The following is a 453,168-nucleotide window of genomic DNA, read 5'->3' on the forward strand; positions in this document are numbered from 1 at the left end:
CGCCGCCTCGAGGGCCGCACCGCGCCGGACCGCCGCGACGAGTACCTGCTGTACCAGACGCTCCTCGGCACCTTCCCGGACGGTGGCCTGACGCCGGGCACGCCCGCGCACGCCGACTACCTGGAGCGGATGCAGGCGTACGCGCAGAAGGCGCTCCGCGAGGCGAAGATCCACACCAGCTGGACGCATCCGGACGAGGAGTACGAGGGCGGCGTGCGGGCCTTCCTGGCCGGCGCGCTGGCCTCGCGCGCGTTCCTGCGCGACCTGGGCGCGCTGGCCGAGCGGGCGGCGCGGGCCGGGCGGATCTCGTCCCTCGCGCAGGTGGCGCTGAAGCTGGCCGCGCCCGGGGTCCCCGACGTCTACCAGGGCACGGAGCTCTGGGACCTCTCGCTCGTCGACCCCGACAACCGGCGGCCGGTGGACTGGGCGCGCCGGGCGCGCGCGCTCGAGGCCATCCAGGCCGAGCTCGCGCGCGGACCGGAGGCGCGCCGCGCGCTGGCCCGCCGCCTCGGGGCGCCCGACGCGCTCGCCGGCGGCGAGGCGAAGCTGCTGCTGCTGGCGGAGGGGCTCCGGCTGCGCCGGCGCGAGCGGGCCCTGCTCCTCGAGGGCGACCACCGCCCGCTCGCGGCGGAGGGGCCGCTGGCCGGGCACGTGGTCGCGTTCGCGCGCACGCTCGGGGGCCGGGCGGTGGCGTGCGCGGTGCCGCGGCTGGTGCTCCGGCTCCAGGACCAGGGCGGCGGCGCGCCGCGCTGGGAGGGGCGGCTCCCCCTCGGCGGGCTCGCGGCCCGGTGGGTGGACGTGGTAACCGGCACCGTGCACCGCGGGGACGCGCCGGCGCTCGCCGACCTGTTCGCGGACTTCCCGGTCGCGCTGCTCGCCTCCGAGTGAACCCAGGAGCCCCCATGCCGCCGATCCGCGTCTACCTCGTCCGCCACGCCAGGGCGGAGGCGAGCGCCGGCGACGACGCCGCCCGCCGGCTGACGCCCGACGGGCGCGACGCGTTCGCGGCGCTGGCGGCGCGGCTCCGCCCGCGGCTCGCGGTCCGCGGCGTGGTCGCGTCCCCGTACGCGCGCGCCCGCGAGACCGCCGAGCTGCTGGCGGCGGCCACCGGCGCGCCGCTGGAGCTGGATCCCCGGCTCGCCGCCGGCGCCTGCGGCGGCGCGGAGCTGCTGGCGCTGGCGCGCGCCGCCGGCGACCGCGCGGCGCTGGTCGGGCACAACCCCGAGGTCGCCGAGGCGGTGGCGCTCGCCGCCGGGCGCGGCCTGGAGGTGCGGCCCGGCACCATCGCCGCGGTGGACCTCGGCCCGGGCTCGGCCGCGCTGGCCTGGCTCGAGGCGCCCTGACCCGCGGTCGCGCGCCGGCTGCTACACTCGCGCGCATGTCCGCCCCCGGCGCCGCGCCGCGCCCCCAGCCCGCCTTCGTGCAGGAGCTCGACACGCTGGTGCGGGCCCGCTACCCGCTCGTCTACCTCGTCACCTCCGAGGAGCAGCGCCTCGAGGCCATCCTCGACGGCCTCGCCGACCGCCACGGGAAGGCCCTGCTCGGCTGGTCCATCGGCCGCGGCTTCCGGCGGCTCGGCGGCACCCGCGGCCCCGTGCCGGAGGACGCGAAGGATCCGCTCGCGGCGCTCGCGGCCGTCGAGAAGCTCGCCGAGCCCGCGCTGGTGGTGCTGAAGGACTTCCACCCGTTCCTGTCGGACCCGGCGGTGGTGCGCGGGCTGCGCGAGCTCGGGCACGCGCTGAAGTCCACCTACACGACGGTGCTCCTGCTCTCGCCCACGCTCGTCATCCCGCCGGAGATCGAGAAGGAGATCTCGGTCCTCGACGTGCCGCTGCCCGGCTACCGCGACCTGCTCGAGCTGCTGAAGGAGATCGTGGGCGTGGTGCGCCAGAGCGGGCGCGCCCAGGTCGAGCTGAACCAGGACGACGCCGACCAGCTCATCCAGGCCGCGCTCGGGCTCACGCTCTCCGAGGCGGAGAGCGCCTTCGCGAAGGCCATCGCCACCGACGGCCGGCTCTCGCGCGACGACGTCCCGCTCGTGCTCGAGGAGAAGCGGCAGGTGATCCGCAAGAGCGGCCTGCTCGAGTACTTCGCCACCGACGCGCGGCTGGCGGGCGTGGGCGGCATGGCGAGCCTCAAGGCCTGGCTCGGCCGGCGCGGGGCGGCGTTCTCCGAGGCGGCGCGCCGCTTCGGGCTCCCCGAGCCGAAGGGCCTGCTGCTCCTCGGCGTGCAGGGGTGCGGCAAGAGCCTCACCGCGAAGGCGATCGCGGCGCAGTGGCGGCTGCCGCTCCTGCGGCTCGACATGGGCCGGATCTTCAGCGGGCTGGTGGGCTCGTCGGAGGAGAACCTGCGCCGCGCCATCCGCGTGGCGGAGAGCGTCGCGCCGGTGGTGCTGTGGGTGGACGAGATCGAGAAGGGGCTCTCCGGGACGCAGTCCTCCGGGGTGAGCGACGGCGGCGTCACCGCGCGCGTCTTCGGCGCCCTGCTCACCTGGCTCCAGGAGAAGACCGCGCCGGTGTTCGTGGTGGCGACGGCGAACCGCATCGAGCAGCTGCCCCCCGAGCTCCTGCGCAAGGGGCGCTTCGACGAGATCTTCTTCATCGACCTGCCGCTCGCGGCCGAGCGCCGCGAGATCTTCCAGATCCACCTGGGCCGGCGCCGCCGCGACCCGGCGCGCTTCGACCTCGACGCGCTGGCCGCCGCCAGCGAGGGCTTCAGCGGCGCCGAGATCGAGCAGGCGGTGGTCTCCGGCCTCTACGACGCGTTCGCCGAGGGCGTGGACCTCGCGCAGGCGCACGTCGAGCGCGCGGTGCGCGAGTCGCTCCCGCTCTCCACCACCATGCGCGAGGACATCGCGCGCCTGCGCGAGTGGGCGCGCACCCGCACCCGCCCCGCCTCCGCGCCGGCCGCCGGCTGACCGGGGCGCGCCCGCATGGCCTCCCGCCTCCGCCGCTTCCTCCACCTCGAGCGCCCCCGCGACGGCGGCGCCGCGCCCGACCCGGCGCCCGGCGCCGCGGATCGCGCCGCCCGCTTCGGCGCCGTCCAGCGCCCCGGCGCCGCGCCGGAGGACGCCCCCGTCACCGGGGCGAAGCTCGAGCGCTTCGGCGCCGAGCCGGAGCCCGCGCTCCAGCTCCTCGACCGCGGCGACCGCCTGCCGTTCACGCGCTGCCGGCGCTGCGGCATGGACAGCCACGCGCTCGCGGTCGAGTGCCCGGGCTGCGGGGCCGCGCTCGACACGCCGGAGCAGCGCGCCGCCGACGAGCGGCTCCGGGTCGAGCGCGCGCGGCAGGCCGAGGAGGAGGCGCGCGCGGCGGCGGCCCGGCGGGAGGCGCTCGCCCGGGCGGAGGCCGGGGAGGCGACGTCCCGCCGCGCGCTCGGCGAGGCGCTCGCGCGCGAGGTGGGCGAGCGCGAGCGGCGGCGGCTCGAGGCGGAGGGGCTGGGCGGCGGGCCGGGCCCGCTCGAGCTGGGCGCCCGGGTGCTCCGCGCCCTCGGGACGTACTGGCGGCGGGGCGGCGGCGGACGGGGCTGACGCCCCCCTTGATCTCGCGGGTGCGGTGGGCGATGTTCCGCACCTCTTCCCACCCCCGCGAGGAGTCCCCGTGCCGAACGCTCGCCCCGAGCTCGTCGAGAAGGCCGTGAACACCATCCGCATGCTCGCCGCCGACGGCGTGCAGCAGGCGAACAGCGGCCACCCCGGCATGCCCATGGGCGCCGCGGACATGGCCTTCGTCCTCTGGACGCGCCACCTGCGCTTCGACCCCGCCGAGCCGCGCTGGCTGGGCCGGGACCGGTTCCTGCTCTCCGCCGGCCACGGCTCGATGCTGCTGTACTCGCTGCTCCACCTGGCCGGCTTCGACTGCACGCTCGAGGACCTGAAGAAGTTCCGCCAGCTCCACTCGCGCACGCCCGGCCACCCGGAGTACGGCTACCTGCCCGGCGTGGAGATCACGAGCGGCCCGCTCGGCCAGGGCTTCGCGAACGGCGTGGGGTTCGCGCTCGGCCACGCCATGCTCTCCGCGAAGCTCGGGCCCGGGAACCCGGTCGCGGACGCGTTCGTGTACGCCATCGTGTCCGACGGCGACCTGATGGAGGGCGTGTCCGCCGAGGCGGCCAGCTTCGCCGGCCACCACAAGCTCGGCCGGCTCGTCTACCTGTACGACGACAACGGCATCACCATCGACGGCAAGACCAGCATCACGTTCTCCGGCGAGGACGTGACCCGGCGGTTCGAGGCGTACGGCTGGCACGTCCAGTCGGTGGACGGCCGCGACCGCGACGGCATCGACCGCGCCATCCAGGCGGCGAAGGCCGAGCTGGGCCGCCCCAGCCTCATCCGCGTGCACACCACCATCGGCTACGGCTCGCCCGGCAAGGCGGGCAAGTCGAGCGTGCACGGCGCGCCGCTCGGCGAGGCGGAGCTGGAGGCCACCAAGAAGGCGCTGGGGTGGCCGCTCGAGCCGCGCTTCCTCGTCCCGGACGACGTCCGCGCCTACTGGGCCGAGGTCCGCGCCGAGAAGGCCGCGCAGAAGCAGGCCTGGAGCGCGGCCGAGCAGGCCTGGCGCGCCGCGAACCCGGAGCAGGCGGCGCTGCTCGACGCCCACGTGGAGCGCTGGGTGCCGGAGCGGATCCTGGATCGCGCCCGCGCCGAGCTGCCCGCGCCGGACGCGACGCGCAAGGTCTCGCAGGCCATCCTCCAGAAGATCGCGCCGCTCGTGCCGTGCCTGGTGGGCGGGTCGGCCGACCTGGCCGAGTCGAACCTCACCGAGATCAAGGGCGCGGGCTCGGTGGCGCCGGGCAGCTTCGCCGGCCGCAACGTCCACTTCGGCATCCGCGAGCACGCCATGGGCGCGATCGCGAACGGCCTCGCCTACGACGGCCTGTTCGTCCCGTTCGTCGGCACGTTCCTGCAGTTCGCCGACTACATGCGCCCGCCGGTCCGGCTCGCCGCGCTCTCGAAGCTGCAGGCGATCTACGTCTGGACGCACGACTCGATCTTCCTCGGCGAGGACGGCCCCACGCACCAGCCGGTCGAGCACCTCACCGCGCTGCGCGCCATCCCGAACCTGCACGTCTGCCGCCCCGCCGATCCGGAGGAGACCGCCGCCGCCTGGGCACACGCGCTCCAGCGCCGGGGCGGGCCCACCGCGCTCGTCCTCACCCGCCAGAAGCTCGCGCCGGTGAAGCGCTCGGTGCCGCTCGACCCCGAGGCGATCCTCCGCGGCGGCTACCTGGTGGACGCGCCCGCGGGCGCCACGTTCACGCTCGTGGCCACCGGCTCGGAGGTGCCGCTCGCGCAGGCCGCGCTCGAGGCGCTCGCGAAGCAGGGCCTGGTGGGCCGGCTCGCGTCGATCCCGTGCCTGGAGTGCTTCCTCGCGCAGCCGCAGGCCTGGCGCGACGAGGTGGTGCCGCCCGGCCAGCGGGTGGCGGTGGTGGAGGCGGCGCGGGGCACGGAGTGGTGGCAGCTCGCCGGCCGCGACGGCCTGGTGCTCGGGATCGAGCGCTTCGGCTCGAGCGCGCCGGAGAAGGCGCTCGCCGAGGACTACGGCTTCACGCCGGCGCAGGTGGCCGAGCGCGTGACGCGCTGGCTCGCGGGGTGAGCGGCGTGAGGGGGGGCGGCGAGGGCCGCGCCGGGAGGGCGGCCCTGCGAACGGCGTGAGACGCGCCCGGCGGGCCGCCACGTGGCGGCCCGCCAGACGCGGGAGACGTCCGGGTCGGGAGCGCCGCGGCTAGCGCGCCATCACGGCGCTGCTGGTCGTCGCGGCGGCCGGCTGCGGCTGGACCGGGGCCACCGGGCGCGGCTCGATCCGCTCGCCCTTCGCCAGCATCTTCAGCGAGAGCGAGAGCAGGCTCGCGAGCAGCTCGCCGGAGCCGGGGACGTCGAGCTTGCGGTAGATGCGCTTGCGGCGCGCGCGGATCGTCTCGGGCGAGACGCCGGCGGCGGCCGCCGAGTCCTTGCACGCGAACCCCTGCGCGATCCGGAGCACCTCGGCCCGCTCGGCCGGCGTGAGGCTGGTGCCCTCCATGAACTTGGCGGCGAACGGCGTGAGGATCTCGATATCGATCTGAGCCATCGTGATTCCTTCCCCGGAAGTGCCCGCTGTGGGGCATGTCACCCAGCAGCTACCCGGCCGGCCGAACCAGGGAGGCCTTCGCACGCCCCTGCTTGGTCGCCCGTTGCTGGCGATCCCGACGATAATAACGCCCCCTATGGTTTCTAGCCCCCAAACGGGACTGCAACGTAAGCAGGCGTTCCCCAGGTGGATTTCTGATTTTCATCCCACGCGGGGCGGCTGAGATAACCCGGGTGGGCTGAACCGCGACGCCCCTGATGGGGTGCGAAACGCAGCCGCAGACGCTCCGTGAAGGGTGTCCCGTTGACCCAGGCGCGACCCGGACGATGGGTCCGGTCGGACGCGGGGAGAACTTCACGGTGCGTGATCGGCGCGCCCCGGCCGTCCCTCGGGGGCCACCGCCTCCGTCGCGCCCCCGCGCCCGTGCCCCGCCGCGGCGAACCCGTCCGGCCAGCGCTCGAGCAGCGGCGCGAGGCGGGTCGCCTCGGCGGCGAGCCGGTCCCAGTCGAGCGAGAGCGCGCGCAGGTTGCCGGCGGGCTCGACGCCGACCGGCACCGGGACCTCCGGGCGCAGCGGCAGGAGCCCCGGCGCGCGCGCCACCAGGATCCGCTCCGCGTCCGCGCCGGCCATCCAGGCCACCAGCCGGGCCGCCGCGGGCGAGGGCGCGGCCCCGGCCGCCGGCGCGAGCGCCGCCGCCGCGGTCGGCAGCACCACCGCCCCGCGGCCGCCCTGGTCCGGGTAGACCACGCGCAGCGCGGCCGCGCTCGCCGCCCCGGCGGCGCCGTCCACCGAGCCGGCCAGGCCCACCGCGGCGCGCCCCGCCGCCACCGCCGCGCGCACCTCCGCGTCCGAGCCCACCACCACCGGCGCGTTCGCCGCGACGAGGCGCAGGAAGCGGCCCAGGCTCGCCTCGCCGTAGACGAGCGAGAGGGCCGCGCAGGTCGCCGGGCCGGCGCCGCGCGCCGGGTGCGCGAGCGCGATGCGGCCGCGCAGGCGCGGATCGGCGAGGTCGCGCAGGTTGACGGGGTCCACCGGGAGCCGCGCGTCCCGGGCCACGAGCAGCACCCGCGCGCGCGCCGCCACCGGCGCGAAGCGGCCCTGCGGATCGGCGAACCGCGCCGTGGCCGGATCGGGCGCGGCGCTGCCGGCCACGAGCCTGGGCGCGAGCGCGAGGAGCGCCGCGGGATCCGAGGCCCACGCCACCTCCGCGTCCTCTGCGCGCGGCACGAGCACCACCCGCGCCACGGCGAAGCGGGCGGCGAGCTCGCGCACCACCTCGCCCGGCAGGTCGGGCGCCGCGTGCAGGCGCACCTCGGGGAGCTCCGGGCCGGCGCGGCGGCACGCCGCCAGCCCGCCGGCGGCGGCCAGCGCGGCAAAGCCGGCGAGGACGGCGGGCGCGGTTGCGGCGAGGGAGCGGCGCATGCGGTCACCCCATGACGATGCGGTCGCGGGGGCGGGGCGGGTCCGCCGGCTCGGCCCGGTCCCCGCCCGCGGCCCGCGCGCGCGTGAGCGCCTCGGCGGCGCGCTTCACCAGGCCGCCGAACGAGACCGTCCCGCCGCCGTCGTGCCCGGCCACCCCGGCGCTGACGGTGATCCCCTCGCCCGCGCCGCGCTCGCGGATCCGCGCGCAGAGCCGCCGGGCCACCTGGAGCCCGCCCTCGGCGCGCGTGTGCGGCATGAGCACCACGAACCGCTCGCCGGCGAACGGCGCGGCGAGGTCGATGTCGCGCACCGACGCGGCCAGCAGCCCGAGCACCTCGGCCAGCACCGCGGTGCGGCCGTGCGGGCCGAGCCGCCCGGCCACCTCGGCGAACCGGTCCACCGCCACGAGCGCGACCGACACCGGGTAGCCGTACCGGCGCGAGCGCTTCACCTCGAGCGGCAGCAGCCGCTTCAGGAACTCGAGGTCGGCGGCGTGGCGCGGGGCCTCCGCCGCGAGGCGGCGCGCGTCGGCCTCCACCGCCCGCGCGGTCGCCGCCCGGAGCCGCTCCGCCAGCCGGCACGCCCCCACCACCGCGGCCGGCCCCACCGGCGCCACCAGCGCGCCGTCGGCGCCCAGCGCCTCGCCCTGCGCCGCGGCGGCGGCCTCGGCCTCGTCGGCGAACAGCGCGATCACCGGCAGCAGCGGATCGGCCGCCCGGACCGCGCGCACCGCCTCGGCGCCGCCCACGCCGCCGGGCACGATGGCGGCGACGTGCGTGGCGGGGCCGAGCCGGCCCGCGGCCGCCGCGGGCGAGATCGCGTCCAGCTCCACGCCGGCCGCGCGGAGCGGCCGGCGCAGCGGCGCGAGGAGCGGCGCGGAGGCCTCGGCGACCAGGATGCGGCGCGGCACGATGGCTCCTAATGTAGCATCCTCTCCCATGGCCCGTTCCGGACGCATCGCGCTCGCGCAGGTGAACACGACGGTGGGGGACTTCGCCGGCAACGCCGCCAGGGTGCGGGCCGCCGCCGAGGTCGCCCGGGACGCCGGCGCCGCCCTCGCCGTGTTCCCCGAGCTGACGGTGTGCGGCTACCCGCCGCGAGACCTGCTCGATCTCCCCGACTTCCTCGAGCGCGCCCGGCAGGCGCTCGAGGAGCTCTCGCCCGCCCGGCCGCCTGGTCGAAGGGCATCGCGCTCGTGGTCGGCTTCCCCGAGGCGCCGGCCGGCGCGCCGCCCCCGGGCGTCTACAACGCCGCGGCGCTGATCTCGGAGGGGCGGGTGGCGGCGGTGGGGCGGAAGTCGCTCCTGCCCACCTACGACGTCTTCGACGAGACCCGCTACTTCCTCCCGGCCGGCGCCTCCACCACCGCCGCCGCGCCCGAGGGGCTGGGCGTGCCGCTCGGCCTCTCGGTCTGCGAGGACATCTGGAACGACCAGCGCTTCTGGGACCGCCCGCGCTACGCGCGCGACCCCATCGCCGACCTGGTGCGCGCCGGGGCGGGGCTGGTGGTGAACGTCTCCGCCTCGCCGTACGCGATGGGCAAGGCGCCGCTCCGCGAGCGCATGCTCGCCGCGAGCGCGCGGGACCACGGCGCGCCCATCGCCTACGTGAACCAGGTGGGCGGGAACGACGCCCTGCTGTTCGACGGCGGGTCGATGCTCCTCGCGCGCGACGGCGCGGTGCTGGCGCGGGCGCCGCTGTTCGAGGAGGCGGTGCTGGTGTGCGACCTGGACGGCGGCGCGCCGCGCGCGCTCGGCCTCGACGGCCGCCCGCTGCCGCCGCCGCCGGCGCCGGCCGCGGACCCGCAGGCGGACGAGGTGCTCCGGGCGCTGGTGATGGGGGTCCGCGACTACGTGCGCAAGTGCGGGTTCCGGCAGGCCGTGGTCGGGCTCTCGGGCGGCATCGACTCGGCGCTCACCGCCTGCATCGCCGCCGAGGCGCTCGGGGCGGAGAACGTCCTCGGGGTGGGGATGCCCTCCCGCTACAGCTCCGGCCACTCGCGCGAGGACGCGGCCGAGCTGGCCCGCAACCTGGGCGTCCGCTTCCGCGAGATCGGCATCGAGCCGATGCACGCCGCCTTCCTCGCGGCGCTCGCCGCCGACGGCGCGCCGCCGCTCTGCGACCTCGCCGACCAGAACGTGCAGGCCCGCATCCGCGGCCAGGTCCTGATGGCGATCTCCAACGACACCGGCGCGCTCGTGCTCACCACCGGCAACAAGAGCGAGATCGCGGTCGGCTACTGCACGCTCTACGGCGACATGGCCGGCGGCCTCGCCGCCATCGGCGACGTGCCGAAGACGCTGGTGTACCGGGTGGCCCGCGCCGCGAACGCGCGCGCCGGCCGGACGCTGGTGCCGGAGCGCACCTTCACGAAGCCGCCCTCGGCCGAGCTGAAGCCCGGCCAGCTCGACCAGGACTCGCTGCCGCCGTACGACGTGCTCGACGACATCCTCCAGGCGTACGTGGAGGAGCGCCGGCCGCTCGAGGCCATCGTGGCGCGCGGGCACGACGAGGCCACGGTGCGCCGCGTGCTGCGCATGGTGGTGCAGAGCGAGTACAAGCGCCGGCAGGCCGCGCCGGTGCTGAAGGTGAGCGAGAAGGCCTTCGGCGAGGGGCGCCGCTTCCCCATCGCCCAGGGCTACCGCTACTGACGCGCGCGCACCGCGGCGGCGCCGCACCCACCTCCCCCCGCACCGTCGCCGCGCGCAGCGCTTCGCCGCGCGCGAGGCCCGTCATACACTCGGCCGCCCGATCGGCCGCCGTCGCGGCCGCGGAAGGAGGCTTCATGACGAAGTTCGCCTGGTCCGTCCTCGCGCTCGCGCTCCTCGGCGCGCCGGCCGCCGCCCGCGCCGGCGGCCTGCTCGAGCTGTCGGTCGGCAGCGGCGCCCGGATCGATCCGTCGCCCACCGAGCGGATCCCCACCAACGTGATGCTCACCGCCGGCTACGGCTTCGCGGACATGCTGAAGCTCGAGCTGGGCGCGGTCGCGAACCTGGGCGACGTGAAGAACTCGGACTTCGACATCGACCTGCGCCCGATGCTGGTGGTGTCGCCGCCGCTGTTCCCCGTCTACCTGCGCGGCATCATGACCGTGAACTCGCTCGTCGAGGAGCCGGTCAAGATCGGCTACGGCGGCGCGCTGGGCGTGCGCCTCGGCGTGATGGGCCTGGGCGCGTTCGTCGAGGCGGGCGTGCTCGCGCGCATCGTCGAGGTGCCCGACGCGGCCGGCGTCACCCACGACAAGACCTTCACCATCGTGGAAGGCCGCATCGGCGGCTACTGGGACTAGCGGTCTCCGCGCCCCTGCGGCGCTCCGGCGGCCCGCGCCCCCCCGCTCGCGGGGCGGGTGCGGGCCGCCTCCGATTCACGGACAGTTCACCACGCCGGGTGACGCATCCCGGTTGGGACCGGCCGGCGGCGCCCTCCCGCGCTAGGTTCAGCGCCAGCGAGGAGAACGCCATCGTGAGAGAGCTGCTGGTCTTCCTGCACATCCTGTCCGCCGCCACCTGGATCGGCGCGGCGCTGTGGGTCCCGGGCGACGTGAAGCGCACGGTCGCGCTGGGCCGCCCGTTCGTGGAGCAGCTCGCGGCCCGCGCCCGCCCGGCGCTGAAGCTCGACCTGTACGCCGGCTTCGCGGTGCTGGTGACCGGCGTCCTCCTCATCGGGATCGACGGCGGCCACCCGCGCACCGGCATCCTGGTCGGCTTCGCCGCCACGCTGGCGCGCCTGCTGGTGGTCGGGTTCGCCTCCATGCCGACCTGGCGCCGGGTGGAGGGCGCGGTCGCCTCGGGCGACCTCGCGGCCGCGGCGGCGCCCGCGAGGCGGCTCGCGATGTTCGGCGGCATCGGCCACGCGCTGTGGGCGATCGCGCTGGCCGGGATGATCTTCTAGCCGGCGCCCCGGGCGGCCCCGCTCACCAGATCCCGAGCAGCGCCGCGGCCACGAGCCAGAGCGGCGCGCCGGCGAGCAGCAGGAGCACCCAGGCGGCGGAGAGGGCCCGCCGGCGGCGCGCCGGGAGGTCGGGGCGGGCGGCGAGCGCGCGCACCGCGCCGGCGGCGAAGCCGAGCGCGAGCAGCGGGCCGAGGAGCAGGAGGAGCGCGGCGGGGGAGCGGGCCACGGCGCGCCCGCTCAGACCTGGAGGACGTCCTTCTCCTTGGCGGCGACGATCTCGTCGATCTTCTTCACGCCGTCGTCGGTCTCCTTCTGCATCTTCTCGAGCGCCTTCTCGGCGTCGTCGCCCGAGATGTCGCCGTCCTTCTCCGCGACCTCGATGAGCTCCTTCGCCTCGCGGCGCACGTTGCGGACGGCGATCTTGTGCTCCTCGCCCTTGTGCTTCACCTGCTTCACGATCTCCTTGCGGCGCTCCTCGGTGAGCGCGGGGATCGGGACGCGGACGAGGTCCTTGTCGCTCATCGGGTTGAGGCCCAGGTTCGCGTCCCGGATCGCCTTCTCGATCGGCGGGATCATCGACTTCTCCCAGGGCTTCACCACGATGAGCCGCGCCTCGGGCACGGACATCGTCGCCACCTGGTTCAGCGGGGTGGGCGTGCCGTAGTAGTCCACCCGGACGTTGTCGAGCAGGTGGAGCGAGGCGCGCCCGGTGCGGACCGCCGAGAGGTCGGCGCGGAGCTGGTCGAGCGTCTTGAGGATGCGCCCGTGCAGGTCGCCGAGGATGTCGTCTGCGATAGTGCCCATGGCCGTCTCCTTGCCGCGGCTACGCGTTGCGGGCGCTGGGGCGCCCCACGGTGGTCCCGATCTCCTCGCCGAGCACCACCTTGCGCACGTTCCCGCGCTGGGTGAGGTCGAACACGACGATGGGGAGGTCGTTGTCCATGCAGAGGCTGATGGCGGTGGAGTCCATCACCTTCAGGTTCTTCTTCAGCACGTCGATGTAGCTGAGCTGCTTGAACTTGGTCGCCGACGGGTTCTTCTTCGGATCGTCGGTGTAGACGCCGTCCACCTTGGTCGCCTTGAGCAGCACGTCCGCGTGGATCTCCATGGCGCGGAGCGAGGCGGCGGTGTCGGTGGTGAAGTACGGGTTGCCGGTGCCGGCCGCGAAGATCACCACCCGCCCCTTCTCCAGGTGGCGGATGGCGCGGCGGCGGATGTACGGCTCGGCCACCTGGTGCATCTCGATGGCGGACTGCACGCGGGTGGGCACGCCGATCTTCTCGAGCGCGTCCTGCAGCGCCATCGAGTTGATCACCGTGGCGAGCATGCCCATGTAGTCGGCCGAGGAGCGGTCCATCCCCTCGGTGGCGCCCGACACGCCGCGGAAGATGTTCCCGCCGCCGATGGTGAGCGCGACCTCGACGCCGAGATCCACCACGTCCTTCACGTCGTGGGCGATCGAGGTGAGGGTCTTCGGCGAGATGCCGTACTTGCCGTCGCCCATGAGCGCCTCGCCCGAGAGCTTGAGCAGGATGCGCTGGTAACGGGCCTTCGGGTTGGAGGCTTTCTCGCTCGCCATGGTCGGCGGGTTGTACCGGGTGCCGTGGGGTCGGTCAAGGCGGCGGTGTTGCGGAGGATTCCCCCGCGCGCTCACCCCTGCCCGCCGGCCTCGGCGGGCGGCACCTGCGCGCCCCCGTCCGGCCCGGACGCGCCGGCCCCGCGGCGGCGGCGGCGCTTCCCGCCCCGGCGGCGGCGCCTGCGGCGCCCGCCCTGCGACGCCTCGCCCTCCCCGGCGTCGCCGGCGGCCGAGGAGTCGACCTCGCGGACCTCCGCACCCGCCTCGTCGGCGGCATCGGCGGCCTCGGCGGCCTCGGCCGGGATCACCACCTCGCGGACGGCGCCCTCGTCGCGGTCGGCGCGGCGCGGCGCGGCGCCCTCGCGGCGGTGGTCGCGGCGGTCCTCGCGCGGGCCGGCGCGGCCCGGGCGTTCCGCCGGCGGGTGGGCGTGCGGCGCCTCGGCCGCCCAGCGCTCGAGCGCCTCGCCCCCGCTGCCGGTGGCGCGCACGCGGATCTCGAGGAGCTGCAGCGCGTCCTGGAAGTAGGTCTGGCCGGCCGGGCCGCGGCCGCGGCGCCGCCGGCGCTTGCCCGGCTCCTCGAGCTGCCGCTGCGCGTGCAGCGCCAGCCGGATGCGCTCGGCCACCTTGCGCGGGAGCCGGGCGGTCTGCACGAGCGAGGCGAGGAACGCGTCGGCCTCGTCCCAGCGCGGGGCGCCGGCGTCCTCGTCCCGGCGCGCCGCGTCCGGGCGGGCGGCGCGCGGCGCGTCGGCGCCGAGGTGCATGAGCAGCGCGCCGAGCAGCACCGCCTCGGAGACCTCCGCGCCGGAGCGGACCAGCCGGTCGAGCGCGGCGAGGTGCGCGAAGAACGCGCGGCGCCGCCCGTCGTCCCAGGTCTCCAGCGCCGCGCCGAGCGCGGGCAGGATCACCGGCAGGGCGCCGCAGGCGCGCAGGAGCTCGAACGCGCGGGCCGACCCGCCGCAGCGGAGCAGCTTGAACGTCTCCTCCAGCACCCGCGCCGGCGCGCAGCGGGCCAGCTCGCCGGCCGTCCGCCGCATCGCCTCGAACGTGTCCGGGGCGATGGTGAACCCGAGCCGCGCCGCGAACCGGACCGCGCGCAGCGCCCGCACCGGGTCCTCGCGCATGCGGATCTCGGGATCGCCGATGGTGGAGATCCGGTGCGCCTCGAGGTCGGCGCGCCCGCCCACGTAGTCGATCACCTCGCCGGTGGCGACGTCGTAGAACAGGCCGTTCACGGTGAAGTCGCGGCGGACCGAGTCCTCCTCGGCCGTGCCGAACACGTTGTCGCGGGTGATGAGCAGGTCGCCCTCGCCCTCGCCCACGTCCTCGGCGACGTCGGTCGGGTTCTTCCGGAAGGTGGCGACCTCGATGACCTTGCCGGCGCGGAAGTACACGTGCGCCAGGCGGAAGCGGCGGCCGATGAGGCGGCAGTTGCGGAAGATGGCGCGGACCTCGCCGGGGTGGGCGTCGGTCGCGACGTCGAAGTCCTTGGGCGTCGCGCCGAGCAGCAGGTCGCGGACGCAGCCGCCCACCAGGTACGCCTGGTGGTGCATGTGCCGCAACCGCGCGATCACCTTCAGCGCGTCGCCGTCGAGGCGATCGACGGGGATCTCGGGCGGGTGCTCCGGAGGCGGCGCTTCGGGGGGATCGAGCGCCAGGCCCGGTGGCGGGCGGCGGTCTCGGTTCTCTTCGAGGTCTTCTGCGGGGTACGCCGGACGGAAAAGGTCGTTCTTCGTGGATGGCTCGTGCATGCGTTCGCCGGATCGGGGGGCGCCCTCGCCGGGGGAAATCCCGGGTCGGAGGGAAGCGCGCCGGCACCGTCGGGCTCGTCCTCGGGGCTGGTTCTAGCGATTACCCGCGGTTACGTCAAATGCAGATCCACGCGACACACGGGTGGCCGCGCGCGCCCCACCGTCACTCGTCCTCCGCGACCGCCGCCTCCGCGAGCGCGAACAGGTCGCCCTGCGCCGGCTCGAGGCCGAGCGCCACGCGCACCGGCGCGAACGACCGCCGGTGGATGGGGCAGGCGCCCAGCCGGGCGAGCGCGTCGAAGTGCTCGGCGGTGGGGTAGCCCTTGTGCCGCGCGAACCCGTACCCCGGGTGGACGAGGTCCAGCTCCGCCATGAGCGCGTCGCGCGCGGTCTTCGCGAGGATGCTGGCCGCGGCGATGGTGAGCGAGAGCGCGTCGCCGTGCACGATGGGCGTCTGCGGGAACGGCAGGTCGGGCAGCTTGCGCGCGTCCACCAGCAGGTGCTCCGGCCGCACCGCCAGCCCGTCCACCGCGCGGCGCAAGGCCAGCATGCCCGCCCAGTAGACGTTCAGCCGGTCGATCTCCTCCACCTCGGCCCGCGCCACCGCCCAGCAGACGGCGTTCCGCTTGATGTCCTCGGCCAGCCGCTCGCGCTCGGCGCGGTCGAGCTGCTTCGAGTCGTCGATGCCGCGCGGCCGGTAGTCGCGCGGGAGCACGCACGCGCCCGCCACCACCGGCCCGGCCAGCGGCGCCATCCCGGCCTCGTCCACCCCGGCCACGTGCACGAGGCCGCGCTCCCAGAGCTCGCCCTCGTAGCGGAGCAGGTGACGGAGGCGCTGGCCCTCGGCCCGGTTCTCGCGCCGCCGCTTGCGCACGAGCCGCAGCACCTCGCGGGCGCCGGCGCGCGGATCGGCCTCGAGCGCCGCCTCGCACGCGTCGCCCAGCGCCTCGCCGCGATCGAGCAGCCGGGCGCGCAGCTCGGCGACGGACAGGCGGGCGAGGTCCTCGGGGCGCATCGCCCGCAGTCTACCGCTGGCACCGGGGGCAGAAGAAGGTGGAGCGCTGCGCCTGCACCACGCGCCGGATGGGCGAGGTCCGGCCCGCCCGCCGGCAGCGCGGGCAGGGCTCGCCCTCGCGCGCGTAGACGAGGAACGGGTTCTCCGCCCCGGGCTCCTCGACGTAGGTGATCTCCGGCCCGTCCTCCGCGTCGAGCGTCATGCGGAAGGAGGCCAGGATGGCCGCGGCGAGCGCCTTCGCCTCGGCGCGCGACAGCGCGCGCGACGGCCGCCGGGGGTCGAGGCGTGCCCGGAAGCACGCCTCGCTCGCGTGGATGTTCCCCACGCCGGGCAGGATCCGCTGGTCGAGGAGCTTCACCTTCACCGGCAGGCGGCTCGCCGCGAGCGCGCCGGCCAGCGCGGCCGGCTCGATGCCGTGCTCCAGCGGATCCGGCCCGAGCGCCGCGACCTCCGGCACGTCCTCGAACCGCGCGCCGGGCACGGTCCGAAGCCGCCCGAACAGGCGCGAGTCCTGGAAGTGCAGCACCCCGTCGCCCTCGAGGCGCAGCCAGGCCCGCGCGTGGCGCGGCGCCGGATCGCCCGCGCCGCGCAGCACCCACTTGCCGGTCATGCCCAGGTGCGAGAGCAGCCCGACCGGCGCGCCCCCGCGCTCGAGCGAGACGAGCAGGTGCTTGCCGATCCGCCGGATGCCGGCGAACCGGGCGCCCTCGAGCGCGCGGGCGAACGCGGCCGGCGTCGCCGGGCGGAAGATCCGGCGCGCCCGCGGATCCCAGCCGACCTCCACGACGCGGCGGCCCTCGGCCCAGCGCCGGAGGTTCCGCGCCGCGATCTCGACCTCGGGGAGCTCGGGCATGCGCGGGATGATAGCGGGCCGACGGCAAACGGCCAGCGAGCGGAGCCGGGGCGCAGCCCCGTCAGACCTTCTTGAACGCGGCGAAGAAGAAGCCGTCGGTCCCGTGGCGGTGCGGGTACAGCGCGCAGCGGCTCTCCGACGCGCCGAGCGCGCGGGCCCGCTCCGCGCCCAGGAACGGCGCGAGCGGCGCGGGCGCGAGCCCGAGCTCGCGCTCGGCGAAGTTGGCCACCTCGTCGTTCTCGGTGCGGCCCATGGCGCAGGTGGCGTACACGATCCGCCCGCCGGGCCGGGCCAGGCGCGCGAACCGGCCCAGCAGCTCCCGCTGGATCGCGGCGAAGCGCTCCGGATCGCCGGGCTGGAGCCGCCAGCGCGCGTCGGGCTTGCGGCGCAGCGTGCCGAGGCCGCTGCAGGGGGCGTCCACCAGCACCACGTCGGCCTTGCCGGCGAGGTCGGCCACGGCCTCCGCCGCCTCGGGGCCGACCGGGACGACGCGGGTGCGGAGGTTGTGCACGTGGGCGCGGCGGGCGCGGCGGCGCGCGTCCTCGAGCCGGCCGGCGTCGCTGTCGAGCGCGTGGAGCGAGCCCTTGTTGTGCATCTCGGCGGCGAGCGCGAGCGACTTGCCGCCCGCGCCGGCGCACGCGTCCACCACCACCTGGCCCGGCCGCGCGCCGCAGGCGAGCGCGATGAGCTGGCTGCCCTCGTCCTGGATCTCGAACCCGCCGGTGCGGAACGCCTCCAGCGCGAACGCGTTCTGGTGGCCGTCCACGGTGAGCCCCCACGGCGAGAACCGGGTCGGCTCCGCGGGCACGCCCTCGGCGGCGAGCGCCGCCCGGAGCGCCTCCCGGTCGCCGGCGAGCGCGTTCGCGCGGACGGTGAGCGGGGCCCGCCGGTTCAGCACGGCCGCGAGCGCGCGCGCCTCGGCCTCGCCCAGCTCCGACACCAGCCGCTCGGCGATCCAGCGCGGGAGCGAGGCCTCCACCGCGAAGCGGTCCAGCGGGTCCGGGATGGCGGCGATGCGCGCGTCGGCCTCGGCGAGCCCCGCGAGCGCGCGGGGCGCCGCGCCGAGCCGCGCCGCGGCCGGCCGGCCCCACCCCGGCCGCCCGGACCAGCCAGGCGGCGTAGCGGGTGGCGAGCGCCGGGCTGCCGCCGAGCAGGAAGTCGAGCTGCCCCTGCGAGCGCAGGATCCCGTAGACCGCCTCGGCCACCGCGCGGCGCTCGTTCGCCCACAGCGCGCGCTCGCGCCGGAGCACGCGCTCCAGCGCCCGGTCGGCCAGCCAGCCCTGGTCGTGCACGAGGCCGTGCACCTCGAGCACCAGGGCGTCCACGAGGTCGTTGCGCGGCGGGCGCTGGGGGTGGGGCTTCCGGGTCATGGCGTGCGCCCGCGGGCGCCTCCCTCCCGCGCGCGGGAGGGAGGCCGGGCGGGCGCCGCGGAATCTACAGGCTCTCGAGCACGCTGGCCACGTGCCCGTCCACCTTGACCTTCGGGAACACCTTCTCGACCTTGCCGTCCGGCCCGATCACGACGGTGGTCCGCTCGGTCCCCATCACCTTCTTGCCGTACATGTTCTTCTCCTTCCAGACGCCCCAGGCCTGCTGCACGGCCGTGTCGGCGTCGGAGAGGAGCGGGAACGGCAGCCCGAGCTTCTCCTTCCACTTCTTCTGCGCGGCGGGCGCGTCCTTGGAGATGCCCACCACCGCGACCTTCTGCTTGGTGAACGCGTCGACTTCGTCCCGGAAGTCGCTGGCCTCCTGCGTTCAACCCGACGTGTTGGCCTTGGGGTAGAAGAACACCACCACGCGCTTGCCCTTGAACGACGAGAGCTTCACCACGTTCCCGTCCTCGTCGGGCAGCGCGAAGTCCGGCGCCTTCTTGCCGACCTCGAGTGCCATGGCTTTCTCCCTCCGTGAACCGTCCGGCGCGGGGCGCGCCGCCGCGCCATCCCTACCGCGCAGGCGCGGCGCCCGCAGGAGCCCGGGAGGGGATCCGCGCCGGGTTCTCGGCTAGGTTCTCGGTCCGTGCCGCGCCGCCGCCCCGCCCCCGCTCGCATGCGCCCCGGCCACCCGGCCGCCGCGGCCGGCAAGGTGCGCGCCCCGGTGCGCGCCGGCGCGCGGGGGGACGTGCTGCTCGCCTGGGCGCTCGATCGCGACGGCCGCAAGGTGAACGCCGGCCGGCTCGACCCGGCCGACCGGCGCCGGCTGGCCCCGTTCACCTGCCTCGGCTGCGGCGAGCCGCTCGTCCCGCACCTCGGGCGCGTGCGGGCGCGCCACTTCGCGCACGCGCCCGGCTCCGCCTGCCCGCTCACCGCGCCGGAGACGGCGCTCCACCTCGACGCCAAGGAGCGGCTGCTCGCGCTCTGCGCCGACGCCTTCGAGCGGCGGCGCACCGTCACCGTGCTGGCGCGCTGCCCTTCGTGCCGCCGCCTCGCGCCCCGCGACCTCGCCGCCGAGGGCGACGCCGCCGCGGCGGAGGGCGCCGTCGGGCCGCTGCGCGCCGACGTGCTGGTGCTGCGCGCCGGGAGCCCGGCGCTCGCCATCGAGGTCCTGGTCACGCACGCCGTCGAGGCGGAGAAGGAGGCGGCGCTCGCCGCTGTGGGCGTGCCGGCGGTGGAGATCGACGCGCGGGAGGAGTGGGAGCGGGCGGAGCCGGACGGCGCGGTGGCCATCGTCCCGGTGCGCTCGCTGGGCTTCCCGGCCTGCCCGGCCTGCGCGGCGGGCGCCCGCGCCGACGCGGACCGGGCGCTCGGCGGGGAGGCGGCGGAGATCGCGGAGTTGGAGGCGTACCGCGCGCGCGGGCTGCTCGGTCCCGCCCTCCGGACCCCCGTCCCGGCCGCGACGCCGGGGACCGCCCCGGCGCCCGCGGAGGAGCCGGACGCCCCCTTCTCGGAGGCGGAGCGGGCCGAGCTGCGGGCCCGCTTCTCCTGCCCGGACTGCGGCGGGGCCGCGATCGCGTTCGGCGCCCGGATCGCCCGCCATCCCTGCCCCGGCCGGCCGTCGCGCCCGATCGCCTGGCGCGGCTACGACGGCGCGCGGATCGAGCTCACCTGGTGGAAGCGGCCCGCCGGGCCGGCGCCGCGGCGGTGACCGGCTGCAAGCTCCCGTCCTGACCGCGCTTTTCGGGGCCGAGCGCCCGCCCGGCATGGACCGTGCCGAGCTTGAATCAGGCCCCGCTCTGTGTTAGATGACCGCTCCCCGTCGCCTGGGTTGGCGTCGGGCGCCCGCGAGGGCGAAACGCAGCAAATTCACACACCCCTCCGCATCGGCGCGCTCCGGTGCTCCGTCGAGACGGCCCGCACGGCGTCCGGCGGCGTACGGCGCGCCGCTCCAGGCGGGGTGGCGGAACAACCGGAGAAGACCATGGAAACGCAGGAGACGCAGCAGCAGCCCGCGGCCGCCGTGCCGCCCCCGGCCGCCCCCGAGGCAGCCACCCCCGCGCCCGACACGATGGCCGCCGCGCTCAGCCAGGGCGGGACCGCCATCACCATGAAGGCGCTGCTGGAGGCCGGCGTCCACTTCGGCCACCAGACCAAGCGCTGGAACCCGAAGATGAAGCCGTTCATCTTCGGCGCGCGCAACGGCATCTACATCATCGACCTGCAGAAGACGGTCGGCCTGGCCCGCAACGCGCTCCGCTTCGTGTCCGACGCGGTCGCGAAGGGCGGCTCGGTGCTGTTCGTCGGCACGAAGAAGCAGGCGCAGGACGCCATCCGCGAGGAGGCCTCCCGCTCCGGCCAGTTCTTCGTCACGAACCGCTGGCTGGGCGGCACGCTGACCAACTTCAAGACCGTGAAGCAGGGCATCGACCGGCTGAAGACCATCGAGAAGATGGCGGCCGACGGCACCTACGAGCGGCTCCCGAAGAAGGAGGTCGCCCAGCTCGAGCGCGAGCGCGAGAAGCTGGAGAAGAACCTCGGCGGCATCAAGGAGCTGTCCCGCCTGCCGGCCGCGCTCTTCGTGATCGACACGAAGAAGGAGCACATCGCGGTGCACGAGGCGAACCGCCTCGGCATCCCGGTGGTCGCGGTGGTGGACACCAACTGCGACCCCGAGGGCATCGACTACGTGATCCCGGGCAACGACGACGCGATCCGCTCGATCCGCCTGTTCACCGGCAAGGTCGCGGAGGCCTGCATCGAGGGCAAGGGCCGCTACTCGGCCTGGGTGGCCGAGCACGGCGGCCACGACGAGCGCCGCGAGCAGGAGGACCGCGACGCGGCCAGCGAGCGCGGGCACAAGGATCGCCGCGATCGCCGCGACCGCCGCGGCGGGCCGCGTGAGCGCCGCGAGCCGCGCGAGGACCGCGCCGCCGCCAGCGCCAACGTCGAGGTGGTGCGCAAGGGCGAGGTCGCCCCGGCCGCGCCCGAGGCCGCTCCGGCGAAGGAGTAGCCGCCCCCGCCCCGCGCGCCGCGCGGGGTGACTTCGCTTCCCGGGGGCGGGCCCACCAGGCCCGCCCCCATCCTTTTCCGCACAGACAGAGCACAGACAGGAGACGGTTCGTGGCCGAGATCAGCGCGAAGATGGTGCAGGAGCTCCGGGAGAAGACCGGGGCCGGGATGATGGACTGCAAGAAGGCCCTCACCGAGGCGGGCGGCGACCTCGCCAAGGCCGAGGAGGTCCTCCGGAAGAAGGGGCTCTCCGCCGCGGCCAAGAAGACCGGCCGCGCCGCCACCGAGGGCGCCGTCGCCAGCTACATCCACATGGGCGGCAAGATCGGCGTCCTGGTGGAGGTGAACTGCGAGACCGACTTCGTGGCGCGCACCGAGGGCTTCCAGGGCCTGGTGAAGGAGATCGCCATGCAGATCGCGGCCGCCTCGCCGCGCTGGGTCCGCCGCGAGGAGGTCCCCGCCGACGTCGTCGCCAAGGAGCTGGAGATCGCGAAGGCGCAGGCCCGCGAGCAGAAGAAGCCCGAGGCCATCCTCGAGAAGATCGCCACCGGCAAGGTGGAGAAGTTCTACTCGGAGTTCTGCCTCATGGAGCAGGCCTGGGTGAAGGACGACAAGAAGAAGATCCAGGACGTGCTCACCGACGCCGTCGCGAAGATCGGCGAGAACATCCAGATCCGCCGCTTCGCCCGCTTCGTGCTGGGCGAGGGCCTGGAGAAGAAGCAGGAGAACCTGGCCGAGGAGGTCGCCAAGGCGGCCGGCCTGCAGAAGTAGCTCCCGCCTTCCGGCATCGGCATCTCGGGGCCCCGGTCCGCGTTCGCGGGCCGGGGCCTCGCCGTCTCCGGGCCCCGCCGGGCGCGGCGGCGCGCCGAGGACGTGCGAGCGCGGACCAGCGGGCATGAAAAAGGGGAGCCGGCACGGATGCCGGCTCCCCGGGTGCTTCAGGCTTTCGACGAGGCTACGGCGCTTCCGTCGTGACGCTCACCGGGGCCGTCTCGAAGCTGGCGGCGGTGGTGGGGAAGCCGGCCGTGTCGGCGGTCACCTTGTACCAGTAGGTGGCGCCCACCGCGACGCCGGTCTTGACGTACGGCGACGTCGTCGCGACCGCGGCGAAGGTCCCGGGCGCGCCGCTCACGTCCGGCGCCTCCCAGAGCTGCACGTTGGTCATGTTGTCGCCGGCGTCGCTGAAGTCGACCGTGATCTCCGTGCCCGCGGTGTCGGACTGCGCGGCCGCGAGGTCGTTCACGAAGACGTTCACGTCGATGGCGAGCGGGTGCCCCTGCTTGTCCGAGACCGTGCCGGCGAGGTTGTAGATGCCGGCGGCGAGCTCGGTGAGGCTGAACCACGAGTCCACGTCCGAGATCGACGGGCCCGGGTACAGCACGACCGAGGCGCCCTCGAACGAGGCCGGGGACTGCGGGTAGTAGCAGGACATCCAGTTGCCGGGGCCGGCGCCGTTGACGGACAGCCAGCCGCCGGCCGGCGTGCAGTCGGTGGGGCTCGACTGGATCGAGGCGCCATCGAGCAGCTTGCCCGGGTTCGTCTTCACGAAGATGACGGTGGAAGACGGCGACGACACGGTCCAGCTCGTCCCCGTGTTCGTGCCCTCGACCGCCGCGCCGCCGTCCGTGGCGATGACGTTCACCACCGACGGCGTGCCCTTGTTCTCGTCCTCGTACGGATCGCAGGCCTGCAGGCCGGCGACCGCGATCAGCGTCAACGCGAGCTTGGTCAGCGTCTTCATGTTGGTCTCTCCTTGGCTCACGCTAGAAGCTGAGCGACAGGCCGAGGCGCAGCGACAGCGGCATCATGAAGGACGCCGTGCCGGAGGCCGGCCGACCCCAGTTCGGATTGACGGTCACGTTACGCCCGTCGATCGTCTTGAGGTACTTGAGGTCGGGGCAGGCCGACTGGAGCGCCTGCACCGGGTTGGCCTTGCCCACCGAGGACTTGTTCGAGCACTTCGCGCCGCTGATCGGCTGCGTCATGTCGTACGTGTAGTCCTGGTCGATGAGGACGGTCTCCTCGCTGTTGAACACGTTGAACACGTCCACCGTGAACTTCAGCGCGTACGGCGGCTTGATGACGTACTCGAGCGCGCCGCGGAGGTCCACCTTGTTGGTCCAGGGCGACCGGCCCGCCATGCCGCGGGGCACGACGAACGTCTGGGAGACGTCGTACAGGTCGTTGTAGCCGGCCAGCGCGCTGACCGGGTTGCCGGACTGGCCGGTGTACGCGGCGCCGCCGGTGAGGCTGAAGCGCGGCGACGCGGCCCAGGTGTACGACCCGAAGAGCTTGATCTGGTGCGGACGGTCTCCGTACAGGTAGCCCTTCTGGTTCGTCATGATCGACGGGATGTCGTACTGGGAGGTGATGCCCGGGTCGAGCTGGTCGTCCTCGGGGCGGTACGGACCCGCGTAGTTGCCGCGGAGCACCGAGTACGTGTAGGACGCCGACGCCTGCCAGCCGCGCGAGAAGTTCTTGCGGACGGACAGCGTGACGCCGTCGTAGCTGCGCTCCGGCTTCGGGAACGGGATGACCATGAGCCGGCCGGTGGCCGTGTCGGTCGCCGTCGGGGCCGACGGGTTGTACGTCACGCCGTCGGAGCCCACGAACTCGCCGCCCTTGGTCGGGTTGCCGATGTAGTAGCCCTCACCGTCGTTCGGGGACATGTCCTCGATGATGTCGCCCTGGCGGCGGCCGGCGTACTCGACGCCGACGGACAGGTCGGACAGCACCTCGTACTCGATCTGGCCGCCGAACTGATCGACGTAGGCCTGGGAGATGTCCGGCGACACCGGCGAGGCCGCCGTGCCGGAGGTGGCGAACAGGTAGGAGCGGTTGGTGCCGTCGGCGCCGCCCGTCCCGAAGTTGCCGCCCCAGTTCGTCACGCCGCAGGCGGACGGGCTGAGCTGGCGGGTGTCGTAGTTCACGAGCGACTGGTCGGCCGGGTTCGACATGCCGCCGCGGGTCGCGTTGCCGGGGATGGCGCAGCCGGGGGCGCCGCCCTGCGCGCTCGTCGGCATGTAGTAGACCAGCGAGCGCTCCGCGCCGAAGGTGCGGTCGCCGAGGTCGAGGGGCATGGCGTAGAAGAAGCGGCCCCAGCTACCGGCCACCTTGCCGCGGCCGCTGCCGGTGAAGTCCCAGATGGCCTGCACGCGGGGCGCCCAGCTGTTGTTGATCGTGAAGCCGTTGGACGAGGGGTTGCTGATGTTGTTCAGCGACTGCCCCTCCCAGCGGACGCCGTAGTTCAGGGTCACGTTCTGCGGCAGCTGCCAGCTGTCCTGCGCGAAGACGGACGTGCTGTTCGTGCCGGCGGTGTTCTGCACGCGGGTGGCGAAGACCACGTTGTCCGGGACCACGTCCGTGCCCGCCACCGTGGTGCGGGACGTCGGGACGCGGCCGTAGTTCGGGTCGTTCGGATCGACGGTGGGCGTGCTGACGTAGCCGTAGCCGCGGCGCGTGTAGATGAGGCCGTTGCCGGTGGTGGCGTAGTAGTAGCCGCCGGCGTAGCGCTTGTCCTGCGCGAACGTGGAGCGCTCGAAGTCCACGCCGACCTTGGTGTTGTGCGAGCCGAGGAGCTCGGACAGGTACGACGCCGACACGCGGGTGGCGAGGCGGTTCGAGGTCGCGTCGCTCAGGTAGCCGAGGCCGCCGATGTTGTAGAGGTTGACGCCGCAGCGGTCGTTCGCGGTGAACGCGCCGCCCGGATCGTTGACGCACTCCGGCAGCGCCTCGAAGTTCGTGACCGGCGTGCGGAAGCGGAACTGCAGGGTCGGCGTGTTGAGCTGATCGACGCCGGCCTGCGTCTTGTCCTTGGGGGCGCTGCTGTTGTAGTGCCAGCCCGCCTGCGCCTCGACGATGAGCCGCTTGTCGAGGAACTTGCCGGCGTAGCGCAGGCTGCCGTCGAACGTGTTGCCCGTCTCGTCGAAGGTGCGGCGGCTGGGGCTGCCGGCCATCGAGATGCTGGTCGCGCTGGTCGGCATGCCGACGGCGGACAGCGTCAGGTTGTTGTTCTCGTCGAGCAGGTAGGTCAGCTTGCCGACGTACTGGTAGGTGGTGCGGCCGGAGCGGTAGACCTGGTCGGTCCCGGCGACGCGATCCTGCACCTGGAGGCCGGTGGACCCGTCGAAGACCGGGTTGCCGTCACCGTCCACGCGGTTCATCTGCAGGAAGCGCTCGGTGTAGGTGCGGGTCACGATCGGCGCGAAGCCGGCGTAGAACCACAGCTTGTCCTTCATGATCGGGCCGCCGACCTCGAAGCCGAAGTCGAGGTCGTAGGCGCCCTCGTCGGGCTTGCGGCGCCAGCCGATCGCCTCACCGTTGGTGCCGGCGACCTTGCCGGTCGGGTCGATCAGCATGCGCGGGGTGAAGTCGGTGAACACCGACCCGTGGTACTCGTTCGAGCCGCTGCGGGTGACGACGTTCAGCACGCCGCCCGTGGTCCGGCCGTACTCCGGCTGGAACCCGCCGGTCTTGACGTCGATCTCCTGCACGAAGTTGTTCTGCAGGGTCGGCGTGAGCGTCTGGGAGTTCGGGTTGCCGGCGAACGTGCCGTACACCGGGTCGGTCACGTTGAGGCCGTCCACGATGTACGAGTTCTCGGGCGACTGGGCGCCGGCGAAGCTGACACCGTAGGTGTCGGCCTGCGCCGTCGGGACCACGGTCGCGACGTTCTCGACCGAGCGGCCCACCGGGATGTTCGCCATGAACTCGCGGGAGACCACCGCGCCGCTCTCGGCGGCGCCGATGTTCACCACGGGAGCGGCGCCCGTCCGGACGACCTGCTCCTCCATCTGCACGGCCTCGGGGACCACCGCGATGTTCGCGCGGATGGTCTTGTCCGCGCGCATCGTGATGTCCGACCGCTCGGCGGGCTTGAAGCCCTCGAGCTGGACCGCCAGGGAGTACGCGCCAGGGGGGAGAAGGGTGATGCGATAGTTGCCGTTCGCGTCGGTGACCGCCGTCTGCTCACCCTGGAGATTCGGGCTCCGCGCGACGATGACGGCACCTGCGACGGGCTTACCGGTCGACGCATCGGTCACCACACCGATGATCGTGCCGGTCGTTTGGGCGAACGCGACTCCCGCGAACAACAGCGCGAGCGGCGCGATCCGCAGGAGGCGCAGCAACTTCTTCCTCATGACTTCCTCCAGGGAGAGAGCACTCAGCCGCACCTGACGGTCTGACCTCCGGGCGGAGGGACTCCGCTCGGATGACCGACCGACGGGTCAATTGGTTGATGGTTCTAGGCTTCCGCTGTGAGGAATGTCAAGCAAGCGGCGGTTGTTATAAGGTCGTGTCGTGCGCGCCCCGCCGGGGGCGCAACACCCCACGGATACGGGACTTTTCGGACGCCGGCGACCGGGGATCGCCTTCGCGGCGAGCGATATCGCGACGACCTGCGTCAATTCGCGCGTTGCACCGGAAAGACGCAGGCGGGTGGCGCGGAAACGGGCACGATTGGGATCCGCCGGGCGCAATCCCGCACCCACCGTCGAACCCCATCCTTTAGATCGGGATCCCGGCGCCCCGGGCGCCGCCGTCCCCCCTCCCGAGGCGCCGATGGACAAGTATTGACAAGGGCTTGGAGGACGACTAGGTAGCGGTGCTTCTTTTCCCAGCCGATTCTCCCGTCAATACCAGCGAGCGGAACGTGTTCGACGAGGTCACCAAGCAAGAGGGCGGGAAGAACGCTGCGAAGCGGGCCGGCTACGTCTTCGGGTCGACCGTCTTCCAGATCCTTCTCGTGTTCGCGATCATCACGGCGTCGGCCGCCATCAAGGCGAAGATCGTCGACGAGCCGGTGGTGGACGTGAAGTTCGTCAAGGCGGCTCCCCCGCCCCCGCCTCCCCCGCCGGCGCCTCCCCCGCCGGCCGCCCGGAAGCGGCCGCCGGACGAGAAGCCGCGCACCGATCTCCCCAAGCCGCCCCCGCCCACCGCGCTCCTGCAGCCGAAGGACGTCCAGGCGGAGATGAAGCCGCCCGATCCGAACGAGCCGCCCGAGCCGGAGTACGACTACGGCGACGCGGCGGCGGGCGAGGGCGTGGTCGGCGGCGTCGTCGGCGCCGCCCCGCAGCAGAACCAGATCGAGGACGCGCCGGCCTACGCGACCGCGGGCTACAAGAAGCCGCAGGCGGCCCAGCCGAACTGCGTGAAGGAGTCGGTGCGGCTCCCGCCCCAGCTGGCCGGCTTCATCTCAGGTCCGATCACCGTGAAGTTCGCGATCGGCCGCGACGGTCAGCCGTCCCGCTTCGAGGTGATGACCGCCGTCCCCGACAAGCGGATCGCCGACGCCATCTGGAACGCGGTGCAGATCTGCAAGTGGATCCCGGGCGCGGACGCGCAGGGCCGTCCCACCGCGATCTGGGTGATCCTCCCGCTCCGGTTCGCCGGCTCCTGATCCGCAGCACGCGTCTACCGTTCGCAGTCCTTCTGCCTCCAAGGAGAGTTTCATGTCGCTTCAGGTGATCCAGACGCTCCAGCAGCTGGCCGCGGCCCAGGCCACCCCCGAGGTCTCGTTCGACCTCCTGCACATGTGGAAGACGATGGGCCCGTTCGCGAAGTTCATCGCGGGCGTCCTGGCGGTGATGAGCATCTACTCGCTCGGCGTGATGGCCGAGCGCCTCGTGACCTTCGCGCGCGCGCAGAAGGCCTCCCGGCAGTTCGCCGCCGCGCTGCGCGACCTGCTCCCGGCCGCGAAGTTCGGCGAGGCGGTCGAGCTCTCCCGCAAGCTGAAGCGCGGCCACCTGCCCAAGGTGCTCGGGCTCGCCATCGAGGAGTACAGCCACGGCGTCGAGGCGCTGAAGACCCACGGCCCGCGCGACGTCGGCAACTTCGACGTGATCGCGGCCGTGAACCGCGCGGTGGAGCGCAGCTCGCTCCGCACCGTGAACGACCTCCGCCGCGGCCTGGGCGCGCTCGCCACCGTCGGCTCGACCGCCCCGTTCGTCGGCCTCCTCGGCACCGTGGCCGGCATCATCACGGCGTTCCAGGCGATGGCCGCCACCGGCTCCGGCGGTCTCGGCTCGGTGTCCGCCGGCATCGCGGAGGCGCTCGTGACGACCGCGTTCGGCCTCCTCGTCGCCATCCCCGCGGTGATGATGTTCAACTACCTCACCAACCGCGTCGAGGACATGCAGGTCGACATCACCGACTCGGCCACCGAGCTGATGGACTTCTTCATGAAGGAAGGCCGCGGCGAGGCGAAGTAGCGCTCCCCCCGAGGCCCGCGAAGGAGACCTGACCGATGTCCATGGACGTTGGCGGCAAGGGGGTGAAGAGCGAGATCAACGTGACGCCGCTCGTCGACGTCGTGCTGGTGCTCCTCATCATCTTCATGGTCATCACCCCGATGCTCCAGCGCGGCAAGCCGGTCGTCCTCCCGGACGCGAAGCACGTCTCGGCGCTGAAGCAGGGCGGTGACCCGATCCTCGTGTCGGTGACGAAGGACGGGAAGATCTGGATCGACAAGGAGGAGGTCCAGAAGGCGGACCTCTCCCAGATGCTCACCATCGCCATGCAGATGCAGCCCGGCGCGCCGGTGCTGGTGAAGGGCGATCGTGACGTTCAGTACAAGACGATCCGCGAGATGATCTTCGAGATCTCGAAGACCCACCTCATGGGCGTCTCCCTCGCCGCGTCCCAGATCAAGGACAAGGAGAAGTAGCCATGGCGATGGGGCTCGGGTCCAAGCGACCCGTCACAGACATCAACGTCACGCCGCTCATCGACGTGGTGCTCGTGCTCCTGATCATCTTCATGGTGCTCACGCCGCTCGCGGAGAAGCAGAAGTTCATCCGCGTCCCGGAGTACCAGCCGGAGATGCAGCCGGTCCCGCCCGACTCGGTGCCGCCGGACCAGACGGTCCTCACCGCGCTCGGCAACGGCAACGTCCTCCTGAACAAGCAGGAGATGACGATCAACGACGCGATGCAGCGGCTGCACGTCGCCTACGACGGGCGCCCGTCCAAGGTGATGTTCTTCAACGCCGAGGACTCCGTCCGCTACGAGCAGGCCGTGAAGGTGCTCGACGCCGCCCACGGCGCGGGCGTGAACACCATCGGCATGATGACCGACCCGCCGCTCACCGGTGCGGCGGCGCCCGAGCAGCAGTAGGGCGCGCGAGGTCTGGAGGTTCGGAGGGGCCGGCACCGCGCCGGCCCCTCTCGTTTTTGGGCCCGGCGCGCCGCCGGTCAGCGCGCCGGCGGCAGCCGCGCCAGCACCGCCTCGAGCTCGGGCGGCAGCGGGCTCTCCACCGCCACCCGCGCGCCGCCGTCCGGGTCGTCGAACGCGAGCCGCCAGGCGTGCAGGAACTGCCGCTCGAGCCCCGCCAGCTCGGCCGCGGCGCCCCCGTACAGCGCGTCGCCGGCCACCGGGTGGCCGAGCAGCGCCAGGTGCGCGCGGATCTGGTGCATCACGCCGGTGACGATGCGGACGCGCAGCAGCGTGTGCCCCGCGAAGCGCCGCTCCGGCTCGTAGTGGGTCTCGGCCGGCCGCGGGCGCAGGCCGCGGGCCCGGAGCCGCTCCTCGGCCTCGGCGTCGGGCGCCGGCACCACCCGGCCCCCGCGCTGCGCGAGCGGGACCGAGCAGACGCCGCCCGCCGGCACCCGCCCCACCGCCAGGGCCAGGTAGACCTTGTCCACCGTGTGCGCGCCGAGCTGCCCGTGCAGCGCCTCCCAGGCCTCCGGATCCCGCGCGAACAGCACGCAGCCGCTCGTCTCGAGGTCGAGCCGCTGCACCGCCCCGCCCTCGCGCGGCTCCGGCGACGCCTCGGCGCACTCGGGGTGGCGCGCCGCCACCGCGTTCGCGAGCGTGCCGCCCTCGCCCGGCGCGAGCGGGTGGACCGCCACGCCGGCCGGCTTGTCCACCACGAGGTAGCGCGGCCGCTCCAGCAGCACCGCGAGCGGCGCGTCCGGCTCGGGCTCCGGGGGCCCGGCCGGCAGCTCCACGTCGAGCTCCACCAGCGCGCCCGGGGCGGCCGGGTCCGACGCGCGGGCGCGGCGGCCCCGGACGCGGACCTCGCCCAGCGCGAAGGCGCGCTTCACCGCGGCGCGGCCCAGGCCGAGCGCGTCGGCGAGCGCCCGGTCGAGGCGACCGGAGGCAGTGAGCGGCAGGCGGATCTCGCGTCTCAAGCGACCCTCTCGTGCGGGGTCCCGGGGCGCCCTCGCCCCGGTCCGCCGGCGTCGCCACGTTGAAGGAAGGGGTGCGGCGCGGCGATGCCCCGCTTGGAGATACCGCCCCGCCGCGCCGGACGGCAAGGGCCCGGCGCGGCGCCGGGCGTTATGGAAGCCGCCCCGGCCCGGATGGCGGACCGACGGTGAAGGGAGCCCGGATGCCCAAGACGCTCACGCTGCCGGCCCGGCCGGAGGACGTGCGCGGGCTCGCCGCCGGCGACGAGGTGCTCCTCCGCGGCCGGATCGTCACCGGGCGCGAGGCGGCGCACCGCTACCTCGCGGCGCACGAGGACCCGCAGGTCCGGCGCTGGACCGAGGGCGCGGTGCTCTACCACTGCGGGCCGGTGGTCGCGCGCGCGCCCGGCGGCGGCTGGCGCTTCGTGGCGGCCGGGCCGAGCGCCTCCGGCCGCCACGAGCCCTGGGAGGCGGAGGTGATCGCCCGCTACGGGCTCCGCGGCGTGCTCGGGAAGGGCGGCATGGGCCCGCGCACGCTCGAGGCGCTCCGCGCGCACGGCGCCGTGTACCTGCACGCTGCCGGCGGCCTGGCCGTGTCGCTGGCGCGCCACGTGACCCGGGTGCTGGACGTGGCCCGGCTCGACGCCCTGGGCGTCACCGAGGCCATCTGGCTCGCCGAGGTGGAGGACTTCCCGGCGGTGGTGACCATGGACGCGCACGGCGAGACGCTGCACGCGCCCGGCGCCGACGCGCCCGGGACGCCCGCGCCCGGCTAGCCCGCCGCCTGGCCGCGGCGGCGCGCGCCGGAGCGCATCCGGACCAGCCCGTAGAAGAGCTGCTTCTCGGTGTAGAGCCGGCGCCCCGAGTACTCGCCGGCGCGGAACGACCCGGGCCGCTCCAGCCACATCCGCGCGCGCACCACTCCTTGGTGGGCAAACGGCGCGACCACCTCCTCCGGCGCCTGCGCCAGGTAGGCGCGGAGCAGGGTGCGGATCTTGCGGTTGTAGCGGGCGCGCGGGAAGCGCGAGTGCCGGCGGCCGCGGTGCAGGGTGCCGTCGAAGCGGTTCGACGCGTGGTACAGCTCGTGGACGATGGTGCCGATCCGCTCCTCGGGGGTGGAGGCCAGGAACCACAGCGGCCGCAGCGTCACCACATAGAGGATCTTCCGCCCCTTGATGCGCACCAGGGGCTTCACCGCCCCGCCCTCCCCGGCCCGGCGACGCGTCGCGCCGAAGTGCGCCGGCCGGATGGTGGCCCGCGAGCTGCGCCGGGCCTCGCCGGCCACCACCAGCACGCGCGAGGCGCGCACGTGGCCGAGCTCGGGGACCCGGAGCGCGAGGTCGCGGATCAGCCGCTTCACGGCACGTGTCATGTTGACCCGGCGCACCACCGCGGAGCATGTCCGACCTTCGTCCACTGGACAAGCGGCGACCCGCTACCGCGGCCGTAACACGCACGGGCGTCTTGTCCCGTCCCCCGGGGGCTCGTAGCATGCGCCGCCATGTTCCCGCTCCTCGCGGCCGCAGCCCTCCTCTTCGCCTTCGCATCCTGGATCCGGTTTCGCCGCCTGGAGCAGGCGCTCGTCGGCGAGCTGGCGGCGCTCACGGCCCGCGTGAAGGACCTCGCCGAGCGCGTGGACGCCGCCGAGGCCGACGTGGGCCACGCGGTCACGCAAACCGAAATCGCGGAGAGCCTACTGCTCGACAAGGGCATCGCCGAGCCGGAGGAGCTGGAGGCGCTCCGCCGCCGCGTGGACGAGGACGACGCGCCGGCGCCGGCGTACCAGCCCGAGCGCGACGGCGCGCTGCACTAGCGGCGGCGCCGGCCGCGGGACCGACCCTTCGACGGGCTCGACGCTCGGGGTGGGCCCCGTCGAACCCCGAGCGTCGCCGGGTTCCGCTAGCGCCGGGTGCGCTTCGCGCGCGGCCCGGGCCGGCGCGCGGCGGGGCGCGTCCCCTTGGCGGGCGCGCGCCTTCCCTTCGCGGGCTGGCCCTTCCCCCTCGCCGGCGGGCGCGCCTCCCTCGCCGGCGCGCGCCGTCCCTTCCTCGGCGCGCGCTTGGGCTCGGGACGCTCGCTCCGCCGCGGCGCCCGCGGGCGCCGGCTCGAAGCGGGGCCGCTCGGGGTGCCGGCGGTACGCGAGCACGGTCCGGCCCAGCACCTGCGCGACCTGCACGTCCTCGGCGAGGAGCCGGTCGGCGATCTCGAGGCGGTCCTCGGGGCTCTCGGTCCCGACCTTCATCTTGACCAGCTCGTGCGCGAGGAGCGCCTCGTGGAGCTGGCGGAGGACCGCCTCGGTGAGCCCGTCCTTGCCCACCTGGACCACCGGCGAGAGGTGGTGCCCGGCGGCGCGCAGCGCGCGGCGCAGCGGGGAGGACGGCATGAGGGCGCGCTTCTTCGGGTTCGTGGGTGCGGGCATGGTCGTCGGGTCCTACTTGCGGAGGTACTTCAGCTCGCGGGCGAGGTCGGCGTTGTCCGGCGCGGCGGCGAGCCCGCGGCGCAGGTGGCGCTCGGCGAGCGCGAGGTCGCCGAGCACCTTCGCCATCTGGCCGAGGAACAGGTAGCCGGGCGCGCAGCGCGGGTTCTTCTTGAGGCCCGCCTCGACGGCAGCGGCGCTCTGCGCCTGCTGGCGCTTCTTGTCGTCGGCCCGGAGGAACTCGCACCAGGCCTTCCAGATGCCGAACTCCGGCTCCTCCGGGTTGAGCTGCAGCGCCTCCTGGAACTTCGCGAGCGCCTCGTCGTAGCGGCGCGCCTTCACGAGCTGGGTCCCGGTCTGGAACAGGTTCTCGGCCTGCAGGATGCCCATCACGTCCACCTCGGGCGCCCCGCCGCTCTGCAGCTCCTGCACGTACTGCGCGCGCCGGGCCTCGTCGCCGAGCTCGGCCCAGGCGGCGCTCACGCGCGCGAACAGGTCCGCGCAGAGCTTCCGCACGTCGGCGGGCGCGTCGGTGGGGATGGCGTCGGGGTGGTAGAGCTTCGCGAGCTGGAAGTAGGCCACCTTCACCTGCGCGGCGGGCGCGTCCCGCTTCACCCCCAGCACCTGGAAGTGGTCGACCCCCTGCAGCGAGGCGAGCGCGGCGCGCAGCGCGGCCGGCTCGAGCGCGGTGGCGCGGCGCACCGGCGCCGGGCGCGCGACGGGGGCGGCCGCGGCGGTTGAAGCCGCGGCGGGGGGAGCCGGCGGCCGGGGCGGCGCCGCGGGGCGCGGCGAGGCCGCAGCGGGCGCCGGGGTCGCGGCCGGGGCCGGCACGGGCGTGGGCGCCGGCCGGGGTGCCGGCGTCGGCGCACCGGCGGACGGGGCGGCCGCGGGCGCGGGCCCGCGGGCCCGCCGCGGCGCGCCGAAGGCGAGCAGGTCGAGCTCGCCGAGCAGCAGCGCCAGCCGCAGCACCGCGGCCGCGTCGGCGGGGCTCGCCGCCGCGATCTCCGCCGGGCTCCGCTCGCCGTCGATCAGCGCCGCGGCGCGCGCCTCCTGCGGCGTGAGGCGCAGGTCCTCGATCCGCACCCGCCCCGCCATCCGCGAGGCGGCGCGCTCCTCGCGGTCGCCGAGCCGGCGCTTCACCGCGCCGAGCTCGAGCGCGCGGACCGCCGCGCAGAGCGCCGCGAAGGGCGGACCGAGCGGGAACCCGGACGGCGGCGGCGCGACCCCCGGCTCCCAGGCCCAGGTGCCGTCCTCGACCCCGAGCGCCCGGGCCACCAGCGCGAGCCCGTGCTCGGCGAGCAGCGCCGCCACGTCGCCCGGCGGGACGAGCCGCGCCCCGACCAGCGCCGCGGCGAGGTCGCCGCCGGCGGCGGCGCGCGCCGCCTCGGCCTCGACGAGCTGCTCGGGCCGGAGCACGCCCTTGCGCAGCAGGAAGCGGCCCAGGTCGTCGGCGGGGTCGGAGGACGCGGCGTGCTCCACCGCGCCCCGGCGGAACACGAGCGCGTAGGAGCGGCCCTCGGGCGCCAGCGTGAGCCGGCCGCTTGCGCGCGTGGCGGCGGCCAGCCCGTAGAGGCGCAGCGCGGAGTCGGCGGCGAGCGCGCCCCGGTGCGCCAGCCCGGCCGCGATGGCCGCGTCGGCGCCGACCTCGCGCGCCGCGAGGCCGTAGGTCGGCGCGGGCGGCGGCGGGGGCGGCGGGCGCGCCGCCGGGGCGGCCGCGCGCGGCACCGCCGGCGGGCGGTAGCCCTCCGGCACGCGCTCCAGCCGCGGCGGGCCGGCCGGGGGATCCGGCCGGGTCCGCGGGGGAGGCGTCTCGCCGGGGGGCTTCGGGGGTGCGTCGCTCACCGGGCGCTACAGTACCACCGTCTCCCGGTACTCGCCGTAGACCTCGCGCAGCGCGTCGGAGATCTCTCCGAGGGTGCACTCGGCCTTCACGGCGGCGAGGATGAGCGGCATGAGGTTCTCGGTCCCGCGGGCGCCGGCGCGCACCGCGTCGAGCGCCGCGCGCGCGGCCGAGGCGCTGCGGGACGCGCGGAGCGCCTTGAGCCGCTCGACCTGCTGCGCCTCCAGCGCCGGATCGACCTTCATCACCGGGACCGGCGGGTCGTCCGACTTGAACGCGTTCACGCCCACGACCACCTGCTCCTTCGCCTCCACCTGGCGCTGCCAGGCGTAGGCGGCCTCCTGGATCTCGCGCTGCACGTACCCCTTCGAGATGGCGTGGACCATCCCGCCCAGCTCGTCGATCTTCTGGATGTACGCCTGGGCGCGGCCCTCGATCTCGTCGGTCATGGCCTCGATGGCCCAGCTGCCGCCGAGCGGGTCGATGACGTCGGCCACGCCCGACTCGTTCGCGAGGATCTGCTGCGTGCGGAGCGCGATGCGCACCGAGTCCTCGGTGGGCAGCCCGAGCGCCTCGTCGCGCGAGTTGGTGTGCAGCGACTGCGTGCCGCCCAGCACCGCCGCCAGCGCCTGGATGGTGACGCGCACGATGTTGTTGTCGGGCTGCTGCGCGGTGAGCATGGAGCCGGCGGTCTGGGTGTGGAACCGCAGCATCATCGAGCGCGGGTCCTTCGCCTTGAACCGCTCCTTCATGATGCGCGCCCAGAGCCGGCGGGCGGCGCGGAACTTCGCCACCTCCTCCAGCAGGTCGTTGTGCGCGTTGAAGAAGAAGGAGAGCCGCCCCGCGAACGCGTCCACGTCGAGGCCCGCCTTCACCGCCGCGTCCACGTACTGGATGCCGTCGGCGAGCGTGAACGCCACCTCCTGCACCGCGGTCGAGCCGGCCTCGCGGATGTGGTAGCCGGAGATGGAGATGGGGTTCCAGCGCGGCATCACCTTCGCGGTGTAGGCGAAGATGTCGGTGATGATCCGGAGCGACGGCTCCGGCGGGTAGATGTACGTCCCGCGCGCCGCGTACTCCTTCAGGATGTCGTTCTGGATGGTGCCCTGCAGCACCGCCGGCGCGGCCCCCTGCTTCTCGCCCACCGCCTGGTACATCGCGAGCAGCATCCCGGCGGTCGCGTTGATGGTCATCGAGGTGGAGACCTCGCCGAGCGGGATCCGGTCGAACAGCACCTCCATGTCGCGGATCGAGTCGATGGCCACGCCCACCTTGCCCACCTCGCCGCGCGCGCGGGGGTGGTCGGAGTCGCGGCCCATCTGCGTGGGCAGGTCGAACGCCACCGAGAGGCCGGTCTGGCCGGACTCGAGCAGGTAGCGGTAGCGCTTGTTCGACTCCTCGGCGGTGCCGAACCCGGCGTACTGCCGCATGGTCCAGAAGCGGCCGCGGTACATGGTCGGCTGCACGCCGCGCGTGAACGGGTACTCGCCGGGGAGGCCCAGCCGCTCCTCGAGGCCGGGGCGCACGTCGGCGGCGCCGTACACCGGCTCCTCGCGGATGCCGCTGCTCGTCTCGAAGCGCGGGCGCCGCTCGGGCCCCTTCTTCACCGCCTTCGCGTACGTCCCCTCGAGCCACCGCTGCTTCTTCTCGTCCGCCATGTATTCACCGTGGGTGGAGCACGGCGCGCCCGTCACGGGGGGCGCCGGTTGGGAGTGGGAGGCGCGGCGCCGCTACTCCACCGCGCAGAGCAACGCGCTGCCCTCGACCGCCTGGCCCTCGACGACGCGAACCTCGACCACCTTGCCGTCCTTCGGGCTCCTCATCTCGTTCTCCATCTTCATCGCCTCGACGACCACCAGCGGCTGGCCGGCCCGCACCGCGTCCCCCGGCGCCACCAGCACCTTCACCACCCGCCCCGGCATCGGCGCGGTCACCGCCCGCCGGCCCTCCACGCTCGCGCGCGGCGAGGCCCGGCGCATGCGCAGCTTCCGCTCGTCGAGGAGCTCGAGCGGGAACACCGAGCCGTCCACCTGCACGTGCACCTTCGCGCCGCGCTCGTCGAGCATGGCCGAGTAGCTGCGCGTGTCCACCAGCAGCGACAGCGTCCCGTAGTCGTGCGGGTACGCGTCCACCCGGTGCACCTCGTCGCCGATGCGCACCTCGTACTGCCCGGTGGCGAGCCGGGTCACCCCGACCGCCACCTCGCGCTTCCCGCCGTCGAGCAGCGCCACGTAGGTCTTCATCGGCCGCCCCCGCGCAGCGCCCGCAGGCGGCCGGCGCGCGCCCAGCCGGAGCGCGCCGCCCCCTGCCCGGCCCGGGCCGCGTGCGCCTCGGCCGCGTCCCGCTCGCGCTTGAACGCGGCGACCGCCGCCGCGATGAGCGCCACCCGCTCCAGCGAGGGATCCGGCGGCCGGACGAGCGCCTTCGCGTGCCGGGCGCAGAAGCCGGTGTCGTAGTCGCCGGACCGGAACTCGGGGTGATCGAGCGCGGCCGCCAGCCAGCCCAGGTTCGTGCCGATGCCGTGCACCACGTACTCGCCCAGCGCGCGGATGAGCCGGTCGATGGCCTGCGGGCGGGTGGGCGCCCAGGCGACCAGCTTCGAGATCATCGGGTCGTACCACTGCGGCACCACCCACCCCGCGTACACGCCGGAGTCGTCGCGGATCCCGGGGCCGCCCGGCACGCGCAGGTAGGTGATCTTGCCCGGCTGCGGGAGGAACCCGCGGGCCGGGTCCTCGGCGTAGACGCGCGCCTCGATGGCGTGGCCGCGCCGCTGCACCTGCTCCTGGGCCAGGATCCGCTCGCCCCGCGCCACCTCGAGCTGCATGCGCACCAGGTCGAGCCCGGTGACCATCTCGGTGACCGGGTGCTCCACCTGGAGCCGGGTGTTCATCTCGAGGAAGTAGAAGTTGCGGTGCGCGTCCACCAGCAGCTCGACCGTGCCGGCGCCCACGTAGCCCACCGCGCGGGCGGCGCGGACGGCCACCTCGCCCATGGCCTCGCGCAGCCGGTCGTCGAGCACCGCGCTCGGCGTCTCCTCGATGACCTTCTGCTGGCGCCGCTGCACCGAGCACTCGCGCTCGCCCAGCCACACGCAGTTGCCGTGCTGGTCCGCGAAGACCTGGATCTCGACGTGGCGCGGCTTCTCGAGGAACTTCTCGAGGTAGAGCCGATCGTCGCCGAACGCGGCCGTCGCCTCGCGCCGCGCCGACTGCCACAGCGCGGCGAAGTCCTCGGCGCGGTCGCACCTCTTCATGCCCTTGCCGCCGCCGCCCGCGGCCGCCTTGATCATCACCGGGAAGCCGATCCGCTCCGCGAACGCGCGCGCCTCGGCCTCCTCGGCGAACGGCTCCTCCGAGCCGGGCACCACCGGCACGCCGGCGGCGGCCATGTTGCGCCGGGCGGTGGTCTTCACGCCCATGGCGTCCATCGCCGCGGCGGGCGGGCCGACGAGCGCGATGCCGGCCCGGTCGAGCGCGCGGGCCAGCTCGGCGTTCTCGGAGAGGAACCCGTAGCCGGGGTGCACCGCGTCGGCGCCGGTGCGCCGGCAGGCGTCCAGGATCCGCTCGATGGAGAGGTAGCTCTCGCGCGCAGGCGCGGGGCCGATGAACACCGCCTCGTCGGCCTTGCGGACGTGGAGCGCGCCGCGATCCGCCTCGGAGTAGACCGCCACCGTGGGGATCCGCATCTCGCGGCAGGTGCGCATCACGCGCACCGCGATCTCGCCGCGGTTCGCGACCAGCACCTTCTCGATGGGTCTCGTCGGGCTCATGCGCGGAACCGTCGGGGCGGACCGCGGCGGGGCCCCCGGCCGCCCCGGGGTCCGCCACGATAGCCGCCCGGACCTGCGCGGTAAAGCGCGGGGCCGCCGCCGGGCGGGCGCGGCGAGGCCGTCCCGCGCCGCCGGGCGGGGCACCGGCGGCGCTGCCCCGATCGGCCTGTGCCGGGGGGTTCCGCGGCGAGTAAACCGCCCCCAGGATCCCCGTCATGGCCCCGCACGACGCGCCCGGTCACGAGGCCGGCCAGGCGGCCCCGGCGCCGGGCCGGGTGGACGTGCTGGGCGCCCTCGACCGGCTGCTCGCGATCGAGCCCGAGGAGCACGCGCTGCGCCGGATCGTCTCGGCGCTCGCCGACGCGGTGCCCGCGGTGGACGCCGCGGTGCTGCTCGTGCCCGACGACGACGGGCGGCTCGCGATCGCGGCGGAGGTCGGGGGCGACGGGCGCCCGCCCGCGCCGGCCGACGGCGGCGCCGGGCTCGCGGCGGGCGCGCCGTGGGTGCGCGCCGAGCCGGGCTGGCCGCTCCCCGCGGGCGCGCGCGCCGGCGCGGCGGCGGCCGCGGGCGGCGGCGCGCTCCTGGTGATGGGGACGCGCGGCGAGGGCGGGTTCGAGCCCGAGGCGCTGGCGCTGCTCCGCCTCGCGGCGGACCGCGCCGGGCTGGCGCTCGAGCGCGGGCGGCTGCGCCGCGCGCACGAGTCGGCCGAGGAGGCCGCGCGGCGCGCGCTCGCGGAGGTGGACTCGCGCCGGCGCGCGGTGGACTACATCCTCGGCATCGTCGGCCACGACCTGCGCAACCCGCTCGGCGCCGTCCACATGTCCGCCGCGCTCCTGCAGAAGCGCGGCGGGCTGGAGGGCTGGCAGGCGCGCGCGATCGAGCGGATGCGCAGCTCGGCCGGGCGCATGGCGCGGATCATCGCCGACCTGCTCTCGTACACCCGCACCCGGCTCGGCAACGGCATGCCCATCGACCGCCGCCCGGCGCGGCTCGACGAGATCGCGCGCCGTCCCGTGGACGAGCTCGGCGCGGTGAACCCGGGGCGCGAGATCACCGTCGAGGTCCGGGGCGACGTGTCGGGCGCCTGGGATCCCGATCGCCTGGAGCAGGTGATCTCCAACCTGGTCTCGAACGCGGTGGACCACGGCGACCCCGCCTCGCCGGTGCGGGTGGAGCTCTCGGGCGAGCCGGACGCGTGCGTGCTCCGGGTGCGCAACACCGGGCCGCCGGTGCCGCCGGAGGTGCTCGAGCACCTGTTCGAGCCGTTCTCGCGCCCGCCGGACGAGAAGAGCCGCAAGGGCTCGGGCCTGGGGCTCGGGCTCTACATCTCGCGGGAGATCGTGCGCGGCCACGGCGGCGAGATCTCGATCACCTCGGACGGCGAGACCGTGATCACGGCGCGGCTTCCTCGAGCGCCGACCCCGGCTCCCTGACGCCGCGCCACAGCTCGGCGAGGTCGGGCGGGAGCCGGTCGGCGACGTCGCGCGCGGCCGGGCCCATCACCTCGTGCAGCGCCGCGAGCACGGCGAGCACGTAGGCGGCCGCCTGCCGCGGCGGGTGCTGCAGCAGCCGCGCGACCGCGGCCAGGTAGTCGGCGCCGGTCGCCGCCTCGGGCACCGGCGCGTTCAGGTTCCACTCCGCCTCCCGGAGCTCGCGCGCGAAGCGGTGCGGCAGGTGGGCGAGGATCCCCGCGAGCGCCGGACCGTCGAGCGCGCCGCGGAGCGGGGCGAGCACCGCCAGCAGCACCTTGCGCGTCCGGGCCTCGGAGCCGAGCCGCGCCTCCAGCCGCTCCAGCAGATCGCCCGCGCCGCGCGCCGGGAGCTCCACCCAGTCCGCGCGCCCGTCGAGCTCGTCCGGGCCGATCGCGCCGGGCGTGCGCGCGCCCACCCCGCCGGCCACCTCGTACGTGTGCGAGATCATCCCGGTAGCTTGCGGCCGGCGTCGCGCGCGGGCACCGCCTGCGCGGGGCGCGGGCCGGGGGAGCCCGGGCGCCGCGCCGCGGGGCGGGGCGGGGCGCAGCCCCGTCAGAGGCCGGGCCGGTGCTCCGGCGGGAGCGCGGCGGCGATCGCGTCGCGGACCGCGTCGCGGAGCGCGGCCGGGTCCTCGAACGACGACGGGTGGATCGGGTCGAGCACGCGCACCTCGGCGCGCATGCGCTGGCGGAGCACCACCCCGTGCTTCGGCAGCGCCTCGGAGGTGCCGCTGACGGCGATGGGGATGACCGGGACGTTCGCGTCCACCGCCAGCCGGAACGCGCCGTCCTTGAACGCCTGCAGCCGCCCGTCCGGCGAGCGCGTGCCCTCGGGGAAGATCATCACCGGCGCGCCGCGCGCGAGGTGGGCGCGGCAGTGGGCCATCATCTTCCGCACCGACTCGCGGTCGCCGCGCCACACCGGCACGCAGTCGTTCAGCCACATGTTCCAGCCCACGAACGGCACCCGGAACAGCTCCGCCTTCGACACCCACTTGAACGGCCGGAACACGCCGTACAGCACCAGGATGTCGAGCATGGAGAGGTGGTTCGCGACCAGCACCGCGGCGCCGTCCCAGGGCAGCTTCTCGCGTCCGACCACGCGCGAGCGCCACAGCGGGTTCACCACCACGTAGAACGACGCCCACGCGCACGACCAGAGCTGGAGCGCCACCCGGCGCCGGTCGAACGGCGCGGTGAGCGCGAACACGACGAGCGCCACCGCGAACAGGAACGGCAGCGTGAGGACGAAGAAGATCCAGTAGACGAACGAGAAGACCGCCAGCATCGCGGGCGCATCCTCGCCCCGGACCGGCCATCCCGCAAGGGTGTGCAAGGCCCGTATGCGCGGGGGCGCAGCCCCGAAGCGCGGCAATGCCGCGCCCGCGGGGACCTCGTGCGAGCCCGCGAAGGCGGGCGCGCGAGGTCACGGGCCCCGCGCAGCTGGGTGGGGCCCCGCGGCCCCTTCGACAGGCTCAGGGTCCGTGGGGCGGGGCGCAGCCCCGTGAGAAGAAACCCTTACGGCGCGACGTTCGCGGCCGGCGCGCGAGCCACCGCCTCGAGCACGCGGTACAGCCCGAACTTCGGCAGGTGCAGGTAGCCCGCCCAGGCGGCCGCCGCGAGCAGCCCGTCGGCGAGCCAGTCGGACAGCCACTCCGCCGCGAAGCGCGCGTCGCGCTGCTTCAGCCCGGCGCCGCTCTCGCGCGCCCAGCGGCGGTTGTAGCGCTCGTGCACGCCCACGGGCGGCGCGAGCACGAGCGGCAGGCCCAGCGCGCCGTAGAACGTGAGCTCGGAGGGCTTGGTCCAGAGCACGTCGGTGCGCGCGAGCAGCGCGTTGAACCGGGCGTAGTACTCGCCGAACGAGGGCGCGCGCAGGATCTCCACCGCGCCGCCGAGGAGCGGCTCCAGCCCCGCGCGCCGCAGCGCCTCCCGGAAGCGCGCCTCCACCTCCGGCCTCGTGCCGGCCACGAGCGCGAGGCGCATCGCGCCCGACTCGAGCGCGGGCCGGAGGCCGGGCAGGAACGCGTCCGCCATCGCCGCCTGCGCGCCCGCGCCGCCCACCGCGAAGGTGAGCTGCGCCGGCTTCCCCTCCTCCTCGCGCGGCAGCGCGCCCAGGAACACCGCCAGCTCCTCGGGCACGGAGCGGCGGAACTCGCCGGTGGGATCGAGGCGCACCAGGCGCGCGGCCAGGTTGCGCTTCAGCACCGGCAGCGACGGCCCGCCCAGGAGCGCGTCCGGGAGCGGGAAGCCGGTGAAGGTGATCCGCTGCGCGGGCACGCCGTAGGCGAGCAGCCGGCGCGCGGCGCGCCGGGTGGGGACGAGGTACTGGATGCGGGTGCGGGCGGGCTCGAGCGGCGCCCAGATCCGGTTCAGGTCGGTGTCGGTCGCGACGCAGTACACCCGCTCGATCCCGGCCCGGTCGGCCACGATGGCGGGCGAGTAGAACGTGGTGAGGAGCGGCGCGCCCTCGGCGCGGAGCCGCGCCACCAGCCCGGCGCCCAGATCGTTCCGCGCCAGCCGCTCCAGCGCGCGCACGCCGCGGGTGGGCGCGGAGAGATCGCGGCGGGGGTGGAGCCGGGGATGTCGGTGATCGAGTCGAGCGCCCAGGCGAGCGGCCGGCCGGCCACCGGCACCTGCGAGAGCCGCGAGATGGCCTCGTAGCCCCGGCGCACCCGCTGCCAGAGCCGCTCCTCCTCCGGCCCGGCCACCGGGGCGCGATCGACCTTCAGCACCTCGGTGCCGAGCGCGTCGGCGAGCGCGCTCGCGGCGCGGAGGTGCCCGTAGCCCATGTCCACGGCGACGACGAGGGGGGCGGGGCTGGGCGCGGGGGTGGTCGTCATGGCGCGGCGCGCCGAGCCTACCCCACTTCGCCGCGGTGCGTGATCGGGTGGCACCGCGCGCGGGGCGCGACCCCCGGGTGCGCGCCGGGGGACCGATTCACCAATCGGCGAGACCGTGCGTCCGAGCCGCGCCGCGCCGGCGCGCCGCGTCGAGGAAACGGTGACATGGGCGTGACACGGCGAGGGTAGCTTCCGCCTCCTCGCGCCCCCCTCCCCATCGGGCGCGATGGAGCCGACATGACCGCCGACGCGACCCCCGTTCACGCCGAGGAAACCGCCGCGCCGTTCCCGCGCCTCGATCGCGCGGCGATCGAGGCGCTGGTGCGCGCCGGCAAGCGCCTGCTGGTGCAGGGCGGGATGGGCATCCACGCCTCGGACGGCCTCGCCGGCAAGGTGGCGCGCCACCGCGGCGACCGGCTGGTCGGCGTCGGGACCATCTCGGCGGTGCTGAAGACCCCCGAGCAGCTCCGCGGCGAGATCCGCCGCGCGCGGGCCGAGGCGCCGGGCGGCTTCGTCGGCGTGAACCTCATGGCCGCCATCAACAAGGACGACTTCGAGGCGCTGGCGCGCGTGTCGATCGAGGAGAAGGTGTCCTTCCTCGTGCAGGGCGCCGGCATCTCGCGCGAGATCGTGCGCTGGTGCCGCGAGGACGGCGTGCCGTTCTGCGGCATCGTCTCCTCCGGGCGGCTCGCCGCCATGTACGAGAAGTGGGGCGCGGACTTCGTGGTCGCGGAGGGCGCCGAGGCGGGCGGCCACATCGGCGACATCGGCCACCCGCTGCCCACGCTGGTGGACGAGGTGATCGCGGCGACCTCGCTCCCGGTGATCGCGGCGGGCGGCGTGGACGCCTCCGACCTCTCGCGCTTCCTCGCGGCCGGCGCGGCGGGCGTGCAGATGGCGACCCGCTTCCTCGCCTGCTCGGACGGCGACGTCCACCCCGCCTTCAAGCAGATGCACCTCGCCAAGGGCGAGGACGACGTGGTGATCATCACGAGCTGCGTGAAGGGCATGAAGGCGCGCGCGGTGCGCAACGCGTTCACCGAGCGGCTCGCGCGCGGGGAGGCGGTGCCGCCGCGCTCCAAGCTCTGGTACTTCGGCAAGGACGGCTACCGCGGGCGGCGGAGCTCCTGCATCCAGTGCCTGGGCGAGGGGCTCTGCAAGGCCCGCGCGTCCGGGTTCAAGGAGAGCTTCTGCATCACCGACGCGCTGCTCGAGGCGGCGGTGCACGGGGACACCGAGGCCGGGCTCTTCTACACGGGGCAGAGCATCACCCGGATCGGGGAACGCGACGCGGGGCAATTGCCCACGGCTGCGGAGATCCTCGCCGATCTGGAGCTGCGCCTCGCCGCCGAGGCGCGGCCTTCCGACGCACCGGCGCAGGCCCGGCCGGACGCGGTGGGCGCGGCCGCCTGAGCGGACGCCCGACGTTCACTGTCAGGAACCCCCGGTCGGGACGACATCTCGACGGACGAATAAAATTCGGATACACAAAATTTCGTCCACCGTCTGCTCGGTTGGATCGAACGTCATCCCCGGCGGATCGAATCGAAGAAAAGAGAAGTGCATGGCGACCGGTACCGTGAAGTGGTTCAACGACGCGAAGGGCTTCGGCTTCATCACCCAGGACGACGGTGGTGAGGACGTCTTCTGCCACTACAGCGCGATCTCGGGCGACGGCTTCAAGAGCCTCGCCGAGGGGCAGAAGGTGGAGTTCGACGTGGTGAAGGGGCCGAAGGGCCTCCAGGCCGCGAACGTCCGCAAGGTGTAGTCGGACGCGCCCTCGCGCTGCGCACGGGCCCGGTCTCCTCGGCAGAGGGGCCGGGCCCGCGACGTTTGCGGGCCCGCTCGCGCCGGGCAGGCGCGCGCCCCGCCGGCCGCGGCGGGGACGAGGGGGAGGGCGCGCGTCGATTGCCCGCGCGCCGCCCCCGCCGCACCGTGCCGTCGGGAGGGTTCCCCGATGCCGATGCGCACGCACGAGCTGCACCCCGCGATCGTCCACGCGCCGCTGGCGCTCCTGCCGGCCGCCGCCATCGCGGACCTCGTGGCGACCGCGCGGCCGCGCGATCGCGGCCTCGACGCGGTGGGGCGGGCGCTGTGGTGGTCCGCGGCGGCGGGCGGCCTCGCCGCCGGGCTCGCCGGGATGGCCGCGTCGCAGGAGATCGAGGTCCCGAGCGAGCACGCGCGCGACGCGATGTTCCTGCACGGCATCGGCAACCTGGGCCTGGTGGTGGCCGCGTTCGGCGTCGCGGCCTGGCGCAGCCGGAACCGGGCCTGCCTCACCACCGCGCTCTCGGGGATGGCCGCGGCCGCGGCCGCGACCTACACGGCCTACCTCGGCGGCGAGCTCGTCTACGGCCACGGCGCCGGCGTGCGCGCCCTGGGCGGCGCCGCCAGCGAGGCGCCGCCGCTGTTCTCGGCCGCCGCGCCGGGCCGGCTCGCGCGCGACGCGGTCCGCGGCCTGCGCTGGCTGCTCTCGCGCGGCGCGCGCGCCGTCACCGGGCGCGAGCGGGTGGACCGGACCGCGCTCGGCCCGCTCGCCGAGGCCGGCACCGGCGCGGAGCCGCCCCCGCCCGGCGCGCGCACCGACGGCGCGGGCCTGGCGATCCCCCCGGCGTAGCGGGCGGGCTACAGCGGGATGTTCCCGTGCTTCTTGGCCGGGAGCTCCTGGCGCTTGGTGCGCAGCATCTCGAGCGCCCGGATCACCCTCGGCCGCGTGTCCTCGGGGCGGATCACCTCGTCCACGTAGCCGAGCTCGGCGGCCTTGTACGGGCTCGCGAACCGGTCGCGGTACTCCTGCACCAGCCGCGCGCGCTCGGCGACCGGGTCCTTCGCCGCCAGCAGCTCCTTGCGGAAGATGACGTTCACCGCGCCCTCCGGCCCCATCACCGCGATCTCGGCGCCGGGCCAGGCCAGGTTCACGTCGGCGCGGATGTGCTTCGAGGCCATCACGTCGTAGGCGCCGCCGTACGCCTTGCGCGTGATGACGGTGATCTTGGGCACGGTGGCCTCGGCGTAGGCGTAGAGCAGCTTCGCGCCGTGCACGATGATCCCGTTCCACTCCTGGTCGGTGCCGGGGAGGAAGCCGGGCACGTCCACGAACGTGAGCAGCGGGACGTTGAACGCGTCGCAGAACCGCACGAAGCGCGCCGCCTTCACCGAGGCGTCGATGTCGAGCACGCCGGCCAGCACCGCGGGCTGGTTCGCCACCACGCCCACCGGCCGGCCGTTCAGGCGGGCGAAGCCGATCACGATGTTCGGCGCGAACTGCTCGGCCACCTCGAAGAAGTGCCGGTCGTCGGCCACCGCGCGGACGACCTCCTTCATGTCGTACGCCTTGCCCGGGTTCTCCGGCGCGATGCTCTTCAGGAGCTCGTCGCGGCGGCCCGGGTCGTCGGCGCAGGGCTGGACCGGCGGGTCGTCCACGTTGTTGAGCGGCAGGAACGAGAGCAGCTCGCGGACCGCGCGCAGCGCGGCCTCCTCGGTGTCGAGCGCGAAGTGCGCCACGCCGGAGCGGGCCGCGTGCGTGCGCGCGCCGCCCAGGTCCTCCTTCGTCACCTCGGCGTGCGTCACCGCCCGGATCACGTCCGGGCCGGTGATGAACATGTACGAGGTGTCCTTCACCATGAAGATGAAGTCGGTGATGGCCGGGCTGTAGACGGCGCCGCCGGCGCACGGCCCCATGATCACCGAGAGCTGCGGGATGACGCCGGAGGCGAGCGTGTTGCGCAGGAAGATCTCGGCGTAGCCCGCCAGCGAGACCACGCCCTCCTGGATGCGCGCGCCGCCGGAGTCGTTCAGGCCGACCACCGGGCAGCCCACCTCCATGGCGCGGTCCATCACCTTGCAGATCTTCTCGGCCACCGCGCCGGAGATCGACCCGCCGAACACGGTGAAGTCCTGCGCGAACACGAAGACCTGCCGGCCCTCCACCAGGCCGTAGCCGGTGACCACGCCGTCGCCCAGCACCTTGTGCTCGGCCATGCCGAAGTCGGCGCAGCGGTGGGTCTTGAAGCGATCCATCTCGACGAAGGTGCCGGGGTCGAGGAACGCGTCGATGCGCTCGCGGGCGGTGAGCTTGCCCTCCCGGTGCTGCCGCGCCACCCGCTCGTCCCCGCCGCCCTTCTCGGCCTCGGCGTCGAGCCGGTCGAGGAGGGCCCTGCGCGGATCGGGATCGGAATGGGGCATGTGCGCACCTCGCGCCGACGCTTCGGCCGGTGTCTCGCCGTGGGGCTCGGAGGATAGGCGCCGCGATCCGCGGGGCGCAAGGATTCGCGCGCCGGCGTCACCCGGGCGGGCGCGGCGAGGTCCGGGGCGGGTCGGCCGGCCTACAGCACCAGGCCGGAGCGCGCCCACCAGCCGGCCCAGAGGCGCGCGGCAGCCTCGCGCTCGGGGGCGGGCGCGTCGACCTCGTACGTCACCGGCGGCGGGGCGGCGCGGGCCAGCTCCTCGGCGGCCGCGGCGCGCACCTCGCGCTCGGCGCTGGTCAGGCCGGACAGCAGCCACTCGGCGCGGCCGCGCCCGCGGTTCTGCTTCCACCAGGCCAGCCAGCGCCGCGGGTCGGTCCCGAGCCGCTGCAGGGTGATCTCGGCGAGCGCCGCGGCGGCGGCCTCGGCCGGCTCGCGCTCCGAGCTCTCCAGCACCTGCACCAGGAGCGGCACCGACTCGGCGTCGCGCAGCGCGCCGAGCGCCCGGGCGGCGAACGTGGTCCGCGCGGCCACCCCGGAGAGCAGCGCGCGGCGGAGCTTCTCCGGGACCGCGCGCATCTCGGGGTGGCGGCGGTGCGCCGCGAGCGCGGCGATGGCGGCGCCGGCGACGCGCGGGTCCGGGTCGAGCACCCGCTCGGCGAGCGCCGGGAAGGTGGACGGGTCGCCGGCCGCGCCCAGCACGGTCGCCGCGATGCGCCGCCGGACCGGGTCGCGGTCGCGGAGCACGTCCACCATGGCCGGCACCGCCGCCGGGCCGAGCGCCGCGAGCGCGGCGGCGAGCGGGCCGAGCGCGGTGGGCGAGGCGCCGTCCTCGTCGGACTCGATCGGCCCCGGCAGGCGCGCCCACACCACCGGGAGCGCCGCCTCCGGGAACGCGGCCAGGCGGGCCAGCCCGGCGATCCGGTCGAGCGAGCCGGGGTCGGTCTCGAGCAGCGCGGTGACCTCCGCCTCCGGGTCGAAGCGGACCGCGCCGGAGGGCGGCGCCGCCGCCCCGAGCTCCTCCTCGAAGAGGTCGATGTCCACCTCGAGGTCGGCGAGCGCCGCGGCGGGCTCGTGCGCCTGCCAGGGCTCGGCGGACGGCGCGGGGAGCGGCGCCGGCGGCGCCGGCGCGGCGGCGCGGACCGGGGACGGGGCCGGCGGCGGCGCGGGCGCGACCGCCGGCGGCGGCTCGGCCGGCGCAGCGGGCGGGACCTCGGCGGCGGCGCCGCGGGCGCGCTTGCGGGCCTGGATGACGCGCTCGAGCGCCGGGGCGAGGCCGGCCAGGAACAGCACCAGGTCGGCGAGGCGGCGCGGCGAGACCGCCGCCGGGCCGTTGTCGGCGTAGAGCAGGCAGGCGGTGCGCTGGCGCAGCACCACCGGGTGGACCAGCACGGTGCGCGGCGTCCCGCGCCCCAGGCCGTCGAGGATGGCGCGGTTCCCGGCGGGCTCCGGCGAGATGGGCCCGAGGTGCGGCGCGTGCGTCTCGACGGCGGTGTGGAACACGCCCGGATCGCTCGTGTAGATGGCGACCGAGCGGCACAGCGCGCGCGCGTCCTCGCCCTCCTCCTCGCCGAGCGCGTCGTGGCCCGCCACCGCGTCGCGCGACACCGCGAAGACGGCGGCGAACGCGAAGAACTCGCGCGCGTAGCGCAGCACGACGCGCAGCACCTCGTCGCGCTCCGAGGCGGCGGCGAGCGCGGCCTGCGCCTCCGCCCGCGTCCAGCGGCCCGGCGCGCCGGGCGCGCGCGCCGGCGCGGGCGCCTCGCCCATGCGCCGCGGCGCGGGGCGCGGCTCGGCGGCCCCGTCGCGCGGAGCCCTGGGAGCATCCGCCCGCGCCGAGCCCGCCGAGGGGCGAGCGGCCGGGGCGGGATCCGCGCCCTCGCCGGCATCCGCCGGCCCGGGCGACGGGCTCGCGGGCGCCGCGTCCAGGAAGGAGAAGTCCGCCGACTCGAGCACCTGCGCCACCGCGGCCGCGAGCGGCTCGAGCGGGCCGGCGTCGTCGAAGCCGGCGGCCGCCGGGGCCGGGGGCTCCGGCGCGGGCGGCGCGGGATCCGATTCCGCCGGCGGCGCCGCGTCCGGCTCCGGCGCGGCCGGCGCGGCGCCGGCCGGCTCCGCGGCCTCCGCCGCCGCCGCCTCCGCGCCCGGCGTCGCGGCCGCGGCGCCGCCCGCCGCGAGGGCGGCGAGGCGCGGCGGGAGCGCGCCGCCGTACAGGCGGTGGATGAGCGCGCGCACCCGCCACTCCGGCCCGACGTGCGGGGTGAGGTGGAGCGAGAGCATGAAGCTGATCTCGTCGAGGAGCGCCAGGTCCACCGGGTGGGTGGCGACGAGCGAGAGCTCGCGGCCGTCGAGCGCGAACGGCGCGAGGCCGTGCCGCTCGGCCACGCGCGAGGGGAACACCCGCCGCGCGCGCGCGTCGGACGCGTCCCAGGCCCAGTCCGGCGCGGCCGGGAGGCCGCTGGCGCGCTCCAGCGCGCGGAGGACCACGTCCTCGCCGGCGAGGCCCAGCTCGAGGAGCGCGGTGTCGAGCGCGCCGCCGGCCTCGGCCTGGCGCGCGGCCGCGCGCTCCGCCGCGGCGGCGGGGATCGCGCCCTCCTCCACCAAGAGCTGCGCCAGGTCCCTCCGCACGGGACGGTTCTATGGGGTTCGCGGTGTGGGGGTCAAGGCGCCTCGACCACCCAGGTGCCCGCCGCGAGGTCGTGCAGCGACCGTCCGCTGCGCGTGAACAGCGCCGCGAGCAGCCCCAGCCCGAGCAGCAGCACCGACGCGGCGGACAGCGCCGCCCGCGCCGCGCTCCGCGCCAGCGTGGGGCGCCGGCCGTCCGGACCGACCACCCGCAGCCCGAGCGCGAGCTTGCCCAGGGTGGCGCCCGCGAGCGCGTGGCCCAGCGTCTGGTACACGAGGCCGAGGATGGCCGCGCCGGCCGCGAGCGGGAGCGCGATGGCGCCGCCGTCGCGGAGCGCCAGGTCGAGCGCGTGCGCCGGGCCGCCCGCCTCGCCGGGCGCGAGCGGCACCGCGCCGGCGATGGCCTGGAGCGCCCAGATCGCGAGCGCCGCGAACGGCAGGACGTCGATGGCCCACGAGGCGGCGCGCCGCCAGGTGGCCGGGCGCCGCAGGTGGATCTCGACCGCGTCCACGTCCACGTCGATGGCGGCGTCCAGCGCGGCCTCCGGCGCGAGGCCGGGCGCGGCGTCGAGCGCTTGGCCGGGCGCCGCGGGCGCGCCGAGGGCCTCCGGGCCGGCCTCGAGCGCCGCGGCGAAGGCGGCCGGCGGCGGGGGCGCGGCGCGGGCCGGCGCGGGCCGGAGGTCGGGCAGCGGGCCGAACTCGAAGTCGTCGTCGGGGGCGTCCGCGGCGGGCGCGGCCGCCCGCAGGGGCGGTGCGTCCGGCTGCCGCACGCCGAGCGGGGGCCCCAGATCCCACCCGGAGCGATCGACCTCGCGCGCCCGGCCCGGCCGCGCCGGGACCGGGGGAGCGCCGAACACGAAGGTGTCGGCGGCCGAGGCGGGCGGGGGCGGCGGCGTCCCGCGGAGCGGCGGCGGCGTGCCGGGCGGCCTCGCGTCGCCGCGGCGGTCGATGCTGAGCGAGGCGTCGAGCGGCCGCGGCGGCGGCTCGGGCGCGAGCGCGAGCGGCGCGCCGCAGCCGGCGCAGAACACCGTCCCCGGGACGGCCTCGCGGTGGCACCTCGGGCATCGCACGGCCCGAGGCTACGGTCGGCGCCGGTGGGGGTCAAGGAAAGGGGTCGCGCAGCGCGGCACCGCGCGGCCGCGGGAGATCCGCCCGGGGCGAGGCCGTCGACGGAAGGATCAGCGGAGGTCGCCGAAGCGCGCCTGCAGCAGCGCGACCGCGACGATGGCGGCGGTCTCGGCGCGCAGCACGCGCGGCCCGAGCGAGGTGGCCCGCGCCCCGGCGCGCGCGCACGCCGCGCGCTCGGCGTCGGTGAGCCCGCCCTCCGGGCCGACCACCGCCGCGTAGCCGCCCGCCGGCGACGGCGCGGCCTCGGAGAGCGGCGCGCCGCCCGGGTGGAACACGAACGCGCCGAAGCCCGCCGGCACCTCCGCGAGCGCGGCCTCGAGCGGCGCCGGCGCCCGCACCTCCGGCACGTCGGCGCGCCCGCACTGCCGCGCCGCCTCCCCGGCGATGCGCCGCCAGCGCGCCGCCCGCGCCTCGCCCTTCTCCGGCTCGAGCCGCACCACCGAGCGCTCCGCCGCGAACGGCGCGATCCGCGCCGCGCCGAGCTCGGTCGCCTTCTGCACCACGAGGTCGACCTTCTCGCCCTTGGCGAGCGCCACGAGCAGCCACACCGGCGCGCCCGCCCCGGGCGCCGCGCGGCGCGCGCCGAGCGCGAGCGCCTCGAAGCCGTCGAGGACGGTGGCCTCCCAGGCGCCGCCCCGGCCGTCGAACAGCTCCACCGCCGCGCCGGGCGCGAGCCGCAGCACGTCGCGCAGGTAGTGGCGCGCCTCGTCGGTGAGCGCGGCCCTGCCCTCGCCGATCCGCTCCGGCGGGAGGTGGACGCGGCGCAGGCTCACGCGCGCGGCTTCTCCAGCGCGAGCAGGCTCCACTCCCCCTCGCGCCGGTCGCCGCCCGCGAGCGGGCGCAGCCCCTGCGCCAGGTAGGCCGCGCGCACCTCGTCCTCCTGCGGCGTCAGGATCCCGGAGAGCAGCACCGCGCCGCCGGGCGCGAGCCGCGCGGCGATCTCCGGCGCCAGCTCGACGAGCGTGTTCGCGAGGATGTTCGCGACCACGAGGTCGAAGGCGCCGCCGATGGCCGGGAGCGCGGCCTCGGTGAGCGCCACCTCCGGCACGCCGTTCCGCGCCGCGTTCTCGCGCGCCACCGCGACCGCCACCGGGTCGTTGTCGTTGCCGGTGACCCGGCCCGCGCCGAGCTTCCGCGCCGCGATGGCGAGCAGCCCGGACCCGGTGCCCACGTCGAGCACCGACGCGCCCGGGCGCGCCGCGAGCAGGTCCGAGAGGCCCGCCAGGCAGAGCGAGGTGGTCGGGTGCGTGCCGGTCCCGAACGCCATGCCCGGATCCAGCACGACCTCGGCGAGGCCCGGCGGCACCGGCGCGTCCACCCACGACGGCCGCACGAACGCCCGGCCGATCACCATCGGCCCGAGCCCCTTCTTCCAGGTCTCGCCCCAGTCCTCGTCCGGCACCTCCGCCACCTCGCCGCCGCCCGCGGCGTCCGCGGCGGCCTCGGCCGTGGCGCGGTCCGCGAACCAGGCGACGAGCAGCGCGCGGCCCGGCGCCGGCTGCGGCTGGCCGGGCATGGGCGTCCCCTCGCCGTCGCGCACCTCCACGCCGGACGCGCCCAGCTCCCAGAGCTCGGCGGAGAGGTCCTCGGCGCGCGCGCGCGGGACGTCGAGGGTGAGCGAGTGCGTGGACAAGGCGGCCTCCGTTGGGCCGATTCCTACCCTTCCGCCGCGCCGCGCGCCAGCGCCGGCCGCCGCCGCGGTCGCGCGGTCCGGCCGCCGCCGGGGCCACGGCGCCGCGGGGCGCCGGAGCCGTGCGCCTCGCGCACATCCGCCCCTGCTCCGCGCGGGCGATATCGAGGCGGGTGGGCATTTCTCACGCTCCGCGGATCGGCGGTAGCATGCGGCAGCCATGGCCCTGAACGTCCTGCTGGTCGAGCCGGATCCCGGCCTCGCCGAAGAGATCCGTCGCGCGCTCGGGCCGGCCGGCTTCTCGGTGACCGCGGTGGGGGGCGGCGAGCCGGCGCTGGCGCGCTGCCGGGAGCTCGCGCCCGACCTCATCCTGCTCGCGGCCGAGCTGCCCGACATGAGCGGCTTCTCGGTGTGCAACCGGCTGAAGCGCGCCGCCGCCTCGGTGCCGCTGCTGCTCTACACCGGCGAGGCCACCGACGCCGCCATCGCCGCGCACCGGGCCACCCGCACCCGCGCCGACGACTACCTCAAGAAGCCCTTCGAGCTGGCCGAGCTGCTCGGCCGCGCGGCCGCGCTGCTCCACGGCGACGCGCCCGCCCCGCCGCCGCCGCCCGCCCCGCCAGCCGCCGCGCCGCCGTCGCGCGCCCCGCGGGCGGGCGAGGGCGAGGCGCCGCCCGTGCTGCAGCGGGTGGAGTCCGGCGTGGTCGCCGCGCGCGGGCTCGCCGGCGCGCTCGCCGCCGCCGCCACCCCGCCGCCGGTGGCGGGCGCGCGCCCCGCGCCCGCGGCCGCGCCCCGGCCGCCTCCCCCGCCCCCGCCGCGCGGCGCCCCGCTCGGCAAGGTGAAGGTGGCCGGCGCCGCGCCGCGCCCGGACCCCGCCGACGTGCTCGCCGACTGGCCGCGCGACCCGGCGCCGCCGAAGGGCACGCCCGAGGAGAAGCTGGAGTACTTCCGCGACCGGCTCCGCGCGCGCGACGCGTTCCTGGCCCGCGTGCGCGACGCCATCGCCGCGCTGAAGGCCGAGGTGGCCGAGCTGGCCGGCGAGCGCGACCTGCTCGCCCACGATCTCGCCGACGAGCGCGACCGCGCCGCCGGGCTGGAGCACCGGCTGGCCGAGGGCGCCCAGGACGCCGCCGCGCAGGCCGCGCGCCTCGAGGACCTCCGGCGCCAGCTGGAGGAGAGCGAGTCCACCCGCCGCTCGCTCTCCGAGGTGCTGAACGAGACGATGCAGCAGCAGGAGTCGGCCGAGCAGGAGGCCGCGGCGCGGATCGCCGGCGCCGAGGAGGCGCGCGCGCGGCTCGAGGCCGAGCTGGCGGAGGCGGTGGAGGCGCACGCGCGGGCCATGGCCGCGGTGGAGGCCGACCGCGCCGACGAGCGCGCGGCGCTGGAGGCGGCGCGCGCGCAGGCCGAGGCCGACGCCGCGCGCGGGCTGGAGCAGGTCGAGACCGAGCGCGTCCGCGAGCGCGACGAGGCGGCCGAGCGGCTCGGGATGGCCGAGGCGCGCGCCGCCGCCGCGGCGGCCGAGCGCGACGCGGTGGAGGCCGAGCTGGCCGCGGCGCGCGGCGAGCTGGGCGAGCGCGACCGGGCGCTCGCCGAGGGCGAGGCGCGGGCGGCCGAGGCGCGCCGCGCCGCCGAGGCGGAGGCCGAGGCGCTGCGGGCCGCGGCGGACGAGGCCGAGGGGCGCGCCCAGGCCGCGGCCGGCGAGCACGCCGAGGCGCGCGAGCGGATCGCCGCGCTCGAGGCCGAGCTGGCCGAGGCGGCCGGCGCGCGCGAGGCGCTGGAGGAGGCGCTCCGGCAGGCGCACGCCGAGGCCCGCGCCTACGACCAGAAGGCCGTCGCCGCCGAGCACGCGTTCCAGGCCAAGGCCGCCGAGCTGGCCGCCGCCGCCCAGCGCATCGCCGACCTCGGCGCCGCGCTGGACGAGGGGCGCGCCTCGGTGGAGGGCACGCGCGGCGAGCTGGCGCGGGTGGAGAGCGGGCGGGCCGAGGCCGAGCGGAAGGGCGCGCAGGCCGCCGCCGAGCGCGACCAGCTGGCGCGCGAGGTGGAGACCGCGCGCCGGGAGGGCGAGGCCGAGCGCGAGCGCGCCCGGCGGCTCGAGGCCGAGGTGAAGCGGCTCGCCCAGCTCGAGCCCGTGGCCGAGGAGGCCGCCCGGCTGCGCAAGGAGGTCGGGTCGCTCCGCGAGATGGTGCAGCAGCGCACCCAGGCCGCCGAGGCCGCCTCGCGGTCGGCGCAGGCCGCCGCCGCCGAGCGCGCCCGCGCCGAGGAGCGCTCCGCGGTGGAGGCCGGCAAGCTGCAGGGCTCCGCCGCGCGGCTCGAGTCGGAGCTGGGCGCCGTCCGCCGCAAGCTCGCCGAGCTGGAGGCCGAGCGCACCGCGCGGGCCGCCGAGCTGGAGAAGGCGCGGACCGAGCTGCAGGCCGCGCAGGCCGAGGCCGAGCGGCGCCGCCAGGGGGCGGCCGCGGAGGCCGGCGAGGCCGAGCGCCGCCACGCCGCCGAGGCCGCGCGCCTGAAGGCCGCCATGGTGGAGCTGGAGAAGCACCTCGAGGCGCGCGCCCGCGCCGAGCTCGGCATGAAGAAGCGGATCCAGGAGCTGGAGAAGGCCGCCGCCGCCCCGCGCCCGCCGCCCGTGCCGGCCGCCGATCCCGCCGAGGTCGCGAAGCTGAAGGCCGCGGTGGCGCGGGTCGAGGAGGAGCTCGGCGACCTCCGCGGCGAGAACGACTTCCTGAACGGCGAGGTCGCGCGCTACCAGCAGAAGAACCGCGACCTGCAGGCCCAGCTCGACTCGCTGCGCGAGGTGTGAGCGGCGGCGCGCCGCCGGACCTGCCCGGGCGACCCGCTCATGGTTCGACGGGGCTCACCATGAGCGGGATCGCGGAGGACGCTAGGCCTCGAGCCCGGGCTGCGGCTTCCGCGCCGCGCGGTAGAGCACGCCGGCCAGCGCCGCGAAGAAGGCGACGCCCAGCACCGCGTAGCCGGTGGACCCGATGGCGTGGACGATCGACTCCTGCAGGTCGAGCGTCTTCATGGTGCCCTCCGCGAACACCTGCAGGAAGGCCACGATGACGCCGAACAGCGCGCCGCCCGCCACCAGGCCGGTCGCGAACAGGCTGCCGCTGCCCAGCTCGCCCTCCTCGCCCGCGCCGCCCTTGCGGCGGGAGACGAAGTCCGCCACGCCCTTCAGCGCGCCGCCCACGAAGATGGGGAGCGTGGTGGAGAGGGGCAGGTAGAGCCCCACCGCGAAGGAGAGCGACTTCACGCCGCACAGCTCCATGGTGATGGCGACGAACGCGCCCACCAGCACGAAGTGCCAGTCGAGGTTGAGCGAGAGCAGGCCCTTGATGAGCGTCGCCATGAGCGTCGCCTGCGGGGCCGGGAAGTAGGAGGAGCCGATGGCGTGGTCGGTGATGCCCTCGGAGATCATCCGCGCCGTCGGCGTGTCGAGCACCTTCACCGTCACGCCGATGACCGTGGCCGAGGCGATCGCGCCCACGAACAGCGCCAGCTGCTGCGCGCGCGGGGTGGCGCCCACCAGGTAGCCGGTCTTCAGGTCCTGCGAGGTCGCGCCGCCGTTCGCGGCCGCGATGCAGACCATGCCGCCCACCACCAGCGCCATCGGCTCGTAGGCCGCGCCCGTCCAGCCCACCGAGACGAACACCATCGCGGTCGCCATGAGCGTGGCGATGGTCATGCCCGAGATCGGGTTGGAGGAGGAGCCGATGATGCCCACGATGCGCGAGGACACCGTCACGAAGATGAAGCCGAACGCGATGATGAGCACCGCGGTGAGCAGCTTGTTGAGGATCGTGTCGCCCGGCACCTGCGGCAGCGCCACCAGCAGCACCACCAGGCCGATCGAGCCGAGGATCACCGTCACGAAGGACAGGTCGCGCTCGGTGCGCGACACCGAGGCGGCCGCGGTCTTGTCGCCCAGCGAGCGGATCGAGTCCCGCAGCGAGCTGACGATGGTCGGGAAGGTCTTGAGCAGCGTGATGAAGCCCGCCGCCGCCACCGCGCCCGCGCCGATCTGGCGGATGTAGGCGAGGTACACCGCGCGCGGCAGGTTCGCGAACGTGCCCGCCGCCGCGTCGAAGCCGAAGCCCTCCGGGCTCGCGCCCACCTTCACGAGCTGCCGCGCGATGACCTCGCCCGGCACCAGCACCGACAGCAGCGGGATGAGCCCCAGCCAGGCGAGGACGCCGCCCGCCACCAGCACGCCCGCGATGCGCGGCCCGATGATGTAGCCGACGCCCAGGTACTCCGGCGTGATCTCGCCGTTCACGGTGGCGTTCGGCAGCCACTTGTTGGTCTGCTTCGTCACCCACGCCGGCGTCTCGGCGATGACGTGGAAGACCTTCTGCAGGAGCGCGTAGCCGAGCGCGAAGCCCACGCCCTGGAACGCGGTCTTGGCGAAGTCGCCGCCCTTGTCGCCGGCGATGAGCACCGAGGCGCAGGCCGTGCCCTCCGGGTAGACGAGCTGCCCGTGCTCCTTCACGATGAGCGACCGCCGCAGCGGGATCATCATGAGGACGCCCAGGATGCCGCCCACCATCGAGAGCGTGAACAGCGTCACGTAGCTGAAGTAGCCCGCGCCGACCGACGAGCCGCCCGTGCCTGCGGAGAGGAACAGGAAGCCCGGGAGCGTGAACACCACGCCCGCCGCGATCGACTCGCCCGCCGACCCGGTGGTCTGGATGATGTTGTTCTCGAGGATGGAGGTCTTGAAGACCTTCCGCCCCAGCGAGATGGCGATGACGGCGATGGGGATCGAGGCGGAGACGGTGAGGCCCGCCTTGAGCGCCAGGTAGACCGTGGCGGCGCCGAACAGGATGCCGAACAGCGCGCCCAGCAGCACCGCCTTGGGCGTGAACTCGGGGAGCGTGCGATCCGCGCCGATGTACGGCCTGAACTCCTTCTGCTCGACCTCGGGCTTCACGACCGTGCTCGGCTCTGCCATGCGTCTCCTCGCCGCTGGGGTTCCGCGTTGCGCGGGGAGAAAACCACGTCCGCCCGCCGATGTCGACAACCGGGAACCCCCCGCGCGGGCCTTTCGCGGCCGGCCCCTTGCACACGGAAAGTGCAGCGGCGCAGCGCTTTCGCGCGGCGCGCACCCGCGCCCGCGTCGCGCGTCCCTGGGACGCGTGCTAGAGGAGGACCATGCCCGCCCGCCCCTCGCGCGCGCCGCTCGCCTGCGCGGCCGCCGCCCTCCTCGCCCTGTCGGCCGCCCGCCCCGCCGCCGCCGCCCAGCAGGCGACGCCGCCCGCCGGCGCGCCCGGCGAGCCGCCCTGCGCACCGGTGAAGCCGTGCGAGATCCCCGACGAGCCCGCGGCCGGGCCCGCCGAGCCGGCCGCCGAGCTCGGCGCCGAGGTGCGGCGGCTGTTCGACCTGGTCGCGTGCCGGGGCGCCGCCCCCGCCGGCCTCGACGCGCAGGTCGTCGGCGCGTTCTGCGCCGAGCAGCGGAAGGCGCTCGAGGCGTTCCGCACCGGCCCGCGCGCGAAGGCGTTCGAGGCGCTCGCGCCGCTCCGCCCCGCCGGCCTGCCCAGCAGCGCCGTGGTGCCCGGCGGCGCCGACCTCCTCACCGCGCTCGCCGCCTACCCCGACCTGAAGAACGTCACCACGTTCTCGGCGGCGCCGGCCGGGGATCCGCGCGTCCTCGCCGGCATGGCGCCCGACCGGCTGCGGCAGGGGCTCGCGGCGGTGCGCGCCGGCGCGCAGGCGCTGCTGCGGGGCGAGGGCGTCCCGGCCCGCGGCGCCGCCCGCGCCGGCGAGTTCCCCGTCCAGCTCGCGCTGTTCCTGACCGCGCTCGCCGCCGAGGGCTACGAGCCCACCGGCCTGCGCTACTTCCAGGTCCAGCCCGACGGCACCCTCCGCCACCTCACCCGCGCCGACCTCGGCGCGCGCGCGCCGCTCGCCAGCTCCGAGCTCACCTTCGTGCGCCGGGGCGACGACCCGCGCACCCGGACGCGCACCCACCGGCACGTGGCCGCCGAGCTCTCCGACGCGGCCGTGGCGCGCGGCCCCGGCGTCCTCGCCCACCTCGCCGGCAAGGGCGAGCTGTCGGTCGCGCTCGGCGCCGTGGGCGCGTCGCCCTGGCGCGACGACCACGCGCGGCTCCGGAAGCTGCTCCTCGAGCGCGCCGCAATGATCGTCTCGGCCGGTCCGCGCCTGCCGGCCGCGCTCGCCCGCCAGGCCGGCCTCTCCGCGGAGGAGCGCGGGCCGTTCCAGGTGGCCCGGCGCGCCGGGCGCTGACACGGCGCGACGCGCCGCGCCGCGCTATCCTCCCCGGGATGGCGCGCCCGTTCGGCGTGTACGTGCACTATCCGTACTGCACGCACCGCTGCCCATACTGCGACTTCGCGGTCACCACCGAGCGCCCGCCCGGCGCCGGCCGGTACGCGCGCGCGGTGCGGGCGGAGCTCTCGCTGCGCGCGCCCGCGTTCGAGGGCCTCTCGCTCCGCAGCGTCTACCTCGGCGGCGGGACGCCGTCGCTCTGGGACGCGGAGGAGATCCGCGACGTCCTCGCCGCCATCCGCGACCGGTTCGGCCTGGAGGCCGGCGCCGAGGTGACGCTGGAGGTGAACCCGGAGTCGTCCGACCCGGCGCGGCTCGGCGCCTGGCGGGCCGCCGGCGTGAACCGGATCTCGGTCGGCGTGCAGTCGTTCGACGCCGGCGTGCTCGCGAAGCTGGGGCGCCGCCACGGGCCGGAGCGGGCCGAGCAGGCGATCCGCGAGGCCGCCGCCGCGATCGGCAACGTCAGCGTGGACCTCATCTACGGCGCGCGGCGCTCCAGCGTGGAGAACGCGCGGCGCGACGCCGAGCGGGCGGTGGAGGCGGGCGCGGTGCACGTGTCCGCGTACGCGCTCACGCTCGACCCCGACGTCATGGCCGAGGAGGTGCCGCTCGCGCGCCTGCGGCGCGAGGGCCGGCTGCCGCTCCCCTCCGACGAGGACACGCTGGCGCAGGCGGCGGCGCTCCGCGCGGCGCTCCGGCGGCTCGGGCTGCGCCGCTACGAGATCTCCAACTTCGCCCGGCCCGGCCGCGAGTCGGTCCACAACGGCCTCTACTGGCGGCACGAGAGCTACCTGGGCCTCGGCGCCGGCGCGTACGGCTGCCGGCGCGGGGAGGCGGGCTCGGTGCGCTACGGCAACCTGCGCGACGCGGGCGCCTGGCTCGGGGCGGTGGAGGCGGGGCGGCTGCCCACGGCCGAGGAGGACCGGATCGACGCGCGCGCCGACCGGAACGAGCGGCTCATGCTGGCGCTGCGGACCCGCGAGGGCGCGCCGCTCGCCGCGCTCGGCCCGGCGCAGGCCCGCGAGGCCGCCGATCTGGTGCGGCACCGGCTGGCGGTGCGGCGGGATGGCGCGCTGGTGCTCACCCGCCGCGGCCTCGATCTGCACAGCGCGATCTCGGAGCGGCTCTTCGAGTGAGGTACGCTCGGCGGCACCGGGAGGCGCGCCGACATGGCCATCTCACCTTCGTTCGTGGATCACGCCGTGGACCTGCTCTCCGCGCTCGGTCCCGTCCAGGCGCGCCGGATGTTCGGGGGCGTGGGCCTGTACTGCGACGGCCTGATGTTCGGGCTGCTCGACGGCGACGAGCTGTTCCTCAAGACGGACGGCGAGACGCGCCCGTGGTTCCTGGAGGCGGGCTGCCGGATGTGGATCTACCCCGGCATGTACGAGACCAGCTACTACCGCCCGCCAGACGAGGCGCACGAGGACGCCGAGGCGATGCTGCCGTGGGCGCGGCTCGCGCTCGACGCGGCGGTCCGCGCGCAGGCCGCCCGGGGCGCGAAGGCGCGCGCGCCGCGCCGGGCGGGCGCGAAGGCGCGGCCGGCCCGCGCCGCGAAGCGGGCGACGGCGGGGAAGGAAGCGAAGGGGAAGGCGAAGGCGGCGAAGGCCGCGAAGCCCCGCCGCCCCGGGCCGCGCCCCGGAAGGCGCGGCGGCGCGCGCGCCCGCGGCGCACCGCCGGCCCGGCGGCCGCGGTAGCATCGCGGGATGCGCCGCCTCCTCGCACTCCTCGTCCTGGGCCTCGCGGTGGGCGCCGGCCTCGGCCTGGCGCTCCGCCTCGGCCGCGCCCCCGCCCTGCCCGACCCGCCCGCCGTGGCCACCCGGATCCGCGAGGTGGCGCGGCTCGAGGCGCTCGCCGTCACGCTCTACAAGAAGGTCGCGTTCTCGCCCGCCGGTCGAGGCGGGCTCGCTGTGGGGCGACGTGGCCGGCTGGCTGCGCCACGTGTTCCGCACGCCCCACGGCAAGGCCATCGTGTTCGCGGACGCGCACCTCGGGCTCGACCTCGCCCGGCTCGACGCCTCGCGCGTGCGGGTGACCGGGCGCACCGCCGAGATCGCGCTGCCGCCGCTCGAGGTCCGCATCGCGCTGCGGCCCGGGGAGACCGAGGTGATCGGCTCGAACCTCGACTCCGCCGAGACCGCGCGCCTCCTGGAGCTGGCCCGGGCCGCGTTCGAGCGCGAGGTGCAGGCGGACGCGGCGCTCCGCGCGCGGGCGCGGTCCTCGGCCGAGCGGGCCATCCGCGGGCTGCTGCTCGGCCTCGGGTTCGCCGAGGTCCGCTTCGTGGACGCGCTGCCGGCGGCGGCCCCGACCAGCTGAGCGGGCGCGCGGCGGGATCGCGGGCCGGGTCGAGGAAGCTGCCCGGAGGGCGCCCGCCCGGGGAAAGCGGGCGCCCTCCGGTCGTGCTCAGGTCCGGGTCACGCTCCGCGCCGCGGTTCGCTGCACGTCGGGGGGGCGACGGCGCGGGTGGCGGGCACGGATCGCGGGCTCGCGAGGTGGACGGCCCCGGCGGCGAGCGGGGGGAGCTGCCGCCGGGCGTTCCTCGGGAGACGGACCCGATGAGGCACGCCCGCTGGCATTGCAGCGCGCGTGCCGCGCGCGCGGGGCCGCCGCGTCCCGGATCCGCGCGAGATCACGCAGCCCGCGCCGTCGCCGCCCCAGGGTGGACCCCGACCCCGGGTATGCTCCGGCGCGGGTCAGCGGGAGAGGAGCAGCGGCCGCTCCTGCGCCTGGTCCACCGCGGCCGCGAACGCGGCCAGCTCGGCGTACTGCTCCGGCGCGATGCGCCCGCGGCGCAGCTCGAGGCGCTCGTCGCGGACCAGCGCGCCGCCGTCCACGCGCTCCGTCCGCGCGAAGCTGCCCGACGGCGACGACGCGGTGCGGGGCGCGTCGGCGGTGACGGTGAGGCCGCGCGGCGGCACCACCTCGACCCGCTGCACCTGCCGCTCGGGCGTCGCCAGCAGGAGCGGCGTCTGGCGGGCGGCGACGCGCACCAGGCGCGCGCCGAGCCGCGCCGGGAAGAGCGGCTGGTCCAGGACCAGCCCGCCCTCCACCGCCCGGGCCAGCTCCGGCACCCGCGCCTTCCAGCGGATCTCGAGCGGCGCCGCGGGATCGTCCTCGCCCGCGAACGCGACCTCGGTGACGGTCACGCCGCGCAGCACCCGCCCCAGCATCCCCTCCACCGCCTGGCGGCGCTGCGAGGCGTCGAGCCGCTCGAGCGCGGCCTTCAGCTCCGCGCCGCCGTACCCGAGGTAGCGATCCGTGCCGCTCGCCTCGGCGGAGCCGTCCGCCGCGAGCACCAGGCGCGCGGTGGTCTCCCGGCCCTCCTCCACCAGCGGGGTCTCCGGCGTCCGGTCCACCTCCGGCGCCTCGCCCGGCTCGGGCAGGACGAGCGCCTCGCACCCGGCCAGCACCGCCGGGAACGCGCCGAACGGCGCGTGGCGGGCGGTCGGATCGAGCCAGAACGTCGCGCCGCCCGCGCGCACGCGCAGCAGCGGCGCGGCGTACAGGCCGAGCGCCGGGAACCGGTAGGGCGCCGGGTCGGCGCTGTACGGCCGCACCAGCGCCACGCGCGACTCGATGCCGAGCTCGGCGAGCACCGCCTTCAGCACCGCCAGCCGGCTGCCCCGGCCGCGCGACAGCGCCACGCTCGCGTCCTCGCCCATGCCGCCGCCCGACCCGAGCACCGCCTGCGCCACGCGGGCGTAGGCGGCGCGCGCCAGCTGGGCCGGCCCGCCGCCGCCCGCCGCGATGTCGCGCGCGAACGCGCGGAGCTCGGCGGTGGCGCGGGTGCGCTCCGGCAGCGCGTCGGCGACGGCGCGCTGCAGCGCCGCGCGCCCGCCCCCGGTCCCGACGACCACGAACGGCAGGTACTCGGCGCCGCCGGGCGCGTCCGGCTCGGGGACGATCGCCGGCACGTCGCGCCGCTCGGCCCGGAGCACCTCGCGCCCGCCGTCCCGCGCCGGCGCCGGCGCCGGCATGCCGTGCGCGTCGGCCTCGAGGCCGAGGCCCGCCGGCGCGCGCACCACGTAGAGCGACCGGAACAGCCGGCTGCCGGGCACCTGGAAGTAGAACGGATCGGCGGCGTAGCCGTCGAGGCCGGGCGGCGACTGCACCGCGCGGACGTAGTCGAGCTCCACGTAGTCGCCGGGCGCGAGCCCGGCGAGCGAGACCGAGTTCTTGGCGCTCCCGGCCCGCTCCGGCTCGAGCGTGGTGCCGTCGGGCTTGACGGTGCGCAGCGCGAGCACGTCCGCGCCGGAGGGCACGGTGACCTCGCCGAACTGCTCCACGCCCTGCTGGTCGAGCACGTGGACGATCTGCTGCGTGCGCTCGGTGGCGGCGCCGCCCGGGTGGACGTCCACGTAGGCGGCGTCGAGCACCATCACGGTGGACGCGCCGTTGCGCCGGCCGGCGGCCTCGTAGGCGCGGATGGCCGCGCGCGGGTCCGCCGCCACGTCGGCGAGCACCTCGGTCCCGTCCTCCAGGGCGAGCGCGCGCCGGAGCTGCAGGTCGGCCGGGTCGAGCGCCAGCGCCCGCTCGCGCGCGGCGCGGGCGCCGGGCGCGTCCCCGGACAGCTCGCGCGCGTCGGCGAGCCGCCGCTGGACGCGCGCGTCGCGCGGCCAGATCGCCGCGATGGCCTCCAGCGCCGCGGTCGCGCGGCGGGTCTCGCCGGCGGCGACGAGCGCGTCGGCGCGGGTCAGCCCCGGCTCGACCGCCCAGGGCCGGGCGCGCACCACCGGGTCGAGGGCGGCGCGCTCCGCCACCGGGTCGCCGCGGCGGCGCAGGTGCCCGGCCAGGCGCTCGCGGCCGCCGCGGCAGCGCGAGAGCACCGCCATGGCCTCGTCCTCGCGGGCGGCGGCGCCGCGCCGGACCGCCAGCTCGTAGGCGAGGTCGGCCGCGTCGCAGCTCCCCGCCGAGCGGAGCGCCTCCGCGGCCAGCCCCTCGGCCCGCTCCAGCAGCCCGCGGGCCTGCGCCGCGCGCGCCCGGGCGGCGATCCCGGCGGGCCGGGCGGCCGGCTCCGGGGCCAGGCCGGCCAGCACCGCCTCGGCGTCGTCGTGGCGCTCGGCGCTGCGCAGGAGCGCCGCGAGCTCCACGCGCGCCTCGGCGTCGCCCGGGTCGAGCCGGAGCGCCTCCCGCAGGTCGGCCTCGGCCCGCGCCCGCGCCACCTGCTCGTCGAGGCTGGGGTCGTCCGCGGTCGCGTCCGCCCGGGCGGCGCGGAGCGCCGCCGCCTCGGGGCGCAGGGCCAGCGCCTCCGCGAGGAGCACCTTCGCCGCCTCGCGGTCGTTCACCATGGCGTCCCGCGCGGCCAGCAGGCGCGCCGTGGCCGCGCCGACGTCCGGCTCGAGCGCGAGCGCCAGCGCCCGCGGGGTCAGCGCCGGCTCGGCCCGGGGCCGCGCCGCCGGCGGCGCGGGCGGCGGTCCCGGCGGCGGCGCCGCGAAGCGGGCGTCGGAGGCGGCGCCGTCGGCGCGCGCGAACGCGAGGTGGATCCCGGTGCTCGGCGCGCCGCGCGTCACCTCCAGCACCACGCGGTGCCGGCCGCGCGCGAGCTCCACCGGCAGGTGCACCAGCCCCGGCAGCCAGGCCGCGAACGCGCGCCGCTCGTGCACCAGCGCGCCGTCCACGACGAGGCGGGCCGAGAGCTGCGTCCCGAGCGTCACGAGGTAGCGGCCGCCGCGGGCCAGGTCCACGTCGGCGGCGAGCGCGAACACGTCGCCGGCCGCCGGCTCGCCGTCGAGCGCGACCGTGCCGTCGGGCGCGGGGAGCGCGCGGGTCGGCACCGCGGGCCCGCCGGCGCGCCCCGGCACCGAGGCCGGCAGCTCGCCGCGATCGGGCGGGATGGGCGCGCCGAAGTCGAGCGCGTGGTGCGCGGCGAACGGCCCGGCGATGGACCAGGCCGAGACCGCGCCGTTCTCGCGGCGGGCCTGGGCGGCGGCCTCGTGATCGCCGAGCACCTCCGCCGCGGTCACCCGCGCCACCCGCGCCCGGTAGGCGGCGAGCCCGCGCAGGCGGCCCCCCGCCCCGAGGCGCAGGACGCCCGCGTCCACCTGGGCCGCGAGCGCCGGGCCCCGCTCGGCCAGCTCGGCGAGCCTGCGCAGCGCGACGAGCGCGATGGGCTCGTCCGGCCCCGCCTCCACGGTCGCGAGCAGCCGCTGCGCCTCCGCCTCGCCGTCGAGCGCGCGCCGCGCGAGCAGCGACGCGCCGAAGCGCGCCCACGGGTCGCGGACCCGCGAGGCCGGCCCGAGCCGCGCCTCCGCGCGGGCGACGTCGTTCTGCTCCAGCGCGGCCAGCCCTTCGCGCGTGGCGCGCCCGGGCTCGGCCTGCTCGGCGCGCGGGCCGGCGCAGGCGAGCGCGAGCGCCGCCAGGCCGGCGGCGACCCCGGGGACCCTCGGCGACGCCCGGCGCGCGGCGCGGCTCATCGGGTGGCCTCCCCGGCAGGCTCGATGCGCACCTTGCGCGCGAAGGCCCGGTCGATGCGCCCGGTCAGCTCGCGGAACGCGGGGTAGTCGCGGGCCGGGATGCGCCCCTTCTCCAGCCGCACGCGCGCCTCCGCGACCAGCGCCGCGCCGTCGCGGCGGTAGCGGACCTCGAAGCTGGCGTAGGGGCTCCGGGCGGCGTCGCCGTCGGGCAGCTCGGCGATCCGCCAGCCGGCCGGCAGCGTGTGCCGGTAGGTGAACACCGTCTCGCTGGGGCTGCCCAGGTCGAGGTCGTGCCGGCGCGAGGAGAGCGCGGCCCAGCTCTCGCCCCAGCCGCGCGTGGCCCCGAACGGCGAGAAGCGCAGGCCGGCGCCGTCGGGCCGGGCGAAGCGGGGGACCTCCAGCGTGAACTGCATGGTGACGTCGTCCTCGAGGCGGGTGAGGTCGGAGGCCGTCACCGAGGCGACGCGCACGCCGGGGAAGCTGCGGTTGAAGGACTGCTCGAGCTGCGCGCGCCGCTGCTCCTCCACCAGGTAGGCGCGGCGGTAGGTGGGCGCATCGGCGCCGCTGACGCGCCAGGCGCCGCGGACCGAGGCCGAGCCGTCGGCGGCGAGCGCCACGTCGAAGCGCGTCTCGCCGCGGTTCTGCTCGGGGAGCGCCTCCGGCACCGTCGTGAAGCGCGGCTTGCCGTCCGGGTTCACCACCAGCACCGTGGCGCCGCGGTCCTCGCCGGGCAGGTCGCCCGAGCCGGAGTAGGCGGCCGTGCCGTCCAGCCACAGGTCGAGCGCCGGCACGTACACGATGGCGTGGTTGAACACCGCGAGGGAGGCGGGCGCCTCGGGGAGCCGGCCCAGCCGGCGCATGCGCAGGAGCACCAGGCGCGCGTCGATCCCGATCGACTCCAGCATGGCGCGCAGCAGGCTCGCCTTGTCCTTGCAGTCGCCGAAGCGGCGCTGCAGCACCTGGTCCACCCGGTACGGCTTGTAGCCGTGGATCCCGAACTCCAGCCCCACGTAGCGGGTCTGCGAGACCACGAAGTCGTAGACGGCGCGGGTGAGCGCGCGCTGCGTCTCGAGGTCCCAGCCGCCGGGCGGCGGCAGCGTGCTCGCCGCGGCCTGCGCCCGCGCCACGCGCGTGCCGTCGGCGCGCCGGGCCCGGAGCACCTCGGCCGCGATCCGCTCCGCCTCGGCCCGCACCTCGGCGGTGGGGCGCACCGCGTCCTTCACCAGCCCCCAGTAGAAGCGGGCCACCTGGTCCCAGCTCGCGTAGGTGGAGACGTGGACGTGGCGCGACACCTCGCTCCAGCCCGGCATGCCGGGCTCGGGCACGACGCGGGGCAGGTCGCGCGCGGACCAGCGGTGCTCCACCACGTCGCCGGGCAGCGTGCGCTGCGCGTGCGCGATCCCGGCGGGCGCGCTGGCGTGGATGGCGCGCGCCGCCGGGACGAGCAGCACGTACTCGAAGCGCGCCTTGCGGGTGGTGTCGTCCACGAAGGTGAGGTCGCCGAAGTAGTCGGAGAGCAGGTTCTCCCCGGCCACGTCCTCGAGGCGCCAGGCCACCTCCAGCACGTCGCCGGGCGCGAGCGCCGGGAACGAGAGCGTGCGGGCGGTGGTGTCGTAGTAGAGCCGGTACCAGGGCTCACTCGCGCTCCGCTCGGACTCGTCGTGCGCCTCGATCACCGTCCCGTCCGGCTTCAGGATGCGCGCGCGCTCCACGCGCACCTCCTGCCGGTCCGGCGCCCAGGACACGGTCTGCCGGCGCGCCTGGTCGGCGCCGCGGGGCGTCAGCACCTTCACCACGGACTGCGTGTACGTGGAGGAGAGGCCCGAGGGCAGCACCCGGGTGACCTTCAGCTCGCCCAGCACCAGCGCGTCCTCGTCCGGCTCGGCCGCGGGGGCGGCCGCGGCCAGCTCGCGCGCGTCGAGCAGGTAGGGGCGCTCGAACGGCTCGCGCGCCGGCTCGAGGCTGCGCACCAGGAGCTTCAGCTCCGGGCTCTGCGGCCGCAGCTCCAGCGCGCGCTGCAGGTCGGCCTGCGCGTCCTTCACCCGGCCCTGCGAGAGGCGCGCGCGGCCGCGCCGCTCCCACGCGTCCGGCTCGTCCGGCGCGAGCGCGAGCGCCGCGGCGTAGGCGCGGTCGGCCTCCTCGCCGCGCCCGTTCGCCGCGAGCAGGTCGGCGAGCCGCAGCCGCTGGTACACGTCGGAGGGATCGAGCCGCAGCGCCTCCTCGAGCAGCGCCTGCGCGCCGGCCACGTCGCCGCGGTCGGCCAGGATCTGCGCCAGCGCGGCGCGCGTCTGCGCGTCGTCGAACCGGAGCGCCACCAGCGTGCGGCTGCGCGCGGCCGCCTCCTCGGTGCGCCCCAGGCGCCGCGCGGACCGGGCCGCGGCCCGCACGGCGGAGGGCACGGTCGCGAACGCGGCCGCGGTCGCCTGCGCGAGCAGCGCGCCGCGCGCCTCCAGCCCGGCGCGGGAGAGCGCGTCGGCGAGCTCCACCCGCGGCGCCGCCCACCCCGGCGCGGCCCGCACCGCCCGCTCCAGCAGCCGCGCCGCCGCCTGCGGCCGGCCCTGGTCCAGCTCCTCCTGCCCGAGCGCCCGCAGCGCCCGCGGGTCCTCCGGCGCCGCCGCGAGCGCCGCCTCGATCCGCTGCCGGCGCCGCCCGTGGTCCTCGTCCAGCGCCGCCGCCTCGAGCTGCGCGTCCACCCAGCCCGGCGCGAGCAGCGCCGCGCGGCGCGCCTCCGCAGCCGCGCGCCGCTCCTGGACGTCGCCGCCCTGCCGCGCCGCCAGCGCCCGCGCCAGCTCGAGCCGGGCCTCGGCCTCGGCGCGCGGGCCGCGCGCGGCCTTCACGCGCTGCTCGAGCGCGCCCACCGCGGGCGCGATCGGCGCCGCCGGCCCGGGGGCGGGGACCTCCTGGAGCGCGGCGCCCCGCGGATCCGCCGCGGCGAGCTCCAGCCCCTCGCCGCGCGCGTCGGCGAGCCGGAGGGAAGCCCATGCGGCCGTCCTGGTGGCAGAGCTTCACCAGGATCCGGTTCGCGCCGCGCCGGAGCGTCACGACCGCCCCGCGCTGGTCGAGCCGGGCCGGGTGGTAGTCCGGGTCGGTGAGCACGGCCGCGCCGTTCACCCACACCCGCGCCGCGCCGCTCGCCCCGAGCCAGAGCCGGGCCTCGATCTCGCGGGGCGCCTCGACCTCGGCGAGCGCGTACGCCACCACCTCGCGCGCCGGGCGCAGCGCCGCGCCCAGGTGGACGAAGCCGTCCACCACCGCGTCCTCCGGCAGCGCGCGCCAGGCCACCTCGCGCACCTTGCCCGGGTGCTGGGCGGCGAGATCCACCGCCTTCTCGGGCGGGAACGCCTCGGCGAGGCCGCGCTTCCCCTCGTCGTCGAACGGCCCGATCACCCGCCAGCGCCCGACGAAGCCCAGGCGCCGCAGGCTGGCCGCCTCCTTCTGCAGGTTGCCGCGGGCCCGCTCCACCTCGGCGAGCCGGAACCGCGCCAGCGCGCGGACCTCCGGGTGCGCCTCGCGATCATCGGCGGCCCGCGCGTAGGCGGCGGCGACGTGGGCGAGCTCGGGCAGGTCGTCGGCGAGCGCGTCCAGCTCGGCGAGCGCGGCGAGGCCGCGGGGGCCGCGCCGCTCGCGGTCGAGCGCCGCCACCGCCGCGGCGGCCCGCTCCGCGTCCGGGTCGAGGCCGGTGGGCGGCGGGAGCGGCGACAGCGCGCGGGCGGGCCCCGTCGAGGCGAGGCAGAGCGCGAGCAGGGCGGCGGGGCGTGCGAGCATGCGGGGAGCGAGTGTAACCCCGGTTCCGCCGCCGGTCCGCAGCTTCCGGGGCCGCTCCGCTCACTCCGCCCGGGCCAGCGCCACCACCGTCACCGAGCGGGCGCCCGCCGCGCGGAGCGCGCGCGCCGCCGCGTCGGCGGTCGCGCCGGTGGTGACGACGTCGTCCACCAGCACCAGGTCGCGGCCGGCCACCGCCGGACCGGCCAGGAACGCGCCCTCCACGTTGCGGGCGCGCTCGGCCCGGCCCAGGCCGACCTGCGGCGCCGTCTCGCGGGCGCGGCGGAGCGCCCCGCGCAGCCGGCGGCCCCGCGCGCCCGCGGCGCGGGCCAGCGCGTCGGCGAGCAGCGCCGCCTGGTCGTAGCCGCGCTCGATGCGGCGCGCCCGGCCGAGCGGCACCGACACCACGGCCGCGCCGGGCGGGAGCGCGACCCGCGCCGCCAGCCAGGCGCCGAGCGGCCGGGCGAGGTCGGGGCGGCCGCCGTACTTCAGCGCGTGGACCGCGTCGGCGAGCGGGCCGCCGAACAGCCCGCCGGCCCGGACCGCGTCGAACGCGGGCGGCGCGGCCAGGCAGGCGCCGCAGGCCGGCCCAGACCCCGGCGCGCCGCAGCGGGCGCAGCCCGGCGGGACCGGCTCGAGCGCCCCGGCGCACACGCCGCAGAACGGCTCCTCGGCCACCGGCTCGCCGCAGGCGGCGCAGCGGGGCGGGTAGACGAGGTCGAGCAGGGCGCGGACGGCGGCGCGGAGCATCTCGGGTTCTCTCCGGGTGAAGGCGGCGGGCGCGCGGGGGCGCCGCCCGGACCGGCCGGACGGCGCGCCGGCGCTAGCGGATCACGAGGCCGAGGCCCTTCATCTCCTTCGGCTGCGGGAGCCCCATCACCTGCAGCGCGGTGGGCGCCACGTCGGCGAGCACGCCCTTCTCGCGGAGCCTCGCGCCGCGGAAGTCGGGGTCGGCCAGGATGAACGGCACCGGGTTGAGCGTGTGCGCGGTGTGCGGCTGGCCGGTCACCGGGTCGGTCATCATCTCGCAGTTGCCGTGGTCGGCGGTGACGAGCATGGCCATGCCCTGCTTGCGGGCCGCCTGCCAGAGCCGGCCCACGCACTCGTCCACCACCCGCACCGCCTTCACCGCCGCGTCGAGCAGGCCGGTGTGGCCGACCATGTCCGGGTTGGCGTAGTTGACGAGCGCGAAGCCGTACTGCCCGGTGCCGAGCGCCTGGACCAGCTTGTCGGTGACCTCGCGCGCGCTCATCTCCGGCTTCTCGTCGTACGTCTTCACGTCGCGCGGGCTCGGCACGAGGATCCGGTCCTCGTTCTGGTAGACGGTCTCGCGCCCGCCGTTGAAGAAGAACGTCACGTGCGCGTACTTCTCGGTCTCGGCGGTGCGCAGCTGCCGCAGCCCGGCGCGCGCCACGATCTCCGGGAAGATCTCGGTGAGATCCTGGGGCGCGTACGCGACCGGGAGCGTGAACGTCTCGTCGTACTGGGTCATGCACACGTACGCCGAGAGCCGCGGCACGGCCTTGCGCTCGAAGTCGTGGAAGCCGTCCTGCGTGAACGCGCGGGTGATCTCGCGGGCGCGGTCGGCGCGGAAGTTGAAGAACAGGATCGCGTCGCCGTCGCGGATCGGGCCGACCGGCTTCCCGTCGCCGTTCACGACCACGGTGGGCTTCACGAACTCGTCGGTCTCGCCCCGCGCGTAGGCGGCCTCCATCGCGGCGGTGCCGGACGCGGCCTTGAAGCCCTCGCCCGAGACCATGGCCGCGTAGGCCTGCGCCACCCGGTCCCAGCGCTTGTCGCGGTCCATGGCCCAGTAGCGGCCGGTGACGGTCGCGACCTTGCCGTAGCCGGTGGCGGCGATCCGTCGCTCCGCCGCGGCGAGGTAGTCGAGGCCGGACCTGGGCGGCGTGTCGCGGCCGTCCATGAACGCGTGGACGTACGCGCGCGCCACGCCCTCCCGGCGGGCCAGCTCGAGGCAGGCGTGGAGGTGCTCGACGTGGCTGTGGACGCCGCCGTCGGAGACCAGGCCGAGCAGGTGCAGCGCGCCGCCGGCCTCGCGCGCGCGGCGGCAGGCGAGCAGCAGCGCGTCGTTCTTGTAGAAGCTCCCGTCCTCGACGGCGCGGTTGATGCGGACCAGGTCCTGGTAGACGATCCGGCCGGCGCCGAGGTTGGTGTGGCCCACCTCGGAGTTGCCCATCTGCCCCTCGGGCAGGCCGACCGACAGGCCGCTCGTCTCCAGGGCGGCGTGCGGGAACTCGCGCTGGAGCGCGTCCATGTTCGGGGTTCCGGCGATGGCGATCGCGTTCGCCTCGCGCGTGGCGCGGATCCCCCAGCCGTCGAGAACGACGAGGAGGACGGGCTTCGTCTTCGGCACGGGCATCTCTCCGGCTGGTTGGGACCGGAGATGTTAGGCATCCGGCCGCTCCGCCTCAAGGAACATCGGCCCGGGCGGCGCCGGAGGCAACGCCGCCCGGCCCGGGGGACGCGCGCGGCGCCGCTAGCGCAGCCCCGCCACGCCCTTCGGCGCCGGCTGCCGCGCGAACGCCCGCGGGCCCGCCGGCGGCCCCGCGGCCGCGCCGCCCGGCGCGACGGCCGGGTCGAACGCGACGCTGAAGTCGAGGTCGGAGCGCGGTCCGCTCGCGCCGAGCGGGGTCAGGACGCCCAGCGTCGGCCACGCGCCGCAGGCCTCGCCCGCGTCGCAGATGTAGCCGTCGTTGTTCATGTCGCTGCCGGCCACGAGGTAGTAGGTGCCGGCGGACACGCCGTCGAGGCGGAACGCGTAGCTGCCGCCCGAGGCGGCCCCGTCCCACTGCTTCACCAGCTCGACGCCGCTCACGCCGTCGCGGACCAGGAGCACGTAGAGGTACCCGGCGTCGCCGGCCGCCGCGGCGGCCCCGACCTGCAGCGTCACCGGGATGACCACCGGATCGCCGGAGGACGGCGTGAAGGTGATCCGGGCGGTGTAGCGCCCGTCGGCGAGGCCGGTCCGGTCCACGGTGGCCGTGTACGCGCCGAGGCCGCTCGCGGCCGCCGGCGGCGAGAGGGTGAGCCACGCGGCGTCGTCGGAGACCGCGGTCACGGTGAGCGCGCCGTCCCCGACCTGCGCCGCCTGGAGCTGCAGCGAGCCGTCCCCCGGCCCGAAGTCGAGCCGGCCCGGGGTCACCGACAGCGAGGGCGGCAGGGGCGCGCCGCAGGTCGCGCCGGCTGCCTGCACCGCCTTCAGCGCGTCGATGAGACCCCAGCCGAACGTGTCATCGCGGCCGGGCGTCCCGAGGTCGCGGGTGAGCTGCCCCCCGTTGTCCTGCAGGAGCTGATCCACGGTGGCGGGGGCGAGCTGGGGGCAGACGGACTTCATGAGCGCCATCACGCCGGCCACGTGCGGCGCGGCCATGGAGGTGCCCTGGTAGAAGGCGTAGATGGGCTCGCGCGTGCCGGTGGTGTCCTTCACCAGCGTGGAGAGGACGCCGTCGGCGTAGCCGTTGCCGTCGAGGTCCACCGCCGTGTTGCCGCCGGGCGCGGCGAGATCGATCGTGCTGCCGGTGTTCGAGTACGGCGCCTTCGCGCCCTTCATGTCCACCGCGCTCACCGAGAGCACGCCCGCGTACGCGGCCGGGTAGCCGGGCGCCGACGAGGCCTCGTTGCCCGCCGCGGCGACCACGATGACGCCCGCGTTCCGCGCCGACGTGTAGACCGCCTGCTCCGTGGAGGAGAAGCAGCCCTGGCACCCGAGGCTGAGGTTGATCACGGCGGCGCGGGTGGCCGGGACCGTGCCGGAGTCGTTGGCGAGGCCGGCCGCGTAGCGCACCGCCTGCATGATGTCGTAGGAGGTCCCGCCGCCCACCCCGAGGGCCCGGAGCGGCATCACCCGCGCGTTCCACGCGACGCCCACGACGCCCTTGCCGTCCGCGGCCGCCGCCACCGTGCCCGCCACGTGCGTGCCGTGCCAGGAGCTGCCGCCGAGGGTGGCCGCGTCGCCCGGGTCGTCCGGGTTCGGGTCGATCCCGTTCCCGTCGTTCGCCATGGTGGGATCGCGGATGAAGTCGTAGCCGGTGACGAGCTGGCCGGAGAGGTCGGGGTGGGCGAGGAACACGCCGGTGTCCACCACCGCCACCACCGCGCCCGCCACGCCGGTGGTCAGATCCCAGGCCTGCGGCAGCGAGATGAGCGGGTAGTGCCACTGGTACTTGTAGTACGTGTCGGTCGGGACCAGCGCCGGCTGGAACACGAAGTTGGGATCGGCGCTCTCCACGTCGGCCCGGCGGCGCAGCGCGGCGATGGCGCGGAGCGTGTCCCACTTCTCGGCCAGCACCGGGTCGGCGGCGGCGCCGAGCGCGTCCGGCGCGAGCGGCTCGACGCCGAGCGCGGCGAGCGCGCGCGCGCGGGCCTCGGGGCCGGACATCGAGAGCAGCGCGGCGCGGCCGCGGGCGCCCGCCAGCGCGGTGAGCCCGAGCGCCGCGGCCCGCTGCGGGAGGTCGCCGGCGGCGGCCACGCCGAGCGCGTCGTCGCGGAAGCGGACCACGATCTCCCCGGGGACGAACGGCAGCGCGAGGCGCGGCGCCGCGCCGGCGACCGCCGCGGCGCCGTTCACGCCGAGGGTGAGCGCGTAGTTGGAGCTGCCGGAGGCGGCGGTGACGCGCAGGTAGTACTGGCCGGCCGCGGTGACCGGGATGACCTGGTTCGCGCCCGCGGCGGCGCAGTCCACCACGGTGGCGCCGTCGGAGGCGAGCACGCAGAGCTCGAGCGACGCCGCGGCGTCGGCCACGTCCATCACCACCGTCTGGCCCGCCTCGAGCGCGGCCTTGTACCAGTCCTGCGGATCCGTGCCGGCGCCGGCGAACCCGCCCAGCGTGGTCACCGGCGCGAGCTGCTGCGCCTGCGCGGCCGAGTCGTTCGGCCTCCGCGGCGCGACCGGGTCGGCGACGTCGCCGTCCACGTCCTGCCCGGCGGTGGCCGCGATGTGGCCGGAGAGCGTGAACGTGGTGGGCAGCGGCTGCTGCGAGCCGCCACCGCCGCCGCAGGCGAGGGCGGCGAGGGACAGGGCGAGCGCGGCGGGCGTGCGGAGGCGCGTCATGTGGGCTCCCGAGGTGGTCGGCTCCTTTTCGCAGCGCGGGCGGCGGCGCGCAAGCCCGCCGCCGTCACCCATGGGTCCCCGGCGCCTTCCGGCCCGCGCAGCGCGGCGGATTCACTTGTGGTAGGGCTCGCCGCGGAGGATCGTCATGGCGCGGTAGAGCTGCTCGACGAGCACCAGCCGCGCCAGCCGGTGCGCCAGCGTGAAGCGCGAGACCGCGAGGCGCTCGTCGGCCCGCGCCAGCACCTCCGGCGCGAGCCCGTCCGACCCGCCGATGAGGAGCGCCACGTCCTGGCCGCGCTCCATCCAGCGGCGCACGCGCTCGGCGAAGGCCACGCTGGTGAGCTCGTCGCCGCGCTCGTCGAGCACCACCACCCGCTCGCGCGGCGCGACCTTCGCGAGCAGCGCCGCGCCCTCCTCGCCCTTCGCCCCGGGGGTGCCGGCGAGCTTGCGCGCCTCCGGCACCTCCACCAGCTCGAAGCGCAGGTAGCGGCCGAGCCGCTTCGCGTACTCGTCCACCGCCGGCGCGTACAGGCCGGAGCGATCCCGGCCCACCGCCACCACCCGGACCTTCACGCCCGCGGCTCCCCGGGCGCGCCGCCGCCGAGCGCGCGCGCCAGCACGTCGTCCAGCTTCGCGAGCAGCTCGCGGTTCCCGTCCTGCCGGTAGCGCGCCAGGCCGCGCTCGAGGTCCGGCAGCCGCGCCAGGAAGTCGCCGAGCACGCGCGCGTCGAGGTCGTCGGCGGTGGCGCCGTAGCCGAGCGCCGCGAGGTAGCGCGCGTTCAGCACCTGCTCGAACTGCCGCTTCACCGGGATGGCCAGCATGGGCTTGTGGAGATACACCGCCTCGCTCATCAGCGTGAAGGAGCCGCCCGAGATCACCGCGCGCGCGGTGCGCAGGTCCTCCACGAAGCGGGCCTCGGAGAACGGGCGGTGGACGACGTTGCCCTCGCGCACGTCCGCGGCGAGGTCGCGCCGCAGCCCGTACACGCGGCACTCCACGCCGGCGCCGCGCAGGATGTCGGGCAGCGCCTCGTTGGAGGTCGAGGTCTGGTAGACGAGCAGGTGCGCGCCGGGCTCGGCGCGCGCCGAGAGGATCTCCGGGCGCAGCACCGGCGGGTGCAGGCTGGTGCGCGGCTTCGCCACCGGCGCCTGGAAGAACGTGGCGATGAGGTAGTGGAAGCAGCCGGGGAGCTTCGCCTTCACCACGCCCTTCGCCACCAGGTACTCGGCCTCGTGCCCGGCCAGGATCTCCGGCGGGTGATCGCAGCGGTTCACCGCCTGGTTGTTGTCCACCGAGACGCAGGGCAGGCCGTGGGTGCGCGCGTACAGGTAGCTCCAGGTCTCGAAGTCGGAGACGACCACCTCCGGCCGGAAGGACTCGGTGAGGTCGAAGTAGGCCTTCACGTTGCGCGGCCACCCGCCCGCCACCGCGCCGCCCACGTTCCTCAGCACCGTGCGGAAGTTCCGGACCTCGTTGTCCTCGTAGACGATGGAGAGGCCCCAGATCCGGTTCACGCCCAGGTGATCCCGCTCGCGGGCCTTCAGGTAGTCGTGCGCGCGGCCCGACACCACCACCTGCACGTCGTGCGTGCGGGCGAGGTGGTCGATGACCACCCGCGACCGGACCGCGTGCCCCATCCCCTCCCCCGCCACGCCGTAGAGGATGCGCGCCATGCGAGCAGTGTAGCCCCTCGCCGCGCCGGCCGCCGTCCGGCGCGATCGCGCGGGGCGGCGCCGGGGCGGGGTCCGCGTGAAGGGCGAGCCCGGGGCGCGCAGGGCGGGGTGCGCGCGCCGCCGGCGGGCCCGAGGGATCAGGGTCCGCAGCGCGGGGGCGCGTCCGCGCGCGCGTCCGCGGCGCGGGCGGGCTGGAGCGCGGCGGCGGGGATCCCGCCGGCGGGCGCGGGCGGCCGGACCTCGCGCCAGGGGCCGCCCGCCTCGCGGTAGCGCGCCAGCGCCAGCGCGCCGTCCTCGGCGTAGTAGAGCTCGGCCTCGAAGGCGCGACCGGCGAGCCGGCCGTGGCGGGCGTAGCGCACCACCCGGCCCTCCGGGTCGGTCTCCACCTTGCGCCACGCCTCGCCGTCACATTTCGTGAACGTCACCACCTCGCCGCGCAGGGCGCCCGCCTGCCGGAGCGCGCGCCACCGCGCCGGCGCGTCCGCGCCGGCCGGCGCCTCGGCGGCCGCCTGGGCCTGCCCGCGGGCGGCGGTCGCGGCGCGGCGGGCGCCCGAGGGTGCGGCGGCGGGCTCGGGCTCGGGGGCGGCCTCGAGCGTCGCGACCGGCGCGCGGGCCGCGGTCGACGCGGCGTCGCCCGCCTCGGCGCGGAGCGCGCGCGGGCCCGGCGCGGGCGCCGGGGCGGCGGACGGCGCGGGGGCGACGAACGTCCGCGGCGCGCCGGGCGCCGGCGCGATGAAGGCCTGCGGCGCGGGGGCCACGCCCGCCTCCGGCCCGGCGGCCGGGGCGGCGGACGGCGCGGACTTCGCCGCGGCGCGCGGGCCCGCGACCTCGCGCCGGCGCTCCGGCGCGGGCGGGGCCGCGGGGCGGGCCCGCTCGGCGCGGACCTCGTCCGGCCCGGCCGCGGGCGCGGCGGCAGCGGCCGGGGCCTCCGGCGCGACGGGCACGGCGGCGTCGGGCCCGGGCGGCGCCGCGGGGGCCGGGGCGCGGCCGAGCAGCGCCTCCGGATCGTCACGGAGCGCCGGGCCGGGGTGGAGCGCGAGCAGCCGGTACGAGACCGCCCCCACGGCGACGAGCGCCGCCGCGGAGAGCGCGGCGCCCCAGCTCCACTTCGACGTCCACCTCGACGTCCACGCCGGCAGGCGCCGGCGCCTCGCCCGCGCCCCGGCGGCCTCGCGCGCCGCGGCGAGGAGCACCGCCTCGCCGCGCTCGGGCGCCGGCGCGTCCTCCAGGCCGGACATGAGCGCGCGGGTCCCGCGGATGCGCGCGAGCTCGGCGCGGCAGGCCTCGCACGCCTCCAGGTGGCGCTCCAGCGCGCGCGCCTCGCCGGCCGGCAGCTCGCCGTAGGCGTGCTCCAGGATCGCGTCGTGCAGCCGCGCCCCGAGGCGCTCGTGGAAGCGTTCGTCGCTCATGGTGCCGCGCTCCGGGTCGAGGCGGCGGCGCCCGCGGCCGCCTCCGGCTCCACGCCCATCGCCGCGAGGCGCTCCCGTAGCGCCTCGAGCGCGTAGCGCATCCGGCTCTTCACGGTCGGCTCCGGGGCGCCGGTGATCTCGGCGATCTCCGGGAACCGGAGCCCGGCGTGCTCGCGCAGCAGGAACACCTCGCGCTGCTCGTCCGGCAGCGCGGCGAGCGCCGCCTCGAGGAGCGGGCGGACGAGCGCCGCGTCGGCCGCGCGGTCCGGCGCCGGATCGTCGGCGGCCAGGGCCGAGGCGGCGGGGTCGGCCTCGAGCGAGCTGGCGCGGCGGAACGCCATGCGCCGCGACTCGTCCACCGCCAGGTTGCGGGCCATCGCGTAGAGCCAGGTGCGGAAGCGCGCGCGCGGCTCCCAGGCGCTCGACGCCTTCACCACGCGCAGGAACGCCTCCTGGCACAGGTCCTCGGCCCGGCCGCGATCGCGGGTCAGGCGGAGCAGGAAGGAGAAGATCGGCGTCCGGTGGCGGCGCACGAGGGCCTCGAACGCCCGGGCGTCGCCGTCCCGGAACCGGAGCATCAGCCGCTCGTCGCTCTCGTCCGGCACGCGCGCGTCGCCTGGGCCTCGCCGGGGGAACGCGCGAGGCGGGAAAAGGATCTCGGGCGCGGGAGTGTAGTCGAAACGGGCCGCTCCGGGCGGGGGACCGGGCGTGCGCCGCCGCGCGGTGCGGCGCCGGGTGCGCTGCGCCGGCTCGGCGGGGCCGCTAGGAGGGGGCGGTGCGCACGCCGGACGCGGTGGTGGTCGGCTCGGGGCCGAACGGCCTCTCGGCCGCGGTGGCGCTCGCGCGGGCGGGGCTGCGGGTGCTCGTGCGGGAGGCCGCGGCGACCGCCGGGGGCGGCGCGCGCACCCTGCCGCTCACCCTCCCGGGGTTCCTGCACGATCACTGCTCGGCGGTCCACCCGCTCGCGGTCGCCTCGCCGTTCTTCCGCACCCTGCCGCTCGCGGCGCACGGGCTGCGCTGGATCTCGCCGCCCGCCGCGGTGGCGCACCCGTTCGACGACGGCACCGCCGCGGTGCTCGGCCCCGGGTTCGAGGCGACCGACGCGACGCTCGGCGCGGACGCCCACGCCTGGCGGGCCCTGTTCGCGCCGCTCGCGCGGGAGCTGCCGGCGCTGCTCGAGGAGGTGCTCGGACCGGTGCTGCACCGGCCGCGCCGTCCGCTGCTCCTCGCGCGCTTCGGCCTGCCCGCGCTGCTCCCGGCCGCGCGCCTCGCCCGCGTGCGGTTCCGCGGCCCGCGGGCCCGGGCGCTCCTCGCCGGCCTCGCCGCGCACGCCAACCGGCCGCTCGAGGCCGCCGCCAGCGCCGCGTTCGCGCTCGTGCTCGGCGCGGCCGGCCACGCCGTCGGCTGGCCGTTCCCGGAGGGCGGCGCCGGGGCCATCGCGGCGGCGCTCGCGGCGGCGCTTCGGGCGCGCGGGGGCGAGCTCGCGACGTCGGCCGAGGTGCGCCGGCTCGAGGAGCTCCCGCCCGCGCGCGCGGTGCTGCTCGACCTCACCCCGCGGCAGGTGCTGCGCGTGGCCGGGGCGCGGCTCCCGGCGCGCTACGCCCGGCGCCTCGCCGCGTTCCGCTACGGCCCCGGCGCGTTCAAGGTGGACTGGGCGCTCGCCGGACCGATCCCGTGGCGGGCCGCGGCCTGCGCCGGCGCGGGGACGGTGCACCTCGGCGGCACGCTGGAGGAGATCGCCGCCGCCGAGGCGGCGGTGGACCGCGGCGAGGTGCCGGCGCGGCCGTACGTGCTCCTCGCGCAGCCCACGCGCTTCGACCCGTCGCGCGCGCCGCCCGGGCGCCACGTGGCGTGGGCGTACTGCCACGCGCCGCGCGGGTTCGAGGGCGACCTCACCGCCGCCGTGGAGGCGCAGGTGGAGCGCTTCGCGCCCGGGTTCCGCGAGCTCGTGCTGGCGCGCGCCGTGCGCGGCCCCGCGGCGCTGGAGCAGGACGACGCGAACCTGGTCGGCGGGGACGTGGGCGCCGGGGAGGCGTCGCTCGCCCAGCTCGTCGCCCGACCCGTGCTGTCCGCCGACCCGTGGTCCACCCCCGTGCCCGGGCTCTACCTCTGCTCCGCCTCCACCCCGCCCGGCGGCGGCGTCCACGGCATGTGCGGCTGGCACGCCGCCCGCGCCGCGCTGCGCCACCTCGGCCTCGCCCCCGACCCAGAGTCGTTCGCTCCCTGACCCAGAGTCATTCGGCGACCGCTCATCCCGCTGCGCTGATCCCGACCCAGAGTCATTTCGTGCGCCGACTGCGTGCGGTCGGCGGACCCGGGGTCGCCGTTCGGCCCCGTGAGGTCGCGGACTTGCGCGAGAGGGTCCGCGGCGCGGACGATCTCGCATCCCGCGCGATCAATGACTCTGGGTCGGGAAACGAACGAAACGAACGAGCGAGCGCAGCCGCAGCGGGGAGGAGCTCACGTCCGCGCGCGGCGCGGCCGGCGCGGCGCGCGCGCGGGCACGGCGCCCCGGAGCCCCTCCTGGAGCACCAGCCGGGCGGCCTGCTGCGCGTCATCCACGAACCCGGGTTGACCGGTGACCTGCGCGAGCACCGTGCAGCCCTCCAGGAGCACCTTCAGGGCCCGGGCCAGCCCGCGCGCGTCGGCGGCGCCCGCCTCGGCGGCGAGCCGCTCGATGTACTCGAGCGCGAGCCGCTTGTGCTCGGCCGCCGCGACGTGGACCGGGTCGTCGTGCGCGGCGAACTCGGCCGTGACGTTGATGAACGGGCAGCCGTAGAAGTCCTTCCCGCGAACCCAGTCGCGCACCACGTCGAAGAGCGCGTCAAGCCGGCCCGCCGGCGTGTCCGACGCCCGCTCCACCGCGGCCATGAACGCGTTGCGGAACCGCTCGTCCATCCGGCGCAGCGCTGCGAGCACCAGCTCGTCCTTCGAGCGGAAGTGCCGGTACAGGGTCATCTTGGCCACGCCTGCCTCGGCGAGGACCGTGTCGATCCCCACGGCGTGGCAGCCGTGCCGGTAGAACAGCGCTGCGGCGGTCTCGACCAGCTTCTCGCGCGGGGACATGGCTCGCTCCGGGCCGGGGGCGCGCGCAGTATACCCACCCGTCGCGCCGCTTCACCCGTCTCGGCGGACCGGCCGCACGAATCCGGGCTGGACGCGGTAGACAGATCTGTCTATACCGCGACCCATCGGGTCCGCCCTCCCCCGCCGCGGTGGCGCGCGGGACCGCGGGCCCACTCCCGAGGATCCACACCGATGACCCCGCACCGTCCGCTCCCTCTCCTCGCCCTCGCCGCCCTGCTCACGCTCGCCGCCGGGGCGCCGCTCACCGCGCGCGCCTCCGCCGCGCCCGGGAACGCCGACGCGCTCCGCGGCGCCACCAGCGGCAAGGGCCTGTTCCTCGTCGATCTCGCCGACGGGCCCAAGATCGCCATGTACCTGAAGCTCATCGCAGGCTCGCACGACGGGCTGCGCGCGCAGGGCGTGGCGCCGGACTTCAAGGTCGTCTTCATCGGCCCGACGGTCCGGTTCCTCACCGGCGTGGCGCCGGCGCCGGACCGCGCCGCGGATCGCGCCGCAGCCGCCGAGATCGCCGCCGCGGTGCGGGAGCTGAAGCGCCGCGGTGCGGCGCTGGAGGTCTGCGCGATCGCGACCAAGGTGTTCCAGGTGGAGGACGCGCGCCTCCTCCCCGAGCTCACCGTGGTGGCGGACGGCTTCGTCTCGCTCATCGGCTACCAGGCGCAGGGCTACCACCTGGTGCCGATCTACTGAGCGTGACCCCGCGGGCGGCCGCGGCTACGGCTCCTCCCGCCGCTGCGCCGCCTCGCGGGCGTGCCGCTCGCCGCCGCGCGCGAAGGCGCGGCGGAACAGCCGGCCCAGCCGGGTCCGCCAGCCGTCCATGATCTCGTACACGGTCGGGATCACGAGCAGCGTGAGCAGCGTCGAGGTGATGACGCCGCCGATCACCGCGCGGCCGAGGGGCGCGCGGAAGTCGCCGCCCTCGCCGAGCCCGGAGGCGACGGGGATCATGCCGGCGATCACCGCCACGCTCGTCATCATGATCGGCCGGAGCCGGATCCCGCCGGCCTCGACGAGCGCGTCGCGGATCGACAGCCCGCGCTCCTCCCGCGCCCACTTCGCGAAGTCGATGAGCAGGATCGCGTTCTTCGCCACGATCCCGAACAGCAGGATCACGCCGATGAGGCTCATCAGGTTGATGGTGTCGCCGGTGACGAGCAGCGCCAGCACCACGCCGATGAGCGACAGCGGCAGCGAGAGCAGGATCGCGAGCGGATCGAGGAACGACCCGAACTGCAGCACCAGCACGAGGTACATGAGCATCACGGCGAGCAGCAGCGCCACGCCGATGCGCGTGAACACCTCGGCCTGGTCCGCCGACTCGCCGCCCTGCCGCAGCGTGTAGCCGGGCGGCAGCTTCACCTCGGCGGCGAGCCGCCGCTCGATGTCGTTCACCACCTCCGACAGCGAGCGGCCGGCCACGTTCCCCTGCACGCTCACCACGCGTTGCCGGTCGAGGTGCGAGATCTGCGCGGGGCCGAGCCCCTCGGTGATGCGCGCCACCTGGCCGACGGGCAGGATCCGCGGCGCGCCCTCCCGGCTCGGCAGGATGAGCGGCAGCTGCCGGAGGTCGGAGGCCCGCTCGCGCGCCTCGGGCGCGAGCCGCACCATCACCTTGCGCGTCTCGCCGGTCGGGTCCACCCAGTCGCCGGAGTCGAGCCCGGCGAACGCGATCCGGAGCGACTGCGCCACCTGGCCCACCGTGACGCCGAGGCGGCCGGCGAGGCCGCGGTCCACCTCGACCGCCAGCTCCGGCTTCTGCCCGCGGGTGGAGAGCCCCACGTCCACCGCGCCGGGCACGCCGGCCGCGACGGCCTTCACCTTCTCCGCGAGCTCGGTGAGCACCCGCGAGTCGGGGCCGCGCAGCTCGAGCTGGATCGACTTGAACGCGCCGCCGAAGCCGCTCGTGAACACCGAGATCTCCGCGCCGGCCACCCGCGACAGCTCGCGCCGCAGCACCGCGCCGAGCGCGTCCTGGGAGAGGTCGCGCTCGCGCTTGGGCGTGAGCCGCGCGTAGATGAGCGCCTGGTCCACGCCCGGCGCCTGGAGCGGGATGGGCGTGCCGATCGACGCGTACGTGTACGCGACCTCCGGGTGGCTGCGGAGGATGCGATCGGTCTCCTCCACCTTGCGCCGCGTGTACTCGATGGACGAGCCGGGCGGCGTCTGCACGATGAGGCTCACCTCGCTGCGGTCCGACACCGGCACGAAGCCGGCGCCGCCGAACGCGCCCTGCAGCGCGAACGAGCCGACCAGCGAGAGCGAGGCGAAGACCACCACCAGCCAGCGGTGGTCGAGCGCCCAGGCGACCACGCGCCGGTAGTTGCCGGCCTGCCGGTCGAACCAGCGGTTGAACGCGCCCAGCGCGCGCCCCACCGGCCCGCGCCGCTCGCCCTTCTCGACCTGCGGATCCGGCCAGTAGGCCGACATCATCGGGTCGAGCGAGAAGGAGACGAACAGCGACACCAGCACCGCCGCGGCGATGGTGAGCGCGAACGGCTTGAACCACTGGCCGGCCACCCCGTACATGAACGCGACCGGGACGAACACCGCCACGATCGAGAAGGTGGTGGCGGTGACGGCGAGGCCGATCTCGTCGGTCCCCTTGTGCGAGGCGGTGGTGTGGTCCTCGCCCAGCTCGATGTGGCGGACGATGTTCTCGCGCACCACGATGGCGTCGTCGATGAGGATGCCGATCGCGAGCGAGAGGCCCAGCAGCGACATGGTGTTGAGCGTGAAGCCGAACGCCCAGACGCTCACGAACGCCGCCAGCACCGACACCGGCAGCGCGAGCCCGGTGATCACGGTGGACCGCCAGGAGTTGAGGAACAGGAACACCACCAGCACGGTGAGGAGCGCGCCCTCGATCAGCGTCCGCTGCACGTCGTCCACCGACTGGCGCACGCGCGTCCCGGAGTCCTGGACGATGGCGAGCTTCGCCCCCTCCATGCGCGGCTCGAGCGCCCGCGCGCGCTCCTTCACCGCGTCCGCGACCGCCGTGGTGGAGTAGCCCTTGGTCTTCAGGACCTCGAGGCCGACCGCCTCGCCGGAGTTGAAGAGCGCGAGCGTGCGCGCCTCCTCGGCGCCGTCGAGCACCCTCGCCACCTGGCCCAGGCGGACCACCTGGCCGCCGCGGGTGGCGACCGCCACCTGCTCGAACTCCTCCGGCGTGGCGAGGCGGCCGGAGAGGCGGATGCTCTGCTCGCCGAGCGGCGTGTTGACGCGTCCCACCGGCGCGGCCAGGTTCTGCGCCTGCAGCGCGCCCACCACCTCGGCGGCCGACACGCTGGCGGCGGCCATCGCCTCGGGATCGAGCTGGACGGTGAGCTCGCGCTTCTGCCCGCCCACCAGCCGCACGTCGGCGACGCCCTGCACCGAGCGCAGGTCGCGCGTGACCACCTCGTCGGCGAGCCGCGTCAGCGCCGGCACCGGCAGCGACTTCGAGGTGAGCGTCAGGGTGACGATCGGCTCCTGCGACGGGTCGAACCGGACCAGCACCGGCTCCTCCATCTCGGTGGGCAGGTCCTGGCGCTTCGAGCTGATCGCGTCGCGGATGTCCTGGGTCGCCTCCATCAGGTTCTTCTCGAAGTCGAAGAACACGACGAACTGCGCGAGCCCGTCGGTGGCGGAGGCGGTGGTCTGCTTGCCGTCGATGCCGCTGATCGAGAAGATCGCGTCCTCGATGGGATCGATCACCTCGCGCTCGACCGTCTCGGGCGACGCGCCGGGGTAGACGATGGTGACCGCCACCACCGGCGGCTGGACGTCCGGGAACTCGTCGGTCTTGAGCGTGACGAGCGCCAGCAGCCCGAAGATCACGAGCGCCAGCATCACGGTGATGGTGACGATGGGCCGCTTGATGGCGAAGTCGGAGATGAACATGCGGAGCGCCCGGGCCGGCTAGTTCGACGTCTGCGCGCGCGGGTCCTCGACCACGCGGACCGGGGTGCCGTCGGCGAGCGCGCCGCGGGCCGAGCAGCACGAGCACGTCGCCCTGCTTCACGCCGGAGCGGAACCCCACCGCGCCGGCCACGTCGTCGCGGAGCGCGATCTCGACCGCGACCTTCTGCACCTTGCCGTCCTTCACCTTCATGACCGTCGGCGGCGTGGAGGTCGCGTCGACGGCGGCCACCGGCGCGGCCAGCGCGTCGCTCGCCTGGCTCGCCACCCGCCCCTGCGCGTAGAGCCCGGCGAGCAGCCGGCCGTCGTCGTTGGGCACGTCCACGTAGACGCGCACCTGGCCGGTGGTGGGATCGACGGCGGGGTTCACCCGCTCGATGTGCCCGTCGAAGCGGCGGCCGCCGAAGCCGGTCACCGAGAAGTCCACCGGCGCGCCGGGCGCGACCGCGCCCACGCTCGCCGCCGGCACCGAGCCCTCGAACTGGAGGCGGGAGGGGTCGATCACGGTGTAGAGCGCCGCGCCGGAGGACACCACGTCGCCGGACGAGACGCTCCGCTCGGACACCACGCCCGCGAACGGCGCGCGCACCGCCGTCTTGCCGGCCTGCTGCTCCGCCGCGGCGAGCCGGGCCTTCGCGTCCTCCACCTGCGCGCGCGCCGCCTCGAGCTGCGCGTCGGCGCGCTCGGCGTCCTGCTCGGCCATGGCGCCCTCGCGGGCCAGCGTGTGGGCGCGCCGCGCGCCGGACTCCGCCACGCGCAGCGCGTTCTGCGCCGAGGTCACCGCGGAGCGCGCCGCGCGCACCGCGTCCTGCAGCGCCGAGGCGTCGATCCGGGCGAGGAGCTGGCCCGCCTTCACCCGCTCGCCCGCCTCGACCCGGACCTCGGCCACCGCGCCGCCCACCTCGGCGCGCAGCGTGGCCGCGCGGCGGGCGTGCAGGGTCCCGGCCACCTCGGGACCGGACTGGAGCCGCCGCGGCGACACCACCGCGACGTTCTCCGGCGCGAGCGCGACCGGCGGCTGCTCCTGCGCGGCCTCGGCGGTGCGGCCGCCGCCTCGCTTGCAGCCGGGGAGGGCGACGGCCGCGGCGAGCGCCAGCCCGAGCAGCCTGCATCCGCGTCGAGGTCCGGTGGCTCTCGGCATCGCGTTTTCCTTCCGACGACCTGCCGGGCGATCTCGGCCCGGAACGAGTTACGCTGCGGCCCTCGCGGGCGCTGGGCCCTGCTTGGGCTACCGCGCGGGGGCGAGCCGGGGACCGGGGCTACACCCGCGACGCCACTCCGTCCGGGGCGGCCCGCGCGGCGCGTCGGGCCAGCGCACCGGCGGTGCTACCTTCGCACCTGCGTCCACACACGCCTGGCCCAAGCCGCTCCACGCCGGAGGTGACCATGTCCCGCACCCGCCTGGCCGTCCTCGCGCTCGCCCTGTCCCCGCTGGCCCTGGGCGCCTGCAGCAACGGCGACGGCCTCTCCACCCCGGCCTCCGACGCCGTCCGTGCCCCGACCGCCTCGGGTTCACCCGGCGCGCAGGCCGCCGGCATGGATCCCCATTCCATGGCCGGAGGCAAGAAAATCCTCGGCGTGACCACCCGGAACCTGTACCTCGGGGCGGACCTCGGGCCGGTCATGGCCGCCGGGACCCCGGAGGCGTTCGTCGCGGCGACCACCGCGGTCTGGGCGACGGTACGGGCGAACGACTTCCACCTGCGCGCCGAGGCGATCGCGGACGAGCTCGCCGCCACCCGGCCCGGCCTGGTCGGCCTCCAGGAGGCGTACCTGTGGCGCGTGCAGGACCCGGGGGACTTCCTCGCGGGCGGCACGACCCCCGCCACCACCGTCGCGTACGACTACGTGCAGGACCTCCTCGACGCGCTCGCCGCGCGCGACCTCCACTACGTGGTCGCCGCCGAGGTGACGCTGTTCGACTTCGAGGCGCCGGTGGCGACGGGGCAGGACGTGCGCATGACCGACCGCGGCGTGATCCTGGCGCGGAGCGACGTCACCACCGCGCTGCCCGCCGGCGGCGTGTACGCCACGCTCCTGCCGGTGAACGTGCTCGGCAACCCGGTGCAGGTGAAGCGGGGCTGGGTGTCGGTGGACGCGAAGTACCGCGGCGAGTGGCTGCGCTTCGTCTCGACGCACCTCGAGGCCTACCACGCCGGCGTGCGTACCGCGCAGGCGGCGGAGCTCGCCGCCGCCCTCGCCGCCGAGGCGCGGCCGGTGGTGCTGGTCGGCGATCTCAACTCCCAGCCCGGCACGGAGGGTGAAGCGGTGCTGGCCGGCGCCGGGTTCCGCGACGTGTGGGCGGCGGTGCACGGCGACGCGCCCGGGCTCACCTGCTGCTTCCCCGAGGACCTGCGCGTCGGCCCCGGCGACCCCGGGTTCGCCGACCTGTCCACGCGCATCGACTACGTGCTCGTGCGCGGGCCGGCGCAGCCGTGGAGCGCCGAGGTGGTGGGCGAGACCGCCGCGGAGCGGGTGGGCGGGCTGTGGCCGAGCGACCACGCCGGCCTGGCGGCGGAGGTCCGCGTGACCGACGGGCGGCACGCGGGCGAGTGATCACCGCGGCCCGGGCTGCCGCCTCGGGCGCGTGCCCGCAGCGAGGCGCGGGTCGGCAGGCGCGGCGGCGCGGTCGCGCGCCATGGGCGCGTCGAGGAAGAGGACCACCCCGAAGCGCACGTCGAGCGGCGGCGCGTCCGCGGTGAGCCCGCGATCGGCGGACGCGCGCAGCAGCACCCGCTGGCCGGCCGGCACGTCGGCGGTGAGGCCCAGCACCATGGGGCGGTCGTCGCCGCGCCACCCAGCGTACCCGCGCCACTCGGCCGAGAGCGCGACGCCCCTCGCGAGCCCGGCGCGCAGCGTCGCCCCGTAGTCGAGCGCGTCGTCCTGCCGGCCGTCCGCCACCTGCCAGGCGAGGAAGCCGAGCTTCGCGAGCGCGCGCAGCCGGACCGGCCCCGCCGCCCCGAGGTCCTTGCCGCCGAGCAGGTCGAACACGTAGCCCGGCGCGTTGGTGAAGCGGCGCGCGCCGCGGTCCTTGCCCGAGGTGGACTTCACCACCAGGCGCAGGCCCAGCGCCGGCCGCCACCCCCGCTCCTCCAGCACCAGGAACCGCGCGCCGGCGCGGAGGTCGCCCGGGGACGCGCCCGCGCGCACGCGGGCGCCGAGCCGTGCCTCCGTCGCGGCCGAGGTCCGGAACAGCTCGAACGGCGTACCGTCCAGCTCCAGCGCCGCCACCTCGCGGAACGGCACCGTGAGGCGCACGTAGGGCGTCCCCGCGACGTCCTCCGAGCCGAGGCCCGCGAGCTGGGCGGTGGCGGACAGCTCCAGCTCGGTCCGGTCCCCGATCACGGGGTCCACGTTCCGGAGCGCCGGGAGCGCGTTGTAGCCCATCCGCCCGGGGACGAGGAGCGGGCCCGCGGCGGCCGCCCCCCCGGCGGCGCACATCACCGCCGTGGTCAGCGCTGCGAGCACGCGCGCGATCGCCGGCCAGATCACGGTTGAACTTGCGGCCGCGCGCGACCGGCGCGAAGGCCCCGCGCCCGCTGGCCCGGCGGTCGGGCCCGTCAGCCCGCCGACCCCACCCGCACGCCCGACCCAGAGTCGTTCGCGTCGCCCGCCGTCCTCGCCAGCACCGCTCCGAACCCGGAGTCGTTGGGGGCACCGATCCGGGGCTTCCCGGCGGGCAAACGACTCTGGGTCGGGCGGGAGGGCGTCGGTTCGGAGGTGGTCGGGCGGTACGTGAGGGTCCGCCAGAGGAAGAGCGGCACCCCGACCACGTAGCGGCGGAAGAGCCGGCGCGGCTCGAGCGCGAGGCGGAACAGCCACTCCAGGCGCATCGCGCGCACCGCCCGGGGGGCGCGGGCGACGCTCCCGCTCATGAAGTCGAACAGCGCCCCGACGCCGATCGCGACCCGGGCGCGGAGCGCCGGCGCGTTCGCCGCCAGCCACGCCTCCTGCCGCGGGTTGCCGAGCCCGACGAGCAGCAGGTCGGGCCGGGCCGCGTCGATGGCCCGGCGCGCCTGGTCGCCGGTGGTCTCGTGGCCGTCCAGGACGCCCACGACGGTCACCGGCGCATACGCGCGCTCGATCCGGCGCGCCGCCTCCTCCGCGCGCTCGGGGCGTGCCCCGTACAGGAAGACGCGCAGCGGCAGGCCGCGCCGGGCGCACTCGCCGAGCAGGCGAGGCACGAGGTCGGTGCCGGCGAAGTTGTACGGAAACGGCGCGCCGGTGCGGAGCCGCGCGTACACGTCCAGCCCGACCCCGTCGTTCAGCACCAGCGTCGCCGCGCGGATCGCCTCGCGCGCGGCGGGGCTCGCGCACGCGACGTTGAGCGTGTGCGCGTTCGCCAGGACGAGGGTCCCGCACCGGACCGGCGCCGGCGCGTCGAGGCGGCGGAAGAACCACTCGAGGAGGTCGGGCCACTCCAGGCGCGCGACCTTCACGCCCAGGCAATCGACGGCGGGGTAGGAAGGGTCTCGACCGGAGGGAGGGCGGGCGGCGGGGGCGGGCGGCGGCACCCCCGGCACGCTGGCCTGCCCGGCGGCGCCGCGCGACCCTGCGTTCGGGTCCGGCGTCCGCGAGGGTGGGGGCGCGTCGGATCGCGGGCGACCCGGCCGGCGGCTCAGGCGCGGTGGTACGTCCGGTACCACGCCACGAACCGCCGCACGCCCTCCTCGATCGAGGTGGCGGGTCGGAACCCGACGTCCCGCTCGAGATCCGAGACGTCGGCGAACGTGGCCGGGACGTCCCCGGGCTGCATGGGGAGGAGCTCGCGGACCGCCTTCTTCCCGAGCGCCTCCTCCATCACCTCGATGAAGCGGAGCAGCTCGACCGGCTGGCTGTTGCCGATGTTGTAGAGGCGGTGCGGCGGCACCACGCCGGCCGCGGGTGGCCGGTCGAGGACGCGGATGACGCCCTCGACGATGTCGTCCACGTAGGTGAAGTCGCGCCGCATCTGCCCGTGGTTGAAGACCTGGATCGGCCGGCCCTCGAGGATGGCCCGGGCGAACAGCATGGGGGCCATGTCCGGGCGCCCCCAGGGGCCGTAGACGGTGAAGAAGCGCAGCCCGGTGGCGGGGATCGCGAACAGGTGGCTGTACGTGTACGCCATCAGCTCGTTCGCCTTCTTGGTGGCGGCGTACAGGCTGACGGGGTGATCGACGTTGTCGGTCACCGCGAACGGCACCTTGGTGTTGCCGCCGTAGACGGAGCTCGAGGACGCGTAGACCAGGTGGCGGACCGGGTGGTGGCGGCAACCCTCGAGCACGTCGAGGAAGCCGGTCACGTTCGCGTCCACGTAGGCGTGCGGGTTCACGAGCGAGTAGCGGACGCCGGGCTGCGCGGCGAGGTGCACGACCGCGCCGAACCGGGCGCGCTCGAACAGGCGGGCCGTCGCGTCGCGATCGGCGAGGTCGAGCCGCTCGAAGGTGAAGCCGGGCCGGCCCGTGAGCTGCGCGAGGCGCGCCTCCTTCAGGCGGACGTCGTAGTACGGCACCATCGAGTCGACGCCGACCACCTCGTCGCCGCGGTCGAGCAGCGCCTTCGCGAGGTGGAATCCGATGAAGCCGGCGGCGCCGGTGACGAGGGTCGGGGGCATGGACGCTTCCTGTGGCAGTTCCGGACCCAGAGTAGTGCATTTCGGACCAGCGGTCCGTTCCGCGGACCACCGCACGCGGCGACCGCATGATTTCGCCCGCGATCACGGGCGCGGGCGCACGGCACGCCGCCTGCCTTGGCCGAGGCCCATGACCGCTCCGCGTCAGGTCCTCCCGGGCGTCTCCTACCTCGTGACGCGCCGCTGCTTCCAGCGCATGTTCCTGCTCCGCCCCTCGCCCGCGACGAACGCGATCTTCCTCTACGTGCTCGCCGTCGCGGCGCGGCGGTACGGCATCCTGGTGCACGCGTTCTGCGTGATGTCGAACCACTTCCACCTGGTCGTCACCGACGTGGACGCGCGCCTCCCCGAGTTCGAGCAGTACCTGAACGCGCTCGTCGCCCGCGCCGTGAACGCCTCGCTCGGCCGCTGGGAGTCGTTCTGGGCCCCGGGAAGCTACAGCGCCGTGGTGCTCGCGTCCCCGCAGGACGTGGTCGAGAAGGCCGCGTACGTCCTCACGAACCCGGTGAAGGCCGGGCTGGTCGCCTCCGCGCAGGCGTGGCCCGGGCTCTGGTCGGCGCCGGAGTCGATCGGCGCGGGCGCGCTGCGGGCGGCGCGGCCGGAACGGTTCTTCCGCCGGAGCGGCCCGATGCCCGAGGAAGCGCAGGTCGCGCTCGTGCCGCCGCCGGGGTTCGAGTCGGCGGAAACGTTCCGCGCGCAGCTCGTGGACGCGATCGCGGCGCGCGAGCACGAGATCGCGGATGCGCACGCGCGCAGCGGCACCGGGTTCCTCGGCGCGCGGCGGGTGCTCGCGCAGCGTCCCACGGGCCGCCCGCCGGTGTCCGCGCCGATGCGCGGCCTCCGCCCGCGGGTGGCGGCGCGGGATCCCTGGAAGCGCATCGAGGCGCTCGGGCGGCTGGCCGGGTTCCTGCGCGCCTACCGGGAGGCGTGGCGTGCCCGGCGCGCCGGGCGCGCCGACGCGGTCTTCCCCGCCGGCACGTACCTGCTGCGCGTCGCGCACGGCGTCCCGTGCGCCGGCGTCGGCTGAGCGCTGCCGCCGCCCGGCGCGCGCGGTCAGGCGCGAACGGCGGCGGCGGCGAACAGGGACCGGCCGCAGGCGCGGTCGGAGCGGCTGATGTGCTCGGAGACCCAGGTCGCGACGCGGGCGTTCACGCGGACCGGGAGGCGCACGTTCATCCCGTCGCGCTCGAGCCCCTCTCCCGACGCGGCGAAGTCCGCGCTGGAGCGCGCGCGCGCGTTCCCGCCAGGTCGCGACGTCCAGGGAACCGTGCCCGCATCGGGCCCTCCTCGGCGGCGAAGACGGCCCCGCGCAGCACCCGAAACGAGACGGCCCGGCCCGCGCGTGGCGGACCGGGCCGTCTTCATCGCTGCTCCCGACGCGATGACTCTGGGTCGGGGGTCGGGGGGTCAGGCGCGGGGCTTGCCGTTCCCGCCGGCGGCGCCGGGGACCAGGTTCGCGGGGTTCATGGCCCTCGCGAGCTGCTCGTACAGCGCGTACTTCTCCCGGACGTCCTTCTGCGCCTGCTCCAGCATCTTCGCGAACGCCTGCGGGTTCGCCTGCTCCACCTGGCGGAACCGCGTCTCGCCCTCGGTGAAGCGCGCGAGGTCGATCTTCGGCGCGGCGCTGTCCAGCTTCAGCGGGCTGTCGCCGGCGGCGACGCGGCGCGGGTCGTACCGGAACAGCGGCCAGTACCCGGAGTCCACCGCCTTCTCCTGCTGCCCGAGCGCCTCGCTCATCTCGTACCCGTGCGCGATGCAGTGCGCGTACGCCACGATCACCGAGGTCCCCGTGTAGCTGTCCGCCTCCTTGAACGCGGCGATGGTCTGCGCGTCCTTCGCGCCCATCGCCACCCGCGCGACGTACGGGTGCCCGTAGCTCATGGCCAGCATGGCGAGGTCCTTCTTGGGAAGGTTCTTGCCGGCCACCGCGAACTTCGCCGCCGCGCCCATCGGCGTCGCCTTCGACGCCTGGCCGCCGGTGTTCGAGTACACCTCGGTGTCGAGCACCAGGATGTTCACGTCCCGCCCCTGCGCGATGACGTGGTCCAGGCCGCCGTACCCGATGTCGTACGCCCACCCGTCGCCGCCGACGATCCACACGCTCTTGCGCACCAGGTAGTCCGCGATGCGGAGCAGCCAGCGCGCCTCGAGCCCGTCCATCATCTGCAGCTTCGCCTTCAGCTCGGCCACCCGGGCCCGCTGCTTCTCGATCCCGGTCTCGTCCGACTGGTCGGCCTTCAGCAGCTCGTCCACCAGCGCGTCGCCGAGCTTCGGCCCGAGCACGGCCAGCAGCTCGCGGGCCTGCTCGGCCTGCTTGTCGATCGCGAGGCGCATGCCGAAGCCGAACTCGGCGTTGTCCTCGAACAGCGAGTTCGCCCAGGCGGGCCCGCGCCCCTCGCAGTTCTGCGTGTACGGGGTGGTCGGGAGGTTGCCGCCGAAGATCGACGAGCACCCGGTGGCGTTCGCGATGACGGCGCGGTCGCCGTAGAGCTGGGTGAGGAGCTTCAGGTACGGGGTCTCGCCGCAGCCGGTGCAGGCGCCGGAGAACTCGAACAGCGGCTCGAGGAACTGCGTCCCCTTCACGTCCAGCTTCACCTTCGTGCGGTCCGCGTCGGGGATGGAGAGGAAGAACTCGAAGTTCGCCCGCTCCTTCTCCTTCAGCGGCATGGCGTCGGCCATGTTGATGGCCTTCTTGCCCTTCTCGGTCTTCGACTCCGCCGGGCAGATCTCGACGCACAGCGTGCAGCCGGTGCAGTCGTCGGGCGCCACCTGGAGCGAGTACTTCGCCCCCTTCACGTCGGCGCTCTTGTAGTCCATCGCGAGGAAGCCCTGCGGCGCGCCCCCCAGCACCTCGGGGCCGTAGAACTTCGGCCGGATGGCCGCGTGCGGGCAGATGAGCGCGCACTTGTTGCACTGGATGCAGAGGCTCGGCTCCCACACCGGGATCTCGAGCGCGATCGACCGCTTCTCCCACTTCGACGTGCCGGTGGGCCAGGTGCCGTCCACCGGGAACGCCGACACCGGGAGCTGGTCGCCCTTGCCCGCGAGCATGAGCGCGGTGACGCGCTTCACGAAGTCGGGCGCGGCCTCGGACACCGCCGGCGGGCGCGGCGCGCCGGTGGCGGCGCGGCCCTCGACGTTCACCTGGTACAGGTGCGCCAGGGTGTGGTCCACCGCGGCGAAGTTCTTCTGCACGACCTCGGCGCCCTTGCGCGCGTAGGTCTTCTCGATGGTCTTCTTGATGTGGCCGATGGCCTCGTCGCGCGGCAGCACGCCGGAGATCGCGAAGAAGCACGTCTGCATGATGGTGTTGATGCGCACCCCCATGCCCGTCTCGCGCGCGACCTTGTACGCGTCGATGACGTACAGCTTCAGCCCCTTCGAGAGGATCTGCTCCTGGACCTCGCGCGGCAGGTGGCCCCACACCTCGTCCGGCCCGTAGGGCGAGTTGAGGAGCAGGGTCGCGCCGGGCACCGCCATCTCCGCCATGTCGTACTTCTCGAGGAAGCCGAACTGGTGGCAGGCCACGAAGTTCGCCTTCTCGATGAGGTACGCGGAGTGGATGGGGCGCGGCCCGAAGCGCAGGTGGCTGATGGTCACCGACCCGGACTTCTTGGAGTCGTAGACGAAGTAGCCCTGCGCGAAGTTGGGCGTGTCCTCGCCGATGATCTTGATGGAGTTCTTGTTCGCGCCGACGGTGCCGTCCGCGCCCAGGCCGAAGAACAGCGCCCGGACCACGTCCTTGCCCTCGGTGTCGAAGGTCGGGTCGGTCTTGAGCGACAGGTGGGTGACGTCGTCGTTGATGCCCACCGTGAAGTGGCGCATCGGGCGCGCCTTCGACAGCTCGTCCACCGCCGCCTTCACCTGGCCGGGCGTGAACTCCTTCGAGGAGAGGCCGTAGCGCCCGCCGATGACCGTGATCTGGTGGTGGAACCGGTCGATGTGCGCCTGCTCCGCCTCGCGCAGCGCCGTGACCACGTCCTGGTAGAGCGGCTCGCCGAGCGCGCCCGGCTCCTTGGTCCGGTCGAGCACGGCCAGCGCGTGCACGGTGCGCGGCAGCGCGGTCATGAACGCGCCCAGGTCGAAGGGCCGGTACAGGCGGACCTTGAGCAGGCCCACCTTCTCGCCGCGGGCGATGAGGTGCTCGACGGTCTCCTGCGCGGTCTCGCAGGCCGAGCCCATCGCCACCACCACGCGCTCCGCCTCGGGGTGACCGAAGTACTCGAACAGCTTGTACTTGCGGCCGGTGAGCTTGCCGAAGTGGTCCATCGCCGCCTGCACGTGCCCGGCGGCGTCGAGGTAGTACGGGTTGCAGGCCTCGCGCGCCTGGAAGAACGCGTCGGGGTTCTGCGCGCTGCCGCGGAGCGTGGGCCGGTCCGGGGTGAGGGCGCGGGCGCGGTGCGCCGCCACGAGCTCCTCCGGGATCATGGCGCGCAGGTCGTCGTCGGTGAGCTCCTCGATCTTCGCGACCTCGTGCGAGGTGCGGAACCCGTCGAAGAAGTGCAGGAACGGCACGCGCGAGAGCAGCGTGGCGCGGTGCGCGATGGCCGCCATGTCGTGGGCCTCCTGCACCGAGGCCGAGGAGAGCAGCCCGAAGCCGGTCTGGCGCACCGCCATGACGTCGGAGTGGTCGCCGAAGATCGACAGCGCGTGGGTCGCCACCGCGCGCGCGCTCACGTGCATGCAGAACGCGGTGAGCTCGCCCGCGATCTTGTACATGTTCGGGATCATGAGCAGCAGGCCCTGCGACGCCGTGAAGGTCGTCGTGAGCGAGCCCGCCTGCAGCGCGCCGTGGACCGCGCCCGCGGCGCCGCCCTCGGACTGCATCTCCGCCACGCTGGGCACCGTCCCCCAGACGTTCTTGCGGCCCTTCGCCGACCACTCGTCCGCCCACTCCCCCATGTTCGAGGACGGGGTGATCGGGTAGATGGCGATGACCTCGCTGACCCGGTGGGCCACCGAGGCGACGGCCTCGTTGCCGTCCATCGTCACCATTCGCCTGCTCGCCATTTTGCGTCCTCCGGTGAGGGCGCCACGGCCGCCACGGGCCGCGGCGCAAAGCTTGCGGAATTGACGAGAATCAAGGGGAGACGTGCAACCCCCGATCCTTCCTACGAGGCTGCGGCGCAACCGGATCGGAGCCGCGAAGTGTAGCAGATCGGCCCTCCGCCCTGACAACCCGCCGCAGCAGGACGCGCTTCCCGGGCGCGATTTCTGCGCGCAAGGCGCGGGGTGCGCATTGAGTGGGATAGGCGGAACGGGTCATCCTCCGCGACCTATGGTGAGGAAGGTCGGGACGAGCCGGATCGTCCGCGAGATCGGCCGCGGCGGCATGGGCGTGGTGTACGAGGCGTTCCAGGAAGGCCTGGAGCGGCCCGTCGCCGTGAAGGCGCTCGACCAGAAGCTCGTCCGCTCGAACGAGGTGGTCGAGCGCTTCCGGCGCGAGGGGCGCGCCTACGCGCAGCTCCGCCACGAGGCCATCGTGGCGGTGCACGACCTGGTGGAGAAGGACGACCAGCTCTACCTCGTGACCGACCTCGTGGACGGCGCCGACCTCGCCCGCGTGCTGGCGCAGGGCGGCGCGCTGCCGGCCGACTGCGTGGCGGTGATCGGCGCGCGCCTCGCCGAGGCGCTCGACTACGTGCACTGGAGCGGCCTGCTGCACCGCGACGTGAAGCCGGCGAACGTGATGATCTCCCGGCTCGGCGAGGTGAAGCTGATGGACTTCGGCATCGCCAAGGGCGCCGAGGACCCGTCGCTCACGCGCGTGGGCATGCTGGTGGGCAGCCCGTCGTACATGGCGCCGGAGGTGCTCGCCGGCGACGAGGGCGGGCCCGCCGCGGACGTGTGGGCGCTCGGCGTGACGCTCTACGAGCTGGTCTGCGGGGAGAAGCCGTTCCGCGGCGCGAACGCGGACGAGCTGTTCCGGCTGGTGCGGCGCGGGCGCTTCCGCAAGGTCCGCTCGCTCGCCCCCGGCTGCCCGGCGCGCGTCGCCGCCGCCATCGAGCGCTGCCTGGCGCGCGCGCCGGAGCGGCGCTGGAAGAGCGCCGGCGCGCTGGCGCGCCACCTCGACGCGTTCGCGGCGAAGAAGCTCGCGAAGCTCCACCCCCGCGCGCGCCTGGTGGCGCTGCTCGCGAACCGCGGCTTCGCCACCGAGGAGGTGGCGCTCTCGCGCATGGACGTGGCCACGCTGAACGCCACCCGCCTCGCCGACGAGAAGGGCACCGCCACGGTGGCCGAGTTCCCGGTGCGCCGCCGCCGCCGCGCCACCGCGCTGCAGGCCGCGCTCGCGCTCGCCGCCGCGGCCGCGGTGTGGCTCGCGCCGCTCGCCCTCCCCTGACCCGCGCACCCCCCGCGCGGCCGCGCGAACGGCTCCCCGGCCGCCCCGGCTTCGCCTACGATGCGCGCCGCCGTGCGCACCCGCATCGTCGCCACCTACCTCGCCGTCGCCGCGCTGTGGGGCTCGACCTGGATGGCCATCCGGATCGGCCTCGAGGACCTGCCGCCGCTCCGGTTCGCGGGCGTGCGGATGGCGGTCGCGGCGCTGGTGCTCGCGCCGTTCGCGCTGCGCGGCGGCGCCTGGCGCGAGGTGGTGGGGCCGGCGCGGGCGCAGCTCGCGCTCGTGGCCGTGCTGCAGATCGCGCTCCCCTACGGCCTCATGTTCGTGGCGCAGCAGTGGGTCCCGTCCGGCCTCGCCGCGGTGCTGTTCGCGTCGTTCCCGGTCTGGATCGCGCTCCTCGCGCGCGCCCTCGTCCCCGGCGAGTCGCTCACGCCGGCGCGCCTCGCCTCGGCGCTGCTCGGGATCGCGGGCGTGGCCGTGCTGCAGCTCCCGCACCTCGGCGACCTGGAGGGCTCGGGCCGGCTCCTGCTGGGCGGCGCGCTGGTGGTGCTCTCCTCGATGATCGTGGCGCTCGCGAACGTGCTGGTGCGCCGCCACCTCGCCGCGGTCTCGCCGCTCGCCATGACCGCCGGGCAGACCGCCGTCGGCTCGGTGCTGCTGCTCGCCGCGGCCGCGCTGCTGGAGCACGGGCGCCCGGCCGCGTTCACCCCGAGCGCGGTGGCGGCGCTCGCGTGGCTGGCGGTGTTCGGCACCGCGCTCACCTACGTGGGCCTCTACTGGCTGGTGCCGCGCGTCCCCATGGCCGCGATCGGCGCGCTGCCGCTGCTCGACACCACCGTGGCGGTGACGCTGGGCGCGCTCGTGCTCCACGAGCCGGTGGGCTGGAACCTGGCGCTGGGCGGCGGGATGGTGCTCGCCGCCGCGGCGCTCACCATCCCGCGCCGCCGGTGAGCGGTGCGCGCCGGCGGGCGCACACGCCGCACCCCCTCGCTTGACGACCGTCACGGCGCGGCGCGCCGGACGAGGCGCACGGTGGCCGGACACCGCCCCGGAGCCGTCCACGGAGCCGCCCATGCCCCCGCGCCTCGTCCCGCACCTCGCCCTCGCCGCCGCGCTCGCGCTGTCGCTCGCCGCCGGCTGCGACCGGGCCCGCGTCGCGGAGGGCGACGCGACGGAGCGGTGCCTCCGCTGCCACGGCGGCGACGGCAGCGCCGCCCCGCCGCGCTCGGCGCGCGGGGCGACCGCCACCACCGATCGCGGCGTGGGAGCCCACCGGGCCCACCTCGCCGGCGGGCGGATCGCCGGGCCGGTCCGGTGCGAGGCGTGCCACGTCGTGCCGACGGATCTCGCGCACGTGGACGGCGTCGCGGGCGTGGCGTTCGGTGAGGAGGCCGGGCGCGGCGGCGCGGCCCCGGCGTGGGAGCCGGACGCGGCGGGCGGGCCGCGCTGCGCCGGGACGTACTGCCACGGCGCCACGCTCGCCGCCGGCGGCGCCGCGACCGCGCCGGTGTGGACGCAGGTGGACGGCGCGCAGGTCGGCTGCGACGGCTGCCACGGCGCCCCGCCCGGCGGCGCCGGCCACCCGCAGGGCGAGCTCGCCGGGCAGTGCGCGCTCTGCCACCCCGACACGGTGCTCGCCTCCGGCGCCATCGACGTCGCGGGGGGCCACCACCTCGACGGCCGGGTGGACGTGGCCGGCGGCGCCTGCGGCGGCTGCCACGGCGCGCCGCCCGCGACCGGGGCGCACGCGCTCCACGCGACCGTGCCCGCCGGCGCCTCCCCGGCCTACGGCGCGCTCACCGTGCTCGAGGACCTGTCGCCGGCCGGCGGCCCGGCCTACGCGTTCGGCTGCGGCCAGTGCCACCCGCTCGACGCGGCCCGGCACATGGACGGCCGGGTGGACGTGGTGCTCGCGCCGGACGGCGCGCCGGCCGGCACGCTGAAGGCGCGCAACGCCGCGGGCGCGGGCTACGACGCCGCGAGCGGCTCCTGCGCCGGCGTCTACTGCCACTCGAGCGGCCAGGAGGCGCCGGCCTACGCGGGCGCGCCGGCGTGGACCGCGGCGCCGGGCGCGCTCGGCTGCGCCGGGTGCCACGGCAACCCGCCCGCCTACGCCACCGGCGGCCCCGCCGCGGCGGACGCGAACGGGCACCTGGGCCTCTCCACCGACGGCTACGAGTGGGGCCACTTCGGCGGCCTCCCCGGCCCGTGGCACACCTCGAAGCACGGCGGCGGCTGGTCGCCCGAGGAGGACGCCGCGCCCATCACCTGCCAGTCGTGCCACGCCGAGACCACCGCCGGCGCCGGCCCCTCCGGCTTCTACTGGCTCGACACCACCGGCACCTACGCGCTGCCGGGCGGCCTGCTCGGCTACGGCTGCTCGTCCGCGGCCTGCCACGGCGGCGCCGCGCCGTCGGGCCGGGGCGCGGTGGCGCCGCTCCGGCACGTGAACGGCCGGCGCGACGTGGCGTTCGACGCGCGCGCCGCGCTGCCGGAGCTCCCCTGGCTCCCGGCGGCCCCGGACCGGCCCACGCGGCCGTACTGGGTGACCCACGCGTCGCCCGGCTCGATCGTGTTCCCCGATCCGGCCATCCCGGGCGCGGTGATGGAGGGCACGACGCTGTCGCTGCACCTCGGCAGCGCGCGCTACGACCCGGCCACGAAGACCTGCTCGAGCGTCGCCTGCCACCTCCAGCAGGCGCAGGTGACCTGGGGCGCCCCGCACACCGGCTGGGGCACCTGCGGCACCTGCCACGGGTTCTGAGCCGGGCCCGCCCGGCGGCGTCCTCGGAGGCGCACCTGCGCGGAGCTTGCGGCCGCCCCGGCCCGGCCGAACGTTCCCGGGCCGAGCGGTCGGCTGCACGGATCGCTCCGGAGGCCGCCGCACCGATGCTCCGACGGGCGCTGTCGCTCTGCTCCGGCCTCCTCGGCCGCCGTCCCGCGGCGGGGGACGGGTTCCGCGACGAGCTCGCGTTCTGGGATCGCCAGCTCTCCGGCCTCGGCGCGTACGCGGAGGACGTCCGGCGGCGCTCCACCCCTTCGCTCATGCCGCTCGTCTACCCGCACTACCTCGAGCCGCTGCTCGAGGAGGTGCGGGCCCGGACCGGCGCGCCGCCGCGGGTCCTCGACGCCGGCTCGGGGCCGCTCTCGATGTGGGCCGACGGCGCGGAGCACCAGCGGATCGCGCTCACCTGCTCCGACGCGCTGGCGGACGCGTACCGCGAGCTGCTCGCGCGCCACGGCCTCCGCCCGCGCTACCCGCTCGTGCAGTGCGCCGGCGAGGCGCTCTCGGCGCGCTTCGGCGAGGCCGCCTTCGACGTCGCCTGGATGCACAACGCGCTCGACCACACCCAGGACCCGGGCGCGGTGGTGCGCGAGCTCGTCCGCGTGCTCGCGCCCGGCGGGTACCTGGTCGTGCAGGGGTGGTGCCGCGAGGGCACCGCCGAGCGGTTCATCGGGCTCCACCGGCACGACCTGTGGGTCGAGCCGCCGGGCCGCCTGATGCTGCGGACGCTCTCGGACGACGGACGGCGGCTGTCCGGGCCGGTCGCGCCGTGCGACGGGCTCGGCCTCGAGCTCCTCGAGGCGTCGGCGCCCTCGCGGACGCCGCGCACCTGGATGAAGCTGGTGTGGCGGAAGCCCGCCGCGGGCTACGCCTCGACCGCCACCCGCGGCGCGTCGGCCCAGAGCCCCTCGAGATCGTAGAAGCCGCGGGCCTCGCGGCCCATCACGTGGGCGACGACGTCGCCGTAGTCCACCAGGATCCAGCGCCCGCCCTGGTAGCCCTCCACGCCGACCTTGGTGACGCCCTGCGCCTTCATGGTCTGCTCGACGTGGTCGGCGATGGCGCTCGCCTGCCGGTCGGAGTCGGCGGTCATGAGCACGAAGTAGTCGGCGTAGCTGGTGAGCCCGCGCACGTCGAGGACGGTGACGTCCTCGGCCTTCTTGTCGAGCGCGGCCGCGGCGATCGCCATGGCGGTGGGGCGGGCCGGGTCCGGGCGGTCGGCCGCGGGGCGGGCCGGCGCCGCCGCCTCGACCGCGGCGGCGGGCGCGGCCGCGCGCGGCGGCCGGCGGGCGCGGAGGACGCGCTCCTTGGTCGCGCCCTTCTTGCCCGGCGCCCTGGCCGGGCCCCCCTTCTTCTTCCCGGGCGCTTTCATCGGCGGCCCGCGGCGGGCGGGCGCGCGCTTCGAGGGGGTCTTCTTCGCGAACGGCTTCTTGCCGGCTGCCTTCTTCTTCGTCGCCATCAGGTTCCTCTCGCTACCGCACGTGCCCTTCGCCCTCGACCAGGAACTTCTGGGTGGTGAGCTCGGCGAGCCCCATGGGCCCGAACGCGTGGAGCTTGGTGGTGGAGATGCCGATCTCGGCGCCGAGCCCCAGCTCGCCGCCGTCGTTGAAGCGGGTGGACGCGTTCACCATCACCGCGCTCGCGTCCACCTCGCGCTGGAAGCGCCGCGCGCTGCCGAGGTCGCGGGTGACGATCGCCTCGGTGTGGAGCGAGCCGTAGCGCGCGATGTGCTCGAGCGCGCCGTCGAGGTCCGCGACCACCCGCACGGCCAGGATCTTGTCCAGGAACTCCTTGCCGAAGTCGTCCGGGCGGGCCGGCACCGCCGCCACCCCGGCGCGCTTCAGGATGGTGAGCGCGGTGGGGTCGCAGCGCAGCTCCACCCCGGCGTCGGCGAGCGCGCGGCCCACCGGCGGCAGGAGCTTGCCGGCGGCGGCGCGGTGCACGAGCAGGCACTCGGTGGCGTTGCACACGCCGGGGCGCTGCACCTTGCCGTTCAGCGCCAGGTCCACCGCCTGCTGCGGCGGCGCCGACGCGTCGAGGTACAGGTGGCACACGCCCTGGTAGTGCTTCAGCACCGGCACCCGCGAGCGCTCCGCCACGGCGCGGATGAGCGACGGGCCGCCGCGCGGGATGGCGAGGTCGATGAGGTCGTCGAGCGCGAGCAGCTCGTAGGTGGCCTCGCGGTCCGGCGTGGGCACCACCTGCGCGCTGGCCGCCGGCAGCCCGGCCTTCTCGAGCCCCTCCGCGAACGCCTCGGCGAGCGCGAGCGACGAGCGGAGCGCGTCGGAGCCGGGCCGGAGGATGGCCGCGTTGCCGCTCTTCAGGCAGAGCGCGGCCGCGTCCACGGTCACGTTGGGCCGGGCCTCGTACACCATCAGCACCACGCCGAGCGGGATGCGGACCTTGCGGATCTCGAGGCCGTTCGGGCGCCGCCAGCTCGCGGTCACCTCGCCCACCGGGTCGCGCAGCCCGGCGATCTCGTGCAGCGACGCGGCGATGCCGGCGAGCCGCTTCGGGTCGAGCTTCAGGCGATCGAGGTACGCCGCGTTCTGCCCGGCGGCGCGGGCCGCGGCGAGGTCGCGCGCGTTCTCGGCCAGGATCCGCTTCTCGCGGCGCCCGATGGCCTCGGCGGCGGCGCGGAGCGCGGCGTCCTTGCGGCGGGGGTCGGCATGCGAGAGGGCCCGGGCGGCCTCGCGCGAGGCCTCCGCCAGCTTCCGCATCTCGGCGGCGAGGCCCAGCGACTTCTCCTTGCGCATGCTCACTCCCGGCCGGTCTCGAGGACCACCAGGTCGTTCCGGTGGACGATCTCGTCGAGGTACTTATACCCGAGCGCGCGCTCGATCTCGCCGGTCTTCAGCCCGGCGATGCGGCGGACCTCGTCGGCGGCGTAGCCGGCCAGGCCCCGCGCGAAGGGGCGGGCCGGGTCCACCGCGACGTCCACCGGATCGCCCACCCCGAACTGGCCCTGCACGCCGCGGACGCCGCTCGGCAGCAGGCTCCGCCCCTGCTCCACCAGCGCGCGCCGCGCGCCCGCGTCCACCAGGATGACGCCCTTGCCGCGCGCGGCGGCCGCGAGCCAGCCCTGGCGCGAGCTGAGCCGGTGCGCCCCGGGCGCGAACACGGTGCCGACCGGCTCGCCCGCGAGCAGCGCCGGCAGCGCCCTCGCGCGGCGCCCGGACAGGAGCGCGGTGACGACGCCCTGCGCGCCGAGCCGCCGCGCCGCCTTCACCTTGGTGATCATCCCGCCCACGCTGCGCTCGCTCCCCGCCCCGCCCGCGCTCCGCTCGATCTCGGCCGTGACCCGCGGCACGTCGCGGAGCAGCCGCGCCCCGGGCTCGGCGGGGTTCCGGTCGTAGAGCCCGTCCACGTCGGTGAGCATCGCCACCGCGTCGGCCTCCACGCAGCCCGCCACCAGCGCGGCGAGCGTGTCGTTGTCGCCGACCTTGATCTCGTCCACCGCGACGGTGTCGTTCTCGTTCACGACCGGCACCGCGCCCGCGTCGAGCAGCCGCTCGAAGGTGCGGCGCGCGTTCAGGAAGCGCTTGCGGCTGGCGAGGTCGTCGGCGGTGAGCAGCACCTGGGCGGTGACGAGGCCGTGGCGCCCCAGCGCCTCCCCCCAGGCGGCCATGAGGTGCGGCTGGCCGGCGGCGGCGCAGGCCTGCTTGGTGGGGATGTCCCAGGGCTTGCCGCGGCTGCGCACGAGGCCGAGCCGCTCGGCGCCGAGCGCCACCGCGCCGGAGGAGACGAGCACGACCTTCCGCCCGCGCGCCACCTCGGCGAGCTCGGAGGCGAGCCGGCCGCAGTTGTCGCGGTCGAACCGGCCGGCGCGGTCGGTGAGCGTGCCGGTGCCGACCTTGACCACGAGCCGCTTCACGCGGCGGAGGGCGCTTCGGGACATGGGGAGCGGCATTGTAGACGCAAACGCGCGCCGATCGCGGCGGGGATCGCGCCGCCGGGGTCACGGGCCGCGCGCGCGCCGTGCGCGGCTCAGGGCAGCTTGTAGGCCACCGAGGCCGCGATGGGCACGAGCCGCGGCCCGGCCGCGGCCGAGAGCTGCAGGTAGACGAAGTAGGCGAAGGCGCCGTTGTCCACCTTCTGCGCGGCGATGTCCTGGGTGGACACCACCCGCACCTCCTCGACCGCGTCCTTGGTCACGAGCGCCGCCATGGCGGTGTCGTCGGAGCGGTACAGGTACGCGGCGCCGTCGATCTTGGCGTCGCTGTCCCAGAACACGAACGAGAAGCCGGTCACCACCGCGCCGTCGGGCAGGTCCACCGGGACCACCAGGAAGTCGTCCTCGCCCGCGGACTGGTAGCGGCCCACGCCGCCCGGCACGCTGAGCTGGGTGGTGGCGGTGGTGGAGACGCGCGGCACGCCGGCGAGCGACGACACCGACACGACGCCGCGCGGGAAGCGCTGGCACACCACGGTGCCGTCCTGGGCGACCACGCGGATGGCGGAGCCGGGCGCGCAGGTGCCGGTGATGCGGGCCTGCTTGGTGGCGAGCACCTCCGCCTGCTTCACGATCTCGGCGGAGTGGAGCTCGAGCGCGCCCGAGACCTCGGCCGGCATCCGGTCGAAGGTGAGCCGGCCGGTCTGGATGCGCGCGGCGTCGATGGGCGCGCCCCCCGGGTACTCGGTCGAGAGCGGCGGCGGCGCGGGCGCGGCGGACGCCTCGGCGGCGCCGCGCAGGAACCCGAGGCCGAAGACCCCCGCGGCCACGACCGCGAAGGCGGTCGAGAGGACCGCGAGGCGCGTGCGCGACATGGTGACGCCCCCCTCCGTGAAGGATCGACCGTCCGCTTGTACCGCGGGGGAGCGGCGGGCTTCAAATCCGGGATCGCGCGGGACGCGCCCGCCCCGCCCGCGCCCCGGACCGATCACCGGGCTTCGCGCCGCACCCCCGTGCGGACGATGACCCCACGCCGGGCCGGCGCTAGAAGCGCGCCGGAGGGAACCGGCATGCACCGACCGTCTCGCACCCCGCTCGCCGCGCTCGCGGCCCTGGCGCTCGCCGCCGCCTGCACCGGCAAGCAGCGCGTCGCCACCGAGACCACCCTCGCCTCGGTGCTCATCCCCACCGAGCAGGAGAGGCAGCTCGGACTGCAGGTGAAGGAGCAGCTCGAGACGAAGGAGCACGTCCAGTACCTCGAGGACCCGGCGGTGAACGCCTACGTCCAGGGGATCACCGGCAAGATCCTGGCGAGCGCGAAGAAGGACCGGCCGGACGTGGACTGGTCGGTGAAGGTCATCAACGACCCGAAGACCGTGAACGCGTTCGCGACCCCGGGCGGCTTCCTGTACGTCTACTCGGGCCTGCTGCTCGCCGCGGACGACACCGCCGAGGTGGCCGGCGTGCTCGGGCACGAGGCCGGGCACGTGGTGGCGCGCCACTCCGCGCGGCAGATGGTGAACGCCATGGGGCTCGAGACGGTCATGGGCATCGCGCTCGGGAAGAACCCCAACGGCGCGGCGCAGCTCGCGGCGGGGCTGGCCGGCAAGGGCGCGCTGCTCGCGTACTCCCGCGCCGACGAGAGCGAGGCCGACGAGTACGGCGCGCGCTACGCGGCCGCGGCCGGCTACGATCCGCGCGGCATCGCCACGTTCTTCCAGAAGCTGGAGAAGGGCGAGGGGAAGCAGCCGGGCTGGACCACGTACCTCTCCACCCACCCGGCCACGCCGGACCGGATCGAGAAGGTCGACCGCTACGTCGCGAAGCACCACCTCGCCGGCTCGGGCGGCCGAAGCGGCGCGGAGCTCGCGAAGGTGAAGGAGCGGCTGAAGGCGATCCCGCCGCCGCCCGCGCCGCCGGCGCAGGGCGCGGGCAGGTAGCGGCTCAGGCGCGCGGGCCGGAGAGCCCCTTCGCGAGCTGCCACAGGCCGAACGCGAGCAGCGCCAGCCCGGAGACCGCGGTGAGCGCGCGCTGCGTGCGCGGCCCGAGCCGGCCCAGGCCGCCCGCCGCGGCCACCAGCGCGGCGTTGCCCCCGAGCAGGAACGCGTAGAAGCCGGCCAGGAACCCGCCCGCGTCGCCGGGACCGTCCCGCCAGGCGGCCGCGAGCACCGGGCCGCCCACCGCGCTCCAGAAGATCCAGGCGTTCGGGTTGGTGAAGTTGAGGAGCACCGCCCGCCAGAAGCCGCGCGGCGGCGCCTTCGCCTCCGGCGCGGCGGGCGGGGCGCGCAGCCCGCGCAGCGCCGTGAAGGCCAGCCACAGCACCACCGCGCCGCCGAGGAGCTGCAGCGCCCGGAGCAGGCCGGCCGGCACCTGCGCGAGCGCCACCAGCACCGCCGCGATCACCGGCGGATCGGAGGTGAGCGGCACGAGCACCACCGGCAGCGTGCGGACCGCGCCGTTCCGGAGCGACTGCGCGAGCAGGTAGGCCTGGTACGGCCCGGGCTGGGCGGCGGCGGAGAGGCCGAGCAGGGCGCCCTGGGCGAACAGCGTCACCGGGCGCTCACTTGAGGTTCAGCTTCAGGCCCATGTCCACGAGCTGGAGCAGCACCCCGGCGTTCGCCTTCGCGTCGTTCACCGGGTCGTGGTCATGCGCGGTGGCGCGGAGGTGCTTCCACTGCGCGTGGCCGTCCTTCACCATCCCGCAGTAGAGGTCGCCGATGCGCCGGCCGCTCCAGCCGAACGGGTTCCGGCCCAGGTACGTGTGGAAGTACCAGTTCACGTACTGCCAGTCGAAGGAGAGGTTGTCCGAGAACAGCACCGGCCTGCCCTTCGTGGTCTCCTGGATCCAGCGCTCGAACGCGGCCATCACCTCGCCCGGCTCGCCGAAGCGCAGGTGCTGCTCGCGGGTGACGCCCGAGATCGCGAGCGCCTCGGGGAGCCACAGGTCGGAGATGGGACGGACCTCGCCGCGGAAGGTGCGCGACAGCCCCGGCTCGACCCGCACCGCGCCGAACGAGACCATGGAGTACTTGCCCGGGATGGGCCCGTCCGCCTCCACGTCCACCACGTACGCCGACATGGCCTAGTCCGCCTCGACGTAGTCGAGGTCCACGCCGAACGTCTCGCGCAGCCCGAACGCGGACACGAGCGCGAGGCCGAACCAGAGCGCGCTGACGGCGGCCGCCGCGCCCACCAGCCCGAGGTGCGGCCGGGCCCACTGGAACGAGAGCGTGCACACCGGGACGAGGCCCCGCACGAAGTTGGGCACGGTGGTGGCGACGGTGGCCCGCAGGTTGGTGCCGAACTGCTCGGCCGCCACGGTGACGAAGATGGCCCAGTAGCCGCCGGCGACGCCGAGCAGGCCGCACGCGCCGAGGAACAGCGCCGGCGAGGCGCCGCGGCCGGCCACGAAGTAGAGGACGTTGGCCGCGGCGAGCAGCGCCACGAACAGGAGCACCACCTTCCGCCGGCTCCGCCACACCTGCGAGAGGAGCCCGCTCGACAGGTCGCCCACCACCAGGCCGCCGTAGAAGAACATCACCGCGTCGCCCGCGGTCACCGGGCCGGTGACGCCCAGCGTGCGCCCGAACTCCGGCGCGAGCGCGATGAGGATCGCGTTCGAGCACCAGATCGGCACGCCGATGAGGATCGAGGAGAGGTAGCGCCGGAAGCGCTCGCCGCCGCGGAACAGGGTGAGGAAGTCGCCGCGCCGGACGTGCGCGTGGCGGATCGCCTGGAACATCCCCGACTCGCTCACCTTGATGCGCAGCACGAGCAGCAGCAGCCCCAGCCCGCCGCCCACCCAGTAGGCCACGCGCCAGTCGAGCGTCTTCGCCACCACGTTGCCGACGATGGCGCCGGAGACGCCCACCGAGGCGACCAGCATGGTGCCGTAGCCGCGCAGCCGGGCCGGCAGGATCTCCGCCACCAGCGTCACGCCGGCCCCGAGCTCGCCCGCGAGGCCCAGCCCGGCCACGAAGCGGAGCGCCTTGTACGTGGCGAGGTCGTGCACGAACCCGTTCGCGATGGTGGCGATCGAGTAGAGCGTGATCGAGCCGAACAGGATGTGGAGGCGGCCCAGCTTGTCGCCCACGATCCCGAAGACGATGCCGCCGAGCAGCATCCCCACCATCTGCCAGTTCAGGACCGACAGCCCCTCCGACACGAGCGCGTCGCCGGTGAGGCCGATCGCGGTGAGGCTGGGGATCCGGACGATGTTGAAGAGGATGAGGTCGTAGATGTCGACGAAGTAGCCGAGGGCGGCGACCACCACGGCCGCGTTCAGGACGGTGCCGGCGCCCGCGCGGGCGCTCTGTGCGGGGGAGTCCATCGGTGCGGCGATATGACCATGCCGGCGGCCTCCCGTCGAGGCGGACGCCGCCCGCCGCTGCCCGCGCAATCGGCGCGCGGCTGCCCGGCCCGCGCGCAGGGATCGCGCGCCGGGGAGGCTCGAGCCGGGCACCCGCGTCGCGGTACCGGCCGGTCGGTGTCGGATTTCCGGCGCCGGGCTGCCGGGGCCGGATCAGGCGACGCGGCGCGGCGGGCGCGGATCGACCGGCGCGGGCGCGGGCTGCAGCCGGTCCCCGCGGGCGAGGCGGCCGGCCCAGATGCCGAGGGCGACCACCGGCGCGAGCAGGATCACGAGGAGCGGAAACTCCACCAGCGCGGCCACGAGCGCGGTCATCGCGGCGGCGGTGGCGACGAACAGGAGGGCCATCGTCCAGGCGATGCGATCGACGAGGAGGTGGCGGAAGGAGCGGCGCCGGAGGTGCACGACGCCGTCGGCGCGGCGGCGGACGATGAACCGGTTCATGGCGGTCTCCAGGCTTTGCAGATCCCGGACCACGGTGAGGCGAGACGAGCATCGCGCCGCCGCGGCCGGACCCGCATCCTCCTGGCAGGGGATGGGGCGCCGCCCGGCCCGTCGCCGCCGCAGGCGCCGCTGTGGGCGGCGCGCCCCTGCACCGATCGTGTGAGATCCCGCCCGCGCGCGCCCCGGCCGCGCCTCCGGTGCGTCATCATGCCGTCACCGCGAGTTTGCGGATCGTGCGGGCCGGCGCGGATAATCCTGGGTGCAGCGTCGGTGGCGCCGTCCGCGCGCCGCCCGGGGGAGACAGCCATGGAAGCGGCCATCGCGCTCGAGGCGAACGCCATCCGCTTGGACGGGGTGCTCGACGTGCCCACGGCGCGCCGGCTCGCGGCCCAGCTCGCGGCGGCGGCGCCCGGCTCGCTCGTCCGGATCGACCTCACCCACGTGCGCGAGCTGCACGACTTCGGCCTGGCGGTGCTGGCGCAGGCGCTCTCCGCCCGCGGGATCCGCGCGTCCTTCCGCGGCCTCGGCCAGCACCAGCTCCGGCTGCTGCGCTACCTGGGCCTGGACGCGGTCGCCGCCTAGCCGCGCCCGCCCCCGGGCGGCGGCGCGCCCCTCCCCGGCCGGCCGACCCCGCGCGGTCGGCCCCTCGCCCGCCGCAGATCGCGTCGATCCGGCGGCCGCGCCGCGGTAGACTCCTCGCAACGAATGCAGGAAGTCCACGGCAACACCCTCGGCCTCAAGCCCTCGCAGCTCCACGCCCTCCGCCGCACCTACCGCCGCCGCGTCGACGCGCAGTCGATCGTGTCGCCCGAGCTGGCGCGCCACCTCGCCGAGGTCTCCCGCGAGACCAACCGGCAGGTCGGCGTGCTCCTCGACCGCAAGGGCGACGTGCAGGCGGTGGTGGTCGGCGACGCCCGCAAGCTCGACCTCCCCGACGTCGGCCGCGGCCGCGCCGGCGAGAGCCGCCTGCGCGGCCTGCGGCTCGTGCACACGCACCTGAACGGCGAGCCGCTCACCCGCGACGACCACACCGACCTGGCGCTGCTCCGCCTCGACCTCGTGGCCGCCATCGAGGTGCGCGACGACGGGCTGCCGGGGCGGGTGCACTACGCGCACCTGCTCCCGGAGAACCCGCAGGGCGCCATGTGGAAGGACGAGGAGGCGCCCACCGTCCACGACCTCGCCTACGACGCGCTCTCCGGCGCGCTCGCGCTCGAGGACGAGTTCGCCCGGGCCCGGGCGGCGCGCCGCACCGGCGGCCGGGAGCGCGCCATCCTGGTGGGCTTCGGCGGCAAGGGGCGCGGGCGCGCCGAGGCGGAGGCCTCGCTGGAGGAGCTGAAGGAGCTCGCCCGCACGGCCGGCGTCGAGGTGCTCGAGGCGACGCTGCAGCTCCGCCGCGACCCGGACCCGCGCTACCTCATCGGCAAGGGCAAGCTCGAGGACATCGTGCTGCGCTCCATGCAGCGCATGGCCACCGTCATCGTCTTCGACGCCGAGCTGTCGCCGTCGCAGGCGCGCCACATCGCCGAGGCCACCAGCCTCAAGATCCTCGACCGGACCCAGCTCATCCTCGACATCTTCGCGCAGCGGGCCCAGTCGGCCGACGGCAAGCTCCAGGTGGAGCTGGCGCAGCTGAAGTACCTGTACCCGCGCCTCGTCGGCCGGGACGACTCGCTCTCGCGGCTCGCCGGCGGCATCGGCGGGCGCGGGCCCGGCGAGACGAAGCTCGAGATCGACCGGCGCCGCGTGCGCGACCGCATCACCGCGCTGGAGCGGCGCATCGAGGGGCTCGGCGCCGACCGCACCCTGCGCCGCAAGCAGCGCAACGCGCGCGGCCTGCCGGTGCTCTCCATCGTCGGCTACACCAACGCCGGCAAGTCCACCCTCCTCAACGCGCTCACCGACTCGGCGGTGCTCGCCGAGGACAAGCTGTTCGCGACGCTCGACCCCACCAGCCGCCGGCTGCGCTTCCCGCGCGACCGCGAGGTGATCATCACCGACACGGTGGGCTTCATCCGCGACCTGCCGCCCGACCTCGTGAACGCGTTCCGCGCCACGCTGGAGGAGCTCGGCGACGCCGACCTGCTGCTGCACGTGGTGGACGCGTCCGACCCGCGGCAGGAGGAGCAGATCGCGGCGGTGGAGGAGATCCTGCGCGGCCTGGGCCTCGACGGGAAGCGGCGGCTCCTCGTGCTCAACAAGGTCGATCGGCTCCCGCCCGAGACGCAGGCGGCCCTGGCGCAGCGGCGCGACGCGGCGGCGGTGTCCGCCGTGACCCGGGCCGGGCTGGGCGGCCTGCTGGCGCGCTGCGAGCAGCTGCTCTGGACCGACGGCCGCGTGGCGCTCGGCGACGTGATCGCGGCGGCCCCCGCCGGCGAGGACGCCGCCGACGGCGGCCGCGCCGGCGACGACGACGCCGCGCGCGCGCTCGCCCCCGAGCCGCCCGCGCCCGCCGCCGCCTCCGTGCCCGGCCCCGGCGAGCCGGCCCCGCCGCGGCTCCTCCCCGCCTCGCTGCGCCGCGTCTCGTGAGGCGCCTCCCGGGTCGCCGGAACTCGTGAGAGGATGCCCCGCCATGCGCCGCGCCTCGCTCGCCCTCTGCCTCGTCGCCCTCGCCTGCTCCCGCAGCGACCCGGAGGCGCGCGCGCGCGTGCTCGGGCGCGAGGACCGGCCGCGCGAGCCCGCCCCCGCCGCGTTCGACCCCGAGCACCCCGAGGCCGCGCTCGCGCTCGACGCCGACGAGGCGGCGCGCCGGCTGGGCGCGTTCGACTGGACCGCGGCGGCCGACTGGACGGTCGCGGCGCCCGGCGAGGAGGCCCGGCAGGTGCACGTGACCGAGCACCACCAGCTCCGCCAGTCCGCCACCGGCGAGTTCGAGGTGCGCGCCGAGATCGACCCCGGCCTCGGGCCCGGCTCGTCCGGCGGGAAGCACGTGATCTGGACGGGCGGCACGACCTACGCCCGCGCGCTGCCCGCGGCCTTCCGCGAGCGCCCCACCGACCGCGGCCGCGACGCGCGCCGCTTCCGCGACGAGAGCTTCCGCCTGGCGGCCACCGTGGCGGCGCTGTACGGCCCGGCGCTCCGGCTCGAGCCCGCCGGCGAGGCGCGCCTGCTCGGCCGCGCCGCCCGCCGCTACCGCCTCTCGCTCGCGCCCCCCGCCCCCGGCGTCGAGCCGCCGGCCCCGCCGACGCCGCCGGCGGGCACCCCCGCGCCCGATCCCGACACCGCGCGCCGCCTCGCGTTCCTGCAGGGCCGGGTGCCGGTCGCCGCCGACGGCGAGCTGCTCGCCGACGCCGAGACCGGGGTGCCGCTGCGCGTCCGGCTCTCCGGCGCGTTCGAGGTGCCGAGCGCACCCGGCGTGAAGGCCCGGCTCGAGCTGCTCGCCGAGGTGAAGGCGCTCGGCGCGGCGGTCGGGCCGGTGACGGCGCCCGCCGGCGCGCTGCCCGACGAGCGCAAGCCGGCCGGCCCGTCCACCGCGCTCGAGGCGGCCGGCCTGAAGAAGCGCGGCGAGGAGCCGGCGCGCCCCGGCGAGCCCGCCGACGAGGGCGAGTAGCGCCGGCGCGTGCCGCGCCCCGCGGGAGGCAGCAGATTTCGCGCCGGGGGGAGTCGCCATGCGCACCGCGCTCGCAGCGGGGATCGCGCTGGCGGTCCTGGCGAGCTGCCGGACCGTCCAGACGCGCGAGGAGTTCACGCCGGTGTCCGACGCCGACTTCGGCCGGCTCGGGCCCGGCCAGCTCGGGCCGGTGGAGCCGGCCCGCGCCGACGCGGCGGCCGCGCGCGACGCGGTGGCCCGCGCCAAGCTCCGGCTGCAGGAGGCGAAGCGCGAGCAGGGCTACGCCGAGGCGGACCGCACCGCCGCCGAGGCCGACCTCCAGCGCGCCGCCACCGAGGCGAAGGGCGCGAACTCGTCCGGCGACACCGCCTGGAAGGCCCGGGCCCAGGCGCTCGCCGACACCGCCGCGCTGCACCGCCAGGCCGCCGACGCGCACCTCGCGTTCGCGAAGCGGCTGGCCGAGGCGCGCCAGGCGGATCTCGACGCCGCCGAGGCGCACGAGGCGGCCGCGCAGGCGCGCCTGGAGCAGGCGAAGCTGCAGGCGCTCGCGGCGGCCGGGATCCCGGCGGCGGGCAAGTACGACGCGCGCCGGTTCGAGGCGCACGTGGCGAAGGCGGTCGCGGCCGAGCGCGACGCGCAGGCGCACGCCGCGGAGGCCGGGCGCGCCGCGGTGGCCGCGGAGGACGGCTGGCGGACGCTGCAGCGACAGTGGGAGGCGCGCGCCCAGGGGCGCGGCGGGGCCGGGTAGCGGGACCCGGCGGAGCCGTTGCGTTCGCGCCGCGGGCGTGGTCTTCCGTGCGGCATGAAGGCCTTCGTCCGCTTCGCCTGGTCGGTGCTCGCCTACAACCTCGCGGTGGTCGTGTGGGGCGCGTTCGTGCGCGCCACCGGCTCCGGGGCCGGGTGCGGCAAGCACTGGCCGATGTGCAACGGCGAGGTGGTGCCGCGGTCGCCGGCGCTGGAGACGGTCATCGAGTTCACCCACCGTGCCACGAGCGGCGTGGCGCTCCTGCTGGTGGTCGGGCTGGTGGTGGCGGCGCGGCGCACCTTCCCCGCCGGGCACGCGGCGCGCCGGGCGGCCTGGGCCTCGCTCGCGCTGGTGGTGGTCGAGGCGCTGGTGGGCGCCGGGCTGGTGCTGTTCGGCTGGGTGGCGAAGGACGACTCGGCCGCGCGCGGCTGGGTGGTCGCCGTCCACCTCACCAACACGTTCCTGCTGGTCGGCGCCATCGCGCTCACCGCGGCGCTCGCCGGGCGACCGCGCGGGCTCGCGCTCCGCGGGCACGCCGGGCTGGCCGCGGCGCTGGGCGTCGCCGCCGGGGCGCTCATCCTGACCGGCGCCAGCGGGGCCATCGCCGCGCTCGGCGACACCCTGTTCCCGGCGACGTCGTTCGCGGAGGGGCTCCGGCAGGAGCTGTCGGAGGAGGCGCACGTGCTGCTCCGGCTCCGCGTGCTCCACCCGTTCGTGGCCGTCTTCTCGACGGTGGCGCTCGGCTGGGCGGCGCGGGCCGCGCTGCGCGCCCGCCCCGACGCCGACACGCGCTCGGCGTCCTTCGCCGTGCTGCTGCTCGCCGGCCTCCAGCTCTTCGCGGGCGTGCTCAACGTGGCGCTGCTCGCGCCGGTGTGGATGCAGCTCGTGCACCTGCTCGTCGCCGACCTCCTCTGGGTCGCGCTCGTGGTGCTCGCCGCCGCCGCGCTCGCGCCCCCCGGCGCCGCGGCCGCGCCGGCGGGCGCCGCGCGCGGCGAGGCGCCGGCGCTGGGCTAGCCCGGGCCCCCTCCCTTCCGGCGAGGGGAGGTCCGTCGCCGGGCTCGCCCCTTCACGCACAGCGTCCCCCGCCTTGGCTGGGCCTGCGACGGAGTGGCCTGAAATGAACTTGCGGCCCGGCCGTAGAATCGACGTCGGAGGTCGATCGGGGGTCGCCATGGCGAAGCTGGAGTCGGTCGAGGGCTACGGCGTGCTGGTGCTGGCGGTCGCGCTGCTCGCCGCGTTCACGCTGAGGATGGCCAACCCGCCGGCGGACGTGGTCCGCGCGGCGAGCGCGCCGCGCGCGGTGACGGTGCTCGAGGAGATCTCGATCCCGCTCGCGCCGTAGCCCGGGGCCGCCGGGCCGGCCCGCGGTCAGCGCGCGGCCGGCCCGAGCCTGCGCCAATCCACCATCAGGCAGCGATCCTGGACCACCCGGATCCCGGCCCGCGCGAGCGCCTCCGCGGCCGCGTCGTTGCGGATCCCGAGCTGGAGCCAGACCACCGCCGGCTTCTTCGCCACGAGGTCGTCCACGTGCGCCGGCACGTCGGCCGGGCGCCGGAAGACGTCCACGAGGTCCACCGGGCCCGGGATGGCGGCGACGCTCCGGTACACCTGCGCGCCCAGGATGGTCTTCGCCTCCGGGTAGTACACCGGGACCGGCACCACCTCGACGCCCGCGTCCTTCAGGTAGCGCGGCACGTAGAAGGCGGCCTGGTCGGACTGGGCCTCGGTCTTCATGCCGAGCACCGCCACGCGCCGCACCGGCGCGAGCAGCTTCCGGATGTCCTCGTCACGCTCGATCAGGTTCTCCTGCCAGTCCGCCATCTCGGCCTCCTCGGGGCGTGGGCGACGCCGCCGGCCCCGCGCCACCCCGCCTGCTTCCAACTACTCTGGGTCCGGACGCGGCGCGCCTGCAACGACTCTGGGTCCGGAGGCGGGGCGAGGGCAACCCGTCCGGAACGTGGGACCCCGGGCGCGAAATCGGCCGGAATCGCGAGGGCTTGGCAGCACGGCCGGAGGGGAGGGCGGCGTCCTTCGAAAAATGGACACGCCCTGGGCGGCGCCTACGATGGCCCTCATGGAGACGAAGAAGAAGGGCACCACGGCGGTCGTGACGGAGGGCTCGGCCCAGGCGGCGCTGCGGCGCGGCCCGGCCCGCGAGCTGACGCCGGAGGAGGAGCGCGTCATGCGGATGCGCCTCGGCGCCGCCCCGCCCCGCGGCGCGCCCCTCGAGCGCAGCGCCGAGGGGCTGAGCGACCTCGAGATCGAGGTCCTCTCCTACGAGATCGAGGCGTACATGAAGTGGCGCGAGCGCGCGCAGGCCGGCGCGCCGGAGACCGCGCCGGCCCGGGCGCCGGCCGCCGCCGCGCCCTCCCGCGCGAAGGAGAAGATCATCCGCGCGCTCCGGAAGAAAGGCCTGTAGAGGCCGAACCTCGCGAGCGCAGCGAGCCCGCCGGGGCGCCGTCGCGCGCGCGGCGAAGCCGCCCGCGGCGGCGCACGGGACCCGGCGAGCAGGGTGGGCCCCCGCGGAGCTCCGCTCCGTGGGGCGGGGCGCAGCCCCGTGAGACGTTCCTCTAGGCCGGCTTCCCCTCGAGCCGCGCCACCAGCGCCCGCGCCGCGTCCCCCGGCGCGGGCGTCGTGTCTCCGGGCGCCGGGGGCAGCGCGCCGGCCGCGAGCAGGCCGGCGAGCAGCGGGGCCGCCCGCGGGTTGCGCCACCAGTCCTCGTCGAGCCGCTCGCGCAGGTCGCGCCGGAGCCGCTCGCCCGCGTCCGCCCCGCGCAGCGCCGCCGCGTGCGCCGCGGCGTCCGCGTCGCGCGCCGCGCGCACGCCCTCCCAGCGCGCCGCGGTCGCCCCCTCCATCGCCTCCGCGTACGCCTCGCGCCAGCGCGCGCCGGAGAGCCCGCGCTCCACCTCGGTCGCGACGCGCAGGGCCGCGGCCCGCGCGCGGAGCGCGAGCAGGCGCCGCAGCGCGAGGTCCCGCACCACGTCGGCCGCCTGCCGGCGCTCGACGCCGGCGCGGTCGGCGAGCCAGCGCGGCTCGAGGAGCAGCGAGCCGAGGAGCCAGCCCAGCGCGGCGCCGAAGGCGGGATCGCGGCGGTGCGCCGGCGCGGCCGAGGCGCCGAGCGCGCGCCCCACCCCCTCGGCGAGATCCTGCCAGTCGCCCGCGCCGCCGCGCGGACGGAACGAGATGCGCGCGCCGTGCACGTGCACGCCGGGCCACTGCGCCGGGCGGTCGGCCGCGTCCACGCGCGCGCGGCCGTCGAGGCCGAGCGGCTCGAGCGTGAGCTTCAGCGCCACCGGCAGCATCCCGGCGCGGAACAGCCCGTCCCAGCGCGAGAGCGCGGCGAGGTGCAGGAGGTCGGCGCGGGCGAGGTCGCCCGCGGGGAGCGGCTCGAGCGCGAGCTCGGTGCGGGCCCGGTAGGCGAGCACGTCGCGCCAGGCGTCGTCGGACGCGGCGAGGAGCTGGTCGCCCTCCACCACCACCCGCCAGTCGGGCGCGTGGCCCACCTCGGCGCGCGCCCGCGCCGCGGCCTCGCACGCCGCCTCCCGGTGCGCCGCCGCCGGCCCGAGCGCCTCCGCCGCGGCCCGCGCCAGCGCCAGGCGCCGCCCGCGATCCCGCTCGCGCAGCGCCGCCAGCTCGAGCGCCGCGAGCGGCGCCTCGCCGTCCGGACCGCGCCCGCGCGCCGCGGCCTCGGCCGCCCGCCAGGCCTCCTCGTGCCCGGCCGCCGCCCGCTCGGCGCGGAGCGCCGCCACCCGCGCGGCGAGCGCCTCCTCGCCCGCGTCCCTCAACGCGTCCACGGTCCGCCGGTGCGCCGCCTCCGAGCGCGCGGCGAACGCCGCCGCGAGCGACGGCTCGGGGTCCAGGCCGGCGGCGTGGCGCCCGCGCGCCTCCTCGAGCGCCGCGGCCAGCGCGTCCAGCTCGCCCGCCAGCCGATCCCTCTCCTGCGCGTCCATGGTAGAAAGGCACCTCCGCCGCGGCCGCCGTCGCGGATCGGTCCGGCGCCCGGGTACTTAGCACGGCGCGCGGATCGCCACCGGCCCGCCGCGCGCGCCCCGCGCCGTCCCGCTGGACGGCCGATCGCTTGACAGCAGGACCCCGGACTTTACGTTCCGGGCTGGAGATTCTTCGCGATGCCCATCTACGAGTACGAGTGCCCCAAGTGCGGGAGGTTCGACGCCCTGCAGAAGATGTCGGATCCGGCGCTGCAGGTGCACGAGGTGTGCGGCTCGAAGGTGCGGAAGCTGATGTCCGCGAGCGCGTTCGCGTTCAAGGGCTCGGGCTTCTACATCACCGACTACGGCGGGAAGAGCGCCGCCGCGATCACCCCGGACCGGAAGCCGGAGAGCAAGCCCGAGCCGAAGTCCGGCGCCTGCGCCAGCTGCCCGGCCAACAAGTCGGCCGCCTAGCGCGCCGCGCCCCCGCCCGCCCGTGCGCCGCCTGACCCTGCTCGTGCCCGACGTCGATCGGTACGAGCGGATCGACCGGTTCATCGCCGCGCGCGGCGGGATCTCGCGCGGCCTGGCCCGGCGCGCCATCGAGGCGGGCGGCGTGTTCGTGGACGGCCGCCGCTGCAAGGTGGCGGGCCGCACGCTCACCCCCGGCCAGCAGGTGGTGGTGAACCTCGAGGAGGGCGGCCGCGCCGCGCCCGCGCCGGCCGCGTTCGGGCGGGAGCGGCTGCTCTACGCCGACGCGGACCTGTGCGCGGTGGACAAGCCCGCCGGCGTGCCCGCGCAGCCGACGCTCACCACCGACCGCGGCGCGCTGCCCGAGCTGGTCTCGGCGCTGCTCGGCGCGCCGGTGACGCTGGTGCACCGGCTCGACCGGGAGACCTCGGGCGTCACGGTGTTCGCGCGCACCCGGGAGGCCGCCGCGGCGCTCGCGGAGGCGTTCCGCACCGGCACGCCGGAGAAGACCTACCTCGCGCTCTGCGCCCGCGCGCCCTCGCCGCCGGAGGGGCGCGTGGCGCTCGCGCTCGGCAAGGACCCGTCGCGCCCCGGGCTGCGCCGCGTCGATCCGGCCGGCGAGCCGGCCGCCACCCGCTACCGCACCCTCCGTGAAGCGCCCGGCGGCGCGCAGGTGGAGGCGCGCCCGGAGACCGGCCGCACCCACCAGATTCGCGTGCACCTCGCGGCGCTCGGCGCGCCGCTGCTCGGCGACGCGCGCTACGGCGGGCCGCGCCGGGTCGGCGAGGTGGCGGTGCCGCGGGTGATGCTCCACGCCGCGCGCCTCGAGCTGCCACACCCCGTCACCGGCGCGCGGCTGGTGTTCGAGGCCGAGCCGCCCGAGGACTTCCGCGCCGTCGAGGCGGCGCTGGTCCCGCCCGACGCGGGCTAGCGCCGCCGCCCCACCACGTACGCGATCCAGCCGCCCTGGTTCGAGGCCGAGCGGCGCGGCACGTACCGCGTCGCGCCCCGCGGCGCCACGTCCCAGAGCACCTCCGGCTCGAGCCCGGCCTCCTGCACCAGCTCGGTGAGCTCGGGGATCGTCCAGAGCCGCCAGTCGTAGGTGAAGGCGCGGCGCAGGCGCCGGCCGCCGGGCAGCTCGAAGTGGATGGCGCAGCGGACCCGGCGGGTGATGGGGTCGAACGACTCCTGCTCCCACACGTAGCTCACGCCGCCGCCGATGCGCCGCCGCTCCTCGAGCTCCTTCTCGGCGTCCCAGCCGCCGTACGCGTCGAGCAGCAGCGCGCCGCGCGGCGCGAGCGCGGCCCCCGCGGCCCGCAGGTACGCGCCCAGCGCCGCGCGCGTCTGCAGCACGCCGTAGCTGAAGTTGAAGGCGATCACCGCGTCGAACGGCCCCGGCGGCCCCTCCCGCACGTCGGCCTCCACCAGCCGGAGCCGCGCCGCGGCCGCGCCGAGGGCCGGCACCCGGTGGGCGCGGGCCCAGCCGTGCACCGACGCGTCGAGGTCCACCGCCACCGCGCTGCGGTCCCGGCCGCGCCGGACCCAGGCGGCGGAGAGGAGCGCGGTGCCGCTGAAGTCCTCGCGCAGCCGGCGCGGCGTCCCCCCGCCGCGGCGCACCACCCGGTCCACCAGGTCGAGCTCGCTGTCGGCGTGCTGGACGGCGCGCTCGTACAGGACGTGGCGGTCGTGCGGCGAAGGGCGTGCGGCGGCGCGGGCGGCGGCGGGGCGGGCTCGGCGGCTTCGGTCGGTCATGCGCGGAGGCGCACTATGCCACGGCGCGGACGAGGCGATCAGGGCCGCCGCAGCAGGAACGGCTCGGGGTTCGTCAGCTTGAACGTGAGCGGGTCCATCTCCGAGGGCGGGAAGCGGCGCGGGCGGAGCTCGTGCAGCACGCGGGCGGTGTTCTCGGCCAGCGTGGACGCGACCCGCAGGCGGCGGTCGCGCTCGGCGAAGTCGCCCACCAGCCGCTGCAGCCGCGCGACCTCCGCCTCGGCCACCATCCCGATGCGCCGCACCAGGAACAGCGCCGACCCGGCCAGCCACACCTCGCGCGTCTCGAAGCCGCGGTTGTGGTCGATGGGCGCGGCGAAGCCGTAGTGCGCGAGGAGGTCGATGAGCGCCGGCACCACCTTGGGCCCGAAGCGCGCCAGCTCCTCCTCCACGTCCCACGGGCTGAGGCCCCGCGCGCGCGCCTCCTCGGCGATGGGCGTGCGCCACTCCATGTACAGGTCCTCGTAGAGCGCCAGCCAGATGCGCATCCGCTCGCGGCGGGGCGCGCGGTTCACGCAGCGGACGAACGGCGCGGCGGCGGTCTCGTGCAGGTGCCGCTCGGCGGTGGGCACCGGGTTGAGCGCGCGGAGCCCGCGGCGGAAGAACGCCGGCGAGGCGTGGTCGCAGAGGATGTTCACGGTGAGGAAGGCGCGGTCGGCGCCGCGGCCGAACAGCCCGGCGCGGTCCACCGCCTTCAGCGCGCCCACGAACGCGTCGTAGAGCGCGGGGTCGAGCGTGGGGCGCCGGCCCTCGGGCGGCGGCACCGCCAGGCCGCGGACCTCCGGCGCGAAGTCGTGGTACTCCCAGTCCGGCGCCGACCAGCGCAGCAGGCGCCGCCCGGCCTCGCCGCGGAAGCGCGGGTCCAGCGCGGCGGCGGCGGCGGCGCGCCGGGTGAGCGCGTCCTCGGTGTTGGCGGAGGCGCGCACCCAGGCGAAGTCGCGCTCCCCGCTCGTGAACAGCGCGAAGCCGTACAGGGTCTCGGAGCCGATGCGGGCCCGCAGCGCGTGCACCGCGTCGGCCGTCCGGCGGGTGAGGTCTCGGCGGAAGGCGCCCAGGTCGAAGGAATCCGGCACGTTTCCGGGACCCTAGACCGTCCCGCCCCCCGCCCGCAACGCGCCGGCGCCCTCCCCGCGGCGGGCGCCTCCCCGCCCGGCCGCCGGGAACCGACCCCCGCTTGATGGGCGTCATGACGGCCGGCCGCGCCCATGATAGTGAGAGTCATTCTCAACATCAGCTCCGGAGCCCTGGTGCATCCTCCCCGCGATCCCGTCCCCTCCCCCGCCACCGCCGAGCCGGCCTGCGCGCTCGTCTGCACGCGCTGCGGCGCGGTGGTGGCCATCGACCCCGACCTCGGCGCGCTCGCCGCCTCCGCCGCGTCGCGGAACGGCTTCGAGGTGCGCGCCCCGCGGCTGCGGCTGTTCGGCTGCTGCGCCGCGTGCCGCGCCGGGGCGGCGGGTCCGCTGCCGCGCGGATGGGGGCGGGCGTGATCCTCTGCCTCTGCTTCAACGTGTCGGACTCGCTGGTCCGGCGGCGCGCGGCCGAGGGCGCCTCGCTCCGCCAGGTGATCGCCGAGACGGGGGCCGGGACCGCCTGCCGCTGCTGCGTGGCCGCGCTCGCCAAGGTCCACGCGGGCGGCGCCGCCGCCGCGCCCGCCTGCGCCCGCGCCCAGGCCGCCCCGCGGCGCGACGCCGCCTGATCGCGCGGGCCGCCGCCCCCGGTGACGCTCAGTTGGGGCCCGCCCGAGCCGCGGGCCGTCTCCGCCGCTAGGCTTCGGTGCGCCGGCCGGCGCCGGACCCGGACACGAACGGAGGGGTGATGAAGGGCGACGCCAAGGTGCTCGACGTGCTGAACGAGGTGCTCACCAACGAGCTCACCGCCATCAACCAGTACTTCCTGCACGCGCGCGTCTGCGAGAACTGGGGCTACGACCGCCTGTACGCGAAGTTCCGGGCCGAGTCGATCGACGAGATGAAGGACGCCGACCACCTGATCGAGCGCATCCTGTACCTCGACGGCATGCCCAACGTGCAGAAGCTCGCCAAGATCAACATCGGCGAGAGCGTGCCCGAGATCCTGGCCGCGGACCTCGACCTCGAGAAGCACGCCATCGGCGTGCTCAACCGCGGCATCGAGACCTGCCGGAACGCCGGCGACAACGGCTCCGCCGACCTCCTCGAGGACATCCTGGAGGGCGAGGAGGAGCACGCGAACTGGCTCGAGACGCAGCTCACCGCCATCGACCAGATCGGCGTGCAGAACTACCTGACCGAGCAGCTCAAGAAGGACGGCTGACCCCGGCGCCCGATGCAACCGAGGTTCCGCTCACCCCGAGCCTGTCGAGGGGCGAGCGGAGCGCGGAGGCCCTCAGGCGACGCAGCGGTAGTCGGCCAGCTCCTCGAAGCCGGCGCGGGAGAGCTCCGCGCGGATGAGGTCGCGCGCGCCGGGCGCGCCCACCGCCACGAGCAGCGGCAGCCCGCGGAGCCGGCCCACCTCCTCGTAGGAGACGACCCGCGCCCCGCGCACGGTGCGGCCGATCTTCTTGCGATCGACCTCGACGAACGCGGCGGTCGCGATCCCCTCGGCGCGGAGCGCGTCGGAGAAGGCGCGGCCGGTCTCCCCCGCCCCCCACAGCGCCACCTCCGGCGCGCCGCGGAGCACGTGGCGGGCGAGGTGCGCGCACTTCAGCGCCACGTGGCGGGCGAGCGCGTAGCGCGGGTCGGTGCGGGTGAGCCGCCCGGGCGACTCGCGCCAGGCGAGCACCGGCTCGGCCAGGTTGCCGAGCCGCCCGCCGGCGGCGGCGAGGCGCAGCCAGAGATCGTAGTCCTCCGGGAACGGGCCGTCGCGCCAGCCGCCGGCGCGCTCCAGCGCGTCGCGCCGGATCGCGGCCGCGGGATGGACGAGCGGCGCCTCCACCAGCAGGTCGCGCTCCACCAGCGCGGGCGTGACGAGGCCGTTCAGCCACGCCGCGTAGCGCGCCATGCCCGGGCGCACCGCCGCGCGCGGGAAGAGCCGGACCCGCCCGCCCAGCGCGGCGAGCGACGGATCGGCGCGGAGCGCGGCGAGCTGGAGCGCGAGCCGGCGCGGGTGGGCCACGTCGTCCGCGTCCATCCGCGCCACCACCTCGGCGTCGCAGGCGGCGAGGCCTCGCTGCAGCGCCCGGGCGATCCCCTCGCCGGGGCCGCGCAGCAGGCGCACCCGCCGGTCGCGCGCGGCGAGCCGCTCCAGCAGCTCGGCGGTGCCGTCGCGCGAGCCGTCGTCCACGCACACGAGCGCCAGGTCGCGCTCGGTCTGGCGCAGGATCGACGCGGCCGCCGCCCGCACGGTGCGGGCGGCGTCGCGCGCGGGGAGGAGGACGGCGACCCTGGGCACCGGCGCCGGCTACGGGCTCGGCTTCTTGCGGTCCTCGGCGGCGCGCGGCTGCGCGCCGATCTCCGCGCAGAGCCACTCGGCCGCGAGCAGGTACCCGCGGATCCCCAGGCCCACGATCTGCCCGCGGCAGGCGGGGGCGATGACGCTCACGTGCCGGAACGCCTCGCGCGCGTGGATGTTGGAGATGTGCACCTCCACCGCCGGCGCGGGCATCGCCTTCAGGCAGTCGTGCAGCGCGTAGCTCGTGTGCGTGAGCGCCCCGGCGTTCACGATGATCCCGCGCGCCTTCTTCCGGTGCTCCTGCAGGAAGTCGAGGATCGCGCCCTCGTGGTTGGACTGGAACGCCTTCACCTCCACGTCCCAGGCCGCGCAGGCGTCGCGGACGAGCTGCTCCACGTCGCCGAGCGTGCTGCGCCCGTACACGTCCGGCTCGCGCTCGCCCAGCAGGTTCAGGTTCGGCCCGTTGACGATCAGGATCATCGCGCCCTCCGCGCGGGGCGGCCGCCCGCCCGCGCCTCCGAGATCTCCGCCACCGCCGCCTCGACCGCCGCCGGCTCCGCCTCGACGTCCCACTCCACCCGCCACCCGCCCTCGACGGCGGCCGGGAGCACCCAGCGCAGCCCGCCCGCCGCCCGCTTCTTGTCGTACGCCATCAGGCGCGCGGCGGCACGCGCGATCGTCGCCGGGACCCGCACCGGCAGCCCGGCCCCGGCGACGGCGCCCTCGACCCGCTCCACCGCGGCGCCGTCCACCCGGCCCATCCGCGCCGCCAGCCGGAACGCGAACGCGAGGCCCACCGCGACCGACTCGCCGTGGGTGTACCGCGAGAACCGCCCGGCCGCCTCCACCCCGTGCCCGAAGGTGTGGCCCAGGTTGAGGAGCTTGCGGGGCCCGTGCTCGTTCGGATCCTCCGCCACCACGTCCACCTTCATGCGGGCGCAGGTGGCGATCACGGCCGGATCCGGCGCGGCCGCGCCGAGCGCCGCGAACGCGTCGAGCAGCGCCGGCTGGAGCGCGCCGTACTTCAGCACCTCGCCGAGGCCGCTCGACAGCTCGCGGCGCGGCAGCGTGCGCAGCGCGGCGGGGTCCGCCAGCACCGCGTCCGGCGGGTGGAACGCGCCCACCGCGTTCTTCGCGGCGGGCAGGTTCACCGCGGTCTTGCCGCCGATGGCCGCGTCCACCATGGCGAGCAGCGTGGTGGGCACCGCCACCCAGGGCACGCCGCGCATGTAGGTCGCGGCGAGGAAGCCGGCCGCGTCGCTCACCGCGCCCCCGCCCAGCGCCACCACCAGCGTGCGCCGCGTGCCGCCGGCGCGGAGCAGCTTCGTCGCGGCCCGCTCCAGCTCGGCGAGGGTCTTGCCCGCCTCGCCGTCCGGGAGCGCGTGCACGAGCGCGAGCGGCGCCTCGCGGCGCAGCCGGGCGAGCACGTCCCTGCCGAAGGGCGTCGAGAGCACCCGGCGGCAGGAGACGAGCGCCACCGCGTCGTGCTCGTCGGCGAGCGCCGGGAGCGCCGCCGCCGCGCCCGGGCCGACGCGCACCTCGTAGGCGTGCTCGCCCTGCCGCGCCGGGATGATCTCGGTGACCGCGGCGCCGGCCTCGGCCTCCTCGGACGCGGGCGCGGGCTTGCGGGTCCGGCTCATAGCGACTCCAGGACGCGCCGGGCCACCGCCTCGGGCGTCATCCCGTCCACGTGGACGGTGAGGTGGGCGCGGCGGTAGAGCGGCAGGCGGCGCGCGAGGAGCGCCTCCCAGCGCGCGGCGAGCGGGCGGGCGGGATCGTCGCCGATGCGGCGGGCGGCCTCCTGCGCCGAGACGTCGAGGAACACCACCCGGGCGGTGGCGAGCAGGCGCGCGGCGCCGTGCAGGTCGCAGAACGCGCCGCCGCCCAGGTCGGCCACCGCGCCCGGCGGGAGGGCGGCCACCGCGGCGCGCTCCAGCGCGCGGAAGCGCCCCTCGCCGTCCTCGGCGAACACCCGGGCGATGGGCTTGCCCGCCGCGCGCACGATCTCGTCGTCGAGCCGCACCAGCCGCCGCCCCAGCCAGCGCGCCAGCAGCGGGGCCACGGTGGACTTCCCCGAGCCCATCATGCCGGTGAGCGCCAGCGTCTCAGCGGATCCGAGCGGCATACGCCTCCACCGCCCGGCGCACGTCCTCGACCGCGTCGCCGCCGAACTTCTCCAGGAGCGCGTTCGCGAGCTCCCAGGCCACCACCGCCTCGCCCACCACCGCGGCGGCCGGCACCGCGCACACGTCGCTCCGCTCGTAGCGGGCCTGGGTGGCCTGCCGGGTGGCGAGGTCGACCGTCGCGAGCGGGTGGAGCATGGTGGGGATGGGCTTCATGTAGGCGCGCACGCGGAGCGGCATGCCGTCGGTCATGCCGCCCTCGAGGCCGCCGGCGCGGTTGGTCTCGCGCCAGAAGCCGCGGGCGGGGTCGTGGTGGATGGCGTCGTGGAACTCGTAGCCGGGACGGCCCACCTGCGTGCCGTCGCCGATCTCCACCGCGCGGATCGCCTGCACGCCGCAGAGCGCGCCGGCGAGGCGGGCGTCGAGGCGCCGGTCCGGGTGGACGTGGCTGCCGACGCCGATGGGGAGCCCGGTGGCGTACACGTCGAACGCGCCGCCGATGGAGCCGCCGCGGGCCTTCTCCGCGTCGATGAGCGCGCGCCACTCGGCGGCGAGCGCCTCGTCGTCCACGTGCAGGTCGGAGGCCTCGATGGCCGCGCGCTGCTCCGCGGTGGGCGGCGCGTCGGGGCGGATGTCGCGCGGCCCGATGGCCACCACCCGCGAGCACACCTCCACGCCCAGGCTCGAGAGCAGCGCCTTCGCGAGCGCGCCGAGCGCGACGATCACCGCGGTGGACCGGGCGCTGGCCCGCTCCAGCACGTCGCGCGCGTCGTCGAGCCCGTACTTGAGCGCGCCGGCGAGGTCGGCGTGGCCGGGGCGCACCTGGGTGAACTTCCGGCCGCCGCGCGCGTAGGGCGAGACGAGGTCCTTCCAGTTCTCGTGGTCCTTGTTCCAGACCGCGAGCGCGATGGGCGCCCCGGTGGTGACCCCGCCGCGCAGCCCGGCCAGGAACTGCGCCGCGTCGGTCTCGATCTTCATGCGGCCGCCGCGGCCGTAGCCCTTCTGGCGGCGCCGCAGGTCGCGGTCCACCGCCTCGAAGTCCACCGCCAGCCCCGCCGGGAAGCCCTCGGCGATGGCGACCAGCGCCGGGCCGTGCGACTCGCCGGCGGTCAGGTACCGAAGTGTCATCGCGCTCCCTCGCGCGCCTCGAGCGCGCGGGCCATGTCCGCCTCGGGGGCGGGCTGGCCGGTCCAGAGGGTGAACGCGAGCGCGCCCTGGCGGACCAGGACCTGCTCGCCGGTGACCAGCCGGGCGCCGGCCGCGCGCGCGGCGCGGGCCAGCTCGGTGTCGCCATAGACGAAGTCGAGCACCGCCTGGTCGGCGCGGAACCGGAGCGGCGGCAGGCGGCCCTCGTGCCCGGGCAGCCCCACCGACGTGCCGTTCACCACCACCGCGGCGGCGTCGGCCTCCGCCTCCAGGTCCTCGAAGTCGGCGGTGGCCGCGTCGGCGCCGGGGACCGCGGCGGCGAGCTCCCGGCACAGCTCGGCGGCGGCCTCCTCGCGGCGCGCCGCCACCCGGAGCTCGGTCCCGAGCTGCAGGAGCGCCCATGCGGCCGCGCGCGCCGCGCCCCCCGCGCCCACCAGCAGCGCCCGCGCCCCGCGCGCCACCCCGGCCGCCTCGAGCAGCGTGCGGCAGGCGGGCGCGTCGGTGTTGAAGCCCTCCCAGCCGTCGCGGGTCCGGCGCAGCGTGTTGACGGCGCCCACCGCGGCCGCCACCGGGTCGAGCGCGTGGCAGAGCGACGCCGCGCGCGGCTTGTGCGGGACGGTGACGTTCAGCCCCTGGAAGCCGAGCGCGTGGGCGCCGCGGAGCGCCTCGTCGACCCGCTCCGGCGCGACCGGCAGCGCCACGTAGACGGCGTCCACGCCGAGCCGCGCGAACGCCGCGTTCTGCAGCTCCGGCGAGCGACTGTGCGCCACCGGGTGGCCGACGACGCCGTACAGCGCGGTGCGCCCGGTGATCACGGCGCACCCCCGCCCGGCGCCCGGCCGGACACCTGGTCGAGCAGGCGGAAGAAGCTCGGGAAGCTGGTCGCGACGCAGGCCACGTCGTCGAGCACCACCGGCTCGCCGCCGCAGAACAGCTGGGCGACCGCCATCGACATGGCGATGCGGTGGTCGAGCCGGGTCCGGACCTCGACGCCGCGCAGCGGGGTGGGCCCGTCGATGGCGCAGCCGTCGTCGTAGAGCTCGATGCGGGCGCCGGCGCGCGCGAGCGTCTCGCCCATGGCGGCGAGCCGGTCGGACTCCTTCACCCGGAGCTCCTTCGCGTCGCGGATCACCGTCCGGCCGCGCGCCTGGGTGGCCATCACCATCACCACCGGCAGCTCGTCGATGAGCCGCGGGATGGTGGCGCCGCGGATCTCGGTGCCCTCCAGGCGATCGGCGCGGACGGTCACGTCGGCGCGCGGCTCGCCCGCCACCTCGCGGAGGTGCTCGAGCCGCACGTCGGCGCCCATGGCCCGGAGCACGTCGAGGAGCCCGGTGCGCGTCTCGTTCACGCCCAGGTTGCGGACCGTCACCTCGGAGCCCGGGAGCGCCGCCGCGCCGCAGAGGAAGAACGCCGCCGAGGAGATGTCGCCGGGCACGTCCACCCGCCCGCCGGCGGGCCGCGCCGCCGAGACCGACACCTCGAGGCCCGAGACCCGCACCGGCACGCCCATGCCGCGCAGCATGCGCTCGGTGTGGTCGCGGCTCTTCTCCGGCTCGACCACCGAGGTCTCGCCCTCGGCGAACAGGCCGGCGAGCAGGATCGCGCTCTTCACCTGCGCGCTCGCGACCGGGAGCACGTGGCGCGCCCCGCGCAGCGGGCCGCCGCGGACCACCACCGGCGGGAGGCGATCGCCGTCGCGGGCGGACAGGTTCGCGCCCATCACCCGCAGCGGGTCGATCACCCGCCGCACCGGCCGCCGCCGCAGCGAGGCGTCGCCGGTGAGGACCGACAGGCCGGGCACGCCGGAGAGGACGCCGGTGAGGAGGCGGAGGCTGGTGCCGGAGTTGCCGCAGTCGATGACGTCGCCCGGCTCGCGCAGCGTCGCGGGCGGCGTCACCACCACCTCGCCGCCCTCGGCGCGCACGGTCGCGCCGAGCGCCTCGACCGCCTGGCGGGTCGAGTGGACGTCCTCGGCGTCGAGGAGCCCGGTGACGCGGGTCTCGCCGGTGGACAGCGCGCCGAAGAGCAGGCTCCGGTGCGAGATGGACTTGTCGCCGGGCACCTCGATGGCGCCGCGCAGCGGGCCGGCGCGCCGGCAGGTCAGGGGACCGGAGGTCGGGGCAGCGCTCAAAACAGCTCCTCCCGTGCGGCGCGGGCCGCCTCGAGGGCCGAGCGCGCCGACTCCGGCGACTCGGCGATGGCGGCGAGGATGCGGGCGAGGTGCCGCTCCAGCCGGCGGGCCGCCTCCGGCAGGTGGGCGTTGCGCCGGGCCACCTCGCCCTGGATGTCGAACGGGAACTCGGCCAGGCGCGTCGCGTCCTTGAGCCCGGGGCCGGCGAGGTGCATGGCGAGCGGGCCGGCCTCCTGCACCGCCACCGAGAGCGCCGAGGCGACGAGGTACGGCAGGTGCGAGACCATCGCCACCGCCGCGTCGTGCTCGGCGGCGGTGCAGCGCTCGACCTTCGCGCCGAGCGCGAGGTGCAGCGCCGCGACCCGCTCCACCGCGGCGGGGTCCCCGTCGGTGCAGATCGCCACCGTCCCGCCCGCCGACCACTTCTCCGCCGTGGCGCCGTCGTAGCCGCCGTGGCCGCCGAACATGGGGTGCGCGCCCACGAAGGCGACGCCGGGGCGGACCCGCTCGCGCGCCAGCGTCACCACCCGCTCCTTCGCGCCGCCGACGTCGGTGAGCACGGCGCCGTCGGCGAGCAGCGCCGACACCGGCGCGAGCAGCGCCTCGATGGTCGCGACCGGCGTGCACAGCACCACCACCCCGCAGCCGGCGAGCGCGGCGTCGGGCGCGGCGGCGACGTGGTCGGCCACGCCGTCGGCGAGCGCCCGGGCGCGCACCTCGGCGCGCGGCTCCACCGCGGTGATGCGCACGCCCCGGTCCACCCGGCGGGCGGCGCGGGCGAGCGAGGCGCCCATGAGGCCCAGCCCCACCACGCCCAGGTGGCCCGGGAGCGCGGGGAGCGGCCTGTTCGTCTGCGCGTTCACGCTCGCCTCCGCTCCCCGGCCGCGCCGGTCACGGCCGCACGTGGAGGTCGGGCCGGAGCGCCTGCGCGCCGCGCAGGTACACGTGGTTGCGCGGACCGTCGGAGTCCACGTGCAGGAGCACCCGGATGATGCGCGGCATCGAGCCGGGGACCGGGATCTCCTGCGAGCAGATCATCGGGACGCCGTTCCACCCCTGCACGCGCGCGGCGCGCGCCGGGAAGTCGGCGTCGAGGTCGTGCGTGACGGTGAAGATCGCCCACACGATCTGCTGCGGGTCGAGCTGGTTCCGCGAGGTGATCTCGCGGCACAGCTCGGTCACCGCATCCTCGATCGCCTCGACCGTGTTGGCCGAGCACTGGGTGGCGCCTCGAAGTCCACGCATGGGAGTCGAACAGTGTAGGAAACGGGCGCGCGGGTGTCCACCCGCTTTCCGCCGGATCCACGCGGTCTTGCGTCACCCCGGGTGCGGGCCCGCCGCGCCGTGCCCCGCCGCGATCGCCTCGGCCAGCGCCACGGTCCGTCGCGCCGCGGCGACGTGCAGCGCCTCCACCAGGCGCCCGTCCACCACCGTGACGCCCTGCCCGGCCGCCTCCGCCTGGGCGTGCGCCGCGATCACGCGGCGCGCCCGCTCCAGCTCGGCCTCGTCCGGCGCGAAGGCGCGGTTGGCGGCGTCGAGCTGCTTCGGGTGGATGAGCGTCTTGCCGTCGAAGCCGAGGTCGCGCCCCTGCCGGCAGGCGGCCTCCAGCCCGGCCGCGTCCTCGAGGTCGAGGAACACGCCGTCGAGGGCGGCGAGCCCGTGCGCGCGCGCGGCGAGCAGCACGAGCGACAGGCTGGTGAGCACCTCGGCGCGCCCGGCGGTGTGGCGGGCCCCGAGGTCCTTCACGAGGTCGCTCGTGCCGGCCACCAGGCACGCCACCCGCGGCGAGGCGCCGGCGATCTCGTCCGCCGCCAGCACGCCGCGCGGCGTCTCGATCATGCACCAGAGCGCCAGCCCGGCCGGCGCGTGGCCCGCGGCGAGCGCCTGCGCCGCGGCGTGCACCTCGGCGGCCCGCTCCACCTTCGGCAGGCAGACCGCGTCGGCGCCGGCGCGGGCCAGCGCCGCGAGATCCGCCGCGCCCCAGGGCGTGCCGAGCCCGTTCACGCGCACCACGCGCTCGCGCCGCCCGAAGCCCCCCTGCCCGAGCGCCGCCACCACCTGCGCGCGGGCGGCGTCCTTCGCGGCGGGCGCCACCGCGTCCTCCAGGTCGAGGATGAGCGCGTCGGCCGGGAGCGTGCGCGCCTTCTCGAGCGCGCGCGCGTTGGAGCCGGGCAGGTACAGGGCGCTGCGGCGGGGGCGGACGGCGGGCATCGAGGGCTCCTCGGGCGTTGGACGGCGCGGGAGCGAGCGTGCCAGAGCGGGCCGCCGCGCGGAAGCGGGGAGCGGTTGCCGCCGGGCCGCGCCGTCACGATGGTCGTGGCGTGACCCCGCTCCCCGCCATCGCGCTCGGCCTCGGGCTCGCGCTCGGGCAGGCGGCGCCCGAGCAGGGCGGCGGCCCGGGGCAGGCGCCGGCGCCCGCCGGCGTGCCGGCCGGGGCCGCGGACGACGGGCAGGCGGGCTCGGGGGCCCCGGCCGGCGCCGACGCCCAGGCCGGCGCGACGGACGAGCAGGCCCGGGCCGAGCGCGCCGCCGCCGCGGCGCAGGAGGAGCTCGACGGGCTCCGCACGCAGGTGGAGGCCCTGCGCGCGGAGGTCGAGGCCCTGCGCGCGTCGGGCGCCGAGTCGGAGGCGCGCACCGCCGCGGTCGAGCAGGAGCTCGCGGAGGCGCGGGCCCGGCGCGCCGCCGAGGCCGAGGCCGCCGCCCGCTCGCCGGCCGAGCGCGCGCAGGCGACCGGCGGGGCGCTGCAGCGGATGGACGGCGCGCTGCGGGCGCTCGCGGCCGGGGACGCGAGCGGCGTGGACGCGGCGCTCGCCCGGGACGCGGCCGCGCTGCAGGCGGCGCGGGCCGAGGCCGGGCGGCGGGGCGCGGCGGAGGAGGCGGCGCAGGCCGAGGCGGGCGCGCGCAGCCTGGCCGCCGCGCGGGAGGCGCTCGCGCGCGGCGACCTCTACCAGGCGCGGCTCGCGCTCGGCGACGCCGCGCTCGCCGCCGCGGCGGCGAACCGGCTGGCGCGCCAGGGCGCGGCGCCGGGGCCGTGACGCTGCGTGAAGGGCCCTACCCCGGCGGCCAGCCCATGCGGCGGCCGCCGAGCAGGTGCAGGTGGACGTGGAACACGGTCTGCCCCGCGTCGTGGTGCGTGTTCACGATCGCGCGCCAGCCGGACCCGTCGATGCCGCGCTCCTTCGCGAGCGCCGCCGCGACCCGGACCAGCTTCCCCATGAGCGCCTCGTCCTCGGCGGCGAGGTCGTTCACGGTGGGGATGTGCTTGCGCGGGATGACCAGCAGGTGCGTGGGCGCCTGCGGGTTGATGTCCACGAACGCCACCGTGTCGGCGTCCTGGTGCACCAGCTTGGCCGGGATCTCGCCCCGCGCGATCTTGCAGAACAGGCAGTCGCTCATCGCTCGCCTCTCCCCCTCCCTAGAACAGCCGCCGCGAATCGAGCAGGATGGTGACCGGGCCGTCGTTCACCAGCTCGACCTGCATGTCGGCGCGGAACACGCCGGTCTCGACGCGCAGCCCCTTCTCGCGGAGCAGCCCGCACACCGCCTCGTAGAGCGCGTTCGCCGCCTCGGGCGGCGCCGCGTCGGTGAAGCTCGGCCGGTTCCCCTTGCGCGCGTCGCCGAGCAGCGTGAACTGCGAGACGACCAGCACCGCGCCGCCCACCTCGCCCACCGCCAGGTTCATCTTCCCGGCCGCGTCCTCGAACACGCGCAGCCCGGCGATCTTGTCGGCGAGCAGCCGCGCGTCCTGGGCGCCGTCGTCGCGCGCCACGCCCAGCAGGACGAGCAGCCCGCGCCCGACCGCGCCGGTGACCGCGCCCTCCACCCGCACCTCGGCCCTCGAGACCCGCTGCACGACCGCGCGCACGCGTCCTTCCATGGCACGCGGCGGCCCGGCTTTCAACGCCGGCGCGCCGCCGCGGCGGGCCGGCGGGGGCCTCCCCGCGGCCCGTTGCGCTCCGTGACAGGCCCCGGGCCCCGTGCTAGACCCGGGCCCGCCTCCAGCCACGGATCCGGTCCGCATGCTGCTCCTCAGGGACGCCCAGAAGACGGACCTCGCGGGGCTCGCCGCCCTGGCGAAGGTGCTCAACACCGTCAACCTCCCCTACGACGAGCGCGCGCTCTCGGGGATCGTCGAGCGCTCGGTGCGGAGCTTCGCCGGGAAGATCCGCGACCCGCTGGAGCGCTCCTACGTCTTCGTGGCGGAGGAGCCGCGCACGCGCCGGATCGTCGGCACCTCGATGATCATCGCGCAGCACGGCACCCGCGAGTCGCCCTGCACCTTCTTCGACGTCTCGGAGCGCGAGCACTACTCGTCCACCATCGACCGGCACTTCAAGCACCAGGTCCTCTCGATCGGCTACCACTTCGACGGCCCCACCGAGATCGGCGGCCTGGTGGTCCACCCCGGCCTGCGGGGCGGCGAGGCGCGCGCCGGCAAGCAGCTCGCGTTCGTGCGCTTCCTCTACATGGCGATGTTCCGCGACCGCTTCCGCGAGCGCGTCCTCGCCGAGCTCATGCCGCCGCTCGCCAAGGACGGCCGCAGCCTGTTCTGGGAGGCGTTCGGCAAGCGCTTCACCGACCTCGATTACCAGGAGGCCGACAAGAAGAGCCGCGAGAACAAGGAGTTCATCCAGCAGCTCTTCCCGCCCTCCGACGTGTACGCGACGCTGTTCCCGCCGGCGGTGCGCCGCCTGCTCGGCAAGGTGGGCCCGGACACCGAGCCGGTGCGGCGGATGCTCGAGAAGATCGGCTTCCGCTACGTGGACCGCATCGACCCGTTCGACGGCGGCCCGCACTACGAGGCGACGCTCGCGGAGATCACGCTGGTGCGCGCCTACCGCCGCGCCCGCCTCGCGCCGGAGCCGCTCGACGCCGGCCTGCACGGGGGCGAGGACTGCCTGATCGCGGTGACCCGGGGAGAGGGGCGGACCCGCTTTCGGGCGGTGCGCACCGAGGCGCGGCTGGATGGGACGAACGTCTGGATTCCCCAGCGTGCACGCGAGGTTCTGGAGGCGCGGCCGGGCGAGCGGGCGCACGTCGTCCCGTTCGATGGGGGAGCGCGCTGAGAAGCCCCTTCCGGTCTGCCCTTTGAGTGGGCTAGAAGGCGCGCCATGACCCTTCGCAACCTCCTCCGTGCCTCGTTCCTGCTCGCCCTCGTCGCCGCGGCTCCGGCGGCGCGCGCGGGCGGCTTCTCCACCACCAACGTCCAGCTCCTCCAGGGCTGGAACTTCGACAAGGCGATCGACACCTCGTTCGCCGGCAAGCTGAAGGACGGCACCAAGACCACGCTGACGCTGAACCACTTCTCGACGTGGGAGTACGGCGACAACTTCGCCTTCTTCGACCTCTCGCGCGGCCGCTTCGAGACCGACGACTCGCAGTGGACCGACGCGTACGTCGAGTGGCACCCCCGCCTGTTCGTGAACCAGCTCCTCGGCCAGAAGGACCCGCTGTTCGGCGTCATCCGGAACTGGGGCTTCGCGGGCGAGGTGAACCAGGGCGCCGGCTTCTACGCGTACATGGGCGGCCTCGGCCTCGACTTCGCCGTGCCGGCCGGCTGGGTGCTCGGCCTGAACGCGTACTACCGCTACGACAACTTCAACCGCCACGGCTGGCAGGTGTCGCCGTTCTGGACCGTGCCCTTCTCGCTCGGCAAGGTGCCGTTCCTGTTCACCGGCTTCATCGACGTGAACGGCCTGAAGGACGAGGGCGGCTTCTACACCGGCTCGGACGACGGCGTGGAGATCTGGTCGCAGCCGCAGCTGCTGGTGGACGCGCTCGCGCCGTTCGGCGGCAAGGCCGGCAAGCTCTACGTCGGCGTGGAGTGGTGGCTGCACTACTACAGCCTGGGCTCGTTCGAGGAGACGTCGTCCGCGCCGCAGGCGATGGTGCAGTGGACGGTGTTCTAACCGCCCCCGGATCGTTGCGACCCGACGGCCGCGCTCCTGCGAGGGGGCGCGGCCGTCGTCGTCTCAGATCCGCACCAGCGTCGCGAGCCAGGCGCGCGCCGGCTCGGCGCCGAGGCGCTCGAAGCGCGCCTCGCGCAGGCGCGTCAGCGCGAAGATCGACCGGAACGCGTCGCCGACGTCGGACTCGGAGATCCGGTACGGGCCGGGGCCGGGCGGCTCCTCGTCGGAGAAGCAGAGCAGGTGCAGCGTCGAGCCGGGCGACAGCACCTCGGTGAGCGAGTGCGCGTAGTCCCGCCGCTCGGCGCGGTCGAACACGTGGAACAGGCCGCAGTCCACCGCGGTCTCGAAGCGCCGGTGGAGCGTCTTCAGGTCGAGCGCGTCCGCCACCACGAACGGCACCTGCAGCCCCCGCGCGGCGGCCTTCTCGCGGGCGCGCGCGATGGCGGTGGGCGAGCCGTCCACGCCCATGACGCGCTTCCCGAGCGCGGCGAGGTGGAGCGCGTTCTCGCCGGTGCCGCAGCCCACGTCGAGCACGTCGCCGACGATCTCGCCCGCCTCCGCGAGCGCGACCAGCTCCGCCTGCGGGCGCCCGATGTCCCAGGGCGGCGTGCCCTCCCGGTAGCGATCGTCGAACGCGCGGCGCTGCGAGTCGGCCATGGCATCCTCCGGCGCCGCCCCGGGCGGCGCGCACCCCTTCTTGTCCCGCGCGCGGCCCGGGCGCAAGATCGCCCCATGCCGTTCGAGCCCGCCTTCATGTCCCACCTCGAGGCGTTCCAGGCCGAGCTGGCCGAGGTCCGCGCGCCCGCCGACTGGATCGCGTTCCGCGCGCGCTGGTTCACCGACCTCCCCTGGCCCTCGCGCACCCCGGAGGCGCTCTCCGCCGCGCGCGGCGACGGCGCGCCGTGGGTGGTCGCGGGCCGCACCTTCCGGCGCGCGCCGCTGCCCGACGACCTCACGCCCGAGGCGAGGTACGCCTACTTCTCCGCGCTGGCGCGCGGCTTCGCGGCGATGTACCCGCACGACGCACCCGGCACCGGCGGGTCGGCGGTGCGCCACCACTGCCCCGCCTGCGAGCTCTACTCGGACGAGCCCGGCGATCCGGCCTGCCCCGGCTGCGGCCGCCCGCTGCTCGCGATGCGGCTCGCGCCGCCCGCGCGCTGACGGCGATCGCGGCACCCGGCGTGCTCGTGCGCCCGAGCGAGCGAGCGCGTGGCCGCGCCGCGCCTTCCTCGTCCGGGCGCCGACCCGCGGGGGCAATTTCGCTCCTCGCCGCAGGGAGTATTCTGCCGCCCGCTCTTGTCGAGCCGCGCGACCGCGCAAGCTCGAGGTGACCCCGATGATCAGCAGCGCAGCGAGCCGGGGCCCGGTGCGGCCGGAGACGGTCGAGCCGGGGCGGGGGGACGGCGGGGACGGCGAGGCCGGCCCCGGGAAGGAGACGAGCCTGCGGCGCCCGCGCGCCGCCCCGGCGGCGGCGCGCGCCGAGGCGTGGCCGGCGCTGGCCATGTTCGGGCTGTGCGCCCTCCTCGCGGCCGAGACGGCGCTCCTCGCCGCCCTCGGCCTCGGCGCGGGGGACGCGCTCCTGCCCGGCGGCGATCACGAGGGCGTGCTGTTCGGGGCCTCGCTCGCGGCGGCGGTGCTGGGCGGCGCGCTCGCCTCGATGACGCTGGTCCGCGCGCTCCGCGCCTCGCGGGCCGACCGCGACGGGCGCGCCCAGGCCGAGGCCGCGCTGCGCACCCGCGACGAGTTCCTCGGCCTCGCCGCCCACGAGCTGAAGACGCCGCTCACCGCGCTGTTCCTCGAGCTCGGGGCCGCGGGGCGCGACGCGACCCGGCGCGGCGACGAGGCCACGCAGGGGCACCTCTCGCGCGCCGACCGCGCCGCGCGGCGGCTCGCCGAGCTGGTCTCGCGCCTGCTGGTGGACGCGCGCGCGGCCGCGGAGCCGCTCGCGCTCGAGGAGGTGGACCTCGGGGCGCTGGCGAGCGACGCGGTGGACGCGCGCCGCGAGCTGTTCGACCGCGCCCGCTGCGACGTCACGGTGCGCGCCGAGGGCCCGGTGAGCGGTCGCTGGGACCGCACGCGCGTCGATCGCGCGCTCGCCAGCCTGCTCGCGAACGCCGCCAAGTACGGCCAGGGGCGGCCGATCGAGGTGACGGTCCGCGCCGAGGGGGCGCAGGCCCGGCTCTCCGTGCGCGACCACGGCATCGGCATCCCGCCGGAGCGGCGCGCCGCCATCTTCGACCGCTACGCGCGCGCGGTGTCGGCCCGCCACTACGGCGGCCTCGGGCTCGGCCTCTGGATCGCGCGCCGCGAGGCGCTCGCGCTCGGCGGCACGGTGACGGTGGAGAGCCGCCCCGGACACGGCGCCGAGTTCACGCTGCGGCTGCCGGCGGGGACCGTGGCGCCGCTGCGCGGGCTCCCCCGGGCGGCGGGGGGCGCGCTGGTCCGGGCGCCCGCGCGGGCGCTGCGCTGGCTGGCGTGGCGCGGCCGCCGGTGCTAGGTTCCGCGCCCGATGCTCCTGCACCCCGCTGGCGCGCCGCGGGGGGGCCCGTCCGGCCTCAGGTTCCCGGCGTTCCTCTGGGCGCTCCTCCACGTTCCGGTCTTCCTCGCGCTCTACGCGACCTCCATCGGGCAGGCCGTCCAGGCCACGCCCGCGCCGTACCGCGCCTGGCTCTGGCCGACGTTCCTCCCCCAGGCGCTGCTCCTCGCGCTCCTCGCCTTCGCGCTCGCGCTGCCGTTCTCGCTCGCCCCGCGCGCCTACCGCTTCGCGGTGGGGGCCGCGGCCGGCCTGCTCACCGGCGGGCTGGCGGTGGACGCGAAGGTGCTGCAGTCGGTGGGCTTCCACCTGAACGGCTTCTTCCTGCGGGTCATGCTGCAGCCGAACGCGCTGCGCGAGACCGGCGTGCCGCTCTCCGACGTGCTCCTGTTCCTCGGCGGCGCGCTCGCGCTGGTGGCGGTGGACGTCGTCGCGGGCGCCTGGTTCGTGCGACGCTTCGCGGCCCCCGCGCGCCGCACCTGGTCGTGGGCGCTCGCGCTCCTGCTCCTCTCCGCGGCGGAGCGGGTCTACGGCGGCGGGCTCACCTACTTCGCCGGCTCCTCGGTGTTCGCCGCCTCCACCACGCTCCCGCTCCAGGTGCCCGTCCGCATGCAGGGGCTGGCGCGCTCGGTCTTCGGCGATCGCACCAACGATCCGTTCGAGGGCGCGAACGCCTCGAAGCGGCTGCCGGCCGGCGTGGACCCCGCCGAGCTCCGCTTCGAGCAGCGGCCCGACGTCCTGTTCGTGGTGGCGGAGAGCCTGCCCGCCGAGCACCTCGACGCGCGCACCATGCCGCGCCTGTGGGCGCGGGCCCAGCACGGCGCGCGCTTCACCCGGCACTACGCCGCCGCCAGCTCCACCAACTACACGCTCTTCTCGCTCGTGTACGGGCTCCAGGCCCAGAAGCTCGAGGCCGTGGTCGGCGCGGGGCGGCAGCCGACGCTGTTCCCGGCGCTGACCGACAACGGCTACCAGGTGAAGGTGAGCGCGGCCTCCTGCGTGGACTGGATGGACCTGCAGAAGACCGTGTTCGGGGGGGTCTCCGACCTCGAGACCTGGTGCGACGGGAACGACCCGTCCACCCGCGACGCCCAGATGCTGAAGAGCGCCCGCGCCTTCGCGGCCCGGGCCGACCCGGCGCGGCCGGTGTTCCTGTTCCTCTTCTTCTTCGGCACCCACTTCAACTACTTCCACGAGCCCGAGGACCAGGTGTTCGCGCCGGCCTGGGACGGCATGGGCGGCCTGAAGGCGACCCGCGCGCCGGGCCAGGAGATCGAGAACCGCGCCCGCAACGCCGCGCACGCGCTCGACCGCGCGCTGGACGCGTTCCTCGACGACTTCGCGCGGACCCGCGGGCGCGAGCCGCTCGTCGTCTTCACCGGCGACCACGGCGAGGAGTTCCGGCAGAAGGGGCACCTCGGCCACGGCTCGGCCGTCACCGACGAGCAGATCCACGTGCCCGCGGTGTGGCTCGGGCCGGGCGTGCCGGCCGGCGTGCGCGACGAGGTCACCAGCCACGTGGACGTGGTGCCGACGCTGTTCGCGCTGATGGGCGAGCGGCACCCGCCCTCGCTCTACGCCGACGGCCTCTCCATGTTCGAGGCGCCCGCGGACCGGTTCGTGGTCTCGACCGTGGGCTGGGAGCCGCGCTACGCCGCCATCGGCAAGGACCTGAAGGTCACGATGTACGCCGGCATGGGCGGCGCGCAGATCACGGACCCCGACGACCGGCCGCTCCCGGACGGGCCGGCGCGGATGGCCCGGCAGGCCGGGCGGATCATGCGCGCGCTCCGGGGCGAGTCCGAGCCGGCCCCCCGCGCCGCCGCCGCGCCCGCGCCCTGACCGCGCCGCGCACCCGTGCGCACACCGCCGCCGGCCGCCGCCTCGACGGCCGCTCCGGGCCCATGCTCTGCTCCGGGCATGCGCCGGCTCGCCCTCGCCGCCCTGGCCCTCTCGCTCGCGTCCGGCTGCGCGTCGCGCGAGGCGCTGTGGCGCTACCGCGAGGAGGGCACGTTCGGCGACGGCGCGGCGCCGCTCCACGCCGAGCCGATCGGCGAGGGCGCCGAGTACCGGCTCGTGGCGGCCTCGCTCGGCGAGGCGGACCTCTCGGTGGAGCGGAGCGTGGCCGCGCTGGGCGACGCGCCGGTGCGGGTGGACCTGGGCCGGGTGCGGCTGCGCGCCGCCAGCGGCGAGGAGCTCCCGCTCGTGCGCGCCTGCCTGCTGGAGGCGGTTCCGCGCTGCGCCGCGGGCGGCGCCTCGCGCGGCTTCGTGGCCACGCTCTCGCCCGGCGAGGTGGTGCGCTTCCGCGCCGACTTCGGCCCGGTGGACGGGCTCGGGCCGGACCGCGCGCCGAACCCCGAGGTGCTGAAGGTGACGCTCTCCGAGGAGGGCGTGTACGTGGGCGGCCGGCTCCAGCCGGTCACGGTGGTGCTGGAGCGGGTGCCGGCGCGGTAGCGCCGCGCTAGTCGGCCAGCAGCACCGTGCCCGCCGAGCCCGGCTCGAGCACCGCCGCGACGAGGTCGCCGGGCGCGAGCTTGCCGAGGATCACCACCGAGCGGGCGCCGCCGCGCAGCACCTCGAACGACTCCTCCAGCTTCGGGATCATGCCGCCGGAGATGGTGCCGTCCGCCACCAGCCGCTCGAACTCGGCGCGGGTGATGCGGGGGATGCGGCTCGAGGGATCCTTCACGTCGCGGAGCACGCCGGGGGTGGAGGTGACGAGCACGAGCGCGTCGGCGCGCAGCGCGCCGGCGAGCTGGCTCGCCACCGTGTCGCCGTTGATGTTGAGCGCCTGGCCGGCGTCGTCGCAGCCCAGGCACGCCAGCACCGGCACGTAGCGCCGCTCGAACAGGTCGCCGAGGAGCGGCAGGTTGAAGCCGGTGACGTCGCCCACCAGGCCGAGGTCCACCGGCTCCGGCCCGGCGCCCTGCATCACCCGCGGCGGCCGGCGGGTGGCCTGGACCGCGTGGCCGCTCGCGCCGTGGAGCCCCACCGGCATGACGCCGTTCGCGAGCAGCCGCGCGCAGAGATCCACGTTGAGCTGCCCCGCCACCACGTACTTCATCACCTCGAGGGTGGCCTCGTCGGTGTAGCGCCGGCCCGCCACCATCCGCGTCTCGAGGCCGAGCCGCCTCTGGAGGGCGGTCGCCTGCGGGCCGCCGCCGTGCACGATGGCCACCCGGTTCCAGCCGTCCACCAGCGTGCGCAGGTCGCGCGCCACCAGGTCGAGCTCCGGGGAGTGGACGATCTCGCCGCCCAGCTTGAGGACGATGGTCTTCATGGAGGCCAGGGGCCGGGGTCGGCGAGCGAGGCCTTCTCGTCGAGCCCGAGCACGAGGTTCATGTTCTGGATGGCCTGGCCGGCCCCGCCCTTCACCAGGTTGTCGGTGGCGCCGAACAGCGTGACCGTGCGCCGGCCGCCGAGCGCCGGCCCCGCCGCCACGCCCACCTCGGCGTAGTTGGAGCCGGACACCGCCGCGACCTCCGGCAGGCGCTTGCGCGGGACGCGCACGAACGGCTCGCCCGCGTACGCCTCGCGGTAGAGCCGGTCGAGCCGGTCCTGCGTCCAGGCCTCCGGCAGCTCCACGAACGCGGTGGCGAGGATGCCGCGGGAGAGCGGCGCCGACACCGGCACGAAGCGCAGCGCCAGCTCGCGCGCGCCCGCGGCCGCGAGCGTCTCGCCGATCTCCGGGACGTGCTGGTGCTCGAGCGGCTTGTAGGTCTTGAGATTTCCGGCGCGGACCGGGTGGTGCGTGCCGGCCGACGGGGCCACCCCCGAGCCGGAGGAGCCGGTGATGCCCTGCACGTGGACCACGCCCTCGAGCAGCCCGGCGCGCGCGAGCGGCAGGAGCGCGAGCTCGATGGTGGTGGCGAAGCAGCCGGGCGAGGCGACGAAGCGCGCCCCGCGGATCCGCTCGCGGTTCAGCTCGGGCAGCCCGTAGACGAAGTCGGCCAGCCGCTCCGGGCAGGGGTGGACGTGCCGGTACCAGCGCTCGTACGCGGCGGCGTCCTTCAGCCGGAAGTCGCCGCTCATGTCCACGACCTTCACGCCCGGCAGCGCGGCGAGCTCCGGCACCTTCGAGGCCGCCACCGTGTGCGGGAGGCCGAGCAAGACCACGTCCATGCCCGCGGCGGCCTCCGCCGGGGGATCCCCTGGAACGTGAGGTCGGTGACGCCCTCCAGCGCGGGATCGGCGGCCGAGAGCGGCTCGCCCACGAAGTCGATGGAGGCGACGCGGACCAGCTCCACGTCGGGGTGGATGAGGAGCCGGCGGATCATCTCCGCCCCGCCGTACCCCGAGCCGCCGATGACCGCGGCCTTGAAGCGCTTGCCGGTCGCCATGCGCCGCCCTTATACCGGGAGCGCCCTCGCCCGGCCAGCGCCGACGCGCCGCCCGCGCGGGCTTTGCCCCGCGCGCCCGCCGCTGGCGGGCGCCGCCGGGCCGGGGACGACACGGATGGCCGCAAGGATCGAGGACGCGCTCACCTGGCTGCAGGGACAGCGCGGCGCCATGGAGGCGCTGCTGGAGCGCCTGGTCTCGCAGAACTCCTTCACGCAGAACCGCGCCGGGGTGGAGGCGGTCGCGAACGTGGTGGCGGGGCAGCTCCGCACGCTCGCCATGGACGTGGAGCTGCGCCCCTCCCACCGCTACGGCCCGCACGTGCTGTTCACCGGCCGGGCCGCTGGCGCGCCGGTGTTCCTCCTCGGCCACACCGACACGGTGTTCCCGCCGGGCACGTTCGAGGGCTTCCGCCGCGAGGGCGACCGGGCGCGCGGGCCGGGCGTGTTCGACATGAAGGGCGGCATCGTGGTGATGCTGTTCGGGCTGGCGGCGGCGAAGCGCGCCGGGGTGCTGGAGCGCGTCGCGGTGCGGGGCGTGCTCGTCTCCGAGGAGGAGGTGGGCTCCCCCGAGTCGCAGCCGGTGATCCGCGCCCACGCCGCGGGCGCCGCCTGCGCGCTCGGCTTCGAGTCCGGCCGCCCGGGCGACCTGGTGGTCACGCGGCGCAAGGGCGTGGCCTCGGTGCGGGTCGAGGCGCGCGGGGTGGCGGCGCACTCGGGCAACGAGCACGAGAAGGGCCGGAGCGCCATCTGGTCGCTGGCGCGCTTCGTGGACCGCGCCCAGTCGCTCACCGACTACGCGCGCGGGCTCACCGTGAACGTGGGGACCATCGCCGGCGGCACCACCAAGAACACCGTGCCGGACGCGGCCGCCTGCGAGGTGGACCTGCGCTTCGAGACGGTCGCCGACGGGCAGGCGCTGCGCGAGGCGGTGGAGGCGGCCGCGCGGGAGGCGGCCATCCCGGGCACGGAGCTCGAGGTGACCCCGGGCGCCTGGCGCGATCCGCTGGAGCGCACCCCGGCCTCGTCGGCCCTCGCCAAGGAGTACGGCGACTGCCAGCGCGAGTGCGGCCTGGGCCAGGGCGAGGCCCCGCTCGCCGGCGGCGGCTCCGACGCGTGCACCACCGGCGCGGCGGGCATCCCGACCATCGACGCGCTCGGCGCGCGCGGCAAGGCGTTCCACACGCTGGGCGAGGAGGTGGACCTGGGCTCGCTCGTGGCGAAGGCGAGCGCGCTGGCCCGCTTCCTGGCCCGCCGCGCGGGGTGAGGCTCAGGCCTCGGCGCCGCTCACCCCGAGCCCGTCGAGGGGCGCAGCCACCGCCACAGCCGCCCGGGCGTGGGCGAGAGCCGGAGCGCCAGCGCGCGGGCCGCCGCGCGGGTGCGCCCGCCGGTCCGCTGCGCCAGCCCCTCCAGCAGCCGGATCGCGTCGCGCCGCCTTCCGGAGCGCGCCCAGGCGCGCGCGAGGAGCAGCGTCGCCTCGCCGTGCCACGGCTCCAGGCGCCCGGCCGCGTGGAGCAGCCGCTCCGCCGGGCCGAGCGCGCGCGCGGCGAGCAGCGTGCGGCCGCCGCGCACCAGCGCCGCCACCGCGTCGGCGCGCCGCCCGCGCGACAGCTCCAGGTCGCCCATCTCCTCCCACAGGCCGTCGTCGCGCGGGAACGCCTCGGTCGCCTGCGCCAGCACCGCCAGCGCGCGGTCCACGAACCCGGCGCGGCGGTGCCCGTCGATCGCGGCGCGGAAGCTGCGCAGCGCCCCCTCGCGGTCGCCGCGCGCGGCGAGCAGCGGCGCCACCTTCCCGTGCACCGCGAGGTCGTCGGGGTGCTGCGCGAGCACGCGCTGGTAGAGCGCCACCGCCTTGCGGCGGCGGCCGCGCGCGCGGGCCCGGTCGGCGAGCGCGAGCGTGGCGGTGCGGTCGATGGCGGGCGGCGCCTTGCGGGCGGGGCGATGGGCGGTGCGGCTGCGCACCGGCGAATCCTACGCTCGGTCCGCCCGCTCCGGAACGGCGGCGTTCCACCCGGAGTGGGCGCCGCGCCTACCTCACCCGCCCCCGTCCCCAGCAGGCGAGGATCCTGCGGCCCGCGTCGGCGCGGGCGCGCTCGTCACCCGGGGTGAACCGCGCCACGGTGAAGCGCGGCCCCCGCGCGGGCGCCTCGCCGAAGGCCGGATCGACGGCGATCCAGCCCGCCGGCCCGCGCACCTCGGCCCAGGCGTGCCAGGTGAAGCCGGCGCCGTCGTGCGCCACGCCCACCGCCTGGCGCGCCTCGAGCCCGGCGCGCCGCGCCGCCGCGACCCAGGCCGCCGCCTGCGCCCGGCAGTCGCCCGGCCCCGGCGTGGCGGGCGGCGCGGCGGCCGGCGGCGGCGCCGTCGGGGCGGGGTCGGGTGCGAGGCCGCAGAACGCGCGGGCGCGGCCGGGCTCCGCCGGGCCGGCGACGCGGACCGGCAGGCGCGGCGCCCGGGCCGGCGGCGCGGCCGCGGCGTCGCGGACGAAGCGCGCGCCCTGGTCCGGCAGCCGGACCTCGGCCGGGAAGCCGTCCGGGCCCGCGCGCACCTCCTCCCGCTCGCCCAGCACGTCGAGCGCGAGCGCGCCGTCCGGCAGCGCCGGGCCGGCGCAGGCGAGGCCGGTGCGCCCGCCCTCCTCGTCGAACGCGGGCAGGCACGCCGGGCCCGCCGCGGCTCCCCGGGCCGCCGCCGCCGAGAGGAGCGCCAGCTCCGCCGCCGAGGCCGGCACCCGCCCCGGCGCCGCGCTCGCGGCCCGCGGCGCCCCGTCCTCGAGCCGGCGCACCGCGCCGGCCAGCCGGCCCTCGCGGTCCACCTCGGCCTCGAGGCGGCGCACCCGCACCGCGCCGCCGGCCTCCTCCGGCGCGCGCAGCCACGTCCCGAAGGTCAGCCGGCACCGCGCCCCGGCGCAGGCGACCCGCAGCTCGGCCGCGCCCACCGGCTCGCCGGAGAGCTCGACGCGGTAGCGCGCCTGCCCCTCCGGCAGGGCGGCGAGCAGCGCCGCCGCGGCGAGCGCGATCACGCCTCCTCCTCGCCGGCCGCCGCGGCGCGCCGCCGCGCCGCCCGCCGCCAGGCGATCCCGAGCGCCCACAGCAGCGCGCCCCCGCCGAGCGCGACCCAGGCGGCGCGCGTGTAGCGGTGCACGAGCTGGATGAGCTCCTCCTGGTTGTGCGCCAGGAACGCGCCGGCCGCGAGCAGCACCGCGTTCCAGAGCGCGGCCGACAGCCCGCCGAGGAGGAGCACGCGGCGGAGCGGGATCCGGGAGGCGCCCGCGCCGACGAAGATGAACGCCCGGACGCCGGGCAGGAACCGGTTCGCGACGAGCAGCCACCCGCCCCAGCGCCGGTAGCTCGCCTCGAAGCGGGCGAGCCGCTGCGCCTGGACCGAGAGCGCGCCGTGCCGGGCGGCGCGCGCGTCGAGCCGCCGCCCGAGCGCCGCGCCGACGCGGTGGTCGAGCCACGCGCCGGCCAGGCCGCCGGCGGTGACCGACACGAAGGTGAGCGGCCAGGAGATGGCGCCCTCCACCGCGTACCAGGCGCCGAGCACGACCAGCAGGTCGCCGGGGAATGGCGGGAAGACGTACTCGACGAGCGTGGCGAAGAACAGGATCCCCGGCGCGTACGGCCCGGTGGTCGAGACGAGCGCGGCGAGCGCGTCGGCGAGGCGCTGGAGCGGGGTCACCGGCGCGCGATGTTACCCGAGGCGCGCGGGCGGCGCGCCGTCCGCGCGGCGCCGCGGCGCGCGGCCGCCCGTCAGGTGACCGTCCGGTGGCGGCCCCGGAAGAAGCCCACGACGTACAGCGCCACCGCCGCGAGCAGGAGCAGGTGGATGGCGCCCACCGTGACCTTGAACGCGAGCGAGACGATCCACACGAGCAGCAGCACCGACGCCAGCAGCCAGATCATCGCGACCTCCCGCCCGTCAAGGTCGACCCTGGGCCGCGCCCGCGCTCGCCCCGCCGCCTTCCCCGGCGGCGCCCGCCCGGCGCGTGCTAACGTCCCGGCCGCGTGACCTCCCGGGCCCGGCTCCTCACCTTCGGCCTCGCCGCTGCCTGGCTGGCGATCGGCTACCTGAACGTCGCGCGCGGGGCCTCGCACGCCGGCGCCGGCTACCGCTTCTGGTCGTTCCAGCACCACTGCTACTCCGACGTGATCGCGCTGCACGGCGACCGGTACCTGGGCGGCGGGCGGCCGCTGCCGTACCTCGAGGACCGGATCGAGTACCCGGTGCTGCTGGGGATCGCGCTCTGGCTGCCGAGCTTCGTCCCGGGCGGCGCGCTGGCGCACTTCACGGTGAGCTACGCGCTGCTGGCGCTGTGCCTGTTCGCCGCGCTCCTCGCGCTGGAGCGGCTGCCCGGGGCGCGGCCGTTCTGGCTCGGGGCGACGCCGGCGCTCGTCTACTACGCCGGGCTGAACTGGGACCTCCTGCCCATCGCGCTCCTGTGCGGGGCGCTCCTCGCGCTCGCGCGCGGCCGGCCCGGCGCGGGCGGGGCGCTCACCGCCCTCGGCACCTCGGCGAAGCTGTTCCCGGGCGTGCTCGCGCCGCCGGCGCTCCTCGCGCTCGCCGGCGAGCGGGCGCGCGCGCCGCTCGTCCGCTTCGCCGCCGGGCTCGCCGCCGCGCTCCTCGCCGTGAACCTGCCGTTCGCGCTCGCCGCGCCGGAGGGCTGGAGCTGGTTCTTCCGCTTCAACGCCGGGCGCGGCGCCGAGAACTCGATCTGGGACGCGCTCGGGCTGGGGCGCGGGCCCCTGCTCGAGGTCCTCTCCACCGGGCCGATGCTCCTCGCGGTCGCGCTCGCCTGCGCCGCGGCCTGGCGCGCCGCGCGGGCGGGGGGCGACGCGGGGCGGGCGGTGCGGCTCGGGGTGGCGCTCGCGCTCACCGCCTGGATCGCCACGAACAAGGTCTGGAGCCCGCAGTACGCGCTGTACGGGTTCCTGGCCGGCGCGCTCGCCGCCGCGCCCACCGGCCTGTTCCTCGTGCTGAGCGCGGCCTCGGTGGCCGACTTCCACGTCGCCTTCGAGGTCCGGGCCCGGCGGTGGGAGCCCTGGTTCCGGGACCACGTGTTCCACCCGGACGGCGTGGTCCGCTCGCTGCTCTGGCTCGCGCTCGCCGCCTGGATCGCGCGCGAGCTGTGGCGCTGCGCGCGGGCCGGCCCGGGGGCCGGGGCCGCGGTCAGTAGTCCTTCGACCAGATGAGGCTGGCGCCGCCCGACTGCGCGTCGCCGTAGCGCGACTCCAGCGTCCAGCGGCGGGTGATCTGGTACTCCACCCGCACCTCGTTCACGTTCTGGCCCTGCTCGAGCTGCACGTCGAAGCGGCGCGTGTAGCCGACGTAGATCTTGTCGGTGACGTACTTGCCGGCGCGGAGCGCGCCCGCGTCCACCGCCACGGTGTCGAGCGGGAGCTTGTCGGCGACGAGGTCCTTGAACGCCTGGGTCGCCACCGCGCCCAGCGCGGCCCGGCCGGCCTCCTCGCCGGTGAGCGTCCCCACCCCGCCCGAGCCCGGCTTCAGCTCGGTGCGGCCGGTGGCGATGAGCAGCGCGATCTGGCCGTCGTCCATGGGCGGCTGCGAGGAGAGGCGGATCTCCGGGTCGGAGATCGGCCCGGCCACCGCCACCGTCACCTTCGCGACCGGGTTGTCGTACACCGCCTCCACGTCGAGCAGCGCCGCCTTCGGCGGACCGCCGGTGAACGTCACCTTGCCGCGCTCGATCTGGAAGTTGCGGCCGCCGATGGGCTCCACCTCGCCGCGGACCACCTCGACGGTGCCGGTGGCGAAGTCGTTGGCGCCGGTCAGCTCGTAGGTGACGTTGGCCTTCAGCTCGACGCGGATGCGCGGGTTGTCGCTCACCACCTGGAGCCGGCCCGGCACGAGGAGCTGCGCGGTGAGCGTGAACGGCCGCTCCCCCGGCCCGCGCGGCACCGGCAGCGGCGCCTTCCTCGGCGCCGGCTGGCGGCCCACCACGATGTCGCGGCGGCGCTCGAGCGACTGCAGCGTGCGCGGGGCGCGCTTGGGCAGGCGGATGGTCCCCCGCGGCACGGTGAGCTTCACCTGCAGCGCGCCGGGCTGGTAGGTGCCGGTCGCGTCCACCTGCAGGTCGAGCGTCGCGAGGTCCATGCCGGCGCGCATGATGGGCAGCTCGCGGCTGACGATCCGGCCCTCCAGGCGCGCGTCCGGCCCGCCCATCCCGCGCAGCGCCCCGTGCGCCTCGAACGAGCCGTGCGCGCGGCGCGCCGCCACCCGGCGGAGCTCCACCGCGTCGTCGGTGACGGTCGCGTCCACCTCGATCTGCGTCCAGTCGCCGTACTCCGAGATCGCCAGCCGCCCGTCGGCGAGCCGCACCGTCCCGCGCGGCGACGGGCGCTCGAGCGGCCCGCGCGCGGTCACGTCGGCCTGGAGCTTCCCGGACGCGGTCCGGACCCAGCCGGCCAGCACGGCGGGCAGGAAGCCGAGGTCGAGGTCGCGGGCGCGCAGCCCCAGCTCCGCGGGCGCCCGGCGCAGGTCGGCGGCGCGGGTGTCGAGGCCGAGCGGCGCGTCCACCGCCGCGGTCGCCTCCAGCGTGCCGCCGGCCTTCGCGGCGAGCGTCACCCGGCCGCTCCCGCGCCCCGCCGCCCAGCGCGCCTGCGCGGTGAGGTCGCCGAGCGGCCGGCCCTCGACCTGCAGCCCGCGCCCCGCCGCCTCGAGCGCGAGCCGCGGGGCGGCGAGCGTCCCCTCCGCCGTGAGCCGCGCGTCCACCGTCCCCTCGACGAGCAGCGTGCTCGTGGAGGTGCGGGCCAGCGACGCGTGCGGCACCACCAGGACCACCGACAGCGGCGCGCTCCGCAGCCCGCCCCGCGCCAGCAGCCGCTCCGGGGCCGCCGCCAGCGACCCCTCGCCGCGCAGCAGCTCCTGGCCGCCCATGGCGAGCCGCAGGGTGGCGCCCACCCGCTGCGCGCCGGCGTCCGCCTCGAGCGCCACCCCGAGCCCGCTCGCGCCGCCCCAGGCCCCGCCCTCCACCTGGAGCGCGGCGTGCCCGCGCGGCGCGGAGAGCGTGCCCTCCAGCCGCGCCTCGCCGCTCAGCCGGCCGGCCAGGTCGTCCGGCAGGCCCAGGTGCCCCGCCAGCGCCGCGAGCTCCAGCCCCGGCACCCGCGCGTCCACCGCGGCCCGGCCGGCGCGGAGCGCGCGGATGGCGGCGCCGGGCCGGGTGAGCAGGTCGGACAGGTCGAGGGGCACCTCGCCCCGGACCGAGACCGCGGGGCGCCCCTCCAGCGTCGCCTCGAGCCGCGCCGAGAGCCGCTCGCCCGGCGCGTCCGCGGTGAGGCTGAGGCCGATGGCCGACAGGTCGTCCCAGGCGCCGCCGGTGAGCGAGGCCTCGGCGCGGAGCGAGGGCGCGCCGATCGCCCCCTCCAGCGTGGCCTCCAGCGACACCTCGCCGCTCGCGGGTAGCGCCGCGCCGGCCGCGTGCAGGACGGGGCCGAGCGGCAGCGCCTCGCCGCGGACCCGCGCCACCACCGGCTCGCCCGGCCGGCCCTGCATCGGCAGCGGCAGCTCGAGGCGCACGTCCGCGGTGCCGCCCGCCGCGCGCGCCGCGGACAGCGCGAGCCGGGCGCGCCGGGCGCCGCCCTCCCAGCCCACCTCGGCGACCGCGCTGAGGCCGTCGAGCCCGCGGAACCGGCCCTCGGCGAGCGTGAGGTGCCCCTGCGCCAGCGGGCGCCGCGTGGTCCCGGAGACCGACGCCTGCGCGCTCACCAGGCCGCCCAGGCCTGCGCCGCGCGGGAGGAGCCCCACCGGCAGCCCCTCCAGGCGCAGCGCCTCGACCTCGGCCCGGGCGTCGAGCGCGCCGCGCGCCCCGATCCCGCCCTCCAGCCGGATCCGCTGCGCCCCCGCGGCGAGCTCGAGCCGGTCCACCCGCGGCCCGGTGAGGAACAGCCGCGCCGGCGCGGTGAGCGTGTAGCGGGTGCCCGGGTAGGCGAGGGCGAGCTCGCGCAGGATCACCTCGTCGCCGCGCTCGGTGCGGAGCGCGCGCGCCTGGATCGCCACCGGCTCCCGCCCCAGCGCCGGGACGTCCGCCGAGGCGTCCAGGCGCGCGTCCGCGGCGGCCAGCTCGGCGTCGAGCAGGAGCGCGCGGGCCAGCTCGGTGCCGTCGCTGCGCACCCGGTCGGCGGTGAGGTGCAGCCGGCCGGTGACCGCCCGGAACGGCCCGGCCACGTGCCCGATCCCCTTCGCCCCGCCGAGCGCGAAGCTCCCGAGCGCCAGGTGGGGCGCCTCCACCGTGCCGTCCAGCACCGGCGCGCGCGAGGTGCCGGAGAGCGTCGCCTCGACCCGCGCCCGCCCGGCGAGCGGCGGCAGGGCCTGGCCCAGCAGCCGCTCCGCGTTCGCGGCGAGGCGCGCCAGGTCGGCGGCGTCGGCGGAGACGCGGCCGGAGACCCCCGCCCCCGCGCGCCAGCGGCCGGACCCGAGCACGGCCACCCCCGGCGCCTGCAGCGTGAGCCGCTGCACCTCCCAGCTGCCGCGGTCGGCGCGGGCGGTGAGCTCGCCCGGGCCGAGCTCGCCGCCGCGCAGCGTCGAGCGCGCGAGCGACACCTGGGCGCGGCCGCGCAGGTCGTCGAGGTCCTTGCCCGCCACGCCGCCGCGGGCCTGCAGCGTGACCGCGCCGCGCGGCAGGCCCGACCAGATCCGCGAGGGGTCGAGCGCGTCGAGCGCCACCTCCGCGCCGAGCGAGCGGGACCCGTCGAGCCGCACCGCCACCGCCGCGTCGCCGCCGCCGCGCGCCTCGCCCCCCCGCGGCGCCACGTGCAGCGCCGCGGTGGCGACCGCCCCGTCCGACTCGGCGTAGCCCGCCGCGGCGAGGTCGCCGCCCAGCGCCACCCCCGGCGCGAGCGCGCGCAGCCTCTCCGAGTCCACCCCGAGCCGCGTGATGGCCACCCGCCCGCTGCGCCGGGCGAGGTCGCCCTCCCCGATGGCCTCGAGCACCGTGTCCCCGTGGCGCGCCCGCAGCACCGAGACCCGCAGGACGTCGCCGTCGCGCGCCAGGCGCACGTCGAGCGCGAGCGCGCCCGGCACCGGCAGGTCGGCCTCGCCCCGCAGCCGGAGCTGGACCCGGGCCCGGCGCGGGCCGACCACGCCGCGGGCGTCGAGGTCGAGCGCCTGCGCCTCGAGGCGGGTGGCCCCCTCGCGATCCACCCACCACAGGTCGCCCCCGCGCAGCGTGAGCCGCTGCACCCGCAGCGTCCAGCCGGCCCCGTCCTCGCGGCGCGGCTCGGGCGCGCCGGGCGGGCGCGGCGGCGAGGGGTGGGCGGGGGCGAAGGCCCGCGCGATCGACAGCCCGCCCTCGCCCTCCTCGACGAGCACCGAGGGCCGGTCCAGCTCGGCGGTGAGGCCGATCACCCGGTTGCGGAGGCGGGTCACGTCGGCGAACACCGCGGCGCGCCCGACCTCCAGCACCAGCCGGCCCTCCGGGTCGAACACCCGCAGGCCGTGCAGCTCGATGCCGCCCTGCGGCAGGACCGTGATCTGCTCGAGCTGGAAGCTCCCGGCCAGCGCGTCGTCGGCGATGCGCACCAGCGCGTTCGCCACGAGCGGGCGGCCCGCGCCCCAGGACGCGAACAGGACCGCCCCGGAGAGCGCCACGCCGGCGAGCGCGGCGAGCCCGAGGAGGAGCCAGCCCACCGCGCCGAGCACGGCCCCGATGGCGGCCGCGGGCCGCACTAGAACGCCTCGCCGATGGAGAGGTGGAACGCGATCCAGGGCTCGCGGTGGGTGGCGGGCACGGTGCCCACCACGTTCCCGGCCTTGTCGTAGATGGGCGCGCCGGCGTTCTCGACGCTGGGCACCGCCGGGAAGCGCTGGTCGAACGGCACCCCGGCGGCGAGGTTGGTGGGGACCTGCACGCCCACGTCGAAGCGCACCGGGCCGAACGGCGTCCGGTAGCGGAGGCCCAGGCCGCCGGCCCACTGGAGCCGGGTGGGATCGAGCACGTCGCGGTAGGCGGTGGGCACGCCGGAGGGGCGCGAGACGTTGCCCCCGTCCACGAAGAGCGCGGCGCCCCAGGTCCGCGTCAGGTCGAGGCGCAGCTCCAGCGACCCGTCGGCGAGCCCGTTGCCGCCCACCGGCACCCAGTCGCCGTCGCGCAGCACCATGGGCGCGAGCCGGCCGGTGTAGTAGCCGCGCATCGACTGCGGGCCGCCGGCGGTGAAGCGGGCCACGATGGGCGGCTCGCCGGACTGGTTCACCGGGACGAGCGCGCCCACCCGGGCGCGCGCCGCCAGCACCAGCTTCTGGCCGAGCGGCAGGAAGCCGCGCGCCTCGGGCAGGAAGCGCAGGTACCGGTACCCGTAGCCGCCGACGTTGAAGCCCTCCTGCACCGCCAGCATCACCCACACGCCGCGGCGCGGGTTGAGCGGGTCGTTCCGCCCGTCCCAGCCCACCCGCTGCTCGAGGTAGGACAGCAGGCACACGCTCCCCTGGCAGTTCTGCAGCTCCGGCCCCTGCTTCGCCGGCTGCGTGGGATCGAACGTGCTCACCGCGTTCTGCAGCTGGTAGACCTCCAGGTTCCAGCTCGGCACCAGCGTGAGCCGCGTGGCGAGGCGCACCGGGAAGCCCACCCGGAGCCGCTCCGACCAGAAGTCGTAGGCCTGCTCCAGGCCGCGCGATCTCCAGGCGCGCGGTGGCGTCGATGCGCCGGCTGATCGCGCCGGGCTGGGAGAACTCGGCGGTGGCGAGGGCGATGGGCCCCTCCTTGCGCGGCCGCGCCACCAGCCAGGCGTACCCGGCCCGCAGCTCGAGGTGGAGCTTGCGCAGGTCCCCCATGAAGTTGCGGTGGCTCCAGCCCACCGTGGCGTTCACGTCCCACCGGGTGTTCGCCTGCACGCCCACGCCGGGGCCGGCGCGGAGCGTGCGGAACGGCACCTCGCGCACCGCCACCACGATCGGCACCACCGCGCGCTGCGGATCGGGGGCGCCGCGGGTGACGCGCACCGCGCCGAAGACGCCCAGGTCGAACACCCGCGTCTGCGCCTTCGCCAGCTGGTCCTCGGCGAACCAGTCGCCCGGGTGGATCTCGATGCCGGCCTGCTCGCGCACCCGGTCGCGCGGCACCGCGGCGGTGCCGGCCACGAACACCGGGCCGAACCGGTACCGCGTGCCCGGCGTCACCTCGTAGCGGACCTCGGCCGCGTGCTCGGCGGGCAGGATCTGGGCGCGCTGCGTCACCGCGGCGTCGGCCCAGCCGGTGTTGCGGAGCGCGTGGAGCAGCGCGCCGCGGGCGCCGTCGTAGTCGCGCTCGGTGAAGCGCTCGCCGGGGCGGATGGGGAGCGCGCCGACGCGGGCCTTCGCCTCGGGGGCGGCGTCCAGGCCGGAGACCTCGACGCTCCGGACGAGGACGGGCTCGCCCTCCTCCACCCGCATCACGACCTTGGCCCGGCCCGGCCCGTCCGGCCGCACCTGCACGTCCACCACCTTCGCGTCGTAGAAGCCGCGCTCGCGGTAGTAGGCCTCGACGCGCTTGCGGTCCACGGCGAGCGCGTCGGCGTCGAGGCGCCGCGCCTCCTGCCAGGCCCAGCGGTCGGAGGGCTGGGTGGCGAGCTTCGAGGCGATGTCGTCCGCGTCGAGCGCGTGGGCGCCCTGGATCTCCAGCCCGTACAGGACCGGCTCCTCGCCGGGCTTCGCCCGCGCGGTCATGCACCCGGCGGCGGAGAGCGCGAGCAGCGAGGCGAGCGACAGGGCGAGGCGTCGGGGCACGGGCGCACGGGATCATGGCACACCCGGTGCGCGGGCGCCCGGCCGGAAACGGGCGGCGCGCGGCGCGCGGATGGGGCTCGCACGCTGGGTCACCGCGCCGCAGCGCGGGGCGCGGGGCTACGCGGGCGAGGACAGGAGCAGCCCCAGGTTCCGGTCCTCCCACGCCTTGGCGCGGGCGTGGTCCGGGTAGGCGCGCTCGCGGCGGCGGAAGGCGGCGCCGTGCACGACCCGGCGGCCGTTCACCTCCACCGCCGGGACGGCCTGGTGGAGCATCTCGTGGAACACCACCGCGGCCACGTAGAACTCGGGCACCTCGGGGCGGTCGAGCGTCGGGTGGATCCGGATGAGCCGCGCGTCCTGCACGTAGACGCCGGTCTTCACGGTGCGCCGCCGCCGCCCCAGCCGGACCGGGCCCCAGCCGATGCGCGCCTCGATGGCCCCGCCGAAGTGCTCGGCGTTGAGCCGGTCGAACAGCGCCTGGAGGTCGTGCACCCGGCCGCGCGGCTGGAGCCGGTCGGCGCGCGGGGCGGCGATCCGGGCCCGGTGCTCCTTCACGTACGCGTCGATGCGGCTGCCCGCCTGGCGCCGGCGCGCCGCCGCGGCGCCGCGGCCGGCCACCGCGAAGCTGGCCAGCGCCGACACCACCTCGTCCGGCGCCTCCAGGAACATGTGGTGGACGCGGTAGTGGATCTCGCCCGGCCGGCGCCGGAACGAGACCATGGTGGAGCGGTTGTCGTGGACGGTGAGCCGGACGCGCTCGGTGAGGATCCCGGAGAGCGCATCGGCGAGCAGGTGCGCGGCGGAGCGGCGGGCCTCCGGGGAGAACAGCGTCAGCTGACGGCTCGACTCCTTGGGGCGCACGCGGCGCCGATCCTACGGAGGGGGCGCCCGTCCATCAAGGGGTAGGTGGGCGATCGAGCGGGGCAGCGCCCGGCCTCCACCGCTAGCCGCCCTGCCCGCCCTCCTCCTCGGCGAGCAGCCGCTCGACGCGCCCGGCCTCGCTGCGCAGGAGCATGACCTTCTCCTGGCTGTAGGTGACCGCGCCCGGCGCCGAGCCCTTCGGCTTCTTCACGAAGCGGGCGCGGGTGTAGGCGACGTCGGCCTGCGGCGCGCCGCGGGCGTCGGAGAAGTGCACCGCGAGGTGCGCGGCGTCCACCAGCGTCTCCGCGTCCGGCGCCTTCCCCTTGTCGAGCCGCACCACCACGTGGGCGCCGGGCAGCCCGCGCGCGTGCAGCCACAGGTCGTTGCCGCGGGCGACGCGCAGCGTGAGCGCGTCGTTGTCGGCCGCCCCGCGCCCGACCAGGATGGTCGCGCCGGAGAGCGAGCGGAAGGTGCGGTAGGGCGGCGCGGGCTCGTCCCGCTTGCGGCGCGGCGGCGCGGCCGGGCGCGGGCCGGCGGCGAGGCGGCGCGCCTCGCGCTCGAGGCGCGGCAGGTCGGCGGCGCCGGCCGCGTCGATCCGGGCCAGCAGCGCCCGCAGCGCGGCCTCGCGGGCGCGGACCTCGGCGGCGCGGGCCTCGACCCGCGCGGCGCTCTCCACGATGCGGCGGTAGCGCCGGTAGTACCGCTCCAGGTTGGCCTGCGGCGTGAGCGCCGGGTCCACCGCCACGCGCACCTCGCGCGGGCCCTCCTCGGTCCACTCGGTGACCGTCACCTCGGTGGCGCCGCGCTTGACCGCGCGCAGGTGGGTCTTGAGCAGGTCGGCGGCGCGGCGGTCCGCCTCGGCGGCGGGCACCCGCGCCGCCTCGTCGGCGAGCTTCGCGAGGGCGCGTCCGGCCCGGGCCAGCGCCGCGCGCACCGGCTCCTTCAGCCGGCGCCGCCCCTCGGCGAGGCGCCGCTCCTCCTCGCGCGCGAGGTAGGCGTCCTCGATCGCGGCCGAGAGCGGGAACGGCGCGCCGGGCACCGGCGCGAACCGGAGCGCCCCCTGGCCCGCCTCGGAGCCGGACCCGGACCCGGCGGGCGGGAGCGAGGGCGGCTGGTAGGGCCGGCCCACGGCGAGGTCGCGGCGCTGCGACGGGCTCCGGACGGCGGCGGCGCGGATGATCCCGGCCGCGTCCACCAGGAACAGGTTGCCGTGGCGGCCGGTGAGCTCGGCGACCAGCCGCACCGGCCCGCCCCGCGCCGGGCCGCGATCGAAGGAGAGCGCCACCACCCGGTCCCCGGGGAGCGTCTCCAGGCCGGCGAGGCGCGCGCCCTCCAGCTCGCGGCGGAGGACCGCCTGGGCGGCGTAGGGGGTGTCGGGCTGCGGGGGGCGGCGGCGGGCCGCGTGGAGGCGGGTGACGTCGGGCTCGGCGGAGAGCAGCAGCAGCGCGTCGCCGGCGCGCCCGCGGAGCGACAGGGTGAGCGCCCGCTCCGCGTGCGCGCGCACCGCCTCGACGTACGCCCCGGCGAGCGGGGCGAGCTCGGCGACCACCTCGGCGAGCTCGCGTGCGGTGAGCGACATCGCGCCTCTTCGTACCCCGGAAAAGCAGCGGCCGCCCGGAGGCGGCCGCGGCGCTACGCTGGGTGGAAGCCCTGCGTTACTTCTTGCCCTTCTTCGCGACCTTCTTCTTCGCGGCCGGCTTCTTCGCAGCGGTCTTCTTCGCGGTCTTCTTCTTCGCAGCCATCTGTTCCCTCCTCGGAACGTCCATTCGATGTCGATGGACACTCAGGAATGGACAAGTTGTGCGGAGGTTAGCAGCGCGCGATCTCGCACGTCAAGGAAGCGACACGCGTTTCGCGCGCGCGATCTCCGCCGCGAGGCGTCGCGCACCCGGATGGATCCCGCGCCGCGGACGGGGTCGCCGCTGCGTCAATCCACTCAGCGTGATCGAGGAGCGGCGCCGCGGCGCGCGGGACGAGGTGCACGGAAATCGTTGGGGCGCAGCGATTCGCGATCGACGCCGGCGCGCGCTCGCCGGCGCGCGGAGGCCGCGTCCTCGCGCGCGCGCGGCGCGCCTCCGGACGCCTCGAGGCGCGGGGCCGTGTGGCCCTCGCGGACACCCCTTCGATCTACTCGAGCACCGCGGCGCCGATGACCCCGGCGTCGTCGCCGAGCCAGGCGCGCTCCACGGTGAGCCCGCGCGTGGCCGACCGCGATACCGCGTCGTCGAACCGGCGGAGCGTCAGGTCGGCGAGGCGGGGTGCGCCCAGCAGCACGCCGCCGCCCAGGATGAGCCGGGCGGGGTTGAGCAGGGTGACGAGGTTCGCCACGGCGAGGCCGAGCAGCTCGGAGACCTCGTCCCACAGCGCCACGGCGTACGCGTCGCCCAGCGCGTGCGCCTCCTCCACCACGCTGGCGGTGACGCGGGCGAGGTCGCCCTCCACCAGCTCCAGCACCCGGGTGGCGACGCCGGCCGCGATCTCCTCGCGCACGCGCGCCGCCACGTTCACGCCCGAGGTGTACGCCTCGAGGCAGCCGAGCTGGCCGCAGCCGCAGCGGCGGGGCGTGAACCCCGGGCGCGGCAGGCGCACCTTGATGTGGCCGAGCTCCCCGGCCACCCCCTGCGCGCCGTCGTGCAGGCGCCCGCCCAGGATGAGCCCGGAGCCCACCCCCGAGCCGACGAACACCAGCACCACGTCCTCGATGCCGCGGGCGGCGCCGAAGCGCTTCTCCCCCCAGGCGGCGACCGACAGGTCGTTCGCGACGCGCACCGGCACCCCGAGCGCCTTCTCCAGCAGCGCGCCGAAGGCCACGTCGCGCCAGCCCAGGTTGGGCGCGTTCATCACCACGCCGGTGGCGCCGAGCACCTGCCCGGCCACGCCCACCCCGACCCGGCCCGCCGCCGCCGGCGCGATCCCGGCCGCGCCGGCCGCCTGACCGAGCGCGTGGGCGACGGTCGCGACCACCGCCTCGGGCCCGCGCTCGTGCAGCGGCTCCTTGTGCGAGGCCACGATCTCGCCGGTGGCGCGGTCCACCACCGCGGCGCGCGCGTTGGTGCCCCCCAGGTCCACGCCCAGCGCGAGCCCCTTCACGGCCTATGCCCCCAGCTCGCGCAGCAGCTCGTCCACCTTGCCGCGCACCAGCGCCTGGATCTCGGCCAGCCGCGCCTCGGTCTTCGCCTCGAACCGCAGCACCAGCAGCGGCTGGGTGTTGGAGGCGCGCACCAGGCCCCAGCCGTCGGGGAACACCACCCGCACGCCGTCCACGGTCACCGCGTCGTAGCGGGCCGCGAAGAACTCCTGGGCGCGGCGCACCACCTCGAACTTCCTGTCCTCGGGGCAGTCCACCCGGAGCTCCGGGGTGGAGAACGTCCGCGGCACGTCGGCGAGCAGGGACGACATGGGCCGGTCGGTGTGGGTGAGCAGCTCGAGCAGCCGCGCCGACGAGTAGATGCCGTCGTCGAACCCGAACCAGCGGTGGGCGAAGAAGATGTGCCCGCTCATCTCGCCGGCGAGGAGCGCGTGCTCCTCCTTCATCTTCGCCTTGATGAGGCTGTGGCCGGCCTTCCACATGATGCCCCGCCCGCCCCGGGCGGCGATGTCGTCGTAGAGCGTGAAGGAGCACTTCACCTCGCCCACGATGGCGGCGCCCGGCTCCTCGGCGAGCAGGGCCCGGGAGAAGAGGATCATGATCTGGTCGCCCCAGAGCACGTTGCCCTTCTCGTCCACCGCGCCCACCCGGTCGGCGTCGCCGTCGTAGGCGATGCCCACGTCGGCCCCGGTCTCCAGCACCTTGCGCCGCAGGTGCTCGAGGTTCTTCTCCACGGTCGGGTCGGGATGGTGGTTGGGGAAGTTGCCGTCCATCTCGATGAACAGCGGCACCACCTCGAACCCGAGCGCCTCGAACAGCGGCACCGCCACCACGCCGCCGGTCCCGTTGCCGGCGTCCACCACCACCCTCAGGCGGCGCTTGCCGAGCCGGAGGTTCTGCCGGACGTGCTCGCGGTAGGGCGTCACGATGTCGTGCGCGCGGACGGTCCCCTGGCCCGTGGCGAAGCGCCCGGCCTCCGCCTCGCGGCGCAGCGCCTGGATCTCCTCGCCGTAGTACGTGGCCGAGCCGAGCCCGACCTTGAGGCCGTTGTACTCCGGCGGGTTGTGCGAGCCGGTGATCATGCAGATGCCGTCCACGTCGAGCGTGTGGGCGGCGAAGTAGGTGAGGGGCGTCGGCACCACCCCGAGGCTCACCACGTCCACGCCGGTGGAGGTGAGCGCCTCGGTCATGGCCTTCGCGAACTTCGGCCCGGAGAGGCGCGCGTCCCAGCCCACCGCCGCGCGCTTCCCGCCCGCGCCCCGGATGCGCGTGCCGAGCGCCTTGCCGACGAGCGAGACCGCCTCCTCGGTGAGGTCCTGGTCCACCAGCCCGCGGATGTCGTACTCGCGGAAGATGGTCGGGGAGAGCTTGGCCATGGTGGTCCTCGGTCGTGAATGTCGTGACGTGAGGCGCCGCGGGCAGGCTCCGTGCCCGGGGAGCGCCGGCGCCGCCCGGTTCCCCCCGGGGCAGGCCGCCGGGCGGCTGTATAGCACCTCGGACCGGGGCCCGCGCGTCCCTCGGGGACGCGGGGGGCGGGGCGCCCGCTAGAGGAGCTCCTCGCGGCCGCGGCGGCCCAGCTCCTCGACCGCCTTGCGGACGTCCTGGGCGCGGTCGCGCCGGCACACCAGCAGCGCGTCCCCCGAGTCCACCACGATGACGTCGTCGAGGCCGATGACCGCGATGGGCCGGTCCTTCCCGGCCAGCACCACGTTGTTGCGGCCGTCGATGACGAGCGCGTCGCCCTCGGCCACGTTGCCGAGGTCGTCGGTGACGCGGACGTCGGAGAGCGCGGCGAAGCTCCCCACGTCGCTCCAGCCGAACTCCGCCGGCACCACCGAGATGCGCGCGCTCTTCTCCATCACGCCGTAGTCGATGGAGATGGACGGGCAGTCGGGGAAGACGCGCTTCAGCGTGCGGGCGTAGGCGGGCGTGCCGAGCGTGCGGCGGATGGCCTCGAGCTGCTCGCCCAGCACCGGCATGGCGCGGCGGATCTCGTCCAGGATCACGTCGGCCCGGAACACGAAGATGCCCGAGTTCCACAGGTAGCTGCCGTCGGCGAGGTAGCGCGCGGCGGTGACCACGTCCGGCTTCTCGACGAAGCGCTCGACCTTGTGCGCGACCAGGCGCTTCCGGCCCTTCGCCCGCGCCGCCAGGCGCGGCCCGAGCTTCAGGTAGCCGTAGCCGGTCTCGGGGCGCGAGGGGCGGATGCCGATGGTGGCGATGGAGCCGGCCTCGGCGAGCTGGGCGGCCGCGGCGACGGCGTCGCGGAACGCCTCGGGGCGGCCGATGTGGTGGTCGGCCGGCAGCATGGCGATGACGCCCTTGGGGTCCTTTGCGGCCACGTGGATGGCGGCGAGGCCCACGCACGGCGCGGTGTTCCGCGCGCACGGCTCGATGATGAAGTTCTCCTTCGGGAGCTGCGCCACCATGCGCCGGGCGGCGGCCGCGTGCCTCGGCCCGCACACGACGAACGTGTCCTTCGGCCGCGCCAGCGGCGGGAGCCGGCCGACCGTGGCCGCGAGCAGCGGCGCGTCGCCGGCGAGCGCCAGGAACTGCTTCGGGCGGTTGCGGCGCGAGAGCGGCCAGAACCGCGTGCCCGAGCCGCCCGCCATGATCACCGGGTAGATCTTCACGACGCCCTCCAGATGGACAGGAGCTCGGCGAGCACGCGCCCCGTCGCGCCCCAGATCACGTCCTTGCCGAACGAGAAGAAGTGCACGTCGAGCTTCAGGCCGTAGACCTCCCGCGGCTCGACCCGGTGCGCGCCGGGGCGGGAGAGCGCCGAGAGGGGGACGTGCAGGATCTCGTCCACCTCGTGCGGCGCGGCCGCGTACGGGTAGGGATATGGCACCGAAGCGACCCACGGCGTCAAGCGGAAGGCCGACGCCAGCACCAGCGTCTCGCTGAGCTGTCCCATGACGTCGGCACGGGCCGGCTCGAGCCCCACCTCCTCGTGCGCCTCGCGGAGCGCCGCGGCGAGGCTCTCCTCGCCCGGGTCGATCTTCCCGCCGGGGAACGCGATCTGCCCCGCGTGGCGGGACATCTTCATCGGCCGGCGGATCATGAGCACGTGGACCTCGCCGTGGAGGACGTGCAGCGGCACCAGCACCGCCGCCGAGGCGAAGCCCCCCCGGGGCAGGTGCTCGTGCGCGATCCGGTCCACCGGGGCCACCCCCGGCTCGCGGGCGACCAGCGCCGCGGCGAGATCGTCGAGCGTCACGGGGCCGCGTGCAGGGCCGGCGGAGGCGGCGGGGGCGCCTCGGCGCCGGCGGGGAGGACGCCGGAGAGGATGAGCGCCGCGATGGCGGCGCCGGCGGCGATGCGCCAGACGACGAACACGTACGTGGTGCGGGTCCGCAGCCACGCGAGCAGCCAGTCGATGACGAGGTAGCCGGCCACCGCGGACACCACGGTACCGACCACGGTCGCGACCGTCCAGGCCGCCTCGCCCCGCAGGTCCGGGACGGTGGACCAGAGCTTGTACGCGCCGGCCGCGAGCGTGATGGGGACCGACAGCAGGAAGCTGAAGCGCGCCGCCGCCTCGCGGGTGAAGCCGAGCAGCATGCCGCCGGTGATGGTGGTGCCCGAGCGCGAGCTGCCCGGCACGAGCGCGAGCGCCTGGGCGACGCCGATGAGGAGCGCGTCGCCCGGGCCCACGTCCTCCACCCGCCGCCGGTGGCGGGCCAGGCGCTCGGCCGCGAGCAGGACCAGGCCGAGCGCCACCAGCGAGCCCGCGATGACCCAGTTGCCGAGCGCCTCGATCCGCCGCTCGAGCAGCTTCCCCGCCAGCGCCGCCGGCAGCGTGCCGAGGACGATGTACCAGCCCAGGCGCGACTCCGGCGTCCCGAGCGGCTTGCCCCGCGCCAGCCCCCGCGCCGACGCCGCCACCAGCCGCGCGATGTCGGCGCGGAAGTAGATCAGCACCGCCAGCGTGGTGCCGGCCTGGATGATCGTGACGAAGGCGCGGAAGCGCCGGTCGTCGAGCGAGTGGCCGAGCAGCTCGCCGAACACCAAGAGGTGCGCGGTGGAGCTCACCGGGAGGAACTCGGTGAGCGCCTGGACGAGCCCGAACAGCGCCGCGGAGACGAGGCTCATCGGCGGGCCGGGGCTAGTACCGGTAGTGTTCGGGCTTGAACGGGCCGGACTGCGGGACGCCGATGTAGGCCGCCTGCTTCTTGGTGAGCCGGGTGAGCCGGGCGCCGATCTGCTCGAGGTGCAGCGCGGCCACCTTCTCGTCGAGGTGCTTCGGGAGCACGTAGACCTGCTTCGCGTAGGCGGCGCGGTTCACCGCCAGCTCGATCTGCGCCAGCGTCTGGTTGGTGAACGAGTTCGACATCACGAACGACGGGTGGCCGGTGGCGCAGCCCAGGTTGAGGAGCCGCCCCTCGGCCAGCACCAGCACCCGGTGGCCGTCCGGGAACACGAACGCGTCGTACTGCGGCTTGATGTTCACCCGGGTGGTCGCCTTGCGCAGCCCGGCCATGTCGATCTCGTTGTCGAAGTGGCCGATGTTGCCGACGATGGCGCAGTCCTTCATCGCCTTCATGTGCTCGACGGTGACGACGTCGAGGTTGCCGGTGGCGGTGACGAACACGTCGGCCTCCTCGACCACGTCCTCGAGCCGCACCACCTGGTAGCCCTCCATCGACGCCTGCAGCGCGTTGATGGGGTCGATCTCGGTGACCACCACGCGGGCGCCCTGCCCGCGCAGCGCCTGGGCGCAGCCCTTGCCCACGTCGCCGTAGCCGCAGACCACGCACAGCTTCCCGGCCAGCATCACGTCGGTGGCCCGGTTCAGCCCGTCCACCAGCGAGTGGCGGCAGCCGTACAGGTTGTCGAACTTCGACTTCGTGACCGAGTCGTTCACGTTGATGGCGGGGAAGAGCAGCGTCCCGGCCTTCTGCATCTCGTAGAGCCGGTGCACGCCGGTGGTGGTCTCCTCGGTCACGCCGGCGCAGGCCTTCGCCACCCGGGTCCAGCGGCGCGGGTCCTTCTTCTGCTCGCGGGCGAGCAGGCGCAGCACCACCTCCAGCTCCTCGGAGTCGGCGCTGGAGGGCGGCGGCACCTTGCCGGCCTTCTCGTACTCGGCGCCCTTGTGGATGAGCAGGGTGGCGTCGCCGCCGTCGTCCACGATCTGCGTGGGGCCCTTGCCGCCGCCGAAGTCGAGCGCGCGCTCGGTGCAGTCCCAGTACTCCTCCAGCGTCTCGCCCTTCCAGGCGAACACCGGCACGCCGCGCGGCGCCTCCGGCGTCCCCTCGCGGCCCACCACGATGGCGGCCGCGGCGTGGTCCTGCGTCGAGAAGATGTTGCAGCTCGCCCAGCGGACGTCGGCGCCGAGGTCCACCAGCGTCTCGATCAGCACCGCGGTCTGGATGGTCATGTGCAGCGAGCCGGTGATCCGCTGGCCGGCGAGCGGGCGCTGGCGCGCGTACTCGCGCCGGACCGCCATCAGGCCCGGCATCTCCTTCTCGGCGAGCTCGATCTCCTTGCGGCCCCAGCCGGCCAGGGAGAGGTCCTTCACCTTGTGCTCCAGCGGCGCCGGGGCGCTCGGGGCGGGCTTCTTCTTCGCGGCGGAAACGGCCATGGTGCTTCTCCTTTGCGTGGAACGGATGGAAGGTCGGGTCGAGGGCCGGCTCAGGTCCGGGCGGGCCGCTCGCCGGTGCAGGCGACGAGCCCCGGGCCGCGGGCGCCCGGCTCGGGCGGCAGCGCCCGCGCCGTGACGCCGGCGGCGCCGGCCCTGCGGAGGAGCGCGGCGAGCGCGTCCGGCTCGAAGCCGGGGTGGACCTGGCCCATGCGGCGCCGGAGCGCCTCGTCCTGGTGGCGCGCGGCGTCGAGCACCACCAGCCGCCCGCCCGGGCGCAGCACCCGCACCGCCTCGGCCAGCGCGGGCGCCGGGTCGTCCAGGTAGGCGAGCACCAGCACCAGCAGCGCCGCGTCGCAGCCGCCGTCCTCGAGCGGCAGCGCCGCGAGGTCGGCCTCGTGCAGCTCGACGTTGTCGAACCGGGCGGTGCGCCGGCGGGCCGCGCGCAGCATCGCGGCGGAGCGGTCCACCGCGATCACGCGGCGCACCCGCGGGGCCAGCTCGGCCGCGACCGCGCCGGTGCCGCAGCCCAGGTCGGCCACGGTCCAGCCGGGCGGCACCAGCGCGAGGAGCGCCTCGGCCGCGACGCCGCGCCCGTAGACCCGGGCGCGCAGCCCGTCCCAGGCGCCGGCCGCGCCGGCGAAGAAGCGCTGCGCCTCGTCGCGGCGGGCGCGCACGGCCCGCAGCCGCGCCGCGTCGGCGCGGGCGACCGCCCACCCGTCGCTCTCGGCGCGGGCGAGCTGCCACAGCTTGCGCGCGCCCGGGTCGAGCTCCGCGGCCCAGCCGTACAGGCTCTGCGTGCCCTCGCGCCGGGCGGAGAGCCAGCCGGCGTCGGAGAGCGTCTTCAGGTGGCGGGACACGGTGGACTGCGGCAGCGCTAGCACCTCGCGGAGCTCCAGCACCGACAGCTCGCGCGGCTCCAGCGCGCGCAGGGCGCGGAGCCGGATCGGGTCGGCGAGCAGCTCCATCCAGCCGAGCAGGGCCTCGGGGCGCCGGCTCGGGGCGGCGGGGCGGGCGGGGGCGAGGCGAGGCATCAATCCATCCGGATGGACGGATAGCTAGTCCACCCGGCCGGCCCGGTCAACTCCCCGGCCCGCGGCGCCCGCAAACGAGGCGGCCCGCCCGGAGGACCGGACGGGCCGCGAGCGGCGGGGCTGGATTGGTGGGGCCCCGCGGGCCCTTCGACGGGCTCAGGGTCCGTTGGGCGGGGCGCAGCCCCGTCGGATCAGATGGAGGCCACCGCGCGGATCTTGGACAGCCCGGCCGCGTCGGCGAGCGCCTCCTTCTTGTCGGTGCGCTCCCAGGTGAAGGTCTTCTCGGTGCGGCCGAAGTGGCCGTAGGCGGCGGTCTTCTCGTAGACCGGGCGCAGCAGGTCGAGCCCCTCGATGATCGCGCGCGGCGTGAGGCCGAACACCTCGCGGACGGCGCGGGCGATCTTCGCCTCCGGCACCTTGGCGGTGCCGAACGTGTCCACCATCACCGAGACCGGCTCGGCCACGCCGATGGCGTACGCCACCTGCACCTCGCAGCGCGAGGCGAGGCCGGCCGCCACCACGTTCTTCGCGATGTAGCGCCCCATGTACGCGGCGGAGCGGTCCACCTTCGACGGGTCCTTGCCGCTGAACGCGCCGCCGCCGTGGCGGCCCATGCCGCCGTAGGTGTCCACGATGATCTTGCGGCCGGTGACGCCGGTGTCGCCCATGGGGCCGCCGATGACGAACCGGCCGGTGGGGTTGATGAGGATCTTCGTCTTGCGGTCGATGAGCCGCTTCGGCAGCGCCTTCGCGATCACCTGCTCGCGGACCGCCTCGTGGAGCCGCTTGTTCGAGACCGACTCGGCGTGCTGCGTGGAGACCACCACCGTGTCGATGCGGGCCGGGCGGCCGTCGCGGTACTCGACCGACACCTGGCTCTTGCCGTCGGGGCGCAGGACGTCGAGGCCGGCGCGGCGCGCCTTCGCGAGCTGCTTCGTGACCGCGTGCGCGTACTGGATGGGCGCCGGCATGAGCTCCGGCGTCTCGTCGCACGCGTAGCCGAACATCATGCCCTGGTCGCCGGCGCCGCCGGTGTCCACGCCCTGCCCGATGTCCGGGGACTGCTGGTCCACCGCCACCAGCACCGCGCAGGTGTTGGCGTCGAAGCCCATGTCGCCGCTGGTGTAGCCGATGCGGCGCACCGTCTCGCGGGCGAGCTTCGGGTAATCGATGCGCGCCTTGGTGGTGATCTCGCCCGCGATCATCACGTAGCCGGTCTTGAGCAGCGTCTCGCAGGCCACCCGGCCCTTGGGATCCTGCCGGAGCACCGCGTCGAGCACGGCGTCGGAGATCTGGTCCGCCATCTTGTCGGGATGGCCCTCCGTGACCGACTCGGAGGTGAAGAGGAAGTCCTGGAGCGGCATGTGTTCTCCTCCGGCGGCGGGGGTGCCCGGGCGGGACGGGCAAGGTACGCGCCCGGCGCGCGCGGTGTCAATATGGCGGACGCGCTGCCGCCGCGTCCGTCCGATCGGAGGGCGCCCCCGCCGGACGTGGCCGTCCGGACGGTCGCCCCGCTCAGCCCTGGCCGGCCGGCTCGGCGTCGTCGTCGCCGTCGAGCAGGCCCGGGAAGCGGCGGGCCATCTCGGCCTGCACCTCGTGCTCGATGTCGTCCGCGGTGGTGAGCGCGAGCAGCCGGTCCACCAGGGCCCGCCCCTCCTCGGCGCGGGCCGCGCGGATCACCCGCTTCACCAGCGGGATGGACGGGCCGTTCATGGACAGCTCGCTCACGCCCAGGCCGAGCAGCACGAGCGCGTTCACCGGCTCGCCCGCCATCTCCCCGCACATCGACACCGGCACGCCCGCCGCCCGGCCGGCGTCGCAGATGAGCTTCAGCAGCCGCAGCACCGCGAGGTGGAGCGGCTTGTAGAGGTAGGCGACGTCCTTGTCCTGCCGGTCGATGCCGATCGTGTACTGGATGAGGTCGTTCGTCCCGATGGAGAAGAAGTCGCACTCGGCGGCGAGCCGGTCCGCGATCATGGCGGCGCTGGGCAGCTCCACCATGATCCCCACCGGCACCTGCCGGAAGGGCACCCCCTCGGCGCGCAGCTCGTCGGCGGCCTGGCGGAGCGCGTGCTTCGCCGCCCGCAGCTCGGCCACCCCGGAGATCATCGGGAACATGACGCGCAGGTTGCCGTGCACCGACGCCCGCAGCAGCGCGCGGAGCTGGGCGCGGAACATGTCCGGCTGGCGCAGGCAGTAGCGGATGGCGCGCAGGCCGAGCGCGGGGTTCTCGGCGGTGACGCGCATGCCGGCCGGGAGCTTGTCGCCGCCCAGGTCGAAGGTGCGGATGGTGACCGGGCGCGGGGCGAGCGCCTCCAGGATGCGCCGGTAGTTCTGGTAGTGCTCCTCCTCGCCGGGCAGGTCCGACCGGCCCATGAACAGGAACTCGGTGCGGTACAGCCCCACCGCCTCGCCGCCGTGCGCGAGCAGGCTCGGCACCTCCTCGGCGAACTCGATGTTGCCGGCCAGCCGGACGGTGAGGTCGTCCTGGGTGCGGGCGGGCAGGTCCCGGGTGGCGAGCAGCGCCTTCTCGCCGGCGAGCTGCTTCTCGCGGGCGGCCTCGTAGCCGGCCCGCTCGCCCGGGCTCGGGTTGATGACCACCACCCCGCGCCCGCCGTCCACCACGATCCAGTCGCCGCGGTCGGCGACGGCGGTCACCCGCCCCACCCCCACCACCGCCGGCACCTCCAGCGCGCGGGCCACGATGGCGGTGTGCGAGGTCTTGGCCCCGGCGTCGGTGACGAAGGCGGCGACCTTGTGCTCGTGCAGGAGCAGCGCGGTGTCGGCGGGGGAGAGGTCGTGCGCCACCACGATGACGCCCTCGGGCGGCACGTCCTCCACGTCCGGCGCCTGGCCGAGCAGGTTCTTGATGATCCGCTCGCCCACGAAGTCCACGTCGGCCCGGCGCTCCTTGAAGTAGTCGTCGGCCTGCTCGTGGAAGGCGTTCTTGATCTTGCGGGTGGCGCGCTTCACCGCCCACTCCGCGTTGAGCCGCTCCTCCCGGATCTGCCGCTGCGCCTCCAGGACGAGCATCTCGTCCTTCAGCATCATCCGGTGCATGTCGATGATGGCGGTGTGCTCGGCGCCGCCGGGGACCTGCGACTCCTCCACCTTCCCGCGCACCTCGGCGAGCTGCACGTCGGAGATCTCGAGCGAGGTGCGCAGCCGCGCCAGCTCGGACTCGACCTCCTCCGGCGTGAGCCGGCGCTTCGGGGTCCGCACCCGCCGCCGCTCGATCGTCCAGCAGCGCCCGATGGCGATGCCGGGCGAGGCCCCGATGCCGACGAGCGTGGTGGCGGACGACCGGCTCATGTCTCCCCGAACCCGTTCTCGATCACCTTGGCGAGCGCGGCCATGGCCTGGTCGGCGTCGTCGCCGTCGCAGGTCACGGTGATCTGCGAGCCCTTCGCGGCCGCGAGCGTGAGCACGCCCATGATGCTCTTGCCGTTCACCTGCATCCCGTCCTTCTCGACGTGGATCTCGGCCTTGTAGCGGTTCGAGGTCTGGACGAGCTGCGCCGCGGCGCGCGCGTGGAGGCCGAGCGTGTTGACGATGACGAAGGTGCGCTCCTGGTGCGGCATCCCTAGCTGCTCCCGTGGAGGTGGCCGAGGAGGAGCGCGGCGCCGACCCCGGCCAGGGTGGCGACGTAGGCGGTGGGGAGCAGGCGCGCGCCGCGGGCCAGCGCCGCGTAGCCGCCGGCCGCGGCCGCCGCCGCGAGCGCCGCGGCCGGCGGTCCGCCCACCGCCGCGCCGCGCATGAGGAACACCGCGCCCGCCACCCCGCACAGCGCCGCGCCGCCGGCGCGGAGCCGGTCGGCGACCACCGGCAGGTTCAGGTGCGCGATGGTCCCGACGAGCGCGTCGCCGCGCAGGTAGCCGGCGCGGAACAGGCCGATGCGGAGCGCGAGGTGGATGGCGTTGTAGACGACGAGCGCCGCCACCAGCGCCGGGACCCCGAGCAGCAGCGCGCCCAGCACCGCCAGCGCGCCGAAGAACGGGCGCAGCGCGGTCCAGAAGAAGCCGTCGCCGACCGCCGCGAGCGGCCCCTGCAGCGTCGCCTTGTAGGCGAGCGGCGCCTGCCCCGGCTCGGCGCCCGCCGCCACCCGCTCCTCGTGGTGGATGGCCCCGCCCACGATCGCGGCCGCCATGTACGGGTGGCAGTTGAAGAAGCCGAGGTGGCGCGCGAGCGCCTCCTCGCGCCGCTCGGGCTCGGGGTAGAGCGCGCGCAGCGCCGGGTCGATGGCGTAGGCGAAGCCCAGGTTCTGCATGCCGCGCCGGTTCCAGGCGGCCTGCAGGAACAGGCAGCGCCAGAAGACGCGCACCAGCGTGGCCCTCGGGACGCGCGCGCTCACCCGAGCAGCCTCCAGGTGAGCAGGGCCGCGAAGGCGGCGGCGAACGCGGCGAAGAACAGCCGCGGGGCGGCGCGCGAGCGGAGCGCCTTCGCGCCGGCGGCGCAGGCCAGCGCGGCGAACGCGAACCAGCCCACCCGCAGCGGCCCCGCGGCGCCCGGCGCCGCGGCGAGCAGGCGCGGGATGAGCGCCTCGGCCAGCCAGGCGGAGAGCGGCGCGAGCACCGCGGCGATGGCGAACGGCGCGGCCAGGCCGTACAGGTTCGAGCGCGCGGCCTCGGCGACCCGGTGGCTCGCGAGCGCCGCCTCCGCGTGCCGCGCCAGCCGCTCGTTCCAGCCCTCCACCGCCTTGTCGGCGCGCCGGCCCAGCAGCGCGACCGGCGCGGCCAGCAGCACCGCCAGCACCGCGACCTCGGGCGTGACCCCGGAGCCCACCGCCCGGCCGGCCAGCACCGCCCCGCCCGCGATGGCGGCGGCGCCGAGCGCCTCGTGGACCGGCACGGCCGCGCCGAGGTTGACCGCGCCGAGCCAGAGCAGCTCGAGCGGCGCCGCGACCACCAGCCCGCCCGCCGCGTCGCCGAGCACCCAGCCTGCCACCGGGGCCAGCGCGATCGGGCGCGACAGCATGGCCTGCAGGAACCCCTTGCGCTCCACGGCGGCGAGGCCCGCCACGAGCCCTAGGAAGAGAAGACCCAAGCCGGACGAGTGTAACCTAATGGCCCGCGGCGTACCGGCGTTCGATCTCGGCCAAACCCGTGGGGGATTCGGAAGGAATGGCGCGGGCTTCCACCTCGAAGCCCTCCGCGGCCAGACCGCGCAGCACGGACAGGTCCTCCTCGGAGACGAACACCGAGGGCGTGACCAGGCGGCGCCCCGGCCCGAAGTGGAGGTTGCCCAGATTCACCTTGGGTGCGAGCGCGGCGGTGAGCCCGGCGGCGCGCGCCGCCGCGAGCCCGGCCACGTCGCGCACCAGCACCAGCACCTTGGCGCCGCCGGACGCCAGCCCCGCGTAGTCCACCTCGGCCACCCGGCGGATCCGCACCGGCAGCTCCGGCGGGACGCACAGGGTCATGGCCGCCTGGGCGAGCGAGCTGGCGGCCGCCTCGTCGTCCGCGACCATCACCTGGTCGATGCGCAGGCGGGGCACCCAGGTCTCGAGGATCTGGCCGTGCAGGAGGCGGTTGTCGACGCGGACCAGGGGGATCACGTGAGACTCGACGGTCGCTCCCGGCCGGCCATTCAGCGGGCGGCTACGTCCGGCTCCGCGCGCGGGTGCGCAGCAGCTCGGAGGCGAGGGTGATGTTCTTCTGCCCGTAGGCGGTCACCAGCTCGGCCACCGAGTGGAGCGAGACGTCCTCGCCCCGCGCGGTCGCGAGCTTCATGATCATGGGGAGGTTCACCCCGGTGACCACCTCCAGCTTGTCCCCGAGGAAGGTGAGCGCCAGGTTCGCCGGCGTCCCGCCGAACATGTCGGTGAGGACCAGCACCCCGTCGCCCTGGTCCACCCGCTTCACCGCCTGGGCGATGTGCTCGCGGGCCTCGTCCATCGACGCGCCGGCCACGATGCTCACCGCCTCGCAGCGCTCCAGGCGCCCGACGATCCCCTCCGCGGTGAGCAGGAGCTCCTCCGCGAGCCGTCCATGCGTGGCGACCACCAGTCCGACCATGTCCTCAGCGTCCTCGCGGCGGATGGAGCGCCCGGCCGCGTCCGGCCCCCCGGCGCGCGCGTACCATATACGCCGCCGCGGCCGGCGGCCAGCGCCGAACGCCCGGCGCGGACTACTCCTTCTCGACGTCCCGGTGCCAGAGCCGGACCGGCTGGCCGGAGCCCTCGAGCCGCTCGGCCAGCGCGGCGGCGAGCGCGACCGAGCGGTGCTTGCCGCCGGTGCAGCCGATGGCGATCGTGAGGTAGCTCTTCCCCTCGTTCCGGTAGCGCGGCAGCAGGAAGCCGAGCAGGTCGGTGAGCCGCTCCAGGAACGCCTTCGCGTCCGCCTGGCCCAGCACGAACTCCGCCACGCGCGGATCGGTCCCGGGGTGCGGCTTCAGCTCCGGCACGAAGAACGGGTTCGGCAGGAAGCGCACGTCGAGCACCAGGTCGGCGTGGGTCGGGATGCCGAACCGGAACCCGAAGGACACCAGCGTCACGCCGAGCTTCGCCCCCTCGCCCGCCACGAAGCGGCGGGTGACGAGCCGCTTCAGCTCGTGGACGTTGAGCGTGGTGGTGTCGATCACCTCGTCGGCGATGCCGCGCACGTCGGCGAGCGCCAGCCGCTCGGCGGCGATGCCGTCCGGCACGGTGCCGCCCTCCCCGGCCAGCGGGTGGCGGCGGCGGGTCTCGGAGTAGCGCCGGACCAGCGCCTCGTCGGAGGCGTCGAGGAACAGCACCTCCACGTCGGCGCCCTTCTGGCGGAGCTCGCGGATCACCCGCGGCGCCTCCACCAGGAAGCGCCCCTCCCGCGCGTCCACCACGAGCGCCATGCGCGAGACCTCGCCGGCGGTGTGGCCGGAGAGCTCGAGCAGCTTCTCGAGGAAGACGATGGGGAGGTTGTCGACGCAGTAGAAGCCCGCGTCCTCCAGCGCGCGCAGCGCGGTGGACTTCCCCGAGCCGGACACGCCGGTGAGGATCACCACCTGCGGCCCGGCGTGGCTCACCGTGGCGGTCATTCGACGTCGATCTCCCCGACGCGCCCCCCCGGCGCGAGCGCGATGGCGCGGTTGAGGCGCTCCTGGAACTCGCGGGCGGAGTGGTGCCCCTGGAGCTTGAGGAGGTGGTTGCGCGCGGCCACCTCCACGATGGTGGTCATGTTGCGGCCCGGCCGGACCGGGACGACCAGCATCGGGATCTCCACGTCGAGGATGCGGAACTTCCGCTCCTCCACGCCGAGCCGGTCGTACTCCACGTTCGGATCCCACTCCACAAGCTCGAGCACGATCTCGATCTTCTTGCGCTCGCGGATGGCGGCGACGCCGAACAGGTCCTTGATGTTGATGATGCCGAGGCCCCGGATCTCCATGTGGTGCTTGATGATCTCGGAGCCCGCGCCGAACACCGACTCCGGCGTCTTGCGCTTCACGTCCACGATGTCGTCGGCCACCAGGCGGTGGCCGCGCATGATGAGGTCGAGCGCGATCTCGCTCTTGCCGATGCCGGACTTGCCGAGCAGCAGGATCCCGACGCCGAACACGTCGAGCAGCACGCCGTGCATGGAGGTCTGCGCGGTGAGCACGTCCTCCAGGCAGTTCTGCACCGACTCGATGAAGTTCGAGGAGAGGTGGCTGGTGCGGAGCAGCGGCACCCCGGCCTCGTCCGCGGCGGCCGTCATCTCGGGCGGCGGCTGCAGGCCCTTCGTCACCACCAGGCAGGAGACGTCCTGGGCGAAGAAGCTGCGCAGCACCTCGACCGAGCGCTCGCGGGGCAGGGTGGCGAGGTAGCTCATCTCGGTGTTCCCGAACACCTGCACGCGCTCCTTGTGCAGGTACTCGGTGAACCCGGCGAGCACCAGCCCGGGCTTCTGGATGCGCGAGGAGCTGATCCGGCGCGACAGGCCCTGCTTGCCCGCGACGAGCGAGAGCCGCAGATCGAACTTGGTGTCGTCGAGGAGCGCCCCGACGCGGATCGCATCCATGGGGTGCCGAGTCTAACCCGGCGAAACCCGGGCCCGCCACCTCGGCGCGCGCCGGCGCGGCGTCCGCGCGTCGCCGGGGCCGGACGCGCCCGCCGCGGCGGCCGGAGCGCCCGCGCGCCCCGCGCCGGCCGCCGGGTCGTCGCCCCGCACGCTCCGAGCGTGTTCACCCACAGAGAACGCGCGCGCACGCACGGCCCGCACCGGAGGCACGCACCGCCGCGACTTCCCCCTCTGGGTACAGATCGGCGCCCGGGCCTGCGACGCGCGTTGACGCTATGCTCCCGAGGTCACTAGATTGCCCGGCCCGCCATGCAGCTCGAGCTCCTCTACCACGGCAACTGCTTCGACGGCTGCGCCTCGGCCGCCCTCTTCGGACGCTGGTTCCAGGAGCGCGAGGGGGCGCGCCTCGCCGGCGTCCGCTACCGCCCCGTGCAGCACCAGCAGGGCGACGCGTTCCCGCCCGACGCCTTCGGCGCGGACGTGAACGCGTGCGTGGACTTCCGCTACTCGCCCCGCCTCGACTGGTGGTTCGACCACCACGCCAGCGCGTTCCCGACGCCCGCCGACCGCGAGGCGTTCGAGCGCGACGCGACCGGCCAGAAGTTCTGGGACCCGGCCGCGCCGAGCTGCACCGGCTTCATCGCGCGCACGCTGGCGGACCGGTTCGGCTGGCGCGCGCCCGAGCTGGACGAGCTGGTGCGCTGGGCCGACGTCATCGACGCGGCCCGCTTCGAGTCGGCCGCGGTGGCGGTGCGGCTCGAGGCGCCGGCGCTGCGGATCATGACGCTGCTCGAGGCCACCAAGGACCCGTCCGTCCCGACCCGCCTCATCGGCGCCATGCAGCGGCTGCCGCTCGCCGAGATCGCGGCGCTGGACTGGGTGGCGGCGCCGCTCGCGCCCATCCTGGAGCGGCACCGCGGCACGGTGGACGTGGTGCGGCGCCAGGCCAGGGTCCGCGACGGGGTGGTGGAGATCGACCTCGGCGACACCGGCATCGAGGCCGCGAACAAGTTCATCGCCTACGACCTGTTCCCGGAGGCGCGCTACACCGTGGTGGTGTCGAAGGACCCGAAGCGAACCAAGGTGTCGGTGGGCTCGAACCCGTGGGCCCGAGAGCAGCGCACGCACGACATCTCCAAGCTCTGCGAGCGGTACGGCGGCGGGGGGCACCCGGTGGTCGGGGCGGTGTCGCTCGCGCCGGACCGGCTGGCGGACGCGCGCCGGATCGCCGCGGAGATCGCCTCCGCGCTCCGGGGGGAGCCGAACGCACCATGACCCCGGGCCAGTACATCCTGGTGGTGGACGACGACGACGACTTCCGCGAGGCGCTCTCGGAGGTCCTGGTGGACGCCGGCTACCCGGTGCAGCAGGCCGAGAACGGCGAGGTCGCGCTCGCGAAGGTGGACGAGGAGGCGCCGGGCATCGTCCTGCTCGACCTCAAGATGCCGGTGCTCGACGGCTGGGGCGTGATGGAGCGGATGCGCGGCGACGCGAAGAGCGCCGCGGTGCCCATCCTGATCCTCTCCGCGTACGGCTTCGAGTGGGAGGCCGAGCTGCTCGGCGCCCAGGGCTACATCCCGAAGTCGGTGGGGATGGACGAGATCCTGGAGCGCGTCCGCAAGGCCGCCGGGCCGCCGCCCATGAGGCACTGATCGTAACGAGGGCTGCGCCCTCGCCCCGCCGAGCCAAGCTCGTCGGGGCCCCACTCCTGCTGCGCGGGGCCCGTGACCGCTCGCGCCCGCGTGCGCGGGCACGCGAGCGGTCCCCGCGGGGAGGGGCTGCACCCCTCCCCAGCCTGCGGCTGGGGCCCCTCCCTGCCATCCGCGCGCTGGGCGGCTTCGCTACAGCTCGAATACCCGGAAGCGCCGGTCGTCCATGTGCTTGCGCAGGAGCGGCATGGCGACGTTGTAGACCGGCACGCCCTTCGGCGTGCGCGCCTCCAGCGTCCCGTGGTGCGAGTGGCCGTGGAAGACGGCCCGCGCCCCGAACGCCTCGCACGGCCCGAGGAGGCGGCTCGAGCCGAGGAACGGGCGGAGCTGCAGGTCCTCGCCCTCGGTGGTCTCGAACACCGGGGCGTAGTGCATCACCACCACCTTCTTCTGGATCTCGAGCTGCGCGAGCGCGGCCTCGAGCTTCAGCGCCTCGTTCACCGCCTCCTGCACGAACGCCTTGATGGCCGGCTCGCCGAACGCCTGGAGCATCCCGCGCTCGAACCCGCCCGCGAACCCCTTCACGCCGGCGATGCCGAGCCGGCGGTCGAACACCGCGTGGTCCCCGTCGAGCAGGGTGACCTTGGCCTCGGTCAGCACCCGGCAGATGTCGCGCACCACGCCGCCCTCGTAGTCGTGGTTCCCGAGCACCGCGGCGCAGGGGACGCGCAGCTGCGAGAGCACCTCCGCGAGCGTCTTCGCCTCGTCGAGCGTGCCGTGGTCGGTGAGGTCGCCGGCGATGACCAGCCCCTCGGCCTCGCCGTTCACCATCCGCACCAGCTCGCGGAAGCGCCCGTGCTGGTCCGAGCGGCAGTGCAGGTCAGCCGCCGCCGCCAGGCGAAACGTCGGCTCCGCCTGCTGCGCCTGCGCCTGCTGCTCCGCCATGTCCCGCCCTCCCCGCCGGCCCGCGCTCCGCCTCGTCCCAGCGGCGCCCGTCGTGGAGCCCGAGCCGCTCCACGTCGTGCACGTACTGCACGCGCGACATGAGGCTGCCCCGGCAGATCGACACCGGGTGGTCGCCGCAGCGCACGTTCTCGAGCGTGCGGCGCACCAGCTCCTCGGTGACCCACTCCGGCACGGTGGAGCGGGCGCCCGGGTAGGCGAACTGGAACAGGAGCAGGTGCGAGAACAGCACCTCCCAGTACCGGTGGAAGCGCCGCAGCAGCCGCTCCCAGTCCATCCCCGGGCCGCACGCGTGCAGCAGGTGGTTCACGTCGGCGCCGTCGTAGCGCTCGCGCTCCAGCACGAAGCTCTTCGACCAGACGATCTCCTCGGGCGGCGCGAGCAGCACCTCCACGTCCATCACCCGGCCCGGCCGCGCGTGCGTGAACCAGAGGTCGTCCACCACCGCCACGCCGTTGCCCGACGAGAAGATGAGGTCCACGAACCACTCGCCCTGCCACGCCTTGCCGATCCAGCCCGGGTCGGTGATCTCGGTGCGGAAGCCGGCCTCCTCCAGCACGCGGAAGGCGGCGTCGAGGTCCTGCTCGCGCAGGAAGAGATCGAGGTCCTTCGTGTCCCGGAAGATGCCGGTGTACTCGAAGAACGCGTAGGCCCCGGCCACCAGGAACGGCACGCCCGAGCGGGCGAGCGCCCGCAGCGCGGTCGCCCGCGCGTCCAGCTCGCCCTGGCTCCGCTCCCGGATGGCGAGGTCCTCGCCCGGCCGTTCGCCCGCGCCCATGCCGTCAAGCTGCGGCGCCGCGCGGCGCGGGGCAAACCGCGGAGGCCTCAGCGATCGGGATCCCCGCCGCCGTCCTCGGGATCGCCGTGGCGCCGCCGCGGCGGCCGGCCGGCCAGATCGGCGCGCGTCACCGCGCCCTCGCCGAAGCGGCCCGCCAGCGCGTCGAGCGCGGCGTTGAGCGCCTTGCGGCGCGACGCCTCCGGGGGCGGCGGGGCGGGCGCGCCGCCGAACAGCCCGAGCTGGCCGCGCTCCTCCTCGCCGGCGAAGCCGGAGACCGAGATGCCGGTGAGCCGCACCGGGCGGCGCAGGTCCACCCGCTCCAGCTGCGCGCACGCCGCCTCGTAGATGGCGCGGTCGTCGTCGGTGGCCCGCGGGAGCGTCACCCGGCGCGTCACCAGCGTGAAGTCGGCGTACTTCACCTTGAGCGTCACGACGTGGCCGGCGAGCCCGGCGGCGCGCAGGCGCCGGCCGACGGTGCCCGCCTGCGCGAGCAGCTCGCGCTCGAGCGCCGGGCGGCCCAGCAGGTCCTGGTCGAACGTGTCCTCGGCCCCGACCGACTTCGCCTCCTCGTCCGGCACCACCTCGCGCGGATCCTCGCCGCACGCGAGCGCGCGCAGCCCGCGCGCGTGCGTGGGCCCGAGCGCGGCGGCGAGCGCCGACTCGGGCATGCGGGCGAGGTCGCCGATGGTGGCGACGCCGATGCGGCGCAGCGCGGCCTCGGTCACCTCGCCCACGCCCCACAGCCGCCCCACCGGCAGCGGCGCCAGGAACGCCGCCACCCCGCCCGGCGGCACCACCACCAGCCCGTCCGGCTTGCCGAGGTCGGTGGCGATCTTCGCCGCCATCTTCACCTCGGCCACGCCGGCCGAGACCGCGAGGCCGCACTCGCCCCGGACCGCCGCCTTGATGGCGCGCGCGATGTCCGGCCCGGCGCCGTGCAGCGCCCGGCTGGCGGAGACGTCGAGGAACGCCTCGTCGAGCGAGAGCGGCTCGACCAGCGGCGTGTAGCGCCGGTAGATGTCGAACACGCGCCGCGACAGCTCCGAGTAGCGCCCGAAGCGGGGCGGGAGGAACACGCCGTCCGGGCAGAGCCGGCGCGCCCGGGCGGTGGGCAGCGCCGAGCGGACCCCGAACTTCCGGGCCTCGTAGCTGGCCGCGCACACCACCCCCCGGTTGCCGGTCCCCCCCACGATCACCGGCCGCCCGCGCAGCTCGGGCTGGTCGAGTTGCTCCACCGACGCGTAGAACGCGTCGAGGTCGAGGTGGAGGATGGTGCGCGGCCCCGGGTCCATCGCCCTGTACATAGGACAACCCCCTGCCGTGCCCAACGGGGACGCCGCGCCACTTGATCCTGATCAAGTCGCCCGGTAAGTAGCGACTTGCATGGACGGATCGGTGGCTACCCGCCGTATCGGTCCTCCGCGGGCCGGGATTGCGGAGCGGATCTGGGACGCGGCCAGGGCCGAGTTCTCGAAGCGGGGGTACCACGGTGCCCGCGTGCAGGGGATCGCTCGTGGTGCGTCCTGCAACGTGGCGCTCATCTATCGCCACTGGGCCTCCAAGCGGGCCCTCTACCTCGACATCCTGCGGGCGGTCTGGCTGGCCGCCGCGAACGAGCTGTCGCGCTTCGTCGAGAACGGCTCGGGCGGCCCGGAGGCGGTCATCGCCGCCTACCTCGACGCCATGATGCACGACCCGATGGGCGCGCAGATCCTGGTGCGCGAGTATCTGGACGGCGCCCCGTACCTGTCCCAGCTCACCACCGCCGAGCCGGCGCTGCTCGATCCGCTCCGGCGGGCCGCGGCGGTGATCGCCGAGGGCGCCGACGGCGGCGTCGACCCGGTGCTGGCCGTGGTGACGGTGGGCGGGCTGGCCGCGCTGGTGGCGTCCTCGCAGGAGGCGATGCTGCCGATGGTCGGCCAGCAGCTCGCCCCCGAGGCCTGGCGTGCCCACGTGCTGCACGTGCTGGCGAACGGGCTCGCCCCGCGCGCCGGCCCGCGCGGCTGATCGATCGGCCGCCGTCCGCGCGCCCGGCCCGCCGTCCCGGCGGGGGCACGCGAGCCTTTCCGGCGCGCCGGGGCGGGCGTAGGCTCGCGCACCATGAAAACGGACGTGGTGGTGGTCGGCGCGGGGCTGCAGGGCGCCTCGGTGGCGCTTCGCCTGGCGCAGGCCGGCAAGCAGGTGGTGGTGCTGGAGCGGGCGGTCCCGGGCGCCGAGGCGTCCTACGCGGCCGGCGGCATCCTCTCCCCCGGCGTCGAGGCGCTCGAGCCCGGCCCGTTCTACGCGCTGTGCGCCGCCTCGCTGGCGCGCTACCCCGGGTTCGCGCGCGAGGTCGAGGCCGCGAGCGGCATGTGGGTCGGCCTCCGCGGCGGCGGGACGCTCGAGATCGCGGTGGACGATCCGGAGGCCCGGCTCCTCGCCGGCCGCGCCGAGAAGCTGCACAAGGCCGGGCTGCCGGTGGAGGTGCTCGACGACGCCGAGGTGCGCCGGCTCGAGCCGGGCGTGTCGCCCGAGGCGCGCGGCGCGCTGTACTTCGCCGACGAGGCCTCGGTGGACCCGCGGCTGCTGGGCCGGGCCGTGTACGTGGCGGCGGCGCGGGCCGGGGCCCGCTTCGTCACCGGGAAGGTGGAGCGGATCGTCCACGAGGGCGGGCGCGCGGTGGGCGTGGACCACGCCGCCGGGCGCATCGAGGCGGACGCGGTGGTGCTCGCGGCGGGGAGCTGGAGCATGCAGGTGGAGGGGAACGGGCTGCCGCCCGGCGCGGTGCGCCCGGTGCGCGGGCAGATCGCGCTCCTCGACACCCGGCCGCCGCTCCTCTCGCGCGTGGTGTTCTCCGCGAACGGCTACGTGGTGCCGCGCGCCGACGGGCGGATCCTGTGCGGCTCCACCATGGAGGAGGTCGGGCACGAGAAGGCGGTGACCGCGGGCGGGCTGCGGCGCGTCCTCGACATCGCGCTCGAGATCGCGCCCGCGCTGGCGGGCGCGCCGGTCGTCGAGACCTGGTCCAACTTCCGCCCCGCCAGCCCGGACGGCTCGCCCATCCTCGGCGCCGGGACCGTGCCGGGGCTGTACTACGCCACCGGCCACACGCGGAACGGCATCCTGCTCGCGCCCATCACCGCCGATGCGGTGGCCGCGGCGGTGCTGGGGACGCCGCCGCCGGTGGACCTCGCGCCGTTCTCGCCGGCGCGCCTCGGGGCCGGGCGGCCGCAGGCGGCGGGCCGCAAGTAGGCGCGGGCCCGCCCGCCTTGCCCGGCGCCGGCCCGGGCCGCAGGTTTCCACCGGGCCCATGCGCGGCGCGCCGGACATCCGGGAGGTGCAGGACCACCTCTTCGACCGGCTCGCGCGGGGCCAGCTCCTCCTGCTGGTGGGCGCCGGCGCCTCGCGCTGGGCCGGGCTGCCGTCCTGGCGCGAGGCGGTGGCGGCGCTCGCGCGCGACCTCGTGCCGGTGCTCCGGGAGCGGCTCCCCGACGCCCCGGCGCGCTTCTCGCCGCCCGGGCCGGACGACCCGGTGGCGCTCGAGACGCTGCTCCGCGTGCCCGAGGCGCACCGCGCCCTCTGCGGCGAGGCGCGGCTGGTGGAGCGGCTCGCGGCGCTGTTCGACACCTCGCGCATCGACCCCGCGGCCCTGCCGCTGCACCGGCTCCTGGTCCGGCTGGCCGCGTTCGTGCCCGCGGTCTACACCACCAACTTCGACGACCTGCTGGAGCGGACCTTCGCCTGGGCGGGCCGCGCCTGCCAGGTGGTGGCGGCGCCCGACGACCTGCAGCGCTGGCGGCTCGACCCCGCCGGCGGCCGCTTCGTCTCGCGCTTCCCCGTGTACAAGCTGCACGGCACGCTCGACCGCCCCGCCACGCTGGTGGTGAGCGAGACCGACTTCCAGCGGCGCGCCAGCCTGGCCGCGAACGCCATCGACCTGCGCTTCTGCTCCGACGCGGTCGGCCGCGAGCTGCTGCTCGTCGGCTACGGCTTCAACGACCCGAACCTGCGCTGGATCTGGACCAAGCTGCGCGACCTGGAGGTGCTGCCGGTGGCCTGGTTCCTCGGGCTCGGGACCTCCACCGACCTCGAGCTCGCCACGTTCGAGCTCGACCGGATCGCCCGGGTGGACCTGCGGGCCTCGGACCCGGTGCACCCACCCGAGCTGCTCGCGTTCCTGGGCGCGCTCGCCGACCGGTGCGAGGCGGCGCTGGCCCCGTTCCCCCGCTGACGTCCCCACGCCGTCGCCCGCGACCCCCGGAGGCGGGGGCGTCCCGTTCCCCCGCCGGGCCGCCGGCAGGGCGCCCGCGCCCTCTGCCCACGTCCGTCCGGGCGGGCGCTCGCGGCGCCGGGGGGCCCCGGCTGGCGCGCCCCCGAGGGCTGTGGCAAGCTCGCGCCGATGTCTCTGCCGCTCCGCCGTGCGGCGGTCCTCCTGCTCGCTGCGGCCTGCACCCCGTCCACCGCTCCCGCGCCCGCCCCGGCGGCGCCGCCGGCGAACCACGTCGCGCGCGGGACGATCAACCCCGCGCGCTACGTCCCACCGCCGGCCCGCGGGTCCCGGGCGCGCCCGGAGGCGTGCCTGCCGGGCGAGCCGTTCGCGGCGCCGAGCGCGCTCGCCGAGGAGGCGGTCGCGGCGCTCGACGCGGGCGCCCGCGAGCGCGCGCTGGCCTGCGCCGACGAGGCGCTGCGGCTCTCGCCGCGGATGGTGCCGGCGCTCACCGCGCGCGGCGCCGCGCTCGCCGCGCTCGACCGGCTCGACGAGGCGCGGCTCGCGTTCGCGCGCGCGCTGGCGGTGGATCCGGACGAGCCCGAGGCGCTGCTCGGCGCGGCCGAGCTGCACGTCCGCCGGCTGGGCTCCGCCCGCGACGCGCTGGAGGCCGGCCTCGAGTACGCGGTGCGCGGCGTGCGCAGCGCCACCCGGCCGCCGCGCAAGGACAAGGACCTCGCCGCGCGCCTCGAGCTGGTGGCCGGGATGGCCGAGAACGACCTCGGCCGCAGCCACCTCGCGCTCGCCCACCTCGACCGCGCGCTCGCGGCGCGGCCGAAGGACCCGGACGCGCTCTACGAGCGCGGGGTGGCGCTGTTCGAGCTGTGCCGCTTCGGCGAGGCCCGGCGCGCGTTCGAGCGGGCGCTCGCGATCGCGCCCGACGACCCGTGGGCCATCCACCAGCTCGGCCTGGTCGCCGAGCGCGCCGGGGAAGGCCGGCGGGCGGCGGCGCTCCTGGCGCGGGCGCGCGCGCTCGCGCCGGACGACTTCCGCGACGAGCTGGCCGTGGACCCGGGCGCGTTCCGGGCCGAGGTGGACGCGGCGGTGGCGGCGCTCCCCGCGGCCGAGCGCGAGGCGCTGAAGCTCGCGCCGGTGGAGATCCAGGACCTGCCCGACACCGAGGACCTCACCGCGGTCGAGCCGCCGCTCTCGCCGTCGATCCTCGGCCTGTACCGCGGCCCGCCCGCCGACGAGGCCTGCACCGAGGCCGACGGGCCCCGCTGCCGGAGCATCGTGTTCTACCGCAAGAACCTGCTCCGCTTCGCGCGCGACCGGGCCGAGCTCACCGAGCAGGTGCGGGTGACGCTCCTGCACGAGCTCGGGCACCTGCACGGCGAGTCGGACGACGAGCTGCGCGACCGCGGCCTCGAGTAGGCCGCCTTCGCGGCCGCCTCAGCGCCGCGTCCGCGGCGATTCCGCCCCCTCCTCGCCGCCCGGCGCTTCCTCCTCCTCTTCCCCGCCGGCGGCGCGGCGCACGTGCACCGCCCCCACCTCCGGCGGCTCGGGCGGCTCCGGCTCCGACATGCTGGCGAGGTCGTCCTCCGGGCCGGGCAGGTCGCCCCCCGAGTCGGCGCCGAGCGGCGTGGGGGCCGCCCCGCCCACGTTGCCCGAGGGCACGAGCTTCTCGTCCTCCTCCTCCAGCCGCTCGCGCGGGATCCGCTCGGTGGGCCGGGCGGTCGGCTCCGGGTCGTCGTGGGGTGCGGTGGCCATGACCGCACCCTGCGCACCGCCGGGGGCGCCGGGAAGGCGCGCCCGCCCGGTCAGGGCGCGAGCGTGCGGTAGAGCGCCTCGTACCTCGCCGCGCTGCGCTCCCAGCTGTTGTCCTCGGCCATGCCGCGCTCCACCAGCCCGCGCCAGGCGCGCCGGTCGCGGAACACGTCGAGCGCGCGGCGGGTGGCGGTGAGGAGCGCCTGCGGCGTGTACTCGGAGAAGCGGAAGCCGGTGCCGCGGGCGAACCCGTCGAAGTCCTCGACCGTGTCGGCGAGCCCGCCCACCGCCCGCACCACCGGCACGGTGCCGTAGCGGAGCGAGTACATCTGGTTCAGGCCGCAGGGCTCGAAGCGGGAGGGCATGAGGAACAGGTCGGCGCCCGCCTCGATCCGGTGCGCCAGCCCCTCGTCGAAGCCGATGCGCGCCGCGACGCGGTCGGGGCGCTCGCGCGCGGCCCGCGCGAACGCCTCCTCGTAGGCGGCGTCGCCGCTCCCCAGCAGCACCACCTGCACGTCGCGGGCGAGGAGCGCCGGCAGCGCCGCGGCCACGAGGTCGATCCCCTTCTGCTCGGCGAGCCGCGTCACCAGCCCCACCAGCGGCACGTCCGGCCGCGCCGGCAGGCCCACCTCGCGCTGGAGCGCGGCCTTGCAGGCCGCCTTGCCGGCGAGCTCGCCCGGGGTGAAGTGCGCGGGCAGGTGCGGGTCGCGGGCCGGGTCCCAGGCGTGCACGTCGATGCCGTTCAGGATGCCGTGCAGGTCGCGGGCGCGGTGCCGGAGCAGCGCGTCGAGGCTGGCGCCGCCCTCCGGCGTGAGGATCTCGCGCGCGTAGGTGGGCGAGACGGTGGTGAGCGCGTCGGCGAACGCCAGCCCGGCCTTCATGAAGGAGAGCTGGTCGAAGAACTCCATCGCCTCGTAGCGGAACACCTCCCAGGGCAGGCCCAGCGCGGGCAGCACCTGCTTCGGGAACAGCCCCTGGTAGGCGAGGTTGTGGATGGTGAACACCGTCCGGGCGCCGGCGAGCGCCGGGTCGCGCGCGTGCTCGTGGCGGAGGAGCCAGGGCCCGAGGCCGCACTGCCAGTCGTTGAGGTGCAGGATGCGCGGCCGCAGCCCCAGCGCGCCGGGCAGCGCCAGCGCCGCGCGGGTCAGGAACGCGAAGCGCTCGGCGTTGTCGGGGTGGTCGCGCCCGCCGTCGCCGTACAGGCCCCGGCGGCTGCCGAACAGGTGCGGGTGCTCGACGAAGTAGACGGGCGCCGGGCCCCGCTTCACCCAGAGCGCCACCGGCTCGCCCCGCACGTGGAGCGCCGTCCTCACCGGCTGGAGCCCGGCCGCGCGCGGGTCGATCGACCCGTGGCGCGGCGTCACCACCACCACCTCGTTGCCGCGCTCGGCGAGGGCCCGCGGCAGCGCGCCGGCCACGTCCCCGAGCCCGCCCGTCTTCGACCAGGGGCCGACCTCGGAGGCGACGAACAGGATCTGCATCGGGCTCAGTATGGATCTTCCCGCGCCGCTAGCCGGGCATCTTGCGCAGGAACTCCGCGGCTTCCTCGGGCGGGACCGGGTTGATGTGGAACCCGGAGCCCCACTCGAACCCGGCCACCTGCGTGAGCGCCGGCATCACCTCGATGTGCCAGTGGTAGCTCGGGCTCTGCGCGTCGCGGAGCGGGTTGGAGTGGACCATGAAGTTGTAGGCGGGCTTCCCGAGCGCCCCGCCCAGGCGGCGCAGCGTGCTGCCGAGCGCCTCGGCGCACAGCGCCAGCCGCTCCTTGGGCTCGGCCTCGTAGTTCGACTGGTGGCGCTTCGGGACGATCCAGGTCTCGAAGGGGCTCCGCGGGGCCCAGGGGGCGAACACCACGAACTCGTCGTTCTCGAGCACGAGCCGCACCCGCTGCTTCCGCTCCTGCCCCACGATGTCGCAGAAGATGCAGCGCTCCTTCAGGTCGTGGTGGCGGCGGGCGCCCTCGATCTCCTCGATCACCTGCCGCGGCACCACCGGCAGCGCGATGAGCTGCGAGTGCGCGTGCTCGAGCGACGCGCCGGCCAGGTGGCCGTGGTTCTTGAACAGGAGGATGTACTTGAAGCGCAGGTCGTTGCGCAGGTCGAGGATGCGCGCCTTGAAGGCGAACAGCACCTCGGTGAGCTCGGCCGGGGAGAGGTCCTCCATCGACCGATCGTGGTCCGGGGTCTCGACGATCACCTCGTGGGCGCCGATCCCGTTCATCCGGTCGTAGATGCCCTCCGCCTGCCGGTCCAGCTCGCCCTCGATCTTGAGCGCCGGGAAGCGGTTCGGCACCACCCGCACCTTCCAGCCCGGCGAGTTCGGCGGCGCCGACGGCGCCCGCCCCGCCACGTACACCTCGCGCGGCGTCATGCCCTCGTTGCCGGGGTCGAACGGGCAGAGGCCGCCCTGCGGCGCGGGCGCGGCCCGCTGCATGTCGGACGGACGGCGGGCGCGCTCGGTGGCGATGATCACCCAGCGGCCGACGATGGGGTCGCGGCGGAGATCCGGCATGCGGGCCCTAGCCCTCCTCCGCCGGCGCGGCCCCCGGCTCCACCGGCTCGTGGCGCGGCGGGCGCCGGAGCGTCGAGCCCACCGCGGCGCCGGCGAGCATGAGCGTCGCGCCGCCGAGGTAGGGCGCCGCGAACCAGAGCTGGCTGTAGGCGTGGGTGGCGGAGATGGGGCCGGCGATGCGCCCGAGCGCGGCGGCGGACTGGCCGATGCCGAGCGTGCCGCCCTGGTCCTCGGCGCGCGCCGACCGCGAGATGAGCGAGGTGAGCGACGGGGTGGTCAGGCTCGAGCCGAGCGCGAGGGGCACGGTCGCGACGAGCAGGCCCGCCACCGAGCCGGCGTAGGGCAGCGCCGCGAGCGCGGCGGCCTGCAGGAGCAGCCCGGCCACCAGCAGCGCCCGCTCGCCGAAGCGGCGGCTGAGCGGGCCGATGAGGCCGCCCTGGACCACCGTGGCGACCACGCCGATGAGCGCGAACACGTAGCTCACCTGCCGCTGGTCGAGCCCGTAGCGGTGGACCGCGAGGAGCGCGAACGTCGCCTCCATCCCGCTGAACGCGAGGATGGCGATGAAGTAGATGAGGATGAGCCGGCGGATCCCGGGCCGGCTCACGCCGCCGAGCAGCGCCTCGAGGTGCGGCCGGCGCTCGGCCTGGACGTGCGCGGCCGGCTCGGGCAGCACGAAGAACGCCGCCACCCCGTTCGCCGCCGCGAGCGCCGCCGCGGCGTAGCCGGGCGCGGAGAGCGAGATGGCCGAGAGCAGGCCGCCGATGGCCGGCCCGAGCACGAAGCCGAGCCCGAACGCCGCGCCGATGAGCCCCATGCCGCGCGCGCGCCCCTCCGGCGGCGTCACGTCGGCGATGTACGCCTGCGCGATGGCGATGTTGGCGGTGGCGGCGCCGGCGAACAGGCGCGAGACGAGCAGCCACGCGAAGCTCGGGGCGAGCGCGTAGCCCAGGAACCCGAGCGCCGTCATGGCGATCGAGATGAGCAGCAGCGGCCGGCGGCCGTGGCGATCCGAGAGCCGGCCCCAGATCGGCGTGAAGACGAACTGCATGGCCGAGTAGCCGGTCATCAGCCACCCGATCTGCGCGTCCGGCGCGCCGAGCCGCTCGGCGTAGAGCGCCATCACCGGGATGACCATCCCGAAGCCGAGCAAGTCGATGAAGACGATGACGAAGAGGATCGCGAGGGCGGACCGGTTCTTCACGCGGGCGCGAGGATAACCCGGCCAGGGGCGGGGCGCAGGCTTTCCTGCCGGGCCGAGGGCGGCGACGGGAGCGCCTTCGGGTGAGGGGATTGATTCACGCGCCCTGAGGTCGGGGAGTCGCGGGACGGCGGCCCCTACCACGCCACGCGGTCGCGTCCCGCGTTCTTGGCGCGGTACAGGTGGCCGTCGGCGCGCGCGAACACGTCGGCGCCGTCGGCGTCGTCGGGCGCGAGCTCGGCGCAGCCGAGCGACACCGTCACGCGCAGCGCCTGCCCGCCCGCCTGCACCGGCTCGCCGCCCACCGCCCGGCGCACGCGCTCGGCCACCTCCGCCGCGGCGGCCACGTCGGCGCCGGGGAGGATGGCGGCGAGCTCCTCGCCGCCGATGCGCGCCAGGAGGTCCCCGGCCCGCAGCGCGGCCGCGGCCCGGCGCGCCACCTCGGCGAGCGCGACGTCGCCGGCGGCGTGGCCGTGCCGGTCGTTCACGTCCTTGAAGCGATCCACGTCGAGCACCGCCACCGCGAGCCGGGCGCCGCCGCGACGCGCCCGCGCCACCTCGCGGCGGAGCGACTCCTCGAAGGCGCGGCGGTTGGGGAGGCCGGTGAGCGCATCGCGCAGCGCCAGGTCGGCGAGCGCGGCGAGCTCCGACTCCTCGGCGTCGCCGGCCCGCAGGTAGCGGGCCACGAAGGGACCCACCTGCACCCGGTCGCCGGCGGCGAGCCGGTGCACCGCCACCTCGCGGCCGTTCACCCAGGTGCCGTTGGTGGAGCCGAGGTCGAGCACCAGGTGGCCCTCGCCGTCCGGCACCACGCGGGCGTGCCGGCGCGAGACGTCCGACGCGGGCAGCGCCACCGCGCAGGACGGATCGCGCCCGAGCACCACCTCGCCGTCGAGCGGCACCCGCAGGCCCAGCGCGCCGTCCCCGGCCACGAACACGAGGCAGTGGCCGGCCGCGGCGGCGGCGCGCTCCTCCGGGGTCCGGACGCGGGTGGGATCGTCGCCCATGCGACCGCGAGTCTACACCGGGCCCCCGCGCGCCAGGCGCCCGACCCGCTACACCCGCCAGTGGATGCGCTCGAAGTCCTGGTCGGGCACGGTGAGCGTCAGGTAGCCGTACCGCGGCAGCCGCTCCACCTCGACCTCGCCCCGGAGCGCGTGGACGGCGAGGTCGAACCGGTCGCCCGGCGAGAGGCCCAGCGCGGCGAACGGGAGCTCCAGCTCCGCCACCTGCCCGAACGCGAGCCGCCCCAGGGCCTGGCCGCGCCACGCGCCGGGGCGCGGCGCGCCGTCCGGCTCGAGCGGGAAGTCCACCCAGCGCTGGCCGTCGCCGGAGCGCACCGACACGCGCACGTGCGTCGCCACCTCGGCGGCGCGCGCCGGCGACTCGGCCGGGTCGAGCCGCAGGTACAGCGCGGCGAGGTCGAAGCCGAAGCGGAGCACGTGGAAGGCCTGCGCGCCGCCGTACATCGAGCCGCGGTGCTGGCCGGGCCGGTACAGGCCGGCCCCCTGCCACTCGAAGTAGGTCGTCTCCCGGCCGTCCAGGGCCGGCGTGAGCAGCATCACCGGCTCGCGGAGCGGCTTCGCCTCGAGGCCGGCCGGCGCGGGGGCCCCGGCGCGCTTGATGGGCGCCTGCGTCTCCGGCGGCGGGTCCACGCCGCAGAGCAGCGCCGCCCGGTTCACGTGGGCGCGGAACAGCGCGTCGAACTCCGCCGCCTGCTCGGTGGTGAAGTCCTCGCCGTACCACCAGTACCAGTCCGACGCCTCGGCGGCGTACAGGTGCCGGCGCGCGCGGGCGAGCCGCTCGGCGGGGACCTCGCCCCTCTCCTCCGCCTGCGCGAGCGCCTCGCGGACCCGGCCCAGCGCCGCCCAGGCCTCGCAGTCCTCGCGGTGGCCGATCCAGATCCGGAACGAGGCCTCGATCCAGGAGCCGGTGTGGATGCGCGCGATGGGCGGGCCCTCGGCGGCGGCCGTCGCCTCGGACATCGTCACGGTCTCGACGCGGCCGGAGCGCTCCAGCGCGTCGTAGAGCCGGTCGAGGAACTCGTGGCCCGAGCTCGGGTAGTGCTCCCAGGCGTTCTCGCCGTCGAGGAACACGCCCACCGTGGGCGCGCCGGGCTGCCCGTCCCGCACCCACGCGTCGGCCACCGCGCGCACGTGCGCGGAGAAGTCGGCCACCGCCTCGGCCGCCGGCACGCGCGCGTAGGTGAAGCCGATGACGTCGGAGAGCGCGCGATCGCGGAACAGCATCCGGACCTCGCGCCCGGCGCCGGCGGCGACGCGCCAGGGCCGGTACACCGAGCGCAGGCGCGGCGCGGCGGCGGGCAGGGACTGGAGCAGGACGCCCTCGTCGCTCGCCGCCCAGCCCACGCCCTCCGTGGCGAGGATCTCGAGCGCCTCCGGCGAGACCGAGCCCTCGGCCGGCCACATGCCCGCGGGCGGCCGCCCGAAGCGGCGCGCGTGCGAGGAGATGGCCTCGCGCACGTGCCAGCGCGCGTCCTCGGGGTGGGCGAAGCGCGGGGGGAGCGGGATGCCGGGCAGCGCGCGGTGCGCGGCGTCGGTGTCGCAGAGCAGCGGGAGGATCGGGTGGTAGTACGGCGTGGTGGAGAGCTCGACCTGCCCGCGGTCCTGCAGCGCGCGCCAGCGCGGGACGATGCCGGCCGCGATGCGCCGCTGCACCTCGAGCACCGCGTCCACGTCGGCGCGGGTGTAGCCGCGCCCCTTCTCCCGCAGCGCCCGCACCGCGGGCTCGTCGGCCTGCGCGCCGAAGCCCATCCAGGCGAGGTTGAACAGCGCCTGCAGGTCCTGCAGCTCCTGATCGCCGAACGACTGCGCGAGCCGCGCCAGGTCCACCCCGCGCAGCTCGCGCCCGCGCTTCTGGAGCAGCTCCCAGTAGCGCGGCATGGGCTTCACGTTCGTCTCCCAGCCGACCATGAAGAACGAGCGGAGGATCTGCTGGCGCTCCTCGGCGGTGAGCTCGGCGGGCGGGCGCGCGCTCAGCTCGAGCAGCCGGTCGTGCGCGGTGCCCTGCGCGTAGTCCTCGAGCTGCTGCAGCAGCACCGGGGTGAAGTTCACGGTGCAGCGCACGCCCGGGTGGCGCTCCAGCATCCAGGCCATGTCGTGGTAGGCGCGGGTGGCGTGCAGCCGGACCCACGGCATGAGGTAGGCGCCCGTCTCCGGCTCGCGGTACGGGGGCTGGTGCATGTGCCAGAGGAACGCGAGGCGGACGGGCGTCATCTGGCGGGACGGTAGAACGCGGCCGCGCCGCGCGCAACGCGGCCGGTGTGTCTCACCGCCTCCCGCGCCGCGCCGGCCCGGCCCCGGCCCTCGCCGGCGCGGGCGGCGCGCCCGACCCGCGCGGCGAAGCCGCGCCCGCGGGGACCTCGCGCGTGCCCGCGCACGCGGGCGCGCGAGGTCACGGTCCCCGCGCAGCAGGAGTGGGGCCCCGACGAGCTCCGCTCGGCGGGGCGAGGGCGCAGCCCTCGGCGCGATCCCTAGCGTCGGGTGCGGCGACCCGCGCCGGCCCTCGCCGGCGCGGGCGGCGCGCCCGACGCGGTGAAGGCCGGGCCGCCCTCGCCGCGGACCTTCCACTCCTCCCACAGGTTCAGGAGCAGGGCCACGTCGGCCACCGGCACGCGCTCGCGCAGGTGCGGGAACTCGCCCGAGAACGCGCGGTAGAACTCGTGGTAGCGGAGCGGGGTGAAGTAGCGGAGCAGCGTCTCGCGCCCGGCCGCGTCCACGTCGAGGAACTCGACGCCGAAGCCGGCCTCGAGCTCCGGATCGTCGCCCGGCACGGTGTGCGCCACCCGGGCGCGGATGGCGAGCGGCCCGCCGGGCAGCCCCAGCTCCACGAACAGCTCCAGCCCCTCGCGCAGCAGGAACGAGGAGGCGAGGAACACGCCGCCCAGGCCGAGGTTGCGCGAGGTGCAGTGGGCCTCGAACTTGAGGCCGCGCTCGCCCGGGATGTACAGCCGGCAGGGAAGCTCGACGTCGATGCGCTCGTAGCGGCGTGGCTCGGTCACGGTGCGGGTTCCCCTAGCGGAAGATCTTGCCGAAGCCGCGCGCCTTCAGCTCGCCCATCTCCTTGGCGAGCCGGCCCAGCCGCTCGGTCTTGTCGGCCACCTCGCGCTGCAGCCGCGCGATCTTCTGGTCGCGCTCGGCGACCTGCGCGGCGATCGCGTCCTTCTCCTGCGCGGCGCGCTTCAGCGCCTCGCCCGGCGCCGGGGCCGGCACGGGCGCCGGCGCCGGCGCGGCCCGGGCCGCCTCGGCGGCGGCCTCCGCGTCGGCGGCGCGCCGGAGCGCCTCCGCGAGCCGCTCCTCCAGCTCGGCCGCGCGGGCGGCGGCCTGGCGGACCGCCTCGGCCTCCTCGGCGGGCGCCGGCGCGGCGAGCGGCCGGGCCGTCAGCTCCGCCACCTGCGCCTCGAGCCGCTGGATCTCCTTGCGCAGGAGCGCGCCCTCGCCGGCCCGCGCGGCGAGCTCGTCGCGGAGCCGGCTCACCTCGCCGGCGCCGCCCAGCGCGCCCGAGGCGGTGAGCGACTGCAGCCGCTGCTCGATCTCGTCCTTCTCCCAGCGGACCGCCTGCAGCTCGGCCTCGAGCTCCGCCGCCTGGGCGCCGGCCACGTCGGCGGCGCTGCGCGCCGCGGCGAGCTCCGCCTCCAGCCCCGCCGCCGGCGCCGGCCGCGCCTCGGCCGCGGCGGCGCGCGCCTCCGCCGCGCGGGCGGCGGCCTCGGCCTCGCCGGCGCGCGCCTCGGCCGCCCGGACCGCCGCGGCCTGGTCGGCCTCGCGCGCGGCGCCGGCCTCCTCGAGGCCCTCGAGGCGCGCCAGCGCCTCCGCCGCGCGCGCCTCCACCAGCTGCGCCCGCTCCGCCTCGCTCTCCAGCCGCGCCTCCAGCTCGGCCACGCGCGCCTCCAGCGCCTCGCGCACCGCGGCGGCCTCCCCGGCCGCGGCCGACGCGCCGGCCAGCGCGGCGGTGAGCTTCTCCACCTCGCCGGCGCCCGACGCGAGCGCCTGGGCCCGCGCCTCGGCGGCCTCGCGCAGCTCGGCGTCGCGCGCGGCGTCGGCGCGCTCCCGCTCGGCGAGGCGGTCCCGCGCGGCCTCCGCCTCCCCGGCGAGCCGCTCGGCGCGCGCGCGCGCCGCCTCGGCCTCGGCGCGCAGCGTCTCCGCCTCCGCGGCGGCCTGGGCGCGGGCGGCCTCGGCGGTCCGGAGCTCGCCGGCCCGGCGCGCCGCCTCCTCGCGCGCCGCCTCGGCGTCCACCAGCGCCCGGTCGGCCTCGGCCCGGGCCGAGCCCGCGTCGAGGCGCGCCACCTCCTCCGCCGCGCGCGCCTCGGCCAGCGCCTCGCGGCCGCGCTCGGCCTCGGCCTCCAGGGCCGCGACCCGGTCGCGCGCCTCGCGCAGCGCCGCCTGCGCCTCCGCCGCCTCGTGCGCGCGGCCCTCCAGCGCCTCCTCCAGCTCCGGCAGCCGGGCCTCGCCCACCGAGGCGCGCTCCAGCGCCGCCTCCAGCGCGGCCTTGGCCGCCTGCGCCTCGGAGCGCGCCGCCTGCAGCGCCGCCTCGGCCTCCGCGGCCGCCTCGCGCCGCTCGGCCAGCGCGGCGTCGGCGCGCGCGCGGGCCTCGTCCGCCTGCGCCACCGCCGCGGCCTGCGTGGCGAGCGCGGCGCGCGCCTCGGCGAGCTCGTGGGTGCGCTCCGCGATCACCGCCTCGGCCCGCTCCAGCTCCGCCCGCGCGTCCGCCGCGCCGCCGCGCTCGGCGTCGAGCGTCGCCTCCAGCTCCCGCGCCCGCGCGTCGCCCAGCTCGGCGCCGGCGCGCAGCCGGTCCACCTCGGCCTCCACCGCCTCGCGCGAGCGGCGCAGGTCGTCCACTCCCGCCCGGAGCGCCTCCAGCTCGCGCGCGAGCGCGTCGCGCGCGGTGAGCGCCGCGTCCCGCGCGTCGGCGGCGGCCGCGGCCGCCTGCTCGGCGCGCGCGGCCCGGTCGCGATCCGCGGCGGCCTCGGCGAGCACGCGGTCGCGGGCGCGCGCGGCCTCCACCCCGGCCGCGACGGCCGCGTCCAGCTCGGCGCGGAGCCGCTCGCGCTCCTCGGCGGCCTCGTCCCGCTCGCCCAGCGCGAGGTCGCGCGCCGCGAGCGCCTCGGCCCGCTCGCGCAGCGCGTCGGCGGCGAGCGTCCGCGCCGCGGCGGAGGCCGCGCCGGCCGCGCCCTCCTCGAGGAGCGGCCCCGCCGGCAGCGCCACCAGCGTGAAGCCCGAGAGCCCGCAGGGCGCGTCGCCGCACACCGCCACGTACGCCGCCGTCTCGGCGGTCCCGGCGAGCGAGCCGTCCATGGACAGCTCCGGCTCGGCGTCGGCGCCCATCCCGAACACCCAGCCCAGCGTGGCCGACTGCGCCGCCACCTCCACCTGCGGGAAGCGGCCCAGCAGCGCGCCCACGAACGCCTCGTACCCCGGCGGCGCCGCGCGGCGCGGCTCGCCGGCGAGGTCGGCGAGGCCCGGCCCGCCCGCGTCCACCGCCGTGACCAGCCGCCCGCCCGGCGCGAGCAGGCGGGCCAGCGCCGCCGCGAGGTCGGGGTCGGCGGCGAGCGCCGCGCCGTCGGCGAGCAGCACCACGTCGAAGGCGCCGGCGGGCAGGTCCTCGGGCCGGGCGGCGCGGAACTGCACGTAGGGTGCGTGCGGGCCGCGCGCCGCGGCGCCGAGCGCGGCGCCGTCCTCCTCGATCGACAGGACCTCGGCCGCGCCCCGCTCCACAAGGAAGCCGGCGCTCGCCCCCTCGGTGGCGGCCGCCGCGCCGATCTCCAGGATCCGCCGTCCCTCGAGGAGGGGCTCGACGAAGGCGTAGCGCGCGAGCAGCTCGCCGGTGCCGTTCCGGGCGTGAAAGGAGGCCATGGCGCCGGATGGTACACCGGCGGAGGGCCGGTCCGTGCGCGGCGCCGGATCCCGCCGGCCGGCGGGGGTGTGCGGGCGCCCTACCGCCCCTCGCCAGGCGGGGGCGCCTGCCCGGCGGGCGCGGCGGACGGCGGCCCGGGCTGCGGTGCCGGTGCCTGGCCCTGCTCCGGCGCGGCGGCGTTGGCCGGCCCGCCCGCGGCGGGCGGGGCCGCGGCCTTCTCCGCGGCGGCCGGCTCGGTCCGGGCGGCGGTGCGGATCGCGCCCAGGGTGGCGTCCACCGCGGGCTCGAGCTGCTTCAGGAGCAGCTGCGCGTCCATGGCCCGGGACGAGCGGGAGCCGGCGGTGACCCGGAGCTTCTCGGCGGCGTCGCGCAGCTCGGCGGCGGCGCGCTCCAGCAGCCGGCGCGCCTCGTGGTAGCCGGACTCGGCGCGGATGGCGCCGAGCTCGTCGCGCTGCGCGGAGGAGATCCCGGCCAGCCGCTCGGCGCGCCCGAGGTAGCCGAGGCCGCGCTCGAGCCGGGCCGGATCGCCGGTGGCGACCTCCTCCCGCGCCCAGCCGGCGAGCAGGTCGAACAGCCCCTGGTCGAGCAGGCTCCGCTCCTCGAAGGCGCGCTCGGCGGGGAGCGGCTTCCCCGGCGGCGGCACGAGCGGCGCGTAGGCGGCGGCGAGCGCCGGGTCGTCGGTGGCGAACGCCTGCCGCCCGACCGGCAGCATGAGCCCCTTCATCACCACCAGCCGGCCCTCGTCCGGCACCAGGTACCAGGTGCGCGCGTTCCGCTCGGAGGCGAGCCACGCCACCACGCCGGCGAGGCCCAGGATGGCCACCCAGGCGAGCAGCGCCTTCGCGCCGGATCCGGCGCGCGCGCGCGTGGTCTCGTCCGCCATGTCGAATCTCCTCCGGTTGCCTAGAGTGGGGCTACGTGCGAGCGCGGCGGAGCCGCGCCCGCGGGACGGCGCGTGAGCCCGGAGCGAAGCGAAGGGCGAAGCGCGCCAGGGACCCGCGCAGCAGGGGTGGGGCCCCGACGAGCTCTGCTCGGCGGGGCGGGGGCGCAGCCCCCGTTCGAACATGCCTGAGCCATGGCGTGATTCGACGCAGCGAAGCGGAGATCGAATCACGGACCATGGCTCAGGTTCGCGGGACGCCGATGAACGGCAGGTTCCGCATCTTGCCGTCCCAGTCGAGCCCGTAGCCGACCACGAACTCGTCGCCGATGACGAAGCCGCGGTAGTCGATGGGGATCTTCACCTGCGCGCGCGCCGGCTTCTCCAGCAGCGCCGCGATCCGCACGCTGGCCGGCTTGCGGGTCGAGAGGTTCTCGAGCAGGTACCGCATGGTGAGGCCGGTGTCGATGATGTCCTCGACGAGCAGCACGTCCTTGCCGTCGATGGGCCGGGTCAGGTCGCTCGTGATCTGGACGACGCCGGTGGTGCGCGTGCCCTGGTACGAGCTGATGCCGATGAAGTCCACCGACAGCGGCAGGTCGATGGCGCGCACCAGGTCGGCGAGGAAGATGAAGCTGCCCTTCAGCACGCCGATGACGACGAGGTTCTTCCCCGCGTAGTCGCGGGTGACGTCGGCGCCCATCTGCTCGACGCGGGCCCGGAGGTCCGCCTCGGAGATGAGCACGTCGAGGCCGGCGCGGCTGCTAGACATAGGCGTTGTTCATGATCTCCCCGAAGCCGCCGCCCCCGGGGACGATGTACTGGTGGTCGTCGAGCCCGCGCTCCTCGTCCCAGCGCGTGCCGGGGACGGTGGCGAGGACGTCGGGCGGGGACAGGCCGCGGTCGAGGCGGATCGCGTAGATCCGCACGTCGGGGTGGGCCTTCGTCATGGTGCGCAGGTACTCGGGGGTGACGATGAGGTGGATGTTGACGATCCGCCGCGCCTTGCCCGGCACCTTCTTCTTGTAGGTCTCGATGGCGGTCGCGAGCGAGGAGCCGGTCGCGCCCATCGGATCCGGGAACAGCAGGAACGCGTCGTCCACGTCCCCGCCGATCTTCATCCCGCCGATGCCGGCGCCGACGACCTCCTCGTTCTCGCCCAGCATCCGGCTCATGATGATGTGGTCCTGGCGGACCAGCGACGGCTCGAGCGTCTCGTTCAGGAGGTCGTAGACGAGCTGCGACGGGACCGCGCCGGCGCGGGCGATGTTCACCGTCACCGCGCGCACCTGCCGGTCCACCACCTCGCCCTCGAAGATCGCCTGCGGCGAGCTGTCGATCATGCGGGTGGGGACCGCCACCCGGCGCCGCGGGAACTCGTGGTTCATCACGGTGCGGATGAGGTCCTCGTAGAGCAGCCGGACCAGCCGGTTGATGGCCGGCTGGCGGGTGTCCTTCGAGCACAGCGTCGCGAGCGCGCCGAGCAGGAAGGGGTTCGCGACGATGTGGACGTTCTCGCCGTACCGGTGCTCGATCTCGCTCATCCGGTAGGGGACGTGGTCGTAGCTCAGGTCTCGCACGGGCCGGGAGCATAATGCGGGTCGGCCCGGAAGCGTCCTGCCAAATTTGCGCGCGCCCCGGCCGCGGGGAGCCGGCCCGGGGACGCCCGCCGGCGGCTCACCTCACGTCGATGACGCCCTGGAACATCTTCATGCCGCAGGAGAAGCGGAGCTCGCCCGTCTTCTGCGGCGTGAGCCGCACCATCACCGTCTCGTTGAGCGGCAGCGGCACGTTCATGCCGAGATCCGGGATCACGATCTCGGTGGCGCAGGTCTCGTCGGTGACGCGGGTCATGACGAGCGTGAGCGGGCGGCCGGCCTTGGCCTCGATGCGCCAGGGCTCGTAGCCGTTCTTCGTCACGGTGACCTTCACCACCTGCTCCTTCGCGTCGTCGCCCTTGCAGGCGGGGGCGAGCGCGAGGACGGCGGCGAGGGCGGCGAGCGGCAGGATCGCGGTGCGGGACATGGCGGATGCTCCTCCGGGCGTCGCGCCGCGGCGGAGGCCGCGGGGCGGTGGCATCCTAGCGCGCCGCCGCCCCTCCCGCCGCGGAGCGCGCGGGGGACCCGGAACGTCGCGGGCGCGGAGGCGAGGTGCCCCCGCGCCCGTGGCGCCCGGCGCGGACGCCGCCGCTACGGCGCGACCGCGCCGCTCGGCGCGGAGGCCGGCGCGCTGGCCGCCGCGGTGGCGGACACCGCCGCCTGCGACACGTAGCCGGACTTGCCGTCGGCGGTGCGCACGCGCAGGAAGCCGCGGATGGGCTTGTCCGACGCGGTCACCGCGGTGCCGGCCGCCACGGTCCCGAGGACCTTGGCGAGCCCGTCCGGACCGGAGCGGAGCTCGGCGGCCTGGACGACGGTGGCGGGGTGCTCGGCGGCGGGGGCCGAGGAGAGCTTGAGCACGGGCTCGGGAGCGAAGGCGCTGCGGCAACCGGCCGCGGCGAGCAGCGCGGCACAGAGCGCCGCGCGGGCGAACGTCGAGTTCATTTCGGTGTTCCTCCGAAGAAGAGGCGCGCCGGCCGCGCGTGGCGGTCCGAGCCCTCGCCGAGAGAGAGTAAGCGCGGGCGCCTCCGTGACACGCGCATCGGCGCGCGGGCCCGGCGCACCGCCGCGCCTGGCCGTGGTACAGGCCTGTCCGTGCGCCTCGTCACGCTCGCCCCGGCCAAGGTGAACCTCGTGCTGCGCGTGGGCCCTGTCCGCGCGGACGGGTACCACGACCTCCGCACGCTGATGGTCCCGCTCGATCTCGGCGACCGCGTGGAGGTGCGCGTCTCCGCGCGCCGCGGCCCGGTGCGCTGCACGGTGCCGGGCCGGCCGGAGCTTCACGGTCCGGCGAACCTGGCGGCGCGCGCGGCGGAGGCGTTCCGCCGCCGCTTCGGCGTGGAGCGCGCGGTGTCGATCCGGATCGAGAAGCGGACGCCGGTGACCGCCGGGCTGGGCGGGGGCTCGTCCGACGCGGCGGCGGTGCTCCGCTGCCTCGCCCGCGCGTTCCGCGTGCGCGACGCCGCGGCGCTCGCCGCGATCGCGCTCGAGATCGGCTCGGACGTGCCGTTCTTCCTCGGGCCGGGGCCGGCCTGGGCGGCGGGGCGCGGCGAGCGGCTCTCCCCGGCCGACGTGCCGCCGCTCGACCTCGTGCTCGTGTACCCCGAGGACCCGTCGCTCGCGATCCGGGCCGGCGACGCCTACCGCTGGCTGGACGAGGCGCGCGCCGGAGGGTCGCAGGCCCCCCGCCGTCTGGGCCGTCCGGGGCGGTGGCGGCCGTCCCTGCTGGGGAACGACCTCCAGGCGCCCTGCGTGGCACGCAAGCCCGCGCTCCAGGCGCTGCTTGGGCTGCTTGTGGGGGCGGGGGCGGCGGCCGCTATAATGTCGGGGAGCGGGCCGACGGTCTTCGGAATCTTCCCGGGCCGAGGCGCGGCGCGCGGGGCGGCGTTAGCGATCCAGGGCAGGGCGAAGGGGGGCGCGGCGGGCGTGCAGGTCCTCCTCGCGCGGACGGTGCGACGGCATCCGAGGGTATCGCCATGGAGATCACCGAGGTCCGCGTCTTCCCGGTCAACGAGGAGAAGCTCAAGGCCTACGTGACGATCACGCTCGATCACTGCTTCGTGATCCGCGATCTGAAGGTGATCCACGGCAACACCGGCCTGTTCATCGCCATGCCGGCCAAGCGCCGCAAGGACGGCACGTTCAAGGACATCGCCCACCCGCTCAACTCGGACACGCGCGAGAAGATGGAGCGGACCATCCTCGCCGAGTACGACCGCGAGCTGAAGAAGGGCGCGGCGGCGCCGGCGCGGGCCACCGGCACGGATCCCCACGAGGACTGAGCCGCGCATGCGGTTCACGCAGCGCCCGGTCGACGGCGTGGGACCCATCCGGTATAAGGGCGCCCTTTCGACGACCCGACGTCCGGCGACGGCCTCCGGGCGTGCGCGTCGCCTTCCATCTTCGCGGGATTGAAGGGAGCCAGGGCGCCATGGCGAGCAACGGTCACTATCCGGACTACCGGGTCTTCTGCGGCAACGCGAACCGGCCGCTGGCGGAGGCCATCGCGAAGGAGCTCGGGCGCCCGCTGGCGCGCTCCACCGTCGGCCGCTTCTCCGACGGCGAGATCCAGGTCGAGATCGGCGAGAACGTCCGCGGCCTGGACACGTTCATCATCCAGTCCACCTCGCCGGACGCGAACACCAACCTGATGGAGCTGCTCATCATGATCGACGCGCTGAAGCGCGCGTCGGCCGGCTCCATCAACGCGGTGCTGCCCTACTACGGCTACGCGCGCCAGGACCGCAAGGTCGCGCCGCGCGTGCCCATCACCGCGAAGCTCATCGCCGACCTCATCGAGGCGGCCGGCGCGACGCGCGTGGTCTCGATGGACATGCACGCCGGGCAGATCCAGGGCTTCTTCAACGTGCCCTTCGACCACCTCTACGCCGCGCCGGTGCTGCTCGAGCACATGCGCAAGCGCTTCGACGGCCTGACGCAGGACCTCGTCATCGTCTCGCCGGACGCGGGCGGCGTCGAGCGGGCGCGCGCCTACTCGAAGCGGCTCGGCGCCGGCCTCGGCATCGTGGACAAGCGGCGCACCAAGCCGAACGTCGCCGAGATCATGAACGTCATCGGCGACGTGAACGGGAAGGTGGCGGTGCTGCTCGACGACATGATCGACACCGCCGGCACGCTCACCCAGGCCGCCAACGCGCTGGTGGACAAGGGCGCGACGCGGGTGTTCGCGTACGCGACGCACGCGGTGCTGTCCGGCCCGGCGGTGGAGCGGATCATGAAGAGCCCGATCGAGGAGGTGGTCGTGACCGACTCGATCCAGCTCGCGCCGCCCGCCGCCGCCTGCCCGAAGATCCGGACGCTGTCGGTGGCCGGGCTGCTCGCGGAAGCGATCCGCCGGATCCACTCGGCCGACTCGCTCAGCTCGCTGTTCGTCTGAACGAGGGCTGCGCCCTCGCCCCGCCGAGCGAAGCTCGTCGGGGCCCCACTCCTGCTTCGCGGGGCCCGTGACCGCTCGCGCCCGCCTACGCGGGCGCGCGATCGGTCCCCGCGGGGAGGGGTTGCACCCCTCCCCGGCCTGCGGCCGGGGCCCCTCCCTGCTGGCCTTCGCCCGCGGTCGCGATCCTGAACCCTTGACCGCGCGGGGGTTTTCGGCTAATTCCCCGCGTTCCCGACGGCCCCTCGACGAGCGAGTGGCCTCCGACAACCACCCAGGGCCCATGCGCTTTTCCGCGACGGCCCCCCGCGCGCTCCGGAGCGAGGCGCGAGCCCATTGGGAGGAAGAAATGGCAGAGAACGTCCTCAGCGCCCAGAAGCGCACCGAGCAGGGCAAAGGTCCCGCCCGCCGGCTTCGCCAGCAGGGCCTCATCCCCGCGGTCGTCTACGGCGGCAAGCGGGAGCCCACCCACGTCGCGCTCGACCCGGCCACGCTGCTGAAGGCCATCGAGACGCCCCACAAGTTCAACACGCTGCTCGAGCTCCAGGTCGAAGGCGCCTCGAAGCACGTGCTGTTCAAGGACTACACGGTCGACCCGGTCACCCGGAAGCTGCTGCACGCGGACTTCCTCGAGGTGAGCCTCGACCAGCCGGTGCGCGTCGAGGTGCCGGTCGCCACCGTGGGCCGCGCCGCCGGCGTCGCCGACGGCGGCATCCTCTCGGTCGCCGCCCACGAGGTGGTGGTCGAGGCGCTGCCGAACAAGATCCCGGTGCGCATCGAGGTGGACGTCACCGAGCTGAAGATCGGCCGGTCGCTCCACGTCTCGGAGCTGAAGGCGCCCGAGGGCTGCAAGTTCAAGTTCCAGACGGACTACGTGGTCGTCTTCGTCGCGGTGCCCGAGAAGGAGGAGGTCGCGGCGCCGGTCGCTGCGGCGGTCCCGGGCGCGGCTCCTGCGGAGGGCGCGGCTCCGGCCGCGGGCGCTGCGGCTCCGGCCGCCGGCGCGGCCCCGGCCGCGGGCGCTGCCCCTGCCAAGGGCGGCGAGGCCAAGGGCGGCGACAAGGCCAAGAAGTAAGGGCGTCGCTTGAAGCTCGTGGTCGGCCTCGGCAACCCCGGCGAGGAATACGCCCGCACCCGCCACAACGTCGGCTTCGTGGTGGCGGATCGGCTGGCGCAGCTCGCGGGGGTGAGCTTCACCGCGAAGAAGTTCGCGGCGGAGCTCGCCGAGGCCCGCCTCGGGCCGGAGCGGGTCTGGATCCTGAAGCCCCAGACCTACATGAACCACTCCGGCGAGGCGGTCGGCGCGGCCCTGCGGTTCTGGAAGCTGGGGCTCGACGACCTCGTGGTGGTACACGACGACCTGGAGCTGGAGCCGTTCCGCGTCCAGCTCAAGGTCGGCGGCGGCCACGGCGGGCACAACGGCGTGAAGAGCGTGAACGCCCACGTGGGCAGCCCCGAGTACGCGCGCGTGCGCGTGGGCGTGGGCCGCCCGCCGCCGCGGATGGACCCGGCCGACTACGTGCTGGGGAAGTTCGCGAAGGGCGAGGATGCCGAGCTCGACCTGTGCGTCGAGCAGGCGGTCGAGGCGACGCGGCTCGCGGTCGAGCTGGGCGCCGCCAAGGCGATGAACCAGGTGAACCGCCGCTCCCGCGCGGCGGAGTGAAGCGAGGCAGCACCGGATTCGCCGGCATGGGGCCGGCGGGCCGGATTGGCGGGAACGACTCCTCGCGGCGGGCGAACCGCCGCTACCGAACCCGAGGGGAGCGACATGGCAGAGACGAAGCAGCTCGTGCGCGAGTACGAGACCATCTACCTGCTCAAGGCCGAGACGCCGGACGAGCAGGTGGACGAGATCAAGGAGCGCCTGCGCGGGGTGGTGAGCCGCCAGGGCGGGAAGGTGATCCGGTTCACCAACCAGGGCAAGCGCAAGACCGCCTTCCCGGTCGCGAAGAACGCGAAGGCCCTGTACATGCACTGCCTGTACATCGGCAAGCCCGGGCTCGTGACCGAGCTCGAGCGCAACCTCAAGATGATCGACGTGGTCACGAAGTTCCAGTCGGTGAAGCTGGCCGACGGCGTGGACTTCGAGGCCCGCCAGGTCGAGGCCGACGTGAAGATCCAGGCCGTCGACGACGAGCAGAAGCCTCGCGAGGAGCGCGCCGAGGGCGTCGAGGAGCCGTTCGAGGCCGAGGCGCCGGAAGGGCAGGAGGAGTGAGCCATGGCGCGTCCTGACATGGGTGGTCCGAAGATGGGTGGCGGTTTCGGCGGTCCTCGCGGCGGCGGCTTCGGCGGTGGTGGCGGCGGCGGCGGCGGCTTCGGGGGTGGCGGGTTCGGCGGCGGCCGCGGCGGTGATCGCGGCGACCGTGGCGACCGCGACGACCGCGGCGGCGACGAGGGCGGCGGGCGGCGCGGCTTCGGCCGGCGCAAGGTCTGCCGGTTCTGCGCCGACAAGACGCTGAAGGTCGACTACAAGGACCAGGGCCAGATGAAGTACTTCCTCACCGAGCGCGGCAAGATCATCCCCCGCCGCATCAGCGGGAACTGCGCGAAGCACCAGCGCGAGGTGGCCACCGCCATCAAGCGCGGCCGGATGCTCGCGATCCTGCCCTACACCGTCGGGCAGATGTAAAGGAGCGCCGCCATGAAGCTCATCCTCCGTGAAGACGTCGAGAATCTCGGAAAGGGCGGCGACCTGGTGGACGTGAAGCCCGGCTACGGGCGGAACTACCTCCTGCCGCGCGGGCTCGCGGTCGCCGCGAACCCGAAGAACGTGAAGGAGCTCGAGCACCAGAAGGCGGTCGCCGCCGCCAAGGCCGCGAAGCTGAAGGCCTCGGCCCAGGCGGTCGCCAAGCGGCTCAGCGAGACCCCGGTCACGCTGAAGCGCAAGGTGGGCGAGCAGGACAAGCTCTACGGCTCGGTCACCGCGCTGGACGTGGCCGAGGCGCTCGCCGCCCGCGGCGTGCAGCTCGACCGCCGCTCCATCGTCCTCGACGAGCCCATCAAGACCGTGGGCGAGTTCGAGGTGCCGGTGAAGCTGCACTCCGAGGTGGCCGGCAAGGTCAAGGTCACCGTGGAGGCCGAGGCGGAGTAGCCGCCCGGCGCCATCCCGAAGCTCCGGAGGGCCGGCTCACGCCGGCCCTTCTCATTTCTCCGGCGGCGTCGGCGCGAGCGGGGCGAGCTCCACCTCGAGCGCGTAGGGCGCGTCCGGCCGCGCCGCCGGCGCGGCGCCCTCCGCGTGCCGCTCGCGGACCGACAGCCAGTAGGTGCCCGGCCCCACCTCGGCCGAGAGCGCCTCGGCGGCGCCCGGCCCGCCCTCGCCGGCGGCGGCCACGAGCGGCGCGCGCTCGCCCCCGGCCGGCGCCCGGTTGAGCGAGAGCGTCACCGCGAGCCCCGGGATCCCCTGCTCCGGCGCCGCCCCGGCCGCGTGCCAGCGCGCCCGCAGCACGCGCCGGCCCGCGCCCTCCGGCACCTCCAGCCGGTAGACGTCGAGGTCGCCCTCGTCCGGCCGGCGGGGCGCGCCGACGGCGCCGCGCACCTCCGCGGCGGGCACGCCGTCCGGCCGCGGGAGCAGCGGGAGCGGCGTCGCCTCCGCCGCGCCGTCGTTCGGCTCGCGCTCCACCCAGGCGGCCGCGGCCGGGCGGAGCGCCGCCGGCAGGCCGGCCGCGATCGCGGGCGCGCGGGCGGCGAGCGCCGCGTACAGGTCGTCCCAGCGCCACGCCGCCCCCGCGGCGAGCGCCGCCACCACCAGCGCGGCGCCGGCCGGGGTGACGAGCCGCTGCGGCCGCAGCACGCCCACCTGCCGCTCCAGCGCGCCCTGCTCCAGGCCGTCGCGGAAGTCCTCCCGGCTCGCCAGCTCCAGCTCCCCCGCGGCCCGCGGCAGCGCGGGGCGGTGGGCCGGCCGGGCCGGGTGCCCGGGCCCGGCGAGCGCGGCGCGCATCGCGTCCGCGCTCGGGAACCGCTCGGCGGGATCCTTGCGCAGCGCGCGGTGGACCACCTCGGCGAGGCGGGGCGAGACGCCCGGCGCGACCTGCCGGAGCGGCGGCGGCGCGTCGTGGAGGTGCGCGGTGATCACCGCCACCGGGCTCGCCGCGGTGAACGGCGGCCGCCCGGACACGAGCTCGTACAGCAGGCAGCCCATGGCGTAGAGGTCGGCGCGCGCGTCCACCGGGCCGCCGCGGGCCTGCTCCGGCGCGAGGCAGCTCGGCGTGCCCACCACCGCGCCCGCGCCGGTGGTGGCGCCCCCGGCCTCGTCGCGCAGCTTCGCGATCCCGAAGTCGAGCACCTTCGCGAAGTCCTCGCCCGGCCGCGCCTGCATGAGCATCACGTTGGCGGGCTTCATGTCGCGGTGGACCACGCCCGCCTCGTGCGCCTCGGCCAGCGACCCGAGCACCTGCTGGGCGATGCCGACCGCCCGCGCCTCGGAGAACGCGCCGCCCTCGCGCAGCGCCCGCGCCAGGTCCTGCCCGGGCACGTACTCCATGGCGAGGTAGAACCCGCGCTCGGGCAGCTCGCCGAAGTCGAAGACCGCGATGGTGTGCGGGTGCGAGAGGCGCGAGACGATCCGCGCCTCGGCGCGGAAGCGCTCGCCGGCGGACGGGTCGCGGGCGAAGTCGCCGCGCAGCACCTTCACCGCGAGCGCCTTGCCCATCTGCACGTGCTCGGCCCGGTAGACCGCGCCCATCCCGCCCTCGCCGAGCAGGGAGACGAGCCGGTAGCGGTCCGCGATCACCCGGCCGACCAGCGGGTCCGCCGGCGGCGCGCGGCGCGCGGTCGCCCGCAGGTCGAGACCGCACCGCGGGCAGAAGTTCAGCGGCCCGCCGGCCGGCTCCGCGAGGTGTCCGCAGCCGGGGCACGGGGCGCGGAGGTCGGGGATCGCCAGGGGGCCGGGCATGCGCTCGCCGCGAGAGTATCCCGGCGCCGCCGGACCCGGAAAGTCCCGGCGGCGCCGGGATCGCGCGCCGGTGCGACGTGGTAGAAAGTCCGCCCCATGCTCACCGCCGCGCTCGTCGCGCTCGCCCTCGCATCGGTCCCCCGCCCCTTCACCGTAGACGACCTGCTCGCCCTGGAGCGCGCGGGCGACGCGGCCATCTCGCCGGACGGCGCCAGCGTCGCGTACACGGTCGCCACCTCCGCGCCCGGGGGCGAGAAGCTGGTCTCGGCGCTGCACCTCGTGCCCGCCGCGGGCGGCCCGGCGCGCCGCCTCACCTTCGGCGAGGAGCGGGTGACCTCGCCGGCGTTCTCGCCCGACGGGCGCCGGCTCGCGTTCCTCTCCAACCGCAAGGGCGGCACGCAGGCGTGGGTGCTCGAGCTCCAGGGCGGCGAGGCCCGGCGGGTGACGGACCTGCCCGGCGGCGTCTCCGAGCTCCGCTTCACCCCGGACGGCGCCGCGCTGGTGGTCGCCGCCGACGTGGACCCGGCCTGCGGCGCCGACGCGGCCTGCAACCGGAAGGCGGACGCGGCCGCCGAGGTCCGCCCGCACCTCGCCGCCCGGCTCCTGTTCCGGCACTGGAACGAGTGGCGCGAGCGCGTGCGCACGCACCTCGTCCGCGTGCCGCTCGACGGCGGCCCGGCCCTCGACCTCACCCCCGGCGACCGCGACGCCCCGCCGGTGCAGCGCGGCTCGGGCGACGACCTGGCGTTCTCGCCCGACGGGACGACGCTCTACTACATCGCGGTGTCCGACCCGGTGGAGGCCACCTCCACGAACGGCGACGTGTACGCGGTCCCGCTCGCCGGCGGGACGCCCCGCCGCGTGACCACCGCGCCGGGCTGGGACGGCTCGCCCCGCCCGTCGCCGGACGGCAAGCGCCTCGCCTGGCTCGCGCAGCCGCGCGCCGGCTACGAGGCCGACCGCTACCACGTGATGGTGGCCGCGGCCGACGGCTCGGGCGCGCGCGACCTCACCGCCGGGTTCGACCGCTCGGCGGCGGATCTCGCGTGGGCCCGGGGCGGCAAGGCGCTCCGGTTCACCGCCGAGAGCGAGGGCGTCCACGCCCTGTACGAGGTGGACCTCGCCGGCAAGGTCACCGAGCTGTACCGGGGGCGGAACCTCGCCCACGTGTCCTGGTCGCGCGACGGCGCCCGGCTGGCGGCGCTGGTGGACGGGCTCGCCGCGCCGCCGGAGGTGGCGGTGCTCGAGCCGGGCGGGCGCGGCGCCCGGCCGCGGCTGCTGACGGCGCTCGGGGCGAAGGGGCTCGCCGGGGTCGCGCTCGGCGAGGTGCGCCCGCTCACCGCCACCGGCAAGGACGGCCAGGCGCTGCACGGGTGGATGGTGCTGCCGCCCGGCCACCGGGACGGCCAGCGGCATCCCGCGGTGGTGCTCATCCACGGCGGCCCGCAGGGCGCCTGGAACGACGCCTGGAGCTTCCGCTGGAACCCGATGCTCTACGCGGCCCGGGGCTGGACGGTGGTGCTGCCCAACCCGCGCGGCTCCACCGGCTTCGGCCAGGCCTACACCGACGCCGTCCGGGCGAACTGGGGCGGCACCCCCTACGACGACATCATGCGGCTCACCGACGCCGCGGTCGCCACCGGCGCCGCCGACGGGGGCCGGATGTGCGCCGCCGGCGCGAGCTACGGCGGGTACATGGTGAACTGGATCAACGGCCAGACCGACCGGTTCCGCTGCCTGGTGGCGCACGCGGGCAACTTCGACCTGCGCATGGCGTACTACGACACCGAGGAGCTCTGGTTCCCCGAATGGGAGCTGGGCCGTCCGTGGGAGACGCCGGAGGCGTTCGAGCGCTGGTCGCCGAGCGGGTTCGTGGCGCAGTGGCGGACGCCGACGCTGATCTCGCACGGCGAGAAGGACTTCCGCGTCACGGTGACGCAGGGGTTCGCGGCGTTCACCGCGCTCCAGCGGCGCGGGATCCCCTCCCGGCTGATGGTGTTCCCGGACGAGGGGCACTGGGTGCTGAAGCCGCGCAACGCGAAGGTGTTCCACGACGAGGTGCTCGGCTGGATCGGGCGCTGGCTGGATTCGCCTGCGCCGCAGGCGAGCGCGCCGCGGTGATGGCCGGGACCTTGTCGCCCTCGAACCCCCTGCTATAGTCCGGACCCGCCGTGCTCGACTGGCTTCACAACATGATGTCCCGCGATCTCGCGATCGACCTCGGGACCGCCAACACCCTCATCTACATCCGCGGCATGGGCATCGTCTCGAACGAGCCCAGCGTGGTGGCGGTCCAGCAGGAGTCGCGGAGCGGCCGCAAGGTGCTCGCGGTCGGCAAGGAGGCGAAGGAGATGCTCGGGCGCACGCCCGGGAACATCGTCGCCATCCGGCCGATGAAGGACGGCGTCATCGCCGACTTCGAGGTCACCGCGGCGATGCTGAAGTACTTCATCCAGGCGGCGCACAACCGGAAGAGCTTCGTGAAGCCCCGGATCATCATCGGGATCCCGTCGGGCATCACCGAGGTCGAGAAGCGCGCCGTCCGCGAGGCCGCCGAGTCCGCCGGCGCCCGCGAGGTCTACCTCATCGAGCAGCCCATGGCCGCCGCCATCGGCGCCGGGCTCCCCATCACCGAGCCCTCCGGCAACATGATCGTCGACATCGGCGGCGGCACCTCCGACGTCGCCGTCATCTCCCTCGGCGGCATCGTCTACTCGCGCTCCGTCCGCGTCGCCGGCGACAAGATGGACGAGGCGATCATCCAGCACGTCAAGCGCAAGTACAACCTCCTCATCGGCGAGCGCACCGCCGAGCTCATCAAGATGGGCATCGGCACCGCCTATCCCACCGAGGAGGAGCTGACCATGGACATCAAGGGCCGCGACCTCGTGGCCGGCGTCCCCCGCACCCTCACCGTCACCTCCTCCGAGATCCGCGAGGCCCTCGCCGAGCCCGTCAACGGCGTCGTCGAGGCGGTGAAGGTCACCCTCGAGCGCACGCCCCCCGAGCTCGCCGGCGACATCGCCGACCGCGGCATCGTCCTCGCCGGCGGCGGCGCCCTCCTCAAGAACCTCGACGTCCTCCTCCGCGAGGAGACCGGCCTCCCCGTCTTCCTCGCCGAGGACCCCCTCTCCGCCGTCGTCATCGGCGCGGGCAAGGCGCTCGAGGAGCTCGACATCCTCCGCCAGGTCACCGCCCAGGGCTGATCCCCCCGGCCGGGCGGGCGCCTTCACGTCCGGTGAGGCGTTTCCCGCGATCGGGGGTGGGCGAATCCGCGATCCGCGCGCAACTCGCAGAAAGGGTTTGGCCGCGGACCGTGTTGTAGTAGGCAACCACCGTGCTGAACTTCGTCCACAACATCCTGTCGCGCGATCTCGCGATCGATCTCGGGACCGCCAACACCCTCATCTACATCCGCGGCATGGGCATCGTGTCCAACGAGCCCAGCGTCGTGGCCGTCCAGGCCGACGGGCGCGGCAGCCGCCGCGTGCTCGCCGTCGGGAAGGAGGCGAAGGAGATGCTCGGGCGCACCCCGGGCAACATCGTCGCCATCCGGCCGATGAAGGACGGCGTCATCGCCGACTTCGAGGTCACCGCGGCGATGCTGAAGCACTTCATCCAGACCGCGCACAACCGGAAGAGCTTCGTGAAGCCCCGGATCATCATCGGGATCCCGTCGGGCATCACCGAGGTCGAGAAGCGCGCCGTCCGCGAGGCCGCCGAGTCCGCCGGCGCCCGCGAGGTCTACCTCATCGAGCAGCCCATGGCCGCCGCCATCGGCGCCGGGCTCCCCATCACCGAGCCCTCCGGCAACATGATCGTCGACATCGGCGGCGGCACCTCCGACGTCGCCGTCATCTCCCTCGGCGGCATCGTCTACTCGCGCTCCGTCCGCGTCGCCGGCGACAAGATGGACGAGGCGATCATCCAGCACGTCAAGCGCAAGTACAACCTCCTCATCGGCGAGCGCACCGCCGAGCTCATCAAGATGGGCATCGGCACCGCCTATCCCACCGAGGAGGAGCTGACCATGGACATCAAGGGCCGCGACCTCGTGGCCGGCGTCCCCCGCACCCTCACCGTCACCTCCTCCGAGATCCGCGAGGCCCTCGCCGAGCCCGTCAACGGCGTCGTCGAGGCGGTGAAGGTCACCCTCGAGCGCACGCCCCCCGAGCTCGCCGGCGACATCGCCGACCGCGGCATCGTCCTCGCCGGCGGCGGCGCCCTCCTCAAGAACCTCGACGTCCTCCTCCGCGAGGAGACCGGCCTCCCCGTCTTCCTCGCCGAGGACCCCCTCTCCGCCGTCGTCATCGGCGCGGGCAAGGCGCTCGAGGAGCTCGACATCCTCCGCCAGGTCACCGCCCAGAGCTGATCCCCCCGGCGGCCCTCCGGGCCGCACGGGAGGTGGATGCGGGCCGGGGGGGCGCTTAGGATCTGCGCCCACCATGCTCGCGCCCACCCTGGCCCCGCTCCTCGCGCTCGCGCTCGCCGCCCGCGCCGACCTCACCACCACCGCCGAGCAGACCGGCTTCCGCGAGACCGGCCGCTACGACGAGGCGGTCCGGCTCTGCCGCGGGCTCGCCGCCGCGCACCCGGCGCGCGCCCGCTGCGTCACCTTCGGCGAGACGCCCGAGGGCCGGCCGCTGGTGGCGCTCGCGGCGAGCGCGGGCGGCGGGCTCGATCCCCGCGCCGCGCGGGCGGCGCGCCGGCCGGTGGTGCTCCTCCAGGGCGGCATCCACGCCGCCGAGATCGACGGCAAGGACGCCGGCTTCCTGGTGCTGCGCGAGCTGCTCGCCTCGAAGGACGGCGGGCCGCTCGCGAAGGTCACGGCGCTGTTCGTGCCGGTGCTGAACGCCGACGGGCACGAGCGCTTCGGGCCGAACCACCGGCCGAACCAGCGCGGCCCGGAGGCGTCCGGCTGGCGCACCACCGCGCAGAACCTGAACCTGAACCGCGACTACGTCGCGGCGCAGGCGCCGGAGACGCAGGCGGTGCTCCGGCTCATGGACGCCTGGGACCCCATCGCCCTCGGCGACCTCCACGTCACCGACGGCGCGCAGTTCCAGCACGACCTCGCGGTGATGGTCGAGCCGCGCCAGGGCTACTCGGCCGCGATGCGCGAGGAGGGCGCGGCGCTCTCGGCCGCGCTGATGGAGCGGCTCGCCGCGGCGGGCCACCTGCCGCTCGACTTCTACCCTTCGCTCCGCGAGGACGGCGATCCCGCCTCCGGCTTCGCCCCCTACCCCGCGCCCATCCGCTTCGGCCACGGCTACTGGGCCGCGCGGAACCGCTTCGGCATCCTGCTCGAGACCCACTCCTGGCGGCCGTATCCGCACCGGGTGAAGGCCACCGCCCACTTCGTGCGCGCGCTGCTCGACCTCGCCGCCGAGCGGGGCGGCCGCTGGCGCGCCGCCGCCGACCGCGCCGACCGCGAGGGCGCGGCGTCGGGAGGGCGGGAGGTGGAGATCGCCTGGACGCCCGGGTCGCGCACGCGGACGCTCGCGTTCCAGGGCTACGCCTACGTGCGCGAGGACTCGCCGGTGCTCGGGAGGAAGGTCCCGCGCTACGACGAGACGCGGCCGGAGGTCTGGAACGTCCCGGTGGTGGACGAGCTCGTGGTCGGGCGGGCGCGCGTGCCGGAGGGCGGCTGGATCGTCCCGGCCGCGCACGCGGGGTGGGTGGCCGGGAAGCTCCGGCTGCACGGCATCCGCTTCGAGCGGATGGCCTCCCCCCGGACCGCGGCGGCGGTCGAGGCGTTCCGCGCCACCGCCGTCGAGGCGAAGGCGCAGTCGTTCGAGGGCCGCCACCAGACCACGCTCGCCGGCGCCTGGGCCCCGGAGGCGCGCGACCTCGCCCCGGGCTGGCTCTGGATCCCCTCGGCGCAGCCGCTCGCGCCGCTCGCCGCCATGCTGCTCGATCCAGCCGGGCCCGACGCGTTCGTGGCCTGGGGCGCGTTCGCCACCGCGTTCGAGAAGAAGGAGTACATCGAGGACTACGTGCTCGACCCGTGGGCGCGGGCGCTGCTCGCGAAGGATCCGGCGGTGAAGGCGGAGTTCGAGCGGCGGCTCGCCGACCCGGCGTTCGCGAAGGACCCGGCCGCGCGGCTCGAGTTCTTCTACCGGCGCCACCCGGCCTACGACGAGGCCTACCGGCTCTACCCGGTGCTTCGGGCCGCGCGCCGGCCCTGAGGCCGCGGCCCCGACGCCGCCGCCCGCGCCGGTCCACGTCCGGCGCGCCCGGCAGCGGGTCGGGAGTTCCCGACAGCCCTGCGGCCAACCCCGCGAGATCGCGTCGCGCGGGGCTGGCCGCGCTCCTGCAGTAGCGGGTGGACGACGGCGGCGCGCCACGGTGGCGGCCCCGGGACCTCGAACCCGCAGCGACTCCAGGAGAACGCCATGGCCCAGAACAAGCTCCCCTCCCTCATCGGCGCCGGCATCGGCCTCGCGCTGTTCCTCGCCATCGCGCTCCTCCCGGCGCTGCTCTACGGCGGCTACGCCGGACTGCTGCTCGCGGGCGGGATCGTCGGCACGCCGGTGCAGCCCACCCTGCTCGTCCGCGGCCTGATCGTGTTCGGGATGGGCCTCGGCGTGGTGGGCGTCGCCTCGCTGTTCGCGGTGGCCGGCGCGGCCGCCGGCGCGGCGGTGGGCGCGATCCTCACGATCGCCGGGCGCCGCCCGGTCGCCCAGGAGCAGTCGAGCCGCTGACCTTCGCGGGCGGGGACCCCGGGGCCCGGCCGCGAGGCCGGGCCCGCCTCTTTCCCCCACCCTGGGGATCCCGCCATGCGCGGACGGGCGCGCGCGGCATCGCGCAGATCCTTTCCGCCGCACCCCCGCGCCACGCAAACCCTGCGTCATCCCGTCCCTTGACCTCACGCAAACCCGTGTCCTCTCCGTGGGTTGAGTCATCGCCCCGGCGCGGGACCGGGGCACATCGGTTGCACACGCGGACCACGCCTATGCGAGCCACCCTCCTTGCCTTTGCCCTTCTCCTCTCGACCGCCGCCCGCGCCGAGGAGGCGAAGCCCGCCCCGGCGCTGCCGGCCGACGCCGAGTCCTGCCTCATGTGCCACGACAAGGGCGGCGGCGCGCCCGAGGTCGACTTCAAGGCCTTCCCCGGCTCGGTCCACGGCCAGGCCGAGGTGGGCTGCACCGACTGCCACGCCGGCTACAAGGAGGGCCCGCACGAGGGCGAGCTGCCCGCGCTCTCCGCCGCCGAGCAGGCCACCGTGGCGCGCCTGGCGAAGGGCGCCTGGGGCGAGGGCGAGGCGAAGCACGGCGTGACGGCGCCGCGCGCCTACCTCGCCTGCCAGAGCTGCCACACCACCGAGGCCGACGCGTTCGCGAAGTCGGTCCACGGCAAGTGGCTCGCGCAGGACACCAAGGCGCCGGGCGCGACCTGCGCCTCCTGCCACGGCTCCCCGCACTCCATCCCGGCGAAGCTCGCCGAGTACGCGCCGAAGGACGGCAAGCGCGTGCCCGTGCCGGCCGACCGCCGCGAGATGACGAAGCGCTGCGAGGCCTGCCACGGGAACGAGGCGTTCGCCGAGGCCGCCGGGCTCAACCCCGAGGCGGTCATCACCTACCACGACTCGATCCACGGCCGGCTGACGCGGGTGGGCAACGCGGCGGCGCCGACCTGCGTGAGCTGCCACGCGGCCGCGGCCGACGCGGGCGGCACGCACGCCATCGTGTCGAAGACCGACCCCGCGTCCACGGTGAGCGCGGCGAACAAGAAGCAGGCCTGCGCCCGCTGCCACGCCGGCGCGACCGACACCTTCGCCGGCCTGGTGGCCCACAAGCCGCTGCACGAGACCGGCGGGAGCGTCATCCCGCACATCGTCCACGTGGCGTTCTCCTGGCTCACCACGCTGACGCTGCTGTTCTTCGCGTTCCACGTGCTGGTGGACTTCATCTACGAGCTGCGCACCCGGCTCGCGAAGAAGGCGGGCCACGGCCCGAGCGCCGACGCCGTCCGCTCGGTCATCCGCTTCGACCTCCACCAGCGCATCCAGCACTGGTTCATGCTCTCGGGCGTCATCCTGCTCGGCATCACCGGCTGGCCGCTGCGCGGCGCCGGCGACGCGGAGGCGGCCACCTACTCGCGCGCGTTCATGAAGGTGTTCGGCGGCGCCGAGGGCGCGGCCACCTGGCACCGGGTGGGCGCGGTCCTCATCATCATCTCGGCCGCCTACCACCTGTTCTACCTGACGTTCCTCGCCTCCAAGAAGCGGCTGCCGCTGTCGATGCTGCCCGTCCCGAAGGACGCGCTCGACATGCGCGACAACATCCTCTTCATGATGGGCGTGAAGAAGGAGCGGCCGAAGTTCGACCGGTACATGTACCTGGAGAAGTTCGACTACTGGGCCGTGTTCTGGGGCATCGTGATGATGGTCGGCACCGGGTTCATCTTCTGGTTCCCGGTCTGGTTCGCGAGCTGGGCGCCGGGCTGGCTCATCACCGCCGCGCAGATCATCCACGGCGAGGAGGCGACGCTCGCCATCCTGTTCCTCTTCACGGTCCACTTCTACAACGTGCACCTGAAGCCCTCGATCTTCCCGATGAACTGGGCCTGGCTGAACGGGCGCATCTCGATCGAGGCGATGAAGCACGAGCATCCGCTGGAGTACGACCGGCTCAAGGACGAGCAGAACGGCTAGCCGGCCGCTCGCCGGGTCGAGCTGACGGGGGGCCGCGGGATTCCGTGCGGCCCCTTCCGTTTCCGGCGGCAGGCTCCGGGAATCGCGCGGAACGGGCTAGAATCGCCGGATCGCATGCGCCTCTCGAGGAACGCGAAGACGATCCTGGCAGGGCTCGCCGCGCTGGCGCTCCTCGGGCTGGTGGCGGGGTTCCTCCGCTTCAAGGAGTTCGTGGACGAGGACCCGCGCCTCTGCGCCACCTGCCACCGCGCCAGCCCGGAGTTCGCGCTGTGGATGGGCGGAACGCACCGGAGCGTCTCCTGCCAGCGCTGCCACCACTCCACGCCGGAGCAGGGCCTCGCCATGCTGCGCGCGTTCCTGGCCGGCCAGAAGCCGAAGGGGAAGCACGCCGAGGTGGAGGTGGGCGCCTGCGCGGAGTGCCACTTCTCCCACGACCCGCGCTGGCCGCAGGTGGGCAACTCGCGCGGCCACCGGATCCACTACCAGGAGCGCGGCATCGCCTGCGTGCGCTGCCACGCCGCCTCCATGCACGGCTTCGAGCCGGTGGCGAAGAAGTGCGAGGAGTGCCACCCGAAGCACGCGGTGGGCGTGGAGAAGATGGCGGCGCTGCACTGCTTCGCCTGCCACGAGTTCCTGGGCAGCGAGCAGGGCCTGCGCCCCACCCGCCGCGACTGCATGCGCTGCCACACCGCGCAGGGCATCCACGCGCCCATGAACGAGCACGGGGCGGACCACGGCGCGCCCATGGAGATGAGCTGCAGCGCCTGCCACCGCCCGCACCGGCCCAGCGGGCAGACGCTGGCGGCCTGCGCCGAGTGCCACGGCTCCGACGCCATGGCCCGGGGCGGCCTGCACGCGAACCGCGGCCACCGCGCCTGCCTCGAGTGCCACAAGCCGCACACCTGGACCGCCGAGCAGGCCGACTGCCTGCGCTGCCACCCGTCGGGCAAGGCGCACGCCGAGGGCACCGCCTGCACGACCTGCCACGCGTTCGTGGGGGCCCCGCTGCCCAGCTTCCCGACCGACGGGGGCGTGCGATGACGCTGCGGCTGAAGCTGTTCGTGCTCATCGCGGGCGTCATCATCTTCGCCATGTCCGGCGTGACCGCGGTGGCGCTCTGGCGCGAGCTGGTGCGCGGGCAGGAGCTGCTCCTCCGCGAGGGCGTGGCGCTCGCCTCGACCACCGCCACCGGCGCCTCGCACTGGGTGCGCGAGGGCGGGCTCGACCCCGGCGGCCCGGAGGCGCTGCCGGCGCTCCTCGAGCGGCTGGTGTCCTCGGCGCCGCTCGACCGGGCCTGGATCGTTGACTCGGCCGGCAAGGTGCTCGCGTGCGTGTCGCGCACCGGGCAGCCCTGCCCCGAGGGCGTGCCGCCGAGCGAGTTCCAGCCTGCGGACTGGCCGCTCCAGACGCTCTCGCGCCTGGTGCGGCCGGAGGGGATCGTCGCCTCCGCGCCCATCGTGCGCGCCGGGGCGGTGGTGGGCGCGGTGCGGGTGGACTTCACGCACGAGGAGGTGGTGGGCGCCGCCCGCGACCTCGCCTGGGGCGCCGCCGCGGTGGCGGCGTTCTGGATCGTGCTCGGCCACCTGCTCGCGGCCATCTTCATCCGGCAGGTGACGCAGCCGCTCGTCTCGCTCGCCAGCGCGGCCGAGTCGCTCGCCGAGGAGCGCGGGGTCCGGCTGGAGGAGCCGGAGGACCGCGAGCTCGTCGATCTCGTCCGCGCCTTCAACCACATGTCCGCCCGGCTCGACGAGCGGCGCGCCGAGAACCAGCGGCTCATCGCCGAGCTGGAGGAGCGCGTGGCGCAGAAGACCCGCGAGGTGCTGCGCGCCGACCGCCTGGCCACGCTGGGCGGCATCGCCGCCGGGTTCGCGCACGAGATCGGCAACTCGCTCAACGTCATCCGCGGCTACGCCGCGGTCACCTCGCGCGAGCTGCCCGACGACTCGCCGCACCGCTCCGACGTGGAGGCGATCCGGCGCGAGGTCACCCGGGCCGCCGGGCTCATCGAGCGCTTCCTGGTGTTCGCGCGGGCGCGCACCGTCCACCCGCTGGTGCAGCCGGTCGAGCCCATCCTGCGCGAGGCGGTGGAGGTGCTCGGCCCGGCCGCGGCGCACGCGAAGGTGGAGCGCGCGGTGGAGGTCGAGCCCGGCCTGCCCGAGCTGCTCGCCGACGCGGAGCTGCTGCGCCAGGCGTTCCTCAACCTGGGCGTGAACGCGGTGCAGGCCATGCAGGACCGCGGCGGCGGGAAGCTCACCGTGCGCGCGCTGCGCGAGCCGGGCGGCCTGGTGGTCGAGTTCCAGGACACCGGCCCCGGCATCGACGCCGAGGCGGCCGCGCACGTGTTCGAGCCGTTCTTCACCACCAAGGCGACCGGGACGGGCCTCGGCCTCGCCATCGTGCGCCAGGCCGCCGAGGCGCACGGCGGCACGGTGGAGGTGGCCGGCGCGCCCGGCGCCGGCGCCACGTTCCGGGTCCACCTGCCGGCCGCCGAGGCCGGCGCCGCCGCGGGCGCCGCGGCCGGCGGCGCGGGGTAGCCATGGCGAGCGCGAAGAAGCCCAGCCTGATGGTCATCGACGACCTGGACAGCGCGCGCCAGATGATGAAGCGCACGCTGGCCCGCTCCTACGACGTCTACGACTTCGGGTCGGTCGCGGAGGCGGTGCCGGCGGTGGAGCGCGCCGACTTCGACTGCATCGTCACCGACCTGCGCATGCCCGGCATCGACGGCATCGAGGGGCTGCGCCGCTTCCAGGCGAAGGTGCCGGAGATCCCGGTCATCCTCGTCACCGCGTTCGCCACCGTGGAGACCGCGGTGGAGGCGATGAAGGCGGGCGCGTTCGACTACCTGAAGAAGCCGTTCGAGCCGGAGGAGCTGGAGCTGGTGGTGGCGCGCGCGGTGGAGCACGCGCGGGTGAAGAAGGAGAACGCCCGCCTCCGCTCGGCGCTCGCCGGCCAGTTCAGCGTGCACGGCATCGTGGGCAAGTCGCAGGCCATGAAGGACCTGGTCTCGATGCTGGAGCGCATCGCGCCCTCCGACGTGCCCATCCTCATCGAGGGCGAGTCCGGCACCGGCAAGGACCTGCTCGCCCGCGCCGCCCACGCGCTCTCCTCGCGCGCGCAGGGGCCGTACGTGGCGCTCAACATGAGCGCCATCCCCGAGAACCTGGCCGAGTCCGAGCTGTTCGGCCACGAGAAGGGCGCGTTCACCGGCGCCGACCAGCCGCGGGCCGGGTTCTTCGCCGAGGCCGAGGGCGGCACGCTGTTCCTGGACGAGATCGGCCTCTTGCCCCCGGCGCTCCAGCCGAAGCTCCTGCGCGTGCTGCAGGACGGCGAGTTCATCCCGGTCGGCAGCCGCAAGCCGCGCAAGGCGAACGTGCGGGTGGTGGCGGCCACCAACGAGGACCTGCAGCGGCGCGTGAAGGAGGGGAAGTTCCGCGAGGACCTCTGGTTCCGGCTCCGGGTGGTCCCGCTGCGCCTGCCCCCGCTCCGCGAGCGCCGCGAGGACATCCCGCTGCTCGTCGAGCACCTCGTCCAGAAGCACGCGCTGCGCCTCTCGCGCCCGCCGCTCCAGCCGGACGCCGAGGCCATGCGGGCGCTCCTCGACCACGCCTGGCCCGGCAACATCCGCGAGCTGGAGCACGCCATCGAGCGCGGGCTGCTGCTCGCGCGCGGCGAGGCCATCACGCTCGCCGACCTGCCGCCGGAGCTGACGCCGCCCGCCGACGCGGCCGGCGGCGCCGACGAGGGGCGCTACCGGCGCGCCCGCGACGCCTGGGAGCGGCGGTTCCTCGAGGACGTGCTGCGCGAGGCGGGCGGACAGGTGGCGCGCGCCGCCGAGCTCTCCGGCCTGCACCGGTCCACGTTCTACGAGAAGCTCGCGCGCCACGGGCTCGCCGACAAGGACGCGAAGCCCTGAGCGCGACCCGCCGCCCCGGCGCGCTCCGGCTCCGCGCGGCGCGGCCCGCCGACGCCCCGGCGATCGCGCGGACGATGCGCGCGGCGGTGCGGGGCGTCGCCGCCGGCGCGCTCCCGGCCCGGTTGCGCGCGGCGTGGGGCTCGCTCCCGCCGCTCTATCACCTGTGGGCCATGAGCGCGGGCGGCGAGCGGTACCTCGTGGCGGAGCGCGGCGGCCGGGTGGCGGGGTACGCCGCCTGGCGCGGGGCGGAGCTGACCGCGGTGTTCGTGCGGCCCTCCGCGGCCGGCCGCGGGGTGGGCGCGGCGCTCGTCGCCGCGGTGGAGCGGCGGGCCCGGAGGGCCGGCGTCCCGGCGCTGCGCGTGCTCGCGGCCGGGCCCGCGATCGGCTTCTACGCCCGGCTCGGCTTCCGCCCCGGCCGCGCCGCGAGGGCGCCGCTCCCGGGCGGCCTCGCCCTCCCGGCCCGCTGGATGCGCAGGCCGCTCGCGCCCGGCTAGAGCCGCCCGCAGGGGCGGCGGAACGGGCAGCGCCGGCACGCGACCCGGTCGTCGGGCCGGGGGAAGGCGTCCTCCACCGCCACGTTCCGGGCCGGATCGACGAGCGCCCCGCGCATGGCGGCGATGGAGGCGCGCATCTGGTCCTGGCAGGTGGACAGCGCGGCCGGATCGACCGCCACCGACACGCGCCCGGCGCCGCCGTCCTCCGGCGCGGCCAGGTAGACGAGCCCGCCCACCACCGCGTCCGGCGCGGCGCCCCACTTCCGCTGCGCGTACAGCGAGTAGATGCCGAGCTGGGTGTGGTCCACCGTCCGCTCGCGGCCGGTCTTCCAGTCGAGGATGTGCACCCGGCCCTCGGCGTCGCGGTAGGCGAAGTCCACCGCCACCCAGATCTTGGTGCCCTCGAAGTCCCAGGCGTCGAGCTCGTCCACCGACAGCCAGCGGTCGCGCGGCGTGGCGCGGATGGTCTCGAGCGCCTCGCTCGCGTAGAAGCCGCGCAGCCCGCCGTCCACCACCTGCTCGAACAGCCGCTTCCAGTCGGCGTCGGAGACCGGCTCCCCGTACTCGTGCTCGACGAGGCCGGTGATGCGCGAGGCCTCGCGCCAGTAGGACTTGTCGCGCGAGGCGGCCCACTCGGCGCGCGCCTTGCGGCGGGTGCGGTCGAGCAGCTTCTCCGCCGGCCAGAACGTGCCGCTCACCCGCGCCGCCGAGAGCATCTGCTTCAGCGCGCCGTGCACCACCGAGCCCGCCCACTGCCAGCGGGAGGAGAGCTTCTTCAGGACGTACAGCTCGCGCACCGGGGTGCCGTGCGCGGCCTCCCAGCCGCCCCAGCTCCCGTAGTAGGCGTAGAAGTACGCGCGCCGGCACTCGGCGAACTTCTCGTGGCGCGACTTCGACCAGGAGAACTCGTTCTGCAGATCGGCCATGGGCAGGCCCGGCGGTCTGGGACCGCCGGGTGCCCGAGTGTAGCCGAGGGGGCTGACGGGCGGGGGGCTAGGGAGCCGGCGAGGAGGCCGGCGGCCGCTGCGCGCGCACCCTCGGGCTCCGCGGCGGCGCGCGCACCGGCGTGGCGCCGGGCACCGGGCGGACCTCGACCTTGCCGATGGCGAGCCCCTCGAGCTGCGGCCGGACCGCGGCCGGCGTGCCCACCAGCACGAGCGTCGAGCGCGCCGGATCGAGGTAGCGCTCGGCGATGCGCTGCACGTCGGCCGGGCCGACGTTCCGGACCGCGTCGGCGTAGCCGTTCCAGTAGTCGTCGGGGAGGCCGTGGATGACGAGCTCGGCGACGCGCCCGGCGATGCCGCCCACGGTGGCGAAGTCGGCCGGCAGCGAGCGGACCAGCGCGTTCCGCGCGTCCGCCAGCTCCGCCTCGCCCACCGGCTGCTCGCGCAGCTTGCGGATCTCGCCGAGGAGGTCGCCCAGCGCGGCGCCGGTCACCTCCGCCTTCACGTTGCCGTGCACGATGCTCACGCCGCCGAGGCGGCGCGCGTCGGCGCCGGCGCCCATGCCGTACGTGTAGCCCTTCTCCTCGCGCAGCGTGCGGAACAGCCGCGAGGACATGCCGCCGCCCAGCACCTGGAACGCCACCGTCGCCGCGACGTAGTCCGGCGAGGCGCGCGCCAGCCCGGGCATCCCCAGCATCACCAGCGTCTGGGGCGCGTCCGGCTTGTCGAGCAGGAGCGTGACGTGCGGCGCGGCCGGCGCGGGCGCGCGGGGGGCCGGCGCGGCGGTGCCCGCCGGCCACTTCCCGAGCGTCCGCTCGAGCAGCGGCCGCAGCTCGGCCTCGGAGACGTCGCCCACCACCACCAGCTCGGCGTTCGCGGGGCGCCAGAAGCGCGCGTGGAACGCGGCCAGGTCGGCGGGCCGGGTGGCCGCCACCGAGGCCTCGTCGCCGAGCACGTAGTGGCCGTAGGGGTGGTCCGGGCCCCAGTACGCCTTCAGGAACGCCTTGCCGGCGATGGTGGCCGGCTGGTCCCGCTGCTGGAGCAGCGTCACCTTGCGCTGGTCCTGCACGCGCGCGAAGTCCTTCGCCCGGAACGCCGGGTTCATGGCCACGTCGGCGAACAGGTCGAGCAGCTTCGGGAGGTGCCGCGAGAGCGACGAGCCGGAGAGCGAGGCCGCGTCCTGGCCGGCGCCGGCGCCGAGCGACGCGCCCAGGAAGCCGACCTCGTCGGAGAGCCGGGTGGCGGTGCGGGAGCGGGTGCCGCCCTCGGTGAGCATGCTGGCGGTGAAGCTCGCCAGGCCGGGGAGGCGCGCCGGGTCGTTCACCGCGCCGGCGCGCACCACCAGGTTGAGCGCGACGATGGGCAGCCGCCGGTGCTCGACGAGCCGCACCCGCAGGCCGTTCGCGAGCGCGAAGTGGCGCTGCTGCGGGAGGTGCAGCTCGGGCGCGGCGCCGATGGCCGGCACCTGGCCGCGATCCGGGCCGGCGGGCGCGGCGGCGGCCTGCGGCGGCGTGGCGGGGGGCGCCGCCGGCGCGGGGGCCGGCCGGGAGCCGGCGCAGCCGAGGACCGCGGCGAGGAGGACGGCGAGGGATCGGAGGCTGCGCGTCATCGGGCGCTCCCGGCGGCGGCGCCGGCGGCGGCCGGCCTGGGGTGGACGGTGAGGACCACGCGCGCGTCCTTGCGCAGGAAGCGCCGCGCCGCGTCCGACACGTCGGCGGGCGTCACGGCGCGGTAGCGGGCCAGGTCCTTCGCCAGGTACCCGGGGTCGCCGGTCCGCACGTAGTAGCCGGCCAGCGAGGCGGCGCGTCCGCCGAAGCCCCCCACCGGCTCGAGGCCGAACACCGCGCCGGCCTCGATCTTGTTCTTGGCGCGCTGCACCTCCTCGGCCGTGGGCGGCTCGCGCGCGATCCGCGCCAGCTCCTCGTCGATCTCGCGCTCCAGCCGCTCCAGCGGGACGCCCGGCTTCGGCGTCGCGACCACGAGGTACATGCTCGCGAGCGCCTGGCTCATCTGCCCGGCCGAGACGCCCTGCGCGATCTGCTCGTCCATCACCAGCCGCTTCACCAGCCGCGCGCTCTTGCCGTCGGAGAGCACGCTCGAGAGCACGTCCAGCGCCGCGTCGCCGGGCGCGAACACCCGCGGCGTCTGCCAGGCGAGGTAGAGCCGGGGGAGCTGCACGCGGTCGTCCATGGAGACCCGCCGCTCCGCCGTGAGCGGCTTCGGATCCGGCGCCTGGTGCGCGGGCCGGGCCTTGCCCGGGATGGGCCCGAACCACTTCTCCACCAGCGCGCGCGTCCGCGCCGGGTCGATGTCGCCGGCGATGGCGAGCACCGCGTTCTCCGGCCCGTACCAGCGCTCGAAGAACTGCTTCACGTCGGCGAGCGTGGCCGCCTCGAGGTCCTCGTGCGTGCCGATGGTCTGCCAGTGGTAGGGGAACTGCGGATCCCACAGGCTCGCGAGGAGCTTCTCGAACACGAGCCCGTACGGCTGCATCTCGTAGGACTGCCGGCGCTCGTTCCGCACCACGTCGCGCTGGTTGTCGAGCTTCTCCTGGGTGAGCGTGGGGAACATCCAGCCCATCCGGTCGGCCTCGATGAAGAGCATCTGCTCGAGCGCGCCGGAGGGCACCTGCTCCCAGTACACGGTGCTGTCCGGGCTGGTGCCGCCGTTCGCCTCGCCGCCGGCCGCGTCCACCAGCCGGTCGGCCTCGCCCTTGGGCAGGTGGGCGCTGCCCTGGAACATGAGGTGCTCGAAGAGGTGGGCGAAGCCGGTGCGGCCGGGCCGCTCGTCCTTCGAGCCGACGTCGTACTGGACGTGGACGCCGACGAGCGGGGCGGTGTGATCCTCGTGCAGGATCACGGTGAGGCCGTTCCCCAGGGTGAACATGGTATAGGGGATCTCCGGCGCGTCGCCCGGGGGTGGGGCGGCGGCGGCGGGCGCGGCGGTGAGGAGCGCTGCGACGAGGAGCGGGCTCGCGATCATGGCGCCTCGCGTTATATGCCTCGACCGGCCCCCCGTCACGGCCCCCCGGTGTCCAAACGGCCTGGCATGCCCCCGCCCGCACGAGGCACGACGGGGCGGTCGTTGCGCCGGCGGGCCGCGGAGGTATCCTCCCCCTCCGGATGGCCCCCGAACCCTCCCCGCTCCGCATCCTCGTCGCCGAGGACGATCCCGCCGTCGCCCGGCTGTACACCGCCTACGCGCAGAGCCGCGGGCACACCGTCCTCGTCGCGCGCGACGGCGCCGAGGCGTTCACCGCCGCGGCCGACCAGGGGCCCGACCTCATCCTGCTCGACGTGGCCATGCCTAAGGTGGACGGCCGCGACGCGCTCCGCCGCCTGAAGGCCGACCCGCGGACCCAGGGCATCCCCGTCCTCGTGATCAGCGCGGCCGGCTCCGACCAGCACCTCCGCGAGCTGATGCTCCAGCTCGGCGCCTGGGACGTGATGGAGAAGCCGGTCGATCTCCAGATCGCGTTCAACAAGGCCGAGCGGCTGGCGCGCCGCTAGCCGAGCCCCCGCTCACCCCGACCCCGAGCGTAGCCCGCCGCAGGCGGGCGGAGTCGAGGGGCGCCGCAGGCGGCCGGAGTCGAGGGGCGCTACCGCCCCGCCTCGATCCGCATGCCCTTCGGGATGATCACGATCCCGCTCTCGGTCACGTGGAAGTGCTTGCGGTCCTTCTCGTGGTCGAAGCCGATGGTGGTGTGGGCCGGGATGTCCACGTGCTTGTCGATGATGGCGCGGCGGATCCGGCAGTGGCGGCCGATGTTCACGTTCTCGAAGACGATCGACTCCTCCACCGTCGCGTAGCTGTTGACCCGCACCTTGGGCGACAGGATGGAGTGGTGGACGTGGGCGCCGGAGATGATGCAGCCCTCCGACACCAGCGAGTCGGTGGCGCGCCCGACCCGGTTGTCGCGCTCGTTGTTGAAGACGAACTTGGCCGGCGGGTAGTTGTACTGGACCGTGAAGATGGGCCACTCGTCGTTGTAGAGCGAGAAGATCGGGTCCACCGCCACCAGGTCCATGTTGGCCTGGAAGTAGGCGTCCACCGAGCCCACGTCGCGCCAGTAGCCGCGCTCGCGCTCGGTCTGCCCGGGCACCACGTTCAGGGCGAAGTCGTAGACGTAGACGCGCTTGCGCTGGTGCATCGAGGCGACGATCGACTTGCCGAAGTCGTGGGCGCTCGCCGGATCGCCGGCGTCGCGCACGATCTCCTGGACCAGCGCCTCGGTGGAGAACAGGTAGTTGCCCATGGAGGCGAGGCAGCGGGTCGGGTCGCCCGGCATGGTCTTCGGGTCGGACGTGGGCTTCTCCACGAAGCCGACCATCCGCCCGTCCGCGTCCACCTCGATGATGCCGAACTCGCTCGCCTCCTCCACCGGGATCGGCACCGCCGCCACCGTCAGGTCCGCCTTGCGGTCCTGGTGGAACTCCAGCATCTGCCGCGCGTCCATGCGGTAGACGTGGTCGGCGCCGAACACGAACGTGAAGTCGGGCTCCTCGTCGGTGATGATGTTGAGGTTCTGGTAGATGGCGTCGGCCGAGCCCTCGAACCACTTCGGGCCCACCCGCATCTGCGCCGGGACCAGCTCCACGTACTGGTTGAGCAGCGAGGTGAGCCGCCAGGCGCGCTGCACGTGCGTGTTGAGCGACTCCGACTTGTACTGCACCAGCACCTTCATCTTGAGGATGCCGGAGTTCGCCATGTTGGACAGGACGAAGTCCACGATCCGGTAGCGGCCGCCGAACGGCACCGCCGGCTTGGCGCGATCGCGCGTGAGCGGGTCGAGGCGGCGCCCCTCTCCGCCGGCGAGGATCATCGCGAGCAGCTTCGCCATCGGTGACTCCGGTCCAGGGTGAGGAACACCTCCGATGCTACGCACCGGCTCCGGGCAGGGCAAGGAAGCGGGCGCGCGGGCGGCGGCGCGATCCGGGCCGCGCTGCGCGGCCGCGCGCGCCTCGTCGGGGGAGACGCGCGGGGCGGCTCACGCCGGGCGGAGCACCGGGCCGTGCGCCGCCTCGTGCGCGAGCAGCCAGCGCTTCACCTCCACGCCGCCGCCGTAGCCGCCCAGCCGCCCGCGGGCCTGGACCACGCGGTGGCACGGCACCAGGATCGCCACCGGGTTCTCGTGGTTCGCGCCGCCCACCGCCCGGGCGCCGCCGGCGGCGCCGAGCGCCTCCGCCACCTCCCCGTACGTGCGGGTCTCGCCCCAGGGGATGGCGAGGAGCGCCTCCCAGACGCGCCTCTGGAACGCGCTCCCCTGCAGGACGAGCGGCGGGAGCGAGGGCGGCCGGCCGGCGAAGTAGTCGTCGAGCGCCCGCGCCGCCGCGTCGAGGTGGCCGCGCGCGCGGGCCGAGGGGCCCGGGCGCGACGGCCCGCGGTCGCCGAAGGAGAGCCCGAACACGCCCTCGTCGCTCGCCTCGACCGTGAGGATCCCCACCGGCGAGCGGTAGCGCAGGCGCGCGCTCACGGCGTCCTCGCCCCGGCCGCCGCCCGGGCGGCGCCCTCGCCCGCGGCCGGCGCGGGCGCGCCGTGCCGGGCGAGCACCTGCGCGATCTCGAGGTTCACCCGCCGGAGCAGCTCCTGCTTGTCGCGGAACGGCAGGAACGCGCTCTTGAAGCCCTGCACCAGCACGGTGCAGAGGTCCTCCAGCGTGAAGCCCATCTCGCGGTGCGCCACCAGCAGCTCCTTCGTGACGGTGGTGTCGGTGATGAGGCGGTTGTCGGTGTTCACCGAGACCCGCAGGCCGAAGTCGAAGTAGAACTTGAGCGGGTGGCTCGCGAAGCCCTGCACCGAGCCCGTCTGCACGTTCGAGGACGGGCACATCTCCAGCGGGATGCGGTGGTCGTTCAGGTAGTTGAGCAGATCGCCGTTCTCGCGCAGGCGCACCCCGTGACCGATGCGGTGGGCGCCGCACCAGTGCACCGCCTGCGCGATCGACTCCGGCCCGAACGCCTCGCCGGCGTGGATGGTCACGTTCACGTTGTTGTCGAGGATGAGCTGGACCGCGTCGCGGTGCCGCCGCGCCGGGTGGCCCTCCTCCGCGCCGGCCAGGTCGAAGCCCACCACGCCCTTGCCCTTGTACGCGACCGCCAGCTCGGCGAGGCGCACCGAGGTCGTGGGATCGATGTGGCGGATCCCGCAGATGATCACGTTCGACTCGAGCCCGGTCTCGCGCCGCGCCGCCCGGAGCCCGGCCAGCACCGCGTCCACGATGCTGGTGGGCTTCAGGCCCTTCCTGGTGTGCAGCACCGGCGAGTAGCGGACCTCGAGGTAGCGGACGTTCTCGGCGGCCGCGTCGAGCGCGAGCTCGTAGGCGGTCCGGTACAGCGCCTCCTCGGTCTGCAGCACCGCCAGCGTGACGTCGAACGCGGTGAGGTAGTCCTCCAGCGAGGCGCACACCTCGCCCATGTGGATGGCCTTCGCCAGCCCCTCGGGCGTGTCGGCGGGGAGCCGCACCCCCTGCTGCTCGGCGAGCTCGAGCACGGTGGCGAGCCGCACCGAGCCGTCCAGGTGGCAGTGCAGGTCGGTCTTGGGGAGGTCGCGGACCAGCGCCTCCGTCACCTGCGGGAGCGTCGTCGGGGCGGCCTGGGCCATGCCGGAATCTTACGCCCGCGCCGGTGCCGGCGGGCGATCGCGCCGGGGCGTGCGCGCCGGGGCGGAGCGCCCCGCGCTCGGGCGAACGGGGCAGGGCCGCCTAGAAGGCTCTGCGGAGGAACCGCGCCAGGACGCGCTTGTCGCCCACCGAGGCGAACCGCACGGTCGCCTTCGCGTCCGGGCCGCCGCCGTCGCAGGCGAGCACCACGCCCTCGCCGAGCGACGCGTGCGCCACCCGCTCGCCGCGCGAGAAGGCGGCCGCGCCGGCGTCGCCGCGCTGGTCGAACGAGTAGTCCACGGTGGGCTCGCCGCGCGGGGCCACCGGGCGCGGGCGGGGCGCGGGGGCGGGCGCCTGGGGCAGGTCGTCCCCGTCGAGCTCGATGTGCGGCTCGCCCTCGAGCGCGCCGGGGAGGCGCCGGATGGTGGGCGGGCGCGCCACCGCGGCCGCCTGGGCCGCCTCGCGCGCGCGCACCTCGCGCGCCACCGCGTCGCCGAACAGCTCCGGCGGCAGGTCGCGCAGGAAGCGCGAGGGCTCCATGTTGCGGTAGGAGGGGCCGCTCTCGCCGTAGCCGATGCGCCGGCGCGCCAGCGAGAGCGTCAGCCGCCGCTTCGCGCGGGTCATGCCGACGTAGCAGAGGCGCCGCTCCTCGTCGAGCGACTCGTCCCGCTCCGACGCGGACTGGTCGGCCCAGGGCCGCTCGTACGGCAGCGTCCCGTCCTCCATCCCGGCCAGGAACACCGCCTCGAACTCGAGCCCCTTCGCCGCGTGCAGCGTCATGAGCGCGACGCGCCCCTCGGGCGTCTCGGCGTCGGCCTCGCCCAGCAGCGCGATCTGCTCGAGGAAGCGCGCCAGCGGGGGCGGGCGCACCTCGTCCGGATCGCCGGGCGCCGGCTCGCCGGCGATGGACTCGTCGAACTCGCGCGCGGCGGCCACCAGCTCGGCCAGGTTCTCGGCGCGCTCCACCGCCTCGTCGGTGTGCTCCTCCTCGAGGCGCGAGAGCATCCCGGAGCGCTTCAGCACCTCCTGCACCGCCACCCCGGCGTCGAGCGCCGGCACGTCCGCGGCGAGGCCGGTCACGAGGTCGTGGAACTCGGCCAGGGCCCGGCGCGCCGCCGGCTTCAACTCGGCCACCGCGTCGCGCTCCGCCACCGCCTCGACGAGCGGGACGCCCCGGGCCGCGGCGTGGGCCCGCAGCCGCTCCACCGTCTTCTCGCCGATGCCGCGGGGCGGGCGGTTCACCACACGCTCGAGGTCGAGGTCGGAGGCGGGCGAGAGCGCGAGGCGCAGGTAGGCGGCGGCGTCGCGGACCTCGGCGCGCTCGTAGAAGCTGGTGCCGCGGACGATGACGTAGGGGATGCGCGCCGCCCGCATGGCCGCCTCGAGCGGGCGCGACTGCGCGTTCGTCCGGTACAGCACCGCGATCTCGTCGCCGGAGGTGCCGCGGCCGCGCTCGGCCGCGACCGCCCGGGCGATCCGCTCGGCCTCGGCGTGCTCGTCCTCGCCGACGACGAGCGCCAGGGGCGCGCCCGCCCCGGACTCGGTCCAGAGCCGCTTCTCGCGCCGGCGCCGGGCCCGCGAGATCACCGCGTGCGCCGCGTCGAGGATGGTGCGGGTGGAGCGGTAGTTCTGCTCCAGCTTCACCACCTTGGTGCCGGGGAAGTCGCCGTCGAAGCCGAGGATGTTGGAGACGTCGGCGCCGCGCCACCGGTAGATGGCCTGGTCGTCGTCGCCCACCACGCAGACGTTGCGGCACGGGCCGGTGAGGAGCTGCAGCAGCCGGTACTGGACCGGGTTCGTGTCCTGGAACTCGTCCACGAGGAGGTAGCGGAAGCGCCCCGCCCAGCGGGCGCGCAGCGCCGCGTCCTCGTCCAGCAGGCGCACCGGCCGGAGCAGCAGGTCGCCGAAGTCCACCGCCCCGGCGCGCGCGAGCGCCTGCTCGTAGCGGTGGTAGACCTCCTTCGAGCGCGCGGCGTCCGGATCGAGGCCGGCGACCTTCACCTCGGCGGCGCGGAGCGCCTGGTTCTTCCAGCGGTCGATCTGCGAGAGGACCCGGCGCGGCGTGAGCCCCTCGGCCTCGTCCAGGCCCAGCTCGGCCAGGATCCGCTTCACCAGCCGGAGCTGGTCGTCGTCGTCGTAGATCGCGAACGAGGGCGGCAGGCCGGCCCGCGCCGCCTCGCGCCGCAGGAAGCGGGCGCCGAACGCGTGGAACGTCTGGACCCACAGCTCGCGCGCCAGCGGGCCGAGCAGGCGCTCGAGCCGCTCGCGCATCTCGCCGGCGGCCTTGTTCGTGAAGGTGACCGCGAGCACGTGCCAGGGCACCACCCCGCGGTCGCGCACCAGCCGCGCGATGCGGTGCACGATGACGCGGGTCTTGCCGCTCCCCGCGCCGGCCAGCACCAGCAGCGGGCCGTCGTCGTGCAGCACCGCCTCGCGCTGGGCGTCGTTGAGATCCTGGAGGAGGTCCTCGGCCACGGGGGCCGGAAGATAGCCCAACGCGGCGCGGCCCGCAGGGAGTCCATGGCGCCTCCCGTTCGCGTGGGGCCCGTCGCGAGGCACACGATGGCGTCGCCGAGCCGGGCACACGAGGACCGAGCAGCGCAGGCGTGCCCGTAGGCACGTCGAGCAGCACAGGGACGAGTCTGCCCGGCGCAGGCAGCCAGCGTGCGCCGCAGCAGGGCTCTACGCGAATGGGCGGCGCGCTAGGCGGCCGGCAGCGGCGCCACCGGCACCGGCGCCGGGACCGGCGCGGGCGGGAGCGGCGCGCCCGGCGCGTGCCGGCGGCGGTGTGCGGGCGGCGCGGCCGGCGCCTTCCCCGGATAGCGGTAGTCGTACTCGACCCGGTCCACGTGCTCGAGCGCGGGCGCGCCGTCCTCCGCCGTCGCGAGCCGCACCGCGCGCGTCCAGGCCACCCGGCGCGGCACGAGCGTGGCCGGATCGGTCACCAGCACCAGCGTGCTCTCGGCCTGCAGCTCGCCGCCGTCGCGACCGTGGGCCGCCGGCACCGGCACCGGCGCCTCGGCGCCCTCGGCGAGCCGCGCCCGGAGCGCGGCCGCGTGGCGCGCCAGCGCCGCCGGCTCGGGGGTGGCGTGGAGCACGATCTCGACGCAGCGGGCGGTGCGCTCGGCGGCGGCGCAGGGCACCCGCCGCCGCACCGCGAACTCGACCGACGCCGGGCCGCGCACGCCGGGGAGGAGCGGCAGCTCCGACTCCGACGGCATCACGTACTCCTGGCCCAGCACCAGGTCGGCGTCGATCCAGAACCCCACCGACAGGTTCCAGAGCTCCTCCGCCTCGCCGCGGGCGCCGGCCTCCGCGCGCGCCACCGCGCGCTCCGCCTGCTCGCCCTGCACGCCCGCGCCGTCCACCAGGCTGCGCAGCGCCGGGCGCAGCGCCTCGGCGCCCTCCAGCGCCGCGAACGCGCCGTCCGGCCCGATGCGCTGCACCAGCTGCTCGGAGGCGTGCAGCGCCTGCCGCGCCACCGCCGGCGCCCAGGGGAGGTCGCCCTCCCAGGTGGTGCCGCGGGTGGAGATGGCCAGCCCGGCCTCGCCCGCGCCGGCGGGCGCGGCGCGCTGCCGGTAACGCGCGGTGAACACCGAGGGCGGCGCGCCGGTGCGCACGCGGGTCCGGCGGCAGGTCACCTGGGCCTCGAGCGGCGCGGGCCAGGCCCAGCGCAGGCGCACGACCTCGGGGCCGGGGGCCCGCGCCGCGCCGTCCTCCGGCGGCGACGCCGCCGGGGTCGGCGCCGGCGTCGCGCCGCGCGCGGGCCCGTCGGCCTGCGCCGGCAGGGCGGCGAGCGCGAGCGCGAGCGGGAGCGCGAGGATGCGGCGTGCGGCGGCCACGGGGCGGGCAGGCTACCACGGGCGCCGGGGGGCCGCAGCCCGGGGGGCCGGCGCGCGCGCGCTGCGTCCGGGCGCGACCGGCGGTACATTGGGTCCGTGGCGGCGCCGGTGCGGATCGTGCCCCTGGGCGGGCTCGGAGAGATCGGGATGAACTGCATGGCCGTCGAGTGCGACGGCCGGATCGCCGTGGTGGACTGCGGCGTCCTCTTCCCGAACGAGAACCTGGGCGTGGACCTCATCGCGCCGGACCTCTCCTGGCTGCGCGAGCGGCGCGAGCAGGTGGGCGCGGTGTTCCTCACCCACGGCCACGAGGATCACCTGGGCGCCCTGCCGTTCCTGCTCCGCGAGGTCCCGGTGCCGGTCTACGGCACGCGCTTCACGCTCGCCCTGCTCCGGCCGCGGCTGGAGGAGGCCGGCGTGCGCGCCGACCTGCGCGAGGTGCGCCCCGGCGACGTCCGCCCCGCCGGCGAGGCCTCGCCGATCGCGGCCGAGTTCCTGGCGGTCACCCACTCCATCCCCGACGCCTGCGGCCTGGCCCTCTCGACGCCGCAGGGGACGCTGCTCCACTCCGGCGACTTCAAGATCGACCCGGCGCCGGTGCGCGGGCCGGGCATGGACCTCGACCGCATCGAGGCGCTCGGCCGCAAGGGCGTGCGGCTCCTCCTCTCCGACTCCACCAACGCCGAGCGCGAGGGCACCTCGCTCTCCGAGTCGCAGGTGGGCCCGGCGCTGGAGCAGGCGTTCGAGCGGGCGCGCGGCCGGGTGTTCGTGGCCTGCTTCGCCTCCAACGTCCACCGGCTGCAGCAGATCGTGGACGCGGCGCGCGCGTTCGGCCGGCGGGTCGCGTTCCTGGGCCGCTCCATGGAGGCGAACGCGCGCCTCGCGCAGGAGCTCGGCTACCTCGAGCTGCCGGCCTGGATGCCGGTGTCGCCGGAGGAGGCGCGGACGCTCCCGCCGCGCGAGCTGTGCGTCCTCACCACCGGCACGCAGGGCGAGCCGCGCAGCGCGCTCGCGCGCCTCGCCCGCGGCGAGCACCCGGACCTCGCCGTCGCGCCGGGCGACCTGGTGGTGCTCTCCTCGCGCTTCATCCCCGGGAACGAGATCGCCATCGGCCAGGTGGTGAACGAGCTCTGCCGGCGCGGCGCCGAGGTCGCGTACGAGGGGCTCGCCCCGCTCCACGTCTCCGGCCACGCGCAGGCCGAGGAGCAGCGCCGGCTCATCCGGCTCGCCCGCCCGGCCCACTTCGTGCCCATCCACGGCGAGTACCGGCACCTCTCGCGGCACGCCGCGCACGCCGCGGCCGAGGGCGTGGCCGGGCGCGACGTGCTGGTGGACGGGCAGGTGCTGGAGCTCGCCGACGCGGGCGTGCGCGTGCTGGACGAGCCGGTGGCGACCGGCCGCGTGTACACGGATCGCGACGCGCTGCTCGGCGCCGACATGGGCGCCCTCGTGGTGCGCGACCGGCGCCTGCTCGCCGAGACCGGCCTGTGCATCGCGGTGCTGGCCATCGAGCGGACCACCGGCGCGGTGGTGCGCGGCCCGGAGCTGTTCGCCCGCGGGGTGGCCGGGTTCGAGGGGGCCGAGGAGGAGCTGCGCGCCGAGGTGCTGGCCGGCCTCGGCGAGCTCTCGCCGCAGGCGCGCACCGATCCCGCCGAGGTGCAGGAGGCGGTGCGCCTCGCGGTGCGCCGCTTCTTCCGCCGGACCACCGGCAAGAAGCCCCCCGTGCTACCGGTGGTCCTGGAGCTGTGAACCGGCGGCCGCCGCGCCGCCCCGACTCGCGAGGAGCCTGCCGTGCCGAGCTTCGACGTCGTCTCCGAGGTGGACCTCATGGAGGTCGAGAACGCGTTCAACCAGGCGCGCAAGGAGATCGCGCAGCGCTTCGACTTCAAGGGCACGCACACCGAGCTCGAGCGCGACAAGGAGCTGAACCTCGTCATCCGGGCCGGCTCGGAGGGGCGGGCCGAGGCGGCGCTGCAGGTCCTCATGGAGAAGCTGGCGAAGCGCGGCGTGGCGCTGGAGGCGCTCGACCCGCAGAAGCTCGAGCCGGCCTCGGGTGGCCACGTGCGCCAGCTGGTGAAGCTGAAGCGCGGGCTGAAGGTGGAGGACGCCCGCAAGATCGTGGCGAAGGTGAAGGAGAGCGGGATCAAGGTGCAGGCGGCCATCCAGGGCGAGGCGGTGCGGGTGACCGGCAAGAAGCGCGACGACCTGCAGGCCTGCATCCACGCCATCCGCGCGGCCGGGTTCTCCATCCCGCTGCAGTTCCAGAACTTCCGGGAGTGACCCGGCGCCGCGCCGCCCCTCCCCCGGCCTGGGGAGGGGGCCGGATTGCCCCGGGCCCCCCGGTCTGTTAGATCGCGCGTCCCCATGGCCACCCGCGTCTACATGCACACCCTCGGCTGCCCGAAGAACCGGGTGGACAGCGAGGTGATGCTCGGCACGCTCGCCGAGGCCGGCTACCGGCTGGTGCAGGACCCGGCGCAGGCCGAGGTCATCGTCGTCAACACCTGCGGCTTCATCGAGAGCGCCAAGGAGGAGTCGGTCGAGGCGATCGTCGAGCTGGCCGACCAGAAGCGCGAGGGGCGCTGCCGCAAGCTCGTGGTGACCGGCTGCCTGGTGCAGCGGCACGCCGAGGAGCTGGCCCGCGAGCTGCCCGAGGTGGACCACTTCCTCGGCACCGGCGCCTACCAGGACGTGGCCCGGATCGTCTCCGACGCGCAGGCGAAGCGGCTGGTGGTCCCGGACCCGGACTTCGTCCACTCCGCCGCGACGCCGCGGGTGAACTCGCTCCCCTCGCACACCGCCTACCTCAAGATCGCCGAGGGCTGCGACAACGCCTGCGCGTTCTGCATCATCCCGAAGCTGCGCGGCGGCCAGCGCTCGCGGCCCATCGACGACCTGGTGGCCGAGGCGGCGGCGCTCGCGGCCCAGGGGACGGTGGAGCTGTCGCTCGTGGCGCAGGACCTCACCGCCTACGGGCAGGACCTGCCCGGCAAGGTGCGCCTCCACCACCTGCTGCCCGAGCTCGCCAGGGTGGACGGCATCCGCTGGATCCGGCTCCACTACGCCTACCCGCGCGACGTGCCCGACGCGCTGGTGGCCGCGATGGCCGACGAGCCCAAGATCGTGAAGTACCTGGACATGCCGCTCCAGCACAGCTCGGACCGGCTGCTCCGGGCCATGAAGCGCGGGCGCGACTCGGTGTTCCTGCGCGACCTGCTGGCGCGGCTCCGGGCCCGGATCCCGGGGCTCGCGCTGCGCACCGCGCTCATCGTGGGCCTGCCCGGCGAGACCGAGGCGGACTTCGAGGACCTGCTCCGGTTCGTGGAGGAGCAGCGCTTCGAGCGGCTCGGGGTCTTCGAGTACTCGCCGGAGGAGGGCACGCCGGCCGCGGAGATGGCGGAGCAGGTGCCGGACGCCGTGAAGCGCGAGCGGCGCGACCGGATCATGGCCGTGCAGCAGGGGATCTCGCGCGCGCACCAGCGGGCCATGATCGGCCGCCGCCTCGAGGTGCTGGTGGAGGGGCGCGCCGAGGAGACCGAGCACCTGCTCGCCGGCCGCCACGCGCAGCAGGCGCCGGAGATCGACGGGCTCACGTACATCAACGACGGCGTCGCCTACCCCGGCGAGATCGTGACCGTGGAGATCACCGACGCGGCCGAGTACGACCTCGTCGGCCGGGTGGTGGCCCGCGACCCGTCGCGCGCCGCCCGCCCGCTGCCCGCCGCCCCGCGCCCTCCGGCGCGCAAGGGCGGCCTGAACGTCCTCGGCTAGCGCTCCCCGGCGCCGTCGCCGCCGTCGCGCCACCCCTCGTCGAGGAGGTCCTCGGCGCGGACGTGATCGGCGAGCTGGCGGTCGGTCAGCAGCACGTGCTGCCGGAGCCAGTCGCAGAGGATCCCGCCCAGCTTGACCGCGTGGTGCGACTCCGGCCCCTCCGCCGCGATGCGCGCGGCGAGCTCCTCCACCTGCGCGCGGAAGTGCGCGTGCTCGGCCGCGTGGAACGCGCGCCCCGGGTAGCGGGTGCGCGCCATGAGCCGCGCCTCCGCCTCGAAGTGGACGTCCACGTACGCGCGCAGGAACGCGATCACCTCGGCGAGCTCCTCGCGCCCGCGGCGCTCGCCCATGGCGGCGACGAGCCCGTTCACCCTGCGGAACAGCTCCCGGTGCTGCGCGTCGATGTCGTCGATGCCGACCGCCAGCCGCGCGGTCCATTCCATGCCCATGTGCGGAGACCCCTCCGCCGGCGGAGCCGTGCAAGCCTCCGGCCCATTTCACGGTCCGTCGGGGCCGCTCCCGCAGCGCCGCGAAATCCCTCGATCGACGCCGCGGCGCGCGCCCGCGCGCCGGCGCAAGACGTGCCGGGAACCGCGACCCCCGGGTCACGCCGTGCGCGCGCGGCGACTCGCCCGGCCGGGGGAGGCGCCGATATCGAGCCCGCCCGCGGCCGGCGCGGGCGCGCGCGGACGAGGGTCGCTAGTGCGCCCCGTAGCGCTTCTCCCCCGCCTCGATCCGGATCGGGAGGACGTTCTCCGGCGTGGGGAGCGGGCAGGTGGCGAAGGCGGAGAACGCGCACGGCGGGTTCACGGCGCGGTTGAAGTCGAGCACCACCTTGCCGTCGCGCGGGGCCGCGGCGGAGAGGAAGCGCCCTGCGCCGTAGGTCGCGTCGCGGGCGGTCGCGTCCTTGAACACGAAGAACAGCCCGCCGTCCTCCTCCGCGGTGGGCTCGAGCGCCACCTCCCGGCCCTCCACGGTGAAGTGGGCGCGCCCGGGCGCGAGCTCGCGGGTGGCGACGCCGATGACGCTCGGCACCTCCACCTCGCGCGGCGCCGGGTACGCCTCCCAGCGCGCCTCGATCCGCCAGCGCGGATCCGCCGGGTAGGCGTCGACGCCCCGGAACCCGGTGCGCGCCGGCGCCGCCGCGTCCCACACCCGCACCGCGAACCGACCCGAGCGCTCGATCACGGCCAGCGTCACCGAGGCGCCGAGCTGGACCCGGTCCGGCTCGCCGGCGCTGTCCGGCGCGAGCGCCCGCCGCTCCAGCGGCGCGCCGCCGAGCGCGTAGCCGTCGGACCGGGCCGCGGCGAGCGTCACCTTGCCGCCCTCCAGCGTGAACGTCCCCGGCAGGCCGGGGAGCCGGTTCTCGCCCCGCTCGAGCCAGTGCAGCCCGGTGAGCGCGAGCCAGCCGGTGGGCGTCCGCAGCCGCTCCTCGCGGCGGTCGTGCCACGCCTTCCACTCCGCCGCGAACGCCGGGTCCGCGGGCGGCCGGCGGTTGCACGCGGCGAGCACGAGCGGGAGGAGGACCAAGGAGAGCGGCGCGAGGTTCCCGGGCATGGCCCGGGTGTTAGCCCGGCCGGCGCTCCGGCGCCAGCGCAGCCGCGCGCGCCGCCCCTTCCCCGCCGGCCTGCGCCGACCCGAGCCGCGCCTCGAAGCTCACCGTCCAGCCCGGCGCGTCCACCAGCGCCACCCCGCCGCCGTGCGCCTCCGCCACCAGCCGGCACAGGTAGAGCCCCAGCCCGGCGCTGGTCCACTCGCGCGCCTCGCCGGGCGCGAACTTCTCGAACAGGTGGGCGCGGATGGCGGGCGGCACCGGCGGCCCGGAGTTCCGGACCGCGAGCCGCACCCCCTCCCCGTCCGCCTCGCCCGCGAGCTCCACCCGGTCGCCGGTCCGGCAGTGCCGGAGCGCGTTCGCGACCAGGTTCTCGAGCAGCCGGCGCGACAGGTCGCGGTCGATGCGCACCACCAGGTCGTCCCCGCCGCGCACCGAGATGGTCACCCCGCGCTCCCGCGCGTGCGGCGCGCAGCTCCGCGCCACCGCGTGCAGGAGATCCCCGATCGCCACCGGGTCCGCGGCGAGGCGGGCCGGCCCGGTCTCCAGGCGCGAGATGGCGAGCAGGTCGCCGATCATCTCGGCGAGCCGCTGCCCCTCGCCCTCCGCCTGCGCCAGGTCCTCGCGCACCTGCGCCGCGCCCGGCTGGCCGCGCACCTCGACCTCGGCGAGGCGCAGGTACTGGAGCAGCGCGGCGAGCGGGTTCTTGAGGTCGTGCACCATCAGGCGCACGAGGTCGCGGGCCTGGCGGTTGGCGGCCACCACCGCGTCGCGCTGCGCCACCGCCTCCGCGTTCGCCCTCGCCAGCGCCTCGCCGTGGGCGCGGCAGAGCGAGGCGGTGTAGGTCTCGGCCGCGAGCCGCGCCGCGAGCGCCGTGGCGCGCACCGTGTTCCGGATCGCGACGTAGGCCGCGGCGGAGAGGATGAGGCCGACCAGGAGCACCAGCCGCCAGGACACCCCGGAGTGCATGGCGAGCGCCATCTGGTTCGCCGCCGCGACCACCGAGAGCGCCGCGGCCGGCGCCGGCGGCAGCGCCACCGCCGCGAACAGGATCACCATCAGCATCATGCCGTTGCCGGCGCCGGCCGCGATCGCGAGCGCGAGGTTGCCGCCCGCCGCCTCGACCACCCGCCAGCTGCCCACCGCGACCACCGCGACGTCGATGGCCGCCGCGGCGAGCGCCACCGCCTCCCAGCGCCACCGGCGCCGCAGCAGGACCAGGACGCCGGTCGCGACCGCCAGGTACGCGACGCTCACGCGGAGCGCGACCGCGTGCCACGCGGCCGGGTCGTGCCAGCCCGGGAGGTAGACGAGCAGGATGGCGGTGCGGAGCGCCACGCGCATCCAGGCCACCGCCTCGGCGCCGCGCCTCCGCGCCTCGCGCACCGCGTCCGCCACCGCCGCGCGGAGCGCCGCGTCCGCCGCCTCGAGCATCCGGAACCCCCGCCGGCCATCATAACGGCGGGCGGGTTTGCTCCGGGTGCGTCCCGGGCCGCGGCTCCCGCGCGGGGAGCCGGGGCGGTCACCGGCGCCGGCCGCCGCCGAACATCGACCCGAGGATGCCGCGCATGATCTCGCGGCCGAGCTGCGTCCCGGCGGCGCGCATCGCGCTCTGCGCCATCTTGCCCAGGGCCGAGGCGGCCTCGGCGCCGACGGTGCGCGGGGCCGGGGCGGGCCGGCCTGCGGGGGCGGGCGGCGCGGCCGCCGCCTCCTCGGCGCGCCGCTGCAGCCGCTCGTAGGCCGACTCCCGGTCCACCGGCGCGTCGTAGCGCCCGCGGAGCGGCGAGGCCGCCATGACCTGCGCGCGCTCCTCCGCGGTGAGCGGGGCGAGGCGCGACCGCGGCGGCAGCACCCAGGCTCGCTCCACCGGGTGCGGCGTTCCCTTCTCGTCCAGGAACGAGACCAGCGCCTCCCCCACCCGAGCTCGGTGATGGCGCGCTCCACGTCCACCCCCGGGTTGGCCCGGAACGTCTCGGCGGCGGCGCGCACCGCCTTCTGGTCGCGCGGGGTGAACGCGCGGAGCGCGTGCTGCACCCGGTTCCCGAGCTGGCCCAGCACCGCGTCCGGCACGTCGAGCGGGTTCTGGGTGACGAAGTAGACGCCCACGCCCTTCGAGCGGACGAGCCGCACCACCTGCTCGACCTTCTGCCGCAGCTCGTCGGGCGCGTCGTCGAAGAGGAGATGGGCCTCGTCGAAGAAGAACACCAGGCGCGGCTTCTCCGGGTCGCCCACCTCCGGGAGCTGCTCGAACAGCTCCGAGAGCAGCCACAGCAGCAGCGTGGCGTAGAGCGTGGGCGCGCGGATCAGCTTCTCGGCGTGGAGGACGGTCACCTGGCCGCGGCCGGACAGGTCGGTGCGGAGCAGGTCCTCGAGCGCCAGCGCCGGCTCGCCGAAGAGCCGGTCGCCGCCCTGCGACTCGAGCGCGAGCAGCGCGCGCTGGATGGCGCCCACGCTGGTGGGCGAGACGTTCCCGTAGCGCGCGCGGAGCGCCGCGGCGTTCTCCGAGACGTGCTCCAGCATGGCGCGCAGGTCCTTCAGGTCGAGCAGGAGCAGCCCGCCCTCGTCCGCCACCCGGAACGCCACGTTCAGCACGCCGGCCTGGACGTCGTTCAGCCCGAGCACGCGCGCGAGCAGGAGCGGCCCCATCTCCGAGATGGTGGTGCGGAGCGGGTGGCCGGCCTCGCCGTACACGTCCAGGAACGCGACCGGGCAGGCCTCGGGCGCGAGCGCGAGGCCGAGCTGCTGCGCGCGCTCGACGAGCTTCGGGGCCTCGCCGCCCGGGCGCGCCAGGCCGGAGAGGTCGCCCTTCACGTCGGCCAGGAACACCGGGACGCCCAGCCGGCTGAAACCCTCGGCCAGCACGCGGAGCGTGACGGTCTTGCCGGTGCCGGTGGCGCCGGCCACCAGGCCGTGGCGGTTGGCCAGCCGGGGCAGCAGCGCGAGATCGGCGAAGCCGCCGCCCGCGCGGGGGGCCTTCGCGACGAGGATGGGATCGGGCATGGGCGCCAGGATACGACTACTGGGCCTTCGGCGCCGCGATCCGGCGAACGTCCCGGGGGAGCTTCACCTCGAACGCGGCGTCGGGCAGGCCCACGTTCCGCCGCACGTCCTCGAAGCGGATCTCGTTCGCGTTCCCGGCGCCGTCCACCACGCGGGTGGCGGTCACCTGCCCGTCCGCCGCCACGGTGAGCGCGATGGACTCCACCCGCGGGTCGGCCTCCTTCGGCCGGAGCAGGAGCGCGCCGGCGCCGTCCAGCGACACGTCGAACTCGCGCAGGAGGTCGCCCTTGCCGAGCAGGAACGTCACCGCCGCGCTCATGGCCGAGCTGTCGAACGCCTCGTCCACGTAGGCCTGGTTCTCCTCCGGCTCGTACTGCACCAGGCGCGAGCCCTTCACCGCCACCGTCTTCGGCGCCGGCTTCTCGTAGTCCCAGCGCATCATCCCGGGCTTCTTCACGCGCAGGGTCCCGGAGGACGTCTGGCGCCGGCCGAAGCCGGCGTAGGTGTAGGTCTGGCGGAAGCGCGCCTCGAGGTCGCGGGTCCGCTCGTAGAACGCCTGCACCTTCCGCGCGAGCGCGCGCGGATCCTCGAGCGTGCGCGCCGCCGCGGCGCCGCCGGCCTCCGCGGGGGCGGGGGGCGTGACCGGGCCGGACGCGGCGAGGGCGAGCGCGGCGGGCAGGGCGAGGAGGAGGCTCGAGGTCATGGCGGTCTAGATACCAGACGGCCCGCGGCGGCGGCGCATTCAGGGCGGGCGGTCCTTGACGGCCGGGGACGCTCGGGTGATCCTCCCGCCCTCCGAATGCGCCGCCTGCTCCTCGTCCCGCTCGCCCTGACGTTCGCCCTCGCCGGCTGCTCCGGTCCCTGCCAGGACCTGGGCGATCGGCTCTGCAAGTGCGTGGGCGTCGGCACCACGCGCGACGCCTGCGAGCGGAGCGTGAAGGAGCAGCTGCAGAACCACAGCCCGTCGAAGGACGTCGAGCACCTCTGCGACGAGCGGCTGAAGACCTGCCGCGCGCCGGACGGGGCGCAGTTCTGCGAGTGGATCAACACCGCCTGCGGCAAGGCCTCCTGCGGCCTGTCCTCGGACGAGCCGGCCACGGCCTGCACCCCCGCCGCGGCGGCCGCGCTCGAGGGCGAGCCGGTCCAGTCGGAGCCCTGAGCCTCACAGCGCCGCCCATTCGCGTGGAGCCCTGCTGCGGCGCACGCTGGCTGCCTGCGCCGGGCAGACTCGTCCCTGCGCTGCTCGACGTGCCTACGGGCACGCCTGCGCTGCTCGGTCCTCGTGTGCCCGGCTCGGCGACGCCATCGTGTGCCTCGCGACGGGCCCCACGCAAACGGGAGGCGCTATCAGACCGGGACGCCGAGCGGCATCGGGATCCCGTCGTCGAGCCGGACCGCCTCGTCGCCGAAGCGCCCGGCGATCCGCGTCCCGCAGGCCGCGCAGGCGCCGCCCTTCATCCGCACCGCCGTCACCGCGAACCAGTCGCGCTCGATCACCTTCGCGCCGCAGCCCGGGCAGTAGGTGGTGTCGCCCTCCGGGTCGTGGACGTTGCCGGTGTAGACGTAGCGGAGCCCCTCGGCGCGGGCGATGGCGCGGGCCCGCGTGAGCGTGGCCGGCGGCGTGCGCGGCCGGTCGGTCAGCTTGTAGGCCGGGTGGAAGGCGCTGAAGTGGAGCGGCACCTCCCGGCCCATGTGGTCGCGGATCCAGGCGGCCAGCTCGTGCAGCTCGGCGTCGCCGTCGTTCAGGCCCGGGATGAGGAGCGTCGTCACCTCGGTCCAGACGCTCGTCTCGCGCGCCAGCCACTCCAGCGTGTCGAGCACCGGGGCGAGGTGCGAGAACGTCTGGCGCCGGTAGAACTCCTCGGTGAACGCCTTCAGGTCCACGTTGGCCGCGTCGGCGCGCGAGAAGAGGTCGCGCCGCGCCTCCGGCGACACGTAGCCGTTCGTCACCAGCACCGTGAACAGCCCCGCCGCGTGCGCCGCGTCGGCCACGTCGATGGCGTACTCCGCCCAGATGATGGGGTCGTTGTACGTGAAGGCGATGCCGGGGCAGCCGGCGTCGCGCGCCAGCGCCACCACCCGCTCCGGCGTCCAGTCCACCTCCGAGTGCAGCTCGTCCAGCCGCGCCTTGGAGATGTCCCAGTTCTGGCAGAAGCGGCAGCCGAGGTTGCACCCGGCCGTGCCGAACGAGAGCACCCGCGCGCCCGGGTGGAAGTGGGCGAGCGGCTTCTTCTCGATGGGATCGACGGCGAACCCGGTCGATCGGCCCCAGGCGGAGGTGACGAGCTTCCCGCCCTCGTTCCGCCGCACGAAGCAGAACCCCGCCTGCCCTTCCCCGATCCGGCAGTCGCGAGGACACAGCGTGCAGCGGACCTTTCCGCCGGCCGCGGGCTCCCAGTAGCGCGCCTCGTGGATCATGGCCCGATCCTAGCGCCGCGGCCGCGCGACGCGACCGGGGGGCGGGCGGGGCCCCTCCCGCCGGTGCGGCGGGCCTGCAGGCGGGCTCGATCGCGCCGGCCCGGGGTGTTATCTCTCTAACTTTGCGGACGCGCCTCCAGGCCTCCGCCCCGCCCCTTCCGAACGGACGACCCCGTGAACTTCCGCGAAGCCCTCGAACGCCGCCCGCTCGTGTTCGACGGCGCCATGGGCACCCAGATCCAGCGCCACCAGCTGACGGCCGCGGAGTTCGGCGGGAAGGAGGGCGCGAACGACCTGCTCACGCTCACCCGCCCGGACCTCATCGAGGAGATCCACGCGCGCTACTTCGGGGTGGGCTGCGACGTGGTGGAGACGAACACCTTCGGCTCCTCGCGGCTGAAGCTCGACGAGTACGGGCTCGGCCACCGCACCTACGAGGTGAACTGCCGGGCGGCCATCCTGGCCCGCCGGGCCGCCGAGCGCTTCTCGACCCCGGACCACCCGCGCTTCGTGGCCGGCTCGATCGGTCCGACCGGCATGCTGCCGTCGTCCTCCGACCCGGCGCTCGGGAACATCACCTCCGACGCGCTGGAGCGGATCTTCTTCGAGCAGGCGAAGGGGCTGGTGGAGGGCGGGGTGGACGCCCTCATCATCGAGACGCAGCAGGACATGCTGGAGCTGCGCGCCGCGGTGCTGGCCTGCGACGCGGTCCGGCGCGAGGCGCTGCGCGACGTCTTCGTCATTGCCCAGCCCACGCTCATCGACGCGAACGGGCGCATGCTGCTCGGCACCGACATCGGCAGCGCGGTCGCCACGCTGGAGCGGCTGCCGGTGGACGCGGTCGGCCTCAACTGCTCCACCGGCCCGGACGAGATGCGCGCCTCGGTGAAGGCGCTCGCCGAGCGGTGCTCGCACTGGGTCTCGGTGCTGCCGAACGCCGGCATGCCGGAGAACGAGGACGGGCGGGCGGTCTACAAGCTGTCCCCGGACGACCTGGCCCGCGCGCTCGCCGGGTTCGTGGCCGAGTACGGGGTGGACATCGTGGGCGGCTGCTGCGGCACCACCCCCGAGCACCTGCGCAAGGTGGTCGAGGCGGTGCGCGGGCTCTCCGCGCCGCGGCGCCGCCGCCCCGCGCCCGCCGCCGAGCTGTCCTCCGCCATGAAGGCGGTCCCGCTCGCCATGGAGCCGCGCCCGCTGGTGGTGGGCGAGCGGCTGAACAGCCAGGGCTCGCGCAAGGTGAAGGAGCTGCTGCTCGCCGACGACTACGCCGGCCTGGTGCAGATCGCGCGCGGGCAGGTGGAGGCGGGCGCGCACGTGCTGGACGTGTGCGTGGCGCTGAACGAGCGCGACGACGAGGCGGCGCAGATGCGCACGCTCGCGAAGCTGCTGGCGCAGTCGGTGGACGCGCCGCTCATGATCGACTCCACCGAGCCGGACGTGATCGAGGGCGCGCTCAAGGTCTACCCGGGCCGCTGCATCGTGAACTCGGTGAACCTGGAGAAGTCCGGCGAGCGGGTGCGGCGGGTGCTGCCGCTGGTGCGCCGCTACGGCGCCGCGGTGGTCGCCATGACCATCGACGAGAAGGGCATGGCGCAGACCGCCGAGCGCAAGGCCGAGGTGGCCCGGCGCATCGTGGCGGTGGCGAAGGACCACGGCATCCCGCCGGACAGCCTGGTGTTCGACGCGCTCACCTTCACGCTCGCCACCGGCGGCGAGGAGTACCGCCGGAGCGCGGTGGAGACGCTGGAGGGCATCCGCCGCATCAAGGCGGAGAACCCGGGCGTGCTCACCACGCTCGGCGTCTCCAACGTCTCCTTCGGCCTGGCGAAGAGCGCGCGCGAGGTGGTGAACTCGGTCTTCCTGTACCACGCGGTGCAGGCCGGCCTCGACCTCGCCATCGTCAACCCGAAGGACATCCTCCCCTACCCCGCCATCGACGCGGCGGAGCGGGCGCTCGCCGAGGACCTCGTCTTCGACCGCCGGGCCGACGCGCTGGCGCGGCTCATCGCCCACTTCGGCGCGAAGGGCGCGCCGGAGAAGGCCGCGGTGGACCCGCTCGCCGGCGCCGCCGGGAAGGGCGCCGAGGAGCGCATCCACCTCCAGATCCTGCACCGCCGCCCGGAGGGCATCGAGGCGCTCATCGACGAGGCGCTGACGCGCCGCTCGCCGGTGGACGTGCTGAACCAGGTGCTGCTGCCCGCCATGAAGGACGTGGGCGACCGGTTCGGCGCGGGCGAGCTCATCCTGCCGTTCGTGCTCCAGTCCGCCGAGGTGATGAAGAAGGCCGTCGCCCACCTCGAGCAGTTCCTGGAGAAGAAGGCCGGCGCCACCAAGGGGAACGTGGTCCTCGCCACCGTCTACGGCGACGTCCACGACATCGGCAAGAACCTGGTGAAGACCATCCTCTCCAACAACGGCTTCACCGTGCACGACCTCGGAAAGCAGGTGCCGGTCGCGACCGTGCTCGACAAGGCGCTGCAGGTGAACGCGGACGCCATCGGCCTCTCCGCGCTGCTCGTCTCCACCTCCAAGCAGATGCCGTTCTGCGTGGAGGAGCTGCACCGCCGCAACCTGTCGTTCCCCGTGATCATCGGCGGCGCGGCCATCAACCGGCGCTTCGGCTACCGCACCCACTTCGCGCAGGACGGCTCCCCGTACGCGGGCGGCGTGTTCTACGCCAAGGACGCGTTCGAGGGGCTCGAGGTGGTGGAGGCGCTCGTGGACCCGGGCCGCCGCTAGGCGCTGAAGCGCGAGGTGCTGCAGAAGGCGGTCGCCGAGAAGTCCCGGCCCGCGGCGGAGCCGGTGGCGCCGGCGCCGGCGCGGCGCACCGGCTCGGTCGCCCCCGCCGCGCGCGTGCCGGCGCCGCCGTTCTGGGGCCCGCGGGTGGTGCCGTCCGGCAGCATCGCGCTCGCCGACGTGTGGCCGCACCTCGACCTCGCCGAGCTGTTCAAGCTGCAGTGGGGCGTGAAGGCGAAGGGGGCCGAGTACGAGCGGCTCATCCGCGAGGAGTTCGGCCCGAAGCTGGAGGAGCTGAAGGCCGAGGCGCAGGCGCAGGGGTGGCTGGTGCCGAAGGTCGTCTACGGCTACTTCCCCTGCCACGCCGAGGGGAACGACCTCGTGGTCCTCGACCCCACGCACCGCAAGGCCGAGGTGGCGCGCCTCCAGTTCCCGCGCCAGCCGGACGACCGCAACCTGTGCCTCGCCGACTACTTCCGCGAGGAGCGCGGCGCCGACGTGTGCGCGCTCCAGGTGGTCACGGTCGGCGACCAGGCCACCCACCTCGCCGAGCAGGCGCAGGAGCGCGGCGACTACACCCGCGCGCTGTTCCTGCACGGCCTCGCGGTGGAGACCGCCGAGGCGCTCGCCGAGTACTGGCACCGCCAGGTCCGCGCCGAGCTCGGGCTCCCCGACGGCCAGGGCAAGCGCTACTCGCCCGGCTACCCGTCGTGGCCGGAGCTCGGCGACCAGCGGCAGGTCTGGAAGCTGCTCGACCCGGTCCGCACCATCGGCGTCTCGCTCACCGACGCCTGCCAGATGGTGCCGGAGCAGTCCACCAGCGCCATCGTGCTCCACCACCCGGACGCCATCTACTTCCTGGTGCGCGGCCTGGAGCGCGCCGCCGGGTAGGCCGGGCGCCGGCCGGGCAGCAGCACCTCGCGCGCGGTCTCGACGAACGCGCGCGCCGCGGCGGAGAGCGTCGCCTCGCGCCGCCAGACCAGGCCCAGGTTCCAGCCGATGGCGGGCTCGGCGAGCGGCACCACCGCCACCTGCGCCGGGTCGAGCCGCCGGCAGATGGTGCGGGGGAGGAGCGCCACCCCCACGTCCGCCGCGGCCATGGCGGCCATGAAGTCCCACTGCCCGGTCTCGCTCGCCACCAGCGGCGAGAACCCGGCCGCGCGGCAGGCGTCGAGGATGCGGCCGCGCAGCGCGAAGTCCGGCCGGTAGAGCAGGAACGGCGTGCCGGCGAGGTCGGCGAGCGCGAGCCGCGGGCGGCGCGCCAGCGGGCTCGCCGGGTGGAGCACCGCGGCGAGCACGTCGTGCACGAACGGGAGCGCCTCGAAGCGCGCCTCGTCGGTGGGGAGCACCGTCACGCCCACGTCGAGCGCGCCGGACGCGACCAGCGCCTCCACCTCGCGCGCCCCCTCCTCGCGCAGCTCGAGCTGGATGCCGGGGTAGCGCTGGCGGTAGGCGGCCAGCACCGGCGGGAAGAACGCGCCGCTCACCATGGGCGGCAGGCCGACGCGGGCGCGGCCGCGGCGCAGCGCGCCCAGGTCGGCCACCTCGTCCTCGATGGCCCGCACCGCGGCGAGCACGCCCTCGGCCCGCGCCAGCACCGCCCGGCCCGCCTCGGTGGGCACGGTCCGCCGCGCCCCGCGCTCGAGCAGCGGCACGCCGATCTCGTCCTCCAGCGCGCGCACCGCCTTGCTCACCGCCGGCTGCGTCACGTGCAGCGCCGCCGCCGCCCGGGTGAAGCCGCCCTGCCGCACCACCGCCACGAACGCGCCCAGCCCGCGCAGGTCCATCCGCGCCTCCATGCCTGTTCGGCATGGATCCTAGTCGAAAGATTCACTTCCCTCATGCCCGGCCGGCGCCTAGGTTCCGCCGATGCCGCCCGCCGTCCCCGCCGCCGCCTCCCCGCCCTCCGCCGCCGCGCGCCTCGGGCTCCCGCTCCAGCTCCTCGCGCTCGGCGCGTTCTGGGGCGCGGGCGCGCTCGCCGCCCGCGCGCTGCGCCTGCCGCTCCCCGGCGGCGTGGTGGGGATGCTGCTGCTCCTCGCCGCGCTCCGGCTCGGGCTGGTGCGGGCCGCCTGGCTGGAGCGCGGGGCCGAGTGGCTCTTCCGCCACATGCTGCTCTTCTTCATCCCGGCCGCGGTGGGCGCCATCCAGTACCCGGAGCTGCTCGGCGGCGAGGGGGCGCGCGCGCTCGCGGTGGTGGCGGTGAGCACGGTGCTCGTCATGGCGGTGACCGGCGCCACGGTGGAGTGGCTGGCGCGCCGCCGGGAGGAGGCGCCGTGATCGCCGCCGCCTGGATCGCCCTCACCGCCGCGCTCTACGCGGCCGCCCGCGCGCTGCACCGCCGCTTCCCGCGGCCGTGGCTCACGCCGCTGCTGGTCGTGCCGGGCGCGCTCGCGGCGCTCCTCGTCGCCGGCCGCGTGCCGTACCCGGGCTACATGCGGGGCGGGCGGCTGCTCGTCGAGCTCCTCGGCCCGGCCACGGTGGCGTTCGCGCTGCCGCTCCACCGCCACGCCGGCCTGCTCCGCCGGCACGCCGCCGAGCTCTGCGCCGGGATCCTCGCCGGCTGCGCCGTGGCCGTCGGGAGCTCGTTCCTGCTGGCCCGCGCGCTGGGGCTCGCGCGGCCGCTCGCGCTCAGCCTGGCGCCGCGGTCCATCACCACGCCGTTCGCGATGCAGGTGGCGGGCGAGCTCGGCGGCGTGCCGGCACTGGCGGCGGTGTTCGTGATCCTCACCGCGGTGGTGGGCCTGGTGGTGGGGCAGCTGCTCGTCCGCTGGCTCCCGCTGCGGAGCGCGGTGGCGCGCGGCGCGCTGTTCGGCATGGGCGCGCACGCCGCCGGCACGGCGCAGGCCATGGAGCTGGGGCGGGTCGAGGGCGCGGTGGCCGGGGTGGTGATGATCGTCGCCGGCCTGGGCGTGCTGGTGGCGACGCCGCTCCTGCGGCTCGCGCTCTAGCCGCCGCGGCGCCTGTCCCCGCGCGCAGGCCGCCCGTCCCGCGCGCCCGCTCCCCCGAGAAGGACCGCCCCCGCCGCGCCCGCCGCGCGCATCCTGCGCCGCTCGCCGCGCCCGGCGCGGCGGCGACGGAGGGGGGAGACGTGCTCACGAAGGGTTCACGCGCCGCGGCCGCGGCGCTCGCGCTCGCCTGCGCGCCCGCGCCCGAGGCGCCGGGCGCGCGCCACCACCTGTACGTGAGCCAGGCGGCGAGCGGCAGCGTGGCCGTGGTCGATCCGGAGCGCGGCGAGTCGGTGCGCCGGATCCCGGTCGGCCAGCTGCCGCACCAGCTCCTGCCGGTGGGCGACCGGCTCCTCGTCGTCCTCACCGGCTCGCAGGCGGTGGCGGAGCTGGACCCCGCCGCGGCGCGCGTCACCCGGACCTTCCTCACCGCCCCGCTCCCTCCGGCGCGGGCGGACGGCACGCCCATCGCCGGCCACGCCACCGCGGAGGCCGCCGCGGCCACGAGCTGCGCCGTCTGCCACGGCGCGCCCGGTGGGCCGGCGCCGCGCTACGTGGGCGAGCGGCCCATCGCCATGCTGGCGCTCCCGGGCGGGCGCCTCCTCGTGGCCCACGTCCGCTCCGGCGCGCTCACGGAGCTCGACCTGGCGAGCGGCGCCATCCGCCGGCGGGTGGCGCTCGAGCCCGCCGGCGAGGCGCGCGAGGCGGTGGCGCTCGCGCAGCTCGGCGGCGAGGTGCTGGTGGCGCTCCGGCCGAAGCCGCCCTCGAGCGCGCCCGCGGTGATCCGCCGCCTCGACGCCGTCACCCTCGCGCCGCTCGGCGACGTGGCGGTGGGCCCGGATCCGGTGGCGCTGCTCGCCGTGCCGGAGCGGGGGCTCGCGCTCGTCTCCGACTTCGCCTCCGACACCGTCACGCCCGTCGCCGCGGGCGCCGGCGCCGGCCCGGCCTTCACCGCCGCGCCCGGGCCCATGGGCCTGCTGCCGCTGCCCGGCGGTCGCCGGGTGCTGGCGCTCGACTACTACTCGGACTCCCTCTCGCGCCTCGACCTCGACACCGGCGAGGTCCGCACCGAGCGGCTCCGCTCCGCCGCGCGCCCCTACGCCAACCCGAGCCACGCCGCGCTCTCGCCGGACGGCCGCGTCGCCTGGGTGGTGTCGTCCGGCACCGAGGGGCACGTCCTCGCGGTGGACGTCGAGACGCTCGCCGTCGCGCGCGCCCTCCCGGTGGACGGCCTCTCCTTCGCGGTCGCCGTGGTGCCCGGCCCCGCCCCGCTTCCCCCCGCACCCTGAACCCGTTCCGACAGGAGCCCCGATGCACCCGACCTCGACCTCCCGGGCTGGCGCGCGCGCCGCGCCCGCCCTCCCCGCCCTCCCCGCCCTCCCCGCGCTCGTCCTCGGCGCCGCGCTCGCGGCCTGCGGCGGCGGCGGTGGAGGCGGCGGCGGCGCGACCCCGCCCCCGCCCCCGCCGACCGGCGGCGGAAACACCGTCCTCGGCGCGGTCACCGACGCCGCCAGCGGCGCGCGCCTCGCCGGCGTGACCGTCGCCGCCGGCGGCCGCATCGCGGTCACCGACGCGGCCGGCGAGTTCACCTTGGCCGGCCTCGCCGCAGGCGACGTGCGGCTCACGTTCACCCGGCCCGGCTACGCGCCGAGCTACGCCGGCGCGCGCTCCGGCGACCGCTCCGAGGCGGTGCTCGCCACGCTGAAGCGCGAGGGCGCGCGGCAGCCGTACGATCCGTCCACCGCCCGGACGTTCTCCGAGGTGACCGAGGCCGGCCCGTACGCGGTGATCCTCCCGGCCGGCAGCCTCGACACCGACGCCACCGAGCTGGAGGTGACCATCACGCCGGTCGATCCCAGCAAGGAGACCGCGGTGCTCCCCGGCGAGCTGGTGGCCGGGAGCGCCGGCGGCACGGTGCTCGCGCCGGTGACCTTCGCCGAGTTCAGCATCTACGAGCCTTCCGGCCGCCGCGTGAACCTGAAGCCCTCGGCGAGCGCGGTGGTCGAGCTGCCCATCCCGCCGGCCCTGCGTCCCCGCTACCCGCTGGGGACGGTGATCCACTGCTACTCCTACGATCCGGCCACCGGCGCCTGGGAGGACTTCGTGGAGGGCACGGTGGCGGTCTCCACGGTGGACGGCGAGACGCCGGTGCTGCGCGCCTCCATCCGCCACTTCTCCTGGTACGGGGCCGCGCCGGAGGGGAACGAGTGCGCCGACCTGTACGGGCGGGTGGTGTCGGCGGTGGACGGGCGGCCGCTCCCCAACGCGCGCGTCGAGGCGTTCCCCGGGACGACGGCGTACACCGACGCGAACGGGAACTTCCAGGTGGTGGCGCTCCGCGACGGCGCCTCGAGCGTGGTCGCCTACCAGACCGGGTTCGACCTCGACGGCTCGCTCACCGGCATGCCGGGCGCGAAGTACATCGAGTTCGGCAAGGTGGACGACCTGCCGCTCACCGGGCTGGTGGCGCGCTCCTGCTCCGGGGGCGCCTCGCTCGCCGGCGCGGCCGGCGAGATGCAGGCCGCCGCCGCCGGCGTCGGCACGCCCGCCGATCCGCTGGTGGTGCGGGTGGGCCTGCTGAGCAAGGTCGCCTACGAGGTCGTCGCGTGGGTGGACGCGAACGGCGCCGCGGCGCTGGTGAGCGAGGGGCTGCCCGGGCCGGACGGCGAGCTCGTGGACCCGCTGCCGACCGACGGCGCGGTGATCACCGTGACCGGCCCGGACGGCGCGCACGTGCTCCCGCTGGCGGCGGCGCAGACCGGCGTGTACGCCGCGTCCTTCGCCGCGCAGCCGGGCCGGCGCTACGGCATCGCGGTGGACGCGAACGGCGACGGCGCGGTGGACGGCACCGGGTTCACCTACCTCGTGGGCGAGCCGACGTTCACGTCGCCGACCGAGGGCGCCACCGTGGACGCCGCCGGGCTGCGCGCCGCCTGGAGTGACGCCGCCGTCGAGGCCGGCACCGCCGATCCCGACTACGCGCCGCTCTACTGGGCCGCGGTCACCGCCTCCGCCGAGCCCTGGGACGGCGACTTCCACTGGGGCAGCGACCGGGCCTTCGACGTCCGCTCGCTCGCCACCGGCGAGCCGCTCGCGCCCGGCGCGTACACCGCGGCGGTGATGGCGCTGTGCGGGCCCTACGCGGCGGCCGGCCAGGACGTCGCGCTCGTGAAGAACGTCACCGGCGCGGGCATCTCGGGCGAGTTCTTCAGCTTCGCCGCGGGCGCGGAGGTGGCCTTCACCGTCCGCTGAGCGCGCCCGCGCCCCGCGGGCGGGGGGGGGCCGCCCGGCCGCGGGAAGTTCCCGTGGCGGGCCACCGCACCCGCACGCGCGGAACGTTCGGGCGGGGGCTTGCTGGCACGCCCGCGGGGCATCAGGGTGGAGACAGGCCGGCTCCTCCCCTCCCATGCCGGCCCCGAGGCGCCCGGCGGACGGTCTCCCCGCCGGGCGTCTCCTTTCGTTCACCTCGCGACCGGGACGCGCCCGCCCACGTCGAGCGGCACCGGCAGGCCGCCCAGGTCGGCGGTGCCGCGCATCCCCACGTCCACCGGCGCCCCGCGCATCAGCTCGCTGGCGGCCCGGCCGGCGCGGACCAGGTCCACCTTGAGCGGGATCGTGAGGACCGTGCTGCCCTGCGCGGGGACCGCGGCCAAGGCGCGCCCGTCGATCCGCCCGACCTGGCTGCCGGCCAGCGAGACCGCCGAGTCGAGCGTGCCGGAGGGGATGGCGAACGCGTTCGGGTTCTTCACCCGCAGCTTCACGTCGAGCGCGAGGTCGGAGAGCGACACCGAGCGGACCGACAGCCCCTCCAGCGTGAAGGGGAGGCGCGGCAGCTTCAGGCTGTCCTCGTGGGAGATGGGCAGGTCCACCACGCCCACCGGCGTGGAGACCCCGACCGTGCCGCCCAGCTTGTAGCGGATGGACTCCTGCTGGCGCCCGAGCAGCGACACGATGCCCGGCACGTCCTTGAAGCGCACCCGCACCGGGAACGTGACCGGCGCCTTGCCCGCGGCCGGGATCTTCAGGCCGCCCGGCATGTCGCCGGCGGCGATGCGCGTCCCCTCCACCTCGACGCCGTAGCCGAGGCGCGCCAGCGTGAGGCCGAAGCCGTTCGGGTTCTCGAGGTCGAACAGGAAGCCGAGCGTGGCGCCCTCGAGATCGAGCGACTGCAGCGTGGCCGAGCGGAAGGTGAGCTTCGGCTTCTCGAAGGCCGAGGCGGCGAGCTGGTTGAGGGCGGCGCAGCCGGAGAGCGCCACGATCGAGGTGAGGGCGAGGAGCCGGAGGGATCGCATGGGGTGGTTGTACCGCGGCCGCGGGACGCGGGCGCGCCCGAGCCGCCTCCCACCTCACCCGCGCAGGGCACACCGGCGGGGCGGGCCGGCCGTCCACCGCCCATCCACAGGCCGTCCACAGCGTTTCCACGCTGTTTTTCCATGCGTTTTGGGCGGTTGTCCACCGAACATCGACAGTGCTCGGGTCACAGTCGGCTGGTAGGCTGCGCCGCCTGATGGCCGAATCGGATCCTGCCCGCCGCGTCGCCGAGGCCGGCGTCTCCCCCCTGCGCTCCGCGCGCGATCTCCCCCACAGCCTCGAGGCCGAGCAGGCGGTGCTGGGCGCGATCCTGGTGGAGGAGACCGCCTTCGACCAGGTGGCCGCGCTGCTCCGGGCCGGCGACTTCTACCTGCTCGCGCACCAGCACGTGTACGGCGCGTGCGAGGAGCTGGCCCGCGAGTCGAAGACGCTCGATCCCATCCTGGTCCAGCAGCGGCTCGACGCGAAGGGGCTGCTCGGCTCGGCGGTGCCGCACGAGCTCCCGCTCACGCTGGCGCGCGCCATCGGCACCGCGTCCAACGTGGGCCACTACGCGCGCACCGTGCAGGACCTGGCCCGGCTGCGGGTGATGATGCTCACCGCGCAGCGGCTGGTGGAGCGCGGGTACGAGGCCGGGGCGAACGTCCAGCACTTCCTGGACGCCGCGCAGCAGGAGGTGTTCGGCGCGGCCCAGGGCACCAGCGTCGACACGCTGAAGAAGATCTCCGAGCCGGTGCTGCGCGCCCTCGAGAACCTCGAGGCGGTGCAGAAGCGGGTGCAGGCCGGCCTGTCGCCCATCACCGGCGTGCCCACCGGCATCCAGACGCTCGACCGGAACACGCTCGGGCTGCAGCCCGGCACGCTGACCGTGCTCGCCGCCCGCCCCTCGGTCGGCAAGACGGCGTTCGCGCTGAACATCGCCACCCACGCCGCCACCAAGGCGCAGCGCAAGGTGGCGTTCTTCTCGCTCGAGATGCCCTCCGACCAGCTCGCGCTCCGCATGCTCGCGTCCGAGGGCAAGCTCGACTGGCGCAAGCTCTCGCAGGGCCAGCTCTCCCGGCACGACTGGGACAAGCTCGCCACCCAGGCCGACCGCATCGGCGCCGCCAACCTGTGGCTCGACGACAACTTCGTGCTGACGCCCGTGGAGCTGCGCTCGAAGTGCCGCAAGCTGAAGCGCGAGAACGGCGGGCTCGATCTCGTGATGATCGACTACCTGCAGCTCATGCACGCGCCCAGCGACCGGTCCAACCAGTCGCGCGAGCAGGAGATCGCCACCATCAGCCGCTCGCTCAAGTCGCTGGCCAAGGAGCTCGAGTGCCCCATCGTGGCGCTCTCGCAGCTCAACCGCAGCGTCGAGAAGCGCAAGGGCGAGCCCCCCATGCTGTCCGACCTCCGCGAGTCCGGCGCCATCGAGCAGGACGCCGACATCGTGATGTTCCTGCACCGCGCCGAGGAGGACAACAAGGACGTCCAGCAGGGCACCGCCAGCGGCGACACGCTCCCCGTGCAGCTCATCGTGGCGAAGCAGCGCCAGGGCCCCACCTGCACCATCGACCTGGTGTTCTTCAAGAGCACGACGTACTTCGCCGAGATGGACCGCCGGCCCCAGCAGTAGGCGCGCGCCCGTCAGCGCCTGTCAGCCCCCGACCGCGGGCGGAACCTCGTCGAACGAGATCGGTCCCCGAGCCGCTCGGGGTGAGCCCGTCGAGCCACGCCGCCAGCCCGTGCGGAGCAGCCACGTGCGCGGCGCCGCCGTGACCCGCCGCGCGCCGTCCGGCACCCCAGGTCCGCCGCCGCGCCACCCGTCGAACCACCGCCCAGAGGAGAACCGGTCCAAGCTCCCGCGCCCGACCGGCTTCCCCAGGCGAGCGAGGTGGCTGCGGTGGTTGAGCAGCACGTAGGCGAGCGCGTTGCGGACCTCGGACGGCGTGCCCAGCACGCGGGCGTGGTAGCGGTCCGCGAAGACCTTCCCGCGCCGCCCCATCATCCGGTTCAGCCCTTTCGCGAGGCGGATACACAGCCCCTGCATCCCCGACGAGAGCGCCCGCTGCCCGTCCGCCTCGACGAGGAGGTGGAGGTGGTTGCCCTCGAGCGCGAAGTGGACCACGCGGAAGGTGGCGCAGGCCGCCGCCGCGGCCTCGAGCGCCGCCTCGACGACGCGGAGGGAGCGCTGGCTGCGCAGGTTCCAGACGTGCGGGAGCACGCGCAAGGTGACGTGCGCCGGCGTGGCGGCGGTGACCGCGGGCCGCCCGTGGTGCGAGACCCCGGCCCGCGCGCCCTTCGGCTTTCGCCCCGCGCCCGCCCGCCGGCCGCCGTGGGTGCGAGGAGGAGGAAGCCGGAACCGGAGCTGACGCGAGCCGCGCATGATTGGGCAGATATTAACGCAGCGTGACGCCGAGATCCACTGACCGTGTGGGCCGCAAGCGAGCGTTCCGCGCAGCGCCCCGCGCCCGCACGCCACCCCTCGGCGGCCCAGGCTCGCTCCCGCGCCCAGCTCGCGGTTCGAGGCTTTTCGCTCGTGACTCGCTGCGCCTTCGGGGCCGCGTGAGGGTCGAGCAGCCACCCCTGTCAGCGATGTCCCGAGACGACTTCAGTCAGTGATGAGCTGGTACTGCACCAGGCTTCGAGGGTGCGGCGGCGGTCGGGGGCCGGGCCCCCGTGACCGGAACCCGGGCCGGTGGGATCGGCTTGCGAGAGGCCCGCGAGTGGGGCGCGGGGCGCAGGGGTGAGGGCTCCGCTTGCGCGGACCTCAGCTGAGTTCACCGTGACTCGAACCCCTACGCGCGACCGTCAGCGATGTCTTGACTGGCTCCCGCGCGCCCGCCCCCGCGCCCCCGCCCCACCCACGAGCCTCTCGCGAGCCGATCCCCGCAGCCGCGGTTCCGGTAGCGCGGTCCCGCCCCCGACCGCCCTCGCCCCCTCAAAGCCCGAGCAACGCCCGCCCCACCCGCCGCCACCACCGTCGCCTGCCCCACTCCACGACGCGACCGGCGTCACCCCCCGGTTCATCGCACCCCGCGTCCAGCTCGCGGCTCGACGAGCTCACCGCGAGCGGCGAGTCTTCCCCGCGCCGCGCCCCACACCCTCAACCCCCGACGCCCCGCGCCGCGCCCCCTCAGCGCACCCGATCCAGGTACCGCTCCACCACCCGCTTCCCGCCGCGCACCGCCTCCTCCAGCGACGCGCCTCCCGCGAGCAGCCCCGCGATCGCCGACGCGAGCCGGCACCCCGTGCCGCGCGCGGTCCCGGCCCGCCGCCGCCCGGTGAACCGCGTCACGCGCCGCCCCTCCACCAGCAGGTCCACCGGCGCGCCCGCGCGGTGCCCGCCCTTCACCAGCACCGCGCGCGCGGGGAGCATCCGCGCCGCGCGGACCGCCGCCTCGTCGTCCGCGACCTCGAGGCCGGTGAGCGCCGCGAGCTCGGGCAGGTTGGGCGTGGCGAGCCGCGCGCGCGCGAGCAGCGGCGCCAGTGCCTCGCCGGGCGAGGCCTCGCCCGCGTCGAGGAGCGGGGCGCCGGAGGAGGCGAGCAGCACCGGATCCACCACCAGCGGCACGCGCGCAAGCGGCGGCTCCCCGAGCCGCGCCGCCAGCGCCCGGGCCAGCCCGGCGGTCCCGAGCATGCCGGTCTTCACCGCGCGCGGCCGCTCGCGCCCCTCCAGCAGCGCGTCGATCTGCAGCCGCAGGAACGCCTCCGTGGTCGGCGCCACGCCGCGCGCGCCGCGCGGGCCCTGCGCGGTGAGCGCGGTCGCGACCGCCCAGCCGCGCGCCCGGACGGCGGCGAGCGCCTCCAGGTCGGCGGCCAGGCCCGCCCCGCCCGACGGGTCGAGGCCGGCCACCACCAGGACCCGCGGGATCACCGGCGCAGGCTCCGCGCCGCGTCCACCAGGCCCCGGTAGATGGCGGCGTGGCGCGGGTCGTCCCGCGTCGCCTCCGGGTGCCACTGCACGCCGAGCGCGAACGGCAGGTCGGGGAGCTCGATGGCCTCCACCACGCCGTCGGGCGCGCGCGCCGAGACGAGCACGCCCGGCCCGGGCTCGCGCACCGCCTGGTGGTGCGTCGAGTTCACCATGAGCGGACCGGCCCCGGAGAGCGCGGCGAGCTGCGTGCCGGGCGCGATGGTCACCTCGTGGGAGGGGACGTCCTTCGGCGCGGGCTGCTCGTGCCCGTGGAGTCCGGCCTCGCCGGGCAGGTCCTGCCAGAGCGTGCCGCCCCGCACCACGTCGAGGAGCTGCATGCCGCCGCACACGCCCAGCACCGGCAGGCGCGCGGCGAGCGCGGCCTCGAGCAGGTCCTTCTCGAAGCGGGTGCGCTCGGGGCGCGACGGGCCGCAGCCCGGGCGCCGCGCCTCGCCGTACAGCTCCGGCGGCAGGTCGAAGTCGCCGCCGCTCACCACCAGCCCGTCGAGGAGCGAGAGGTACGCGCCGGCCACGTCCACCGCGTGCGGCAGGAGGATGGGCAGCCCGCCCGCGTCCAGCACCGCCTCCACGTAGCCGCGCGGCAGCTCGTAGCGGCGGCCCGACGCGTCGGCGTCGAGCGTGATCCCGATCCGCGGCCGCGGGCTCACGGGTTCGCACCCCGCGCGGCGCGCCCCGCCTCGAAGGCGGCCTGCATGCGCGCCGCGGCGGCCTCGGGATCGGCCGCGCCCACCACCGCCTCGATCACCGCCGCGCAGGCCGCGCCGGCCCGCGCCACCGCGGCGACGTCGTCGAGCCCGATGCCGCCGATCGCCACCACCGGCGCGGGGAGCGCGCGCGCCACCTCGGCGAGCGCCGCCAGCCCGCGCGGCGGCACCGGCAGCGCCTTGGAGCGCGAGGCGAAGATGGGCCCGTAGCCCACGTGATCGGCCCCCTCGGCGAGCGCGGCCCGGGCCTCCTCCAGCGTCCGGGTGGTGCGGCCCACCAGCAGGTCGGGGCCGACCAGCCGCCGCGCTTCCGCGACCGGCAGGTCGTCGTCCCCGAGGTGGACGCCGTCGGCGCCGCCGAGAAGCGCCAGGTCGGCGCGGTCATTGACGAGCACGAGCGCCCGGCCCGCGGCGAGCGCCACGATGCGGCGGGTGGCCTCGAGCACCGCGCCGGCGGGCGCGTCCTTCATCCGCACCTGGACGGCGCCGGCCCCTCCGCCGATCGCGGCACGCGCCTGCGCCACCGGATCCGCACCCCCCACGATGACGTAGAGCCCGCCGAGCCGCGCGCGCCGCCCGGCGCTCACAGAGGCCTCGGAAACCGGCATGGCGACAGCGGTAACACGCGCTTGACGCAGCCGCAAGGCGGGGCCTATTTTCCGGCCTCCGCCCAGACAGCAAGGAAGTGACATGGCCGACCCGTTCGAGAACAAGCTCGTCGACAAGCGCGTGGTGCAGCGTTACCTGCGCAAGGGCAAGGTCGACGAGAAGGAGTACGAGAAGTTCACGAAGGCGCTCCCCGACCTCGCCGACCAGGCGATGCCGATCGAGGCGTCGATGAGCGGCGCCGAGGAGCCGGACGATCTCGACGACGAGCCGGAGGAGGACGTCGGAGGTGGTGAGGTCCCGCCGCAGCAGCAGCCGTAGCGCCGCGCGCGGCGCCGGGCGCGCGCTCGTGCTCGCCGCGGCGCTGGCCGCCGGGCTGGCGCCGCCGCCCGCCGCCGCCCGGCCCCCCGCCGCGCTCCCCCGCGCCGACGAGCGCCCCTCCGCGAACCGCCGCACCCCGGTGGTGATCGCCGTGGAGAAGGTGCGCGGCGCGGTGGTGAACGTCTCCGCCGAGGAGCTGGTCCGGATCCGCGTCCCCTCGCAGCCGCGCGGCGGCTCGATGGGCGACCTGCTGTTCGGCGACCTGTTCGAGCGGCCGCGCTACCGCAAGGGCTACGCGACCACCTCGCTCGGCTCGGGCGTGATCGTCTCGTCCGACGGCTACGTGCTCACCAACAACCACGTGGTGGAGCGCGGCGCCCGCTTCCGGGTGGGCCTGCTCGACGGCCGCGAGCTCATGGCCAAGGTGGTGGGCACCGATCCGTCGTCGGACCTCGCGGTGCTGAAGCTCGACACCCGCGAGAAGCTCCCCTACGTCACCACCGGCCGCTCCGACGACCTGCTCATCGGCGAGACGGTGATCGCCATCGGCAACCCGTTCGGCCTCGCCCACACCGTCACCACCGGCGTGGTCTCGGCGGTGCACCGCAACTTCAAGGCCGGCGACCGGATGATGTTCGACTTCATCCAGACCGACGCCTCCATCAACCCCGGCAACTCCGGCGGGCCGCTGCTCGACATCGACGGGCGGCTGGTGGGCGTGAACACCGCCATCCTGGGCGACCGCAGCGCCGGCATCGGCTTCGCGATCCCCATCGACCGGGCCCGCCGCATCGCCGAGGACCTCATCGCCCACGGCGAGGTGCGCGAGGGCTACCTCGGCATCTCGGTGGACGACCTGCCGCGGAAGGACGGCTCGGTGGACGGGGGCTCGGGCGGCGTGCGCGTCACCGGGGTGGACCCGGGGTCGCCCGGCGAGCGCGCCGGCGTGCGGACCGGCGACCTGGTCGAGGCGGTGGACGGGACGCCGCCGGGCAGCGCCGCGGAGCTCCTGTTCCGGCTGCGCGACCTCCCCATCGGCCGCGCCGCGCGGCTCGACCTCTCGCGGCGCGGCGCGCGCGTGCAGGCCACCGTCACCGCCGTCGAGCTGACCCCGCAGCGCGCCGCCGAGCTGGTGCAGCAGCGCGTGGGCCTGCGCGTCTCGGAGGAGCGCGTCTCCGGCGGCACGCTGGTGGTGGTGCGCAGCGTGGCCGGCCGCTCGCCCGCCGCCCAGGCCGGGTTGCAGCCGGGCGACCTCGTCCGCGAGGTGAACTCCGCGGAGGTCTCGTCGGTGGCCGGCTTCCAGCGCGCCGCCGCCCGGGCCCGCCGGGGCGGGCGGCTCGTGCTGCTCGTCCAGCGCGGCTACGCCTCCGAGCGCATCGCCTTCGACTTCGACTAGATCGCCCGGAGGATCGACCATGGCCGACGAGAAGCAGCCCGCGCCCATCGACTTCTACACGTTCGTGCTGTCGCTCGGCTCCTCGGCGTTCGTGCACCTCGGCGACGCGCCGCACCCGGAGACCGGCGAGCTCGCGGAGGCGAACCTGCTGCTCGCGAAGCAGACCATCGACATCCTGTCGATGCTGGCCGAGAAGACGAAGGGCAACCTCACCGACGAGGAGGCCCGCTTCCTCGAGAACCTCCTCACCGACCTGCGCCTGCGCTACGTGGCGAAGTCGAGCGCGCGGTAGGCGCGCGTCCCTCGACTCCGCGTCCCTCGACTCCGCGCGGCCTGCAGGCCGCGCTACGCTCGGGATGAGCGGCCTTCCTCTTCCCGCTCACCCTGAGCGTAGGCGGGCCGCAGGCCCGCCGGAGTCGAAGGGTCACCCTGAGCGTTGGCGGCCCCAGGCCCGCCGGCGTCGAAGGGTCACCCTGAGCATAGGCGGCCCCAGGCCCGCCGGAGTCGAAGGGTCACCCTGGAGCGTGGCCGGAGCCCGCCGTCGAAGGGCGCTACAGCCCCGCCTGCAGCATCGCCTCGGTGAGCCGGCGGATCAGCTCGCGGCGCAGCACGCGGCGGGTGCGCGAGAGCGCGTCGGGGTCGCGGCGCGCGCGGAGCGAGACCTGGCGGCGCGCCACCTCCACCACCCAGGCGATGCGGCGCGGGTCGAGGCGCGGCGTGCGCGAGCCCGCGGCGAGGAAGAACCCGAGGCCGCGCTCCTCGAGCACGGCGTGCAGCGCGCGGCGCGCGCGAGAGACGAGCGTGAGGTCGACGACGTTCGGCACGTCAGCGATCTAGGATCGATCTCGCGATCGATCCAATTTTCGCTCCAGGCGCTCAAAACTGGATCTTCGCCGCGAGGATGGATCCGAGGGCGCGCGCCCGGCGCGCGATATCGGGCTCCCACGGCAGCAGCGCGAGCGGTTCACGGTGGGTCAATCGCGCGATCTCGGCCGCGTTGAGCGGCACCGAGGGATCGTCCTCCGGCCCGGTGCGGTTGAGCACGATCCCGGCGACGGCGAGGCCGCGCCGCTCCAGCGCCTCGACGGTGAGCGCGGTGTGGTTCACGGTCCCGAGCCCGGCGCGCGCCACCACCAGCACCGGCAGCCCGAGCGCCGCGGCCAGGTCGGCGTGGGTCTCGCGCGCGGTGAGCGGCACGAGCAGCCCGCCCGCCCCCTCCACCACCACCGCCGCGTGGCGCGCCGCGAGCGCGCGCGCCGCGTCCACCACCCGCGCCAGCGACACCTCGCGCCCCTCCAGCCGCGCCGCGGCCGCGGGTGCGAGCGGGGCCGCGAAGGTGTACGGGCAGATCGCCTCGAGCGGCTCGACGCCGCCCGACGCCTCGCGGAGCCGCTCCGCGTCGGACGGCTCGCCCGGCACGTGGCCCGACTGCGCCGGCTTCATGCCCACCGCGTCCACGCCGGCGGCGCGCGCGGCGCGGACGAGCGCGCAGGCCACCTCGGTCTTGCCCACCCCGGTGTCGGTGCCGGTGACGAACAGCCCGCGCACTAGAGCCTCGCGGTGGCCGCCTCGATGGCGGCGAGCGTGATCCCGGCCAGCCGCGTGAGCTCGGCCTCGGTCATGGCGAGCGGCGGCATGAGCACCACCACGTTCCCGAGCGGCCGGAGGATGGCGCCGAGCTTGCGCGCCTCGAGGATCACCCGGTGCCCGGCCTGCAGCTCGTACGCGTACTCCTCCTTCGTGCCCCGGTCGCGCACCAGCTCGATCCCGACCATCAGCCCGCGCTGGCGCACCTCGCCCACGTGCGCGAGCCGCGCGGCCGGCGCGAGCGCGCGGGCGAGCGCCGCCGCCTTCCCCGGCACCGCCGCGCCCACCCCGCGCTCGCGGAACAGCGTCATCGAGGCGGTCGCGGCGGCGCAGGCGAGCGGGTTGCCGGCGTAGGTGTGGCCGTGGAAGAAGGTCCGCTTCTCGGCGTGCTCGCCCAGGAACGACTCGAACACGTGCTCGGTGGTGACGGTGGCGGCGAGCGGCAGGTAGCCGCCGGTGAGCCCCTTCGCCATGGTGAGGAGGTCCGGGCGCACGCCCTCCTGCTCCACCGCGAACGTCGTCCCGGTGCGGCCCCAGCCGGTCGCGACCTCGTCGCAGACCAGCAGCGCGCCGTGGCGGTCGCAGAGCTCGCGCATGCGGCGCAGGTAGCCGGGCGGCTGGGTGATCATCCCGTCCGCGCCCTGCACGAGCGGCTCCATGACGAGCGCGGCGACCTTCCCCTCGCGCGCCTCGAGGATCCGCTCCACCTCGTCGGCGCAGGCCATCCCGCACCCCGGCAGCGCCTTCCCGAGCGGGCAGCGGTAGCAGTAGGGCTGCGGCGCGTGGTGCACCTCGAACAGCAGCGGCTTGAAGATGCGGTGGAACAGGTCGATGCCGCCCACCGAGACCGAGCCGATGGTGTCGCCGTGGTAGCCGCCGTGCAGCGCCACGAACTCGGTGCGGCGCTCGTCGCCGCGGAGCTGGTGGTGCTGGAACGCCATCTTGATGGCGATCTCCACCGCGGTGGCGCCCGCGTCGGAGAAGAACACGCGCGTCAGGCCGGGCGGCAGGTGGCGGACCAGCTCCTCGGCGCACTCGATGGACGCGGTGGAGGCGAGGCCGAGCAGGGTCGAGTGCGCCACGCGGTCGAGCTGCGCGCGCACCGCGGCGTCGAGCTCCGGGACCCGGTGGCCGTGCACGTTGCACCAGAGCGACGACACGCCGTCGAGGTAGCGGTTCCCGAGCGTGTCCACGAGGTAGACGCCCTCGGCCGCGTCCACGATGAGCGGCTCCTCGCGGAGCCAGTCCTTCATCTGCGTGAACGGGTGCCAGAGGTGCCGGTGGTCCGCCTCCCACAGCCGGCGGTGCCGCTCCAGGCGTTCGCGGTCGTCCATGGGCCGCGACCCTAGCGCACCGGCCCGGCGGCGTCACGGCCGCCCGGCCGCGGCCGGCGCGGGAGGCCGGCGGCCCTGCAGGCGCGCGCCGAGCGCCCGCTCCACCGGCCGCCAGAGCGCGTCGGTCCAGGCGTCGTAGCCGGCCGCCGACGGGTGGAAGCCGTCGGCGGCGAACACCGCGCCGGCGCCGAGCCGCTTCACCGTCCGTCGCGTCTCGCCGAACGCGTCCGCCACCAGGAACCCGTGCCGCTCCGCCACCCGCTCGATGGCGGCGTTGTACTGGTCGAGCCGGCGCGCCAGCGCCGCGGGCGCGCCGTTCGCGGACGGCGAGTCGCCCAGGTCGGGCAGGCTGGAGATCACCACCACCGCGCGCGTGTGCCGGAGGAAGTCCGCCACCACCTCGAGGTCGCGCGCGAAGTCGCGGAACGGCCGCCCCTGCACGAGGTCGTTGATCCCGATGCCCACGGTGACGAGGCCGGGGCTCGCGTCGAGCGCGCGCGGGAGCTGGTCGCGGCGCAGGTCGGCCACGGTCGCGCCGGGGACGCCCAGGTTCACGAGCTTCACCGCGAGTCCCGCCCCCTCGAGCCGGCGGGCGAGGCGCGGCGGGTAGCCGCCGCCGGGGCCGCCGCCCTGCCCGGCGGCGGTGGAGTCGCCGAGCGCCACGTAGACGAGCGGCGCCGGCGCGGCGCGGGCGCCGCCGGCGGCGAGGAGGGCGCTCGCCGCGGTGAGGACGGCGAGCGCGACCGCCGGGCGCACGAGGCGCCCGGCGCGGACGGGGGTCGGCGGGGTCACGCGGTGAAGGTAGCCACCGCGGGCCGGCGCGGGAGCGGGGGAGCGCCCGGCCGCCCGCTCGGGTTCGCCCCCCGGGGGCGGCTACTTCTTCGGCTGCGCCGGCTTCGCGGGCGCGGCCTTGGCCGGCGCCTTCGCGCCACCCGCGGGCGGCTTCACGTCCTTCGCGAGCTTCTGCATGACCTGCGGCAGCTTCGGCTCGATCCGCTGCTGCGTCTCGATCGCCACCTTCTCCTGCACCTCGGGCATGGCCTTCAGCGTCTTCTGCCCGAGCGGCGACTTGTAGAACGCGAGCAGATCCTTCAGCTCGGCCTCGCCGTACGCGGCCGAGAGCTGGCGGGCGTGGATGTTCACGAGCTCCTCGTACGGGAGCAGCGCCTCGATCTCGGTGCGCGCCTTCGCCTGGAAGTCCTTCGGCATGCTCAGCTCGGAGCCGGGGTGGCCGCGGAACTGGCCGACGACGGACTGGGTGAGCCCGTCCATCCCGCGCTTCCACGTCTCCTGCGTGGCGAGCGTGCGCGCCAGGTCCATCGCGGCGGGCGACGGCTTCGCGGCGGGGGCCGCGGGGGCGGCGGGCGTGGCGGCGGGCTTGGACGGCGCCGGCGCCGGGTCGGCGGCGCGGGCGGCCTGGACGAGCCCGAGGGACAGGAGGGCGGCGGCGAGGATGGGGCGGGTCTGGGGCATGCGGGACCCTACCACATCCGGGACGCCGCGTGAGAGCGCCGCTGGCGAGGGCGCCCTCCCCTATCGCGGGCCGCGCCCGGGCCCGGGGCCGCCGCGCGCGCCGGGCCTGGACCGCCCGCCGCCGCGCCGCGCCGGGCGCATCCCCGGGCCGAGCCGCTCGCCCGGCTTCAGCCGGCCGATCTTCCGGAGCGCCTTCTCGATGAGCGGCCGGTTGGCCGGGTCGCCCCAGCGGAGGAGCGCCTTCTGCATGCGCTTCTCCTCCATGTCCCGGGTCACGTGCACCGGCTTGCCGGTCATCGGGTGGTAGCCCGACCAGAAGATGTCCGAGGCGAGCGTCATGGGCGTGGGCATGAAGTCCTGCACCTGCTGCGGCTTCCAGCGGTTCGCCTGCAGGTACTCCATGAGGTCCGCCGCCTCCTCCAGCGACGCGCCCGGGTGCGAGGAGATGAAGTACGGGACGAGGTACTGCTCCTTGCCGGCCTTCTTCGTGTAGCGCTCGAAGTCCTTGCGGAAGCGCTCGAACGACTCGACGCCGGGCTTCTTCATCACCTTCAGCACCGGCTCGCAGACGTGCTCGGGCGCGACCTTGAGCTGGCCGGACACGTGGTTCGCGACGAGCGCCTCGAGGTAGCGGGCGCCGTTCTTCTCGTCGGCCTGGGCGAGGTCGTAGCGGACGCCCGAGCCGACGAAGACGTGCTTCACCCCGGGCACCTTCCGCGCCTTCTCGTACAGGTCCACGAGCGGACCGTGGTCCACCGAGAAGAACTGGCAGACGCTCGGGTAGACGCAGCTCGCGCGGCGGCAGGCGGCGTGCGCCTCCTCGCTGGTGCACTCCATCCGCCACATGTTGGCGGTGGCGCCGCCCACGTCGGTGATGGTGCCGCGGAAGCTCTCCTTGTTCGCGAGCGTCGCGATCTCGCGCAGCACGCTCGCCTCGGAGCGGCTGGCGATGTCGCGCCCCTGGTGCTCGGTGATGCAGCAGAACGCGCAGCCGGCCGCGCAGCCCCGCAGGATCTGGACCGACCAGCGGATCTGCTCGAGCGCCGGGATGTGCGCGCCGCCGTAGGCCGGGTGCGCCTCGCGCACGTAGGGGAGCTCGGCGATCCGGTCGAGCTCCTCGGTCGAGGGCGGCCGCATGGGCGGGTTCACCACCACGTGGCGCAGCGCCCGGCCGCGGCCGTGGCGCTGCACCAGGATGCGCGCGTTCGCCTCGTTGTGCTCGAGGTGGTAGAGCCGGCTGAACTCGGCGAAGCGGCGCTTGTCGAGGACGATCTCGTCGAAGGCCGGCAGCTCCAGCACCTTGCGGTCGCGCCCCTCCAGCATCGCCAGGGCGAGGTCCGGCACGGCGAGCGCGGTGCCGGGCACGTCGGTGAGGCCGCAGATGTCCTCGCCGGAGGCGAGGCGGCGGGCGATCTCCAGGATGGGCTTCTCGCCCTGGCCGTAGACGAGCAGGTCGGCGCCGGAGGGGACCAGCACCGAGGGCAGGACGCGGTCGTCCCAGTAGTCGTAGTGGGCGATGCGGCGGAGCGACGCCTCGATGCCGCCGAGCACGATGGGCGTGGTGGGCCCGAACGCCTCGCGCGCCAGCCGCGCGTACACGGTGGTGGCGCGGTCCGGCCGCCTGCCCGCGGCGCCGTCGGGCGTGTACGCGTCGTCGGAGCGCCGCCGCTTGTGGGCGGTGTAGTGGTTCACCATCGAGTCCATCGCACCCGAGGTGATCCCCACGAACAGCCGCGGACGGCCCAGCCGCAGGAGATCGGCGGTCGAGCGCCAGTCCGGCTGCGCCACGACGCCCACCTTGTAGCCGGCCGCCTCCAGGACGCGCCCGATCACCGCCGCGCCGAAGCTCGGGTGATCGACGTACGCGTCGCCGCTCACCAGGAGCACGTCCAGCTCGGCCCAGCCGCGCGCCCGCAGGTGCTCCGGGGACATGGGCAGGAAGGCCTCCGGGCCGGGCGGCGCGGGGCGGCGGGCGCGGTCGCCCTGGAGCACGGGAAGTCGGGCCATCGGCGCACATAGATGGCCGCCGGGCCTCGGGAAAGCAAGCGGCCCTCGCCTTTGAGCGGACGGGGAGCGGAGGTATCATCCGGCCCTCCGGAGCGCCGGCCCCCTCGCCCACCGGCGGTACACCGCACATGCCCGATCCGCGCAGCGCACTGAAGGAGTTCCGCCAGCTCGACCGGAAGCGCCTCTCCGAGGGGCTGACCGCGGAGGAGGAGCGGCGGCACGCCGAGCTGCGCGAGCTGGTCGAGCCCGAGCTGCAGGCGTCGGCCGGCTCCGGCTTCGACGTGGGCGCCGCGGCCGAGCGGCTGCGCGCCTCGCTCGAGCCGGCCGGGCTCCGCCGCGCGCCGGCCGAGGCGCCGCCCGAGCCGCCCGCTGCCGGGGCCGGGCCGGAGCCGCTCTTCGAGGACGCGGCCCCCGACGCCGGGCTGGCGGACGCGTTCGAGGGTCAGCCGTTCGAGGCGCTGGAGGTGCCCGCGCCCGAGGCGCCGGCGTGGGACGCCGCCGAGCAGCCCGCCGCACCCGAGGCCGCGGAGGGCTGGGATCCGAACGCGCAGCCGTACGATCCCAACGCCGCGCAGGCCTGGGATCCGAACGCCCAGCCCTACGATCCCAACGCCGCGCAGGCCTGGGATCCGAACGCGCAGCCGTACGATCCCAACGCCGCGCAGGCCTGGGACCCCAACGCCCAGCCGTACGATCCCAACGCCGCGCAGGCCTGGGATCCCAACGCCCAGCCGTACGACCCGAACGCCGCGCAGGCCTGGGATCCCAACGCGCAGCCCTACGATCCGAACGCCGCGCAGGCCTGGGATCCCAGCGCGCAGCCCTACGATCCGAACGCCGCGCAGGCCTGGGATCCCAGCGCCCAGCCCTACGATCCGAACGCCGCGCAGGCCTGGGATCCGAACGCGCAGCCCTACGATCCGAACGCCGCGCAGGCCTGGGATCCGAACGCCCAGCCCTACGACCCGAGCGCCGCGCAGGCCTGGGATCCGAACGCCCAGCCCTACGACCCGAACGCCGCGCAGGCCTGGGATCCGAACGCCGGCCAGCCGGCGTGGAACCCGGACGCCACCGCCACCTTCGGCGCCCCCGAGCCGCAGCCGTCCGGGGAGGCGCCGCCGGCCGACGCCGCCCCCGCATACGAGGCGTGGACCACGCCGGCCGACGAGCCGGAGACGGTGGACCTCGCCACCGAGGCGGTGATCGAGGAGCTGGAGCCGCTCTCCGCGGACGGGATGGCGCTCGAGGGGGATCCCTCCGCCGAGCCGCCGGCGCCGCTCGCCGGCGGCGACGCCGCCGCGCTGCCGCCCGACGGCTGGGAGGTGACCGCCCCGCCGCCCGCCGCGCCCGAGGGTGCGGTGCTGGGCGAGTACGACGAGGCCAGCGCCGCCCCGGCGGCGCTCTCGCCGGCGGACCTCGGCGCCGAGCCGGCCCCGGAGCCGCTCCCGCCCGGCGCCCCGCCCGAGCTGGGCGAGTACGACGACACGAGCGGCTTCGCCGCGCCGCTGGAAGAGGGCGCGCTCGAGCTCGCGGACGCCGGCACGGAGCCGGCGGCGGACGCGGGCTGGGCCGAGGAGGTGGCGCTCGACCAGGGCTTCGAGCTCGAGTCGGGCGGCTCGTTCGACGCCGCCGAGGAGGCCACCGTGCCCGAGTGGGCGCGGGAGGCCGAGCTGCCGCCCTGGGACGCGCCGCCCGCGGACGCCGGCGACGCCGGGAGCCTGGACGTCGCCGGCGACCTCGAGGCGCCGGTGGAGCCCGCCGCCGAGCCGCTCGCGAGCGTCGACGCGCTGGCCGGGCTGGCCGAGGCGGGCGGGGACGGCGAGCCGATCGCGCTCGAGCCGACGCTCGACCTGGGCGCGCCGGTCGAGCCCACGCTCGAGCTGGCCGAGCTGGAGACGCCGGCGGCCGGCGCGGCCGGGATCGCGTCCGGCGAGGATCCGTTCGCGCTCCGCGAGCCGGAGCCGGAGCCGGCCGGCACCCGCGACCTGTCGGCGCTCGACTTCGCCGCCGGCGAGCTGGGCGAGGACGCCGACGCGTGGGCGGCGGCGGAGACGCCGCCGGAGGCGCCCGGGCCATTCACGATGGGTGACGTCGGCGGGCAGGCGGAGCCGCTCGCCGAGCCGGAGGCGGAGCTCCCGGCGTGGGACGCCGGCGCGGCGCCCGCGCTCGAGCTGGAGCCGTCCCGGTGGGACGCGGACACGGCCGCCGCCGAGCCCGCCGCCGAGCCCGGCGTCGGGGACGCCGCGATCGCGGCCGCCGAGCCCTCGGCGCTCCTCGCCGAGGCCGCCGAGGCGCTGCCGCCGCTCGAGCTGGACGGGCCGGCCGCGCCGGCGCCGGTCGCCGTGACGGAGGCCGCGCCGGACGCCGCGGCGTCGCTGGCCGCGTCGGCCGGCGCGGTGCGCGAGCCCGGCGCCGAGCCGCCGCCCGCCATCGACGACCTGCTCGGCGAGGTCGAGGCCGCTGCGCCGGAGGCCGGCGCCGAGCCCGCCGGGCTGGCCGACGTCGCCGAGGTCGCCGAGCTGGCCGCGGCGCCGGCGCCGGACGCCGACGACCTGCCCACGCTCGACGGCGAGGACATCCTCGAGGAGATCCCGGCCGACGAGCTGGTGGCCCTGGCGCCCGACGAGGTCGGCGGCGACGTCGAGCCCGGCGCGCCGTCGCTCGCCGAGGCGGGCGCGGAGCCGGTGCCCGAGCCCGAGCCGGTTCCCGAGCCGCTGCCCGAGCCGACGCCGGAGGCCGAGGCCGCCGGCGTGCCCGAGCCGGCGGCGGCCGCCGCGATCCCCGCCCCCGATCTCGAGCCGCTGCCGGTCGAGGAGGTCTCCTTCACGCCGCCCCCGGTGGTCGAGGCGACGCCCGCGCCGCCCGGCGCGTGGGAGGTGCCCGGCGCGCACCGGGTGGTGATCCACACGCTGGAGGGGCTGGTGAAGCGCGGCGTGATCGAGGACCCGACGCTGGACGCGCCCGCGCTCGACCTCGTCGCGCAGGGGCCGCTCCCGGAGCGGATCCCCACCGACAAGGTGAAGGCGATCTTCTTCATGCTGGCGCCGGGCGAGGCCGCGCCGGCGGCGGAGGGGAAGCGCGTGCGCGTCACCTTCCGCGACGGCCGGCAGGTGGCCGGGTTCAGCCCCGACTACCGCGAGGACGGGCCCGGGTTCTTCATGATCCCGGCGGACACGCGCACCAGCACGGCGCGGATCTGGATCTACCGCTCGGCGGTGCGGCAGGTGGCGGTGAGCTGAAGGTCCGGCCGGCTCAGTTCATCCAGCGGGGCGGCTCGTCCTTGCCGTTCTTGCGGATCACCTTGAGGTGCTTGGAGCGGCGGCGGAACTCGCGCTCCGCCCACCACTCGCGCGCCTGCAGCTTCCAGCGCCGCGTGGGCAGCCGGCCGCCGCGCGACAGCGCGAAGCCCAGGCCGAGCGCCGCGAAGTGCGGCACGAACGCGCCCAGCCCCGGGAGGCCGCCGCCGGCCAGGCCGTACAGCACCGTCCCGAACACAACCAGCAGCGCCAGCGTCTTGCCGGTGAGCGGGAGCACGCCCCAGATGCTCACCTGGCGGTCCGGGTACAGCATCGCCCACATGAGCAGGAGCGCGTTCACCACCGGCCACATGCCGAGGTGCGGCCGGTCGGCCGGGAACCAGAGCCGCGCCGCCACCACGGTCACCGCGGTGGCGCCGGCGGCGAGGCCGAGGAAGGTGCCGACCAGGCGCCGCTCGCTCCAGGTGAACGCGAGCTGCTGGCCGATCGAGTAGAGCATGAACCCGCCGAACAGCAGCGTGAGCGGGTCGTTCTGCACGAAGGCCCAGGAGACGAGCCGCCACACCTGCCCGCGCAGCACCAGGCCCGGCACCAGCGCGGCCCAGGTCTGGTCGCGCGTCACCCAGGAGCCGACGGTCGCGACCAGGATGAGGACGAGCAGCAGCCCCAGCCCGGAGGGGATGCGGCCGCCGAAGGTGAACGCGCTGCCGAGGTCGGGGCTCCGTCTGCTGCGCACGCGGTCCTAGCCCTTCTTCCTCTCCCGGTAGAAGAGGGTGATGGTGAGGCAGTGGAACTCCTTGTCCGAGCTCTGCCGGACCTCGTGGCTCACCACCTCGAGCTCGGGGTTGCCGGCGAGCCAGCGCGTGATCTGCTCGCCCATGGCGTCGCGATCGCGCGCCAGCGTCGTCGAGAAGACCTTCACGCCGGTGAAGCTCGTCATCGTCGCCCCTCCTCGCCGCGGACCCTCGGGGACCCTATCGTCCCCTCCCGGCGGGGGCAAGAACGCGGTCGCTACAGCGGCTCCAGGATCACCGCGACCCCCTGGCCGCCGCCGATGCAGGCCGCGCCGAGGCCGGCCCGGGCGCCCCGGCGCCGCAGCTCGTACAGCAGGTGCATGGTGATCCGGGCCCCGCTCGCGGCGAGCGGGTGCCCGAGCGCGATGGCGCCGCCGTCCACGTTGGTGCGGTCGCGCGGCAGGCCCAGCTCCTGCTCGACCGCCAGGTACTGCGGCGCGAACGCCTCGTTAACCTCGAACAGATCGAGGTCGGACAGGGTGGCGCCGGCGCGGGCGAGCGCGTTGCGGACCGCCGGCACCGGGCCGATGCCCATCACGGTGGGGTCCACGCCGGCGTGGCCCCAGTTCACCAGCCGTCCCAGCGGCCGCAGCCCACGGCGCTCCGCGTAGGCGCGCGAGGCCACCACCAGCATGCCGGCGCCGTCGGCGATGCCGCTCGCCGCGCCGGCGTGGATGACGCCGTCGGCCTTGAACACCTTGGGGAGCTTGCGCAGCCCCTCGGGCGTGGTGCCGGGGCGCGGGTGCTCGTCCTTCTCGAACCGGACCGGCCCCTTGCGCGTCTGGAGCTCCACCGGCGCCAGCTCCTCGCGGAAGCGCCCGGCCTCGTCGGCGGCGGCCCAGCGCCGCTGCGAGGCGACCGCGAACTCGTCCACCGCCGCCTGGCCGATGCCGTGCAGCTCGGCCAGCTTCTCGGCGGTGAGCGCCATGGGCATGCCGGCGTAGGTGTCGGTGAGCGCCGACCAGAGCATGTCCTCGAGCGGCGGGGTCTTGCCGAAGGCGTGGCCGAAGCGCGTGCCGCGCAGCACGAGCGGCGCCTGGCTCATCGACTCGGTGCCGCCGGCCAGCACCAGCTCCGCCTCGCCGGTCTGGACGAGCCGCGCCGCCTCGATGACCGCCTCGAAGCCGGAGCCGCACAGCCGGTTCACCGTGAGCGCGGGGACGCCCTCGGGGAGGCCGGCGCGGAGCCCCACGTGGCGCGCCAGGTAGATGGCGTCCGGCGACGTCTGGGCCACGTTCCCGACCACCACGTGGCCGTAGTCCGCGGGCGGCGCCCCGGCCTGCGCCATCGCCGCCTTCGCGGCGTGGACCGCGAGGTCGGTCGCGCTGAGGTCCTTCAGGGCGCCGCCGAACGTCCCGAAGGGCGTCCGCTTCGCGGCGAGGAACACCACGTCCTGCTGGCCGGCCCGGTTCATCACGCCTCCTGGTGCTCACCTCGAGATAAGCGCGCCCGCCAGGCCTTTCACGGCCACCACCAGGATGGCCAGCGCCAGCGCCACGTTCAGGGCCGGCACGAGCGCGCCCACCCGGTCGCCGGCGCGGCCGCGGAGCGCGGCCCAGGCGCGCGGGGCGTGGCGGGCGAGCATGTAGACCGCGAACAGCGCCGCGACCGACTGGAAGACGAGCATCCGCCGATGCTAGACGCAGGCGCCCGCCGTGAACAGCGCGCCGGCGCGCCGCGCCCGCCCGGGCCAGGGCCCGGGCCGCCCTAGGCCGCAGGGGCGGCGTCCGCCGCGGGCTTCTTGCCGAGGATCCGCGCCAGCACGATGCCCACCTCGTAGAAGACGATCATGGGCACGGCCATGAGCGCGAGGTTGAGCGGGTCGCCGGTGGGCGTGATGATCGCGGCCGCGATCACGTTCACGATGATGGCGATGCGCCGGTACTTCGCGAGCGTGCGCCAGTTCACCAGGCCGATCATCGACAGGAACGCGATGACCACCGGGACCTCGAACACCACCCCGAAGCCGAGCAGCATGGCGAGGACGAGCGAGAGCTGCTCGGAGAGGGAGAGCATCGGCGAGAGCGTGTCGCTCTCGGCGAACGCCAGCATGGCCGGGAAGGCCTGCGGCATCACCAGCTCGAAGCAGAACAGCGCGCCCAGGTAGAAGAGCAGCGTCCCCCAGAACAGGAACGGGAAGACGACCTTCTTCTCGCGCTTGTACAGGCCGGGGGCGATGAAGAGCCACAGCTGCCACAGCACCCAGGGGGCCGCGACGAAGACGCCGCCGTACATGGCCACCTTGATGTAGACCATCATCGGCTCGATCGCGCTCGTGTACACGAGCTGCTGGCGGCCGGCCGGGAGCGCGTCGCGCACCGGCTTCATGAGGTGGTCCACGATCTGCGGCACGAACCCGCCGACCAGGCCCATCCCCACGGCGATGCCGAGCATCGCGCGCACCATGCGGACGCGCAGGTCGCGCAGGTGATCGAGGAAGGAGAGCTTCACCTCGCCCTCGGGCTCGGGCGACGGCGGCGGCGGCAGCTGCGGGACGGTTTCGCTCATGCGGGCCTACGCGGCGGTGCCGCCGGTGCCGGACGGCTCGGGCGACGATGACGGGGCCGGCGCCGCGGGCGCGGCGGGCGTTTCGGGCGCGGCGGCGGGCGCGGCCGGCTCGGCGTCCACCAGCGCCGCCTCGAGGCCCGGGACGTTCTCGGCGGTGGCGGCGGGCGGCGGACCGGACGGGCCGGGGACCGGACGGTTCGGGACGGGCGGCACCAGCGAGGGGCGCGCCACCTTCCGGTCGTCCTTGTAGATCTCGGTCTCGATCTGGTCCTTCAGGTCGTCGGTGGCCTGCTTGAACTGGCGCAGGCCCTTGCCGATGGTCTTCGCCGCCTCGGGGAGGCGATCCGGCCCGAGGAGGATGAGGGCGAGGACGGCGATGATCACGATCTCGCCGAAGGACAGACCGAACATAGGGCGGTTCCTATAACACGGCGGAAACCGGGACGCTTCCGCCGCCGGACGGATCCGGTTGCGGCGGCAGCATGCCACGCCTAACGTCCCCGCGCATGGCCTACTGGCTGCTGAAGACCGAGCCCGGCACCTATGCGTGGTCCGACCTCGTCGCCGACGGGACCACCCCGTGGACCGGCGTCGCCAACCCGCAGGCCCAGGCGAACCTCCGGGCCATGAAGGCGGGCGATCGCGCGATCGTCTACCACTCCGGCGAGAAGCGCGCGGTGGGCGTCGCCGAGGTGGTGCGGACCGCCTACCCCGACCCGACCGCCGGCGGCGAGCTGGTCTGCGTGGACGTGAAGGCCGTCGAGCCGCTCCCGGCGCCGGTGCCGCTCGAGGCGCTGAAGCAGGAGCCGGCGTTCGAGGGCTCGGTCCTGCTCAGGCAGGGCCGGCTCTCGGTGGTGCCGCTCGCGCCCGCGGAGTGGCGCGATCTGGCCGCGCTCGCCGACGTCATCGCCCGGACCGGCGGCCTGCGCCGCAAGGCCAGGTTCTAGGCGGGCGCGGCCGGGCGCCGCACCTCCTCAGATCCTGAACCGCCTCACCTCGCCGCGGAGCACCTCCGCCTGCGAGGCGAGGTCCACGATGGCGGCCTCGAGGTCGCGGACCGAGTGCGTCTGCGCCTCGGCCACCTGCTTGATCTGCACCACCGCCGTCATCACCTGCTCGGAGCCCTTGGTCTGCTCCTTCTGGGCGCGGTTCAGGTGGTGGACCATCTCCGAGATCGACTCGATGGCGCGGGTGATCTGCTTCGACCCGCGCGCCTGCTCCTGCGCCGAGCGCTCCACGTGCTTGGTGATCGCCTTCATCTTCTCGGCGCTCTTCATGATCTGCTCGGAGCCGCGCGCCTGCTCCGCGGTGGCGCTCGCGATCTGCTGCACCGTCTCGGCGATGCGGTTGATCGCCATGGTCACCTGCTTCGACCCGCGCGCCTGCTCCAGCGTGGCCCGCGCGATGGCCTTCACCATCTGCGTGGACTTCTGGCTCGACTCCTGGATCTTCTTCAGCGCGGTCTCGGTCTCCTGCCCGAGCCGCACGCCCTCCTCCACGTTGCGGACGCCGCGGTCCATGGCCTGGATGGCGTTGCGCGACTGGTCCTGCACCGCGCGGATGAGCTCGGAGATCTCCTTGGTGGACGCGCCGGTGCGCTCGGCCAGGTCCTTGATCTCGTCCGCCACCACCGCGAAGCCCTTGCCGTGCTCGCCCGACTGCGCCGCCAGGATGGCGGCGTTCAGCGCGAGCAGGTTGGTCTGCTCGGCCACGTCGTCGATGACGTTGAGGATGTTGCCGATGGCGGCGATCTTGGCGCCGAGCGCCTCGATGACGCTGGCCGCCTCCTTGGAGGACTCCTTGATCTTGTCGATGCCGAGGAGCGTGCGCGAGAGCGCCTCCGCCCCCGACTCCGCGTCGCGCTGCGCCTGCTCGGAGAGGCGCGCGGTCTCGTTCGCGTTCGACTCCACCTGCGAGATGGACACGTCCATCTCGTTCATGGAGGACGACGTCTCCTCGGTGGTGGCGGACAGGTCCTCGATGTTCTTCGCCACCTCCTTGATCGAGTAGGTCATCTGCTCGATCGCGGCGGTGGTCTCCTCCACGCTGGCCGCCAGCGCCTGGATGTTCTCGGCCACCTCGTCGTTGGTGGCGGCCATCTCCAGGATCGACGAGGACGACTCCTCGGCGCTCTGCGCCAGCACCTCGACGTTGTCGGCGATGCCCTTCAGCGACGAGATCATCTGGCTCATCGAAGAGGAGGTGTCCACCACCCGGGCCGACACCGTGCCGGCGCCGGAGGACACCGCCGAGCCGGTGCGCGAGATCCGGTCGATCACCGTCGCCACGCCGCCGGTCACGTTCTGCACGCGGGAGAGCGTCGCGGCCAGGTTCTCGCCGATGCGGTTCAGCGACTCGGCCAGCGTCCCCAGCTCGTCCGGGCCGAGCTGCGCGGAGCGGGCGGTGAGGTCGCAGTCGGAGACCCGGCGCGCCACCGCGCTCATCTCGTCGAGCGGCCGGAGCACGAGGCGCGAGACGAACACGTAGACGAGCCCCGCCAGCACCATCCCGCCGCCCACCAGGAGCGCGAAGATGTACCAGCCGGCCCGCCCGGCCTGCGCGTCGAGCGGGTCGCGATCGAGGCCGAGCAGCACGTACCCGGCGCGCGCGCCCCCGCCCGCGCCCTCCACCGGGCGCGTGAAGGCGACCACGCCCGGCGCCCGGGGCTGCGCGGTGGCGCCCGCCGCCTGGTGCCACGCCACCACCTCCTCGGCGCTGCGGCCCAGGTTGCGGGAGAGGTGCCTGGCGGCGATCGACCAGTCCTCCCGGACCACCACCACGTACGCGAACGACTCCTCGTCCCAGTCCTCGTCCACCCGCGCCGCGATGCGCGCCGGGTCGCCGGCCGCGAGCGCCGGCGCGAGCGCGGAGGCGTAGACGCGGGCGTCGGCCTCGCCGCGGTGCTCGGCGGCGCGCTCCAGCGCGGCGTGGATCTCGCGGTTCACGGCGATCGACGTGAGCACGCCGGCGATGGCCAGCGCGCCGGCGATGGAGAGGAACAGGATCCGCTTCACGCCGAGGTGGGCGAGCTTTGGACGCATCGGGCCCTTCTCGCCGGCGCGGGCTGAAGCACGCGGATTTCCCGGCGGTTCGGCGCGATGCTACCGGCGGGTCGGGACCGAGGCAAGGGAACGGCCGGCGCCGCGCCGGGCGGCGCACGCACCTTGGCCCACGCCGCCCGCGCTACTGCATGAACAGGTCCTGCACCTCGACCTGCTTCTTCTCGGCGTCGGCGAGCACGGGCTCGGTCCCCTGCTTGAACGGCTCGGGCACGCCGCCGGCGCCGACCGCCACCGCCTTGCCGCTGGCCGGGTCGATCCGCACCTCGACGATCCCCGAGGGCGCCTCGAACTCGGGCTGGGCCCGGCCCTTCAGCGCCGCCGACATGAAGTCGAGCCAGATGGGCAGCGCGGCGTGGCCGCCGGTCTCGTACCGGCCGAGCGGGGTGACGTTCACGTCGTAGCCGAGCCACACGCCGGTGGCGAGGTCGCGGGTGAACCCCATGAACCAGGTGTCGAAGGAGTCGTTGGTGGTGCCGGTCTTGCCCGCCGCCGGCTTCCCCAGCGCGGCGGCGCGCGCGCCGGTGCCGACCGTCGCGACCTCGCGCATGAGGCGGACCAGGATGTACGCGCTGCGCGGGTCCATCACCTGCTCGCGCGGGCGCGTCACCTCGGCCACCGCGCCGGCCAGCCGCTCGTCGAGCCCGACCCATGGGTCGCGGTAGTCGGCGTGGTCCTCGAGGACGCGCCCGTCGCGGTCCAGCACCCGCTTCACGAAGGTGCTGGGGCGCTTCTCGCCGTAGCGCGCGAACAGCGCGTACACGTTGGTGAGCTCCCAGGGCGTCACGCAGGACGAGCCGAGCGCGCTGCCCAGCTCCTGCTTCACCGGCGTGGTGATCCCGAGCGTCTTCGCCCAGTCGCCCAGCCCCGCCGGCCCGAGCTTCGCGTTGAGCGCCTCGGCGGTCTTCACCGCCGGGATGTTCATCGAGTTGACGAGCGCGGTGCGCAGGGTGACGTCGCCCTTGAAGTCCTCGCCGTAGTTCTGCGGCTTCCAGCTCGACTCGTCGTCGCGGAAGACGATGGGCGCGTCGGTGAGGATGGTCGCGGGCGTGTAGTCGAGCTTCTCCACCGCGGCGGAGTAGACGACGGGCTTGAACGCCGAGCCCGGCTGGCGGCAGGCCTGGAAGGCGCGGTTGAACTCGGAGGCCTCGAAGTCGTAGCCGCCCACCATGGCGGTGACGTACGCCGTCCCGGGATCGACCGCGACGAGCGCCCCCTGCAGCGTGGGATCCTGCTGCAGCGAGAACAGCACCGGGGCCTCGGGCACGTCCTTGGGCCGGCCCACCCCGAGCTGCGCCTCCCTCCGCTGCAGCTCGGCGCGCTCGACCCGCTTCAGCACCACCACGTCGCCGGCGCGCAGCGCGCTCGACGGGCGGGAGAGGAGCGAGTCCGCGTAGGACACCACCGGGTTGGGCCGGCGGGCCCAGCGCATGCCGGAGATGGGCAGCACCCCGCGCGTCTCGCCCACCTCCACCTCGACGATCCCCGCCTTGTCGTCCACCCGGTCCACGATGCCGACGCAGTAGTCGCCGGCGTGGAGCGTGCCCTTCGGCCAGGCCTTCGCGAGCCGCGCGGCGAGCGCGGTCCGCTCCGCGCCGGCCACCTTCGCCACCGGCCCGGTGAAGCCCTGCCGCTGGTCCACCTCGACGAGCCCCTTCAGCACGGCCGCCTGCGCGGCGCGCTGCTTCTCGAGGTCCATCGCCATCTCGACCCGCAGCCCGTCGTGCAGCAGCCGCTCGTTGCCGTAGCGGTCCACCACCTGCCGGCGCACCGTCTCCACGTAGAACGGCGCGGTCTCGCGGAACACGTCGTCCACGCCGAAGACCTTCACCTCGGCCTTCTCGGCGCTGCGCCGCTCGGCCTCGGTGATCATCCCCTCCTCGGCCATGCGCCGCAGCACGTACCGCCGGCGCTCCGAGGCCGCCTCGGGCCGCGAGAACGGCGAGTAGCGCGAGGGCGCCTGCGGCAGCCCGGCGATGAGCGCCGCCTCCTCCAGCGTCAGGTCCTCCACGTTCTTCCGGTAGTAGTTCTCCGCGGCCGACTGCACCCCGTAGCTGTGGTGCCCGAGGTACACGCCGTTCAGGTACATCCAGAGGATCTGCTCCTTCGTGAACCGCGCCTCGAGGCGCCGCGCCAGGATCAGCTCGCGGATCTTGCGCCGCAGGCTCCGCTCGGTGCCGCGCTCGAACCCCTCGGCGCTGATGAGGATGGCCTTGGCGGTCTGCTGCGTGAGCGTGGACGCGCCCTGGATGCGCGACCGGAGCACGTAGGTCTTCACCGCGGCGCGGAGCGTGCCGAGCAGGTCGATGCCGCCGTGCTCGAAGAAGTTCTTGTCCTCCGAGGCGATGAACGCCTGGATGACCCGCTTCGGGATGCGCTCGTACGGGACGACCTTGCGGCGCTCCACGAAGAACTCGCCCGCGATCTGGCCGTCGGCCGAGATCATCTCGGTGATGATGGGCGGGCGGTACTGCTCCAGCGTGGGGATGTCGGGCAGCCCGCGCGAGAACACGATCCAGCCCACCACCGCGACCACCAGCGCGGCGTTCACCGCCGCGAGCGCGGCGAACAGCCCCCAGCGGAGGAGCCGCCGGCGCAGCGGGCGCTCGGGCGGCAGGCCGTCGAGGACCACGCGCGAGGAGGGCTCCTCGGGCGGCTTGTGGGGTTCGCCGGGCTCGCTCATGGGGTGGCCGAATCTATGCGTGCCCCGCCCCGGAGTTCAACGCTCGCGGTGCGGTCCGTCGCGGCGCGCGGCGGGCGCGTGTGCGCCGGTGGGCGACGCGGGGAGCTTCAGGTTCGCGCGGGAGAGCACCTCGGCGAGCTCCGCCGGGAACGGCGCCTCGAGCCGGAGCGGCGCGCCGGTGAGCGGATGTGGGACCTCCAGCCTCCACGCGTGCAGGCCCATCCGGCGCAGCCCCCAGCGCGTGCGCGCGGTCCGATTGAAGGCGAAGTCGCCGTAGCGCCGGTCGCCCGCCACCGGGTGGCCCACCGCCTCGAGGTGGCGGCGGATCTGGTGCGTGCGGCCGGTCTCGATGGTGACGGCGAGCAGCGAGAGCTCCTTCGCGGCCGAGACGACCTTCCAGCGCGTCAGCGCCTCCTGGAAGTTCACCCCCCGCATCGCCTTGGACCTCGAGGTCTGCTCGTGCTCGGAGAGCGGCAGGTCGATGGTGCCGGCCTCGCGCGGCATCTTCCCCTTCACGAGCGCGAGGTAGGTCTTGTGGACGCCTTCGCCGCTGGTGAACGTCTCGGTGAGCCGCACCATCGCCTTGCGGTGCTTCGCCACCAGCACCACGCCCGAGGTGTCGCGGTCGAGCCGGTGCGCCGGCGAGGGCTTGAACTCGGTGGGCGGGAGGTCGTCGGGCGTTCTCAGGTATCCGCGCGCCATCTCCACCAGCGTGGCGCCCTCGATCCCGGTGCCGGGGTGCGCGGCCAGGCCGGCCGGCTTGTCCACCGCGAGCAGGTCCGCGTCCTCGTGCAGCACGCCGAACGTCACCCGCGGCGCGCCGCCCGGGGCCGTCGGCTCGGGCCTCGCGAGCAGCCGCTCCTCGTCCCCGCGGATCACCACCACGTCGCCCTCGGCGACGAGCTGGTCGGCCTTCCCGCGCGCGCCGTTCACCCGCACCTTGCGCGTGCGGAACATCTTGTAGACGTGGCTGAGCGGCACGTCGCGCAGCGCCTTGCGCACGAGCTTGTCGAGGCGCTGGCCGGCCGCGTCGGCCGAGACGGTGAGCTGGATCACGGGGGAGATCTACCTCACCCGGGCCCGCGGCACCTCAAATCAGCTCGAGCTGCATGTGCTCGCGGAGGGGCTCGGCGCGGATCCCCTCCTTGCGGAGCGCGGCGGCGAGCGCGTCCTCGTGGCCGTGGACCGTGAACACGCGGCCGGCGCCGGTGGCCCGGGCATAGCGCACCAGCGAGGGGAAGTCGGCGTGGTCGGAGAGCGGGAACGCCGCGTCCACCCCGCGGAAGAAGCGGCCGCCGTCGATGGCCCAGCCGGTGAGGATGGCGGTGCGGCGCCTGCGGATCCCGCGCATGGCCGGGCTGCGGGCGAGGTGCGGCGGGCACACCACCACCTCGTCGATCGCGGCGCCCTCCGGCCCGAGCGGCCGCACGTTGGGCAGCGCCACCCCGTGCGCCTCGTAGACCTTGTTCACCGCCTGGACCACCGGGTGGGCGCGGCAGGCGTAGCCGAGGTCGGAGAGGTACTTCAGGATCTCCTGCGCCTTGCCGAGCGCGTAGCCGAGCAGCACCGGCGTGACCCCGTCGGCGAGCGCGTCGTCCACGAAGCGGCGCACCGCCGCGAGCGTCTCGTCCTTGGGCGGGAACACGTAGCGCGGGTGGCCGAAGGTGGACTCGATCACGAGCACGTCGCAGCCCATCACCTCGGCGCGCTCCGCGGCGTGGGTCGGCTCGGTGCAGAGGTCGCCCGAGTAGCCCAGCGAGACGCCGTTGCGCGTCACCCGCACCTGCGCCGAGCCGAGGACGTGGCCGGCCGGGAACAGCTCCAGGGTCAGCTCGCCCAGGCCGAACGGCGCGCGGTAGGACGCGGGCAGGTGCTCGGTCCGGCGGCGCTTCCCCTCGCCCAGGCGGTGGCGCATGAGCGCCAGCGTCGGGGCGGTGGCGATGGTCCGGTCGTGGCGCCCGATGTGATCGCCGTGCGCGTGCGACACGAACGCGCACTCGACCCGCCGGGTGGCGTCGAGGTGGAGGGACGAGCCGGTGATCCTCAGCTCGCCCCGGTGGAGCTCGATCGGCGGGCGCCTCATCGGGCGCCCGTTCTACAACGGGCGCCCGACACGGCGCGAGGCAGGGCCCGCGGGCCCCGCCGCTACTTCTTCGGCGGCTCCTTCGCCGGCGCCTTCTTCTCCTCCGGCTTCGACTCCTGCGCCGCCTTCGTCCGGTCTTCCTCCTCGATCTGGTGGATCCGTTTCTCGAGCGAATGGAACCCGCCCTTCTTCTTCTCCTCCGCCATGGAACACCTCCTTCGAGGACCCTAGGGATCCTCTCGCGGCCGGGGGAACCGGTCCGCGCCACGGTGGGTTCCGCCGGAGGTCCCACCCGCGCCGGGGCCCCGCCCGCGGCCGAGCGCCGCGCCGTGCCCCTCTGGCGGGTGTCAGGGCGGGAGGGCATGATGCGCCGCCCCAGCCCTCCGGCACCCCGGCCGCCCCGCCGGCCAGCGCCCGGGCGAGCGGGCGCGTCGCGTGGCGCATCTCGAGGAGGGACCATGAAGAGGACCGTGGACGTCGGGGAGCGGCTGCCGCTGCTCCAGAGCATTCCCCTGTCGCTGCAGCACCTGTTCGCCATGTTCGGCGCCACCGTGCTGGTGCCGTTCCTGGTCGGGCTCGACACCTCGGTGACCTTGTTCACCAGCGGTGTCGGCACGCTCGTCTACATCTTCATCACCAAGGGGAAGATCCCGGCCTACCTCGGCTCCTCCTTCGCGTTCATCGCCGCCCTCTCCGCCATCCTCGGGGTGGCGCCGGGCCAGGCCGCGCCGGCCGACCGGGTGGCGGTGGCCATGGGCGGCTGCGTGGCGGTGGGCGTCTGCTACCTGGTGGTGGCGGCGCTCATCGGCAAGTTCGGCACCGGCTGGATCGACCGCCTGCTCCCGCCGGTGGTGATCGGCTCGGTGGTGATGGTCATCGGCCTCGGCCTCGCCCGCGTGGCGGTGGTCAACATGGCCATGAACGGCGGCGGCCCCACCTACCGGCCGGAGTTCTTCGCGGTGGCGCTCGCCTCGCTCGCCATCGCCATCCTGGCGGCGGTGTTCCTGAAGGGCTTCCTGGGCGTCATCCCGGTGCTCATCGGCATCGTGGGCGGCTACGTCGTCGCGCTCCTCGCCGGCCAGGTGGACCTCTCCGGCGTCGCCGCGGCGAGGCCGCTGGCGGTGCCGCCCTTCGTGCTCCCGAAGTTCACCTGGGCGGCCATCATCACGCTCGCGCCCATCTCGCTCGTCGTCATCACCGAGCACATCGGCCACCTCATCGTCACGAACAACGTGGTGGGCCGGGACTTCGTGAAGGACCCGGGCCTGCACCGCTCGCTCGCCGGCGACGGCGTCGCCACCATGATCTCCGGCGCGCTGGGCGGCCCGCCCAACACCACCTACGGCGAGAACATCGGCGTGATGGCCATCACCCGCGTCTTCTCGGTGTGGGTGATCGGCGGCGCGGCGGTGCTCGCCGTGCTCATGTCCTTCCTCCCGCCGGTGGGCGCGCTCATCCGCTCCATCCCGACCCAGGTGATGGGCGGCATCTGCATCCTGCTCTTCGGGATCATCGCCTCCGCCGGCATCCGCATGCTGGTCGAGGCAGGCATCGACTTCTCGCAGAAGCGGAACCTGATCATCGCCTCGGTGGTGCTGGTCATCGGCGTGGGCGGCGCCGAGATGCACTTCGGCTCGGTGAAGATCGACGCCATGCCGCTCGCCACCTACGTCGGCATCCTGCTCAACCTGGTGCTGCCGCGCGGGATGGAGGGCACCGCCGCGAACGGGACCGTCTCCGAGGCGCCGGACGTGTAGCCCGCGGGACGCCGCTCGCCCCTCGACGGGCTCAGGGTGACCCTTCGACGGGCTCAGGGTGAGCGGGGGTGCCCGCTCGCGGTGAGCCCGTCGAACCGCGGGCGGGGCCCGGCTACCGGAGCAGCAGGTACCAGAGCCGCCCCGGCTGCTTCATGCGGCCGGCGGCGTTCGCGGCGTAGGGGCCGCTGCCCAGGTACAGGTCCACGCGGCCGGAGGTGCGGATGGCCCCGCCCGCGTCCTGGTCGAGCACGAAGCGCGAGAACGGGCGCATGGTGGCCGAGGTCGCGTCCACCGGCCGCTCGGTCTCCAGGAACGCGAGGCCGCCCTTCGGGAACACCTTCGCGTCGGCGGCGATGGTGCGGTCCGGGGTGACCGGGACGCCCAGCGCGCCGATGGCGTCGTCGGCGAAGCGGAAGAACACGTAGGACGGGTTGGTGGCGAGCACCGCCGCCTGCTCCTCCGGGTGCGCGAGCAGCCAGGCGCGGATCGACTGCATCGACACCTCCTCGCGCCGGAGCGCGCCGCGCCGGACCAGCTCCGCGCCCACCGCGGCGTAGCGCTGGCCGTTCTTGCCCGCGTAGGTGACCACGCGCGCGGTGCCGTCGGGGAGGCGCACCACCCCGCTCCCCTGGATCTCCAGGAAGAACGCGTCGAGCGCCGAGTCCACGAAGCAGAGCTCCGCGCCCTTCCCCTCGAGCGCGCCGCGCGCGATGTCGGCGCGGGTCGGGTAGGGGACGAGCCGGCCCTGCTCCACCCGGCCGACGACGTCCTCCGCGACCTGCGGGAAGTCGCGCGCGCGCACCACCACGAGGTCGTCGGGCGCGCGGTGGAGCGGCACCTGGTACGGGCCGCCGCGGGCGAGCGCGCCGCGCAGCTCGGGCAGGTAGTAGCCGGTGAAGAGCACCGTCCCGCGCCCGTCGCCGGCCGAGCGGAAGGCGCGGAACTCGCGGCGGAGCGCCTCGCGCAGCGCGTCCGGCGAGGGCCGCGCCGCCACGAGGGCGCGGAAGCGCGCCAGCGTCGCGCGCACGCGCTCGAGCGGCACGCGCTCCTTGCCGTAGGCGAACGTCCGGCCCGGATCCGAGGCGGCGAGCCGCGCCAGCCAGGTCTCGGTGCGGCCGATCGCGTCCTCGAGGCCGGCGTAGTCGAGGTCGTCCGCGAACGCCGGGAGCTCGGACGGCGGCACCTCGCGCAGCGCCTCGTCGGCGGTGCGGGCCGGCGCGGGCGGGGGCGCGTGGCGGCAGGCGGCGAGCGCCGCGGTGAGCACCAGGACGAGCGCCGCGGCGAGGGCGTGCTGGAGAGGCGTGCGTCGCATCGGGCCGAAGGTAGCAGAGGTCCCGCCGCGCGGCGCGGGCCCCCGCTCGCCCCGGCGTCGCCGGCTACGCCGCGGGCGCGCGGGCGCGGGCCCTGGCCTCCGCCGCGCGGGCCTCCAGCACCCCGCCCACCTCGCCGGCCAGCACCCCGAGCACCATGAGCGCGCCGCCGGCCCAGTCGAGCGGCCCGAGCGGCTCGCCGTAGTACAGCCAGCTGAACACCGCGGCGGCGGCGGGCTCGAGCGAGAAGATGAGCGCGGCCCGGACCGCGGTGGTGTGGCGCTGGCCCCAGTTCATGACGAAGAAGGCGAACGCGGTCATGACGAGGCCGGTGAACGCGACCACCAGCACGAAGTGGCCGGCCCCGGCCGGATCGAAGCGCGGCCCCTCCAGCGGGACGAGGACGAGCGCGCCGGCCAGCGTGACCAGCACCTGCACCGCCACGAACGGCGCGAGCGGGTGGCGCGGCGCCCACTCCGAGGTGAACGTCACCTGGAGCCCGTAGGCGACGGCGCAGAACAGCGTGAGCAGGTCGCCGAAGCGGACCTCCTCCGTGACCGCGCCCGCCGTGAAGGGCCGGGTGAGCAGGACCAGCCCGGCCACCGCGAACGTCACGCCCACCCAGAACGCGGGGCGCACCCGGCGCCCCAGGAACCAGCGCGCCACCACCGGCACCACCAGCACGTTCAGGCCGGTGATGAACCCGGAGCGCGCGGGCGTGGTGTGCCGGAGCGCCACCGTCTGCAGCACGAAGCCGACCAGCATGGTCAGGCCGAGCAGGAGCCCGTGCCGCCAGAACCCCTCGCCGAGCGGCGCGCGCGGCCGGAGCGCCCAGGCGGCGAGCAGCGCCACCGCGGCCAGGCCGAAGCGGGCGGTGAGGAACACGCCCGGCGAGGCGATCTCGAGCGCCTCCTTCACGAGCGCGAAGGTGGTCCCCCACAGCAGGGTGAGGGCGAGCAGGGCGAGGTCGGCCACGGGCGCGGCGGGGCGGCGCTAGCGCCCGGCCCGCTCCTCCTCGAAGCGCCCGTGCAGGTGGACCGGCGCCTGCCGCGCCTTGCGCACGCGCATGTTGAGGAGCTCGACGCCGAGGGAGAACGCCATGGCGAAGTAGACGTAGCCCTTCTCGATGTGCCTCCCGAGCCCCTCGGCCACCAGCATCACGCCGATGAGGATGAGGAAGGACAGCGCCAGCATCTTGATGGTGGGGTGGCGCTCCACGAAGCCGCCGATCGCGTCGGCGAAGATCAGCATCACGCCCACCGCGAGGACCATGGCGGCGACCATCACCGGCAGGTGCTTCGCCATCCCCACCGCGGTGATGACCGAGTCGAGCGAGAACACGATGTCGAGCAGCGCGATCTGCACGATGACCGCCCAGAACGCGGCGCCGCCGCCCGCCTTCCGCGCCTCGGCGTGCTCGACCTCGAGCTTGTCGTGGATCTCGTGGGTGGCCTTGGCGATGAGGAACAGGCCGCCGCCCAGCAGGATGAGGTCGCGCCCGGAGATCTCCCGGCCCAGCACCTCGAAGAGCGGCCGGGTCAGCCCCATCACCCAGCTGATGGCGAACAGCAGCCCGAGCCGGGTGAGGAGCGCGAAGGCGAGGCCCAGCTTGCGCGCCTTCCCCTGCTGCTCCTGCGGCAGCCGCCCGGCGAGGATGGTGAGGAACACCACGTTGTCGATGCCGAGGACGATCTCCATGGCGGAGAGCGTCACCAGCGAGATCCACGTGTCGGCCTGGCCGAGCAGCTCGAGCATGGCGCCTTGAATGCCCGATGGCGCCGCGGTTGTCGAGCGGCGGCGCGGCCGGTCAGGCCGCCAGGTAGCGCCAGGGCTCGGCCGCGCGATCGCGCCGCACCTCGCCGCGCGACTCCATCACCTCCAGGTTCGCCACCGTCTCGGAGAGGGTGAGGAACGCGTCGGCGGGGCGGGCGTGGGGCCAGAGCGCGCGGGCGATCTCGTGCGCGGTGCGCGGCCCGGCCCGGAGCAGCTCGAGCATCCGCGCCTGCCGCTTCGCGTAGAAGCCGACCAGGGCGTCGATGATCTCGCGGTGGCCGCCGAACGGCGGGCCGTGGCCGGGGAGCACCAGGTCCACCTCCATGGCCCGCAGGCGGCGGAGGCTGTCGAGGTAGGCGAGCAGCGGGTGGAAGAAGCCGTCCTGGCCGTCCGGCCCGAGCTCGACGAGCGGGTTCGGCGACACCTTCTCGAGCAGGTGGTCGTCGGAGAAGAACAGCCGCCGCTCCCGCTCGTACAGGCACAGGAGCCCGGGGGTGTGCCCCGGCATGTGCATCACCTCGAGCGCGAGGTGGCGCGTGCGCAGGACCTCCCCCTCGGCGATGGGCCGCACCTCGGGGAGCCGCCGCGCGAAGCGGAAGCCGCCCTCGCCCTGCCTCGCGAGCACCTCGACCACCTCGGGCGGCACGCCCTGGCGCGCGAGGTACGCGGCGAGCCGCGGCGCCAGCTCCCGCCAGCGCGGCCCCTGCTCCGACATCTTGGGCGCGTCGGCGGGGTGGCCGAACACCGGGACGTCCGGGCCGCCGTGCCGCTCCTGCACGAAGCGCGCGGCGCCGTAGTGGTCCACGTGGCCGTGCGAGACCACGATGCGGGTGACCTCGTCGAAGCGGCGGCCCAGGCGCGCGAACCCGGCCTCGAGCGCCGCCTGGGCCTCGGGCGTGCCCAGGCCGGCGTCGAACATGAGGAGGCCGCCGCCGGCGTCCTCGACCAGGTAGGCGTTGACCGGCCCGCCCGCCTGCGGGAACGGGACCGGGATGGCGATGCGGTGGACGCCGAGCCCCTCGAGATCCGCCTCGGTCACGCCCGCACCGCCCACCCGCTCACTTCGACGCCTTCACCTTCTCGGTGAGCGCCGGGAGCGCCTGGAACAGGTCCGCCACCAGGCCGTAGTCGGCGATCTGGAACACCGGCGCGTCCGGGTCCTTGTTCACCGCCACGATCACCTTCGAGCCCTTCATGCCGGCGAGGTGCTGGATGGCGCCGGAGATGCCCGCCGCCACGTACAGATCCGGCGCCACCACCTTGCCGGTCTGCCCCACCTGCCAGTCGTTCGGCACCCAGCCCGCGTCCACGGCGGCGCGGCTGGCGCCCACCGCCGCGCCGAGCACGTCGGCGAGCGCCTCGACCGGCTTGAAGTCGCCCTTCGTGCCGCGGCCGCCCGACACCACCACGCGCGCCTCGGTCAGCTCGGGCCGCTCGCTCTTCACCTCGCGGAAGCCCACGTGCCGGGTGCGCAGGCCGGCCGGCACCTGCGCCGCCACCTCGTGCACCGCGCCCTTGCCGGCGCCCTGCTCGGCGGCCGGGAACTCCGTCGCACGGACCGTGAACACCTTCACCGGCGTCGCGATCTCCACCTCGGCGAGCACGTTGCCCGCCCACATGGGCCGGCGGAACGTGACGGCCGGCCCGTCGCCGCCGAAGCCGAGCACCTCGGTGGCCATCCCGGCGCCGAGGCGGGCCGCGACGCGGGGCAGGAGGTCCTTGCCCTGGGCGGTGGCGGCGGCGCCCACGTACGCCGCGCCGCAGGCCTTCGCGAGCTCCGCGATCACCGGCGCCCAGGCGTCGGCGAGCGGGTGCTCGAGCGCCGGCGCGTCGGCCACGTGCACCTCGGCGCCGTACGCGGCGAGCGCGTCGGCGAGGGGGCGGACGCCCTTGCCGAGCAGCGCCACGTGCAGCGCGCCGCCGGTGCGGGCGGCGACGCGCGGCCGGCCGAGATGGCGTGGAGCGTCGCCTTGCGGATCTGGCCGCCGCCCTGCTCGGCCACGATGAGGACGTTCGACATGTCGCCTCCGGAGGTTCGATCGCCGCGCGAGGCGCGGACGGTGGGCTAGAGGACCTTCGCCTCGTCGTGCAGCTTCTTCCAGAGCTCCTCGACGTCGGCCACCTTCACGCCGCCCTTGCGGGCGGGCGGCTCGGCGAGGCGCTTCACCACCACCTTCGGCGCGAGGTCCACGCCGAGCGAGGCGGCGGCCAGCTCCTGGAGCGGCTTCTTCTTGGCCTTCATGATGCCGGGCAGCGAGGCGAAGCGCGGCTTGTTGAGGCGCAGGTCGGTGGTCACCACCGCGGGCAGGCCCAGCTCCAGCGTCTCCACGCCGCCGTCCACCTCGCGCACCACGGTGAGCGCCTTGCCGTCGGCGGAGAGCACCAGGCCCGGCTCCTTCTTCTGCTCGGCCTCGCTCTCCAGGCTCTCGGTCTTCGAGGCGAACGTGCCCTGCGGCCAGCCGAGCCGCTCGGCCAGGTACTGGCCGGCCTGGTTCTGGTCGTCGTCGATGGACTGCTTGCCGAGGATGACGAGATCGGGCTTCTCCTGCTCGACCACCTTGGCGAGCAGCGCCGAGACCACCACCGGATCGAGCGGGCCGTCGTGGCGGACGAGGATGCCGCGGTCGGCGCCCATGGCGAGCGCGGCGCGGATCTCGGTCTGCGACCTTTCCCCACCGATGGAGGCGACCACCACCTCGCCGCCGTGGCGCTCCTTCAGCCGGAGCGCCTCCTCGACGGCGATCTCGTCGAACGGGTTGATCTTGTAGTTGACGCCGTCCGTCACGATCCCGGAGCCGTCCGGCTTCACTCGGATCTTCGACTCCGGGTCCTCGACGCGCTTCGCGGTCACCACGATCTTGAGGGCCATGATCGCTCCTGATTCCGGAATCAAGTCTGGGGCTCGACCATATTGCGCAGTGCGCCACGGTGCCGCAACCGAAATCCTGTCCTGCCCGGCAGGGCCCCGACAAGGGTCGTCTGCGAAGTTCGCAGGCGTGAGAGACAGCGGTATACGGGAACGATCTCCACGGAAAGCATGCGTGGGGGACTTCACTGGGGGTTCGTGAACCCCCGAACGAAAGGGAGACACATGACCCGCATCACGCTCGCGCTCGTCGCCGCGCTGCTCGCCGTGCCGGCCGCCGCCGCCGATCAGACCGCCTCCGCCATCAAGGGCACCGGCCGCTACGGCACCGCCGGCTGTGGCCTCGGCTCCATGGCGTTCGGCAGCACCCCCGGCGCGGTCCAGATCCTGGCCGCCACCACCAACGGCACCTTCGGCAACCAGACCTTCGGCATCACCACCGGCACGTCCAACTGCGGCAGCGGCGTGTTCGCCGCGGGCACCAAGAACTTCGTGGACGCGAACCGCGAGGCGCTCGCCAAGGACATCTCCCGCGGCGAGGGCGAGGCCATCGGCGCGCTCACCGTGATCAACGCCTGCGAGAACTCGCACGCGGTGGGCGCGGCGCTGCAGAAGAACTTCAAGTCGATCTTCCCGAGCGAGAGCGCCTCGAACGACGACGTGACCAAGGCGATCCTCGACACGCTGCACGGCGACGCGGCCCTCGGCTGCGGCCGCAGCTAGCCCGCACCGACGCTTCGACGGAGGGGAGCCCTCGCGAGAGGGCTCCCCTTTCGTTTACCCTCGTCGCCCCGCATGCTCGGCCCGCTCGCCCTCGCCCTCGCGCTCGCGTCCCCGCCCGCCCCGCCGCCCGCCGACCCCGCCTACCTCGGCGAGCTGGTCGCGAAGGCCCGCGCGCTGCGGCTGGCGGAGGACCCGGGGTGGCTGAAGCTCGGGCACTGGCGCCCGCGCCCGCTGGGCGGCTGGAAGAGCGAGGCCGACGGCGCGAAGTTCTTCCGGGCGCCGGACGGGAAGACCGATCCGGCCGCCGAGCTGGAGGCGACGCTGGCCGGCTTCCTCGACGCCACGCCCAGGGCGGACGAGCTCGACGACGCGCAGTGCCGGTTCCCGGCGCGCTTCGCGTTCCTGGGCGGGCGGCTCGGCTTCGACCTCGCCCGCCTGCCGCCGCGCCGCTGCCCGCGCTTCGAGGACTTCTACGGGAAGATCCGGCCGCAGGGCGTGACGGTGGTGTTCTCGTCCTACTACCTCAACAACCCCGCCTCGGCGTTCGGCCACACCCTGCTCCGGCTCGACAAGGCGCCGGAGGCGATCGGCGGCAAGCACTTCGAGCTGCTCGACTACGGGGTGGACTACGCCGCCACCGTGGACACCGGCAACGCGGTGCTCTACGCGGCGAAGGGGCTGCTCGGCTTCTTCAAGGGCGAGTTCAAGTACTACCCGTACTACTACAAGGTCCGCGAGTACGGGGACTACGAGTCCCGCGACCTGTGGGAGTACGACCTCGAGCTCACGCCGGGCGAGGTGGCGCTGCTCGGCGCGCACGTGTGGGAGCTGGGCGGCACCTGGTTCGACTACTGGTACCTCGACGAGAACTGCAGCTACCACGTGCTCGGCGCGCTGGAGGCCGCCGCGCCGCGGCTCGACCTGCTCTCGCACGTGGGCCGGGCGGTGGTGCTCCCGTCGGACACCGTGGTGGCGCTGTTCCGGAACCCGGGCCTGGTGCGGCGCGTCCACTACCGGCCCTCGATCCGCACGCAGTTCGAGGCGCGGGCCCGCCAGCTCTCCGGCGCCGAGCTGCGCGAGGTGGAGGCGCTCTCCCGCGACCCGGCGGCGCCGCTCGACCCGGCCACCCCGCCCGACGCGGAGGCGAAGGTGCTCGACGCGGCGGTGGACCTGCTCGACCTGCGCCACGCGCGCGAGCTCATCCGCGGCCTCGGGCCGAAGGCGGCGCAGGACCGGCAAGCGCTGCTCGAGCGCCGGGCCGCGCTGGGCGTGGCGAGCGCGCCGCTCGCGCTCCCCGTCCCGGAGGCGCGCCGCCCCGAGCGCGGCCACGGCTCCCTGCGCCTGGGCCTGGGCGGCGGCGCCGTGGACGGGCAGGGCGGCACGGTGCTCCTCGATCTCCGCCTGGCGCTGCACGACCTCGGCGATCCGCCCGAGGGCTACCCCCCCACCGCGCAGATCGAGTTCCTCCCCACCCGCCTCCGCTGGACGCCGCGCGAGCGGCGGGTGGACCTCGACGACGTGGCGCTCGTGCGCATCGTCTCGCTCAGCCCGGTGACGCGCTTCGACGCCCGGCCGTCCTGGAAGGCGAGCTTCGGCGCCGCCACCGTGCGCGACCGCGGCTGCGACCGGTGCCTCGCCTTCGCGAGCGAGCTGGGCGGCGGGCTGGCCGCGGCGCTGCCCGGCGGCCTCGACCTCGCCGCCACCGGCGACCTGGAGCTGCGCGCCTCGCCGCGGCTCTCCGGCGCGGGCGGCACCGGGTGGCGCCCCGGGATCGGCCCGTCGGCGCTGGCGCGGCTCCGCCTCGGGTCCCGCGCCGTCCTGCTCGCCGACGCGCGCTGGCGCTGGCTGCCCGAGGCCGCGCCCCGCACCACCTGGTCCTGGGGCGGCGCGCTCCGGCTGCACCTCGCGCGCGACCTCTCGCTGGCGTTCGAGGGCCGGCGGCAGCCGCTCGCCACCGAGGCGGCGGCCCTGGTCCTCGGCTACTTCTAGGCGCGCGCCCGCGACCGGCCGTAGATTCGCGAGATGCTCCAGGGCCTGCTCGCGCGCTACGGCTATCTCGCCATCCTCGCGCTGCTCGGCGGCGCGGGCCTGGGCCTTCCCATCCCGGAGGAGGCCACGCAGCTCGGCGCCGGGGTGCTCGCGCACCAGGGCTACCTGCGCCTGCCGCTCGTCATGGCGGTGTGCTGGGCGGGGATCGTGGGCGGCGACCTCGCGTGGTTCCTCGTCGCGCGGCGGCACGGCGAGTGGGTGCTCGGCGCCCGGCCGGTGGCGCGGGTGCTCACGCCGGAGCGCCGCGGCCGGCTGGAGGGCCACCTCGCGCGCCACGCGTTCCTGTCGGTGGCCCGTCGCCCGGCACACCTCGGGCCTGCGGCTCGCCGCCTTCGCGCTCGCGGCCACGCACGGGGTACGCGTCCGCACGTTCCTGCTGGCGGACGGCCTCTCCGCTCTGGTCTCGGTGCCGCTGGTGGTCTCGGTGGGCTACCTGTTCTCGCACCACCTCGGCGAGGCCGAGCGCGGCGTGCGCCGGGTCGAGCTCGCGGTCCTCGGCGCCGTGCTGGCGGCGCTCGCGGTGGCCGTGTGGCTCCGCCGGCGTCGCGCCCGCGGCGCGGCCTGAGCGGACTTCAGGCCGCGTCCGCCCCGCCCGCCTCGGCGGGCACCTCGCGCACCAGCACCATCTCGGTGGAGGTCCCGGAGCGCCGCTGGCCGGCCGCGTCCGCGAAGCCGAAGCGGGCGTAGAGGCCCTGGGCGTCGCGCGTGACGAGGCGGACGAAGCGGGTGCGCCGGAGCGCGGGGTGGTCGAGGAGCAGCGCCACGAGCCGCTTGCCCAGGCCGCGCCCGCGCCAGGCCGGCGCCACCACCACGTCGTAGATCCAGGCGTGGCGCGGGTCGGCCATGGCGCGCGCCGAGGCGACGAGCGCGCCGTCCGCGTCGCGGGCGCCCACCCAGGCGGTGGAGGCGAGGTGCGAGGGGCCGGCCAGCGCGGCGGGCTCACCCTCCCACCAGTACTCGCCGGCGAGGAGCGCCACGACGGCCGGCGCGTCCGCCTCGCCCAGCGCGACGTGCAGCCGGACCCCCGGGATCCCCGCGGCGAGGAACGCCGGCTCCGGGGCGCCCGGGTTCGCGGCGCGGACGGCCTCGATGGCGGCGACGTCGCCCGGGGCGCCGCGCGCCCACAGCCCGGCGAGCGCCGCGCCGATCTGCTCGGGCGTCCGGTTCTGGAGCAGCTTCCACTTGCCGTCGAGCGCCTCGCCCAGGCGGACGCCCAGCACCAGGATCCCGCGCAGCTCGCCCGCGTAGAGCGGGTCGTCGGCGCGGATGGGGCGGTAGCGCCCCTCCGGCTGCCAGCGCGCCATCAGCGCCGAGAGCACCTCGGCCTTCCGCGCCGGGTCGGTCAGCTCCTCCAGCGTCCCGTGCGCCTGCACGCTCCGGTAGAGCGTGGTGGCCGGACAGGCGCGCACCGGATCGGCCATCCAGCTGGGCAGGTGCGCCACCAGCTCCTCGGCGGAGACCACCGCCGCCCGGCCCAGGCAGCGCGCCTTCTCGCCGGCGCGCGCGCCGTGGAACCAGACGCCGTCGTCGAGCACGGCGGCGTCGAGCGCGCGCAGCACGGGCGCGCCCTCGGGGGTGGTGGTGGCGAGGTGCACGGTGGGCGCCCGCCGCAGCAGCGCCAGGGCCTCCGCGCGGCCGGCCCGGAAGATCTCGCGTCTCATGCGCGGCAGCCTGCGCCGGGGCTGGTCTGGCGAGAAGGTCCAGTTTCGAGGTATCGGATGGACCAGTGCGCACCTGGCAGACCCCACTCTCGCTCGACCGGGCCGACCCGGCCCCGCTCGCCGTGCAGATCGCCCGCGCGCTCATCGCCCGGATCCGCGCCGGCGCGCTCCGCCCCGGCGCGCCGCTCCCCTCCAGCCGCGCGCTGGCGCGGACGCTGGGCGTGCACCGCAACACCGTGCTCGCCGCCTACGGCGAGCTCGCCGCCGAGGGCTGGATCGCCTCCGACCCGGCCCGGGCCACGCTCGTCTCGCGCGACCTCCCGCCCCCGGCCCCCGGCGCGGCGGGCGCGCCCGGCCCGGCGGCGCGCGCCGGCTTCGACCTGCCCCCCGCCCCGTCCGACGCCACCTGGGAGACGCTGCCGCCCGGCACGCTCGAGCTCCTGGGCGGCACGCCCGATCCGCGCCTCGTGCCGGTGGCCGCGCTGGGGAGCGCCTACCGCCGGGCGCTGCGCCGGCGCGAGCACCTCGCCTACGGGGACGCCGCCGGGCACCCGCGCCTGCGGGCGGCGCTGGCGCGCATGCTGGGCGAGGCGCGCGGGCTGGCGGTGCCGCCGGAGGCGATCCTGGTGACCCGGGGCGCGCAGATGGCGCTCGCGCTCGCCGGGCGGGCGCTGCTCTCGCCCGGCGACGGCGTCGCGGTCGAGGCGCTCGGCTACCGGCCGGCCTGGGAGTCGCTGCGCCTGGCCGGGCTCCGCACCGTGCCGGTGCCGGTGGACGCGCGCGGGCTGCAGGTGGAGCGGCTCGAGGCGCTCGCCGCGGCGGGCGCGATCCGGGCCGTCTACCTCACCCCGCACCACCAGTACCCGACCACCGTCACGCTCGCGCCGGCGCGGCGCCTCGCGCTCCTCGAGCTGGCCCGGCGCGCGCGGCTCCTCGTCCTCGAGGACGACTACGACGCCGAGTTCCACTACGAGGGCCGCCCGGTGCCGCCGCTCGCCAGCGCCGACGGCGCCGGGGTGGTGGTGTACGTGGGCACGCTCTCGAAGGTGCTCGCCCCCGGCCTGCGGATCGGCTGGCTGGCCGGCCCGCGCGACGCGATCGCGCGGCTCACCGCGCACCGGCGCTTCCTCGATCGCCAGGGCGACCTCGCGGTGGAGGCGGCCGTCGCCGAGCTGTTCGAGGAGGGCGAGGCGCAGCGGCACGCCTGGCGGACCCGCCGCGTCTACGCGGGCCGCCGCGAGGCGCTCGCGGCCGGGCTGCGCGCGCACCTCGCCGGCGCGCTCTCCTTCCGGACCCCGGCGGGCGGGATGGCGTTCTGGTGCCGGGTCGCGCCGGGCCTCGACCCGGAGGCCTGGGCGGCGCGGGCCCTCCGCGCCGGGGTGGCGGTGCAGCCGGGGCGGCTGTTCGCGCACGATCGCCGGCCGCGCCCGTTCCTCCGGCTCGGCTTCGGGCGCCTCGACGAGCGCGAGCTGGCCGAGGCGGTGCGCCGGCTCGCCGCCGCGCTGCCTCGCGGGGCTCAGCGCGCGGGCGCGAGCGGCGCGTAGCGCCGGGCGGGCTCCTCGCCGGAGAGGACGCGCAGCGCGCCCTCGGCGAGCGCCCGCAGCTCGTCCTCGCCCGGGTGGACCTCCACCGGCGCGATCCACGCCACCCGGCGCCGGACGCCCTCCACCACCGGCGCGAGGTGGGCGAGCCCGCCGGTGAGCACGATCGCGTCCACCCGGCCGTCGAGCGCGACGGCCATCGCCGCCACGGCCTTCGCCGCCTGGTAGCACATGGCGTCCACGAGCAGCGCGGCCCCGGCGTCCCCGCGCCCGGCGCGCGCCAGCGCCTCGCGGACGTCGCGCGTGCCGAGGTGCGCGTAGAGCCCGCCGTCGCCGAACAGCCGGCGCTTCACGGTCCGTGCGTCGGCGCCCGGCGCGAAGCACAGGTCCACGAGCGCGGTGGCCGGCACGCCGCCGGCGCGGTCGCCGGAGAACGGCCCCTCGTCGCGCGGGTTGACCACGTCCACCATCCGGCCGCCGGACAGGGCGCAGAGCGAGATGCCGGTGCCGAGGTGCGCGAGCACGAGCGAGAGCGCCTCGAGCGGGCGCCCGGCCGCGGCCGCGTGGCGCCGCGCCACCGCACGGAGGTTGAGCGCGTGGACGAAGCTGGTGCGCTCCACCCCGGCGAGCCCGGTGACGCGCGCCACCGGCGCGAGCTCGTCCACCGAGACCGGGTCCACCACCAGCGCCGGGCAGCCGTGCGGCGCGGCGAGCGCGCGCGCCATGGGCGCGCCCAGGTTGGAGGCGTGCTCCCCGTGCGCGGCCCGCTCCAGCTCGCCGACGAGCGCCTCGTCCACGAGGTAGGCGCCGGCGGCGAGCGGCGGGAGCAGCCCGCCGCGTCCGGCCACCGCGGCGAGGTCGCCCGCCCGCACCCCGGCGCGCGAGAGGAAGTCCTCCGCGGCGGCGACGCGCCCGGGCAGCTCGTCCCAGATCCGCGCCGCGGGCCTGGCCATCGCCTCGGGGTGCAGCACCTTCTCCTCGCGGACCAGCCCGCCCCCGCGGAACAGGCCGAGCTTGGTGGACCCGGCCCCCGGGTTCACCGCCAGGATCAGCGGCGCGGCCGGCCCGGCGCCTGCGCTCACGGGGCGCCCCTCGCCGCCGCCAGCACGCCGAGCGCGATGGAGCAGAGCTTGTCCTCCGGCCGCTCCACCCGCGACGGGATGAGCACGGGCGCGCGGGCGCCCACGATCACGTGCGCCACGCTCCGGTGCGCGAGGTAGGTGAACGCCTTCCCGAGCGCGTTGCCGACCTCGATGGTGGGCACGAGCAGGACGTCGGCCCGGCCGGCCACCGGGTGGTCGATGCCCTTCTGCCGGGCGGCGTCGGCGGAGAGCGCGTTGTCGAGCGCGAGCGGGCCGCCCACCACGCAGCCCGACAGCTCCCCGCGCGCGTTCATCGCCGCGAGCGCGGCCGCGTCGCGGGTGTGCGGCATGGCCTCGGCCACGGTCTCGACCGCGCACAGGCAGGCCACCCGCGGCCGGTCGTACCCGAGCGCGCGGAACAGCGCCGCCGCGTTCTCCACGATGGCCCGCTTCTGCCCGAGGTCCGGCGCCACGTTCACGCCGCCGTCGGTGACGCCGAGCAGCCGGGGCGCGGCGGAGAGCGGGTGATCGGCCACGAGCACGTCGGAGAGGAGCCGCCCGTCGCGGAGCCCGTCCCTGCGATCCAGGATGGCCTCGAGCAGCGCGGAGGTCTGGAGCCGGCCCTTCATCAGCACCGCCGCCTCGCCGCCGCGGACCATGGCCACCGCGCGGCGCGCCGCGTCCTCGTCGCCCGGGGCCTCGTGCAGCTCGAACAGCGCCGGATCCTCGCCGAGCGCGCGCAGCCGCGCCGCGATCTCCGAGCGCCCGCCCACCAGCACCGCGTCCGCGATCCGCTGCCGGCGCGCCAGCGCCGCCGCCGCCAGCGCGGAGTCGCTCGCCGCCGCCGCCACCACCAGCCGGAGCGGGCCGGCGGTCCGGGCCTCCGCGGTCAGCCGGGCCAGGGTAGGGATGGGAATCATCAGCCCCGTTCAGGTATCATGCCGGGTCCACGTCCAGAGACGACCGCGACCGGCCCGTTCTATCGCGGACCGGGGGCGGCCTGCACGCCCCGTGATCCGGCGCGCGCGAGAGGAGAACCCGAACGATGGAACGGCGGCTTCTATCCGGCGACGAGGCGGTGGCGGCGGCGGCCCGCGACGCGGGCGTCCGGCTCGGCACCGGCTATCCCGGCACCCCCTCCACCGAGATCCTCCAGGCGCTCGACGCGCTGGGCGGCCGCGCCCAGTGGGCGCCGAACGAGAAGGTGGCGCTCGAGGTGGGCCTGGGGGCCGCGTTCGGCGGCGCGCGCGCGCTCGTGACCATGAAGCACGTCGGGCTGAACGTGGCCGCCGACCCGCTCTTCACCGCCGCGTACACCGGCGTGACGGGCGGCCTGGTGGTGGTGAGCGCCGACGATCCGGGCATGGCCTCCTCGCAGAACGAGCAGGACAACCGGCACTACGCCGCCGCGGCCGGGCTGCCCATGCTCGAGCCGGCCGACTCGCAGGAGGCCTACGACCTCACCGTGGCCGCGTTCGAGCTGTCCGAGCGCTTCGCCATCCCGGTCATCCTCCGCATGACCACGCGCGTGTGCCACTCGAAGACGCTGGCCGCGCGCCGCGCCGACCTTCCGGCCCCGCCCGCCCCGGCGTTCGTGCGCGACATCCCCGGCCGCGTGATGATCCCGGCCTACGCCCGCCCCGCGCACCGGCGGCTCCGCCAGAAGCTGGAGGCGCTCCAGGCGTTCGCCGAGGAGACCCCGCTCAACGTCTGGGTGAAGGGCGACCGCGCGCTCGGCGTCATCACCTCCGGCGTGACCGCGCGGCACGTGGCCGAGGCCGCGCCGTCGGCGAGCCGGCTCGAGCTGAAGACCGTCTACCCGCTCCCCCTCGAGAAGATCCGCGCCTTCGCGGCCAGCGTCGATCGCTGCGTGGTGGTGGAGGAGGGCGACCCCATCTTCGCCGACGCCATCCGGGCCGCGGGCATCGCGGTGGAGTCGAAGGAGGCGCCGTACCGGTTCGGCGAGCTGGACGTGCAGCGGGTGCGCCGGATCCTGGCGCGCGACCGCTCGCCCGAGCCGGAGCCGCCGAAGGGCCGGCCGCCGGCGCTGTGCGAGGCCTGCCCCTACCACCCGGTCTACGCCACGCTCCGCAAGCTCGACTGCATCGTGGCGGGCGACATCGGCTGCTACACGCTCGGCGTCCTCCCGCCGTACCAGGGCATCGACACCTGCGTCGCCATGGGCGCCTCGCTCGGCGTCGGGCTGGGCCTCCGCCACGTGCTGCCCGAGGCGGACGCGCGGCGGGTGGTCTCGATCATCGGCGACTCGACGTTCGTCCACACCGGCCTGAACGGCCTCGTCGAGATGGTCTACAACCCGCCGCCCACCGGCCACGTGCTCGTCGTGCTCGACAACGGCACCACCGCCATGACCGGCCAGCAGGAGCACCCCGGCACCGGCCGCACGCTCGACCACGAGCCCACCGGCAAGGTGTCGATCGAGGGGCTGGCCCGGGCGCTGGGCGTCGCGAACGTGGACGTGATCGACCCGGTCGCCGATCCGGCCGGCTGGGAGAAGCTGCTGAAGGACCGCCTCGCCGAGCCGAAGCTGTCCGTCATCATCGCGCGGCGGCCCTGCATCCTCGCCGCGGCCGACATCCGCAAGTACGAGAAGGCGGCCGACGAGAAGCGCGCCGCGCTCGCCTGCGCGGGCTGCGCCGGCGCCGGGGAGGTGTCCGATGCCTAGCCGGACCGTGAACGTGGTCGTCGCCGGCCTGGGCGGCCAGGGCGTCATCAAGGCCTCCGACATCCTGGCGGACGCCGCCTTCCGCGCCGGCCTCGACGTGAAGAAGGCCGAGGTCCACGGCATGAGCCAGCGCGGCGGCTCGGTCACCACCGACGTCCGCTTCGGCGCGCAGGTCCTCTCGCCCATGGTCCCGGCCGGCGAGGCGGACTTCCTGCTGGTGCTGGCGCCGTCCGAGCTGGAGGTGACCCGCCCCCTGCTCCGGCCCGGCGGCCTCCTCATCCCGCCCGACGCGGTGGACGAGGCGAGGCTCCCGAACCGCCGCAGCCTCAACGTGGCGCTGCTCGGCCTGCTCTCGCACCACCTCGAGCTCGACGAGGCCCACTGGCTCGCCGCCATCCACGCCGCGCTGCCCGAGCGGCTCCACGCCGTGAACGACGCGGCCTTCCGGCTCGGCCGGGAGACCGCCGCCGCCGCGCGCTGACGCGGGAGGCCCCGTGACCACCTCCTGGAACGACGCCGGCAGCGCCTTCCACCCCGCCAGCGCCCCCGACTTCCTCCCCCGCCGCGAGCTGGAGCAGCTCCAGCTCGCCCGGCTCCGCGCCGTGGTGGCGCGCGCCTACGAGAAGGTCCCCCTCCTCCGCCAGCGCATGGAGGCCCGCGGCGTCTTCCCCGACGCGCTGCACGCGCTCGAGGACCTCGGGCGCCTGCCGTTCACGGTGAAGGCCGACCTGCGCGACACCTACCCGTTCGGCCTGTTCGCCTCGCCGGTGGAGGAGATCGTCCGGCTGCACGCCTCCTCGGGCACCACCGGCAAGCCCATCGTGGTGGCCTACACCGCGGCGGACCTGGAGGTGTGGACGAGCGTGATGGTGCGCGCGTTCGCCGCCTGCGGGCTGCACAAGGGCGACCTCATCCAGAACGCCTACGGCTACGGCCTGTTCACCGGCGGCCTCGGCGCGCACTACGGCGGCGAGGCGCTCGGCGCGACGGTGATCCCCATCTCCGGCGGCAACACCGAGCGCCAGCTCATGGTGCTGCAGGACTTCGGCGTCACCGCCATCTGCTGCACGCCCTCGTACATGGTCCACCTCATCGAGCGCGCCCGCGACGCGAAGATCGGCTTCGGGCGGCTGAAGGTGGGCGTGTTCGGGGCCGAGCCCTGGTCCGAGTCGATGCGCGCGCACATCGAGCGGGAGGCGGGCATCCGCGCCCACGACATCTACGGCCTCTCCGAGATCATCGGCCCGGGCGTGGGCATCGAGTGCGTCCACCGCGACGGGCTCCACCTGTTCGAGGACCACTTCTACCCGGAGATCGTGGACCCGGAGACCGGCGCGGTGCTGCCGGACGGCGCGGAGGGCGAGCTCGTGCTCACCACGCTCTCCAAGCAGGCGATGCCCATGATCCGCTACCGGACCCGGGACATCACCGCCATCGACCCGGAGCCCTGCCCGTGCGGCCGCACGCTCCGGCGCATCCGGCGCATCGGCCGGCGCTCCGACGACATGTTCATCATCCGCGGCGTGAACGTGTTCCCGTCGCAGGTGGAGACCGCGCTGCTGCAGGTCGAGGGGACGCTGCCGCACTACCAGATCGTCCTCACCCGCGCGAAGGGGCTCGACGAGATGGAGGTCCAGGTCGAGGTCACGCCGGAGGTGTTCTCCGACGAGATCCGCGGCCTGCAGCGGCTGCAGGAGCACCTCGCCGCCGCGCTCGAGCAGGTGCTCGGCATCCGCGCGCAGGTGACGCTGGTGGCCCCGCGCACGCTGCAGCGCAGCGAGGGCAAGGCGAAGCGCGTCATCGACCGTCGCAGCATCTGATCCCGCACCGGAGGCCGGCATGAAGATCCGTCAGCTCTCGCTCTTCCTCGAGAACCGCCCCGGGCAGCTCCGGGTCCCGTGCCAGGTGCTGGGCGACGCCGGCATCGACATCCTCACCCTCTCGCTCGCCGACACGCAGCAGTTCGGCATCCTGCGCCTCATCGTGAAGGACCACGAGCGGGCGAAGCAGGTGCTCGAGAAGGCCGGCGTGGTCGTGAACGTCACCGACGTGCTGGCGGTGGACGTGCCGGACCGGCCGGGCGGCCTCGCCGAGGTGCTCCAGGGCTTCGAGGCCTGCGGCCTGGGCATCGAGTACATGTACGCGTACTCGGTGCGGAGCCGCGGCGAGCACGCCACGCTCGTCTTCCGCCTCTCGGATCCGGACCGGGCGGCGGCGCTCCTGCAGGCGCGCGGCGTCCGCCTGGTGGGCGCGGCCGAGCTGTTCGCGCGCGCGGGGGCCTAGCCGATGGCCCGCTTCGCGCTCGAGAACCGGATCCTCGATCCGGAGGAGACGCTCGACCGTGACGCGCTCGCCGCGCTCCAGGGCCGCCGCCTCGCCGACACCGTCCGCCGCGCCCGCGCGGTGCCCCGCTACCGCAAGGCGCTCGAGGCGCTCGGCGTCCGCGACGAGGACCTGCGCGGCCCGCCCGACGTGCGGCGCCTGCCGTTCACGGTGAAGGACGACCTCCGGCAGAGCTACCCGCTCGGCCTGCTGGCGGTGCCGCGCGAGCAGGTGGCGCGCATCCACGGCTCCTCCGGCACCACCGGCCGCCCCACCTTCGTCGCGTACACCCGCCGCGACCTCGAGACCTGGTCCGGCCTGGTGGCGCGGTTCCTGGTGGCGGGCGGGCTCCGCCCCGAGCACACCGTCCACGTCGCCTTCGGCTACGGCCTGTTCACCGGCGGCTTCGGCCTGCACTACGGCATCGAGCGGGTGGGCGCCGCGGTGGTCCCGTCCGGCGGCGGGAACACGCCGCGCCAGGTGCGGCTCATCTGCGACCTCTCCGCCGAGGTGCTCATCTGCACGCCGTCCTACGCGCTGCACGTGGGCGAGGTGGCGCGGGCCGAGGGCCTGAGGCCCGGCGACCTGCCGCTCCGCTACGGCCACTTCGGCGGCGAGCCCTGGACCGAGGAGATGCGCGGGGAGATCGAGCGCTCGCTCGGGATCCTCGCCTTCAACAACTACGGGCTGTCCGAGGTGATCGGGCCCGGCGTGGCCGGCGAGTGCCCGGCCCGCGACGGCATGCACGTCCAGGAGGACCACTTCATCGTCGAGTGCCTCGACCCGGTCACGCTCGAGCCGGTGCCGGACGGCGAGGTGGGCGAGCTCGTGTTCACCTCGCTCACCAAGGAGGCGATGCCGGTGCTGCGGTACCGCACCCGCGACCTCGCCGCGCTCGACCGCTCGCCGTGCCCCTGCGGCCGCACCGGCGTCCGCATGAGCCGGGTGCGCGGGCGCTCCGACGACATGCTCATCATCCGCGGCGTGAACGTGTTCCCGTCGCAGGTGGAGGAGGCGCTGCTCCGCGTCGAGGGCACCGCCCCGCACTACCTCATCGAGGTCTCGCGCCCCGGCGCGCTCGACGAGGTGGTGGTGAAGGTGGAGGTCCGGCCCGAGGACTTCCGCGACGAGATGCGCCAGATGGTGGAGCTGCGCGATCGCATCGACCGCGAGATCCACGCGGTCACCGGGATCCGGATGATCGTGGAGCTGGTGGCGCCGAACACGCTGGAGCGCTCCGCCGGCAAGGCCCGGCGGGTGCTCGACCACCGGAAGGTCGCGCCGGCGTAGCCTCGGCTCCCGGCGCGGGATTCCGCGCGGCGAAGCCGCGCCCGCGGGGACCTCGCGCGGACCCGCGTCGGCGGGCGCGCGAGGTCACGGGCCCCGCGCAGCAAGGTGGGGCCCCGCGGAGCTCCGCTCCGTGGGGCGGGGCGCAGCCCCGTCAGAAGGCGTACAAGGAGCCCACCTCGAGCTGCGTGCTCTCGCGCCGGGCGCCGTCGAGCGTCTCGGTGGTGTAGAGCGTGCCCTCGAGCGACACCTTCCAGCGCGAGGTGAGCGCCAGGATGGCGCCGCCCGAGACCTGCTGGTTGCGCTCGATGGTGGTCGCCTCGCTGCCGGCGGGCAGGTCGGAGGTGCGCGGCTCCTCGATGCCGTAGCCGCCGAGGAGCTGCAGGACCGGGATGGGCGTCACCACCGCCTGCGCCCAGAACCCGCCGGTCCGCACCGGCGAGATGGCGTCGAGCTTCGCCGGATCGGTCGCGTTCCTCGTGGGCCGCACCACCGGCGCCACCGAGCCGTAGCCGCCCAGCACCTCGCCCATGAACGTGCCGCCCTGCACGACGAGGTGCGGCACCTCGAGCCGGCCGTCGGCCGCCACGCCCCAGCCGGTGAGCCGCTCCTCGCGCGGCACCGAGAGGCCGTCCAGCTTCCAGAGCTGCTGCCCGAAGCGGCCCGACGCGCCGAGCTCCAGCCACGACCTCCCGGCGCGCCGGAGCTGCAGCGCCACCCGGCCCTCCGCGTCCGGCACGCCGGCGCGCTCGCCCACGAGCTGGTTCTGCGAGGTCGCCTTGTCGCCGCTCGAGGCGAGCGCGGCGACGGCCGCGGTCACCCCGACGTCCTTGCCGCGGCCCGCCTCGGCGGTGAGCCGCACCTGCGGCGCGCGCCGGTACAGGTAGCCCGCGCCGGCGAAGCGGGGCAGCGCCACGTGCCCGAGGCTGGTCGCGAACCAGGGGCCGCCGAACAGCGACCAGGTCTGGCCGACGAGCAGCGTCAGGTTCCCGCGCGCGCAGGCGGCGGTGAGGTACGCGTGGCGCAGCCGGACCTGCGGCATCGACGCGTCGGAGTTCACGTAGGTGCCCATGAAGTCGGCCTCGACGAGGCCCTTCAGCACCGCGCCCCCGAGCAGCCCGTCCACCGGCAGCCCCAGCGCGGCGCGCACCCGGCTCTGCCGCACCGTCATGCCCGCGGTGGAGTGCGCGGTCGTGGCCCACTGCGGCAGGTCGCTCGCGTTCAGGCCGCCGTCGCTCCAGTACGCGTTCGCGATGAGCCAGCCGGAGAGGTCCACCGTGACGCCCGGCTTCGGCGCCGGCGCCGGGGCCGGGGCGGGCGCCGGGGCGGCCGGAGCCGGGGGCGGCGGGGTCTGCGCGCGCGCGGCGAGCGGCAGCGCGGCGAGGGCCGCGAGGGCGGCGAGGAGGCGGCGGATTCGGCGCATCGAGGGCTCCGTGGGACGGGGTCGGGCGGTGCGGGCGGATCGGATCAGAGGTCGTCGAGCTCGGCCTCGCCGGGCGGGTGGACCGGCGGGGGCAGGGGGGCGTCGTCGTCGTTCCAGTGGAGGAGGCCGTATCCCACGCACAGCGCCGCGCTCGCGAGCGTCAGCACGAACGCCGCCGTGACGCCGAGGTCACCGAAGCCCAGCATCGAGCCCTCCTTCCCGCGTCCGGGCCGTTGCGCCCGCCTCCGCGCCGGGCGCGGCGCGGCCGAGCAGCGAGCCCACCACCGTCACCAGCGACGAGACCGGCAGCGCCACCACGATGGGATCGACGAGCGCCCAGGTGGTCCCGGCGCCGAGGCTGGTCCGGCCGGTCAGCGCCTTCACCACGCCCAGCGCGGCCGACTCGCGCTCGTGCACGAACAGCACCCACAGCGCCCAGGCCGCGAACCCGGCCAGCATCCCGGCGATCACGCCCGCGCGCGTGGACCGGGCCCAGAACAGCGCCGAGACGAACGCGGGCAGGAACGTCGCGGCGCACATGCCGAAGAAGAGCGCGGTGGCGATGGCGATGACGCCGGGCCCGAGGTTCCAGGCGAGGAGCACCGTGCCGGCGAAGCCCGCCAGGATCCCGGCGCGCGCCAGCAGCACGGTGCGCTCGGCCCCGCCGCCCAGCCGGAACGCCTGCTCGTAGAGGTCGCGGCCGATGGCGGTGCCGATGGCGTGGAACTGCGCCGAGAGCGTGGACATCGCGGCGGCGAGCAGCGCCAGCATGAACAGGTAGGCGAACCACTCCGGCATGGCGGCCTGCGTGTAGAGCGGCATGAGCCGGTCCACGTTGGGCTTGCCGGTGGCCGGGTCGGTCATGATCGCGAGCGCGATCTTCCCGGTGCGCTGGAAGTACCAGAGGTTGGTGAGCGAGCCGACCACGTAAGCCACGCCGGCCATGAGCAGCAGGAACAGCCCGCCGGGCACGAGCGCGCGGTGCAGCTCGCGCCCGCTCTTCACGGTCATGAACCGGACGGTGAGCTGCGGCTGGGCGAGGACGCCGATGCCGACGCCGAGGACGATGGTGGACACCATCTGCCACCAGAGCGGCGAGCCGGCCGCGGGCATGGCGGTCCAGCCGCGGTGGCCCTGCGCGCGCAGCGCCGGCGGGACCTTGTCGGCGAGATCGGTGAGCGCCTGGTGCGCGGAGAGCCCGCCCACCTGCGCGTAGGTGGCGACGAGCAGCACCAGCATGCCGCACACCATCAGCACCGCCTGGAACGCGTCGGTGTAGACGACGCCCTTCAGCCCGCCGAACAGCACGTAGCCGACGGTGATGACCGCGAACACGAACAGCGCCACCTGGTAGTCGAGCTGGAGCTGCACCTCGAGGAAGCGCGCGCCGCCGATGAGCACCGCGGCGGCATAGAGCGGCATGAGCAGCGCGATGGTCCCGCCGGCGAAGCCCTGGATGAAGCGCGAGCGGTAGCGGCGCCCGAGCAGCTCGGGGAACGTGTGCGCGTCGAGCGCGGCGCCCAGCCGCCGGGTCGGGCGGCCGAACACGACGAACGCGACGAACACGCCGAGCAGGATGTTGAGCATGGTGAGCCAGAGCAGGCCCATGCCCATGAGCGCGGCGACGCCCGCGAAGCCCACGATGGCGGAGGTGGAGATGAAGGTGGAGCCGTAGGCGAGCGCCATCAGCACCGGGTGGATCTCGCGACCGCCCACCAGGTAGTCGGCGGCGCTGCGCGTGCGGCGGTACCCGAGCCAGCCCAGGAAGGCGAGCACGGCGGCGTACGCGCCGACGGCGAGCGTGAGCAGCTCCAGGTTCACGCGTGACCCCCTCTGGTCAGGTGCGACGGGTACGGGGCGACCGAGCCCGCCATGGTAGCTGGCCCCGTGTGGGACTCCAAACGGCTTCCAAGGAGGGACGCGCCGCACCGACCGGGACGCGCGGTGCGGACGCATTGCGTCATGCTGATTTAGCCGATTGCGTCACGGATTGGACGCGTCCCGGCAATTCTTGACTTCTCAGTCAGCGGAGGGGAAACAGGATTGGTCCCTTTCCTCACCGAAACCCCGTTCCTCGCGCACCCGAGGAGGCCGCAGATGTCGCTTCGCCGCTACGGTCCCCCGCTGGCCCTCGTCTTCGTGTCGCTGCTCGCCTGCACCGACGTGAAGCAGGAGAAGCCAGCCCCGCAGCTCGTGATCGCCACCTTCGCGTCGCCGAACATCCCGACGCCCAACGACCTGGTCCTGCAGGCCGTGCCGACGCTCCCCGACAGCGCGCAGAAGGAGCTGCTCCAGTCCTTCATCGACGCGGGCGGGTTCCCGAGCGATCAGGAGGTCGCCATCACCATCCCGTTCCGGGCCGTGAGCTGGAACGGCAACGCCTACGTCGAGACGACCCCGCCGGACCTCGACCCCGCCACGGTCACGCCGTCCACGGTGGCGCTGCTCAAGGTGGACGGGGCCCCGCAGGCGGTCGAGTTCGAGGTGGGCAGCGCCACCGCGGGCCGCCTCGTGCTCCGCAAGAAGGCGGACACGAGCGGCAGCCGCCGCTTCGCGCCCGGCCGCTACGTCGTCGCGGTGCGCGGCGGCCCGTCCGGCGTGAAGACCACCGCCGCCCAGGGGGCGATGCCGGTGAACGCCGACCAGGCCATCGCCATCGCCGCCCAGAACAAGGACCTCACCGTCCACGAGAACCAGCCGCCCGGCCTGACGCCGCAGCTGATCGCCCAGCTCGAGGCGGTGCGCAAGACGCTGTGGAGCCCGCTCACGTGGACCGACGTCGGCGGCCGCTGGACGGCGTCCGTGGACACCAGCGTGACCCCGGCCTTCGCCGCGGTGGCGCCGACGTTCGCGCCCACCGAGGTCGCGGCCATCGCCACCTTCGGCATCGCGCCGGCCGCGGCCCAGCCGCTCACCGACTCGGGCTCCGGCCAGATCCCGCTGCCCTCGACGTTCCTGCTCGACGGCACCCGGCCCTCGAACGACCCGCCCACCCGCTTCTACGTGCGCAACGTCCCCGCGTACGGCCCGGCCGCCGCCGGCCTCGCCACGCTGGACGGCTTCTCCACCACGGGCATGATGCTCGCGCCGCTCAGCGCGCCGGTCGCCGCCTCCACCGTGAACGCGCAGACGGTGCTCCTGTTCGAGCTCCCCGAGGGCGCGGGCGCGCCGCGCCGCATGCGCGACGTCGCCGCCGCGCTCGGCGCCGGCCAGCCCGCCACCGCCGAGTACCTGACGCAGCCGCCGGCGCTGAACCGCACCGTGCAGGTGGGCGGCGCGGACGTGGCGGTGACCACCGCCATCGGCCTGCAGCCCGGCGTGGCCGTGCCGGTGCCGGGCGTCGGCATCGTGCCCACGCCGCCGCTGAAGGAGAAGCGCAACTACGCGGTCGTCATCACCGACGGCGTGAAGGACCTCGCCGGCAACGCGCTGAAGCGCTCCACGCTCGGCAACATCCTCTTCACCTTCACCCACCCGCCCGCGGTGGACGGGGTCTCGCAGCTCTCCGGCGTGTCCAACGCCGACGCGACCGCGCTCGCCAACCTGCGGGCCGGGCTCGAGCCGCTCCTCGCCAACCTCGGCGCGCTCACCGCCGGCGCCGTCACCCGGGACAACGTGGTGATGGCGTACACGGTCCAGACGCAGACCGTCACCGACGTCTCGGTGGGCCTCTCGGCGCTGCCCTACCAGTCGCCCACCGCGTTCGTCGGCCAGGGCGTCGCCCCGCTCGACCTCGCCGCGCTCGGCTTCGACGCGCCCGCCCAGGCGGCGCTGTTCCCGGACGTCGGCGGGTTCCTCACCGCCATGGTGCCCACGGTGGACGCCATCAACCCGGCGAACGGCGCGCTCAACCCCGATCAGACCCAGTGGACGCCGAAGGCGATCCCGGCGGTGGTGGCCTACCCGTCCGACGCGGCCTGCACCACCGCGACCCCCTGTGTGCGCCCGCTGGTGGTCTTCCACCACGGCCTCTCCGGCGGCCGCCTCCAGATGCTCACGGTGGCGAACTCGCTCGCGCAGAAGGGCTTCGTCGTCGCGGCGATCGACGCGCCGTACCACGGCGATCGCGCGTTCTGCATGGAGAACTCGGAGTGCACCACCGACGGCACCGCCGACGGCGTGTGCACGCCGGACCAGGCCAAGGCCGGCCAGGGCGACGCGATCCCGCCGGGCACCTGCACCACCGGCCACCTGCGCGGCACCAACCTCAGCACCGTCGCGTCCGGGAACTACTTCATCTCGGGCAACTTCTTCCGCATCCGCGACGCCATCCGCCAGGACCACATCGACCAGGCCGCCCTGGTGCTCGCGGTGGCGCGGCCGCCCGCGCCGTTCCCGCAGCCGGCGCAGGATCCGCTGGCGGCGGCGCTCCTCCAGCGCGGCTTCGTGGTGAACCCGACCGCGGTCCACTACGAGGGCATCTCGCTCGGCGGCCTCGAGGGCGCGTCGATCCTCGCCACCAACCCGCGCTTCGCCCGCGGCGTGCTGAACGTGCCGGGCGGCACGCTGGTGGACATCTTCACGAACGCGCCCGCGTTCACCGCCTCGGTCAACGCGCTCTTCCTCTCGCTGGGCATCGACCGGTCGCAGATCCCCACCAACCCGACGGTCGCGTCGCGCTACCTGCAGACGCTCATCCTGGCGAAGTGGATCCTGGATCCGGCGGAGCCGCTCAACTACGCCGCGCACGCCCGCACCAAGCTCGCGAGCCCGCTGCTCGCCGCGCCTCCCGCGGGCCTGGGCGGCACCGGCCTCGTCCACGCCACCACCGACGTGCTCGGCCAGCTCGCGAAGTGCGACCCGGTGGTGCCGAACGCGACCACGGTGGTGGGCGGGATCCCGCTGCCCTACGGCGACGAGCTGCTCTCGCTCGCCGGCGCGCCGAGCACGCTCTACGTCTCGGCCTCCGCCCCCAACAACTGCGTCCCGCACGGCGTGCTGAACGACACGTTCCTCACCGCCACCGGCGCCGGCACCACCATCGGCGGCCAGGTGCGCGACGACGCCGCGCAGTTCCTCCTCGACGTGACCGTGCCGGCCTCGCCGGCGACCCTGCCGTAACGAGGTGACGACCATGCGGAAGACCTTCCGGATCGCCTTCCTCGCCGTCCTCGCCGCCCCGGCCGTCGCGCTGGCCAGCGGGTTCGAGGTCATCAACGTCAACCCGCGCGACCTCGCGCTCTCGTCGTCCGGCGTGGCCGCCCAGGAGGACGCGGCGGCCACGTTCCAGAACCCGGCCGCGCTCTCCAAGCTCTCCGGGCTCAACCTGTCCCTGGCCGGCTCGATGCTGAGCCTGCGCACCAAGTGGACCGGCACCGACGCCTACCCGGGCAAGGAGACCACCAAGTTCGCGCCCACGCCGCCGGTGGCGATGTACGTCGCCTACGGCACGAAGCTCGCCGGGCGCGGCCTCGGCTTCGGCTTCGGCGTGGGCACGCCGGGCGGCGGGCAGATGAAGTGGGACGACCAGTGGGAGGGGCGCGGCCGCATCATCACCGTCGAGCGCCGCATGCTCGGGTTCTACCTGAACGGCGGCTACGAGATCGCGCCCTGGCTGCGCGTGGGCGGCGGCGCCATCTACTACGAGGGCATCCAGTACCTGAAGCAGGGCATCCAGCCGTTCCCGGACGCCTACGCCGAGCTCGACACCAAGGGCGGCGGCTTCGCCTACCAGCTCTCCGCCGAGGTGAAGCCGCTCGAGAACCTCACGCTCGGCTTCGACTACAAGCACAAGGGCACCATGCACATGAAGGGCGACGCGCACTTCCAGGTGCCGCCCTCGCTGGTGGGCCCGACCACGCAGGACCAGGACGTGAAGCAGGACCTCACGTTCCCGAACCGCATCGACACGGGCCTGGCCTGGCGGGTGGCGAAGCCGGTGCTGGTGACGCTGCAGTACTCCTGGTCGCGCTTCGTGGTCTACAACCAGGACCTGTTCGAGGGCGAGACGACGACCATCACGGTCCCGCGCGACTACCGCAACGGCAACGTCATCCGCGGCGGCGTCGAGTGGACCGCGCTCCCCAGCCTGCGGCTCCGCGCCGGCATGATGCGCGACTGGTCGGGCCTGCGCACGAACACGCTCTCGCCGACGCTCCCCGACTCGAACACGACCGGCTACTCGCTGGGCGCGGGCTGGGACGTGGGCGGCGACGTCGGCCTGAACGCGGCGGTGTTCTACGGCGACCGCGACAAGCAGACCGCGACCGGGACCACCGCGTTCCCGGGCAGCTACAAGACGGACATCTGGATCGTGGCGCTGGGCTTCACCTGGCGCACCGACCTCGGCCGCCGGTAGCTCCGCGGCCCGCCCCCGGACTCGGAGGCCCCCTCGCCTCGCGGCGGGGGGGCCTTCTCGCGTCAGGGGCCGGGCGCGGCCGGGCCGCGATCAGGCCGGCTCCTCGTTGTAGCGGCGCGCGGCCCGCTCGCCGAGCGCGGTCAGGATCGAGCGCGCCAGCCCGCGGCGGAACAGCTCGGCCGGGAGCGCGATCCCGTGGCGCGCCCCGGGGGCGGCGGTCGGCAGGAACCGGTTCACGAGGCCCAGCGTCGCCACGATCGCGCCGGGCATGATCGAGTGGGCGAGCCGGAGCAGGCGCGCCGGCAGCCCGATGATCACGAAGCGCTCGCCGTGCTCGATCGCGCGCACGATGCGCCGCGCCGCCCGCTCCGCCGAGACGGTGACGAGCGGGAGCGAGGCGAGCAGCGAGAACAGGCTCGCCTCCGCGTAGCGGCGCCCCTTCACCAGCGCGCGGCCGAAGGAGCCGGTGCGCATCAGCCCCGGCACCACCGTGATGACGTCGATGCCGTGCTTGGCCGCCTCGGCGCCGAGCGCCTCCGACCAGCCGCGCGCCGCGAACTTGGCGGCGTCGTACGGGGCGAGGTGCGGGATGCCCACCGCGGCGCCGATCGAGGTCACGTTCACGATGGTCCCGCGGCGGCGCGCGCGCATGCCCGGCAGCACCGCCTCGGCCGCGTGCAGCGGCCCGTAGAACAGCACGTCCATGGCGCGCCGGTAGTCCTCCACGGTCATGGCCTCGGCCGGGCCGACCTGGATGATGCCTGCGCTGTTCACGAGCAGGTCCACCGGGCCCAGGTTCTCCTCCACGTCGGCGACGAGCGTGCGCATCCCGTCCTCGTCGGTCACGTCGCCGGGGAGCGCGGTCGCGTCGATCCCCTCCTGCGCGAGGCCACCCCGCGCGCGCTCCAGCTCCTCCTCGTCGCGCGCGCAGAGGACGATCCGCATGCCGCGCCGCCCCAGCTCGCGGGCCACCACCAGGCCCAGGCCGCGCGAGCCGCCGGTGACGAGCGCCACCCCGCCGGCCAGCGGCGTGCGGCGGCGCAGCCGGCGCGAGGCCAGCCAGGCGCCCGCGGCGAGCGCGATGGTGAGCGACAGGGCGGTCGAACGGCGCATGGGCGATCCTCCCGCCGAACGTTGCACACGTCCGCCGCACGGCGCCGCGCGGCCGGGTGCCCGGCACCGCGGGGTCCGTCGCTTGCAGCCGGGCCCGGCGCCAGCACCGCGGCCCCGCTGCCCCGCACCCGGCGCCCCACGGGCCGCCGGGATCCGGCCGGGCGGCGGGTCGGCCGCCCGGGGCACGTCAGACCCCGGGTGCCCGCCGCACCTGTCGTTTCACCCGCTCGGGACCGGGCCAGCGACCGCCCGGCGAGGTCCACCCTGCATGCGCTCCGCCTCCCTCGCCACCAAGCTCGTCCTCACCATCGGCCTGGCCTTCGCGGTGGTCCTCGGGGGCTTCACCGCCGTCTCGGCGGCGTTCACCGTGCGCACGGTCGAGCAGCAGACCGCCGACGCGCTGCGCGGCCGGGTGGCGCTGGTGCGCGACATGGTCGCCGTCTACGACGCCAGCCTGGCGAGGGCCACCGCCGACCTGCTCCGCGTCTTCCGCGCCTCCTACCCGGAGGGCATCCGCGCGGACCCGTCCCGCGCCGCGTACGTCGAGGGCGTGGCCCTCCCCGGCCTCGCCGCCGGCGACCGGATGGTGGACCTCGACTACCCCACCGTCGATCGCTTCACCGCGACGAGCGGCGCCGTCGCGACCGTGTTCGCGCGCGCCGGCGGCGACTTCGTGCGGATCACCACCTCGGTGCAGCGCGACGACGGCCGGCGGGCGGTGGGCACGTTCCTCGGCGCCGACCACCCGGCGCACCGGCGCCTGCTCGATGGCGAGCCCTACACCGGCAAGGCCGTGCTGTTCGGCCGCGACTTCTTCACGCGCTACGAGCCCATCGTCCAGGATGGGAAGGTCATCGGCGCGCTCTTCGTGGGCGTGGACTTCACCGAGGGGCTCGCCGCGCTGCGCGAGCGCATCCGCGCGGTGCGCTCGGGCGACCAGGGCTACTTCTTCGTGGTGGACGCCTCGGCCGGCGCCGGGCGCAACCGGCTGCTCGTCCACCCCACCCGCGCCGGCGAGACCGCGCCGGACGGGCTCGCGCCCGCGCTCGCCGCCGGGGGCGGCGGCGCCGAGGGGCTGCGCATCGCCGGCGCCGACGCGAAGGGCGCGGCGCGTCCGGAGATCGCGACCTGCCAGGCGTTCGAGCCGTGGCAGTGGCTGGTCTGCGGGGCGGTGCCGGAGGAGGAGCTGAAGCACGACGGGCGGCGCCTGGGGCTCCTGCTGTCGGTGGGCGGCGCCGCGCTGGTGGCCGTGCTGGCCGGGCTCGCGCTCTGGCTGGTGCGGCGCCTGGTGCTCGAGCCGCTCGCGCGCACCGCGCGGTTCGCCGAGCGGGTGGCGGCCGGCGACCTCGCGAGCGAGCTCGAGGTGCGCGCGCGGGACGAGGTCGGCGCGCTGGGCGAGGCGCTGAACGAGATGGTGCGGGCCCTCCGCGCCGTCGTCGGCACGCTGCGCTCCGCCTCCGACGCGGTGGCCGAGGCTTGCCAGGCGCTGTCCGCCTCGACGGCGCAGATCGCCCAGGGCGCCTCGGAGCAGGCGGCCGGGGCCGAGACCGCCAGCGGCGCCACCACCGAGCTCGCCGCGCGGGTGCGCGACGTGGCCGGCGGCGCCAGCGAGACCGAGTCGCTCGCGGCCCGCTCGGCGGCGGCGGCGCAGGCCGGCGGCGAGGCGGTGCGGCGCGCGGTCGAGGCGGTCCGGGAGATCGCCGGGCGGACCGCGGTCATCGAGGAGATCGCCCACCAGACCAACCTGCTCGCCCTGAACGCCGCCATCGAGGCGGCGCGCAGCGGGGCGCACGGCCGGGGCTTCGCGGTGGTCGCGACCGAGATCCGGCGGCTGGCCGAGCGGAGCCGGGCCGCCGCGGCCGAGATCGGCGCGCTCGGCACCTCCACCGTGCAGGCGGCGCAGCTCGCCGGCGAGTCGCTCGACGCCGTGCTCCCGGACATCGCGCGCACCTCGGAGCTGGTGCGCGGCATGGCCGTCGCCACCGAGGAGATCTCCGCCGGCGCGCACGAGGTGACGGGCGCCATCGGCCAGCTCGACGCCGCCGTCCAGGCGAGCGCGTCCTCGTCCGAGGAGCTCGCCTCCACCGCCGCGCGGCTCGCCGAGGAGGCCGAGGCGCTGCGCCGCTCCGCCGCGTGGTTCCACACCGGGGAGGCCGAGCGCGGCGCAGCGCCCGCGGTCGCGCACCGCGCGCTCCCGCCGGCCGCGCCGGACCGGGCCGCCTAGGGCCGGCGGCCGTCCCGGGGCTCGCGGCGGGACCCGGGCCCCGGGGCGCACGAGGCGCCCCGGGACCTCGCCGTCCTCAGCACCACATGTCCCAGGCGAACGCGCCGAAGCTGCCCGGCGTGGACCAGCCCGACTCGTGGCCCGCCTGGTCGCGGACGCGCACGCGCCAGTAGTACATCCGCGGCGCGTACGGCCCGCACCAGTCCTGCGGGATGTTGAACAGCCGCGCCGGCACCTGGAGGGCGGGGCGCCCGCCCGAGGCGGTCGGCGTCCCGTTCACCCATCCCGTGCTGCCCACCGTGCTCCCCGGCACGCCCGGCCCCGTCAGCGAGCCGTTCTGCAGGTAGGTGAACGCGGCGTCGGAGGCGAGCTGGACCTCGTACTGGAGCACCGCGCCCGCCGGCGCCGTCACCGGGAACCAGACCAGCGGCACGGTCGCCTCGTACGTACCCACCTCGAAGTTGGCGTCCACCGAGCCCAGGTCCGGGCTCGGCAGCGCGCCCTCGGCCGGGGTGGTGAAGGACTGCAGCGCGGTGTGCGTCACGTTCCGGAACACGTCGCTCGTGCGCACGCGCCAGACGTAGGTGGTCCCCGGCGTGAGGCCGGTGAGCTGGATCGAGTGCTGGAGCACGAAGGCGTCGTCGCCGACGACGTGGCCGGCGGTGCCCACGCCGTACTCGACGTAGGAGGTGGCCTTCTCGCTGCTCGTCCAGGTGATGGTCGCCGTGGTCGCGGTCAGGCCGCTCACGGTGGGCCCGGCCTGGAAGCGCGGGGCCACGTACTCGGTGGGCGGCGGCGCCCAGCCGTCGTGACAGTGCGTGCAGGCGCTCTGGGGCAGGCCGGTCGAGTACGGGTGGTTCGGCGGGTACGCGGGCGAGCTGACCTCCATCTGCTGGATGCCCTCGTGCCCGTGGCAGAAGAAGCACGCGGCGCCGTCCGGGGCCGGGTCCGCCGGGGCGCCCTCGAACCAGGAGTACGAGCCGTCGGTGACCCACCGCTCGCGGTGGCAGGCCTTGCACAGCTCGTGACGGTCACCCTGGTGGCAGGCGGTGCACAGCAGCTGCGCGCCCACGCCGGCGCGGTCGATGCTGCCCGGCGGGATGGCGACGCCGTTCACCTCGGCGGCGAGCAGGAAGGCGTTGTTGCTCGCGTGGAAGTCGTGGCAGCGCGCGCAGGCGATGGCGCCCTGGCCGCGCGCGTACGGCGCGAGCAGCGTGCCGCCGAAGCCGCGCGTCACGAAGGTGGTCGGGTAGCAGCTCGGGGCGGCGGGGTTGCTGCTGCAGGTGGAGTTCTGGATCGTGCCCTCGGGGCACGGCTGCCCGGTGAGCGGCGCGCCGACCGGGTTCCCGGCCGCGTCCAGCGGCTGCAGCGTGCAGATCCAGGCGAACGCGCCGGAGGTGCCGTTCGCGTACCACCAGCGCGGCGTGATGCGCAGCGCGCCGGGCTGGTCGGGCTGGTTCGGGGGGCAGGGGTACGCGCCGCGTCCCATGGTGCGCTGGCCGGTGGCGTCGAGCGGGTCGAACCGGCACGTGCCGGGCCGGTCGCCGTGGAAGTCGCCGGCCGCCAGGTCGTCCCAGCCGACCAGCAGCGGCGGCGTCTCGCCGGAGAGCGTCTGGCCCTGGCCGGCGTGGCAGCCGGTGCAGGTGACGGCCGCGCTGCCGCCGCCGCCGTCGACCAGGCGGACCTGGCCGCTCAGGTGCTGGGAGGTGTCGTGGCAGGACTGGCAGCTCGTCCCCGAGCTGCCGTCCGGCAGCGGGTGCGCCGAGAGCGCAGTCGCGGGATCGATCGCGCCCACGTCGGTGTGGCACGTCACGCACTGGAGCGGGCCGGCGGTCCAGGTGACGCCGTGCGGCTCCGCGCCGAGCGGCGCGTGGCAGCCGACCGAGCAGGTGGTGCCCGAGGCGTCGCTCACGATGGTGCCGTTCGCGCTGGTGGTGCCGCCCGGGAACGTGACCGGGTTCGCGAACCCGAGCGCGCCGCCGCACGGGTGGCACGCGACGCAGCCGATGCCGGACGCCGCGTGCTTGTCGTGCGCCGCCGAGCCGACGCACACCTCGCCCGCCACCGGGAGCGCCTGGGTGGTGAAGCGCGGCGGCAGCGGCGCGGGCGCGGGCTCGACGATCTTGCGCGGTGCCGGGTCGCCGGCCGGGGCCGACGCCCCCGGCCTCCTCCGGCCCGCAGCCGGAGCCCAGGACCGCGGCGAGCGCGACGGCGGTCGCGGTGATTGGATGAAGGCGAGACGAGCCGTTCGAGCGAGGCGCGTGGAGGCCGCCGCGCGGGTGGCGGTGCACCGGCTGGCGCATAGGTATTCCCCCTGGGTAGGTCAGCCGGGGGTTTCCCCCAACCCCGCGGCTGCGATCACCCACGCTAGAGGACCGGCGGGCAGACGGACATGCGCTCGTTTGCCGCACCACGTCCGAGGACCGGGATGACCCGCGGTGCGCTTGCGGCGGCGTGCCGCGGGCGGCGCCCGGATCAAGCCGGGTCGCCGGGCGTCATCCCCAGCCGCCGCGCCTCCTCGAGGACGAAGTCCCACACCGCGGCCACCCGCGGCACCTCGCGGAGCGCCCGGTGGACCACCAGCCACAGGTCCCCGGCTCGCTCGGACGGCAGCTGGCGCCGGACCGCCGGCGAGAGCCGGACCTCCGCGAGGCCGCAGGCGAGCGCCATGTTGCGATCGGCGAGCACCAGCCCGACCCCGGCGCGCGCCGCGGCCATCTGCGTCCCCATGTGGCTGGTGCGGAGCGCGATCCGGTCCGGGGGCACGCGGTCGAGGATGCAGCGGGTGAGCTCGAGGTGGGCGAGGTCCTCGCCCCAGGTGATCCAGCGCGCGGCGTCGAGGCTGCGGAGCGTGCCGAGCGCGCGGGCCTGGCGCGGCGCCCCGAACACGCCGCCGGTGGCGGTGCCGAGCTTCCGCGCCAGGAGGTCGCCGGAGGCGGGGAGCACCCCGCGGACGGCGAGGTCCGCCTCGCGCCGGGTGAGGTCGGCGTAGCCGATGGTGGCGTCGATGGTCAGGCGCACGCCGGGGTGCGCCGCGAGCAGGCGCGGCAGCGCCGGCGCGAGCAGGTACTCGGCCACGCCCGGCGCCGCGGTGAGCCGCACCTCGCCCTCCGCCGCCTGCTCGCGCCCCTGGGCCGCCAGCGCCAGGGCGTTCGCGGCGCGCTCCATCGCCTCCGCGTGCGGCGCGAGCGACTCGGCCAGCGCGGTGGGGAGGACGCCGTCCGGGGTCCGGTCGAAGAGGCGCGCGCCGAGCGCCGCCTCGAGCGCGGCCAGGCGGCGGGAGACGGTGGAGGCGTTCACGCCCAGGCGCGCGCCCGCGCCGGAGAGCGAGCGCGCCTCGAGGAGCGCCCGGAGGACGCGGGCGTGATCCCAGTCGAGCGCGCCGGGCGGCGGGACGGGGGCGGGCGAGGGCCTTTGCATGCTCGCAAGGCTACCCGGCGGATTCGCCACGTGCACCGCGTTTTCGCGGGCCGTAGGTTTCCGCTCGAGAGGAACCCGCATGCCCCGTCCCGATCCGTTCGTCCCCCCCGAGCTCCACGTCGTGTTCGGCGCCGGCCAGGTCGGCCGCCGCCTCGCCACCGAGCTGCTCGCGCTCGGCCACTCGGTCCGCCTGGTGCGGCGTGGCCCGCCCGGCCCGGCGCTCCCGGGCCTGAGCTGGCTGAGCGGCGACGCCACCGACCCGCTGTTCGCGCGCGAGGCCTGCCGGGGGGCCGACGCGGTCTACGACTGCACCAACCCGCCCGACTACCACCGCTGGGACGAGCTGCTCCCCCCGCTCCGGCGCGGGATCCGCGACGCCGCCGCCCGCGCCGGCGCGCGCCTCGTCGCGCTCGACTGCCTCTACATGTACGGGCGGCCGGCCGCCTCGCCCTTCGACGAGGACACGCCGCTCGCGCCCTGCAGCCACAAGGGCGAGCTGCGCGCGCTCCTGGCGCGCGAGCTGCTCGAGGCGCACGCCCGCGGGGACCTGCGCGCGACCACCGGCCGCGCCTCCGACTTCTTCGGCCCGGGCGCCGGGGCGGCGGCGCTGCTCGGCGACCGGCTCGCCGCCCGGCTCCGCGCCGGGAGGCCGTTCGAGGTCTTCGGCGATCCCGACCTGCCCCACGCGTACTCGTTCGTCGCCGACGTGGCGCGCGGTCTCGCCGTGCTCGGCACGCACGACGCCGCGCCGGGGAGGGCGTGGCACCTGCCGGTCGCCTGGACCGGCACCACCCGCGGCCTGGTGGAGGCGGTCGGGGCCGCGCTCGGACGGCCCGCCCGGCTCCGCGCCGTGTCGGACTGGCTGCTGCGCGTGGGCGGCCTCCTCGACCCGACGCTCGGCGCCGCCGCCGAGATGACCTACCAGTGGAAGGTGCCGTACGTCCCGGACGACGGCCGCTTCCGCGCCGCGTTCGGCGTGGGGCCGACCCCGGCTGCCGACGCCGTGGCGGCGACGGCCCGGGCCATCCTGGAGGGCGAGACCCCCGAGCGGCGTCGTGACGCTGCGTGACGTGCGGGGAGCGATCCGACGCCCGCACCGGCCCCTCCGATGCTACCGTGCGCGCCCTGGCCGTTCACGCCACCCGGAGCCCGCCGAACTTGAAGATCCTCATCGTCCTCGCCCACCCCGACCGCGCCAGCTTCAACCACGCGCTCGCCGATGCGGCCGCCCGCGCCGCGCGCCGGCGTGGGCACGACGTCGCGCTGCGGGATCTCCACGCCGAGGGCTTCGACCCCATCCTCCCCGCGCCCGAGATCCCGAGGGGCGCTCCGCTCCCGGGCTGGCTCCGGAGCCACTGCGACGACCTCGCCTCGGCGGACGGGGTCGTGATCGTCCACCCGAACTGGTGGGGCAAGCCGCCGGCGATCCTCGCCGGCTGGATCGATCGCGTCGTCCGGCCCGGCGTGGCCTACGAGTTCCGGGCGGGCGACGCGGGCGAGGGGGTGCCCGTCGGCCTCCTGCGCGCGAGGACGGCCGTCGTCCTGAACACGTCCAACACGCCGCCGGCGCGGGAGCGGGAGGCGTTCGGCGACCCGCTCGAGGCGATCTGGCGGCGCTGTGTCTTCGAGCTCTGCGGCGTGAAGGACGTGCGCCGCCGGACGTTCTCGGTGGTCGTGACCAGCACGCCCGCCGAGCGGGAGGCGTGGCTCGCCGAGGCCGAGGCGCTCGTCGGCGACGCGTTCCCGGCGGGCCGCTGAGGCGCCGCCGCCCCGAGCGGCACCGTGACGGAGCGTGATCCCCGCGGAATGATGCGGCGCACGCACCCCCCGCCTCCGAGGAGCCGCCCTTGTCCCTCTCGCATCGCCCCGTCCCCGTCCTCGCCGTCGTCGCCCTGCTCACCGCCTGCACCGGCGCGCGCGACGCCCGCCGCGCCGGCGCGCCGCCGGAGGCGCTCACCGTCCGCGAGCTCACCGTGGTGGACGCGCAGGGCCGCCCGCGCCTGCGCATCGGCGCGCCGCTGCCGCCGCCCAAGGGCGCCGAGCGCCGCGCGGTGGACGCGGTCGGGATCCAGTTCATGGACCAGGACGGCTACGAGGTCGCCGGGCTCGCCATGCTCGAGCCGGTGGACATCCGCGGCCTGTGCTTCGACATCAAGGACGCGTACGAGGCGATGTGCGTCGGCCTGGTGAAGGGCGAGCCCAGCATCACCTTCCGCCACGCCTGGAAGGAGCGGATCACGCTGGGCGTCGAGAAGGGCGTGGCGAGCATCGTGCTGCGCGACGCGCAGGGGGAGCCGCGCGTCCGCCTCGAGGTTGACCCGGACGGGAAGACGCGGGTCGAGGGCGTCAGTACGACTTCGCCCAGACCACCCGCTTCGGGCTCGGCCGCCCCGTGAACGGGCAGGTGCCGGGCTCGCCCGGCTCCAGCGGGATGCAGCGCACCGTGACGCCGAGGTCCTCCTTGATGCGCGCCTCGACCGCCGGATCGCCCCCGAAGTGCGCCAGCGCGAACCCGCCGTGGATGGGCGTCGGGTCGTTCGGGCGCCGGGTCGGCGGCGGCGTGAAGTACGCGTAGAACTCGTCCTTCGTGTCGATGACGCGCGTGTGCTCGGCGCGCATCGCCCGCGCGCGCTGGAGCAGCGCGTCCTGGATCTCCTGCAGGAGCGCCCCCACGCCGGCGACGAGCTCGGCCCGCGGCACGCTCTGCTTCTCCCTCGGCTTCCGGTCGCGGCGGCCCATGAACACCGCGCCCTTCTCGATGTCCTTCGGGCCGACCTCGAGCCGGATGGGCGTGCCCTTCTTGATCCACTCCCAGGACTTCTTCGCGCCCTGGACGTCGCGCGCGTCGAGGTGGACGCGCACCGGGGCGCCCGCGTAGCCCTGCGCCTCCAGCTCCCGCTTCAGCGCCGTGCACCACGCGAGCACCTGCTCGCGGACCTCGGGCTTCTGGATCACCGGGATGATCACCACCTGCTGCGGCGCCAGCCGCGGCGGGCAGACCATGCCGTCGTCGTCGCCGTGGGTCATGATCATGGCGCCGATCATCCGGGTCGAGAGCCCCCAGGACGTGGTCCAGGCGTGGGTGAGCGCGCCCTTCTCGTCCTGGAACTGGATCCCCGAGGCCTTCGCGAAGTTCTGGCCGAGGAAGTGCGAGGTGCCGGCCTGCAGCGCCTTGCGGTCCTGCATCATCGCCTCGATGCAGTAGGTGCGGACCGCGCCCGGGAACCGCTCGCTCTCGGTCTTCTCGCCCTGGACGACCGGCAGCGCCATCCACTCCTCGGCGAAGCGGGCGTAGATCCCGAGCATCTGCATGGTCTCGTCGACCGCCTCCTGCTCGGTGGCGTGCGCGGTGTGGCCCTCCTGCCACAGGAACTCGGCCGTGCGCAGGAACATCCGGGTCCGCATCTCCCAGCGGACGACGTTCGCCCACTGGTTGATGAGCAGCGGCAGGTCGCGGTAGCTCTGCACCCAGCGCGCGAAGCTCTCGCCGATGATGGTCTCCGAGGTCGGCCGCACGATGAGCGGCTCCTCGAGCTCGCCCACGGGCACGAGCTTCCCGTCCCGCGCCTCCAGCCGGTGGTGGGTGACCACCGCGCACTCCTTCGCGAACCCCTCGACGTGCGCGGCCTCCTTCTCGAGCAAGGACAGCGGGATGAACAGCGGGAAGTATGCATTCACGTGCCCGGTCGCCTTGAACATGCCGTCGAGCACGCGCTGCACGTGCTCCCAGAGCGCGTACCCCCACGGCTTGATCACCATGCAGCCGCGGACGCTCGAGCTCTCGGCGAGGTCGGCGGCCTTGATGACCTCCAGGTACCACTCGGAGAAATTGTCGGCCCGGGTCGGGCGGATGGCGGTCTCGCCGCTGGCGTTGCTCATGGCGGGAGAACCTAGCGCGCCGCCGCGCCCGGGGCCACGTGGGACGCCGGGCGGTCGCACCCGGAGCGCGGCGCGCGCTGCCGGTGCGGGTCACGATCCGTGCGCTCCCGGCGGATGCGGCCGGCCCGCACCGCCCGTGGGAGGCGGCGCCGAGGCAGCACTCTCGGTGGGTCCGCTTGACCGCGGTCACCGATCTCGACGCTGCGTCGGTCCAGCCTCGCGGTGGACGCGCGCGTCACGCGCGCGCGCCCTCCGGGAGAGACCATGAGACGAATCGTGAACGCGCTCTGCGCGGTGGCGGCGGCATGGGCGCTCGGCTGCGGCGGCGGATCCGACGAGGCGCGCCTGGCGGCCGCGGCGGATGCGCTGGGGAAGGGGAACCCGCCCGTCTACCTCGCGCTCGGAGACTCCATCGCCTTCGGCTACAACCCGCTCGTCCTTCCGCCGCCGAACGACAACGTGTTCGACGCGACGGCCTACCCGTCGCACCTCGCCGCGATCCTCGACCTCCCGCTCGTGAGCGCAGCGTGCCCCGGGCAGACCTCCGCCGCCTTCATGTCGCTGGATGGCGTGGACAAGGACTGCTTCCAGTGGCGCTTCGAGCGGGGCTGGGACCTGCACGCCGATTACGCCGGCGCGCAGCTCGACTTCGCCCTCGACTTCCTCGCGAAGCACGACCGCGTGAAGCTCGTGACGCTCATGATCGGTTCCAACGATCTGCTCATGGTCGAGGATGCGTGCGCCGGCGACCCCGCCTGTATCGTCGCCGGGATCCCACCGGTGCTCGCGGCGCTCGGACAGAACCTCGCCCAGATCCTCGGCGCGATCCGGGGTGCGGGCTACGCCGGCCAGATCGTGGTGCCGCTCTACTACTCGCCCTACACGAGCGAGCTCTACCACCAGATCGTGCAGGCCCTCGACTACCTCACCATCGCGCCCGTCGCGGCCGCCTTCGGCGCCGACGTCGTGGACCTCTACGCCCTGTTCGTCGAGGCGAGCGCGCCGTACGGCGGCGATCCCTGCGCGGCCGGCCTCCTCAACCCGTTCCCCGGCGGCGGCTGCGACGTCCACCCGAACGCGGCCGGCGCCCAGCTCATCGCCGAGGCGATCGCCGAGGTCGTGCCGCCCTGGACCGGGAAGCCGTGATCCCCCGGGCGAGCGCCGCGCGCGCCGCCTCGTCCGCGGGGACGTACAGCACCACCCGGACGTCCTCCGGCTCCCCCTCCGGCGCGAAGGACGCGTAGAGGAGCTCGAGCGGCTCGCCGCCCGGGCCCGCCAGCCGCTTCCGCCGGAGGTGGGGATCGGCGAGGGCGTGGGCCTCCCATGCCCTCGCGAACTCCGGGCTGCGCGCCGCGAGGTCCGCCACGAACGCGTTCCAGTCCGGGTGCGCCACCAGGCGTCCGCCGCCCGCCCGGAACTGCGCCACCGCGGAGGACGCGACCGCCTCCCAGTCCAGGAAGCGGCTGCGCCAGCCCGGATCGAGGAACAGGCGCACCAGCACGTTGTCGGTGACGCCCGGGATCGGATCGAACGGTCCGAGCGCGGCCCGGGCTGCCGCGTTGGCGTGGAGCACGTCCCAGCGGCCGTTGACCACGTACGCGGGCGCGTCCCCGAGGCCGTCCACCATCGCGCGCAGCGCCGGCGAGGCCTGCGCGGTCCGCCGCCAGCGCGGCGCGGCGGTCGCCACCGCCTCGGCGAGGCGAGAGAGGTGCGCCGCCTCCGCCTCGCCGAGCCGCAGCGCGCGGGCGATCGCGCGCACCGTCCGCCGCGAGGTGCGCACCGGCCGTCCCTGCTCGAGCCACGTGTACCAGGTGATGCTGATGCCCGCCGCGACCGCGACCTCCTCGCGGCGGAGTCCCGTGACGCGGCGGCGGACGGCACCCGCGACCGCCAGCGCCGGGCGCGACCGCATGCGGCGCAGGAAGTCGCCGAGCGCGCGGGCGGCGAGGGTGGTGGCGCCACCACCCGCATCCGCGGCCACCTTCTTCGCGACGCTCGCCGGCATCACCATCCCGCCTCCACCACGCCGTCCCCGAGGTGCACCGATGACCGCGCTCCAGACCATCCGCCAGCTCGACTACACCGTCCTGTTCGCCCGCGACCCCGAGCGCATGCGCCGATTCTACGCGGAGGTGATGGGTTTCCCCATCGCGCGCGAGCTCGGGCCCGGCTGGGTGGAGTTCCGCGTCGGCTCCAACCTGCTCGTGCTCACGCAGCGCGGCGGCCTGTTCGACGATCCGCCCACGCCCGAGGGCGCGCTGTCCGTCCAGCTCGCGTTCCGCGTGGCGCCCTCCGCGGTGGACGCGTGCGCCGAGGAGCTGCGCCGCCTCGCGGTGCCCATCGCGTCGCCGCCGACGGATCAGCCGTGGGGTCACCGCACGCTGTTCTTCCGCGATCCCGACGGCAACGTGCTCGAGGTCTACGCGGACCTGTGAGCGGCGGGCGCCCGGTCGGCGCCCTTCGGCGACTCGCCAGCCGCCGCGCGCGGGAGCTCGAACCAGAAGGTGGCTCCCTGGCCCGGGCTGGAGCGGACGCCGATGCAGCCGCCGTGGGCCTCGGCGAGCCGCTTGACCGTGGCGAGCCCCAGGCCGAGCCCGGGCACGTCCCAGGCGCCGCGGACGTACGGCTCGAAGACACGATCGCCCAGGTCCGGCGGGAGCCCGGGTCCGTCGTCCTCGACCTCCACGTGGATCGCGGCGGCGTCCGTGGACGATCGGACCACGACGCGCCCACCGCGGCGCGCGTACTTGACGGCGTTCTCCACCGGGTTGCCCACCGAGCGCCGCGGCCTCGATCTCGAAGCTCCCAGGTGGTGGCGCGCCTCCGCGAGGCACTTGATGGTCGGCATCGCGTCGCGGGCGATCTCGTCGGAGGCGACGTCGATCTCGCGGATGTGCGCAGGCGTTCGAGGCTGGCCGCCCTTCGAGGCGACCCGCGCGCGGCGGCTCGACAGGTGGGAGGGCGATGGCCCGCGCGTCCCCGACGACTGCAACGCCTCGCGGCGGGGGGATCAGCGCGCGTCGGTCCAGTCGCCGGTCTCGACGCGGTACAGCGTCATCGCCTGCGGATCGACGGCCACCACGCGGAGCCGCGCGCAGAGGTGCTCCACGGTCGCCCGGTCCACGCGCCGGATCGTGACGAAGCGGACCTGCCCGTCCGGCTCCGGCGTCAGCTGCAGCTCGGCGCCACCCTCGGCGGCCTGCCAGCCGCCGAACCAGGTCGACTCGTGCTGCGTCCACGCCACGTCGCGCAGCAGGTCGTCGAGCCGCTGCTTCACCTCCGCGACCGATCCGAGCGCCGGCGGCGACGTGGCCGGCCAGGCGCGCATCGGGCCGTCGGCGGGCGCGCGGAAGACGGTGTAGTCGTAGCTCACGTTCGAGTCTCGGTGTTCGCAGCGGGCCAGGCCGGCCGGGCCCCACACCCGACATACAGCTTGGCGTCCCTTCCGCGCTGCGTGCAAGCGCGGTCCCGACGTGGAGCGCGACGCCTACACCGCCCGCACACCGAACCAAGGGCGACGAGCCCTGACGTGCCCGCGCCTCACGAAGCGTGGCGGTTCCTCCACACGCCGCGCCCCTGCTCGCCGTTTCCCCCGGGATCTCGCGGCCCGCCAGCCTGGTACGCGGCTCGCATCCTGCCGTCACGTGCCCACGGGGCGGGGGCACCAGGAGGTTCGCCATGAACTCGACGTTCGATGCGATGCCGGCTCCGCGCCCTCGCGCGCTCGTCCTCCACCCGGACGTCTCGATGCGCGCCGAGCTGGGCTGGGCGCTCGGCTCCCGGGACATGGCCTCCCTCTCCGCCGCCGACGGCGCCAGCGGCCTCGCGCTCCTGCTCGAGGAGCTCCTCGCGCTCGACGCGCTGGTGGTGAAGCTCGACCTGCCGGGCCGCGACGCCCGCGCTTTCGCCGACCTCGTCCGCCGCGCCGGCGGCGAGCAGGACCTCGCCATCGTGGTCCTCGCGAGCGAGCCCAGCCCGTCGCTCTGCGCCGAGCTCGCCGCGCTCGGCGTGGACGCGGTGGTGGACCCGCGCCTCGGGCCGGACGCGGTGGCCGACGCGGTCTTCGAGGCGGTGGAAGCACGCCGCGCGGGCGCTGCGATCGAGCTGCGCCCGCCGCGCCCGCGGTGCCGTTCGCGCGGCTCGGAGCGGCTGGACGCGTTCAGCACCGCGGCGTGATCCGGCGGCCCGTCCCCCGCGCATCGACGCCGAAGACCAGACGGCCCGCCAGACCTTGCGATCTGGCGGGCCGAGATGTTCGAGCGAGTTGGTGTGCCTGGGGCCGGAATCGAACCAGCGACACGGGGATTTTCAGGCTTGGTGCGGGAGCGCAAGGCCCCGGAATCGCTCGCAGCGGTAGCGACGAAGGCCGGCGGTGTAGCACCGGCGTAACAGCGATCCGGGTCCGTGCGGTTGGCGTTCTACGCGCCGACCACGTTGGTTAGTAGAATTCGATCTCGCCGGGGCTGATGCGGCGACGATCATATCGGCCGGTCGAATAAGACGAGTGCTCAGCCGCAAGCGCGTCGATCAGCGTGCTCGTCCCCGTGACGGCCACGCGCCATTCGGTCCGCTCGCCGCCTTGCGAAACCGTGACGGTCATGTCCTTATTGTGATGGCCCTCCTTCTGCTTGATGAGCTTGGCGAGATCCTCCGCGTGGGTCTTCAACATGGACTCTCCTCGTCCTCGGCCGGCGGGAAACGGTACGCCTGAGTAAGGCGAGGGTCAGTTCGAAGAAGACTGTCCTCACCCGTCGCAGGTTTGGTCCTGCTACTGACCTGTCTGGACCCAGCGACTCAGCCGCGCGTCGGCGACGCGCGCCACGATATCAGCGACGCGCTCCCGGTCCTCTGATGCGATGCCGACTGCCTCGACTGCATCAACGAGTCGTCCCCACATCACCGCGGAGTGCTCGGGATGACCCGCGCGCACGTAGTCGAGGGCTGCTTGCGCGAGGCTTTCGATGGCCTGCTTTCTGTCGTGCTGCATGCGTTTCACCTCCTCGTCGCGCCCGCACCTCCAGACGCTCCCCCTAAAGATTGTGATTCGTCGAGAAGCTCCCGCCCGCAGGACGACGGGTTACATCTAACTGCGTGACAACTGGGGTTTTCGCGGCGTCTCGAATCTCTCTTTGGCAGTCGTGGCCAAGCAGACGTCGCCGTGCACCCGCGACCTAAGCGCGGCCCGTCCTTCGTAACTGGGGTCCGATAGCCGCGGTCTACCGGCTCGCTCTCGATCGGCAGGACCCCGAAGACGCACTCGTGCATCCGCCGCAGCGGCACGCGGCGCGTGAATCGCTCCAGCGCCTCCATGCCGAGCGCGGCGCGGAGCGCCAGCGCCCGCTTCTCTGACAGACCATGGTGACCTGGGAAGCGAGAGAGCGGAGGCACGCCCCATCAGGGCGCCTCTGAACACTTGATCAGACGCCGACACAACGATACTGTTGTGTCGTGCCGATTCCGGAATTCGACGCGGAAGGGAAGTTGCCTCCCGGCATCCATGATGCGGGCTGGGCGGAGTTTTCCGCTCGGTACGGGCTGACGGGGCACCGGCGGAAGCTTCTTAAGGGACTTCGCGCGGCCCTCGTGTCGCTGAAGTCCGCCGGGTGCAAGACCGTCTACGTGGACGGCAGCTTCGTAACGGAAAAGCAGCACCCCAAGGACTTCGATGCCTGCTGGGAGGAGGCGGGTGTCGATCCGACGCGACTAGACCCGGTCTTGCTCGACTTCGACAACTCCCGAGCAAGGCAAAAGGCGACCTTCTACGGCGAGTTGTTCCCCGCCTCATTCCTCGCCGACATCAAGTCCCCGTTTCTAGAGTTCTTCCAAACCACCCTCGACGGTCACGCGAAAGGGATCGTGCGGCTCGACCTCACGAGGTGGCAACCATGATTCGTAACGAGCGCGAGTACAGGATCACGCAGGCCCACGCTGCCCAGTTCAGCAAGTCCTTGGCTGAAGCCGAAGCGACGACAGACGCATCGGTGCACCCGCTCATCAGGAAGGCGCAGCGCGATGCTCTGCGCAGTCAGCTTAAAGACCTGCGTCGCGACCTTGCCGAGTACGAGGCGCTTCAGGAAGGGAAGTATCCGGTTCTTGAACTCTCCTCGATGGAGGAGCTCCCCCGCGCTCTCATCAAGGCACGGATCGCTGCACACCTGACGCAGAAGGATCTCGCGGAACGCCTGAAGATTGCCGAGCAGCAGGTTCAGCGCTACGAGGCGACCGAATACGCGACTGCGAACCTTGCCAGGATCATGGAAGTCGTCCGCGCTCTCGGTGTGAAGATCCGCGAGGACGTGTTCCTGCCAAACGTTGACGTGTCCCCCAAAGCGCTTCTGAACCGCCTTATCAGCGCAGGGATGGATCGAAAGTTCGTGGTTCGCCGCCTCTTCGGCGAAGAGAACGACCCCGATTCGGCGGATACCAGCCTCGCTCTGAAGGCCGCCTCTCTCGTTCAGAAAATCTTCGGCTGGGGTGTGTCCGAACTGTTCGGAGGGACTGGACCGCTTGCGCTCCCCCGTGCTGCAGCTGTCGGCAAGTTCAAACTACCTTCGAACGCGCAGGAGAGGCGCACAGTATTCCTCGCAGCGTACGCCAAGTACCTCGCTGGCGTGGCGCTGTCTGCAACTGCGACCGCGCCGCGGCCGATCCCGCGCGATGCAGAAGAGTTTCGTCGTGCAGTGATCGAGAAAGCCGGAGACGTGACACTCCACGGCGTTCTCAGCTTCTTGTGGGACCGGGGGGTTCCGGTTGTCCCGCTCGCTGAGACAGGAGCGTTCTACGGGGCGTGCTGGCGCATCAATGGACGGAACACGATCGTCTTGAAGCAGCGAACCGCGTCCGAGGCCCGCTGGATCCACGACCTCCTGCACGAGGCGTATCATGCGGGTGAAGACTCGAAGGTGCTCGACTTCGAAACGCTCGACCAAGATCCCGAACCGGCGAAGCGGCGAGAGGACCCCGAGGAGGATGACGCAACCGCGTTCGCCGCGGACGTCCTGCTTGCCGGACGAGCTGAGGACTTGGTTGCGGAATGTGTCCGTGATGCTTCCGGGAAGATCTCGCTGATGAAGGCAGTCGTTCCACGTGTCGCGGAACGCAACGGCGTCCCTGTGGGCGCTCTGGCGAACTACCTTGCGTGGCGCCTCTCGCTTCAGGGGTTCAACTGGTGGGGTGCGGCCACAAACCTCCAGAATGCTGATGAGGATCCCTGGCGAACTACCCGGGCGTTCCTGATGTCGAAGCTGGACTGGTCCAAGATCGGCGAACGGGACAGAGAGCTATTGTCCAGGGCGCTCGAGGAGGCATGAGCGGTGACACTCCCGTCAACACTCGAACCGCTTGCGGTGTCGTGCACGTCGTCCGACTGCGAAAACGGGCTCCACTGCTTCCTTCAGAAGCGCAGAGGCGCAGATGGAAGACGCGTAGGAGGACCGTGCCGAGAATGCGGATCCGACTTGGTTAAATGGCAGCGGCTCTCCGCGCGCAACCTGCGGGACGCTGCTTACACGTTCTCCGCCTTGCGCAACGAGAAGATCCGGCACGAATTCTGGCACCGCCCTTTCGACCGGCGCGCGATCAACCACGCCCTTCGCAAGGGCCGCACAAAACTGCAAGATGCTGCGACTCATCGCATTCAAGCATCCGTGGGGGAAGCCTCCAATCCGAGGGAAGGGAGACAGACTCCGTTCACCGGCAACGTGTTGTTCTACGCGCAGCACGCCGTCGCTGCCTGTTGCCGGAAGTGCATCGAGTACTGGCACGCCATCGATGCCCAGCGGCCACTCACGGAGGAAGAGGTTCAGTACCTGGCGAAGCTCGTCATGCTGTACGTCGATGAGCGCATGCCGGACCTCCCCGCGGATCCTCAGAAGGTTCCGCCGCTCACCGACCCTCGCGGACGGAGCTCGCGATGACTGGGGTTGTAAACACCCAGCGGTACACCGCTTGGCTTCGGGAGCGGGCGATCCGCCCGGAGGTGGGACGCCTCCTCATCTCTCGGCTTGGTGGAAGCCGCCAGGCGCAGGACTTCACGAAGCCCGCGAACTGCAGCGGGCTGGGCCGGCTGCGTCACTTTCGGCGCACAGCATCAACTCAGGGCTGGCCGCCCAATCCACTGCCCATCGATCCTGCCGCCAAGTTCCTTGGGCTTCCGCCGGGAGCGGAGGTGGTCTCGCAGGTCTTCCAGAATGCTGCCTGTAACTGGCGGTGCTGGTACTGCTTCGTTCCAAACGAGTTGCTCGAAGCTCGCGAGGAATTCGCCGCCTGGATGACGGCTGACGAGCTGCTGGACCTGTACCTTGCGGAACCCGCAGCTGTTCGGCCGAGCATGATCGATCTTACCGGTGGCCAGCCGGATCTCACGCCGGAGTGGGTTCTGTGGATGATGCAGGCGATTCGCCGTCGCGGACTGGAAGGGCGCGTGTTCCTCTGGTCTGACGACAACCTGAGCACCGACCTCTTCTGGCGGGTTCTGAGCGAGGAGCAAGTGCGGGAGGTTTCCTCGTTCCGCGGCTACGGACGAGTCGCCTGCTTCAAGGGGTTCGACGAGGAGTCATTCACCTTCAACACCTCTGCCGCCTCGGAGCTGTATTCGCAGCAGTTCTCTCTATTCGACCGCATGAGACGAACCGGCGTCGATCTATACGCGTATGCAACGCTGACTGCGCCGACGATGACGAACATCGCGGAGCGCGTGCGTCAATTCGTGGATCGACTGCAGACGCTTCATCCGAACCTCCCACTCCGAACTGTCCCGCTGAACATTTACCCCTTCGGAGTCGTGAAGGAGCGCATCTCGTCAGTCCGCCGGTTCGCCGCGCTGGGGAACGTTCCGTTCGACGCGCAAACGAAAGCGGTCGCCTGTGGCAGGATGAACTCGCGAAACGCTTTTCCTCGCAACAGCGCACGGTGCCGATCACGGACGTGACGATCACGTAGTAGCTCACGTTCACGTTCTGTCAGTCTCGCGTAGTACACACAGCCGATGAGCCTCTCGGCGTGGTGGGTGTCTATCCGCGATCAGCTTGAGTCTGCGGACGGGTATCGTCACCCACCTAACCTGCGCCTCAGTGCTCATATCGGGATTTTCACCGAACCCTTTCTGACGTACGTTCTCGAGGGTAGCAAGACTATCGAGTCCCGCTTCTCCTCTCACCGCTGTCCTCCGTTTCGCGCTGTCGAGCCAGGAGACGTGCTGCTTATAAAGGCTGCCGGGGGACCGGTGGTCGCACTCGCCGAGATTCAGCGCGCGCGGTATCTGGCGCACCCGACCGCACGAGACCTACAGGAGATCGCTCAGCAGCATGGCCCCGAGTTGCGGGACGATGTGCCTGGATTTTGGAGTTCACGACGGGACGCCGCGTTCGTCTCCCTGCTGTCCCTTGGGCCCGTTCACACACTTGTCCGGCCGCTCGAGTGCCCGAAACGCGACCGCCGTGGTTGGGTCGTCTTGAGTTCTGCTTCGGCCCAGCGCACTCTATTTGGGTGACAGTCCATCTCGTCGTCGGCGTCTCTGGGGGGATCGGCAGCGGAAAATCGCTCTTCGCACGGCTTCTTGCTGAGCGCCTTGGGGCCACCTGCGTTTCATTCGGCAACTATGTTCGAGATCAGGCCGTTCTGCTGGGTCTCGGGAGCGATCGCGCGGTTCTTCAGGCACTAGGCGAGCGCCTCATAGCTGAGATGGGTTGGGACGCGTTCACCTCTTCCGTCTTGAGTAATTGGGACCGGCGCACGTGCTTGGTCGTGGACGGAATCCGCCACGTCGAGGTGGTTGCTGCGCTGCGAGTCGCGGTCGCGCCTCTTCCGTTTAAGCTTGTGTTCCTGGATGCAGACTTCGAGACACGTAAGGAGCGCCTCGCGGAGCGGAGTTCGGACGCAGAGAACCTCGACAAGTACGACGCCCACTCGACGGAGCACGCGGTCCACTCGGACCTCCCTTCGCTAGCTGGCGTTGTTCTCGATGCGCGGCTTGCGCCTGAGGATCTCGCCGCTAAGGCCGCGGCACTCCTTCTGCCGGGTTGCCGCCTCCCGGTACGCTGATCCAACATACTTCCGGCCGCGGGGGATCTCGGAATCTGCACGCGGCCGGCGCGGTGAAGATCCAGCGGCCCGAACGACCGCCGCCGCACCTGTGCGACCTGGCTCCGCGCCGCCGGCGTCTCGCCGGAGCTCATCGCGCCGGTGATGGGCCCCCCGGAGACGCGGATGGTCGAGCGGGTCTACGGCCGGCTGCCCGTCGAGGATCTCCGGCGACGCCTCGCGGAAGCGATGGGCGAAACTGCAGCGCCGGTGCAACAGCCCCTGCGGACTAGCCTGGATCCCGTGCACTCGCCGGACGCGGCGGACTCGGACGCGGCGAAGCCAGCCCCGCCCGAAGACCAGACGGCCCGCCAGACCTTGCGATCTGGCGGGCCGAGATGTTCGAGCGAAGTTGGTGTGCCTGGGGCCGGAATCGAACCAGCGACACGGGGATTTTCAGTCCCCTGCTCTACCGACTGAGCTACCCAGGCGTTTTAACTGCGCTTGCGGCCGGCGAGACGCCGGCCGCGGGCAGCCCTTTTACGATCGAACGGGGCCGGACGCAAACCGAAATCGCACGGTCGGCGGGCGGGGCGGGGGCACGGGCCGGGGAGGCCGGCGGAACGGGCGCTACGGGGTCGGCGCGGCGCGGGCGGGCGCGGGGGCGGCGCGCGGGGCGGCGGCCACGCGGGCGCGGTCGATGGAGGCGCGGCGGCCGGCGCGACGGGCGGGCTCGTCGGGCAGGACGTGGCGCGCCATCTCGATGGCGTGCTCCTCCTGCGAGGCGCAGGCGACGGCGGTCACGCTCTCGTGGCGCGCCTGCATCTCCTTCCAGAAGCGCACGCGCGCCTGGTTCACGAGGAGGCGATCCTCGAGGTGGTCGAGCGTGGCCTCCAGCGCGCGACGCTCGGCGCCGAGCCGCGCCCGGCGCGCGTCCAGGTCGGACGCGCCGCACGCGGCGCAGAGCAGGGCCACGGCGATCGACGGCAGCAGCGCTCGCAAGCTCCCCTCCTCCCACACCAGCAGACGCTCGGGGAGGACGTTGGTCACTTACCATGTGCGAGGGAACCTCCCGCCGGTGACAGGGCACCCGCACGGTGGCCGTCGCGGAGATCGGCTTCACCACAGGAGAATGTCCTTCGCGCCGCACGGCCGGGGCGCGACGCCCGCCCCGCGCCACGTCGTGGGGTTTCACGACGAGCGCCAGCGGACGCCGTGTACGGGTGTCGCGAGGCCGGTCAGACGCGGGGGATCGCCTTCAGGATCGCCTTGCCGTCCTTCACCTCGACGCGGAAGTCCACCGACCGGGCCTTGAACCGCGCCATGACCTCGGGGACCTGCTTCGCCACGCTGCGGGCGACCACGTCGTAGCTGAGGCGCGAGACGTCCTCGTTGCACTGCCGCTTCGCCGCGATGTAGGCGTCGTAGAGCGCCCGCATGCGCCCCTCGTCGGCGGCCCCGGGCTGCGCGGGGGGCGGCGCAGGGGTGCGAGCCGGCGGCGGGGGTGCGTTCACGGCGGGTGACGTCCCGCCCGCGGGCGCCGGGGTCGCGGCGGGCCCGGACCCGGGCGCGGGCGCGGCCTCGGGGTCGCGCGCGTGGCGGCGCGCCTTCAGCAGGTCGCGCCGGTACGTGCCCTCCTCGCGCTCGCGCACGCTCCGCTGCCACAGCCGCTCGTACGAGAGGTAGCGCGCGTGGAGCGACTGGATCCGGAAGCGGAGCCCGGTGTTGCGGGTGAAGGCGCCCTTCAGCCGGAGCACCTTCTTGCGCACCTCGTCGCGCCAGCGCGCGGGCTCGCGCCGCTCGGTGCCGAGGAAGTACTGCTCGTAGCGCGCCTTCAGCGCCTCGAGCTCCTCCTCGAGCTTCGCGGTCTCGTCGGTGAGCTCGTCGGTGGCGTGGCGCGCGGCGCGCGCCGCCTCCTCCGCCGACGGCGGGGGACCGGCAGGACGGCCGGGCTTCTGCGGAGGGAGCGCCACGCGCCGAGTCTATCGGCGCCGGCGCCCGGACATCAACGCCCGCCGGCGGGCGCCGCGGCCTCGCCTGCGCCGGCCGGCGCGGGACGGCGCGCGCGCGCCCACACCGCCGCACCTGCCGCGAAGATCGCGATCGAGGTCCACTGCCCCACCCCGAGGCCGAGGATGACGCCGCGCTCCACGTCGCCGCGGAACGCCTCCACGCCGGTGCGCAGCACCGCGTACAGCATCAGCCAGGCGGCGAGCACCTGGCCGTGGAACCGCTTCCGGGGCCGGACGAGGAGCACGAGCAGGAGGAACAGGCCGAGCTCGCCGAACGCCTCGTAGAGCTGGGTGGGGTGGAGCGGCAGGGTGGAGAGGCGGTCGGCCGCCAGGTACTGGCCCGGATCGGGCCGGTCGGCGAACGACTGGAACGCGAGCGACTCGGGCGGGAAGCGGGCGGCCCAGGGCAGGTGCCCGTGGGCGACGTCCCCCCAGCAGCAGCCGGCGCCGAAGCAGCCGAGCCGCCCGAAGAAGTGCCCGAGCGCCACCGAGGGGATGAGCGTGTCGGCGTGCTCGAGGAAGCCCATCCTGTGCCGGCGCAGGTACCAGGCGGCGGTGAGCGCCGCCCCGATGAACCCGCCGTAGAACACCAGGCCGCCCTGCCACACCGCGAGCACGCGCGGGATGCGGCCGAAGGGCGTCGAGACCAGGAACCGCGCGGGCGAGAAGAACTCGCCGGGGTTCACGAGCATGTAGTAGACGCGGCTGCCCACCAGGGCCGAGACCAGGATCCAGAACGCCAGGTCGGCGAGCCGCCGGGGATCCTGGCCGCGCCGCGCCGCCTCGCGCTGCGCCAGCCAGATGCCCACCATGAAGCCGATGGCGATGAGCAGGCCGTAGGTGTGGAGCGGCAGCGACGCGCCGCCGGGCAGCGGGATCCGGAAGAGGACGGGGAGCATGCGGGGCGAGGGCTACACGCGCTCGGCCGCCGCGCCGCGCCGCTCCGTCGCGCGCGCCGCCTCGCGCTTCGAGCCGGGGTGCAGCACGAGCATGGCGACGCCCACCACGATGAGCGAGTCGGCCACGTTGAAGGTGGGCCAGCGGATGTCGGGCCGGTTCCACCAGTACCACTCGATGAAGTCGATGACGTAGCGGCGGGCGAGCCGGTCCACGAAGTTGCCCACCGCGCCGGCCAGCACGAGCCCGAGCGCCACCTGCAGGTAGCGCTGGTCCTGCCGGAGCTTGCGGTAGTAGTGGAGGATGAACGCCACCGCAGCCACGGACACGAGCGTGAAGAACGCGTTCCGGAAGAACTGCGAGTGGCCGCGGAACAGGCCCCACGCCGCGCCCGGGTTCTCCACGTAGTTCATCCGCCACACCGGCCGCCACACGTAGTACGGCTCGGTGGAGAGCGGCTCGAGGTGACGGTAGGTGTAGAAGCCGCGGACCCGCGCCGCGAGCGTCTCGTCGCCGCCGCGCTCGAACACCACGGTGAGGCGCTCCACCGCCAGGTACTTCGTCCACTGGTCCGCGGCGAGGAGCGCCGTGAACAGGAGGGCGAGGAGCGCCCACTTCGAGACCGGTCGCTTCATCACAGGTTGCCCACGCACTTCCCGCACAGCGTCGGGTGGGCGGCGTCCTTGCCCACGTCCTCGGCGTAGATCCAGCACCGCTCGCACTTCACGCCCGGTGCACGCGCCACCTCGGCCGAGAGCGGGCCGTCGGCGAGCACCACCTTCGAGACGATGAACAGCGTGGGCAGCTCGGCGCGCGCCTCCTCGAGGAGCTTCCGCTGCTCGCCCTCGGCGCGGACCGTCACCATCGCCTCCAGGCCCGAGCCGATGAGCTTGGCGCGGCGCGCCTCCTCCAGCTTCGACTGCACCACCCCGCGCACCTCGAACAGCTTCCCGTAGCGCGCCTCCAGCGCGTCGGCGTCGGCGGGGCGGGCGCGCCGCGGCAGCCCGGCCAGCCACACGCTCTCGGTGGGCCGGCCCGGGAGGTAGGACCAGGCCTCGCTCGAGGTGAAGGAGAGGATGGGCGCGAGCAGCCGGATGAGGTCCTGCGCGATGGCGTGGAGCACCGTCTGCGCCGAGCGGCGCTGCCGCCCGTCGGCCTTCCAGGTGTAGAGCCGGTCCTTGATGACGTCGAAGTAGAGCGCCGACAGCTCCACCGCGCAGAACTGCATGGTGGCGTGGTAGGCGAGGTGGAACTCGTAGTCCTCGTACGCCTTCGCCACCTTCTCGTCCCAGGCGGCGAGGCGCGCCAGCGCCCAGCGGTCGATGGGCTCGAGCTCCGCCTCCGGCACCGCGTCGCGGGCCGGGTCGAAGCCGTCCAGCGCGCCGAGCGCGTAGCGGATGGTGTTGCGGATCTTGCGGTAGCCCTCGGCCAGGCCGGCCAGGATCTGGTCGCCGAGGCCGATGTCGTCGCGGTAGTCGGAGGCGCTCACCCACAGCCGCAGGATGTCCGCGCCGTACTTCTTGATGATCTCCGACGGCTCGATCCCGTTGCCGGCGCTCTTCGACATCGCCTTGCCGTGCTGGTCGAGGATGAAGCCGTGGGTCAGCACCGCGCGGTAGGGCGCCGCGCCGCGCAGGGCCATGGAGGTGAGCAGCGACGAGTGGAACCAGCCGCGGTGCTGGTCGGAGCCCTCCAGGTAGAGGTCCACCGGCAGCTCCAGCCCCTCGCGCTCGATCACCGCCGCCCAGGACACGCCCGAGTCCCACCACACGTCGAGGATGTCCTGCTCGCGGCGGAACTCGGTCTTGCCGCACCCCGGGCAGGCGGCGCCCTGGGTGAAGTCGGCGGGCGGGTGGCGGTACCACGCCTCCATGCCCTCCGCCTCGAACGCGGCGGCGACGCGCTCCATCACCGGCGGCGAGAGCAGCGCCTCGTTGCAGCCCTCGCAGTAGAACACCGGGATCGGCACGCCCCAGGTCCGCTGGCGCGAGACGCACCAGTCGGGCCGGTTCTCGATCATGTTGTGGATGCGCTCGCGGCCCCAGTGCGGGATCCAGCGCACCCGGTCGATCTCGGCGAGAGTGGCCTTGCGCAGGTCGGCGTGCTCGAGCGAGAGGAACCACTGGTCGGTGGCGCGGAACACCACCGGGTTGTGGCAGCGCCAGCAGTGCGGGTAGCTGTGCTCGAGGCTGGCCTTCGGGTCGGAGAGCAGGTGCCCGGAGGCGGCGAGGTCGGCGACGATCTCCGGGTTCGCCTCGAAGATCTTCTTGCCGGCGTACTTGCCGGCCTGCTCGGTGAAGCGCCCGGCGCCGTCCACCGGGTTCAGCACCTCGAGCCCGTAGCGCAGGCCGACGACGTAGTCCTCCTGGCCGTGCCCGGGCGCGGTGTGCACGAGGCCGGTGCCGGCCTCCAGCGTCACGTGGTCGCCGAGGATCACCTGCGACTCGCGGTCGAGGAACGGGTGGCGGTAGCGCAGCCCCTCGAGCGCGCTGCCGTCGAGGTGCGCGAGGATGCGCTCGGGGTGGGCGAGCTGCGGCGCGAGCACGGTGCCGCCGCCGCCGGTGGCCGCCTCGTGCGCGGTCGGCGTGTGCGGCGCCGGGACGTCGGAGACCGACAGCTCCCCGGGCGCCACGTCGGCGAGGAAGCGGGCGAGCAGGTCCTTCGCCACCACCACCACCTGGCCGCCGAGGTCGTAGGCGACGTAGGTGAACTCCGGGTGCGCGGCGATCGCCAGGTTGGCGGGCAGCGTCCAGGGCGTGGTGGTCCAGATGACCAGGCGCGCCGGGCGGCCGGCCAGCTTCGGATCGGGCAGCTTCGAGACGAGGTCGAACGCGACGTAGATCGACGGCGAGCGGTGCTGCTCGTACTCGACCTCGGCCTCGGCGAGCGCGGTCCGGTCGGTGATGCACCAGTAGACCGGCTTCTTGCCGCGGTAGAGGAAGCCCTTCTCGGCGGCGCGGGCGAACGTGCGGACGATCTCCGCCTCGTAGCCGCGCGACATGGTCGCGTAGGGCGTCTCCCACCGGCCGAACACGCCGAGCCGCTTGAACGACTCGCGCTGCTTCTCGATCCACTTCTGCGCGTACCTGCGGCAGGCCTCGATGATGGCCGGGCGGTCGAGCTCGCGCTTCTTCGGCCCGAGCTCCTTGTCCACCTTCAGCTCGATGGGCAGGCCGTGGCAGTCCCAGCCCGGGATGTAGTCCGCCACCTCGCCGTTCAGGTTGCGGTACTTCACCACCACGTCCTTGAGGATCTTGTTGAGGGCGTGGCCGATGTGGATGTCGCCGTTCGCGTACGGCGGGCCGTCGTGCAGGACGAACCGCTTCGCCCCGGGCCTGCCCGCGTTCTGGGCGACGAGGCGCTGGAAGATCGCCTGCTCCTCCCACTGGCGCAGGATCTCCGGCTCCCGCTGCGGGAGGTTCGCCTTCATCGGGAAGTCGGTCTTCGGGAGGTTGACGCTGTATTTGGAGTCCACGGCTCTTTCGCCTCGGAAAGACAAGGGTTCTAGCAGCCGAGGGGGGCGGGATCAACGAACGGTTTTCCGCGCGGCGCGGCGCGTTGCGGGGGCGGGGGAAGGCCGCTAACCTTCCCGCGCCCATGCCCCCAGGCAAGAAGACCGCCCGCGCGAAGCGCGCCGCCGCCCGCCCGCGCCGGGACGGCGGGGCCGGCGTCGCCATCCTGTCGCGCAACCCGAGGCTCTACTCCACCCGCCGCCTGGTCGAGGCGGCGACCGCGCTCGGCCACGCCCCGCGCGTGCTCGACACCCTGCGCTGCAACATGGTGCTGGCGCGCGACCGGCCGCGGATCTTCTACCTGGGCGAGGAGGTCCTCGCGACCGACGTCCACGTGGTCATCCCCCGGATCGGCGCGTCCATCACCGGCTACGGCGTTGCGGTGGTGAACCAGTTCGACCTCATGGGCGTCCCGGTGCTCGCCGCGGCCACGCCCATCGGCCGCTCGCGCGACAAGCTGCGCGCGCTGCAGCTCCTCTCGCGCTTCGGCATCGACATCCCGCGCACGGTGATGTGCCGCTACCGCGAGGAGGTGCCGGAGGCGGTGCAGATGGTGGGCGGGCTGCCCTGCATCATCAAGCTCATCCAGGGGAGCCAGGGCGTGGGCGTGATGATCGCCAACACCGAGGTGGAGGTGCGCGGGCTGCTCGACACGCTCTGGACGCTCGGCCAGGAGATCCTGCTGCAGGAGCTGGTGGCCGAGTCGAAGGGCCGCGACGTCCGGGCGCTGGTGGTCGGCGACCGGGTGGTCGCGGCCATGCGCCGGACCGCCCGCGCCGGCGAGTTCCGCTCCAACATCCACCGCGGCGGGGTGGCCGAGTCGCTCGAGCTCGGGCGCGAGTACGCCGAGACCGCGGTGAAGGCGGCCCGGGTGATGGGGCTCGAGGTGGCGGGCGTGGACATGCTCGAGGCCCGCACCCGGGCCGAAGATCATGGAGGTCAACAGCTCGCCCGGCTTCGAGGGGCTGGAGGCGGCCACCGGCCTCGACATCGCCAGCCTGTACGTGCGGCACGCGGTGGAGTTCGCGAGCACGCGGCAGTCGGGCTACGCGAGCGGCCACCTCGCCTGACGCTTCACGGTGCGTCGTGTGGGTGCCGCGCGCCGTCGCCGGCTCGCGTGACACGGGGGAGCAGGCAGCCGCCCGTCGCTTCTGCGCGGCGCGCGCGCCCGAGTAGAATCCGCGCCCGCCGTGTCCCCCCACTTCCGTCACGCACAGCCCGTCGCGCTGGTCCTCTACGAGGATCCGCTCTCACCGTGGTGCCTGGTGGCCGAGCGGCGCATCCTCACCGCGCTCGAGGACGTCGAGGGCGCCTTCGGCGCGCTCCAGCTCGAGCCGTACCCCACCCGCCTCGAGCCGCGCGCCATGACCAAGTCCGAGCGGCGCGCGCTGGCCCGCGCCGCGCGCAAGGCCGCGCGCGAGCCGAGGCGGCGGCGGTCACCGACGACCTCTGGCTCTCGCCGGATCCGCCGCTCACCTCCATCCCCGCGCTCACCGCGCTCGCCGCCGCGCGGCTGCAGGGCCCGAGCCGCGAGGCCGCGCTGCGCCACGCCATCCGCGAGGCGTCGCTGGTGCGCGGGCTCAACGTGGCGCGCACCGACGTGCTGCTCGAGCTGGCCGAGCGGGCCGGGCTCGACCTGCACCGCTTCGCCGGCGCGCTCGCCGCGCCCGCCACCGAGCGGCGCGTGCGCGAGGTGCACGAGAGCGCGTACGACAAGGGCATCCGCGGCGCCCCCGCGCTCGTCATCGGCGACGAGTGGCTGGTGGCCGGCCCGCGCTCGGTGGACGAGTACCGCACCGTCCTCCGGCGCTACGCCTCCGCCCGCCTCGGCCTCGCACCTCTGAAGACGTTGCATTGACCGCGGGCGCCGCTGCGCGGCGCGTCGCCGCCGCCCGGCGTGCGCCCGCTTCACGCCGTGCCGCGGGCGCGCGCGCACATCCGCCCCCACGCACGTCGTTCCGCGGGGTTCGGCGGTGGCATGGCCGCTGCTATGCTCGCGCTCGAATTTCGACGGCGCGCCGCCCGTCGATCCCGTGGAGCGCGCCGCTCCGAGGAGCCACCATGAAGCGCACCCTCGCCATCCTCGCGCCGCTCGCGATCGCCGCCTCGGGCTGCGTGGTCGCGACGCCGGTGCCGTCCGAGCCGCCGCCGGTCGCCATGCCGGCGCCGGCGCCCGCCCCGCCGCCGCTGCAGGTCTGGTACTACGGCGAGCACTTCGTCCCCGACGCGTTCGGCGGCGGCTGGTGCTACGAGCCCGGCGCGCACTGGCACGACTACTATCCCGACCAGCCGTCGGCCTATGTGCTCGACGGCGGCTACTACTTCTACCGGGGCCCGCTCGTCTTCACGTACTGGGAAGGCCACCCGGTGCCGGGCGGCGGCTGGTGCTACGTCCGCGGGCCGCACCGCCACGACTACTACCCGCCGCGCGGCAACGACTGGCAGTGGCGCCGCGGGCGAGGCTGGTACTACCGCGGCAACTGGCGGCCCGAGCGCCCGCCGCCGCCGACCTACTGGCCCTCGCGCCCGGCGCCGTATCCGTCGCGGCCCGCACCGGCCCCTGCGCCGGCGCCGTACCCGGGCCGTCCCGCGCCCGCGCCGTATCCCGGCCGGCCGTCCCCGGCACCCGCACCCGCGCCGGCCCCGTATCCGGATCGTCCGTACCCGGGCCGTCCTGCGCCTGCGCCCGCCCCCGCGCCGCTGCCGGCCCCGGCCCCCGCGCCCGCCCCGTACCCCGGCCGCCCCGTGCCCGCCCCGGCGCCGGCGCCCGCGCCGGTCCCGGACGACCGCGGCCACCGCGACGACGCCCCCGGCCACGGAAACCTGCCCCCGGGTCACGGCGGCACGCCGCCCGGGCAGGCCGCGCCCCCCGCACCCGCCTACCCGGCGCCCGGCCGCGGCAACGACCGCGGCAACGCCCAGCCCCCGGGCCACGGCGGGACGCCGCCCGGCCACGCCGCGCCCGCGCCCGCTCCGGCCCCCGCGCCCCGCGACGACGCCCGCGGCGGCGGCAACGGCAACGGCCAGGGCCGCCGGGACGACAAGGGCGACAACGGCAAGAAGGACGACCGGAAGTCGCGCCAGCAGGACGATCTGAAGGACCGCCGCTTCCAGCGGCTCTAGCCTCCCGCCTTCGCGGGCCTTCCAGGAGGGCCGCCCCTCACCCGGGCGGCCCTCTTCGTTCGTGGCACCTGACGGGTAACTTGCCCTCCCGCGCGGGACGCGGATAGCGTCCTGCGTCATGAATCCAGCCCTCACCAGCGCGATGCTCGTCGTCGCGGCCGCGGTCTTCACCTTCACGATGACCCGCCGCGTCATGCCGCTCCTCGCGCTGCGGCGCGACGTGCGCACCGACCGGCCGGGGGAGCGCATCCGGGCCCTCGTCCGCTACGGCCTCGGCCAGCGGCGGCTCGTCGATCCCGAGGAGCGCCGCCCGGGCCTGCTCCACGTCGTCATCTTCGCGGCGTTCCTCATCCTCGCGCTCCGCACCGTCACGATGTTCGGCATGGGCTTCTCGGCGGGCTTCCACCTGCCGCTGCTCGCCCCGGACTCCGGCCTCGGCCGCGCCTACGGGCTCGTGAAGGACGTGATGGTGCTGCTCGCGCTCGTCGCGGTGCTGGGCTTCCTGTGGCGGCGGCTGGTGACGCGGCCGGACCGGGTCACGCGCTCGACCGAGGGCGTGGTGATCCTGCTGTTCATCGCCGGCCTGATGGTGACCGACGTCCTCTTCGACGGCGCGCTGCACGTGCTGCGCGAGGACCCGCTCGGCCTCGGCGACGTCCTCGCCGGCGCCGGCTTCCAGCTCCCCGCGCCGCGCTTCGACGCGCTCGCGCCGGCCGGCTCGCTCGGCGCCGCGCTCTACCACGCGCTCGGCGCGGGGGCGGGGACGGTGAGCGCGGTGGGCGAGGCGTCCTTCTGGCTCCACCTCGCGCTCATCCTCGTGTTCGGCAACGTGCTGCCCTACGGCAAGCACTTCCACATCATCACCGGCCTGCCGAACGTGTTCTTCGCGCGCCTCCCGCCGGCGGGCGCGCTGCGCAAGCTCGACCTCGAGGCGGAGGACGCGAGCTACGGCACCGCCACGGTGAAGGACCTGTCGTGGAAGGAGGCCTGGGACGTCTACAGCTGCACCGAGTGCGGCCGCTGCCAGACCCACTGCCCCACCTACGTCACCGGCAAGCCCCTCAGCCACAAGGAGGTGAACCGCTCGATCCGCCACCACCTCGCCGAGGTGGCCCCGGCGCTCACCGCGCTGGCGCGCGCGCAGGATCCCGCGGTCCGCGAGGCGGCGGCCGGCGCGCTGCCGCCCATCTCCGAGGTGATCCCGCCGGAGACGTTCTGGGCCTGCACCACCTGCGGCTGGTGCGAGACCGCCTGCCCGGTGCTCATCGAGAACGTGCCGCGCCTCGTGGACATGCGGCGGCAGGCGGTGCAGGTGGACGCGGTCTTCCCCGACGAGGCCCAGCGCGTGTTCAAGGGGATCGAGACGCAGGGCAACCCCTGGGGCATCGGCTCGAACAAGCGCACCGAGTGGTGCGAGGACCTGGAGGTGCCGCGCGCCGCCGACGGCGGCGACTACGAGTGGCTCTTCTTCGTCGGCTGCGCCGGCGCGTTCGACGACCGGCAGAAGAAGGTCTCGCGCGCCATCGTGCGGATCCTGCGCGAGGCGAAGGTCTCGTTCGCGATCCTGGGCGAGGAGGAGACCTGCACCGGCGACGCGGCCCGGCGGCTCGGCAACGAGTACCTGTTCCAGATGCAGGCCACCGCGCTCACCGAGACGCTGAACGGCCACGGGGTGAAGAAGATCCTGGTGCAGTGCCCGCACTGCCTCAACACCATCGCGAACGAGCTGCCGCAGTTCGGCGGCCGCTACGAGGTGGTGCACCACGCCGACCTCATCGCGCGGCTGGTGAAGGACGGGCGGCTCGCGCCCGGCGTGGCGGAGGGGCTCGGCCAGGTCACGTTCCACGATCCGTGCTACCTGGCGCGCTGGAACGGCGTCACCGAGGCGCCGCGCGAGGCGCTCGCCGCGGCGGGCGTGCAGGTCGCGGAGATGCCGCGCAACCGCCGGCAGGGCTTCTGCTGCGGGGCCGGCGGCGGCCGCTTCTGGCTGGAGGAGAATCTCGGCGCCCGCGTGAACCAGAACCGCGTGGACGAGGCCGCCGCCACGCTCGGCAAGGCGGGCGGCGTCATCGCCACCGGCTGCCCGTTCTGCCTCACCATGATGAAGGACGGCGTGAACGAGACCGGCCGCGAGGAGACGCTGCGGGTGCTGGACGTCGCCGAGATCGTCGCGCTCGGCCTGCCGAAGCGCGCCGAGGCGGCGCCCGCGGCCACCCCGGAGCGCACGCCGGCCGCGCCGCGCGGCGAGGCCTAGCGCGGGGGCCCGGCCACCGGGACCTCCGCGGCGCAGGCGTCGAGGCGCCTCCGCACCTCGGCCTCGAGCGCCTCGAGGTCGTTGCCGGAGCGCGGGTCCGCCCCCACGCAGGTGAGGATCCGGTCGTAGGGCGAGCCGCCCGAGCGCCCGAGCGCCTCGTAGTCGATGCGCCGCGCCACCGGCTCGCCGTCGGCGCCCGGCCGGAACGCGCCGAACAGGCCGTCGGAGCCGGGCGCGAGCTCCTCCTTCAGCGCGAGCAGCTCGCGGAGCGCGGCGCGGAAGGGCCGGTGCTCGAGGTGGCGCAGCTCGACCCGCGCGCCGGCGCGGACCGCCACCCCGCCGAGCGCCGCCCGGACGAACTCCACGTCGGTGATGACGAGGCCGTACAGGTGGTAGTCGTCGCAGGCCGCCGCGGCGATGGCCGCCTCCTCCTCCGAGAGCCAGGCGTGGCTCGGGCAGAGGAACGCGTCGCAGGTGGCGACGTCGTAGACGCCGCAGTCGCGCAGGTCCACGCCGCCGTTCGCGGCCGGGTGCGCCAGGCACCCGACGCGCGACTCGGCCTCGTCGAGGAAGCCGAGCAGCGGACACACGCGCACCGACGGGAAGAGCGGGGCGGGCCCGCCGCCGGCGAGCGCGGCCGCGGCGGCGCGGAACGCGGCCGGGGTCCGCTCGACCTCCCGCAGCGCGCGGGTGCGCCGGGCGAGCTCGGCGTGGAGCGCGGGGCGGGAGAGGTCCTCGGCGTTGTACAGGCCGCAGCACGCGCCGCAGCTCATGCCGTCGCGCTGGCAGAGGCTCTTCACGGACGGGCGAGCGAGGTGCGGCAGCTCGCGCAGAGCCCCGGCCCCTTGCGGTCGCTGTCGGCGGCGTCGCGCGAGAGGAACATGGCGCAGCGGAAGTCGAGGCAGTGCGAGAGGCCGAGCAGGTGCCCGACCCCGTGCACCGCCTCCACCTGGATCCGCCGCCTCGCCAGCGCCGGGTCGGCCGCGCCGAGGCGCGACACCGAGTACACCGCCGCGCCCGCGTCGCGGTCCGCGTCGCCGAGCACGTAGGCCGCGTCGGGGAGGAACAGGTCCACGTCCACCACGCCCAGCACCGGGACGCCGCCCGCGCCGGCGCGCAGCGCGGCCAGCCGGCGGACGATGGCGGGCGCGTGGTACTGGCCGCGGTCCTTGTTGAACGCGTACTGCGGGCGGTCCAGCGACGGCCCGGCCTTGCTGGCGAGCCCGTACACGTCGCGGAGCGCCTGCGCCGCCTCGGCCAGCGTCTTCGGGCCCACGTTGCCGAGGCCGATCAACAGGACGTGCGAAGGTGCCGCCACGGGCCTCACCTCGTCGTGCGCGTTCGCCGCCCGGGAGGGAGAGCTGGCTGAGGCGGAAGGATTCGAACCTTCATGAGCGGATCCAAAGTCCGCGGTCCTGCCATTAGACGACGCCTCAGGATGCTTCACGGACACGCGCGCGCTGCTCCGGACGTTGCGCTCCCGACGCGCTGTTGAGTGGCCCTCACCCGCTGACCGCGATCAAGCCGTCACCAGCGTACCAGGGCGCTGGCCCAAGTAAAGCCGGCCCCGAAGGCGCACAGTCCCACCAGGTCTCCGCGGGAGACGCCGCGCGCCTCGACCGCCTCGGCGAGCGCGAGCGGGATCGAGGCCGCGGTGGTGTTGCCGTAGCGCTGGATGTTGTTGAACACCTGGTCGTCGCGCAGCCCGAGCGAGCGCTGCACCATCTGCGCGATGCGGAGGTTCGCCTGGTGCGGGACGAGGACCTTCAGGTCCTGCGGGCCCACGCCGTTCCTGTCGAACGCCTCCTTCAGCACCTCGGGCATGCGCACGACCGCATGCTTGAACACCTTCTGCCCCTCCATGTGCGGGAAGATGGTGGCGTCCTCGAGCATCCGCGGCTGGACGCGCGGGTGGTAGATCGAGCCGGGCGCGTCGGTGAACAGGTCGCGGGCGAAGCGCCCGTCGGCGTGCAGGTGGCAGGAGAGCACGCCGCGGTCCGGGTCGTCGGTCGCCTCGAGCAGCGCGGCGCCCGCGCCGTCGCCGAAGATGACCGCCACGTCGCGGCCGCGGGTGGTGACGTCGAGGCCGGTGGAGTGGACCTCCGAGCCGACCAGCAGGACGCGCCTGTACATCCCGGTGCGGATCCAGGCGTCCGCCACCGAGAGGCCGTAGATGAAGCCGGTGCACTGGTTGCGGATGTCGATGGCGGGAACGCCGGGGATGCCCAGCTTCGCGTTCAGGAAGCAGCCGTCGCCCGGGAACATGTGGTCGGGCGAGAGCGAGGCGTAGACGATCGCCTCGATGTCGGTCGGCTTCCACCCGGCCTTGTCGAGCGCCTTCTTCGTCGCCTCGAGCGCGAGGTCCGAGTTGCCGGTGCCCTCGCGGACCCAGCGGCGCTCCTGGATCCCGGTGCGCTCCTGGATCCACGCGTCGGTGGTCTCCATGTAGCGCGTGAGCTCCTCGTTGGTGACCACGCGGTCGGGGACGTGCGTGCCGAGTGCGACGATGGCGGCGCGGGGCATGGGCGGCTCCTTCCTTCGCTGCTGGTGAATATGGGCCGTGGGGCGCGGGGCCGGAGCGGCCCGGCGCCCGGTCGGCGCGGCCCGTCAGATGTCCAGGTTCTGGACGTCGAGCGCGTGCTTCTCGATGAACTCCCGGCGCGGCTCCACCGCGTCGCCCATCAGGATCGAGAACACCTCGTCGGCCTCGACCGTGTCGTCCACGCGCACCTGCAGCATGGTCCGGCGGGCCGGGTCCATGGTGGTCTCCCAGAGCTGCTCGGGGTTCATCTCGCCGAGCCCCTTGTAGCGCTGGATGGTCTGGCCCTGCCCGGCGGCCTTCTTGACGGCCTCGACCGCCTCGAACACGTCCAGCACCTCCTCGGCGCCCTCCGGCGTCTCGAGGCGGAACGGCCCGGGCCCGAGCTCGGCGATGGCGGCGTGCAGCGCCGCGAGCTCGCCCCACTCCGCGCCCGACAGGTAGTCGTGGTCGAGGCGGGTGTCGCGGGGCGCGCCGGCCATGCTGGTCTGGTAGACGAGCGCGTCGCAGCCGTGCTCCTCGTCGCGCTCGATCTTGGCGATGCGGACCTGGAGCTCCGGGTGGAGCTTCTGCGCCTTGTCGAAGATCTTCTGCACCTGCTCCTTCACCTGCTCGTGGTGCTTCAGCAGGTCGAGGTCGAGGTCGCCGAGCTGGATGGCGGCGTCCACGATGCGGCTGTCGCGCCGGCGGTCCACCCGCGCGAGCAGCGCCCGGTAGGCGATGGCGTCGCGGGCGAGGCGGGCGAGGTCGCGCCCCTCGATGACCGTCTCGCCGGCCACGAGCTTCGTCCGGTCGGTGCCGAGCGCGAGCAGGTACTCGTCGAGCGCCGCCTCGTCCTTGAGGTAGCTCTCCTTCTTGCCCTTCGCGACGCGGAACAGCGGCGGCTGCGCGATGTAGACGAGCCCGCGCTCGATCACGCTCGGCATCTGCCGGAAGAAGAACGTGAGGAGCAGCGTCCGGATGTGCGAGCCGTCCACGTCCGCGTCCGTCATGATGACGATCTTGTGGTAGCGGATCTTCTCGACGTCGAACTCCTCGGGGCCGATGCCGGTCCCGAGCGCGGTGATGATGGTCGCGATCTCCGCCGACCCGAGCATCTTGTCGAAGCGGGCCTTCTCGACGTTCAGGATCTTGCCGCGGAGCGGGAGGATGGCCTGGGTGCGCCGGTCGCGCCCCTGCTTCGCCGAGCCGCCGGCGGAGTCGCCCTCCACCAGGTACAGCTCCGACTCCTTGGGATCCCGCGACTGGCAGTCGGCGAGCTTGCCGGGCAGCGAGGCGCTGTCGAGCGCGCCCTTGCGGCGCACCGTCTCGCGCGCCTTGCGCGCCGCGATGCGGGCGCGGGCCGCCTCGGCCACCTTCCCGCAGACGCGCTTCGCGACGTTCGGGTTCTCCTCGAGGTAGGCGGAGAGCCGCTCGTTGAGCATGGTCTCGACCATGCTCTTCGCCTCGGTGTTGGAGAGCTTGGTCTTGGTCTGCCCCTCGAAGCTGGCGCCGGGGAGGCGGACCGAGATCACCGCGGCGAGCCCCTCGCGCATGTCGTCGCCGCTGGGCAGCTCGTCCTTCAGGTCCTTGAAGAGGTTGTTCTTCTGGCCGTAGGCGTTGATGGTGCGGGTGAGCGCCGCCTTGAAGCCGATGAGGTGCGTCCCGCCCTCGTGGTTGTGGATGTTGTTGGCGAACGCGAAGACCTTCTCGTCGTAGCCGTCGTTCCACTGCAGCGCGATCTCGACCAGCGCCGGGCCGCGCTCGGTCTCGACCTCCTGGCGCAGCGCGATGGGCGGCTGGAACAGCACGTTGCGGCTCTTGTTCAGGAACGCGACGAACTCGCGGATGCCGTCCTTGAACAGGAACTCGTGCTTCTTGCCGTGCCGCTCGTCCTCGATGGTGATCTTGAGGCCGGCGTTCAGGAAGGCGAGCTCGCGCAGGCGCCCGGACAGCGTCTCGAAGCTGTACTCGGTGGTCTCGAAGATGGTCGGGTCGGGCTTGAACGTGATGCGGGTGCCGCGGCGCTGCGTCTCGCCGATGGCGGAGACCTTGCCGGCGGGCGTGCCGCGGTCGTAGCGCTGCGCCCACACCTTGCCGTCGCGGTAGACCTCGGCCTTCAGCCACTCCGAGAGCGCGTTCACGCAGGTCACGCCCACGCCGTGGAGGCCGCCGGAGACCTTGTACGCGTTCGACTCGAACTTGCCGCCAGCGTGGAGCTTCGTCAGCACCACGTCGAGCGTGTCCATCCCCTTCACCGTCGGGTGAGGGCCGACCGGGATGCCCGAGCCGTTGTCGAGCACGGTGATGGAGTTGTCGGCGTGGATGGCGACGTTGATCTCGTTGGCGCGGCCGGCCATGGCCTCGTCCACCGAGTTGTCGACGACCTCGTAGACGAGGTGGTGCAGGCCGCGGGCGCCCACGTCGCCGATGTACATGTGCGGCCGCTTGCGCACGGCCTCGAGGCCCTCGAGCACCTTGATGGTGTCGGTCCCGTAGTCGTCATCCGCGGGAGCCGCGGGACGGGGCTCTGCTCGGCGGTGTCCAGGGGGGTCCTCGCTCGTTTCTCTGAAAGGTTCTCAGGTGTTGAGGCGACCCTGGGGTATAGCAGGCGCGGCCGCCGGAGGCAACGTCTTATCCGGACCGCAACCCCGCGAGCTTCTTCACGAAACCAGCGGGGAAACCACCCCCGATCGCACCTCGTAGAAGGCGGTGTCGGGGCCGGCGGCCGGCTCGATGAGGCGGCGGTCGGTGGTGGTGAGGAACGCCTGGGCGGGCAGCGCCGCCAGGTAGCCGAGCAGGAAGCGGTTCTTGGCCGGATCCAGCTCCGAGGACACGTCGTCGAGCAGCAGCAGCGGCGGCCGCCCCAGCGCCGCGCGCAGGTTCTCGATCTCGGCGATCTTGAGCGCGAGCACGAGCGCGCGCTGCTGGCCCTGGCTGCCGTAGAGCCGGGCGCCCTTCCCGCCGAGCGCGAGCACGAGGTCGTCCATGTGCGGCCCGGCCGACGTGAAGCCCTTCTCGCGGTCGCGCTCCAGCCGCGCCTCGAGCGCGCGGGCGAGGCGCGCGGCCACCTCGGCCTCCGGGTGGTCCACCTCCACGCCGCCGGCGGCGCGGTAGGCGAGGTGCGCCTCGGGGGCGGACGGCCCGGAGATCTCGGCGAAGGCGGCCCGGAGCCGCGGGGCGAGCTCCGCCACGAGGTCGCGCCGGCGCACCAGGAGGCGCGCCCCGGCGCGCACCAGCGGCTCGCGGAAGCTCGCCTCCACCTCCGGCGCCCCGCCGCGGAGCGCCGCGTTCCGCGCCCGGAGCGCCCGTACGTACTCGCGCGCCTCGCCCAGCACCGCCGGCCAGCGGTTGAACGCGGCGCGGTCGAGGAACCGCCGGCGCCCGTCCGGCCCGGCCTTCACGAGCAGGAGGTCGTCCGGCGAGAAGCAGACCGAGGCGAGGCCCTCGAAGTAGTCGTCGAGGCGGGCCCCGGAGCCGAGCGCCTTGCCGTCGAGCGAGGCGGTGCGGCCGCCCGCGGCCACCTGCACCGCCACCCGGCGCACGCCGCCCGGCCCCTCGAAGTCGCCGGCCACGCCGGCCCGGTCGGCGCCGAACCGGACCAGCTCCGCGAGCCGCACCGCGCGGAGCGGCTTCAGCGTGGTGAGGAAGTAGATGGCCTCGAGGAGGTTGGTCTTCCCCTGGCCGTTCTCGCCCAGGAGCACGGTGGCCCGCGGCGACGGCGCGAGCTCGACCGCGGCGAGGTTCCGGAAGTCCTGGACGTGGAGGGAGAGGAGCTTCACTCAGATGCGCATGGGCATCACGACGGCCGTGAAGCCCTGGTCCGCCTCCTCGCCGCCCTTCAGGACGCCCGGGGAGAGGTCGTCGGCGAGCTCGAACACCACCTCGTTCGACTTCACCGCCTGGAGGACCTCCATGATGTAGCGCGCGTTGAAGCCGATCTTGAGCGGCTCGCCCGCGTACTCCACCGGCACCTCCTCCTTCGCCTCGCCGAGGTCCGGGTTCTGCGAGAGGACGCGGAGCAGGTCCTTCGAGAGGTCCAGCTTCACCGCGTGCGCCTTGTCGGAGGAGAGCAGCGAGATGCGCCGCAGCGTCTCCAGGAACCGGCCGCGGCCCACCTTGAAGACCTTCTCGCCGGCCTTCGGGATGACCTGCTTGTAGTCCGGGAACAGCCCCTCGATGAGCCGCATCACCAGGACCACGTTCGGCCGGCGGAAGATGGCGCTGTTCTCGACGAACCCGAGCTTCGCCTCCGGCTTCTCCTCGCCGGACTCGGCCGCCTCGGCGAGCAGCTTCTTCAGCTCGGCGAGCCCCTTCTTCGGCAGGATCACGCCGCGCTTCAGGCCGAAGGTGGCGCCGACGGTGCGCTCGGAGAGCGAGAGGCGGTGGCCGTCGGTCGCGACCAGGCGGAGCGCGTCGCCGGCCGGCTCGAAGTAGACGCCGTTCAGGTTGTAGCGGGTCTCGTCGTTCGAGACGGCGAAGAAGGTCCGCTCGATCATCTCGAGCAGGAGCGCCGGGTCCACGTCGGCGAACGGCACCTTGTCGAAGCGGGGCAGCGCCGGGAAGTCCTCGGCGGGCAGGCCGACGATCCGGAACTCGGAGGGGCCGCTCTTCACCTCGAGGTAGTTGTTGTGCGCCTTCTTGAGCGTGACGGTCTGCTCGGGCAGCGCGCGGACGATCTCGTAGAGGTGGCGGGCCGAGACGGCCACCGCGCCCTCCTTCAGCACCTCGCAGGCGTGCTCGGAGGAGACGGCCAGGTCGAGGTCGGTGGCGGAGACGACGAGCTGGTCGCCCTTCTTCGCCTCGAGCAGGACGTGGGAGAGGATCGGCATCGTGCTCTTCTTCTCGACGATGCCCTGCGAGCGGCCGAGCGCCTTCGCGAGCTCCTGGGCGCCGATCTTCAGTTCCATGGGATGATCCTCTTCTTTGAGATCCGTCGTCGAAGCAGGGGGAGGACCGATGTGGAAAAGCGGCCGAGCGCCCTGATCCTGCTCGAGTTTCTTCCCCGGAAAAACCCGTGGATCCGGCTGGGTGTGGGTTGTGTAGCGCGCCGCGAGAGAGAGTGTCAACGCTCGCCCACAGCCCATCCCCAGCCGGATCGACGCAGGATCCACGGCCTTCCCACAGGCTGATCCGGGTGCGGGCCGACCGAGGGCGGTCCCTCGTGTCCGGCCGCGCCTGCGGCACGGCCTGCGCTCGGGATGCCGGCGAGCCTTCGGCGAGCCTGCGCTCGGGGCGAGCGGACCGGGAAGACGCTCGCCGTGGGCCCGTCGAAGGGTGACGGACGCACCGCGGCCTTCCCCGGCCGCGAGGCGGCGGGGCGAGGCGCGGCGGCGCGGGCGGGTCACGGGGCGAGCTTCGCGGAGAGCTGGGCCACGGCGGTGCGGACGGCGTCGTCCGACTCGAGGAGCCCCTTCACGCGGTCCACCGCGGCGATGACGGTGGTGTGGTCCTTCTTGTTGAACTTCTCGGCGATGGACTGGAACTTCTCCTTCGCCAGCTCGCGGCAGAGGTACATCGCCACCGCCGCGGGAACGCGATCTTCTGCTCGCGGGAGGCGCTGGTGAGCTTCGCGACCGTCAGCCCGTAGTGGCCGGCCACCGCCTCCTGGATCTTCTCGATGGGCGGGCGGTAGCCGGGCGGCGGGATGACGTCGGCGAGGACGTCGCGGGCGAGCGGCACCGTGATCGGCTCGCTCTTCAGGGAGGCGAACGCGGCGAGGCGCATGAGCGCGCCCTCGAGCTCGCGGACGTTCGACCGGATGTGCTGGGCGAGCAGCTGGGTGACGTCGTCCGGCAGGTCGATCTTCTCCACGTCCGCCTTCTTCTGGAGGATGGCGGCGCGGGTCTCGAACTCCGGCACCTCGATCTGCACCCGCATGCCCCACTCGAACCGCGAGCAGAGCCGCTCGTCGAGGCCCTTCAGCTCCTTCGGCGAGCGATCGCTGGAGAGCACGATCTGGACGTGGTGGTCGTGGAGCTCGTTGAACGTGTGGAAGAACTCCTCCGCCGTCTTGTCCTTGCCGGCGAGGAACTGCACGTCGTCCACCAGCAGCGCCGAGCACTCGCGGTACTTGCGGCGGAACTCGTCCATCGTGCCCCTGGAGAGGGCGGCGACGAAGTCGTTGGTGTAGCGCTCGGAGGAGACGATGGCGACGCGGCCGCCGCTCTTCTCCAGGATGGCGTGGGCCACCGCGTGGAGCAGGTGCGTCTTGCCCAGGCCGGAGTCGCCGTGGAGGAAGAGCGGGTTCCAGGTGCGGCCGGGGTTGGCGGCGACGGCCTGGGCGGCGGCGAAGGCGAAGTGGTTGGAGGCGCCGACCACGAAGGTGTCGAAGGCGTAACGCGGGTTCGGGCGCGAGTCGCGCGGCTCGAGGTGCGGCTCGGCCGTGCGCGCGGCCACGGCGGCGGCGGGCGGCGGGGCGGCCGGCACGCCGAGCGGGCGCGGCGCGTCGTCCACCGCGAAGGCGATCCGGAGGCGCTCGCCGGTCAGCTCCGGGATGAACTCCTCGAACCAGCCCCGGTAGTTGTCCTCCACGAAGTCGCGGTGGAACTTGTCCGGCGCGCCGATCTGGAGCCGCCCCTCGCCGAGCGAGACCGGGCGGAGCGGCTCGAACCAGCGCTCGTACAGGTCCTCGCGGCAGCGGGCGCGGAGGAACCCGTCGATGCGGGACCAGAGATCGTCGAGCGGCGTTTCCACGAGTGCGCTCGCAGGTGCTTCCATCCCCAAGTCCCCCAAGGACCGAAAACGCGAAAATGCCCCCCGTCCGCAGGCTCCCTGGGAGTCTGCGGCTCCACTCTTCGCTCGGTCTGCGAGGAGTCGGGCGGGCTCGTGGTGCGGGCGCGGAAGTTAGCGAAGGTTCGCCGCGCGGATCAAGGCCGAGTTGATCGTCGGCGAAAGCACGCAGGTTTCCGGCGAGGCCCCGGAGGCGATCCTGCGACGGCAGCGCCCGGAGGCCCGAAGTGCGCGGAAACCTTGACATCGCGCGAGCGATCGGGGAGTTTGCCGCGCCATGAAGCGGACTTATCAACCGAAGAAGCAGCGGAGGAACCGCACCCACGGTTTCCTCAAGCGTTCCAAGACCCCCGGCGGACGAAACGTCCTGAAGAGCCGGCGCGCCAAGGGCCGCAAGCGCCTCACCACGCGCGCGCCGAAGAAGTAGCGGCCGAGGTGAGGCTGCCGAAGGCGGCGCGGCTGCGGCGCCGCCGCGAGTTCGTCCAGGTCCAGCAGCACGGCAGGCGGCTGTACTCCGGAGACGTGCTCGTCCTCGCGCTCGTCTCCGGATCGCCCCGGCCGAGGATCGGGATCACGGTGTCCTCGAAGGTTGGAAACGCCGTCGAGCGGAACCGCGTGAAGCGCTGGGTCCGAGAGGCCTGGCGCGAGATCCGCCCCGAGTTCCCCCCCGTCGATCTGGTCGTCATCGCCCGCCCCACCGCATTGCGGATGGGCCTCGACGGCGCGCGCCGCGCGCTCGCCGCGGCCGCCCGCTCCCTCGGGGCGGCGCCCGGAGGCGGCGCGTGATCCGCGGCGCCCTGGTGCTGCTCGTCCGCATCTACCAGCGGCTCGTGTCGCCGCTCCTGCCGCCGGCCTGCCGCTTCTATCCGTCCTGCTCCGCGTACGCGGTCACCGCCCTCCAGCGCCACGGCGCGCTGCGGGGCTCGTGGCTGACCGTGCGCCGCGTTTGCCGCTGCCACCCGTTCCATCCCGGGGGTGTCGACCCGGTGCCGGAACTGACCCCTAAGAGGTAGACCTTGGGTCCTGACAATCGCCGCATCCTCCTCGCGACCGTGCTGTCGGTCGGCATCCTGATCCTCTGGCAGGTGATCTTCCCGTCGAAGAAGCCGCAGCCCCTGCCGAAGCCGGCCGCGGCGCCGGCGGAGGTGGCGAAGCCGACCGCCCCCGCGTCGCCGGCCCCGGGCTCCGCCGCGGCCGCGGTCCCGGCGCCGCCGCCCGACGCCCCCGAGGAGACGGTGAAGCTCGCCGGCAAGGGCTTCGAGGCGACGCTCACGACCTACGGCGGCGCGCTGAAGAGCCTCCGGCTCGAGGGCGACAAGTTCCGCAAGCAGGAGAAGGACCGCGAGGTGCAGATCGACCTCGTCCACGTGACGGACGGCCAGCCCTACCCGCTCTCGCTCTCGGCGTCGCCGGAGCTGGGCGGCGGCGGGGACGTGGCGGCGGATCCGGGCGCGCGCGCGCCCATGCGGATCGTGGCGAAGGACGCGTCGTCGGTGACGTTCGAGGGGCGCGTCGGGAACCTCGCCGCGAGGAAGACGTTCCGCGTGACCGGCAAGCCGTACGAGCTCGCGCTCGACGTCGAGCTCTCCGGCGGCGCGGGCAACGGGACCGTGGGCGTGCTCTACCCCGCGTTCATGCCGCCCGAGACGAAGAGCGGCGGCATCTTCTCCGGCCCGCCGCTCGACTTCGTGCGGCCGGTCTGCCGGGCCGGCACCACCACCGAGCGCTTCGACCTCGCCAAGGAGGGCGCGCCGGAGAAGCTCGAGGGCCAGGTGTCCTGGGCCGGCGTGGACCAGCACTACTTCGTGGCGGCGGTGCTGCCGGCGGAGCCCATCGGCACCTGCACGTTCGCGCGCGGGCCGGTGAAGGGCGCGGGCGTCGCCGCGCTCGCGGTCCCGGTGGAGGGCGGCGCGCGTAAGCTGTCGCTGACCGTGTACGCGGGCCCGAAGGACCTCGACACGCTGCGCGGCTACGGGCGCGGCTTCGAGAGCGCCATCGACTACGGCGCGGTGGCGAAGTTCTTCGCGCTGTTCGCGCGCGGCCTGCTCTACGTGATGCGCTGGCTCGAGGCGATCGTCCGGAACTGGGGCGTCGCCATCATCCTGCTCACCGTCCTCGTCCGCCTGGTGCTGTTCCCGCTCACGTACAAGTCGATGCAGTCGATGAACGAGATGCGGAAGCTGCAGCCGGAGATCGAGAAGCTGAAGGCGAAGTTCGGCGACGACCGCGAGAAGATGAACCTCGCGGTGATGCAGCTCTACCAGAAGCACAAGGTGAACCCGCTCGGCGGCTGCCTGCCCATGCTGCTGCAGATGCCGGTGTGGTTCGCGCTCTACGCGGCGCTGCAGACCTCGGTGGAGCTGTACCGAGAGCCGTTCCTCTGGATGAAGGACCTCACCGCGCACGACCCGTACTTCATCCTGCCCATCGCCATGGGCATCTCGAGCTTCGTGATGCAGAAGCTCTCGCCGCAGCCGGCCGACAACGCCCAGGCGAAGATGATGCTCTACTTCTTCCCGGGGTTCTTCACGGTCATCATGCTGTTCGTCCCGGGCGGCCTGACGCTCTACATCTTCGTCAACAACCTGCTCTCGATCGTGCAGCAGCAGCTCATGATGAAGCACCAGCAGGCGGCGCCCGCCCCGGCCGCCGGGAAGTAGCGGAGGAGCCATGGACGAGAGGCAGCCGAGGGAGGGCGCGCCGCCGCCGCGCGAGGCGCCCGAGAAGGTGGCCGCCGCCCGGTCGTTCCTCACCGAGCTGTTCCGCCGGATGGGCGGCGAGGTGGCGATCGAGGTGAAGGAGACGCCCGAGGCCATCGGCGTCGCCGTCACGCCCGCCGCCGGCAACCAGCTCGAGCTCTCGTCCGCGCTCGTCGAGGCGGCGCAGTACCTGGTGAACCGCGTCGTGAACCCGCGCTCCGAGGGGCGCAAGTGGGTGAACCTCGACGTGGGCGGCTTCCGCGAGGAGGGCGACCCGGCGGTCGAGGCCATGGCGGCGCGCCTGGCGGCGGCCGCGGTGCGGATGGGCCAGGTGCTGGCGGTCGCGCCCATCAGCCCCCGGGAGCGGCGGCAGATCCACCTCGCGCTGGTCGCGAGCGGCGAGGTCTCGACGCGCAGCGAGGGCGAGGGGATCTTCCGGCAGCTGCTCGTCATCCCCGCGAAGCGCGGGGCGAAGGAGTAGCCGTTGGCGAAGGAGAAGACCCGGGAGGAGAAGCTCTTCTCCGCCGCGGTGCTGCGGCGCTCCTTCGCGCTGCAGGACGATCAGTACCGGGACGGCTTCAAGTTCGTCTACGAGGGCGTGCTGCGCGACCTCGGGCTCGAGGACGCGGACGTCGAGGCGTTCCTCTCCGAGCACCTGGCCGAGGTGGACGCGGCCATCGGCCGGCGGGGCCGGAAGGCCTAGCCGCCGCCATGGACCCGGCCTTCCACGAGGCGCTGGCCCGCGGGATCGAGGCGCTCGGGCTGCCGGTGGACGCGGCGGCGCGGGCGCTCCTCGAGCGCTACGCGGATCGCCTCCTCGCCTGGAACCGGAAGGTCAACCTCACCGCCATCACCGCACCGGCCGAGCTCGCCGAGAAGCACCTGGTGGACAGCCTGGTGCTCCTGCCGCTCGTGGCCGGCGCGCGGACGCTGCTCGACGTGGGGAGCGGCGCCGGGCTGCCGGGGATCCCGCTCGCGTGCGCCCGCCGCGAGCTGTCGGTCACCTGCTGCGACGGCGTGGCGAAGAAGATCGCGTTCGTGAAGGCGGTCTCGGCCGAGCTGGACCTGCCGGTCCGCGGGGTGGCGGTGCGGGCCGAGGGCCACCCGGAGCGCGAGGGGCTGCCGCGCGCGGACGCGGTGGTGTCCCGGGCGCTCGCGGATCCGGATCGATGGGTGCCGCTCGGCGCCCGCTACCTCGCCGAGGGCGGGACGCTGCTCGCCATGCTCGGGCGCGAGGTGGATCGCGACGCGCTCCAGGCCGTCGGCGCGGCCGAGGGGCTGACGCTCGTCGGCCTGGACGTGTTCGAGCTGCCCATCTCGCGCGCCGCGCGGGCCGTGGCCCGCTGGCAGCGGAAGTAGGCGGCCGGGGTCGAACGCGGGCTCCCGCTCGTGGTTCGACAGGCTCACCACGAGCGGGCGTTCGTCTTCCCGCTCACCCTGAGCGTAGGCGAGCCGAAGGCTCGCCGGAGTCGAAGGGTCACCCTGAGCGTCCCTCGACTCCGCGCGGCCATGCGGCCGCGCTACGCTCGGGATGAGCGATTGGAGTCGAAGGGCGGCTGACCGCGGCGCCAGCCGGCCCGGCCGGCCGGCTTCCCCGGACTTCCCGCGCAGGAACCGGTGTTCCACGTGGAACGGCGGCACCGCCGCCGCGTGCGTGTTCCACGTGGAACAGGGTGGCCGCCGGGGGTCCTCCCGGCGCGGACGTTCCACGTGGAACGCCCCCGTGTCAGAGGGCTAGGGCATGGTCCCTCGGCACCGTCCCAGATCGGGACACCGGAACCGCAACGAGGGAACTCTTCTTGGACGAGACGTCGGCTGGGGGCATCGCCCCCGTGGAAGCAGGGCGCATGGGCCGCATCCTCACCATCGCGAATCAGAAGGGCGGGGTCGGCAAGACCACCACCGCCGTCAACCTGGCCGCGTCGCTTGCGGCCGCGGAGCACCGGACGCTGCTCGTGGACGTGGACCCGCAGGGGAACGCCGGCAGCGCGCTCGGCATCCGCCGGGACGAGTCGGAGAAGTCCATCTACGAGGTGCTCCTCGACGACCAGCCGCTCTCGGAGGCGGTTCGCAAGACCGAGCTCAAGTTCCTCGACCTCGTGCCCGCCTCGCGCCACCTGGTGGGCGCGGAGCTGGAGCTGGCCGAGCTCGACGCGCGCGAGTCGCGCCTGAAGCGCGCCGTGGACACGCTCGCGCCGAGCTACGAGTACGTGGTCATCGACTGCCCACCGTCGCTCGGCCTGCTCACGCTGAACGGCCTGGTGGCGGCGCAGGGCGTGATCATCCCGCTCCAGTGCGAGTACTACGCGCTCGAGGGGCTCGCGGACGTCCTGAAGACCATCGAGCTCGTGCGCGCCGCCGCCAACCCGGGCCTGACGGTGGACGGCATCGTCCTCACCATGTTCTCGCCCAACAACCTCGCGAACCAGGTCGCGGACGAGATCCGGAAGACCTTCGCGAGCCAGGTGTTCCGCACGGTGATCCCGCGGAACGTGCGGCTCTCCGAGGCGCCCAGCCACGGCAAGCCCATCCTGCTCTACGACGTGACGTCGAAGGGGTGTCAGAGCTACCTCGAGCTCGCAGGCGAGGTCGCCGCCCGCTTCGGCGCGGAGGGAGGTCTCGCGTGAGCATCGCCGAGAAGCGCCGCCCCGCCCTCGGGCGCGGAATGGCCGCCCTGCTGTCCAACGCCCCGCCCCCGCCCAGCGCGGCGGCGGCGCCCGCGCCCGCCATCCCGGGCCGGACGTTGCTCACGCTCCCGGTCGAGGCCATCGAGCGCAACCCGGAACAGCCCCGCAAGCGCTTCGAGGACGCGAAGCTCGAGGAGCTGGCGGCCTCGATCCGGCAGCACGGGATCGTCGAGCCGATCCTGGTGCGCAAGGACGGCGGGCGGTACCGGATCCTGGCCGGTGAGCGCCGCTGGCGCGCCGCCCAGCGCGCCGGGCTGAAGGAGGTCCCGGCGGTCCTGCGCGAGGCGACCGACCGCGAGGCCTTCGAGCTCGCGCTGGTCGAGAACCTCCAGCGCGCCGACCTGAACGCGATCGAGGAGGCGGAGGCCTACGAGGTCCTCCAGGCGGACCACGGCCTCACGCAGGAGGCGATCGCGACCCGCGTCGGCAAGGAGCGCTCCACCGTCGCGAACGCGCTCCGGCTGCTGAAGCTCCCGGAGGACGTGCGCGAGTCGGTCCGGGGCGGCCAGCTCGACATGGGCCACGCCCGCGCCCTGCTCGGCCTCGAGGAGGCCGAGGCGATCCGCAAGATCGCGCAGCGGGCCATCCGCGAGGGGCTGTCGGTGCGCGCCACCGAGGCGCTCGTGCGGAGCCTCTCCAAGAAGCCGTCGAAGGCGGGGCCCGCCGATCCGCCCGCCGACAGCCCGGCGATCCGCGACCTTGCGCACCGGCTGCAGCGCCGGCTGGGCGCGCGGTGCCGCGTCGTCCCCAAGTCTGCGGTCGCCGGGAAGCTCGAGGTTGAATACACCTCCCTCGACGAACTCGACGGAATACTGGCAAAGATCGGAGCGTAACAGTAGGGTTCGACGTCCCCGGTTCAAGGGACGTCGAGCCTGGGCCGGCGACGGCCGATCCAGTACCACTGTGAGGAAGGATGTCCTTCTGGAGCAAGCTGAGGGAGGACGCGCCGTCTGACGGCGTGTCCGGCCCGGCTGAAGACACGCCCACGAAGCCATCGAGGAACGAGGAGCCGCATTCCATGGCCATGCTGAAGCGCGAAGAACTCACCTCCATCCCGGCCGCGTCCGGGGATCTCAACGCCCTCCTGGGCCGCGGCTCGGAGTTCGAAGGGAAGCTCACCTTCGAAGGCACCGTCCGCATCGACGGCAAGTTCACCGGCACCATCGTGACCAACGATGTGCTGGTGGTCGGCGAGGGCGCCAAGGTGTCCGCCGAGATCACCTGCGGCACGGTGATCGTCCACGGCGAGATCAACGGCAACGTCCGCGCGAAGAACGCGGTCGAGCTGCACCATCCCGCCAAGATGCGGGGCAACATCGAGGCCCCGTCGCTCATGATCGAGAAGGGCGTCATCTTCGAGGGTCAGACGAAGATGGAGGCGCTCGACAAGAACGCGTCGAAGCCCGCCCCGGCCCCGGCCGTCGCGGCCGTCAAGCCGTAACGCGGCGCGTCAGACCGTGGGCATGAGAAAAGCGGGCTCCGGAGACGGGGCCCGCTTTTCGTTGATGCGCGATCGCGCGCAGTCACGGGCCCCGCGCAGCAGGGTGGGGCCCCGCGGAGCTCCGCTCCGTGGGGCGGGGCGCAGCCCCGTCGGATCACTCAGGTGATCTTCACCTGGATGGCGCGCGGCTTGGCCTCGGCGCGCTTCGGCAGCGTCACGGCCAGCACCCCGTTCTTCGCCTCGGCGCGGATGTGCTCCGCGTCCACGGTGCTCGGGAGCGTGAAGGACCGGGTGAAGGTGCCGTAGCCGAGCTCCACGCGGTGGTAGTTCTCGCGCTTCTCCTCGTGCTCGAGCTTCCGCTCGCCCCGCAGCGTCAGCACGCCGTTCTCGAAGCGGACCTCCACGTCCTTCGGGTCCACCCCGGCCAGCTCGAAGCGGAGCGTCACCGCGTCCTCGTCCTCGTAGATGTCGCACGCGGGCGTCCAGCCCACCGACTCGCCGGCGCGGAACAGGCGGTCTTCGCCGAACATGCGGCTCATCTCGTCCTGCAGCCTCGCCAGGTCGCGGAAGGGCTCGAATCTGGTCAGCATCGCCATGATTTTTGACCTCCTTTTAGGCGCGGGGAACGTAAGTCGACGGGTGCGGGTGTCAAACGAGGCCCGAACCCCGCGAAAGTCCACGGACTAAATCCGGGACGTACTTGACCGGGGCGCCTGCGACATGCTACGGAGCGCGTCCCTTATGCTCATGGGTTCCATCGCCCGCCGGTACGCCCGGGCGCTCTTCAGCCTCGCCGTCGAGCAGGGCCGTGTCGAGCCCTGGAACGACGCGCTTCAGGTCCTGAAGAACGCCGTCGAAGGCTCCCCCGATCTGCGCGACGTCCTGTCCAACCCGGTCTACTCGAAGGAGCAGCGCCGGGCCATCGTGGAGAAGCTGGCCTCCGCGCTGAAGCTCGAGCGCGAGCCGGCCAACCTCCTCTTCCTGCTCGGCGACCGGAACCGCCTCGCCTACCTGGCGGCGGTGGTGGACACCTTCCGCGCGCTCGCCGATCAGCACCTCGGCCGCCTCCGCGCCCGGGTCACCTCCGCGGTGCCCCTCGACGCGCAGGCCGCGCAGTCCATCGCCGACCGCCTCTCGCAGGCGACGAAGGCGACGGTCCTCCTCGATCGCGCGGTCGACCCGGCCCTCCTCGGCGGCGTCGTCGCCCAGGTCGGCAGCCTCGTCTACGACGGCTCGCTGCGGACCCAGCTCGAGGACCTCCGCAAGACCTTGAAGCAGTAACGAACTCGCTCCCCTCACAGCATCGCCCCGGAGAACCGATCCGATGGAAATCCGCGCCGACGAGATCAGCCGCATCATCCGCGAGCAGATCAAGGACTACGGGAAGAAGGTCGAGGTCGCCGAGACCGGCTCCATCCTGAGCCAGGCGGACGGCGTCGCCCGCATCTACGGCCTCGCCGGCGCCGCCGCCGGTGAGCTGCTCGAGTTCCCGGGCGGCGTGCGCGGCCTGGTCCTCAACCTCGAGGAGGACAACGTCGGCGCCGCCATCATGGGGCCCTACGAGCACATCCGGGAGGGCGACCCGGTCAAGCGCACCGGCCTCATCGCCGAGGTGCCGGTGGGCGAGGAGCTGCTCGGGCGCGTGGTGGACGGCCTCGGCAACCCCATCGACGGCCGCGGGCCCATCACCTCGAAGCACACCCGCAAGATCGAGATCAAGGCCCCCGGCATCGTGAAGCGCAAGTCGGTGCACGAGCCGATGCAGACCGGCCTGAAGGCGATCGACGCGCTCGTGCCCATCGGCCGCGGCCAGCGCGAGCTGATCCTGGGCGACCGCCAGACCGGCAAGACCGCGGTGGCGATCGACACCATCCTCAACAACAAGGGCAACAACCTCTACTGCTTCTACGTCGCCATCGGCCAGAAGCAGTCCACCGTCGCGCGCGTGGTCGACACGCTCAAGAAGTACGGCGCGATGGAGTACACGACGGTCATCTCCGCCAGCGCCTCCGACCCGGCGCCGATGCAGTACCTCGCGCCGTACACCGGCGTGACCATGGCGGAGTACTTCCGCGACTCCGGCCGCCACGCCCTCATCATCTACGACGACCTCTCCAAGCAGGCCGTGGCGTACCGCCAGCTCTCGCTGCTCCTCCGCCGCCCGCCGGGCCGCGAGGCGTACCCGGGCGACGTGTTCTACCTCCACAGCCGCCTGCTCGAGCGCGCCGCCAAGCTCTCCGACAAGGAGGGCGCCGGCTCGCTGACCGCGCTCCCCATCATCGAGACGCAGGCCGGCGACGTGTCGGCGTACATCCCGACGAACGTCATCTCCATCACCGACGGCCAGATCTTCCTCGAGTCGAACCTGTTCTACCAGGGCGTCCGGCCGGCCATTAACGTCGGCATCTCGGTGTCCCGCGTCGGCGGCTCCGCGCAGATCAAGGCCATGAAGCAGGTGGCCGGCTCGCTGAAGCTCGACCTCGCCCAGTACCGCGAGCTGGCGGCGTTCGCGCAGTTCGGCTCCGACCTCGACAAAGCCACCCAGGAGACGCTGGCCCGCGGCGAGCGCCTGGTCGAGCTGCTGAAGCAGGGCCAGTACGCGCCGCTCTCCGTCGAGAAGCAGGTCATCCAGATCTACGCCGGCACGCAGAAGGACACGGACGGCCAGAACTGGATCCGCGCGGTCCCGACCGAGCAGGTGGTCCGCTACATGCGCGAGCTGCTCGAGTTCCTCGACGCCCGGCACCCCGGCATCGCCAAGGCGATCGCCGAGAAGAAGGCGCTCGACGACGGCATCCGCAAGGACCTCGACGCCGCGCTCCGGGAGTTCGCCGGCATCTTCAAGATCGAGGGCTAGCCGCCCGAGGAGACGAGGCTCCCGTGCCTTCCCTTCGCGACATCCGCAACCGCATCGGCTCGGTCCGCTCGACCCGGCAGATCACCAAGGCCATGAAGATGGTGTCCGCGGCGAAGCTCCGCCGCGCGCAGGACGCCGTCCTCAAGACCCGGCCGTACGCGATCCTGCTGGACCAGACGCTCTCCCGGCTGGCGGCCCGCGCCGCCGCCGAGGAGCAGGTGGCCCACCCGCTGCTCGCGCCGCGCGACCAGCGCACCGCCGAGGTGGTGGTCGTCACCAGCGACCGCGGCCTGGCCGGCGGCTTCAACTCCAACATCTGCCGCTTCGTCCAGCGCTTCCTCACCGAGAACGGCGACCGCTTCGAGCGGATCGCGCTCTCCACCGTGGGGAAGAAGGGCCGCGAGTACTTCAAGGCCCGCAAGCTCGACATCCGCAAGGACTACACCGGCATCCACGCGAACCTCGCCTACGAGAAGGCCGAGGCGCTCGCGCGCGAGGCCACCGAGCGCTACCTCGCCGGCGAGGTGGACACCGTCTTCCTCGCCTACAACGAGTTCAAGAGCGCCATCTCCCAGAAGCCGGTGGTGGTGCAGCTGCTCCCCATCGACACCTCGGCCGCCGGCGCGGACACCGCCGGCATCGACTTCAGGTACGAGCCCTCCCGCGAGGCGCTGCTCGCCGAGCTCCTGCCCCGCCACGTGGCGATGCAGGTGTGGCGGGCGCTGCTCGAGTCCGCCGCGTCGGAGCACGGCGCGCGCATGAGCGCGATGGAGTCGGCGACCAAGAACGCCGAGGAGATGATCGCGTCGCTCAGCCTCCAGTACAACCGGGCGCGCCAGGCCTACGTGACGAAGGAGCTCATGGAGATCGTGGGCGGCGCCGAGGCGCTCAAGTAACGGTCCCCGAAAGGAAGACATGGCCACCGCTACGAACGTTGAGAACGGCAGGATCACCCAGGTCATCGGCCCGGTGGTGGACGTCGAGTTCCCGCCCGGCGCGCTGCCCGACATCTACACCGCGCTCAAGGTGACGAACCCGGGCGTGGACGACCGCCAGGACAACCTCGTCATCGAGGTGTCGCAGCACCTCGGCGAGAACACCGCGCGCTGCATCGCGATGGACTCCACCGACGGCCTGGTTCGCGGCATGCCGGTGAAGAACACCGGCGCCCCCATCGCCGTGCCGGTGGGCAAGGAGGTGCTGGGCCGCATCCTGAACGTGGTGGGCGAGCCGGTGGACGAGCGCGGCCCGGTGGCCGCGACCCGCACGCTCCCCATCCACCGCGCGGCCCCGCTGCTCACCGACCTCAACGTGAAGGTCGAGGCGTTCGAGACCGGCATCAAGGTCATCGACCTGCTCGCCCCGTACCTCCGCGGCGGCAAGATCGGCCTGTTCGGCGGCGCGGGCGTGGGCAAGACCGTGCTGCTGATGGAGCTCGTGAACAACGTCGCGAAGAAGCGCGGCGGCTTCTCGGTGTTCGGCGGCGTGGGGGAGCGGACCCGCGAGGGCAACGACCTCTACCACGAGATGATCGAGGCGGGCGTCATCAACAAGGACGACCTGTCGAAGAGCCAGTGCGTGCTGGTGTACGGGCAGATGAACGAGCCGCCCGGCGCCCGCGCCCGCGTCGCCCTCTCGGCGCTCACCGTGGCGGAGTACTTCCGCGATGTCGAGAACCGAGACATGCTGCTCTTCATCGACAACATCTTCCGGTTCACCCAGGCCGGCTCCGAGGTGTCCGCGCTCCTCGGCCGCATCCCGTCCGCCGTGGGTTACCAGCCGACGCTGTCCACCGAGATGGGCGAGCTGCAGGAGCGCATCACCTCCACGCAGAAGGGCGCCATCACCTCGGTGCAGGCCATCTACGTGCCCGCCGACGACCTCACCGACCCGGCGCCGGCCACCGCGTTCGCGCACCTCGACGCCACCACGGTGCTGAACCGCAAGCTCACCGAGATCGGCATCTACCCCGCGGTGGACCCGCTCGACTCGACCTCGCGCATCCTCGACCCGAACGTCGTCGGGCAGGAGCACTACGCCGTCGCCCGCGCGGTCCAGGAGACCCTGCAGCGCTACAAGGACCTGCAGGACATCATCGCCATCCTCGGCATGGACGAGCTCTCCGAGGACGACAAGCTCACCGTGGCGCGCGCCCGCAAGATCCAGCGCTTCCTCTCCCAGCCCTTCACCGTCGCCCAGCAGTTCACCGGCAACCCGGGCAAGTACGTCGAGCTCCCCGACACGATCCGCGGCTTCAAGGAGATCGTGGACGGCAAGCACGACGACCTGCCGGAGCAGGCGTTCTACATGGTCGGCGGGATCGAGGAGGCGGTGGAGAAGGCCAAGAAGCTCACCGCGGGGTAATCCATGGCGCTCACGCTCGACATCGTCACGCCGGAGAAGCGGGTCCTCTCGGTCCAGGTGGACGAGGTCCGCGCGCCCGGCGTGCAGGGCGGGTTCGGCGTCCGGCTGAACCACGAGCCCTTCATGACCGCGCTCGAGCCCGGCCGGCTCACCTACGTCGAGGGCGGGCGGGAGCACCACTACGCCGTCGGCGGCGGGTTCCTGCAGGTCGCCGACAACCGCGTCATCGTGCTCGCCGACACCGCCGAGGCGGCCGGCGAGATCGACGTGGAGCGCGCCCGGAAGGCCTTCGAGGACGCGCAGAACCGGCTGCTCCAGCTCACCGAGCAGGACGAGGGCCACTCGGCCGAGTCGGCGCGCGTGCGCCGCGCCGCGGCCCGGCTCACGGTCGCGGGCCGCTAGGCGGCGCGAAACAGGCTTCCCACGGCGGGGAAGGCGCTCCGGCGCCTTCCCCGCCGCCGTTTCAGGGCCTTCGCTGGCCCGCGCCCGCCCCGTCCGCGCCGCACGGTGCGTGAATTCCGCGCAGCGCGGACGCCTCCCCGGCGCGGCGCCGCGCCCGCCCCGCCGCAGCGCGGCAAACGCATTGAATCTCCAAGGGGAATCGGATAAAACCACCCCTCCCAGCGGAGCGGTCGCACACGCTCCGCGCGCCGCCTGGCCGCGAGCCCGCCGATGCCCGAAGACACCCTGCCCCCGACCCCTCCCGACGCGCCCGCGCCCCCGCCGCCCCCGGCGCCGCCCGGGGGCCCGCAGGTCAACATCGAGCAGGAGATGCGCAAGTCGTATCTCGACTACTCGATGTCGGTGATCATCGGCCGCGCGCTCCCCGACGTGCGCGACGGCCTGAAGCCGGTGCACCGCCGCGTGCTGTACGCGATGCACACCGAGGGGCTGCACCACAACAAGCGCTACTCGAAGTGCGCCGGCGTCGTGGGCGAGGTGCTGAAGAAGTACCACCCGCACGGCGACGCCTCGGTCTACGACGCGCTGGTGCGCCTCGCGCAGGACTGGAACCTGCGCTACCCGCTCATCGACGGCCAGGGCAACTTCGGCTCGGTGGACGGCGACCCCGCCGCGGCCTACCGCTACACCGAGTGCCGCCTGGAGCGGCTCTCCGACCACCTCCTCGCCGACATCGACAAGGACACGGTCGACTGGGGCCCGAACTTCGACGAGTCGATCCTCGAGCCGCGCGTCCTGCCCACCCGCTTCCCGAACCTGCTGGTGAACGGGTCGGCCGGCATCGCGGTGGGCATGGCCACCAACATCCCGCCCCACAACATGGGCGAGGTGATCGACGCGGCCGTCCACCTCATCGAGAACCCGAAGGCCACCGTCCTCGAGCTGATGCGCTTCATCCCGGGGCCGGACTTTCCCACCGCCGGGTTCATCCACGGCCGCGACGGCATCCGCGCCGCCTACGAGAAGGGGCGCGGCACCATCCAGGTGCGGGCGCGCACGGTGGTCGAGATCCACCCGAAGACCGAGCGCGAGACCATCGTCGTCACCGAGATCCCGTACCAGGTCAACAAGGCGAAGCTGGTCGAGCACATCGCCGAGCTGGTGCGCGAGAAGCGGATCGAGGGCATCAGCGACCTGCGCGACGAGTCCTCGCGCGAGGGCATGCGCATCGTCATCGAGCTGAAGCGCGACGCGATGGCGCAGGTGGTGCTGAACAACCTGTACGCCCACACGCAGATGCAGATGGGCTTCGGCGTGATCATGCTCGCCATCGACGGCGGGCAGCCGCGCATCCTCACGCTGAAGGAGATGCTGGAGCGCTTCGTGGCGCACCGCCGCGACGTGGTCACGCGGCGCACCCGCTACGAGCTGCGCAAGGCCCGCGAGCGCGAGCACATCCTGCTCGGCTACCAGATCGCGCTCGACCACATCGACGAGATCATCGAGCTCATCAAGAAGGCGAAGGACCGCGACGCCGCCCGCGACGAGATGATGGCGCGCTTCGCGCTGTCCGAGCTCCAGGCGAAGGCCATCCTGGAGATGCAGCTCCAGCGGCTCACCGGCCTGGAGCGCCAGAAGATCCTGGACGAGCTGGCCGAGGTGCAGAAGCTCATCACCCGGCTGAAGGAGATCCTCGGCTCCGAGAAGGTGCTGATGGAGGTGATCGTCGGGGAGCTGAAGGAGGTGAAGCAGCTCTTCGCCGACGAGCGCCGCACCGAGATCCAGGGCGAGGCCACCGACCTCTCCACCGAGGACCTCATCGCCGAGGAGGAGATGGTCGTCACCGTCTCGCACCTCGGCTACGTGAAGCGGAACCCGGTGTCGCTCTACCGCGCGCAGAAGCGCGGCGGGCGCGGCAAGACCGGCGCCGCCACCCGCGACGAGGACTTCCTGGAGAGCCTGTTCGTCGCCTCCACGCACAGCTACCTGCTCGTCTTCTCCGACAAGGGGAAGGTCTACTGGCTGAAGGTCCACGAGATCCCGCCCGCCGGCCGCACCGCCAAGGGCAAGCCCATCGTGAACCTGGTCCAGCTCGCGCCCGGCGAGAAGGTCGCGGCGATCCTGCCGGTGCGCCGGCTGCCCGAGCCGCCGGGCGCGGCCGACGAGGCGGCCGAGGCCGAGGGCGACGAGGCCGAGAAGGCGGAGGAGGTCGCGGCCGAGGGCACGCCCGCCTTCGTCTTCATGGCCACGCGCAAGGGGCTCATCAAGAAGACCCGCCTCGACCAGTTCGCCCGGCCGCGCGCGGCCGGCATCATCGGCCTCGGCATCGAGGAGGGCGACGAGCTCATCACCGCGCGCCTCACCGACGGCCGCAGCCACATCCTGCTCTCGACCGCGCGCGGCATGGCCATCCGCTTCGAGGAGTCGGACGTCCGGCCCATGGGGCGCACCGCCTACGGCGTGAAGGGCATCACGCTCGAGGAGGGCGACGAGGTGGTCGCCGGCGCCGCCATCGCGGCCGCAGCCGAGGGCGAGCAGGCGCACACCGTCCTCACGGTCACCGCCAACGGCTACGGCAAGCGCACCGAGCTCGCCGAGTACCGGGTGCAGACCCGCGGCGGCAAGGGGATCATCACCATCAAGACCACCGAGCGGAACGGCCCGGTGGTCGCGGCGGCCACCGTCGGCGACGCCGAGGAGGTGATACTCATCACCAACGCCGGCATGCTCATCCGCATGCCCGCGCGCGGGATCAGCGTCATCGGCCGGAACACGCAGGGCGTCCGCCTCATCACGCTCGAGTCGAAGGAGGAGCAGGTGGTGGGCGTGGCGCGCGTCGCCGAGACCACCCCGGAGGCCGAGGAGGCGGGCGTGCGCGAGGAGCCGGAGGGCGCCGCGCCGGTCGAGACCGCGCCCCAGGACGGCGACGTCGGCGGCGACGCCGGCGACGCCTCCGGCGAGGGCGGCGAGGGCGGGGAGGGGCCGGAGGAGCAGGGGTGAGCCCGCCCCGGTCCCGCTGGGCCGCCGCGGCGCTGGCCGCGGCGCTCGCCCTCGGCTGCGGCTCGGCCGAGCGCAAGCTCGAGGCCGCCACCGCGCTCCGCCACGCCGGCGATCCGCGCGGCGCGCTCGCCGGCTACCAGCAGCTCCTCGCCGATCTCGGCGAGGGGCAGCTCGGGAAGGCCGACGCCGAGGTGCGCTGGAAGGCGCTCAAGTTCGCGGGCGACGTCTCGTACCTCGAGCTGGGCGACTACCAGAGCGCCCTCGCCTACTACCGCCGCATCATCTCGCTCCACCCGGGCGGCCCCGAGGCGCACGAGGCGCGCGGCCGGCTCGGCGACATCTTCCGCGACCGCTACGGCGACCACCTCGCCGCCATCACGCAGTACGCGGACGTGGCCGGCTCCGACTCGCCGGACGCGCCGCGCTACCAGCTCGAGGTGGCGCGCGAGTACCTGGCGCTGAAGCGCTGGGAGCAGGCGCGCACCGAGGCGCGCATCCTGCGCGAGAAGTGGCCGACGCACGAGCTGGCCGACGAGGCGCAGCTGCTCACCGGGCAGTCGTGGGCGCTGGAGCGCCGCGACGAGGAGGCGCTGGGCGCGTTCCAGGCGCTGGTGGACCGGCGCTCGCGCCCGGACGTGAAGGCGCGCGCGCTGGAGGCGCAGGCGCAGATCCACGCGCAGTCCGGCGACCTCGACCGCGCGCTCGAGCTGTACGCGCTGGCGCTGCCGGGGCACCCGAACCCGGACGCGATCCGGACCAACATCGAGGCGGTGCGCGAGCGGCGGGCGCGGGCGGGAACGGCCCGGCCCGGCGACCGCGCCGCGGCGTTCGACAAGGGGCCGGCGAAGCCCGCCCCGCGGGAGGGACCATGAAGACCGAGCTGTCGCAGAAGCTGTTCGAGAAGGCGAACGACCTGTTCCCCGGGGGCGTGAACAGCCCGGTGCGCGCGTTCAAGGGCGTGGGCGGCACGCCGCGCTTCATCGCGCGCGCCAGGGGCTCGCACATCGTGGACGTGGACGGGAACGACTACGTCGACTACGTGCTGTCCTGGGGCCCGATGATCGTCGGGCACTGCCACCCCGAGGTGATGCGCGAGGTGCAGGACGCGATGAAGGAGGGCTCCTCCTTCGGCGCGCCGTCGCCGCGCGAGATCCTGCTCGCCGAGCTGGTGCGCGAGCGGATGCCGTGGGTGGAGAAGATGCGGTTCGTCTCCTCCGGCACCGAGGCCACCACCTCCGCCATCCGCGTGGCGCGCGGCTTCACCGGGCGCGACGACATCGTGAAGTTCGACGGCTGCTACCACGGCGCCGGCGATCCGCTGCTGGTGAAGGCCGGCTCGGGCGTCGAGACCCTCGGCCTCCCCGACTCGCCCGGCGTGCCCGCGGACGTGGCCCGCCACACCCTCACCGCCCCGTACAACGACCTCGGCGCGCTGGAGAAGGTGTTCGAGGCGAAGGGCAGCTCGATCGCGGCGGTGATCCTCGAGCCGGTGGTCGGCAACATGGGCGTGCTCGTGCCGCGCCCCGGCTTCCTCGAGGGCGTCCACGCGCTGTGCCGGAAGCACGGCGCGCTCTTCATCGTGGACGAGGTGATGACCGGCTTCCGCCTCTCCGCGGGCGGCGCCTGCGGCCTGTACGGCCTCCGCCCCGACCTCGTCACCTTCGGCAAGGTGATCGGCGCGGGCCTGCCGGTGGGCGCGTTCGGCGGCCGCCGCGACGTGATGGACCGGGTGGCGCCGGCCGGGCCCATCTACCAGGCCGGCACGCTCTCCGGGAACCCGATGGCGATGGCCGCGGGCCACGCCGCGCTGAAGCTCATGACCGAGGCGGCCTACCGGAAGCTCGAGACGCTCTCGGCCGCGCTCGGCGACGGCCTCGTCGCCGCCGCGGCCGAGGCGAAGGTGCCGGTGCAGCTGAACCGGGTCGGCTCGATGCTGACCGTGTTCTTCTCGGAGAAGCCGGTGTTCGACGCGGCCAGCGCGCGCGCCTGCAACACGCGCCGCTTCGGCGCGTTCTTCCACGCCATGCTCGAGCACGGCGCCTACCTGCCGCCCTCGCAGTTCGAGGCGGCGTTCCTCTCCACCGCCCACACCGACGACGACGTGGCGCGCACCGTGGCGGCGGCGCGCGTGGCGTTCGCCGAGGCCGCGAAGGTGGCCTGACGTTGGGGGAGCTCGACCCGCTCCTCGCCGACCGCTTCGCGGCGTTCGAGGGGATCGCCTACCTCGACGCCGCGAACCAGGGGCCGCTCCCGCTGGCGGCCTCGCGCGCCGGCCGCGAGGCGCTCAAGCTGAAGGAGCAGCCCTGGCGCATCGGCCCGCGCACCTACCTCACCGCGGTGGACGAGGTGCGCGCGCTCGCGGCGCGGCTGCTCGGTGCGCGCGAGGAGGCGGTCGCGGTCGCGACCGGCGCCGGGCAGATCGTGAACGCGGTGGCGCGCGGGCTCGAGCTCGCCGAGGGCGACGAGATCCTGATCGCCCGCCACGAGTACCCGTCGAACGACTTCCCCTGGCGCTGGCTCGCCCGGCGCGGCGTGCGGGTGCGGGTGGTCGAGCCGGACGATGCCAGCGGCGCGGTGTCGGCGGCGCGGCTCGCCGCCGAGATCGGCCCGCGCACGCGGGTGGTGGCGTTCGCCCACGTCTCGTACCTGCACGGCGGGCGCATCGACCCCGGCCCGGTGGTGGAGGCGGCGCGCAGGGCCGGCGCGCTCACCGTGGTGGACGGCAGCCAGGCGGCGGGCGCCATGCCGTTCGACTTCGGCGGCTCGGGCGTGGACGTCTACGCGGCCGCCGCCTACAAGTTCCTGCTCGGCCCCTACGGCACCGCGCTCGGCCTGTTCTCGTCCGCCGCGCTCGATCGGCTGGCGGTGGGCGACCTCAACTGGTGGGCGGTGAAGGGCTCGGAGGACTTCGAGCACCTGCCCACCGCGGTCGAGCTGCGGCCGGGCGCGCGGCGCTACGACGCGCACCAGACCGCGAGCTTCAACAACCTGCTCCCGCTGGCGGAGTCGCTCCGGCTCCTGCTCGAGGCCGGGCCGGCCCGGATCCAGGCCCACGCCCGGGCGCTCGGCGATCGGCTGCTCGCCGCCCTTCCCCCGGGCTGGGAGGCGGCGAGCCCGCTCGCGCCCGAGGCGCGCAGCCACCTCGTCTGCATCCGGTCCACGGCGGGCGGCGCCGCCACCGACGCCGGCCAGGACGCGCTGCGGGCGGCCCGGGTCTGGACCTCGCTCCGGGGCGGCCGAATCCGCGTCGCGCCGCACCTTTACAGCACCCCCGACGACGTGGACCGGCTGGTCGCGGCCCTGCCGCCGGCGGGGTGAAGCGGGATGGCTCCGGGCGGGGGGCGCGGCCATTGACGCGGCCATTCCCGCCTGCTATACGGGCGTGCCCTTCGGCTCGCCGAAACATCGGTAACCTCCGGTGATTCCGGGGACGAGGGGCGGAGGCGCGCAGTGCCGGGACCGAGCGATCGAGAGCGCCGGGATCCGGAGACGAAGGGGCTCTCGAACCTTGCGGAGGGGTATCGCAAGGCGGCGCCGTACATGGGCGCCTCCACCACGCTGGTCGCCTCCATCGGGCTGTTCGCCTGGGCCGGCCACTGGCTGGACGGGAAGCTGGGGAACCGGACGCCGTGGTTCCTGCTCCTCGGCGCGCTGCTCGGGATGGTGGGCGGGTTCGTCAGCTTCTTCAGGACCGTACTCGGATCGGGGAAGAAGGACCGTTGAGTTGAAGCACCAGCTCGTCACCGCCGCCGTCGCCGCCGCGTTCGTCGCGCTCGCGCTCGCCTCCGGGCCGTACCGCCGCGGCGCGCTGGTGGGCGCCTCGATCTCCGGCGTGACCGCGCTCGCCTCCATCGTCGCGATGGCGCGGTTCGCGCGCGGGTCGAAGCCGGTGCAGCGCGCGCTCGCGGTGATGGCCTCGGCGTTCCTGGTCCGCATCCTCCTCGTCGCGCTCGGGACCGTCGCGGTCGCGCGCGCGGGCGAGAGCATCTACGCCTTCGTCGTCGCCTTCTTCGTGCCCTACTTCGTCTTCAGCGCCATCGAAGGCGCCTTCGTCCACTCGCTCAACCGAGGAACGGGAACGACCGCATGACCGCCGCCACGCTCGTCACGCTCGCCCTCAGCCTCTCGCTCGCCCAGCACGACGCCGCGCCCGCGCCGGCCGCCGCCCCGGTCGAGCAGCACGGCGCGGCCCCCGAGGCCGCCGCCCTCGACGCGCACGCCGCCCCGGCGGGCGAGCACGGTGCGGCCGTCGAGGCCCACGCCGCCGGCGGCGAGCACGGCCAGGCCGCCGGCCACGAGGGCGGGCACGACGAGAGCCTGGGCGCGGTGATGATGCACCACGTCACCGACGGCTACGTCATCGAGCACCCCGGCTTCTGCAACGGCAGGCCCGCCTGGAACTGCGAGTGGGACCTCCGCGAGACGTTCGGCGACGCGCTCAAGTTCGGCGCGCTCGACATGACGCCCACCAAGCACGTCATGATGATGTGGTTCGCCTCGGCGCTGCTGCTCGTGGTGGTGCTCGCCGCGGTCCGCAAGAAGAGCCTGGTGCCGCGCGGCCTCTACAACTTCATCGAGGTGCTGGTCGCGTTCGTCCGGAACGAGATCGCGGTGAAGAACATCGGCGAGAAGGACGCGGACCGGTTCGTCCCGTACCTCGTCACCGCCTTCTTCTTCATCCTGTTCCTGAACCTGTTCGGCCTCATCCCGTTCTCGGCCACCGCCACCGCCAACCTGTCGGTCACGGTCGCGCTCGCGCTCTTCACCTTCTTCATCACGCAGTACGCCGCCATCCGCGCCATGGGCGTGGGCGGGTACCTGGCCCACCTCACCGGCGGCGTGCCGAAGTCGCTCGCGCCGCTGTGGATCATCATGATCCCGGTCGAGTTCCTGGGCCTGTTCACGAAGCCCTTCGCCCTCACCGTCCGTCTCTTCGCCAACATGGTGGCGGGCCACTTCGTGATCCTGGCGCTGCTCGGCCTCATCTTCGCGCTGGGCACGCCCTGGGTGGCGTTCGGCTCGGTGCCGATGGCCCTCGGGATCTTCCTGCTCGAGCTCTTCGTGGCGTTCGTGCAGGCCTACATCTTCACCATGCTCTCCTCGCTCTTCATCGGCGCCGGCCTGGTCCACCACGGCGACGACCACGGGCACGCGGAGGAGCACGGTCACGCCGGGCCCGGCATGGGCTCGGAGCACGGTTCACACGTGGCGGGGGCGTCCCCCGGCCATGGGTAGTCGAGCGCGGTAAGCGCCCCGGGAAACGAGCGGCCCGGCAACACCGCCCCGCAGCATCGGAGAACGCAGCCATGACCTCTGTCGCCCTCGCGTACCTGTCCGCCGGCTTCGGCGCCGGCCTCGCCGTCCTCGGCGCCGGCCTCGGCATCGGCAAGCTTGCCGCCGCCGCCATGGAGGGCTCGGCCCGCCAGCCGACCGCCGCCGGTGACATCCGGACCTCGATGATCATCGCCGCCGCCCTCATCGAAGGCGCGACGCTGTTCGCCATCGTGGTCTGCCTGCTCCTCGCCCTCGCCAAGTAACCGCTCCGCCCGTCGCGGAGCCCAGCGTCTCCTGGGAGTGACTGCCATGGCCTCCTTCCTCTCGCCGGTCCCGGTGCTCGCCGCCGGCGGCATCGCCGACATCAACCCCGGCCTCACGCTCTGGACCGCCATCACGTTCCTCGTGATGCTCGCGGTGCTCGCGAAGTTCGCGTGGGGGCCGATCGTCAAGATGCTGGCCGAGCGCGAGCGCTCGATCCGCGAGGCCATCGACTCGGCCAAGAAGGAGCGGGCCGAGGCGGAGCGGCTCCTCGCCGCGCAGAAGGAGTCGCTCGCCAAGGCGCAGCGCGAGGCCGCCGAGCTCGCGCGCCGGAACCAGCAGGAGGTGGAGGCGCTCCGCCAGGAGCTCACCGCCAAGGCGCGCAAGGAGGCGGACGAGCTGGTGGCCGAGGCGCGGCGCCAGATCGCCGAGGAGCTGGGGAAGGCCAAGGCCGACCTCAAGGCGCAGGTGGTGGACCTCGCCATCGACGCCGCCTCGCGCCTGGTGAAGGCGAACCTCGACGAGAAGGCCCAGCGGGCGCTCGTCGAGGAGTACATCGCGCAGCTCCCGGCGAACCGCGCGGCCTAGCCGCCCGGTTCCCGCTGCTCGCATCGCGCTCCGGCGGGCCCCCGCGTCCGCCGGAGCGTTTTCGTTTCTTGCGGGATAGAGAGAGCAGGACATGGGCCTCTCCATCGGCATCGTCGGCCTCCCCAACGTGGGGAAGTCCACCCTCTTCAACGCGCTGCTCGGCGCCGCGCAGGCGGCGGCCGCCAACTACCCGTTCTGCACCATCGAGCCGAACGTGGGCGTGGTGCCGGTGCCGGACGCGCGCCTCGATGCGCTCTCGGCCCTGTTCAAGCCGAAGAAGACCACCCCCACCACGCTCGAGTTCGTCGACATCGCCGGCCTCGTCGCCGGCGCGTCCAAGGGCGAGGGGCTCGGCAACCAGTTCCTCGCGAACATCCGCGAGGTGGACGCCATCGCCCACGTGCTGCGCTGCTTCGAGGACCCCGACGTGGTCCACGTGGCCGGCAAGGTGGACCCGCGCGGCGATCGCGACGTGGTCGAGACCGAGCTCATGCTGAAGGACCTCGACTCGGTCGAGAAGAAGCGCGAGCGCGCGCTCAAGAACACCAAGGCCGCCGGCAAGGCGGGCGAGCTGGCGAAGCTCGAGGTGGCGGCGCTCGACCGGGTGAAGGCGGGCCTGGAGGCCGGCACGCCGGTGCGCGCGCAGGCGCTCTCCGAGGAGGACCGCGCCGCGGTGAAGGACCTGTTCCTGCTCACCTCGAAGCCGGTGCTCTACATCGCGAACGTGGACGAGTCGCAGCTCGGCAAGGAGGCGACCGACCCGAGCATCCTGGCGGTGAAGGCGCTCGCCGACGCCGAGGGCGCGCCCATGGTGGAGATCTCCGGCAAGGTGGAGTCGGAGCTGGTGGAGCTCGCGCCGCCGGAGCGCGCCGAGTACCTCGCCTCGCTCGGCCTCGAGGAGCCCGGCCTGCACCGGCTGGTGCACGCCGGCTACCGGCTGCTCGGCCTCATCACCTACTTCACCTCCGGCGAGGACGAGTGCCGCGCCTGGACCGTGCGCAAGGGCTCGCACGCGCCGCAGGCGGCGGGCGTCATCCACACCGACTTCGAGAAGGGCTTCATCAAGGCCGAGGTCATCCGCATCGAGGACCTTCTCGAGCTGAAGACCGAGGCCGCCTGCCGCGAGAAGGGCAAGCTGCGCATCGAGGGCAAGGACTACGTCGTCCAGGACGGCGACGTGATGCACTTCAGGTTCAATGTGTAGACCCCCGCTCGCCCCTCGACAGGCTCGGGGTGAGCGGAGCTCCGAAGCGCGCTCGGGGTGACCCCTCGACTCCGCCCGCCTGCGGCGGGCTACGCTCGGGGTGAGCGGGATGCCCCGAGCCGAACACCGCTCGGGGTGAGCGGAGCTCCGAAGCGCGCTCGGGGTGGCCCCTCGACTCCGCCCGCCTGCGGCGGGCTACGCTCGGGGTGAGCGGGATGCCCCGAGCCGAACACCGCTCGTGGTGAGCCCGTCGAACCACGAGCGAGGACGTCAGCGCCGCGCGCGGACGTTCGCGATCCGGACCGCCAGCCGCAGCGCCGCGATCATCGAGGCGGCGCTCGCCTTGCCCTTGCCGGCGATGTCGTAGGCGACGCCGTGGTCCGGGCTGGTGCGGACGATGGGCAGGCCCAGCGTCACGTTCACCGCCGGATCGCCGCCCACCGCGTCGAGCAGCTTCACCGGGATGAGCCCCTGGTCGTGGTAGAGCGCGACCACCGCGTCGAACTCGCCCAGCGCGGCCCGGAAGAACACCGAGTCGGCCGGGAACGGCCCGGCGGCGGGCGCGCCGGCGGCGCGGGCCGCGGCGAGCGCGGGGGCGAGCAGCCGCGACTCCTCGTCGCCGAAGGCGCCCTCCTCGCCCGCGTGCGGGTTGAGCGCGGCGAGCGCGAGGCGCGGCCGGGCGATGCCGAGGTCGTCGCGGAGCGCGCGGTGGGTGATGGCGAGCGTCTCGACGACGCGCGGCAGGGTGAGCGCGCGGCGCAGCCGCGAGAACGCCACGTGGTTCGTGACGAGCGCGATGCGGAGCCGGTCGCCCGCCAGCATCATCACCGACCGGCGCACGCCGCAGGCGGCCTCCAGCCACTCGGTGTGGCCGACGAACCCGGGCAGCGCGCGCGCCACCTGCGCCTTCGACACCGGCGCGGTGCAGAGCGCGGCCGCGGCGCCCTCGCGGACCGCGCGGAACGCGGCCTCCACGTAAGCGAGCTGGGCCGCGCCCGCCGCCGGCGCGGGCCGGCCGGCCGGAGCTGGGCGGCGGGGAGCGCGGTGGTGGCGACGAGCGCCCCGCCGGCCGGGAGCGGGGCGCCGGGCTCGACGACCGGCAGGCCGAGGTCGCCGAGCGCGCGCGCGAGCACGCGCCGGTCGCCGAACACCAGGGGGACGAGCTCGCCGCGCAGCGCGCGGAGCGCGCCCGCGGTCACCTCCGGCCCGACGCCGGACGGGTCGCCGAGCGAGATGGCGATGCGCGGGCGCCCCGCGCGGCTCACGGCCGCAGCTCGGGGAGCTTCACGTCGATGAGCGCGTCGCGCCGGAGCTCGGCCACGTACTGCTGCCGGTAGTTCTCGGCCTGCTCCTCGCCGAGCCGCTGCCGGATCTCGTCGCGCGCCTGCTCGAAGCTCTTGCCGCCGCCGCGCCGCCGCTCCTCGACCTTGAGGATGTGCACGCCGGGGCCCGCCTCCACCAGCCCGGAGATCTCGCCGGTCTTGAGCGCGAAGGCGGCGTCCTCGAGCGTGCGGTGGATGGTGCCGCGCTTCAGCCAGCCCAGCTCGCCGCCCTCCTCGGCCGACGGGCCGCGGGAGACGGCCTTCGCGACCGCGCCGAAGTCCTCGCCGGTCTTGAGCCGCTGCAGCACCCGCTGGCCCTCGGCGCGCGCCTGGGCCTGCGCCTGCGCGCCGCCACCCTCGGGGAACGGGATGAAGATGTGGCGGACCCGCACCTCGTCCTCGCCGTCGAACTCCTGCGGGTGGGACTGGTAGTAGTTGCGCAGGTCCTCCTCGGACGTCTTGATCTTCCCCGCCACCTTGTACTGGAGCAGCGAGAAGTTCTGCAGCTCGCGCCGGATGCGGGTCCGGTAGTCGGCCATCGAGTAGCCCTCGGAGGCGAGGGCGGACTCGAGCTGGGCGTCGGTGAAGCCGTTCTGCTTCTTCACGCCCTCGATGGCGTCGTCCACCTGCTTCTCGGTGACCTCGATCTCCAGCTCCTTCGCCTTCTCGGCGAAGAGCTTGTCCGAGACCACCTGGTCGAACGCGCGCCGGAGCGCCTCGGCGCGGGCGCGCTCGCGCTCCGGGCCGGCGGGCAGCGCGTCGGCCGCGGCCAGGCCGAGCGCGGCGGCGCGCTGCTCCAGCTCCTGCAGGGTGACCACGTCGCCGTTCACGATGGCGGCCACCCGGTCGAGCACGCGCCGGGGCGGCTGGGCCGCGGCGGCGGGGGGCGCCGGCGCGGCGGGCGCGGCGTTGGAGAGGGTGACGGCGAGCAGCGCGAGGGAGAGGTTCAAGGGGTCACCGCGGCGAGGGCCTTCTCGTCGATCTCGATCTGGGCGCGCTTGCGGAGGGCCTCGAGGTACTCCGCCTGCGCCCCGGCCCGCTTCTCGCGGCCGAGCTTCTCGGCGATCTCGGCGCGCGCCTGCTCCAGCGTGCGCCGCTGCGCCGGCTTCTTCTCCACCACCTTGAACAGGTGGAAGCCGTACGGGGACGGGGTGACGTCGGAGATCACGTTCACCGGCAGCGAGAAGCAGGTGTCGAACACCTCCGGGAACCCGGAGCCGCGCCCGATGAACCCGAGGTCGCCGCCGCCCTTGCCCTCGGGGGCGATGGACGAGCGGCGCGCCACCTCGGCGAAGGTCTGCGGGTTGCGGCGGAGCTTCTCGCGCACCTGGGCTGCCTCTTCGCGGCTCGCGACGACGATCTGGAGCACGTGCACCCGCTCCGGCTCCTGGAACTCGGGGCCGTGCTCCGCGTAGTAACGCTCGACCTCGGCGTCCACCACCTGGACCTGCGGGAACACCTCCTGCTCGAACAGGCGCTCCACGGTGAGCTGGTCCTTGAGGCGGGCCTTCAGCTCGGCCTGGCTGAGCCGCTCCTGCGCGAGCAGGTCGTCGAAGTGCGTGCCCGGGTACTCCGCCCGGAGGCGGAGGAAGGCCCGCTCGACCTGGTCCTGGCCGACCACGATCGAGCGGGCGCGCGCCTGCTGCAGGAGCAGCGCGCGGTCGACGAGGTCGTCGAGCACGCGCCGCCGCAGCACGTCGCCGGTGGCCGGCGCCTGGCCCTCCGCGCCCGCCTGCGCGTCGCGCAGCTCGCGCGCGACCGCGTCGGGCGCGATGGGCTCGCCGTTCACGACCGCCACCGCGCCGGGCGCGGGGCGCTCGCCGGAGCGCGCGCCGCCGCAGCGGCCGCAGCCGGCGGCGAGCGCGGTCGCGATCAGGATGGGCGCGAGGGCCGGGCGCACGTCACTTCGCCGGGGCGGGGGCCGGGGCCGGCTGGGCCGGCGCGGGGGCGGGCGCGGGCGCGCCCATCGGGCGGGGACCGGCGCCCATGGGGCCGTGGCCGCCGGGCATCCCGGGCATGCCGGGCATGCCGCCCATGCCGGCCGGCGCGGCGGCCGAGACCTCCACCGCCTCGAGCGCCTTCTCGTCGATGCTGACCTTGGCGTCGTCGCGCAGCTTCTTCAGCCAGCCGTCGAACTCCTTGGTCTTCTTCTCGCGGTAGAGCTTGGTCTGGATCTGCGCCTTCACCTGCTCGAACGTCCGGTTCAGCTCGTCCTGCTCGCCGGTGCCCTTCACCAGGTAGACGCCGTTCGGGGTCTCGAGGACGCCGCTCGTCGCGCCGGGCTGCAGGTTGTAGGCGACGTCGGCGAACTCCTTCGAGTAGGCCTTCTCCAGGTCCTCGCGCGTCTTGAAGCCGAGGTCGCCGGCGGCGGCCTTGCTGGCCGCGTCCTCGGAGAACTCGTTCACGAGCTGCGCGAAGGCGAGCGTGTTCTTCTTCTCCTCCGTCTTCAGCTTCGCGAGCGCCTTCTTCGCGAGCGCGACCTTCGCGGCGCGCTCGGGGCTGCCGGCGGGCGCGTTCCACACCACGGCGGCGAGGCGCACGCGGCGGGGGCGGTAGTACTCGGCCTTGTGCTCGTCGTAGTACTTCTGCAGGTCGGCGTCGGGGATGGCCTCGGCGGCCGCGCCGTTCGCGTCCTGGAAGTTCTTCTGCACGAGCTTCTGGACCATCACCTTCTTCAGCGTGAGCTGGACCTCGGGGTCGTTCGCCAGGCCCTGCCGCTCGGCCTCGCGCGCCAGCACCTCGAACCGGATCAGGTTGTCGAGGAACTCCTTCTTGCGCTCGAGCGTGGAGTAGCGGGCGCGGATGAACGGCGACTGCTCGTCGAGGCGCGCCTTGAGCTCGCCGGCGGTGATGGTGAACCCGCTGCCGGTGGCGACGGCGGGGCCGGACTTCTTCGTGTCCTTCGACTGCGGCTGGCAGGCGGTGCCCGCCAGCGCGACGAGGCCGAGGAGGGCGATGCGACGCAGCATGGTCGATGCTCCTTGAGGTGGGAAAGGACCTGGGGTGCGAACGCGCGGGGCGCCTGCCGTGTTCCCCCCGGCGAGCGGCGGAGCGCGCGCTTCCGAGCCGCAGAAAAGAGCACGGAACGGGGCGCCGATCAAGGATGCGCCGGGCCGGCCGGCGCCCCCGAAATCCGGCGTGGCGCCGCCCGCTTGGACCCCCGGATGCCCCTCACTCCGGGCGCGCGCAGCGCGCCAGCCCGGCGAGCACCTCGCGCACGGCCTGCAGCAGCTCGCGGCCGCTCGCGGCCTGCATCGCCGGCGAGGGCGGCGCCGCCGGCGGCGGCTGGGCGCGGCGGGCGGCGTCGGCCGCCACGCGGCGCTGTGCCGCAGCCTGCCGCGGGCTCTGCCGCACGGCGGCGCCCCTGGCCGGGCGCGCCGCGGCGGCCTTCGGCGCCGGCGGCCCGCCGAGCTGCGCCACGAGCTTCATGTCCGGCGTCAGCCGGAGCGCGCCGGCCGAGGCCTGCACGTGCTTCGCGAGCTGGAACGGGTCGAGCGCGGCCGACTCGCCCAGCGTGAGCACGAGCCGCCCCGGCCCGGTCTCGAGCGCGCGGATGCGCAGCGCCCGCAGCCGGACCTTCACCGCCATGACCTCGAACAGCGCGTCCACCTCGTCGGGCGGGTCGCCGCAGCGGTCCACCATCTCGGCGCGGACCTCGTCGAGGTCCTCGTCGGTGGAAGCCTGCGCCAGCCGCTTGTAGAAGAACAGCCGCTGGTGGACGTCCGGCATGTACGGGTCGGGGATGAACGCCGGCACCGGGAGCTGCACGTCCGGGTCGATCTCCTCGCGCGGCGCCTCGCCCTTCAGCTCGCGCACCGCCTCGTCGAGCAGCTCCTGGTACAGCTCGAACCCGACCGCCTCGATCTGGCCGGACTGGTCCTTGCCGAGCAGGTTGCCCGCGCCGCGGATCTCGAGGTCGTGGCTCGCGATCTTGAAGCCCGCGCCCAGCTCGCTGAAGCGCTGCAGCACCTCGAGCCGCTTCTGCGCGTCCTTCGTGACGGGGCGGCGCGCCGGCACGAGCAGGTACGCGTAGGCGCGCTCGCGGCTCCGGCCGACGCGGCCGCGGATCTGGTAGAGCTGCGCCAGGCCGAAGTGGTCGGCGCGGTTCACGAGGATGGTGTTCGCGCTGGGGATGTCGAGGCCGGACTCGATGATGCTGGTGGCGAGGAGCACGTCGAGCTCCTTGTCCACGAACTGCGTCATGACGTGCTCGAGCTTCCCCTCGCCCATCTGCCCGTGCGCGACCCCCACGCGCGCCTTCGGCACGAGCTCGGTGAGGAAGCGCTGCATGGCGTGGATCGAGCGCACGCGGTTGTGGACGAAGAACACCTGCCCGCCGCGCTTCAGCTCGGTCTCGATGGCCTCCTTCACCGCGCCCGGGTCGAACTTCATCACGAAGGTGCGGATGGCCCGGCGGTCCTCCGGCGGCGTGGCGATGATGGAGAGGTCGCGCACGCCGGCGAGGCTCATGTGCAGGGTGCGGGGGATGGGCGTGGCGGTGAGCGTGAGCACGTCCACGAGCTTCCGCAGCTTCTTCAGCCGCTCCTTGTGCGCGACCCCGAAGCGCTGCTCCTCGTCCACGACCACGAGGCCCAGGTCCTTGAACGACACGTCGGCCGCGAGCAGCCGGTGCGTGCCGACGAGGATGTCCACCTTGCCGTCGGCCGCGGCCTTCAGCGCGTGCTTCACCTCGTCGGGGGTGCGCATGCGCGAGACCGCCTCGATGCGCACCGGGTAGCCCTTGAACCGCTCGCGGAAGGTGCGCTCGTGCTGCGCGGCGAGCACGGTGGTGGGGACGAGCACCGCCACCTGCTTCTTCGCGAGCACCGCCAGCATGGCGGCGCGCATCGCCACCTCGGTCTTGCCGTAGCCGACGTCGCCGCAGACGAGCCGGTCCATGGGCGCGGCGGCGGCCGGGCCCTGGCGGCCCTTGCGCATGTCGCGGACCACGTCCTCGATGGCCTTCGCCTGGTCGGGCGTCTCCTCCCAGGGGAACTCTGCCTCGAACTCGCGGAACAGCTGGTCCGGCTCCGGGTAGGCGAAGCCGGGGTGGGCGGCGCGGGCCGCGTAGATGTCGAGCAGCTCGGCGGCCATCTTGAGGAGCTGCTCCTTCACGCGCGCCTTGCGGAGCGCGAAGGAGCTGCCGCCCAGCTTGTCGAGCCGGATGGCCTCGGGCGAGGCGCCGGTGAACTTCTGCACCTGGCGCAGCTTCGCGACCGGCAGGTAGAGCCGGTCGGCGCCGTCGTAGGCGAGGACGAGGAAGTCGCCCTCCACCCCGCGGATCTGCATCTTGGTGAGGCCGAGGTAGCGGGCGATGCCGTGCTCGACGTGGACGACGAGGTCGCCCTCGTTCAGCTCGCGGAACGCGGCGGCGAACGCGTTCTCCTCGGCGGCGCGGCGCGCCTTCTTGCGCACCCGGCGGCCGAAGATCTCCTCGTCCGAGACCACCGCCAGGCCCGCGGCCGCGTCCACGAAGCCGCCGGAGACCTCGCCGGCGAACACGTGCACGTGCACCGCCGGGTCGTAGATCTCGCGCGGCGCGCCGGGCGGGCCGGTGTGGACGCGCGACTGCTGGCGCCGGTCCTCGAGCAGGCGGCGGAGCCGCTCGGAGGCGGACGCGGTCCCGGCCGCCACCACCGCCGCGATCCCGCGGCGCCGCCAGTCCTCCAGGCGCCGGGTGAGCGGGGCGAGCGCGCCCTCCTCGCCGTGCGCGCCCTCGATCTCGCCGCGGATGCCGGCGGTCTCCTCGAGCGCCCAGCGGATGGGCTCCTCGGTGCCGAGCCACACCCGGTGGCGCACCACCGTCGGCAGGGCCAGCGCGCGGGCGCGGGCCTCGGCGCCGGGGAGGAAGTGCGCCGCGGGCGGCAGCACCAGCTCCTCGCGCTTCAGCGCGGCGGCGTGCTCGCGGGCGAGCGCCTCGTCGAGCTCGGCGAGCGCGTCCTCCACCGCCGCCACCCCGTCCACGTAGACCGCGGCGCCGGGCGGCAGGTAGTCGAAGAGCGTGCCGAGGCCGCCCGGGTGGAAGCCCGGCAGCAGCGCCTCCAGGCCGAAGAACGGCGTGCCCGCGTCGATGGCGTCGAGCACCTCGCGCACCCGCGAGGTGGGCCGGTTCACCCGCTCGGCGGCCTCGCGCACCGCGGTCTTGGCGGCCTCCTTGCCCTCCTCGGTGAAGAGCGCCTCGCGGGAGGGGCAGAGCAGCACCTCCTCCACGTCGCCCTCGCTGCGCTGGGTGGACGGGTCGAAGGCGCGGCAGCTCTCGATCTCGTCGCCGAAGAACTCGAGCCGCACCGGCCTCGGGTCGGCGGGGCTCCACAGGTCCACGATGCCGCCGCGGACCGCGAACGTGCCCGGGTCCTCGACGAGCGGCGTGCGGGCGAAGCCGAGCAGCACGAGCTTCGCGGCGAGCGCCTCGCGGTCCACCTCGACGCCCTTGCCGAGCAGGTCCGAGCCGGCCTCGAACACCCGGCGCGGCACGGTGCGGCGCGCGAGCGCGCGGGCCGAGACCACCACCGCCTTCGCCTGCTCCGGGGCGAGGTGCAGGCGCGCCAGCGCGGCGAGCCGCTCCATCTCCACGCCGCGGTCGGGCGAGAGGTCGTCGTAGGGCAGCACCGCGTCGGCGGGGACGCGGAGCACCGCGCCCTCGCCCAGGAAGAAGGCGAGGTCGCGGGCGAGCGCGTCGGCCTCCTCCTCGTCCGCCGCCACCGCCAGCACCGAGCGGGCGCGGCCCGGGCCGGGGGCGAGCAGGTCGCGGACCAGGAGGCCGCGCGCGGCCCCCTCGAGGCCGGTGACGTCGGCGCGGCGCTTCTCCTCGAGGGCGCGGCGCACGCGATCGCGCACGCTCGCGCCCGAGGTCTCTCCTGTTGCGGCGGTCATGGCGGGGCTCGGAGCGGGCGGCATCTTAGGGGCGCGGGCGGGTGCTGTCACGGCGAACGGCGAGGGCGCGCGGCGCGCCGGGCCCGGGGCCGGGCGGGACGGGGCGCGCCCTCTCGTGGGGGGAAGCGGAGGCGCCGGGCTGCGATCGACCTTCGCCGCGCCCGCACCCCCGAGGTCGCGGGGCCGCGTCACCGGCCGGGGACTTCGGAGGTGCGCCCGCGCCGATCCTCGTCGCGCCCGGCGCCCACCGTGGAAATAGTGTAAGCCCGCGGCAGGACGCGCGCTCGCGGGACGCGGCCGTTCCTTGATCGACGTGTGGGCGGCCGGTACACTCGACGCGCTCCTCGACTGCTGGCAGAGGGACCCCGTGCGGTACCCCCATCCACGCCTCGCCTCCTCCGCGGCGCTCGTCGCCCTGCTGCTCGCCGCCTGCGGCGGGGCGGAGGAGCCGCGCCCGAGCGAGGACGCGGCGCCGCTCGTCTCGACGCTCGCGACCGCGCCGTCGGGCGGTGCGGAGCGGCTGCGCGCCGGCGAGGTGACCGCGGCGCGCGCGTCCTTCGAGGCGGCGCTCGACGCCAGCCCCGACCAGCTCGGCGCGCTGAACGACCTCGCCGTCTCCTACCTCGTGGAAGGCCACCCCGACGCGGCCCGCCGCCTGCTCGACGAGGTGGTGTCCACCGGCAGCCCGCCCGAGCAGCAGGCCGCGCTGGTCAACCTGGGCGAGCTGTACGCGCTGGAGGGCTACCTCCCGGCGGCCCAGGCGCACCTCGAGACGGCCCGCGACATCGACCCGTCTCGCCCGGGGCCGTGGTACGCGCTCGCGATCCTGGCGGACGCGCGCGGCGACCTGCCGGGCGCCCGCGCGGCGCTGCGCGAGGCGCTCCGGCTGGACGCGGACGGTGCGGCGAGGGCCGGCTTCGCTTACGTCTATGCCGAGGAGCGCGTGCACCTCGAGGCCCTGATCGCCGAGCAGGCGGGCGAGGCGGCCGGCGCCGCGGCCCGGTGGCGGGAGCTGTCGCAGGGGCGGTTCCCGGTGCTGTCCGGGGCGGCGCAGCGGCACCTCGCGGGCGAGTAGACGCGGACACGGCGATGGCCACGGCGGACGAGCTGGACAGGCGGGAGCGCGAGATCCTCCGCGCGCTGGTCCAGGACTACATCCACACCGGCGAGCCGGTGGCGAGCCAGCCGCTCCTCTCGCGGCACGAGCTGGAGTGGTCGCCGGCCACCGTGCGCAGCGTGATGGCCGACCTCGAGGCGCTCGGGTTCCTCGAGAAGCCGCACGCGTCCTCGGGCCGGATCCCCACCGAGCGCGGCTACCGGCTGTACGTGGACACCATGCTGAAGGTGCGGCCGCCCAGCCTGGCCGACCGCGACCGGATCGAGCGGCTGGCCCAGGCCGCGCCGGACGTGTCCTCGCTCATCGAGGGCACCGCCGACCTGCTCCACTCGCTCTCGCACCACGCCGGCGTGGTGACGACGCCGCGGCCGCAGGCCGACCCGGTGCGCCAGCTCGAGTTCGTGCGCCTGCGCGAGAACCGGGTGCTGGTGGTGTTCGTGTCCGAGGCCGGCATCGTCACGAACAAGCTGGTGCAGCTCGAGTTCCCCATGGAGGCGGCGGAGCTGGAGCGCGCGGCGGCCTACCTGAACGAGAAGCTGCACGCCCGCGGCGAGGCGGCGGAGCCGGAGCTGGCGGCGCTGCGCGCGGCCATCCTCACCGACATGCGCGCCGACCAGAGCGCGCTCCACGACCTGCTGCAGAAGGCGCTCGTGCTCGCCGAGCAGTCGTTCGCCGCGGCCGGCGTGGAGAAGGTGGTGATGGAGGGCGAGTCGAGCTTCCTCGACGCGCCGGAGTTCTCGGACGTGCAGAAGGCCCGCGCGCTGCTGCGCGGCTTCGCCGAGAAGGACCGGATCCTGCGCGTGCTGGATCGCGTGCTCACCGCGCAGGAGGTCCAGATCTTCATCGGCGCGGAGAGCGAGTTCGCGACGGTGCCGGACGTGTCGGTGGTGGCGGCGCCGTACGGCCGCGGCGACCGCGTGCTCGGCACGCTGGCGGTGGTGGGTCCGACGCGCATGAACTACGCGCGGGTCATCCCGCTCGTGGACCTCACGGCGCGCCAGATCTCCCGCGCGCTCGCGGCGCTGTCCGAGGGCGGCTGAACGAGACCCCGCCGGGGCCGCGGCGGCGCGCCCCGGGCGCGGGCGGATCGCCTTGTTCGCGGCGGCGCCCGCGTGCCATGATGCGGGCTCCCGGTCCGGGGGCCCTCCGGGCCGCAACTCCGCTCGATCACGGCGAAAGAGGCGATGGCAGAGAGCCACGAAAAAGGCGCGTTCCAGGCGGACATCCCCGCGAACGCGGTGGAGGAGGCGCTCCGCTCGGTGGAGCGCATCTCGCACGGCGAGGAGGCCCAGGCCGGCCAGCCCGCCGGGGCGGGCGAGCCCGGCGTCGAGATCACGCCCGAGGCCGAGGGCGTCCCCGCGGGCGATCCGGCGGCGCTCGCCGCCCGCGTGCAGCTCCTCGAGACGCAGCTCGAGCTGTCGCAGTCGAAGGCGCGCGAGACGCTGGACCGGCTGAAGGACGAGCACGAGCGGCTGCTCCGCGCCGCCGCCGACCTCGAGAACTTCAAGAAGCGCGCGGCGCGCGAGCGCGACGAGGTCCAGAAGTTCGGGAACGAGCGGCTCCTCAAGGACCTGCTCCCGGCGCTCGACGGCCTCGACCGCGCGCTCGCGGCGGTGGCCGACGACGACCCGCTCGCGAAGGGCGTGCGGATGGTGCGCTCGACGCTGGAGCAGGCGCTCGCGAAGCACGGCGTGAAGGGCTTCTCCGCCATGGGCACGCCGTTCGACCCGGCGCTGCACGAGGCGCTCATGCAGGTCCCCACCGCGGACGCGGCCCCAGGCACGGTGGTGCTCGAGCACGCGCGCGGGTTCACCCTCAACGACCGGCTGGTCCGGCCCGCCATGGTCGGGGTGGCCGTCGCGCCCCCGCCCGCCGCCGCGCCGCCGGCGGACGGCGAGGCCGGCCCGGAGTAGCGGCCGAGCCCGCCCCACGGGAGCCGGAGCCCACGGATGAGCAAGGTCATCGGCATCGACCTCGGGACGACCAACAGCTGCGTCTCGGTGATGGAGGGCGGCGAGGTGGTCGTGATCCCGAACAGCGAGGGATCGCGCACCACGCCGTCCATGGTCGCATTCACCGAAGGTGGAGAGCGCCTGGTCGGCCAGATCGCGAAGCGGCAGGCGATCACCAACCCGGAGTCCACCGTCTACGTGGTGAAGCGGCTCATCGGCCGCAAGTTCGGGGACCCCGAGGTGCAGCGGTCGGCGGGGCTGGTGCCCTACCGCATCGTGGCCGCCGACAACGGCGACGCCTGGGTGGACGTGGGCGGCAAGGGCTACTCGCCCGCCGAGATCTCGGCCATGGTGCTCGCGCGGATGAAGCAGACCGCCGAGGACTACCTGGGCGAGCCGGTCACCGAGGCGATCGTCACCTGCCCGGCCTACTTCAACGACGCCCAGCGCCAGGCCACCAAGGACGCGGGCCGCATCGCCGGCCTGAACGTGCTGCGCATCATCAACGAGCCCACCGCGGCCGCGCTCGCCTACGGCATCGACAAGCAGCAGGCGGGCAAGTCGGAGCGCGTGGCGGTGTACGACCTCGGCGGCGGCACCTTCGACATCACCATCCTGGAGCTGAACCAGGGCGTGTTCGAGGTGAAGGCCACCAACGGCGACACGTTCCTGGGCGGCGAGGACTTCGACCAGCGGCTCATGGACTGGCTCTCGAAGCGGTTCCAGGAGCAGAACGGCATCGACCTGCGCCGCGACCGCATGGCGCTCCAGCGGCTGAAGGAGGCCGCCGAGCGCGCCAAGCACGAGCTGTCGAGCGCCGGCGAGACCGAGGTGAACCTCCCGTTCATCACCGCCGACGCGAGCGGGCCGAAGCACCTCGCCGAGACCATCGACCGCGCCACGCTGGAGGAGCTGGTCGGCGACCTGGTGGAGAAGACCATCGGGCCGTGCAAGACCGCGCTGAAGGACGCCGGCGTGGGCGTGGGCCAGGTGGACACGGTCATCCTGGTCGGCGGCATGACGCGCATGCCGAAGGTGCAGGAGGTGGTGCGCCGCTTCTTCGGCAAGGAGCCGCACAAGGGCGTCAACCCGGACGAGGTGGTGGCGGTCGGCGCCGCCATCCAGGGCGGCGTGCTGAAGGGCGAGGTGAAGGACGTCCTGCTGCTCGACGTGACGCCGCTGTCGCTCGGCGTCGAGACCGCCGGCGGCGTCTTCACCAAGATCATCGAGAAGAACACCACCGTCCCCTGCAAGAAGTCGCAGGTGTTCTCCACCGCGGTGGACAACCAGCCGCTCGTCTCGGTCCACGTGCTCCAGGGCGAGCGCGAGATGGCCGCCGACGACAAGACGCTGGCGCGCTTCGAGCTGGTGGGCATCCCGCCGGCGCCGCGCGGGGTGCCGCAGATCGAGGTCACCTTCGACATCGACGCGAACGGCATCGTGCACGTGTCGGCGAAGGACCTCGGCACCGGCAAGCAGCAGCAGATCCGGATCACCGCCTCCTCGGGCCTGTCCGAGGAGGAGATCCAGCGGATGATCCGCGACGCCGACGCGAACAAGGCCGACGACCGCGTGAAGAAGGAGCTGGCGGACCTCAAGAACAACGCCGAGGGGCTCATCTACACGACCGAGAAGAGCCTCGAGGAGTACGCCTCGGCCCTGAAGGCGGAGGACCTCGCCGAGATCCACGCCGACCTCGACGCGCTGAAGGCGGTGCTGCCCGGCGTGGACCCGGCGGCGATCAAGGACGCGCTGACGCGCCTCGAGGGCTCGGCGTACCGCATCGCCGACGCCATCTACGCGCAGCAGGGCGGCAGCACGAGCTAGCGGCCGCACCGGGCGCCCGCTCGCCCGCCCGCACCGCCGCCCGGCGCGCGGCGCCCGGCCGGCCGCGCGCGCGAATTGTCAGCGCCCGCCCGTGCGTTATATTCCGCACGGCCCACGGGACTTCCTCACACAAATGGCCGGGAACACAGTGGAAAAACGCGACTACTACGAGGTCCTCGGCGTGGGGAGGGACGCGGACGAGCAGACCCTCAAGACCGCCTACCGCAAGCTCGCCCACAAGTACCACCCGGACAAGAACGAGGGCTCGAAGGAGGCAGAGGAGCGCTTCAAGGAGGCCTCCGAGGCCTACTCGGTCCTCTCCGATCCCGACAAGCGGGCCCGCTACGACCGGTTCGGCCACGCGAACGGCCAGGGCTTCGAGGACTTCGGCTTCGGCGGCGCCGGCGCGGCCAGCATCAACGACATCTTCGGCGACATCTTCGGCGAGATGTTCGGCGGCGGCCCCGGCCGGCGGCAGCGCGGCCGCGCCCGCGGCTCCGACCTCCGCTACCACCTCGAGCTCGCGTTCGAGGACGCCGCCTTCGGCACCACCGCGCGCATCACCATCCCGCGCCCGCGCACCTGCGAGGTGTGCAAGGGCTCCGGCGCGAAGCCCGGCACGAGCCCGCGCACCTGCCCGACCTGCGGCGGCGCCGGCGAGATCCGGCTGACGCAGGGCTTCTTCTCCATCGCCCGCACCTGCCACCACTGCCAGGGCACGGGGCGGGTCATCGTGGACAAGTGCCAGAGCTGCGGCGGCGCGGGCGCCACCCGCGAGCAGGCCACCGTGGAGGTGAAGGTGCCGGCCGGCGTGGACACCGGCACGCGCCTGAAGCTCTCCGGGGAGGGCGAGCCGGCCCCGGCCGCGGGCGGGATCCCGGGCGACCTGTACGTGGTCGTGCAGGTCCGCGAGCACCCCATCTTCAAGCGCGAGGAGACCGAGGTCCTCTGCGAGATCCCCATCTCGTTCACGCAGGCGGCGCTCGGCGCGCAGATCGACGTCCCCACCCTCGACGGGCCCACCAAGCTGCGGGTCCCGGCGGGCACGCAGAGCGGCAAGATGTTCCGCCTGAAGGGCAAGGGCATCCCGGCGCTGCAGGGCGGCGGCCGCGGCGACCAGCACGTGCGCGTGCTGGTGGAGACGCCCACCCACCTCACCAAGGAGCAGCGCGACCTGCTCGAGCGGTTCGCGGCGCTCTCCGGCGAGGAGACGAACCCGCAGGCCCGGACCTTCTGGGAGAAGGTGGGCGACATCCTTCGGTGACGGGGCTGCGCCCCGCCCCATGGAGCAGAGCTCCACGGGGCCCCACCTTGCTGCGCGGGGCCCGTGACCTCGCGCGCCCGCTGACGCGGGTCCGCGCGACGTCCCCGCGGGCGCGGCTTCGCCGCGCATGTGCGCCCCGTCCGACCCGCTTCCAGGACTTTCTTCCACGCTCGCGCGTTCCGCAGTAGATCCCGAACCCATGCGCGTCCTCGGCCGCCGGTTCCTGCTGCTGCTCGTCCTGTCGCTCGCCGGCTGCCCGAAGCGGGTGGTCGTGAACGGCCAGGAGATGGACGTCTCGCAGGCGGACGAGGTCGCCCGCGTCGAGCTGGCCCGGGTGCGCCAGGAGGTGGCGGCGCTGCCGCCGGAGCCGGGCGCGGACCGGCTGCTCGCGTTCGCGCAGCGGTTCCGCGGCGTGCCCTCGGCGGCGGACGCGCTCCACCAGGCCGGCGACCTCCTGCTCGCGGCCGGCAAGGCCGACCGCGCCGCGCAGGCCTACGGCACGCTCGTCTCCGAGTACCCGCTCCACCCGCGCGCCACCGAGGCGAAGTACGGGCTCGCGCTCGCCGACGTGCAGCGCGGCCACGCGGCCGACGGCCTGCGCACGCTCGCGTCCATCTACCCGCAGCTCGACCCGTCGCGCCGGCCGGAGGCGGCGGCCCGCGCCGCGGCCGCGGCGGAGGCGGCCGGGGCCTGGCCGGACGCGGTGCGCTGGCTGGGCGAGCTCGCCGACCTGACGCAGGGCGAGGAGCGGCGCGCGGTGCTGGCCCGCGGCGCCGACGCGGTGGACCGGCTGCAGCTCGCCGACGTGGACCGGCTCCGCCAGGAGCTGCCCCGCGAGGCGCCGCTGCAGGAGCCGCTCGCCATGAAGGCGGCCCGCATCCACCTGCACCTGCGCGACTATCCGCGCGCGCAGGAGGCGGCGCGCGAGGTGTTCCTGCGCTGGCCGGCCGGCCCGTACGCGAAGGACGCGCGCGCCATCGTGGACCGCATCGCCCGGCTCACCTTCGTGCGCCCGAACGTGATCGGCGTGGCCGTCCCGCTGTCCGGCGACTACCAGCCGTGGGGCGTCGCCATCGTGCGCGCGGTGCAGCTCGCCGCCGAGGGCGGCGGGGTGCGGGTGGCGGTGCGCGACACGCGCGGCGAGCCCGACGGCGCGGCGCAGGCGCTGGAGGCGCTGGCGCTCGAGGAGGGCGCCATCGCGGTGGTGGGCGGGGTGACGAACGCCGAGGCCGAGCGGGCCGCGGCCACCGCCGAGGAGCTGCAGCTCCCCTTCATCTCGCTCTCCAAGCAGGAGGGGCTCACCGACGCCGGGCCCCACGTGTTCCAGAACATGCTCACCGCCTCGGCGCAGGCGAAGGCGCTCGCCGACTTCGCCATGGGCCGGCGCGGCATGCGGCGCTTCGCGGTGATGTACCCCTCGATCACCTACGGCACCGAGCTCGCGAACGCGTTCTGGGACGAGGTGGAGGGGCGAGGCGGCGAGATCCGCGGCGCCGAGACCTACGCGCCGGACCGCACCACCTTCACGCCGCTCGTGAAGGACATGGTGGGCAAGCTGTACCTCGACGAGCGCAGCGACTGGCAGGAGCAGCAGCGCGACATCGCCAAGGCCGAGAAGGACCCGTTCCGCCGCAAGAAGGCGCTCGAGAAGGCCCGCGACCGGCTCGCGCCGGTGGTGGACTTCGACGCCATCTTCATCCCGGACTTCGCCCGCAACGTGAAGCTCATCGCCCCGGCGCTGGCGGTGGAGGACGTCGTCACCCAGACCTGCCTGCCCGACGACGTGGAGCGGATCCGCAAGACCACCGGGCGGGCCGACCTGCGGCCGGTGCAGCTCCTCGGCGCGAACGGCTGGTCGAGCGACCCGTCGCTGTTCGACACCGCGCCCGGCGGCGCCGGCCGCTACGTCCGCTGCGCCATCTTCGTGGACGGCTTCTACGCCGGCTCCTCCCGCCCGGCCACCAAGGCGTTCGTGGAGGCGTTCGAGCGGCGCCACGCCGGCCAGGTGCCCACCATCCTCGAGGCGAGCGCGTTCGACGCGGCCGGGATGGCGCGGGCGCAGCTCGGCAAGGCGCAGACGCGCGACCAGATGCGCGACGCGCTCGCCGCGGTGAAGGGCTACGTCGGCGCCACCGGCGACATCACCATGGGCCCGCGGCGCACGCCCGAGAAGCCGCTCTTCTTCCTCACCGTGGACAGGGACGGGCTGCGCGAGCTCACGCCCGAGGAGCTGGCCGGCCCGGGCCCGGGGCAGCCCTAGGCGCGGGCGCCGGCGCGGCCCGCCGCGCCCGGGCTCGCCGAACGTTGGCCCGCGTCGCGGGCCGCCATTAGCTTACCTTCCGGATGGACGAGCTCGTGCTCCGACCGCGGCCGCGGAGCCGCTTCCCGGCGGCCAACCTGGCGCTGTTCCTCGCCACCCTGGCCACCACGCTGTGGGCCGGCTTCACCCTCTCTCCGCTCGCGCCGCTGGGCCCCACGCTCGGGCGCGTGCTCGAGGGCGGGCTGCCGTTCGCGGGCGCGCTCGTGGCCATCCTCTTCACCCACGAGATGGGCCACTACGTGCTGGCGCGCCGGCACCGGGTGGACACGACGCTGCCCTACTTCATCCCGGTGCCGTTCGGCGCCGGCACGCTCGGCGCCGTGATCCGCATCCGCTCGGCGCTCCCCTCGCGCAAGGCCACCCTCGAGATCGGCGCGGCCGGCCCCATCGCCGGGTTCCTGGTGGCGGTGCCGCTGCTCGTGTGGGGGCTCGCGCACTCCGAGGTCCACCAGGTCGCGACCGGCGTGGCGGGCGCGTCGGTGGCCTCGCCGCTCGACGCGCTCCGCGCCTGGATGGACGGGCGCGAGCTGTTCGGCCCCGACACCGGCGTGCGCGTCTACGGCGACAGCCTGGTGACCTGGGCCGCGCAGCGGCTGGTGTGGGGCACGCTGCCCGCCGGCCACGAGGTGTTCGTCCACCCGGTGGGCTTCGCCGCCTGGCTCGGCCTGCTCGTCACCACCCTCAACCTCGTGCCCATGGGCCAGCTCGACGGCGGCCACGTGCTCTACGCGCTGCTCGGCCGGCGCGGCGCGCGGATCGGCTCCGAGGTGGTGTCGGCGGGGCTGCTCGTGGCGGGCCTGACGCTGTCCTGGAACTGGCTGTTCTGGTGGCTGCTCACCCGCTTCCTCATCGGCGCGCGCCACCCGCCGCCGCTCCGCGACGAGCCGCTCGACGCCCGCGGGCGGGTCCTGGCGGTGGCGACGCTGCTCCTGTTCGCGGTCACCTTCGTCCCGGTCCCCATCTCGCTCTAGCGGCCCGGCCGGCCGCTCCGGCCGGCGGGGCTTTCGGCTAGACTCGCGCCCCCGATGTCCACCCCCGAGACCCCGCGCCCGGACGCACCGGAGGCGCCCGGCCCCGCGCCGGCGCTGGCGCCCGACGAGGCCCCCGCCCCGCCCGACCCGGCCGACGCCGATCCCGCCGCCGAGGCCGAGGCCTGGGCCCGCGTGGTCGAGGCCTGGGGCGACGAGGGCGCGCACCGGGCGTACCTGGCCCGCTTCGCCGACCTCGAGGGGCTGGCCGTCGCCGGCGGGCGCTACCGCGCGGTGCTGGCGGAGCGCCCCGGCGACGCGGTGGCCGCGCGCTTCCGCGACGAGGTGGTGAAGCGCGCCACCGTCCAGGGCCTCCGTCCCTGCCGCGCACCGTGCCGCGCCAGGCCGGGAAGCTCCGGCGCGCGCTCGTCGTCGCCGCGCTCCTCGCCCTCGGCGCCGCGGCCGCCTGGGCCGCGTTCCGCCTCGCCGCGCTGCTCACCGGGAGCCCGTCCTGATCCCCCTGCCCGCCCACCCCTCGCTCGACGACATCCTCGGGCCCGGCGGCCGCCTCGCGGCGGCGCTCCCCGGCTACGAGCACCGCGAGGACCAGCTCGAGATGGCGCGCGCGGTGGAGCGGGCCATCGAGCGCCGCGGCTACCTCGTGGCCGAGGCCGGCACCGGCACCGGCAAGACGCTCGCGTACCTCGTGCCGGCGGTGCTCTCCGGGCGGCGCGTGATCGTCTCCACCGCCACGAAGACGCTGCAGGAGCAGCTCTGGCAGAAGGACATCCCGCTGCTCCGCGACGCCTGCGGGCTCGAGTTCGGCGCCGCCTACCTGAAGGGCCGCTCCAACTACTTCTGCCTGGCCCGCGGCGAGGAGTTCGCCCGCGCCCCGACGTTCGCGGCGCGCGAGGAGGCGGCGCTCTGGCCGCGCATCGAGGCGTGGGCCCGGCGCACCGAGACCGGCGACCGGAGCGAGATCGACCTCCCCGACCAGTTCCACACCTGGAAGGACCTCTCCGCCACCAGCGAGAACTGCCTCGGGCGCGAGTGCGCCCGCTACGAGGAGTGCTTCGTCACCCGCGCCCGCGCGCTCGCCGCGCAGGCCGACGTCCTGCTCGTCAACCACCACCTGTTCTTCGCCGACCTCGCCATGCGCACCTCGCGCGCCGGCGTGGAGATCCTGCCCGAGCACGAGGTCGTGATCTTCGACGAGGCGCACGCGGTGGAGGACGTCGCCACCGAGTACTTCGGGCTGCAGGTCTCGTCGTACCGGGTGGAGGAGCTGTCCCGCGACGCGCTCCGCGCGGTGGCGGACCGGCCCGACCTCGCGTCGATGATGCGCGAGACGACCGGCGAGCTGCGCAAGGCGGGCGAGCGGTTCTTCCAGGCGGTGGCCGACGGGCTGCGCCAGGGCGGGACCCCGGCGCGCGGGCGCGGCTTCGGGCCGCCGCCCCGGCGGCGCCCGGCCCGGCGCGAGGAGGAGGAGGGCGTGAAGGCGGCCCTCACCCCCGCGGTGATGGAGGGGGCGCAGCGCGACCTCGCGCGCCTGGACGAGTCGCTGGCGGGGCTCCGCGAGCTGCTCGCCGACGCGGTCACGCCCTCGCTCTCGCAGATCGCGCGGCGCGCGGGCGAGCTGCGGGTCGAGGTCGCCGCGGTCACCGCCATGAAGGAGCCGTCGCGCGTGTACTTCGGCGAGGTGCGCGGGCGCGGCGTGTTCCTGCGGGCCGCGCCCATCGACGTCGCCGAGGAGCTGCGCGAGCGGCTCTACCAGCGCACCGACACCGCCGTGTTCACGAGCGCCACGCTCGCCGCGCAGGGGCGCTTCGACTTCTTCCGCCGGCAGGTGGGGCTGCTCCCGGAGCTGGAGGTGGAGGAGCGCCGGTTCGAGGGGCCGTTCGACTACGCCCGGCAGGCCGCGCTGGTCTCGCCGGAGGGGCTGCCCGAGCCGAACGACCCCGGCTTCGTGCGCGCCGCGGCCGAGTCCATCCGCGCGCTCACCGCGGTCACCGGCGGCCGCGCCTTCGTGCTCTGCACCTCGAACCGGAACATGAACGCGTTCCACGAGGCCTGCCGCGACCTGCCGTACCAGGTGCTGCGGCAGGGCGACCGGCCCAAGTCGCGCCTGCTCGACGAGTTCCGGTCCGAGCCGAGCGTCCTGTTCGCGACCGCCAGCTTCTGGGAGGGCGTGGACGTGCCCGGCGAGGCGCTCTCGCTCGTCATCATCGACCGGCTCCCGTTCGCGCCCCCCGGCGACCCGGTGATGTCGGCCCGGCTCCGCGCGCTCGAGGAGGAGGGGCGCGACGGCTTCTCCGAGCTGCAGGTCCCGGCCGCCGCGCTCGCGCTGCGCCAGGGCTTCGGGCGGCTGGTGCGGACCCGCGAGGACCGGGGCCTGGTGGCCGTGCTCGACCGGCGGCTCGTCACGAAGGGCTACGGCCGCGCCTTCCTCGCCACCCTGCCGCGCTGCCCGCTCCTCCGCACCGTGGAGGAGGCCCGGCGCTGGTGGCTGGGCGGGTAGGCGCGGTCCCCCGGGCGAGGGGAAGGAACGCTCCCACCGGCCCGGCGCTCCCGAAGCGGGCGAGCGGGCGGCGGAAAGGTTCGGCCCGGGCGGTGATCGGCTAGGATGGCCGCCGCGGCCGCCGTCCGTGGCGGTGCGCCCCCACGCGCATGGTCCAGTTCAACGAAGACAGCCGGGAGATCGCGGTCAAGGTCGTGTACTACGGCCCCGCGCTGTCCGGGAAGACGACGAACCTCCAGTCGCTCTTCCAGAAGATCGATCCCAAGGTCCGCGGGCGCCTCATGACGCTCGACACCAAGGACGATCGCACGCTGTTCTTCGACATGATGCCGGTGTTCTTCCGCACCCGCGCCGGCGTGAAGGTGAAGCTGAAGCTGTACACGGTGCCCGGGCAGGTGATGCACGAGTCCACCCGGCGCATCGTGCTCCAGGGCACCGACGCGGTGGCGTTCGTGGCCGACTCGCGCCGCAGCGAGGCCGGGTCCACGCTCGCCTACTGGAACAACATGCTCGCGAACCTGGAGGCGAACGGGCTCGACTACCGGACCCTGCCCATCGTCGTCCAGCTCAACAAGCGCGACCTGCCCGACGCGCGCGCCGACCACGAGCTCGACGACCTGCGCAAGGTGATCCAGCCGCCGTTCGTGCCGGCGGTGGCCATCCGCGGCGACGGCGTGGTGGAGACGCTCTACCTCGTGCTGCAGCGCTGCTACCGCAGCCTGGACCGGGCCTTCGGCCTGGAGGCGGTCTGGCAGATCCCGGAGAAGGAGTTCCTGGGCCAGATCTTCTCGCACGTGGACCTGCGCGGCGCGCGGCTGCCGCCCGAGGCGACGGTGCCATGATCGGCGCGTCGTTCCTCAACCAGCGGATCCCGCTGTCCGACCTGCTCGACCTCCGGGCGTTCGCCGAGGTCTGCCACTCCTTCTCCGACCTGTACCGGATCGGCCTGAAGGTGTTCGACGAGGCCGGCAACAAGCTGGTGGACGTGAAGGTCGGCAACGCCGACTTCTGCGGCTACATCTGGTCGAAGCCGGCCGGCCGCGAGCAGTGCATGGAGACGGTGGGGCGGGTGAAGGCGGAGGCCGTGCCGGAGGAGCCGGCCGCGGTCACCTTCTCGTGCTTCTCCGGCTGCCGCTACCTCGTCCACCCCATCATGTACGAGGGCGACCTCATCGGCCGGGTGGTGTTCGGCCCGTTCGTGCCCGACGACCTCGCCGCGCTGCCGCCCGCGCTCACCGGCATCGCCGAGGACTTCGACGTCGCCCAGGCCACCGGCTACCTCGCCAAGATCCGCCGCGTGTCGGTGCCCACCGCCGAGAAGATCCTGAAGCACTTCATGGATCTCCTCGACGTGATGGTGTTCACCGGCCACAAGAACCTCATCGCGGCGAAGCTCCACATCGAGGCGGTCACCGACAGCTACCGCGAGCTGCAGGACAAGAACCAGAAGCTCGAGGACAGCTACGCGAAGCTGAAGGAGCTCGACCGCCTCAAGTCGAACTTCCTCGCCACCATGAGCCACGAGCTGCGCACGCCGCTCACCAGCGTCATCGGCTACTCCGAGATGATGCTGGAGGGCCTGGGCGGCCCGCTCACCGCCGAGCAGCGCGAGTACCTCGGCATCATCATGGAGAAGGGCGAGAACCTGCTCCAGCTCATCACCTCGATCCTCGACATCTCCAAGATCGAGGCGGGCCGGGTGCGGCTCGTGCTCTCCGAGGTGGACGCGGTCCAGCTCATGCGCGACGCGGTGGCGACGCTGCTCCCCATCGCGCGCAAGAAGGGGCTGAAGGTCGCCTGCGATCCGTCGCCCCTGCCGCGGATCCACGCCGACCGCGACAAGCTCCGCCAGTGCCTGGTGAACCTCTGCTCGAACGCGGTGAAGTTCACCCCGCCGGGCGGCAGCATCACCGTGAACGCCGAGGTGCTGCAGGGCGAGCGGCTCGCCATCCACGTGGTGGACAGCGGCATCGGCATCCCGGAGGAGCACCTCGCCAAGGTGTTCGACGTCTTCTACCAGGTGGACGGCTCCTCCACCCGCGAGTACGGCGGCGCCGGCCTCGGGCTCGCCATCGTGAAGAGCTTCGTGGAGGCGCACGGCGGCGAGATCCGCGTCCGCTCCGCGCCCGGCACCGGCTCGATCTTCACCGTGCTCCTGCCCATCCGCGCCACCCCGGCCCCGGCGCTCACGCCGGTGGGGCCGGCCCCGGCGGTGGGGCGCTAGCGCGCCGTGCCCCGCCGCGCCGCCGCGCCGCGCCCGCCCCCGGGCGAGTTCGAGCTCATCGAGCGCTTCACCCGCGCGCTGCCGCTCGCCGGCGCGGGCGTGCGCCTCGGGCCCGGCGACGACACCGCGCTGCTCGCGCCGCCGCCCGGCGAGGACCTCGCCGCCACGGTGGACGCGGTGGTCGAGGGCGTCCACTTCGACGCGCGCTTCACCGCCGAGGACGTGGGCTGGAAGGCGCTCGCGGTGAACCTCTCCGACCTCGCCTCGATGGGCGCGCGGCCGCTCTGGGCGCTGGTGGCGCTGGCCTTCCCCCGCGGCACGCCGCCTGAGCGGCTGGAGGGGGTGGCGCGCGGCCTGGGCGCCTGCGCCCGCGCCCACCGCATCGCGGTGGTGGGCGGGAACGTCTCGCGCGCCTCCGAGCTGTCGGTCACCGTGACCGCGATCGGCGCGGTCCGCCGCGGCCGCGCGCTGCTGCGCTCCGGCGCGAGGCCCGGCGACCTCCTCGTCGCCTCCGGCACGTTCGGCGACGCCGCGCTCGGCCTCGCCCCCGGCGCCCCCGCCGCGCTCGCCCGCCGCCAGCGCCGGCCCGCGCCGCGCCTCGCGCTCGGGCGCGCGCTCGCCGGGGTGGCCCGGGCCGCCATCGACGTGTCCGACGGCCTGGTCCAGGACCTCGGCCACCTCTGCGACGAGTCGCGGGTCGCGGCGGTGCTGGACGCGGCGGCGGTCCCGACCTCGGCGGCCTACCGGCGGCTCGCCCGCTCGCTGCCGGATCCGCTCGGCCCCGCGCTCGGGGGCGGCGAGGACTACGAGCTCGTGGCGGCGGTCCCGCCCGCCCGCCTGGCGCGGGCGCGCCGCGCCGCCGCGCGGGCCGGGGTGCCGCTCACCGTGATCGGCCGGGTCGAGCGGGGCGCGGGCGTCCGCATCCTGGGCCCCGACGGCGCCGAGCGCCCGGCGCCCTCCGGCCACGACCACCTCCGCGCACCGCGGCCACTTTGACATCACCTCCCGCGGGTCTAGGATCGGCCCGCCGGTCGCCGCCCCGAGGGGCGACCCCCTTCCGAGCGACGAGACGAGAGAGGCACGCGTGGCGCGAGCGAGAGACGAGCGACTCCAGTCCACCCGCCCGAGCGCCCGCTGGCAGGACGCGCCGCACCTGGTGGCGGTCCGCGGCCGCGCCGCCGAGCCGCCGCTCCGCCCGGCGCCGCCCGCCGCCGGCCTGACGGTCTCGCTCCAGACGAAGATCCTCGTCTCCTACTTCATCGTGGGCGGGGTGCTGCTGTTCGCGGTGCCGCTCGTGCAGGCCTGGGTGGCGAGCCGCGCCGCGGGCGTCGTGATCATCCTCGCGCTCACCCTCGCGCTCGGGCAGGGGCTCACCCTCGCCATCGCCCGGGTGGCGCGCGTCGGGCGGCTCAAGGCGAGCGCGGTGGAGATCAGCCGCGGCGACCTCTCGCGCGCGGTGGTCTCGGAGGAGCAGAAGGCGTTCCACGACGAGATCGACGACCTCACCGAGGCCATCCGCACCATGCAGGAGAACCTGCGGGACCTCGTCTCGCGCATCCAGCGGACCGCGCAGTCGGTCTCGGACAGCGCCAACGACCTGCAGACGAGCGCCGAGGACGTGAACGCCTCCACCGACGAGGTGGCCTCGTCGATGGAGAAGATCGCGGTCGGCGCCGGGCAGCAGTCCGACCTGGTGGAGCGCACCTCGAAGGTGATCGGCGAGATCGCCGCCTCGATCGAGCGCACCGCCCGCAGCGCCGAGGAGGCGGCCCGCGCCTCGGTGGAGACGAGCACCTCGGCGGCCTCGGGCGGCGAGGCGGCCCGGCTCGCCGGCGAGAAGGTGAAGAAGGTGTTCGCGCGCATCGAGGCGGCCAGCGAGCAGGTGTTCGCGTTCGGCGAGCGCACCAAGGAGATCTCCAAGATCGTCGAGGCCATCACGCAGGTGGCCAACCAGACCAACCTGCTCGCGCTGAACGCCACCATCGAGGCGGCGCGCGCGGGCGAGTACGGGCGCGGGTTCGCGGTGGTGGCCGAGGAGGTGCGCAAGCTCGCCGAGGCGGCCGGCCGCTCCGCCGAGCAGATCTCCTCGCTCGCCACCGACATCTCCGGCCGCGCCGCGAAGGTGGTCGAGACCATGAAGGAGTCGGTGGCCGAACTCGGCGACGGGCGCGAGGACCTGAACGCGATCATCCGCACGCTCTCGGACATCGCCACCATCGCGGCGAGCGGCGCCGAGAAGGTGCGCGTCATCTCGCAGGACGCGCGCGAGCAGCTGAACGGCTCGGCCGACATGGTCCAGGCCATGGACCACATCTCCGACGTGGCTTCCTCGAACGCGAGCGCCACCGAGCAGGTCCGCAAGGTCACCGCCGAGCAGATCGCCGCCGTGTCGCAGATGGCGAGCGCCGCGCAGGAGCTCACCAACCTCTCGGTCGAGCTGCAGACCGTGGTCTCGCGGTTCCGGCTGGGCTAGAGGTCGCCGGGTGCGCCACGTCGTCTTCCGCGTCGCCGGCGAGCGCTACGCCCTGCCGCTCGCGGCGGTCCGCGAGGTGGTGCTGCCGCAGCCGCCCTTCGCGCGCGTCCCGCGCGCCTCCGAGGCGGTGCGCGGCGTCATGAACCTGCGCGGCCGGGTGGTGGCGGTGGTGGACCTGGCCGCGCTGGTCGGGCTGCCGCCCCAGCCGCTCCGCGACGGGGCCGGGATGGTGCTCATCCTGGACCAGGGCAAGCGCGCGCTGGGCCTGCTCATCGGCGGGGTGCTCGGGGTCGAGCCGCTCGCGCCGCCGGAGGCCGGCGGCGGCCTGGTGCGCGGCCTCGCCGAGGCGCGGACCGGGGCGGTGACGGTGCTCGGCCCCGAGGCGCTCGCCGAGCAGGCCTCCGCGCTGTTCGGCGGGAGGTGACGTGCGGCGAGGTGTGCACGCGGGCGGCGCCTTGTCCGGCGCGCAAGACCGATGGTAACGTCCCCGGATTCCCGGGAGGGACCTGAGTCCATGGCGAAGCGAGTCCTGATCGTCGACGACGCGATCTTCATGCGGAACATGATCAAGGACATCTTCTCCGGGTCCGGGTTCGAGGTCGTCGGCGAGGCCGCCAACGGGCTCGAGGCGGTGGAGAAGTACAAGGAGCTGAAGCCCGACCTCACCACCATGGACATCGTGATGCCGTTCAAGAGCGGCATCGAGGCCACCCGCGAGATCATCAAGCACGACGCGCGGGCGGTCATCGTGATGTGCAGCGCGCTCGGGCAGGAGTCGCTGGTCATGGAGGCGATCGAGGCCGGCGCGAGCGACTTCATCGTGAAGCCGTTCAAGGCCGAGGACGTGCTGTCGGTGGTCAAGAAGGTGATGGGCGACGCCTGATCGCGGGCCCGGGGGCGGGCGCGCCGTGGACCTCCAGAAGTACCTCTCCCTCTACGTGGCCGAGTCGGGCGAGCACCTCGCCGGCTACGGCCGCGACCTGGTCGAGCTCGAGCGGGCGGTGCGCGAGGGGCGCGCCGTCAAGGCCACCATCGACAGCCTGTTCCGGCACGCGCACAGCGTGAAGGGCATGAGCGCCGCCATGGCGTTCGACGGCATCGCCACGCTCGCGCACAAGGCCGAGGACCTGGTGGACGTGTTCCGCGGCGAGCCCGGCCGGCTCGACGCCGCCGCGGTGGACGTGCTGCTCGCCGCCGGCGACGCGCTCGCCGCCATGGTGCAGGGGGCCGGGCGCGGGGAGAAGCCCGAGCCGGACGCCGCGCTGGTGGCGCGGGTGGTGGAGGCGGCGCGCCGCTGCCGGGCGGGCGAGCCGCCCGGGCCGCCCGAGGGCGATCCGTTCGCAGAGCCGCCGGCCGCCGCCCCGTCGTCGTCCCCGGCCGCCGCCGCGCCCGCGGCTCCGCCGCCCGCGGCCGATCCCGCCGCCGGGCCGGCGCCCGCCGAGCAGCCGGCGCCGCGCGCGCACCGGCGGGTGCAGGTCGAGGTGGACATCGCGCCCGGCTGCCCGGTGCCGGCGGTGCGCGCGTTCCTGGTGGTGAAGAAGCTCGCCGCGCTCGGCGCGGTGGCGCGCTCGGCCCCCACCGTCGAGGACCTGAAGGCGGGCCGCATCCCCGGAAAGCGGCTCGAGGTGGAGCTGCAGTCGCCGGAGCCGCTCGCCGCGCTGGAGCGGGCGCTCGCGCAGATCTCCGACCTCGCCCAGGTGGCGGTGCGCGAGGCGGCCGCCGCGCCGCCGGCCGCCGCCGCCCCGGCCGCGCCCGCGCCGGCGCCCGCGCGCGAGGCGCCGGCCGAGCCGGCCCGCACGGTGCGGGTGAAGACCGAGATCCTGGACGGCTTCCTCGACGCGGTGGGCGAGCTCATCCTCGCCACCGCCCGCATCCGCGAGGTGGGCCGCGGCCTGCCGCGCGACGTGCGCGCGCCGCTCGACGAGGGCGTGGACCGGCTGCACGCCATCGTGAAGGACCTGCACGACAAGGTGATGACGGTGCGGATGACCCCGCTCGCGCTCGTCACCGAGCGGCTCCCGCGCGTGGTCCGCGACCTCGCCCGCGCCGTGAACAAGCAGGTGGAGCTCGACGTGCAGGGCGCCGAGATCGAGATCGACCGCGCCATCCTGGAGGAGCTGTCCGACCCGCTCCAGCACGTGCTCCGGAACGCGGTGGACCACGGGATCGAGCCGCCGCACCTGCGGCTCCTCGCCGGGAAGCCCGCCACCGGCCGGCTCGCGCTCACCGCCCGCCGCGAGCGCGACCGCGTCATCCTGGAGCTCGCCGACGACGGGCGCGGCCTCGACCCGGAGCGGCTGCGCCAGGCCGCGGTGGCGCGCGGGGTGCTCGCGCCGGAGCAGGCCGCCGCGCTCTCCGACCGCGAGGCGCTCATGCTCTGCTGCCTGCCCGGCGTGTCCACCGCCGACCAGGTCACCGAGCTCTCCGGCCGCGGCGTGGGCATGGACTCGGTGAAGCGGACGGTCGAGGCGCTCGGGGGCACGCTCGAGGTGGAGAGCGCGCCGGGCCTGGGCGCGCGCGTCACCTTCCGCCTGCCGCTCACGGTGGCGGTCCAGCCGGTGCTGCTCGTCCGGGTGGGCGAGGAGGTGCTGGGCCTGCCCATCGCGAAGGTGCACGGCGCCGCGCAGGTGGAGCTGTCGCGGCTCGACCGCAGCCGCGGCGAGCCGGTCCTGCCCTACGACGGCGAGCTCGTGCCGGTGCGCGACCTCTCCCGGTTGCTCGGCTTCCCGGCCGCGGCCGGCGACGTGCGCGCGGTGGTGGTGGCCGAGGGCGGCGAGCCGGGCCGGGTGGGCCTGGCGGTGGACGCGCTGCTCGGCCAGCACGAGGCGGTGCTGAAGCCGCTCGGCAGCCCGCTCGAGTCGGTGCCCGGCCTCTCCGCGGTGACCGTGCTCGGCACCGGCCGGCCGGTCTTCATCCTCGACGTCCAGAGGCTGTTCGCGTGAGCGCCCCCGGCTTCGGCCCGCGCGAGCTGGACGCGCTCCAGGAGCTCGCCAGCATCGGCTGCGGCCAGGCGATCACCGCGCTGGGCCGCCTGGCCGGGCGCCCCATCCACATGGACGTGCCCGAGGCCTGGGTGGGCGCCGAGACCGGCGCCATCGCGGCGTTCCTGGGCGGCCTGGGGCAGGACCTCGTCGCGGTGGGCGTGAAGCTGGAGGGGCCGCTCACCGGCGACCTGCTGCTCGCGCTGCAGGAGCGCGACGCCGAGGCGCTGGCGGCGGTGCTCGGGTTCCCGCCCGGCGGCGACTGGTCGGGCATGGCGGAGAGCGCGCTCCTCGAGTCGGGCAACATCGTGGGGAGCGCGTTCGTCTCGGCGGTGGCCGCGCTGGTGGGGGAGAAGCTCCTGCTCTCGGTGCCGACCCTCGCGCGCGGCAGCGGGCGCGAGTGCGTGGAGCGGCTCGTCACCCACGACGGCTCGATCGCGCTCGCCACCCGGTTCGTCCTGTCCACCGGCGCGGACGGGCCGGTGGTCGCGGGCGAGCCCGCCCTGGAGGGGCTCATCCTGGTGATGCCCGAGCCGGCGCGCATCGCGAAGCTCCTCTCGCATCTCGATCTGCGATAGACAGCGCGCATGGACGAGAAGACCCTGCGCGCGCTCCTCGCCCGCGTGAAGCGCGGCCAGTCCTCGCTCGACGAGGCGGTGGCCGCCCTGAAGGGCGCGCCGTTCGAGCGCCTGGGCGACCTCGCCACGCTCGACACGCACCGGACCCTGCGGGTGGGGATGCCGGAGGTGGTGCTGGCCGAGTCGAAGACCGCCGCGCAGGTGGCGGCCATCGCCCGCAAGCTCGCCGCGCGCGGCCCGCTCCTCGTCACCCGGCTCGCCCCGGAGAAGGCCGGCCCGGCGCGGCGCGCGGTGAAGGGCAGCGTCTACGACCCGGTCTCGCGCACGCTGCGCAAGGGGCGCATGGACCTGCCGGCGCGCGGGCCGGTGGCGGTGTGCTGCGCCGGCACCTCGGACATCCCGGTGTGCGAGGAGGCGGCGGTGACGCTGGAGGTGATGGGCGTCGAGCCCATCCGCGTCTACGACGTGGGCGTGGCCGGGATCCACCGGCTGCTGGCGCGGCGCGAGGACCTCGACCGGGCGCGCGCGGTGATCGTCGCCGCCGGCATGGAGGGCGCGCTGCCCTCGGTGGTGGGCGGCCTGGTGGGCCGGCCGGTGATCGGCGTGCCGACGTCGGTCGGCTACGGCGCCTCGCTGGGCGGGCTCGCGCCGCTGTTCACGATGCTGAACTCCTGCGCGCCGAACGTCACGGTGGTGAACGTGGACAACGGCTTCGGCGCGGCGTTCGTGGCGGGCCTCGTCGCCCGCGGCTGAAGCGAGGCCCCGGATGGCGCTCCTCCTCCTCGAGCCGGTGGGCGGCATCGCCGGCGACATGTTCCTGGCCGCCGCGATCGACCTGGGCGTGGACGCGGCCGCGCTCTCGCGCGCGCTCGAGTCGCTCGGCGTCCCGGGCTGGCGGCTCGCGGTGACGCGGAAGGCCGAGCACGGGATCCAGGGCACGCACGTGGACGTGGTGGTGGAGGGCGAGCAGCCCGCCTCGCGCGGCCTCGCCGAGATCCTGGGGCTGGTGGCGGCGAGCGGGCTCCCGCCCCGGGCGCGCGAGGTGGCGCGCGGGCTCTTCCAGCGCATCGGCGAGGCCGAGGCGCGCGTGCACGGCGTGCCGGTCTCGGAGGTGCACTTCCACGAGGTCGGCGCGGTGGACTCGATCGTGGACGTGTGCGGCGCGGCGGTGGCGCTCGACCTGCTCGGCTGGCCGGAGGTGCGCTCGGCGCCGCCGGAGCTGGGGCGCGGGCTGGTGCGCACCGCGCACGGGACCATGCCGGTGCCGCCGCCGGCGGTGCTGGAGCTCCTGAAGGGCAAGCCGGTGCGCCCGGGCGGCCCGCCCGGCGAGGCGGTCACGCCCACCGGCGCGGCGCTGCTCGCGGTCCTCGCCGAGGTGGGCCCGCTCCCGGCCCACGTGCCGCTGCGGGTGGGCTACGGGGTGGGCACACGCGCCTGGCCGGATCGGCCGAACGTGCTGCGCGCCACGCTCGCCGAGCCGGCACCGGCGGCCGGCGCGGGCGGGCCCGGGCCCGAGGCGCTCTGGGTGCTGGAGGCGAACCTCGACGACTGCCCGGGGCAGCTCGTGGCGCGCGCCATCGAGGCGGCGCTCGAGGCCGGCGCTCGACGCCTGGGCGGCGCCGCTCACCATGAAGAAGGGGCGCCCCGGCGTCCTCCTCGGCGCGCTCTGCGACGAGGCGCAGCGCGCGGCGGTGACCGGCGCGCTCTTCGCCGAGACCACCACGCTGGGCGTGCGCCGGCACGCGGTGGAGCGCGACGCGCTGGAGCGCGCGCTCGAGCCGGTCGAGACCGCCTACGGGACCGTGCGCGTCAAGGTGGCGCGGCTCGGCGGCCGGGAGCTGGGCGCGCACCCGGAGTACGACGACTGCGCCGCGCGCGCCCGCGCCGCAGGCGTGGCCGTGCGCGAGGTGATGGCGGCGGCGCTGGCCGCGTACCGTTCCCGGCGCCCGTAGCGGGCGCGTGCTAGAGTCGGGGGCCGGGGGAGGCATGGCGGGGACGCGCAGGAGGCCGGGGCGGAAGGCGGCGAAGCGCACGCGCGCCCCGAGCGCGCGCCCGAAGCCGCGGCCCCGGCCGAAGCCCGGGCGGAGGCGCCGCCCGCCGCCGCCGCCCGTCACGCCCGATCCGTCCGACGCGGTGCTGCTGAGGCTGTCGCGCGAGCTCGCCGAGGCGCGCGCGGAGGACCAGATCAGCGGCGCCCTGGCCCGCGCGCTCGATGCCGTGTTCCCCGGCCGCGCCTTCTCGATCCGGCTGGTGGACCCGCGCACGCTGGCGCTCACCACCTTCTACGCGAGCGGCCGGCTCCGCCCCGACCGCTCCGGGCGGCTGGTGCTGGCCCGCGACGCCGTGGAGGAGGCCGGGCTCTCGGCCGCGGCGCTCGCCGCCGGCGGCGTGCGGGTGGTGGAGCGCGAGGAGCCGCTGTTCGAGGGCTACGACGAGGCCAGCTCGGCGCCGCTCGCGGTCTCGGGCGCGCTCTACGGCGTGCTCTCGCTCGAGTACGCGCGCGGCGGGCCCGGGAACCCGGCCGAGGACCGGCCGCTGCTGCGCCGGGTGGCCGCGCACGCGGCGCTGGGCGTGCGGAACGTCCGCTCCATCGACGAGCTCACCTACCTCAAGACCTACCTCGAGGAGCTGATCGAGCACGCCAACGCGCTCATCTGGGCGGTGGACCGCGACCGCTCGGTGATCGTCTGGAACGCGGCCCTCGCGAAGCTCTCCGGGCTCCCCGCCGGCGAGGTGCTGGGGGGCGAGGCGCTCCTGCGCGCGCCGGACGACGAGCGGCCGCGGCTCGCCGCGGTGCTGGGGCGGAGCCTCGGCGGCGAGCGGGTGGACGGGTTCGAGACGCGGCTCGTGCGCCGCGACGGCGGCGAGGTGCGGGTGGCGGTGAACACCGCGCCCATCACCGGCGCGTCCGGCGAGGTCGACGGCGTCATCCTCATCGGCCAGGACCTCACCCTGCTCCGCTCCATGCAGGCCGCCGCCGAGCACGCCGAGCGGCTCGCCGCCATCGGGCGCCTCGTGGCGGGCGTGGTCCACGAGCTCAACAACCCGCTCACCGCGGTGACCATGTACTCGGACGTGCTGCTCGAGCGCTTCACCGCGCGCGGGCAGGACCCGGCCGACGTCGAGAAGCTCCGCGCCATCAAGGACGCGGGCCAGCGCATCCAGCGCCTCGCCCGCGACCTCGTCACCTACGCCCGCCCCACCGGCGCGCACACCGAGGCGGTGGACCTCGTGCCGGCGGTGGACGAGGCCGGGCGCATGGCGAAGACCGCGCTCAAGGAGGCCGGCGCGGGGCTGGTGCGCGACGGCGGCGACGGGCCGTACGTGGTGGAGGGCAACCGGCCCAGCCTGGTGCAGGTGGTGCTCGCGCTCGTGACGAACGCGGCGCAGGCGGTCCCGCCCGGCGCCGAGGTGCGGGTGGGGCTCTCGCGCGAGGGCGGAGAGGTGGTGCTCACCGTGGCGGACGCGGGCGCGGGCATGCCGCCGGAGGTGGCGGCGCGCGCGTTCGAGCCGTTCTTCACCACCCGCGCCGGCGTGGGCATCGGGCTCGGCCTGCCCATCGTGCAGGGGATCGTGGAGCGCCACGGCGGCAGCGTCAGCCTCACCACCGCGGCCGGGCGCGGCACCACCGTGACCGTCCGCCTGCCGGCCCGCGCCGCCACGCCCACCGAGCTGCGCCCGGTGGGCCCGGCCGACGCGCGGCAGCGCCCGCCCGGCGACACGCCCACGCACCCGCGGCTGCCCCGCCCGCCGCGCGGGTAGCCCCGCTCACCCTTCGACTCCGGCGGGCCTGGGGCGGCGTACGCTCAGGGTGACCCTTCGACTCCGGCGGGCCTGCGGCCCGCCTACGCTCAGGGTGAGCGGATCAAGGATCGCTCATCCCGAGCGTAGGCCGTGCCGCCAGGCACGGCCGGAGTCGAGGGATCATCCCGGGCGTAGCGCGGCCGTGAGGCCGCGCGGAGTCGAGGGAGCGGGTGACTACGCGCTCACCGACAGGACCGCGTAGCCCTTGAAGCTCGGCAGCACCGTCGAGATCGAGTAGCCGGACGGGTTGAGCGGGATGCGCACGTCCGAGCCGTCGGACGAGACGAAGCGGCCGCGGCGGACGCCGCCGGCCACGTGCTCGCCGAGGAACAAGGTCGCGCCCTGGGCGCGCTCCGGCGCGACGAGGTGCACGTCGAGCGCCTCGCCGGTCCGGTTCAGCACCACCAGCACCTGCGCCCGCCCGGCCACGCGCGCGGCGCGGCGGCCGCGCCCGAGGAGCGACGCGAGCGTGCGCTCCAGCGCGGCGAGGTCGGGCGCGCCGCCCGGGCCCTTCTCCGGCGCGAGCGCCGGCAGCTCCACCAGCGTGCCGGAGCCGACGCGCACGCCGCCCGGCTTGCCCGCGGGCAGGAACGCGCCGGTCTGCCGCCCGCCCTCGTCCACCGCGCCGGGCGCGCCGAACGCGATCACCGTGCCGCCCGCCTCCAGCCGCCGCCGCGCCTGCGAGGCCTCGAGCGCGGAGAGCGCGCCGGCGTCGGCGAGCACCAGCACCGCGCCCGGCGGCGCGTCCTGGACGCGCATCACCACCGGCGCCTGCGCGTGCAGCGCCGCGAGCGCGTCGCCGGCCCGCTCCACCGAGCGCCGGTGCCGGCCGCCCGTCCACAGGTCGGCCTCGGGCGAGTAGAGCACCGCCAGCTCCGCCACCGGCGCCGCGAGCGACGGCGGCCGCCCCGCGCGCAGCGCGAGCTGCCGCGCCAGCCGGCGGACCGCGGCCACCTCCTGGCCGGCCGCGCCGCCGGGCTCGAGCCCGGAGAGCTCCACGCCGCAGGTCGCGGCCACCGCGGCGAGCCGGGCCAGCGCCGCGGGCGCGCCGTCGCCGGGCTGCGTCGCGATCGCCACCGGCCGGCGCCCCGCCGCCGCGCGGAGCAGCCGGACCAGGCCCGGGCCGCTCGTGGCCGGCGCCGGGAAGATGGTCGCGTCCACCAGGCGGGCCGCGGCGAGCTGCGCCGGGCCGAGCGCCTCGAACTGGGCCACGACCTCGAAGGCGCGCCCCGCCGCGCGGGCCGCGTCGCGCGCCGAACGGGCGTACCCGCGCAGCGCCAGCGCGAGCGCACGGTTCCGCACCCTCCAGAAGTCTCGCCCGAAGGGGAGGTGGTCGAAGGTGACCGCGCCCGGCGCCTGCGCCACCGCCTCGCGCGCCAGCGCGAGGTAGTCCACCGGCTGGAAGTGGTCGCCGTACTCGCGCGTCAGCTCGCGCCCCACCGCGCGCTGGCAGTCCACGCAGAAGCCGGCGCCGAGCAGCCCGAGCGCGAGCGGCGCGTCGGGGCGATCGAGGCAGACCCCGGCGAAGCCCGCGTCGAGCGCGGCGCGGGCCGCCTCGGCGACGCGCGCCTGCTGGCGATCCGACGACAGGCAGGCGCGGAGCGGCCCGGAGAGGCCCGCAGGGTTGCCGTCGGCGGCGCGGCAGGCCTCGCTGGCGGTGGCGGCGCGACCGGCCGGGATGTCCGCGAGCGCGCGGTTCACCAGCGGCGCCGGGAGCGGCTCGGCCGGCGGTGCGAGCAGGGGCTCGGCGGAGAGCGCCTCCGCGGCGCGCGCGGCCTCCTCCGGGAGCGCGCCCGGCGCGAGGCGGTACGGAGCGAAGGCGTCGTCGAGCGGCATGAGGTGCGTCCGGAGGCGTGAGGGTACGACGCGGCTCGCCGCCGGGCAATTGCCCCCGGGCGCGTGCGGCCGCACCATCGAGCGAGGCCGCACGGTGATCGGCGGAATTGGCGCGCGATATCCGGCGACGAGGGTGCGCGTGGGGCGTACCCCGTCGCGTTGACGCCCTCGAAAAACGCGTGGTACGGAGACCACGTCCGGGCAAGCGCATGTTCGTGGGACGTCCGCGCGGCCCACCCTCGGAGGCACAGACGGCAATGGGCGAAATGTTCGGAGCGCTCGCGAAGCACTATCACGAGGGCGGGTGGATGATGCACCCGATCCTCGCCTCGCTGATCGTGGTGGTGGGCCTCGTGGTGGACCGCGCCCTCGCGCTCTACTTCCAGGCCTCCGTGGACAAGGAGGGCTTCCTCCGCGGACTGAAGGAGCACATCTACCGGGGCGACCTCGACCGGGCGATCAGCTTCTGCGCCTCGCAGAAGAAGACCCCGCTCGTCTCGGTGATCAAGGCCGGCCTCATCAACGTGCCGAAGGGCGAGGCCGACGTGCAGGCCGCCATGGACGAGGCGACGCTGCGCGAGTCGCCCAAGATCGAGAAGCGCACCGGCTACCTCGCCATGCTCGGCAACGTGGCCACCCTGCTCGGCCTGCTCGGCACCATCGTCGGCCTCATCGGCGCGTTCGGCGCGGTGGCCAACGCCAGCCCCGCCGACAAGGCCACCATCCTCGCGAACTCCATCTCCGAGGCCATGAACTGCACCGCCTTCGGGCTCCTCACCGCCATCCCGGCGCTGGTGGCCTACTCGGTGCTGCAGGGCAAGTCGCAGCAGATGCTCGACGACATCAACGAGACCTCGGTCTCGGTGCTGAACCTCATCGTCGCGAACCGCGACAAGATGAAGCTGCCGGCGACGGTCCCGTCGGAGGAGTAGCGCATGGGCGGCGGCGCGATCCCGGAGGCGGGCGGCGGCGGCAAGCGCAAGAAGAAGGCGCTCGACGCGGTCATCAACGTCGTCCCCGCCATCGACCTGCTCTCCTGCTGCATCACCTTCCTGCTCTACACCGCGGTGTGGACGCAGATCTCGCGCCTGCAGGTGCAGCAGTTCGGCGCGGGCGCCCCCGAGCCGCCCACCACCGAGCAGCAGAAGGCGCTCATGGTGACGCTGGCGGTGAGCGAGCGCGGGATGAACCTCACCACCTCCGCCGGCCTGAACGTGGAGATCCCCATGGACCGCGCCGGCGGCGCCGCGCGCCAGGACTACAAGGCGCTCGACGACCGGCTGAAGCAGCTTCGCAGCGAGCACCCCGACGCCGCGGCGGTGACCGTCTCGGCGGAGGACACCGTCAGCTACGGCGACCTCGTGCAGGTCATCGACACGTGCATGGGCCAGGGGCTCGTGTCCGTGTCGGTCACCGGGGTCTGAGAGCCAGGCGCGACCATGCCCATCGTCTCCCCCGGCAAGCGGCCCGCGAAGCGGTTCGAGAAGTCGAAGATCCTCGGCGGCAAGTTCGCGCGCGCGCACAAGGCCACCAACGCCGACCTGAACGTCGTCCCGATGGTCGACATGATGACGATGCTCGTCATCTTCCTCCTGCAGCAGTTCTCGTCCACGGGCGAGGTGCTGTACATGCAGAAGGACATCAAGCTGCCCGACGCGCGGCACGGCCAGATCATCGAGATCGCGCCGGTGGTGGCGATCAGCGCCGAGCAGGTGGTGGTCACCGGCGTGAAGGTGGCCGAGGTCCGCGAGCTCGACAGCGAGGGCGGCTACCTCAACATCCCCGCGCTCGAGGAGCGCCTGCGCGACGAGAAGAAGCGCTGGGACTTCATCCACCAGAACGACCCCGAGAAGAAGTGGGAGGGGGCGGTGAACATCCAGGCGGACAAGGGCGTGCCGTTCCGGATCGTGAAGCGCGTCCTGTTCTCCTGCGGGGTCGCCGGCTACTTCAACGTGAACTTCGCCGCGCTGGACGCCGGCACCGCCGTCGCGGCGGCCGCGCCGGGCGGGCCGGGCGAGGGGTAGCCGCAGGCCAGCCGAGCGCGCGCCCCCCGCTGGCGGGGCGCCGCCCGGCCCCCGGGGCCCCGGCCCGGGGGAACGCGCACTTGCCAAGATCCACGACGGATCGGTAGTATCCGCCGTCCCGGATTCCCGCCGGCCGCGCAACATCGCGCAACGAGCCGAGTTTTCACGGGTACTCCCAACGTCGGAGCCGTCCCCGCCATGAACCTTTCCAGCATCCTCACCTCCCTCTCGCTCGGTGCGAGCGGCCACGGTGAGGCGAACCTCATCCTGCCGAACCTCGACGGCGCGGAGCGCTTCCTCGGGATGTCCGGCCACAACCTGCTGGCCGCCGGCATCGTGGTCTGCGTCCTCGGCCTGATCTTCGGCCTGGTGATCGCCAGGCAGCTGAAGGCGCTCCCGGTCCACCGGTCGATGCGCGAGATCTCCGAGCTCATCTACGAGACCGCGAAGACCTACCTCGTCACGCAGGGCAAGTTCATCGCGATCCTGTGGGCGTTCATCGCGGTGATCATCGTCGCGTACTTCGGCTTCCTCACCACCGGGCCGGACGGCGGCCGCGGGATGGGCGCCGGGCGCGTGGCGCTCATCCTGGTGATGAGCCTCATCGGCATCCTCGGCTCCTCCGGCGTGGCCTGGTTCGGCATCCGCGTGAACACCTACGCGAACAGCCGCGCCGCCTTCGCCGCGCTGGGCGGCAAGCCCTTCCCCACCTACGCCATCCCGCTCAAGGCGGGCATGTCGATCGGCACGATGCTCATCAGCGTCGAGCTGCTCATCATGCTGGCGATCCTGCTCTTCATCCCGTCCGACCTGGCGGGCCCGTGCTTCATCGGCTTCGCCATCGGCGAGTCGCTGGGCGCCTCGGCGCTCCGCATCGCCGGCGGCATCTTCACCAAGATCGCCGACATCGGCTCGGACCTGATGAAGATCGTCTTCAAGATCAAGGAGGACGACGCCCGCAACCCCGGCGTGATCGCCGACTGCACCGGCGACAACGCGGGTGACTCGGTGGGCCCCTCCGCCGACGGCTTCGAGACCTACGGCGTCACCGGCGTCGCGCTCATCTCCTTCATCCTGCTCGCGGTGGTGAACCCGAGCTACCAGGTCCAGCTGCTCGTCTGGATCTTCGCGATGCGCATCATGATGGTCATCGCGTCGGTCGCCTCCTACTGGATCAACGAGGCGGTCGCGAAGGCCAAGTACGCCGGCGCCGACTCGATGAACTTCGAGGCGCCGCTCACCTCGCTGGTGTGGCTCACCTCGATCGTCTCGGTGGTCCTCACCTTCGTCGTCTCGAAGCTCATCATCGGCGAGCTCGGCGACGGCACGCTCTGGTGGAAGCTCTCCGCCATCATCACCTGCGGCACGCTGGCGGGCGCGATCATCCCCGAGATGATCAAGGTCTTCACCTCCACCAGCTCCGGCCACGTGAGGGAGGTCGTCACCGCGTCGAAGGAGGGCGGCGCCTCCCTGAACGTCCTCTCCGGCCTCACCGCCGGCAACTTCTCCGCCTTCTGGATGGGCCTCGTCATCATCGCGCTGATGGGCGCCGCCTACGGCGTGTCCACCCTCGGCGTCGGCGAGCTGATGATGGCCCCGGCGGTGTTCGCGTTCGGCCTGGTCGCCTTCGGCTTCCTGGGCATGGGCCCGGTCACCATCGCGGTCGACTCCTACGGCCCGGTGACGGACAACGCGCAGTCGGTCTACGAGCTCTCGCTCATCGAGAACGTGCCGAACGTGAAGGCCGAGGTGAAGAAGGACTTCGGCTTCGACCTCGACTTCGAGAAGGCCAAGGGCTACCTCGAGGAGAACGACGGCGCCGGCAACACCTTCAAGGCGACCGCCAAGCCGGTGCTCATCGGCACCGCCGTCGTCGGCGCCACCACCATGATCTTCTCGATCATCGTGGTGCTGACGAGCGGCCTCACCCAGAACCTCGAGAAGCTCTCGATCATGAACCCGCTGTTCCTGCTCGGCCTCATCATGGGCGGCGCGGTGATCTACTGGTTCTCGGGCGCGTCCACCCAGGCCGTCTCCACCGGCGCCTACCGCGCGGTCGAGTTCATCAAGCAGAACATCCGCCTCGAGGGCGTCGAGAAGGCGAGCGTCGAGGACTCGAAGAAGGTCGTCGAGATCTGCACGCAGTACGCGCAGAAGGGCATGTTCAACATCTTCCTGGTGGTGTTCTTCGCCACCCTGTCCTTCGCGTTCGCCGACGAGTTCTTCTTCATCGGCTACCTCGTCTCCATCGCCATCTTCGGCCTGTTCCAGGCGATCTTCATGGCGAACGCCGGCGGCGCCTGGGACAACGCCAAGAAGGTGGTCGAGGTCGAGCTGAAGGCCAAGGGCACGCCGCTGCACGACGCCACCGTGGTCGGCGACACCGTCGGCGACCCGTTCAAGGACACCTCCTCGGTGGCCATGAACCCCATCATCAAGTTCACCACGCTGTTCGGCCTGCTGGCCGTCGAGCTCGCCATCCAGATGGAGACCTCGGCGCGCGTGGGCCTGGCGGCGGTGTTCCTGGCGGTGGCGCTCGTGTTCGTGTGGCGCTCCTTCTACCGGATGCGGATCGAGACCGGCGTGAAGGCCACCGAGACGGCCGGCGCGGCCAGCCCGGCGCACTAGCATGTGCGCGGAGCGGATCGCTCCGCTGTCACCGAGGGCGGCGCTCGAGAAGGCGTGCGCCGCCCTCAAGGTGTTTCCCCTCCACGGCGTGGTCGTCCTCCCGGGGACGCCCACGCCGTTCCACATCTTCGAGCCGCGCTACCGCGCGCTCGTCGCGGACGCGCTGCGCGGGGACCGCATCCTGGCGGTCCCCGGCCTCACCACCCTTGAGGCGGCGCAGCAGCTCCACCCGCCGCTCTTCCCGGTGGCGGGCGCCTGCATCATCGAGCAGGAGGACCGCTACGACGACGGGCGCTACGACCTCGTCGTGCGCGGCGTGGCGCGCGTGCGGCTGATCCAGGAGCTCGCGAACGAGAAGCCCTACCGCGAGTTCCGCGCCGAGATCCTCGACGACGTCTGGCCGGACGAGGGGTCCGACGCCGTCGAGTCGCAGGTCGCGTCGCTCCGGCAGCTCGTGCTCGAGCTGTCCACCCGCCTCCCGCCCGAGTCCGGCGCCCCGGCGCTCGCCGAGGCGGTGGCGCAGATGCGCGACGCCTCCGCCATCGCCGACCTGGTGGCCGCCGCGGCGGTCTCCGAGCCGCACGCCCGCCAGCGGGTGCTGGAGACGCTCGAGGTCGAGCGCCGCCTCGAGCTGGTGGTCGAGGAGGTCGCGGGCGTGGTGCTGATGCTGTCGAAGGGGCAGCGGCCGGAGAACTGACCGGCGCTCGTCCTTCGACAGGCTCAGGACGAGCGGACTTCGTCCATTCCGCTCATCCCGACCCTTCGACTCCGTCCGCTCACCCTTCGACTCCGGCGGGCCTGCGGCCCGCCTACGCTCAAGGTGAGCGGATCAGTTGACCCCCCCGCTCATCCCGAGCGTAGGCCGTGCCGTCAGGCACGGCCGGAGTCGAGGGACGCTCAGGGTGAGCGGATCAGTTGACCCCCCCGCTCATCCCGAGCGTAGGCCGTGCCGTCAGGCACGGCCGGAGTCGAGGGACGCCCGCCCCACGCCGTAGTAGGTGAACCCGGCCGCGCGGACCTTTGCGGCGTCCCACACGTTCCGGCCGTCGAACAGCACCGGCTGCGCCATGACCTGCTTCAGCCGCCCGAGGTCCGGCTGGCGGAACTCGTTCCACTCGGTCACGAGCAGGAGCGCGTCGGCGCCCTCGGCGGCGGCGTACGGCTCGTCCACCAGCGTCACCCCGCGGCCGCGGAAGATCCCGTCCGCGACCTGCGCGGCCACCGGGTCGTGGGCGCGGACCCTGGCGCCGGCGGCGAGCAGGCCCTCCACCACGGTGATGGCCGGCGCCTCGCGCATGTCGTCGGTGCGCGGCTTGAACGCGAGCCCCCACACGCCGAAGGTGCGCCCGGCCAGCGAGCCGAAGTGCTTCTGCGCCTTCTCCACCAGCCAGCGCTTCTGCCGCTCGTTGACGCGCTCCACCGCGCGGAGCAGGTCGAAGTCGAGGCCGAGGTGGCGCGCCATGCTCATCACCGCGCGCACGTCCTTCGGGAAGCAGGAGCCGCCGAAGCCCACCCCCGGGAACAGGAACGGGTGGCCGATGCGCCGGTCCGAGCCGATGCCGCGGCGGACCTGGTCCACGTCGGCGCCCAGCTTCTCGCACAGCGTCGCGATCTCGTTCATGAACGAGATGCGGGTCGCCAGCATCGCGTTCGCGGCGTACTTCGTCAGCTCGGCGGAGCGCAGGTCCATGAACAGCACCGGCTGCTCGGCGCGGACGAACGGCGCGTACAGCTCGGCCATCACCGCGCGGGCGCGCTCGGAGGCGACGCCCACCACCACGCGGTCCGGCCGCATGAAGTCGTCGATGGCGGCGCCTTCCTTCAGGAACTCGGGGTTGGAGACCACGTCGAACGGCTGCGTGGTCACCTCGCGGAGCGCCTCGGCCACCTTGTCGGCGCTGCCCACCGGCACCGTGCTCTTGTCCACCACCACCGTGTAGCGGGTGAGGTGCCGGCCGATCTCGCGGGCGGCGGCGAGCACGTAGGACAGGTCGGCGTCGCCGTTCTCGCCGGGCGGGGTGCCCACCGCGATGAACGCCACGTCGGCGTCCTTCATGGCCTCCGGGTAGGAGGTGGTGAAGGACAGGCGCCGCTCCTTCACGTTGCGGCGCACCAGCTCCTCGAGCCCCGGCTCGTAGATGGGGATCCCGCCGCCGCGCAGCGTCTCGATCTTGGCGGCGTCGAGGTCGAGGCAGGTGACCCGGTGGCCCGACTCCGCGAAGCAGGTGCCGGTGACGAGGCCCACGTAGCCGGTGCCGACGACGGTGATGTTCATCGCTCGAGTTCCCTCACGGAAAGCAGAGGCGCGCAATCTAGCACGCCCCGGCCGGGCCGATCACGGCGCGACCACGAGCCGCGCCGCCGCGTCCTCGCCGCGGAGCTGGCGCAGCCGGGCGGGGTCGCTGGCGGCCTCCACCACCCGGTCCACCGCGACCCGCTCGGCGGCGCCGAGCGCCGGGCGCACCGCCTCGGCCGCCTCGGCGACGTCGGGGAAGAACAGCGCCGCGAGCCGGCTCACGCCGTGGAGCGCGCGGGCGAGGCCGAGCGCGCGCGCCCGGGCCAGCACGTACTCGCGGTCGAGCGGGAGGCGGAGCAGCTCGCGCACGTCCACGTACGTGATGAGCGGCGCGCGCAGGCCGAGGAGCGCCTGCTCCCCCACCGTGGAGAGGAGCGCGTCCTCCGCCGACGGGCGGGCGGCCGACGGGCCGAAGGCCAGGTAGGGCATGCTGCGCTGGAACAGCAGCGGATCGGCGGCCGCCCCCGAGAACAGCCCCTCCTGCGCGGCCACGGTGAGGCGGCCGTCGCCGAAGACGGCGGTGCGGCCGCCGTGGTCGGTGCGCTCGAGCTGCATGCCGCCGCGGATCGCGTCGGCGAAGCGCTGCGCGTCCTCGGCGGCGAGCGCGACGCGCAGGTCGCCCACCGGCCGGAACGCGAGGTGCGGGTAGAGCCAGTCGATGTAGGCGGCGGCGTCGAGCAGCACCACCGGCACGCCCTCGGCCGGCCGGAGCACCCCCCGCAGCGTCACCATCTTGAGGACGTTGTCGTTCGCGACGCCCTGGTACTGCGAGAGCAGGCGCTCGCGCAGCCCCTCCGGCGCCGAGGCGCCGAGCCGCGTGTGCTCGAGCTGGAAGGAGGCGAGCGGCGCGAGCCCGTGCGCCACGAGCACGTCGCCGAGCAGGCCGGGCTCGCAGTCGGGCAGGACCGCCGGCGGGGAGAAGGAGGTGAGCGCGCGCAGGGCGTCGAGGAGGGCCACGGCGCCGCCCGATGTAACCCGGCGAGCGCCCGGCGGCAATCGGGCAGGCGCGCCGGGGCGGGCGGGGGTGCGCAGGTTCACCGGCACGGAGGACCGCACATGACCGAGCTCGACGGAACGCTCACCGATCTCGCCCGGCTGCGCAGCGTGGGCGAGCCCATCGTCAGCCTGTACCTGGACGTCCGCTGGGCCGACGAGCAGCAGCGCGAGCGGGTGCGCCTGTTCGTCCAGGAGCGCGTGCGGCAGACGCTGGCGCACTATCCGCCGGGCACGCCCGACCGGCCCGCGCTCGACCGGACCCTGCAGCGGGTGCTCGCGCACGTGGGGCAGCTCACCACCCAGGCCTCCCAGGCCGAGAAGGACGGGTTCGCGCTGTTCGCCTGCGAGGGCCTCGGCCTGTGGCAGCCCATGCTCTTCCGGCGGCCGTTCGCCCCGGAGCTGTGCACCGACGCCATCCCGCACCTCACCCAGCTCGCCCGGCTCGCCGACGACCTCGAGCCCGCCATCGTGGTGGTGCCGAACCAGGCCGGCGCCGACCTGTACGAGGTGCGCCTCGGCGAGCTGGCGGCGGAGTCGAGCCTGCGCGGCTTCGTGCCCCGGCGCGACCGCGATCGCTTCAACCCGGGCGCGGCGCGGCCGGGCCAGCGCTTCGAGCGCCAGGAGAAGGACGGCCGGCACGAGGAGGCGTTCGTCCAGAGGAACCGGCGCGCCGCCGCGGCCGAGGTCGAGCTGCGGCTCGCGCGGACGCCGGGCGCGCACCTCGTGCTGGTGGGCACGGCGCAGAACGTGGCCGCGTTCGAGCGCGAGCTGCCGGAGCGGGCGCGCGCGCGGGTGATCGCGCGGCTGCCGCGCCCGCGCGAGTGGGAAGGCGCCGGCGGGGCGCGGCGCGACGGCGTGGTGGCCGGGGCGTCGGGGGCGGTGGCCGAGCACGAGCGCGCGGCGGAGCGGCGCATCGTGGACGGGCTCGTGGGCGAGGCGCTGCGCGGCGGCCTCGGCGTGGTCGGGCCGGAGGACGTGGTGCAGGCGGTGAACGAGGGCCGCGTGCACCGGCTGGTGCTGGAGGAGGACTTCCAGCGCGCCGGGTGGCAGTGCGACCGCTGCACCGCGCTCGGGGCCACGCGCGGCGCCGACCTGTGCCCGTACTGCGGCGGCGACCTGCACACCGTGCAGCAGCTCGGCGAGGCGCTGGTGGCGCGGACGCTGGCGGGCGGCGGCGCGGTGGAGGTGGTGGCGCACGCGAACCGGCTGCACGGCTACCGCGGCGTGGGCGCGTTCCTGCGCCAGACCGCCCCCACCGGCCTGCGCGGCGCGAGCCCGCCGTGGCCGACCGCGCCGGGGGCGAGCCAGCCGTAGGCGGTCCCTCGACTCCGCGCGGCCTGACGGCCGCGCTACGCTCGGGATGAGCGCGGCAAGTGATTCGCTCACCCTGAGCGTAGGCGAGCCGGAGGCTCGCCGGAGTCGAAGGGTCGGGATGAGCGGTCGGAGTCGAAGGGCGAGCGGCCGGAGTCGAAGGGCGCGAGCTACCCCTTCCACTCCCGGTACATCTCCGCGGCGGCGGACACGACGTCGGCGTGGCGCACCGTCCAGCCCACCTCGGCGGCGCGGGCGGTCACCACCTGCTGATCCATGGCGAGCGCGTCCGCCATCGGGCCCATCGTCTTCCGCGCCTCGGCGAGCGGCAGCTCGCGCACGGCGCCCTTGCCGGCGGCGCGGCTGTACGCGGCGGCCGCCTCGGCGACCGGCGTGGGCCGGCCGTCCACGCCGTGGAGCACGCCCTGCGCGCGCCGCTCGACCACGAGCCGGTACAGCTCGGCCAGGTCCTCCACGTGCACGAACGACCAGCGCTGCGTGCCGGGGGCGACGACGGTCGCCGCGCCCTCGCGCGTCGCCTGGTCGAACCACGGGGTGATGAGCCCGCGCCGGCCGCCGTAGACCATGCCCGGGCGGATCACCGCGGCGGCGATGCGATCGCCGGCCGCGCCCAGCACCCGGCGCTCGTGCGCCGGCCGCCACGCGGTCGCCGCCGCCGGGTGATCGGTCGACGCCCGCTCGTCGGCGACGCCGCCGGTGTCGCCGAGCACCCAGACGCCGGAGGTGTACACGATCGAGAACGGCCGCCCCGCCGCGCGGGCGGCGGTGATCATCGCCTCGACCGCCTCGGCGTCGGCCGGCGGCCCGAGGCCGTAGTCCACCGCGGCGTGCACCACCGCGTCCTGCGCGGCGAGCTCGCGGGCGAGCGCGCCCAGGTGGCCGAGGCCGCCGCGCACCGCGGTGGCCCCGCGCCGCCGCAGCTCGGCGTCCTTCTCCTCGGAGCGCGAGAGGCCGGTGACCTGGTGCCCGCCGCGCGCCAGGGCGGACACGATGGCGCTGCCGATGTACCCGGTCGCGCCGGTGACGAAGACCTTCATGGTGATTCCTCCGGGCCTCAGGGGTAACGCCGGACCGCCCGGGGCGCACCCGTCGCGATGGGGCCTGCCCCCGGCCGCGCGCGCGCGCCCCGCCGCGAGCGGTGCCGCGCGGGCCGGCGTGCCCCAACGTTCGCCCGATGAGCGCCGGCCCGCCTGCCCGCATCCTGGTCGTGTTCGGGACCCGCCCCGAGGCCATCAAGCTCGCCCCGGTGATCGAGGCGCTGCGCGCCCGGCCCGGCGCCGAGGTGCGCGTCTGCCTCACCGGCCAGCACCGTGAGATGGTGGACGCGGTGCTGGCCTTCTTCGGCGTGAGGGTGGACGAGGACCTCGCCATCATGCGGCCGGGGCAGACGCTGAACGGCGTCGCCGCGCGCGCGCTCGGCGGCGTGGACCGGGTGCTGGAGGCGTTCGCGCCGGACTGGACCGTGGTGCAGGGCGACACCACCACCGCGTTCGCGGCGGCGCTCGCCTCGTTCCACCGGCGCGTGAAGGTGGCGCACGTCGAGGCGGGCCTCCGCAGCCGCGATCGCTTCAAGCCCTACCCCGAGGAGGTGAACCGCGTGATGACGGCCGCGGTCACCGACCTGCACTTCTGCCCGACCGCGGCGGCGCGCGACAACCTGGTCGCCGAGGGGTACGCGCCGGGGCGATCCAGGTGGTGGGCAACACCGTGGTGGACGCGCTGCACCTCGCGGTGGCGAAGCTGGACGACCCGGCGGTGGAGCGGGAGGTGGCGCGCGGCCACGAGTGGCTCGATCCGGCTCGGCCGCTCGTGCTCGTCACCGGCCACCGCAGGGAGAGCTTCGGCGCGCCGTTCCGCGACCTCTGCCTCGCCATCCGCGAGCTGGCCGCGCGGAACGCGGTGCAGGTCGTCTACCCGGTGCACCTCAACCCGAACGTCCGCGGGCCGGTGTTCGAGCTGCTGGACGGGGTGCCCGGGGTGCGCCTCGTCGAGCCGGTCGCGTACCCGACGCTGGTGTGGCTGGCGCGGCGGAGCCGCTTCATCCTCACCGACTCCGGCGGCATCCAGGAGGAGGCGGCGGCGCTGGGCCGGCCGGTGCTCGTGATGCGCGAGGTGACCGAGCGGCGCGAGAGCGTGGAGGCCGGCGTGTCGCGCCTGGTCGGGACCGACCGCGGCGCGATCCTGGAGTGGTCGGAGCGGCTGCTGAAGGACGAGGCCGCCTACCGCGCCATGGCGCGCAAGGTGGACGTCTACGGCGACGGGCGCTCCAGCCAGCGCATCGCGGACGCGCTGGTCGGGCCGATCACGGCGTGACGCGCCGGCGAGCGCGGCGGCGGCGGTTCCGCGCCTCCTTGGCGTACAGCGCCCAGCCGAGCGGCCCGAGCCGGTTGCGCAGGCGCCGCCCCTCGTCCACGGCGCCGAGCTCGATGAGCCGCGAGGCGAGCTTGGCGGGCACGCGGGCGCGGCCGAACGGCATCCGCGCGGCGTGCGCCTCGTAGAAGTGCGCCAGCACCGACGCGTAGCCCAGCTCGACGTCCGGCCGCCAGGTGAGGTTGCCGCCGTGCGCCGAGAAGCACACGAGCGGCTCCGCGAGGTGGCCGAGGCGCGGGTACTCGAGCGCGGCCTGGAGGTAGACCGCCTGGTCCGGCCCGGCGCCGTGGCGCAGGTACCCGAGCCGCTCCTCGTCCGGGAGCGCCAGCGACAGCCAGCGGGCGAGGTCCGCGCGCCGCGCCACCGCGCAGCACGGCGAGCGCGGCACCTGCCGCCCGCGGGCGTCGTACGCGATCGCGAGGTAGTCCGCCGACGGCCGGACCGCCGGCCCGTCCAGCGCGTACATCACGCGCGCCGGCCCGACCGCCTTCGGCGCGTCGGGCGCGGGGGCGAGGCGCACGGCGGAGTACACGATCCCGACGCCCGGATCCGCGTCGAGGAGCGCCACCGCGCGCTCCAGGAACGCCGGCTCGTACCAGTCGTCGGAGAACAGCAGCGCCGCGTACTGCGCGCCGCCGGCGAGCTCGGCGCAGCGCCGCCAGTTGCGGACCGGCCCGAGGTTCTCGGCGTTGCGGTGGGCGCGAAAGCGCGGGTCGTCGGCGGCGTAGCGCTCGGCGAGCGCGAACGTACCGTCGGGGCTGGCGTTGTCCACCACGACGCACTCCCACGACGCGAGCGTCTGCGCGCGCACCGAGTCGAGCGCCGTCGCGAGGAAGCGCTCGGAGCGGAAGCAGGGGACGAGGACGGAGACCTTGGGATCGGACAAGACGGGCTCGGCGGGGGGTGGGAGGCAGCGTAGAATACCACCCGCATGCCCCCCAGCCTCTCCGTCGTCACCATCTGCCTCAACGATCGCGCCGGGCTCGAGGCCACCCTCGACAGCGTGCTCGGCCAGACCTACCGCGACCTCGAGCTGGTGGTGGTGGACGGGGGCTCCACCGACGGCAGCGTGGACGCCATCCGCGCCCGGGAGGCCCGGATCGCGCGCTGGGTCTCCGAGCCGGACGGCGGCATCTACGAGGGCCAGGGCAAGGGCGCCGCGCTGGCCCAGGGCGAGTGGCTGCTCTTCCTCAACGCCGGCGACCGGCTCGCCGCGCCGGACGCACTGGAGCGGCTCATGACGCCGCGCCCGGTCGAGGACGTCGTGTACGGCGACGTCTGGATGGAGCGCGGCGGCCGCCTCCGGCCGTGGCGGGCGCCGGACCACCCGAGCGTCCTGCACCTGATGCGCAGCATGCTCCCGCACCAGGCCACCGCCTTCCGCCGCGCGCTGTTCCTCCGCCTCGGCGGCTACGACCTCTCCTTCCGCATCGCCGCCGACTACGACCTCTTGCTCCGCGCGCTCGTCGAGGCGCGCGCCACCACCCGGCACGTCCCGCACCTCGTCGCCATCCACAACGGCGAGGGCGTGTCCAACGACCCCGCCCGCACCCCGCGGCTGCGCGAGGAGCGGGCGCGCATCCAGGAGAAGGTGCTGCCGGCGGCGGTGCGCGAGGACTGGTCCGTCTACGAGGCGGTGGAGTCACAGCTCCCGGGTCGCCGCGTGCGGGCCTGGTTCCGGCCGGTGGCGCGGCCGCTCCGCCGGCTCAGCCGCGCGCTGCGCCGCATGCCGGACACCGGCGGCACGCACCGCCCCGACGCCGCCAAGGCGCCGCCGAAGGGCTGACCCGGTGCGCGTCTCGTCGATCCCCAACCCCGAGAGGCGGGAAGCGTGCGCGTCGCGCTGACCGGCGCCACCGGCTTCCTCGGCCGCGCGGTCGCGGCCGCGCTCGTCGCGCGCGGCCACGAGGTGCGGGCGCTCGTCCGGCCCGGGCGCGAGGCGGCGCTGCCCCCTGCCGCCGGGCTCGTGCCCGTGCCCGGCATGCTCGGCGACGCCGCGGCGGCCGGCGCGCTCGTCGCCGGCGCGGACGCGCTCCTGCACCTCGCCGCCCTCGGCGTGCAGAGCCGCGATCGCGACTGGGCGCGCATGGTCGAGGCGAACGTGGCCGCGCCGCTCGCGCTGCTCGACGCGGCGGCCGCCGCCGGGGTGGGCCGGGTGGTGGCGGCGGGCACCTGCCTCGAGTACCGCGGCCACGGGCGGCTGCCCGGGGCGCCGGCCGCGGGCGCGCCCACCTGCGGCGAGGACGCGCCGCTCGAGAGCGCCGACGGCTACGGCGCCACCAAGGCGGCGGGCGGCGTGGTGCTGCGGGCGCGGGCCCGGGCGCGCGGCCTCCCGCTCCGCTGGCTCCGCCTCGCCTCGATGTACGGCCCCGGCGACGATCCGGGGAAGCTCGTGCCCGGCGCGCTCCGCGCCGCGCGCGCCGGCTCGCCCTACGAGATGACCGCGGGCGAGCAGGTGCGCGAGTGGCTGCACCGCGACGACGCGGTGGACGCGGTGGTGCGCGCGGTGGAGCAAGGCGGCGACGGCGCGGGCGCCGCGGACGTCGTGGACATCGTGAACGTCGGCACCGGCGAGGGCGTGCGGCTGCTCGACCTCGTCCGCGCGGTCTACCGCGCCGCCGGCGCGGATCCGGCGCGGGTGCTCGCCGGCGCGCGGCCCTACCGCGAGGGCGAGGTGCACCGGCTGGTGATGGACGTGTCGCGCGCGGGGGCGGCGCTGGGCGGCTGGGCGCCGCGCGTCGCGCTCGCCGACGGGCTGGCGGCGCTCGCCGCCGCGGAGGAGACGGGATGAGCGGCAGGTGGATCGTGACCGGCGGCTGCGGGTTCGTGGGCTCGAACCTGGCGGCGTCGCTGCTCGACGACGGCGTCGAGGTGGTGGTGCTCGACACGCTGGTGCGGACCGGGTCGTCGGACAACCTGGCGTGGCTGCGCGAGCGCGCGGCGCGCCCCGGCGCGGGGCGGCTCGTGCACCTCGCCTGCGACACGCGCTCGCGCACCGACGTCGAGCACGCGTTCGCGCGCTTCGGCGACGGCGCGATCGCGGTGGCGCACCTCGCCGGCCAGGTGGCCATGACCACCAGCATCGAGCGGCCGCGCTACGACTTCGAGGTGAACGTCCTCGGCGCGTTCAACGTGCTCGAGGCCGTGCGCGCCCACGCGCCGTCGGCGGCGACGCTGTTCTCCTCCACCAACAAGGTGTACGGCGACCTCCTGGGCGTGCGGCACGAGGAGGGGGCCACCCGCTGGCTCCTGCCCGACCACCCGCACGGCCTCGACGAGTCGGTGCCGCTCGACTTCCACAGCCCCTACGGCTGCTCGAAGGGCGCCGCCGACCAGTACTTCCTCGACTACCACCGCATCTTCGGCCTGCGGACGGTGGTGTTCCGGCACAGCTCCATGTACGGCGGGCGCCAGTACGCGACCTACGACCAGGGCTGGGTGGGCTGGTTCTGCCAGCAGGCGCTGCGCCAGCGCGCCGAGGCGCGCGCGGGGCGGACGCCCGAGCCGTTCACGATCAGCGGCGACGGCAAGCAGGTGCGCGACCTGCTCTTCGCCGCCGACCTGGTGCGCTGCTACCGGCTGGCCGCGGCCGCGGCGGACCGGATCGCCGGGCGCGCCTACAACATCGGCGGCGGCCCGGAGAACAGCCTGTCGCTGCTGGAGCTGTTCTCGGTGCTGGAGCGCAAGGTCGGCCAGCCGCTGCGGTACGAGCGGCTCCCGGCGCGGCAGAGCGACCAGCGCGTGTTCGTGGCCGACGGGCGCCGGGCGGCGGCCGAGTTCGGGTTCGCCCCGGAGGTCGGGGTCGAGGCGGGGCTCGACCGCACGCTGGAGTGGCTCGAGCGGCTCCCCCGCTGATCGGGCGGGCCGGCGCGTCCGGCCCTCGACGGCGGGCGAGGCTTCGCCTATCGTCCCGCGGACATGAAGGCCGTTATCCTCTGCGGCGGGCAGGGAACCCGCATCCGAGACGCGAGCGAGGTGCTGCCGAAGCCGATGCTGCCCATCGGCAACCGGCCCATCCTCTGGCACATCATGAAGGGCTACGCGCAGCACGGCGTGCGCGAGTTCGTGCTGTGCCTCGGCTACAAGGGCTCGGTCATCCGCGAGTTCTTCCTGAACTACCGCGCCATGACCACCGACGTGACCGTCACGCTCGGCCGCCACGACCGGATCGAGTTCCACGGCCAGCACGGCGAGGAGGACTGGAAGGTCACGCTCGCCGAGACCGGCGAGGCGACCATGACCGGCGGCCGCGTGGCCGCGGTCCGGCGCTACGTCGAGGGCGACGACCTGTTCTGCCTGACCTACGGCGACGGCGTCTCGGACCTCGACGTGGCCGCGTCGATCGAGGCGCACCGGCGCCACGGCAAGGTGGCCACGGTGGCGGCCGTGCGCCCGCCCGGCCGCTTCGGCGAGATGCGGATCGACGGCGCCCGGGTCACCGAGTTCAACGAGAAGCCGAACGCCAGCGAGGGCTTCATCAACGGCGGCTTCTTCGTCCTCGACGCGCGCCGGATCTGGCCCTACATCGGCGACGACGCGCGGACCGTGCTGGAGCAGGAGCCGCTGCGGAAGCTGGCGCGCGACGGCGAGCTGGTGGCGTTCCCGCACACCGGTTTCTGGCAGCCCATGGACACCGCCCGCGAGTACGGCCTGCTGAACGACCTGTGGGCGCGCGGGGTCGCGCCCTGGAAGACCTGGCCATGAGCGGCCTCGCGCCCACCGCCGCGGAGCTCTCCCGCGCCTACGCCGGCCGCCGCGTGCTCGTCACCGGCCACACCGGCTTCAAGGGGAGCTGGCTCACGCTCTGGCTCGACAGCCTGGGCGCGGAGGTGACCGGCTACGCGCTCGCGCCCGCCGGCTCGCCCTCGCTGTACGTGGCCGCCGGGGTGGACACCGCCTGCACGAGCGTGCTCGCCGACGTGCGCGACGCGGCGAACCTCGCCGCGGTGGTGCGCGAGGCGCGGCCGGAGCTGGTGTTCCACCTGGCGGCGCAGCCGCTGGTGCGCGCGTCGTACCAGGCGCCGGTGGAGACGCTCGAGACGAACGTGCTCGGCACCGCCCACCTGCTCGAGGCGGTGCGCGCCGCCGGCGCGCCGTGCGGCGTGGTCGTGGTGACGAGCGACAAGTGCTACGAGAACCGCGAGTGGGCCTGGGGCTACCGCGAGGACGAGCCCATGGGCGGGTTCGACCCCTACTCCATGTCCAAGGGCGCGACCGAGCTGGTGGTGTCGAGCTGGCGCCGGAGCTTCTTCCCGCCGGCCCGCCTCGCCTCGCACGGCGTGGCGCTCGCCAGCGCGCGGGCCGGCAACGTGGTGGGCGGCGGCGACTGGGCCGAGGACCGGATCGTGCCGGACGCGATCCGCGCGCTCGCCGCCGGCCGGCCCATCCCGGTGCGCAACCCGCGCGGCGTCCGCCCCTGGCAGAACGTGCTCGAGCCGCTCGGCGGGTACCTCCTGCTCGGGGCGCGGCTCGCGCCGGGCGCGCCGGACCGCGCCGCGCACTGCGAGGCCTTCAACTTCGGCCCGCGCCACGAGGACGCGCGCACGGTCCGCGAGGTGGTGGAGACGCTCGTGGCCGCCTGGGGCGGCGGCGCCTGGGAGGACCGGAGCGACCCGGCCGCGCCGCACGAGGCGGGGGTGCTGCGCCTGTCGGTGGAGAAGGCGTGGGCGCGGCTGGGCTGGGCGCCGCGCTGGAGCTTCGAGGAAGGGCTGCGCCGGACGGTGGAGTGGTACCGGGCGCACGCCGCCGGCGCGGGCGCGCCGGCGCTCGCCGAGCTGTGCCGCGCGCAGATCCGCGCATACCTGGAGCGCTGAGTGTCGATCGATCCGAAGGAGCGGGAGCGGCAGCTCACCGCCGAGATCCTGGAGCGCGTGCGCGAGATCGCGCGGCTGCGCGAGGGCGCCGAGCCGGCGTTCGTGCCGGGCAAGTCGGCGGTGCGCTACGCCGGGCGCGTGTACGGCGCGCCGGAGCTGACGAACCTGGTGGAGAGCGGCATCGAGTTCTGGCTCACCGCCGGCCGCTGGCACCGGCGCCTCGAGGAGCGGCTCGCCGAGTGGTACGGGGTCGAGCACGCGCGGCTCGTGAACTCCGGCTCGTCGGCGAACCTGCTCGCGGTCGCGGCGCTCCGCTCGCACCTGCTCGGCGAGCGCCGGCTCCGCGACGGGGACGAGATCATCACCGTCGCGGCCGGGTTCCCCACCACCGTGGCGCCGGCGCTCCAGCTCGGGCTGGTGCCCGTGTTCGTGGACGTGTCGCTGCCCGGCTACAACCTCGACGTGTCGCAGCTCGAGGCGGCGCGCTCGCCGCGGACGCGCGCGGTGATGGTGGCGCACACGCTCGGCAACCCCTTCGACCTCGCCGCGGTGAAGGCGTTCTGCGAGCGGCACCGGCTCTGGCTGGTGGAGGACAACTGCGACGCGGCCGGCTCGCTCTACCAGGGGCGCAAGACCGGCACGTTCGGCGACCTCGCCACGCTCTCGTTCTACCCGCCGCACCACATGACCATGGGCGAGGGCGGCGCGGTGCTGACCTCCGACGACACGCTCAAGCGCGCGGTCGAGTCGCTGCGCGACTGGGGCCGCGACTGCTGGTGCAACCCCGGGGTGGACAACACCTGCCGCCGGCGCTTCGAGTGGCAGCTCGGCGAGCTGCCGCGCGGCTATGATCACAAGTACGTGTACGGCCACCTCGGCTTCAACCTGAAGGTCACGGACATGCAGGCCGCGGTGGGCCTGGCGCAGCTCGAGCGGCTGGCCGGGTTCGTCGAGGCGCGGCGCCGGAACTGGGCGTTCTACCGCGAGGCGCTCGACGACCTGTCCGACGCGCTCGTGCTGCCCGAGCCCACGCCCGGCTCGGAGCCGTCCTGGTTCGGCTTCATGATGACGGTGCGGGAGGGCGCCGGCGTCACGCGCGACGCGCTGGTCCGGCACCTCGAGGGCCGGAAGATCCAGACCCGCATGCTGTTCGCCGGCAACCTGGTGCGGCAGCCCGCGCTCACCCAGCTCGTGCAGGACGCGCGCGACGAGGGCCGGCCGCCGCCGTTCCGGGTGGTGGGCGACCTCGCCAACACCGACGCGATCATGAACCGCTCGCTGTGGGTGGGCGTGTATCCCGGGCTGACCGAGGCCATGCGCTCGTACGTGGCGGCGACGATCCGCGAAGGCGTGCGCGGCGCGGTCTGACCGCCCGCTCGCGGCGCGGCGCCGGGGCGGTTACACTGCGCGTCCCGATGCGAACCGCCTGCGCGTCCGTCCTCGTCGTCGCCGTCCTGATCGCCCAGCCCGCTCGTGGTTCGACAGGCTCACCACGAGCGGACGCAGCAGGCTCGCAAGGAGCGGAGGCAGCAGGCTCACCACGAGCGGACGCAGGGGCTGAGACCACCGCTCGTGGTTCGACGGGCTCACCACGAGCGGAGGCAGCAGGCTCGCAAGGAGCGGAGGCAGCAGGCTCGCAAGGAGCGGAGGCAGCAGGCTCGCAAGGAGCGGAGGCAGCAGGCTCACCACGAGCGGACGCAGGGGCTGCGCCCCGGGAAGCCCCGCTCACCCCGAGCCTGTCGAGGGGCGAGCGGGGTTGCACCCCGGTCCCGATGGCGGTGGACGGGATCGGCACCCCGTCCGACGAACTGCTCCGCCTGGGCGAGCTGTCCGGCGCGGTCCCCCTCCCCCCGCGTGCTCCGCCGCGCCGGGGCGCGGGTGGAGACGCGCTGCGCCGAGGCCGCGCTGCCCTGGGACACCGCCGGCCTCGAGGCCGGCGCCGGCGCGGGCGGCGTCCGGCTCGTGCCGCTCCGGCTCGACGCCGCCTGGAGCTCGCACTACCCGTCCGGCGGGAACGACGGCCTGCTCTGGGCCGGCCGCGGCACCTCGTCGATGCTCTCCGGTGGCGCGTCGTTCCGCTGGGGCGCGCTCTCCGGCGCGCTCGCGCCGGCCGTGTCCTGGTCGCAGAACCGCTGGTTCACCACGCGCCAGAACGGCCAGTCCGGCGACCTCGCGTTCCGGAGCCCGTTCTACGGCGACGGCATCGACTACCCGCAGCGCTTCGGCGCCGGCCCGTTCGCGGACTGGAGCCTCGGCCAGAGCTACCTGCGCGCCGACGCGTGGAACGTGGCCGTCGGGATCTCCACCGAGAACCTCTGGATCGGCCCCGGGATCCGGAACGCGCTCACCATGACGAACGCCGCGCCCGGCTTCCCGCACGCGTTCGTCGGCACCTCGCGCCCCGCGGACATCGGCATCGGCACCGCCGAGGTGCTGGTGTACTGGGGCCGCCTCTCGCGCTCGACCTACGTCGAGCACCCCACCCACCCGATGGTGAGCGGGCTCGTGCTCGACTACACGCCGCGCTGGGTGCCCGGGCTGACCGTCGGGCTCTCGCGCCAGTTCGTGCAGGTCTGGGACGGCCTGCGGGTCGGCGACTGGCTGGCGGTGTTCCAGAGCCCGCGCAAGAACGACCTCAAGGGCTGGTACGACGATCCCACCGGCAACAACCCCAACGACAACCAGCTCGCGTCGCTGTTCGCGCGCTGGGTCTTCCCGGAGGCGCGGCTCGAGATCTACGGCGAGTTCGGCCGCGAGGACCACGAGGGCTCGCTGTACCAGTACGTCCGCGAGACCGACCACACCGGCGCGTACCTGCTCGGCCTCCAGAAGCTGTTCGGCGGCGGCGCGCGCACGGTCCGGCTCCAGCTCGAGGCGACCGCGCTCCAGGCGGTGCGTCCCCCCGACAGCCTGCGCGGCATGCCGACCTGGTACACGCACAACCGCGACCTCTCCTGGACGAACGAGGGCCAGCTCCTCGGCGCGTCGATCGGCCCCGGCTCCGACAGCCAGACCGTGGCGGTGGACGTGTTCGGCCCGCGCGGCCGGATCGGCGGCTACCTGGAGCGCGTCCGCCGCGACAACGCCTACTACTGGAGCGCCATCGAGCCGCTCCGCGACGACGCGCTCACCCAGGACGTCGAGGTGACCGCCGGCGCGCGGCAGCTCCTGTTCGCCGGGCCGTTCGAGGTCTCGTGGGACGCGAGCGCGTCCTACCGCTGGTCGCGGGCGTTCCTGCCGCGGAACGAGCCCAACCTGCGGCTCGTGGTGCAGGTGGCGCTGCCGGTCATGCCGACGCGCTGACGTCCGGCGGCGCGGCGCCCTCCGGCGCGGCGCCCGCGTCGGGGCCGGACCCGGACGGCGCGGCGCTCGCCGACGTCGGCCGCAGCACCGCGATGAGCGAGAGCGGCGGGAACGGCAGCGCGCGGTCGATCAGCCGGAACAGCGGCGTGAGCAGGTTGAGCGCCTTGATCTGGAGGAGGCCGAACGAGCGGCGCTTCAGGAGCTTCCCGTTCAGCCACCAGGCCGGCGTGCCCACGCGGTTGAAGTGCAGGAGCTCCTGGACCTCGAAGCCGGCCTTGCCGGCGAGCTCCACCAGCGTGTTCTCGGTGTAGCGCCGCTTGTGCCCCAGCACCTCGTCGAGCGTGCCGAACAGGTCCGGGCCGCGCGGCACGAGCACGATGGCGCGGCCGGTCTCGGCGAGCGCCGCGCGGACGTTCCGGAGCGCGCCGAGGTCGTCGTCCACGTGCTCGATGATGTTGAGGCACACCACCGTGTCGAACCCGCCCTCCACCGCGGGGAACGACTCGCCCTTCGTGACGTCGGTGAGCGTGACGTCGAGGTACGGGCGATCGAGGGTGAGGCCGCGGAGCGTCTGGAGGTAGAGCGGGTTGACGTCCGAGGCGACGTAGGTGTTGCGCGGGACCAGGCGCCGGGTCAGGTTGCCGGTGCCGCTGCCGATCTCGAGCACGCGCTGCCCGCAGAACGGCCGGATGACGTCGGCCATCCAGGCGTTGAAGCGCGGCGCGCGGGCGAGCCGGCCCAGGATCTGCGAGCCGTACGCGTCCTCCTGGTAGACGTGGTCGGAGAGCCAGAAGCGGGTGATGGCCCACAGCGCCTTCACGCCGTCCCGCCAGTTGATCTTCTTGCCCTCCTGGTAGGTCCGCCCCGAGTAGCTGATGGGGATCTCGAAGATGCGGGCCTCGCGCTTCGCGAGCTTGATGGTCAGCTCGGGCTCGAGCCGGAAGTCGTTCGAGACGATGGGGATCGACTTCAGGAGGTCGGTGCGGACCGCCTTGTAGCAGGTCTCCATGTCGGTCAGGTTCACGTTGGTCACCCAGTTGGTGAGGAACGTGAGCAGCCGGTTGCCGAGCTCGTGGCGGAACAGCAGCGCGCGCCGGGCCTCGCCGCCCGCGAAGCGCGAGCCGAACACCGCGTCCGCCTCCTCCTCCACGAACACCTTCACGATGCGGGCGAGGTCGCGCGGGTGGTACTCGAGGTCCGCGTCGTGGATCACCGACAGCTCGCCGTCCGCCTCGGCGAGCGCGGTGCGGATGGCGCGGCCCTTCCCGCCGTTCATCACGTGGCGGAGGAACACCCACTGGAACTTGCCCTGCCGGCCGTGGCCGCACAGCTCCACGCCGTTCTCGATGGGCCCGTTCTCCAGCCACTGGACGCCGCGGGCAGCGGCGAAAGCGCGCAGGACCTCGCCGGTCGCGTCGCGCGAGCAGTCGTCCACCACCACCACCTGCACGCGCTCGAGGTGCGGCGAGCCTTCCAGGATCTCGAGCCGGCCGAGGGAGGTCGAGACGAGGTGCTGCTCGTTGTAGACGGGGACCAGGACGGAGAGGGAGGTCATCGCGCAGGGGTTCTAGCAGACGCGGCCGGGCGCGGGTACACGCGGGCGGGGAGCGGGCGGGCGGCCTCCGGGAGCCCCTCCCGCGCCTGCTGCGGCAAACCGGCGCCGTCCCGACCCAGGACGGGCACCATGGCTCCCCGGCATGAAAGCCCCCGCCCCCGGTGGTAGGTTCGGCCGTCCCTGGCGCCCCACCGGACGGTAGGCGGCGCGGGGGACGAGACGCAGGGCGGCCGGCAGGGCCGGTCGTGGGGGGACATCGTGATCAGGGAACTCGAGGCGCGGATCGCCGCGCGCACCGCGCGCGTGGGGGTGATCGGCCAGGGCTACGTGGGGCTGCCGCTGGCGCTGGTGTTCCGGGAGGCAGGGTTCCCGGTGCTGGGGCTCGACGTGGACCCGGCCAAGATCGAGGCCATCTCGCGGGGCGAGTCGTACATCAAGCACATCGGCCCCGACCGCGTGAAGGCGGCGGTGGAGAGCGGGCAGTACTCCGCCACCACCGACTTCGAGCGGCTGCGCGAGTGCGACGCGATCCTCATCTGCGTCCCCACGCCGCTCGGGCCGCACCGCGAGCCGGACAACTCGTACATCCACTCGACCGCGGAGAAGATCGCGAAGCAGCTCCGCCCCGGGCAGCTGGTGGTGCTCGAGTCCACCACGTACCCCGGGACCACCGACGAGGAGGTGAAGCCGCTGCTCGAGAAGAGCGGGCTCCGCTTCGGCGACGACTTCCTGCTCGCGTTCTCGCCCGAGCGCGAGGACCCCGGCCGCAAGGACTTCAGCACCCGGACCATCCCGAAGGTGGTCGGCGGCGTGGACGAGGCGTCCACCCGGGCCGCCGCCGCGCTGTACGGCGCCGCGCTCGAGCACGTCGTGCCGGTGTCGAGCGCGCGGGTGGCGGAGTCGTGCAAGCTGCTCGAGAACGTGTTCCGGTCGGTGAACATCGCGCTCGTGAACGAGCTGAAGGTGATCTTCGACCGGATGGACATCGACGTGTGGGAGGTGATCCGCGCCGCGTCCACCAAGCCGTTCGGCTTCATGCCGTTCTACCCGGGCCCCGGCCTCGGCGGGCACTGCATCCCGCTCGACCCGTTCTACCTGTCGTGGAAGGCGGCCGAGCACGGCGAGTGGGCGCGCTTCATCGAGCTCGCCGGCGAGATCAACACGCGGATGCCGCGCTACGTGGTGCAGAAGGTGGCCGACGCGCTGAACGGCGACCACAAGTCGGTGAAGGGCTCGCGGGTGCTGGTGCTCGGGCTCGCCTACAAGGCGAACATCGACGACGACCGCGAGTCGCCCTCGTACGAGATCATCGAGCTGCTCCGCGAGGGCGGCGCGGTGGTGGACTACTGCGACCCCTACTTCCCGAAGGCCCACCGGACGCGCAAGCACGACCTCGGCCTCTCGTCGGTGCCGCTCGACGCGGCGACGTTCGCGTCCTACGACGCGGTGGTGGTCGCGACCGCGCACGAGCTGTTCAAGGACGCGAAGCTCTACCGCGGCGTGCGCCTGGTGGTGGACACGCGGAACCTGCTCCCCGCGCTCATGCAGGGGAACGGCGGGCCGCGGGTGGTGAAGGCGTAGCCGCGGGCGGGGCCGCTACCCGCGCGCCAGCCACTGCGCGTGGAAGCGGTCCAGCGCGGTGTCGATGGGGAGCGGCTTCGACCGCAGCAGCGCGGCCGCGCGGCCGACGTCGAGGCCGCTCCGGAGCGGTCGCGGCGCGAGCAGCTTCACCTCGGCGGTCTTCACCGGGACGATCTCGCCGGAGAGGCCGAAGCGCGCCGCCACGCGCCGGGCGAAGTCCACCCGGTCGAGCGCGGTCGCGCCCGCGGTGTGCAGCACGCCCCGGTAGTCGTGGTCCAGGAGCAGCTCGAGCGTCATCTCCGCCGCGCTCTCGGCGAGCGTGGGCGAGACCACCTGGTCCGAGAACGCCTTCACCGGCTCGCCTCGGGAGAGCTTCTCCACCACCTGGGTGGCGAAGGTCGGCTTCGCGCCCCTGCGGCCGCTGTACACCACCGCCACCCGCGCCACGGCGGCGTCCGGCGCGATCACGAGCGCCGCCTCCTCGCCGCAGCGCTTGGTGCGAGCGTAGGCGCCCCGCGGGTCCGGCACGTCGTCCTCGCGGTAGCCGCCGCGCGTGCCGTCGAAGACGTAGTCGGTGGAGACCGCCACCAGGCGCGCCCCGAGCGCCCGGCAGGCGCGCGCCACCTGCTCGGTGCCGCCCACGTTGGCGCGCCAGGCCAGCTCCGGCTCGCGCTCGCAGCCGTCCACGTCGGTCATCGCGCCGGCGTGGAGGACCGCCCCGGCGCGGAACTCGAGCAGGGCCCGCTCGACCGAGTGCCCGTCCGAGAGATCGGCGTCGGCCCAGGCGAACCTGCCCGGCGCGAGCCGGCACGGGCCGCGGCCGATCCCCAGCACCTCGTGGCCGGCCGAGACGGCCAGCCCGACCGCGGCCCCCCCCAGCAGCCCGTTCGCCCCGGTGATCGCGATGCGCACGCGGCGAGCCTACCGCCGAACCGCGCTGCGGCAAACGAGCGCCGTGCGACCCGGCGCGGGCACCATGCCTCCCGGGCATGAAAGCCGTGGGTCCCGGTGCTAGGGTGGGTCGTCCGTGGCGCCCCCCAGGGCGGCGCGCGGCCGCACTCGGGGGAAGACCACCGCATGATCAGTCGCAAGGGAATCATCCTCGCGGGCGGAGCCGGTACGCGGCTCTATCCGGCCACGCTCGCGATCTCGAAGCAGCTGCTGCCCGTCTACGACAAGCCGATGGTCTACTACCCGCTCACGGCCCTGATGCTGGCCGGGATCCGGGACATCCTCGTCATCTCCACGCCGCAGGACACGCCGCGCTTCGAGGAGCTGCTCGGGGACGGGCGGCACTGGGGGCTCAACCTCCAGTACAAGGTCCAGCCCAGGCCGGAGGGCCTGGCGCAGGCGTTCGTCCTCGGCGCCGACTTCGTGCGCGGCGGGCCCTCGGCGCTGGTGCTCGGGGACAACATCTTCTACGGCCACGAGCTGCAGAACATCCTCAGGGCCGCGGACGCGCGCACCGACGGCGCCACCGTGTTCGCGTACGCCGTCACCGACCCCGAGCGCTACGGCGTGGTGGAGTTCGACGCCGAGCGCCGCGCGGTGAGCATCGAGGAGAAGCCCGCGAAGCCGAAGTCGCGCTACGCCGTCACCGGGCTGTACTTCTACGACCGCAACGTGGTCGAGCTCGCCTCCACCATCCGGCCGTCCGCCCGCGGCGAGCTCGAGATCACCGACCTCAACCGCCTCTACCTCGAGCGCGGCCAGCTCTCGGTCGAGATCATGGGCCGCGGCTACGCCTGGCTCGACACCGGCACGCACGACTCGCTGCTCGACGCCGGGCAGTTCATCGCCACCATCGAGAAGCGGCAGGGGCTCAAGATCGCGTGCCCGGAGGAGGTCGCCTGGCGGCAGGGCTGGATCGACGACGCCCAGCTCGAGGCGCGCGCCGCCGCGCTCGGCAAGTCGACCTACGGCCAGTACGTGCGCAGCCTGCTCGCGACCCGGGTCTTCTGATGCAGGCCCGAGGCACCGTCATCCCCGACGTGCTGGTGCTCGAGCCGAAGGTGTTCGGCGACGCGCGCGGCTTCTTCTACGAGAGCTTCAAGCAGAAGGCGTTCGACGCCGCGGTGGGGCGCCACGTGGAGTTCGTGCAGGACAACCACAGCCTCTCCACGCGCAACGTGCTCCGCGGCCTGCACTACCAGCTCCCCAACCCGCAGGCGAAGCTGGTGCGGGTCACGCGCGGCGAGGTGTTCGACGTGGCGGTGGACCTCCGGCGCGGCTCGCCCACCTTCGGGCGCTGGGCCGGCGAGGTCCTCTCCGCCGGGAACCGGCGCCAGCTCTGGATCCCCGAGGGCTTCGCGCACGGGTTCCTCGTGCTCTCCGACGAGGCCGAGTTCCTCTACAAGATCACCGACTACTGGCACCCCGAGCACGAGCACTGCATCCGCTGGGACGACCCGGCCCTCGGCATCGAATGGCCCACCGGCGGCGCGCCGCCGATCGTGTCGGCCAAGGACGCCGCCGGCCAGCCGTTCCGCGAGGCGGCCGTGTTCGAGGGCCCGGAGCACCATCGATGAACGTCCTCGTCACCGGCGGCTGCGGCTTCATCGGCTCGAACCTGGTCCGGCTGCTCCTCGCCGAGCGGCCCGGCTGGCGGGTCGTCAACCTCGACAAGCTCACCTACGCCGGCAACGCCGAGAACCTGGCCGACGTGCACGGCAGCTCGCAGTACCGGTTCGTCCGCGGCGACATCGGCAACGGCGAGCTGGTGGCCGACGTCTTCCGGACCGAGCGGATCGACGCGGTGATGCACCTCGCCGCCGAGAGCCACGTGGACCGGTCGATCCTGGCGCCGGCGGTGTTCATCGACACCAACGTGCGCGGCACGCAGGTGCTGCTCGAGGCCGCCCGCGAGCACGGGGTGAAGCGGTTCCTGCACGTCTCCACCGACGAGGTGTACGGCTCGCTCGGCCCCACCGGCTACTTCACCGAGACGACGCCGCTCGACCCGTCGTCGCCCTACTCGGCCTCGAAGGCCTCGAGCGACCTGCTCGCGCTCGCCTACGCGCACACGTTCAAGCTGCCGGTGGTGGTGACCCGCTGCTCGAACAACTACGGGCCCTACCAGTTCCCCGAGAAGCTCATCCCGCTCATGATCGCGAACGCGCTCCGCGACATCCCGCTGCCCGTGTACGGCGACGGCATGAACGTGCGCGACTGGATCCACGTCGAGGACCACTGCCGCGGCCTGCTCGCCGCGCTCGAGCACGGCCACGACGGCGAGGTCTACAACTTCGGCGCCTCGAGCGAGCGTCACAACATCGACATCGTGAAGCAGGTGCTCCGGCACGTGGGCAAGCCGGAGACGCTCATCACCTACGTGAAGGACCGCCTCGGCCACGACCGCCGCTACGCCATCGACGCCACCAAGGCGCGCACCAGGCTGGGCTGGGCGCCGCGCCACCGGTTCGAGGAGGCGCTCGCCGACACCGTGCGCTGGTACCGCGAGCACCGCCCGTGGTGGGAGCGGATCATCTCCGGCGAGTACCTGAAGTACTACGAGAAGCAGTACGGGCGGGGGTAGCCGCCGGCGCGGCTACCCGTGCCGCGACACCGCCGGCCCCGCCCCCGCGCGCAGCTCGCGCTCGGCCAGCTCCAGGTCGGACTCCATCATGAGCCGGACCAGCTCGGCGAAGCTGGTGCGCGGCTTCCAGCCGAGCTGGCGCGTCGCCTTGGAGGGGTCGCCGAGGAGGTAGTCCACCTCGGTCGGGCGGTAGTAGCGCGGGTCGATCTCGACGTACTGGCGGTAGTCGAGGCCGGCGTGGCCGAAGGCCGCCTCGCACAGCTCGCGGACCGAGTGCGCCTCGCCGGTGGCGACCACGTAGTCGTCGCCCTTCGGCTGCTGGAGCATCAGCCACATCGCCTCGACGTAGTCCTTCGCGTAGCCCCAGTCGCGCTTCGCCTCGAGGTTGCCGAGGTAGAGCTTCTGCTGGAGCCCGACCTTGATGCGCGAGGCGGCGCGGGTGACCTTGCGCGTGACGAACGTCTCGCCCCGCCGCGGCGACTCGTGGTTGAAGAGGATGCCGTTCGAGACGTGCAGGCCGTACGCCTCGCGGTAGTTCACGCCGATCCAGTAGGCGTAGACCTTGGCGCAGCCGTAGGGGCTGCGGGGGTAGAACGGCGTCGCCTCGTTCTGCGGCGGCGGCGAGGCGCCGAACATCTCCGAGGACGACGCCTGGTAGATGCGGGTGTCGGCGAGGTTCAGCTCGCGGACCGCCTCGAGCAGGCGCGTGGCGCCGAGGCCGGTGACCTCGCCGGTGTACTCCGGGACGTCGAAGGACACGCGCACGTGGCTCTGCGCGCCCAGGTTGTAGATCTCGTCCGGCCGGAGCTTCTTCAGCAGCAGGTTGAGCGACGAGCTGTCGTTGAGGTCGCCGTAGTGCAGGAACAGCCGGCAGCCCGGGGTGTGCGGGTCCTGGTAGATGTGGTCGATCCGCTGCGTGTTGAAGGACGAGGAGCGGCGGACCATGCCGTGGACCTCGTAGCCCTTCTCGAGCAGCAGCTCCGCGAGGTAGCTGCCGTCCTGGCCGGTGATGCCGGTGATGAAGCCTTCTTCACGGGATGCTCCCTCGGTTGGCCTCGAACCACTCCACCGTCTCGCGCAGCCCGTCCTCGAAGCCGATGCGGGCCTTCCAGCCGAACTCGCGCAGGGCCTTGGAGGTGTCGAGCATGCGCCGCGGCTGGCCGTTCGGCTTGGTGGTGTCCCAGACGATCTCGCCCTCGAAGCGGCACAGCCGGGCGACGAGCGGCACGAGGTCGCGGATCTTGATCTCGAACCCCGCGCCCAGGTTCACCGCCTCGGACTTGTCGTAGCGCTCGGCCGCGTCGAGGATGCCCTCGGCCGCGTCGCGCGCGTGGAGGAACTCGCGCGAGGCGGACCCGTCGCCCCACACCACGATCTGCCGGTCACCGCGCTCGCGCGCCTCGACGCACTTGCGGACGAGCGCCGGGATGACGTGCGAGGTGCGCAGGTCGAAGTTGTCGCGCGGGCCGTACAGGTTCACCGGGAACAGCACCACCGAGTGGAACCCGTACTGCTGCCGGTAGGCCTCGCTCTGGACGAGCAGCATCTTCTTGGCGAGGCCGTAGGGCGCGTTCGTCTCCTCCGGGTAGCCGTTCCAGAGGTCCTCTTCCCTGAACGGCACCGGGCAGAACTTCGGGTACGCGCAGATGGTGCCGAGCGCGACCAGCTTCTTCAGCCCGACCTGGCGGCCCACCTCGATGAGCTGAACGCCCATCATCAGGTTGTCGTAGAAGAACTTGCCCGGGTTCTCGCGGTTCGCGCCGATGCCGCCCACGCGCGCGGCGAGGTGCAGGACCATCGTCGGCCGCGCGTCGCGGTAGAGCGCCCGGACCCCCTCCATCTGGACGAGGTCGTAGTCCTTCGAGCGGGGCACGAACACCTCGGTCGCGCCGCGCCGCCGCAGCTCTTCCTGGACGAAGCCGCCGAGGAACCCCGCGCCGCCCGTGACGACGATGCGCTCGGAACGCCAGTCGAAATCCATGGGCGCGCAGAGTAGGGGGCGGGGCCGCGGACGTCAATTGTGGGAGCGGGCGTCACGTCGCCCCGGGCGAACGTTCAACAAGCGACCGAGCGATGCGATCGGCAGCCGCCCCGGCTCGGCAACTTGAGTTCGGGCGCGGACGGTGAGCCCGTGCGTCTCGACGATCTCAGGTGTCGAGCGTGTGCAACGCGTAGGTCGTTGACGCGACCAAACCACAAGGCGACGTCCCCGACGTCTCGCTACAGCGCGGAAGGCATCGGTTGGGAACGGCTGCCAGTGCTCGGACGCGCGTTGCTGGCGAGGAGAAATGACCGGCGCGAAGCGGCGACACCCGTCCCAGGGCAGCTGGCAGCGGGGAACGCCGCTCCTGCGAAGTGTCGGGAAGCCGCGCGGGTTGCTGGCAGGCGCCTCACTGCAAGAAGCAGAACCTCGGTCGCTCGGCTGGTCTTCATCGACGCCGTTGCGTCGGGCTCATCTTCTGATGAATTATGCGTCGCGCCCGAGGCCAGCGTTGATCCAACGACTAATATCAAGTCAACTTCGACGAAACGTCCTTGTCACCACCGCCAGCACCGCCACGAACTTCGCCGTGACGGCCCTGGGATACCCCATCTACCTGCATTACCTCGGGTTCGAACGCTATGGGGTTTGGATCGTCCTCTCGACGGTCCTCTCCTTCGTCCAGCTGACGAACTTGGGCATTGGGCCTGCGGTCACGAGCTACGTAGCGGCGGAACACGCCGCCGGGCGAACGGGTGGGGTCCAGCGCTACGCAACGACGGCGGTCTGCGCAGTTACAAGCCTCGGCTTACTGGTCGTGGCTGTGGTGTACTCGGTCCGCCACGCAATCGTGGCCGCGTTTAAGGTTTCCGGGCCGAACGCCGAAAGTGCGCAGGCCCTTGTGCCGTTCGTGGCGCTGCTCTCGGTGTACGTCTTCGTGGTTCAAGTGCATTCCGCGACAATCGCGGGCCTGGGCCGGATGGACCTAAGTGCGACCATCGATGCCGTCGGGCGCATCGTCGCACTGTTGGTTTCGACACTCCTGCTCGTAGGGGGCCTGCGACTCGAGGCGATGCTAGTTGGCAGCGTCTTCTCTTATGTCGTTGTGCATACCGCAACCTCTCTCGTGCTCGTGCGTGGCTTCCGCTTGTCAATTTTGCGGGTACGCTCCTTCAGCCTGACGGCCCTCCGCGACCTCCTCAGGTTCGGAGCCGGCATCATCGGCAGCTCGATCCTGGTTCTGCTGCTGCATCCGTCCAATCGACTCATCGTCGCCCGCTCAAGTGGAGTGGCCTCACTCCCGGTGTACGAGATCGCTTTCAGTGCAGCGATGCAGATTCGCAGCCTGCTGGAATCCGGATTTCGCGCGATCGCGCCAGAAGTGGGGCGCCTGGCGTCGCGAACGCGACAACAAATGTGGTCGGCCTGCACTCGGATGGCAAAGCGGTCAACAGCGCTCGTTCTAGTCCTTGGTGCGCCGGCGTGGCTAGTCCTCTGGGCCGTCGCGATCCCGGCGTTCAAGCTCTGGCTAGGACAACGCTACATGCCCGAGTTGCCAGCGGCCTTTCGCGCGATGTTGGTAGGGACGTACTGCGGCCTCTTGGGTGTTCCCTGGTACTACATACTGATTGGACTTCGCAGGACGGATACGGTTTTCGCTCATCACCTCCTGCAGACCATCAGCAACGCCGTCGCGCTCTTCGCGATATCCCTCTCCGGAACCATCGCGCCGCTGGACGCAGCCGTGGCTGCATCCTTCGGAATGGCGGTGGCGAATCTATACCTAGCGATGAAGGGCCGACGTGCCGTCGAGGAGCTCGCGTGCGCCTGATGGGAGGCCAGACAAATGAGCATCCCAGTCCGGGGCAACCGAAGTTGCGCGCGAAAGCCCGCGACCACGCGGGCATGTCGCTCATAGTCGGGATCGTCTGCCTCGCGCCAACACACGTATGGTCCGTCTTCAGCCTTGGAGGTCAGGGCGTAACAAGTGGCATGTTGTGCGCGGCTGCCATGGTCGGCATTGCCCTCCCGTTGGCTCTCCGGCGGAAGAATGCGCCGTCACGCCGGCTGCTCTGGTTCGCTCCGCTGTGGATCTACGGACTGACGCTAGGCATTCTCCAATCCGCGACGCAGGACGGGGCAGGGAGAGCACTGCGGCACGGTCTGCTATTTGGCTTTGCGTTTTTGACGATGACGGCCGCAGCGTCGGTGCGCTTCTCGTGGAAAAGCTTCGATCGACTGATCCCAGCGTTAGGGCTCTGCTATGTGTTGGTAATTGTTTACGGTGTTTATCAAGTGTTCGCACGGCGGAACGGATGGCCATACGCCTTCCTGACCGTGACGAATCCCAGCCTTGCTGAAGAGACCGGGGGCGTGCAGGCCGGCGCCTTTTCGGACGCGAGCTGGGTCTACGTGTCGCGCGCGTCGTCATTCTTTGTCGAGCCTACCAACTTCGGAATGTTCCTCGGCTATGGGACTGCGATCTCGTTGGCAGTGTTGGAGCGGGGAGGCAAGTACACTCGTTGGGGCACTGTTGGTCTGGCCTTAACCGGTGCCGGATTCGCAGCCAACCAGTCACTTACGGCGGTGCTGGTTTGTGGAGCTGTCCTCTGCCTGGCGGCGGCACGCGCCGCGCTCTTGGCGAGCGCTACACGGGTTGCAGCCATGGTTGTGGCGATAACGGCCGCCGCCGCAATCATGAGTGCTCTGCCCGGTGTTGGGGAGATGATCGGCGGGCGCCTTGCCGACCTTTCGGTCGAGCAATCGTCAGGCAGGTTCAGCTCGCTGCCTCGCGTCCTCTCCGCGCTAGAGGAGCGTCCCTTGGGATGGGGATTTGCGGGACACGCATGGCTTGGAGAAATGATCCATAATGGCGTGCTAATTTTCCTTGTGATGTTCGGATTCGCGGGCCTTCTTCTTCCAGTGGTATGGGTGCTTTGGATTCTGCGTGCGTGGAAGCGGAGTGTCGCTCTGGCTCGCGTGCGAGACGCAGACTCGTCCGCGGCGGCCGCGCTGGCGAGCGCCCTCTTAACGGTTCAGTTGGCGGTATGGTCAGCATCCGGAATCCTTCATGAGCCAATGTTCTGGGCTCTATCGGGTCTCGCCTTGGGCGCAGGGCACTTTGCCCGCGAAGCCTCAGCACGAGTACCCGGCGACGTTGTTCATGCCAGGTGGAGACGCGCAACGTGACGTCCGTAACTATCGTTACCCCATCCTTCAATCAGGCACGGTTCATCGAACAGACGCTGAGATCCGTTGTTGAGCAAGGCGTTTCGGCGGAACACATCGTAGTTGATGGCGGCAGTACGGATGGGACGACAAACATTCTTGCGCGATACGAGGCGCGCCTGGGCTACTGGCAATCGCGTCCGGATCGTGGGCAGACGGATGCCCTAAATCAAGGCATGGCTCGCGCCAGCGGGGATATCGTCGGATGGATTAACTCGGACGATTACTACCTTCCCGGCGCTTTGCGCACCGTAATAGCGCGATTCGCAAAGCCGGATCGTCCCGATGTTGTCTACGGGAATGCTGTCACTGTGGACGAGAGCGGTCGCTTCATGAGGGAAAATCGCCACGGCCGATTCTCCCTGAACTCTACGGTCGCCCTCGGCATGGACATCAACCAGCAGGCTCTGTTCTGGCGCCGGGAGCTCAATCCGGGCATATTCCCCTTGGACGTGTCGCTGCGGTTCTGCATGGACCTGGAGCTGCTTGTTAAGATGGCGCGACGCGGAGCACGATTTGCGCGTGTTTCGGGGTGTCTTGGCGCATTCAGGCTGCACGGAAGCTCGAAGACGAGCACGTTGGAAGAAGTTCGACAAGCCGAACAGGCGCGGATCTTTGCGGCACTGAATGCGGAGGAACACCCCCGTTATGGGCGACTGCGCGCGCTAGGCGCAAGGGTGGCGCGTCGGATCGACATCGTCAGGGATGGAGGTCTAGCGTATGCCGTCCTCGGCGGTCGGCTGGGTGCGTCTGTCGAAAGTCGGCGTGCGGCGCTCGCTGCCTCGGAGTGGGCTGAACGCGAGGCTGCTTAGGTGTTGACTGGGGAGAGCAGCGCGTCGCGTGCGTTGGCGCAAGCACAAGCGCACGCGAGAGGCGCGTTTTGGGCGCCCGCGCCAAACCGGCATCTCGCGCCATTTCTTCAGGCGGCCACGGAAGCGAAGCTGATTCAGCGCGCGTACTTTGCGACGGGAAGGCTTGCTCCCGGCCAGCAGCTCGGTACTCCACCGAACGTGGCGGCCGACCTTGGGCACATCGTGCTGCCACAAGGTGAACGGTCGCTCGATGAGCTTCGCGCCCGTATCCTTGCGGAGGATTCACAGTTTCACCTGGTCTATAGTTTTGGTCCTGGGGTCTCGCGCCACGTGATGAAGCTGTGCGCGCATGCGCACGTCCCATTCTTCGTGTGGGCGGAGAGCCTTCAGCCCCGCTCGGCGTGGAGCCCGCGTCGGTTCGTGCGCGATGCCCTCTATGCGAGGGCGCTGAGAGGTGCCGCCGGAGCCTTCGCCCTCTCGTGCGGCGCCGCGCGCGATCTGGCTAGGCTCGGCGTTGCGCGGCGAAGGATCTTTCCCGCAGTTTACCCAGGGCCCTTTGCGGCAGCAATGGAAGCGGAGGCGCCAACGAGGGAGCGGAGCCGGCACGCGCTTGTGTACTGCGGACGACTGATACCGATCAAAGGCCTTCGAATCTTGGCATCGGCGCTTGAACTGTTGGCGACGCGGAACGTTCAGACGCAGTTGCACGTTATTGGTGACGGGCCCGATCTGGAATTCATGAGCACGCTGCGATCGGCGGGCGTCGAGGTTGTTATGCACGGCGCCGTTCCTTCAGATCGGGTGCCTTCGCTTATTCGCCGTGCATCGGTCCTCGTCCTGCCGACCCCACGACGGGAGGGGTGGGGATATGTCGTAAATGAAGCCTACGCGGCAGGTATCCCCGTAGTGGTGAGTGACGCAGTCGGCGCTGCCGAGATCGTGGTTCCCGGCGTTACTGGGTTTGTCGCAAAAAGAGGGAGTGGCCCGAGTCTCGCCCGTGCAATCGCGGCCGCTTGTGAATTGGACGGCGTAGCCAACGGGCCGGGACTGCGACGCGTGCATGACTCGTTGGCTGCGGAAACCTTCGTTGCGTACATGTCGGCATGCATCATGAGCGTTCTTGACGGTGGTAGTGCGCCCACACCCCCGTGGCATGAGGCGGTCGCCGCATTGGGTGGAAACGAGCATGTCAGATGGTGGCAGGCCTGGCGCAGCGGTGCCGAAATCTAGCCGGCCGAGTACAATCTTGGTGGCTGCAGCGTAACAAGGTGCGTCTTTGCATATACTGTACTTGCATCAATATTTCGTTCCGCCGAACGGGTCCGGCGGAACGCGTTCATATGAGATGGCGAGGCGATTTGTCGCCGCCGGTCATCGCGTGACGCTGATTACGTCCAGCGCCTTCTTCCCGTCGGACGCGAATACCGATGGTCGAGTGGAGGAGGCCTCGCTCGACGGCATAAGCCTAAAGGTCATCCGTGTACCGTATTCGAACCGCCTGGTTACGGTCGACGGATCCTCGCCTTCTTCAAATTTGCGCTCCTTGCAAGCTGGCAGGCCGTGCGGGTGGACCGTCCGGAGGTGGTCTTCGCAACGAGTACGCCGCTTACGATAGCGATCCCCGGCGTCGTTGCGCGCCTTTGGCATCGTTGCCCGATGGTGTTCGAGGTGCGCGACTTGTGGCCAGAGTTGCCTATCGCAATGGGCGCGTTGCCTAACCCGGTGATGCGGTGGGCAGCGCGACGACTTGAGCGGCTAGCTTACTGGGCGTCTAGTCGCATCGTTGCGCTGTCTCCTGGAATGAGGGATGGCGTACGGCGCACCGGATACCCTGAAGAACGCATTGCGGTAGTCCCGAACAGCTGCGATGTGGAGCTGTTTCGCGCGGTGCCCGAATCGGAAGATGCTCTGGTGCTTCCCTTTCCGAATGGCGGGCCGGTGGTCACATACGCCGGCACCTTCGGTGCAATTAACGGTGTCGAGTACCTCGTGCGCGTCGCGGCGCAGGCTCTCGAGCAAGATCCCGGCGTTCGTTTTCTCCTGGTCGGCGACGGTGCAATGCGCGAAAGAGTCGCCAGCGAGGCCGCAGCGTCAGGCGTTCTGGGGCGGAACTTGTGGATTATGGAGCCGGTGCCGAAGCGGCTCGTGCCAGCACTCATGCAGGCGACCACGATCGCGACATCTCTGTTTATCGATGTGCCGGAGATGCAGAACAATTCTGCTAACAAATTCTTCGACGGACTGGCGGCCGGGCGACCGGTAGCAATTAATTACGGCGGCTGGCAGGCCGACCTCCTTCGAGAGACCGGAGCGGGGTTGGTGCTGCCCCGGGAGGCCGGGGAAGCCGCTGCGATGCTGGTGGCATTCGCGCGTGACCGCGCGGCCATTGAGGCTGCGAGTAGGAGCGCGGTTCGGCTTGCGTCGGGCCCGTTCAGTCGAGACCGACTTGCGCAGCAGTTGCGAACGGTGCTGGAGCAGGCCGCCGGTGAGGCCGGATCTGGCACGTCCGCCCCGGTGCGGTCTGAGGGGTTGGCGATATGGGCATGCGCGGCTGCAAGCGAGTAGTTGACGTCGTGACGAGCGCCGCGTTCCTTGCGGTGTGCGCCCCGCTGGTCGCGGTGTTGGCCGTGATGGTTCGCTGGACCATGGGGGCGCCCGTTCTCTTCCGCCAGGAGCGCCCCGGCCTTCGGGGCAGGCGCTTTCAGGTCCTCAAGTTCCGAACCATGCGCAATGCGCTCGACGCGCACGGCAGGCCGCTGCCGGACGAGGCGCGCCTGACCCGCGTCGGCCGCTTCCTTCGCGCTACCAGCCTGGACGAGCTGCCTCAGATCTGGAACGTCCTCCGCGGCGACATGAGCCTGGTGGGGCCGCGACCGCTGCTCGTGCAGTACCTGGACCGCTACACGCCGGAGCAGGCGCGTCGGCACGAGGTGAAGCCGGGCATCACGGGCTGGGCCCAGGTGAACGGGCGGAACGCGATCTCCTGGGAGGAGAAGTTCGCGCTCGACGTCTGGTACGTGGACAACTGGAGCTTCTGGCTGGATCTCCGCATCCTCGCGCGCACCGCGCTCAAGGTCGTGAGGCGCGATGGGATCGCACAGCAGGGTCACGTCACCATGCCGGAGTTCATGGGAAGCGCCGTTCGGACCGGGGAGTCGTCCCGTGAGTGAGACCATCGTCGTCCTCGGCGCCGGGGGGCACGGGAAGGTCGTCGCGGACATCGCGCTCTCCGCCGGGCTCGCCGTGGTCGCGTTCATCGACGACGCGCCGGCCAAGCAGAGCACCGCCATCTGGAACATTCCGGTGCTCTCGTGGGCGCGCTTCAGCGACGAGCCGGGCCCGTGGCGCGATGGCGTCGTCGCGCTCGGGATCGGTGACAACGCGACCCGCGAGCGCCTCGCCGGCAAGGTGCGCGATGCGGGATTCGCGCTCGCCACGCTCGTGCACCCCAGGGCGGCGGTCGCGCGGACCGCCCGCCTCGGCGCCGGCGTCGTGGTGATGGCCGGGGCCGCCGTCAATCCGGACGCGGTCCTGGGCGAGGGCGCCATCCTCAACACCGGCGCGGTCGTCGAGCACGACTGCGTCGTCGGGCCCTACGCCCACCTGTCTCCCAATGCCGCGCTCGGCGGCGCGGTCCGGGTCGGCGCGCGCACGCACCTCGGGCTGGGCGCGGTCGCGCTGCCCGGGGTGGTCATCGGTTCGGACGTCCGCGTCGGCGCGGGCGCCGTGGTTCATCGCGAGGTTTCGGACGGGCTCACCGTCGCAGGCGTGCCCGCGCGCCCTCTGAAAGGAACGGAGAAGTGACTCGCATCTATCTCTCCCCTCCGCACATGGGCGACGACGAGCGCAAGCTCCTGCTCGAGGCGTTCGATTCCAACTGGATCGCGCCGCTCGGCCCTCACGTGGATGCGTTCGAGCGGGAGATGGCCGCGAAGGTGGGCGTCGCGCACGCGGCAGCGCTCTCCTCCGGGACCGCCGCCATCCATCTGGCGCTTCGCATCCTGGGCGTCGGCCCCGGGGACGAGGTCATCGCCTCTTCCCTGACCTTCTCCGCCACGGTCAATCCGATCGTCTACCAGGGCGCCACGCCGGTGCTCATCGACGCCGAGCGCGCCACCTGGAACATGGACCCGGTCCTGCTGGAGGAGGAGCTGGACGCCTGCGCCCGGCGCGGCAAGCTGCCGAAGGCGGTCATCGCGGTGGACCTCTACGGCCAGTGCGCGGATTACGAGCGCATCGCGGCCGCGTGCGCCCGGTACGAGGTGCCGCTCGTCGAGGACTCGGCCGAGGCGCTCGGCTCGAGCTACCGCGGCAGGATGGCGGGGTCCTTCGGCGCGCTCTCGATCCTGTCCTTCAACGGCAACAAGATCATCACCACCAGCGGCGGCGGGATGCTGCTCTCGGATCGCAAGGAGTGGATCGATCGGGCCCGCTTCCTCGCCACGCAGGCCCGCGATGCGGCGCCGCACTACCAGCACTCCCAGCTCGGCTTCAACTACCGCATGAGCAACCTGCTCGCGGCCGTGGGCCGCGGGCAGCTCCGCGTGCTCGACCAGCGCGTCGCGCGCCGGCGCGAGCTCAACGCGGCCTACCGGCGTGCGCTGGGCGATCTGCCGGGTATCGGGTTCATGCCCGAGGCGCCGGAAGGGCGCCCGAACTGCTGGCTCACCTGCGTGACCATCGATCCCGGGGCGTTTGGCGCCACCTGCGAGGACGTGCGCCGCAAGCTCGAGGCGGAGGACATCGAGGCTCGGCCCGTCTGGAAGCCGATGCACCTCCAGCCGTTCTACTCCGCGTGCCGGACGCGTGGCGGCTCGGTGGCGGCGGAGCTCTTCGAGCGCGGGCTCTGCCTGCCCAGCGGCTCGAGCCTGGGTGATGCGGACCTCAATCGCATCGTGAACGTCGTACGCAGCGTCCGCAATTGAGGCGCTGATCCGCGACATCGGCGCGCGCCTCGCAGGGTTCCTCACCCTGCGAGGCGGCTGCTCGCCCGCTCTGGTCACAGACTGACTGTGCGGCGTTCCACTTCACCTGTAGCCCTGGCACCGCGCGTGTCCTGCACCGCCGGTATGGTGTGAACGAAGGCTATCTGGTATCGGACGCTCATCGTGAAACTTCGGGGGTTGCCAGTCGCCGCGGACGTCGGCGTGCGTCGCGCGGTCATGATCTCGGTCCACGTCGCGCTGTGGACGGCGTCGCTGCTGGGCGCGTACGCGCTCCGGTTCGAGTTCCGCATCCGGCCGGAGCACGCCGCGGTCCTCGCCGTCTCGCTGCCGTTCCTGCTCATCTTCCGGCTGGCCGCGTTCTACCTGGGCGGCCTGTTCCGCGGGCTCTGGCGCTACACCGGCGCCCGCGACCTCGCCGGCATCATCCGCTGGACCAGCCTCTCCAGCGTGGCCTACCTGACCTTCCTGCACCTCGGGTTCCGCGGCTTCTCGCGCTCGGTCGTCGCGATCGAGTGGCTCACCGCCGTCCTCGTGGTGGGCGGCACGCGCTTCCTGGCCCGCTACCTCTACGCCCGCCGCTACGTGGTCGCCGAGCCGGGGCTCACCCGCCTGCGCGTGCTCGTCATCGGCGCCGGCGACGCGGGCGAGATGATCCTCCGCGAGATTCACAAGCGCCACGCCTCCCGGTACGAGCCGGTGGGGCTGGTGGACGACGACCCCGCCAAGCGCGGCGAGCAGATCCACGGCGTGCGCGTGGTCGGCACCACCGAGGAGATCCCCGAGGTCGCGCGCGACCTCCGCGTGGACGAGGCCATCATCGCGGTGCCCTCGGCCACCGGCGCGCAGATGCGGCGCCTGGTGGACCTCTGCAAGCAGGCCGGCGTCCGGTTCAAGACCATGCCGGGCGTGGATCAGCTCATCGACGGCCACGTGTCCGTGAGCCAGCTCCGCGACGTCGCCATCGAGGACCTGCTCGGTCGGGATCCGGTGAAGCTCGACATGGCCGCCATCTCGGGGACGATCGCCGGCCGGGTGGTGCTGGTCTCGGGCGCGGGCGGTTCCATCGGCTCCGAGATCTGCCGCCAGGTGTGCCGCTTCGCCCCGGCGGCCCTGGTCCTGGTCGAGCGCGCCGAGAACAACCTCTTCCACATCCATCGTGAGCTGCTCGCCCGCTTCCCGGGCGTCGAGCTGGTTCCCTGCATCGGCGACGTGAGCGATTCGGCGCGCATGGCCGAGGTGTTCGAGCGCCGCAAGCCGGCCATCGTGTTCCACGCCGCGGCGCACAAGCACGTGCCGATGATGGAGTGGAACCCCGGCGAGGCGGTGAAGAACAACGTCTTCGGCACGAAGACGCTCGCCGACGTGGCGGACCGCTACGGCGTGGAGCGGTTCGTGATGATCTCCACCGACAAGGCGGTCAACCCGACGTCGGTGATGGGCGCCTCCAAGCGCGTGGCGGAGATCTACGTGCAGGCGCTCTCGCAGCGCTCGAAGACCCGCTTCGTCACGGTCCGCTTCGGCAACGTGCTGGGCTCGGCCGGGAGCGTGGTGCCCATCTTCAAGGAGCAGATCGCGGCCGGCGGGCCGGTCACGGTCACGCACCCGGAGATGACCCGCTACTTCATGACCATCCCCGAGGCGAGCCAGCTCGTGCTCGAGGCGGGGGCCATGGGGAACGGCGGCGAGATCTTCATCCTCGACATGGGCGAGCCGGTGAAGATCGCCGACCTGGCCCGCGAGCTGATCACGCTCTCCGGCCTGACGCCGGGTGAGGACGTCGAGATCGTCTTCACCGGCATGCGGCCGGGCGAGAAGCTGTTCGAGGAGCTGTCGGTGGACTCGGAGAGCGCCGACAAGACGGGCCACCCGAAGATCTTCGTGGGCCGCTTCCGGCCGCACGCGTGGGAGCAGGTGCAGCGGCAGCTGCACGACCTGGCCGCCTCGGTGGACCATCCGGCCGAGGTCCGGAAGCGCTTCGCCGAGATCGTCCCGGAGTTCAAGCAGCCGGTCGCGGCGGTGCCGGCGCCGGCTGGCCGCCCGGTCAACGCGCCGGCGTCCCCGGACGTGCTGCCCGCGCCGAGGGCCGCGAGCGCGTAGTGACGCGCCTCCACCAAAGGTGCTAGGACGCACCGTCCGCGACGCTCCCCCCGCGCGTGTGGGGCGGACGCGCCCTCGACGGGCCGGGGTGGATCGCGGTATTCACTACGCCTTCCCGCGACTTGGCCCATGCTCGACCGCGTACTCATGGTTTGCGTCGGCAACATCTGCCGCAGCCCGATGGCCGAGGCCCTTCTGCGGGCGCGGTTCGAGGGACGGGCCGGCGCGCGCGTGGAGTCCGCGGGCGTGGCGGCGCTGGTGGGCCGCCCGGCCGACGAGAGCGCCCGCGAGCTGCTGGCGGCGCGCGGCATCGACCTGTCGGCGCACCGGGCGCGGCAGCTCACCCCGGCGCTCATCACCGGCTTCGATCTGGTGCTGGTGATGGAGGAAGGCCACCGGCGCGAGGTGGAGGCCATCGCCCCGGGCGCGCGCGGGCGCGTGCAGCGCCTGGGCCGGTTCGGCGGGTTCGACGTCCCGGACCCCTACCGCCAGGGCCGCCCGGCGTTCGAGCGCGCGCTCGCGCTCATCGAGCGCGGGCTCGACGACTTCGAGGAGAAGGTGTGGAAGGTCTCGTGAGACGCAGCGTCCTCCTGTTCGCCCTCGCGCTGTCCGGCTGCTCCACGATCTCCCCGGGCCTGCACATGAAGGAGTCCGCGCTCGAGGGGCGCGGCGAGGACGGCAAGGACGTGAAGGTCCTGCCCATCACGCCGGCGCTGCTGGTGGAGCAGGCGGGCGCCCGCGCCCGCGCGGCCGGCGCCCGCGCCGCGGACCCGCTCGCCGAGACGCTCGCCGGCTACCAGTACCGGGTGGCGCCGTACGACGTCCTCTCCATCATCGTGTGGGATCACCCGGAGCTGACCATCCCGGCCGGCGAGTACCGCCCGCCGGAGCAGACCGGCAACCCGGTCAACGCCGACGGCACCATGTTCTACCCGCACGTCGGGGTGGTCGAGGTGGCGGGGAAGACGCTGCCGGAGATCCGCGCGCTCCTCACCGAGCGGCTCCGCAAGTACGTGGCGAACCCGCAGCTCGACGTGCGCGTGGCCGCGTTCCGCGGCAAGCGCTTCCAGGTCACCGGCGAGGTGGTGCAGCCCTCCACGCTCCCGGTCACCGACGTGCCGGTGCGCGTGCAGGACGCCATCGCCTCGGCGAAGGGGCTCACCGCGAACGCCTGGACCCGCTCCGTCACGCTCACCCGCGCCGGCAAGACCTACGCGCTCGACCTCCAGGCGCTCTACGAGGAGGGCGACGTCTCGCAGAACTGGCTGCTCCAGGACGGCGACATCCTCAACGTCCCGAGCCGCGAGCAGAACAAGGTCTTCGTGCTGGGCGAGGTGCGGAAGCCCTCGTCGAAGCTGATGGCGAAGGGGCGCATGAGCCTCGCCGAGGCCATCGGCGACTCGGAGGGCTTCGACCCGCTCACCTCGAACCCGGGCGAGGTCTACGTGCTCCGCGGCCGCTACGAGGCGCCGCGCGTGTTCAAGCTCGACGCCTCCAGCGCCGACGCGCTCCTGCTGGCGGTGCAGTTCCAGCTCGAGCCGTACGACGTGGTGTTCGTCTCGCAGTACAAGCTCACCGACTGGAACCGCGTCATGACGCAGATCCTCCCCACCGTGCAGGGCATCTGGCAGACGGTGGACGTCGGCAACCGGACGGGAGTGTACTGATGACCCCGAAGCCCGGAGGCCCCGCCCTGGAGATGGTCGCGGAGCGGCGCGGCGCGCCGCCGCCCGAGCCGGCCTACGACGGCGGCGACGGCGACGAGGTGAGCCTCTCCGAGTACCTCGACGTGCTGGTGCAGGGGCGCTGGCTCATCGCCGGCGCGGCCGCGGTGGCGCTGGTGCTCGGCGTCTCCTACGCGCTGCTCGCCACGCCGGTGTACCGCTCCGACGCGCTCGTGCAGGTGGAGGACAAGAAGGGCGGCACCGGGGCGCTGGGCGATCTCTCGGCGCTGTTCAGCGAGGCCTCGCCGGCCGAGACCGAGATGGAGATCCTCCGCTCGCGCTCGCTGGTCGGGTCGGTGGTGGATACGCTCAAGCTCGAGATCACCGCGGAGCCGCGGCGGTTCCCGGTGGTCGGCCGGTTCCTGGCGCGCCGCCACAAGGACGGCGCGCCGGCCTCGGCCCTGCCCGGCTTCGGGCGCTTCGGCTGGGGCGGCGAGAAGCTCACCATCGGCCGGCTCTCGGTCCCGGAGGACCTCGAGGGCGAGCCGCTCACGCTGGAGGCCCGCGAGGGCGGGCGCTTCGCGCTGCTCGATCCGGACGGCGAGCCGCTGCTGGAGGGCGCGGTGGGCGCGGCCGCCTCGGGCCGGCGCACCGAGGTGTTCGTGGCGGAGCTGGTGGCGCGCCCGGGCACGCAGTTCCGGGTCTCGCACCAGCCGCGCGACGCGGCCATCGCCGCGCTGCAGGAGGACCTGCGCATCTCGGAGAAGGGCAAGAAGACCGGCGTCCTCCAGCTCGCGCTCGAGGACGAGGACCCGGCCCGCGCCGCCGCCATCCTCGACGCGCTCTCCAGCGCCTACCTGCGCCAGAACGTGGAGCGGAAGAGCGCCGAGGCCGAGAAGACGCTCGAGTTCCTGGAGACGCAGCTCCCCGAGCTGCGCGGCAAGCTCGACGTGGCCGAGCGCGACCTCGAGACCTACCGGTCGGCGAAGGGCAGCGTGGACGTCTCCATGGAGACGCAGGCCGCGCTCACCCGCGCGGTGGACATCGAGAAGGCCGCTTCCGAGCTGCAGCTCGAGATCGCCTCCCTGCGCCAGCGCTTCACCGAGGACCACCCGCTCCTCATCGCCGCCCGCCAGAAGATGGGCCGGCTGGAGGAGGAGCGGCGGAACCTCGAGGCGCGCATGCGCAAGCTGCCGGAGGCGGAGCTGGAGTCGGCCCGGCGCCTGCGCGACGTGAAGGTCGCGAACGAGCTCTACCTGACGCTCCTCAACAAGGCGCAGGAGCTGAAGGTCGTGAAGGAGGGCACGGTCGGCAACGTGCGCATCCTCGACGCCGCGCTCGTGCCGCTGAAGCCGGTGGCGCCGAAGCGCGGCGCGGTGGTGGCGCTGGCGCTCCTGCTCGGCCTCGCCGGCGGGGTGGCGCTCGCGTTCGTGCGCCGGGCGCTCGACCAGGGCGTCGAGGATCCGGACGCGCTGGAGCGGGCCACCGGGGTGGGCGTGCACGCGTCGGTGCCGCACAGCACCGTCGAGGTCGCGGCCAACCGCGCCGCGGGCCGGGGCGGGGCGTACCCGGTGCTCGCCCGGTGCGATCCGAACGACCTCGCGGTCGAGGCGCTCCGCAGCCTGCGCACCAGCGTGCAGTTCGCGCTCCTCGAGGCCTCGTCCAACGTGGTCACGGTGGGCGGCCCGGCCCCGGGCATCGGCAAGTCCTTCGTCACCGCGAACCTCGCGTACCTGCTCGCCGAGGCCGGGAAGCGCGTCGCGGTGGTGGACGCCGACCTCCGGCGCGGCCACCTGCACCGGTTCCTGGGCGGCGAGCGCGCCCCCGGGGTCAGCGACGTGCTGAGCGGGCAGCACACGCTCGCGAGCGCGCTGCGCGAGACCACGCACGAGAAGATCGGCCTGCTCACCACCGGCACCATCCCGCCCAACCCGGCCGAGCTGCTCGGCTCGGAGCGCTTCCAGCGCCTGCTCGAGGAGCTGTCGGCGCAGTGGGACGTGGTGGTGGTGGACACCCCGCCCATCCTGGCGGTCGCCGACGCCGCGCTCATCGCGCGCCAGGCGGGCGTGAACCTGTTCGTGGTGAAGGCCGGCAAGCACCCGATCCGCGAGATCCAGGCCGGCCTGCGCGCGCTCACCCGCAGCGGCGCCCGCATCCACGGGATCGTGATGAACGACGTGCGCCTCGACCGCGGCCTGGGCCGGCGCAGCGCGTATCACTATCAGTATTCGTACAAGTAGGGTCCCTCGACTCCGCGCGGCCCACGGGCCGCGCTACGCTCGGGATGAGCGGACTCGATCGCTCACCCTTCGACAGGCTCAGGGTGAGCGGTTCTCGGAAGCCGCTCATGGTGAGCGGAGGTCATCCCGCTCATCCCGAGCGTAGCGCCGCGGAAGCGGCGCGGAGTCGAGGGACGAACCATGAGCGGGACGACGCCCCCGCTCACCCCGAGCGTAGCGCCGCGAAGCGGCGCGGAGTCGAGGGGGCCTACGGCCCCGCGATCACCGTCAGGAAGAACGCGGCGCCGCTCTTCTCGCCGGTCACCTGGTGCACGATGCGCTGGCCGCGCTCGACGGTGAGCCGGGACTGGGTGTTGCGCGAGGCGAGCGCGACCTCGAGCGTCACGGTGTTGCCGCGCTGCTCCTGCAGCGTGACGCCCACGTGATCGCCGTCGGGCAGGCTCACGAACTCGGTCTTGCCGCGGGTGAGCGAGACCTCCTGCTCGGAGGTCTGCTCCCAGCGCACGTACGCGAGCGGCGAGAGCTGCCGCTTGAGGTTGGCGAGGCGCGGGTCGATGTGCGGCGGCCCCTTGCGCGAGCCCTTGATGAGCCGGACGTGCACGGGCACGTCGGCCCGGGAGACGGCGGGGGCGAGGGTGACCAGGGCGAGCAGGGCGAGGAGGAACGAGCGGCGGGTCATGACCTCTCCGGGCGGCTCAGGAGCCGGATCCCTCGTCGTCGTCGTCGAGCAGCACCACCGGCCCGTCGGACGTCTGGATGACGGTCGAGACGTTGCCCTCGCTGGAGAACTCGAGGAGCGCCATCTCGCCCGGCTGGCTGCCTTCCCAGCGAACGTACAGGAACACGGCCACCGCCGCCACCGCCGGGGTCAGCGCTGCGGCGGTGCCGCGCCAGTGGCGGCGCAGCCAGGACAGGACGCCGCGGGGGGCGGGCGCCTCGTGCCCGATGCGCGCCATCACCTGGTCCACGAACGGCGCGAAGTCGCGCTCGGCGGCGCGGGCGAGCAGGGCCTCGGAGACGAGCCCCTCGGTGGCGGCCAGGTCGAGCGCGCGGGCCCCGCAGGCGTCGCAGGCCTCGAGGTGCGCCGCGAGCGCGCGCGCCTCCTCGGTGGAGAGCTCGCCCTCGCGGGCGCCGATCATCGGCGCGTACCGGACGCAGTCGCTCTTGGCCCTAACCATCGCCCTGCCCGTCCTCTCCGCCCTCCGGCCCGTCCGCCGCGGCGAGCCCCGCGTACTCGCGGAGCGCGGCCTGCATCTTCTTCCGCGCGTGGAACAGCCGGCTCATCACCGTGCCCTTGTGGATCTCGAGCCGCTCCGCCAGCTCTTCGTACGACAACCCCTCGACCTCGCGCAGTACCAGGATCGTGCGGTGCTTCTCCGGGAGGGTCGCCAGCGCCTCCTGGATCTTGCCGGCCAGCTCGCGCCGGAGCGCGTTCTGCCGCGGGTCGTTGCCGAGCGCGGTCGAGAGGATGCCCTCGCCGCCCTCCTCCAGCTCCGCCTCCTGCACGTCGTCCATGTCCTGCCGCTGCGAGTGCCGCTCCCGCCTCACCGCGCGATGGAGAGGTGGGTGGTGATGCGGAACACCCAGGTCGAGAAGGCCGAATCGCCCTTGAAGTCGCCGAGGTGGCCGTGGACGCGGACGAACGCCTCCTGGGCGACATCCCAGGCCAGGTCCGGATCTTTCACGATGCCCAGCGCCACGGCGTAGACCTTCCTCTGGTAGCGGACGACGAGCGCGCGGAACGCGTTGGCGTCACCGGCCTTGGCTCTCGTGACCAGCGCGTGGTCGTCGGCTTCCATCGGAGGGACGGGGCGTCCGGGTGGGAAATTCACGGGACGGTGCGGCAGGCTAGCACGGGCGCCGCCGGGGGAGGGTCTCCACGCCGATCGCGCCGCGGCGATCCGCCGCCCGGGCGGAGCGGATCGGCTCACCCCGCGCGTTCCCCCGCGTTATCCTTCCGGGAACCGCCGGAATGTGCGGTGGCTACCACGGTTCGACAGGGGCACATGGCCGGCGCCTACGCAGATATCGCCCGCGTCCTCCAGGGGGCGCGCAGGCGGCAGGTCCGGGTCGTCCTCCTCACGGCGGCGGCCGGGGGCGGCGCCGCGGCCCTGCTCTGCCTGCTCGCCGGCGCGATCGCCCTCTCCGCGGGCGCCCGGACCGGCTTCCGCCTGGTGGCGCTCGGCGGGGCCGGCCTGGCCGTGCTCGGGGCCGCCATCGCCGCCGTCCGGGCGCTCCTCCGCGGGGCGCGCGACGACGAGGCGGCCGCCCGCACCGTGGCCTCCGGCGAGCCGGCCCTCCGCTCCGCGCTCCTCTCCTCCGTGGAGCTGGCCCGCGCCCGCCCGCTCCTCGCCGCGTCCGGCGAGCTGTCGGTCGAGCTGCTGGACGCGCACCTCGACCTCACCGCCGAGCGGGCCCGCGGGCTCGACCTCGCCCGCGCCATCCCGGACCACGGGGCCCGCCGGGCGGGGTGGGCGCTCGCCGCGGTGCTGGGCCTCCACCTGCTCGGGCTCGCCGGCCTGGGGCAGGGGTTCCGCGCCGCCTACGGCCGCGTCCTCGGGGGCGATCCCCCCGGCGCGCCGGCGGTGCAGGCGGACCCGATCACCGGCGACATCGAGCTGACCTACCGCTACCCGGCCTACATGAAGCGCGACCCGCGCACGCTGTCGGGCACCGGCGGCGAGGTGCGCGCGCCCCGCGGCACCGAGGTCGAGCTGAAGACCCGCGCCGACCGGCCGGTGGTCGCGGCGGAGCTCGTGATCGAGCAGGAGGGGCTGGTGCCCGCTCCCGCTCGCCCTTCGACGGGCTCAGGGCGAGCGGATGACTCGAACTCCGCTCACCCCGAGCCTGTCGAGGGGGGAGCGGCGCAGGGGACCGGGGCCGGGGGCGAACCAGATCCGCTCACCCCGAGCGTAGGCCGGGCGCCAGCCCGGCCGGAGTCGAGGGGCCGTCCTTCGACAAGCTCAGGACGAGCGGATGAATCGAAGTCCGCTCACCCCGAGCCTGTCGAGGGGCGGGCGGACTCCCCCATCCTGAAGCGCCGCGCGCTCGCCGTCGCCGGCGGCCGGGACCTCTCCGGCCGCTTCGTGGTCGATCAGGGCGGGAGCTACCGCTTCCGCTACCTGGACGCGAAGGGCCGGGTGGTGGCCGAGGGGCCGCCCATCCCCATCGCCGTCGAGGTGGACCTGCCCCCGCAGGCGCGCATCACCGCGCCGGAGCGCCAGCTGGAGGTGGACGCGAACGCGGTGGTGGCGATCGAGTGGCAGGCCGAGGACGACGTGGGCCTGTCCGAGGTGGCGCTCGTGGTGAAGCCGCCGGCGGGCGAGCCGCAGCGCCGCGTCCTGCGCAAGGGCGACGGGCTGCGCCGCGACGGCGGCACGCAGCAGCTCGCGCTCGCGCCGGAGCGGCTCGCCGAGGGCGAGGCGCTCGAGTACTGGATCGAGGCGGTGGACGGCGACACGGTCTCGGGCCCGAAGACCGCCGCCTCCGAGCACCAGCTCGTGAAGGTCTACTCCGAGGCCGAGCACCGCCGCGCGGTGCTGGAGCGCGCGCGCCAGGCGTTCGAGGAGCTGGTGGCGCTGCTCGGCGACCGGCTCGAGACGCTCTCGGACGGCCCGGTCGCGACCGCGGAGCGGCTGCCGGTGGCGCAGCAGCTCGACGCGCGCACGCGCCGGCTCACCGACATGCTGCGCGACGCCGCCCGCGAGCTGCGCCGCGACCCCGCCGGCGCCCGCGAGGTCGCGGCCGCGCTGCAGAACGTGTCCGGGAACGTGCGGGTGGCCGAGCAGCGCGTCGCCGCCCTCCGCGCCGCCATCGGGCAGGCGATCCGCGTGCGGGTGAGGCCGGACGCCTCGCTGGTGCGGAACATGACCTCGGCCGACGCGGCGCTCGACGCCACCATGGAGAAGGGCGTCCTGTACCTCGAGCAGCTCCTCGACAAGCAGCGCGCCCAGGACCTGGTGCGCCTCGCGAAGGACCTGGCCCAGCGGCGCCGCGACCTCGCCGGCCTGCTCGAGAAGTACCGGGCCTCGCCCACCGAGGCCGCGAAGAAGGAGGTCCTCGCCCAGATCTCGCGCATGAAGGACCGGGTGAAGGACCTGCTCGCGCGCATGGCCGAGCTGTCGAAGGGCTTCAACGACGAGCACATGAACGAGGAGGCGCTCGCGGAGCTGGCGAGGTCGCAGGACCTCGTGGGCGGGCTCGACGACGTCGAGAAGAAGCTCGCGGCGGGCGACGTCGAGGGCGCCATGAAGGCGCTCGACCAGCTGGCGGGCGCGATGGACCAGATGCTGGCCGGCCTGGAGCGCACCGCCGGTCGCCCGGACGAGAAGGCGCAGCAGCTCATGAAGGAGATGCTCGCGTTCAAGGACCAGCTCGAGCAGGTGCAGTCGGAGCAGCGGCGCACCGCCGAGGAGACGGACCAGGTGCGCCGGCGCTACCGGCAGAAGATCGCCGACCGGATGAAGGGCGCCGAGGGCGACCTGAAGCGGCTCGCCGAGCTGGCCGGCAAGGCGCGGCAGGACCTCGACCGCGCCGAGCCCGGCGTCACCATGCGCGCCGAGCCGGAGTACGAGCTGTCGCGCGAGGCGCTGAAGGACCTGGAGCGGGCGCTGGGGATGCGCGAGCTGGAGGGCGCGGCCGAGGCGGTGATGCGGGCGCAGCCGTCGGTGGAGCGGCTCGCGATGGAGCTCGACGAGGACGCGGCGCTCGGCGACCGCGGCGCGCCGCTCACCGGCCGCGAGCCGGAGCAGGTGGCCGACGCGCGCAAGCACGCCATGGACGCGGTGCCGAAGGTGCGCGAGATCCGCGAGAAGCTGCAGCGCATGTTCCCGGACCCGCGCCAGGTGCTGGGCCAGGAGGAGCAGCGGAAGCTGGGCGAGCTCGCGCAGAAGCAGGACCAGCTCGAGCGCAAGGCGGGGCGGCTCCAGTCGCAGCTCTACGACCTCTCGCAGAAGGCGCCGGTGTTCCCGCCCTCGGCGCAGCAGGAGCTGTCCGAGTCGCGCGGCCACATGGGCGAGGCGGCCGCCGAGCTGGGCGCCCGCAACCCGCAGCGCGGCCACGGGCAGCAGGAGCTGGCCATGGACGCGCTCTCGCGCCTGCAGAAGGGGCTCGAGGAGGCGGCGAAGAAGGGCGGCGGGTCGGGCGGGGGCCAGGGCTTCCCGTTCCCGTTCGCGGAGTCGGGCAGCGAGCAGGAGGGCGACGGCCGCGAGGCCTCGCGCGAGAAGGTGAAGATCCCGGGCGCCGAGGCGCACCGCGTGCCCGAGGAGTTCCGCAAGGACCTGCTCGACGCCATGAAGCAGGGCGCGCCGGAGCGGTACCGCGGCGAGGTGCAGCGCTACTATGAGGAGCTGGTCAAGTGAGGGCCGCCATCGCCCGATGCGAGCCGTCGCCGCCCGTCCTTCGACAGGCTCAGGACGAGCGGTGTTCGGGAGGTTCGCTCGCGGTGAGCCCGTCGAACCGCGAGCGGAAGCGCAGGATCGCTGCAGGGCTCCTCGCGGCGCTGGCGCTGGTCGTGATGGTGCCGGCCTCGGCTCAGGGTGACCCTTCGACTCCGGCGCGGCCTGGCGGCCGCGCCTACGCTCAGGGTGAGCGGGATGCGGTGGAGCGCACCGCCTTCAAGGCCCTGAAGCTCCTCGCGCAGGAGGACCTGCCGGCGGCCCGGGCGCTGCTCGAGCCGCTCGAGCCGTTCGAGGACGCGCCGGACGCGGTGAAGCTCGCCGGCGGCGTGCTGCGCTTCTTCGACCAGCGCTACGACGACGCCATCGCGCTCATCACCGCCTCCGGCGCGGGCAAGGCGGGCGGCTACCTGGAGCTGGCGCGGGCGGCGCGCGAGGTCACGAAGGACCACGCCCGCTCCGAGAGCGAGCACTTCGTCGTGTCCTACCCGAAGGGCAAGGACGAGGTGCTGGTGCCGTACCTGGTGGACGCGCTGGAGCGGCAGCGCGCCGCGCTCTCGAAGGCGCTCGGCGAGCCGCCGGCGCGCCGGCTCACCGTCGAGATCGTGAACGACGTGAAGGAGCTGGCGAAGGTCTCGACGCTCACCGAGGCGGAGATCCGCACCAGCGGCACGGTGGCGGTGGCGAAGTTCGGCAAGCTCATGCTGCTGTCGCCGAAGGCGCTGCTGAAGGGCTACGACTGGCTCGACACCGCCGCGCACGAGTACACGCACGACGTCGTCACCGCCCGCACCGGCAACCGCGCGCCCATCTGGCTGCAGGAGGGGCTCGCGAAGTGGTTCGAGTCCGCCTGGCGCGGGCGGGTCGATCCGCTGAGCCCGATCTCGGCGGCGCTGGTGAAGGACGCGATCGCGAAGAACACGCTCGTCACCTTCCAGGAGATGCACCCCTCGCTCGCGAAGCTCCCGTCGCAGGAGCGGGCCGCGCTCGCCTACGCGCAGGTGGTGCTGGCGGTGGAGTACCTGGTGAAGCGCTCCGGGCCGGAGGTGCTCGCGCGCGTCACCGGCCTGGTGGGCGAGGGCGTCGAGGCCGACGAGGCGGTGGCGCGGGCCACCGGGATGCCGTTCGAGCGGTTCCTGGGCGAGTGGCGGAAGTACATGGCGGCGCGCCCGCTCCCGCGCGGCGGCGAGCACGAGCTGAAGAAGCTCCGCTTCAAGGACGACCCGAAGCACGGCGGCGCCTGGGCCGAGTGGGCCGAGATCCCGGACCCGGAGGCGCGCGGCTTCGCGCGGCTCGGCGAGATCTACCGCGCGCGCGGGCGCTGGGCGGCGGCGCGCATCGAGTACGGCAAGGCGCATGCGCGCGTGGGCGCACGCTTCCCCATCCTCTCGGGTCAGCTCGCGCTCGCCGCGACCATGTCCGGCGAGGGCGAGGAGGCCGAGCAGGTGCTCCGCGGCGCGCTCGACTGGAACCCCGACTACCCGGCCCTGAACGTCCAGCTGGCGCGGCTCCTGTACGAGCGCAAGGAGCTCGCCGCCGCGCGCGACCGGCTGCTGGTCGCGAACCGGCAGGACCCCTTCGACCCGGAGATCCACGCCGGCCTGGCCCGCGTGCTCACCGCGCTCGGCGACCCCGGCGGCGCGTCGCGCGAGGCGCGGTTCGAGCGGATACTGGGCGGCCGAGACGCAGAGGGCGCACGCCCGGAGGAGCACCCATGACCGACGTCCCGAACGCCCCGCCGCCCCTCCCCGCCCCCGAGTCCGACCTGCGCGCCGTGCAGGAGCTGCACGAGGCGCGGCGCATGCTGCTCGGCGAGATCGAGAAGCGCATCGTGGGCCAGCGCGAGGTGGTGGACGCGCTGCTCGTGGCGCTGTTCGCGCGCGGGCACTGCCTGTTCGTGGGCGTGCCCGGCCTCGCGAAGACGCTGCTCATCTCGACCGTGGCCGAGGTGCTCGACCTCTCCTTCAACCGCATCCAGTTCACGCCCGACCTGATGCCCTCCGACATCACCGGCACCGACGTGCTGGAGGAGGACCACACCACCGGGCGCCGCGCCTTCCGGTTCGTGCAGGGGCCGATCTTCGCGAACCTGCTGCTCGCCGACGAGATCAACCGCACGCCGCCGAAGACGCAGGCGGCGCTCCTGCAGGCCATGCAGGAGTACCGGGTCACCGCCGGCGGCGAGACCTACCCGCTCGACCTGCCGTTCCTGGTGTTCGCGACGCAGAACCCCATCGAGCAGGAGGGCACGTACCCCTTGCCCGAGGCGCAGCTCGACCGCTTCATGTTCTACGTGCCGGTCGGCTACCCGAGCGCGACCGAGGAGCTGGAGATCGTCCGCTCCACCACCGTCGCGAAGCGCCCGGCGCTCCGGCGCATCCTCTCGCCCTCCAAGATCCGCGAGCTGCAGGACCTCGTCCTCCGCGTCCCCGCCGCCGACCACGTCATCCAGTACGCCGTCGAGCTGGTGCGCCGCACCCGCCCGAACGAGCCCGGCGCGCCGCAGTTCGTGAAGGAGAACGTCTCCTGGGGCGCCGGTCCGCGCGCCAGCCAGTACCTCATCCTCGGCGCCAAGAGCCGCGCCATCCTCGACGGCCGCATGGCCGCGAGCGAGGAGGACGTGAAGGCGCTCGCGAAGTACGTGCTCGTGCACCGCGTGATCACGAACTTCCGCGCCGAGTCCGAGGGCGTCACCAGCGCCCAGATCGTGGAGCGGCTGCTGGAGGGGAAGTGAGCGAAGGGGGTAGGCAGGGCAGTTGCACCCCGCTCATGGTTCGTCCCTCGACTCCGGCCGCGCCTGACGGCGCGGCCTACGCTCGGGATGAGCGGGGGTTCAAATGATCCGCTCACCCTGAGCGTAGGCGGGCCGAAGGCCCGCCGGAGTCGAAGGGTCACCCCGAGCGGATTCCAGCCCGCTCACCCTGAGCTTGTCGAAGGGTGAGCGGGGGACGCGGAGCAGGCAAGGCAGTTGCACCCCGCTCATGGTTCGACAGGCTCACCATGAGCGGAGCGTCAGATGGCTCACCAGCGCGGGATCCACTTCTTCGTGTACATGCTTCGTTGCAGCGACGGCAGCTACTACGTCGGCCACACCGACGACCTGGACACGCGCGTGGCCCAGCACCAGGACGGCGCGTTCGGCGGATACACCGCCACCCGCCGCCCCGTCGTGCTGGT

The 453,168-nt window shown here is 74.8% G+C and carries 403 protein-coding genes, 2 tRNA genes and 9 pseudogenes (2 of these 414 cut by a window edge); 206 read left to right on the forward strand and 208 right to left on the reverse strand.

Going from position 1 to position 453,168, the window contains the following annotated elements:
* The 5 genes from ACOQFB_RS19875 to tkt form a co-directional block, all read left to right on the forward strand.
* On the forward strand, positions 1-888 hold the end of the coding sequence (locus ACOQFB_RS19875) for a malto-oligosyltrehalose synthase (RefSeq protein WP_421609635.1). 2,142 nt of this gene lie to the left of the window's left edge; the window shows 888 of its 3,030 coding nt (coding positions 2,143-3,030); the start codon falls outside the window, past its left edge; the stop codon is at positions 886-888.
* A gap of 14 nt (positions 889-902) precedes the next feature.
* Positions 903-1,343, forward strand: a complete 441-nt coding sequence (locus ACOQFB_RS19880; protein WP_059437582.1) for a SixA phosphatase family protein — start codon at positions 903-905, stop codon at positions 1,341-1,343.
* Positions 1,344-1,378: 35 nt separating this feature from the next.
* Positions 1,379-2,917, forward strand: coding sequence for a Ycf46 family AAA ATPase (locus tag ACOQFB_RS19885; protein ID WP_059437581.1), 1,539 nt, complete (start codon positions 1,379-1,381; stop codon positions 2,915-2,917).
* A gap of 15 nt (positions 2,918-2,932) precedes the next feature.
* Positions 2,933-3,529 carry a hypothetical protein gene (locus ACOQFB_RS19890; protein ID WP_421609636.1) on the forward strand — a complete coding sequence of 199 codons (597 nt, stop codon included), beginning with the start codon at positions 2,933-2,935 and terminating at the stop codon, positions 3,527-3,529.
* Positions 3,530-3,599: 70 nt separating this feature from the next.
* Complete coding sequence (gene tkt / locus ACOQFB_RS19895; RefSeq protein WP_421609637.1) at positions 3,600-5,597, forward strand: transketolase; 1,998 nt, start codon at positions 3,600-3,602, stop codon at positions 5,595-5,597.
* Between the two features lie 129 nt (positions 5,598-5,726).
* On the opposite strand, the gene ACOQFB_RS19900 is transcribed toward tkt, so the two are convergent.
* The 3 genes from ACOQFB_RS19900 to ACOQFB_RS19910 all read right to left on the reverse strand — a co-directional run bounded on the left by ACOQFB_RS19900 (position 5,727) and on the right by ACOQFB_RS19910 (position 8,403).
* The gene (locus tag ACOQFB_RS19900; protein ID WP_421609638.1) at positions 5,727-6,071 is read right to left on the reverse strand and encodes a LuxR C-terminal-related transcriptional regulator; all 345 of its coding nucleotides are present in this window, start codon (positions 6,069-6,071) and stop codon (positions 5,727-5,729) included.
* Between the two features lie 354 nt (positions 6,072-6,425).
* On the reverse strand, positions 6,426-7,493 hold the full coding sequence (locus ACOQFB_RS19905) for an ABC transporter substrate-binding protein (RefSeq protein WP_421609639.1): 1,068 nt from the start codon (positions 7,491-7,493) through the stop codon (positions 6,426-6,428).
* 4 nt (positions 7,494-7,497) lie between these two features.
* Positions 7,498-8,403 carry a GGDEF domain-containing protein gene (locus ACOQFB_RS19910; protein WP_421609640.1) on the reverse strand — a complete coding sequence of 302 codons (906 nt, stop codon included), beginning with the start codon at positions 8,401-8,403 and terminating at the stop codon, positions 7,498-7,500.
* A 28-nt stretch (positions 8,404-8,431) separates the two neighbouring features.
* Here ACOQFB_RS19910 and ACOQFB_RS19915 point away from each other — a divergent pair, with 28 nt between their 5' ends.
* From ACOQFB_RS19915 to ACOQFB_RS19930, 4 genes are all read left to right on the forward strand, one after another.
* Positions 8,432-8,755 (forward strand): nitrilase-related carbon-nitrogen hydrolase, encoded by a 324-nt coding sequence (locus ACOQFB_RS19915; RefSeq protein ID WP_494492339.1) that lies wholly within the window; start codon positions 8,432-8,434, stop codon positions 8,753-8,755.
* On the forward strand, positions 8,689-10,143 hold the full coding sequence (locus ACOQFB_RS19920) for an NAD+ synthase (RefSeq protein WP_494492340.1): 1,455 nt from the start codon (positions 8,689-8,691) through the stop codon (positions 10,141-10,143). Before ACOQFB_RS19915 ends, ACOQFB_RS19920 begins: the two co-directional genes overlap by 67 nt.
* A gap of 134 nt (positions 10,144-10,277) precedes the next feature.
* A complete protein-coding gene (locus ACOQFB_RS19925; protein WP_059439462.1) occupies positions 10,278-10,781 on the forward strand; it encodes a hypothetical protein in 504 nt (167 codons plus the stop codon).
* A 173-nt stretch (positions 10,782-10,954) separates the two neighbouring features.
* Positions 10,955-11,383, forward strand: a complete 429-nt coding sequence (locus tag ACOQFB_RS19930; protein WP_421609642.1) for a hypothetical protein — start codon at positions 10,955-10,957, stop codon at positions 11,381-11,383.
* A 22-nt stretch (positions 11,384-11,405) separates the two neighbouring features.
* Here ACOQFB_RS19930 and ACOQFB_RS19935 read toward each other — a convergent pair whose 3' ends face one another.
* The 8 genes from ACOQFB_RS19935 to bcp form a co-directional block, all read right to left on the reverse strand.
* A complete protein-coding gene (locus tag ACOQFB_RS19935) occupies positions 11,406-11,609 on the reverse strand; it encodes a hypothetical protein (protein ID WP_059439460.1) in 204 nt (67 codons plus the stop codon).
* A gap of 11 nt (positions 11,610-11,620) precedes the next feature.
* On the reverse strand, positions 11,621-12,187 hold the full coding sequence (frr, locus tag ACOQFB_RS19940; protein ID WP_421609643.1) for a ribosome recycling factor: 567 nt from the start codon (positions 12,185-12,187) through the stop codon (positions 11,621-11,623).
* Between the two features lie 19 nt (positions 12,188-12,206).
* The gene (pyrH, locus tag ACOQFB_RS19945; protein WP_059439458.1) at positions 12,207-12,962 is read right to left on the reverse strand and encodes a UMP kinase; all 756 of its coding nucleotides are present in this window, start codon (positions 12,960-12,962) and stop codon (positions 12,207-12,209) included.
* Between the two features lie 71 nt (positions 12,963-13,033).
* Positions 13,034-14,707, reverse strand: a complete 1,674-nt coding sequence (gene pcnB / locus ACOQFB_RS19950) for a polynucleotide adenylyltransferase PcnB (RefSeq protein ID WP_421609644.1) — start codon at positions 14,705-14,707, stop codon at positions 13,034-13,036.
* A gap of 163 nt (positions 14,708-14,870) precedes the next feature.
* Entirely contained in the window at positions 14,871-15,731 is an 861-nt protein-coding gene (gene rnhB / locus ACOQFB_RS19955; protein ID WP_421609658.1) for a ribonuclease HII, read from the reverse strand.
* A 1-nt stretch (position 15,732) separates the two neighbouring features.
* Positions 15,733-16,575 (reverse strand): Fpg/Nei family DNA glycosylase, encoded by an 843-nt coding sequence (locus tag ACOQFB_RS19960; RefSeq protein ID WP_421609645.1) that lies wholly within the window; start codon positions 16,573-16,575, stop codon positions 15,733-15,735.
* Between the two features lie 61 nt (positions 16,576-16,636).
* Positions 16,637-17,554, reverse strand: a complete 918-nt coding sequence (locus tag ACOQFB_RS19965) for a methyltransferase domain-containing protein (RefSeq protein ID WP_494492341.1) — start codon at positions 17,552-17,554, stop codon at positions 16,637-16,639.
* Between the two features lie 455 nt (positions 17,555-18,009).
* Positions 18,010-18,465 carry a thioredoxin-dependent thiol peroxidase gene (gene bcp / locus ACOQFB_RS19970; RefSeq protein ID WP_012524363.1) on the reverse strand — a complete coding sequence of 152 codons (456 nt, stop codon included), beginning with the start codon at positions 18,463-18,465 and terminating at the stop codon, positions 18,010-18,012.
* Between the two features lie 126 nt (positions 18,466-18,591).
* Here bcp and ACOQFB_RS19975 point away from each other — a divergent pair, with 126 nt between their 5' ends.
* The 3 genes from ACOQFB_RS19975 to tsf all read left to right on the forward strand — a co-directional run bounded on the left by ACOQFB_RS19975 (position 18,592) and on the right by tsf (position 21,728).
* Complete coding sequence (locus tag ACOQFB_RS19975; RefSeq protein WP_421609647.1) at positions 18,592-19,656, forward strand: competence protein CoiA family protein; 1,065 nt, start codon at positions 18,592-18,594, stop codon at positions 19,654-19,656.
* Positions 19,657-20,016: 360 nt separating this feature from the next.
* Positions 20,017-20,958: a 30S ribosomal protein S2 gene (gene rpsB, locus ACOQFB_RS19980; RefSeq protein ID WP_059437831.1), complete on the forward strand. Its 942-nt coding sequence runs from the start codon at positions 20,017-20,019 to the stop codon at positions 20,956-20,958.
* A gap of 110 nt (positions 20,959-21,068) precedes the next feature.
* Entirely contained in the window at positions 21,069-21,728 is a 660-nt protein-coding gene (tsf, locus tag ACOQFB_RS19985) for a translation elongation factor Ts (RefSeq protein WP_012524360.1), read from the forward strand.
* 184 nt (positions 21,729-21,912) lie between these two features.
* Here tsf and ACOQFB_RS19990 read toward each other — a convergent pair whose 3' ends face one another.
* Together ACOQFB_RS19990 and ACOQFB_RS19995 are read right to left on the reverse strand one after the other, a co-directional pair.
* Positions 21,913-22,698 carry a hypothetical protein gene (locus ACOQFB_RS19990; RefSeq protein WP_059437820.1) on the reverse strand — a complete coding sequence of 262 codons (786 nt, stop codon included), beginning with the start codon at positions 22,696-22,698 and terminating at the stop codon, positions 21,913-21,915.
* 22 nt (positions 22,699-22,720) lie between these two features.
* A complete protein-coding gene (locus ACOQFB_RS19995; protein WP_059437821.1) occupies positions 22,721-26,098 on the reverse strand; it encodes a TonB-dependent receptor in 3,378 nt (1,125 codons plus the stop codon).
* A gap of 512 nt (positions 26,099-26,610) precedes the next feature.
* On the opposite strand from ACOQFB_RS19995, the gene ACOQFB_RS20000 reads away from it, so the two are divergent.
* Genes ACOQFB_RS20000 through ACOQFB_RS20015 form a run of 4 tightly spaced genes read left to right on the forward strand, consistent with a single transcriptional unit; the run spans position 26,611 to position 29,072 of the window.
* Positions 26,611-27,357 (forward strand): energy transducer TonB, encoded by a 747-nt coding sequence (locus tag ACOQFB_RS20000; RefSeq protein WP_421609648.1) that lies wholly within the window; start codon positions 26,611-26,613, stop codon positions 27,355-27,357.
* 52 nt (positions 27,358-27,409) lie between these two features.
* Positions 27,410-28,168: a MotA/TolQ/ExbB proton channel family protein gene (locus ACOQFB_RS20005; protein WP_059437823.1), complete on the forward strand. Its 759-nt coding sequence runs from the start codon at positions 27,410-27,412 to the stop codon at positions 28,166-28,168.
* Between the two features lie 35 nt (positions 28,169-28,203).
* Positions 28,204-28,623 carry an ExbD/TolR family protein gene (locus tag ACOQFB_RS20010; protein ID WP_059437824.1) on the forward strand — a complete coding sequence of 140 codons (420 nt, stop codon included), beginning with the start codon at positions 28,204-28,206 and terminating at the stop codon, positions 28,621-28,623.
* A gap of 2 nt (positions 28,624-28,625) precedes the next feature.
* Positions 28,626-29,072, forward strand: coding sequence for an ExbD/TolR family protein (locus ACOQFB_RS20015; protein WP_059437825.1), 447 nt, complete (start codon positions 28,626-28,628; stop codon positions 29,070-29,072).
* A gap of 77 nt (positions 29,073-29,149) precedes the next feature.
* On the opposite strand, the gene ACOQFB_RS20020 is transcribed toward ACOQFB_RS20015, so the two are convergent.
* Complete coding sequence (locus tag ACOQFB_RS20020) at positions 29,150-30,088, reverse strand: RluA family pseudouridine synthase (RefSeq protein ID WP_059437826.1); 939 nt, start codon at positions 30,086-30,088, stop codon at positions 29,150-29,152.
* A 200-nt stretch (positions 30,089-30,288) separates the two neighbouring features.
* Here ACOQFB_RS20020 and ACOQFB_RS20025 point away from each other — a divergent pair, with 200 nt between their 5' ends.
* Complete coding sequence (locus ACOQFB_RS20025) at positions 30,289-30,861, forward strand: fumarate hydratase C-terminal domain-containing protein (protein WP_059437827.1); 573 nt, start codon at positions 30,289-30,291, stop codon at positions 30,859-30,861.
* Here the strand turns inward: ACOQFB_RS20025 and ACOQFB_RS20030 are convergent.
* A complete protein-coding gene (locus tag ACOQFB_RS20030; protein WP_059437832.1) occupies positions 30,858-31,457 on the reverse strand; it encodes a hypothetical protein in 600 nt (199 codons plus the stop codon). The genes ACOQFB_RS20025 and ACOQFB_RS20030 overlap by 4 nt on opposite strands.
* 129 nt (positions 31,458-31,586) lie before the next feature.
* Between ACOQFB_RS20030 and ACOQFB_RS20035 the strand changes: the two genes are divergently transcribed.
* Positions 31,587-31,898 (forward strand): hypothetical protein, encoded by a 312-nt coding sequence (locus ACOQFB_RS20035; RefSeq protein WP_059437828.1) that lies wholly within the window; start codon positions 31,587-31,589, stop codon positions 31,896-31,898.
* On the opposite strand, the gene ACOQFB_RS20040 is transcribed toward ACOQFB_RS20035, so the two are convergent.
* The 5 genes from ACOQFB_RS20040 to ACOQFB_RS20060 form a co-directional block, all read right to left on the reverse strand.
* Positions 31,779-32,501, reverse strand: a complete 723-nt coding sequence (locus ACOQFB_RS20040; protein ID WP_494492342.1) for a YhbY family RNA-binding protein — start codon at positions 32,499-32,501, stop codon at positions 31,779-31,781. The genes ACOQFB_RS20035 and ACOQFB_RS20040 overlap by 120 nt on opposite strands.
* 12 nt (positions 32,502-32,513) lie before the next feature.
* Positions 32,514-34,340, reverse strand: a complete 1,827-nt coding sequence (locus ACOQFB_RS20045; RefSeq protein WP_494492343.1) for a DnaJ domain-containing protein — start codon at positions 34,338-34,340, stop codon at positions 32,514-32,516.
* 6 nt (positions 34,341-34,346) lie between these two features.
* Positions 34,347-35,996: an acyl-CoA mutase large subunit family protein gene (locus ACOQFB_RS20050; RefSeq protein ID WP_421609651.1), complete on the reverse strand. Its 1,650-nt coding sequence runs from the start codon at positions 35,994-35,996 to the stop codon at positions 34,347-34,349.
* 72 nt (positions 35,997-36,068) lie between these two features.
* Positions 36,069-36,581: an acyl-CoA carboxylase biotin carboxyl carrier protein subunit gene (locus tag ACOQFB_RS20055; RefSeq protein WP_059439486.1), complete on the reverse strand. Its 513-nt coding sequence runs from the start codon at positions 36,579-36,581 to the stop codon at positions 36,069-36,071.
* On the reverse strand, positions 36,578-38,110 hold the full coding sequence (locus ACOQFB_RS20060; protein WP_059439485.1) for an acetyl-CoA carboxylase biotin carboxylase subunit: 1,533 nt from the start codon (positions 38,108-38,110) through the stop codon (positions 36,578-36,580). Before ACOQFB_RS20060 ends, ACOQFB_RS20055 begins: the two co-directional genes overlap by 4 nt.
* 215 nt (positions 38,111-38,325) lie before the next feature.
* On the opposite strand from ACOQFB_RS20060, the gene ACOQFB_RS20065 reads away from it, so the two are divergent.
* Positions 38,326-39,543 (forward strand): sensor histidine kinase, encoded by a 1,218-nt coding sequence (locus tag ACOQFB_RS20065; RefSeq protein WP_421609652.1) that lies wholly within the window; start codon positions 38,326-38,328, stop codon positions 39,541-39,543.
* On the opposite strand, the gene ACOQFB_RS20070 is transcribed toward ACOQFB_RS20065, so the two are convergent.
* From ACOQFB_RS20070 to ACOQFB_RS20080, 3 genes are all read right to left on the reverse strand, one after another.
* On the reverse strand, positions 39,503-40,030 hold the full coding sequence (locus ACOQFB_RS20070) for a DUF2267 domain-containing protein (RefSeq protein WP_059439112.1): 528 nt from the start codon (positions 40,028-40,030) through the stop codon (positions 39,503-39,505). The two genes, ACOQFB_RS20065 and ACOQFB_RS20070, sit on opposite strands and share 41 nt — an antisense overlap.
* A gap of 104 nt (positions 40,031-40,134) precedes the next feature.
* The gene (locus ACOQFB_RS20075; RefSeq protein ID WP_059439111.1) at positions 40,135-40,869 is read right to left on the reverse strand and encodes a lysophospholipid acyltransferase family protein; all 735 of its coding nucleotides are present in this window, start codon (positions 40,867-40,869) and stop codon (positions 40,135-40,137) included.
* Positions 40,870-41,099: 230 nt separating this feature from the next.
* Positions 41,100-42,116 (reverse strand): hypothetical protein, encoded by a 1,017-nt coding sequence (locus ACOQFB_RS20080; protein ID WP_494492344.1) that lies wholly within the window; start codon positions 42,114-42,116, stop codon positions 41,100-41,102.
* Between the two features lie 542 nt (positions 42,117-42,658).
* On the opposite strand from ACOQFB_RS20080, the gene ACOQFB_RS20085 reads away from it, so the two are divergent.
* The 3 genes from ACOQFB_RS20085 (at position 42,659) to ACOQFB_RS20095 (ending at position 45,038) form a co-directional block, all read left to right on the forward strand.
* Positions 42,659-43,834: an NAD(P)H-dependent flavin oxidoreductase gene (locus ACOQFB_RS20085; protein WP_421609653.1), complete on the forward strand. Its 1,176-nt coding sequence runs from the start codon at positions 42,659-42,661 to the stop codon at positions 43,832-43,834.
* A gap of 151 nt (positions 43,835-43,985) precedes the next feature.
* The gene (locus ACOQFB_RS20090; RefSeq protein WP_011419311.1) at positions 43,986-44,189 is read left to right on the forward strand and encodes a cold-shock protein; all 204 of its coding nucleotides are present in this window, start codon (positions 43,986-43,988) and stop codon (positions 44,187-44,189) included.
* Positions 44,190-44,378: 189 nt separating this feature from the next.
* Complete coding sequence (locus ACOQFB_RS20095; protein ID WP_421609654.1) at positions 44,379-45,038, forward strand: DUF2231 domain-containing protein; 660 nt, start codon at positions 44,379-44,381, stop codon at positions 45,036-45,038.
* A gap of 8 nt (positions 45,039-45,046) precedes the next feature.
* Here the strand turns inward: ACOQFB_RS20095 and ACOQFB_RS20100 are convergent, their stop codons facing one another.
* The 5 genes from ACOQFB_RS20100 to prmA all read right to left on the reverse strand — a co-directional run bounded on the left by ACOQFB_RS20100 (position 45,047) and on the right by prmA (position 51,988).
* Complete coding sequence (locus ACOQFB_RS20100; protein ID WP_421609655.1) at positions 45,047-46,606, reverse strand: acyl-CoA carboxylase subunit beta; 1,560 nt, start codon at positions 46,604-46,606, stop codon at positions 45,047-45,049.
* 140 nt (positions 46,607-46,746) lie between these two features.
* The gene (locus ACOQFB_RS20105) at positions 46,747-49,230 is read right to left on the reverse strand and encodes a GspE/PulE/PilB domain-containing protein (RefSeq protein WP_494492345.1); all 2,484 of its coding nucleotides are present in this window, start codon (positions 49,228-49,230) and stop codon (positions 46,747-46,749) included.
* Positions 49,231-49,262: 32 nt separating this feature from the next.
* Positions 49,263-50,297, reverse strand: coding sequence for an RDD family protein (locus ACOQFB_RS20110; protein WP_421610913.1), 1,035 nt, complete (start codon positions 50,295-50,297; stop codon positions 49,263-49,265).
* A gap of 108 nt (positions 50,298-50,405) precedes the next feature.
* Positions 50,406-51,128 carry a 16S rRNA (uracil(1498)-N(3))-methyltransferase gene (locus ACOQFB_RS20115; protein WP_421610912.1) on the reverse strand — a complete coding sequence of 241 codons (723 nt, stop codon included), beginning with the start codon at positions 51,126-51,128 and terminating at the stop codon, positions 50,406-50,408.
* Entirely contained in the window at positions 51,125-51,988 is an 864-nt protein-coding gene (gene prmA / locus ACOQFB_RS20120; protein WP_421610911.1) for a 50S ribosomal protein L11 methyltransferase, read from the reverse strand. Before prmA ends, ACOQFB_RS20115 begins: the two co-directional genes overlap by 4 nt.
* A 217-nt stretch (positions 51,989-52,205) precedes the next feature.
* On the opposite strand from prmA, the gene ACOQFB_RS20125 reads away from it, so the two are divergent.
* Positions 52,206-54,779: a response regulator gene (locus tag ACOQFB_RS20125; protein ID WP_421610910.1), complete on the forward strand. Its 2,574-nt coding sequence runs from the start codon at positions 52,206-52,208 to the stop codon at positions 54,777-54,779.
* 81 nt (positions 54,780-54,860) lie between these two features.
* On the opposite strand, the gene ACOQFB_RS20130 is transcribed toward ACOQFB_RS20125, so the two are convergent.
* Positions 54,861-56,933, reverse strand: coding sequence for an OPT family oligopeptide transporter (locus ACOQFB_RS20130; RefSeq protein WP_059439517.1), 2,073 nt, complete (start codon positions 56,931-56,933; stop codon positions 54,861-54,863).
* A gap of 200 nt (positions 56,934-57,133) precedes the next feature.
* Between ACOQFB_RS20130 and ACOQFB_RS20135 the strand changes: the two genes are divergently transcribed.
* The 4 genes and pseudogenes from ACOQFB_RS20135 (at position 57,134) to ACOQFB_RS20150 (ending at position 60,583) form a co-directional block, all read left to right on the forward strand.
* On the forward strand, positions 57,134-58,225 hold the full coding sequence (locus ACOQFB_RS20135; protein ID WP_421610909.1) for a hypothetical protein: 1,092 nt from the start codon (positions 57,134-57,136) through the stop codon (positions 58,223-58,225).
* 38 nt (positions 58,226-58,263) lie between these two features.
* Entirely contained in the window at positions 58,264-59,403 is a 1,140-nt protein-coding gene (gene hemW, locus ACOQFB_RS20140; RefSeq protein WP_421610908.1) for a radical SAM family heme chaperone HemW, read from the forward strand.
* Positions 59,404-59,436: 33 nt separating this feature from the next.
* Positions 59,437-59,964 carry a TfoX/Sxy family protein gene (locus ACOQFB_RS20145; RefSeq protein WP_421610907.1) on the forward strand — a complete coding sequence of 176 codons (528 nt, stop codon included), beginning with the start codon at positions 59,437-59,439 and terminating at the stop codon, positions 59,962-59,964.
* Between the two features lie 9 nt (positions 59,965-59,973).
* Positions 59,974-60,583 (forward strand): annotated as a pseudogene (locus ACOQFB_RS20150) (DUF4230 domain-containing protein).
* A gap of 377 nt (positions 60,584-60,960) precedes the next feature.
* Here the strand turns inward: ACOQFB_RS20150 and ACOQFB_RS20155 are convergent.
* A complete protein-coding gene (locus ACOQFB_RS20155) occupies positions 60,961-64,680 on the reverse strand; it encodes a DUF3857 domain-containing protein (protein WP_421610905.1) in 3,720 nt (1,239 codons plus the stop codon).
* The gene (locus ACOQFB_RS20160) at positions 64,677-67,538 is read right to left on the reverse strand and encodes a DUF3857 domain-containing protein (RefSeq protein WP_494492346.1); all 2,862 of its coding nucleotides are present in this window, start codon (positions 67,536-67,538) and stop codon (positions 64,677-64,679) included. The genes ACOQFB_RS20155 and ACOQFB_RS20160 overlap by 4 nt, the downstream gene beginning before the upstream one ends.
* 230 nt (positions 67,539-67,768) lie before the next feature.
* Between ACOQFB_RS20160 and ACOQFB_RS20165 the strand changes: the two genes are divergently transcribed.
* Entirely contained in the window at positions 67,769-68,215 is a 447-nt protein-coding gene (locus ACOQFB_RS20165; RefSeq protein ID WP_494492347.1) for a hypothetical protein, read from the forward strand.
* A gap of 290 nt (positions 68,216-68,505) precedes the next feature.
* Here the strand turns inward: ACOQFB_RS20165 and ACOQFB_RS20170 are convergent, their stop codons facing one another.
* The 7 genes from ACOQFB_RS20170 to ACOQFB_RS20200 form a co-directional block, all read right to left on the reverse strand.
* Positions 68,506-69,192 carry a ComF family protein gene (locus tag ACOQFB_RS20170; RefSeq protein WP_059439181.1) on the reverse strand — a complete coding sequence of 229 codons (687 nt, stop codon included), beginning with the start codon at positions 69,190-69,192 and terminating at the stop codon, positions 68,506-68,508.
* 73 nt (positions 69,193-69,265) lie between these two features.
* Positions 69,266-70,816 carry a 2,3-bisphosphoglycerate-independent phosphoglycerate mutase gene (gene gpmI, locus ACOQFB_RS20175; protein ID WP_494492348.1) on the reverse strand — a complete coding sequence of 517 codons (1,551 nt, stop codon included), beginning with the start codon at positions 70,814-70,816 and terminating at the stop codon, positions 69,266-69,268.
* A gap of 123 nt (positions 70,817-70,939) precedes the next feature.
* Positions 70,940-73,513: a S8 family serine peptidase gene (locus ACOQFB_RS20180; RefSeq protein ID WP_421610902.1), complete on the reverse strand. Its 2,574-nt coding sequence runs from the start codon at positions 73,511-73,513 to the stop codon at positions 70,940-70,942.
* 111 nt (positions 73,514-73,624) lie between these two features.
* Positions 73,625-74,086 carry a 23S rRNA (pseudouridine(1915)-N(3))-methyltransferase RlmH gene (rlmH, locus tag ACOQFB_RS20185; protein WP_059439179.1) on the reverse strand — a complete coding sequence of 154 codons (462 nt, stop codon included), beginning with the start codon at positions 74,084-74,086 and terminating at the stop codon, positions 73,625-73,627.
* Positions 74,083-75,186 carry a glycosyltransferase family protein gene (locus ACOQFB_RS20190; RefSeq protein WP_059439178.1) on the reverse strand — a complete coding sequence of 368 codons (1,104 nt, stop codon included), beginning with the start codon at positions 75,184-75,186 and terminating at the stop codon, positions 74,083-74,085. Before ACOQFB_RS20190 ends, rlmH begins: the two co-directional genes overlap by 4 nt.
* A 137-nt stretch (positions 75,187-75,323) precedes the next feature.
* The gene (locus tag ACOQFB_RS20195) at positions 75,324-76,595 is read right to left on the reverse strand and encodes a zf-HC2 domain-containing protein (RefSeq protein ID WP_494492349.1); all 1,272 of its coding nucleotides are present in this window, start codon (positions 76,593-76,595) and stop codon (positions 75,324-75,326) included.
* On the reverse strand, positions 76,592-77,200 hold the full coding sequence (locus tag ACOQFB_RS20200; protein WP_421610168.1) for an RNA polymerase sigma factor: 609 nt from the start codon (positions 77,198-77,200) through the stop codon (positions 76,592-76,594). The genes ACOQFB_RS20195 and ACOQFB_RS20200 overlap by 4 nt, the downstream gene beginning before the upstream one ends.
* A gap of 170 nt (positions 77,201-77,370) precedes the next feature.
* Between ACOQFB_RS20200 and ACOQFB_RS20205 the strand changes: the two genes are divergently transcribed.
* Entirely contained in the window at positions 77,371-78,822 is a 1,452-nt protein-coding gene (locus ACOQFB_RS20205; protein WP_421610167.1) for a phytoene desaturase family protein, read from the forward strand.
* Positions 78,823-79,055: 233 nt separating this feature from the next.
* Here the strand turns inward: ACOQFB_RS20205 and ACOQFB_RS20210 are convergent, their stop codons facing one another.
* On the reverse strand, positions 79,056-79,661 hold the full coding sequence (locus ACOQFB_RS20210; protein ID WP_059437687.1) for a TetR/AcrR family transcriptional regulator: 606 nt from the start codon (positions 79,659-79,661) through the stop codon (positions 79,056-79,058).
* A 192-nt stretch (positions 79,662-79,853) separates the two neighbouring features.
* Between ACOQFB_RS20210 and ACOQFB_RS20215 the strand changes: the two genes are divergently transcribed.
* Positions 79,854-80,369 carry a DsrE family protein gene (locus tag ACOQFB_RS20215; RefSeq protein WP_421610166.1) on the forward strand — a complete coding sequence of 172 codons (516 nt, stop codon included), beginning with the start codon at positions 79,854-79,856 and terminating at the stop codon, positions 80,367-80,369.
* 24 nt (positions 80,370-80,393) lie between these two features.
* On the opposite strand, the gene ACOQFB_RS20220 is transcribed toward ACOQFB_RS20215, so the two are convergent.
* Together ACOQFB_RS20220 and ACOQFB_RS20225 are read right to left on the reverse strand one after the other, a co-directional pair.
* A complete protein-coding gene (locus ACOQFB_RS20220; protein ID WP_421610165.1) occupies positions 80,394-83,558 on the reverse strand; it encodes an efflux RND transporter permease subunit in 3,165 nt (1,054 codons plus the stop codon).
* 148 nt (positions 83,559-83,706) lie between these two features.
* Positions 83,707-84,717: pseudogene (locus ACOQFB_RS20225) on the reverse strand (efflux RND transporter periplasmic adaptor subunit); the annotation flags it as partial.
* A 245-nt stretch (positions 84,718-84,962) separates the two neighbouring features.
* On the opposite strand from ACOQFB_RS20225, the gene ACOQFB_RS20230 reads away from it, so the two are divergent.
* Complete coding sequence (locus tag ACOQFB_RS20230; protein WP_421610163.1) at positions 84,963-86,132, forward strand: endonuclease/exonuclease/phosphatase family protein; 1,170 nt, start codon at positions 84,963-84,965, stop codon at positions 86,130-86,132.
* Here ACOQFB_RS20230 and ACOQFB_RS20235 read toward each other — a convergent pair whose 3' ends face one another.
* The 3 genes from ACOQFB_RS20235 to ACOQFB_RS20245 all read right to left on the reverse strand — a co-directional run bounded on the left by ACOQFB_RS20235 (position 86,133) and on the right by ACOQFB_RS20245 (position 89,169).
* The gene (locus ACOQFB_RS20235; protein ID WP_494492350.1) at positions 86,133-87,044 is read right to left on the reverse strand and encodes a hypothetical protein; all 912 of its coding nucleotides are present in this window, start codon (positions 87,042-87,044) and stop codon (positions 86,133-86,135) included. It abuts the gene before it with no gap.
* Between the two features lie 92 nt (positions 87,045-87,136).
* Positions 87,137-88,015, reverse strand: a complete 879-nt coding sequence (locus tag ACOQFB_RS20240; protein ID WP_421610161.1) for a WecB/TagA/CpsF family glycosyltransferase — start codon at positions 88,013-88,015, stop codon at positions 87,137-87,139.
* Between the two features lie 179 nt (positions 88,016-88,194).
* Positions 88,195-89,169 carry an NAD-dependent epimerase gene (locus tag ACOQFB_RS20245; protein ID WP_421610160.1) on the reverse strand — a complete coding sequence of 325 codons (975 nt, stop codon included), beginning with the start codon at positions 89,167-89,169 and terminating at the stop codon, positions 88,195-88,197.
* A 148-nt stretch (positions 89,170-89,317) separates the two neighbouring features.
* Here ACOQFB_RS20245 and ACOQFB_RS20250 point away from each other — a divergent pair, with 148 nt between their 5' ends.
* Positions 89,318-90,214: a transposase gene (locus ACOQFB_RS20250; protein ID WP_421610159.1), complete on the forward strand. Its 897-nt coding sequence runs from the start codon at positions 89,318-89,320 to the stop codon at positions 90,212-90,214.
* Positions 90,215-90,240: 26 nt separating this feature from the next.
* On the opposite strand, the gene ACOQFB_RS20255 is transcribed toward ACOQFB_RS20250, so the two are convergent.
* Positions 90,241-90,363, reverse strand: a complete 123-nt coding sequence (locus ACOQFB_RS20255; RefSeq protein ID WP_421610158.1) for a hypothetical protein — start codon at positions 90,361-90,363, stop codon at positions 90,241-90,243.
* A 231-nt stretch (positions 90,364-90,594) separates the two neighbouring features.
* Positions 90,595-94,197, reverse strand: coding sequence for a pyruvate:ferredoxin (flavodoxin) oxidoreductase (gene nifJ, locus ACOQFB_RS20260; RefSeq protein ID WP_421610157.1), 3,603 nt, complete (start codon positions 94,195-94,197; stop codon positions 90,595-90,597).
* 268 nt (positions 94,198-94,465) lie between these two features.
* Between nifJ and ACOQFB_RS20265 the strand changes: the two genes are divergently transcribed.
* The 4 genes from ACOQFB_RS20265 (at position 94,466) to ACOQFB_RS20280 (ending at position 99,232) form a co-directional block, all read left to right on the forward strand.
* Positions 94,466-95,527, forward strand: a complete 1,062-nt coding sequence (locus tag ACOQFB_RS20265) for a serine/threonine-protein kinase (RefSeq protein ID WP_059437678.1) — start codon at positions 94,466-94,468, stop codon at positions 95,525-95,527.
* A 72-nt stretch (positions 95,528-95,599) separates the two neighbouring features.
* Complete coding sequence (locus ACOQFB_RS20270; protein ID WP_237757921.1) at positions 95,600-96,478, forward strand: DMT family transporter; 879 nt, start codon at positions 95,600-95,602, stop codon at positions 96,476-96,478.
* 121 nt (positions 96,479-96,599) lie between these two features.
* Positions 96,600-98,291 carry a CxxxxCH/CxxCH domain c-type cytochrome gene (locus tag ACOQFB_RS20275; RefSeq protein WP_421610156.1) on the forward strand — a complete coding sequence of 564 codons (1,692 nt, stop codon included), beginning with the start codon at positions 96,600-96,602 and terminating at the stop codon, positions 98,289-98,291.
* Positions 98,292-98,416: 125 nt separating this feature from the next.
* A complete protein-coding gene (locus ACOQFB_RS20280) occupies positions 98,417-99,232 on the forward strand; it encodes a class I SAM-dependent methyltransferase (protein ID WP_421610155.1) in 816 nt (271 codons plus the stop codon).
* Here the strand turns inward: ACOQFB_RS20280 and rsfS are convergent.
* The 4 genes from rsfS to ACOQFB_RS20300 form a co-directional block, all read right to left on the reverse strand.
* On the reverse strand, positions 99,178-99,771 hold the full coding sequence (rsfS, locus tag ACOQFB_RS20285) for a ribosome silencing factor (protein ID WP_421610154.1): 594 nt from the start codon (positions 99,769-99,771) through the stop codon (positions 99,178-99,180). The genes ACOQFB_RS20280 and rsfS overlap by 55 nt on opposite strands.
* Positions 99,772-99,784: 13 nt before the next feature.
* Complete coding sequence (locus tag ACOQFB_RS20290) at positions 99,785-101,068, reverse strand: glutamate-5-semialdehyde dehydrogenase (RefSeq protein WP_059438819.1); 1,284 nt, start codon at positions 101,066-101,068, stop codon at positions 99,785-99,787.
* A gap of 2 nt (positions 101,069-101,070) precedes the next feature.
* Complete coding sequence (proB, locus tag ACOQFB_RS20295) at positions 101,071-102,210, reverse strand: glutamate 5-kinase (RefSeq protein ID WP_237758119.1); 1,140 nt, start codon at positions 102,208-102,210, stop codon at positions 101,071-101,073.
* Positions 102,211-102,299: 89 nt separating this feature from the next.
* Complete coding sequence (locus tag ACOQFB_RS20300; RefSeq protein WP_059438821.1) at positions 102,300-103,079, reverse strand: hypothetical protein; 780 nt, start codon at positions 103,077-103,079, stop codon at positions 102,300-102,302.
* A 195-nt stretch (positions 103,080-103,274) separates the two neighbouring features.
* On the opposite strand from ACOQFB_RS20300, the gene ACOQFB_RS20305 reads away from it, so the two are divergent.
* Positions 103,275-104,144: a M48 family metallopeptidase gene (locus tag ACOQFB_RS20305; RefSeq protein WP_421610153.1), complete on the forward strand. Its 870-nt coding sequence runs from the start codon at positions 103,275-103,277 to the stop codon at positions 104,142-104,144.
* Between the two features lie 4 nt (positions 104,145-104,148).
* Here ACOQFB_RS20305 and ACOQFB_RS20310 read toward each other — a convergent pair whose 3' ends face one another.
* The 4 genes from ACOQFB_RS20310 to ACOQFB_RS20325 all read right to left on the reverse strand — a co-directional run bounded on the left by ACOQFB_RS20310 (position 104,149) and on the right by ACOQFB_RS20325 (position 107,017).
* Complete coding sequence (locus ACOQFB_RS20310; protein WP_059438823.1) at positions 104,149-104,757, reverse strand: LysE family translocator; 609 nt, start codon at positions 104,755-104,757, stop codon at positions 104,149-104,151.
* A 7-nt stretch (positions 104,758-104,764) separates the two neighbouring features.
* Positions 104,765-105,283 (reverse strand): 3'-5' exonuclease, encoded by a 519-nt coding sequence (locus tag ACOQFB_RS20315; RefSeq protein WP_059438824.1) that lies wholly within the window; start codon positions 105,281-105,283, stop codon positions 104,765-104,767.
* Between the two features lie 3 nt (positions 105,284-105,286).
* Positions 105,287-106,534, reverse strand: a complete 1,248-nt coding sequence (locus ACOQFB_RS20320; protein ID WP_059438825.1) for an MFS transporter — start codon at positions 106,532-106,534, stop codon at positions 105,287-105,289.
* Between the two features lie 192 nt (positions 106,535-106,726).
* Positions 106,727-107,017, reverse strand: coding sequence for a hypothetical protein (locus ACOQFB_RS20325; protein ID WP_059438826.1), 291 nt, complete (start codon positions 107,015-107,017; stop codon positions 106,727-106,729).
* 306 nt (positions 107,018-107,323) lie between these two features.
* Here ACOQFB_RS20325 and ACOQFB_RS20330 point away from each other — a divergent pair, with 306 nt between their 5' ends.
* From ACOQFB_RS20330 to ACOQFB_RS20355, 6 genes are all read left to right on the forward strand, one after another.
* Positions 107,324-107,599 (forward strand): STAS domain-containing protein, encoded by a 276-nt coding sequence (locus ACOQFB_RS20330; protein WP_059438827.1) that lies wholly within the window; start codon positions 107,324-107,326, stop codon positions 107,597-107,599.
* A 123-nt stretch (positions 107,600-107,722) separates the two neighbouring features.
* Positions 107,723-109,546 (forward strand): GTPase HflX, encoded by a 1,824-nt coding sequence (gene hflX / locus ACOQFB_RS20335; protein WP_421610152.1) that lies wholly within the window; start codon positions 107,723-107,725, stop codon positions 109,544-109,546.
* A 43-nt stretch (positions 109,547-109,589) separates the two neighbouring features.
* On the forward strand, positions 109,590-110,567 hold the full coding sequence (locus ACOQFB_RS20340; RefSeq protein ID WP_421610151.1) for a hypothetical protein: 978 nt from the start codon (positions 109,590-109,592) through the stop codon (positions 110,565-110,567).
* A 58-nt stretch (positions 110,568-110,625) separates the two neighbouring features.
* A complete protein-coding gene (locus tag ACOQFB_RS20345; protein ID WP_059439502.1) occupies positions 110,626-111,315 on the forward strand; it encodes a hypothetical protein in 690 nt (229 codons plus the stop codon).
* A 54-nt stretch (positions 111,316-111,369) separates the two neighbouring features.
* Positions 111,370-112,326, forward strand: coding sequence for a COX15/CtaA family protein (locus tag ACOQFB_RS20350; protein ID WP_421610150.1), 957 nt, complete (start codon positions 111,370-111,372; stop codon positions 112,324-112,326).
* Between the two features lie 157 nt (positions 112,327-112,483).
* Positions 112,484-112,654 carry a hypothetical protein gene (locus ACOQFB_RS20355; RefSeq protein WP_421610149.1) on the forward strand — a complete coding sequence of 57 codons (171 nt, stop codon included), beginning with the start codon at positions 112,484-112,486 and terminating at the stop codon, positions 112,652-112,654.
* A 26-nt stretch (positions 112,655-112,680) separates the two neighbouring features.
* On the opposite strand, the gene ACOQFB_RS20360 is transcribed toward ACOQFB_RS20355, so the two are convergent.
* The gene (locus ACOQFB_RS20360; RefSeq protein ID WP_421610148.1) at positions 112,681-113,133 is read right to left on the reverse strand and encodes a CoA-binding protein; all 453 of its coding nucleotides are present in this window, start codon (positions 113,131-113,133) and stop codon (positions 112,681-112,683) included.
* A 253-nt stretch (positions 113,134-113,386) separates the two neighbouring features.
* Here ACOQFB_RS20360 and ACOQFB_RS20365 point away from each other — a divergent pair, with 253 nt between their 5' ends.
* Positions 113,387-113,731, forward strand: coding sequence for a hypothetical protein (locus ACOQFB_RS20365; RefSeq protein ID WP_237758201.1), 345 nt, complete (start codon positions 113,387-113,389; stop codon positions 113,729-113,731).
* A gap of 151 nt (positions 113,732-113,882) precedes the next feature.
* Here ACOQFB_RS20365 and ACOQFB_RS20370 read toward each other — a convergent pair whose 3' ends face one another.
* Entirely contained in the window at positions 113,883-115,262 is a 1,380-nt protein-coding gene (locus ACOQFB_RS20370; RefSeq protein ID WP_421610147.1) for a hypothetical protein, read from the reverse strand.
* 177 nt (positions 115,263-115,439) lie between these two features.
* On the opposite strand from ACOQFB_RS20370, the gene ACOQFB_RS20375 reads away from it, so the two are divergent.
* Both ACOQFB_RS20375 and ACOQFB_RS20380 read left to right on the forward strand, forming a co-directional pair.
* Positions 115,440-115,715: an FmdB family zinc ribbon protein gene (locus ACOQFB_RS20375; protein ID WP_059438468.1), complete on the forward strand. Its 276-nt coding sequence runs from the start codon at positions 115,440-115,442 to the stop codon at positions 115,713-115,715.
* Between the two features lie 22 nt (positions 115,716-115,737).
* Positions 115,738-116,643, forward strand: a complete 906-nt coding sequence (locus ACOQFB_RS20380; RefSeq protein ID WP_059438467.1) for an RluA family pseudouridine synthase — start codon at positions 115,738-115,740, stop codon at positions 116,641-116,643.
* Here ACOQFB_RS20380 and ACOQFB_RS20385 read toward each other — a convergent pair.
* Both ACOQFB_RS20385 and ACOQFB_RS20390 read right to left on the reverse strand, forming a co-directional pair.
* Complete coding sequence (locus ACOQFB_RS20385) at positions 116,640-117,464, reverse strand: class I SAM-dependent methyltransferase (protein ID WP_059438466.1); 825 nt, start codon at positions 117,462-117,464, stop codon at positions 116,640-116,642. The two genes, ACOQFB_RS20380 and ACOQFB_RS20385, sit on opposite strands and share 4 nt — an antisense overlap.
* Before the next feature lie 38 nt (positions 117,465-117,502).
* Positions 117,503-118,555 carry a DUF4303 domain-containing protein gene (locus tag ACOQFB_RS20390; RefSeq protein WP_059438465.1) on the reverse strand — a complete coding sequence of 351 codons (1,053 nt, stop codon included), beginning with the start codon at positions 118,553-118,555 and terminating at the stop codon, positions 117,503-117,505.
* Positions 118,556-118,729: 174 nt separating this feature from the next.
* Here ACOQFB_RS20390 and ACOQFB_RS20395 point away from each other — a divergent pair, with 174 nt between their 5' ends.
* The 3 genes from ACOQFB_RS20395 (at position 118,730) to bfr (ending at position 119,774) form a co-directional block, all read left to right on the forward strand.
* Entirely contained in the window at positions 118,730-118,969 is a 240-nt protein-coding gene (locus ACOQFB_RS20395; protein WP_237758038.1) for a hypothetical protein, read from the forward strand.
* Positions 118,966-119,178, forward strand: coding sequence for a (2Fe-2S)-binding protein (locus ACOQFB_RS20400; protein ID WP_160309029.1), 213 nt, complete (start codon positions 118,966-118,968; stop codon positions 119,176-119,178). The genes ACOQFB_RS20395 and ACOQFB_RS20400 overlap by 4 nt, the downstream gene beginning before the upstream one ends.
* Positions 119,179-119,297: 119 nt before the next feature.
* Entirely contained in the window at positions 119,298-119,774 is a 477-nt protein-coding gene (bfr, locus tag ACOQFB_RS20405; protein WP_059438469.1) for a bacterioferritin, read from the forward strand.
* Between the two features lie 72 nt (positions 119,775-119,846).
* Here bfr and ACOQFB_RS20410 read toward each other — a convergent pair whose 3' ends face one another.
* The 10 genes from ACOQFB_RS20410 to ACOQFB_RS20455 all read right to left on the reverse strand — a co-directional run bounded on the left by ACOQFB_RS20410 (position 119,847) and on the right by ACOQFB_RS20455 (position 128,465).
* On the reverse strand, positions 119,847-120,851 hold the full coding sequence (locus ACOQFB_RS20410; RefSeq protein ID WP_421610146.1) for a glycosyltransferase family 2 protein: 1,005 nt from the start codon (positions 120,849-120,851) through the stop codon (positions 119,847-119,849).
* A 9-nt stretch (positions 120,852-120,860) separates the two neighbouring features.
* Complete coding sequence (gene aroQ, locus ACOQFB_RS20415; RefSeq protein WP_059438461.1) at positions 120,861-121,331, reverse strand: type II 3-dehydroquinate dehydratase; 471 nt, start codon at positions 121,329-121,331, stop codon at positions 120,861-120,863.
* Positions 121,328-122,491: a 3-dehydroquinate synthase gene (locus ACOQFB_RS20420; RefSeq protein ID WP_059438460.1), complete on the reverse strand. Its 1,164-nt coding sequence runs from the start codon at positions 122,489-122,491 to the stop codon at positions 121,328-121,330. Before ACOQFB_RS20420 ends, aroQ begins: the two co-directional genes overlap by 4 nt.
* The gene (locus ACOQFB_RS20425) at positions 122,488-122,976 is read right to left on the reverse strand and encodes a shikimate kinase (protein WP_059438459.1); all 489 of its coding nucleotides are present in this window, start codon (positions 122,974-122,976) and stop codon (positions 122,488-122,490) included. The genes ACOQFB_RS20420 and ACOQFB_RS20425 overlap by 4 nt, the downstream gene beginning before the upstream one ends.
* Complete coding sequence (gene aroC / locus ACOQFB_RS20430; protein ID WP_059438458.1) at positions 122,957-124,102, reverse strand: chorismate synthase; 1,146 nt, start codon at positions 124,100-124,102, stop codon at positions 122,957-122,959. The genes ACOQFB_RS20425 and aroC overlap by 20 nt, the downstream gene beginning before the upstream one ends.
* The gene (locus tag ACOQFB_RS20435) at positions 124,099-124,935 is read right to left on the reverse strand and encodes a shikimate dehydrogenase family protein (RefSeq protein WP_421610145.1); all 837 of its coding nucleotides are present in this window, start codon (positions 124,933-124,935) and stop codon (positions 124,099-124,101) included. The genes aroC and ACOQFB_RS20435 overlap by 4 nt, the downstream gene beginning before the upstream one ends.
* Positions 124,932-126,254: a 3-phosphoshikimate 1-carboxyvinyltransferase gene (aroA, locus tag ACOQFB_RS20440; RefSeq protein WP_059438456.1), complete on the reverse strand. Its 1,323-nt coding sequence runs from the start codon at positions 126,252-126,254 to the stop codon at positions 124,932-124,934. Before aroA ends, ACOQFB_RS20435 begins: the two co-directional genes overlap by 4 nt.
* Positions 126,251-127,117: a prephenate dehydrogenase gene (locus ACOQFB_RS20445; RefSeq protein WP_059438455.1), complete on the reverse strand. Its 867-nt coding sequence runs from the start codon at positions 127,115-127,117 to the stop codon at positions 126,251-126,253. Before ACOQFB_RS20445 ends, aroA begins: the two co-directional genes overlap by 4 nt.
* A gap of 28 nt (positions 127,118-127,145) precedes the next feature.
* Positions 127,146-127,499, reverse strand: coding sequence for a chorismate mutase (gene aroH / locus ACOQFB_RS20450; RefSeq protein ID WP_059438454.1), 354 nt, complete (start codon positions 127,497-127,499; stop codon positions 127,146-127,148).
* A gap of 72 nt (positions 127,500-127,571) precedes the next feature.
* The gene (locus ACOQFB_RS20455; protein ID WP_421610144.1) at positions 127,572-128,465 is read right to left on the reverse strand and encodes an HpcH/HpaI aldolase/citrate lyase family protein; all 894 of its coding nucleotides are present in this window, start codon (positions 128,463-128,465) and stop codon (positions 127,572-127,574) included.
* A 110-nt stretch (positions 128,466-128,575) separates the two neighbouring features.
* Here ACOQFB_RS20455 and ACOQFB_RS20460 point away from each other — a divergent pair, with 110 nt between their 5' ends.
* Positions 128,576-129,289, forward strand: coding sequence for a helicase SNF2 (locus ACOQFB_RS20460; protein WP_421610143.1), 714 nt, complete (start codon positions 128,576-128,578; stop codon positions 129,287-129,289).
* A 16-nt stretch (positions 129,290-129,305) separates the two neighbouring features.
* Here ACOQFB_RS20460 and ACOQFB_RS20465 read toward each other — a convergent pair whose 3' ends face one another.
* Complete coding sequence (locus ACOQFB_RS20465) at positions 129,306-129,650, reverse strand: histidine triad nucleotide-binding protein (protein WP_059438645.1); 345 nt, start codon at positions 129,648-129,650, stop codon at positions 129,306-129,308.
* 19 nt (positions 129,651-129,669) lie between these two features.
* Positions 129,670-130,119: a D-aminoacyl-tRNA deacylase gene (dtd, locus tag ACOQFB_RS20470; RefSeq protein ID WP_421610142.1), complete on the reverse strand. Its 450-nt coding sequence runs from the start codon at positions 130,117-130,119 to the stop codon at positions 129,670-129,672.
* Between the two features lie 154 nt (positions 130,120-130,273).
* On the opposite strand from dtd, the gene ACOQFB_RS20475 reads away from it, so the two are divergent.
* Entirely contained in the window at positions 130,274-131,320 is a 1,047-nt protein-coding gene (locus ACOQFB_RS20475) for an arginine N-succinyltransferase (RefSeq protein ID WP_421610141.1), read from the forward strand.
* Between the two features lie 45 nt (positions 131,321-131,365).
* Positions 131,366-132,163, forward strand: coding sequence for an outer membrane protein OmpK (locus ACOQFB_RS20480; protein ID WP_059438642.1), 798 nt, complete (start codon positions 131,366-131,368; stop codon positions 132,161-132,163).
* A gap of 63 nt (positions 132,164-132,226) precedes the next feature.
* Here ACOQFB_RS20480 and ACOQFB_RS20485 read toward each other — a convergent pair whose 3' ends face one another.
* Positions 132,227-132,820 (reverse strand): class I SAM-dependent methyltransferase, encoded by a 594-nt coding sequence (locus tag ACOQFB_RS20485; RefSeq protein WP_421610140.1) that lies wholly within the window; start codon positions 132,818-132,820, stop codon positions 132,227-132,229.
* A gap of 75 nt (positions 132,821-132,895) precedes the next feature.
* On the opposite strand from ACOQFB_RS20485, the gene ACOQFB_RS20490 reads away from it, so the two are divergent.
* From ACOQFB_RS20490 to ACOQFB_RS20505, 4 genes are all read left to right on the forward strand, one after another.
* A complete protein-coding gene (locus ACOQFB_RS20490) occupies positions 132,896-133,324 on the forward strand; it encodes a hypothetical protein (protein WP_421610139.1) in 429 nt (142 codons plus the stop codon).
* 175 nt (positions 133,325-133,499) lie between these two features.
* Positions 133,500-134,660, forward strand: a complete 1,161-nt coding sequence (locus tag ACOQFB_RS20495; protein ID WP_421610138.1) for a sensor histidine kinase — start codon at positions 133,500-133,502, stop codon at positions 134,658-134,660.
* A 12-nt stretch (positions 134,661-134,672) separates the two neighbouring features.
* Entirely contained in the window at positions 134,673-136,538 is a 1,866-nt protein-coding gene (locus ACOQFB_RS20500; RefSeq protein WP_059438639.1) for a sulfatase-like hydrolase/transferase, read from the forward strand.
* Positions 136,539-136,616: 78 nt separating this feature from the next.
* Positions 136,617-137,150 carry a hypothetical protein gene (locus ACOQFB_RS20505; RefSeq protein ID WP_059438638.1) on the forward strand — a complete coding sequence of 178 codons (534 nt, stop codon included), beginning with the start codon at positions 136,617-136,619 and terminating at the stop codon, positions 137,148-137,150.
* Positions 137,151-137,157: 7 nt separating this feature from the next.
* Here ACOQFB_RS20505 and argB read toward each other — a convergent pair whose 3' ends face one another.
* From argB to ACOQFB_RS20520, 3 genes are read right to left on the reverse strand one after another with little or no spacing between them, the layout of a single operon-like run.
* Entirely contained in the window at positions 137,158-137,976 is an 819-nt protein-coding gene (gene argB / locus ACOQFB_RS20510) for an acetylglutamate kinase (protein ID WP_059438637.1), read from the reverse strand.
* Positions 137,973-138,818, reverse strand: coding sequence for an N-acetyl-gamma-glutamyl-phosphate reductase (gene argC / locus ACOQFB_RS20515; protein WP_494492351.1), 846 nt, complete (start codon positions 138,816-138,818; stop codon positions 137,973-137,975). Before argC ends, argB begins: the two co-directional genes overlap by 4 nt.
* Positions 138,740-139,036, reverse strand: coding sequence for a hypothetical protein (locus tag ACOQFB_RS20520; protein ID WP_494492352.1), 297 nt, complete (start codon positions 139,034-139,036; stop codon positions 138,740-138,742). Before ACOQFB_RS20520 ends, argC begins: the two co-directional genes overlap by 79 nt.
* 115 nt (positions 139,037-139,151) lie before the next feature.
* Between ACOQFB_RS20520 and ACOQFB_RS20525 the strand changes: the two genes are divergently transcribed.
* The gene (locus ACOQFB_RS20525) at positions 139,152-140,300 is read left to right on the forward strand and encodes a M20 family metallopeptidase (RefSeq protein WP_059438635.1); all 1,149 of its coding nucleotides are present in this window, start codon (positions 139,152-139,154) and stop codon (positions 140,298-140,300) included.
* A gap of 20 nt (positions 140,301-140,320) precedes the next feature.
* Here the strand turns inward: ACOQFB_RS20525 and ACOQFB_RS20530 are convergent, their stop codons facing one another.
* The 4 genes from ACOQFB_RS20530 to ACOQFB_RS20545 all read right to left on the reverse strand — a co-directional run bounded on the left by ACOQFB_RS20530 (position 140,321) and on the right by ACOQFB_RS20545 (position 142,932).
* Positions 140,321-140,995, reverse strand: coding sequence for a tetratricopeptide repeat protein (locus tag ACOQFB_RS20530; protein ID WP_421610136.1), 675 nt, complete (start codon positions 140,993-140,995; stop codon positions 140,321-140,323).
* A gap of 67 nt (positions 140,996-141,062) precedes the next feature.
* The gene (locus tag ACOQFB_RS20535) at positions 141,063-142,049 is read right to left on the reverse strand and encodes a transglutaminase domain-containing protein (RefSeq protein WP_421610135.1); all 987 of its coding nucleotides are present in this window, start codon (positions 142,047-142,049) and stop codon (positions 141,063-141,065) included.
* Complete coding sequence (locus tag ACOQFB_RS20540) at positions 142,046-142,708, reverse strand: DedA family protein (RefSeq protein ID WP_421610134.1); 663 nt, start codon at positions 142,706-142,708, stop codon at positions 142,046-142,048. Before ACOQFB_RS20540 ends, ACOQFB_RS20535 begins: the two co-directional genes overlap by 4 nt.
* 71 nt (positions 142,709-142,779) lie before the next feature.
* Positions 142,780-142,932 (reverse strand): DUF5670 family protein, encoded by a 153-nt coding sequence (locus tag ACOQFB_RS20545; protein ID WP_193388404.1) that lies wholly within the window; start codon positions 142,930-142,932, stop codon positions 142,780-142,782.
* A 102-nt stretch (positions 142,933-143,034) separates the two neighbouring features.
* Between ACOQFB_RS20545 and ACOQFB_RS20550 the strand changes: the two genes are divergently transcribed.
* Positions 143,035-144,219, forward strand: a complete 1,185-nt coding sequence (locus ACOQFB_RS20550) for a glycosyltransferase family protein (protein ID WP_421610133.1) — start codon at positions 143,035-143,037, stop codon at positions 144,217-144,219.
* On the opposite strand, the gene ACOQFB_RS20555 is transcribed toward ACOQFB_RS20550, so the two are convergent.
* The 21 genes and pseudogenes from ACOQFB_RS20555 to hprK all read right to left on the reverse strand — a co-directional run bounded on the left by ACOQFB_RS20555 (position 144,197) and on the right by hprK (position 169,279).
* Entirely contained in the window at positions 144,197-148,711 is a 4,515-nt protein-coding gene (locus ACOQFB_RS20555) for a translocation/assembly module TamB domain-containing protein (RefSeq protein ID WP_421610132.1), read from the reverse strand. The genes ACOQFB_RS20550 and ACOQFB_RS20555 overlap by 23 nt on opposite strands.
* Entirely contained in the window at positions 148,711-149,607 is an 897-nt protein-coding gene (locus tag ACOQFB_RS20560) for a BamA/TamA family outer membrane protein (RefSeq protein WP_494492593.1), read from the reverse strand. The genes ACOQFB_RS20555 and ACOQFB_RS20560 overlap by 1 nt, the downstream gene beginning before the upstream one ends.
* Before the next feature lie 364 nt (positions 149,608-149,971).
* Positions 149,972-150,682: pseudogene (locus ACOQFB_RS20565) on the reverse strand (POTRA domain-containing protein); the annotation flags it as partial.
* A gap of 177 nt (positions 150,683-150,859) precedes the next feature.
* Positions 150,860-151,603, reverse strand: coding sequence for a hypothetical protein (locus ACOQFB_RS20570; RefSeq protein ID WP_059439309.1), 744 nt, complete (start codon positions 151,601-151,603; stop codon positions 150,860-150,862).
* A gap of 82 nt (positions 151,604-151,685) precedes the next feature.
* Positions 151,686-153,182 carry an NFACT RNA binding domain-containing protein gene (locus tag ACOQFB_RS20575; RefSeq protein WP_421610130.1) on the reverse strand — a complete coding sequence of 499 codons (1,497 nt, stop codon included), beginning with the start codon at positions 153,180-153,182 and terminating at the stop codon, positions 151,686-151,688.
* Positions 153,183-153,730: 548 nt separating this feature from the next.
* On the reverse strand, positions 153,731-154,693 hold the full coding sequence (locus ACOQFB_RS20580; protein WP_059438536.1) for an ROK family protein: 963 nt from the start codon (positions 154,691-154,693) through the stop codon (positions 153,731-153,733).
* A 3-nt stretch (positions 154,694-154,696) separates the two neighbouring features.
* Positions 154,697-156,067, reverse strand: a complete 1,371-nt coding sequence (locus tag ACOQFB_RS20585) for a phosphomannomutase/phosphoglucomutase (RefSeq protein WP_059438537.1) — start codon at positions 156,065-156,067, stop codon at positions 154,697-154,699.
* Between the two features lie 168 nt (positions 156,068-156,235).
* The gene (locus tag ACOQFB_RS20590; protein WP_421610129.1) at positions 156,236-157,324 is read right to left on the reverse strand and encodes a mannose-1-phosphate guanylyltransferase; all 1,089 of its coding nucleotides are present in this window, start codon (positions 157,322-157,324) and stop codon (positions 156,236-156,238) included.
* On the reverse strand, positions 157,321-157,911 hold the full coding sequence (locus tag ACOQFB_RS20595; RefSeq protein WP_421610128.1) for an NUDIX hydrolase: 591 nt from the start codon (positions 157,909-157,911) through the stop codon (positions 157,321-157,323). The genes ACOQFB_RS20590 and ACOQFB_RS20595 overlap by 4 nt, the downstream gene beginning before the upstream one ends.
* Positions 157,908-158,786: an undecaprenyl-diphosphate phosphatase gene (locus ACOQFB_RS20600; RefSeq protein WP_059438540.1), complete on the reverse strand. Its 879-nt coding sequence runs from the start codon at positions 158,784-158,786 to the stop codon at positions 157,908-157,910. The genes ACOQFB_RS20595 and ACOQFB_RS20600 overlap by 4 nt, the downstream gene beginning before the upstream one ends.
* A 13-nt stretch (positions 158,787-158,799) precedes the next feature.
* On the reverse strand, positions 158,800-160,275 hold the full coding sequence (ahcY, locus tag ACOQFB_RS20605; RefSeq protein ID WP_421610127.1) for an adenosylhomocysteinase: 1,476 nt from the start codon (positions 160,273-160,275) through the stop codon (positions 158,800-158,802).
* Between the two features lie 50 nt (positions 160,276-160,325).
* Positions 160,326-161,306 carry an ArsR/SmtB family transcription factor gene (locus ACOQFB_RS20610; RefSeq protein ID WP_059438542.1) on the reverse strand — a complete coding sequence of 327 codons (981 nt, stop codon included), beginning with the start codon at positions 161,304-161,306 and terminating at the stop codon, positions 160,326-160,328.
* Between the two features lie 191 nt (positions 161,307-161,497).
* A complete protein-coding gene (gene metK, locus ACOQFB_RS20615) occupies positions 161,498-162,670 on the reverse strand; it encodes a methionine adenosyltransferase (protein ID WP_421610126.1) in 1,173 nt (390 codons plus the stop codon).
* A 151-nt stretch (positions 162,671-162,821) separates the two neighbouring features.
* On the reverse strand, positions 162,822-164,618 hold the full coding sequence (gene ptsP, locus ACOQFB_RS20620) for a phosphoenolpyruvate--protein phosphotransferase (RefSeq protein ID WP_059438544.1): 1,797 nt from the start codon (positions 164,616-164,618) through the stop codon (positions 162,822-162,824).
* Positions 164,615-164,887, reverse strand: a complete 273-nt coding sequence (locus ACOQFB_RS20625; protein ID WP_421610125.1) for an HPr family phosphocarrier protein — start codon at positions 164,885-164,887, stop codon at positions 164,615-164,617. The genes ptsP and ACOQFB_RS20625 overlap by 4 nt, the downstream gene beginning before the upstream one ends.
* A gap of 2 nt (positions 164,888-164,889) precedes the next feature.
* On the reverse strand, positions 164,890-165,657 hold the full coding sequence (locus ACOQFB_RS20630) for a PTS system mannose/fructose/sorbose family transporter subunit IID (RefSeq protein WP_421610124.1): 768 nt from the start codon (positions 165,655-165,657) through the stop codon (positions 164,890-164,892).
* Positions 165,654-166,349, reverse strand: a complete 696-nt coding sequence (locus ACOQFB_RS20635) for a PTS sugar transporter subunit IIC (RefSeq protein WP_421610123.1) — start codon at positions 166,347-166,349, stop codon at positions 165,654-165,656. The genes ACOQFB_RS20630 and ACOQFB_RS20635 overlap by 4 nt, the downstream gene beginning before the upstream one ends.
* A 16-nt stretch (positions 166,350-166,365) precedes the next feature.
* The gene (locus tag ACOQFB_RS20640; RefSeq protein ID WP_059437723.1) at positions 166,366-166,860 is read right to left on the reverse strand and encodes a PTS sugar transporter subunit IIB; all 495 of its coding nucleotides are present in this window, start codon (positions 166,858-166,860) and stop codon (positions 166,366-166,368) included.
* 43 nt (positions 166,861-166,903) lie between these two features.
* Positions 166,904-167,320 carry a PTS sugar transporter subunit IIA gene (locus tag ACOQFB_RS20645; protein WP_059437722.1) on the reverse strand — a complete coding sequence of 139 codons (417 nt, stop codon included), beginning with the start codon at positions 167,318-167,320 and terminating at the stop codon, positions 166,904-166,906.
* Positions 167,321-167,432: 112 nt separating this feature from the next.
* Positions 167,433-168,317 (reverse strand): RNase adapter RapZ, encoded by an 885-nt coding sequence (gene rapZ / locus ACOQFB_RS20650; RefSeq protein ID WP_059437721.1) that lies wholly within the window; start codon positions 168,315-168,317, stop codon positions 167,433-167,435.
* On the reverse strand, positions 168,314-169,279 hold the full coding sequence (gene hprK / locus ACOQFB_RS20655; RefSeq protein WP_421610122.1) for an HPr(Ser) kinase/phosphatase: 966 nt from the start codon (positions 169,277-169,279) through the stop codon (positions 168,314-168,316). The genes rapZ and hprK overlap by 4 nt, the downstream gene beginning before the upstream one ends.
* Before the next feature lie 309 nt (positions 169,280-169,588).
* Between hprK and ACOQFB_RS20660 the strand changes: the two genes are divergently transcribed.
* Positions 169,589-170,554: a DHH family phosphoesterase gene (locus tag ACOQFB_RS20660; RefSeq protein ID WP_059437720.1), complete on the forward strand. Its 966-nt coding sequence runs from the start codon at positions 169,589-169,591 to the stop codon at positions 170,552-170,554.
* Positions 170,551-170,931: a response regulator gene (locus ACOQFB_RS20665; protein ID WP_011419204.1), complete on the forward strand. Its 381-nt coding sequence runs from the start codon at positions 170,551-170,553 to the stop codon at positions 170,929-170,931. Before ACOQFB_RS20660 ends, ACOQFB_RS20665 begins: the two co-directional genes overlap by 4 nt.
* Before the next feature lie 189 nt (positions 170,932-171,120).
* On the opposite strand, the gene ACOQFB_RS20670 is transcribed toward ACOQFB_RS20665, so the two are convergent.
* Genes ACOQFB_RS20670 through ACOQFB_RS20680 form a run of 3 tightly spaced genes read right to left on the reverse strand, consistent with a single transcriptional unit; the run spans position 171,121 to position 173,973 of the window.
* Entirely contained in the window at positions 171,121-171,873 is a 753-nt protein-coding gene (locus tag ACOQFB_RS20670; protein ID WP_082100226.1) for a metallophosphoesterase family protein, read from the reverse strand.
* Positions 171,809-172,669, reverse strand: coding sequence for a nucleotidyltransferase family protein (locus ACOQFB_RS20675; RefSeq protein ID WP_421610121.1), 861 nt, complete (start codon positions 172,667-172,669; stop codon positions 171,809-171,811). Before ACOQFB_RS20675 ends, ACOQFB_RS20670 begins: the two co-directional genes overlap by 65 nt.
* Before the next feature lie 47 nt (positions 172,670-172,716).
* Positions 172,717-173,973, reverse strand: a complete 1,257-nt coding sequence (locus tag ACOQFB_RS20680) for a DNA polymerase IV (RefSeq protein ID WP_059437718.1) — start codon at positions 173,971-173,973, stop codon at positions 172,717-172,719.
* Between the two features lie 193 nt (positions 173,974-174,166).
* Here ACOQFB_RS20680 and ACOQFB_RS20685 point away from each other — a divergent pair, with 193 nt between their 5' ends.
* The 4 genes from ACOQFB_RS20685 (at position 174,167) to ACOQFB_RS20700 (ending at position 178,289) form a co-directional block, all read left to right on the forward strand.
* Positions 174,167-174,676 carry a TetR/AcrR family transcriptional regulator gene (locus ACOQFB_RS20685; RefSeq protein ID WP_237757925.1) on the forward strand — a complete coding sequence of 170 codons (510 nt, stop codon included), beginning with the start codon at positions 174,167-174,169 and terminating at the stop codon, positions 174,674-174,676.
* Between the two features lie 93 nt (positions 174,677-174,769).
* Positions 174,770-175,900, forward strand: coding sequence for a glycine oxidase ThiO (gene thiO, locus ACOQFB_RS20690; protein ID WP_059437716.1), 1,131 nt, complete (start codon positions 174,770-174,772; stop codon positions 175,898-175,900).
* Positions 175,901-175,958: 58 nt separating this feature from the next.
* Positions 175,959-176,879 carry an SIR2 family protein gene (locus ACOQFB_RS20695; protein ID WP_059437715.1) on the forward strand — a complete coding sequence of 307 codons (921 nt, stop codon included), beginning with the start codon at positions 175,959-175,961 and terminating at the stop codon, positions 176,877-176,879.
* A 168-nt stretch (positions 176,880-177,047) separates the two neighbouring features.
* On the forward strand, positions 177,048-178,289 hold the full coding sequence (locus ACOQFB_RS20700) for a metallopeptidase family protein (protein ID WP_421610120.1): 1,242 nt from the start codon (positions 177,048-177,050) through the stop codon (positions 178,287-178,289).
* Between the two features lie 18 nt (positions 178,290-178,307).
* On the opposite strand, the gene ACOQFB_RS20705 is transcribed toward ACOQFB_RS20700, so the two are convergent.
* The 13 genes from ACOQFB_RS20705 to ACOQFB_RS20765 all read right to left on the reverse strand — a co-directional run bounded on the left by ACOQFB_RS20705 (position 178,308) and on the right by ACOQFB_RS20765 (position 192,627).
* On the reverse strand, positions 178,308-178,625 hold the full coding sequence (locus ACOQFB_RS20705; RefSeq protein WP_059437713.1) for a hypothetical protein: 318 nt from the start codon (positions 178,623-178,625) through the stop codon (positions 178,308-178,310).
* Positions 178,626-178,675: 50 nt separating this feature from the next.
* The gene (gene glgA, locus ACOQFB_RS20710; protein ID WP_421610119.1) at positions 178,676-180,103 is read right to left on the reverse strand and encodes a glycogen synthase GlgA; all 1,428 of its coding nucleotides are present in this window, start codon (positions 180,101-180,103) and stop codon (positions 178,676-178,678) included.
* A gap of 28 nt (positions 180,104-180,131) precedes the next feature.
* Positions 180,132-181,133, reverse strand: a complete 1,002-nt coding sequence (locus tag ACOQFB_RS20715) for a galactose-1-phosphate uridylyltransferase (RefSeq protein WP_059437711.1) — start codon at positions 181,131-181,133, stop codon at positions 180,132-180,134.
* Between the two features lie 7 nt (positions 181,134-181,140).
* Positions 181,141-182,337: an MFS transporter gene (locus ACOQFB_RS20720; RefSeq protein WP_059437710.1), complete on the reverse strand. Its 1,197-nt coding sequence runs from the start codon at positions 182,335-182,337 to the stop codon at positions 181,141-181,143.
* Between the two features lie 134 nt (positions 182,338-182,471).
* Positions 182,472-183,341, reverse strand: coding sequence for a diguanylate cyclase (locus ACOQFB_RS20725; protein ID WP_059437709.1), 870 nt, complete (start codon positions 183,339-183,341; stop codon positions 182,472-182,474).
* A 48-nt stretch (positions 183,342-183,389) separates the two neighbouring features.
* On the reverse strand, positions 183,390-185,570 hold the full coding sequence (locus tag ACOQFB_RS20730) for a glycoside hydrolase (protein WP_421610118.1): 2,181 nt from the start codon (positions 185,568-185,570) through the stop codon (positions 183,390-183,392).
* 257 nt (positions 185,571-185,827) lie between these two features.
* On the reverse strand, positions 185,828-186,355 hold the full coding sequence (locus ACOQFB_RS20735; RefSeq protein WP_059437707.1) for a PilZ domain-containing protein: 528 nt from the start codon (positions 186,353-186,355) through the stop codon (positions 185,828-185,830).
* 13 nt (positions 186,356-186,368) lie between these two features.
* Entirely contained in the window at positions 186,369-189,203 is a 2,835-nt protein-coding gene (locus tag ACOQFB_RS20740; protein WP_494492353.1) for a coiled-coil domain-containing protein, read from the reverse strand.
* Positions 189,204-189,283: 80 nt separating this feature from the next.
* Positions 189,284-190,087, reverse strand: coding sequence for a hypothetical protein (locus tag ACOQFB_RS20745; RefSeq protein WP_059438491.1), 804 nt, complete (start codon positions 190,085-190,087; stop codon positions 189,284-189,286).
* Between the two features lie 241 nt (positions 190,088-190,328).
* On the reverse strand, positions 190,329-190,856 hold the full coding sequence (gene hpt, locus ACOQFB_RS20750) for a hypoxanthine phosphoribosyltransferase (protein WP_059438490.1): 528 nt from the start codon (positions 190,854-190,856) through the stop codon (positions 190,329-190,331).
* Entirely contained in the window at positions 190,849-191,664 is an 816-nt protein-coding gene (locus ACOQFB_RS20755; protein ID WP_059438489.1) for a uracil phosphoribosyltransferase, read from the reverse strand. Before ACOQFB_RS20755 ends, hpt begins: the two co-directional genes overlap by 8 nt.
* A gap of 97 nt (positions 191,665-191,761) precedes the next feature.
* Positions 191,762-192,109 (reverse strand): cupredoxin domain-containing protein, encoded by a 348-nt coding sequence (locus ACOQFB_RS20760; RefSeq protein WP_059438488.1) that lies wholly within the window; start codon positions 192,107-192,109, stop codon positions 191,762-191,764.
* A 164-nt stretch (positions 192,110-192,273) separates the two neighbouring features.
* Complete coding sequence (locus ACOQFB_RS20765) at positions 192,274-192,627, reverse strand: SH3 domain-containing protein (protein ID WP_421610116.1); 354 nt, start codon at positions 192,625-192,627, stop codon at positions 192,274-192,276.
* Between the two features lie 150 nt (positions 192,628-192,777).
* Between ACOQFB_RS20765 and ispE the strand changes: the two genes are divergently transcribed.
* The 8 genes from ispE (at position 192,778) to rplI (ending at position 198,164) form a co-directional block, all read left to right on the forward strand.
* Positions 192,778-193,719, forward strand: coding sequence for a 4-(cytidine 5'-diphospho)-2-C-methyl-D-erythritol kinase (ispE, locus tag ACOQFB_RS20770; protein WP_059438486.1), 942 nt, complete (start codon positions 192,778-192,780; stop codon positions 193,717-193,719).
* Positions 193,659-193,964, forward strand: a complete 306-nt coding sequence (spoVG, locus tag ACOQFB_RS20775; RefSeq protein WP_011419182.1) for a septation regulator SpoVG — start codon at positions 193,659-193,661, stop codon at positions 193,962-193,964. The genes ispE and spoVG overlap by 61 nt, the downstream gene beginning before the upstream one ends.
* 149 nt (positions 193,965-194,113) lie before the next feature.
* Entirely contained in the window at positions 194,114-195,079 is a 966-nt protein-coding gene (locus ACOQFB_RS20780; RefSeq protein WP_421610115.1) for a ribose-phosphate pyrophosphokinase, read from the forward strand.
* A gap of 346 nt (positions 195,080-195,425) precedes the next feature.
* Positions 195,426-196,148: a 50S ribosomal protein L25/general stress protein Ctc gene (locus ACOQFB_RS20785; protein ID WP_059438484.1), complete on the forward strand. Its 723-nt coding sequence runs from the start codon at positions 195,426-195,428 to the stop codon at positions 196,146-196,148.
* Between the two features lie 9 nt (positions 196,149-196,157).
* A complete protein-coding gene (gene pth, locus ACOQFB_RS20790) occupies positions 196,158-196,736 on the forward strand; it encodes an aminoacyl-tRNA hydrolase (protein WP_421610114.1) in 579 nt (192 codons plus the stop codon).
* Positions 196,737-196,841: 105 nt separating this feature from the next.
* Positions 196,842-197,288 carry a 30S ribosomal protein S6 gene (locus ACOQFB_RS20795; RefSeq protein ID WP_059438483.1) on the forward strand — a complete coding sequence of 149 codons (447 nt, stop codon included), beginning with the start codon at positions 196,842-196,844 and terminating at the stop codon, positions 197,286-197,288.
* A 3-nt stretch (positions 197,289-197,291) separates the two neighbouring features.
* Positions 197,292-197,702, forward strand: coding sequence for a 30S ribosomal protein S18 (gene rpsR, locus ACOQFB_RS20800; protein ID WP_059438482.1), 411 nt, complete (start codon positions 197,292-197,294; stop codon positions 197,700-197,702).
* 12 nt (positions 197,703-197,714) lie between these two features.
* Complete coding sequence (gene rplI / locus ACOQFB_RS20805; protein WP_059438481.1) at positions 197,715-198,164, forward strand: 50S ribosomal protein L9; 450 nt, start codon at positions 197,715-197,717, stop codon at positions 198,162-198,164.
* Positions 198,165-198,215: 51 nt separating this feature from the next.
* Here the strand turns inward: rplI and ACOQFB_RS20810 are convergent, their stop codons facing one another.
* Entirely contained in the window at positions 198,216-199,964 is a 1,749-nt protein-coding gene (locus tag ACOQFB_RS20810; protein ID WP_421610113.1) for a serine/threonine-protein kinase, read from the reverse strand.
* Between the two features lie 96 nt (positions 199,965-200,060).
* Between ACOQFB_RS20810 and ACOQFB_RS20815 the strand changes: the two genes are divergently transcribed.
* From ACOQFB_RS20815 to ACOQFB_RS20860, 10 genes are all read left to right on the forward strand, one after another.
* On the forward strand, positions 200,061-202,085 hold the full coding sequence (locus tag ACOQFB_RS20815) for a dipeptidyl-peptidase 5 (RefSeq protein ID WP_421610112.1): 2,025 nt from the start codon (positions 200,061-200,063) through the stop codon (positions 202,083-202,085).
* Positions 202,086-202,135: 50 nt separating this feature from the next.
* The gene (locus ACOQFB_RS20820; protein WP_011419173.1) at positions 202,136-203,170 is read left to right on the forward strand and encodes a rod shape-determining protein; all 1,035 of its coding nucleotides are present in this window, start codon (positions 202,136-202,138) and stop codon (positions 203,168-203,170) included.
* 131 nt (positions 203,171-203,301) lie between these two features.
* Complete coding sequence (locus ACOQFB_RS20825) at positions 203,302-204,336, forward strand: rod shape-determining protein MreB (protein WP_494492354.1); 1,035 nt, start codon at positions 203,302-203,304, stop codon at positions 204,334-204,336.
* A gap of 73 nt (positions 204,337-204,409) precedes the next feature.
* Positions 204,410-206,152, forward strand: a complete 1,743-nt coding sequence (locus tag ACOQFB_RS20830) for a M14 family zinc carboxypeptidase (RefSeq protein WP_421610109.1) — start codon at positions 204,410-204,412, stop codon at positions 206,150-206,152.
* Positions 206,153-206,359: 207 nt separating this feature from the next.
* A complete protein-coding gene (locus ACOQFB_RS20835; protein ID WP_059436956.1) occupies positions 206,360-206,668 on the forward strand; it encodes a hypothetical protein in 309 nt (102 codons plus the stop codon).
* Positions 206,669-206,919: 251 nt separating this feature from the next.
* Positions 206,920-208,620 (forward strand): cytochrome b/b6 domain-containing protein, encoded by a 1,701-nt coding sequence (locus ACOQFB_RS20840; RefSeq protein ID WP_421610108.1) that lies wholly within the window; start codon positions 206,920-206,922, stop codon positions 208,618-208,620.
* 114 nt (positions 208,621-208,734) lie between these two features.
* Positions 208,735-209,661 (forward strand): cytochrome c3 family protein, encoded by a 927-nt coding sequence (locus tag ACOQFB_RS20845; protein WP_059436958.1) that lies wholly within the window; start codon positions 208,735-208,737, stop codon positions 209,659-209,661.
* Complete coding sequence (locus ACOQFB_RS20850; protein WP_059436959.1) at positions 209,658-211,154, forward strand: ATP-binding protein; 1,497 nt, start codon at positions 209,658-209,660, stop codon at positions 211,152-211,154. The genes ACOQFB_RS20845 and ACOQFB_RS20850 overlap by 4 nt, the downstream gene beginning before the upstream one ends.
* Positions 211,155-211,156: 2 nt before the next feature.
* Positions 211,157-212,536: a sigma-54-dependent transcriptional regulator gene (locus tag ACOQFB_RS20855; RefSeq protein ID WP_059436960.1), complete on the forward strand. Its 1,380-nt coding sequence runs from the start codon at positions 211,157-211,159 to the stop codon at positions 212,534-212,536.
* A 170-nt stretch (positions 212,537-212,706) separates the two neighbouring features.
* Positions 212,707-213,030 (forward strand): GNAT family N-acetyltransferase, encoded by a 324-nt coding sequence (locus tag ACOQFB_RS20860; protein WP_237757860.1) that lies wholly within the window; start codon positions 212,707-212,709, stop codon positions 213,028-213,030.
* On the opposite strand, the gene ACOQFB_RS20865 is transcribed toward ACOQFB_RS20860, so the two are convergent.
* The 3 genes from ACOQFB_RS20865 to ACOQFB_RS20875 all read right to left on the reverse strand — a co-directional run bounded on the left by ACOQFB_RS20865 (position 213,027) and on the right by ACOQFB_RS20875 (position 216,956).
* Positions 213,027-213,956, reverse strand: coding sequence for a PD-(D/E)XK nuclease family protein (locus ACOQFB_RS20865; protein ID WP_421610106.1), 930 nt, complete (start codon positions 213,954-213,956; stop codon positions 213,027-213,029). The two genes, ACOQFB_RS20860 and ACOQFB_RS20865, sit on opposite strands and share 4 nt — an antisense overlap.
* A 67-nt stretch (positions 213,957-214,023) precedes the next feature.
* Entirely contained in the window at positions 214,024-215,583 is a 1,560-nt protein-coding gene (locus ACOQFB_RS20870; RefSeq protein WP_421610105.1) for a M16 family metallopeptidase, read from the reverse strand.
* On the reverse strand, positions 215,580-216,956 hold the full coding sequence (locus ACOQFB_RS20875) for a M16 family metallopeptidase (RefSeq protein ID WP_059436964.1): 1,377 nt from the start codon (positions 216,954-216,956) through the stop codon (positions 215,580-215,582). Before ACOQFB_RS20875 ends, ACOQFB_RS20870 begins: the two co-directional genes overlap by 4 nt.
* Positions 216,957-217,096: 140 nt before the next feature.
* Between ACOQFB_RS20875 and ACOQFB_RS20880 the strand changes: the two genes are divergently transcribed.
* Complete coding sequence (locus tag ACOQFB_RS20880) at positions 217,097-217,483, forward strand: response regulator transcription factor (protein WP_059436965.1); 387 nt, start codon at positions 217,097-217,099, stop codon at positions 217,481-217,483.
* A gap of 89 nt (positions 217,484-217,572) precedes the next feature.
* Here ACOQFB_RS20880 and glgC read toward each other — a convergent pair whose 3' ends face one another.
* From glgC to ACOQFB_RS20905, 5 genes are all read right to left on the reverse strand, one after another.
* A complete protein-coding gene (glgC, locus tag ACOQFB_RS20885) occupies positions 217,573-218,814 on the reverse strand; it encodes a glucose-1-phosphate adenylyltransferase (protein WP_059436966.1) in 1,242 nt (413 codons plus the stop codon).
* Between the two features lie 147 nt (positions 218,815-218,961).
* On the reverse strand, positions 218,962-219,447 hold the full coding sequence (locus ACOQFB_RS20890; protein WP_059436967.1) for a methylated-DNA--[protein]-cysteine S-methyltransferase: 486 nt from the start codon (positions 219,445-219,447) through the stop codon (positions 218,962-218,964).
* On the reverse strand, positions 219,444-220,574 hold the full coding sequence (add, locus tag ACOQFB_RS20895; protein WP_421610104.1) for an adenosine deaminase: 1,131 nt from the start codon (positions 220,572-220,574) through the stop codon (positions 219,444-219,446). Before add ends, ACOQFB_RS20890 begins: the two co-directional genes overlap by 4 nt.
* A 100-nt stretch (positions 220,575-220,674) precedes the next feature.
* Positions 220,675-223,068 carry an ATP-dependent helicase gene (locus tag ACOQFB_RS20900; protein WP_421610103.1) on the reverse strand — a complete coding sequence of 798 codons (2,394 nt, stop codon included), beginning with the start codon at positions 223,066-223,068 and terminating at the stop codon, positions 220,675-220,677.
* A gap of 206 nt (positions 223,069-223,274) precedes the next feature.
* Positions 223,275-224,414 carry a hypothetical protein gene (locus ACOQFB_RS20905; protein WP_421610102.1) on the reverse strand — a complete coding sequence of 380 codons (1,140 nt, stop codon included), beginning with the start codon at positions 224,412-224,414 and terminating at the stop codon, positions 223,275-223,277.
* 96 nt (positions 224,415-224,510) lie between these two features.
* Between ACOQFB_RS20905 and ACOQFB_RS20910 the strand changes: the two genes are divergently transcribed.
* The 3 genes from ACOQFB_RS20910 to rimO all read left to right on the forward strand — a co-directional run bounded on the left by ACOQFB_RS20910 (position 224,511) and on the right by rimO (position 228,185).
* Positions 224,511-226,163, forward strand: coding sequence for a ribonuclease J (locus tag ACOQFB_RS20910; protein ID WP_237757861.1), 1,653 nt, complete (start codon positions 224,511-224,513; stop codon positions 226,161-226,163).
* Between the two features lie 42 nt (positions 226,164-226,205).
* Positions 226,206-226,694, forward strand: coding sequence for a YajQ family cyclic di-GMP-binding protein (locus tag ACOQFB_RS20915; protein ID WP_421610101.1), 489 nt, complete (start codon positions 226,206-226,208; stop codon positions 226,692-226,694).
* An 84-nt stretch (positions 226,695-226,778) separates the two neighbouring features.
* On the forward strand, positions 226,779-228,185 hold the full coding sequence (rimO, locus tag ACOQFB_RS20920; protein WP_059436972.1) for a 30S ribosomal protein S12 methylthiotransferase RimO: 1,407 nt from the start codon (positions 226,779-226,781) through the stop codon (positions 228,183-228,185).
* On the opposite strand, the gene ACOQFB_RS20925 is transcribed toward rimO, so the two are convergent.
* The 5 genes and pseudogenes from ACOQFB_RS20925 to lolA form a co-directional block, all read right to left on the reverse strand.
* Positions 228,182-228,628, reverse strand: a complete 447-nt coding sequence (locus ACOQFB_RS20925) for a bacteriohemerythrin (protein WP_237757862.1) — start codon at positions 228,626-228,628, stop codon at positions 228,182-228,184. The two genes, rimO and ACOQFB_RS20925, sit on opposite strands and share 4 nt — an antisense overlap.
* 256 nt (positions 228,629-228,884) lie before the next feature.
* Positions 228,885-229,742 carry a DUF1684 domain-containing protein gene (locus ACOQFB_RS20930; RefSeq protein WP_421610100.1) on the reverse strand — a complete coding sequence of 286 codons (858 nt, stop codon included), beginning with the start codon at positions 229,740-229,742 and terminating at the stop codon, positions 228,885-228,887.
* 10 nt (positions 229,743-229,752) lie between these two features.
* Positions 229,753-231,171: a sensor histidine kinase gene (locus tag ACOQFB_RS20935; RefSeq protein ID WP_421610099.1), complete on the reverse strand. Its 1,419-nt coding sequence runs from the start codon at positions 231,169-231,171 to the stop codon at positions 229,753-229,755.
* A gap of 88 nt (positions 231,172-231,259) precedes the next feature.
* Positions 231,260-232,737, reverse strand: a pseudogene (locus tag ACOQFB_RS20940) (helicase HerA-like domain-containing protein).
* 16 nt (positions 232,738-232,753) lie between these two features.
* A complete protein-coding gene (lolA, locus tag ACOQFB_RS20945) occupies positions 232,754-233,440 on the reverse strand; it encodes an outer membrane lipoprotein periplasmic chaperone LolA (protein WP_059436977.1) in 687 nt (228 codons plus the stop codon).
* 96 nt (positions 233,441-233,536) lie between these two features.
* Between lolA and ACOQFB_RS20950 the strand changes: the two genes are divergently transcribed.
* Positions 233,537-233,896 (forward strand): hypothetical protein, encoded by a 360-nt coding sequence (locus ACOQFB_RS20950; RefSeq protein ID WP_059436978.1) that lies wholly within the window; start codon positions 233,537-233,539, stop codon positions 233,894-233,896.
* Positions 233,897-234,084: 188 nt separating this feature from the next.
* Here ACOQFB_RS20950 and amrS read toward each other — a convergent pair whose 3' ends face one another.
* Positions 234,085-235,155, reverse strand: coding sequence for an AmmeMemoRadiSam system radical SAM enzyme (gene amrS / locus ACOQFB_RS20955; protein ID WP_059436979.1), 1,071 nt, complete (start codon positions 235,153-235,155; stop codon positions 234,085-234,087).
* A gap of 174 nt (positions 235,156-235,329) precedes the next feature.
* Here amrS and ACOQFB_RS20960 point away from each other — a divergent pair, with 174 nt between their 5' ends.
* Both ACOQFB_RS20960 and ACOQFB_RS20965 read left to right on the forward strand, forming a co-directional pair.
* Positions 235,330-237,894, forward strand: a complete 2,565-nt coding sequence (locus ACOQFB_RS20960) for a homocysteine S-methyltransferase family protein (protein WP_494492355.1) — start codon at positions 235,330-235,332, stop codon at positions 237,892-237,894.
* A gap of 15 nt (positions 237,895-237,909) precedes the next feature.
* On the forward strand, positions 237,910-238,782 hold the full coding sequence (locus ACOQFB_RS20965) for a vitamin B12 dependent-methionine synthase activation domain-containing protein (RefSeq protein ID WP_494492356.1): 873 nt from the start codon (positions 237,910-237,912) through the stop codon (positions 238,780-238,782).
* On the opposite strand, the gene ACOQFB_RS20970 is transcribed toward ACOQFB_RS20965, so the two are convergent.
* Positions 238,743-239,678, reverse strand: a complete 936-nt coding sequence (locus tag ACOQFB_RS20970) for a LysR family transcriptional regulator (protein WP_059436984.1) — start codon at positions 239,676-239,678, stop codon at positions 238,743-238,745. The two genes, ACOQFB_RS20965 and ACOQFB_RS20970, sit on opposite strands and share 40 nt — an antisense overlap.
* 82 nt (positions 239,679-239,760) lie before the next feature.
* Between ACOQFB_RS20970 and ACOQFB_RS20975 the strand changes: the two genes are divergently transcribed.
* The 4 genes from ACOQFB_RS20975 (at position 239,761) to ACOQFB_RS20990 (ending at position 244,088) form a co-directional block, all read left to right on the forward strand.
* Positions 239,761-240,168 carry a CidA/LrgA family protein gene (locus ACOQFB_RS20975; protein ID WP_421609430.1) on the forward strand — a complete coding sequence of 136 codons (408 nt, stop codon included), beginning with the start codon at positions 239,761-239,763 and terminating at the stop codon, positions 240,166-240,168.
* Positions 240,165-240,839: an LrgB family protein gene (locus tag ACOQFB_RS20980; protein ID WP_421609431.1), complete on the forward strand. Its 675-nt coding sequence runs from the start codon at positions 240,165-240,167 to the stop codon at positions 240,837-240,839. Before ACOQFB_RS20975 ends, ACOQFB_RS20980 begins: the two co-directional genes overlap by 4 nt.
* A gap of 140 nt (positions 240,840-240,979) precedes the next feature.
* Complete coding sequence (locus ACOQFB_RS20985) at positions 240,980-242,125, forward strand: YncE family protein (protein WP_421609432.1); 1,146 nt, start codon at positions 240,980-240,982, stop codon at positions 242,123-242,125.
* 22 nt (positions 242,126-242,147) lie between these two features.
* Entirely contained in the window at positions 242,148-244,088 is a 1,941-nt protein-coding gene (locus ACOQFB_RS20990; RefSeq protein WP_421609433.1) for a carboxypeptidase-like regulatory domain-containing protein, read from the forward strand.
* Between the two features lie 209 nt (positions 244,089-244,297).
* Here the strand turns inward: ACOQFB_RS20990 and ACOQFB_RS20995 are convergent, their stop codons facing one another.
* Positions 244,298-245,128 carry an LEA type 2 family protein gene (locus tag ACOQFB_RS20995; protein WP_494492357.1) on the reverse strand — a complete coding sequence of 277 codons (831 nt, stop codon included), beginning with the start codon at positions 245,126-245,128 and terminating at the stop codon, positions 244,298-244,300.
* A gap of 215 nt (positions 245,129-245,343) precedes the next feature.
* Between ACOQFB_RS20995 and dnaB the strand changes: the two genes are divergently transcribed.
* The gene (dnaB, locus tag ACOQFB_RS21000) at positions 245,344-246,765 is read left to right on the forward strand and encodes a replicative DNA helicase (protein WP_059438896.1); all 1,422 of its coding nucleotides are present in this window, start codon (positions 245,344-245,346) and stop codon (positions 246,763-246,765) included.
* Positions 246,766-246,786: 21 nt separating this feature from the next.
* Here the strand turns inward: dnaB and ACOQFB_RS21005 are convergent, their stop codons facing one another.
* The 4 genes from ACOQFB_RS21005 to thiE all read right to left on the reverse strand — a co-directional run bounded on the left by ACOQFB_RS21005 (position 246,787) and on the right by thiE (position 250,357).
* Positions 246,787-247,518 (reverse strand): transposase, encoded by a 732-nt coding sequence (locus ACOQFB_RS21005; RefSeq protein WP_421609562.1) that lies wholly within the window; start codon positions 247,516-247,518, stop codon positions 246,787-246,789.
* Positions 247,519-248,265: 747 nt separating this feature from the next.
* Positions 248,266-249,006 carry a hydroxymethylpyrimidine/phosphomethylpyrimidine kinase gene (locus tag ACOQFB_RS21010; protein WP_421609434.1) on the reverse strand — a complete coding sequence of 247 codons (741 nt, stop codon included), beginning with the start codon at positions 249,004-249,006 and terminating at the stop codon, positions 248,266-248,268.
* A complete protein-coding gene (locus ACOQFB_RS21015; protein ID WP_421609435.1) occupies positions 249,003-249,713 on the reverse strand; it encodes a gamma-glutamyl-gamma-aminobutyrate hydrolase family protein in 711 nt (236 codons plus the stop codon). Before ACOQFB_RS21015 ends, ACOQFB_RS21010 begins: the two co-directional genes overlap by 4 nt.
* Positions 249,710-250,357: a thiamine phosphate synthase gene (gene thiE, locus ACOQFB_RS21020; RefSeq protein WP_494492358.1), complete on the reverse strand. Its 648-nt coding sequence runs from the start codon at positions 250,355-250,357 to the stop codon at positions 249,710-249,712. Before thiE ends, ACOQFB_RS21015 begins: the two co-directional genes overlap by 4 nt.
* A 103-nt stretch (positions 250,358-250,460) precedes the next feature.
* Between thiE and ACOQFB_RS21025 the strand changes: the two genes are divergently transcribed.
* The 3 genes from ACOQFB_RS21025 to ACOQFB_RS21035 are packed head-to-tail and all read left to right on the forward strand — an operon-like array spanning position 250,461 to position 252,385.
* Positions 250,461-250,697 carry a hypothetical protein gene (locus tag ACOQFB_RS21025; protein ID WP_059438891.1) on the forward strand — a complete coding sequence of 79 codons (237 nt, stop codon included), beginning with the start codon at positions 250,461-250,463 and terminating at the stop codon, positions 250,695-250,697.
* On the forward strand, positions 250,666-252,093 hold the full coding sequence (locus ACOQFB_RS21030) for a trypsin-like peptidase domain-containing protein (RefSeq protein ID WP_421609437.1): 1,428 nt from the start codon (positions 250,666-250,668) through the stop codon (positions 252,091-252,093). Before ACOQFB_RS21025 ends, ACOQFB_RS21030 begins: the two co-directional genes overlap by 32 nt.
* A gap of 19 nt (positions 252,094-252,112) precedes the next feature.
* Complete coding sequence (locus tag ACOQFB_RS21035; RefSeq protein WP_059439387.1) at positions 252,113-252,385, forward strand: DUF1844 domain-containing protein; 273 nt, start codon at positions 252,113-252,115, stop codon at positions 252,383-252,385.
* 259 nt (positions 252,386-252,644) lie between these two features.
* Here ACOQFB_RS21035 and ACOQFB_RS21040 read toward each other — a convergent pair whose 3' ends face one another.
* The 6 genes from ACOQFB_RS21040 to ACOQFB_RS21065 all read right to left on the reverse strand — a co-directional run bounded on the left by ACOQFB_RS21040 (position 252,645) and on the right by ACOQFB_RS21065 (position 258,494).
* Positions 252,645-252,917, reverse strand: coding sequence for a hypothetical protein (locus ACOQFB_RS21040; protein WP_011419132.1), 273 nt, complete (start codon positions 252,915-252,917; stop codon positions 252,645-252,647).
* Positions 252,918-252,969: 52 nt separating this feature from the next.
* Entirely contained in the window at positions 252,970-253,641 is a 672-nt protein-coding gene (gene bioD / locus ACOQFB_RS21045; protein ID WP_421609438.1) for a dethiobiotin synthase, read from the reverse strand.
* Positions 253,641-255,014 (reverse strand): adenosylmethionine--8-amino-7-oxononanoate transaminase, encoded by a 1,374-nt coding sequence (gene bioA, locus ACOQFB_RS21050; RefSeq protein WP_059439385.1) that lies wholly within the window; start codon positions 255,012-255,014, stop codon positions 253,641-253,643. The genes bioD and bioA overlap by 1 nt, the downstream gene beginning before the upstream one ends.
* Before the next feature lie 33 nt (positions 255,015-255,047).
* Positions 255,048-255,806 (reverse strand): SGNH/GDSL hydrolase family protein, encoded by a 759-nt coding sequence (locus ACOQFB_RS21055; protein ID WP_421609439.1) that lies wholly within the window; start codon positions 255,804-255,806, stop codon positions 255,048-255,050.
* Positions 255,807-255,887: 81 nt separating this feature from the next.
* Positions 255,888-256,487 carry a DUF2059 domain-containing protein gene (locus ACOQFB_RS21060; RefSeq protein WP_421609440.1) on the reverse strand — a complete coding sequence of 200 codons (600 nt, stop codon included), beginning with the start codon at positions 256,485-256,487 and terminating at the stop codon, positions 255,888-255,890.
* Positions 256,488-256,547: 60 nt separating this feature from the next.
* A complete protein-coding gene (locus ACOQFB_RS21065) occupies positions 256,548-258,494 on the reverse strand; it encodes a YgiQ family radical SAM protein (protein WP_059439511.1) in 1,947 nt (648 codons plus the stop codon).
* A 128-nt stretch (positions 258,495-258,622) separates the two neighbouring features.
* Here ACOQFB_RS21065 and ACOQFB_RS21070 point away from each other — a divergent pair, with 128 nt between their 5' ends.
* On the forward strand, positions 258,623-261,733 hold the full coding sequence (locus ACOQFB_RS21070; protein WP_421609441.1) for a DUF6982 domain-containing protein: 3,111 nt from the start codon (positions 258,623-258,625) through the stop codon (positions 261,731-261,733).
* A 13-nt stretch (positions 261,734-261,746) separates the two neighbouring features.
* Here ACOQFB_RS21070 and ACOQFB_RS21075 read toward each other — a convergent pair whose 3' ends face one another.
* The 6 genes from ACOQFB_RS21075 to ACOQFB_RS21100 all read right to left on the reverse strand — a co-directional run bounded on the left by ACOQFB_RS21075 (position 261,747) and on the right by ACOQFB_RS21100 (position 265,464).
* Positions 261,747-262,487, reverse strand: a complete 741-nt coding sequence (locus tag ACOQFB_RS21075) for a rhomboid family intramembrane serine protease (RefSeq protein ID WP_421609442.1) — start codon at positions 262,485-262,487, stop codon at positions 261,747-261,749.
* Positions 262,488-262,493: 6 nt separating this feature from the next.
* On the reverse strand, positions 262,494-262,691 hold the full coding sequence (locus tag ACOQFB_RS21080) for a hypothetical protein (RefSeq protein WP_059436011.1): 198 nt from the start codon (positions 262,689-262,691) through the stop codon (positions 262,494-262,496).
* Positions 262,692-262,762: 71 nt separating this feature from the next.
* Positions 262,763-263,959 carry an acetyl-CoA C-acetyltransferase gene (locus ACOQFB_RS21085; protein ID WP_421609443.1) on the reverse strand — a complete coding sequence of 399 codons (1,197 nt, stop codon included), beginning with the start codon at positions 263,957-263,959 and terminating at the stop codon, positions 262,763-262,765.
* 15 nt (positions 263,960-263,974) lie between these two features.
* Complete coding sequence (locus ACOQFB_RS21090) at positions 263,975-264,172, reverse strand: hypothetical protein (RefSeq protein ID WP_059436013.1); 198 nt, start codon at positions 264,170-264,172, stop codon at positions 263,975-263,977.
* A gap of 80 nt (positions 264,173-264,252) precedes the next feature.
* On the reverse strand, positions 264,253-265,053 hold the full coding sequence (gene tatC / locus ACOQFB_RS21095; RefSeq protein ID WP_059436014.1) for a twin-arginine translocase subunit TatC: 801 nt from the start codon (positions 265,051-265,053) through the stop codon (positions 264,253-264,255).
* 6 nt (positions 265,054-265,059) lie between these two features.
* Positions 265,060-265,464 (reverse strand): Sec-independent protein translocase subunit TatA/TatB, encoded by a 405-nt coding sequence (locus tag ACOQFB_RS21100; protein WP_059436015.1) that lies wholly within the window; start codon positions 265,462-265,464, stop codon positions 265,060-265,062.
* A gap of 95 nt (positions 265,465-265,559) precedes the next feature.
* Between ACOQFB_RS21100 and ACOQFB_RS21105 the strand changes: the two genes are divergently transcribed.
* Positions 265,560-266,000 (forward strand): EVE domain-containing protein, encoded by a 441-nt coding sequence (locus ACOQFB_RS21105; protein WP_059436016.1) that lies wholly within the window; start codon positions 265,560-265,562, stop codon positions 265,998-266,000.
* Between the two features lie 27 nt (positions 266,001-266,027).
* Here the strand turns inward: ACOQFB_RS21105 and ACOQFB_RS21110 are convergent, their stop codons facing one another.
* The 5 genes from ACOQFB_RS21110 to ACOQFB_RS21130 all read right to left on the reverse strand — a co-directional run bounded on the left by ACOQFB_RS21110 (position 266,028) and on the right by ACOQFB_RS21130 (position 273,084).
* On the reverse strand, positions 266,028-268,094 hold the full coding sequence (locus ACOQFB_RS21110) for a methyl-accepting chemotaxis protein (protein ID WP_059436017.1): 2,067 nt from the start codon (positions 268,092-268,094) through the stop codon (positions 266,028-266,030).
* Positions 268,095-268,236: 142 nt separating this feature from the next.
* The gene (locus ACOQFB_RS21115) at positions 268,237-270,795 is read right to left on the reverse strand and encodes a penicillin-binding protein 1A (RefSeq protein WP_421609444.1); all 2,559 of its coding nucleotides are present in this window, start codon (positions 270,793-270,795) and stop codon (positions 268,237-268,239) included.
* 36 nt (positions 270,796-270,831) lie between these two features.
* A complete protein-coding gene (locus ACOQFB_RS21120; protein ID WP_421609445.1) occupies positions 270,832-271,851 on the reverse strand; it encodes an RluA family pseudouridine synthase in 1,020 nt (339 codons plus the stop codon).
* 34 nt (positions 271,852-271,885) lie between these two features.
* Positions 271,886-272,878 carry an MBL fold metallo-hydrolase gene (locus ACOQFB_RS21125; RefSeq protein WP_059436020.1) on the reverse strand — a complete coding sequence of 331 codons (993 nt, stop codon included), beginning with the start codon at positions 272,876-272,878 and terminating at the stop codon, positions 271,886-271,888.
* A 62-nt stretch (positions 272,879-272,940) separates the two neighbouring features.
* A complete protein-coding gene (locus ACOQFB_RS21130; RefSeq protein WP_193388333.1) occupies positions 272,941-273,084 on the reverse strand; it encodes a hypothetical protein in 144 nt (47 codons plus the stop codon).
* Positions 273,085-273,336: 252 nt separating this feature from the next.
* Here ACOQFB_RS21130 and uraA point away from each other — a divergent pair, with 252 nt between their 5' ends.
* The gene (gene uraA / locus ACOQFB_RS21135) at positions 273,337-274,635 is read left to right on the forward strand and encodes a uracil permease (RefSeq protein ID WP_059436021.1); all 1,299 of its coding nucleotides are present in this window, start codon (positions 273,337-273,339) and stop codon (positions 274,633-274,635) included.
* Between the two features lie 112 nt (positions 274,636-274,747).
* On the opposite strand, the gene mltA is transcribed toward uraA, so the two are convergent.
* The 6 genes and pseudogenes from mltA to ACOQFB_RS21165 form a co-directional block, all read right to left on the reverse strand.
* Positions 274,748-275,947, reverse strand: coding sequence for a murein transglycosylase A (mltA, locus tag ACOQFB_RS21140; protein WP_059436022.1), 1,200 nt, complete (start codon positions 275,945-275,947; stop codon positions 274,748-274,750).
* 64 nt (positions 275,948-276,011) lie between these two features.
* Complete coding sequence (locus ACOQFB_RS21145) at positions 276,012-276,920, reverse strand: DMT family transporter (RefSeq protein ID WP_421609446.1); 909 nt, start codon at positions 276,918-276,920, stop codon at positions 276,012-276,014.
* Between the two features lie 18 nt (positions 276,921-276,938).
* Complete coding sequence (locus ACOQFB_RS21150; RefSeq protein WP_059436024.1) at positions 276,939-277,700, reverse strand: TerC family protein; 762 nt, start codon at positions 277,698-277,700, stop codon at positions 276,939-276,941.
* A gap of 52 nt (positions 277,701-277,752) precedes the next feature.
* Positions 277,753-278,757, reverse strand: a complete 1,005-nt coding sequence (locus tag ACOQFB_RS21155; protein WP_421609447.1) for an MBL fold metallo-hydrolase — start codon at positions 278,755-278,757, stop codon at positions 277,753-277,755.
* 19 nt (positions 278,758-278,776) lie between these two features.
* Positions 278,777-279,738, reverse strand: a pseudogene (locus ACOQFB_RS21160) (electron transfer flavoprotein subunit alpha/FixB family protein).
* 45 nt (positions 279,739-279,783) lie between these two features.
* The gene (locus tag ACOQFB_RS21165) at positions 279,784-280,587 is read right to left on the reverse strand and encodes an electron transfer flavoprotein subunit beta/FixA family protein (RefSeq protein WP_059436027.1); all 804 of its coding nucleotides are present in this window, start codon (positions 280,585-280,587) and stop codon (positions 279,784-279,786) included.
* Positions 280,588-280,809: 222 nt separating this feature from the next.
* Here ACOQFB_RS21165 and ACOQFB_RS21170 point away from each other — a divergent pair, with 222 nt between their 5' ends.
* From ACOQFB_RS21170 to ACOQFB_RS21180, 3 genes are all read left to right on the forward strand, one after another.
* Positions 280,810-281,307: a DUF3015 domain-containing protein gene (locus ACOQFB_RS21170; RefSeq protein WP_059436028.1), complete on the forward strand. Its 498-nt coding sequence runs from the start codon at positions 280,810-280,812 to the stop codon at positions 281,305-281,307.
* A 72-nt stretch (positions 281,308-281,379) separates the two neighbouring features.
* Positions 281,380-283,296 (forward strand): Lnb N-terminal periplasmic domain-containing protein, encoded by a 1,917-nt coding sequence (locus tag ACOQFB_RS21175; RefSeq protein ID WP_421609448.1) that lies wholly within the window; start codon positions 281,380-281,382, stop codon positions 283,294-283,296.
* 466 nt (positions 283,297-283,762) lie between these two features.
* The gene (locus ACOQFB_RS21180; protein WP_494492359.1) at positions 283,763-283,921 is read left to right on the forward strand and encodes a hypothetical protein; all 159 of its coding nucleotides are present in this window, start codon (positions 283,763-283,765) and stop codon (positions 283,919-283,921) included.
* 7 nt (positions 283,922-283,928) lie between these two features.
* Here ACOQFB_RS21180 and ACOQFB_RS21185 read toward each other — a convergent pair whose 3' ends face one another.
* The gene (locus ACOQFB_RS21185; RefSeq protein ID WP_421609450.1) at positions 283,929-285,017 is read right to left on the reverse strand and encodes a GNAT family N-acetyltransferase; all 1,089 of its coding nucleotides are present in this window, start codon (positions 285,015-285,017) and stop codon (positions 283,929-283,931) included.
* Positions 285,018-285,082: 65 nt separating this feature from the next.
* On the opposite strand from ACOQFB_RS21185, the gene pdxR reads away from it, so the two are divergent.
* Positions 285,083-286,561 carry a MocR-like pyridoxine biosynthesis transcription factor PdxR gene (gene pdxR / locus ACOQFB_RS21190; RefSeq protein WP_421609451.1) on the forward strand — a complete coding sequence of 493 codons (1,479 nt, stop codon included), beginning with the start codon at positions 285,083-285,085 and terminating at the stop codon, positions 286,559-286,561.
* Here pdxR and buk read toward each other — a convergent pair.
* Positions 286,534-287,640, reverse strand: coding sequence for a butyrate kinase (gene buk, locus ACOQFB_RS21195; protein WP_059436033.1), 1,107 nt, complete (start codon positions 287,638-287,640; stop codon positions 286,534-286,536). The two genes, pdxR and buk, sit on opposite strands and share 28 nt — an antisense overlap.
* Positions 287,637-288,560 (reverse strand): phosphate acyltransferase, encoded by a 924-nt coding sequence (locus ACOQFB_RS21200; RefSeq protein WP_059436034.1) that lies wholly within the window; start codon positions 288,558-288,560, stop codon positions 287,637-287,639. The genes buk and ACOQFB_RS21200 overlap by 4 nt, the downstream gene beginning before the upstream one ends.
* Before the next feature lie 125 nt (positions 288,561-288,685).
* Between ACOQFB_RS21200 and ACOQFB_RS21205 the strand changes: the two genes are divergently transcribed.
* Genes ACOQFB_RS21205 through ACOQFB_RS21225 form a run of 5 tightly spaced genes read left to right on the forward strand, consistent with a single transcriptional unit; the run spans position 288,686 to position 293,938 of the window.
* A complete protein-coding gene (locus ACOQFB_RS21205; RefSeq protein ID WP_421609452.1) occupies positions 288,686-290,326 on the forward strand; it encodes a thiamine pyrophosphate-dependent enzyme in 1,641 nt (546 codons plus the stop codon).
* Positions 290,319-290,807, forward strand: coding sequence for an indolepyruvate oxidoreductase subunit beta (locus ACOQFB_RS21210; RefSeq protein ID WP_059436036.1), 489 nt, complete (start codon positions 290,319-290,321; stop codon positions 290,805-290,807). The genes ACOQFB_RS21205 and ACOQFB_RS21210 overlap by 8 nt, the downstream gene beginning before the upstream one ends.
* 13 nt (positions 290,808-290,820) lie before the next feature.
* A complete protein-coding gene (locus ACOQFB_RS21215; RefSeq protein ID WP_059436037.1) occupies positions 290,821-292,146 on the forward strand; it encodes a phenylacetate--CoA ligase family protein in 1,326 nt (441 codons plus the stop codon).
* A 19-nt stretch (positions 292,147-292,165) separates the two neighbouring features.
* Positions 292,166-292,609: an ACT domain-containing protein gene (locus ACOQFB_RS21220; RefSeq protein ID WP_059436038.1), complete on the forward strand. Its 444-nt coding sequence runs from the start codon at positions 292,166-292,168 to the stop codon at positions 292,607-292,609.
* 3 nt (positions 292,610-292,612) lie between these two features.
* Positions 292,613-293,938 (forward strand): phenylacetate--CoA ligase family protein, encoded by a 1,326-nt coding sequence (locus ACOQFB_RS21225; protein ID WP_421609453.1) that lies wholly within the window; start codon positions 292,613-292,615, stop codon positions 293,936-293,938.
* Positions 293,939-294,089: 151 nt separating this feature from the next.
* On the opposite strand, the gene ACOQFB_RS21230 is transcribed toward ACOQFB_RS21225, so the two are convergent.
* The 3 genes from ACOQFB_RS21230 to ACOQFB_RS21240 are packed head-to-tail and all read right to left on the reverse strand — an operon-like array spanning position 294,090 to position 297,179.
* On the reverse strand, positions 294,090-295,358 hold the full coding sequence (locus tag ACOQFB_RS21230) for a hypothetical protein (protein WP_421609454.1): 1,269 nt from the start codon (positions 295,356-295,358) through the stop codon (positions 294,090-294,092).
* Positions 295,359-295,402: 44 nt separating this feature from the next.
* On the reverse strand, positions 295,403-295,564 hold the full coding sequence (locus ACOQFB_RS21235; protein ID WP_193388334.1) for a symporter small accessory protein: 162 nt from the start codon (positions 295,562-295,564) through the stop codon (positions 295,403-295,405).
* The gene (locus ACOQFB_RS21240; protein ID WP_059436041.1) at positions 295,548-297,179 is read right to left on the reverse strand and encodes a sodium:solute symporter family protein; all 1,632 of its coding nucleotides are present in this window, start codon (positions 297,177-297,179) and stop codon (positions 295,548-295,550) included. Before ACOQFB_RS21240 ends, ACOQFB_RS21235 begins: the two co-directional genes overlap by 17 nt.
* Before the next feature lie 276 nt (positions 297,180-297,455).
* On the opposite strand from ACOQFB_RS21240, the gene ACOQFB_RS21245 reads away from it, so the two are divergent.
* Both ACOQFB_RS21245 and ACOQFB_RS21250 read left to right on the forward strand, forming a co-directional pair.
* Positions 297,456-300,419: an alpha/beta hydrolase gene (locus tag ACOQFB_RS21245; RefSeq protein ID WP_421609455.1), complete on the forward strand. Its 2,964-nt coding sequence runs from the start codon at positions 297,456-297,458 to the stop codon at positions 300,417-300,419.
* A gap of 13 nt (positions 300,420-300,432) precedes the next feature.
* Positions 300,433-301,656: an OmpP1/FadL family transporter gene (locus ACOQFB_RS21250; protein ID WP_059436043.1), complete on the forward strand. Its 1,224-nt coding sequence runs from the start codon at positions 300,433-300,435 to the stop codon at positions 301,654-301,656.
* A 90-nt stretch (positions 301,657-301,746) separates the two neighbouring features.
* Here the strand turns inward: ACOQFB_RS21250 and ACOQFB_RS21255 are convergent, their stop codons facing one another.
* Entirely contained in the window at positions 301,747-302,769 is a 1,023-nt protein-coding gene (locus ACOQFB_RS21255; protein WP_421609456.1) for an SDR family NAD(P)-dependent oxidoreductase, read from the reverse strand.
* Positions 302,770-303,037: 268 nt separating this feature from the next.
* Between ACOQFB_RS21255 and ACOQFB_RS21260 the strand changes: the two genes are divergently transcribed.
* Positions 303,038-304,993: a methyl-accepting chemotaxis protein gene (locus ACOQFB_RS21260; RefSeq protein ID WP_421609457.1), complete on the forward strand. Its 1,956-nt coding sequence runs from the start codon at positions 303,038-303,040 to the stop codon at positions 304,991-304,993.
* Positions 304,994-305,069: 76 nt separating this feature from the next.
* On the opposite strand, the gene ACOQFB_RS21265 is transcribed toward ACOQFB_RS21260, so the two are convergent.
* Positions 305,070-307,058, reverse strand: coding sequence for a cytochrome c3 family protein (locus ACOQFB_RS21265; RefSeq protein WP_494492360.1), 1,989 nt, complete (start codon positions 307,056-307,058; stop codon positions 305,070-305,072).
* 410 nt (positions 307,059-307,468) lie between these two features.
* On the reverse strand, positions 307,469-308,413 hold the full coding sequence (locus ACOQFB_RS21270; protein WP_059436047.1) for a LysR family transcriptional regulator: 945 nt from the start codon (positions 308,411-308,413) through the stop codon (positions 307,469-307,471).
* A 79-nt stretch (positions 308,414-308,492) separates the two neighbouring features.
* Here ACOQFB_RS21270 and ACOQFB_RS21275 point away from each other — a divergent pair, with 79 nt between their 5' ends.
* The 3 genes from ACOQFB_RS21275 to ACOQFB_RS21285 all read left to right on the forward strand — a co-directional run bounded on the left by ACOQFB_RS21275 (position 308,493) and on the right by ACOQFB_RS21285 (position 310,809).
* Entirely contained in the window at positions 308,493-309,482 is a 990-nt protein-coding gene (locus ACOQFB_RS21275) for an NAD-dependent epimerase/dehydratase family protein (protein WP_421609459.1), read from the forward strand.
* 89 nt (positions 309,483-309,571) lie between these two features.
* Positions 309,572-310,171 (forward strand): NAD(P)H-dependent oxidoreductase, encoded by a 600-nt coding sequence (locus ACOQFB_RS21280; protein WP_421609460.1) that lies wholly within the window; start codon positions 309,572-309,574, stop codon positions 310,169-310,171.
* 89 nt (positions 310,172-310,260) lie between these two features.
* A complete protein-coding gene (locus ACOQFB_RS21285; RefSeq protein ID WP_421609461.1) occupies positions 310,261-310,809 on the forward strand; it encodes a hypothetical protein in 549 nt (182 codons plus the stop codon).
* Here the strand turns inward: ACOQFB_RS21285 and proS are convergent.
* Positions 310,760-312,292 carry a proline--tRNA ligase gene (proS, locus tag ACOQFB_RS21290; protein WP_421609462.1) on the reverse strand — a complete coding sequence of 511 codons (1,533 nt, stop codon included), beginning with the start codon at positions 312,290-312,292 and terminating at the stop codon, positions 310,760-310,762. The genes ACOQFB_RS21285 and proS overlap by 50 nt on opposite strands.
* Positions 312,293-312,556: 264 nt before the next feature.
* Here proS and ACOQFB_RS21295 point away from each other — a divergent pair, with 264 nt between their 5' ends.
* Positions 312,557-313,438, forward strand: a complete 882-nt coding sequence (locus ACOQFB_RS21295; protein WP_152643281.1) for an SGNH/GDSL hydrolase family protein — start codon at positions 312,557-312,559, stop codon at positions 313,436-313,438.
* Here ACOQFB_RS21295 and ACOQFB_RS21300 read toward each other — a convergent pair.
* Positions 313,386-314,297, reverse strand: a complete 912-nt coding sequence (locus ACOQFB_RS21300; protein WP_421609463.1) for a helix-turn-helix transcriptional regulator — start codon at positions 314,295-314,297, stop codon at positions 313,386-313,388. The two genes, ACOQFB_RS21295 and ACOQFB_RS21300, sit on opposite strands and share 53 nt — an antisense overlap.
* Positions 314,298-314,337: 40 nt before the next feature.
* On the opposite strand from ACOQFB_RS21300, the gene ACOQFB_RS21305 reads away from it, so the two are divergent.
* The gene (locus ACOQFB_RS21305) at positions 314,338-314,727 is read left to right on the forward strand and encodes a VOC family protein (RefSeq protein ID WP_059436053.1); all 390 of its coding nucleotides are present in this window, start codon (positions 314,338-314,340) and stop codon (positions 314,725-314,727) included.
* Here the strand turns inward: ACOQFB_RS21305 and ACOQFB_RS21310 are convergent.
* Both ACOQFB_RS21310 and ACOQFB_RS21315 read right to left on the reverse strand, forming a co-directional pair.
* Positions 314,712-315,140, reverse strand: coding sequence for a sensor histidine kinase (locus ACOQFB_RS21310; RefSeq protein WP_421609464.1), 429 nt, complete (start codon positions 315,138-315,140; stop codon positions 314,712-314,714). The genes ACOQFB_RS21305 and ACOQFB_RS21310 overlap by 16 nt on opposite strands.
* Positions 315,141-315,302: 162 nt before the next feature.
* Positions 315,303-315,665 (reverse strand): hypothetical protein, encoded by a 363-nt coding sequence (locus tag ACOQFB_RS21315; RefSeq protein ID WP_082100114.1) that lies wholly within the window; start codon positions 315,663-315,665, stop codon positions 315,303-315,305.
* A 305-nt stretch (positions 315,666-315,970) separates the two neighbouring features.
* Between ACOQFB_RS21315 and ACOQFB_RS21320 the strand changes: the two genes are divergently transcribed.
* Positions 315,971-316,468, forward strand: a complete 498-nt coding sequence (locus ACOQFB_RS21320; protein WP_059436055.1) for a hypothetical protein — start codon at positions 315,971-315,973, stop codon at positions 316,466-316,468.
* A 262-nt stretch (positions 316,469-316,730) separates the two neighbouring features.
* Here the strand turns inward: ACOQFB_RS21320 and ACOQFB_RS21325 are convergent, their stop codons facing one another.
* The 3 genes from ACOQFB_RS21325 to ACOQFB_RS21335 form a co-directional block, all read right to left on the reverse strand.
* On the reverse strand, positions 316,731-316,961 hold the full coding sequence (locus tag ACOQFB_RS21325) for a hypothetical protein (protein WP_059436056.1): 231 nt from the start codon (positions 316,959-316,961) through the stop codon (positions 316,731-316,733).
* Between the two features lie 99 nt (positions 316,962-317,060).
* Positions 317,061-317,279 carry a hypothetical protein gene (locus tag ACOQFB_RS21330; protein ID WP_059436057.1) on the reverse strand — a complete coding sequence of 73 codons (219 nt, stop codon included), beginning with the start codon at positions 317,277-317,279 and terminating at the stop codon, positions 317,061-317,063.
* A gap of 5 nt (positions 317,280-317,284) precedes the next feature.
* Positions 317,285-317,602: a hypothetical protein gene (locus ACOQFB_RS21335; protein WP_202813215.1), complete on the reverse strand. Its 318-nt coding sequence runs from the start codon at positions 317,600-317,602 to the stop codon at positions 317,285-317,287.
* A gap of 138 nt (positions 317,603-317,740) precedes the next feature.
* On the opposite strand from ACOQFB_RS21335, the gene ACOQFB_RS21340 reads away from it, so the two are divergent.
* From ACOQFB_RS21340 to ACOQFB_RS21360, 5 genes are all read left to right on the forward strand, one after another.
* A complete protein-coding gene (locus ACOQFB_RS21340) occupies positions 317,741-318,181 on the forward strand; it encodes a DUF6932 family protein (protein WP_421609465.1) in 441 nt (146 codons plus the stop codon).
* Positions 318,178-319,602, forward strand: coding sequence for a helix-turn-helix transcriptional regulator (locus ACOQFB_RS21345; RefSeq protein WP_059436059.1), 1,425 nt, complete (start codon positions 318,178-318,180; stop codon positions 319,600-319,602). Before ACOQFB_RS21340 ends, ACOQFB_RS21345 begins: the two co-directional genes overlap by 4 nt.
* 210 nt (positions 319,603-319,812) lie before the next feature.
* Positions 319,813-320,208 carry a DUF4186 family protein gene (locus ACOQFB_RS21350; protein WP_421609466.1) on the forward strand — a complete coding sequence of 132 codons (396 nt, stop codon included), beginning with the start codon at positions 319,813-319,815 and terminating at the stop codon, positions 320,206-320,208.
* Between the two features lie 62 nt (positions 320,209-320,270).
* Positions 320,271-321,221 (forward strand): hypothetical protein, encoded by a 951-nt coding sequence (locus tag ACOQFB_RS21355; protein ID WP_494492361.1) that lies wholly within the window; start codon positions 320,271-320,273, stop codon positions 321,219-321,221.
* Positions 321,222-321,778: 557 nt separating this feature from the next.
* Entirely contained in the window at positions 321,779-322,333 is a 555-nt protein-coding gene (locus ACOQFB_RS21360) for an AAA family ATPase (RefSeq protein ID WP_160308997.1), read from the forward strand.
* A gap of 397 nt (positions 322,334-322,730) precedes the next feature.
* Here the strand turns inward: ACOQFB_RS21360 and ACOQFB_RS21365 are convergent.
* The 6 genes from ACOQFB_RS21365 to ACOQFB_RS21390 form a co-directional block, all read right to left on the reverse strand.
* Positions 322,731-322,803: transfer RNA gene (locus ACOQFB_RS21365), tRNA-Phe, on the reverse strand.
* A 139-nt stretch (positions 322,804-322,942) separates the two neighbouring features.
* A complete protein-coding gene (locus ACOQFB_RS21370) occupies positions 322,943-323,362 on the reverse strand; it encodes a hypothetical protein (RefSeq protein ID WP_421609467.1) in 420 nt (139 codons plus the stop codon).
* A 188-nt stretch (positions 323,363-323,550) separates the two neighbouring features.
* Positions 323,551-324,285 (reverse strand): MXAN_5187 C-terminal domain-containing protein, encoded by a 735-nt coding sequence (locus tag ACOQFB_RS21375; protein ID WP_421609468.1) that lies wholly within the window; start codon positions 324,283-324,285, stop codon positions 323,551-323,553.
* A gap of 32 nt (positions 324,286-324,317) precedes the next feature.
* A complete protein-coding gene (gene lgt / locus ACOQFB_RS21380; protein WP_421609469.1) occupies positions 324,318-325,223 on the reverse strand; it encodes a prolipoprotein diacylglyceryl transferase in 906 nt (301 codons plus the stop codon).
* 12 nt (positions 325,224-325,235) lie between these two features.
* Entirely contained in the window at positions 325,236-325,856 is a 621-nt protein-coding gene (gene lspA, locus ACOQFB_RS21385; RefSeq protein ID WP_421609470.1) for a signal peptidase II, read from the reverse strand.
* Positions 325,856-328,696: an isoleucine--tRNA ligase gene (locus ACOQFB_RS21390; RefSeq protein WP_421609471.1), complete on the reverse strand. Its 2,841-nt coding sequence runs from the start codon at positions 328,694-328,696 to the stop codon at positions 325,856-325,858. Before ACOQFB_RS21390 ends, lspA begins: the two co-directional genes overlap by 1 nt.
* Before the next feature lie 122 nt (positions 328,697-328,818).
* Between ACOQFB_RS21390 and ACOQFB_RS21395 the strand changes: the two are divergent.
* The 4 genes and pseudogenes from ACOQFB_RS21395 (at position 328,819) to ACOQFB_RS21410 (ending at position 334,110) form a co-directional block, all read left to right on the forward strand.
* A pseudogene (locus ACOQFB_RS21395) lies at positions 328,819-329,803 on the forward strand (RimK family alpha-L-glutamate ligase).
* A 188-nt stretch (positions 329,804-329,991) separates the two neighbouring features.
* Positions 329,992-330,591 (forward strand): DsbA family protein, encoded by a 600-nt coding sequence (locus ACOQFB_RS21400; protein ID WP_494492362.1) that lies wholly within the window; start codon positions 329,992-329,994, stop codon positions 330,589-330,591.
* 203 nt (positions 330,592-330,794) lie between these two features.
* Complete coding sequence (locus ACOQFB_RS21405) at positions 330,795-331,856, forward strand: hypothetical protein (RefSeq protein WP_421609474.1); 1,062 nt, start codon at positions 330,795-330,797, stop codon at positions 331,854-331,856.
* 118 nt (positions 331,857-331,974) lie between these two features.
* A complete protein-coding gene (locus tag ACOQFB_RS21410) occupies positions 331,975-334,110 on the forward strand; it encodes a (Fe-S)-binding protein (protein ID WP_421609475.1) in 2,136 nt (711 codons plus the stop codon).
* Here the strand turns inward: ACOQFB_RS21410 and ACOQFB_RS21415 are convergent.
* The 9 genes from ACOQFB_RS21415 to dnaA all read right to left on the reverse strand — a co-directional run bounded on the left by ACOQFB_RS21415 (position 334,107) and on the right by dnaA (position 343,348).
* Positions 334,107-334,910 (reverse strand): hypothetical protein, encoded by an 804-nt coding sequence (locus ACOQFB_RS21415; RefSeq protein WP_059436246.1) that lies wholly within the window; start codon positions 334,908-334,910, stop codon positions 334,107-334,109. The two genes, ACOQFB_RS21410 and ACOQFB_RS21415, sit on opposite strands and share 4 nt — an antisense overlap.
* On the reverse strand, positions 334,907-335,428 hold the full coding sequence (locus ACOQFB_RS21420) for an archaemetzincin (RefSeq protein ID WP_011419067.1): 522 nt from the start codon (positions 335,426-335,428) through the stop codon (positions 334,907-334,909). Before ACOQFB_RS21420 ends, ACOQFB_RS21415 begins: the two co-directional genes overlap by 4 nt.
* 44 nt (positions 335,429-335,472) lie before the next feature.
* Positions 335,473-335,546: transfer RNA gene (locus tag ACOQFB_RS21425), tRNA-Gln, on the reverse strand.
* A 91-nt stretch (positions 335,547-335,637) separates the two neighbouring features.
* Entirely contained in the window at positions 335,638-336,633 is a 996-nt protein-coding gene (locus ACOQFB_RS21430; protein ID WP_059436245.1) for a 3-oxoacyl-ACP synthase III family protein, read from the reverse strand.
* An 84-nt stretch (positions 336,634-336,717) separates the two neighbouring features.
* On the reverse strand, positions 336,718-339,105 hold the full coding sequence (gene gyrB, locus ACOQFB_RS21435) for a DNA topoisomerase (ATP-hydrolyzing) subunit B (RefSeq protein ID WP_494492363.1): 2,388 nt from the start codon (positions 339,103-339,105) through the stop codon (positions 336,718-336,720).
* Between the two features lie 186 nt (positions 339,106-339,291).
* Positions 339,292-340,410 (reverse strand): DNA replication/repair protein RecF, encoded by a 1,119-nt coding sequence (gene recF, locus ACOQFB_RS21440; RefSeq protein ID WP_059436243.1) that lies wholly within the window; start codon positions 340,408-340,410, stop codon positions 339,292-339,294.
* Positions 340,411-341,538, reverse strand: a complete 1,128-nt coding sequence (dnaN, locus tag ACOQFB_RS21445; RefSeq protein ID WP_059436242.1) for a DNA polymerase III subunit beta — start codon at positions 341,536-341,538, stop codon at positions 340,411-340,413.
* 434 nt (positions 341,539-341,972) lie between these two features.
* The gene (locus tag ACOQFB_RS21450; RefSeq protein ID WP_494492594.1) at positions 341,973-342,104 is read right to left on the reverse strand and encodes a hypothetical protein; all 132 of its coding nucleotides are present in this window, start codon (positions 342,102-342,104) and stop codon (positions 341,973-341,975) included.
* The gene (gene dnaA / locus ACOQFB_RS21455; protein WP_502306247.1) at positions 342,044-343,348 is read right to left on the reverse strand and encodes a chromosomal replication initiator protein DnaA; all 1,305 of its coding nucleotides are present in this window, start codon (positions 343,346-343,348) and stop codon (positions 342,044-342,046) included. The genes ACOQFB_RS21450 and dnaA overlap by 61 nt, the downstream gene beginning before the upstream one ends.
* Positions 343,349-343,637: 289 nt before the next feature.
* Between dnaA and rpmH the strand changes: the two genes are divergently transcribed.
* The 10 genes from rpmH (at position 343,638) to ACOQFB_RS21505 (ending at position 350,187) form a co-directional block, all read left to right on the forward strand.
* A complete protein-coding gene (rpmH, locus tag ACOQFB_RS21460; RefSeq protein WP_011423406.1) occupies positions 343,638-343,787 on the forward strand; it encodes a 50S ribosomal protein L34 in 150 nt (49 codons plus the stop codon).
* Positions 343,788-343,795: 8 nt separating this feature from the next.
* Positions 343,796-344,146, forward strand: a complete 351-nt coding sequence (rnpA, locus tag ACOQFB_RS21465) for a ribonuclease P protein component (RefSeq protein ID WP_421609477.1) — start codon at positions 343,796-343,798, stop codon at positions 344,144-344,146.
* Positions 344,143-344,373: a membrane protein insertion efficiency factor YidD gene (gene yidD / locus ACOQFB_RS21470; RefSeq protein ID WP_059436239.1), complete on the forward strand. Its 231-nt coding sequence runs from the start codon at positions 344,143-344,145 to the stop codon at positions 344,371-344,373. The genes rnpA and yidD overlap by 4 nt, the downstream gene beginning before the upstream one ends.
* Before the next feature lie 3 nt (positions 344,374-344,376).
* Positions 344,377-346,020: a membrane protein insertase YidC gene (yidC, locus tag ACOQFB_RS21475; protein ID WP_421609478.1), complete on the forward strand. Its 1,644-nt coding sequence runs from the start codon at positions 344,377-344,379 to the stop codon at positions 346,018-346,020.
* 10 nt (positions 346,021-346,030) lie between these two features.
* On the forward strand, positions 346,031-346,540 hold the full coding sequence (locus ACOQFB_RS21480) for a Jag family protein (RefSeq protein WP_421609479.1): 510 nt from the start codon (positions 346,031-346,033) through the stop codon (positions 346,538-346,540).
* A gap of 3 nt (positions 346,541-346,543) precedes the next feature.
* The gene (locus ACOQFB_RS21485) at positions 346,544-346,762 is read left to right on the forward strand and encodes a hypothetical protein (protein ID WP_059436236.1); all 219 of its coding nucleotides are present in this window, start codon (positions 346,544-346,546) and stop codon (positions 346,760-346,762) included.
* Positions 346,763-346,770: 8 nt separating this feature from the next.
* On the forward strand, positions 346,771-347,418 hold the full coding sequence (gene rsmG / locus ACOQFB_RS21490; protein ID WP_421609480.1) for a 16S rRNA (guanine(527)-N(7))-methyltransferase RsmG: 648 nt from the start codon (positions 346,771-346,773) through the stop codon (positions 347,416-347,418).
* Positions 347,419-347,906: 488 nt separating this feature from the next.
* Complete coding sequence (locus ACOQFB_RS21495; protein WP_059436234.1) at positions 347,907-348,686, forward strand: ParA family protein; 780 nt, start codon at positions 347,907-347,909, stop codon at positions 348,684-348,686.
* Positions 348,683-349,579 (forward strand): ParB/RepB/Spo0J family partition protein, encoded by an 897-nt coding sequence (locus ACOQFB_RS21500; protein WP_059436233.1) that lies wholly within the window; start codon positions 348,683-348,685, stop codon positions 349,577-349,579. The genes ACOQFB_RS21495 and ACOQFB_RS21500 overlap by 4 nt, the downstream gene beginning before the upstream one ends.
* 185 nt (positions 349,580-349,764) lie before the next feature.
* A complete protein-coding gene (locus ACOQFB_RS21505) occupies positions 349,765-350,187 on the forward strand; it encodes a bactofilin family protein (RefSeq protein WP_059436232.1) in 423 nt (140 codons plus the stop codon).
* Between the two features lie 158 nt (positions 350,188-350,345).
* On the opposite strand, the gene ACOQFB_RS21510 is transcribed toward ACOQFB_RS21505, so the two are convergent.
* Entirely contained in the window at positions 350,346-350,777 is a 432-nt protein-coding gene (locus ACOQFB_RS21510) for an Hsp20/alpha crystallin family protein (RefSeq protein WP_237757803.1), read from the reverse strand.
* A gap of 151 nt (positions 350,778-350,928) precedes the next feature.
* Here ACOQFB_RS21510 and atpH point away from each other — a divergent pair, with 151 nt between their 5' ends.
* From atpH to ychF, 15 genes are all read left to right on the forward strand, one after another.
* Positions 350,929-351,468 carry an ATP synthase F1 subunit delta gene (gene atpH, locus ACOQFB_RS21515; RefSeq protein WP_059436230.1) on the forward strand — a complete coding sequence of 180 codons (540 nt, stop codon included), beginning with the start codon at positions 350,929-350,931 and terminating at the stop codon, positions 351,466-351,468.
* A 43-nt stretch (positions 351,469-351,511) separates the two neighbouring features.
* A complete protein-coding gene (gene atpA / locus ACOQFB_RS21520; protein WP_059436229.1) occupies positions 351,512-353,044 on the forward strand; it encodes a F0F1 ATP synthase subunit alpha in 1,533 nt (510 codons plus the stop codon).
* A 23-nt stretch (positions 353,045-353,067) separates the two neighbouring features.
* Positions 353,068-353,940 (forward strand): ATP synthase F1 subunit gamma, encoded by an 873-nt coding sequence (gene atpG / locus ACOQFB_RS21525; RefSeq protein WP_421609481.1) that lies wholly within the window; start codon positions 353,068-353,070, stop codon positions 353,938-353,940.
* A gap of 19 nt (positions 353,941-353,959) precedes the next feature.
* Positions 353,960-355,408 (forward strand): F0F1 ATP synthase subunit beta, encoded by a 1,449-nt coding sequence (atpD, locus tag ACOQFB_RS21530; protein WP_012528429.1) that lies wholly within the window; start codon positions 353,960-353,962, stop codon positions 355,406-355,408.
* 3 nt (positions 355,409-355,411) lie between these two features.
* Positions 355,412-355,810 (forward strand): F0F1 ATP synthase subunit epsilon, encoded by a 399-nt coding sequence (locus ACOQFB_RS21535; protein WP_059436227.1) that lies wholly within the window; start codon positions 355,412-355,414, stop codon positions 355,808-355,810.
* 270 nt (positions 355,811-356,080) lie between these two features.
* A complete protein-coding gene (gyrA, locus tag ACOQFB_RS21540; RefSeq protein ID WP_421609482.1) occupies positions 356,081-358,810 on the forward strand; it encodes a DNA gyrase subunit A in 2,730 nt (909 codons plus the stop codon).
* Positions 358,807-359,682, forward strand: coding sequence for a tetratricopeptide repeat protein (locus tag ACOQFB_RS21545; protein ID WP_059436225.1), 876 nt, complete (start codon positions 358,807-358,809; stop codon positions 359,680-359,682). The genes gyrA and ACOQFB_RS21545 overlap by 4 nt, the downstream gene beginning before the upstream one ends.
* Positions 359,679-360,971, forward strand: coding sequence for a glutamate-1-semialdehyde 2,1-aminomutase (hemL, locus tag ACOQFB_RS21550; protein WP_421609483.1), 1,293 nt, complete (start codon positions 359,679-359,681; stop codon positions 360,969-360,971). Before ACOQFB_RS21545 ends, hemL begins: the two co-directional genes overlap by 4 nt.
* A gap of 2 nt (positions 360,972-360,973) precedes the next feature.
* Positions 360,974-362,128 carry an aminotransferase class V-fold PLP-dependent enzyme gene (locus tag ACOQFB_RS21555; RefSeq protein ID WP_421609484.1) on the forward strand — a complete coding sequence of 385 codons (1,155 nt, stop codon included), beginning with the start codon at positions 360,974-360,976 and terminating at the stop codon, positions 362,126-362,128.
* Between the two features lie 132 nt (positions 362,129-362,260).
* Positions 362,261-362,533 (forward strand): AtpZ/AtpI family protein, encoded by a 273-nt coding sequence (locus ACOQFB_RS21560; protein ID WP_059436222.1) that lies wholly within the window; start codon positions 362,261-362,263, stop codon positions 362,531-362,533.
* A 1-nt stretch (position 362,534) separates the two neighbouring features.
* Positions 362,535-362,900: a hypothetical protein gene (locus tag ACOQFB_RS21565; protein ID WP_059436221.1), complete on the forward strand. Its 366-nt coding sequence runs from the start codon at positions 362,535-362,537 to the stop codon at positions 362,898-362,900.
* Positions 362,897-364,045, forward strand: a complete 1,149-nt coding sequence (locus tag ACOQFB_RS21570) for a F0F1 ATP synthase subunit A (protein ID WP_421609485.1) — start codon at positions 362,897-362,899, stop codon at positions 364,043-364,045. Before ACOQFB_RS21565 ends, ACOQFB_RS21570 begins: the two co-directional genes overlap by 4 nt.
* 71 nt (positions 364,046-364,116) lie before the next feature.
* Entirely contained in the window at positions 364,117-364,347 is a 231-nt protein-coding gene (atpE, locus tag ACOQFB_RS21575; RefSeq protein WP_059436219.1) for an ATP synthase F0 subunit C, read from the forward strand.
* Between the two features lie 46 nt (positions 364,348-364,393).
* Entirely contained in the window at positions 364,394-364,933 is a 540-nt protein-coding gene (gene atpF / locus ACOQFB_RS21580; protein ID WP_059436218.1) for a F0F1 ATP synthase subunit B, read from the forward strand.
* A 91-nt stretch (positions 364,934-365,024) separates the two neighbouring features.
* A complete protein-coding gene (ychF, locus tag ACOQFB_RS21585; protein WP_059436217.1) occupies positions 365,025-366,137 on the forward strand; it encodes a redox-regulated ATPase YchF in 1,113 nt (370 codons plus the stop codon).
* Positions 366,138-366,407: 270 nt separating this feature from the next.
* On the opposite strand, the gene pdxA is transcribed toward ychF, so the two are convergent.
* The 5 genes from pdxA to mfd form a co-directional block, all read right to left on the reverse strand.
* Positions 366,408-367,112, reverse strand: a complete 705-nt coding sequence (gene pdxA, locus ACOQFB_RS21590) for a 4-hydroxythreonine-4-phosphate dehydrogenase PdxA (protein WP_494492365.1) — start codon at positions 367,110-367,112, stop codon at positions 366,408-366,410.
* Between the two features lie 286 nt (positions 367,113-367,398).
* Positions 367,399-368,409 (reverse strand): peptidylprolyl isomerase, encoded by a 1,011-nt coding sequence (locus tag ACOQFB_RS21595; protein WP_059436215.1) that lies wholly within the window; start codon positions 368,407-368,409, stop codon positions 367,399-367,401.
* A complete protein-coding gene (locus tag ACOQFB_RS21600) occupies positions 368,406-369,359 on the reverse strand; it encodes a peptidylprolyl isomerase (RefSeq protein WP_059436214.1) in 954 nt (317 codons plus the stop codon). Before ACOQFB_RS21600 ends, ACOQFB_RS21595 begins: the two co-directional genes overlap by 4 nt.
* A 1-nt stretch (position 369,360) precedes the next feature.
* The gene (locus tag ACOQFB_RS21605) at positions 369,361-370,428 is read right to left on the reverse strand and encodes a peptidylprolyl isomerase (protein ID WP_421609487.1); all 1,068 of its coding nucleotides are present in this window, start codon (positions 370,426-370,428) and stop codon (positions 369,361-369,363) included.
* A 202-nt stretch (positions 370,429-370,630) separates the two neighbouring features.
* Positions 370,631-374,332 (reverse strand): transcription-repair coupling factor, encoded by a 3,702-nt coding sequence (gene mfd / locus ACOQFB_RS21610; protein WP_421609488.1) that lies wholly within the window; start codon positions 374,330-374,332, stop codon positions 370,631-370,633.
* 313 nt (positions 374,333-374,645) lie between these two features.
* Here mfd and ACOQFB_RS21615 point away from each other — a divergent pair, with 313 nt between their 5' ends.
* The 20 genes and pseudogenes from ACOQFB_RS21615 (at position 374,646) to ACOQFB_RS21710 (ending at position 398,316) form a co-directional block, all read left to right on the forward strand.
* Positions 374,646-375,407 (forward strand): tetratricopeptide repeat protein, encoded by a 762-nt coding sequence (locus tag ACOQFB_RS21615; protein ID WP_237757805.1) that lies wholly within the window; start codon positions 374,646-374,648, stop codon positions 375,405-375,407.
* A gap of 14 nt (positions 375,408-375,421) precedes the next feature.
* Positions 375,422-376,489 carry a heat-inducible transcriptional repressor HrcA gene (gene hrcA, locus ACOQFB_RS21620; RefSeq protein WP_421609489.1) on the forward strand — a complete coding sequence of 356 codons (1,068 nt, stop codon included), beginning with the start codon at positions 375,422-375,424 and terminating at the stop codon, positions 376,487-376,489.
* A 144-nt stretch (positions 376,490-376,633) separates the two neighbouring features.
* Positions 376,634-377,362 carry a nucleotide exchange factor GrpE gene (gene grpE / locus ACOQFB_RS21625; protein ID WP_421609490.1) on the forward strand — a complete coding sequence of 243 codons (729 nt, stop codon included), beginning with the start codon at positions 376,634-376,636 and terminating at the stop codon, positions 377,360-377,362.
* A 36-nt stretch (positions 377,363-377,398) separates the two neighbouring features.
* Positions 377,399-379,228: a molecular chaperone DnaK gene (gene dnaK / locus ACOQFB_RS21630; RefSeq protein ID WP_059436208.1), complete on the forward strand. Its 1,830-nt coding sequence runs from the start codon at positions 377,399-377,401 to the stop codon at positions 379,226-379,228.
* A 133-nt stretch (positions 379,229-379,361) separates the two neighbouring features.
* Positions 379,362-380,492 carry a molecular chaperone DnaJ gene (dnaJ, locus tag ACOQFB_RS21635; protein WP_059436207.1) on the forward strand — a complete coding sequence of 377 codons (1,131 nt, stop codon included), beginning with the start codon at positions 379,362-379,364 and terminating at the stop codon, positions 380,490-380,492.
* A gap of 199 nt (positions 380,493-380,691) precedes the next feature.
* Positions 380,692-382,752: an ABC transporter substrate-binding protein gene (locus tag ACOQFB_RS21640; protein ID WP_421609491.1), complete on the forward strand. Its 2,061-nt coding sequence runs from the start codon at positions 380,692-380,694 to the stop codon at positions 382,750-382,752.
* 83 nt (positions 382,753-382,835) lie between these two features.
* On the forward strand, positions 382,836-383,783 hold the full coding sequence (locus tag ACOQFB_RS21645) for a site-2 protease family protein (protein ID WP_421609492.1): 948 nt from the start codon (positions 382,836-382,838) through the stop codon (positions 383,781-383,783).
* Between the two features lie 389 nt (positions 383,784-384,172).
* Positions 384,173-384,295: a hypothetical protein gene (locus ACOQFB_RS21650; protein ID WP_494492366.1), complete on the forward strand. Its 123-nt coding sequence runs from the start codon at positions 384,173-384,175 to the stop codon at positions 384,293-384,295.
* Positions 384,296-384,327: 32 nt separating this feature from the next.
* Positions 384,328-386,298: a DNA repair helicase YoaA gene (gene yoaA / locus ACOQFB_RS21655; RefSeq protein ID WP_494492595.1), complete on the forward strand. Its 1,971-nt coding sequence runs from the start codon at positions 384,328-384,330 to the stop codon at positions 386,296-386,298.
* Between the two features lie 149 nt (positions 386,299-386,447).
* Positions 386,448-387,140, forward strand: a complete 693-nt coding sequence (locus ACOQFB_RS21660; protein WP_012528406.1) for a GTP-binding protein — start codon at positions 386,448-386,450, stop codon at positions 387,138-387,140.
* A complete protein-coding gene (locus tag ACOQFB_RS21665) occupies positions 387,137-388,522 on the forward strand; it encodes a sensor histidine kinase (RefSeq protein WP_421609495.1) in 1,386 nt (461 codons plus the stop codon). Before ACOQFB_RS21660 ends, ACOQFB_RS21665 begins: the two co-directional genes overlap by 4 nt.
* A gap of 6 nt (positions 388,523-388,528) precedes the next feature.
* Positions 388,529-389,518, forward strand: coding sequence for a thiamine-phosphate kinase (thiL, locus tag ACOQFB_RS21670; protein ID WP_421609496.1), 990 nt, complete (start codon positions 388,529-388,531; stop codon positions 389,516-389,518).
* Positions 389,519-389,606: 88 nt separating this feature from the next.
* The gene (locus ACOQFB_RS21675) at positions 389,607-390,995 is read left to right on the forward strand and encodes a methyl-accepting chemotaxis protein (protein WP_059436200.1); all 1,389 of its coding nucleotides are present in this window, start codon (positions 389,607-389,609) and stop codon (positions 390,993-390,995) included.
* Between the two features lie 10 nt (positions 390,996-391,005).
* Entirely contained in the window at positions 391,006-391,419 is a 414-nt protein-coding gene (locus ACOQFB_RS21680; protein ID WP_059436199.1) for a chemotaxis protein CheW, read from the forward strand.
* A 90-nt stretch (positions 391,420-391,509) separates the two neighbouring features.
* A complete protein-coding gene (locus ACOQFB_RS21685) occupies positions 391,510-391,878 on the forward strand; it encodes a response regulator (protein WP_011423362.1) in 369 nt (122 codons plus the stop codon).
* 25 nt (positions 391,879-391,903) lie between these two features.
* The gene (locus ACOQFB_RS21690) at positions 391,904-393,937 is read left to right on the forward strand and encodes a chemotaxis protein CheA (RefSeq protein WP_421609497.1); all 2,034 of its coding nucleotides are present in this window, start codon (positions 391,904-391,906) and stop codon (positions 393,935-393,937) included.
* Positions 393,934-394,554, forward strand: coding sequence for a chemotaxis protein CheC (locus ACOQFB_RS21695; RefSeq protein ID WP_059439375.1), 621 nt, complete (start codon positions 393,934-393,936; stop codon positions 394,552-394,554). Before ACOQFB_RS21690 ends, ACOQFB_RS21695 begins: the two co-directional genes overlap by 4 nt.
* Before the next feature lie 9 nt (positions 394,555-394,563).
* Positions 394,564-395,307: a nickel pincer cofactor biosynthesis protein LarB gene (larB, locus tag ACOQFB_RS21700; protein WP_059439374.1), complete on the forward strand. Its 744-nt coding sequence runs from the start codon at positions 394,564-394,566 to the stop codon at positions 395,305-395,307.
* A gap of 13 nt (positions 395,308-395,320) precedes the next feature.
* Positions 395,321-396,506: pseudogene (gene larC, locus ACOQFB_RS21705) on the forward strand (nickel pincer cofactor biosynthesis protein LarC).
* Between the two features lie 181 nt (positions 396,507-396,687).
* The gene (locus tag ACOQFB_RS21710; RefSeq protein ID WP_237758188.1) at positions 396,688-398,316 is read left to right on the forward strand and encodes a two-component system sensor histidine kinase NtrB; all 1,629 of its coding nucleotides are present in this window, start codon (positions 396,688-396,690) and stop codon (positions 398,314-398,316) included.
* A gap of 216 nt (positions 398,317-398,532) precedes the next feature.
* Here ACOQFB_RS21710 and ACOQFB_RS21715 read toward each other — a convergent pair whose 3' ends face one another.
* Complete coding sequence (locus ACOQFB_RS21715) at positions 398,533-400,194, reverse strand: hypothetical protein (protein WP_421609499.1); 1,662 nt, start codon at positions 400,192-400,194, stop codon at positions 398,533-398,535.
* 257 nt (positions 400,195-400,451) lie between these two features.
* On the opposite strand from ACOQFB_RS21715, the gene ACOQFB_RS21720 reads away from it, so the two are divergent.
* The 5 genes from ACOQFB_RS21720 (at position 400,452) to ACOQFB_RS21740 (ending at position 405,543) form a co-directional block, all read left to right on the forward strand.
* Positions 400,452-401,126, forward strand: coding sequence for a MotA/TolQ/ExbB proton channel family protein (locus ACOQFB_RS21720; protein WP_011423355.1), 675 nt, complete (start codon positions 400,452-400,454; stop codon positions 401,124-401,126).
* A 3-nt stretch (positions 401,127-401,129) separates the two neighbouring features.
* Positions 401,130-401,618 carry an ExbD/TolR family protein gene (locus ACOQFB_RS21725; RefSeq protein ID WP_012528395.1) on the forward strand — a complete coding sequence of 163 codons (489 nt, stop codon included), beginning with the start codon at positions 401,130-401,132 and terminating at the stop codon, positions 401,616-401,618.
* 15 nt (positions 401,619-401,633) lie between these two features.
* Positions 401,634-402,218, forward strand: coding sequence for an ExbD/TolR family protein (locus ACOQFB_RS21730; protein WP_059435819.1), 585 nt, complete (start codon positions 401,634-401,636; stop codon positions 402,216-402,218).
* A gap of 198 nt (positions 402,219-402,416) precedes the next feature.
* Positions 402,417-404,846, forward strand: coding sequence for a sodium-translocating pyrophosphatase (locus ACOQFB_RS21735; RefSeq protein ID WP_059435818.1), 2,430 nt, complete (start codon positions 402,417-402,419; stop codon positions 404,844-404,846).
* Positions 404,847-404,934: 88 nt separating this feature from the next.
* Positions 404,935-405,543 (forward strand): LON peptidase substrate-binding domain-containing protein, encoded by a 609-nt coding sequence (locus ACOQFB_RS21740; protein WP_237757776.1) that lies wholly within the window; start codon positions 404,935-404,937, stop codon positions 405,541-405,543.
* Between the two features lie 255 nt (positions 405,544-405,798).
* Here the strand turns inward: ACOQFB_RS21740 and ACOQFB_RS21745 are convergent, their stop codons facing one another.
* Positions 405,799-407,121: a UDP-glucose dehydrogenase family protein gene (locus tag ACOQFB_RS21745; protein WP_421609500.1), complete on the reverse strand. Its 1,323-nt coding sequence runs from the start codon at positions 407,119-407,121 to the stop codon at positions 405,799-405,801.
* A gap of 60 nt (positions 407,122-407,181) precedes the next feature.
* A complete protein-coding gene (locus ACOQFB_RS21750) occupies positions 407,182-408,099 on the reverse strand; it encodes a nucleotidyltransferase family protein (RefSeq protein WP_421609501.1) in 918 nt (305 codons plus the stop codon).
* A 99-nt stretch (positions 408,100-408,198) separates the two neighbouring features.
* Between ACOQFB_RS21750 and ACOQFB_RS21755 the strand changes: the two genes are divergently transcribed.
* Complete coding sequence (locus tag ACOQFB_RS21755; RefSeq protein ID WP_059435815.1) at positions 408,199-409,452, forward strand: baeRF10 domain-containing protein; 1,254 nt, start codon at positions 408,199-408,201, stop codon at positions 409,450-409,452.
* A 167-nt stretch (positions 409,453-409,619) separates the two neighbouring features.
* Here the strand turns inward: ACOQFB_RS21755 and ACOQFB_RS21760 are convergent, their stop codons facing one another.
* A complete protein-coding gene (locus tag ACOQFB_RS21760) occupies positions 409,620-410,507 on the reverse strand; it encodes an NAD-dependent epimerase/dehydratase family protein (protein WP_421609502.1) in 888 nt (295 codons plus the stop codon).
* 278 nt (positions 410,508-410,785) lie between these two features.
* Here ACOQFB_RS21760 and wecB point away from each other — a divergent pair.
* Positions 410,786-411,783, forward strand: a pseudogene (wecB, locus tag ACOQFB_RS21765) (non-hydrolyzing UDP-N-acetylglucosamine 2-epimerase).
* On the opposite strand, the gene ACOQFB_RS21770 reads toward wecB, so the two are convergent.
* Positions 411,773-412,726: a glycosyltransferase family 2 protein gene (locus ACOQFB_RS21770; protein ID WP_421609503.1), complete on the reverse strand. Its 954-nt coding sequence runs from the start codon at positions 412,724-412,726 to the stop codon at positions 411,773-411,775. The pseudogene wecB and the gene ACOQFB_RS21770 sit on opposite strands and share 11 nt — an antisense overlap.
* A gap of 45 nt (positions 412,727-412,771) precedes the next feature.
* Here ACOQFB_RS21770 and ACOQFB_RS21775 point away from each other — a divergent pair, with 45 nt between their 5' ends.
* The 7 genes from ACOQFB_RS21775 to ACOQFB_RS21805 all read left to right on the forward strand — a co-directional run bounded on the left by ACOQFB_RS21775 (position 412,772) and on the right by ACOQFB_RS21805 (position 420,956).
* Positions 412,772-413,626: a glycosyltransferase family 2 protein gene (locus ACOQFB_RS21775; RefSeq protein WP_059435811.1), complete on the forward strand. Its 855-nt coding sequence runs from the start codon at positions 412,772-412,774 to the stop codon at positions 413,624-413,626.
* 45 nt (positions 413,627-413,671) lie between these two features.
* Positions 413,672-414,631 (forward strand): NAD-dependent epimerase/dehydratase family protein, encoded by a 960-nt coding sequence (locus ACOQFB_RS21780; protein WP_421609504.1) that lies wholly within the window; start codon positions 413,672-413,674, stop codon positions 414,629-414,631.
* Positions 414,628-415,695, forward strand: coding sequence for an NAD-dependent epimerase/dehydratase family protein (locus ACOQFB_RS21785; RefSeq protein WP_059435809.1), 1,068 nt, complete (start codon positions 414,628-414,630; stop codon positions 415,693-415,695). Before ACOQFB_RS21780 ends, ACOQFB_RS21785 begins: the two co-directional genes overlap by 4 nt.
* 63 nt (positions 415,696-415,758) lie before the next feature.
* The gene (gene rfbF, locus ACOQFB_RS21790) at positions 415,759-416,544 is read left to right on the forward strand and encodes a glucose-1-phosphate cytidylyltransferase (protein ID WP_059435808.1); all 786 of its coding nucleotides are present in this window, start codon (positions 415,759-415,761) and stop codon (positions 416,542-416,544) included.
* On the forward strand, positions 416,541-417,653 hold the full coding sequence (gene rfbG, locus ACOQFB_RS21795; RefSeq protein WP_421609505.1) for a CDP-glucose 4,6-dehydratase: 1,113 nt from the start codon (positions 416,541-416,543) through the stop codon (positions 417,651-417,653). The genes rfbF and rfbG overlap by 4 nt, the downstream gene beginning before the upstream one ends.
* The gene (rfbH, locus tag ACOQFB_RS21800) at positions 417,654-419,021 is read left to right on the forward strand and encodes a lipopolysaccharide biosynthesis protein RfbH (protein ID WP_059435806.1); all 1,368 of its coding nucleotides are present in this window, start codon (positions 417,654-417,656) and stop codon (positions 419,019-419,021) included. It abuts the gene before it with no gap.
* Between the two features lie 486 nt (positions 419,022-419,507).
* The gene (locus tag ACOQFB_RS21805) at positions 419,508-420,956 is read left to right on the forward strand and encodes a capsule assembly Wzi family protein (protein WP_494492367.1); all 1,449 of its coding nucleotides are present in this window, start codon (positions 419,508-419,510) and stop codon (positions 420,954-420,956) included.
* Here the strand turns inward: ACOQFB_RS21805 and ACOQFB_RS21810 are convergent.
* Positions 420,940-422,511: a glycosyltransferase gene (locus tag ACOQFB_RS21810; RefSeq protein WP_059435804.1), complete on the reverse strand. Its 1,572-nt coding sequence runs from the start codon at positions 422,509-422,511 to the stop codon at positions 420,940-420,942. The genes ACOQFB_RS21805 and ACOQFB_RS21810 overlap by 17 nt on opposite strands.
* Positions 422,512-422,769: 258 nt before the next feature.
* On the opposite strand from ACOQFB_RS21810, the gene ACOQFB_RS21815 reads away from it, so the two are divergent.
* A complete protein-coding gene (locus ACOQFB_RS21815) occupies positions 422,770-424,092 on the forward strand; it encodes a nucleotide sugar dehydrogenase (RefSeq protein ID WP_059435803.1) in 1,323 nt (440 codons plus the stop codon).
* A 15-nt stretch (positions 424,093-424,107) separates the two neighbouring features.
* Here ACOQFB_RS21815 and ACOQFB_RS21820 read toward each other — a convergent pair whose 3' ends face one another.
* Complete coding sequence (locus ACOQFB_RS21820) at positions 424,108-425,004, reverse strand: SDR family oxidoreductase (protein WP_421609507.1); 897 nt, start codon at positions 425,002-425,004, stop codon at positions 424,108-424,110.
* 165 nt (positions 425,005-425,169) lie between these two features.
* On the opposite strand from ACOQFB_RS21820, the gene rfbA reads away from it, so the two are divergent.
* The 3 genes from rfbA to rfbB are packed head-to-tail and all read left to right on the forward strand — an operon-like array spanning position 425,170 to position 427,627.
* Positions 425,170-426,054 carry a glucose-1-phosphate thymidylyltransferase RfbA gene (gene rfbA, locus ACOQFB_RS21825; protein WP_059435801.1) on the forward strand — a complete coding sequence of 295 codons (885 nt, stop codon included), beginning with the start codon at positions 425,170-425,172 and terminating at the stop codon, positions 426,052-426,054.
* Complete coding sequence (gene rfbC / locus ACOQFB_RS21830) at positions 426,054-426,620, forward strand: dTDP-4-dehydrorhamnose 3,5-epimerase (protein WP_421609508.1); 567 nt, start codon at positions 426,054-426,056, stop codon at positions 426,618-426,620. Before rfbA ends, rfbC begins: the two co-directional genes overlap by 1 nt.
* Complete coding sequence (rfbB, locus tag ACOQFB_RS21835; RefSeq protein ID WP_059435799.1) at positions 426,617-427,627, forward strand: dTDP-glucose 4,6-dehydratase; 1,011 nt, start codon at positions 426,617-426,619, stop codon at positions 427,625-427,627. Before rfbC ends, rfbB begins: the two co-directional genes overlap by 4 nt.
* A 12-nt stretch (positions 427,628-427,639) precedes the next feature.
* On the opposite strand, the gene gmd is transcribed toward rfbB, so the two are convergent.
* Positions 427,640-428,647, reverse strand: a complete 1,008-nt coding sequence (gene gmd / locus ACOQFB_RS21840; protein ID WP_494492596.1) for a GDP-mannose 4,6-dehydratase — start codon at positions 428,645-428,647, stop codon at positions 427,640-427,642.
* 10 nt (positions 428,648-428,657) lie between these two features.
* Positions 428,658-429,608, reverse strand: coding sequence for a GDP-L-fucose synthase family protein (locus ACOQFB_RS21845; protein ID WP_421609509.1), 951 nt, complete (start codon positions 429,606-429,608; stop codon positions 428,658-428,660).
* Positions 429,609-430,197: 589 nt separating this feature from the next.
* Between ACOQFB_RS21845 and ACOQFB_RS21850 the strand changes: the two genes are divergently transcribed.
* From ACOQFB_RS21850 to ACOQFB_RS21905, 12 genes are all read left to right on the forward strand, one after another.
* Positions 430,198-431,439: a lipopolysaccharide biosynthesis protein gene (locus ACOQFB_RS21850; RefSeq protein WP_421609510.1), complete on the forward strand. Its 1,242-nt coding sequence runs from the start codon at positions 430,198-430,200 to the stop codon at positions 431,437-431,439.
* Positions 431,440-431,618: 179 nt separating this feature from the next.
* A complete protein-coding gene (locus tag ACOQFB_RS21855) occupies positions 431,619-432,797 on the forward strand; it encodes a hypothetical protein (protein ID WP_421609511.1) in 1,179 nt (392 codons plus the stop codon).
* Complete coding sequence (locus tag ACOQFB_RS21860) at positions 432,779-433,648, forward strand: glycosyltransferase family 2 protein (protein WP_421609512.1); 870 nt, start codon at positions 432,779-432,781, stop codon at positions 433,646-433,648. The genes ACOQFB_RS21855 and ACOQFB_RS21860 overlap by 19 nt, the downstream gene beginning before the upstream one ends.
* Before the next feature lie 567 nt (positions 433,649-434,215).
* Positions 434,216-434,878 (forward strand): glycosyltransferase, encoded by a 663-nt coding sequence (locus tag ACOQFB_RS21865; protein ID WP_494492597.1) that lies wholly within the window; start codon positions 434,216-434,218, stop codon positions 434,876-434,878.
* A gap of 285 nt (positions 434,879-435,163) precedes the next feature.
* Positions 435,164-436,213, forward strand: coding sequence for a glycosyltransferase (locus ACOQFB_RS21870; RefSeq protein ID WP_494492598.1), 1,050 nt, complete (start codon positions 435,164-435,166; stop codon positions 436,211-436,213).
* On the forward strand, positions 436,192-436,818 hold the full coding sequence (locus tag ACOQFB_RS21875; protein ID WP_421609514.1) for a sugar transferase: 627 nt from the start codon (positions 436,192-436,194) through the stop codon (positions 436,816-436,818). Before ACOQFB_RS21870 ends, ACOQFB_RS21875 begins: the two co-directional genes overlap by 22 nt.
* A complete protein-coding gene (locus ACOQFB_RS21880; protein ID WP_421609515.1) occupies positions 436,811-437,452 on the forward strand; it encodes an acetyltransferase in 642 nt (213 codons plus the stop codon). Before ACOQFB_RS21875 ends, ACOQFB_RS21880 begins: the two co-directional genes overlap by 8 nt.
* Positions 437,449-438,573, forward strand: coding sequence for a DegT/DnrJ/EryC1/StrS family aminotransferase (locus ACOQFB_RS21885; protein ID WP_421609516.1), 1,125 nt, complete (start codon positions 437,449-437,451; stop codon positions 438,571-438,573). Before ACOQFB_RS21880 ends, ACOQFB_RS21885 begins: the two co-directional genes overlap by 4 nt.
* A 222-nt stretch (positions 438,574-438,795) precedes the next feature.
* Positions 438,796-440,691: a polysaccharide biosynthesis protein gene (locus tag ACOQFB_RS21890; RefSeq protein WP_421609517.1), complete on the forward strand. Its 1,896-nt coding sequence runs from the start codon at positions 438,796-438,798 to the stop codon at positions 440,689-440,691.
* A gap of 129 nt (positions 440,692-440,820) precedes the next feature.
* Positions 440,821-441,267, forward strand: coding sequence for a low molecular weight protein-tyrosine-phosphatase (locus tag ACOQFB_RS21895; protein WP_059435790.1), 447 nt, complete (start codon positions 440,821-440,823; stop codon positions 441,265-441,267).
* Positions 441,264-442,358: a polysaccharide export protein gene (locus ACOQFB_RS21900; RefSeq protein WP_421609518.1), complete on the forward strand. Its 1,095-nt coding sequence runs from the start codon at positions 441,264-441,266 to the stop codon at positions 442,356-442,358. The genes ACOQFB_RS21895 and ACOQFB_RS21900 overlap by 4 nt, the downstream gene beginning before the upstream one ends.
* The gene (locus ACOQFB_RS21905; protein WP_421609519.1) at positions 442,358-444,595 is read left to right on the forward strand and encodes a polysaccharide biosynthesis tyrosine autokinase; all 2,238 of its coding nucleotides are present in this window, start codon (positions 442,358-442,360) and stop codon (positions 444,593-444,595) included. Before ACOQFB_RS21900 ends, ACOQFB_RS21905 begins: the two co-directional genes overlap by 1 nt.
* A gap of 247 nt (positions 444,596-444,842) precedes the next feature.
* Here ACOQFB_RS21905 and ACOQFB_RS21910 read toward each other — a convergent pair whose 3' ends face one another.
* The 3 genes and pseudogenes from ACOQFB_RS21910 to ACOQFB_RS21920 form a co-directional block, all read right to left on the reverse strand.
* Positions 444,843-445,274, reverse strand: a complete 432-nt coding sequence (locus ACOQFB_RS21910) for a hypothetical protein (RefSeq protein ID WP_059435787.1) — start codon at positions 445,272-445,274, stop codon at positions 444,843-444,845.
* 16 nt (positions 445,275-445,290) lie between these two features.
* Positions 445,291-445,773, reverse strand: coding sequence for an anti-sigma factor family protein (locus tag ACOQFB_RS21915; protein WP_059435786.1), 483 nt, complete (start codon positions 445,771-445,773; stop codon positions 445,291-445,293).
* Positions 445,766-446,394: pseudogene (locus ACOQFB_RS21920) on the reverse strand (sigma-70 family RNA polymerase sigma factor). Before ACOQFB_RS21920 ends, ACOQFB_RS21915 begins: the two are co-directional and overlap by 8 nt.
* A 207-nt stretch (positions 446,395-446,601) precedes the next feature.
* On the opposite strand from ACOQFB_RS21920, the gene ACOQFB_RS21925 reads away from it, so the two are divergent.
* The 4 genes from ACOQFB_RS21925 to ACOQFB_RS21940 form a co-directional block, all read left to right on the forward strand.
* Entirely contained in the window at positions 446,602-449,955 is a 3,354-nt protein-coding gene (locus ACOQFB_RS21925) for a hypothetical protein (protein ID WP_421609520.1), read from the forward strand.
* A 239-nt stretch (positions 449,956-450,194) separates the two neighbouring features.
* Complete coding sequence (locus tag ACOQFB_RS21930) at positions 450,195-451,709, forward strand: peptidase MA family metallohydrolase (protein WP_421609521.1); 1,515 nt, start codon at positions 450,195-450,197, stop codon at positions 451,707-451,709.
* The gene (locus ACOQFB_RS21935; RefSeq protein ID WP_059435782.1) at positions 451,706-452,725 is read left to right on the forward strand and encodes an AAA family ATPase; all 1,020 of its coding nucleotides are present in this window, start codon (positions 451,706-451,708) and stop codon (positions 452,723-452,725) included. Before ACOQFB_RS21930 ends, ACOQFB_RS21935 begins: the two co-directional genes overlap by 4 nt.
* Positions 452,726-453,007: 282 nt before the next feature.
* Positions 453,008-453,168: the 5' end (the start) of a GIY-YIG nuclease family protein gene (locus ACOQFB_RS21940; protein ID WP_202813213.1), read on the forward strand. The gene runs 181 nt beyond the window's last position; the window shows 161 of its 342 coding nt (coding positions 1-161); it begins with the start codon at positions 453,008-453,010; its stop codon lies beyond the right edge, outside the window.

The sequence above is a fragment of the Anaeromyxobacter sp. Red801 genome (genome assembly GCF_049201065.2).
Lineage (GTDB): Bacteria > Myxococcota > Myxococcia > Myxococcales > Anaeromyxobacteraceae > Anaeromyxobacter.

Coding starts and splice junctions, on each gene's coding strand:
- ACOQFB_RS19880 (WP_059437582.1), top strand. CDS start 903: ATGCCGCCGATCCGCGTCTACCTCGTCCGCCACGCCAGGGCGGAGGCG.
- ACOQFB_RS19885 (WP_059437581.1), top strand. CDS start 1,379: ATGTCCGCCCCCGGCGCCGCGCCGCGCCCCCAGCCCGCCTTCGTGCAG.
- ACOQFB_RS19890 (WP_421609636.1), top strand. CDS start 2,933: ATGGCCTCCCGCCTCCGCCGCTTCCTCCACCTCGAGCGCCCCCGCGAC.
- ACOQFB_RS19900 (WP_421609638.1), bottom strand. CDS start 6,071: ATGGCTCAGATCGATATCGAGATCCTCACGCCGTTCGCCGCCAAGTTC.
- ACOQFB_RS19905 (WP_421609639.1), bottom strand. CDS start 7,493: ATGCGCCGCTCCCTCGCCGCAACCGCGCCCGCCGTCCTCGCCGGCTTT.
- ACOQFB_RS19915 (WP_494492339.1), top strand. CDS start 8,432: ATGGCCCGTTCCGGACGCATCGCGCTCGCGCAGGTGAACACGACGGTG.
- ACOQFB_RS19925 (WP_059439462.1), top strand. CDS start 10,278: ATGACGAAGTTCGCCTGGTCCGTCCTCGCGCTCGCGCTCCTCGGCGCG.
- frr (WP_421609643.1), bottom strand. CDS start 12,187: ATGGGCACTATCGCAGACGACATCCTCGGCGACCTGCACGGGCGCATC.
- pyrH (WP_059439458.1), bottom strand. CDS start 12,962: ATGGCGAGCGAGAAAGCCTCCAACCCGAAGGCCCGTTACCAGCGCATC.
- pcnB (WP_421609644.1), bottom strand. CDS start 14,707: ATGCACGAGCCATCCACGAAGAACGACCTTTTCCGTCCGGCGTACCCC.
- ACOQFB_RS19960 (WP_421609645.1), bottom strand. CDS start 16,575: ATGCCCGAGCTCCCCGAGGTCGAGATCGCGGCGCGGAACCTCCGGCGC.
- rpsB (WP_059437831.1), top strand. CDS start 20,017: ATGGCCGCCGCGCTCAGCCAGGGCGGGACCGCCATCACCATGAAGGCG.
- ACOQFB_RS19990 (WP_059437820.1), bottom strand. CDS start 22,698: ATGAAGACGCTGACCAAGCTCGCGTTGACGCTGATCGCGGTCGCCGGC.
- ACOQFB_RS19995 (WP_059437821.1), bottom strand. CDS start 26,098: ATGAGGAAGAAGTTGCTGCGCCTCCTGCGGATCGCGCCGCTCGCGCTG.
- ACOQFB_RS20005 (WP_059437823.1), top strand. CDS start 27,410: ATGTCGCTTCAGGTGATCCAGACGCTCCAGCAGCTGGCCGCGGCCCAG.
- ACOQFB_RS20010 (WP_059437824.1), top strand. CDS start 28,204: ATGTCCATGGACGTTGGCGGCAAGGGGGTGAAGAGCGAGATCAACGTG.
- ACOQFB_RS20015 (WP_059437825.1), top strand. CDS start 28,626: ATGGCGATGGGGCTCGGGTCCAAGCGACCCGTCACAGACATCAACGTC.
- ACOQFB_RS20025 (WP_059437827.1), top strand. CDS start 30,289: ATGCCCAAGACGCTCACGCTGCCGGCCCGGCCGGAGGACGTGCGCGGG.
- ACOQFB_RS20030 (WP_059437832.1), bottom strand. CDS start 31,457: ATGACACGTGCCGTGAAGCGGCTGATCCGCGACCTCGCGCTCCGGGTC.
- ACOQFB_RS20035 (WP_059437828.1), top strand. CDS start 31,587: ATGTTCCCGCTCCTCGCGGCCGCAGCCCTCCTCTTCGCCTTCGCATCC.
- ACOQFB_RS20040 (WP_494492342.1), bottom strand. CDS start 32,501: ATGCCCGCACCCACGAACCCGAAGAAGCGCGCCCTCATGCCGTCCTCC.
- ACOQFB_RS20050 (WP_421609651.1), bottom strand. CDS start 35,996: ATGGCGGACGAGAAGAAGCAGCGGTGGCTCGAGGGGACGTACGCGAAG.
- ACOQFB_RS20055 (WP_059439486.1), bottom strand. CDS start 36,581: ATGAAGACCTACGTGGCGCTGCTCGACGGCGGGAAGCGCGAGGTGGCG.
- ACOQFB_RS20060 (WP_059439485.1), bottom strand. CDS start 38,110: ATGAGCCCGACGAGACCCATCGAGAAGGTGCTGGTCGCGAACCGCGGC.
- ACOQFB_RS20065 (WP_421609652.1), top strand. CDS start 38,326: ATGGCCCCGCACGACGCGCCCGGTCACGAGGCCGGCCAGGCGGCCCCG.
- ACOQFB_RS20070 (WP_059439112.1), bottom strand. CDS start 40,030: ATGATCTCGCACACGTACGAGGTGGCCGGCGGGGTGGGCGCGCGCACG.
- ACOQFB_RS20075 (WP_059439111.1), bottom strand. CDS start 40,869: ATGCTGGCGGTCTTCTCGTTCGTCTACTGGATCTTCTTCGTCCTCACG.
- ACOQFB_RS20085 (WP_421609653.1), top strand. CDS start 42,659: ATGACCGCCGACGCGACCCCCGTTCACGCCGAGGAAACCGCCGCGCCG.
- ACOQFB_RS20090 (WP_011419311.1), top strand. CDS start 43,986: ATGGCGACCGGTACCGTGAAGTGGTTCAACGACGCGAAGGGCTTCGGC.
- ACOQFB_RS20095 (WP_421609654.1), top strand. CDS start 44,379: ATGCCGATGCGCACGCACGAGCTGCACCCCGCGATCGTCCACGCGCCG.
- ACOQFB_RS20100 (WP_421609655.1), bottom strand. CDS start 46,606: ATGCCCCATTCCGATCCCGATCCGCGCAGGGCCCTCCTCGACCGGCTC.
- ACOQFB_RS20125 (WP_421610910.1), top strand. CDS start 52,206: ATGGCCCTGAACGTCCTGCTGGTCGAGCCGGATCCCGGCCTCGCCGAA.
- ACOQFB_RS20130 (WP_059439517.1), bottom strand. CDS start 56,933: ATGGCAGAGCCGAGCACGGTCGTGAAGCCCGAGGTCGAGCAGAAGGAG.
- ACOQFB_RS20135 (WP_421610909.1), top strand. CDS start 57,134: ATGCCCGCCCGCCCCTCGCGCGCGCCGCTCGCCTGCGCGGCCGCCGCC.
- hemW (WP_421610908.1), top strand. CDS start 58,264: ATGGCGCGCCCGTTCGGCGTGTACGTGCACTATCCGTACTGCACGCAC.
- ACOQFB_RS20145 (WP_421610907.1), top strand. CDS start 59,437: ATGGCCATCTCACCTTCGTTCGTGGATCACGCCGTGGACCTGCTCTCC.
- ACOQFB_RS20155 (WP_421610905.1), bottom strand. CDS start 64,680: ATGAGCCGCGCCGCGCGCCGGGCGTCGCCGAGGGTCCCCGGGGTCGCC.
- ACOQFB_RS20170 (WP_059439181.1), bottom strand. CDS start 69,192: ATGCTCCGCGCCGCCGTCCGCGCCCTGCTCGACCTCGTCTACCCGCCC.
- ACOQFB_RS20180 (WP_421610902.1), bottom strand. CDS start 73,513: ATGACGCGCCTCCGCACGCCCGCCGCGCTCGCCCTGTCCCTCGCCGCC.
- ACOQFB_RS20190 (WP_059439178.1), bottom strand. CDS start 75,186: ATGGCGCGCATCCTCTACGGCGTGGCGGGGGAGGGGATGGGGCACGCG.
- ACOQFB_RS20195 (WP_494492349.1), bottom strand. CDS start 76,595: ATGAGCGACGAACGCTTCCACGAGCGCCTCGGGGCGCGGCTGCACGAC.
- ACOQFB_RS20210 (WP_059437687.1), bottom strand. CDS start 79,661: ATGTCCCCGCGCGAGAAGCTGGTCGAGACCGCCGCAGCGCTGTTCTAC.
- ACOQFB_RS20215 (WP_421610166.1), top strand. CDS start 79,854: ATGACCCCGCACCGTCCGCTCCCTCTCCTCGCCCTCGCCGCCCTGCTC.
- ACOQFB_RS20220 (WP_421610165.1), bottom strand. CDS start 83,558: ATGTTCATCTCCGACTTCGCCATCAAGCGGCCCATCGTCACCATCACC.
- ACOQFB_RS20230 (WP_421610163.1), top strand. CDS start 84,963: ATGTCCCGCACCCGCCTGGCCGTCCTCGCGCTCGCCCTGTCCCCGCTG.
- ACOQFB_RS20245 (WP_421610160.1), bottom strand. CDS start 89,169: ATGCCCCCGACCCTCGTCACCGGCGCCGCCGGCTTCATCGGATTCCAC.
- ACOQFB_RS20250 (WP_421610159.1), top strand. CDS start 89,318: ATGACCGCTCCGCGTCAGGTCCTCCCGGGCGTCTCCTACCTCGTGACG.
- ACOQFB_RS20255 (WP_421610158.1), bottom strand. CDS start 90,363: ATGAACGTGCGCCTCCCGGTCCGCGTGAACGCCCGCGTCGCGACCTGG.
- nifJ (WP_421610157.1), bottom strand. CDS start 94,197: ATGGCGAGCAGGCGAATGGTGACGATGGACGGCAACGAGGCCGTCGCC.
- ACOQFB_RS20265 (WP_059437678.1), top strand. CDS start 94,466: ATGGTGAGGAAGGTCGGGACGAGCCGGATCGTCCGCGAGATCGGCCGC.
- ACOQFB_RS20275 (WP_421610156.1), top strand. CDS start 96,600: ATGCCCCCGCGCCTCGTCCCGCACCTCGCCCTCGCCGCCGCGCTCGCG.
- ACOQFB_RS20280 (WP_421610155.1), top strand. CDS start 98,417: ATGCTCCGACGGGCGCTGTCGCTCTGCTCCGGCCTCCTCGGCCGCCGT.
- rsfS (WP_421610154.1), bottom strand. CDS start 99,771: ATGGCGACGAAGAAGAAGGCAGCCGGCAAGAAGCCGTTCGCGAAGAAG.
- ACOQFB_RS20290 (WP_059438819.1), bottom strand. CDS start 101,068: ATGCGCAAGGAGAAGTCGCTGGGCCTCGCCGCCGAGATGCGGAAGCTG.
- proB (WP_237758119.1), bottom strand. CDS start 102,210: ATGTCCCGAAGCGCCCTCCGCCGCGTGAAGCGGCTCGTGGTCAAGGTC.
- ACOQFB_RS20300 (WP_059438821.1), bottom strand. CDS start 103,079: ATGTCGCGCACGCGCCTCGCGGTCCTCTCGACCGCCTTCGCGGTCGTG.
- ACOQFB_RS20305 (WP_421610153.1), top strand. CDS start 103,275: ATGCACCGACCGTCTCGCACCCCGCTCGCCGCGCTCGCGGCCCTGGCG.
- ACOQFB_RS20315 (WP_059438824.1), bottom strand. CDS start 105,283: ATGTCGGCGTACGTGGTGGACGTGGAGGCGGACGGGCCCATCCCGGGC.
- ACOQFB_RS20320 (WP_059438825.1), bottom strand. CDS start 106,534: ATGGACTCCCCCGCACAGAGCGCCCGCGCGGGCGCCGGCACCGTCCTG.
- ACOQFB_RS20325 (WP_059438826.1), bottom strand. CDS start 107,017: ATGAACCGGTTCATCGTCCGCCGCCGCGCCGACGGCGTCGTGCACCTC.
- ACOQFB_RS20330 (WP_059438827.1), top strand. CDS start 107,324: ATGGAAGCGGCCATCGCGCTCGAGGCGAACGCCATCCGCTTGGACGGG.
- hflX (WP_421610152.1), top strand. CDS start 107,723: ATGCAGGAAGTCCACGGCAACACCCTCGGCCTCAAGCCCTCGCAGCTC.
- ACOQFB_RS20340 (WP_421610151.1), top strand. CDS start 109,590: ATGCGCCGCGCCTCGCTCGCCCTCTGCCTCGTCGCCCTCGCCTGCTCC.
- ACOQFB_RS20345 (WP_059439502.1), top strand. CDS start 110,626: ATGCGCACCGCGCTCGCAGCGGGGATCGCGCTGGCGGTCCTGGCGAGC.
- ACOQFB_RS20350 (WP_421610150.1), top strand. CDS start 111,370: ATGAAGGCCTTCGTCCGCTTCGCCTGGTCGGTGCTCGCCTACAACCTC.
- ACOQFB_RS20355 (WP_421610149.1), top strand. CDS start 112,484: ATGGCGAAGCTGGAGTCGGTCGAGGGCTACGGCGTGCTGGTGCTGGCG.
- ACOQFB_RS20360 (WP_421610148.1), bottom strand. CDS start 113,133: ATGGCGGACTGGCAGGAGAACCTGATCGAGCGTGACGAGGACATCCGG.
- ACOQFB_RS20365 (WP_237758201.1), top strand. CDS start 113,387: ATGGAGACGAAGAAGAAGGGCACCACGGCGGTCGTGACGGAGGGCTCG.
- ACOQFB_RS20370 (WP_421610147.1), bottom strand. CDS start 115,262: ATGGACGCGCAGGAGAGGGATCGGCTGGCGGGCGAGCTGGACGCGCTG.
- ACOQFB_RS20375 (WP_059438468.1), top strand. CDS start 115,440: ATGCCCATCTACGAGTACGAGTGCCCCAAGTGCGGGAGGTTCGACGCC.
- ACOQFB_RS20385 (WP_059438466.1), bottom strand. CDS start 117,464: ATGACCGACCGAAGCCGCCGAGCCCGCCCCGCCGCCGCCCGCGCCGCC.
- bfr (WP_059438469.1), top strand. CDS start 119,298: ATGAAGGGCGACGCCAAGGTGCTCGACGTGCTGAACGAGGTGCTCACC.
- aroQ (WP_059438461.1), bottom strand. CDS start 121,331: ATGATCCTGATCGTCAACGGGCCGAACCTGAACCTGCTGGGCGAGCGC.
- ACOQFB_RS20420 (WP_059438460.1), bottom strand. CDS start 122,491: ATGAGCCGGACCCGCAAGCCCGCGCCCGCGTCCGAGGAGGCCGAGGCC.
- ACOQFB_RS20425 (WP_059438459.1), bottom strand. CDS start 122,976: ATGCCGCTCGGATCCGCTGAGACGCTGGCGCTCACCGGCATGATGGGC.
- aroC (WP_059438458.1), bottom strand. CDS start 124,102: ATGACACTTCGGTACCTGACCGCCGGCGAGTCGCACGGCCCGGCGCTG.
- aroH (WP_059438454.1), bottom strand. CDS start 127,499: ATGCGTGGACTTCGAGGCGCCACCCAGTGCTCGGCCAACACGGTCGAG.
- ACOQFB_RS20455 (WP_421610144.1), bottom strand. CDS start 128,465: ATGCCCGCCGTCCGCCCCCGCCGCAGCGCCCTGTACCTGCCCGGCTCC.
- ACOQFB_RS20465 (WP_059438645.1), bottom strand. CDS start 129,650: ATGAGCGACTGCCTGTTCTGCAAGATCGCGCGGGGCGAGATCCCGGCC.
- ACOQFB_RS20475 (WP_421610141.1), top strand. CDS start 130,274: ATGCTGCTCCTCAGGGACGCCCAGAAGACGGACCTCGCGGGGCTCGCC.
- ACOQFB_RS20480 (WP_059438642.1), top strand. CDS start 131,366: ATGACCCTTCGCAACCTCCTCCGTGCCTCGTTCCTGCTCGCCCTCGTC.
- ACOQFB_RS20485 (WP_421610140.1), bottom strand. CDS start 132,820: ATGGCCGACTCGCAGCGCCGCGCGTTCGACGATCGCTACCGGGAGGGC.
- ACOQFB_RS20490 (WP_421610139.1), top strand. CDS start 132,896: ATGCCGTTCGAGCCCGCCTTCATGTCCCACCTCGAGGCGTTCCAGGCC.
- ACOQFB_RS20495 (WP_421610138.1), top strand. CDS start 133,500: ATGATCAGCAGCGCAGCGAGCCGGGGCCCGGTGCGGCCGGAGACGGTC.
- ACOQFB_RS20500 (WP_059438639.1), top strand. CDS start 134,673: ATGCTCCTGCACCCCGCTGGCGCGCCGCGGGGGGGCCCGTCCGGCCTC.
- ACOQFB_RS20505 (WP_059438638.1), top strand. CDS start 136,617: ATGCGCCGGCTCGCCCTCGCCGCCCTGGCCCTCTCGCTCGCGTCCGGC.
- argB (WP_059438637.1), bottom strand. CDS start 137,976: ATGAAGACCATCGTCCTCAAGCTGGGCGGCGAGATCGTCCACTCCCCG.
- argC (WP_494492351.1), bottom strand. CDS start 138,818: ATGGACGTGGTCTTGCTCGGCCTCCCGCACACGGTGGCGGCCTCGAAG.
- ACOQFB_RS20520 (WP_494492352.1), bottom strand. CDS start 139,036: ATGGCGACCGGCAAGCGCTTCAAGGCCGCGGTCATCGGCGGCTCGGGG.
- ACOQFB_RS20525 (WP_059438635.1), top strand. CDS start 139,152: ATGGCCGCAAGGATCGAGGACGCGCTCACCTGGCTGCAGGGACAGCGC.
- ACOQFB_RS20545 (WP_193388404.1), bottom strand. CDS start 142,932: ATGATCTGGCTGCTGGCGTCGGTGCTGCTGCTCGTGTGGATCGTCTCG.
- ACOQFB_RS20575 (WP_421610130.1), bottom strand. CDS start 153,182: ATGTCGCTCACCGCACGCGAGCTCGCCGAGGTGGTCGCCGAGCTCGCC.
- ACOQFB_RS20585 (WP_059438537.1), bottom strand. CDS start 156,067: ATGGCCAAGCTCTCCCCGACCATCTTCCGCGAGTACGACATCCGCGGG.
- ACOQFB_RS20600 (WP_059438540.1), bottom strand. CDS start 158,786: ATGAGCCTCGTCTCCGCGGCGCTGTTCGGGCTCGTCCAGGCGCTCACC.
- ahcY (WP_421610127.1), bottom strand. CDS start 160,275: ATGGCCGTTTCCGCCGCGAAGAAGAAGCCCGCCCCGAGCGCCCCGGCG.
- ACOQFB_RS20610 (WP_059438542.1), bottom strand. CDS start 161,306: ATGCCTCGCCTCGCCCCCGCCCGCCCCGCCGCCCCGAGCCGGCGCCCC.
- metK (WP_421610126.1), bottom strand. CDS start 162,670: ATGCCGCTCCAGGACTTCCTCTTCACCTCCGAGTCGGTCACGGAGGGC.
- ptsP (WP_059438544.1), bottom strand. CDS start 164,618: ATGAGCCGGTCGTCCGCCACCACGCTCGTCGGCATCGGGGCCTCGCCC.
- ACOQFB_RS20625 (WP_421610125.1), bottom strand. CDS start 164,887: ATGCCGCACCAGGAGCGCACCTTCGTCATCGTCAACACGCTCGGCCTC.
- ACOQFB_RS20645 (WP_059437722.1), bottom strand. CDS start 167,320: ATGGTCGGACTGGTGGTCGCCACGCATGGACGGCTCGCGGAGGAGCTC.
- rapZ (WP_059437721.1), bottom strand. CDS start 168,317: ATGACCGCCACGGTGAGCCACGCCGGGCCGCAGGTGGTGATCCTCACC.
- hprK (WP_421610122.1), bottom strand. CDS start 169,279: ATGGATGCGATCCGCGTCGGGGCGCTCCTCGACGACACCAAGTTCGAT.
- ACOQFB_RS20660 (WP_059437720.1), top strand. CDS start 169,589: ATGCAGCTCGAGCTCCTCTACCACGGCAACTGCTTCGACGGCTGCGCC.
- ACOQFB_RS20665 (WP_011419204.1), top strand. CDS start 170,551: ATGACCCCGGGCCAGTACATCCTGGTGGTGGACGACGACGACGACTTC.
- ACOQFB_RS20670 (WP_082100226.1), bottom strand. CDS start 171,873: ATGGCGGAGCAGCAGGCGCAGGCGCAGCAGGCGGAGCCGACGTTTCGC.
- ACOQFB_RS20675 (WP_421610121.1), bottom strand. CDS start 172,669: ATGGGCGCGGGCGAACGGCCGGGCGAGGACCTCGCCATCCGGGAGCGG.
- ACOQFB_RS20680 (WP_059437718.1), bottom strand. CDS start 173,973: ATGTACAGGGCGATGGACCCGGGGCCGCGCACCATCCTCCACCTCGAC.
- thiO (WP_059437716.1), top strand. CDS start 174,770: ATGAAAACGGACGTGGTGGTGGTCGGCGCGGGGCTGCAGGGCGCCTCG.
- ACOQFB_RS20695 (WP_059437715.1), top strand. CDS start 175,959: ATGCGCGGCGCGCCGGACATCCGGGAGGTGCAGGACCACCTCTTCGAC.
- ACOQFB_RS20700 (WP_421610120.1), top strand. CDS start 177,048: ATGTCTCTGCCGCTCCGCCGTGCGGCGGTCCTCCTGCTCGCTGCGGCC.
- ACOQFB_RS20705 (WP_059437713.1), bottom strand. CDS start 178,625: ATGGCCACCGCACCCCACGACGACCCGGAGCCGACCGCCCGGCCCACC.
- glgA (WP_421610119.1), bottom strand. CDS start 180,103: ATGCAGATCCTGTTCGTCGCCTCCGAGGTCGGCCCCTGGTCGAAGACG.
- ACOQFB_RS20715 (WP_059437711.1), bottom strand. CDS start 181,133: ATGCCGGATCTCCGCCGCGACCCCATCGTCGGCCGCTGGGTGATCATC.
- ACOQFB_RS20725 (WP_059437709.1), bottom strand. CDS start 183,341: ATGGGCGACGATCCCACCCGCGTCCGGACCCCGGAGGAGCGCGCCGCC.
- ACOQFB_RS20730 (WP_421610118.1), bottom strand. CDS start 185,570: ATGACGCCCGTCCGCCTCGCGTTCCTCTGGCACATGCACCAGCCCCCG.
- ACOQFB_RS20740 (WP_494492353.1), bottom strand. CDS start 189,203: ATGGCCTCCTTTCACGCCCGGAACGGCACCGGCGAGCTGCTCGCGCGC.
- ACOQFB_RS20745 (WP_059438491.1), bottom strand. CDS start 190,087: ATGGCGGACGAGACCACGCGCGCGCGCGCCGGATCCGGCGCGAAGGCG.
- hpt (WP_059438490.1), bottom strand. CDS start 190,856: ATGTCTAGCAGCCGCGCCGGCCTCGACGTGCTCATCTCCGAGGCGGAC.
- ACOQFB_RS20760 (WP_059438488.1), bottom strand. CDS start 192,109: ATGTCCCGCACCGCGATCCTGCCGCTCGCCGCCCTCGCCGCCGTCCTC.
- ACOQFB_RS20765 (WP_421610116.1), bottom strand. CDS start 192,627: ATGAACTCGACGTTCGCCCGCGCGGCGCTCTGTGCCGCGCTGCTCGCC.
- spoVG (WP_011419182.1), top strand. CDS start 193,659: ATGGAGATCACCGAGGTCCGCGTCTTCCCGGTCAACGAGGAGAAGCTC.
- ACOQFB_RS20780 (WP_421610115.1), top strand. CDS start 194,114: ATGGCGAGCAACGGTCACTATCCGGACTACCGGGTCTTCTGCGGCAAC.
- ACOQFB_RS20785 (WP_059438484.1), top strand. CDS start 195,426: ATGGCAGAGAACGTCCTCAGCGCCCAGAAGCGCACCGAGCAGGGCAAA.
- ACOQFB_RS20795 (WP_059438483.1), top strand. CDS start 196,842: ATGGCAGAGACGAAGCAGCTCGTGCGCGAGTACGAGACCATCTACCTG.
- rpsR (WP_059438482.1), top strand. CDS start 197,292: ATGGCGCGTCCTGACATGGGTGGTCCGAAGATGGGTGGCGGTTTCGGC.
- rplI (WP_059438481.1), top strand. CDS start 197,715: ATGAAGCTCATCCTCCGTGAAGACGTCGAGAATCTCGGAAAGGGCGGC.
- ACOQFB_RS20810 (WP_421610113.1), bottom strand. CDS start 199,964: ATGCCCGGCCCCCTGGCGATCCCCGACCTCCGCGCCCCGTGCCCCGGC.
- ACOQFB_RS20815 (WP_421610112.1), top strand. CDS start 200,061: ATGCTCACCGCCGCGCTCGTCGCGCTCGCCCTCGCATCGGTCCCCCGC.
- ACOQFB_RS20830 (WP_421610109.1), top strand. CDS start 204,410: ATGCTCGCGCCCACCCTGGCCCCGCTCCTCGCGCTCGCGCTCGCCGCC.
- ACOQFB_RS20835 (WP_059436956.1), top strand. CDS start 206,360: ATGGCCCAGAACAAGCTCCCCTCCCTCATCGGCGCCGGCATCGGCCTC.
- ACOQFB_RS20840 (WP_421610108.1), top strand. CDS start 206,920: ATGCGAGCCACCCTCCTTGCCTTTGCCCTTCTCCTCTCGACCGCCGCC.
- ACOQFB_RS20845 (WP_059436958.1), top strand. CDS start 208,735: ATGCGCCTCTCGAGGAACGCGAAGACGATCCTGGCAGGGCTCGCCGCG.
- ACOQFB_RS20850 (WP_059436959.1), top strand. CDS start 209,658: ATGACGCTGCGGCTGAAGCTGTTCGTGCTCATCGCGGGCGTCATCATC.
- ACOQFB_RS20855 (WP_059436960.1), top strand. CDS start 211,157: ATGGCGAGCGCGAAGAAGCCCAGCCTGATGGTCATCGACGACCTGGAC.
- ACOQFB_RS20860 (WP_237757860.1), top strand. CDS start 212,707: ATGAGCGCGGGCGGCGAGCGGTACCTCGTGGCGGAGCGCGGCGGCCGG.
- ACOQFB_RS20865 (WP_421610106.1), bottom strand. CDS start 213,956: ATGGCCGATCTGCAGAACGAGTTCTCCTGGTCGAAGTCGCGCCACGAG.
- ACOQFB_RS20870 (WP_421610105.1), bottom strand. CDS start 215,583: ATGACGCGCAGCCTCCGATCCCTCGCCGTCCTCCTCGCCGCGGTCCTC.
- ACOQFB_RS20875 (WP_059436964.1), bottom strand. CDS start 216,956: ATGATCGCGAGCCCGCTCCTCGTCGCAGCGCTCCTCACCGCCGCGCCC.
- ACOQFB_RS20880 (WP_059436965.1), top strand. CDS start 217,097: ATGGCCCCCGAACCCTCCCCGCTCCGCATCCTCGTCGCCGAGGACGAT.
- glgC (WP_059436966.1), bottom strand. CDS start 218,814: ATGGCGAAGCTGCTCGCGATGATCCTCGCCGGCGGAGAGGGGCGCCGC.
- add (WP_421610104.1), bottom strand. CDS start 220,574: ATGGCCCAGGCCGCCCCGACGACGCTCCCGCAGGTGACGGAGGCGCTG.
- rimO (WP_059436972.1), top strand. CDS start 226,779: ATGGCCACCCGCGTCTACATGCACACCCTCGGCTGCCCGAAGAACCGG.
- ACOQFB_RS20925 (WP_237757862.1), bottom strand. CDS start 228,628: ATGGAATGGACCGCGCGGCTGGCGGTCGGCATCGACGACATCGACGCG.
- ACOQFB_RS20930 (WP_421610100.1), bottom strand. CDS start 229,742: ATGCCCGGGAACCTCGCGCCGCTCTCCTTGGTCCTCCTCCCGCTCGTG.
- ACOQFB_RS20935 (WP_421610099.1), bottom strand. CDS start 231,171: ATGCTCGAGGCGGCGGACGCGGCGCTCCGCGCGGCGGTGGCGGACGCG.
- lolA (WP_059436977.1), bottom strand. CDS start 233,440: ATGACCTCGAGCCTCCTCCTCGCCCTGCCCGCCGCGCTCGCCCTCGCC.
- ACOQFB_RS20950 (WP_059436978.1), top strand. CDS start 233,537: ATGCGCCGCCTGCTCCTCGTCCCGCTCGCCCTGACGTTCGCCCTCGCC.
- amrS (WP_059436979.1), bottom strand. CDS start 235,155: ATGATCCACGAGGCGCGCTACTGGGAGCCCGCGGCCGGCGGAAAGGTC.
- ACOQFB_RS20970 (WP_059436984.1), bottom strand. CDS start 239,678: ATGGACCTGCGCGGGCTGGGCGCGTTCGTGGCGGTGGTGCGGCAGGGC.
- ACOQFB_RS20975 (WP_421609430.1), top strand. CDS start 239,761: ATGCCGCCCGCCGTCCCCGCCGCCGCCTCCCCGCCCTCCGCCGCCGCG.
- ACOQFB_RS20990 (WP_421609433.1), top strand. CDS start 242,148: ATGCACCCGACCTCGACCTCCCGGGCTGGCGCGCGCGCCGCGCCCGCC.
- ACOQFB_RS20995 (WP_494492357.1), bottom strand. CDS start 245,128: ATGCGATCCCTCCGGCTCCTCGCCCTCACCTCGATCGTGGCGCTCTCC.
- dnaB (WP_059438896.1), top strand. CDS start 245,344: ATGGCCGAATCGGATCCTGCCCGCCGCGTCGCCGAGGCCGGCGTCTCC.
- ACOQFB_RS21025 (WP_059438891.1), top strand. CDS start 250,461: ATGGCCGACCCGTTCGAGAACAAGCTCGTCGACAAGCGCGTGGTGCAG.
- ACOQFB_RS21035 (WP_059439387.1), top strand. CDS start 252,113: ATGGCCGACGAGAAGCAGCCCGCGCCCATCGACTTCTACACGTTCGTG.
- bioA (WP_059439385.1), bottom strand. CDS start 255,014: ATGGACGACCGCGAACGCCTGGAGCGGCACCGCCGGCTGTGGGAGGCG.
- ACOQFB_RS21060 (WP_421609440.1), bottom strand. CDS start 256,487: ATGCCCCAGACCCGCCCCATCCTCGCCGCCGCCCTCCTGTCCCTCGGG.
- ACOQFB_RS21065 (WP_059439511.1), bottom strand. CDS start 258,494: ATGGCCCGACTTCCCGTGCTCCAGGGCGACCGCGCCCGCCGCCCCGCG.
- ACOQFB_RS21070 (WP_421609441.1), top strand. CDS start 258,623: ATGCCCGATCCGCGCAGCGCACTGAAGGAGTTCCGCCAGCTCGACCGG.
- ACOQFB_RS21080 (WP_059436011.1), bottom strand. CDS start 262,691: ATGACGAGCTTCACCGGCGTGAAGGTCTTCTCGACGACGCTGGCGCGC.
- ACOQFB_RS21085 (WP_421609443.1), bottom strand. CDS start 263,959: ATGAACCGGGCCGGCCAGCAGGACGTGGTGTTCCTCGCCGCGAAGCGG.
- ACOQFB_RS21090 (WP_059436013.1), bottom strand. CDS start 264,172: ATGCTCGTCTTCCAGTCGGTCGCGGCGCTGTTCGCGGTCTACATGCTC.
- tatC (WP_059436014.1), bottom strand. CDS start 265,053: ATGAGCGAAACCGTCCCGCAGCTGCCGCCGCCGCCGTCGCCCGAGCCC.
- ACOQFB_RS21100 (WP_059436015.1), bottom strand. CDS start 265,464: ATGTTCGGTCTGTCCTTCGGCGAGATCGTGATCATCGCCGTCCTCGCC.
- ACOQFB_RS21105 (WP_059436016.1), top strand. CDS start 265,560: ATGGCCTACTGGCTGCTGAAGACCGAGCCCGGCACCTATGCGTGGTCC.
- ACOQFB_RS21110 (WP_059436017.1), bottom strand. CDS start 268,094: ATGCGTCCAAAGCTCGCCCACCTCGGCGTGAAGCGGATCCTGTTCCTC.
- ACOQFB_RS21115 (WP_421609444.1), bottom strand. CDS start 270,795: ATGAGCGAGCCCGGCGAACCCCACAAGCCGCCCGAGGAGCCCTCCTCG.
- ACOQFB_RS21125 (WP_059436020.1), bottom strand. CDS start 272,878: ATGAGGCGCCCGCCGATCGAGCTCCACCGGGGCGAGCTGAGGATCACC.
- ACOQFB_RS21130 (WP_193388333.1), bottom strand. CDS start 273,084: ATGGCGGAGGAGAAGAAGAAGGGCGGGTTCCATTCGCTCGAGAAACGG.
- uraA (WP_059436021.1), top strand. CDS start 273,337: ATGAAGAGGACCGTGGACGTCGGGGAGCGGCTGCCGCTGCTCCAGAGC.
- mltA (WP_059436022.1), bottom strand. CDS start 275,947: ATGCGACGCACGCCTCTCCAGCACGCCCTCGCCGCGGCGCTCGTCCTG.
- ACOQFB_RS21150 (WP_059436024.1), bottom strand. CDS start 277,700: ATGCTCGAGCTGCTCGGCCAGGCCGACACGTGGATCTCGCTGGTGACG.
- ACOQFB_RS21165 (WP_059436027.1), bottom strand. CDS start 280,587: ATGGCCCTCAAGATCGTGGTGACCGCGAAGCGCGTCGAGGACCCGGAG.
- ACOQFB_RS21170 (WP_059436028.1), top strand. CDS start 280,810: ATGACCCGCATCACGCTCGCGCTCGTCGCCGCGCTGCTCGCCGTGCCG.
- ACOQFB_RS21175 (WP_421609448.1), top strand. CDS start 281,380: ATGCTCGGCCCGCTCGCCCTCGCCCTCGCGCTCGCGTCCCCGCCCGCC.
- ACOQFB_RS21185 (WP_421609450.1), bottom strand. CDS start 285,017: ATGAGACGCGAGATCTTCCGGGCCGGCCGCGCGGAGGCCCTGGCGCTG.
- ACOQFB_RS21200 (WP_059436034.1), bottom strand. CDS start 288,560: ATGATTCCCATCCCTACCCTGGCCCGGCTGACCGCGGAGGCCCGGACC.
- ACOQFB_RS21205 (WP_421609452.1), top strand. CDS start 288,686: ATGGAACGGCGGCTTCTATCCGGCGACGAGGCGGTGGCGGCGGCGGCC.
- ACOQFB_RS21210 (WP_059436036.1), top strand. CDS start 290,319: ATGCCTAGCCGGACCGTGAACGTGGTCGTCGCCGGCCTGGGCGGCCAG.
- ACOQFB_RS21220 (WP_059436038.1), top strand. CDS start 292,166: ATGAAGATCCGTCAGCTCTCGCTCTTCCTCGAGAACCGCCCCGGGCAG.
- ACOQFB_RS21225 (WP_421609453.1), top strand. CDS start 292,613: ATGGCCCGCTTCGCGCTCGAGAACCGGATCCTCGATCCGGAGGAGACG.
- ACOQFB_RS21230 (WP_421609454.1), bottom strand. CDS start 295,358: ATGCGCCGAATCCGCCGCCTCCTCGCCGCCCTCGCGGCCCTCGCCGCG.
- ACOQFB_RS21235 (WP_193388334.1), bottom strand. CDS start 295,564: ATGCTGGGCTTCGGTGACCTCGGCGTCACGGCGGCGTTCGTGCTGACG.
- ACOQFB_RS21245 (WP_421609455.1), top strand. CDS start 297,456: ATGTCGCTTCGCCGCTACGGTCCCCCGCTGGCCCTCGTCTTCGTGTCG.
- ACOQFB_RS21250 (WP_059436043.1), top strand. CDS start 300,433: ATGCGGAAGACCTTCCGGATCGCCTTCCTCGCCGTCCTCGCCGCCCCG.
- ACOQFB_RS21255 (WP_421609456.1), bottom strand. CDS start 302,769: ATGCGCCGTTCGACCGCCCTGTCGCTCACCATCGCGCTCGCCGCGGGC.
- ACOQFB_RS21260 (WP_421609457.1), top strand. CDS start 303,038: ATGCGCTCCGCCTCCCTCGCCACCAAGCTCGTCCTCACCATCGGCCTG.
- ACOQFB_RS21270 (WP_059436047.1), bottom strand. CDS start 308,413: ATGCAAAGGCCCTCGCCCGCCCCCGTCCCGCCGCCCGGCGCGCTCGAC.
- ACOQFB_RS21275 (WP_421609459.1), top strand. CDS start 308,493: ATGCCCCGTCCCGATCCGTTCGTCCCCCCCGAGCTCCACGTCGTGTTC.
- proS (WP_421609462.1), bottom strand. CDS start 312,292: ATGAGCAACGCCAGCGGCGAGACCGCCATCCGCCCGACCCGGGCCGAC.
- ACOQFB_RS21295 (WP_152643281.1), top strand. CDS start 312,557: ATGAGACGAATCGTGAACGCGCTCTGCGCGGTGGCGGCGGCATGGGCG.
- ACOQFB_RS21300 (WP_421609463.1), bottom strand. CDS start 314,297: ATGCCGGCGAGCGTCGCGAAGAAGGTGGCCGCGGATGCGGGTGGTGGC.
- ACOQFB_RS21305 (WP_059436053.1), top strand. CDS start 314,338: ATGACCGCGCTCCAGACCATCCGCCAGCTCGACTACACCGTCCTGTTC.
- ACOQFB_RS21310 (WP_421609464.1), bottom strand. CDS start 315,140: ATGCCGACCATCAAGTGCCTCGCGGAGGCGCGCCACCACCTGGGAGCT.
- ACOQFB_RS21320 (WP_059436055.1), top strand. CDS start 315,971: ATGAACTCGACGTTCGATGCGATGCCGGCTCCGCGCCCTCGCGCGCTC.
- ACOQFB_RS21325 (WP_059436056.1), bottom strand. CDS start 316,961: ATGTTGAAGACCCACGCGGAGGATCTCGCCAAGCTCATCAAGCAGAAG.
- ACOQFB_RS21330 (WP_059436057.1), bottom strand. CDS start 317,279: ATGCAGCACGACAGAAAGCAGGCCATCGAAAGCCTCGCGCAAGCAGCC.
- ACOQFB_RS21335 (WP_202813215.1), bottom strand. CDS start 317,602: ATGGAGGCGCTGGAGCGATTCACGCGCCGCGTGCCGCTGCGGCGGATG.
- ACOQFB_RS21345 (WP_059436059.1), top strand. CDS start 318,178: ATGATTCGTAACGAGCGCGAGTACAGGATCACGCAGGCCCACGCTGCC.
- lgt (WP_421609469.1), bottom strand. CDS start 325,223: ATGCTCCCCGTCCTCTTCCGGATCCCGCTGCCCGGCGGCGCGTCGCTG.
- lspA (WP_421609470.1), bottom strand. CDS start 325,856: ATGAAGCGACCGGTCTCGAAGTGGGCGCTCCTCGCCCTCCTGTTCACG.
- ACOQFB_RS21405 (WP_421609474.1), top strand. CDS start 330,795: ATGAAGCGCACCCTCGCCATCCTCGCGCCGCTCGCGATCGCCGCCTCG.
- ACOQFB_RS21410 (WP_421609475.1), top strand. CDS start 331,975: ATGAATCCAGCCCTCACCAGCGCGATGCTCGTCGTCGCGGCCGCGGTC.
- ACOQFB_RS21430 (WP_059436245.1), bottom strand. CDS start 336,633: ATGCCCCGCGCCGCCATCGTCGCACTCGGCACGCACGTCCCCGACCGC.
- dnaN (WP_059436242.1), bottom strand. CDS start 341,538: ATGGAACTGAAGATCGGCGCCCAGGAGCTCGCGAAGGCGCTCGGCCGC.
- dnaA (WP_502306247.1), bottom strand. CDS start 343,348: ATGGAAGCACCTGCGAGCGCACTCGTGGAAACGCCGCTCGACGATCTC.
- rpmH (WP_011423406.1), top strand. CDS start 343,638: ATGAAGCGGACTTATCAACCGAAGAAGCAGCGGAGGAACCGCACCCAC.
- ACOQFB_RS21480 (WP_421609479.1), top strand. CDS start 346,031: ATGGACGAGAGGCAGCCGAGGGAGGGCGCGCCGCCGCCGCGCGAGGCG.
- rsmG (WP_421609480.1), top strand. CDS start 346,771: ATGGACCCGGCCTTCCACGAGGCGCTGGCCCGCGGGATCGAGGCGCTC.
- ACOQFB_RS21495 (WP_059436234.1), top strand. CDS start 347,907: ATGGGCCGCATCCTCACCATCGCGAATCAGAAGGGCGGGGTCGGCAAG.
- ACOQFB_RS21505 (WP_059436232.1), top strand. CDS start 349,765: ATGGCCATGCTGAAGCGCGAAGAACTCACCTCCATCCCGGCCGCGTCC.
- ACOQFB_RS21510 (WP_237757803.1), bottom strand. CDS start 350,777: ATGCTGACCAGATTCGAGCCCTTCCGCGACCTGGCGAGGCTGCAGGAC.
- atpH (WP_059436230.1), top strand. CDS start 350,929: ATGCTCATGGGTTCCATCGCCCGCCGGTACGCCCGGGCGCTCTTCAGC.
- atpA (WP_059436229.1), top strand. CDS start 351,512: ATGGAAATCCGCGCCGACGAGATCAGCCGCATCATCCGCGAGCAGATC.
- atpD (WP_012528429.1), top strand. CDS start 353,960: ATGGCCACCGCTACGAACGTTGAGAACGGCAGGATCACCCAGGTCATC.
- ACOQFB_RS21535 (WP_059436227.1), top strand. CDS start 355,412: ATGGCGCTCACGCTCGACATCGTCACGCCGGAGAAGCGGGTCCTCTCG.
- gyrA (WP_421609482.1), top strand. CDS start 356,081: ATGCCCGAAGACACCCTGCCCCCGACCCCTCCCGACGCGCCCGCGCCC.
- hemL (WP_421609483.1), top strand. CDS start 359,679: ATGAAGACCGAGCTGTCGCAGAAGCTGTTCGAGAAGGCGAACGACCTG.
- ACOQFB_RS21570 (WP_421609485.1), top strand. CDS start 362,897: ATGACCGCCGCCACGCTCGTCACGCTCGCCCTCAGCCTCTCGCTCGCC.
- atpE (WP_059436219.1), top strand. CDS start 364,117: ATGACCTCTGTCGCCCTCGCGTACCTGTCCGCCGGCTTCGGCGCCGGC.
- atpF (WP_059436218.1), top strand. CDS start 364,394: ATGGCCTCCTTCCTCTCGCCGGTCCCGGTGCTCGCCGCCGGCGGCATC.
- ychF (WP_059436217.1), top strand. CDS start 365,025: ATGGGCCTCTCCATCGGCATCGTCGGCCTCCCCAACGTGGGGAAGTCC.
- ACOQFB_RS21605 (WP_421609487.1), bottom strand. CDS start 370,428: ATGCTGCGTCGCATCGCCCTCCTCGGCCTCGTCGCGCTGGCGGGCACC.
- mfd (WP_421609488.1), bottom strand. CDS start 374,332: ATGACCGCCGCAACAGGAGAGACCTCGGGCGCGAGCGTGCGCGATCGC.
- hrcA (WP_421609489.1), top strand. CDS start 375,422: ATGGCCACGGCGGACGAGCTGGACAGGCGGGAGCGCGAGATCCTCCGC.
- grpE (WP_421609490.1), top strand. CDS start 376,634: ATGGCAGAGAGCCACGAAAAAGGCGCGTTCCAGGCGGACATCCCCGCG.
- dnaK (WP_059436208.1), top strand. CDS start 377,399: ATGAGCAAGGTCATCGGCATCGACCTCGGGACGACCAACAGCTGCGTC.
- dnaJ (WP_059436207.1), top strand. CDS start 379,362: ATGGCCGGGAACACAGTGGAAAAACGCGACTACTACGAGGTCCTCGGC.
- ACOQFB_RS21640 (WP_421609491.1), top strand. CDS start 380,692: ATGCGCGTCCTCGGCCGCCGGTTCCTGCTGCTGCTCGTCCTGTCGCTC.
- ACOQFB_RS21645 (WP_421609492.1), top strand. CDS start 382,836: ATGGACGAGCTCGTGCTCCGACCGCGGCCGCGGAGCCGCTTCCCGGCG.
- ACOQFB_RS21660 (WP_012528406.1), top strand. CDS start 386,448: ATGGTCCAGTTCAACGAAGACAGCCGGGAGATCGCGGTCAAGGTCGTG.
- ACOQFB_RS21665 (WP_421609495.1), top strand. CDS start 387,137: ATGATCGGCGCGTCGTTCCTCAACCAGCGGATCCCGCTGTCCGACCTG.
- ACOQFB_RS21685 (WP_011423362.1), top strand. CDS start 391,510: ATGGCGAAGCGAGTCCTGATCGTCGACGACGCGATCTTCATGCGGAAC.
- larB (WP_059439374.1), top strand. CDS start 394,564: ATGGACGAGAAGACCCTGCGCGCGCTCCTCGCCCGCGTGAAGCGCGGC.
- ACOQFB_RS21715 (WP_421609499.1), bottom strand. CDS start 400,194: ATGCCGCTCGACGACGCCTTCGCTCCGTACCGCCTCGCGCCGGGCGCG.
- ACOQFB_RS21720 (WP_011423355.1), top strand. CDS start 400,452: ATGGGCGAAATGTTCGGAGCGCTCGCGAAGCACTATCACGAGGGCGGG.
- ACOQFB_RS21725 (WP_012528395.1), top strand. CDS start 401,130: ATGGGCGGCGGCGCGATCCCGGAGGCGGGCGGCGGCGGCAAGCGCAAG.
- ACOQFB_RS21730 (WP_059435819.1), top strand. CDS start 401,634: ATGCCCATCGTCTCCCCCGGCAAGCGGCCCGCGAAGCGGTTCGAGAAG.
- ACOQFB_RS21735 (WP_059435818.1), top strand. CDS start 402,417: ATGAACCTTTCCAGCATCCTCACCTCCCTCTCGCTCGGTGCGAGCGGC.
- ACOQFB_RS21745 (WP_421609500.1), bottom strand. CDS start 407,121: ATGAACATCACCGTCGTCGGCACCGGCTACGTGGGCCTCGTCACCGGC.
- ACOQFB_RS21755 (WP_059435815.1), top strand. CDS start 408,199: ATGACCGAGCTCGACGGAACGCTCACCGATCTCGCCCGGCTGCGCAGC.
- ACOQFB_RS21760 (WP_421609502.1), bottom strand. CDS start 410,507: ATGAAGGTCTTCGTCACCGGCGCGACCGGGTACATCGGCAGCGCCATC.
- ACOQFB_RS21775 (WP_059435811.1), top strand. CDS start 412,772: ATGCCCCCCAGCCTCTCCGTCGTCACCATCTGCCTCAACGATCGCGCC.
- ACOQFB_RS21785 (WP_059435809.1), top strand. CDS start 414,628: ATGAGCGGCAGGTGGATCGTGACCGGCGGCTGCGGGTTCGTGGGCTCG.
- rfbF (WP_059435808.1), top strand. CDS start 415,759: ATGAAGGCCGTTATCCTCTGCGGCGGGCAGGGAACCCGCATCCGAGAC.
- rfbG (WP_421609505.1), top strand. CDS start 416,541: ATGAGCGGCCTCGCGCCCACCGCCGCGGAGCTCTCCCGCGCCTACGCC.
- ACOQFB_RS21810 (WP_059435804.1), bottom strand. CDS start 422,511: ATGACCTCCCTCTCCGTCCTGGTCCCCGTCTACAACGAGCAGCACCTC.
- rfbA (WP_059435801.1), top strand. CDS start 425,170: ATGATCAGTCGCAAGGGAATCATCCTCGCGGGCGGAGCCGGTACGCGG.
- rfbC (WP_421609508.1), top strand. CDS start 426,054: ATGCAGGCCCGAGGCACCGTCATCCCCGACGTGCTGGTGCTCGAGCCG.
- rfbB (WP_059435799.1), top strand. CDS start 426,617: ATGAACGTCCTCGTCACCGGCGGCTGCGGCTTCATCGGCTCGAACCTG.
- ACOQFB_RS21845 (WP_421609509.1), bottom strand. CDS start 429,608: ATGGATTTCGACTGGCGTTCCGAGCGCATCGTCGTCACGGGCGGCGCG.
- ACOQFB_RS21855 (WP_421609511.1), top strand. CDS start 431,619: ATGGTCGGCATTGCCCTCCCGTTGGCTCTCCGGCGGAAGAATGCGCCG.
- ACOQFB_RS21865 (WP_494492597.1), top strand. CDS start 434,216: ATGGAAGCGGAGGCGCCAACGAGGGAGCGGAGCCGGCACGCGCTTGTG.
- ACOQFB_RS21875 (WP_421609514.1), top strand. CDS start 436,192: ATGCGCGGCTGCAAGCGAGTAGTTGACGTCGTGACGAGCGCCGCGTTC.
- ACOQFB_RS21895 (WP_059435790.1), top strand. CDS start 440,821: ATGCTCGACCGCGTACTCATGGTTTGCGTCGGCAACATCTGCCGCAGC.
- ACOQFB_RS21905 (WP_421609519.1), top strand. CDS start 442,358: ATGACCCCGAAGCCCGGAGGCCCCGCCCTGGAGATGGTCGCGGAGCGG.
- ACOQFB_RS21910 (WP_059435787.1), bottom strand. CDS start 445,274: ATGACCCGCCGCTCGTTCCTCCTCGCCCTGCTCGCCCTGGTCACCCTC.
- ACOQFB_RS21915 (WP_059435786.1), bottom strand. CDS start 445,773: ATGGTTAGGGCCAAGAGCGACTGCGTCCGGTACGCGCCGATGATCGGC.
- ACOQFB_RS21925 (WP_421609520.1), top strand. CDS start 446,602: ATGGCCGGCGCCTACGCAGATATCGCCCGCGTCCTCCAGGGGGCGCGC.
- ACOQFB_RS21935 (WP_059435782.1), top strand. CDS start 451,706: ATGACCGACGTCCCGAACGCCCCGCCGCCCCTCCCCGCCCCCGAGTCC.